We start from the raw sequence: 380,552 nt of genomic DNA on the forward strand, positions 1-380,552 counted from the left end.
GTTGCAGGCGCTGCCATGACGTCGTGGGCGTCGCGCGAGGCGCTTGCCCAGACCGCAGGTCAAACCCTAAAGCCCGGAAAACTGGCACCCCTGGCGGGTGGGAAATCAAATCTGGCGGGTGCGGTGACCATGGAAAAAGTCACCGACTACAAGGACGCCAGCTCGTACAACAATTTTTATGAGTTCGGCACCGACAAATCCGATCCTGCCAAAAACGCGCATGCGCTCAAGACCTCGCCCTGGACCGTAGAGATTGAAGGCTTGGTTAAAAAGCCCGGTAAATACGGACTGGAAGACCTGCTCAAACTCAGTGCCCAGGAGGAGCGCATCTACCGCATGCGCTGTGTGGAGGGCTGGTCGATGGTCATTCCCTGGGTGGGTTATTCCTTGTCTGAACTGATCAAGAAGGTGGAGCCGCTGGGAAGTGCCAAATATGTTGAGTTTGTCACTCAGCTGGACCCCAAAGCCATGCGTTTCGTGGACTCCCCTGTACTGGACTGGCCGTATGTGGAAGGTTTGCGCATGGATGAGGCCATGAACCCGCTGACCCTGCTGACCTTTGGCATGTATGGCGAGGTTTTGCCCAATCAAAGCGGGGCACCCGTGCGCTTGGTTGTGCCATGGAAGTACGGTTTCAAGAGCGGCAAGAGCATCGTCAAGATCCGTTTCACCGACAAGCAGCCTTTGACCGCGTGGAACAAGGCCGCGGGGAATGAATACGGCTTCTTTTCCAATGTCAACCCAAATGTGGACCATCCGCGCTGGAGTCAGGCGACGGAGCGGCGCATAGGCGAGGATGGCTTGTTCGCCAAGAAGCGCAAAACCCTGATGTTCAATGGTTACGAGGCACAGGTGGGGCAGCTTTACGCTGGTATGGATCTCAAGAAATTCTTTTGATGCGGGTGCTTGCCGCCAAGTCGGGCTCGTTCGTGGCCCGGTTTAGAACATTCTTTTTACATCGCTTTGCCAAGCCCGTCGTGTTTGGGCTGATGCTGCTGCCATTTTGTTGGCTGCTCTATGCAACCGTGAGCCAGCAATTGGGCGCCAATCCGGCCGAAGCGCTGGTGCGCGCGACGGGTGATTGGACCTTGCGCTTTCTGTGTGTGGTGCTGGCCGTGACGCCCTTGCGGGTCATCACAGGCACCCCGGCCTTGGCCCGCTTTCGACGCATGCTGGGGCTTTTTGTTTACTTCTATCTTGTCTTGCACCTGTTGAGCTACAGCTGGTTTGACATGAGCTTTGATGTGACCGACATCATCAAAGACATCGCAAAGCGTCCGTTCATTCTGGTTGGCTTCGCGTCGTTTGTGCTGCTGTCCTTGCTGGCTGCAACGTCTTTCAATCGCGCTATCAAAGCGTTGGGAGCCAAACGCTGGCAGCTTCTGCACAAGCTTGTGTATGTGGTCGCAGGGCTTGCGATTCTGCACTTTTTCTGGATGCGGGCTGGTAAAAATGACTTTGCTGAAGTGTCCGTTTATGCCTTTGTTCTGGGAGTGCTGCTGGGCTGGCGTCTCGTCCATTTTGTAAGAAAAAAGCGGTTCAAGTCCTCATGAAATCTACGCTTTAGGCTATTCAATGTATGGCAATTAAATTGTCTGGTGCTCCGCCGGGTGATGTGAGGGCAGAGCATGAGAGCCGGATCAACACCGGCGCATCAATCTTTCAGAAGATGGGTCAAGTGTTGACGAGGCTTTCTTTCTGTATTTGATCGGCAATGGTCTCGCGCTGGCGAATCAGGTGAGCATTTTTGCCCTCCACCAGGATTTCTGGTGCCCTGCCACGCGAGTTGTAATTGCTGGCCATGCTCATGCAATAGGCCCCTGCAGACAGCACCGCCAACAGGTCCCCCTGCTCTACGGCCAGCATGCGGTCATGGCCAATCCAGTCGCCACTTTCGCAGACGGGGCCAACAACGTCCCAAGTTGTCAACTCAGCCTCGCGCGAGTTCAGTGGCACGATCTGGTGGAACGCCTGGTACATAGCCGGGCGGGGCAGATCGTTCATGGCCGCGTCAATGATGCAGAAGTTTTTCTGGGGGCCAGGCTTGAGGTAAAGCACTTCGGTGAGGCAGACCCCCGCATTTCCCACCAGGGAGCGACCCGGCTCAATCATCAGCTTGCGCTTGCCAAAGCCGCGCGCATCCAGCTTGGTCAGCAGGTTTTTCCAGAGGTGCTCGGCACTGGGCGGTGTATCCCCGTTGTAGTCGATGCCCAGACCGCCCCCAAAATCTATGTGATGAATCGGGATACCCTCTCCTTCAATGGCCTGTACCAGGTCCAGCATGCGATCCACAGCATCCAGATAGGGGCCTTCCTGTGTGATCTGCGAGCCGATGTGGCAGTCAATGCCGACAATCCGCAGGCCGGCAAGCTTCGCCGCACGCTGGTAAGTGGGCACCACGCGTTCGTGAGCAATGCCAAACTTGCTGCCTTTGAGGCCGGTCGAGATGTAGGGATGCGTTTTAGGGTCGACGTTGGGGTTGACGCGAAGGCTGATGGGTGCCTGTGTGCCCAATGTCAGAGCCACTTCATTCAAGACTTCGAGTTCGGCTTCACTCTCGACGTTGAAGCAGCCAATTCCTGCTTCCAACGCACGGCGCATCTCTGCGCGGGTTTTTCCGACACCCGAAAAAATAATGCTTTTGGCCTGGCCCCCTGCAGCCAGAACACGGTCCATATCGCCTGCCGACACAATGTCAAAACCGCAACCAGCCTGCGCAAACACCTGAATTACACCCAGGGCCGGGTTGGCTTTCATGGCGTAGCAAATTTGTACATCGCGTCCCGAAAAGCCACGCTGATAGGCGGCCAGCGCAGCCAGCATGGAGCCCTTGGAGTACACAAAAAGTGGTGTGCCGTGCTCTTTGGCCAGATCACTCAAGCAGACTTCTTCCGCAAAAAGTTCCTTGCCCCGGTAGGCAAGATGGGGTTGGCCGGGAAGATTCTGAGCGCTCATTGGGATGTGGGTGTTTCTGAAGAGGGTTGGGGCTGCTTTGCGGTCGGTTCAGTGCCGGATGTGCCAGAACGCAACAGCGTTTCGGGCAGCGTGGCACGTTTGGCGGCGGCAGGTTCCGTCGGCAAATACAAGGCGCCCTGTTGGCCGCAGCCAACCAGAACCACCGTGCAGATGCCAAGGGCAATGGTACTGACTAGAATTTGAATGTTTCGAAACATGGTGAAATTGTAATGACCGACTCCGAATTCATGGACCGCGCCGAAATCCTGCTGAAAGCGGTCGAAGCCAACTGTGACCGCATCAATGACGAAACCTCGGCGGATATCGACAACCAGCGTGTGGGAGGGATGATCACGGTGGTCTTCTCCAATCGCAGTCAGATCATCATCAACCTTCAAAAGCCCTTGCATGAAATCTGGCTGGCGGCCAAGTCGGGTGGTTATCACTACAAATTTGAAAATGGGCGATGGTTGGATACCAAAGGCCAGGGAGAGTTCTTTTCCAATCTATCGCGATTTGCCAGTGAGCAGGCCAACTGCAGCCTGACATTTGTCGCCTGATGCCGCCGACGCCACACGCGTCCCTGTGGCCCGTGAGACTTCAGCCTAGTTTTTAAACAGATCGAGGATCTTTTTCTTTTCGTCCGCAGGAGGGAGTGGCTGAACAGCAGGGCCCGCAGTTCCTCCGGACCCCGCCGCCTTGTCTTCCAGCCCGACGCTGCTGACCCCTGAGCCTTTGATGTATTCGTCGTAAAACCATTCCCCGCCTGACTGGATGACACCCTCTGGCGCACTGAACTCCATCACCGGAACGTTTTTGAGTGCATGTTCCATGAAGCGAATCCAGACCGGCAAGCTCAAACCGCCACCGGTTTCACGATCACCCAGTTTTCTTGGCGTGTCATAGCCGATCCAGGTTACGGCGGCAAGCGTTGGCTGGAAGCCCGCAAACCAGGCGTCCATGGAGTCGTTGGTGGTACCGGTCTTGCCATACAAATCCGGTCTTTTCAGTGTTGCCTGAGCGGACGCGGCCGTTCCGGAGCGAGTAACTTCCTGCAGCAGGCTGTCCATGATGAAAGCGTTTCGTGCGTCAATAGCCCGCACGGATTCATCCAGCAAGGGTGGTTTGCTTTCCACCAGTACCTTGCCTTTTTGCTCCGTTACTTTTGTGATCAGCCATGGGTTGACGCGGTAGCCTCCGTTGGCAAACACCGAGTAGGCGGACGCCATTTGCATGGGTGTGACTGAGCCGGCACCCAATGCCATCGTCAGGTAGGCTGGGTGTTTGTCTTCATCAAAGCCAAAACGGGAAATCCACTCCTGTGCGTTTTGGGCACCTACGGCCTGCAAAATCCGGATTGAGATCATGTTTTTGGATTTGGCCAGGCCCCGACGCATCGTCATGGGGCCTTCAAATTTGCCATCGTAATTTTTAGGTTCCCAAGGCTGTCCACCTGTCACGCCAGCGTCGAAAAAGAGCGGTGCGTCATTGATGACTGTCGCTGGCGTGAAACCTTTTTCAAGTGCAGCGGAGTAAATAAAGGGTTTGAAGCTTGACCCGGGTTGGCGCCAGGCTTGTGTGACGTGGTTGAATTTGTTCTTCTCGAAATCAAATCCGCCGACGAGTGCCCGGATGGCGCCGTCGCGCGGGTCCAATGCCACAAAAGCGCCCTCGACCTCAGGCAGTTGCGTAATCTCCCATGTGTTCTTCAGCGTTCTTGCGACCCGAATCACGGCCCCCCGTCGAATCTTGATGTTGGGCGGGGCTTTGTCCGAAAGGCCGGACTGTGCAGGCCGGAGGCCCTCGCCGCTAATTTCGACAAGTTCACCGCTTTGGCGAATGGCCTTGATGTGTTTGGCATCCGCTTCCAGTACGACTGCCGCCATAACGTCACCGTTGTCCGGGTGCTCGTCCAGTGCCTCGTCAATGGCATCCTCAAGCTCCTGAGCGTTGGAAGGCAGGGTGACGAATTCCTCGGGGCCGCGGTATATCTGGCGGCGTTCAAAATCCATGATGCCGCGTCGCAAAGCCTTGTAGGCCACATCCTGGTCGGCGGCCCGCAATGTGGTGTAGACGTTCAGGCCACGCGTGTAGGTCTCCTCGCCATATTGAGAAAACATCAATTGCCGCACAGTTTCTGCCACATATTCGGCGTGCACTTTGGTGTTGTCCGAGCCGGATTTGACTTTGAGTTCCTGCTTTTTGGCTGCATTGGCCTGTTCTGCGGTGATGAATCCGTTTTCCAGCATGCGCTCGATGATGTGAAGTTGACGCGATCTCGCTCGTTTGGGGTTGCTGATCGGGTTGTAGGCGGAAGGTGCCTTGGGGAGTCCGGCCAGCATGGCCGCTTCTGCAATCGTGATGTCTTTGAGTTGCTTGTCAAAGTAAGCCTCGGACGCTGCCGCAAAGCCATAGGCGCGGTTGCCCAGGAAAATCTGATTCATATAGATTTCAAGAATCTGATTTTTTGTGAGAAGGTGCTCCAGTTTGAAGGTCAGCAGGATTTCGTAGATCTTGCGGGTGTAGGTCTTTTCGGAAGACAAGTACACGTTGCGAGCAACCTGCATGGTGATAGTTGATGCGCCTTGGCTTTTGACGCGTCCCAGATTGGCCAGACCGGCACGCAAGACACCCCTGTAGTCAACACCGCCGTGTTCAAAAAAGCGGGAGTCCTCAATAGCCAGCACCGCATCTGTCATGACTTTGGGGATTTCCTTGATTGGTGTCAGATGTCGGCGCTCTTCGCCAAACTCCCCGATCAGAGCTCCCTCTGAAGAAAACACCCGCAAGGGCAGTTTCGGACGGTAATCCTGCAAATCCGAAATATCCGGTAGATTGGGAAATGCCACCGCGAGCGCAATCGCCACGATGATCAGGATGGACAACAGCCCGGCCAAGGCCAGACCACCGCCCCAAAGCGCGATGCGCAGTAGCCAACTCAATGCCGTGGCGCTGGTTTTGGCGTTGTGGGCGTTGCCGGATTCATTGCTGGGTGGTTTAGAGGACATAAAATAAATTCCGGATACGCGCTGTCATTATAAAAATAGTCGTTTGGGAGCATCGGCGCGGTAGTATCCAATATTGTTGCCGCTTAGCCCTTTGCTGTGTGTTTGTCGCTTTCCCTGCGCATTACCTGATGTTAAAGCGTCTGCTTTTGGCAACGCTCGTATTCCCGAAAAATTGAAAAAACCTTTGCGGGACAAGGAGCTTACTGATAGCATTCAAGTGAAGTCTTAAGTTTCGCTGATCTTTGATTAGCCTGTTTCAGGAGATAGTCTTGATCTCTTTGGGGTCCTTGTTTAGCCGTCAACCAGCGCCCATGTTGGGTTTGGATATCAGCTCGTCCAGCGTCAAGCTGGTGGAGCTTGGTCGAGACAAGTCCGGGAATCTGGTCCTGGAGCGATGTGCGATTGAACCGCTTGAGCGCGGATGGATTACAGACGGCAATATTGAAAAATTTGATGAAGTGGCTGAGGCTGTTCGCCGTCTGGTCAAGAAGAGTGGGACCAAGACCAAGAATGTGGCCATGGCCTTGCCGCCTTCAGCTGTTATTACCAAGAAAATCATTCTTCCCGGAGGCATGTCCGAACAGGAGTTGGAGCTACAGGTTGAAACTGAAGCGAATCAATACATCCCGTTTCCTCTGGAGGAAGTGTGCCTTGACTTTTGCGTTGTGGGTCCCAGTGCGACATCAGCGGGGGATGTCGAGGTCCTGATTGCCGCATCGCGCAGGGAAAAAGTTCAGGATATTCAGGGTCTGGCAGAAGCTGCCGGTTTGAAGCCCGTCATCGTTGACGTTGAGTCGTATGCATCCCGTTTGGCAACAGGTCGCTTGATAGAAAGTCTTCCCAATAAGGGTGCCGGGGCCATTGTGGCCCTGTTTGAAGTGGGCGCCTTGACGACCAGTATGCAGGTCATTCGAGACGATGAGGTGCTGTACGACCGGGATCAGGCATTTGGTGGTGCGCAATTGACGCAGCTTATCGTGCGGCAGTATGGATTTTCACTGGAAGAGGCGGAAAGCAAGAAGCGCAGTGGGGAGTTGCCGGACGACTATGAGTCGAGTGCTTTGCGTCCTTTTATTGAGAGCATGGTGCAGGAAATAGGACGTGCATTGCAGTTTTTCTTCACCAGTACGCCTCACAACAAGGTTGACTATGTGATGTTGGCTGGCGGCTCGGCAGCATTGCCTGGTTTGACGGCTGCTGTGACGCAGCACACATCTTTTGCCTGCAGTCTGGTCAACCCGTTTGATGGTATGGAGATTGGCGAGGGCGTTCGTTTGAAGAAAATGACGCGCGAGGCGCCGTCGTACCTGACATCATGTGGGCTGGCTTTGCGGAGGTTCATGCAGTGATTCTTATCAACCTGCTCCCGCACCGTGAGGCTGCACGCAAGCTGCGTCGGGATGTATTTAATGTCAGCCTCGGAGTTTCAGCCTTGGTTGGCGGTTTGCTTGCGGGTCTCATTTTTCTTTGGTTTCAGGCGCAGATATCTGCGCAGCAAGGAAAAAATCGGCTTTTGCAGACCGAAATCCAACGCTTTGACAACCAAATCAAGGACATTGCGGGGCTTGAGGCTGAGATCGCTGCCTTGCGGGCACGCCAGCAGGCTGTGGAGGATCTGCAGGCAGACCGTAATTTGCCGGTCCATTTGCTGACCGAGTTGGTCCGGCAGTTGCCTGATGGTGTCTATATTGCCAGCATGCGCCAGGAAAATCAGAGTGTGACCCTGCAAGGTGTTGCGCAGTCCAATGAGCGCGTATCAGAACTGTTACGTAATTTGGGAAGCAATACGCCCTGGTTTTCCAAGCCGGAGTTGATTGAAATTGTGGCTGGCTCAGTGGCATTGACGCCGCGGGATCAGCGCCGTGTGGCTAACTTTACGATTCGAGTGCGATTGACTCGCGCCAGTGAGGCCGAGAAAATGCGTGCAGCCGCGAGTGCGGCAATCTCTGCGCAGGGAGTTGCTTCCACTGCAGTGGCGCCGACGATTGCCGCATCAACTCCTGTTAAGAAATAGGAGCAGACAGATATGGCAAGCAAGACATCAATGAATATCGACTTTCCTGCTTTGCAGGAGAAGTTACTTGGGCAGTTCAGTAACCTGGACCCCAAGGATCCGTCCAAGTGGCCAGCAATCCCTCGCTATGCGCTTTTTTTAAGCATTGCCATTGTGTTAGTCGTGGCTCTATGGTTCTTGTGGTTGAACACCTCTGAAGAGGAGTTGACCGTCGAGAAAGCCAAAGAGGTGAAGCTGCGCGAGGAATATAAAACAAAGCTGACCAAGGCGGTTAATCTGGAAGCGCTGAAGAAGCAGCGGGAGCAGGTTCAGCAGTATGTGACTCAGTTGGAGAAGCAGTTGCCCAGCAAAGCAGAAATGGACGCCTTGCTTTCTGATATCAATCAGGCTGGTTTGGGCCGTAGCTTGCAATTTGATTTGTTTCGACCAGGGCAAATTGCCGTCAAGGATTACTATGCCGAGTTGCCCATTGCGGTTCGCGTGACCGGGCGTTACCACGACATTGGTGCTTTTGCATCCGATATCGCCAACCTGTCCCGCATTGTGACGCTCAATAACTTGGTTATCGTGCCAGCGAAAGATGGAACGTTGGCCATGGACGCAACGGCCAAGACCTTCCGCTACCTGGATAAAGACGAAATCGCTGCACAAAGTAAGGCGACGGCACCCAAAGGGGGCAAAAAATGAAGCCAATGCCTAAGTTTTTCCTTGGTGTGCTGATTCTCGCTTTGGCGGGATGTGGTGCTTCTACAGACGATGAATTGACGCAATGGATGGCGGACCAGAAGAAGCAGACTTTGCCGAAAGTCACACCTATTTCAGAGCCCAAGCAATTCAAGCCGGAGAGTTATAGCCAAGTCACGGCCATTGAGCCCTTCAGCAATCAAAAGCTGACGCAGGCGCTCAAAAAAGAGGCGACCCAGTCTGCTTCCAATGGTGCATTGATTGCACCTGAATTGGCACGTCGCAAGGAGGCGTTGGAGTCATTTCCCCTGGATGCCATGGCGCTGGTAGGAAGCTTGGTGAAGGCCGGGCAACCTGTTGCCTTGGTGAGGGTTGACAAGCTGTTGTACCAGGTTCGTCCTGGCAACTACCTTGGGCAAAACTATGGACGCGTGATGAAGATCAGCGAGACAGAAGTCACGCTGCGTGAAATTGTGCAAGATGCTGTGGGTGAATGGATTGAGCGCCCAGCTACTTTGCAGCTGCAAGAGAGGTCAAAATGAACAAGCAGAACTTTGGAATCGCCAAGCGAACGTGGCAACAGGTTTTTCTGGGCATGTCCCTGGTGCTGGGCGCATTGTCTGCTCAGGCGCAGAGCGCTATCGAAGCCGTTTCCGGGTCTATTCAGGGTGGTGTTGAGGTCGTGAAAATCGATTTGACGCAACCCCTCACTGCAGTGCCGACAGGATTTTCAATACAGTCACCAGCCAGGATTGCGCTGGATTTTCCTGGAATTTCAAATGGTATGGGCCGTTCCACGGTGGACATCAACCAGGGTAACTTGAAATCGGTTAGCGTGGTGCAGGCCGGCGATAGGACGCGCGTTGTGCTCAATTTGAAGCAAGCAACGGCCTACAAGACCCAGTTGCAGGGGAAATCCTTGTTGGTGGTGTTGGATAGCGTGGCGGTCGCTGCCTCACCAGCCTCGACAGCACCGGTTTTTGCAGAGAGCCGGAGCAGGGACACTTTGCCATTGAAGGATCTGGATTTCCGACGTGGTGAAGAAAATTCAGGCCGTGTTGTGGTGGCCTTGCCCAACAATCAGGTCGGTGTTGATATTCGCCAACAAGGGCAGACCCTGGTGGTTGAGTTCATGAAATCTACTTTGCCAGAAGGACTTCGACGCCGTCTCGATGTGACCGATTTTGGTACACCAGTGCAGACTGTTACTACATTCCAGGTCGGCGACCGTGTACGGATGGTGATTGAGCCAAAGGGGCAATGGGTTCACAGTGCTTACCAGAGCGATGAGCAGTTTGTGGTGGAAGTCAAACCTTTGAAGGTTGACCCAACCAAATTGACCCAAGGACCGGGCTACAGTGGGCAGAAGTTGTCGCTGAATTTCCAGAATATTGAAGTTCGTTCCCTGTTGCAGGTCATTGCTGACTTCACAAATTTCAACATCATCACCTCTGACTCGGTCACAGGATCGGTGACTTTGCGCTTGCAGGATGTGCCGTGGGACCAAGCACTGGACATCATCCTGCAATCCAAAGGGCTGGGTATGCGCAAGACTGGTAATGTGCTCTGGATTGCTCCCAGGGATGAAATCAATGCCAAAGAGAAGCTGGAGCTTGAATCGGTGGCCGCACTTCAAGGTTTGGAGCCTTTGCGCACCCAGTCTTTCCAGATGAATTACACCAAGGCATCAGAAGTCGCGACGCAGTTGACGGGCGCTGGCAGTTCCCGCATTCTGAGTACACGTGGCAGTGCGATTGCGGAGGGCAGGACCAATCAATTGTTTGTGACCGATATTGCGAGCAAACTGGAGCAGGTCCAGCAATTGATCTCCAAGATTGATGTTTCCGTGCGGCAGGTGTTGATCGAAGCGCGAATTGTGGAGGCCTCAGATACCTTTGGTAAATCTTTGGGAGTAAGACTCGGTGGTAGTGACTTGCGTGGTACCAATGCAAGAGGAGGCACACCTGGATACGGGCTTGGCGGGCAATCGGTGGCATTTGGCGCAACCTACAACGCAGTGACTGGGATGACGCGGGAAAGCACAACGGTACTTGATACTTTGAACACCAGTTTTTTCAATTTGCCGGCTGTGGGTCAGGGCGGTTTCAACCCCGCATCCTTTGCAATTTCGTTATTTGGTTCTGCCGCCAATCGATTTTTGAATTTGGAAATATCAGCGCTTGAGGCGGATGGCAAAGGCAAGGTAGTGTCCAGCCCGCGCGTGGTAACCGCAGATCAGATCAAAGCGGTAATTGAACAGGGTACCGAATTGCCTTATCAGGTCGCGTCTGCGAGCGGCGCAACGTCCATCGCCTTTCGCAAGGCAAATTTAAAATTGGAAGTCACCCCCCAAATCACACCGGAAGGCAACATCATTCTCGTGCTGGACGTCAATAAGGACACGGTAGGGCAGTCGACTGCAGCCGGTTTTGCAATCAATACCAAACACATCCAGACGCAGGTTTTGGTGGAGAACGGCGGTACCGTTGTGATTGGCGGAATTTTCGAGTTGATCGAACTCGAAAATGAGACCAAAGTGCCATTCTTTGGTGATTTGCCGGGGGTTGGCAATCTGTTCAAGACTCGATCCAAGACAGCTAACAAGCAGGAAATGCTGGTTTTCATTACGCCTAAAGTGTTGACTGATAAAGCTTCGCGTTGAGATTTAAAATTTTTACGTTGTGGCGCTTGTCCTGTTGTTAAATTGATACTCAGTCTCATAGGCCTGCCGGGTTGTGGCAAGTCAACCGTGGGGCGGCAACTCGCGAGGCGACTTCAACTGCCGTTCCTTGATTCAGACCACGTGATTGAACAGCAATTGGGCTGTTCAATCCGCGAGTACTTTGAGCGTGAAGGGGAAGATCGCTTCCGCGACGTTGAAGAGTCGGTCATAGACCAGCTTACTCAAAACTCCAAAGGGGTACTGTCCACTGGCGGTGGTGTGGTTTTGCGACCGAATAACCGCAAAAATCTGCGTGAGCGCGGCCAGGTGATTTACCTGAACTCATCGCCAGATGAGTTGTTCCGGCGATTGCGTCACGACGTCAACCGCCCCTTGCTCCAGGTTGCCGACCCCTTGGCTCGCCTGCGGGATCTTCATGCTCACCGCGATCCGCTTTATCGGGAAACGGCCAATTTTGTGATCGAGACAGGGCGTCCGTCCGTTGCCACGCTCGTCAACATGATTGTGATGCAGCTTGAATTGGCAGGCGTCGTATCCGGGTCTTGATGGGGTGGTGCGGGAGGCTCGATGCAGTACTTCGTAAAGTGCCTCTAAACTCTCGGGTATGAACCTTTCAGCGCCTCCATCCAGTCTACCGAATTCAACCGTCTCTATCGACCTGGCAGATCGCAGCTACAGCATAGCCATTGGCAGCGGGCTGTTCGACAATCCACGCGTCTATTCCGAGTTGTCGGCCGCACAGAGTGCGCTGATTGTGACCAACGCGACGGTTGCGCCCCTGTATGCGCAGCGTTTGCAGCAGGCCCTGCAGGTCAAGTACGAGAAGGTTCATGTGGTCGTCTTGCCGGACGGTGAAGAGCACAAAACCTGGCAAACGTTGAACCTTATTTTCGATGCACTGCTGCAGAATAGTTGCGACCGAAAAACAGTCCTTTTCGCCCTGGGCGGTGGCGTTGTGGGTGACATGACTGGTTTTGCTGCGGCAAGCTACATGCGGGGTGTGCCTTTTGTACAGGTGCCCACGACATTGCTGGCGCAGGTCGATTCTTCGGTGGGCGGCAAAACGGGTATCAATCATCCGATGGGCAAAAACATGATTGGTGCTTTTTACCAGCCGCTCAAGGTGGTGTGCGACCTGGGCACGCTCAAGACCCTGCCTGCACGCGAACTCAGTGCCGGCTTGGCTGAAGTCATCAAGTACGGTCCGATCGCGGATTTGGATTTCCTGACCTGGATAGAGGCCAACATGGATGCTTTGCTGGCCCAGGAGCCGACAGCCCTGGCACATGCGGTGAAACGAAGCTGTGAAATCAAGGCCTGGGTTGTGGGGCAGGATGAACGCGAGTCGGGGCTGCGTGCCATTCTCAACTTCGGGCATACGTTTGGACACGCGATTGAGGCTGGTTTGGGATATGGCGAATGGTTGCATGGTGAGGCCGTAGGCTGTGGCATGGTCATGGCGGCACATCTGTCAGAGCGCCTTGGCTTGGTCGACGCTGCTTATGTGCAACGTCTGCGTACCCTGATCCAAAAGGCCGGTTTGCCAGTGGTTGGCCCCGTCCTGTCCAATACCGACAACGCCGGGCGCTATCTCGAACTGATGCGCGTGGACAAAAAAGCGGAAGCTGGGGAAATTCGGTTTGTCGTCATCGATGGGCCGGCCCGCGCCGTCATGCGGACTGCCCCAGATGCCATGGTTCGCGAAATCATCAATTTGTGCTGCACTGAGTCAGTATGAAATTGATAGCGTAAATCATAGATTCCACGCTGGCTATCGCCATATTTTGACCCAAAAAATGACGCTGGCTGTCTACGCATGCGATCCCGGCAGATCACGGGGACGCCGATTTCCGCAAGAGCCTGCGCCCACACGGACTGAGTACCAGCGCGACCGGGACCGCATCGTCCACTGCACGGCATTTCGGCGGCTGGTTTACAAGACCCAGGTTTTTCTGAATCATGAAGGCGACCTGTTTCGCACACGGCTGACCCATTCGCTGGAGGTGGCACAGCTGGGCCGTTCCATTGCCCGTTCCTTAAATCTGAATGAAGATCTGGTTGAGGCAATCGCCCTGGCGCATGACCTTGGGCACACGCCGTTTGGTCATGCCGGCCAAGATGCGCTCAATGAGTGCATGCGGCGATTTGGTGGCTTCGAGCACAACCTGCAAAGCCTGCGCGTGGTGGACCATCTGGAGCAACGCTATCCGCAGTTTGATGGTTTGAACCTCACATTTGAGACGCGCGAGGGTATTCTCAAGCATTGCTCCCGTGGCAATGCCGAGCAACTTGAGGAAAGAGAGCCGGGTGGCGTCGGGCAGCGTTTTTTGGATCGCTCCCAGCCCAGCCTGGAGGCACAGCTGTGCAATCTCGCGGATGAGATTGCCTACAACGCTCACGATATTGATGACGGCGTGCGCTCGGGTCTTATCACGATGGAGCAACTGGAGGAGGTCGCGCTGTTTGATGATTTTCGCAGGCAAACGCTGAGCGCCTATCCAGACTTGGGCGATCGTCAACAAGGACGCCGTCTGCTGTATGAAACCATTCGTCGCATGCTCAGTGCACAAGTTTACGATGTCATTGATGCAAGCGAGCGTGCGCTACTGGAGGCTTCGCCTCAGAGCGTCGAAGCGGCCCGCGAGTTGGCGCCACTGATGCAGTTTGGCGCGGAGATGCGGGACAAGTCGCAAGCGCTCAAGAAATTCCTCTTGCATCAGTTGTACAGGCATCCCAAGGTCATGCATACCACCGGTCAGGCGCAAACAGTGGTGCGTGAACTGTTTGGCCTTTACCTGGATTGCCCGCAGGAAATGCAAGGCGGATTTCTGGCCCGATCAGAGGCTGTACGCAGCGCCCCGGACGGTCAGGTTCTTGGGGCCCGTGTCGTTGCCGACTACATCGCCGGCATGACCGATCGCTTCGCTGGACGCGAGCACGAGCGACTTACCGGCCAGCGTTTGTTGGCATGACGCGGGAGCAGTCAGGGCGTATTGAGTCGGCCCTCGTGGTCATTCTGGCGGGGGTCAGCGCTGCACTGCATGTGGGCAAGTTGCCGCCAGCATTGCCGGTGTTGCAGGAGGCGCTGGGTATCACGCTGCTGCAGTCCGGATTTTTGCTCTCCATGGTGCAGTTGGCCGGGATGACTCTGGGGCTCGCCGTGGGTTTGACCGCCGATGGCATCGGCTTGAGGCGTAGTTTACTGACTGGATTGTTGGTGCTTTTTGGGGCCGGGGCCCTCGGTGGATTTGCTCGGGATGCTACGAGTCTGATAGCACTTCGGGCTTTGGAGGGGTTCGGATTCCTGCTGGTTTCCATGCCGGCGCCGAGTCTGGTGCGCCAACTGGTATCACCCCATCGTCTGAGTGCCATGCTGGGGATCTGGGGCGGCTATATGCCACTGGGCACAGCCCTTGCCTTGCTGTTGGGCCCGCTGGCGATTTTTGTTGCCGGCTGGCAAGTGTGGTGGTGGGGCACGGCAGGACTGTCCCTGTTGATGGCGCTCTGGGTCTGGCACGCAGTTCCAGGTGACCATCAGCGCCGCCCGCGTCTGGCGCCTGTCAGCCGCAGTAGCAGCAGGGACGGTTGGCCGCAGCGCCTGCATCAAACCTTGCGCTCACCGGGCCCCTGGCTGGTGGCCCTGAGTTTTGCCATGTATTCGGGCCAATGGCTTGCGGTGATCGGTTTCCTGCCCTCCATTTATGCCCAGGCCGGGGTCGCGGGCAGCGCCAGCGCAGTGCTCACGGCGCTCGCCGCAGCGGTGAATATCCTGGGCAACCTGGCGGCGGGGCGATTGCTGCACCGTGGTGTGCCAGCGCAACGCCTTCTGTACACAGGCTTTGGTGTCATGGCCATGGGGGCTTTGCTGGCCTTTGCCACGGTTCCGTTTGTCGATGGCATGGGTTTTCCGCCGATGATCCGGTTTGTTGCCATTCTGCTTTTCTCTGCGGTGGGCGGCATGATTCCGGGCACTTTGTTTTCACTGGCGGTCCGCTTGGCGCCGGGTGAACGCACGGTGTCTACCACCGTAGGCTGGATGCAGCAGTGGTCTGCCCTGGGTCAGTTTGCCGGGCCACCGCTGGTGGCCTGGGTGGCCAGTGGGGCAGGGGGCTGGCAGTGGACGTGGCTGGTCACCTGCGCCTGTTCGGTACTGGGTGTCTTGCTGGCTTGGCGGCTGGGGCGGCAGCTGGCATCCCGTACTGCGACCGAACACTGGCGCGCCTAAAATTCAGGGTGCGCACGCTTCGTCTTCCAAAACACTTCACTCAATGACACATTCCTCTTCCATGAATCCGGACAGTCTGGTTGAGCAGGACATGCGCGCCTGGCTGGAGAGGGCCGTCATTGGTCTGAATCTCTGCCCGTTTGCCAAAGGCGTGCATGTGAAGGGACAGATTCACTACGTCGTGAGCCAGGCCCATGAACCCCGGGAACTGCTGCAGGATCTTGTTGCTGAGTTAAAAGGGTTGCAGGCCTGCGATCCAGCTGCACGTGATACGACGCTTTTGATAGCGCCGAACTGCCTTGCCGATTTTCTTGACTTCAATGATTTTCTGGCCGAGGCTGACGAGGCCTTGCTGGATCTGGAACTGGACGGGATTCTTCAGATCGCCAGTTTTCATCCCGGGTTTCAGTTTGCCGGTACGCGCGCGGACGACATCACCAACTTCACCAACCGCGCACCTTATCCAACCCTGCACCTGCTGCGTGAAGACAGCATTGACCGTGCGGTGCAAGCGTTTCCGGAGGCAGAAAGCATTTTTGAGCAGAACATGCAAACCCTGCAGGCACTCGGCGAGCAGGGCTGGGCCGCATTGGGGCTAGGGCGCTCAGTCAATGCGCCTGATGGCCAGACACCCGGCACTGATGCGCCTGACAGGACCGAACGATGAAACCTCAAAAGAACAATCACCGCACTGCCGGGGCGGTTCAGAAAAAGACTGCGGAGTCCAGTGGTATGGCGCCCGAAATCAGGCCCGGTCAATCTGTTGAACTGCTCAAAGAGCTTCACATCCTGACCCGTGAAGGCAAACTCAATCAGGATTCGCGGCGCAAGCTCAAGCAGGTTTACCACCTGTTTCAGTTCATCGAAAAGTTGCTGCAGGAGCTGCCGGACAAAGAGGGTGGTATCACGCTGGCTGACCATGGAGCCGGCAAATCGTACCTGGGCTTCATCATTTACGACCTGTTTTTCAAGACTCAGAAAGCTGGGCATATTTACGGTATCGAGACCCGTCCCGAACTGGTGCAGAAGTCGCGGGAATTGGCCGCACGCCTTGGCTTTGATCGCATGTCCTTCTTGAACCTGAGCGTGGCCGAGTCGGCTCAGTCGGATGAGCTGCCTGATCGTATCGATGTGGTGACTGCGTTGCACGCTTGCGATACCGCCACCGACGACGCCATCGCATTCGGTCTGCAAAAAAAGGCCCGATTCATGGTGCTGGTGCCTTGTTGTCAGGCTGAGGTGGCGCGGCGTCTGAGTGAGCACAAAGCGCTTTCCCTGTCGCGCACGCCATTGGCTGAGTTGTGGCGTCATCCTTTGCATACTCGGGAGATGGGCAGCCAGATCACCAACGTGTTGCGCTGCTTGTATTTGGAGGCGTCGGGCTACCAGGTCACAGTGACCGAGTTGGTGGGGTGGGAACACAGCATGAAGAACGAGCTCATCATTGCCCGTTACCTCGGTCAACCCAAGCGCGCCGCAGCCCAGCGCCTGCGCGCCCTGCTGCAGGAGTTTGGGTTGATTGGGTTGCTGGACACGCGCTTTACATTGCCCGCCGATAATGGCGAACCAAGCTTGGCTTGATGAAACGCGTGACCTTGAATACCGTACTTTTTCTTTCTCCGTGGAGTCTGCGATGAAGCATTTCTTGAATCTTGGCCTGGCCTTGATCGTTGCTGCAACTTTGGGTGCCTGCGCCACCAGCAGTCCTGACGTCATTCAGCGCGGTGATGCGCAGCGCATGGCACAGGTCGAAGATGGCGTGGTGCTCAGTGTGCGTCCTGTGGTTGTCGATGGCAGCCAGTCAGGCATTGGGGCAACGGTGGGCGGTGTGGTTGGTGCCATTGGTGGTTACAGTGCCAGCGGCGTGCAGCGCGAAGGTCAAATTCTGGGTGTGCTGGCTGGCGTGGCCGGTGCCGCTGCGGGGAATTTGGTCGAGCGAATGAGTACCCGTGAAGAGGCCATAGAACTGCTGATTCAACTCAAAGGCGGCGAGCGCCGTGCCATTGTCCAGGCCAAAGGGGGCGAGGTACTGACAGCCGGTGATGCCGTTATTCTGGTGACGACGGGCGGTAAGGTGCGCGTCACCAAGGCACCCAAATAGCACTTGGATTGCCATGGCCCGTCTGCCGCGTCTGACGCTTCCCGGGTATCCCCACCACATTCTTCAGCGCGGCAACAACCGACAGCCCATTTTCTCGTCGGCGACCGATTACCAGTTCATGCTGGAACTGCTGTACGACAACGCCCGCAAGTTTGACGTGGCCATTCACGCCTATGTGTTGATGGACAATCACTTTCACCTATTGGTGACGCCTCGCATTCCCGAGGGTTTGTCGCAAATGATGCAATCGGTGGGCAGGCGATATGTGCGTCATTTCAATGATGCCCAGTCACGGACCGGCACCTTGTGGGAGGGGCGCTACAAATCCACGCTGATCCAGCCGGGGCCCTATTTGCTGGCCTGCATGGCCTACTTTGATCTCAATCCGGTGCGCTCAGGTTTGGTGGCCCATGCGCGGGACTATCCATGGTCCAGCTACGGGCACTACATCGGCCAACGTACGGACAAACTTATTACCCCGCATGAATTGATGTGGACGCTTGGCAATACACCTTTTGCCCGGGAGGCGGCCTATGCCGAATTGGTGCAGTCCGGCATCAGTCCGGTGCAACAAGCTGCATTGACAGACTCGGTTTCGCACGGCTGGGCCTTGGGCGAATCAGATTTCGTTGCTGATTTGCAGAAAAAAACAGACCGCCGTCTTGTCAAACGCACTCCAGGGCGTCCCTTGGCAGTTCCCCGGTTGCAGGTCAAATAAGCTTCTATCCTCCGTATTCAAAGGCATTATTGCTATTGTATTTAATATGTCCCTTATTTTTTCCAAGAGAAAATTTGGTGTTTTTAATTTTAATCTGACCCTAATTATTCTATTAGGCACTTTTGTTGCATTGCAGTATTCTCTCTACCCCACTGCATTTTTTAGGAGTGCGCCATGACTACGGCAGCAGAAATCCAGCACCTTCAGACCCACGGTTTGTATTCCACCCAGAACGAGCATGACGCTTGTGGCGTGGGTTTTGTGGCGCACATCAAGGGCACCAAATCCCATGACATCGTTAAAAACGCACTCAAGATTCTTGAAAATCTCGATCATCGGGGCGCGGTAGGTGCCGACAAGCTGATGGGTGACGGCGCAGGTATCCTGATCCAGCTCCCTGATGCACTGTACCGCGAAGAGATGGCCAAGCAAGGCGTGACCCTGCCACCGCTCGGTGAATATGGTGTGGGCATGATCTTCCTGCCCAAGGAGCATGCGTCCCGCCTGGCCTGCGAGCAGGAGATGGAACGTGCGATCAAGGCCGAGGGTCAGGTGCTGCTTGGGTGGCGCGATGTGCCGGTGAACCGTGACATGCCCATGTCGCCCACCGTGCGTGCCAAAGAGCCCATCCTGCGCCAGGTTTTTATTGGCCGAGGCAATGATGTGATCGTGCAGGACGCGCTGGAGCGTAAGCTGTACGTGATTCGCAAGACTGCCAGCGCCAATATCCAGGCGCTCAAGCTCACGCACTCCAAAGAGTACTATGTGCCCAGCATGTCCAGCCGCACCGTGGTGTACAAGGGCTTGCTGCTGGCGGACCAGGTGGGCGTGTACTTCAAGGATCTGGAAGACGTGCGTTGCGTGTCGGCCCTTGGACTGGTGCACCAGCGCTTTTCCACCAACACCTTCCCCGAGTGGCCGCTGGCGCACCCCTACCGCTATGTTGCGCACAACGGCGAGATCAATACCGTCAAGGGCAACTACAACTGGATGAAGGCGCGCGAAGGCGTGATGTCGTCTCCGGTATTGGGTGAGGATCTGCAGAAGCTCTACCCGATCAGCTTTGCCGACCAGTCCGATACCGCCACATTCGACAACTGTCTGGAACTGCTGACCATGGCGGGTTATCCGATCAGCCAGGCCGTGATGATGATGATCCCCGAGCCGTGGGAACAGCACACCACCATGGACGAGCGCCGCAAGGCCTTTTATGAATACCACGCCGCCATGCTGGAACCCTGGGATGGCCCCGCCTCCATCGTGTTCACCGATGGCCGCCAGATCGGTGCCACGCTGGACCGCAACGGTCTGCGCCCCTCGCGCTACTGCATCACTGACGATGACCTTGTGATCATGGGGTCCGAGTCGGGCGTTTTGCCGGTTCCCGAGCACAAGATCGTGCGCAAATGGCGTCTGCAGCCAGGCAAGATGTTCCTGATCGATCTGGAACAGGGCCGCATGGTGGATGACGAAGAATTGAAGGCCACCCTGGCCAACAGCAAACCCTACAAACAGTGGATTGAAAATCTGCGCATCAAGCTCGATGATGTCAAAGGCGGCGGTGAGCCGGCTAGCGCATCGGAGAGCCAGGTTTCGCTGCTGGACCGCCAGCAGGCCTTTGGCTTTACCCAGGAAGATATCAAGTTCCTGATTGCACCCATGGCCCAGGCCGGTGAAGAGGCCATCGGCTCGATGGGCAACGACAGCCCGTTGGCGGTGCTCTCGGACAAGAACAAGCCGCTGTACAACTACTTCAAGCAGTTGTTCGCGCAAGTGACCAACCCGCCCATCGACCCAATCCGCGAAGCCATTGTGATGTCGCTGGTGTCCTTCATTGGTCCCAAGCCCAATCTGCTGGACATCAACCAGGTCAATCCGCCGATGCGTCTGGAGGTGAGCCAGCCGGTGCTGGACTTCGCCGACATGGCCAAGCTGCGTGACATTGAGAAGCACACTCAGGGTAAATTCCGTAGCTACACGCTGGATATCACCTACCCCTTGTCGTGGGGGCATGAAGGTGTTGAGGCCAAGCTGGCATCCCTTTGCGCCGAAGCAGTGGATGCGATCAAAGGTGGCAAAAACATCCTGATCATCAGCGACCGCGGCATCAGCGCCACGCAGGTGGCCATTCCCGCATTGCTGGCACTCTCCGCCATTCACCAGCACTTGGTGCGTGAGGGCTTGCGCACCACGGCCGGCCTGGTGGTGGAAACCGGAACCGCGCGCGAAGTGCACCACTTCGGTGTGCTGGCCGGTTACGGCGCAGAGGCCGTTCACCCCTATCTGGCGATGGAAACGCTGGCCAGCATCCACAAGGATCTGGGCGGCGATCTGAATGCTGACAAGGCCATCTACAACTACGTCAAAGCTGTTGGCAAAGGCTTGTCCAAGATCATGTCCAAGATGGGTGTGTCCACCTACATGAGCTACTGCGGTGCGCAGTTGTTCGAGGCCATTGGCCTGAACACCGAGACCATTGCCAAGTACTTCACCGGCACCCCCAGCCGGGTGGAAGGTATCGGCGTCTTCGAGATTGCCGAAGAAGCCATCCGCATGCACAAGGCCGCCTTCAGTGACGATCCGGTGCTGGCCACCATGCTGGATGCTGGTGGCGAATACGCTTGGCGCGCCCGCGGCGAAGAACATATGTGGAGCCCGGATGCCATCGCCAAGCTGCAGCACAGCACCCGCTCCAACAACTGGAACACCTACAAAGAGTACGCCCAGCTGATCAATGACCAGAGCAAGCGCCACATGACCTTGCGCGGTCTGTTTGAGTTCAAGATCGACCCTGCCAAAGCCATTCCGGTGGAACAGGTCGAATCTGCCAAGGAAATCGTCAAGCGTTTTGCGACTGGTGCGATGTCCCTGGGTTCTATTTCCACAGAGGCTCACGCCACGTTGGCCGTGGCCATGAACCGCATTGGCGGCAAGAGCAACACCGGTGAGGGCGGCGAAGATCCTGCGCGTTACCGCAATGAACTCAAGGGCATCCCGATCAAGAAGGGCGATACCCTCAAGAGCGTGATTGGCGCCGATGTGGTTGAGGTGGACATGCCGCTGCAGGATGGTGATTCCTTGCGCTCGCGCATCAAGCAGGTCGCTTCAGGCCGCTTTGGCGTCACCGCAGAGTACTTGACCAGTTCGGATCAGATCCAGATCAAGATGGCGCAGGGCGCCAAGCCTGGAGAGGGCGGTCAGTTGCCGGGTGGCAAGGTGTCTGAGTACATCGGCCGCCTGCGCTATTCCGTGCCCGGTGTGGGGCTGATTTCGCCGCCACCGCACCACGATATTTATTCGATCGAAGACTTGGCTCAGCTCATTCACGACCTGAAAAATGTGGCACCGCATGCCGGCGTCAGCGTCAAGCTGGTGGCGGAAATCGGCGTCGGCACCATTGCAGCGGGCGTGGCCAAGTGCAAGGCTGATCACGTGGTGATTGCCGGGCACGACGGCGGCACGGGGGCATCGCCCTGGTCGTCCATCAAGCATTGCGGCAGTCCCTGGGAAATCGGTTTGGCCGAAACCCAGCAAACCCTGGTGCTCAACCGCCTGCGCAGTCGTATCCGCGTCCAGGCTGACGGTCAGATGAAGACCGGCCGTGACGTCGCCATCGGCGCCCTGCTGGGTGCCGACGAGTTTGGCTTTGCCACCGCACCGCTGGTGGTTGAAGGCTGCATCATGATGCGCAAATGCCACCTGAACACCTGCCCGGTGGGTGTGGCCACGCAAGATCCGGTCCTGCGTCAGAAGTTCTCGGGCAAGCCTGAGCACGTGGTGAACTACTTCTTCTTCATCGCCGAAGAAGTGCGTCAGATCATGGCCCAGCTGGGCATTGCCAAGTTTGATGATCTGATTGGACGCTCGGACCTGCTGGACATGCGCAAAGGTATCGAGCACTGGAAAGCCAGTGGCCTGAACTTTGCACGCTTGTTTGCTCAGCCGCAAGTTCCGGCCGACGTGCCCCGTTTCCAGACGCTGGAACAGGATCATGGTCTGGAGAAAGCACTGGACAATGTGCTGATCGCCAAGAGTCGCGCAGCCATCGACAAGGGCGAAAAAGTGCAGTTCATGGAAGTGGCCCGCAACGTCAACCGCTCCGTAGGTGCCATGCTCTCGGGCGCGGTGACCAAAGTGCACCCTGAAGGCTTGCCGGATGACACCATCCGTATCCAGCTCGAAGGCACGGGCGGTCAGTCTTTTGGTGCATTCCTGGCCAAGGGCATCACGCTGTACCTGATTGGCGATGCCAACGACTACACCGGCAAGGGTCTGAGTGGTGGGCGCATTGTGGTGCGCCCGAGCATCGACTTCCGTGGTGTTGCTGTCAACAACACCATCGTTGGCAACACCGTGATGTTTGGTGCCACCAGTGGTGAAGCCTTCTTCAGCGGCGTGGGTGGCGAGCGTTTTGCCGTGCGCCTCTCAGGAGCCACCACGGTGGTGGAAGGCACGGGTGACCATGGTTGCGAGTACATGACAGGCGGTACGGTTGCTGTACTGGGCATGACCGGTCGCAATTTCGCAGCCGGTATGAGCGGCGGTGTGGCCTACGTCTATGACGAAGATGGCCAGTTTGCCAAGCGCTGCAACACAGCCATGGTGTCCTTGGAGAAAGTGTTGACCGAGTCCGAGCAGGCAGCCAAGATGGATGCAAGCCTCTGGCATCGTGGTCAAAGCGATGAGGCGCAACTGAAGGCCCTGTTGCAAGACCACAACCGCTGGACCGGTAGCAAGCGTGCACGCGAGTTGCTCGATACCTGGGATGTATCCCGCCTGAAATTCGTCAAGGTGTTCCCCAACGAGTACAAGCGTGCCCTGGGTGAAATTCATGCGCGTAAAGAGGCTGTAGCCCTCACCAGTCGTGCAAAAGCAGCTACAAAAAAAGAAGCAGCTCCGGCCAAATAAGGCGAGCGGTCTCAACGTACAAGGACAAGCATCATGGGAAAAGTCACCGGCTTCATGGAATACGAGCGTCTTGAGGAAGGCTACAAGCCTGTCACCGAGCGCCTGAAGCACTACAAAGAGTTCGTCATCGGCTTGGACGACGCGCAGGCCAAGATCCAGGCGGCGCGCTGCATGGACTGCGGCACACCGTTTTGCAACAACGGCTGCCCGGTCAACAACATCATTCCTGATTTCAACGATCTGGTGTACCGGGGTGACTGGAAAAACGCGATTGATGTGCTGCACAGCACCAACAATTTCCCCGAGTTCACTGGTCGCATCTGCCCCGCGCCTTGCGAGGCCGCGTGTACGCTGAACGTCAATGACGATGCCGTGGGTATCAAATCGATTGAGCACGCGATCATCGATCGTGCCTGGGCCGAGGGTTGGGTGCTGGCCCAAGGCGCGAAGCAAAAGACCGGTAAAAAAGTGGCGATCGTGGGCGCTGGCCCGGCCGGTATGGCTGCGGCGCAGCAATTGTGCCGCGTAGGTCATACCGTGACGGTGTTTGAGAAGAATGACCGGGTTGGCGGTTTGTTGCGCTATGGCATTCCCGACTTCAAGATGGAAAAATCGCACATCGATCGCCGTGTCGAGCAGATGCAAAAAGAAGGCGTCATTTTCCGCACCGGTGTTCTGGTGGGCGAAATGCCGAAATCAGGATCGGGTGCCAAGGTCACCAACTGGGCCAAGGAAGCAATTTCCGCTGCCCAACTGCAAAAAGACTTTGACGCTGTGATTTTGACCGGTGGCTCCGAGGAGTCGCGCGATCTGCCGGTGCCAGGTCGCGATCTGGACGGCATTCATTTCGCCATGGAATTTTTGCCTCAGCAAAACAAGGTCAATGCGGGCGACAAGGTTAAAGCCCAGCTGCGTGCCGATGGCAAGCATGTCATCGTCATTGGCGGTGGCGACACTGGTTCTGATTGCGTCGGCACCAGCAACCGTCACGGCGCAGCGAGCGTCACGCAATTTGAAGTGATGCCCCAGCCCCCGGTGGAAGAAAACCGCCCCATGACGTGGCCTTACTGGCCAATCAAACTGCGTACCAGTTCCAGCCATGACGAGGGATGCGAGCGCGAGTTCGCCATTTCCACCAAGGAATTCATGGGTGAAAAGGGCAAGGTCACGGGGTTGAAGACCGTTCGCGTTGAATGGAAAGACGGGAAAATGGTCGAAGTGGCCGGTAGCGAACAGATCCTGAAGGCGGACCTGGTTCTCTTGGCCATGGGTTTCGTCAACCCTGTGGCGACGGTGCTCGACGCTTTTGGTGTGGCGAAAGATGCCCGGGGCAATGCAAAAGCCAGCACGGAAGTCGCGGACGGTTATGCCACCAATGTACCCAAGGTTTTTGCCGCGGGTGACATGCGTCGTGGTCAGAGTCTTGTGGTCTGGGCGATTCGTGAGGGTCGTCAGGCCGCGCGTTCGGTTGATGAATTCCTCATGGGTCAAAGCGAGTTGCCACGCTGAGTTATCGAATCCCTTATGATTCAGAGGCCGGGCAAACCCCGGCCTTGTTTCTTATATGTCCTCAAACACTCCTGAATCCCTGGTAGAACTTCACAGCCTGACCTTTGGCTATGGGGATCGGGTCATTCTGGATGATGTGTCCCTGTCCGTGCCACGTGGCAAGGTCACCGCCCTCATGGGGGCATCAGGTGGCGGCAAGACCACCATATTGAGACTGATCGGTGGTCAGAATCGTGCGCAAAAAGGTCAACTGCTGTTCGATGGCCAGGACGTGACGCCCATGGACCAGGCGCAACTTTATGCGGCGCGTCGCCGCATGGGGATGCTGTTTCAGTTTGGTGCCTTGTTTGCCGACTTGTCGGTGTTCGAAAATGTGGCCTTTCCGCTGCGCGAGCACACTGATCTCTCCGAGTCCCTGATTCGGGACATTGTGCTCATGAAGTTGAATGCGGTGGGATTGCGTGGTGCGCGCGACCTGATGCCCAGTGAGGTGTCCGGCGGTATGGCGCGCCGCATTGCACTGGCGCGAGCCATTGCGCTCGATCCTGAGCTGGTGATGTACGACGAGCCATTTTCAGGCTTGGACCCCATTTCTCTTGGTACGGCAGCGCGCCTCATCCGGCATCTCAATGACTCCATGGGCCTGACCAGTATTTTTGTCTCCCACGAGTTGGAGCAGACCTTTGCGATTGCGGACCATGTGATCATTCTGGCCAACGGCAAGATTGCCACACAGGGTACCCCCGACCAAGTGCGCCAAAGCACCGACCCGCTGGTGTACCAGTATGTGAATGCCTTGTCGGATGGCCCGGTCCGGTTTCATTATCCGGGCCCGAGCATCGAGGAAGATTTTGGCCTTGGTGCAGTAGCTGCGCAGCGGTCCCAACGCAGGAGATTGGTGTCATGAGTTGGTACAAGCCGGCCGATGTCGGGTTCTCTGCACGCCGTCAACTGGCTGACCTGGGCCATGGCGCCCGACTTTTCTTCCGCCTGTTGAGCACACTGGGTGGCAGTTTGAAACGGTTTGGCCTGATTCGCGACCAGATCCATTTTCTGGGGAATTACTCGCTGGCCATCATCGCGGTGTCTGGCCTGTTTGTCGGGTTTGTGTTCGGGCTGCAGGGGTACTACACCCTGCAGCGTTATGGTTCTTCCGAAGCCTTGGGGCTGTTGGTGACCTTGAGTCTGGTCAGGGAACTGGGGCCGGTGGTGACCGCTTTGTTGTTTGCCGGTCGGGCCGGCACATCGCTGACGGCAGAAATTGGCCTGATGAAGGCTGGCGAACAGATCAGTGTCATGGAGATGATGGCCGTTGACCCGGTGCAGCGCATTCTGGCTCCCCGGTTCTGGGCGGGCGTCATCACCATGCCCTTGCTTGCCGCTGTTTTCAGTGCCATGGGCATCATTGGTGGCTGGGTGGTGGGTGTGCTCATGATCGGGGTGGATGCGGGCTCGTTCTGGAGTCAGATTCAGGGCGGTGTGGATGTCTGGAAAGATGTGGGCAACGGCATCGTCAAAAGTATTGTGTTTGGTTTTACCGTGACGTTTGTCGCGTTGCTACAGGGGTTTGAAGCCCAGCCCACGCCCGAAGGTGTGGCCAGCGCTACCACCCGGACCGTGGTGGTGGCGTCTTTGTCGGTTCTTGGTCTGGATTTCATCCTGACCGCCATGATGTTTACGATTTGAGGGAGAGTGTTGTGCAGCGCTCAAAGAATGATGTGTGGGTTGGCCTGTTTGTGCTGATTGGTGCAGTAGCGATCCTGTTCCTGGCTTTGCAGTCGGCCAATTTGCTGAGTTTGAGTTTTCAGACCACGTACCGGGTAAGCGCCAAATTTGACAATGTTGGCGGCCTCAAGCCCAAGGCCGCAGTGCGCAGCGCTGGCGTGGTGGTGGGCCGTGTTGAAAATATTGTTTTTGACGACAAATCCTTCCAGGCGCGCGTCACACTGGCCTTGGAAAATCGCTACGCCTTCCCCAAGGACAGTTCCTTGAAGATCCTGACCAGCGGTCTGCTGGGTGAGCAGTATCTGGGGATCGAGGCCGGTGCCGATGAGAAGACGCTGGCCATGGGTGATACCATTTCCAGCACGCAATCGGCGGTGGTACTGGAAAGCCTCATCAGCCAGTTTCTGTACAGCAAGGCTGCAGACGGAAGCAGCCCAGAGGCAACCAAGGCAAAGAAATGACAGCGAATCCGCGGGCGTTTGGTGTCCCATCCCTGATGTCCAGGTTTTTCCTGGGGCTTGGCATTTTGCTGTCCATGCTTCTGGTCGGCTGTGCTAGCGGCCCCAACGCCAATCCACGTGATCCCTTCGAGCCTTTCAATCGCGGGGTTTACAAGTTCAATGATGCGGTCGATACCGCGGTCCTCATACCGGTAGCAACGGCCTACAGGGACGTTACGCCGGCACCTGTCCGGCATGGCGTTGGCAACTTTTTTGCCAATCTGGAAGATGCCTGGTCAGTGGTCAATAACGTGCTGCAGTTCAAGGGCCAAGCTGCGATTGAGAGCTTTTTCCGTTTCGGTGTGAACACTTTGATCGGCTTGGGCGGGGTCCTGGACGTTGCCACCGAGATGAATATCGAAAAACACACCAAGGACTTTGGGCATACCCTCGGTTTTTGGGGTGTTGCGCCCGGCCCCTATCTGGTATTGCCTTTGCTTGGACCCTCAAGCCTGCGGGATACGGTGGCACTGCCGGTTGATATGAAGGGCGATCTGGTGACCCACATCGAGCATGTGCCCACACGCAATGCGGCGAGCGTGGTGAGGGTGATAGATCGCAGGTCCGAATTGCTCAAAGCCACCAAGATGCTTGAGGAGGTGGCTCTGGACAAATACACATTCACCCGGGATGCTTATTTTCAGCGCCGTCGCAACGCCATTTACGATGGCAATCCGCCTGACGAAGACCCTGCAGAGCAATTGCCCGAACAAAACATAGCCCAGCCGCCGTCTGGCGCGTTAAACAATACCGGCCCTGCCGTCAATGAGAAAGCCAAGCCATGAATCGTCGTTTTTTCAGCCACCTGCTTGTTTTGGTGAGCGCAAGCCTGTTGACGTTTTCCGTCAGCGCAGCAGACGAAGCGGCGGATGCCCTGATCAAGCGTCTGTCAGTCGACGTGCTGAACAATATCAAGGCTGACAAGGCGATTCAGGCGGGCGACGTGTCCCGGATTGTGACGCTGGTGGACGCCAAGATCATGCCCAATGTGAATTTTCAGCGCATGACGGCCTCCGCCGTAGGCCCTGCATGGCGTCAGGCCACACCCGAGCAGCAAAAGCGTTTGCAGGAAGAGTTCAAGACGCTTCTGGTGCGGACCTACGCCGGCGCGTTGGCTCAGGTCAGTGATCAAACCATTGTCGTCAAACCCTTGCGGGCGTCCCCGGAGGACAAGGAGCTCATGGTTCGTACCGAAGTCAGAGGCCAGGGCGATCCCATTCAGCTGGATTACAAGCTGGAGAAAACTCCCGGCGAGGGTGCTGGCTGGAAGATTTACAACCTGAACGTATTGGGTGTGTGGCTGGTGGAAACCTACCGCAGCCAGTTTGCGCAGGAAATCAATGCCAAGGGCATTACGGGTTTGATTGCAACCCTGACTGACCGCAACAAGGCCAACGCCAAAAAAGGCTGATCGTGCTGGTATTGCCACAAGAGTTGATGCAGGGCCAGGCGACCGCATGTCTGCGCATGCTGGTGCAGGGCTTGCGTTCGCAGTCGGGTCCACAGGTGGTGGTCGATGCCTCGGCCCTGACGCGCTTTGATTCGTCGGCACTGGCGGTATTGCTTGAGTTTCGACGTGAGAGTCTCGCGGCGGGGAAAAATTTTGCCATCCGTGGCTTGCCCGCGCGACTTGGCGACCTGGCTACTCTGTACGGAATTATTGAGCTGCTGCCCAGTGAGCAGCAATGACCTCGTAAAATAGCGGACTCCATGCCCGCAATTTCCTTCCAGTCCGTCTCCAAAGCCTATCCATCCTCACGTGGACCCAAAGGCAGCACCTTTCTGGCGCTTGACCGTGTGAGTCTTGACATCGAAGAGGGTGAATTCTTTGGCCTTCTGGGTCCCAATGGCGCCGGCAAGACCACCATGATCAGCATTCTGGCAGGCCTTTCCCGGGCCAATGCCGGCAAAGTGTCCGTGCTGGGGCACGATGTTCAGCAGGACTACGCTCAGGCTCGGCGAAGTCTGGGTGTGGTGCCGCAAGAGCTGGTGTTTGACCCGTTCTTCAATGTGCGCGAGATGCTGCGTATCCAGTCCGGCTATTTTGGCGTGAAGAACAACGACGCCTGGATTGACGAACTCCTGGAGAGCCTGGGCTTGGCCGACAAGGCCGACGCCAACATGCGCCAGCTGTCGGGCGGCATGAAGCGGCGTGTCCTCGTGGCGCAGGCGCTGGTCCACAAGCCGCCAGTGATCGTGCTGGACGAACCCACCGCTGGCGTGGATGTCGAATTGCGCCAGACCTTGTGGCAGTTCATTGCCAAGCTCAACAAGCAGGGGCACACAGTTTTGCTGACCACCCACTACCTGGAAGAGGCCGAAGCCTTGTGTGGCCGCATCGCCATGCTCAAGACTGGTCGCATCGTGGCGCTGGACTACACCAGTGAGCTTCTCAAGGCGGCGTCCAGCAATGTGCTTCGCTTCAAAATTGATAGCGAACTACCGAAGATATTGGCAGATAAAGCGCGGATTACAGGTCGCATCGTGCAGTTTCCGGCGCACGACGCCCTGGAAATCGAGCACTACCTTGCACAAGTGCGTGAGGCAGGCTTGGTGGCGCATGACGTGGAGATCCGCAAGGCCGATCTTGAAGATGTCTTCCTGGACGTGATGAACAAGAACTCCGTGCAAACGGCCAGGGGTGCAGCATGAACGGCTGGCAAACCCTGTTGTACAAGGAAGTCTGGCGCTTCTGGAAAGTGGCGTTCCAGACCGTGGCGGGTCCGGTGCTGACGGCCATGTTGTATTTGCTGATCTTCGGCCATGCGCTGGAGGCGCACGTCAAGGTCTACGACACGATCAGCTACACCGCTTTTTTGGTGCCTGGCCTGGCGATGATGAGTCTGCTGCAAAACGCGTTTGCCAACAGTTCCTCGTCGCTGATCATGAGCAAGGTAATGGGCAACCTCGTGTTCCTGTTGCTGACACCTCTTTCCTATATGAACTGGTTCGTGGCCTATGTGGGCGCGTCGGTCATTCGGGGCTTGGTGGTTGGGCTGGGTGTGTTCGCGGTATCGGCGATCTTTACCGACATCAGTTTCGTGGCGCCGCTGTGGATCTTCGCCTTTGCTGTGTTGGGCGCCGCACTGATGGGAACCCTGGGCCTGATTGCGGGTCTGTGGGCCGAGAAGTTTGACCAGCTCGCCGCCTTTCAGAACTTCGTGGTCATGCCCATGACCTTTTTGAGTGGGGTTTTTTATTCTATTCATTCGTTGCCCGTTTTTTGGCAGAAGGTCAGCCACCTGAATCCTTTCTTCTACATGATTGATGGTTTTCGCTATGGTTTTTTTGGCGCCAGCGATGTCTCGCCCTGGTTGAGCCTGAGCGTTGTCGGTGGGGTGCTGGTCCTTGTGAGTGCGATTGCGGTTTACCTGCTGCACATCGGTTACAAGATTCGCGGTTGACCCGTTTTAAATATTGAATTGTTCCTATGACTGCAGACCAGATCAAAAACATGATTGCGGCGGGCCTTGTGTGCGAACACATCGAACTTGAAGGCGATGGCCGCCATTGGTATGCCACCATTGTGTCGTCCGAGTTTGAAGGTCGGCGCGCCATTCAACGCCACCAGCGGGTGTACGCCACGCTGGGCGACAAAATGAAGAACGACGAAGTTCATGCCCTGTCCATGAAAACCTTCACGCCTGCCGAGTGGGCGTCGGCATCTGAATGATCGCCAATTGTCGGTATTGAAAGCTTTTTGACTCATGGATAAATTATTGATTCGCGGTGGCCGCCAACTGCACGGCACTGTCGACATCTCGGGCGCCAAGAACGCCGCCTTGCCCGAACTGTGCGCGTGCCTGCTGACGGCCGAGCCCGTGGTACTGCGCAATGTGCCTCGTTTGCAGGATGTATCGACCATGCTCAAGTTGATCCGTAACATGGGTGTGGTGGCGGAGCGCAGCGAGGACGGTCGGGTGTCGGTGAACGCCGGCCCGCTCAGCTCGCCTGAGGCGCCTTATGAGCTGGTCAAGACCATGCGCGCATCGGTGCTGGCGCTGGGTCCTTTGTTGGCGCGTTTTGGCGAGGCCACGGTCTCCTTGCCGGGCGGTTGCGCTATCGGCTCACGTCCCGTGGACCAGCACATCAAGGGCCTGAGCGCGATGGGTGCAGAGATTGTGGTCGAGCATGGCTACATGATCGCCAAATTGCCCAAGGGCTGGAAGCGCCTGAAGGGTGCGCGGATCACCACCGACATGGTCACCGTCACCGGTACAGAAAACTTCCTGATGGCTGCCTGTCTGGCCGAAGGCGAGACGATTCTGGAAAACGCCGCGCAAGAGCCCGAGATCCCCGATTTGGCCGAAATGCTGATCAAGATGGGCGCCAAAATTGAAGGTCATGGCACCAGCCGCATTCGCATTCGGGGTGTGGAAAAGCTCCATGGCTGCGAACACCAGGTGGTGGCGGATCGCATCGAAACCGGCACCTTTCTGTGTGCAGTGGCGGCTACGGGCGGCGATGTCGTGCTGCGCCACGGTCGGGCCGATCACCTGGAAGCCGTGGTGGAAAAACTGCGGGATGCAGGCGCAACGGTGACCGAGGTGGAGGGCGGCATCCGTGTCCAGTCCCAGGGCCGACTCAAGGCGCAAAGTTTTCGCACCACCGAATACCCGGGTTTCCCGACCGACATGCAGGCGCAGTTCATGGCGCTCAACTGCATCTCAAATGGCACAGCCAAAGTGACTGAGACCATTTTCGAGAACCGTTTCATGCACGTCAATGAAATGGTCCGGCTCGGCGCCAACATCCAGATCGACGGCAAGGTGTCGGTGGTAGAAGGGGTCGACAAGCTGTCGGGCGCTACCGTGATGGCGACGGACCTGCGGGCTTCGGCCAGCCTGGTCATCGTCGGCTTGGTCGCCGAAGGCGAAACGGTGGTGGACCGCATCTACCATCTGGACCGAGGTTACGACCAGATGGAGTCCAAGCTGTGCGGCCTGGGTGCCGATATCGAGCGGACAAAGTAACGAGCCCCCACGCATGGAAGCCAAGCAAATGATCACACTCGCTCTCTCCAAGGGACGAATTTTTGAAGAAACCCTGCCGCTGCTACGCGCCGCCGGCATTGAGGTGCTGGAAGATCCTGAAAAATCCCGCAAACTGATTCTCACCACCAACCAGCCCGATGTGCGCGTGTTGGTGGTGCGGGCCACCGACGTGCCGACCTATGTGCAGTACGGCGGCGCCGATCTGGGCATCACGGGCAAGGACACCTTGATCGAGCATGCTGCCGATTGGGGCGGCAGTACCAGTGCGGCAGGCCTTTACCAGCCGCTGGACCTGAACATCGCCAAGTGCCGCATCAGCGTCGCGGTGCGCGCTGATTTTGACTACGCGTCGGCCGTCAAGCAGGGCTCGCGCCTGAAGGTGGCCACCAAGTACGTGGCGATTGCCCGCGAGTTCTTTGCGACCAAAGGCGTGCACGTGGACCTGATCAAGCTCTATGGCAGCATGGAGTTGGCGCCCCTGGTGGGCTTGTCGGATGCGATCGTCGATCTGGTCTCCACCGGCAACACGCTCAAGGCCAACCATCTGGTCGAGGTCGAGCACATCATGGACATCAGTTCGCAACTGGTGGTCAATCAGGCGGCGCTCAAGCTCAAGCAGGCATCGATTCGACGCATCATCGATGCCTTTGCGTCCGCCGTAGGCAAGTAAATTTATCCTTCAGCCGCAAGAAATTGCTATGACTTTTATAGCTAACCCCGCTTATTTATCGACGGTCAGCAGCACATTTGATGCTGAATTCAAGGCGCGTCTGCATTGGTCTGCCGAGGCGGATGCCGCGATTGAGCAGCGGGTAGCCGAGATTTTGCTGGATGTCCAACAGCGCGGTGATGTCGCCGTGCTCGAATACACCCGGCGTTTTGATGGTTTGACGGCCACGACGATGGCCGAGTTGGAGCTCACGCAAGCCGAACTCAAGGCTGCCTTCGAAGCGATTCCTGCCGCGCAGCGCGAGGCCCTGCAAGCTGCCGCCCAGCGTGTGCGCAGCTACCATGAAGCCCAGAAGAAAGCCTGCGGGGAGAGCTGGAGCTACCGTGACGAGAATGGCAGCCTGTTGGGCCAGAAAGTCACGCCGCTGGACCGCGTGGGTATTTATGTTCCCGGTGGCAAGGCCGCCTATCCTTCGTCGGTGTTGATGAACGCTATTCCGGCCCATGTGGCCGGGGTGGGGGAAATCATCATGGTGGTGCCGACCCCGAAAGGTGAAAAAAATCCCCTGGTGCTGGCGGCCGCTTATGTGGCGGGCGTCACCCGCGCCTTCACTGTCGGTGGTTCGCAGGCGGTGGCCGCCCTGGCTTATGGAACGCAAACCGTCCCCAAGGTCGACAAAATTACTGGCCCCGGCAATGCGTACGTGGCTGCGGCCAAACGGCGTGTTTTCGGCGCTGTGGGCATCGACATGATTGCCGGACCCAGCGAGATTCTGGTACTGGCCGATGGCAGCACGCCGCCCGACTGGGTCGCGATGGATCTGTTCAGCCAGGCCGAGCACGACGAGTTGGCGCAGAGCATTTTGTTGTGCCCCGACGCCGCCTATATTGCCCAGGTGCAGGAAGCCATCAAGCGCCTGTTGCCCGACATGCCGCGTGCCGAAATCATCGCCAAGTCGCTCAATGGCCGCGGCGCCTTGATTCTTACCCGCAGCATGGAAGAAGCCTGCGACATCAGCAACCGCATCGCACCCGAACACCTTGAGGTGAGCAGCCTTGACCCGCACCGCTGGGAGCCGCTGCTCAAGCACGCCGGTGCCATTTTCCTGGGCGCCTACACCAGCGAATCACTGGGCGACTACTGCGCCGGACCCAACCACGTGCTGCCCACCAGCGGTACGGCACGTTTCTCCAGCCCTTTGGGTGTGTACGATTTCCAGAAGCGCTCCAGCCTGATCGAGGTCAGCGAAGCCGGTGCGCAGGTGCTGGGCACCATTGCAGCGGAGTTGGCGTATGGCGAGGGCCTGCAAGCCCATGCGCGGGCCGCAGAACTGCGCCTGACCAAGCCTGTGTCGATGCGGACTGGCAAATGAGTGGGCTGGATGCCCGCCTGCGGCAACTGATTCGCCAGGACGTGCAATCGATGCACGCCTACGCCGTGCAGGACTCGGCGGGCATGGTCAAGCTCGACGCCATGGAAAATCCGCATCGCCTGCCCGCAGCGTTGCAGGATGCTTTGGGCAAGCGTTTGGGCGCACTGGCGCTGAACCGCTATCCGGATGGCCGCGTCAATGACTTGCGCCATGCTTTGGCGGCTTATGCCCAAATGCCTGCAGGCTTTGACATCATGCTGGGCAATGGCTCCGATGAGTTGATCAGCCTGCTGGCGCTGGCCTGTGCCGTACCGTCCTGTGCCGGGAATGAATGTCAACGCGCCAGCGTGCTGGCACCGGTGCCAGGCTTTGTGATGTACGCCATGAGTGCGCAGTTGCAGGGTCTGGACTTTCATGGTGTGCCACTCACCGCTGACTTTGAGCTGGACGAGGCCGCCATGCTGACCGCCATTGCGCAGCACAAACCCGTTATCACTTACCTCGCTTATCCCAACAACCCGACGGCGAATCTGTGGAATGACGCGGTGATCGAGAAGATCATTCTTGCAGTGGGCGAACAGGGGGGCTTGGTGGTGCTGGATGAGGCTTACCAGCCGTTTTCCAGCAAAAGCTACATTGACCGTCTGGCGCGACACAGCCATGTGCTGCTGATGCGCACCCTGAGCAAATTTGGCTTGGCCGGTGTGCGCCTAGGTTACATGATGGGCCCGCAGGCGCTGATCGCCGAGATCGACAAGGTGCGCCCGCCCTACAACATCAGCGTGCTGAACTGCGAGTGCGCCCTGTTTGCGCTCGAACATCATGAGATTTTTGCGACACAGGCCCTTGATTTACGTACGCAGCGTGCTATTATTTTGGAAGCATTGGGTATCTTGCCCGGTGTACGGGCTTATCCCAGCGATGCCAACATGATTCTGGTGCGGGTGCCTGATGCGCAAAAAACCTTTGATGGCCTGAAAGCCCACAAGATCCTCGTCAAGAACGTTTCTAAAATGCACGCTTTGCTGGCCAATTGCTTGCGCCTGACCGTCGGAACCGCCGAAGAAAACACCCAAATGCTGGCCGCGCTGAAGGAAAGCCTCTAGACCCCGGGGTCCGAACAGGGACAATACCACCATGAATCAACGAACAGCCGAAGTCAGCCGCAACACTGCGGAAACCCAAATCACCGTCAAGATCAATCTGGATGGCACCGGACAGTCCAGGCTGCACACCGGCATTGGTTTCTTTGATCACATGCTGGACCAGATCGCCCGCCACGGCATGATCGATCTGGACATCCATGCCGATGGCGATCTGCACATCGATGGCCACCACACGGTCGAAGATGTCGGCATTGCCTTTGGTCAGGCTGTGCACAAGGCCGTGGGCGACAAGAAAGGCATTCGCCGTTACGGACACGCTTACGTGCCGCTGGACGAAGCACTCTCGCGCGTGGTGATTGACCTGTCGGGTCGTCCCGGTCTGATCATGAATGTCCCGTTCAAGAGCGGCATGATCGGCACCTTTGACAGCCAGTTGGCGCATGAGTTTTTCCAGGGCTTTGTGAACCACGCCTTCGTCACCCTGCACATTGACAACCTGCGCGGTGAGAACGCACACCACCAGGCCGAGACCGTGTTCAAGGCCTTCGCCCGCGCATTGCGTTTCGCGCTGGAGCTGGACCCCCGTGCCTTGGGTGTTATTCCGTCAACCAAGGGCACCCTGTAAATCCATGGAAGTTTTTGGCTTCTTTCCCTCGTCGATGTTGCCTTGTTTGCTATGAAAAAAGTAGCAGTTGTTGATTACGGCATGGGAAACCTGCGCTCCGTCACGCAGGCGGTGATGCACGTCGCCGCCGATGCCGGGGTCGAAGTGGTTTGGGCACGTACCCCCGCCGAGGTGATGTCGGCCGAGCGCGTGGTGCTGCCCGGCCAGGGCGGCATGCGCGATTGCATGCGTGAACTGCACGAATCCGGCATGTTCGACGCCGTGATGCACGCTGCAGCCCACAAGCCCCTGATGGGCGTGTGCGTGGGCATGCAAATGCTGCTCAATCACAGCCAGGAATCGGATACGCCCTGTCTGGGCCTGATTGCGGGTGATGTGATCAAATTTGATCTGGCGGGCCAGACCCAGCCTGACGGAAGCCGCTACAAAGTGCCGCAAATGGGCTGGAACCAGGTGTGGCGTAACAATCATGGTGGCGCACCGCACCCGGTGTGGGGTGATGTGCCGGACGGCAGCTACTTCTACTTTGTGCACAGTTTTTACGCCCAACCGTCTGATGCGCGCCACAGCGTGGGCGAGACTGACTATGGTGGCCGCTTCTGTTCAGCGATTGCACGCGATAATATTTTCGCAACTCAATTCCATCCTGAAAAAAGTGCTGACCACGGTCTGTCTCTCTACCGAAATTTCCTTCACTGGAATCCCTGATCCCGGCTCACTTGCCTCGCTGCTCCCCTGTTTTCATTCCTCCTTCAAACTGAAGCATCATGCTTTTAATCCCTGCAATTGACTTAAAAGACGGCCACTGCGTTCGCCTCAAACAAGGCGACATGGACCAATCCACCACGTTTGGCGAAGATCCCGCTGTCATGGCCCGTAGCTGGGTCAGCAAAGGCGCACGTCGTCTGCATCTGGTGGACTTGAACGGTGCTTTTGCAGGACATCCCAAGAACGAACAGGCAATCCGCAAGATTCTCAAGGAAGTCGGCAGCGAGATTGATGTGCAGCTCGGCGGCGGCATCCGTGACCTGGACACCATTGAGCGCTACCTGGATGCCGGCTTGCGTTACGTGATCATTGGCACGGCAGCCGTCAAAAACCCCGGTTTCCTGCAAGATGCCTGTACGGCCTTTGGCGGGCACATCATCGTCGGACTCGACGCCAAGGATGGCAAGGTGGCCACCGATGGCTGGAGCAAGCTCACCCGCCACGATGTGATCGACCTGGGCAAAAAATTCGAAGACTACGGTGTGGAATCCATCATCTATACCGACATCGGCCGTGACGGCATGCTCAGCGGCATCAACGTCGAGGCCACGGTCAAGCTGGCACAGGCGCTGACCATCCCCGTGATTGCATCGGGTGGCCTGTCCAACATGGTGGACATCGAAGCCCTGTGTGCTGTTGAAGACGAAGGGGTGGAAGGCGTCATCTGTGGACGCGCCATCTACTCTGGCGATCTCGATTTTGCCGCCGCACAGGCACGCGCTGACGAGTTGAACGGCTGATCCGGTGCTCGCCAAACGCATCATTCCCTGCCTGGACGTAACCGGTGGCCGTGTGGTCAAGGGCGTCAACTTTGTCGAACTGCGCGATGCCGGTGACCCGGTGGAGATTGCCGCGCGTTACAACGAGCAGGGTGCTGATGAGCTGACTTTTCTCGACATTACCGCCACCAGCGACGGGCGTGACATGATCCTGCACATCATTGAGGCGGTGGCCTCGCAGGTCTTCATTCCCCTGACCGTGGGTGGCGGTGTGCGCACGGTGGACGATGTGCGCCGCCTGCTCAATGCCGGCGCGGACAAGACCAGTTTCAACTCCGCCGCATTGGCCAATCCGCAGGTCATCAAGGATGCCTCCGCCAAATACGGCGCGCAATGCATTGTGGTGGCGATCGACGCGAAGCGTCGTTTTGGCGACGATATGCTGGAACGTGGCGAAGGCTGGGACGTCTACAGCCACGGCGGGCGCAAAAACACTGGGCTGGACGCTGTGGCCTGGGCGCGCCAGATGGCCGAATTCGGTGCAGGCGAAATCCTGCTCACCAGCATGGACCGCGATGGCACCAAGGCTGGTTTTGATCTGGCGCTGACCCGTGCAGTGAGCGATGCCATCAGCGTTCCGGTGATTGCCTCGGGTGGCGTGGGCACCCTGGACCACCTCGCCGATGGCATTCAGCGCGGTGGCGCCGATGCGGTGCTGGCGGCGAGTATTTTTCACTACGGTGAATTCACCGTGGGGCAGGCCAAAGCCAGAATGGCCGAGCGCGGAATTCCCGTGCGAATTTAAGTCAAATCGATATCTGGTCTTCGCCAATATTGCATCCCCTGCTATTCTTTAAATAGCAAAAATAAATCACGGACAATTCCCGCATGAACTGGCTAAAACATATTCGATGGGATTCCAAGGGCCTCGTGCCGGTGATCGCGCAGGAGCAGGGCAGCAACGATGTGCTGATGTTTGCCTGGATGAACCGCGAAGCCCTGCAAAAAACGGCTGAACTGGGTCAGGCGGTGTATTTCAGCCGCTCGCGTAACAAAATTTGGTACAAGGGCGAAGAATCGGGTCACGTGCAGAAAGTGCATGAAATCCGTATGGATTGCGATAACGACGTGATCCTGCTCAAGGTGACGCAACTCGGGCATGAGCCCGGTATTGCCTGCCATACCGGCCGTCACAGCTGTTTTTTCACGGTCTATGAAAACGGCGAGTGGAAAGTCACCGAACCGGTCTTGAAAGACCCGCAAACCATCTACAAGTAAGCACTTATGTCTTCCAACACTTCCAGCCCAGATTCACTTGCCCGCCTGGCACAGGTGATCGAGAGTCGACTGCCGCAAAACGGCGGGGACCCGCAAGCCAGCTATGTGGCGCGCCTGTTGCATAAGGGGCCTGATGCCTTTCTGAAAAAAATCGGCGAAGAAGCGACCGAAGTGGTGATGGCGGCCAAAGACGCCGATTTTGGCGGAGACAAGACCAAAATCGTCTATGAAGTGGCTGATTTGTGGTTTCACTGCATGATCGCGCTGGCGCACTACGGCCTGAGGCCTGCCGATGTGGTAACCGAGCTGGACCGCCGTGCCGGCACCAGCGGTATTGAAGAAAAGGCTTTGCGAAAAGTCCAAATGCGTGAAGGGGAGATCAAATGACCCAGGACCCCATCGATCTGGAGAAGCTGCAATCGCTCAATACCGTGGGCACCATCAGCTACATCCTGCATCTGATTGTTGCCATCGGTGCCTTGATTCCGGGGGGGCAGTTTGGCCCGGTACTTCTCATCGCAGCTTTCATCATCGACATGGTCAAGCGCCCCGAGGCCGAGGGCACCTGGCACGCCTCGCATTTCCGCTGGCGGATCCGAACGGTTGTCATTGCGGCGGTGCTTTATGCCGTGACGGCGCCCTTGTGGATTCTGTTTCTTGTGCCCGGATGGATTGCCTGGTGCCTGATCTCCATCTGGTTTCTCTACCGTATCGTGTCCGGCATGGTGCGCATGAACCAAGGTCTTCCCATGGAGTTTTCGGCATGATCGAGCAAATTTTACAAAGCGACCCCGATTGCCTGTTTTGCAAAATCGTTGCGGGCAAGATTCCGTCCAAACTGGTTTATCAGGATGAGGAAGTGTTCGTGTTCCATGACATCAATCCCTGGGCACCCGTGCATTTCCTCATGATTCCCAAGGTGCACATCCCTTCCATGGCGCACGTTGGCCCCGAGCACGCGGGCTTGTTGGGACGGATGATGGCGATGGCTCCGAAGTTGGCCTTGCAGGAAGGCTGTAATCCCTATCCGGATGGGGGCTTTCGGATACTGAGCAATACCGGTGCAGAGGGCCGCCAGGAGATTCACCATTTGCACATCCATGTGATGGGCGGGCCAAGGCCGTGGCTCAGAGGTTAAATTCAGGGCAATTTGAAAGGGCTGCGCCCTGCAGCAACTTCGCCGACTAAAATCGGCCTAATTCCTTAGGAGAAACTCATGGGACTTTCGACAACACACCTGATCATCTTTCTGGTCATCATCATTGTCATCTTTGGCACCAAAAAACTGCGCAACATCGGCTCGGATCTGGGCGGCGCGGTCAAGGGCTTTAAGGATGGCATGAAAGACGGCTCTGACAAGGCTGCGGCTGATGCGACGGCCGCCACGGCTGCACCACAGCAAGTGACGACGGGTACTTCCGCCGCCAAAGAAACCATTGATGTCGAAGCCAAGACAAAAGCCTGATTGCGCGGCTTGAGGCTTGTTCGGGTCAGCAGGGTCTTTAAGTGATTGATATCGGGATCACCAAGCTCGCCATCATTGGCGGGATCGCGCTCGTGGTCATTGGACCTGAAAAGCTGCCCGGGCTGGCGAAAACCATCGGCACCTTGTTGGGTCGCGCGCGACGCTACGTGGCCGATGTCAAGGCTGAAGTCAATCGGTCCATGGACCTTGATGAACTCAAGAAAATGAAGGATACGGTTGAAGGCGCAGCGCGAGATGTCGAAAACTCCATCCAGACCAGCGCCAGCGATTTCGAGAAAAGCTGGGCCGAAACCACTGGAATGGTGTCCAATATCGAAACTGACAATTCACTGCTGGGTTTCCCCGAGTACAAACATCCCAGGAAAAAGTGGCGTGTGAAGCAGGGCGCTACACCCAGCTGGTACAAAGCCCGTACCGGTACGCGCACCCGAGCCTTGTCGGGGGCCGCACGTGTGGCGCGGTTCCGCCCTACCAAAGTGAACTGATGACTGATCCTGTTAACAAAGAAGACGAACTGGCCGGCACCGAACAACCCTTCGTTCAGCACCTGTTTGAATTGCGTGATCGGCTCCTGCGTGCGCTTTATGGCGTGGCTGCGGTACTGGGTGTCCTTCTTTTTTACCCCGGCCCCTCCAAACTCTATGACCTGCTGGCCATGCCGCTGGTCAAGGCCTTGCCAGAAGGTTCCCGGATGATTGCGGTGGGTGTGGTATCGCCATTTTTGGTGCCCATCAAGGTGTCGGTTTTGGCCGCCATCGGCCTGTCACTGCCATGGATCCTGTACCAGGTTTGGGCTTTTGTGGCGCCGGGTCTGTACCGGCATGAGAAAAAGCTGGTTCTGCCTCTGGTGGCTGCCAGCACCATCCTGTTCTATATGGGCGCTGCGTTTTGTTATTTCTTTGTCTTCGGGCAGGCATTTCCAGCGATTCAGAAAATGGCACCCGTGTCAGTGGCTGTGAGTCCGGACATTGAGGCCTACCTCGACTTCGTCATCACCATGTTCATCGCGTTTGGCGTGGCGTTTGAAGTGCCCATTGTGGTTATCGTCCTGGCGCGTATGCGCATTGTGACGATTGCCCAGCTGAAGGGGTTTCGAACCTACTTTGTGGTGGGCGCAGCGGCCGTTGCCGGTTTGGTTACGCCGCCTGATCCCGTGTCCATGATCGCCTTGCTGGTTCCGATGTGCCTGCTGTATGAAGTTGGCATTCTGGCGGCCAAGGTGTTTATCAAGCACACCCAGGCACCGGTCGACGAGGCTGAAGCAGCCCAGTCCTGACGCAGAACGCTGCGCAGGGTCAGGCGTCGCTGCTATTGCTCCAGTTTGCGCGGTCTGGGCCTGACACCGGGTGTCACATCCAGTTCGATTTTTTCGTCCCGACGCAAGACGCTGAACTTGGAAGCTGTCCCCGGTTTCAAGGCAGCCACACTGCTCAACAATTCGGAAACATTGCCTACGGGCTTGCCTGCTACTGTGGTGATGACATCCCCTGGGCGAATTCCCGAGCGGGCTGCAGGACCATTTTGCAGTACGCCGGTGATGATCACGCCATCCTTGGCCTTTACGCCAAAAGTCTCGGCGAGTTCCGGCGATAAATCGTTGGGCTCCACGCCAATCCAGCCGCGTGTGACCTGGCCGTCTGCGACGATGCCTTCCATGACGAGTTTGGCGGTGGAAACCGGAATGGCGAAGCCAATACCCATGCTGCCGCCCGAACGTGAATAGATGGCGGTGTTGATGCCCAGAAGATTGCCGTGAGTATCCACCAGTGCGCCGCCCGAATTGCCGGGATTGATGGCTGCATCGGTCTGGATGAAGTTCTCGAAAGTGTTGATCCCCAACTGATTGCGCCCCAAGGCGCTGACGATTCCGCCGGTGACGGTTTGTCCGACGCCGAAGGGGTTGCCGATCGCCAGCACCTGGTCGCCTACCTGCAGCGTGTCGGAGTTGCCCAGCACGATGGCAGGCAACCGGTCGAGGTCAATTTTCAGGACTGCAAGATCGGTATCCGGATCGGTGCCGATGACTTTGGCCAAGGCGCGGCGGCTGTCATTGAGGATGACTTCAATCTCATCGGCACTCTCCACCACATGGTTGTTGGTCAGGATGTAGCCGTTGGCGCTGACGATGACACCGCTGCCCAGTCCGACTTGGGGTTCATTGCCTTGCTCACCGAAAAAGAACTTGAACCAGGGATCATCGCTACGCGGATGCTTCTTGGCGGCCTTGCTGGTGTTGATACTCACCACGGCGGCAGATGACTTTTGTGCCGCAAGTCTGAAACTGCCTGGTGGCACAGCAGAGGAACTGGCGGCAGGGGCTTCCATCAGTGCAATGGCGCCGGAGCCTGCAGAGCGGTTGCCAAGCCAGGCAGGTTTGAGTGTGCCAACAACAAAATAGGCCGCCAGCAAAATGGTGGCGGTTTGGCAAAACAACAACCAGAGACGTTTCATGACAATGGGTAGGCGATACGCCGCCTCCGTAAATTAATGAGTCAGGGTGAGAAACCCAAATTGTAGGCGCCGTGCAGAAATGCGGTTGACCTATGCTATTTCAACCCATGCGACATGGGGCCTGTACAGTTCGTCAATTCCATGTCCGAAATCAAACGGGTTATTCTTATCCATCCCGATGCGCCGCTCAAGCCGCAGTCAGGGGCGCCTTGCAATGGCTGCGGGGTGTGTTGCCTGCTGGATCCGTGTCCGCTGGGCATTGTTTTGTCGCGGCGTCGCCAGGGTGCCTGTGTTGCAGTGCGCTGGCACAGTGAGTTGCTGCAATACCGCTGCGGTGCCCTGAGTGACCCGCTGGAGGTGCTGCATGGGGTTTTGCCTTCGAAATTATCGCCTCTGGCACCCTGGCTGGCGTCAGGCCTGACGCGCCTTGCTCGACGCTGGATCGCGCTCGGACGGGGCTGCGACAGCACTGTGCTGTCAGAGCGAGACGCACCGTGACGTACTATTTCGCCGACAATGCGGCACGCAGCTTGACCCAGGCGCCCTCGATTTTGGCGCATCTTTTCAAATCTGAACATGACTGACCGCATACAGCTCTTGCAAACGTTGGACACACTGCTCCAGCCCGAACGCTTTCGTGACTACGGTCCCAATGGCTTGCAGGTAGAAGGCGCACGCCAGGTCCGGAAAATTGTGTCGGGTGTGACCGCCAGCCGCGCCTTGATTGAAGCGGCGATCGCGGCGCAAGCCGATACGATCTTTGTGCACCATGGTCTGTTCTGGCGAGGCCAGGACGGACGTGTTACCGGTTGGATGAAGCAACGTCTGGCTTTGTTGCTGGCGCACGATATCAACTTGTTTGCCTACCATTTGCCTCTGGATGCGCATCCTGAACTGGGTAATAACGCACAGCTGGGCTTGAAGCTCGGTCTTGTGGCACAGACGCGATTCGGGGAACAGGATCTGGGCTTTATGGGCGAGCGCAGTGACGGTGCGGGTTTCGACTCGGCAGAAGTGCTCGCGCGCCATATTGAGGCGCAATTAAATCGGTCTGTAGTCCTTGTGGGTCATCCATCTAAAGCTATAAAAAAAATAGCGTGGTGCACTGGCGGCGCCCAGGGATATTTTGAGGCGGCTATTGCAGCCGGGGCAGATGCCTTTATCACCGGCGAAATTTCGGAGCCACAGGCACACTATGCGCGCGAATGTGGAGTGGCATATATAGCCTGCGGCCATCATGCCAGTGAGCGCTATGGCGCGCCGGCCGTTGCGGCACGGGTGGCTGAGCAGTTCGGGCTGGCACACCAATTCATCGACATTGACAACCCGGCTTGAACGCCATGCAAAAACCGATTGCCATCACCCTTGGGGACCCTGCGGGCATTGGCCCGGAGATCATTGCCAAGGCCTTCCGGGATACACCGGATGTGACGCGGGGCTGTTTTGTCGCGGGCGACGTGGCGACGGTGCGTCGGGCTGTTGATGTGATCAGCGCCGGGCAGGTGCCGTTGGCTGTGGCCCAGATTGAAACGCCCGCGGAGGCGCTAGGCATGCCTCCGCGGTGCATACCGGTATTGCAGTTGGGTGCGGCGATAACCCAACCAGCTGCTTTTGGCCAGTTGAGCGCGGACGCGGGTCGAATCGCGGCCGAATGCGTTGTCTGGGCGGCGCAGGCTGCTTTGCGCGGCGATGTGGCAGCCCTGGTGACTGCTCCCTTGCATAAAGAGGCACTGGCCCTGGCCGGTGTTCCTCACAGCGCCTATCCGGGGCACACCGAAATGTTGCAGGCCTTGGCGGCGGCACACCAGGGAAAGTCTCTGGCAGAAATGCCGGTGCGCATGATGCTGGCCAATGACGAACTGCGTGTTGTGTTGGTCAGCATCCATGTGGCCTTGCGTGATGCGATTGACGCAGTGACCTATGACAATGTGCTGGAGACGCTGAGAATTACCCATGAGTCGCTCCAGGCGGCCCTGGGCCATGTGCCGCGCATCGGGGTGGCGGGCCTGAATCCGCACGCGGGGGAGGGTGGACTGTTTGGCCGCGAGGAGATTGACATCATTGCGCCGGCTATTGCGCAAGCCCGCTTGCAGGGCATCCATGTCAGGGGTCCTTTTGCCCCGGATACCGTGTTCATGCGGGCGCGCAGCACGCCTGAAAAGCTTGGTGAGTTCGATGTCGTGGTGGCGATGTACCACGATCAGGGCCTGATTCCGGTGAAGTATCTGGGCGTGGACAAGGGTGTCAATGTGACATTGGGCCTGCCGCTGGTACGCACCAGCCCGGATCACGGGACGGCATTTGATATTGCCGGCATGAATCAAGCGGATGCGGCCAGCCTGATCGAGGCCATACGCATGGCGCGACAGCTTTGTCAGCTACCAAAATCACAGTAAAAATGCTGTTTCCCCCTTCCATTAAAGGGGGGGCTATTGAAAATATAGTAATTTACTTTCTGAGGCTATCGCGAATTTCGCGCAGAAGCAGTACCTCTTCCGCCGTCACTGCGGGTGCTGCAGGGGGTGGTGGCGCGGCCTTCTTCAAGCGGTTGATCTGTTTGACCATCATGAAAATAATGAACGCCAGAATCGCAAAATTAACGGCGACTGTGATGAAGTTGCCATAGGCAAAAACGGGTACACCCGCTTTCTTGAGCGCATCCAGTGTCATGACGGTGCCCTCGGGCGCCGGCCTCAAGACGATGAACAAATTTGAAAAATCCAGTTTCCCGACAATGGCGCCGATGGCTGGCATGATCAAGTCGCCAACGATGGAGTCGACAATTTTGCCAAACGCACCGCCAATGATCACGCCGACAGCCAAGTCCATCACATTGCCCTTGAGGGCAAATTCCTTGAATTCCTGCATCATTCCCATTTTGATAAACCCCTTTTGCGACTAAGAGGGGTGCAGTATCACCCAAGAGAGTGCCGGCGTGGGCTCAAAGTCGCTCCAAACGGTCAGCTACAATCGCCGGTTAACCCCAATAGTGTTTTTTCATCGAGGATTCCCATGAGTGAAACCCTTGTCGGCAACGGTCAGATCGACACCAGCAAACGGACGTGGTTGATTGCGTCCACCTGCGCTGGTGCCGTCGGCGGTATTGCCGCAGCCGTCCCCTTTGTCAGTAGTTTCAAGCCCTCTGAGAAGGCCAAAGCGGCTGGTGCAGCTGTGGAAGCCGATATTTCCGCGCTCAAGCCCGGAGAAAAGATGACCGTGGAGTGGCGCGGCAAGCCTGTGTGGATCGTCCGTCGCACACCTGAGCAACTGGCCGCATTGCCCAAGCTGAATTCGCAGTTGGCAGATCCCAAATCCGAGCGCAAGCCCGATGACCAGGCTCCTGCATACGCGCGCAACGAGCATCGTTCTATCAAGCCTGAATACCTGGTCACCGTGGGTATCTGTACGCACTTGGGTTGTTCGCCATCTGACAAGTTCCAGACAGGCGCCCAGCCTTCCCTGCCAGATGACTGGCAAGGCGGCTTCTTCTGTCCCTGCCATGGTTCGACCTTTGATCTGGCGGGTCGGGTTTATAAAAACAAGCCTGCGCCGGACAACCTCGAGGTCCCTCCCCACATGTATCTCTCCGAAACCAAGTTGCTCATTGGTGACGACAAGAAAGCCTAAGGACGAACAACATGGCTGAATTTCACGAAATCTCTCCGAACGCCCCTGCGGGCGAAAAGCTGCTCAACTGGGTGGATAACCGGTTTCCGGCGTCCAAGCTCTTCAAAGAGCACATGAGCGAGTACTACGCACCGAAAAACTTCAACTTTTGGTACGTCTTTGGGTCGTTGTCACTGTTGGTGCTGGTAATCCAGATCGTCACCGGCATTTTCCTGGTGATGCATTACAAGCCGGATGCCGCTTTGGCATTTGGTTCTGTCGAGTACATCATGCGCGATGTACCTTGGGGCTGGTTGATTCGCTACATGCACTCCACAGGCGCCTCTGCGTTTTTTGTTGTGGTGTACCTGCACATGTTCCGTGGACTGATTTACGGCAGCTATCGCAAGCCACGTGAATTGATCTGGATCTTTGGCTGCGGGATTTTCCTCGCACTGATGGCCGAAGCCTTCATGGGTTATTTGTTGCCTTGGGGTCAGATGAGCTACTGGGGTGCTCAGGTGATCGTGAATTTGTTCTCTGCCATTCCCTTCATTGGTCCGGATCTGGCGCTGCTGATTCGCGGCGACTTCGTGGTTGGCGATGCCACGTTGAACCGCTTTTTCAGTTTCCACGTGATCGCCGTGCCTCTGGTGCTGCTAGGTCTGGTCGTTGCACACATCATTGCCTTGCACGAAGTGGGCTCCAACAATCCCGATGGCATCGAGATCAAGGCCAAGAAAGATGCTCAGGGACGCCCGTTGGATGGCATCCCTTTTCATCCCTACTACTCGGTGCATGACATCTTTGCAGTGAGCGTGTTCCTGATGGCATTTACCGCCATTGTGTTCTTTGCCCCTGAGTTGGGTGGGTACTTCCTTGAGTACAACAACTTCATTCCGGCAGATCCATTCAAGACGCCTTTGCACATTGCACCCGTTTGGTATTTCACGCCTTTCTACTCGATGCTGCGCGCGGTGACGAGCGAGATGATGTATGCGCTGATTGCCTGCGTGCTGGGTGGTGCGGTGCTGAGCGTGGTCAAGATCAAGATGCCTTCGATTCTGAAGGGTCTGATTCTGGGCGTGGCGGTGGTGGTGGTTGCCATGATGCTGGCCATTGATGCCAAGTTCTGGGGTGTGGTCGCTATGGGCGGCGGCGTTGTGATTTTGTTTTTCCTGCCTTGGCTGGACAACAGCGCGGTCAAGTCGATCCGGTACCGTCCTGACTGGCACAAGTACATGTACGTGATTTTTGTCCTTGATTTCCTGGTGCTGGGTTACTTGGGCATGCTGCCTCCGTCGGATATCGGTGGTCGAGTTTCGCAGGCGGGTACGCTGTTTTACTTTGGCTTTTTTCTTCTGATGCCTTGGTGGAGCCGAATCGGGACACCGAAGCAGGTGCCAGACCGTGTCACCTTTGCGGCGCATTGAACTGGAGAAATAATTATGAAAACCATGGGTTTCACAAAAAAAATCATTCTCAGTTTGACGATGGCTTTGGGTCTGTCGTTCGGGGCACAAGCCAATGTGGGTGGCATGGCTTGGGACAAAGCGCCTAACCAGACCAACGACATGGCCGCCCTGCAAAATGGCGCCAAACTGTTTGTCAACTACTGTTTGAACTGCCACTCGGCAGCGTTTATGCGCTACAACCGTCTGACCGACATCGGTTTGACGGAGCAGCAAATCAAGGACAACCTGCTGGTGACCAACGCCAAGATTGGCGAGACCATGAAGGCGGCCATTGATCCGCAACAGGCCAAGGCCTGGTTTGGCGCCAACCCACCGGATCTGACCGTCATTGCCCGCTCGCGTGCAGGTGCTGGCGGAACCGGTGCCGATTATCTCTACACCTACATGCGTACCTTCTACAAGGATGCTGAAAAGCCGACAGGTTGGAACAATCTCGTGTTCCCCAATGTTGGCATGCCGCACGTCTTGTGGGAACTCCAGGGTGATCGTCGCCCCGTCTATGACGAAGTCAAAGATCATGGTCACGCGGTGCAGGTGTTCAAGGGCTGGGAGCAAGTCAAACCCGGCACGATGACACCTCTGCAATACGATCAGGCCGTCGGCGATTTGGTGAGTTACTTGCAGTGGATGGGCGAGCCGATTCAGAACACGCGTATCCGTGTGGGTGTATGGGTTTTGCTGTTCCTTGGCGTGTTTACAGTGTTTGCCTGGCGTCTCAATGCCGCTTACTGGAAAGACATCAAGTAACAAGGATATACAGTTTGAGTTCGCGCCATCAGGCGTGGCTTGAGCTTTTTGGAGTGGGATCGCATCACGCGTCCCACTCTTTTTGATTTTTAGGAGCCCCCACCATGATGGTGTTGTATTCAGGTACTACCTGCCCGTTTTCCCACCGCTGCCGCTTTGTCCTGTTTGAAAAAGGCATGGACTTTGAGATTCGCGACGTGGATCTGTACAACAAGCCTGAGGACATCAATGTGATGAATCCTTACGGTCAGGTACCTATCCTGGTCGAGCGCGATTTGATTCTGTATGAGTCCAACATCATCAATGAATACATTGACGAACGGTTTCCTCATCCCCAGCTGATGCCCGGCGATCCGGTTGACCGTGCCCGTGTGCGCCTTTTCCTGCTCAACTTTGAGAAGGAGCTCTTTGTGCATGTCTCCACACTGGAGTCACGTGCCGCCAAGAGCAACGAGAAGATGTTGGAGAAAGCGCGTGCCCACATCCGGGACCGCTTGACTCAGCTGGCTCCAGTCTTCCTGAAAAACAAGTACATGCTGGGTGATGGTTTCTCGATGCTTGATGTGGCGATTGCGCCGCTGTTGTGGCGTCTGGATTATTACGGCATCGAGCTCAGCAAGAATGCAGCTCCGCTGCTCAAATATGCAGAGCGAATCTTTTCTCGGCCGGCCTACATTGAAGCATTGACGCCCTCTGAGAAGGTGATGCGCAAATAAGCGCTTTGCCCCAAAGCCGATGATTGAAGCTCCAGACGCCACATCAACCCGCCCGTATCTGATCCGGGCGATGTACGAGTGGTGCACAGACAACGGGTTCACGCCGTATATCGCAGTTGCTGTGGATGAGAGTGTGCTAGTCCCCCGTGAATATGTGAAAGATGGGGAAATTGTTCTCAACATCAGCTTCGACGCTACAAGTGCACTGAAACTGGGCAACGAGTTCATTGAATTCAAAGGCCGGTTTGCCGGTGTTGCCCGGGAGATCATGGTGCCGGTGTCGCAGGTCATTGCGATTTACGCTCGGGAAAATGGCCAGGGTATGGCTTTCCCGATGGAGGCGCCCAGGGGAACCCGCGCACTTTCATCGCCTGCGACAAGTCTGACCTCGGTGCCGGACGCAGCGGATGCCTCAGCTGAGGTCAAGGTGGTTCAGCTGGCAAGCGTGGAGTCGGATCGGGGCAACGAAGACCCGGATCCACCGCGTCCATCACCCGTCGGTCCCAGACCCGCGCTGAAACGTGTTAAATAATTCGGTCCGGGCCGGATAAGGCTTCAAGAGTCCGTTAAAATACGAGACGTGCCGATTTAGCTCAGTTGGTAGAGCAACCGCCTTGTAAGCGGTAGGTCGTCAGTTCGAATCCGACAATCGGCACCACATCATTGTTGCAGACAATGAAAAAACTCTGAAAACCCGCATACCGGTTGGTATGCGGGTTTTTTATGGTCTCGAATGAACACAGGTAAATCAGCCCCCCGTGTTGATTTGGACCTTCAGCCGAATTGAGTTAACCTCCCAACCTTTGCTTCGCAGGTGGGCTTCCAGTGATGGCAAAATTTGGCGCATCTTCGCTGCTGCAGCGTTGTTGCTGAGAATCAGGCACCACACCGGACCGTCAATCGGACCAGCCTTTACGCTGGCGCGCAGTGCACCGGGAATAAGGGATTCGATCGCCTTGAGTCGCGCGACCGAATCGCGGGTGAGTTCGGTTAATCTCGCCAGAGTTGGTGAGTCCTGGCTGGCCTGTAGCAGCGTGACCGGGTGGTGGCGGCGGTTCATGTGCAAGTTGTTTGGAGGGTCCGAATGCAATTGATTATCACGGATGCGTGGCTTGCCAAAAGCCGTGCAATTCACCTGAGTGGGGGCAAGCTGCTGTTGGCTGGCGTTCTGGCCTCGTTCACGTTGATGTTGGTCGCGGCCGGTCTCTACCACTGGGTGTTCCTGAAGGGTGCCAGAGAAGGATGGCCCGTGGTGGGCACCCTGGTCAGGTTGGTTGTCAAAGACGAATTCGACCAACGCGACCGTTTCATGCGGGAGAACCTTGATGTGCTGGCACGAAAACTGGGTGAAATGCAGGCCAAGATGACCCAGTTGGAGTCACTGGGTGAGCGCGTATCCGGATTGGCAGGCGTAAGTCCCAATGACATCAAGATCAAGCCGGGGCAGGGCGGCGCACTGGTATCGGGCCGCTCTTTGTCCATGGCCGAACTTCAATCGACCCTGGCGGATTTGGATCGCCTGACGGATCAGCGCACCGATTTGATGACTGTGATGGAGTCCCGTCTGTTTGATCAGAAGATTCGCAGCATGATGGTACCGACCCAGCAACCCGTGGCGGCTGGTAACTTGGGGTCTTTGTTTGGCTGGCGGATCGATCCCATTACCGGACAGTCCGCGCTGCACACTGGTCTGGATTTTCAGGCGAATCAGGGAGTGCCCATCCTCGCTGCAGCAGGGGGCATCGTGGTGACACAGGAGTTTCATTCGGCATATGGCAACATGATCGAAATAGACCACGGCAATGACCTCATTACCCGGTATGCGCATGCTTCCAGAACGCTGGTCAAAAAGGGCGACCTGATCAAGCGTGGACAGAAAATTGCCGAGGTGGGAAACACTGGGCGCTCGACCGGCCCCCACTTGCATTTTGAAGTCCTGGTACAGGGGATTCCACAGGACCCAGGCAAGTTTTTGGCAGCTGGCCGTAACCTTGCGCCGCAACAAGCGAACAGGACTGCCGGGGCAGGTTCCGCCATGGCACTGGCCAAGTCGGCCCCATTGGAACGACGATAGTCCAGCCAAAGGTAAAATCCTGCGATTGGTTGTCTCAGCGCGGCATATTCCGTTCCAACGGTTGCGTTTTACTGTGGCGGCCCCATTTCACCTAGATTAGAAAAAGGATTGCGCAGCTCTGTCGGCCCCTGTGGGCTGGCGGGTCCGTCTTGCATTCATGGCCACCAATATCCTCACCAAAATTTTCGGCAGTCGCAATGACCGCTTGCTCAAAAAATACCGTACCAGCGTGGTTCGCATCAATGCGATGGAGGCTGAACTTGAGAAGCTTTCCGATGACGACTTGCGCGGCAAAACGCAGGCGTTCAAAGAGCGTATAGCGGCTGGAGAGCCTTTGGATGCCTTGTTGGTGGAGGCATTTGCGGTGGTCCGCGAGGGGTCCAAGCGCGTCATGAAAATGCGCCATTTCGATGTGCAATTACTCGGGGGCATGTCACTGCACAATGGCAAAATTTCTGAAATGGGAACCGGTGAGGGCAAGACCCTGACCGCCACCTTGCCGGTGTACCTGAACGCCTTGTCAGGCAAGGGCGTTCACGTTGTGACGGTGAATGACTATCTGGCCAATCGGGATGCCCAGTGGATGGGCAAGCTCTACAACTTTCTGGGCTTGACGGTCGGCATCAACTTGCCACACATGGCGCGCGAGGAGAAACAGGCTGCTTATCGCGCCGATATCACCTATGGCACCAACAACGAATACGGTTTTGACTACCTGCGTGACAACATGGTCTATGAAGCAGCAGACCGTGTTCAGCGCGGACTGAATTACGCCATTGTTGACGAGGTTGACTCCATCCTGATTGACGAGGCGCGTACGCCGCTGATCATCAGTGGTCAGGCCGAAGACCACACCGATCTTTACCTTGCGATCAATAAGGTAGTTCCGCTGTTGCACCGGCAGGAAGGTGAAGCGGACCCGCGTACGGGTGAGGGCATCACCAAGCCAGGTGATTTCACACTGGATGAAAAGAGTCACCAGGTCGTCTTGACGGAACAGGGTCATGAGAACGCGGAGCGCATTCTTTTCGAACTGGGCCTGATTCCCGAAGGCGCCACTCTTTACGACCCGGCGAATATCACGCTGATGCATCACCTGTATGCCGCCTTGCGGGCCAACCACCTCTATCACCGCGACCAGCATTACGTGGTGCAGGAAGGCGAGATCGTCATCGTCGACGAGTTCACCGGTCGTTTGATGTCCGGTCGACGCTGGAGCGAGGGTTTGCATCAGGCGGTCGAAGCCAAAGAGGGCGTCAATATCCAGCCTGAAAACCAGACGATGGCATCGATCACCTTCCAAAACTATTTCCGTCTCTACGGCAAGCTGGCGGGTATGACGGGTACGGCCGATACCGAGGCCTATGAATTTCAGGAAATCTACGGCTTGGAAACGGTGGTCATGCCACCCAATCGTCCCAGCAAGCGTGAGGATCAGCTGGACCGTGTGTACAAGACGACACGTGAAAAATACGAAGCGGCGATCAAGGACATTCGCGAGTGTTACGAGCGGGGTCAGCCAGTGCTGGTCGGCACCACGTCGATCGAGAACTCGGAAATCATTGCGCAATTGCTGGAGAAAGAGAAGTTGCCGCATCAGGTGCTGAATGCCAAACAGCATGCGCGCGAAGCCGATATCGTGGCCCAGGCCGGACGTCCCAAAATGATCACTATCGCCACCAACATGGCGGGACGTGGGACGGACATCGTTCTGGGTGGCAACATCAGCAAGGTTGTTGAAGCGGTTGAGGCTGACGAATCATTGGATGCACAACAGAAGCAAACGCAGATCGATGCGATACGTGCACAGTGGACGAAAGATCATGAGCAGGTGAAAGCATTGGGCGGTCTGCGCATCATTGCCACCGAGCGTCATGAATCGCGCCGGATCGACAACCAGTTGCGGGGTCGCTCAGGACGTCAGGGTGATCCGGGTTCGTCGCGTTTTTACTTGAGTCTTGACGACTCGTTGATGCGCATCTTTGCGGGCGACCGGGTCAAGGCCATCATGGACCGACTCAAGATGCCCGATGGTGAGGCCATTGAAGCAGGCATTGTGACGCGCAGTATCGAAAGCGCACAGCGCAAGGTCGAAGCACGAAACTTTGACATGCGCAAGCAATTGCTGGAGTACGACGATGTATCCAACGACCAGCGAAAGGTGATTTACCAGCAACGCAACGAAATTCTGGATGCCAAGGATTTGTCGGCTCAGATTACTTCTCTGCGGGAGGGAAGTTTTCATGATCTGGTGCGCCAATATCTGCCTGCGGAATCGGTCGAGGAACAATGGGATATTGCATCCCTCGAAAAAGTTTTGTCGGATGAGTGGCAACTGGTATTGCCATTGAAGGAACAGGTCAGCGCTGCCAGTGCGATTACCGATGAAGATGTTTTGGAGACTGTGCGCACTGAAGCCAACAAGGCATTTGCCGTCAAGGTCGAGCAGGTCGGTGGTGAGAACTTCACCCAGTTCGAACGCATGGTGCTGTTGCAGAGCATTGACACGCACTGGCGAGATCACCTCAGCGCGCTGGACTACCTGCGCCAGGGTATTCATTTGCGTGGCTATGCCCAGAAGCAGCCCAAACAGGAATACAAGCGCGAAGCCTTTGAGTTGTTCGGCCAGTTGCTGGATTCCGTTAAAAATGAAGTCACCAAGATTCTCATGACGGTCAAGGTTCAATCCGGCGAACAACTGGGGCAGGCGGCCGAGGAAATGGAATCCCGTGCAGAAAGCATTGCCAATGTGACCTATACGGCGCCGACTGAAACGGGCGAGGTGGAAACGACGCTCGATGAAGACACCGTCAGTCGCAAACCAACCTCGGCGGGCGCTACCCTGGCGCGCGTGGGGCGCAATGAGCCATGTCCTTGCGGTAGTGGCAAGAAATACAAGCAGTGCCACGGCAAGCTGGTCTGATCAGTGCTGTTGCTTAACAACCGGGCCTTGAGGCCCGTTTGTTTTTTCAAGATTGAATTTTTGGATAATCCAGTCATCGTCTAAAGGAAGAATATGCCTGTCAACTTGTCTGCCCCCGATCCGGCTCAGCTTTATCCCGTGCTTGGTGTGCGCATTGGCGTCACAGAAGCGGGCGTGCGCAAGGCCCATCGCAAAGACCTGACGGTTGTTTTGATCGACAAGGGCGCCTCGGTTGCCGGTGTATTCACCCAGAACCGGTTTTGTGCAGCACCTGTGCAGATTTGCCGGGAGCATCTCGCCAGCGGCGCGGGTATTCGGGCCATGCTCATCAATACCGGCAATGCCAACGCAGGCACCGGGTCCGACGGACGGGACCGTGCGTTACGCACTTGTGTGGCGCTGGCGGGGAAGCTCGGGATCTCACCGCAAGAGATATTGCCGTTTTCAACCGGCGTCATCATGGAGTCCCTCCCCGTTGAGCGTATTGAAGCCGGGCTGGACGGCGCACTGGCTGATGCCCGGGAAGACAACTGGATGCGTGCTTCGGAGGGCATCATGACCACCGACACGGTGCCCAAGGCGTTTGGCGCGCAGGTGTTGATTGACGGTGCCTTGGTGAGCATCACAGGTATCAGCAAGGGGGCGGGGATGATTCGGCCCAACATGGCAACCATGTTGGGCTTTATGGCCACGGATGCATGTGTCAGCCAGGCCGTCATGCAACAGTTAGCCACTGAACTGGCGGAGGGCTCCTTCAATCGCGTGACGGTGGATGGCGACACCTCCACCAACGACTCCTTCGTGGTGATTGCAAGCAACAAGGCGGCCCATATGCCCATCGATTCGCTGGACAGTGCTGCAGGTCGGATATTGAAGGCGGCCATGCTCGATATTGCGAGAAAACTGGCGCAGGCCATCGTACGTGATGGTGAGGGTGCTACAAAATTTATAACAGTCAGCGTGACGAATGGCAAGACGCGGGCGGAATGTCGCCAGGTGGCCTATGCCATTGCACACTCGCCTTTGGTGAAGACGGCGTTCTTTGCCAGTGATCCCAACCTGGGGCGCATTCTGGCGGCGGTGGGTTATGCGGGCATTGCCGACCTGGACCAGACGGGCATTGATCTCTACCTTGATGATGTTCTTGTCGCGGTTCAGGGGGGACGCAACCCACTGTACCGCGAGGAAGATGGTCAGCGCGTCATGAAGCAGAGCGAGATCACGGTGCGCGTGGTTCTGGGACGTGGTGATGCGGTGGACACGGTCTGGACGTGTGACCTGAGCCATGATTACGTCACGATCAACGCAGACTACCGCTCATGAACGAAAAATTCGAGCATTTGCTGCTTCGGGCAGAGCAACTCATTGGCCGCATCGAATCGGTGCTGCCGCAAGCCCTGTCATCACCGGACTGGACGGCGTCTGTGGCCTATCGCTACCGTAAGCGGAGTTCCGGTCACGGAGCACTGGAGCCGGTGCGCCATGTGGGCGCCATGCATTTGGTGGATCTGAAGGAAATTGATCCTCAAAAAGAAAAAATCCAGCTCAACACCCTGCAGTTTGTCAGCGGCAAACTGGCCAACAATGTATTGTTGACAGGGGCTCGCGGAACGGGCAAATCGTCGCTGATCCGGGCATGCCTGAACGAATACGCTGAACGTGGCCTGCGGCTGATTGAAGTCGACAAGGCTGATCTGACCGATTTGCCGGATATTGTGGACGTGGTGTCTGATCGACCCGAAAAATTCATTGTGTTTTGCGACGATCTGAGTTTTGAAGACGGCGAACCGGGCTACAAGGCGCTCAAGTCCATCCTTGATGGTTCCGTGGCCGCGACGACGCCCAATGTGCTGATTTATGCGACAAGCAACCGACGCCATTTGTTGCCGGAATACATGAAGGAGAACCTGAGCTACACACATACCGAAGATGGTGAAGTTCATCCTGGTGAAGGCGTCGAGGAAAAAATTTCCCTGTCGGAGCGTTTTGGCTTGTGGGTCAGTTTTTACCCCTTCACACAGAATGAATACCTCACCATTGTGGCGCAGTGGTTGTCCTCGTTCGGTGTGACGGCGTCGGCCATTGAGGCGGCCAAGCCGCAAGCCCTTGTATGGGCACTCGAGCGAGGCTCTCGCAGTGGCCGGGTGGCCTATCAGTTTGCACGTGACTACGCGGGCAAACATGCTGTAAACACATGAGAACTCCTGGATTGATTGCGGATGCGACGCTACCACGCGAGGGTGGGCCAGATCGCCCGGTGGTCGATGTAGCGGTGGGGGTTTTGATAAAACCGAACGGCGAGTTTCTTTTAACCTCCAGACCCGAGGGCAAGGTCTACGCGGGCTACTGGGAATTCCCGGGTGGCAAGCTGGAATCAGGTGAAACCGTGGTGCAGGCCTTGGCGCGTGAATTGCACGAAGAGCTGGGCATCACCATTGATTTGGCGACGCCATGGAAGGTTGAAATGGTGGACTATCCCCATGCCCTTGTGCGGTTGAACTTCTGCAAAGTTTTTAGCTGGGCAGGCGAGCTGCAAATGCGGGAAGCGCAGTCATTTTCCTGGGAAGGACTACCGGTACGGGTCATGCCGGTATTGCCGGGTACTGTGCCGGTTCTTCAATGGCTTGCCGATGAGCGGGGATACTCTGGTGCTACATATTTTGTAGCTGATGAGCCAATGAATTAAAAGGCCAAGGTCAATTTTCTTGCGTAAATTGACCTATTGCTCGTCATCAGTCAGTTGGTCTTCTGTCGGTGGATTGGCCGGCATCCGGAAACTTTCACTGGCCCAGGCACCCAGATCAATGTTTTTGCAGCGCTCGCAGCAAAACGGACGGAACGGGTTGGATGGTGCAAAGACACTGTCTCCGCCACACGTGGGGCAAGTGACCAGTTTCGACCTTTCCGGCGGGGTGCTGTCGCTGGGTTTCATGAACACAAGGTCAGTTCAAATGCGGCGTCTTCATTGCAGGCGTGGAGTCTGTCGTCGTCACCATGGCGCATGAGTCGGATCGACACCATCAGTCGATTGCCGCTGATTTCAGGAATCAAATCCAGAGATGAATTCAAAGACAAACGCAACAACTGGAAGGTTCTTCCTTGCGGCAGGTTTTGTTGAAACTGTCCGCCGTTGGCAATGACTTTTTGAGGGGCGCCGGAATCCCGCAGCAGCTTCAGCAGGACGTGTATTGATTCCGCGAGTGGTGCCAGTGTGGAGGCCCAGCGTTGCAGGTCGTTTCGACGCTGGTCCCCGGTTTTGTGCTGCCACGCATAGTAGGCCGGAAGGTCAAATTCGCAGGTGCCACCAGGAATTCCCACACGGCTGCGTATGCTCATGAGCCAGTCGTTCTCGGTGAGGGATTGCCCCGCTTTGCCGGGCAGGCTGTTCAATGCGGTAAAACAACTGTCAAGCCGGTTGATCACGTCGTCCAGAACACCCTCTGCGATGGCAGGGTTCCCCCGATAACTGTCAAGAATGTGTTTTTGTTTGTCCAGGTCTTTGAGAACGTCTGATTTGAGGTCGGCACGTGCGCCCACATCCATGACTTCGAAGATGGTGGTCAGTGCGTAATGGTGGTCCAGTGCCTGATCGCGCGCGACGAGTTCCTCCAGACGAAGAAAGAGGTGCTCCAATCGCAAATAAGTGCGAATGCGCTCATTGAAGGGGTATTCGTAAAGGATCACGCTGATTTATTCCGGTAGGCCAGATGCTGCTTGGATGATAGCCCGAAGCGATACGAAATTTGGCTTACTTCTGTGGCGAGTTGGTCAAGCGTCAGGTTCACATTGAAAATCACGGTGTCGGCGGCGCTGAGCCGGCGTGTGCGTGATGCCTGAGATGCGATGATTTTTTCCACATCCTCGCGCGACAGTTGATTGCGTGCCATGACCCGATGGATCTGAACTTCTGGCGTGCAATCCACCACCAGTACCTGATCCACCTTTTGACGCCACACGGGTGATTCCACCAGAAGGGGAATGTCAAAAACAATGCAGGGCCGATCTTCGTTCTTGGCAATTGAATCCAGTCGCTGAGTTTCCTGTCCCACCAAGGGGTGAAGGATAGCCTCCAGTCGTTTACGCGCCGACGCGTCAGTGAATGCCAGCGCCCGCATCTTGTCCCGGTCCAGCGCGCCTGCCGGGGTAATGAAGTTCGGACCAAAGGTGTCGGCAATTGACGCAATGGCCAGCCCCCCCGGCAGGGTCAACTCGCGGGCAATCGCATCCGCATCAACCACCGCCGCACCCAGGTCAGCCAGAAGGCCGGCGACAGTGCTCTTGCCACTGCCAATGCCCCCGGTCAGTCCAAGCCGGACAAGGTCACGCACAGGCTACAACCCAAAAAGTTGAAGAATTGAGCCTGGGCCGAAAACCATGGCTGTCAGCCCGGAGCCTGCCAGAAAGGGTCCAAACGGTACGTAGCCGCCTTCGCGCAGTCCACTGGAAAACTTCATGGCAATTCCCACCAGGGCGCCAATCACCGAGGCCATCAGGATCAGGGGCACCAGCGCCGGCCAGCCAAACCAGGCCCCCAGCGCCGCAAACAGCTTGAAGTCCCCAAAGCCCATGCCTTCCTTGCCGGTGATCAGCTTGAAGGCCCAGTAAATCAGCCATAACGACAGGTAGCCCGCCACCGCACCCCACATGGCGGAAGACAAGGCGACGGGTGTCCAATGCAGTGCGGCCGCGATCAGACCCGCCCACAAAAGAGGCAGAGTGATATCGTCGGGCAACAGGGTTGTGTCCCAGTCGATCAATGCCAATGCCAAAACTGCTGCGGAAAAACCGCTCCAGGCCAAGCCGGTCGGGCTCACCCCCCATCGCCAGCCGCAGTACAAAAATAGTGCGCCCGTTGTCAGTTCGACCAAGGGATAGCGCACGCTGATGGATGTGCCGCATGCCGAGCATTTGCCACGCAAAAACAGGTAGCTGATGACCGGGATGTTTTCAAACCAGCGGATCGGGTGACCACATTTCTGGCATTTCGAGCGCGGGACCATCAAGTTGAAAGGGGCAACCGCCGGCAACTCTTTATCGGACAGTTCCGCGTAATCGGCTTTCCATTGCGCCTCCATCATGACGGGAAGCCGGTAAATCACCACGTTGAGGAAGCTGCCAATCAGCAATCCCAGAATGCCCAGCAGGCTTGCATCAAGCCATTGCGGTACCGGCATCAGACGACCTGACCCAGCTTAAAGATAGGCAGGTACATGGCAACCACAATGCCACCGATCACCGTGCCCAGAATCACAATGATGATCGGTTCCATCAGGCTGGAAATACCCGCCACCATGTCGTCCACTTCGGCCTCATAGAAGTCCGCGGCCTTGCCCAGCATATGATCGACCGAGCCGGACTCTTCGCCAATCGCGCACATCTGCAAGACCATGGATGGAAACAGGTTGACATTGGTCATCGCGACCGTCAACGCGGTACCTGTGGAGACTTCCTGCTGAATCTTCTTGGTCGCCTGTTCGTACACGGAATTACCGGCAGCGCCTCCGACCGAGTCCAGCGCTTCTACCAGGGGAACACCTGCAGCGAACATGGTTGACAGTGTTCGTGTCCAGCGGGCAATACATGACTTATCCACGAGCGTGCCAAAAATAGGCATTTTGAGCATGATGCGATCCATCACGTTTTGCATTTTTTCATTGCGTTTCCATGCTTCCATGAAAAAGTAAAAACCACCACCAATCCCGCCAAAAATCAACCACCAGTACTTGACGAAGATTTCGCTGATGGCAATGACGACCAGTGTGGGGGCGGGAAGATCGGCGCCAAAATTGGAAAACACTTCCTTGAAGGCTGGCACGACAAAAATCATGATCACGGCCGTTACGACGAAAGCCACGATCAATACAGAGATGGGGTACATCAAGGCGGATTTGATTTTCGACTTGATCGCCTCGGTTTTTTCCATGTAGACCGCAAGACGATCCAGCAGTTGGTCCAAGATACCGGCGGATTCACCGGCCTCGATGAGATTGCAGTAAAGGTTGTCGAAATACAGCGGGAACTTGCGAAAGGCAACGCTCAGGGATGTGCCGGTTTCGACGTCAGTGCGAATGTCGTTGAGCAGTTTGGTAACGCTGGGATTGGGGTTGCCACGCCCTACGATGTCAAAAGCCTGCAACAGTGGCACACCCGCTTTCATCATGGTGGCGAGTTGACGCGTGAAGATCGCCAAATCTTTGGGCTTGATGGACTTTCCAGAGCGCATACGGCGCTTTTTGATCTTGGTCGGCATGACGCCTTGACGGCGCAATGCGGCCTGCACCTGGTTCTCTCCGGCCGCCCGGGTTTCTCCCCGCACCTGTTTGCCGTTGCGGTCTTTGCCTTCCCATTCAAAGACAAATTCGTTGGCGCTTTTTGCCTTTGCTGACTTCGCAGTTGCCATAGAGTCCCCTGGATAATTGATTTATTCGTTGGTTACGGCGAGCACTTCTTCCAGCGAAGTCAAACCCAATTTGACTTTATGCAGGCCGGCTTGCCTGAGTGAACGTACACCCTCGCGTTCAGATTGCTCAGCAATTTCCAATGCGCTGCCATCACGCAGAATGATGCGTTGAATTTCCTCGGTGATGGGCATGACCTGGTAGAGACCAACGCGCCCTTTATAACCATTGTTGCACATGGAGCATCCGACGGCTCGGTACGAGACCCACGATTCATTGAGTTCATCTTGGCTGTAGCCCGCGTCGATCAGCGCCTTCTGAGGAATGTCAATCGGTGCTTTGCAGTTGGGGCAAAGGCGACGCGCCAATCGCTGCGCTGTAATCAGGATCACACTGGATGCGATGTTGAATGGGGCAATGCCCATGTTGCGCATGCGGGTCAGCGTTGTCGGCGCATCGTTTGTGTGCAGCGTAGACAGCACCAGATGTCCGGTTTGGGCGGCCTTGATAGAGATATCAGCCGTTTCGAGGTCGCGAATCTCCCCCACCATGATGATGTCCGGATCTTGCCGCAGGAATGATTTGAGTGCAACAGCAAAGGTGAGTCCCGCCTTGTCGTTGACGTTGACTTGATTCACCCCGGGTAAGTTGATTTCGGAAGGATCTTCAGCCGTGGCAATATTGACACCCGGCTTGTTGAGCATGTTCAGGCAGGTGTAGAGCGAAACGGTCTTTCCAGACCCTGTTGGTCCGGTCACCAAAATCATTCCATAGGGTCTGCCAATGGCCTGGATCAGCCTCTGCTTTTCTTCGGGTTCGTAACCCAGGGCTTCAATACCCAGCTTTGCGCTGCTGGGATCCAGAATGCGGATCACAATTTTTTCACCGAACAGGGTGGGCAAGGTGCTGACCCGAAAGTCGATAACCCGGTCCGGTCCGATTTTCAGCTTCATCTTGCCGTCTTGCGGAACGCGCTTCTCCGAGATGTCCATTCTCGAAATAACCTTGATGCGAGAAGCCAGTTTGTCCTTGATGGCAATGGGCGGGGAAGCGATTTCTCTCAGTTCTCCGTCAATCCGGAAGCGAACCCGGTAATTGTGCTCATAGGGCTCGAAGTGCAAGTCGGAGGCCCGCATACTGAAAGCATCCAGCAGCATCTTGTGCAAAAACTTGACGACCGGTGCATCTTCCACCTCGGATGGCGAGGAGTCGGAACTCTCAATAATGGCCTCGGCGGACGCCTCGTCGAACTCGAAATCACTGCCGATGATGTTGTCCATCGTCTCCGCCGCGGTCGTCGCATTGGCCGTGACCAGCTTGAGCAGTTTGTCGTATTCGGCGATAACCCAGTCAACGCCCAGCTGGGTGGCGAACTTGATCTTCTCAGCTGCTTGTTGATCCGATGGGTCGGCAGTGGCAACAATCAATCGGTTGTTGCGCTTGCTGAGTACGACCACGCGGTAGTCAAAGCAGATCTTGCCATCCAGCAGGCCCTTTGGAAGCCGTTGGGGGTCAATCGCGTCCAGGTCCACCAGCGGTGCAGCGAATGCGGACGACATGGTGTGTGCCAGGTCCGACGCAGATACAGCGCCCGAACCCGTGAGTTCGGCGATAAAACTGGTGCGACCGCTCTCGGCTTTGCGGTAGATTTCTTCCGCTGATTTTTGTCCCAGTTTTCCCGCCAGGATAAGGGCGCGGCCCAAACCAGGAAGGGCGGTAGTGGGTGATTCGCGATGAGTGGTGTCGACTGCGGCCATGACCCAAGTATGTACTATGTCAAGAAGAAAACCTCTTGATCATCGCCGATTGCCCAGCCGATGTAAATCTAAAGACTGCGAGAATTGGTTACAGGGATGTTGTTTGACAACAAATGGTGTTTGGTCGGAATGAGAGGATTCGAACCTCCGACCCCTTCGTCCCGAACGAAGTGCGCTACCAGGCTGCGCCACATTCCGAATTCTATTTTTTGCTTTGGCAAAGCGTCAAGACTGGCGCTCCAGCAACTGAGCTGCCAATTGTATCAAACACTCTGCATGAGGCCCTGGCGGCAGTCGACTGGCGGCTGCTATAGCGCGCTGCGCCTCCAGCATGGCGGCCTGTCGGGCAACATCGAGGGCCCCCGTTGCTTTGACAATGTCGACGACTTGGTCCAGCATTGACAAGCCGCCGGATTCGATGGCTGTTTTAATGATCTCTTTTTGGCTGGCGGTCCCGCGCTGCATCGCCGCGATCAATGGCAGTGTGGTTTTGCCTTCGCGCAGATCGTCACCCAGGCTTTTCCCCATCACATCAGCCGTGCCGGTGTAGTCCAGTACATCGTCAATCACCTGGAAAGCAGTGCCCAGTGCCTGTCCATATTCGGCGCAAGCCTCCTCCATCTCGGGCGAGGCGGCGGCGAGGATGGCCCCAACCCTGGCGCTGGCTTCGAATAGCTTGGCGGTCTTGGAGCGGATCACCTGAAGATAACCCGTTTCATCCAGAGCTGCGTTGTGCATGTTCATCAACTGCATCACTTCGCCTTCTGCGATCACATTGGTGGCGTCGGCCAGTACCTGCATCACGCGCATGTTCTGGGCATCCACCATCATCTGGAATGCACGGGAGTAGAGAAAATCGCCAACCAGGACGCTGGCCGGGTTGCCAAAGGTTTCGTTGGCGGTCGCATTGCCACGCCGCATGGCGGAGGCGTCCACCACGTCATCGTGCAGCAAGGTCGCTGTATGTATGAATTCCACTACTGCCGCCAGATTGAATCGCTGTTCGCCACGGTAGCCCAGTGCGCCGCAAGTCAACAGGAGCAGGGCTGGTCTCAATCGCTTGCCGCCTGCCGCGATGATGTAGCGTGATACCTGGCCGATCAGGGGGACACCGGAAGCCAGCCGGTGGGCGATGACCTGGTCAACCTCGTGCATATCCTGGACGATGATCGACATTGACGGTGAGGGGCTGGATGGAGTAGCTTGCAAGTCAAATAACCCGTTGTGTGGAGGAATTATAGGAACTCAGGCGCGCCTCTATTGAGGCTGCAGTGTCTTGATTGTGCTAAGTGGGGCTCTGTGTTATAGTTATGGGCTCTGTGAAAATTCGTTCCCAGAGCTAAATTGAAGAGGTCAACATGTACGCGGTCATAAAAACCGGTGGCAAGCAATATCGGGTTGCTGCTGGCGAAAAAATTAAAGTAGAACAGATTGCTGCGGACGTAGGCCAAGAGATTGTGTTCAACGAGGTTCTGGCGGTCGGTAACGGCGCAGATCTGAAGGTGGGTACTCCCTTGGTGTCCGGCGCAACCGTCAGTGTCACAGTATTGGCACACGGCAAGCACGACAAGGTCAGCATTTTCAAAATGCGCCGTCGTAAGCATTACCAGAAACGTCAAGGGCATCGTCAACAGTTCACAGAACTGCTGATCGGCGCGATTGCTGCTTAAGGGGCAAGGGTCATGGCACAGAAAAAAGGCGGCGGCTCTACGCGAAACGGGCGCGATTCCAAGCCCAAAATGCTCGGTGTGAAGAAGTTCGGCGGCGAGGTGATCAGCGCAGGCGCGATCATCGTGCGTCAGCGTGGCACCAAGTTCCACCCTGGTACCAATGTGGGTATCGGCAAGGATCACACCCTGTTTGCGCTGGTTGACGGTCACGTCTCCTTCGCTGTCAAGGGTGCACTGAACAAGCACACAGTGAGCATCACTTCGGCGTAAGCTGCTGGGTACTCCCCATTGAGACCCTGCGCGTTGCGCGGGGTTTTTCGTTTATAAAGTCAAAATCATGAAATTCGTTGACGAAGCCTATATTGACATCTCCGCTGGAGATGGTGGGGCGGGCTGCGTCTCGTTTCGGCATGAGAAGTACAAAGAATTTGGCGGTCCGAATGGTGGCGATGGTGGTCGCGGTGGACATGTGTTTGCTGTGGCGGACCCCAACCTCAACACCCTGGTGGACTATCGCTTTTCACGACGACATGACGCCAAGCGTGGCGAACATGGCATGGGCTCCGACATGTTCGGGGCGGCCGGTGACGACATCACTCTGAAAATGCCGGTGGGCACCATTATCTCTGATGCGGAAACCGGTGAAGTGTTGTTTGAACTGCTGAAACCCGGTGAGGTGATCACGATTGCCAAAGGTGGTGACGGTGGTTTTGGCAATATGCGTTTCAAGAGCGCCATCAACCGTGCACCCCGGCAGAAGACACCGGGTTGGCCGGGTGAGAAGCGCAATCTCAAGCTCGAACTCAAGGTGCTGGCCGATGTGGGCCTGCTGGGTATGCCCAATGCTGGCAAATCCACCCTGATTTCTGCCATTTCCAATGCCCGTCCGCGTATTGCTGACTATCCGTTCACTACCTTGCACCCCAATTTGGGTGTTGTGCGCGTAGGACCGGAGCAGAGCTTTGTGGTGGCTGATCTGCCGGGTTTGATTGAAGGTGCCTCTGAAGGTGCTGGCTTGGGTCATCTGTTCTTGCGTCATTTGCAGCGCACGCGCCTGTTGCTGCACGTGGTTGACATGGCCCCGTTTGATGAGGGCGTGGATACCGTGGCGCAGGCCAAGGCGATTGTGAATGAGCTCAAAAAATACGATCCGGCGCTGTATGCCAAGCCGCGCTGGCTGGTACTGAACAAGCTGGATATGGTGCCTCTCGAAGAGCGGGCTGCGCTGGTCAAGGATTTTGTCAAGCGCCTCAAGTTCAAGGGCCCGGTGTTCGAGATTTCTGCGCTGACCCGTGAAGGTTGCGAATCCCTGATTAAGACCATTTACAAGCACGTTCAGGCACAGCAAAAGGCGGAGCAGACGCCCGAAGTGATCGATCCGCGCTTTGCAGTCGATCCTGAATAAAAATTAGCTACTCATTTAATAGCGCTCATCGTTTGAATGACGAGGGCCACAGCTCCAAATGACCCTAGAAAATGCTTCACTCGTGCTGCGTGATGCCAAACGCATCGTCGTCAAAGTGGGCTCCAGCCTGGTAACCAATGAGGGTCGAGGTCTGGATGAGGGCGCAATTGGCGAATGGTGTCGTCAAATGTCCTTGCTGGTGCGTGGCGGCCGTGAGGTGATCATGGTTTCCAGCGGAGCCATCGCCGAAGGCATGAAGCGTCTGGGCTGGACCAGCCGGCCACATGAAATCCACGAACTGCAGGCGGCAGCTGCAGTAGGGCAAATGGGGCTGGCACATATGTACGAGACCAAGCTGCGTGAGAATGGCTTGGGCAGTGCGCAGGTCTTGCTGACCCATGCGGATCTGGCTGACCGTGAGCGTTACCTCAACGCGCGCTCCACTCTGTTGACGCTGCTTAAATTGGGTGTCGTCCCCGTGATCAACGAGAACGACACGGTGGTCAACGACGAAATCAAGTTTGGTGACAACGACACCCTGGGGGCCTTGGTGGCCAACCTGGTGGAGGCTGATGCGCTGGTCATCCTGACCGACCAGAAAGGGCTGTACACGGCCGACCCGCGCAAGGACCCGGCGGCGCAGTTTGTTCATGAGGCCAAAGCGGGTGACCCGGCGCTGGAAGCGATGGCGGGTGGCGCTGGCTCAAGTTTGGGCCGCGGCGGCATGATTACCAAGATATTGGCCGCCAAGCGGGCCGCAGGCTCTGGCGCTTCCACCGTGATCGCCTGGGGTCGCGAACCCGAGGTGCTGGTGCGATTGGCCCGGGGCGAGGCCATTGGCACCTTGCTGGTGGCTCAAACCCAGAAGACACAGGCGCGCAAACAGTGGATTGCTGATCACCTTCAACTGCGTGGGTCGGTGATCGTGGATGCCGGTGCGGTTCACAAACTGCGCGAAGAGGGCAAAAGCCTGCTGCCCATCGGTATGACCGCGGTTGACGGCGATTTTTCTCGCGGCGATGTGATTGCAGTTCGCGATCTGCAGGGTACCGAGATTGCCCGCGGCCTTGCAAACTACGCCAGTGCAGAAGCGCGGCTGATATGCCGCAAGCCCTCCAGCGACTACGAGAAGCTGTTGGGATATGCCGCCGAACCTGAAATGGTGCATCGGGATAATATGGTCCTGACGCGTTAGCGCGATCCTGGCCTGCGTCTTACGGGCAGCTAAGTCCCGGTTTATGGACCTCGCTGCGGGTTCTTCAAGATGTTGAGGATGGCGGGCACTGAACTCGTCGGTGTTCGATCCGTGCAAACGCCCTGACTCGCAAGCGCCAGTGCGTGTTTGGATGGATGATTCGCGCCCAGACTACGCCATTCAGGCTGCTTGATCGACAACCATTTCCCGTCGGCTGTGTAGCGAGCGTAAGTTTTGACCTCCCCGGTAGCGCAACGAATTCCTTCGTACATGGCCGTGTTGATTGAGCCAGAGGTATTGACCACAACCACAACATAGCGTGTGATGCCATCGTGGGTGATGGCCAAGGTTGCCGGATCAACGCCGAAGCGCAGTGACACATACTTCGGCATCTCAATGGGCACGAGCTTGTCCTTATTGAAAACCGGAGGCGGGGGCACCTCGGTTTCTTTCCAGTCAGGGTCCTCCACCAACTGGGCCGATGCGCTCAGCGTCACCAGCGTCAAGCCAAGCCAGAGAAGTTTTTCAAGGTTCATGGAGATTCGTGTTCGCTGGCATGCCAGGGTATAGACCAGATTGTGGATTGGGCTCAAACGAGCCTCCGGGCGGCAATTCAAATGGGGCGACTGGCATGACATCATGCGCAGGGTCCTGCTCATGGGGTCGCATACCCTGACGCAGAAACCGGTTTCTGTGTTCGTTACGCGGCAAATACCGCGCAAGCTCCGTCAGCGCCATTTCATAGACGCCGCGTTTGAAATCGACGACGGCATCCAGCGGCACCCAGTAGTCGTTCCAGCGCCAGGCGTCAAACTCAGGGTGGTCGGTGGCGCGCAGGTTCAGATCCCAGTCGTGGCCTACCAGTTGGAGCAAGAACCAGATTTGTTTCTGGCCTTTGTAATGGCCGCGCGCATCGCGGCGGATGTATCTGTCTGGCACCTCGTAACGCAACCAGTCTCGGGTGCGGGCGACAATTCGAATATGCTCGCGATGGAGCCCCACTTCCTCATGCAGTTCACGAACCATGGCCTGCTCCGGGGTTTCGCCCCGATCAATGCCACCCTGCGGAAACTGCCAGGAATGTGTACGAATTCGCTTGCCCCAGAACACCTGATTTTTCTGGTTGAGCAGCACGATGCCGACGTTGGGCCTAAAGCCGTCCCGGTCAAGCATAATCAAACCCCAATTTTTAAACTTCGTCCATTATGCACAGCAAGCGCTGCGCATCAAGGGGCGTAGCCCTCAGTTTTTCCCAGAGTCCTGCCATGAAAGCCTCCCAATTCTTCATTTCCACCCTCAAAGAGGCACCCGCCGATGCCGAGGTGGTCAGTCATAAGCTGATGACGCGCGCCGGCATGATCAAAAAGCTCGGCGCCGGTATCTACAGCCTGATGCCCATGGGCTTGCGGGTGGTGCGCAAAGTCGAAGCCATCGTGCGCGAAGAAATGAACCGTGCCGGGGCCGTGGAATTGAGCATGCCGGTGGTGCAACCGGCTGAGCTTTGGGAGGAAACAGGCCGTTTTGCCAAGATGGGCCCCGAGATGATGCGTATCAAGGATCGCCATGGCCGGGATTTTGTGATCCAGCCAACCAGCGAAGAAGTGGTGACTGACATCGCGCGTCAGGAAATCAAAAGTTACAAGCAACTGCCCAAAAACTTTTACCAAATCCAGAGCAAGTTCCGTGACGAGCGCCGTCCGCGCTTTGGCCTGATGCGGGGGCGCGAATTCATCATGAAGGACGCTTACAGCTTTGACCGCGACCAAGCCTCCGCCAAAGCCAGTTATCAGGTGATGGCGCAGGCGTACCGTCGAATCTTTGACCGGTTTGGTTTGACCTACCGGGCCGTGGCGGCCGACAGCGGTGCCATTGGGGGTGATTTGAGTGAAGAGTTCCAGGTGATTGCTGCGACGGGTGAAGACGCCATCGTGTACTGCCCCGGCAGCGACTATGCGGCCAACATGGAGAAAGCCGAGGCGCTGGCACCCACCGGCCCACGTCTCGCCGCAACGCAAGCCATGACCAAAACCGCGACGCCCGGCAAGAGTACCTGCGGCGACGTGGCTGAGTTGTTAAACCGGGCTTTGAACACCACCGTCAAATCTCTCGTATTGGCAACGGACAGCCTCAACGCCCAAGGGGAAATCGTCAAGACCCAGGTTTGGCTGCTGCTGTTGCGCGGCGACCATGACATGAATGAAGTCAAGGTCAACAAAGTGCCGGGTCTGGATGTGGGTTTCCGCTTTGCCACCGTGCCTGAAATTGAAGATCACTTTGGCTGCAAACCCGGTTACCTGGGCCCGGTCGGCCTGAAAAAGCCAGTGCAAATGGTGGTTGACCGCGATGTGGCGCTGATGAACGACTGGATTTGCGGTGCCAACGAGCCCGATTTCCACCTCACTGGTGTCAACTGGGGCCGTGATCTGCCGGAACCCGCCCTGGTGGCCGACTTGCGTAACGTGGTGGCCGGTGACGCGTCGCCCGATGGCCAAGGTGTGCTGGCGATCGAGCGTGGCATTGAGGTGGGTCACGTGTTTTACCTGGGCGTCAAATACAGCCAGGCCATGAACGCCACCTTCCTGGACGTGAACGGCAAGCCTCAGTTCATGGAGATGGGGTGCTATGGCATTGGTATCACCCGTCTTCCCGCTGCGGCGATCGAGCAAAACCATGACGAGCGCGGCATCATTTGGCCGGATGCGCTGGCGCCCTTTACCGTGGTGCTGTGCCCGATCAGCCCGGACCGCTTTCCCGACGTCAAGGCCGCCGCCGACAAGCTGTACGGCGAGTTGCTGGCTGCTGGGGTAGATGTGATCCTGGATGATCGCAACGAGCGTCCGGGCGCCATGTTTGCCGACTGGGAGCTGATTGGGGTGCCGCACCGCGTCACCATTGGTGACCGGGCTCTGAAAGCCGGCGAAGTGGAATACCAGCATCGTCGCGATACGGCGGCAGCGGCTGTGAATGTGAACGAGATTGTGGCTCTGATTCAATCCAGGCTGAAGGTGTGACTTTGCCCATGGCGGGTGGCCTTGTTTCCCGGCGAACCAGTGTCGTCTCCCTGATTGCAGGGCTTGGGCTGCTGTCGGTTCATGAGCAGGCCGATGCGGGTCGCCAGATGGAGGAGCCGTTGGTGGACTCGGTGCGCACCGCGCTGAGTTCCGCCATTGCCAACACCGCGCCGCCGGTGCCTGAATTTTCCGATACTGAGTCGCGCCTGCACTACCTTCGCTGGCTGGGCAGCATGAGTGATCGCCTGAAGCGCAAAAAATCGGACTGGAACGTGCGCAAGGAATTTTTGCAAACTATCTGGTACGAAAGTCGTCGTGCCGGTCTGGACCCGTCCCTCGTGCTGGGACTGGTGCAGGTGGAAAGCAATTTCCGTAAATTTGCCGTCTCCAGCGTGGGGGCACGCGGCTACATGCAGGTCATGCCCTTCTGGACCCGCGTATTGGGTGATGGCGATGCAGGCAAGCTGTTTCACATGCAGACCAACCTGCGCTTTGGCTGCGTGATCCTGCGCCACTATCTGGACCGTGAAAAAGGCGACTTGTTTCTGGCGCTCGGTCGTTACAACGGCTCCCGTGGCAAGGCGCCTTATCCCAACGCTGTACTGGGTGCCAAGCGGCTCTGGGAATTCACTGCAAAAAGCCCATCTGCCCCTTCTTGAGGCCGGCCTTGGGCAGATCGACCACCTCGATGGTATCGCGTTGGCCTAACCGGGCGTTGCCAAAGCCGGTCATCAATGCGCGCCGCATTTCCCGTGGCGCCAATTCACACAGTTGATCGAGGACATCATCCTGCGGCTCGGGCGCAAAATGCTCGCCCCAGCCATGCTCGCTGCGAATGCTCTGGTACAAGCTGCGGGCAATCTGGCGCGCTGCCTCCAGGGAGGGGGGCTCAACCGAGAACACATTCATGCGGTTCAGGATCGGATCGGGAATGGCTCGCTCGTCATTGGCGGTGGTGATCCAGATCACCTGGCTGGCGTCAATGGCGACTTCGGCGAACTCGTCAGTGAAGCTTTGCGCCGTGTCGTGCTCCAGCAGGCTGTAGAGCGCGCCCAGTGGGTCGTATTGCGCGTCGGCACTGGCCTTGTCGATCTCGTCCACCACGATCACAGGGTTGGCGTATTCGCCGTCGATCAAGGCCTCAAACACCTTGCCGGGCTTGGCACCTTTCCATTGCGAGGACGAGCCCGACAGCAGCCAGCCTGCGGTCATGGAGCTCATGGGTACCAGATTCATGCCCGTGCCCAGCAATTCGGCGAGTTTTTTGGCGAAATGGGTTTTGCCAATACCGGGCGGGCCAAGCAGCAGGATCGGGGTGACCTCCAGCCCGTCGCGGCTGTCTTGCGCCAGCGCCACATGGCGTTTCACATCATCCAGCACTTCGGTGAAATTGGGCAAAGCCTGGTACAGGCTCGCCATGTCGGGAACGCCCGAGGGCTTGACCTGAAAGCGTTGTGGCCCGCGTTCCAGCATGCGCTGGTAGGTGGCCCGCAGGCTGTCGTGTTCGTGATCCTGCAGCTTGGCCAATTTGCGCTCAACTTCGTCAGGCATGAACACACGGCGCATTTGCGCGACCGGCAGGTGAAACGGTGTAGATAGCGGAACAAGACTGCGAGATTCCATCACGTCCTCCTGTTGAACAACCACAGTGCTATTCAAACACAGCCAGCGTCGTTGCGTAACGAAATAAAAGCGCGATTTAGTGAGATTGTTTGACAGGCTAAAAAAAAGCCACCTTTCGGTGGCTTGGAACGATGTGCGTCAAGATCACGCCTGCTTGGCCAAAGCCTGTTGCAGTTCGCCGTTCTCATACATCTCCATCATGATGTCAGAGCCGCCAATGAACTCACCCTTGACATAAAGTTGGGGGATGGTGGGCCAGTTGCTGTAGTCCTTGATGCCGGCGCGAATGGCGTCGTCTTCCAGCACGTTGACGGTTTTCACGACCTTGGGGTCCACGCCACAAGCCTTCAATACCTGGATGGCACGACCTGAAAAACCGCACTGGGGAAAACTGGCCGTGCCCTTCATGAACAGGACCACTTCATTGGTTTTTACCAGCTCGTCGATGCGCTTTTGTGTATCACTCATGTCAATAATCCTCGGAAATAGATGGCGCAATTATTTCACCTTCGCCCGGGTCACGCTGCAGGTAACCCTGCGCCCAGAAGGGCTTGTGCTGGATTGCTATATAAAAAATAGCTATCTTTGTATGTTCGACGAGGGTTAAAGGCCGATTTGTTGCAAAAATGACGAGAAATTGCTGATTGGCATGCAGTTTCCGCTCGGCGGGCCAATCGGCGAAAATGGCATGTTGATAATTAACACCCCCAACTCCCCCCAAGCTATGAACATCGTCAAAGACACCGCCGTCACCCTGCGCTACAAAGTGGCAGATGCCACAGGAAAAATTCTGGAAGAAAGCCGTGAACCCATGGTTTACCTGCACGGCGGCTACGGCAATACTTTTCCCAAAATTGAAGAAGCCCTGGAAGGCAAAGCCACGGGTTATCAGACCACGCTGCAGTTGGAGCCGCAAGACGCCTTTGGCGTGCGCGATGAAAGCCTGGTGCAAACCATTCCCAAAACCCAGTTCCCTCCAGGCGTCAAGGTCGGTGGCCAATTGCAGGGCCAGGGCGAAGACGGCCACACCCATGTGTTCACCGTCATGAAGATCAAGGGCGACACCGTCATGCTTGATGGCAATCACCCGATGGCTGGTAAAGCCTTGCGCTTCAGCCTGACCGTGACAGACGTGCGCGCTGCTTCAGAGGAAGAAATTGCGCATGGCCACGTGCATGGCGAGCACGGCCACCACCATTGATGGCAGGTGCTTAGACCTTCTTGAGGAAGCAGGCCTTCAGCATGAAGCTGCCTGCATCCATCTTGCAGTCCACCTCGTGGTCGCCGCCCACCAGGCGGATGCTCTTGACCTTGGTACCCATCTTGAGGGTGATGGATGATCCCTTCACCTTCAGGTCCTTGATTAGCACTACTGCATCGCCATCGGCCAGTACCTGGCCATTGGCATCCTTCACCACCGCATCGCCGTCGTCATCCGCAGTGGCCGCCGCCAGTTGGGGCCACTCGTGGCCGCAGTCGGCACACACATAGTTGTCGCCATCAGGGTAGGTGTTCTCTTGAGCGCATTGGGGACAGGCGGGTGTGGTCGTTGGCATGTTTTTTTGCAAATAGCGTTGGGGGAGTGCGTATTGTCGGGCACCCATGCAAGTGTGATCCTGATGCGGCTGGTGGTGGCCGGGTTTGGGACACTGGCACCCCCTCGTACTGTCAAATGCCTTCGATATCGCAGTTTGTAAAGAACTATTGTGTCGAAAATTTTTACACATAAGTTGATGGTTATCTGTAACTATTTGTATACAAACACATTTTTATTCTGGCGCGATTTTTGCTTTATGTTGTCATGCTTAAAAATGGAGTTATATGATGTTTGCTTTTAAAACGGCTGGCGCAGCACTGGTAGGTTCGTTTCTGGTGGGCGCCCTGCAAACTGCAACCGCCGCCGTGGTCATTACTTTGCCCACGGGGGCGGTAGATGGTCTACCTCCGCAAACATACGATCAGACAACAGTGTTTTCAGCCAGCCTGCTCGAACAGCAGCGTGCTGCCGGATTGATGCCGGGTAATCCAACGACGACCTTCACTCCCGCGATGGGTAGTGGTACAGCCGGTTTGCTGGTTTACTCTGGTAACAATGTGCAAACAACCAACACTAATTTTGGTTTCGTCAAGTCAATTGACGCCATTAAAACTGACGTGGATGAAACTTGGGGTGGGGGTACGGTAGGTGGTATCCGTAGCTATCTCAATTCACTGACAGCCAATGCCAACAGCCTCCAGCCACTTTTTGTTTTCGATCACAACGAAAATCAACAAGGCCCCGATTTGCGAATCAGTGCCAAGTTGACTGTTGGAAGCAGGTCGTTTTCATTTGACAGCGTTGGGGATGGCAGCTACGTGATCTCAGATTTCGTTCTGTCCTGCGGAAATGTGAAGCTTGGAACGGGCGCCAGTCAGCCTGGTGATCCCTTAGCATCGTCACCCTGCAATATTCCTGTGCCTACGGCATCCGGGACTACTTATCGGTGGGACGCCAACGGCCAAGGTAAGCCAGACTATTACGGCATTTTCCAAACTCTGGATATCTGGTCTTCTGCATACAGCGCCAGTGACGTTTTCAAAGTTGAAATCCACATGCGAGACAACAATGAAGGTGGTTTCGAAGAGTTGGCTATTGGCGGATACAACCTGTTCAGTCCAACCAATAACGTACCTGAACCCGGTAGCCTGGCTTTGCTGGGTTTGAGTTTGGGCGCCTTGGCATTGGTTAGCCGGCGACGGACAAAAACCCCCGACTAGGTCTTGCCAATTTCGATCTATATGAGGTCGAAAAGAGGTTCCTGAGTGCAATATTCAGGAACCTCTTTTTCTTTGGTCGCGTGCAATGCCCATGGCTGCATGTTTTTCATGAAGACTACGGCTCAAAATCCTCCATAGTCTGACCGATCAGGCTTTCGAAACCCGTCCTCCGCTGCACCGCTCAATCCCACTCAAATCACGCCGCGACTGCACGTCTGCGAAGCCAGCGGTCAGCAGTAGACCGCGAACGGCTTCGGCTTGGTCGTAGCCATGCTCCAGCAGCAGCCAGCCACCGGGCAACAGATGCGCCGGGGCCTGCGCGATGATGTGGCGGATATCGTCCAGGCCGTCGGGGCCGCTGGCCAAAGCTTGTAAGGGCTCGTGGGTGAGGGCGTCCAGATGCTGGTCTAGCGCGGCGATGTAGGGCGGGTTGGAGACGATGGCGAGGAAGCGACCCGGCGTGTTGTCGAGCCAGGAGCCCTGTGCCCACTGCACATCCAGGTGCAGACGCTGGGCATTGGCGCTTGCAACGGCCAGCGCATCGCAGCTGTAGTCCACGGCGTTCACTTGCAGATCAGGCCGGGTGTGCTTGAGCGCCAGGGCGATAGCACCGCTGCCGGTGCCCAGGTCGATGACCGATGCCTGGAGAATGTCGCCGAGAACTTCCAGCGCCCAGTCCACCAGGGTTTCGGTGTCCGGGCGGGGCACCAGCACGCGGGCGTCTACGGCCAGGTCCAGGCCGAAAAATTCTTTATGGCCGCTCAGATAAGCCAAGGGCTCGCCGGTGGCGCGGCGTCGCACAAGTGCCAGAAAATCGGTTTCGCATGTTGCTGGCAGCACGTCGGCGTCGTGCGCCAGCAGCCAGGCGCGCTGGGTCTCGGTCTTGCCCAGGGCGTGCAGCAGCAGCAACTGCGCGTCCAGCCGGTCCAGACCAAGGGCCAGGGCGGCGCTGAGGGCTTGGGCGACGGTCATCACCTTAAGCGCCTGCACCCACTTCCAGCGCCGCCAGTTGCTGTGCGGCTTCATAGGCCTGCAGCGCTTGCACCACGTCGTCCAGATCGCCTTCCATGATGCCCAGCAGCTTGTACAGCGTGAGGTTGATACGGTGGTCGGTCAGGCGACCCTGTGGGAAGTTGTAGGTGCGAATGCGGTCACTGCGATCGCCACTGCCAACCAGACTCTTACGCTCGGCGGCGTCCTTGGCGGCGCGCTCGCTGCGGTCTTTTTCGTGGATACGGGCGGTCAGCACTTTCAGGGCTTGGGCCTTGTTGCTGTGCTGGCTGCGGCCGTCCTGGCATTCCGCCACGATGCCGGTGGGGATGTGCGTGATACGCACCGCCGAGTCGGTCTTGTTGATGTGCTGGCCACCGGCGCCGCTGGCGCGGTAGGTGTCGATGCGCAGATCCGAGGGGTTGATCTTGATGGCTTCGGCCTCGTCCTGCTCGGCCAGCACCGCTACCGTACAAGCGCTGGTGTGGATGCGACCTTGTGTCTCGGTGGCGGGCACGCGCTGCACGCGGTGGCCGCCCGACTCGAACTTGAGCGCGCCGTACACATTGTCGCCTTCCATGCGGATGACGACCTCCTTGTAGCCACCCAGTTCGCTGGGCGATTCGCTGACGATCTCGGTCTTCCAGCCACAGCGGTCGCCGTAGCGGGTGTACATGCGCAGCAGGTCGCCGGCAAACAGGGCCGATTCGTCACCACCGGTGCCGGCGCGAATCTCCACAAAGGCGGGGCGGGCGTCGTCGGGGTCTTTGGGCAGCAGCATGCGCTGCAGTTCGCCTTCGAGCTGGGCGATCTCGGCGGTGGCGTTGTCGATTTCTTCCTGTGCCATCTCGGCCATGTCCGCATCGCCAGAGGCGCCGGAAAGCATCTCTTGGCCCGCGGCCAGGTCGGCTTCGCGCTGCTGGTAGCGCGTCCAGCGGCTGGCCACGGCGGCCACGTCGGTGTGCTCGCGCGACAGCACCAGGAACTGCTTCATGTCTTTCATGATGTCTTCGCGCGAGAGCAAAAATTCAAGCTCTCCCAGACGGTCGACGTAGCGGGCAAGTTGTTGGCGCAAAAAAGGTTTCATGAAGCTACGAGAGAGAAAGTATGGAAAGAAAGAGAGATTCCGTTGCCACAACGTACCAAGGCATTTGCACTTCTTTCCTTAAAAGACTTGGCCAAATATGGCAGTTGGCTCCCTCTTCCACCCGGTGGGGTGGGAGAGGGGGAGACCCAGAGAAAAGTAATTAACCCAGCTAACGCTCTTTGCGCAAAAAGAAATGCTGGATAGCAGTGCTGGCGCGTTCGCGGGCCGTGGCGTCTCCCGCATGCAATTCGGCCATGGCGCCATGCAGCATTTTCTGGGTCAGTCCTTTGGACAGGGCTTCCAGCACGGCGTCCACATCCTCGCCCTTGGCCAGCAGCTTGCGGGCCCGGACGATTTCGCCGGCACGCCATTCATCGGCCTGGGCGTTGAGTTGCTGAATCAGGGGTACCGAGCCGCGCTGGTCCACCCAATGCATGAAGCTTTGCACACCGGCGTCCACAATGGCCTCGGCCTGGGCCACAGCAGCCTGCCGACTGGCTTGCGCGGTTTGCACCACACCGGCAAGATCGTCCACCGTGTAGAGGTAGATGTCTTCCAGCGCCTTGACCTCGGGTTCAATGTCGCGCGGCACGGCCAGGTCCACCATGAACATGGGGCGGCGCTTGCGGCGTTTCAGGGCGCGTTCGACCGCACCCAGGCCAATGATGGGCAAGGTGCTGGCGGTGCAGCTGATAACGGCATCAAACTCGTGCAAACGGTCCGGCAGGTCGGCCAGGCGCATGACTTCACCGCCAAAGCGGGTGGCGAGTTTTTCGCCGCGCTCCAGTGTGCGGTTGGCAATGGCCAGTTGTTTGGGGTTCTTGGCTGCAAAGTGGGTGGCGCACAGCTCAATCATTTCGCCAGCCCCCACGAACAGGACTCTGACGTCGCTCAGGTCTTCAAACAATTGCCCGGCCAGTCGCACGGCGGCGGCGGCCATGCTGATGGAGTGGGCGCCAATCTCGGTCGAGGTGCGCACCTCTTTGGCCACAGCAAACGAGCGCTGGAACAACTGGCTGAGCGTGGTGCCCAAGGCACCCGCAGCTTCGGCGGCGCGCACTGCATCTTTCAGCTGACCCAGGATTTGCGGCTCGCCCAGCACCATGGAGTCCAGCCCGCTGGCCACCCGAAAGGCGTGACGTGCGGCATGGCCGTTTTCCAGCGTGTAGGAGTGGGAGCGCAGCAGGGCTGGGGAGACACCACCTGAATGCGCCAGCCAGTCCAGCGTGTGTTCCAGCTCGGGCTTGTCACCAGCGCAGTAGATTTCGGTACGGTTGCAGGTGGAGATGAGGGCCGCCTCGGGCTGGCGTGAAAGTGACTCGCGCAACCCCCGCAAGGTGGGCTCAATCTGGTCCATGGCGAACGCAAACCGGCCACGCAGATCGAGCGGCGCGGTCGTGTGATTGATGCCTAAAGCCCAGACTGCCATGCGCTGATTATAAAATCAGCGCGAGCCCATCAACCCCGGACATTGCGCCATTGCTACAGATATCACCCGCCATGGGCCCGATTGACCTGCTGATTCACCTGTTGAACTTCCTCGCCCCTGCATTGTTTGTAGCGGTGCTGGTGGCGCTGTGTGCCCCAATTCTTATGAAAAATAGGCCTGTAGCCCTTGCCGCATGGACGCAGATAGCTATTAATTTTATAGTGAGCGCGGTGACTCTTGTGCTTGGCCTGTGGTTTTTTGGCCGTGACGGCAAGATGACGACCTACGCAGGCATGACACTGCTGTGTGCCACCAGCCAGTGGCTCATGCTGCGCGGCTGGCGGGCCTGACCACCCGCCAGCCGCCCCGGATTTACTTGTCCGCCTTGAAATTCGTGAAGGTGCGAGTCTGCACCCGGCGAATATCCTGCGGCAGGGCGTCCGGTGCAATCATGGTCTTGGTGGCAGCCGCATCCAGGAAGATGGATTTGTTTGCGGCCACTTCCTTTTTCACAAACTTGAGGGATGCGGCGTTCGGGTTGGCATAAAACACCTTGTTGGTGAGCGCTGCATGCACTTCGGGCCGCAGGATGTAGTTGATGAACAAATGGGCGTTGGCCACGTTGGGCGCATCCTTGGGGATCGCCATGGTGTCAAAGAACAGCGTGGCGCCGGTTTTGGGTACCAAGGCTTCAATCACCACCGGCGGCTTGGCCTTGGCCTCCAAAGCACGATTGCGGGCGATGTTGATATCACCGGAAAAACCCATGACCAGGCAGGTGGCACCACTGGCCATCTCCTCGATGTACCCGGATGACGAAAAGCGCGTGACATAGGGGCGAATGCTTTTGAGCAGCCTGGCGGCTTCGGCATAGTCGGCCGCATCGCGGCTGTAGGCGGGTTTGCCAACGTACAACAGGGCTGCGGGCAGTACCTCGGAGGCGGAGTCCAGCACGCTCACGCCACAGCTTTTGAGTTTGCTGACGTATTGGGGGTCAAACAACAGACTCCATGCGTTCTCGGGCATGGGCAGGGTGCCCAGCGCCGCCTTGACCTTGTTGACGTTGATGCCCACCGTGACATAGCCCCACATCCAGTCCACCAGGTAGGCGTTGCCTGGGTCGACCTTGGCCAGTTGTTCCAGCAGGCCTTTGTCCAGATTGCCCCAGTTGGTGAGCTTGCTGCGGTCCAGCTTTTGCAGCAGCCCGCCTTCGATCTGGTTTTTGGCAAAGTGAGAGCCGGGCACCACGATGTCGTAGCCGGTTTTGCCCGCCACCAGCTTGGCGTGCAGGGTCTCGTTGTTGTCGTAGGTGTCGTAGCGAACCTTGATGCCGGTTTCTTTTTCGAAATTCTTGATTGTGTCTTCGGCGATGTAGTCGGACCAGTTGTAAATGTTCAGTACCTTGGGGTCTGCTGCATGTGCAGATCCTATGCACAGCAGGGCGCTGGCGGCCAGTGCCATGCCAACTCGTTTCAAGTTCGTTGCCATATGAGTCGGTTTTCTTGGAAGAGGGAGATTGGGACGAAAATCATAGCAAAGGCCAGACATCGTCAGGCCGGCGAAAAAAGGTCCACCCGGTCGGTGATGATGCCGTCCGTACCCAGCTGGATCAGGCGTTCGGCCGCCCACTCGTCGTTCACGGTGTAGCTGAGCATTCGAAAGCCCGCCCTTCTGGCCTGTGTGACGCTGGATGTGTCCCACAAGGCATGGTTGCAGACAATGGCCACGCATTCCAGCGACAGGGCAGTCTCCAGCCAGCCTTTCCACAAGGTGTCCAGCAACAGGCCGCGTGGCAGCCGGACTTGGGCATCGCGGGCTGCCTCCAATGCTTCCGGGTTGAAGGATGTCAGCAGTGGCGGCACGGCGGCACCTTGCCAGAACCGTGCGGCATGGTTTGCCACTACGTCGCCGGTCTGGCGTTCCTGACCCGGCGTGGGTTTGATTTCGATGTTCAGGAAAAAACCGTTTTGCAGGCAATAGCGCGCAATGTTCTCCAGGCTGGGCAGAGGCTCGCCCGCAAAGCTGCGGGAGTGCCAGCTGCCGGCATCGAGTTGCGACAGGGCGCTCCAGGGATGGTCGCCGCCCATAGGGCTGGCGGCGGCACCCAGCAGTCGGGGGCCGTTGGTGGTGCGCTGCAGTGTGGCGTCGTGCATCAGGAAAGGGATGCCGTCGGCACTGAGCTTGACGTCGCATTCGAACATGCGGTAGCCATGGCTGGCGCCCAGACGCAAGGCGGCCAGCGTGTTCTCAGGGGCCAGCTTGCCGGCGCCCCGGTGCGCTATCCAGCGCGGGTAAGGCCAGTTGTCGGCGTCGACCGGCAGCATCAGGGGGCTTCCCTGCGCTTGCCGGTGCCGGCGTCAAACCAGTGCATCTTGTCCCTACGCGGCGTGACGTGGATCGTGCTGCCCAAGGCAGGCACTGCATGTGACTCTTCGGTGCGGATGATCACCATCTCGTCGCCGCTGCCGTGCACCCATCGGCCGTAGATCAGACGCTCGGCACCCAGCATTTCCACGGCTTCCACCCGCAGTGCCCAGCCGGCGGCAGTGATGTCCAAATGCTCGGGGCGCACGCCGGCGATGGTGCCTGCCTTGGCGTCCGGTGCGTTCTTCAAAAGATTCATGGGCGGCGAGCCCATGAAGCTGGCGACAAAAGTGGTGGCAGGTTGGGTATAGACCTCTTCGGGCGTGCCGAACTGTTCCACCACACCGGCGTTCATGACCAGCATGCGCTGGGCCAATGTCATGGCTTCCACCTGGTCGTGCGTGACGAACAGCGCGGTAATACCCAGCTCGCGATGCAGCTTCTGAATCTCCAGTCGGGTCTGCGCGCGAAGCTTGGCGTCAAGGTTGCTCAGGGGCTCGTCAAACAGAAACACCTGCGGCTGGCGCACGATGGCGCGACCCATGGCCACCCGCTGGCGCTGCCCGCCGGAAAGCTCTCGTGGCTTGCGCTGCAAAAAAGGTCCGATTTCCAGAATCCGGGCGGCCTTGTTGACCCGGGCTTTGATTTCCTCCAGGGGCACCTTGGCAATCTTGAGCCCATAGGCCATGTTCTCGAACACGCTCATGTGCGGGTACAAGGCGTAGTTCTGGAACACCATGGCGATATCGCGCTCGGAGGGTTCCAGGTCATTGACAACCCGATTGCCAATGGAGATCTCACCGCCGCTGATTTCTTCCAGCCCCGCCACCATGCGCAACAAAGTGGATTTGCCGCAGCCTGAAGGGCCCACGATCACGATGAACTCGCCGTCCAGAATGTCGGCGTTCACGCCATGGATGACCTGGTTGGCGGACTTGCCCGAACCATAGCGCTTGAGGACGTTTTTAAGAGTGATTGAAGCCATTATTTTTCTGTGTCCACCAGGCCTTTAACGAACCATTTTTGCATCAGGATCACGACCGCGGCCGGGGGCAGCATGGCCAGCAGGGCGGTGGCCATGACCACGTTCCATTCGTTTTGAGAATCGCCGCCAGCCACCATCATCTTGATGCCGACAACCACCGGGTACATGTCTTCCGATGTGGTGGCCAGCAGCGGCCACAGGTACTGGTTCCAGCCGTAGATGAACTGGATTACAAACAGCGCAGCAATCGAGGTTTTGGACAGGGGCAGCAGGATGTCCTTGAAAAAGCGCATCGGCCCTGCGCCGTCCATGCGTGCAGCCTCAACCAGTTCGTCTGGCACGGTCATGAAAAACTGGCGAAACAGGAAGGTGGCGGTAGCCGAAGCGATCAGCGGAATGGTCAAGCCCGCATAGGAGTTGAGCATGCCCAAATCCGATACCACCTTGTAGGTGGGGCCAATGCGCACCTCCACCGGCAGCATCAGGGTGACAAAAATCGCCCAGAAAAAGAAGCCTTTGAAGGGGAAACGGAAATACACAATGGCGAAAGCCGACAGGAGCGAAATGGCGATCTTGCCAAATGTGATCACCAGCGCCGTGACCAGACTGACCCACATCATGTGCGCAACAGGGGCGGTGGAACCCGATCCACTGCCGCCGCCCAGCAATGCCTTGGTATACGTTTCCCATAGATGGCTGCCAGGCAGCAGCGGCATCGGGGCCTGCACAATTTCCTGTGCGGTGTGCGTGGAGGCAACAAAGGCCAGGTACAACGGAAAGGCGACGATGATGACGCCAATGATCATCACGGCATGGGCCAGAAAGGTCAAAAAGGGACTGCGTTCAACCATGGCTTGGGTGCATCAGTAGTTGACGCGTTTTTCGACAAAGCGGAATTGCAGCACCGTCAACGCGATCACGATCGTCATCAGGACCACTGACTGGGCCGCCGAGCCACCCAGGTCCATGGCCTTGAACCCATCGTAATAAACCTTGTAGACCAGAATCGAGGTCGCCTGCCCCGGGCCGCCGTGGGTGGTTGCATCCACAATGGCAAAGGTGTCGAAGAAGGCATACACCATGTTGATGACCAGCAGGAAAAAAGTGGTGGGTGAGAGCAGGGGAAACTGAATCGTCCAGAAGCGTCGCCAGGGTTTCGCGCCATCAATCGCCGCGGCTTCAATCAGGGACTTGGGAATGGACTGCAAGCCCGCGAGGAAAAACAGGAAGTTGTAGGAAATCTGCTTCCAGACGGCGGCCATCACGATCAGTGTCATGGCATGGCCTTCGTTGAGCAGGTGATTCCAGTTGATGCCCAGGTGCCCCAATGCGTAAGCCACCACGCCCAGGGAGGGCGAAAACATGAAGATCCACAGTACGCCCGCCACGGCAGGTGCCACGGCGTAGGGCACGATCAGCAGGGTCTTGTAGAACATGGCGGCTTTGATGATGCGGTCGGCAAAAATAGCCAGCATCAAGGACAGGCCAATACCCAGAACCGCGACCAGAATCGAGAACAGTGCGGTTGTCTTGAAAGAGGCCAGGTAGCTGTCATCCGCCCATAAGCGTTTGAAGTTTTCCAGCCCGACCCATTCCGTGGAGGTGCCAAAGGCATCCTGCACCTGAAATGACTGGAGCAGGGCTTGCGCCGCAGGCCAGAAAAAAAACACGCCAATCACCAGCACCTGGGGTGCCAGCAGCAGCCAGGGCAGGTACACAGACCGGAACTGAACGCGCTTTTCCATAAGTTTCGCTTAAGTGTCCGGTCCGGCGTGTTTTTAAAAGTCCGTCAGGTGTTTCAGGACTTGTTGGCCTTCTGGAACCGTTCCAGATGCTCGTTGCCACGTTTGACAATGGCGTCCAGTGCCTCCTTGGCGGATTTCTTGCCGTTCCAGACTTGTTCGAGTTCTTCGTCCTCCACCGCACGGATCTGCACATAGTTGCCCAGGCGGATGCCCCGGCTCTTGTCCGTGACCTTGCGGATCATCTGCGACACGGCGACGTCGGTTCCGGGTTTTTCCTTGTAAAAGCCGGATTTCTCAGTCAACTGGTAAGCCGCCGTGGTGATGGGCAGGTAGCCGGTGCGCTTGTGGCTGGCGGATTGCACTTCGGGACTGGACACGTAGTTGAAGAAGGCGGCCACACCCTTGTACTCAGCAGGCTTCTTGCCGGCCATCACCCACAGGCTGGCACCGCCAATGACCGTGTTTTGCGGCGCACCGGGCACATCAGGGTAGTAGGGCAGCGTGGCCAGGCCATAGCCAAACTTGGCGTTCTTGGCCACATTGCCGTAAAAACCGGCCGAGGTGGTGATCATGGCGCATTCGCCCGAAATGAAGCTGGCTTCAGGTACGTTGCCACGGCCTTTGTAGACAAACAGACCCTGTTTGGACATGTTGGCCAGGTTTTCGATATGCCGCTGATGCAGGGGGGAATCCACCTTCAGGCGTGCATCCAGTCCAGCCAGACCGTTGGACTTGCTGGCGAATTCCACGTTGTGCCAGGCGGAGAAGCTCTCCAGCTGGGTCCAGCCCTGCCAGGCGGTGGTGAAGGGGCATTTATGGCCACTGGCCTTGAGCTTGGCGGCCGCCAGTGCCACTTCGGGCCAGGTGCTGGGTGCTTTGCTGGTATCGAGTCCGGCGGCTTTGAAGGCGTCCTTGTTGATATAGAACACCGTGGTCGAACTGTTGAACGGGAAGCTCAGCATCTGGCCATTGGGTGCGGTGTAGTAGCCGGCCACGGCCGATACATAGGCCGTGGGGTCAAATTTGTAACCTGCGTCCTTCATGACCTGCCCTACGGGCACGATGGCGCCCTTGCTGGCCATCATGGTGGCGGTGCCAACCTCAAATACCTGCAGGATGTGGGGCGCGTTACCCGCCCTGAAGGCCGCCACGGCGGCGGTCATTGACTCGTCATAACTACCTTTGTAGGTAGGCACAATTTTGTAATCCTTCTGGCTGGCATTGAAGTCCTTGGCCAGATCATTGACCCATTCGCCGTTGACGGCGGTCATTGAGTGCCACCACTGGACTTCGGTTTGTGCCTGGACCGACAGCGAACATGCGGCTGCAAGGCCAATGGCAGCAAATTTCAATTTCATGCGAACTCCTTGGGTGTAAGAGGGACGAGCTTAATGGGGCACTGTGACGCTTATGCGACAAAAATAAGTCAAGACCCGAGCGAACCATTAAACACCTGTTTTTTACCGGCGGTTATCGGGGTTTCCATCAGGTGGAGTCCATCCGGTCAGTGGGTGAATGCTGCACTGCGGTAACATCTCAGCCCAGCCGGGCGCAGCTTCACGCCACCCCGTGTCACGTTCTGGCTGTAACTACACAACCCGATGAACGCCCCCATCCAGCTCAATCATTTAGTGTCCGCGTCCGCTCACGAGCAGCACGCGCACGCCCGCATTCGCGAAATTCCCTACAACTACACCTCGTTTTCAGACCGTGAAATCGTGATCCGCTTGCTGGGTGCACCAGCCTGGGAATGGCTGAACCGCCTGCGCGATGAACGCCGTACGGGCCGGTCCGCCCGCATGTTGTATGAGGTGTTGGGTGACATCTGGGTGGTGCAGCGCAACCCCTATTTGCAGGATGACCTGCTGGACAACCCCAAGCGGCGTGTGCTGCTGGTCGAGGCGTTGCAGCATCGCCTGGGCGAGGTGCAAAAGCGCCGCACGCCCGAAACCGACCCCGAGCGCGACGCTTTGGTGGGTGAACTTCTCAAGGGTGCCAATGCGGCTGTGCAGGCTTTTGATGCGGCCTTCATCGAAACAGCATCGTTGCGGCGCAAGACGCAGAAGCTGCTGGTCAAGCTGACGGCCAAAGACAACATCAAGTTCGATGGTCTCTCGCGCGTCAGTCACGTGACCGATGCCACCGACTGGCGTGTGGAGTACCCGTTCGTGGTGCTGACGCCCGACACCGAGCTGGAAATGGCGGGTTTGGTCAAAGGCTGTATTGACCTGGGACTGACCATCATCCCCCGGGGTGGCGGCACCGGCTACACGGGTGGTGCGGTTCCCCTGACCTGGAAGAGCGTGGTCATCAACACCGAAAAGCTCGAAGCCATGACCGAAGTCGAGATGCTGACGCTACCGGGCTTGTCCCAGCCTGTGGCCACGGTCTGGACCGAAGCGGGCGTGGTTACCCAACGTGTGGCTGATGCGGCCGAACGCGGCGGTTTTGTGTTTGCGGTGGACCCGACCTCGGCCGAGGCGTCGTGCATTGGCGGCAATATCGCCATGAACGCAGGCGGAAAGAAGGCCGTGCTGTGGGGCACAGCGCTGGACAACCTTGCCAGCTGGCGCATGGTGACGCCGCAAGCCGAGTGGCTGGAGGTGACGCGCCTGAACCACAACATGGGCAAGATTCACGATGCTGAAGTGGCCAGTTTCGAACTGAAATATTTCAAGGCTGACGGCAAAACCCCGATCCGCACCGAACGGCTGGATATTTCAGGCAAGTCATTTCGCAAGGAGGGGCTGGGCAAGGATGTCACTGACAAGTTCCTGAGTGGTCTGCCGGGTATCCAGAAAGAAGGCTGTGACGGCCTGATTACCAGTGCCCGTTGGGTGGTGCACCGCATGCCGGTGCACACGCGCACCGTGTGCCTGGAATTTTTTGGCAATGCCAGGGACGCAGTGCCCAGCATTGTGGAGATCAAGGACTTGATGTTTGCCGAGCAAAAGCGCTCGGGCGTGCTGCTGGCCGGCCTGGAGCATCTGGATGATCGCTACCTCAAGGCCGTGGGTTATGCCACCAAGTCCAAGCGCGGTGGCCTGCCCAAGATGGTGTTGTTTGGCGACATCGCGGGTGACGACGCCGATGCGGTGGCGCGTGCCACCTCCGAGGTGGTCCGCATTGCGAATTCACGCAGCGGCGAGGGCTTCATCGCCATCAGCCCCGAGGCGCGCAAGAAGTTCTGGCTGGACCGCAAGCGCACCGCGGCAATCTCCAGGCATACCAATGCCTTCAAGATCAACGAAGACGTGGTGATTCCTTTGCCGCGCATGGCGGAATACACCGACGGTATCGAGCGCATCAACATCGAGTTGAGTCTGAACAACAAGATTGCCTTGTGCGACGCGCTGGAAGACTTCTTTGCCAAAGGCGATTTGCCTCTGGGCAAGCACGACGACGCCAATGAGATTGCGTCGGCTGAATTGCTCGAAGACCGGGTGGTGCAGGCGCTGACCCTGATTCGTGATGTGCGTACGCAATGGCAGGGCTGGCAGCGGGATGTGGAGGCGCTGTTTCCCCAGTTGCAGGACCATACTTTGCGCGCCAGCTGGAAGACTCAACTTCGGGCACCGCTGCAGCACATCTTCACCGGTGGTGCCTTCGAGCCCATCCTGCTGGAGTGCAATACCATTCACCAACGCGTGCTGAAGGGCCGTGTCTGGGCGGCTCTGCACATGCACGCGGGCGACGGTAACGTGCATACCAACCTGCCTGTCAACAGTGACGACTACGAAATGTTGCAGGCGGCGCATGGCGCTGTGAAACGCATCATGGCGCTGGCGCGCTCACTCGACGGTGTGATTTCCGGCGAACACGGCATTGGCATCACCAAGCTGGAATTCCTGACCGATGAAGAGCTGCGGCCCTTTACCGAGTACAAGGCCAAGGTGGATCCGCAAGGGCGTTTCAACAAGGGCAAGTTGCTGCGAAATTTAGAGCATTCCGCGCAGATAGATCAAGGACTAAGCTCCGATTTAACCAATGCCTATACCCCCAGCTTCGGGCTGATGGGGCACGAGTCGCTCATCATGCAGCAAAGCGATATTGGCGCCATTGCCGACAGCGTGAAAGACTGCCTGCGCTGCGGCAAGTGCAAACCGGTGTGTGCCACTCACGTGCCGCGCGCCAACCTGCTTTACAGCCCGCGCAACAAGATTCTGGCCACGTCCTTGTTGGTGGAGGCGTTCCTTTACGAAGAGCAGACACGCCGCGGCATCTCTATCCGTCATTGGCAGGAGTTTGAAGATGTGGCCGACCACTGCACGGTTTGTCACAAGTGTCTGTCGCCGTGTCCGGTGAACATTGACTTTGGCGATGTCACCATGAACATGCGCAATCTTCTGCGCAAGATGGGCAAGAAGAGTTTCCGTCCGGCAGGGGCGGCCGCCATGTTCATGCTCAACGCCACCAATCCCGAGACCATCAAGTTTGCCCGTTCCATGATGGTCGATGTGGCGATCAAGGCGCAGCGTCTGGCAGCTGACGTGATGAAGGTCATCGCCCGCAAGCAGACCAAGGCCCCGCCCGCCACGCTGGGGACTGCGCCGATCAAGGAGCAGATCATCCACTTCGTGAACAAGAAGCTCCCTGGCGGCTTGCCCAAGAAGACCGCCCGCGCCTTGTTGGATATTGAAGACAAAGACTACGTGCCCATCATCCGCGACCCGAAGACCACGACTGCGGAGACCGAGGCCGTGTTCTATTTTCCCGGCTGTGGCTCCGAGCGCCTGTTCAGCCAGGTGGGCCTGGCCACGCAGGCCATGCTGTGGCACGCGGGTGTGCAAACGGTGCTGCCACCGGGTTATCTGTGCTGTGGTTATCCGCAGCGCGGTTCGGGTTTGTTCGACAAAGCCGAGAAGATGATCACCGACAACCGGGTGCTGTTCCATCGGGTTGCCAACACCTTGAACTACCTGGACATCAAGACCGTGGTGGTGAGTTGTGGCACCTGTTACGACCAGTTGCAGGGCTATGAATTCGACAAGATATTCCCTGGCAGTCGCATCATCGACATTCATGAATACCTGCTGGAGAAGGGCATCACCCTGCAAAATGCGGGCTCCTTCCTGTTCCACGATCCCTGCCACAGCCCGATGAAACTGCAGGAGCCGATCAAGACCGTGAAGGCCTTGCTGGGTGATAACGTGATCCAGTCAGACCGCTGCTGCGGTGAGTCTGGCACGCTGGCGCTGAATCGGCCCGACATTTCGACGCAAGTGCGTTTTCGCAAGGAAGAAGAGATTCGCAAAAACGAGACTCAACTGCGCGAAAAAGGCGGTTTGGCACCGAAGGAAAACATCAAGATGTTGACCTCCTGCCCGGCCTGTCTGCAGGGTTTGAGCCGCTATGGTGACGACTTGAGCAATGGGTTGCTGGAGGCAGATTACATTGTGGTGGAGATGGCGAACCAGATTCTGGGTACGCAATGGATGCCGGACTATGTCAAGCGTGCCAACGATGGCGGCATTGAGCGGGTGCTGGTGTAAGGGCTTCAATTTTTTCAGAGGTGGTCAAACATGGCAGGTTTGCATTCAGGCGCTCCGACGCCGCAGTCGATTACGGTGCACAGCCAGTCGAAAGTGCTGGAGGTGAGCTTTTCTGACGGGGCCGAGTTCCGTATCCCGTTCGAGCTGATGCGCGTGTATTCCCCCTCTGCCGAGGTGCAGGGTCACGGGCCTGGCCAGGAGGTGCTGCAAAGCGGCAAGCGCGAGGTTGGCCTGGTCGGGCTGGAGCCGGTAGGCAACTACGCGGTTCAGCCAGCCTTTTCGGATGGGCACGATTCAGGCATTTTCTCGTGGGATTACCTCTATTTCCTGGGCTCTCAGCAGGAAAAACTGTGGGCTGACTACAGTGTCCGCTTGACCGCCGCCGGGGTGGACCGCGATGCGCCCATGCCCGAAAAAGCCGGCCACGGATGCGCCAGTCACTGAGTTATCAGGCGCGGTGTCATCAAAAGATGCACAGCGTCGCATTTCGGATCTAGTATTGCAGCCATGACAACAACACATTTTGGTTTCCAATCGGTTGACGAGGCCGAGAAGGCAAAACACGTGCGAGGCGTGTTTGATTCGGTCGCGCCCAAGTACGACTTGATGAACGACTTGATGTCGATGGGCCTGCACCGTGCCTGGAAGGCATTCACCGTGATGGTGGCCAATATCCGCGAGGGTTATCAGGTGCTGGACATCGCGGGAGGCACCGGCGATCTGGCGCTGGCTTTTTCCAAAAAAGTGGGTAAAACCGGCCGTGTGGTGCACACCGACATCAATGAAGCCATGTTGCGAACCGGGCGCAATCGTTTGCTGGATGCAGGTGTTTCATTGCCCACGTTGGTGTGTGATGCCGAGAAGCTGCCGTTTCCCAACAACCATTTCGATGTCGTGAGTGTGGCATTTGGCTTGCGCAACATGACCCACAAGGATCTGGCCCTGACCGAGATGAACCGCGTGCTCAAGCCCGGGGGCAAGTTGCTGGTGCTGGAGTTTTCCAAGGTGGCCCCCCCCTTGGAGAAGGTTTACGACTGGTATTCGTTCAAGGTCTTACCCAAGTTGGGTCAGTTGGTCGCGGGTGATGATGCCAGCTACCGTTACCTGGCTGAGTCGATTCGTATGCATCCGGGGCAGGAAGAGTTGAAAGCCCTTATGCAAAATAATGGCTTTGGCCATGTGGATTACCACAACCTCACCGGCGGGCTGGTAGCCTTGCATGTTGGAATCAAGTGCTGAAGCTTGCGAATCTGGGAATAATCCCAATGTGCGAATGAGTTTTTTGGAGACATCATGAAATTCTGGTCTTTGATATTGGCGGTGTTTTTGGTCTTGGCCGGCTTCAATGCCGAGGCCGCAAAACGCATGGGTGGCGGCAAGTCCGTCGGACAGCAGTCCAGCAATGTGACACAGCGTCAGGCGACGCCGACGCAGGGTGCGACGAAGCCTGCGGCGCCCGCACCAACTGCACCTGCTGTTGCACCGAAGAAGCCATGGGGTGCCATGCTGGGTGGTCTGGCGGCCGGACTGGGCTTGGCTTGGTTGGCGAGCTCGCTGGGTCTGGGTGAGGGCATGGGGCAATTCATGATGTTTGCGCTGCTTGCCTTGGTGATCATGATGGCCGTGGGTTGGTTCATGCGTTCCCGCAAGGCTGCGCAAGCCCAGGGTGGTGCTAGCTCCCCGTTTGCATTCCAGGGTGCAACACCAGGAGGCGGTGCTGCGCAGGCGCCGGCGAGTTACCGTCCCGAAAATGTCGGCAACGACGCCTCGGCGCGCCCTTGGGAGCGCAACAGCATGGCATTTGACGCCACCAAGACAGGGACTGCTTCTGGCTCAATGATTGGCGCTGGCCTGGCGGGTTCGTCGGGTCTGTCGGGTTCGCAAAGCTGGGGTATCCCTGCCGGCTTTGACACTGATGGCTTCTTGAAGGCCGCAAAGACGAATTTCATCTCCCTGCAGGCAGCGTGGGACAAGTCGGACGTCAATGCACTGCGGGTCATGATGACGGACACCATGCTGGCGGAAATCCAGACCCAACTCAATGAACGCGAGGTTCACACCGGTGGTCCCGTCAATCTGACCGATGTAGTGATGATCGAAGCTCAGTTGCTGGGTATCGAAGATCTGGGCAATGAATACATGGCCAGTGTGGAGTTTTCCGGCATGATTCGTGAAGAACCTTCTGCCGGCCCGAGCCCGTTCCGGGAAGTCTGGAACATGACCAAGCCGAAAAGCGGTAGTGGTGGTTGGCTGGTCGCCGGGGTGCAGGCATTGCAGTAAGCGCCGGCGGCGGGTGAGGTTTCCCCGACGCTTGGGGGAAATTCAATGCATAAACAGGGAATAATGGGGACTATGGCAACACAGTCCCCATTTCTTTTGCTGGAAAGCTTTCTCCAGACCCTCTCTCCGGCCAATTTTCAGCCGCCCGTATGGCTGATGGATGAGGTGCAACGCCGCCTCGTTTTGTTGTTGAATCACATTCTTTCCCAAGAAAAAGAAGCTACCAACCGCCTTGCAAGGCAAAAAGGCCGCGTAGTCCATATGCAATGGCGCTTTCTTGCTATGGAGCTGGTAGCAACGCCGGCCGGCCTGTTGGATCGCGCACCCAGTGGCGCCAAACCGGATCTGGTTTTGGCGGTCACTGAAGAGTCCCCGTTGGCATTGGCTCAGGCCGCCTTGCGTGGCGACAAGCCTGCTGTTCGCATTGAGGGTGATGTGCAACTGGCGGCTGAAGTGAATTGGCTGGTTGATCATGTTCGCTGGGATATGGAAGAAGACCTCTCCAAAGTGATTGGCGATGCACCCGCGCACGCTTTGGGCCAAGCTGCCCGGGGCATGGCTGCCGCCTTGCGGCAGTTCCTCGGAGCGGCTGCCGCCAAGGGTGCCGACCAGGCGCAAACATGACGCGCCTGTTTCGCGGTGTGTTCATCGTCTGGGTGGTGCTGCGATACGGCCTTGACGAATTGTTTTTGACCAGTTTTCAGAAACCCTGGCTGCATGTGATTGCCCGTATCGTGTCGGTCGGGCGCAACCTGAATGCACCGCGTGGTCAGCGCATCCGCGAGGCGCTTGAGCGTCTGGGGCCCATTTTTGTCAAGTTCGGGCAGGTGCTATCCACCCGGCGCGATCTGATGCCACTGGACATCGCGGACGAGTTGGCCCGCCTGCAGGATCGGGTGCCACCTTTCAGCAGTGACGTGGCCATTGCCACTATCGAGCGCTCGTTCAACAAAAAGATCGGTGATATCTTCGTCTCGTTCGATCGTGAGCCCATCGCCAGCGCCTCGATTGCACAAGTGCATTTCGCGGTGCTCAAGGACCGGTCGGGTGGCACCCGGGAGGTGGCAGTCAAGGTCTTGCGTCCCGGCATGCTGGCGGCGATCGACAAGGACTTGAGCCTGATGCGCATGATGGCGGGCTGGGTCGAGGGATTATCCGCCGATGGCAAGCGCCTCAAACCGCGTGAAGTGGTGGCTGAATTCGATAAATACCTGCATGACGAGCTTGATCTGGTGCGGGAGGCGTCCAGCGCAGCGCAATTGCGACGCAACATGGCTGGACTTGATTTGGTGCTGATTCCGGAGATGTTCTGGGACTACTGTATGACCGATGTCATCGTGATGGAGCGCATGACGGGTATCCCCATCAGTCAGGTGGATCGCCTGCGGGAGGCGGGGGTCGATATTCCCAAGCTGGCTCGCGATGGTGTCACAATTTTTTTCACGCAGGTCTTTCGGGATGGATTTTTCCACGGCGACATGCATCCCGGTAATATTCAGGTCAGCTTGGACCCTGCCACCTTTGGTCGCTACATCTCGCTGGATTTTGGCATTGTGGGCACGCTGACCGAGTCAGATAAGGAGTATCTGGCGCAGAACTTCACCGCATTTTTCAGGCGCGATTACAAGCGGGTGGCCGAGTTGCATATTCAGTCAGGCTGGGTGCCGGCGGCAACGCGGGTGGATGAACTTGAGTCCGCCATCCGCTCGGTGTGTGAGCCTTACTTTGACCGGCCGCTGAAGGAAATTTCCCTGGGGATGGTTTTGATGCGCCTGTTCCAGACTTCGCGGCGCTTCTCGGTTGAAATTCAACCGCAACTGGTGCTGCTGCAAAAGACGCTGCTCAATATCGAAGGACTGGGACGCCAGCTTGATCCGGAACTGGACCTCTGGAACACAGCCAAGCCGTTTCTCGAGAAATGGATGATCGATCAGCTGGGACCGGCCAAGCTGGTCGAGCAGCTGCGCAACGAAGCGCCCCAATATGCCAAGCTCCTGCCGGAGTTGCCGCGCCTGCTGTTTGATTTCCTGCAACACAGCAAGTCCAACTCTGGCCGGGTCGTGGAAGAACTGCTGGCCGAACAAAAGCGTACCAACAAGTTGTTGCAGGCTTTGATGTACGGTGGCGTTGGGTTCTTGCTCGGCCTGGTGGTCATGCAGTTGATCGTTCGGGTACGGGTTTTCTAAGCTACTTTACCGAATAGCCGCGCTGAACGGGTCGACGCCTTATAATTAAAGGCTTTGCAACTTGTAATCAGAGCCCTATCTCCATGCCAATTTACGCCTACAAATGCGAGTCCTGCGGGTTTGCCAAGGACGTGTTGCAGAAAATGTCGGACGCCCCTCTGACCGACTGTCCGACATGTGGTGCTTCTGCCTTCAAGAAGCAGGTCACGGCCGCGGGCTTTCAGCTCAAGGGGTCAGGCTGGTACGCCACTGATTTCAAGGGAGGTGCCTCGGGTACCTCCGCGCCGGCCACAAGCCCTGCCAGTACCGATTCAGCAACGAGTTCGACAGACAGCGCCAAGCCTTCCGATAGTTCATCGTCCAAATCAGATTCAGCACCGGCCGCTGCTGCGGGCGGTTGTGGCAGTTCCTGCGCTTGCCATTGAGCGTGTTTGACCTAACCTCAGGATTGCCGTGCCTATAAAGAAGTACCTGCTCACCGGCTTGCTGGTCTGGCTGCCCCTCGCGATCACCCTGTGGGTGCTTTTGTGGCTGGTGGGGCTGCTTGACGCCATCTTTGGCGGCTTTCTGACCGGTCTGGGTGCCGTCACACCACAGTCGACCGCTGAGGTGATTGAGCAGATGCGCCACATCCCGGGCTTGGGTGTGCTCCTGGTCTTCTCGGCCCTGTTGATCACGGGTGCCCTGGTCTCCAATGTGGCGGGACGCTGGTGGCTCAAGCAGTGGGACCGGTTGTTCACGCATATTCCGGTGTTCAAATCGATTTACAACAGCGTGAAAAAGGTGTCGGACACACTTTTTTCCAGCAATGGCAATGCGTTTCGAAAAGCCATGTTGGTTCAGTATCCCCGCGCAGGTGTCTGGACCATTGCGTTTCAGACCGGCGCGCCTGGCGGTGAAGTGGCCGAGCATTTGGGACCGGATCATGTGAGCGTTTATGTGCCCACCACCCCCAACCCGACCAGCGGTTTCTTCCTGATCCTGCCGCGAGCCGAAGTCATTGAATTGAAAATGAGTGTTGATGAGGCGTTGACTTACGTCATCTCCATGGGGTCGGTTGCCCCTTCCGCTGTCACTGGCACGCCCGTCAAATAAGTTCCTGATTTTTATTGAAAACCTGTGCCGCCCCTCCAGGCGGGCTTTGAAAGTTGTCTATGGCCATGCGCTCTCACTATTGCGGTCTTGTGACCGAGGCCTTGCTGGGCCAAACCGTAACCCTGTGTGGTTGGGTCAACCGTCGTCGCGATCACGGCGGTGTGATCTTTGTTGATGTGCGCGACCGCGAGGGTTATGTTCAGGTGGTGTGCGATCCCGATCGCGCTGAGATGTTCAAGACAGCCGAAGGCTTGCGCAATGAGTTTTGTATCCAGGTCAAGGGACTGGTCCGCGCGCGTCCTGAAGGCACGACCAACGACAGCCTCAAGAGCGGCAAGATCGAGTTGTTGTGCCACGAGTTGACGGTGCTCAATCCTTCGGTGACGCCGCCGTTCCAGCTGGATGACGACAACCTGAGCGAAACCACGCGCTTGACGCACCGTGTGCTGGATCTTCGTCGCCCTTACATGCAGAACAACCTGATGCTGCGTTACCGCGTGTCCATGGAAGTGCGCAAGTTTCTGGACGCCAATGGTTTCATCGACATCGAAACGCCGATGCTGGGCAAGTCCACACCTGAAGGTGCCCGTGACTATCTGGTGCCCAGCCGAGTGCATGATGGGCACTTCTTTGCCTTGCCGCAAAGCCCCCAGTTGTTCAAGCAGCTGCTGATGGTGGCCGGTTATGACCGTTATTACCAGATTACCAAGTGCTTCCGCGACGAGGATCTGCGTGCTGACCGTCAGCCTGAATTCACGCAAATCGATATCGAAACTTCGTTCCTGAGTGAGCAGGAAATCCGTGACATGTTCCAGGGCATGATCACCACGGTGTTCAAGAACACCATGAATGTCGATTTGGGCGAGTTTCCCGTCATGGCTTATAGCGAAGCCATGCATCGCTACGGCTCCGACAAGCCCGATCTGCGCATTCCGCTGGAATTTGCCGAGTTGACCGATGTCATGGGTGATGTGGACTTCAAAGTGTTCGCTGGTGCTGCGACCATGAAGGGCGGCCGCGTGGTTGCGCTTCGCATCCCCGGCGGTGCGCGTGAAGTGGGCGGCCTGAGCCGCAGCGAGATTGACGCGTACACCGAGTTCGTCAAGATCTACGGTGCCAAGGGCCTGGCCTACATCAAGGTCAATGAACTGGCCAAGGGCCGCGATGGACTGCAGTCACCTATCGTCAAGAACATTCACGACAAGGCCCTGGCTGAGGTGCTGGCACGCACCCAGGCACAGGATGGCGATCTGATTTTCTTTGGCGCGGACAAGGCCAAAATCGTCAACGATGCCATCGGTGCGCTGCGTATCAAAATCGGCCACAGCGAGTTCGGGAAGAAGAACGGGCTGTTTGAGAATGCCTGGCGCCCCATGTGGGTGGTTGACTTCCCCATGTTTGAATTCGACGAGGAGGCGCAGCGTTACACGGCAGTCCATCATCCGTTCACGGCGCCCAAAGAGGGCCATGAGGACTGGATGGTTACTGCGCCCGAGAAGTGCATTTCCCAAGGTTACGACATGGTGCTCAACGGCTGGGAGATGGGTGGTGGCTCGGTGCGTATCCACCGCGCCGATGTGCAGCAAAAAGTGTTTGACGCTCTGAAAATCACGCCCGAGGAAGCGCAGGATAAATTCGGTTTTCTGCTGGATGCCCTGCAATATGGCGCGCCTCCCCATGGTGGTCTGGCCTTCGGCTTGGACCGTATCGTCACCCTGATGACGGGTGCCGAGTCCATCCGTGATGTGATTGCCTTCCCCAAAACCCAGCGGGCTCAGTGCTTGCTGACGCAGGCTCCTTCGCCTGTGGATGAAAAGCAATTGCGCGAATTGCACATTCGCCTGCGCACGGCCGAACCCGTCAAGGCGGTTTGAACAGGCCCCCGTGCGGGGCTTCAGGCAGAATGAAAGGGCGCTCGACAAGTGCCCTTTTTTTATGCCTCCAATTTTCAAAATTCCCCAATCCGTTCTGGTCGTTATTTACACCCCGGCACTGGATGTATTGCTTATAAAAAGAGCCGATGCACTGGATTTCTGGCAATCGGTGACCGGCAGCAAAGATGCGCTGCAGGAGACTTTCTTGCAAACGGCGGTGCGTGAAGTGGCTGAGGAAACCGGCATCGACTGCGGCCCCGGCAGGCCTTTGGCAGGTAGCCTGTTCGACTGGGAACTGGAAAACGTTTACGACATTTATCCCCGCTGGCGGCATCGTTATGCACCGGGCGTTACCCGAAATACGGAGCATTTGTTTGGTCTAATGGTTCCGGCAGGAACCCCGGTTCGTTTGAGCCCGCGTGAGCACACGCACTACCAGTGGTTACCTTACTTGCAGGCGGCCGAGGCCTGTTTTTCACCGTCTAATGCGGAGGCTTGTTTGATGTTGCCAAGGTTCGCTTCTTCGAGGGTTCAAACATGAATATTGTGCGTGTCGCCACCTATAACATTCACAAGGGTGTACAGGGTGTGGGGCCGCGGCGCAGGTTGGAAATTCACAATCTGGGGCACGCCGTTGAGCAGCTTGATGCAGACATCGTTTGTCTGCAGGAAGTGCGCAAGATGCATCGCAAGGAGGAGGAGTATTTCACGCGCTGGCCCGATATGCCTCAGGCCGATTTCCTGGCCCCCGAGGGCTACGAAGCGGTCTACCGCACCAACGCATTCACGCGCCATGGCGAGCATGGCAATGCCTTGTTGTCGCGCTGGCCTGTTGTCACTCACCAGCATGAAGATATTTCAGACCATCGGTTCGAGCAGCGTGGTTTGCTGCATGTGGAAGTGATGGTGCATGGATGTCCTGTGCATGTGCTGGTGGTGCATCTGGGCTTGATCCGGGCCAGCCGCGCGCGCCAGGTGGCACAGTTGCAGCGTTTTATCGAGCGTGAAGTGCCGTCCGGCGCACCCCTGCTTGTGGCAGGTGATTTCAATGACTGGGGAACCTTGGTGCACAAGGCATTTCGATCGTCGCATTTGAGCACTTTCGAGGGCGAGCGACAGCCCACTTTTCCTGCCCGGATGCCCATCGTGCAGTTGGATTATGTGTATGCAAGGGGATTGCTGCCCTTGGGGGTCCATGTACCGCGTGGTCGCATCTGGTGGCGCATGTCTGATCATTTGCCCTTGATCGCCGAATTCTCCCTGCCGACCTGAGCCGCCTTGTCCATGCCGCAACTCCCCTCTGGCCATCAAGTCCTGTTGTTGCAGGGTGGCGAGGATTTTTTCCCTGCCTTGGTGGAAGCTATTGACCGCAGCCTGCGCGAGGTCCGGATGGAGACCTATATTTTCAGTATCGAAGCGTCTGGCGAGCGTGTGGCCAGTGCGCTGGAGCGCGCTGCCTTGCGCGGTGTTTCGGTGTATTTGGTGGTAGATGGTGTCGGTACGCCAGATATCCCGCTGCAGTGGAAGGAACGCTTCAATGCGGCAAGTGTGAATTGGCGCATTTTTTCGCCGCTTGGCCGTTTGGGCATGTTGATCCCCAGCCGCTGGCGGCGTTTGCATCGAAAGCTGTGCGTGGTCGATGGCGCGGTGGCGTTTTGTGGCGGCATCAATGTGCTGGACGATTATTTTGACCCCAATCATGGCACCCTGGAGGCGCCGCGGTTTGACTTCGCGGTACGCGTGACGGGTCCGATGGTGCAGGAGATGCATGAAACGATGGCGCAGTTCTGGTGGCGTCTGCAAGCCAGCAGGAAAGCGCGTCAGATCGATATTCCGGCCGTCTGGCGGGCGCTGCAGGAGGCTGTGACGGCATCGCAAGTCGGCGTGACCCCAGAGGTCGCAACTCCTGGCCCGGACGGACTCGCCTGCAACACCCGTGCGGATCTGGTGCTGCGCGACAACGTGCGTAACCGCTCCCGGATCGAGCGCAGCTATCGAACGGCCATCGGTGAGGCGACCGAAGAAATCATCATCGCCAATGCCTATTTCCTTCCTGGGCGAAAATTGCGCCAAGGCTTGATTCATGCCGCGCGACGAGGAGTGAGGGTGCGCTTGTTGTTGCAGGGCCGGTATGAGTATTTTATGCAGTACCATGCGGCGCGCCCCGTGTACCGCGCCCTGCTGGCCGCAGGTGTTGAAATTCATGAGTATTCGGTCAGCTTTCTTCATGCCAAGGTCGCGGTGATTGACCGGCACTGGGCCACAGTGGGTTCATCCAACCTGGATCCTCTAAGTTTGTTGCTGGCACGCGAGGCCAACGTGGTGGTCGACGATGCGTTTTTTGCGCAGGATTTGCGCGCCCGGTTGGAGCACGCCATGGTTCATGGCGGGGCCCGGGTTGACCCTGCTGTTGATGCCAACCGGCCTTGGCGCCAGCGCTTTTTGGACCGTGTCGCCTTTGGATTGATGCGCAGCCTTTTGTTCCTGAGCGGCAATCGCTACTGATTTGATAGCTGCTGACGCTCATTTGACAAGGGCGGATGCTGAAAAACCCTACAATTAAAACGCTGGTACCATCATCCGATGTTAATGAAAAGTCAAAGCTCCATGAACCCAATTGATGCCGATGAGGGCACTCCCGTATCCATCAAAATCCGGGAGCGCCTGCTGGCAGCGCGCAAACGCTTCAATGCCAACGACAACATAGCCGAGTTCATCCAGCCGGGCGAGCTGGAAAAACTGCTCGATGAAGTTGAAGACAAGATGCAAGGCGTGCTCAACAGCCTGGTGATCGACACCGAACGCGATCACAACACCGGCAATACAGCGCGCCGTGTGGCCAAGATGTACCTCAACGAGGTGTTTCGCGGTCGTTATGTCAATGCCCCCACCATCACCGAATTCCCCAACGCCGAACACCTGAACGAGTTGATGATTGTCGGCCCGATCACCGTGCGCAGTGCCTGCAGCCACCATCTGTGCCCGGTCATCGGCCAGATCTGGATTGGCGTGCTGCCCAATGAGCATACCAACGTGATTGGCCTGTCCAAGTACGCCCGTCTGGCGGAGTGGGTCATGGGTCGACCGCAGATTCAGGAAGAGGCGGTTGTGCAACTGGCTGATTTGATTCAGCAGAAGACCCAGCCGGATGGGCTGGCGATCGTGATGGAGGCCACTCATTTCTGCATGGGCTGGCGTGGTGTGAAAGATGTGGAGAGCAAAATGATCAACTCGGTCATGCGGGGCAGTTTCCTGAAGGACTCCAACTTGCGTCGCGAATTCCTCTCGCTTTTGCCAAGGAAAAGCTGATCATGCTGGTACGTTTGCTTTACGCCAGCCGCGCAATCGACACCAGTGCCGATGCGATTGATGCCATTTTGAGCCAGTCGCGCCAGCACAATCCAGAGTGCGGCATCACGGGCATTCTTTGCTATGGCGGCGGTATTTTCCTTCAGGCGATTGAAGGCGGTCGCATGCCGGTGAGCGAGTTATATGGTCATATCCAGCGAGACCCCCGCCACAAGGATGTGGTGCTGCTGCACTACGAAGAAATTTCCGAACGCCGGTTCGGCGGTTGGACCATGGGGCAGGTCAACATGTCCAAGATCAACGCCTCCATTTTGCTCAAGTACGCAGAGAAGCCGGAGCTGGATCCCTACTCGGTATCGGGCAAAGTGTCCCTGGCCTTGCTGGAAGAGTTGATGGCCACTGCGTGCATTATTGGGCGTGCCTGACGCGGTGTCTGGTGTGGTAGTGGTAGGCTGTGATTTTTCCAGCAGTCCTTCCCGAAAAAAACCAATCGTTCTGGCGCTGGGGTCCTCGCAAAAAGGACGTGTGTTGCTATCAAATTTGGAGCAAATGGCGTCCCTGGATGCGTTTGCCCAATGGTTGGCGCGTCCGCAAAGTTGGGTGGGTGGCTTCGATCTCCCGTTTGGACTGCCCCGTGAACTGGTCGAGAGACTGGCGTGGCCCACGGTCTGGGAAGATTGCATCCGTCACTATGCAAGCTTGAGCCGGGCGGAGATTCGCGCCACGTTTGCCGCCTTTTGCGATGCACGGCCCGTCGGGGGTAAATTTGCCCACCGGGCGACAGATCTTCCGGCGGGTTCCAGCCCTTCCATGAAATGGGTCAATCCGCCGGTGGCCTACATGCTGCACGCGGGGGTGCCTCTGTTGCTGGCAGCAGGTGTGCGTTTGCAAGGACTGCATGCGGGGGATCCGAAGGACGTTGATGCGGACGGGCACGCGCGCCGCGTGGCTCTTGAAGCCTACCCTGGTTTGTTGGCGCGTGAAGTATTGGGCAACCGAAGCTACAAAAGCGACGACAAAGCCCGTCAGACGCCGGAGCGCCTGATTGCGCGCAAGGACCTGATTACTGCACTTGAGCATGGCCAGACCCGACTGGGCTTGCGCCTCAAGCTGACGCATGCGCAGCGCGATCTGCTGACGGACGACGCCAGCGGTGATTCTCTGGATGCTGTGTTGTGTCTGATGCAGGCCGCGTGGGCCGAGTCCCGCCATGCCAGTGGCGACGCACGCTACGGTTTGCCCGCAAACATGGACTCACTGGAAGGCTGGATTGTCACTGCCTGATGATTGCTGGGCCTTTCGAAACGCCACTGGACCATGTCTGCAGCACAGTCCTTCTATAGTCTGACAGTTTGATCATCAGGTCAGCCATGCAACTCTTTTCGGCTAGAGTCCGTTAAAGTGAAAAAGCTGTGGCTAAGCTGTACGTGAAACCGGGGCCGGTTCACTACGAAACACTTGGGGAGTTTTACGATGAATGTTTCCTTCTATGAAAAACAAACATCCAATCAGATGCTTGAGCCGTATCTTCGGATGTGTGTGCTTGTCGCAGCAATGTTTTTAACCTCAAGTTGCCACTCTCTGCCACCGAATGACAGGGCCGTCACACTACCCGACACGCATCTGATTGACCCTCAAGCAGAGGCGATGCTGTTGAAGCGGATTCAAGCAGAAATAAGTGATGCGAGATGCAGCGCCGATAGCCAATGTCGCACTTTGCCAATCGGTGAGAAGAGTTGTGGTGGTCCCGTGTCCTGGGTGCCATGGTCGGCCTCCGTTTCCAACGGCGAGCAACTGCGGGTTTGGACTGCCCAATTGGCTGCGATGCAACGTCGTCGCAACGAAGTCAGTGGTGTGATGTCAAACTGTCAATACATTGCGGATCCGGGTGCCAGTTGCGTCGCTCAGCATTGCGAACTGCGCAGTCTGAACCATTCCAATTGAAAACAAAAAAAGAGCCGCAGTTAGCGGCTCTTTGATATGCAAGAAATTGCTTTCAGTGGTTATCCACAAATACCATGGTTGATCCGATAACTGCACCGGTGCCATTACGGTATTGGACATTGCCCAGGTAACGACTGCCAGCGATTACCGACCAGCCCAGACCAACGGATGTGGCCGTATTGCCATAAACCGTAGTCGGCGCACTCGCCCTCAAGGTTTGTATACCCACAGCAGGTCCAACCACCCAGCTTGATAGCGTGAAGCTCGTATTACCAGCAGGCGTATCGTATCCGAGGACGCATGCAGAATAAGTACCACCGGCGGGGTTCAGCAATGTGACCATTTCATCCGATCCGGAATGACCGGCATACCCGACTACGGCTCCTGTGCCATTCGCACCCCTGTAGACGGTGAGATCAAGATCCGTTGAAGCGCCTCCCAGGGTATCGGCGTTGAATAGCTGAAAGCGGGCCAACTGAGCACCGGAGGGGACGGTGAAATTGAAGCACTGAACGGCATTGAAAGTCACAGCACCAGCAGACAAAGTCGCTGGCACAAGCCCAGTGGCAGCCACAGACAGGGTGCCTGTGTAGTTGGAGTTGATAGAGTAGACTTTGGTGCCCTTGCCTGAGGCCCTGGTGTCAGACACCTCGGCAGGTGCTGTAAACGGAGCACGACGCATGCTGAGTGGACTGCGCACGGTGCGCACACCATCGGTCCAGGTCAGGTTGCCGAAGCTCCAGGCCCCAGTCGTCGCCGAAACAGCGGTCACCGTCACACTGAAGTTGGCCGTGGCACCGGGTGCAATCGTCAGACTGGCAGGTGACACCACAACATTCCAACCTGGCACACTTGCATTTGACACAAAAGTAGAGCTGGCAAGTGTGGTGTTTGTCAATCTACGGTTAAAGGTGAGCGTGTAGGGCACAGCAGAGGCCGTCAGAGAAGCCAGGTTCAGATTCCAGGGTTCAATCGTGCCGACTGTTGAGCACGGACCAAGACCCGCTGGTGGTGCCAGACTCAAGCCGCACAAGAACCGACCGTAGTCCGCCGGGCTGATGTCATAGATCAGACCTGGGTTGGCCGCACCATTGGGATCCATGTGTCCGGCACCGTATCCCCACCGATTCGCGTCCAATGCGCCCGTTGCAAGCTTCACATCAGTGGCCGAGGTCATCAAGGCTGATTTGATGGCGGCCGGCGACCACGTCGGATAAAGCTGCTTGAGCAAGGCAGCAGCACCGGCCACGTGCGGGCTGGACATTGAAGTGCCTTGAAGCAAGTTTGCGCCGGGTCCGGGAATGAAGGTTCCTAGCGCCACACCATCGTGCTGTGCTTGCGTCAGTGACACATCAATATAAGCGGCCAGGACCTCCACGCCCGGACCCGTGATGTCCGGCTTCAGGATGTTGTTATTGGCCTGGTTGGGGCCACGTGATGAAAAATCGGCCATGACGGGAGCCACCACAGGCGTCGGATTGAGGGTTGGTCTGATTGAACCAACCGCACCCACGAGTGCAACGTAATCGCGCACTGCTGTCCGCACTGAGTACTGCAAGTGCACGGTGGGCACACTGTGAAAATCCGCCACAAGATCGCTGGTGACGGGATTGATCAGCACCATGCCGATCCCCCCTACGCGTTTGACTTCGGCACTTTTTTCAACACGGTCATTGGTGCCTCGGTCGCAGACGACGATTTTGCCTACGGCGGCACCTGTATCGAGACTGTTCAAAAGGCACAGATTGGCATTGTTGACCGAAACACCCGGGGCCGGGATGCTACTGGACAGCACCATCGGTGCGCTCGGCAAAATACTGGCAAATATCGACGCACCGGTGTATGCGGTGCCATTGCCCAGATTCACATCAGCAATGGACTGCCGATCGTGCGTAGATGCCGCGACCGTCATAATCCAGGGGCTGATATGCGCCACTGCATTGCCGGGACCGCTGTTGCCTGCGGAAGCCGCAACAAAAACACCGGCTGTCGTTGCATTCAAGTAGGCAATTTCGACCGGATCAACGAAATTGTTGAGCGTACCGCTAATTGAGTGATTGAGGACATCCACGTCATCGCTCACGGCATCGTCGATAGCCTTCACCATATCAGCCGAATAGCAGGCATCCCTCCCGGAGATAGCGGACCCCCAGCAAACCTTGTAGGCCGCCACTCGCGCCCGTGGGGCAATACCTGTGATGGCGCCAATGCTTGTGCCATTGATGGAGGCCTGCACGTTGGCATTGCCACCTGCCGTCGACGCAGTATGACTACCGTGGCCATCGCCGTCACGCGGCGACTCGTATTCCAACGTGGTCAGCGAATTGTTACTCTTGAAGGCATTCACGTAGTAACGTGCGCCAATCAGTTTGTTGTTGCACATGGCCGCCGTAAACCCGGCCCCCGTCTGGCAAACGCCTTTCCACTTGGCGGGTGGGGGCCCATACACTTGAGTGCCAACCTGGTTGTAGGCAACGGGTGTGCCAAAGGCATCGACTTTGTCGCTGAAAGAAGGATTTTCAGGCCAGATGCCACTGTCTATCACACCAATGATGACGTTTTCACCTTTGACAACGGACCCGCTGGCATCCAGCTGTGACCATAAACCACCCGGTGCATTGATGCCCAGGAAACCGGGGGTGCGGGTGGTGTCCAACCTGTGTATTTCGGACTCGGTAATCGACCTGACACCCGCGGAGCTTGCCAGCGCCTTGGCCTGAGCCTCCGTCAGTCTGGCAGAAAAACCATTGAACGCCACCGAGTAGCGATGCAGAGTAGGGATATTGCCAATTTTTGCCAGTGCCTGGTCTTGTCGGATGCTGAGGAAGCTCCGGTAAGCGCGCACGTTAGGTGAGTTAGCGTCCAGTTTCGCGCCACGCATGGGGCGCGTCGCCGCCAGACCGCGAATCTGACCAGAATAGGTGGCTGCAGGCGCATCGGCCAGCTCGACAATATAGGTTTTGGTCCCACCGGTCTGTGCGCCGACTGACATGGTCATGGCAATGAGCCCGACCCCCAATACGTATCGATGAAATTTCATTGAAAACTCCAGGTTCAGTTTGGGATCAAGATTTCAGGTGACGGCGACGCAAACCCAAGCCCATCAAGCCAAGCATCAGCAGGGCGACAGTGGAAGGTTCAGGCACGCTACCCCCGTCAAGATGGGTCGCCAAGAGAAGGTTGTCGAGGGCGAATTGCCCTAAATTGTCGGAAGGATATGTGCATGCATCATTTGCGTCGTAGATGCATGCAACAAAACTTAGTTTGCTCAGCCCGGTTGTTGTGTGGGCAGGGAGGTCGAAACCATGGAAAGAAAATTCACCGAGTGGGTCCGCGCTCCAGGCGACAGTGATCGGCGCTATAGAGTTACCGTTGCCGTCCCATCCTTGAATCCGCAGAGCGCCCGGCATGGCCAAAGGGGCGTAACTTTTACCCGCAATAAATCCATAATCCATGCCCAAGAGGGTGAATAGCTGACCATCGGCACGTGTGATTTCGAGGGCGTTGTCGTCAAATGCGCCGAAAAACTGTGTGGCATTGCCTTTGGGGGCTTTGACGCCAGAGTAGCTTGCAGCCGTGTCAACAGTCGCGAATGAACCACTCGTGGGGCCACCATTGACCAAAAAGGAAAAACCGGAAGCAGTGAAAGTATCACCACCAAAATATAAATTTGTCAGCTCCGGGTCTTCAAAATCGATGGTGCTGACAACTGGAGCTGCATGCACTTGGGGCAGCAGCATGGCACCTACAAGCATCGCGCCACCACACAACTGATGAATAGATTTGAGCATTTTTTGTTCCTGAATGAAGGTCGATGGGTAAGGAATACAACACGTTTAAATTGAATCTCAACGCGTTGTGACTCCTCCTGAGTGCTTGGCGTGTTCGACACTTCAAGCAGCAATTTTCATGCCCCAAGTCAAGAAATCAGTGCAAACACTTAGGTGTTCTCCTGAAATGCATCAGTAAATCGTGAAGTATTTGAATTTACTTCGTTCAGCAATCTTGCTCTGTTAAATTTTCCGACATTTCATCAAATCAAATCATGAATCTCTGGGCCGCAGATTCGTGACGGTATGGAAATTCTTCATGAATTCGCAAAATTGCCGAAAAATTTCAAGAAAAAAGACGGTTTTTTGAAATTTCAAAGAAAACGGTGTGTTCTTTGACTTGCAATTGGAAACAAAGTGTAAATTTTTTCGACAACTGGATTGGAAACTGCTATTGCGGTACTTCCATTGCCTTGCCAGACGGTCAAGCCCTTCGCCCAGCAGCGAAGCGGCAAATCAGGGCGAGATTTCCAAGCCTACTGGGGCTGATTGATAACGGTGTCTTCGAGTTTGCCGGCCAGCTGGGAAATCGCCAGCGCTGCCGGGCAACCGGGTGTGGATTGCATCAGCAATTGGCGACGCATCACCGCCTGCCGCACGGAGGGATCCGCCGGGATGTCGCCAACGTGGATGAGGCGAATCGGACGCCCTGGCTCGGTCACCACAAAACGGTCCAGCACCTGCTGCAATTGCGTGGTGATGGCGCGACCATCACCCAGACGTGCGGTCTGGTTGATGACCATGCGGATGTTTTGCCGCTTTTGCTGACCCACTAGCACCTTGATCGTGGCATAGGCGTCGGTCAGTGAAGTTGGCTCGGGCGTTGCCACCACCAATACTTCGGAGGCCAGTGAGACAGCAAAAAGCACCACATCCGAAATACCGGCTCCGGTGTCCAGTATCACGATGTCATAGTGCGGCATCAGCCCGCTCATGATGCGCAGGAAATCGTCACGAACTTCGGGTGTCAGGCGTGAATATTCCACCATGCCGGAGCCTGCCAGCAGAACCGAAAAACCGCCCGGAGCGCGCACAATGGCTTCTTCGAGCTTGGCTTTTCCGGTGAATACATCGTGCAGGGTGATCTTGGGATAGAGGTTCAGCACCACATCCAGGTTGGCCAGGCCCAGGTCCGCGTCCAGCACCAGGACACGGTGCCCGCGTTTGGCCAATGCTGCTGCCAGATTGGCTGCCACAAAGGTCTTGCCGACACCCCCTTTTCCGCTGGTGACAGCGAGCACCTTGCCAAGCGGCTTGAGGGGTACCGCGGTAGCAGCCGCGTTGCCTTGTGGTGGATTCAGGACATCGCTCATTATCAATTCACCCTATTCATTGCATTGCCCGTCGTACCACCCGATGCTTCGCTCGGAATACTTTCGATCCATGCGGGATCGCCGGTGGTGAGATGGCCAAACAACAGACTTTTTTCTTCGGCACTAACGGCGATAACTTGCTGCTGGTCGATAAAAACACGATTACGCCCCTCGGATTTGGCCCGGTAGAGCTGGATATCGGCACGATCAGTCCACAAGGACGTCGTCGAACGCACCCATTCCGGTGCGTAGGCTCCTCCGATACTGACAGTGACATGGATATTGACTTGTGGCGAAATGGAGATGAGGAGGGACTCAATGGTTTCACGGATGCGTTCTGCCACGGTCTGGCCAAACGTGACCTGGCAGTTCGGCAAGATCACCGCGAACTCTTCGCCGCCATAGCGTGCGACCGTGTCCATGGGGCGTACGCACGTCGCCAGGCATTTGGCTACAGCCTGAAGCACCTGGTCGCCAGCGTGATGGCCGTACGTATCGTTGACTTGTTTGAAATGGTCAATGTCCAGCATCAGCAGCAGTGCGTGGTCACCCGAGCGGGCCACGACATCGATTTCGCGGCTCAGCACATTGCGGAATTGACGTCGGTTGGCCAAGCCTGTGAGCGGGTCCTTGAGGGATAGTTCGCACAAGTTGTCAATGACGCTCTGGACATAAACGGTGGCGGACTCTTTCGCTTCGGGCAAGCTGTCCGGCATGTCATGCACCAGCAGGGCACGTGCATCGTCCAGACGTAAATCACGCAGATCAATCACGGAGGATGCAATCTTGGGGGCCACGGCGTATTAGGGTCTTGTTGATTTGACGATTTAAGTCTAACAGGTACCAGTTTCGAATGCGACGAAAAATCCAGGTGATTCGCCATCTATTCATCACGTTGGAAAGGTTCAGTGCATGCTGCCACAGACACTGCAGTTTGCCTGGCGCCCGATGCGCATTTCAGTGAATTCCATGGAGCGACCATCCAGCATCAACAGTCGGCCGGTCAGGGGGCGACCGGCGCCGCTGAGCAGCTTGAGCGCTTCGGCCGCCTGCATGGAGCCGATGATGCCCACCAGCGGCGCAAATACGCCCATGGTGGCACAGCGGGTTTCCTCAAATGTGGTGTCGGGGGGGAAGACGCAGGCATAGCAGGGCGAGCTTGCATCGCGCGGGTCGTAGACACAGACCTGTCCGTCAAAGCGGATGGCCGCGCCCGACACCAGGGGTTTGCGGTGTTTGACACAGGCGGCATTGATGGCGTGACGCGTGGTGAAGTTGTCACAGCAGTCCAGCACCACATCGGCCTGCGCTACCAGGGTATCGAGCAAAGCGGCATCCGCGCGCGCCATGACCGGGGTTACCTGCACTTCCGGGTTGATGGCCGCAATGGCGACCTGCGCTGATTCCACCTTGGGCCGTCCGACGCGCTGCATGGTGTGGGCGATTTGCCGCTGCAGATTGGTCATGTCCACGGCGTCATGGTCCACCACCGTGATCTGCCCCACGCCTGCAGAACCGAGATACAGGGCCACTGGCGAGCCCAAGCCACCGGCACCGATCACCAGCGCATGACTGCCTTGAATTCTCTCCTGGCCGTCAATCCCGATTTCGTTGAGCAGGATATGGCGCGAGTAGCGCAGGAGCTGTTCGTCAGTCATGAGAGCGCTTATTCTTCTTTCTTTTCTTCCTTGCGTTCAACCATGGTCTTGCTGACCATGACGGTACGGCCCTTGAGCTGGTTGACGGCTTGAGCCAACTGGAAGTCCTTGTCCGAGCCAAATTCGGGCAGCTTGCGATCAGCCACCGGCTTTTTCAGTTCTTCTTCCAGCTTCTTGCGCGCTTCTTCGCGTGCTTTCTCGCGGGCTTCGTCTTTTTTCTCCTCGCCCTGGCCACTGTTCAGGTGCTTCTCCAGGTCGGCCTCACGGGTGCGCAGCGCGGCAAACAGGTTGCCGTCTTCGGTTTCATCCACCATGACATCGGGCACGATGCCTTTGGCCTGGATCGACTTGCCGCTGGGCGTGTAGTAACGGCTGGTGGTGAGTTTCAGTCCGGCGGTTGGGCAGTTGTCCATGCGGAAGGCAGGATCCAGACATACTGCTGTTTGCACCGAGCCTTTGCCGAAGGTCTGGTTGCCCAGCACCGTGGCGCGTTTGTGGTCCTGCAGCGCGCCGGCCACGATCTCGCTGGCGGAAGCGGAGCCTTCGTTCACCAATACCACCAGAGGCACGGTTTTCAAGGCTCCTTTGGTCACCTCGTTGAGGCGCTTCAGGGGATCAGCACCGCCGCGGCGCTGGTAATACTCCGGTGCGGCCTTGTAGGTGTACTTGCTCTCGGCCAACTGGCCATTGGCGGACACCACGGTGACGTTTTCAGGCAAAAAGGCCGCCGACACCGCCACTGCAGCGTCCAGATAGCCGCCGGGATCGTTGCGCAGGTCCAGCACCAAGCCCTTGAGATGGGGCTCCTGCTTGTAGATTTCTTCGATCTTGCGGGAAAAGTCCTCGACCGTGCGTTCCTGGAACTGGCTCAGCCGAATCCATGCATAGCCGGGTTCCAGCACCTTGCTGCGAACGGACTGGGTGCGGATTTCCTCGCGTGTGATTGTTACCGGGAAGGTGCGGCTTTCAGCTTTGCGGAAAACGCTGAGGATGACTTTGGTATTGGGTTCGCCGCGCATGCGCTTGACGCCCTCGCTGAGGGTCAGGCCCTTGACCGGAGTCTCGTCGATCTTGACGATCAGATCGTTGGGTTTGAGGCCGGCCCGGAATGCCGGTGAACCTTCGATAGGGGAGACGACCTTGATCAGGCCGTCTTCCTGCGAGATCTCGATGCCGACGCCAACAAACTTGCCGGTGGTGCCTTCGTTGAATTCCTTGAGTGCCTTCTTGTCAAGGTACTGCGAGTGGGGGTCCAGGCTGGATACCATGCCCACGATGGCATCGGTGATCAGCTTCTTGTCGTTGACCGGTTCAACATAGTTGGTCTTGACCATGCCGAACACGGCGGCCAGCTGCTGCAACTCTTCAAGCGGCAGCGGCGCCAGGGTGCCGCGCGCCACGGTCTGCAGCGAAACTGTGGTCAAAGCACCAGCTACCACGCCCAGAGAGACCCAGCCTGCAATTTTCAATTTTCGACCCATAAATATTCCTGTTTGGGACCAATATACACGGTTGGATGCTTCTTCCCGGGAGTGGTTCCCTATTTGTTCAGGCTTTTCCCTGCGAGGCCACGGCAGCGGCTGCCTTGGCCGCCGCTTCGGCGTCTCCCAGGTAGTAGTGGCGGATGGGCTTGAGGTTTTCGTCCAGCTCGTAGACCAGCGGAATGCCATTGGGGATGTTCAGGCCCACGATGTCGTCGTCCGAGATGTTGTCCAGGTATTTCACCAGAGCCCGGATCGAGTTGCCGTGCGCCGCCACCACCACGCGCTTGCCAGCCTTGATGGCGGGCGCGAGGGCTTCGTTCCAGAACGGCATGACCCGTGCCACCGTGTCTTTCAGACATTCGGTCAGGGGAATCTGATCGGGTTGTAACTTGGCGTAACGCACGTCGTTGCGTTCGCTGCGCGGGTCGCTGGACTCCAGCGCCGGTGGTGGGGTGTCGTAGCTGCGGCGCCATACCAGCACCTGGGCGTCGCCATATTTCTTGGCGGTTTCACCCTTGTTGAGCCCTTGCAGGGCGCCATAGTGGCGCTCATTGAGGCGCCAGCTGTTGACCACGGGCAACCAGGTCCGGTCCATTTCGTCGAGCACATGCCACAGGGTGCGGGTGGCACGCTTGAGAACGCTGGTGTAAGCCACGTCAAATTCGTAGCCTTCGGCCTTGAGCAGGCGCCCGGCCTCTTTGGCCTGGTCAATGCCGGTAGGCGTCAGGTCGACGTCGGTCCAGCCGGTAAAGCGGTTGTCAAGGTTCCAGGTGGATTCGCCGTGGCGGATGAGAACGAGTTTGTACATGGTGTTTTCAGGTGATCAGGGGCCACAACGACGGCAAATGCAGAGGTCGGGGCAGGGGCAAAACAGGGGAGTCAATGCGCTGGGCACCCCGGCATTCTAAAATAGGTGGTTTGCCGCAAGCTACTTCTAAGGATTCAAGTGAAATTTGTTCTCGACAACTGGATGATCATCTCTGTGGCACTGCTCTCGGGCGCCATGCTGTTCTGGCCCGCGCTCAAGGGTGCAACCGGAGGCGCGCTGACGGCGGCGGGTGCAGTGCAGCTGATCAACCGCGAGAAAGCGGTTGTCATTGATGTGTGTGAAACCGAAGAATTTGCGGCAGGCCACGTGGGCGGCTCCAAAAATATTCCCCTGAACCAGCTCGAAGAAAAACTGCCTTCGGCGGTGAAGAACAAGGCCTTGCCGGTCATTCTGGTATGCCAGAGCGGAGCCCGTTCCAACCGCGCGCTGGCCATTGCAAAGAAGCTCGGCTACGAGCAGGCGCAGGCCCTGGGTGGTGGCATGACCGCCTGGAAAGCCGCCAATCTGCCTGTTGAAAAAGCCTGATTTAAAGAGGAAAAGCCATGCAAGCCGTCAAGATGTACACCACCGCAGTCTGTCCCTACTGTGTGCGAGCCAAGCAGATTCTCAAGTCCAAAGGCGTTGAGAGCATTGAAGAAGTCCGCATCGACGTCGACCCCGTTCAGCGCCAGGCGATGATGGAACTCACCGGGCGGCGAACAGTTCCGCAGATATTTATTGGACAGACCCACGTTGGCGGTTGCGATGATTTGGTGGCGCTGGATGGGCAGGGGGGCTTGCTGCCTCTGCTGAACGCCGCCACCTGAGATAATTCCCCTCGATTCCGATCCTGTGCCCGCTCAAGCCAAGTCAGAGCGGGCTTTGTTTTGACTAGAAAGAACCTATGGCCGACCAACAAGAACCCGTTTTCCAGATCCAACGCGTCTACCTCAAGGAAGCGTCCCTGGAGCAGCCCAACTCCCCCGCTATTCTGCTGGAGCAGGAGTCGCCCACGGTGGACATTCAGCTGGGCGTGAATGCCGCGCCGGTTGCAGAGGGGATTTTCGAAGTCACGGTGACGGCCACGGTACAGACCAAGATCAAGGAAAAAACCGTGTTTCTGGTGGAAGCCACTCAAGCCGGTATTTTTGAAATCCGCAATTTGCCCCAGGAGCAAATGAGCCAGATCATGGGCATTGCCTGCCCGCAGATCGTTTACCCCTACCTGCGTGGCAATGTGGCCGACCTGATTCAGCGTGGTGGCTTTCCGCCGGTGCATTTGTCGGAAATCAACTTCCAGGCCATGTACGAGCAGCAGCAGGCGGCGGCAGCGGCCAATGCCACTGGCGTTACTCAGTAAATACCGACCGTATTTTCAACCTCTGGCCCTCTAGATAGGGGTTTGGTTTGCTATGAAAATCGTAGTGCTTGGGGCTGGTGCCTGGGGTACCGCACTGGCAGTCAGTGCTGGCGGTAATCCCTTGGCCCGGCATGCGGTGACGCTCTGGGCGCGAGATGCCGCGCAGGCGTCCGTCCTGCAGACGCAGCGCGAAAACACACGCTACTTGCCAGGCATTGCACTGCCTTCCTCGCTGGCCATCAGTTCCGTTGCGCCAAAGCAGATAGACAGCCTCGTGGCTGGCGCTGATCTGGTCATCATCGCTACGCCGATGGCGGGTTTGCGCGGCATGCTGGAGCATTTGCAGCTTTGCAAAGTGCCGGTAGCTTGGCTGTGCAAGGGCTTTGAAGCTCCGAGTTCGGGGTCTTTTGGGCTTCTGGCCCACGAAATACAAGCGCAGGTAGCTCCTGATTTGATAGCGGGTGTGCTCAGTGGACCCAGCTTTGCGCTGGAAGTTGCGCGTGGACAACCGACCGCGCTGGTGGCCGCCAGTGTGCATGCACCGGTACGCCTGGCGCTGGTAGAGGCTTTTCACAGCCCGACCGTGCGTGTCTATGCCAATGATGACATCGTGGGCGTGGAAGTGGGTGGTGCGGTGAAGAACGTGCTGGCCATTGCCACCGGCTTGTGCGATGGCCTGAATCTGGGCCTCAACGCCCGCGCTGCGCTCATTACCCGGGGTCTTGCCGAGATGACCCGCCTGGGCGTGGCGCTCGGTGCCCGGGTGGATACTTTCATGGGCTTGAGCGGCCTGGGTGATCTGGTGCTGACAGCTACTGGCGATTTGTCGCGCAACCGGCAGGTGGGCCTGGCCTTGGCGCAGGGGCATACCCTGGCGCAGGCGGTGGCATCGCTGGGCCATGTGGCCGAAGGTGTCTATTCCGCCCGCACGGTGGTGCAGCGTGCTGCTCTTCTGGGGGTGGAGATGCCGATTGCGCAGGCGGTGGTGGCTTTGCTGGATGGCCAGATCAAGCCGCCTCAGGCCATAGCCTTGTTGATGGGACGCGAGCCGACGGTTGAATTGGCGTGAACCCGCCCCGATGTGAAACCCTATGGGGACCCCGATGACTTCTTATTTCGATTTTTCTCCCGCTGCGATCACTGCGCTGGCCCAAGCCGATGTGGCGCGCGCCTTGCAGGAAGACGTGGGCGCCGGCGATCTGACCGCCGGTTTGATTGACCCGACCCGCCGCGCCCGTGCGCGGGTGCTGGCACGCGAAGCGGCTGTCATGTGTGGTGCGCCGTGGGCTCAAGCCGCGTTGCAGCAGCTTGACCCGCAGGTCAAAATCACTTGGCATGTGCAGGAAGGGCAGCGCTGCGCGCCAGACCAAGTGGTGCTGGAGATGGAAGGCTCGGCCCGTGCCCTGCTGACTGCCGAACGCACCGCGCTCAATTTTCTGCAGCTGCTCAGCGCCGTGGCCAGCAAAACCGCCACTTATTGCGAAGCAGTGCAATCCGTGCCTGGCAACCGGGCGCAGATCGTGGACACGCGCAAGACGCTCCCCGGCTTGCGCCTGGCCCAGAAATATGCCGTGCGCACGGGTGGCGGCACCAACCACCGTATCGGCCTGTACGACGCCGTGCTGATCAAGGAAAACCATATCGCAGCAGCCGGTGGTGTCACCGCGGTGCTGCAACGTGCCGCAGCGATTGCGCCCACCGCTAAGTTCGTCGAGATTGAAGTGGAAACCATTGCGCAGCTGGCCGAGGCCCTGGGTGCTGGCGCGACCATGGTGTTGCTCGACAACATGGACCTGGCCCAATTGCGTGAGGCCGTCAAGCTCAATGCCGGGCGCGCCATTCTTGAAGTGTCGGGCGGCGTCAACATGCGCACCGTGCGCGATATTGCCGCTACGGGTGTTGACCGGATTTCGATTGGTGCCCTGACCAAAGACGTCCAGGCGACCGATTTCTCCATGCGTTTCAGTTCGGACCCAACATGAGCAGCATTCCCACCACTGTGATGGACGTCGAATACGAGCAGCCGCAAACCGATGCTGCGCCGGGCGCCAGCGCCTGCGCCACCAAACATGCCTGGGCCCGTGTGCCGGTCGAGCCCGGCCCTGCTGAGCGTGCCGCGCTCAAAGACAAAATTCGTCGACTGCTTAAAGAGCGCAACGCGGTGATGGTGTCGCACTACTACGTGCACCCGGACTTGCAGGACTTGGCCGAGGAGACCGGTGGCATCGTCAGCGATTCACTGGAGATGGCCCGCTTCGGACGGGACCATGCGGCCACCACGCTGGTGGTGTCGGGTGTGCGATTCATGGGCGAAACCTCCAAGATCCTCTCGCCCGAAAAACGCGTGCTGATGCCCGACCTGGACGCCACCTGTTCGCTGGATCTGGGCTGCCCGGTGGACGACTTCAGCGCTTTTTGCGATGCCCATCCCGACCGCACCGTGGTGGTCTATGCCAACACCAGCGCGGCGGTGAAGGCACGGTCCGACTGGCTGGTGACCTCCAGCTGTGCGCTGGACATCGTGCGTGCGCTCAAGGACAAGGGCCACAAGATTTTGTGGGCGCCGGACCGCCATCTGGGTGGCTACATCCAGCGCGAAACCGGGGCCGACATGGTGATGTGGGGCGGCTCCTGCATCGTGCACGACGAGTTCAAGGCCTTTGAGCTGCAAGCCCTGATGAAGGAACACCCCGGCGCCAAGGTGCTGGTGCACCCTGAGTCCCCGGCCGACGTGGTGGCCCTGGCCGACGCCGTGGGCTCCACCTCCGGCATCCTCAAGGCCGCGCACGAGATGGACGCCAAAGAGTTCATCGTGGCCACCGACAACGGCATGATGCACAAGCTGCGCACCCTGAACCCGACCAAGACATTCATCGAAGCCCCCACCGCCGGCAACAGCGCCACCTGCAAAAGCTGCGCCCATTGCCCCTGGATGGCCATGAACAGCCTGGCGGGTCTGGCACAAGTTCTGGAATTGGGTACCAATGAAATTCACGTCGACTCTGCCTTGGGCCTGCGTGCCCGGCTGCCGATTGACCGCATGCTGGCATTCACCTCTGCGCTCAAGGGGGGGCAGGATGCGGGTAGCCTGGTGCCCCTCATTGGTGCTGCCTAAGTCGCTATTGAATTTGTAGTAAGAAAGTTGCCGACCTGATCGGACGGTGGCAACTTTAAAGATCTGCAGCGTAGCGCGCTTGCATCTCTTCTTGCGTTTCCGCAGGAGACTCGATACCCGTCTGGCTGTTGATCATTTGCCCCATCGTGGGCAGCAGAGATCGGTCTACTTGGGCGTCCGCTTGCCACAGCCTGGAGCGCATGAAGGCCTTGGCGCAATGCAGGTAGGCTTCTTCGACCAGCACTTCAATGACCAGTGTGGGCATGCGCTTCGCCCCGGCGAAGACCTGCATGTGATCTTCACGCCGTGACAGCTGCGCACTGCCGTTGATGCGCAGCGTTTCATCAACGCCGGGAACCATGAAGAGCAGTCCTAGCTTGCCGGTTGCAATGATGTTTTCCAGCGTGTCCAGTCGGTTGTTGCCAGGCGCATCCGGGATGAGCAGCGTTGCGTCATCGAGCACTTTGACAAAGCCGGGAGCGCCACCCCGGGGCGATGCGTCCATCGCCTGATGCAATCCACTGCTGGCTAGGACCAAAAACGGCGAGAGCCCAATAAAGTGCCTGCAATGCGGGTCCAGCTTGGAGAGTGACTTTTTGATCGCTCGTTCTTTCGGCATGGCGTACAAGGCGCGCAGTTTTTCAACGGTATCGATGTTCATGGTGCTTTTGGTATTGCGATCAATTGAAGTCGTCAACAGCACGATAGCATCCAAGCGGGCTTGCGGCGTTTTGGTTTGACGACGTGGCGGCTTTGAGTCGTGACAACATGCAATGTTGACGAGTTGGGATTGAATGCCCGGTCAGGAAAAGGCTCATAGCGGTCCTACAAAATTCCAGACTGCGGTCATTAAAAACTATGATTTCGCGCTTTTACGTGAAAGTAACCGGTGACTTGCGCCAGAAGCGCGCGGGCGCCGCAAGGCGTCCGTGTTGGCTGACATGTTAAAGCGCGTTCTCAACATATTTGACGAGCCCTTCAGTGAGGCATTCCAGTTCAGACGGGTAGTACCGAATATCGGCCTCGTCAATCGGCGCGCCGCGTTTCTCCCACTTGCGCCCCTTTTCGCTCACTTGCTCGGGGGTTTGGCCGTCCTGTAGCTCGTAGCTGTATCGGGCCTTCTCGAAAACGAACTGGAACCAGTGAAGCAGTTTGCCGACGTCCGCCAGGTCCGCATGGCCCGGCATTCTTGCGCGGGCTATGCCCATGATTTCATCCTGCGATGCGGTCGGAAGCATTTTCCACAGTTGCTTGTAGTCGTGGCCGCCGGCCCGCGGCTGCCCGGACGCAAGAATGGCCGCTTTCAGCAGCACTTCGAAGGCAAGCACTCGCAGGAATGCTTGAGAGTCTGAGCGCGTGTCCAAGGACGCCCCAAGAATGTCGGCGTCATGGCGCCGGCCTTGAGCTTCATGCAGCATGCGTGCGACACGATGCTTCATAGCGCTTTAACGTTGAAGCCAAGCGGGGCCGAAGGCGTCCGGCTTGGGCGACCAGTTGGAAGTCGAGCGGATCATTTCGGGAGAAGAGTAGGAAGGACGATGTTCTCAATGTCACTGTCTTGACTCTCCAGCCATGTTGGCATGCGGCTGCATATACCTTGCATGTCGGATTGGTTCTTAAGTTGGAGAAGGATCTGCTCTTCCATTTCCCCAAGCTCGATTATGAAACGCGCTCGCTCCTGTAGCGGAGGAAATGCGAAACAGGCCTCTTTCACCTTCACAGCCTTTGCTTCATTTCGGCGCTTCCATGAAACAAAAGCATCGGTCATCCGAATTTTTAGTTCGGGCTGTGCTGCAATGCATTGGTTGCCCCACTTTTCGTGGAAACCACTGGGATCGCAACTGCTCACCATAGCAAACTCGATATTTGCAAGCGCTGCTGGCGAAAAAATGACGAAAATGGTAAGTATCCCAATTCGGTTCATGGCGAAATCCAACGTGATGTAGACCGTACGCCCTGAGGTGTATCCCAATACACCGCAGCGGAACTTGAGTGAGCACTTTCGTTGCAGCCCTTATGAGGCCTGCATGCGTTTGAAATTAGCATGTTCATGCTCCCTGAATGATCCGTGAAACCCGGCAATTTTTTGGCTCATTCTACGGACAAACAAGGCCTCGAATCGACATTGAAGACAAGCGTGAGTTTGCCGCGCTCAATTTGCAGTCGACATCTACTCCAAGCGGCTCGCAGGGTTTGGGGCACTGGCCCCGGCCGATTTCTGGGCATTTGACAGTATGAGGCCGGGGCCAGTGCCCCAAACCCTGCCACCGTCAGACTTCGAGGTTATCAATCAACCGCGTAGTGCCCAACTTGGCGGCGGCCAGCACCACCAGGGCATCACCCGGTGTGGGCGTCTGCAAATCAATGCGACGGCGCGCCACGACGTAGTCGGGTTTCCAGCCGCGTGCGCTCAAAGAGGCCATGGCATTGGCTTCCAGCGTGGCGATGTCACTGGCGCCGGCTTGCAGGGCTGCGACCAGGGTTTTGAGGGCTGTAGAGAGTTGCACCGCCTCGGCGCGCTCGGCTTCACTCAGGTAGCCGTTGCGTGACGACAGCGCCAGGCCGTCGGGTGCGCGCGCGGTGTCGCCCGCGACGATCTCGATCGGCAGGGCGAACTGCTGCACCATGCGCCGGATGATCATCAGTTGCTGGTAATCCTTCTTGCCGAACACGGCCACGCGCGGCTGCACGCAAGACAGCAGTTTCATGACCACGGTGCACACGCCGACAAAAAAGCCGGGGCGAAAGTGGCCTTCCAGAATGTCCGCCAGCTCGGCGGGCGGGTGCACCTTGAAGGTTTGCGGTTCGGGGTACAGCTCTTTTTCGCTGGGTGCAAACAGCACGTCGCAACCGGCTTCCTGCAGCTTGGCGCAGTCCGATTCCCAGGTGCGCGGGTAGGTATCAAAGTCTTCGTGCGGCAGGAACTGCAGGCGGTTAACGAAGATGCTGGCCACCGTGACATCACCCAGGGGTTTGGCCTGGCGAACCAGTGCCAGATGGCCTTCGTGCAGATTGCCCATGGTGGGCACAAAGGCGGGGCGCTTGAATGGCGCCAGATGGCTGCGCAATTCTGCGATGGTGTGAACGATATGCATGGAGATCCGCCTACCAGGCGTGTTGGGCGTTGTCGGGGAAAGTGCCGTTTTTCACGGCGGCTACGTAAGCCTGCATGGCTTCCTTCACGCCGGGGGCGCCGGTCATGAAGTTGCGCACGAATTTGGGCATCTTGCCCAGGTTCAGGCCCAGCATGTCATGCAGTACCAGCACTTGGCCAGCCGTGTCCTTGCCAGCGCCAATGCCGATGGTGGGGCAATGTTTCAATTCGAGTGTGAGTTCGGCGGCCAGGGCCGCAGGCACCATTTCCAGCACCAGCAGTGCGGCACCGGCGTCTTGCAGTTCATGGGCATGCTGCTTCAGGCTGGTGGCAGCCTCCAGCGATTTGCCTTGCACGCGGTAGCCACCCAGGGAATGCACGGTTTGCGGTGTCAGGCCCAGATGGGCGCACACGGGGATGCCGCGCCTGACCAGAAACTCGACAGTCTCTGCAGTCCAGCCGCCACCTTCGAGCTTGACCATATGAGCACCCGCCTGCATCAGCACGGCGGCGCTGCGCAGGGCCTGCTCTTTTGATTCATGGTAAGTGCCAAACGACAGATCGCCGATCAACCAGGCGGTGGCCTGGGCGCGCAGCAGGCCGCGCATGACGCTCTCCACGTGGTAACGCATGGTCTCCAGCGAAACCCCCACGGTGCTGCTCAGGCCCTGGCACACCATGCCCAGAGAATCGCCGACCAGGATGCATTCCACGCCCGCTGCGTCCGCCACTGCCGCAAAGGTGGCGTCGTAGGCGGTGAGCATGGTGATTTTTTCACCGCGTGAATGCATCTCCAGCAGGCGGGGCAGGCTCACGGGCTTGCGTACCGAGGGGGTGGCGTTGGCGGGCAAGGTGCCGTAAGGGGTGGCACTGTTGGTCTCGGGTGCGTTCATGCGAATCTCCCAGGAAATTTGGCGCGAGTCTATAACAAATGAAAAGTGCCGGCTGCAGCAAGCCCTGGCTTGCTGTCAGGGCTCCAGGATGGTGGGCAGTGCCACCGGTGCGAGTTCGGGGTAATCACGGCTGAAATGCAGGCCACGGCTTTCATGACGGGCCTGGGCGCTGCGCACGATCAGGTCTGCCACTTGCACCAGGTTGCGCAATTCCAGCAGGTCACGGGTGACATGGAAGTGGGCGTAGAACTCCTGGATTTCACCCTGCAGCAGGGCAATGCGGTGGGCAGCGCGCTCAAGCCGCTTGTTGGTGCGCACGATGCCCACGTAGTCCCACATGAAGCGGCGCAACTCGTCCCAGTTGTGCGAGATGACCACGGCTTCGTCGGCGTCGCTGACGCGGCTCTCATCCCAGGCCGGCAGAACGGGCGGCTGGGTGGGCGCTGTGCGCTCAATCGCCTGCGTGGTGGCTTGTGCAAACACCATGCATTCCACCAGGGAGTTGCTGGCCAGCCGGTTGGCGCCGTGCAGGCCGCTACAGGCGGTTTCGCCAATCGCGTACAAGCCGTTCACATCGGTGCGGCCAGCCAGGTCGGCCATGACGCCGCCGCAGGTGTAATGCGCGGCGGGCACCACGGGGATGGGTTGTTTGGAGATGTCGATACCCAACTCCAGGCAACGTGCATAGATGTTGGGAAAGTGCTCTTGCAGAAAGCTCAGGGGCTGGTGCGAAATGTCGAGGTAAACGCAGTCCAGACCGCCTTTTTTCATCTCGAAGTCGATGGCGCGGGCCACCACATCGCGCGGGGCGAGTTCGGCGCGTGCGTCGTGCTGCGGCATGAAGCGCGTGCCATCGGGCAGCAGCAGGCGACCCCCTTCGCCACGCACGGCTTCGCTGATCAGGAAGGACTTGGCGTGCGGGTGGTACAGGCAGGTGGGGTGGAACTGGATGAACTCCATGTTCTGCACCCGGCAGCCCGCGCGCCAGGCTGCGGCAATGCCGTCGCCGGTGGCGGTGTCGGGGTTGGTGGTGTACAGATACACCTTGCCAGCGCCGCCGGTGGCCAGAATGGTGTGCGGTGCGCTGAAGGTCAGGACTTCATCCGTTGCTTCGTCCAGCGCGTACAGGCCCAGGCAGCGCCTGGGGCTTGGCGTCTTGCCTTTGCGCGCGCTCAGCTTGGCGTCGGTGATCAGGTCCACCAGCGTGTGGTGTTCAAAGAGTGTGATGCTGGGCGTCTGGCGCACCTTCTCGATCAAGGTGCGCTGTACCGCCGCACCGGTGGCGTCGGTCACATGCACAATGCGCCGGGCGCTGTGCCCGCCTTCGCGGGTGAGATGCAGGTGGCCGTCTTCTTCCGAGAACGGTACGCCCATTTTTTGCAGCCATGCGATGGCCTGGGGTGCCTGCTCCACCACGAAGCGGGTAGCGGCCAGATCGCACAGGCCGGCACCGGCCACCAGCGTGTCGTCCACGTGGGCGTCAAAGCTGTCGTCCTTGCTCCAGACGGCGGCAATGCCGCCCTGTGCCCAGCCGCTGGAGCCTTCCTGCACGGCGCGCTTGGTGATCACCGCCACACGGTGATGAGGTGCCAGCAGCAGGGCGGCGCTCAAGCCTGCCAAGCCGCTGCCGACGATCAGAACGTCAAAATGATGGGAAGAAGGAGTCACGAGAGGGGCGCAGTGGATGCGTTCAAGCGGGAGAGTAGGCCAGGCGGACGTAAATGGGCGCAAATACCTCGGCCTGGGTGATTTCAATCAGGGTTTCCTTGGCGAGCTCAAGCAAGGCAATGAAGGTGACGACGAGTACCGGCGTGCCTTTGTGGGGGTCGAACAGTTCTTCAAATTCGACAAAGCGTCGTCCTTGCAGTTTCTTGAGCACCATGCTCATGTGTTCGCGTACCGACAGCTCTTCACGCGTGATCTTGTGGTGCTGTACCAGCTTGGCACGCTTCAAAATGTCGCGCCAGGCTTCCTGCAGGTCCACCAGATGGACATCCGGAAAACGCGGCTGCAGGGATTGCTCAATGTAGACCTGCGCCTTGAGGAAGTCTCGGCCAAACTGCGGCACCGCGTTGAGCCTGGCGGCTGCCAGCTTCATCTGCTCATATTCCAGCAGCCGGCGCACCAGTTCGGCACGGGGGTCTTCTGCCTCCTCGCCTTCGGCCACCTTCTTGGGCGGCAGCAGCATGCGTGATTTGATTTCAATCAGCATGGCAGCCATCAGCAGATATTCTGCTGCCAATTCCAGGTTGCGACCGCGAATTTCGTCAACGTACACCAAGTACTGGCGCGTCAGACCCGCCATTGGAATGTCCAGAATATTGAAATTCTGCTTGCGAATCAGGTACAGCAGCAGGTCCAGCGGGCCTTCGAAGGCTTCCAGAAAGACTTCCAGCGCATCGGGGGGAATGTACAAATCCCGCGGCATGGTGAACAGGGGCTCGCCATAGAGCCGGGCCACCGCAACGTTGTCCACCACGTTCGGCATACCGGCCAGCTCAGGCGCCGCTGCGTCAGCAAGCGCGTCGTGGTTCGATGGGTGGGTCATTGATTAGCTATCAAATAAATAGCTTCCAGTGCCCTGTATTCAAGGGCCAGAGGCTGATTTGACTGCTGTATTTGGGCTACTTGGCGTCAGTCTGGTAGACGTAGGGCTTTTGGGCAACCTGGGCTGCGCGGTACTCGCTCCAGGCGCTGCGGTCCACCGACTTGTCCCACAGCAGTTCGCGGCCCTTGCGTTGCTTGGCTTCCAGATCCGCATCCTTGGCTTTGAGCTGTTCGATGAACTGGGTGGCGTCAGACTGGTACTTGGGGCGGTAAAAAATATTCATGAACTTAACCTCTTTGTGGCATTTTACCGGGCCAGCGCCACGGCCATGCCGGTACCCAGGTCCGGGAAAATATGGGTGGCACCCACCAGTTCGACAAAACCGCAACGCCGGGCAATGTCCAGGGGTTGGTGGTTGAGCCCGCACACCAGCAAACGCACGCCGTTTTTGGTACAGCTTCGGGCCAGATCATTGAGCGTGTCAGCACCCGAGGAGTCGATGTAGATGACGTTTTTCAAATCCAGCACCAGTGTTTCTGCCGGCAAATGGTCCTGCAGGTCTTCCACCAGTTTCACCGCGCCAAAGAACAGGGCGCCGTAAAACCGGTAGCTGGCCACCTTGTCCGCGAGGGTTCCCAGGGCCGGAAAATAGGCGGTCCCCACTTCCTCGCGGCGTGACAGGCTGGAAATCCGGTAGATGAAGGTCATGCATGCCGCCACCAGGCCCACTTCAACAGCCACGGTCAAATCGAACACCACGGTAAGGAAAAAAACCGCCAGCAGCGTTGCCCGGTACGGCAGACGGTATTGGCGCAAATGCGCGAACGCACGCCACTCGCCCATGTTCCACGCTACAAACATCAGAATCGCAGCCATCGCGGCCAGCGGAATGTCGCGCGCCAGGGGTGCGGCGACCAGCATCACCAGCAGCAGGGTTAGCGCATGCACCATGCCGGCCACCGGGCTGGTTCCGCCACTTTTGATGTTGGTAACCGTGCGTGCAATGGTGCCTGTGGCGGGCATACCGCCAAAAAAGGGGGTGACGAAGTTGGCGATGCCCTGCGCCATCAGCTCCTGGTTGGGGTTGTGGCGATCGTCGATCATGCCATCGGCCACACGGGCGCAGAGCAGCGATTCGATCGCGCCCAGCAGTGCCAGCGTGGTGGCGGGGATAAACAGAAAGCGCGCCGATTCCCACGACAGGTCCGGCCACTGCATGGCGGGTAGCGAGGAAGGAATGCCACCGAAGCGGCTGCCTATGGTTTCCACCGGCAACTGCCACCACCCGACAATGACGGTGGCAAGTACCAAAGCCACGACCGAGCCGGGCACCAGTGCCAGGCGGGCTGCCCAACGGTGCTCCTTGCCCAGTCGGGGCATGAACAATTGCCACAGGATAATGAGCCCCAGGCAGGCCAGCGCCAGGCCTGTGGCGTACCAGTTCAGGGTGTGCAGGGCCTGACCCAGTGTGGACAGCATGCCGAAAAAATTGGAGGGCATGGCCGCCACGCGCAGGCCCAGAAAATCCTTGACCTGCGACAGTGCAATCAGCACCGCAATGCCATTGGTGAAGCCAATCACCACGGCAATCGGAATGAAGCGCACCAGGGTGCCCAGCTTGAAGACACCCATGGCAAACAGCATCACACCCGACATGGCGGTGGCGATGATCAGGTTGGCCAGGCCGTAGCGTTCCAGAATGCCGTAAACAATCACCACAAAAGCGCCGGCCGGCCCGCCAATCTGCACGCGGCTACCACCCAATGCCGAGATCAGGAAGCCCGCGATGATGGCGGTGAACAGGCCGGCTTCGGGCTTGAGTCCGCTGGCAATCGCAAAGGCCATCGCCAGGGGCAGGGCGACGATGCCCACGGTCAGGCCAGCGCCTATGTCCTTGATGAGCTGGGGTCGGTCATAGTTCCGCAGTACGCCCACCAGACGGGGCCGGAAAAAGGGCTGCGACTTGGGCGGGGCCGGTGGACGGGGGGCGGCAGTCATGGGCATGATTGTGGGCCATGTGCGGGCCTTGTGGCGCGAACTTTTTACCGGTCCTGGTCCGTTTGGTGCGGGTCGATCCAGTTCTTGGCGTCGTTCAGTACGGGGCGCCAGACCAGAAGCAGCAGGAACAGGGAAAGTGGCAGCGTGGAAATGAACCCGATGGTCTTGAATCCCCAGGCGCCCAGCAAACCGCCAATGAAGAAGCTGGCGATCAGCTTGAAGTGAATGATCAGCTTGGCGCGGTTGGCCGTGACCAGTTTTTCACGTGTCAGGCGGTTGATATAGAACAGCTTGCCCAGTTCAATACCCAGATCGGTGACCAGGCCCGTGACGTGGGTGGTGCGAATCTCGGCATGGGAGATTTTGGTGATCACGGCGTTCTGCAAGCCCATGATGAAGCACAGCACCAGCACCGTCAGGGGCACAAACAAGCCCGCTTGCCAGGTGATGCCAGCGCCGAACAGTCCAAATACCAGCAGCAGTAGTGCTTCCAGAAGCAGGGGGCGTCCATAGGCACTGTGCAGATTGCGCCGCAGCGCCCAATTCACCATCCAGGCGGTGGTCATGGCGCCACTGATGAAGGCGACCAGGGAGGCCACACCCGCCAGGGCCAGGGCGAGTTGGCCCATGACCAGGTTGTCGGCCACCGAGGACACCACCCCCGTCATGTGCGAGGTGTACTGCCCAACGGCCAGAAAGCCACCTGCATTGGTGGCGCCTGCGACAAAGCTCAGCGTGGCACCCAGCCGGATGTTGTTCTGGGAGGTTCGCTGAACCGAGGTCCATCCGCGCAGCTGGGGAATCATGGCTTGGCCGTGTCAGCGCACCCGCATGCCGGGCTGCGCCCCGGGGAATGGCTCCAGCACAAAGATGCCGGGGTGGGCTTTTTCGTCGGCATGGCTGGCCGCCAGCACCATGCCTTCAGAGATGCCGAATTTCATTTTGCGTGGCGCCAGGTTGGCCACCATCACGGTGAGCTTGCCAATCAGCTCCTGCGGCTGGTAGGCGCTGGCGATGCCGCTGAACACGTTGCGCGTCTTGTCTTCGCCGACATCCAGCGTCAGACGCAGCAGTTTGGTGGAGCCCTCCACCGCTTCGCAGTTCAGGATTTTGGCAATGCGCAGATCGACCTTGCTGAAGTCGTCGATGCCAATCACAGGCGCGATGTCCTCGCCGCCGGGCGCTATTGATTCAGTAGCGTTTTGTGCAGATTCCACGAGGGGTGGGGCCTCAAAAAGTGCCTCAAGTTGCTTGATGTCGACACGCTGCATCAGGTGCTTGTAGTCGCCGATGCGGTGGTCGGCACCCAAGGCCTTGCTGGCGCCGCCAAATGACAGGGGCTCCGTCATCAGGAAGGTTTCCACCTGCGCCGCCAGCGCGGGCAGCACGGGCTTGAGGTAGCTCGTGAGCACAGCGAAGGCTTCGATGCACACGGTGCAAACGTCGTGCAGGCGGGCGTCCATGCCTTCCTTCTTGGCCAGTTCCCAGGGTTTGTTGGCATCCACGTATTCGTTCACGCGGTCGGCCAGCAGCATGGTCTCGCGCAGCGCCTTGGCGAACTCGCGACTCTCGTACAGTTGCTCGATGCTGGCGCGCTCGATGCGTAGCTGCGTCAGCAGGGCCGCGCCGTCGGCTGAAATCTCGCCCAGCTTGCCGTCAAAGCGTTTGGCAATGAAGCCCGCCGCCCGGCTGGCAATGTTGATGTATTTGCCCACCAGGTCGCTGTTGACCCGCGCCATGAAGTCTTCGGGGCTGAACTCCACGTCTTCATTGCGCGCGTTGAGCTTGGCGGCGATGTAGTAGCGCAGCCACTCGGGGTTCATGCCCAGGCTGAGGTATTTGAGCGGGTCCAGACCGGTGCCGCGGCTTTTGCTCATCTTCTCGCTGTTCACGGTCAGGAAACCGTGCACAAACACCGCGTTGGGCGTCTTGCGACCGCTGAAGTGCAGGGTGGCAGGCCAGAACAGGGTGTGGAAGGTGACGATGTCCTTGCCGATGAAGTGGTACTGCTCCAGCGCCGGGTTGGCCATGTAGTCGTCATAGCTCTCGCCGCGTTTTTCCAGCAGGTTCTTCAACGAGGCCAGGTAGCCAATCGGTGCGTCCAGCCACACATAGAAGTACTTGCCCGGCGCATCGGGGATTTCGATGCCGAAGTAAGGTGCATCGCGGCTGATGTCCCAGTCGCCCAGTCCTTCGCTTTTTGACCCATCGGGGTTGGTGCGTACCGAGAACCACTCTTTGACCTTGTTGGCGACTTCGGGCTGCAGCTTGCCGTCCTGTGTCCACTGCTGCAGAAATTCGACGCAGCGCGGGTCGGAGAGCTTGAAGAAAAAGTGCTCCGAGCTTCGGAGCACCGGCGTCGCGCCCGACAGGGCCGAGTAGGGCTTGATCAGGTCGGTGGGCGCATACACGGCACCACACACTTCGCAGTTGTCGCCGTACTGGTCCTTGGCGTGGCATTTGGGGCACTCGCCCTTGATGAAGCGGTCGGGCAGGAACATGTTCTTTTCGACATCAAAGAACTGCTCGATGGTTTTGGTTTCGATCAGCGAACCGGCGGGGTTGTCGCGCAGGTCGCGGTAGATTTGTCGCGCCAGTTCGTGGTTTTCCGGCGCATCGGTGCTGTGCCAGTTGTCAAAGCTGATGTGAAAACCGTCCAGATAGGGCTTGCGACCAGCGGCGATGTCGGCCACGAATTGCTGGGGTGTCTTGCCGGCTTTTTCCGCCGCAATCATGATGGGGGCGCCATGGGTGTCGTCGGCACCACAGAAGTTCACGGCGTTGCCCATCATGCGCTGGTATCGCACCCAGATGTCGGCCTGGATGTATTCCATGATGTGGCCAATGTGGAAGTTGCCATTGGCATAGGGCAGGGCGGTGGTGACGAAAAGTTGGCGTGACATGGGGCAATGGGCTTTCTTGAGACTGCCCCGATTTTAGTCGCCGCCCTTGCATCCCCCGGTTTGGGGTGCCTGCGTCATGTTGCGGGTAGCAAGCTGGCACAGGCATTGCTAACCGGACAGTGTGCCAGGTGATGCTGGCGTGGCAAGTGCACCAGATGTGTGCGTATGTCGAATCACCTTTTCAACTTCAAATGAATGGAATGCGCATGAACCGCAACGACGTGACCGAAAAAATCATCTCGACCAAAGTTTCCAAGGGCATCAAATGGGAGGATGTGGCCCAAAAAGTGGGTCTGAGCAAGGAGTGGGTGACCGCCGGTTGCCTGGGTCAGATGAGCTTTGACGGAAAACAGGCCAGGATTCTCGGGAAGATTTTTGGTTTGAATGCCGAAGAGCAGAAATGGCTGCAGGTTGTTCCCTACAAGGGCTCCCTGCCGTCGCCTGTGCCTACCGATCCCCTGATCTACCGCTGGTACGAGATCGTCAGCGTATACGGCAGCACCATCAAGGAGCTGATCCATGAGGAATTCGGCGACGGCATCATGAGTGCCATTGATTTTTCGATGGACATCGTGCGCCAGCCTGACCCCAAGGGCGACCGTGTCAATGTGGTGTTGTCAGGCAAGTTTCTGCCCTACAAGCAGTACTGATGCGGGACGGCCCGCCGGGATGTTGACTCAGGGCTCTAGCGCAGTCGCAAGGGGTCGCGCCTTCGCTCTATCCGGGGTGCTTCAGCCCCTGACTTGTCAGCGGGCGCAGTGTATGGCCAGTCAAAAAACCTGCAGATTTCGCCCTGCTGGCGCTGCGCATCGGCATAGCCCAGAGCCATCAACTCCTGGGTGAACTTGCCCTCGAACAGCAAATAGCTGGCCAGTGCAGACCCCTTGGCGTCGGCTTTGCTGGAAGACACACCGACGCCACCGAGCATGGTTCTGACTGCGGGCGGCAAATCGCCCACATGGCGGGCGGCAATGGCATCCAGTCGTTGCGAGGGTGAAATGACCAGCAAATCCACGGGCCGCAAGGCACTGGCACTGCGCGACTCGGGAGGCACCAGCGACATGGTCTGGTTGATGCGGCGAACCCGCTCAATATCAACCGCCAGCGAATCCAGAAAAATACTGGACAAGGCATGGCCGGCGATTTGCGCCAGCGAAGGGTAGGTGTTGGTGGCGTTCGGGGTTTCCGACAGTTTGGGTTCGGTCATGCGACCGGCCCCCACCACCAGCACACGCGTGGCCCCCAGATGGATGGCGGCCGATACCGGCGCGGATTGACGCATGGAGCCATCGCCAAAGTACTCTGTTTGACCTTCAAGCTGCAGCGCTGTGGCGGGGAAGACGAAGGGAATGGCCGATGAAGCCAGCAGATGGGCGTGCGAGATGCGGTCACGCACAGCGCGACGTTGCGATCTCACCCAGGGCATGAGGCGCTTGTCGCCTTCGTAAAACGTAATGTGGTCGCCCGAACTGTAGCTCGATGCGGTAACCGCCAGCGCCTGCACATGTCCTTGCCGGATCAACTCGGGCAAGCGATCCAGCGGCACCAGTTGGTTGAGGAGCTCATGCAATGGGGAGTTGTCCAGCAGGGAGCGCGGCTTCAGGCGCCGCCACTTGGCAATCAGCCAGCCCACCGACAGCAAGGTCATCCAGCTGGCCCCCGAACGCAGCACGCTCAGGGAATCGGCCCGGTAAACCTGGGCTGCGTGGAAATTCTTCCAGACATCGACGATGCGACGCACGGCCCCATCAAAATCATCCGCGCCACAGGCCAGCGCCGAGGCATTGATGGCCCCTGCCGAAGTGCCGGTGATGATGGGAAACGGATTCGCCTCGGCCAGCGCACCAGCGGCCTTGCGCATGTCGGCAATGGCCTCCAGAACCCCGACCTGGTAGGCCGCACGTGCGCCACCGCCGGTCAATAGAAGCCCGGTTGCGGGTTTCGTGGGTGAATCGGTTTGCATGAAAACATTATGAATCTCAGACCTGCGCAGGATGAAGGAACGGGCTGGAAAATATCAATGCGCCCGCCCGCCTATGGGGCAAATGCAACACCCCGCCATGGGTAAACCCGGATTCGCCCTGGTCGGCAAGGTTAAAGCAGTCTTGGATAGACTATCTGCCTCAGGAGAACTCAATGGCAGTGACAGAACAGATGCTGATGGACGCACTCAAAAGTGTGGTCGATCCCAACACCGGGCGGGACTTTGTGTCGTCCAAATCCATCAAGAATTTAACCCTTACCGAGGGTGACGTGGCTTTTGACGTGGAACTGGGCTACCCGGCCAAAAGCCAGATTCCGGGTTTTCGCAAAGCCCTGGTTGCTGCTGCCAAAGGCGTGGCCGGCGTTGACAACGTGTCGGTCAATGTCAGCATGAAGATCGTGCCGCATTCGGTGCAGCGCGGTGTGCAACTGCTGCCCAAGGTCAAGAACATTGTGGCCGTGGCCTCGGGCAAGGGTGGTGTGGGCAAAAGCACCACCGCCGTCAACCTGGCGCTGGCGCTGGCCGCCGAGGGCGCCAGTGTCGGCTTGCTGGATGCCGATATTTACGGGCCGAGCGTGCCCATGATGATGGGAATTGATGGTCGTCCCGAGAGTGAGGACGGACAGACCATGGAGCCGCTGGAAAACTATGGCGTGCAGGTCATGTCCATCGGGTTTCTGGTGGCGCAGGACGAAGCCATGATTTGGCGCGGTCCCATGGCCACCCAAGCGCTGGAGCAGTTGCTGCGTCAGACCAACTGGCGCGAACTGGATTATCTGATTGTGGACATGCCACCGGGCACCGGAGATATCCAGCTGACCCTGTCACAGCGTGTGCCCATGACCGGTGCCGTGGTGGTGACCACGCCACAGGACATTGCCCTGCTGGATGCCAAGAAGGGCATCAAGATGTTTGAAAAAGTCGGCGTGCCGATTCTGGGCATTGTGGAAAACATGGCGGTGCACGTGTGCAGCAACTGCGGCCATGTGGAGCACATCTTTGGCGCCGACGGCGGCAAGAAGATGGCCGCCGAATACGGCATGGACTATCTGGGCGCCTTGCCACTGAATATGCAGATTCGCATGCAGGCCGATAGCGGCAAACCCACCGTGGTGTCTGATCCCGACAGCGAAGTGGCTGGCATTTACAAAGCGGTGGCGCGCAAGGTGGCGGTGTCCATCGCGGCCAAGAACAAGGATTTTTCGTCCAAGTTCCCGTCTATCAAGATTTCAAAAGACACCTGATCGCTTTTACTCAGACAGGGTGACTGGCATGAATCTGCTTTCTTCCCTGCGCTATCTGGTGGCATTGCACGAGCACCGGCATTTTGGTCGTGCCGCGCAAGCCTGCCATATCACCCAGCCTGCACTCTCCAATGCCCTGCGCGCGCTGGAGCGTGAATTCAAGGTTGTCATTGTCAAACGTGATCGCGTTTATGCTGGTTTGACCCCCGAAGGGGAGCGCGTGCTGGCCTCTGCCCAACTGATGCTGCATGAGCATGCGGTGCTGCAACAGGATTTGCGTAGCGAAACCCACATGCCACGCGGCGCCCTGCGCATTGGCGCCGTACCCACGGCCATGCCGATCGTGGCGCGTTTTGGGGCGATGCTGCAGGCGCGACACCCTGGCATTCTTCCGGTGGTGCTGTCGCTGAGTTCAGGGGCGCTGGAAAAAGGGCTTGAGGATCTCTCCATCGATCTTGCCTTGGGCTACACCGATCGCATGGGCCTGTGTGACACCCGGCTGTCGGCCTGGCCTCAATACACAGAACACTATTTCTTGCTGCGCCGTATCACCACGCCGCATGCGGACTCCCTGCAGTTCGGACCCCGGATGCGTTGGGAGGCTGCCGCCAGGCTGCCGCTGTGTCTGCTCACGGATGATATGCACAACCGCACGATTGTTGATGCTGCCTTCACCACGGCTGGCGCGTCGGTCAAACCGGCCATCGAGACCAACTCCATCCTCACCATGGCCCTGAGTGTGGTGGCAGGCAGCGTGTGCAGTGTCATGCCGGGTGCTTTGGTGGGGGCTGTGCGCAGCTATCGTGAGCTTGAGGCCTTGCCCCTGTGCAGTCCGGAGATACTCACACCCATCGGGTTCATGTCCCACGCTGTGGCGCGACCCTCGCGTGCGCTGGAGGCGGCAATTGCACTGGCACAGGACGCGGCCTGGCTGCGTCATGCCGCCGCCTACAGCGGACTGCTGTCGGTCTAAGGCGACCGTCAAATCCCTCAAACTTTGGGCATTTGTGATGCGCGTTTTTGCTGCGTTGCAACATTTATTTTTTGAATCCCCTCATGTTCCAATCCAATTGGACGCCGGGTGGCAGTCGCCCGGATACTCGCTGGCGCTGCAGCAATGCCGGTCATCGCTAAAAACATAATATTGGAGTCATCAATGACGCGTTCATCCCCAGGTATTTTGGACAAGGAGAGGACCATTGCCGGTCCGGGTTTCAACCGGTGGCTGGTTCCGCCCGCCGCTTTGGCGATTCATTTGTGCATCGGCATGGCTTACGGGTTTTCCGTGTTCTGGCTGCCCTTGTCCAAGGCGCTGGGCATCAAGGATGCCATCAAGTGTGGCCCTGACGTTGGCTTCATTGCACAGCTTTTCACCACCAGTTGCGATTGGCAAATTTCCACCCTGGGCTGGATGTACACCCTGTTTTTTGTCCTGCTGGGCTCCAGTGCGGCCATTTGGGGCGGCTGGCTGGAGCATGTGGGCCCGCGCAAGGCTGGCGTGGTGTCGGCCTTGTGCTGGTGCGGTGGCATGCTGATTTCGGCGCTGGGCGTTTACCTGCACCAGTTCTGGCTCATGATCCTGGGTTCTGGCGTGATCGGTGGTATTGGCTTGGGCCTGGGCTACATCTCCCCGGTGTCGACGCTGATCAAGTGGTTTCCAGACCGCCGTGGCATGGCCACTGGCATGGCCATCATGGGCTTTGGTGGCGGCGCCATGATTGGCTCGCCTCTGGCGGCGGACCTGATGAAGTACTTTGCCACGCCCACCAACGTCGGCGTGATGCAAACCTTTGTGGTGATGGCGTTGGTGTACTTCGTCTTCATGATGGCGGGGGCTTTTGGCTACCGCGTGCCAGAGACGGGTTGGAAGCCTGCTGGCTGGACACCACCTCCTGCCTCGGCCAATGCGATGATCACGCAGCGCCACGTGCACGTCAAAAAAGTGTGGGGCATTCCGCAGTTCTGGTTGATCTGGATGGTGCTGTGCATGAACGTCAGCGCCGGCATCGGGGTGATCGGCATGGCCTCTCCCATGCTGCAGGAAGTCTTTGGCGGTTCCCTGATCGGAGTGAGCAAGAAGTTCGGTGAACTTGACAAAGCGCAACTGGCTGCGATCGCAACGGTGGCTGCGGGCTTTACAGCCTTGTTGAGTTTGTTCAATATTGGCGGGCGGTTTTTCTGGGCCAGCCTGTCTGACAAATTGGGTCGCAAGATGACCTACGTGGTGTTTTTTGTGTTGGGTGGCGTGCTGTATTTCAGTGTGCCGGGTAGTGCGGCTGCGGGCAGCATTGTGTTGTTTGTAGCGGCTTTTTGCGTCATATTGAGCATGTACGGCGGTGGCTTTGCGACAGTACCTGCCTATCTGGCAGACATCTTTGGTACGCAGATGGTGGGCGCTATTCACGGTCGCTTGTTGACCGCCTGGGCTACGGCGGGCGTGCTGGGCCCCGTGGTGGTGAACTACATGCGCGAATACCAACTGGGATTGGGGCTGCCGCGTGAGCAGGTCTATAACCAGACCATGTACATCCTGACCGGGATGCTGGTGGTGGGCTTGATCTGCAACCTGCTGGTGCGCCCGCTGAACCCCAAGTGGTTCATGACGGATGCCGAACTGGCCGAGGAAAAACGCCTGGCGCATGAGAAGGCAGCGGCCTCCGTCATGCTGCGTGGCAGCAATGGCGGCACCGATGCAGTCAGTCCTGCCGTGGTGGTGCTGGCCTGGGCGGCGGTGGGCATTCCGCTGGCCTGGGGCGTGTACCGCACGCTTCAAAGCGTTGCCAAGTTTTTTGCCTGACTGCCTATTCTTCTGAGCCACTATGCACCCATCTGCCCTGTCCCCAGAAATCAAGCCCGTGCCGCTGGCAAGCGTGGACGATATGCGCGAGCGTATCCGCAAGAAGAGCAAGCTCAAGGGGCGCCAGGCGGATGAAGTTTCGGTGGCTGAGGTGCAGGCCTTGCTGGGCCGCCGGCCTGATGCAGGGCACCGTCGCGACCTGCTGATTGAGCATCTGCACCAACTCAACGATACCTACCGCTGCCTGCATGACCGGCATCTGGTGGCCCTGGCCAAAGAGATGAACATTCCCATGGCCGAGGTCTTTGAGGTGGCCACCTTCTACCACCACTTTGAAGTGCTCAAAGGGGATGAAAAAGCGCCCGACCTGACCGTGCGGGTGTGTGATGGCCTGAGTTGTGCCATGGCCGGGGCCCAGGATTTGCTGGCCCGGCTGCCTACTTTGCTGGGATCGGCCGATGTGCGGGTGATTCCAGCGCCCTGTCTGGGGCGTTGCGAGCAGGCGCCCGTGGCGGTGGTGCACCAAAACCCGGTGCTGCATGCCACGCCGGAGGCGGTATTTTCAGTGATAAATGCGGCTCAAGCCATTCATCCATATGCCCAAATTGCTACTAATTTCCTAGCAAGCGCGTTGGCCGAAGAAAGCGTGTCACCACCGCCTGCGCAAATGCAGGTGGCTCCGGCCTATGCGGATTACGACCTCTACCGCGCCAACGGAGGCTATGCGCTGGCTACAGCCTTGGCCAATGGCCAGCATGACGCCGAAAGCGTTGTCAATGCCATGGAAGATTCCGGCTTGCGGGGTCTGGGTGGCGCAGGCTTCCCGGCAGGGCGCAAGTGGCGCATTGTGCGCGAGCAGCCGGCGCCGAAATTGATGGCGGTGAACATCGACGAAGGCGAGCCCGGTACTTTCAAGGATCGCACGTATCTGGAGCGTGACCCGCACCGGTTTCTGGAAGGGCTGCTGATTGCGGCCCGGGTGGTGGGCATAGACGCCTGCTACATCTACTTGCGCGACGAATACCATGGCTGTCGTGCCATTCTGCAAACTGAACTGGCGAAGCTGCAAGCGCACCCGCCGTATCCCTTGCCAATCATCGAGTTGCGCCGTGGGGCCGGTGCCTACATCTGCGGCGAAGAATCCGCCATGATCGAGAGCATTGAGGGCAAGCGCGGCGAGCCCCGCATGCGTCCGCCCTATATTGCCCAGGTCGGCCTGTTCGGCCGGCCGACGCTGGAGCACAACTTCGAGACCCTGTACTGGGTACGCGATATCCTTGAAAAAGGCCCGGCCTGGTTCAGTGGTTTTGGCCGCAATGGTCGCAAGGGCTTGCGCTCTTTCAGTGTGAGCGGACGCGTGAAGTACCCTGGCGTGAAGCTGGCGCCGGCAGGTATCTCACTCCATGAGCTGATCGAAGAGTATTGCGGCGGCATGCTGGATGGGCACTCCCTGTACGCCTATCTGCCGGGTGGCGCTTCCGGCGGCATTTTTCCGGCCAGCCTGGCGCACTTGCCGCTCGACTTTGACACCCTGCAGCCGCACGGCGGTTTCATTGGGTCGGCGGCGGTCATTGTTTTGGGTCACCATGACCGGGCACGCGATGCCGCCTTGAACATGATGCGCTTCTTTGCCCATGAAAGTTGCGGCCAGTGCACCCCGTGCCGCGTCGGAACTGCCAAGGCTGCCAAGCTCATGGAGGCATCTGCGTGGGATAACGCCACGCTGGAGGATTTGAATGTGGTGATGACCGATGCCTCCATTTGCGGGCTGGGGCAGGCCGCGCCCAATCCGGTGCGTTGCGTGCAAAAATATTTTCCGCAGGAGATTGCATAAATGAACGCACCTGCAGTACCCGCGGAAGTTACCCGTGTCACCGTCGAGTTCAAGCTCGACAGCCAGCCCCTCCAGGCCTTCGAGGGCGAATCCATCCTCAAGGCGGCCAGGCGCCACGGCATCGACATTCCCCACCTTTGTTACAAGGACGGCTACCGTGCCGATGGCAACTGCCGTGCCTGCGTGGTCGAGATCAAGGGCGAACGCACCCTTGCACCCAGTTGTTGCCGCAGCGTCACCGCCGGCATGGAGGTGCAGGCCAGCAGCGAGCGTGCTGTCAAGAACCAGAAGATGGTGCTGGAGATGCTGCTGTCCGACATGCCGGACACCGGCTACAAGTGGAATGCCAAAGACGAGTCGCAGCAGCACGGCGAGTTGAGCGATTGGGCCGCACGCATGGGTGTCACGGTGCGCCCCGAACTCAAAGCCCTGCGGCGCGAACAGCCCAAGGCCGATGTGTCGCACCCGGCTATGGCCGTCAATCTGGACGCCTGCATCCAGTGCAACCGTTGTGTCAGAGCCTGTCGCGAAGAGCAGGTCAACGACGTGATTGGCTACGCCCTGCGCGGCGCTCACAGCGAGATTGTGTTTGACCTGAACGATCCGATGGGGGACAGCACCTGTGTCGCTTGCGGCGAATGTGTGCAGGCCTGCCCTACGGGTGCGCTGATGCCCAAAACACAAATGGGCTCGCAGGTGGTGGACAAAAAGGTGGACTCGGTCTGCCCCTTCTGCGGCGTGGGTTGCCTGCTGACCTACAACGTCAAAGACAACAAAATCGTCAGTGTGGACGGACGCGATGGCCCGGCCAACCACAATCGCCTGTGCGTCAAGGGCCGGTTTGGTTTTGACTACGCCCACAGCCCGCAGCGCCTGACCGTGCCGCTGATTCGCAAGGCTGGCGTGCCCAAGAATCCCGAAGCCCTGAATGAACTGAACCGCCGGATGTCGGAACAGGGGGCAGACTGGTCTGACGTGTTCCGCGAAGCAACCTGGGACGAGGCGTTGGCTCTGTCCGCCGGCACGCTCAGGAGCCTGCGCGATACCCATGGCAAAAAATCATTGGCCGGCTTCGGCTCTGCCAAAGGCAGCAACGAAGAAGCGTACCTGTTTCAGAAGCTGGTGCGTACCGGCTTTGGTTCCAACAACGTAGACCACTGCACCCGCCTGTGCCATGCCTCCAGCGTGGCGGCGCTGCTGGAGGGGGTGGGCTCGGCTGCGGTGAGCAACCAGGTGAACGATGTCGAACACTCGGACCTGATTTTTGTGATTGGCTCCAACCCCACGTCCAACCATCCGGTGGCTGCCACCTGGATGAAGAACGTGGTTAAAAAGGGCGCCAGAATCGTGGTGGCCGATCCGCGTGGCACCGACATCGGCAAGTACGCCTGGCGCACACTGCAGTTCAAGGCCGATACCGATGTGGCCATGCTCAACGCGCTGATCCACACCATCATTGAAGAGGGCCTGACTGACGAGGAATTCATTCGCAAGCGGGTGAACAACTTTGAAGCCTTGCGCGAAAACGTCAAGGGCTACAGCCCTGAGGCCATGGCGCCCATCTGCGGCATTGCGGCGCAAACGCTGCGCGAAGTGGCCCGTGCCTATGCCACGGCCAAAGGCGCGATGATCCTGTGGGGCATGGGCGTCAGCCAGCACGTGCACGGCACCGACAACGCCCGCTGCCTGATCGCCCTGGCTACCGTGGCGGGCCAGATCGGCAAGCCCGGCTCGGGCCTGCATCCCCTGCGTGGCCAGAACAATGTGCAAGGCGCCAGCGATGCGGGCCTCATCCCCATGATGTACCCGAACTACCAGCGCGTGACGAACAAGGCCGCGCACGACTGGTTTGAAGACTTTTGGGGCATGCCGCTGGACAACCAGCCCGGCTACACCGTGGTGGAAATCATGCATAAGGCCCTCGCGCCGGACAGCGATCCGCACAAGGTGCGCGGCATGTACATCATGGGCGAGAACCCGGCCATGAGCGACCCCGACCTGAACCACGCGCGCCACGCACTGGCCAGTCTGGAGCACTTGGTGGTTCAGGATATTTTCATGACCGAAACCGCCTGGCTGGCCGACGTGGTGCTGCCCGCCACTGCCTGGCCCGAAAAAACCGGCACCGTGACCAACACCGACCGCATGGTGCAAATGGGCCTGCAGGCCGTCGACCCGCCAGGGCAAGCCAAGCCCGACTTGTGGATCATCCAGCAAATCGCCCAGCGCATGGGCTTGGACTGGCACTACGAAGGGGAGGGCAGTGGTGTGGCTGCGGTGTATGAAGAAATGCGCCAAGCCATGCATGCAGCCATCTCGGGCATTTCATGGGAGCGCCTGCAGCGCGAATCGAGCGTGACCTACCCCTGCCTGAGTGCAGAGGACCCCGGTTCGCCCACCGTTTTTCTGGAGCATTTCGATACAGACGACGGTCGCGTGCACCTGGTGCCCGCCGACATCATCCCTGCCAACGAGCGCCCCGATGCCCAATTTCCGTTTGTGCTGATCACCGGGCGCCAGTTGGAGCATTGGCATACTGGCAGCATGACGCGTCGAGCCACTGTGTTGGACGCGCTGGAGCCGCTGGCAACCGCCTCACTCTGTGGCGACGACCTGCAGGCCCTGGGGCTGGCACCGGGCGATGTGATCACCGTGCAATCGCGCCGGGGCGAGGTGGCCATCCATGTGCGCCGGGATGACGGCACGCCGCGTGGTGCGGTGTTCATCCCGTTCGCCTATTACGAAGCGGCAGCCAATTTGATGACCAACGCGGCGCTTGATCCATTTGGCAAGATTCCCGAATTCAAGTACTGCGCAGTGGCCATTCGCCGTGGGGGCGTAGCACGTGCGGTGTCGGGATATGGTGTGGGTGACAACTGAGCTGGTTACTTTTTTGACGGGGCTTTCCGGGTGAACTTGTCCAGGGTCTGAAGCAGGTTGCCCGGTTTGGCCAGTTCCCTGGCCAAATCCTGAGCGGCCTTGATTTCCCTGACGGACATGGAGGCCGCCAGTTTGGTGCGACTCTCTGTTGCCTTGTTGCCGTTGGCTGGATCACCCGCCGCTGCAAGGCTGAACAGCGCGTAGGCAATGATCGCGTTGGGCGGCACGCCTTGACCGTCTTTGTACATGTCGCCCAGGTTGTTTTGCGCGTCGGGATCGCCCTGGTCCGCTGCCAGGTGATACCACTTGGCCGCCTCCCGGTAGTCCTGCGCGACGCCCCTCCCGTTGTCGTACATCACCCCCAGGTTGTGCTGCGCACTGGCATTGCCTTGCTCGGCCGCCAGGCGATACCACTTTACCGCCTCCCTGTAGTGCAGGGCAACGCCGCGGCCTTTGTCGTACATCACGCCCAGGTTGTTCTGCGCGCCCGCATAGCCCTGATTCGCCGCCAGGCGGTACCATTTCATCGCTTCCCGGTAGTCCTGTGTGACGCCCTGACCGAGTTCGTACATCACCCCCAGGTTGTTTTGTGCGTCAGCATCACCCTTGAGCGCAAGCGGCCTGAATTCACGCAGTGCGCTGGCAAAGTCTTCCCTGTCCAGCGCGGCCACGCCTTCATTGAAACCGGCGATAGAAATACCGGACACAAGAGTGGCGCACAGAACGAGGGTCCACAAGACAGCGCGCACGCTCAATTTATTGCTCATAACCCTGCCCAACGGATCTCCGGTCATTGATGGATAGAGGTGGCATGGTACAGAACTGAGGCAGGGGATGCCGCAAGCGCATGGATGGCTTCGTTTTCGCGGGGCAATTGGCAATGCGGTACATTGCGATAGCCATGACTTTTCAACGCCCATCCATCGAAGTTTCCGTTGTCATGCGCCGTGAGCGCATTGAAGGGCCTGCCAGCCGCTGGCAGACCTGGCGCTGGGTGCTGGATGAAGTCATCAGCGGCGCGCCGGACTTTGGTGCCGAGCCGCGCCTTCTCTATAAAAATGATAGCGGGGAGCGCTGGTTGCACACCGGCTTCAGCGTTGAATTGTTCAAGGACGACGCCGAGGGCTATTACCTCAACGCCACCACCCCCGCGCCGTGCTGGTTTGTGCTGTGGCGCATGGAAGAGGAGGCCGGCATCGCTGATGAACCCATGCCCAAACCTGTGGCCGTGAGTCTGAGCTACCACGATGCGGGTCGCTGGCTGGATGCACAGGAAACCGTGGAGCAGCTGCCTGCACCCGCACCGGTTGTGGCGTGGTTGCAGGCGTTTGTGGACGAACATCATGTGCTCGAAACCAAGCGCCGCAAGCGCCCCGAGAGCTTTCGTTCGCTGACGGACCGGTTTGGCAACCCCGTATCCATCAGTACCGAAAAAAAATCAGGTGGCGGTCATGGCTGACGGATTTCTCGGACGCTGGTCTCAGCGCAAGCAGGCGGTGCGTGAGGGCAGGCCGCTGGATGAACCTGTTGCCCCCAAGCCTGTGCCGCCCCATGCTGGTCAGGAAACGCCGGCCCCGGCTGCGGTCATGCAGCCCGCGGTTGAGGGGCAAGACGCAACACTGCCCCCGCCCCCGCCCCCGTCGATGGAAGACGTCAAGGGTCTCACTGCCCAGTCTGACTTCAAACCCTTTGTCGCGCGCGATGTGGCGCCAGAGGTTCGCAACGCAGCGATGAAGAAATTGTTTGCCGATCCGCACTACAACGTGATGGACCGCCTCGACATTTATATCGACGACTATTCCAAGCCAGACCCTTTACCGGAGTCCATGTTGCGACAAATGGCCAGTGCCAAGTTTCTGAACTTGTTTGATGATAAGGAAGAAGACGAGGCCAAAGCCAGGGCGGCGCTACGGGATGATGCCAATACCCCGCATGTGCAATCCGTGGCACAGTCCGGGCAATCGCCACACATCGGCTTAGAGCCTGCAACAGAACAAACGCCCCCAGCGCGGGATACAGACCATGACAACACTGATTTGCGACTGCAACCAAACCATGCCGCTGGACCCCAGGAGCCTGGGCGCAGCACTGAATGAAAACCTGACGCTTCATTCCACCCTGTGCCGCCGTGAGGCTGGTGCATTTGTCAAGGCAATCCAGTCCGGCGACGATGTGGTGGTGGCCTGCACCCAGGAAAAGCGCCTGTTTTCCGAGTTGGCGCAGCAGACCGAAGGTGCCGTCTCCGTGATCAGGTTCGTGAACATCCGCGAGACCGGTGGCTGGAGCAAGGACGCAAGCCAGGCCAGTCCCAAACTGGCTGCCTTGTTGGCAGCGGCGCACTTGCCGGAACCCGAACCGGTCAGCACCGTCACCTACAAGAGTGCCGGGCGCTTGCTGATCATTGGCACGTTGGGTGCCGCCGAGCGTGCGGCAGAGTTGCTGGGTGATGATCTCGACATTACCTTGTTCACCCAGGGTGCGGGCGATCTGGGCGCCATGCAGGAGCGGCGTTACCCGGTGCTGGGCGGACAAGTCCAGTCGCTGACGGGTTGGCTGGGTGCGTTTGAGTTGAAGTGGCTGCGCAACAACCCGATTGACCTGGATTTGTGCACGCGCTGCAATGCCTGCCTGGTGGCGTGTCCGGAAGATGCCATCGGGCTGGATTACCAAATTGACCTCGATTTGTGCCAATCGCACCGTGCCTGTGTCAAGGCCTGCAAGGTGGCGGGTGCGATTGATTTCAATCGTGAACCGGAGGCTCTGAATGAGACTTTTGATCTGGTACTGGATCTGCGGGCCACACCGGCTTTCACCCAGCACGCCTTGCCCCAGGGTTACCTGCGTTGGGACGGCAAGGACCTCAAACCCCTGAACAAACTGCGTGCGCTGGTGGGCGAGTTTGAAAAGCCCAGGTTTTTTGCTTACAAGCAGAAGCTCTGCGCTCACAGTCGCAACGAGAAGACCGGTTGCAATGCCTGTATCGACGTATGTTCTGCCTCGGCCATCACCAGCGAGCGTGATCGGCAGCAAATCAAGGTCAACCCCAATTTGTGCGTGGGCTGCGGGACCTGCACCACAGTGTGTCCAACAGGCGCACTGACTTATGCCTACCCGCGTGCCAGCGAGCAAGGCGTCAAGCTCAAGACACTGCTGGGCACCTATGTCCGCAATGGCGGAAAAAATGCCGCTCTGTTGTTGCACAGCCAGGAGGGCGGTGCGCGCTTGCTGGGTGACCTGGGCCGTGCCGCGCAGCTGGACAGTGCGAGCAAGGGGGGGCTGCACGGTGTCCCGGCACGCGTGTTGCCGGTGTCACTCTGGCACACCTCCTCGCTGGGGCTGGAGGTGTGGCTCACCGCCGTGGCCTATGGTGCCTCACAGGTGTGGGTGCTGATGACGGACGAAGAGGCACCGCAATACCATGAGGCAATCCGCAGCCAGATGGCTGTGGCGCAGGCGATTTTGACCGGGCTGGGCTACCAGGGCGAACATTTCCGGGTGTTGCATGCCCGCGATGCGCGCGACCTGGCTGCCCTCGATGGCGATTTGCAGGCAACTCCTGCACAGGTTGTCAGCCGCAGCGCCGGCTTTGCGGTTCAGGCTGACAAGCGGGCCACGCTGGAGCTGGCGCTGGATCACTTGATCGAGCATGCCCCCGTCAAGCCGCAGAGCATTGCCTTGCCCGCCATGGGTTCACCGTTGGGCGGGTTGATTCTCAACAAGGATGCCTGCACCCTGTGCCTGAGCTGCATCAACGCCTGCCCCGCCAGTGCCTTGCAGGACAACCGTGATTCACCCCAGCTCAAGTTCATTGAGAAGAACTGCGTGCAGTGTGGTTTGTGCGTGAAGACCTGTCCGGAAAAAGCCCTGACATTGGTGCCGCAGCTCAACCTCATGCCGCAGCGCAAGGAAGCCGTCGTGATCAACGAGATGCAGCCCTACGCGTGCGTGCGCTGCAGCAAGCCTTTTGGTACCGTCAAGGCGATTGAGGCCATGCTGGGCAAGCTCGGCGGCCACAGCATGTTCCAGGGTGCAGCGCTGGAACGCCTGAAAATGTGTGGTGACTGCCGCGTCATCGATATTTATTCGAACCAGAACGAAACCAAAATTACGGACCTCTGATCATGATGCCTGCGTCCCCTCCCATGTCATCCAGCGCCCTTGACGAGGAAACTGCCCGTTCTGAGGTTTATGGACTCCTGGCCCTCTTGTTTTATGCAGTTCCAGCTCCTGAATTGATAGCGAATTTGCGCGCTGCCGCGACCGATGCGCCCACCGCGGGTGCTTTTCTGGAAGAGCCCTGGCGTACTTTGGTGGGTGTGGCGCGTGAGATGAGCGATGCGGCCATTCAAAGCGAATACAACAGCTTGTTTGGCGGTATTGGCAAGCCAGAGGTTTACTTGTACGGCTCCCATTTCCTCAGCGGCTTCCTGAACGAAAAGCCGCTGGCCAAACTGCGTACCGATCTGGGTCAGCTGGGTCTGGCACGCGATGAGAACATGTCCGAAACCGAGGATCACTTTGCCTATTTGTGCGAAGTGATGCGCTACCTCATCGCCGGCGACGATGTGGCCGTGGCGAACCTGACCCGTCAACGTGAGTTCTTTGCCAGTCACCTCCAGCCCTGGGTGACGATGATGTGCGACGACTTGCAGAAGCACCCGCGGGCGCAGTTTTATGCGGCACTGGCTGGATTTACCCGCGCCTTTATGGGCGTCGAAGCCCAGGGCTTTGACATGCTGGCTTAGTCTTCCTGCTTTTGTGGTTCGCTCAGCAGCGAAATGCTGAACACCGCACCCGGCGCGTCTTCTCCGCGGTCGCGGCGGTTGGCCCCGCTGATGCTGCCACCGTAGCGCTCAACCAGCCCTAGGCTGATCCACAGGCCCAACCCATTGCCGTCGTTCTTGGTGGTGAAGAAGGGACGAAACAGTTTTTCACGTGCTGGCGGGCTCAGCCCCGCGCCGCTATCCCGGACCTCGATCACCACACCGGCGCTGGTCGGCGTCTCGCCCCGATCATGTGTGTCCAGCAGCAAGGTGCCGCCTTCGGGCATGGCCTGGATCGCATTGATCAGCAGATTGATCACCACCTGCTGCAGTTCCTGCTCGTTGATGCCAATGTTCCTGGTGGCCTGCAGCCTGCGCACGACTTCAATGCGGGTGTGTGCCAGCAGATGGCTCACCAGAACCAGTGAGTTTTCCAGTACGCGGTTCACATCCACCGTCTCCACATAGCCGGCGTATTCCGTGGGCCTTGCGTATTGCAGGAGTTGGGTGACGATCAAGCGCATGCGCTCCACTTGCTGGTCCATCAGCCGCAGCTCTGCGGCCACGGGCCTGGCATGATCGCCCAGCGTTTCACGCATCAGGTCGAGGTTGCCCTGCATCACGGCAATCGGGTTGTTGATCTCGTGCGCTACGCTGGCCGTCAGCTGGCCGATGGCTGCGAGCTTCTCTGATTTGACCAGCTTCTGCTGGGCCTGCTGCAGCGAAGCTGTGCTCTGGGCCAGTTCGTGGGTTCGCTCGGTTACTTTGGCGTCGAGTTCGCCAGCCCAGCGCTGTAGCGCACGGGTTTTTTCGTCGATCACATCCAGCAACTGGTCCAGGTGAATGGCCAGTGCGCCAATCTCGTCGCGGGCCTCGACCGCACCAACGCGTGCACTTGTGTCGCCTTCCTCTGCATGCTGCATGGTGCGGTTCATCTGCTCCACCGGGCGAAAGATGCTGCGGGCCCAGCGTACCGAGAACACGGCGGCGAGCACGATCACGAACAGGAAAATACCGATGATCAGGCTCAGAATGTTGTACTTGACCAGACGGAAAGGCTCTTCCAGATAACCCACGTAGAGCATGCCGACGCGCCGGCCAGCTGCATCCATCAGCGGCTCGTACGCTGATACATACCAGTCGTTCACCACGAAGGCCCGGTCCAGCCAAGTGTCCCCGCGAGCCAGGACAGCATCACGCACGGCCTGCGACACCCGGGTGCCGATGGCGCGCTGGTCCTGGAACAAGCGCACGTTGGTGGTAATGCGAACATCGTCCATGAACAGGGTGGCGGTTCCATTGCTGCCAAAGGGAAGCGAGCCGTCGGGATAGACGATCCGGTTGATGTGGTCAATGAGGTCCAGGTTCTGGTTGAGCAGGACGCCGCCTCGCAGCAGCGCCAGCGTTTCGCCCTTCAAGCCCAGCACGGGCGTATTCGACAGCATCACCAGTGCGCGGTCTTCAACCGTCCGCTCGATAGGTGCTGCGCCACGCGTGGCAATCAGCGGGATCCGGATGCGTGGCGCCAGATGAGGCGCCAGGGCCAGCAGCTCATTGGCGTTGAGCAAGGTCAGGCTGGCGTTGCGGGGTGCCGGTTGATGCGTGCTTGCCATACCGGACGCTGTTGCCCTCAGTGCTGCGCTGGTGGATTGTGCGGATTGATGAGAGGGTGTCCAGTCGGCAGTGAGCAGGACTCCTTGCGGGCTGTAAAGATTGATGAAGTCAAAGCCGAGTCGACGCCGTTCCTTTTCCAGCAGAACCTGCAGGCTCTGCAAGTCATGTTGCGCCAGGGCCAGATGCAGGGTGTGCGATTGGGCCACGGCCAGCGTGCCAGAACCGACCTCGCCCAGGACTTGTCCAAAGTAGCCGCGAGCCACGGCCAGATCGCTGCGCACTTTGGTGATCAGGAGCCGGTCATAGGCTGCATTGCCCCAGATCACAAGCGCGCCAAGCAGAAGGGGTAGGACCACCAGCAAGGGCAGCAGTGCCATGGCCAGCAGTTTGTTGCGGATGGAACGGGTGAGCCAGCGCGGTGCCAGCAGGTTATGCAGCTTCACATAAGGGCCCATTCGGCGCAGCGCCGCTCCAGCGTGCGCCGCGAAATGCCGAGCAATTGAGCGGCCCGGGTCTTGTCTCCCTGCACCGAGTCGAGAATCGTGCAGATATGCTGCTTTTCCAGGGTTTGCAGATCGGTCGCCGCAGCGCCCGGTGCTGTGGCCGTTGCAGGGGCTGATGCATCTTTCCCCAGCGAATACAGTGCCGAGACATTCAATGCCCCCAGGATCAGGGAGCGCTCAATCAGGTTGCGCAACTCTCTGACATTGCCGGGCCAGTCGTACTGCATCAGGTAGCTCATCTGCGCCGCAGAAATGTCCAGGGGTGCTGCGCCCAGGACAGGCGCCAGGTTGGCCATGAAGTGCTGCACCAACTCGGCGATGTCTTCCTTGTGCTCACGCAAGGGAGGCAGCGTGATTTCGACCACCTGCAGGCGGTAGTAGAGATCTTTGCGAAAGCGCCCGGCAGCCACTTCTTCGATCAGGGATCGGTTGGTGGCGGCAATGATGCGCACATTCAACGGCAGCAGCTTTTCGCTGCCAACTGGACGGATCTGGAGATCCTCCAGGGTGCGCAGCAGCGTGGCCTGCACCGGCAAAGGCAGGTCGGCCACTTCATCCAGAAACAGGGTACCGCCCTGGGCGTAATAAAACAGGCCATCGCGTGCCTTGGTGGCGCCTGCGAAGGCCCCCTTGGCGTGACCAAAGAGCTCGCTTTCGATCAGCTCGGGCGACATGGATGCGCAATTGACCGGCACGAACGGGCCCTGGGCGCGCGGGCTTAAGTGATGCAGTGCGCGGGCCACCAGTTCCTTGCCGGTGCCAGACTCTCCCTGCAGCAACACGGTGCTGTTCACGGCAGCCACTCGCCCCAACGATTGCGACACGCCGCGCATGACCGAGGACTGGCCCACCAGTCCACTGCCGATATCCTGGCGCACCGACAGGGTGTGGCGCAGCACGTAATTTTCCCGGGCCAGCCGGGAATTTTCGTGGCAATGCTTCACGGCGTTGAGAATCTGCGGCACCCGAAAGGGTTTGAGAATGAAATCCGAGGCCCCGGCGCGCAGCGCTTCAATGGCCGTTTCCAGGTCGGCAAAGGCGGTGATCAGAATGACTTGGCCCGAGAAACCCTGCTCGCGAAGCTCTTTGAGCCAACTGACCCCGTTGCGACCCGGCAGCGAGATATCCAGAATGATCAGATCGACGTGAGTCTGTCGCAGTATTTCGGCGCCTTCTTCCGCGCTACCCGCACTCATCACCGACTGGCAGCGAGGAACCAGTGTCTTCACCAGAAAGTTTCGCATGCCAGGTTCGTCGTCCACGATCAGGATCGACCAGAAGGGCCAGCCTTCAGCGCTTCGTTCATGCAGCGGGGGTGGGGTGGTGTGATCCAGGGTACTGGGTAGAGACATTTCAATGCATCTGCAACAGAAGGGGCTTAAGTGGAGGTGGCCTCAGGCAAAGCAGCCACAAATTGTGTTTGCGACAAATTGTCGCAACAGGTTTGCCAAATTGACGCTGGTGTGGCTGTGTCATTTGCCCAAATGAGCTGATGTCGTTGATTTGGATAGACGGTATGCCAGCATTGAAGATGGCATGGTTTCTGCGTAGGCTTCAACGACGACACGGTAGTGCTGACCTGTGAATTTGATAAATGACAAAGTGTATCGGCGTCGGGTTGGGGCAAGGGTTTATTTCTACTTGCTGAAATGTTTCGTGCTCGCTATATTCGCCAGAAGTTCCGATATGCAGTCCAGTTCCTAGGCGGAACTTTTCAGGAGACACAAGATGAGTCAATCCACGTCCCGGTTATCACGGCGCACCTTGTTTGCGGGCGCCGGTGCTGTTGGCGCCCTCACGACCGCAGCCAGTCTGATGCCCGTGATTCAGCAGCAGGCCGTTCCCGCCAACTTGCAGCCCAAAGCGATGCCGGACAGGGGTGGTGGTTACAGCCTGAGCGCGCATGTCAAACAGTATTACAAGACGACACTCGTCTGATTTCCCCGCATCAAACCGACTCACGCCGACTTTGGAGAGTTCCATGTTGTTGACCAAAAAATCGGGTTCGTCCGATACCGCTTCCCGTTCACCCTTTGTGCACAGCTTGCGCCGTGGTTTGTCCCAGGCCTTGCCGACCATGGACCGGCGTGCCTTTTTGCGCCGCTCCGGCATGGGTGTGGGTGTGGGCCTTGCCGCTTCGCAATTGACGCTGGTCAAAAAAGCCGGTGCAGCGCAAGGTGCTGTCGCGGTGGGCGAGGGGAAAATTGAAATCAAACGCACGATATGCACCCATTGTTCGGTAGGGTGTGCAGTCGACGCAGTGGTCGAAAACGGTGTGTGGGTACGTCAAGAGCCGGTGTTCGACTCCCCGATCAATCTAGGTGCTCATTGCGCCAAAGGCGCAGCTTTGCGCGAGCATGGCCACGGCGAGTTCCGTTTGCGTTACCCCATGAAACTGGTCAACGGCAAGTACGAGCGCATCAGCTGGGATACAGCGCTGACCGAAATCAGCGCCAAGTTGATGGAGCTGCGCAAAGCCAGCGGACCGGATTCGATCTATTGGGTGGGCTCATCCAAGCACAATAACGAGCAGGCCTACCTGTTGCGCAAATTTGTGAGTTTCTGGGGCTCCAACAACTGTGACCACCAGGCCCGTATCTGTCACTCCACCACAGTGGCCGGTGTGGCCAACACCTGGGGCTATGGGGCCATGACCAATTCGTACAACGACATGCAGAACAGCAAGGTCGCCCTGTACATTGGCTCCAACGCGGCAGAGGCGCATCCGGTGAGCATGTTGCACATGCTGCACGCCAAGGAGAATGGCTGCAAGATGATCGTGGTAGACCCACGCTTCACGCGAACCGCCGCCAAAGCGGACGAGTACGTGCGCATTCGCTCGGGCTCTGACATTCCCTTTTTGTTTGGTCTGCTCCACCATATTTTCAAGAACGGCTGGGAAGACAAGAAGTACATCAATGACCGTGTCTACGGCATGGACAAGGTCAAGGAAGATGTGCTCACCAAATGGACACCGGACAAGGTGGAGGAAGCCTGCGGCGTCAAAGAAGCGCAGATGATCAAGATCGCGACCATGCTCAACGAGAGCCGTCCCGGCACCATCGTGTGGTGCATGGGGCAGACCCAGCACAGTATCGGCAACGCCATGGTGCGTGCTTCGTGCATCTTGCAGTTGGCCTTGGGCAACGTGGGCAAGTCCGGTGGCGGCACCAACATTTTCCGCGGCCATGACAACGTGCAGGGAGCTACCGACGTTGGCCCCAACCCCGATTCCTTGCCCGGCTATTACGGTATTGTGGAAGGCTCATGGAAGCATTTCGCCAAAGCCTGGGGCGTTGATTTTGAATGGATCAAGGGCCGGTTTTCATCGCCTGCGATGATGAGCAAGCCCGGCATCACCGTGTCGCGCTGGATTGACGGCGTGCTGGAGAAAAACGAGCTGATTGACCAGGACTCCAATCTGCGTGGCGTGTTCTATTGGGGCCATGCACCCAACTCCCAGACCCGCGGGCTGGAGATGAAGCGTGCCATGGACAAGCTTGATTTGCTGGTGGTGGTGGACCCCTATCCATCGGCCACGGCAGCCATGGCCGCCATGCCTGGCAAGGCGGAAGATTTAAACCCCAACCGTTCGGTGTATTTGCTGCCCGCGGCCACGCAGTTCGAAACCAGTGGTTCGGTGACGGCTTCCAACCGTTCGATTCAATGGCGTGAAAAAGTGATTGAGCCCTTGTGGGAGAGCCGTAGCGACCACATGATCATGCAGCAGTTCGCCGACAAGCTCGGCTTTGGCAAGGAACTGTCCAAGAACTACAAGATGCAAAAGGTCAAAGGCATGGACGAACCCATGCCCGAAGACATCCTGCGCGAGATCAACAAGTCGGTGTGGACCATCGGCTACACCGGCCAAAGTCCGGAGCGTCTCAAAGCGCACATGCGCAACATGAACCTGTTTGACGTCAAAACGCTCAAGGCCAAAGGCGGCAAGGACAAGGAAACCGGATACGACTTCACGGGTGACTACTTTGGCCTTCCCTGGCCTTGCTATGGCACCCCGGCGCTCAAGCACCCGGGTTCCCCCAACCTGTATGACACCTCCAAGCATGTGATGGATGGCGGCGGCAACTTCCGCGCCAATTTTGGCGTGGAGCGTGAAGGCAAGAATTTGCTGGCCGAGGATGGGTCCCACTCCAAAGGCGCTGACATCACCACAGGCTATCCGGAACTGGACCATGTGCTGCTCAAGAAACTGGGCTGGTGGGATGAGTTGAATGAGGCCGAAAAAACAGCGGCTGAAGGCAAGAACTGGAAGACCGATGCCTCCGGCGGCATGATCCGCGTGTTCATGCAAAACCATGGTTGCCACCCGTTTGGCAATGCCAAGGCGCGTGCCGTGGTGTGGAACTTCCCCGATGCGATTCCGCAGCATCGTGAGCCCTTGTACGGTATCCGGCCCGATCTGGTTGCCAAGTACCCGACCCACGACGACAAGAAAGCGTTCTGGCGTCTGCCCACCTTGTTCAAGACGATCCAGCAGAAGAACATCGCCGACAAGGTGCATGAGAAGTTCCCGTTCATCATGACCTCGGGTCGATTGGTCGAGTACGAAGGCGGCGGAGAAGAGACCCGTTCCAATCCCTGGCTGGCCGAGTTGCAGCAGGAAATGTTCATCGAGATCAACCCCAAGGTTGCGGCGGACAAGGGCATTCGCAATGGCGAGCGTGCCTGGGTGTCGACACCAACAGGCGCACGTCTCAATGTGCAAGCACTGGTGACAGAGCGCGTGGGGCCGGACACTGTGTTTTTGCCCTTCCACTTCTCGGGTCGGTGGCAAGGTGCAGACATGCTGGCTCACTACCCCAGCGGCGCAGCACCGATTGTGCGGGGGGAGGCCATCAATACGTCAACCACGTACGGTTATGACAGCGTGACCATGATGCAGGAAACCAAAACGACGATCTGCAACGTCGAACGGGCATAAGGAACTACCATGGCAAGAATGAAATTTGTCTGTGACGCCGAGCGCTGCATTGAGTGCAACGGTTGTGTAACGGCCTGCAAGAACGAGCATGAGGTCCCTTGGGGTGTGAACCGCCGGCGCGTGGTGACCCTCAACGACGGTGTGCCGGGCGAGAAATCCATTTCGGTTGCTTGCATGCATTGCAGCGATGCACCCTGCATGGCGGTTTGCCCGGTCAACTGCTTCTATCGCACTGACGAAGGCGTGGTGTTGCACGACAAGGATGTCTGCATTGGCTGCGGCTATTGCTCCTACGCTTGTCCCTTTGGCGCACCCCAATTTCCATCCCAGGGTACTTTTGGTGTGCGCGGCAAGATGGACAAGTGCACTTTCTGTGCCGGTGGTCCCGAAGCCAATGGCAGCCAGGCCGAGTTTGAAAAATATGGCCGCAACCGCCTGGCCGAAGGCAAGCTGCCGGTTTGCGCTGAAATGTGCTCGACCAAAGCCTTGATTGCGGGTGACGGCGATGTGGTCGCTGACATCTTCCGCAACCGGGTGCTCAAGCGCGGCAAGGGCGCAGAGGTTTGGGGTTGGGGAACCGCCTATGGATCGAAACAGGCTGGCCAGCCCGGCGTTTCTGCGCCAGAAGGAGCCAAATCATGAAATACACTTTTTTGATGGCAACTCTCGCAGTGTTTCTGTCGGCTTGCGGCGATAAGCCGCAAACCTTGGGTACCGGTAGTCAGGATGTTGCTCCTCACAGTGGTACGGGCAAGCCCTTTGCGGCGGGTGGCTGGAAGCAGGGTGACAAGGCCAGCTGGGAGTCACAGCTGAAGGCGCGTACGCAACAGGGACAGAACGACTACAACCGGATGAACTGACAGGAGGCCCTCATGAAAAATGCCCTTTCTGCCGTTCTGCTGTTGGCGCTGCTTGGCGGTGGCGCCATGGCGCAAAGCCAGCCGTCAGCCCCTGCCGCACCGGCAGCGGCTCCGTCCGGTGCCGCTGCGATCACGAGCCAGAACATCATGGATGTGAAGCCTGATGCCAGCGCCGAGCCAGGTTACGCAACGCAGACCAATGGCGAACGCGCCAAGGTTCAGCCAGGCAACAATGCACCCATGTGGCGCCAGGTGGGCGCGGGCGTGACTGGCTATAGCAGCCTGCCCACCCCTGAGGCGGGCAATCTGATTCAGCCGTTCGTCCAGTATCCGGGGGCCAGGTTGACCAACGCAGGTGAGGGCTGGCGGCAGGTACGCAACAACTGGATCATTCCGTACGGTGGTGCTTTGCTCTTGATTGTGATGGGTGCCATTGCCCTGTTTTACTGGCGCAGGGGCAGTCTGCCATTGCACGGCGCGGAGACCGGGCGGCAGATTGAGCGCTTCACTGCATTTGAGCGTTCTGCGCATTGGAGCAACGCCATTGCTTTTTGCATTCTCGCCATCTCTGGCCTGGTGATGGCCTTTGGCAAGTTTTTCCTGAATCCCGTGATGGGCAATACCCTGTTTGGCTGGCTGGCTTACGTGCTCAAGAATGCGCACAATTTTGCCGGTCCCGTGTTTGCCGTGTCCCTGGTGGTGGTGATCGGCACCTTTATCAAGGACAACCTGCCTCGCAAGGAAGACATCACGTGGCTGGCCCGCGGGGGTGGCTTGATGTCGGATCACGAAGTGGCATCCCATCGCTTCAACGCCGGCGAAAAAGTTTTGTTCTGGGGTGGCGTGTTTTTGCTGGGCCTGATTGTGGTGGGCTCGGGTTTGGTGCTGGACAAACTGATCCCCGGTCTGGTGTACGAGCGTGGCACCATGCAGGTCACCCATATGGTTCACGCCGTGGCCACCATCCTGATGATGGCGATGTTCATGGGCCACATCTACATGGGTACCATTGGCATGGACGGTGCCTACAAGGCGATGAAGACGGGTTATGTGGACGAGGAGTGGGCCAAAGAACACCATGAACTCTGGTACGACGACATCAAGGCAGGCAAGATCCCTGCACAGCGTTCGCCACAGACACCGGTTTCCGGCAATCCCGTTCAAGTTTGAGAAAGTCTGTATGAAAAAACATCTGCAAAAATTGGTGCTGGCGGGTATTGCGCTTGTGATGTGCACATCGGTGATGGCCAAGTTGCCGGCCCTCTCGGACGAGGCCAAGGCGAAGGCCGCAGAAGCCGCAGCCAAAACAGCCTGGAGTGGCAAAGTGGATGGCTACCTGCTGTGCAAGGCGCAGGACAAGACAGTCGCCCATTACAAGTCGGCCAAAACTGACGCTAAGGAGACCAAGGCGGCCAAGGGCGCCAAAGTACCTGCTGCGGCCAGCACGTGTGTCGATCCAGGGCCCTTTGTGTACACGCCGGCAGCACCTGTGGCAGCTGCAGCTGCTGCACCGCCAGCAGCACCGGCGCCTGCCGCGGCTGCATCCGCCGCGACTGCAACGCCAGTTGCAGCAACGTCGGCCAAAAAATCCTGAGCGCGCTACCTTACCTGACCCAGGCTCGCGCACCCTTGACGCGCGAGGTCAGCGCGATCAATGAGTTCGGGCAGACGGACGCCATCTCGATACCCGCCGAGCGCGCGCTCACCGTCTATGTGGACAAGCGCGAGTTGGTGACTTTGATGACCCTGGGCGCTCAGCCAGAACTGCTGGTATTGGGTTTCCTGCGCAATCAGCGCCTGGTGCAGTCGGTGCAGGAAGTCGACTCCATCACCGTGGATTGGGAGGTCGGCGCTGCCGCTGTGAAAACCCGGGCAGGCATATCCGATATCGAAGCGCGTACCTCCAAACGGGTGGTGACCACCGGTTGCGGACAGGGCAGCGTGTTTGGCGATTTGATGGCGGACGTGGACAAGCTGGTGCTGCCGCAGGCGTCTCTCACACAGTCGCAACTTTATGGCATTGTCAATGCCATCCGTCTGAAGGAAAGCACCTATAAATCGGCTGGCTCCGTGCACGGCTGCGCCCTGTTTCGTGGCGAGGAGCTGCTGGTGTTTGTGGAAGATGTCGGGCGTCACAATGCGATTGACACCATCGCCGGCTGGATGTGGATGCAGGATGCGCACACCATGTCGGGTGAGGACAAAGTCTTTTACACCACGGGCCGCCTGACCAGCGAGATGGTGATCAAGTCCGCTCAAATGGGCGTGCCGATTGTGGTCTCGCGTAGCGGCATCACCCAGATGGGTCATGAGGTGGCGCAGCGCCTGGGGCTGTGCACCATCGGACGAGCGACCAACAAAAGATTCCTTTGCTACAGTGGCGCCCATCGCTTTTGCTTTCAGCCTGAACTCGCGGGCGAGCGTTTGCATGCCACTACGTGACATCGGCGAATTTCAGGATTTCATCCGTTACCGCAGGTTAATTCGGACTCCAGGCGGCGCACCATTCCCGAGTGCGCTAAGGTAGCGCCATGAATATCTCTTTTTGGCGCCTGGGCTGGCGCTCCTTGTGGCGCGATTTGCGTTCTGGCGAACTCCGCTTGTTGATCCTTGCTGTGACGCTGGCGGTAGCCGCCTTGACGGCGGTGGGTTTCTTTGCGGACCGGCTCAAAAGCGGTTTGCAGCGTGACGCGCGTCAATTGCTCGGTGGTGATGCCGTGATTTCCAGTGACAACCCAACCCCCGCCGCGTTTGCCGCGAAGGCGCGTGAATTGGGCCTGGATGTGGTGCAGACCTTGGGATTTCCCACTATGGGCCGTGCCAGTGATGCCCAAGGTGGTGGATCCAAGCTGGTGGCGCTGAAGGTGGTTGAGCCCGGCTACCCGCTGCGCGGTAACCTGAAGGTGGCACCTCAGCCTGGCGCACCGGACGCGGCGACCCGTGCGATTCCTGGTGCTGGCGAAGCGTGGGTAGAGGCGGCCCTGCTGGAGGGCATTGGCGTCCAGATGGGCGATGTCTTGCTGTTGGGAGACGCCAGCCTGCGGATCGCCAAAATTATTGTGGTCGAACCCGATCGCGGTGCCGGCTTCATGAATTTCGCACCGCGCGTGATGATCAACCGTGCCGATGTGGACGCCACCAGACTGATCCAGCCCGCCAGTCGGCTGACCTACCGCATGGCGATTGCGGGCCAGGAGCGCGCCGTCAAGGCTTTCACCGGATGGGCGCTGGAAGAGATCAAGAAGCCGCAAGTTCGCGGCGTGCGTGTGGAGTCGCTGCAGGGGGGGCGCCCCGAGTTGAGCCAAACCCTGGACCGGGCTGAGAAGTTCCTCAACCTTGTAGCCTTGTTGGCCGCACTCTTGAGTGCGGTGGCTGTGGCGCTGGCAGCGCGCGGCTTTGCCGCCAGCCATCTGGATGATTGCGCCATGCTGCGCGTGCTGGGTTTAAGCCAGCGCACCATTGCTTCAGCGTATGCATTTGAGTTCACCATCATCGGCTTGCTGGCCAGTGGACTGGGCGTGGCCGTGGGCTATGGGGTGCACCATGTGTTTGTGTTGCTGTTGGCGGGCTTGGTGGATGCCGCGCTTCCGGCGGCGGGCATCTGGCCTGTTATGTTTGGTGTCGGGATGGGATTGACGCTGCTGCTGGCCTTTGGTCTGCCACCCGTGCTGCAGCTTGCCCGCGTGCCACCGCTGCGCGTGATCCGTCGTGACGTGGGTAACCTCAAGCCCGCCTCGCTGGGGGTATTGGGACTTGGCGTGGCCGGCTTTGCCACCCTGCTGCTGGCTGCAAGCAGCGACGTCCAGTTGGGGTTGATCGCCGTGGGTGGTTTTGCCGGGGCTGTGCTGGTATTCGCCGCTTTGAGCTGGCTGGCGGTCAGACTGCTGAGATCAATGGTCAACGAGAGCACAGCACCACGCTGGCTGGTGCTGGCTACGCGACAGATCTCGGCGCGTCCGGCCTATGCTGTGGTGCAGGTCAGTGCCCTGGCTGTGGGTTTGCTGGCGCTGGTGTTGCTGGTGCTCTTGCGCACCGACCTCATCAGCAGTTGGCGCAAGGCCACTCCGGCGGACGCACCCAACCGCTTTGTGATCAATGTGATGCCCGAGCAGGGTGATGCCTTTGTGAAAACGCTGCGTGATGCGGGTGTGGCCAAGTTTGACTGGTACCCGATGATTCGCGGCCGATTGGTGGCGGTCAATGGAAAAGCCATCACCCCCGATGACTTTGCCGATGACCGTGCCAAACGCCTGGTGGACCGGGAGTTCAACCTGTCGCACAACGCAGCCAAGCCGGCGCAAAACGAGGTGGTGGCCGGACGCTGGACCGAGAATGAGCAAGGTGCCATCAGCGTCGAAGAGGGCATTGCCAAAACACTCCATCTCAGCCTGGGCGACACCCTGCGTTTTGACATCGGCGGTGTGCAGGCCGAGTCCAGAATCACCTCCCTGCGCAAAGTGGACTGGGGCTCGATGCGGGCCAACTTTTATGTGATGTACCCGGTGAGCAGCATGCCCAATGTGCCCACCACGTACATGAGTGCGTTCAAAGCTCCCGCGGTGCCCGGTTTTGACAACGCGCTGGTTCGCACCTTCCCCAACATCACCAATGTGGATACCAGCAGCACCATCCTGCAGATTCAGCGCGTCCTGGATCAGGTGACGCGTGCCGTGGAATTCCTGTTTGGTTTTACCCTGGCTGCCGGTCTGGTGGTGTTGTTTGCCGCAGTCACCGCCACGCGTGAGGAGCGGGCCAAGGAATTTGCCATCATGCGGGCCATCGGTGCCAAAAGCAGTTTGCTGCGCCAGGTTCAGCGTGCTGAATTGATGGGTGTGGGCTTGCTGGCCGGCCTTCTGGCTTCGATAGCGGCCACGGCGGTGGGTTGGGGTCTGGCGAAGTATGTTTTTGATTTCGCGTGGACCGTGTCGCTGTGGGTGCCCCTGCTCGGTGCGCTGTGCGGCGCCTTGCTCGCACTGGCTGCCGGCTGGTGGGGCTTGCGCGAGGTGCTGCGACGCCCCGTGGTAGAGACGCTGCGCCGGTCGGTGCAATAATTTGCTACATAATTAATAGCTGTCAACGCATGATCGGCGGGCAGGAAGCTCATATATTCATGAATCCTCAAGAAGACAAGGTTGTTGAAACACCATTCCAGCGTATGGGTGGTGAAGTCCAGGTACAGGCTTTGACGGATCGTTTTTACGACCTGATGGATCTGGAGTCTGGCTTTCAGGCGCTGCGTGCGGCGCACGGAACCGAGCTGGCCAATGCCCGGCAAAAGCTGTTCTGGTTTTTGTGTGGCTGGCTCGGCGGGCCGCAGCACTACACCGGGCGTTTTGGCCACCCCCGCCTGCGTGCCCGCCACTTGCCGTTCAAAATCGGGATCACCGAGCGCGACCAGTGGGTCTCCTGCATGGACCAGGCGATGCGAGAGACCCATGTGCCCGAAGATTTGCGCGTTCAGCTGAACGAGGCCTTTTTCAAGACGGCCGACTGGATGCGCAACCAGGAGGGTTGAGGGCGCGGGCGAGCGTGCGTGTCAGGGGCGTGACAGCGCGTCGATGCCCAGGACACTGCAGTCGTCATTTCCATGCCCGGCAGAGATGAGCTGATCCATTCGCGCGGCTATCGATGCAAGTGCCGCCATGGGACGCTGGCCCGCGGTTTCCAGCATCAGTCCGACATCCTTGCGCCCCATCGTCAATTCAAAGCTCGGTGCAAAGTTGCCTTGTGCCATCTTCATGCCTCGCCCGCTCACGCTGGTATTCAGATCGATCATGCCCAAAAGCCTGATCGCGTCTTCAGGCTTCACGTTGCTTGCCTGTGCCAGGGTCAGTATGTCGGCGACCAGGGCCGCGACACCGATGATCATGGCATTGCCGAACAGTTTGTTCACCGCAGCCAGGTCGGCGCGCTCGCCCATGTATTCCAGCCGCCCCGTCATTTTGGCCAGGTCAGCCTTCACACTGTCGAACAGTGCCCGGGGTCCGGCGGCCATCATCGTGCCCTGGGCCGTGCGGGCTGCGGGTGGACCCATGAAAACCGGACAGTGCAGGTATTTCACCCCCTGCGCGTTGAGCCGTTGCAGGCGCTCTGCCGTGCGCGCGGGTAGTGTGGTGGTGTGATCGATGACGATGGCATCCGGTGACAGTCCTGCGCGTGCGGCTGCCAACACTTCTTCAACCACAGCGTCGTCCTTGAGCACGAGGTGAATGCGCCGGGCCTTGCGCACGGCTTCGGTCGGACTGGCCGCAGCAATCACGCCGAATGAGGCAAGCGCACGGACCTTGTCCGGGGACCGGTTCCAGGCCGTGACGGTGTCGCCGCGTTGGGCCGCCGCTTCAGCGAAGGCACTACCGAGCAGGCCGGTACCGAGAAATGCAATGTTTGACATGGGGTATCTCCTTCAAGTTGGGGGGCGTTCAAATCAAGGAAGCCGGCGCCCAGGGTTCAGCCCCTGGATGCCATCAGCAAGACCACCAGGGCGCCCGCGCCACCATCGGCGGGCTTGGCTTGCACGAAAGCCAGTACCTCCTGCTTCTGTACAAGCCAGCTGTGCACCCGGCTCTTGAGTACTGGCGCCTTGCCCGGCGAACCCAGGCCCTTGCCGTGCACCACACGCACGCAGCGGATGCCCTGTTTGTGTGCCTCGCGGATGAAAAAGCTCAGTTGCTCACGGGCTTCGTCGCGGCGCATGCCGTGCAGGTCGATTTGTCGCTGAATGGACCAGTCACCACGGCGCAATTTCCGGGTGACATCAGGGCCAATGCCCGGGCGGCGAAAACTCAGGAGTTCGTCGGTATCAAGCAAGGTGCCAACGTCGAACTCGTCACTGATGGCCTCAATCAGCACCGCTTTTTCATCTCTTTGGTACTGCATGGTTTGGACTATCGGCCGCTCTTTTTTCAATAGCACCCGGTTTTTTTCCTGCAGAGGCTGAACGACGCCCGCAGCCCGAATGAACAGGCTTTTTTCACTGGCGGCTTGCCGCCGGGCCTGAGCCTGCTCGGCCGCTTGCCGGGCCTCGCGCTCCATCTGCGCTTCGATCTCGCGTTGAACCAGCTTCAGATCCGCCAGGCTGGTAACCTTCATGGGCTTGGCTGTCATAGCAGGCCCCGCTCGGCCATGGACAAAGCTTCACCGGGGGCCACGATCACATGGTCGAGCACGCGCACATCAACCAGCGCCAGTGTGGTCTTCAGGGTTTGCGTCAGGGCCTCGTCGGCCCGTGATGGTTGTACCGAGCCGCTGGGGTGGTTGTGGGCCAGCACCACGGCAGCGGCCTGATGGTGCAGGGCGCGCAGCACCACTTCGCGCGGGTAAACGCTGGTTTGCGTCAAGGTGCCGCGAAACAGCTCCTCCATGGCCAACAGGCGGTTTTGCACGTCCAGAAACAGCACGGCAAACACTTCATGCGGTTTGGCGGCCAGATGCAATTGCAGGTAGTGCTTGACCGCGTCAGGGGTGGCAAAGATGGTGCGTTCCTTGAGCTGCTGCGCCAGTGCCCGGCGCGACAACTCCAGCACGGCCACAAGCTCAGCGCGTTTGGCCGGACCCAGACCTTTGACGCGCTTCAGGTCGTCCGCCGTGGCGTGCAGCAGGCCGGCTATGCCATCAAAACCATCGTGGTCGTTGGCGTCGGTCTTGAGCTGCAACAGCTCCTGAGCCATTTGCAGTACCCCTTTGCCTTTGATACCGGTCCGCAATAGCAGGGCCAGCAGCTCGGCATCGCTCAAGGCGCCGGGGCCGCGCGCCAGCAGCTTTTCACGGGGACGGGCGTCAAGGGGAAGGTCTTTGAGGGGCATGGGGGCGGGCTTTTACAATGAGGGCAGTTTATTCGCCAAAGCGCCACCTTGCGCGTCTGCCCAGGACTTTTATGACATCCACCCTTGCCTGTGTTCAACCCGGTTCATTTCTCACGCTGCACTACCGCATGGCCGGGCCTGCCGGTGATGTGATCAACACCTTTGAAGGCAAACCCGCCACCCTGACCCTGGGTGCCGGCGAACTGTCGCCAGCGGTGGAGGCGCATTTGCTCGGTCTGGCTGAAGGCAGTCGCGTCACCTTTGAACTGGCGGCGGGGACGGCCTTTGGCGCGCGCAATCCCGACATGCTGCAATGGCTGGCACGCAAGGTGCTGGTCGACATGGGGGATGCCACTGAGCAGTACCAGGTGGGCGATGTGGTTCAGTTCCCAACGCCGGATGGTAAGGGCCAGTTTGCCGGCTCGGTGCAGCAGTTGCGAAGTGATGAGCGGGGCGATGCCATTTTGTTTGATTTCAATCACCCGCTGGCAGGCCAGCCCGTGACGTTTGAAGTCCACGTGATCGGTATTCTGTGAGCACCGTGTTGCCCCAGGAGATTCTTCTGGCCGAGCCACGCGGCTTCTGCGCGGGCGTGGACCGGGCCATCGAGATCGTTGAACGCGCGCTGCACAAGTTCGGCGCACCGATTTACGTGCGCCATGAAATCGTGCACAACACCTACGTGGTGAATGACCTCAAGACCAAAGGCGCTATTTTTATCGAAGCACTGGATGATGTACCGGCCGGGGCTACGCTCATTTTTTCTGCCCATGGCGTAAGCCGGGCGGTGCAGGCGGAGGCCGCTGCCAGGGGCTTTCAGATTTTTGACGCCACCTGCCCCTTGGTGACCAAGGTGCATGTTGAGGTTGCCAAGCTGCACAGGGAAGGTTATGAATTCATCATGATCGGCCACAAGGGGCACCCCGAGGTGGAAGGCACCATGGGTCAGCTCGACAGCGGCATTCATCTGGTGGAAGACGTGGCCGACGTGGCTCGCGTGCAACCCGCTCAGATCGAAAAATTGGCTGTGGTGACGCAAACCACCCTGAGCGTGGACGACGCCGCCGAGATCGCTGCTGCTGTCAGGGCGCGTTTCCCCAATGCTCGTCAGCCCAAGCAGCAAGACATCTGCTATGCCACGCAGAACCGGCAGGACGCGGTCAAGGTCATGAGCCCCCAGGTGGATGTGCTCATCGTGGTGGGCAGTCCCACCAGCTCCAACAGCAATCGTCTGGCCGAATTGGCGCGCAAGCTGGGTACTGAAAGCTACATGGTGGACGGCGCCGATGAGTTGCAAGAGCAATGGTTTGAGGGGCGCCAGCGTGTCGGCTTGACCGCCGGCGCATCGGCCCCCGAGATACTGGTGCGCCAGGTGATCGACCGCATCAAGGCTCTGGGTGCCGTCTCGGTGCGCAAGATGGACGGTATCGAAGAGACCGTGAAATTCCCGTTGCCCAAAGGCCTGAAACTCTGAATATTGAAATATTGCCATGCTAGACATCACACTTCTCCGAAAAGATCTTGACTCCGCCGTGGCGCGTCTTGAGACCCGCAAAAAGCCGCAGGCCTTCCTGGATGTGGACGCTTTCAAAACCCTCGAGGCCGAGCGCAAGACGATTCAAATGCGTACCGAAGAACTGCAGGGCAAACGCAATGCCTTGAGCAAGCAAATTGGCCAGCTCAAGGCCAAGGGGCCGGCCGGCAAAGACGAGAGTGACGCCGTGATGGCCGAGGTGGCGGGATTGAAGTCGGAGCTGGAAACCTCGGCCACGCGCCTTGATCAGATCCAGGCGGAATTGCAGGTCTTGCTGCTGGCCGTGCCCAACCTGCCGCATGAGAGCGTGCCCGTGGGTGCCGACGAAGCTGGCAACGTGGTGCTTCGCACCTGGGGTCAGCCCAAGGCTTATGACTTCGCGGTGAAAGACCATGTGGATCTGGGGACACCGTTGGGGCTGGATTTCGAGATGGGTGTCAAACTGACCGGGGCGCGCTTCACGGTGATGAAGGGTCCTATTGCCCGCCTGCACCGCGCGTTGTCGCAGTTCATGCTGGACGTGCAGACCCAGGAGCACGGCTATACCGAGTGCTACACCCCGTACATCGTGAATGGCGAGAGTCTGCGCGGCACCGGCCAGTTGCCCAAGTTCGAAGGCGATCTGTTTGCCGCTAAAAAAGGCGGGCAGGAAGGCGAAGCCGCACCGGACAATGCGGCCCTCTACCTGATACCGACCAGCGAAGTGCCTCTGACCAATTTCGTGCGCGATGAAGTGGTGGCGGAGTCAGCTTTGCCCATCAAACTCACGGCGCACACGCCATGTTTCCGTTCCGAGGCCGGCAGTGCCGGACGCGACACGCGCGGCCTGATCCGCCAGCACCAGTTCGACAAGGTCGAGATGGTGCAGATCGTCCACCCTGACAAGAGCTATGAAACCCTGGAAGAAATGACCGGGCATGCAGAAGCGATTCTGCAGAAGCTGGGTCTGCCCTACCGTGTGATGTCCTTGTGCACGGGCGATATGGGCTTTGGTGCCAGCAAGACTTATGACCTGGAAGTCTGGTTGCCGGCGCAGAACACCTTTCGTGAAATCAGCTCGGTGTCGAATTGCGAGGCGTTCCAGGCCCGTCGCCTGCAGGCTCGCTTCAAGAATGCGCAAGGCAAGAACGAGCTGGTACACACCCTCAATGGCTCGGGTCTGGCGGTGGGCCGCACACTGGTCGCGGTGCTGGAAAATTATCAGAACGCCGATGGCTCGGTCACCGTGCCACAAGTTTTACGGCCTTACCTGGGTGGGCAAACGGTTTTGGGTACGGCCAGTCCTGACTGACAGGGATCTGTAAAGTAACCGATGTACCATGGCTGGTGAGAATTTTCCAAATTGCAGTCGCGAGCTGACTCAGGAGCCTGGTACTTGAACTTCGAATCTGTCCAGCGTCGACCGGCAACGCACATGCGCGCTGACCTGGCCGCATGGCGCCTTCTGGCAGCATTCGCCTTCGGGTTGTTGTTTTGCCTGTCGGGGCGGGCCGAAGAAACCCTGCGCGTCCTGACGTGGCCGGGCTATGCCGACAGCGATCTGGTCAAGGCATTCGAAAAAGAGCACGGTGTGCGCGTCGAAGTCACCTTCGTCAGCTCGGACGACGTGTTGCGCCAGAAGGTCAGCGCCAATCAAGGCGCGGATTTTGACGTGTTTGCGGCCAATACCGCCGAGTTGCAGCATTACCTTGCCAAGAAGTTGATTGTTCCCCTGCGGCTCAAGAACATACCCAATACAGCAAACCAATTGCCCCGGTTTCGGGATGCCCGCAGCATTCCGGGCATCACGCATCTGGGTGAGGTCTATGCGGTTCCCTATACTTATTCGGAAATGGGGCTGATCTATGACCGCAAGCAATTCAAGGAGCCCCCGACATCGCTGGCGGCCATGTGGGATCCGAAATACAAGGGGCGCGTGCTCGCCTTCAATGCGAGCAGCCACAACTTCTCGCTGGCAGCCCTGGTGCTGGATGGCAAGCCATTTCAGATCGAGGAAAAGAAATTCAAAGGCGTTGTGCACCACTTGATCGCGTTGCGCCGCAATGTGCTGACCTTTTATAACTTGCCGGAAGAATCGGTTGAGCTGTTTCGCAGCCATAACGCTGCCTTGATGTTTGCCAACTACGGCAGTCAGCAGCTCAAGCTCTTGCGCGATGCCGGTGCGGACGTTGGCTATGTCATTCCCGCGCAGGGCGCGTTGGCCTGGCTGGACTGCTGGGCGATGACACGGGGGGTTAAAAACATAAGTCTGGCTGAGAACTGGATCAACTACATGCTGGACAAAAAGGTGAGCGCCGAGTTGACCCGCCGTCAGGGTCTTCCCAATACCATTGAGGCAAATACCAACGCCAAGGATACGGACAAAATCATTTGGCTGGAACCGGTGGAAGATGACAAGCGCCGGGCGGCGCTTTGGGCTCGCATCATGTCCGGCGATCTGCCGGGGCGGTTCTAGCGGATGAAATACGGCATCGGCTTAAAGCTGGGACTCCTGCTGGCCACCTTTGGTCTGGTCGCAATGGGCACGGTGGGCTATTACTCTTACGCGAGCAGCCGCACCGCGTTGCTGGCCGCTTCGCAGCGGGATTTGCTGACGGCCACGCAGGTGCTGGGGCGCAGTTTTCAGGGCAGTATTGATGAAATTGCCACCGATACTTCCCTGCTGGCGCGTCTGCCTGCAAGTTCGGTGCTTGCCAATGCCCCTGCCGGGGCACGCTCCGAGCGTGACAAGCAACTGGTGGCGGATGTATTTGCGTCCATGCTGGCCGTGCACCCGGAGTACTATCAAATTCGTTTGATCGATGCCGATCACCATGGCCTGGAGTTGATTCGTGTGGATCGGGATGGCGACAAGCTCTCGCGGGTGCCTGAAGTCGATCTGCAGGAAAAAGCCCATTACCCCTATGTTTTCAATACCCTGCTGTTGAGCGCGGGACAGGTGTACCTGTCAGACATCGGTATCAATCATGAAGAAGGTGCACATTCCGGCTTGGGCAAGCCGACCGTGCGAGTGGCCACCCCGGTTGTATCTGGTGACGGAAAAGTCGTGGGCCTGGTGGTGATCAGCCTGGACCTGAACAGCCTTTTTGCGCGTTTGAAAACTGATCTTCCCAAGCCGTATCAGTTGTATCTCAGCAACCATTGGGGTGACTACCTGATTCATCCCGACCCTGCCGAAGCATTCGGGTTTGACCAGGGCCGTCGGGTCTTTATTCAGGATTCATTTGAGTCCGTTGCCTCGCTGGTGAAAGGCACGAGTGACAGCGTCGTGACAAATATGGAGAGCCCTCAACATGCCCCCAAAGGGTTGGTGGCTGCATTTGTTCGCTTGCCATTTGGTGGCTCCAGTGAGAGCAAGTTTGTGATCCTGGGCTTGTCTCAGCCGCTGGAGGCGGTGGTGCGGGAAACCAAACGCCTGGGTTGGAACACCCTGCAGATGATTCTGGTGTTGGGTGCGCTGGCCGTGGGGCTAGCCGCGCTGGTGTCAAGGGCTGTGACTGGACCTCTGCGCGCCATGGCCGATGCGATGAAGCTCTTTTCAAAGGATCAAACAGTCAGTGAGCTGCCATCAGCGCGTCGGGATGAAATCGGGCTCCTCGCGCGCAGTTTGAACGAAATGCAGACGGCCATGGTCAGGAATATGCGGGAACTCAATGAGAGTCGGCAAAGCCTCAAGCACCTGGCGCAGCACGATACCCTGACCGGCTTGCCCAACCGTGCCTTGTTCGATGATCGATTGGGGCAAGCGGTCTCGCAGGCGCGCCGCGATCAGACGCGCATCGCACTGCTGTTTGTGGATCTTGACGGGTTCAAGGATATCAACGACACCTATGGTCACCATGCGGGGGACTTGTTGCTCACGGCCGCAGCCAAGCGTATGGAAGCCTGTGTGCGCGATGCGGATACCGTGGGGCGTCTGGGCGGTGACGAATTTGTGGTGCTGTTGACTTACGTCGAAGCGGACCAGGACGCGCTGCTGGTGGCGCAAAAGATATGCAATACCCTGGGGCGTCCCTTTGAGGTCGATAGTCTGCTGCTGGATATTTCCGCCAGCATCGGGATTGCCATTTACCCCGATCATGGTGATGACGAACTGTCGCTTTCCAGAAGCGCTGATGCCGCCATGTACATCGCCAAGAAAAAGGGTGGCGATTGCGCCTGGATTTTTGGCCACTGATTGAGCACTGAAGTCTCATAAATTGGGTTGCCCACAGTTTTTTATGCAACCAGTTGCAATTTTGTTATTTTCAAATTACATTTATGCAACTGATTGCATTAAAAAGGAGTTTTCATGACAAATCCCTATCCTCACCTTCTGCAGCCGCTTGAATTGGGTTTCACGTCTCTTGCAAACCGTGTGCTGATGGGCTCCATGCATGTGGGCCTGGAAGAAGTCAAAAATGGTTTTGAGCGCATGGCGGCCTTTTATGCCGAACGCGCACGCGGCGGCGTTGGCCTGATCGTCACAGGCGGCATTGCACCCAATGAGCGTGGCCGCCCCATGACGGGTGGCGCAACTCTCATGACGGAAGAGCAGGCCGGGCATCACAAGGTGGTGACGCAGGCGGTTCATGCGGCGGGCGGCAAGATCGCCATGCAGATCCTGCATTTTGGCCGTTATTCCTATCAACCCACGTCGGTGGCGCCCAGTGCGCTCAAGGCACCGATCAACCCCTTCGTCCCGCATGCCCTGTCCACTGAAGAAGTGGAAGAAACCATCGCCGATTTCGTACGTTGTGCGGCACTGGCCCAGCATGCAGGTTATGACGGTGTGGAGATCATGGGCTCCGAGGGCTATCTGATCAACGAATTCATCGCCGCCCGCACCAATCACCGCGATGACGCCTGGGGCGGTGCGTATGCCAACCGCATTCGCTTTCCGGTGGAGATCGTCCGTCGCACGCGGGAGCGGGTGGGTGCCAACTTCATCATCATTTACCGCCTGTCGGCGCTGGATCTGGTTGAAGGCGGGTCCACTTTGCAGGAGGTAATTGAACTGGCCCAGGCCATCGAGGCTGCAGGTGCCACCATCATCAACACTGGCATTGGCTGGCACGAGGCGCGCATTCCGACCATTGCGACCAAAGTACCACGCGGCGCTTATGCCTGGGTCACGCAACGCCTGAAGGGCCATGTGTCGGTGCCGCTGGTGGCCACCAACCGCATCAACACCCCCGAGCTTGGCGAGCAGTTGCTGGCCGACGGCTTTTGCGACCTGGTGTCGATGGCGCGGCCCCTGTTGGCTGATCCGCAGTTTGTGCGCAAGGCAGCCCAGGGGCGTGCGGATGAGATCAATACCTGTATCGGCTGCAACCAGGCCTGCCTGGATCACACCTTTGGCGGCAAGATCACCTCGTGCCTGGTGAACCCACGCGCCTGTCATGAAACCGAGCTGGTCATTGCGCCCACCACCCAGCCCAAACGCATCGCCGTGGTCGGCGCCGGACCCGCGGGCATGAGCTTCTCGGTAACTGCCGCCGAGCGCGGTCATGAGGTGACGCTGTTTGACGCGGATGCGGAAATCGGTGGCCAGTTCAACATTGCGAAGAAGGTGCCGGGCAAGGAAGAGTTTTATGAAACCTTGCGTTACTTCCGCAAGCAGATTGACTTGCGCGGTGTCAAGCTGCGTCTGAATACCCGCATCAGCGCCTCGGAACTGGCAAAGGGCGGTTTCGACGAGATCGTGCTGGCCACCGGTGTCACGCCGCGTACGCCCGACATCGAAGGTGTGCACCACGCCAAAGTGCTGGGCTATCTGGATGTGCTGCGCGACGCCCAGCCGGTCGGAAAAACGGTGGCGGTGATCGGCGCGGGCGGCATCGGGTTTGACGTGGCCGAGTACTTGACCCACAGTGGCGAGAGCGCCAGCGTGAACCCCGAGAAGTTTTATGCCGAGTGGGGCATTGATCCCGCCTACCACGAGCGCGGCGGCTTGCGTGAGCCCCAGCTTGAAGCATCACCGCGCAAGATTCACCTGTTGCAACGCAAGAAGAGCAAGGTGGGTGACGGCCTGGGCAAAACGACTGGCTGGATCCACCGCACCTCGCTGAAAACGCGCGGTGTCGATATGGTGTCGTCCGTCGCGTATCGCAAGGTGGACGACGCCGGTTTGCATGTGAGTGTGGACGGCGTCGACAGTGTGATCCCCGTTGACAACGTTGTGCTCTGCGCCGGCCAGGAACCGCGGCGCGAGTTGTACGCTGATTTGCAGGCCGCAGGCTGCACCGTGCATCTGATTGGCGGCGCCGATGTGGCGGCCGAGCTGGATGCCAAACGGGCTATCGACCAGGGCGTTCGTCTGGCGGCGACCATCTGAAAATCAAATAGACTCGAAAGGAAAACACTATGACGACTGCACTCACGCACCTGCACCCCGCCGTGGCCAAATCACTGGCAACCTGGCACCACATGATTGCTTCGGCGGACCTGTCGGCTTTGCCGTCGCTGCTGCACCCCGATGCGATGTTCCGTTCACCCATGGCTTTTTCGCCTTACCACTCGGCGCAGGCGGTGTCCCTGATTTTGAACACCGTCTTTGGTGTGTTCGAAAATTTCGCCTATCACCGCGAACTGGCTACCGACGACGGCCTGAGCGTGGTACTGGAATTCAGCGCCAGTGTGGGGGACAAGCAACTCAAGGGCATTGACCTGATTCGCTTTGATGAGCAGGGAAAAATTGTCGAATTTGAAGTCATGATCCGTCCCCTGAGCGGGCTGCAGGCCCTGGGTGGCGAAATGGGCAAGCGCCTGGCGCAGCACTTGCCTGCGTTCAAGGGCAGCAAATAAAGCTGGAACGGAGCGAACCCCCGGATGTCATTGCCGCATGCACTCTTGACTGCTTTGCTGGAGCAACCAAGCGCCGGGCTGGAGCTTGCCCGCCGCTTTGACCGCTCCATCGGTTTCTTCTGGCATGCAACCCACCAGCAGATCTACCGAGAGCTCGGACGTCTGGAAAGTGCAGGCTGGGTGGAGGCCCTCCCCGCAGAGACCGGAAGAGGGCGCAAGAAAGCTTATCGGGTGCTGCCTGCCGGGCAAGAGGAACTCAAACGCTGGACGGCCGAAAGCCATGACCCGAAACCCTTGCGCGAGGAGTTCATGCTCAGATTGCGGGCCGAGGCGGTTATCGGCCCGACCACGCTCAAGGCAGACATCGAACGCCGACTCGCCTTGCATCGCGAGAAGCTGGCGCTTTACCGCAAGCTGGAAGAAGCCGATTTTCCGGGCGAGGACGCCAGCCGTGAGGTTCAACTGCAGCACCTGGTGCTCACGGCAGGCATCATGTTCGAGGCCTCCTGGGTGGCGTGGTCAGAAAAGGCCTTGCAAGTGCTGTCGCAGCCCAAGCCCTAGTTTGCACTGTGTGGGGTCAGAGGATGCGGCTCTTGTGCCCGCTCCAGTATGGATCGCGCAAAGTCCGCTTGTAGAGTTTGCCTGTGGGCAGACGTGGCAACTGATTGGTAAAGTCCACCGAGCGGGGGCATTTCTGGCGAGCCAGATGGGCTGCACAAAATGCAATCAATTCCTGCTCCAGCTCCGGGCCTGGCTTGATGCCAGGCAGCAGCTGCACCACCGCCTTGACCTCTTCGCCCAGGTCTTCGTTCGGCACACCAAACACAGCAGCGTCAGCCACCTTGGGATGGGTGATCAGCAGGTTCTCACTTTCCTGCGGGTAAATGTTCACACCTCCGGAGATGATCATGAACGAGGTGCGGTCGGTCAGGTAGAGAAAGCCGTCCTCGTCGGTGTAGCCCATGTCGCCAACCGTGCTCATGCTGCCGTCGGCAGACCGGGTCAGGGCGGTGCGTGCCGGGTCATTGAAATACACAAATGGCGATGCGGTCTTGAACCATATCTCGCCCGGTGTGCCTTTGGGCACGGGTTGCATCTGCTCGTCCAGCACATGAAGGTCTCCCAGCAGCACACGCCCCACGCTGCCCCGGTGAGCCAGCCACTCGGAGGTGTCGCAGGCCGTGAAGCCTAGGCCTTCTGTTGCGCCGTAATACTCATGAATGATGGGCCCCCACCAGCTGATCATTTCCTCCTTCACCTGCACAGGGCAAGGCGCTGCCGCATGGATTGCGATCTTCAGGGACGAGAGGTCATGGCGGGTGCGTTCTTCAACCGGCAATTTGAGCATGCGGCTGAACATGGTGGGCACCAGTTGCGTGTGCGTGATGCGGTAGCGCTCGACCAATTCCAGATACTGCTGCGGATCGAAGTGCTCCATGATGATGACGGTGCCGCCATTGCGCAGCGCCAGGCTCACATTGGCCAAGGGTGCCGAGTGGTACAGCGGTGCGGGCGACAGGTAAATCATGCCCTCCTCGCACTGCCAAAGCTTGTTCAGAAAGTTAAACAGCGGCAGTGGTTGGCTGGGCGGGTCCGGTGGCAGCGGTCGCAAAATGCCTTTGGGCTGACCGGTGGTGCCCGACGAGTACAGCATGGAGGTACCCAGCCATTCATCGGCAATGGGCGTGACAGGGTAGGGCGCAATGGCCGCAGCATAGTCACACAGAACTGCAGAGCCGGCCATGCCTTGGGTCGCCGGGCCGCCATCCACCACCAGGCACATCTTCACCTTAGGACAGGCGGGCAGGGCCTTTTGTGCCACCGCAAGCCGCTCTCTGGAGGTAATCAGCAGACCGGCCTCGCTGTTGTTGAGGATGTAGGTCAGTTCCTCGGCGGTCAGAAAGGCGTTGACGCAGGTGTAGTACAGGCCGGAGCGTTCGCCAGCTACACAGGCTTCCATGTAGCGGCTGTTGTTTTCCATGAAGACGGCATAGTGGTCCAACCGCTGCAGACCGCGTGCGCGCAGCAGATGCGCCAGTTGGTTGCTGCGCTGCTCCAGCTGTTCATAGCTGACCGACTCGCCACTCGTTGCCATGATGAAGGCTGGCTGGCTGGCGCGTTGCTGGGCGTAGTGACCTGGGTACATGCAGTGAACTCCTGGAAATGCCGAGGCGGGACACGATATCCAGCCGGTCGCGTGGAGCATCTTACCCGGGACTGCTTGTCAGGGCTCAGTCGCATTCATTGAAGTTGCGCTGTTGACAAGCCCGCGCCATCTTTTGCGCTTCATCGATTTGTTGTGGGTTCATCAGCCTGGCAATGCTGTTGCGGTTTTTCGCCGCTCCCGCATAGCCGGCCACAGCCGCGAGATTGAACCAGAGATGGGCGCGCACAAAGTCCTGAGGGAGACCTTGCCCCTGCGCGTACATTCCGCCCAGGTTGAATTGCGCTGCCGCGTGTCCCTGCATGGCGGCCAGTCGATACCAATGCACTGCTTGAGCGTAATCCTGTGCTACGCCACGCCCCACGTCGTACATGACACCGAGGTTGAATTGGGCGATCGCGTTACCCTCGTCCGCCAGGGGGCGCAACTGTTGAAGCTCTTTCGCATGATCAGCTTGCTCCTGGCCAGCAACGGCATTTTCCGCAGGACTTGCCCGTGAAAAACTGACACCAAGAGTCAGTACTGCCATTCCCAGAATGAGCATTCGTTTCATCGAATACCTGCCAAGCGCATGCGTTCCAAGGGTGGCTCCACGAGGTGCGGGGTCTGAAAGCAAAACGGCCTGAGCTATGGAAAAAATAGCATCAGACCGTTTATTTTTGGCGGAGAGGGTGGGATTCGAACCCACGGTACCTTGCGGTACGCCTGATTTCGAGTCAGGTACATTCGGCCACTCTGCCACCTCTCCGTGATCAACTGGCCGCAATTGTACCAGCGGCGCTTGTGGCTTCAAGGGGACTCAATCGGCGTCGGCAAACAGTTGCAAGGCTGCCCCGATGTCATCTGCCTGGATGCCCTCGGCGGCCTGCAGCCGGTCAGCCAGGCCCGCCAATGCCGCGCCGCCCTGCGTTTGCAGCAAACGGATGGTCTGCCCCGCGTCCTTGGGGGAGTCGAAGCCGGTGCTTTGCAACAGCAACTGGCCGTCTGCATCGACCAGCTTGAAGTAAAACTTGCCATCGCTTTCACGGTACTGCTTGAAAACGGGCTTTGCTGCCTTGGCTGTCTTCGCTTTGGCGTCCGTCACTTGGGCGCGCAGGTCTCTCAAACCCACGGCCTGGCGCAGCCGGCCCATGAACGGCGTTGCCAGCTGGCGTGCCTTGACGGCGCCAGCCAGCAGGATGGCTTCAATTTTGGCGGGGTCCTTCATCAGGGCCTCGTAGGCTTCGCGCATGGGTCCGATCTCGCGATCGATCCGTTCAAACACCAACTGCTTGGCATCGCCCCAGGCAATGCCGTCGGCATAAGCCTTGCGCAGCGCCTCGGTCTCTTCGCTTGAGGCAAAGGCCTGGTAGATCTGGAACAGGGCCGAGCCCTCAACCGTTTTCGGCTCGCCCGGTGCGCTGGAATCCGTCACGATACCGGCGATGAGTTTTTTCAACTGCTCACGCGTCGCAAAAAGCGGAATGGTGTTGTCGTAGCTTTTGCTCATCTTGCGGCCATCGAGGCCGGGCAGGGTGGCCACACTCTCTTCAATCTCGGCTTCAGGCGGTACAAAGTGTTCGCCATAGCGGTAATTGAAGCTGTGCGCCATGTCGCGCGCCATTTCAATGTGCTGAATCTGGTCACGTCCCACAGGTACTTTGTGGGCGTTGAACATCAGGATGTCAGCGCCCATCAGCACCGGGTACATGAACAGGCCTGCGCTCACGTCAGAGTCGGGGTCCAGGCCTGCCGCCGTGTTCTTGTCGACCGCGGCCTTGTAAGCGTGCGCCCGGTTGAGCACACCCTTGCCGATCACGCAGGTCAGGAACCAGGTGAGCTCGGGAATCTCCGGCACGTCAGACTGGCGGTAAAAGATCACGCGCTCGGGGTCCAGACCCGCAGCCAGCCAGCTGGCGGCGATTTCCAGTGTGGAGCGCTGAATGCGTGCCGGGTCATCAATTTTGATCAGGGCGTGGTAGTCCGCCAGAAAGTAAAAACTCTCGACGCCTGGATTCAGACTGTGCCGCACGGACGGGCGGATGGAGCCCACGTAATTGCCCAGATGGGGCGTGCCGGAGGTGGTTATGCCGGTCAGAAAGCGCGTGGAGCTCATGGGGAGGATCGTGAAAGGTGTAGGGCGACAGGACGGATCAATGAAGCAGGAAGGCCAAGGGCAGCAGCACGAGCTTCAGAAGCCAGAAGGTCAAGGCCATGACCGGCTGCATCCACAGCGCACTGATGACTCCGGCAATCACCAGTCCCATGACGATGAAAAATCCCCAGGGCTCAATGCGCGAGACCAGTTCTGCCTGGCGGTAAGGCAGCAAGCCAACCAGAATACGGCCACCATCCAGCGGGGGCAGCGGGAACAGGTTGAAGGCGAACATCACCACGTTGACCAGCACACCGCCTTCGCACATTTTGACGAAGAAATACTCGTTGACACCTGCGCCCTGCAACAGCAGCAGTGCAGCGCCCCAAAGCAAAGCCTGCAACAGGTTGGCGCCCGGCCCGGCCAAAGCCACCCAGACCATGTCCCGCTTGGGATTGCGCAGATGGCCAAAGCGCACCGGCACGGGTTTGGCATAGCCAAAAAGGAAGGCTCCCGAGGTCGCAAAATAGAGCAGCAAGGGCATCAGGATGGTGCCAACCGGGTCAATGTGCTTGAGCGGATTGAGGGTAATGCGCCCCAGCATGTGGGCTGTGTTGTCGCCAAAATGCCGTGCTGCATAGCCATGGGCCGCTTCGTGCACCGTAATGGCGAACAGCACCGGCAAGGCGTAAATGGCAACGGTTTGAATCAGATGTGCAATATCCATGGGGCCATTGTCTCAGAGGCGATGTGAGGGTTTGTCCCTTAGAGCCCGATCGCCGCCAGATCGCCGCGGCCCTGGCGGATGACTTCGGGCTCGCCGCCGCTCAGGTCAACCACCGTGGTGGGTTCCAGGGCGCAGGCACCGGCGTCAATGACGGCTGCGATCTGGTTTTTGTACCGTTCAAGAATTTCCTGCGCATCGTTGAGTGGCTGCGTCTCACCGGGGGCTATCAAGGTGGTGGCAAGCAAAGGTCCTTCATGCAGGGCCAGCAGTGCTTGCAGGGCCTTGTGTTCGGGTACCCGAAGACCAATCGTTTTCCGTGAGGGGTGGCTCAGGCGGCGCGGCACTTCCTTGCTGGCTTCCAGAATGAAGGTATAGGGGCCGGGTGTGGCTGATTTGAGCAGTCGAAATTGCTGGTTGTCGACCCGCGCGTAGTTGGCCAACTCCGACAGGTCCCGACACAGCAGGGTCAAGTGGTGCTTGTCGTCGACGCCGCGGATGCGACGCAGCTTGTCGGCAGCGGCCTTGTCGTCGATGTGGCAGACCAGGGCGTAGCTGGAGTCAGTGGGTACTGCCAGGATTTCTCCTTTCTCCAGCAAGGAGACGGCCTGCTTCAGCAGCCGGGGTTGCGGATTGTCGGGGTGAACTTCAAATAACTGGGCCATGGATGTATTGTCGGTGAATGTCAGTGCTGCCGCCGCGCATGTTCATGGGCCGACAGGACTGCGTTGCCTATGCCGCTGGCCGCAATCACGGCAATGCCGAGCCAGGCCAGTGCGTCGGGAACATGCCGGAAGAAAAGCCATCCGGCACAGGTGGCGAAGGCGAGTTGGGTATAGAGATAGGGCATCAGCACCGGAGCCGATGCCCGGTTGAAGGCCCAGATCAGCATCAAATGCCCGAAGGTGCCAAAAAAACCAACCAGCACAAACCAGGGCCAGTGCGCCAGCAGCGCTGCCGTATCCCAGCTGAAAACGACAATCGGGCTCATCACAAGAGTGCCCACCAGACCGGTGTAGAAGTGGGTGGTGTACGGGTTTTCTTCACCGCTCAAGCGGCTGGTGAGCACCTGAAAACTGGCGTAAGTGGTGACCAGCAGCACGGGAAACAGCAAGGCCCAACCAAAGACCTGCCCGCCTGGCCGAACGATCAGTAAAACGCCAGCCAGTCCGCCTGCCAGCAACAGCCATCGACGCTTGGGCACGGGATCCTTCAACAACCACGCGGCCAGTGCGGTGGAGGCCAGGGGCGAGAGCATGACGATAGACGTGAATTCACCGACAGGCATGTACTGCAGGCCAAAAAATGAGCAGGCGCTAGTGACCAGCAGCAGCACGCCGCGAAGGGTCTGAAAGCGTGGATTGGGGGTGTTCAGCAATGCCCGCCTTTGCACTGGAAATCGCAAGGCAAAGGTCACCACAGCCTGAAACGCATAGCGAAACCACAGCAGCATCAAAACCGGGGCCAGTGTGGCGCCATGTTTGGTGACCGTATCCAGTGCCGTGAACGACAGGGCGGCCAGCACAATCAGCGCGATGCCGGCACCTTGTCTGGTGCGCCAGAATGACATACGGCGGCTCAGAAGCCCGAAGAGGCTTGTGCCTCGGGGCTCGGGTCGGTGCTGTGCTGGATGCGCTCGCTCAGCAGTTCCCAGACCGGTGTCAGGTTGCCGGGCAGATAGGGAAGGGTTCCCAGTTCGGTGTGGCTCTCGTCGGGGCTGTGAAAGTCGCTGCCCCGGCTTGCGGCCAGGCCAAACTCGCGAGCGGTGTCGGCATAGGTCAGGTATTCGGCGGCCGTGTGGCTGCCGGTGACAACCTCCACACCCCGCCCGCCGTGGCTTTTGAATTCGCTGAACAGTGCAAATTCTTCATTGGCAGTGAACTTGTAGCGGGCCGGATGCGCGATCACGGCCACACCGCCGGCTTCGCTGATCCAGGTCACGGCGTCTCTCAGGGTGGCCCAGCGATGTTCCACAAAACCCGGTTTACCTTCGGTTAGGTACTTGCGGAACACTTCATTGGTTTCCTTGCACACGCCGCTTTCAACCAGGAAACGGGCGAAGTGGGTGCGCGAAATCAGTTCCGGGTTGCCGGCGAACTTCAGGGCCCCCTGGTAGGCGCCATGAATGCCGGCCTTGGCCAGTCCCTCGGACATGTCCATCGCGCGCTGTCCGCGTCCCCCCCGGGTCTGGCTCAGACCTCGCTGGAGTGCGGGGTTTTCGGCATCGAAGCCCAGGCCCACAATGTGCACCGTGTGACCAATGAAGGTGACCGAAATCTCGACACCGGTGAGGTAATGCATGCCCTGAGCCCTGGCCGCTGCAGCAGCCCTGGCCTGGCCACCGATTTCATCATGGTCAGTCAGTGCCCACAAGGCCACCCCGTTGGCCTTGGCACGTGCGGCAAGGGCTTCGGGTGTCAGAGTGCCGTCGGATACGACGGAGTGGCAATGGAGGTCGGCGTTGAGTATGGAGGTCACGCTGGCATTTTAGGCCTTGGGGAAAACCATGAGAGGAGACTGCCAAACGCCCTTTCCAGTCCGATATCAAAGGGCTAAGATAAAAATCCGGCAACCGGCACCCTTATGTAAAGGAAGCAGACATGAAATTCAATGACTTGCGCGTGGCACACAAACTGTGGGCCGTCATTCTGGGACTGTTGCTTCTGATGTTCACGGTCGCCGTATGGTCTCAATTCCGAACCCGCCAGGCCACCGATGAGGCTGAGCGAATGGTGCAGAAATACGAGCAGGCGATCACCACCGCCGTGAGTTGGCGGGGTCTGGCCGAGGTGGCTGTGACCATGGCCATGGCAAGTCTGGTATCGACGGATGCAGCGCAGGTGAAGGATTTTGATGACAGGGTAGCCGCCCTGACAGCCAGAATCACGCCGGTACAGGAGCGAGTCAACAAGACGGCGATATCGCCCGCAGACAAGGAGGCCCTGGCGCATGTTGCTGCAACCCGGGCCGACCTTCGCGGTCAGGGCGATAAAGTGAAGCAGCTTCGCGAAGGCGGCGATGCGGCTGCCAAACAGGCTTTTCATGACAAGGAGTACCGCCCCCGGGTGATGGTTTACCTGGATGCCATTGACAAATATGTGGCGGTACAGGAGAAGCAGCGCGATGCGGCAAAGCAGGCCTCCGTTGACACGCGCAGTGAAGTCCTGATCGTGGCCATCATCAGCGTGGTCCTGGTGTTTGCCTTGAGCATTGTTCTTTCGTTGATTCTGGTGCGTTCGATTACCACCCCGCTGCAGCGGGCGGTGTCGGTGGCACAGGCCATCACGGCGGGTGACCTGACGCAGGACATCCATGACGATCGCAAGGATGAGTTTGGCAACTTGATCACTGCGCTGTCCGAGATGGTGACCAAGCTGCGCGGGCTGGTCTCGGAGGTGCGCACCGGTGTTGAATCGGTGTCGACCGCCTCCAGCGAGATCGCTACCGGTAACAATGATCTGTCGGTCCGAACTGAGCAGACCGCTTCCAATTTGCAGGAGACAGCTTCCAGAATGGGAGAGCTGACCGGTACAGTCAATCAATCGGCCGATACGGCGCGTCAGGCCAACCAGCTCGCCGCGACAGCGGCGCAGGTTGCAACCCGTGGTGGTGAAGTGGTGGGCCAGGTGGTTGACAGCATGCGTCACATCACGGAGTCGTCGCGCAAGATTGCCGACATCATCGGCACCATCGATGGCATTGCGTTTCAGACCAATATTCTGGCGCTCAACGCGGCAGTTGAGGCAGCGCGAGCAGGCGAGCAGGGCCGGGGGTTTGCGGTGGTGGCCTCCGAGGTTCGCAGCCTGGCGCAGCGTTCAGCCGAAGCTGCCAAGGAGATCAAGACCCTGATCAGTATGTCGGTGGAGTCTGTGGAGTCAGGCTCGGCACAGGTCGAGCAGGCTGGGCAGACCATGGGCGAAATCGTCAGCAGCGTTCAGCGCGTCACGGACCTGATTGGCGAAATTACCGCTTCGTCCAACGAGCAGCGCGATGGCATCGGTCAGGTCAATCAGGCGGTGGCCAACCTGGACCAGATGACCCAGCAGAATGCAGCGCTGGTGGAAGAGTCGGCTGCGGCGGCGTCGGCTTTACGCGACCAGGCTCAGCGCCTGGCGGGTGTGGTGTCGGTGTTCAATGTGGGCAACTATGGGTCCACGCAAACCGCAGCCTTGGGTCAGCGGCAAGCGCCGCGTCTGGCTGCCTGACTGTTCACCACGCGACAGCTGTTCAGACCTCGGCGGCTTCAACCAGAAACCGGACCCGCCGCACACCGTTCCAGGCATCTGCGTCGAGCCGGAAAGCAAGTTTGACGCGTGCTGGCAGCGGCTCGGTGTGGCCGAACCAGATGCCGTCCACCGGTTGGCCCTGGTGCTTGAGCTTGAGCGACAAATGCTTCTCACCCACCAGGCGCTGTGACACCACTTCAACCTCTTCGCTGAAGGTAGGCGCGGCAAAGCCCTGGCCCCAGACCTCGTGGTGCAGCACATCCACCAGTTCAACCCGGCGGTATTCGGGCTTGAGCGGGCCATCGGTATCGATGCGGCGGGTGAGCGTGGCAGCGTCCAGCCACTCCTGGGCGACTTCGTTCAGCCCTTGCTCGAAGGCGTCAAAGTTTTCCTCGGCAATGGTGCAGCCCGCCGCCATGGCGTGCCCGCCAAAACGCAGCAACACGCCGGGGTAGCGTTTGGCCACCAGGTCCAGCGCGTCGCGCAAGTGAAAGCCGGCAATGGAGCGGCCCGAGCCTTTGAGTTCGTGTTCCTTGCCGGGTGCGGCACTGGCGGCAAAAACAAAAGTGGGGCGGTGCAGCTTGTCCTTGATGCGGGACGCCACGATGCCCACCACGCCCTCGTGAAAATCGGGGTCGAACACACAGATGGCGGGCGGGGGCTCGTCGCCTTCATCAAACAAACCTTCGGCGATGTTCATGGCCTGCTCACGCATGTCGCCCTCAATGACACGGCGTTCGCGGTTGATGCCGTCCAGCGCCTTGGCCAGTTCCGTGGCGCGCGCAGCATCGTCGGTGAGCAGGCATTCAATGCCCAGCGTCATGTCCGACAAGCGACCCGCGGCATTGATGCGTGGCCCCAGTGCAAAGCCAAAATCAAAGGTGGTGGCTACCGGTGCGCTGCGGCCTGCGGCCTCGAACAGGGCGGCCAGCCCGGCTGGCATGGCACCAGCGCGGACCCGTTTGAGGCCTTGGGCAACGAGGCGGCGGTTGTTGGGGTCGAGCTTGACCACATCGGCCACCGTGCCCAGCGCGACCAGCGGCAGCAAGGTATCCAGCTTTGGTTGTGTGGCAGCATCGAAGTAGCCGCGCTGGCGCAACTCGGCGCGCAGTGCCAGCAGCACATAAAACATCACGCCCACGCCCGCGATGGACTTGCTGGGGAAGCTGCAGCCGGGCTGGTTGGGGTTGACGATCACATCGGCCTGCGGCAGCACGATCTGGCCGTCCACACTGGCGGGCAGGTGGTGATCCGTCACCAGCACCTGCAAACCCAGGGCGCGGGCCGTGGCCACGCCCGCCATGCTGGCGATGCCGTTGTCCACCGTAATCAGAACGTCCGCCCCGCTGTCCTTGACGCGCTGCGAAATCGGTGCGGTGAGGCCATAGCCGTCCACCACGCGGTCCGGGACGATATAGCTGACATGCCGGGCGCCGAGCATGCGCAGACCGCGCACACCGACCGCGCAGGCGGTGGCACCGTCGCAGTCATAGTCGGCCACGATGCACAGCTTTTTGTGTGTGGCGATGGCATCGGCCAACAAAGTGGCCGCTTCGGCAACGCCCCGCATCTCGCCAGGAGGAATCAGGTGGGTCAGGGCCTGGTCAAGCTCCTGCGTGCCCTGAACGCCACGCGCCGCATACAACTGCGCCAGCAGGGGGTGGATGCCCGCCTGTTCCAGCGCCCAGGCGGTACGGGGTGGAAATGTTCTTGCTACTATTTTCATAGCTTTTCAAGCAATCGGGATGTGGGCGTAGTGCCAAATAGGTTCATAAATCGCTGCATGAGGGTTCGGCTCTGGAGAGTGAATGTTTGCGCGCTGCGCTCGCCGCACAGGGTGAGCTGGTGGGGGCTATTTTGATGCAGTCCGGCCAGCAGGGCGGCGCATTCCTTGGTGTCCAGTGCTTGCCAGGCCTGGATCCAGCCGGCCCAGTCTTCATTGAGGGCTGCATCGCGCAGGGTGTTGACGACCAGAGGCGCGTTCGATGCCGCCAAAGCGGGTGCCGGTTCAGGCGTGGCGCCGGTGCCGCTGAGCCAGAAGGAATTGACCGGGGGCACGCCCCGCGCCGCACGCGCGTCGTTGACCGGATGGGTGTAGAGCAGCATCTGCATTTCGTTTTGCAGTCGCCGCAGGCTGGCGGCGCTGGCGCTGCGCGGTATCCAGCTTTCCACATTGCGCCCGGCCACGCGGTCCAGTGAGGCCGTGGCCAAGCCTCTGAAAGCTTCGCCACGGGCCAGCCAGCGGGTGGCCTGGTCATATTGCAAGGCAATGCCGTCTTCCTGGAAATAGGGTTGCATCGCGGCCAGCAGGGCTTCGGACTCCTGCTGCGGGAAATCGGGCAAGGCCAGGCCGCTCATGCTGATATGGTTGGTACCCACTTGCCAATGGCAGGGTGTGATGAAGCCCCAGGCGCCACCCGCGGCTTGCCGTGAAGAGGCCTGCAACGCCGCCCACGGGATCAGCCCGTCCTCCATCGGCAGATTCAGCGCACGGGCCAGGGCACGTTCGTGCGGTGTGGACAGGCTGCGCTCATCGCCGGTGTCCATGGGCCCGGGTGTCAGGCGGGACAGGAGTCGCTCCAGGTTCGGCAGTTTCAGGGTGCGAAGGGCTTCGCTGCAGCCGTCGGAGCTGCAAAACGCAAAAGGAATCAGGAGGTGCATGCTTTGATTGTGCGGGAAACGGGCCGCGCCGGTCTGCGCCAGGCCCGTATCTGGCCGGCAATGCCACAATGACGGCTGTTTCAAACCCGGTTGGTCAATGCAAATTCCCTACGAACTCATTCTTGGCTGGCGTTACACGCGGGCTGGTCGTGCCACGCGGCGCAACGGCTTCATCTCTTTCATATCGGGCGTATCCATGCTGGGCATCGCCCTCGGTGTGGCGGCCCTCATCATTGTGCTGAGTGTGATGAATGGTTTTCAGAAAGAGGTGCGCGACCGCATGCTGGGGGTGGTGTCGCACATTGAAATTTTTGCGCCTAATGGGGAGGCATTGCCGGATGTGGCGCGCACCCTGAGCGAGGTTCGGGCCAATGCGCAGGTGCTGGGTGCTGCACCTTTTATAGCAACCCAGGCTTTGTTGGCAAGGGGTGAGGACATGAAAGGTACTGTGGTCCGGGGCATTGACCCGGCCCGGGAGCCGGAAGTGACCGACCTGGCGGTCGAGCTGAAAAATACCGGCCTGAACCGCCTGATTCCGGGCGAGTTTGGCGTGGTGCTGGGGGGCGAACTGGCTCGCTCCCTGGGCGTGCGTCAGGGCGACAAGGTCACGCTGGTAGCGCCCAGCGGGCAGGTGACGCCCGCCGGTGTGGTGCCGCGCCTCAAGCAAATGACGGTGGTGGGTACCTTTGATTCGGGTCACTACGAATACGACTCGGCCCTGGTGCTGATGCACATGGACGATGCGGCCAAGATTTTTCGCCTGGAGGGTCCCACCGGCGTGCGACTCAAGCTCAAGGACCTGCACCAGGCCCGCGAGGTGGCTGCCGAACTGGCAAGCAGCCTGAGTGGTCAGCTGCTGGTGCGCGACTGGACGCGCCAGAACCGCACCTGGTTTGCCGCCGTGCAACTGGAAAAACGCATGATGTTCATCATCCTGACCCTGATCGTGGCGGTGGCGGCCTTCAACCTGGTCTCCACGCTGGTGATGACGGTGACCGACAAGCGCGCCGACATTGCCATTTTGCGCACCCTGGGGGCCAGTCCGAGAAGCATCATGGGCATCTTCGTGGTTCAGGGTGCCATGGTTGGCGTCATTGGCACGCTGGCCGGGCTCACCCTGGGCCTGGGTGTGGCCTTCAACATCGACGTGCTCGTGCCGGCGCTGGAGCGCCTGCTCAACGCCAGCTTTTTGCCGAAAGACATTTACCTCATCAGCCGCATGCCCAGCGATCCACAGCAGTCCGATATCCTGCCGATTGCTGTCATCTCATTGGTGCTGGCGTTTTTGGCCACTTTGTATCCCAGCTGGCGCGCGAGTCAGGTGAACCCGGCGGAGGCGCTGCGCTATGAGTGATCTTGTTTTGAGCGCCCGTGGCCTGACCAAGCGCTTCACCGAAGGCCGCCTGGATGTGACGGTGTTGCAAGGTGTGGATCTGGATGTGTACGCTGGCGAAACCCTGGCCATTGTGGGCGCCTCCGGCTCGGGTAAAAGCACGCTGCTGCACATGCTGGGCGGGCTGGATGCGCCCACCACCGGTTCGGTTCATTTGCGGGGCCAGGATCTTGCGCACCAGAGTGCGGCGGTGCAGGGACAACTGCGCAATCAGTACCTCGGCTTTGTGTACCAGTTTCACCACCTGTTGCCTGAGTTCAGCGCGCTGGACAATGTCGCCATGCCCTTGTGGATTCGGCGCATGGCCCCCGACAAATCTGCCCAGATAGCGACAGACATGCTGGCAAGCGTCGGCTTGAAAGACCGCCTGCACCATCGCCCGGCCGAGCTTTCGGGTGGCGAGCGCCAGCGCGTGGCGATTGCCCGCGCCCTGGTCACCAAGCCGGCCTGCGTGCTGGCCGACGAGCCTACCGGCAACCTGGACCGCAGCACCGCCAATGGTGTGTTTGAGCTGATGCTTGAACTGGCGCGCACCCAGGGCACAGCGTTCATCATGGTCACCCATGACGAAACGCTGTCGGCCCGCTGCGCCCGACAATTGCGGCTGGTCCAGGGAAAATTATCCGAGACGGTTTAAAGATTTTTTGACATTCACGACGAACTGCATATGAAAGCAACAGGATTCACCACCGACATCGTTCACTCTGACCAACATTTTGGCGTGGAGCACGGTGGCATTCACAAACCCATCCACACCTCGGTCCAGTACGGCTTTGAGCGAGTGGAAGACCTTGTCGGCGTGTTTCAGGGCACCACCAAAGGCGGCTTCAATTACGCGCGCCAGGGCACACCCACCACGGCGGCGCTGGAATCCAAGATCACCCGCATGGAGCAGGGCGTGGGCACGATTTGCTTTGCCACCGGTATGGCCGCCATCACGGCTGTGTTTTTAACCTTGTTGCGCACCGGCGACCATGTGGTGGCCAGTCGCTTTGTGTTTGGCAACACCAACAGCTTTTTTGGCACGCTGGCCGACCTGGGCATCACGATCACGCTGGTTGATGCCACGGCATCCGACAAGGTGGCCGCAGCGCTGCGCCCCAACACCCGGCTGGTCTTCGTGGAAACCATCGCCAACCCGGGAACGCAGATAGCGGATCTGTCAGGCATTGGTGCGCTGTGCAAGGAACGCGGCGTGCTCTTCGTGGTGGACAACACGATCACCTCCCCCCTGCTGTTCCGCCCCAAAACAGTGGATGCCGGTCTGGTGATCAATTCACTGACCAAGACCATTGCCGGCCATGGCAATGCACTGGGGGGGGCGGTCACCGACACCGGCTGCCATGACTGGCAGGCGTATCCGAATATTTTTGAGAGTTATCGCAAGGGCGACACGCGTCAATGGGGCCTGACCCAGATTCGCAAAAAAGGCTTGCGTGACATGGGTGCGGCCCTGTCATCCGAGCATGCGCACCAGATCAGCGTGGGATCCGAGACCCTGGCTTTGCGCGTGGCGCAGAGCAGTGCGACCGCGCTGGAACTGGCGCGCTTTCTGGAGGCGCATCCTGCGATCACCCGGGTCTACTACCCCATGCTGGCGTCGCACCCCCAGCACGCCGTGGCGCGTCAGCATTTCAGTGCGGGTTCGTGGCTGCTGTCGTTCGAGTTGCGTGACGCATCGGAGTGCTTTGCGTTCATCAACCGCCTGCAACTACCAGTCAAGGCCACGGGCCTGGGCGATACGCGCAGCCTGATCATTCCGGTGGCACACACCATTTTCTGGGAGGCTGGTGCGCAGGCCCGTGCCGCCATGGGCATAGCGGATGGCTTGATCCGTTTCTCGGTCGGGCTGGAAGACAGTGCCGACCTGCTGGCGGATTTCGCGCAGGCATTGGGCTAGGGCTGCCCCTGAGAAGCTGATGTTTCCGTATGAGCTTCTGGATAGATACCCACTGCCACCTGGATGCAGCTGAGTTTGAGCCAGATGCCCCCGCCGTTCGTGCTCGGGCAGCTCTCAATCATGTAGCGCATTGTGTTCTGCCGGCGGTGGAGGTGGCCAACTTCGATGCAGTGCGCCGCTTGGCGCATCAAGGTGGCGACAGTTACGCGCTCGGCATCCACCCGCTGTATGTGGCCAAGGCGCAGGAAGCCGATCTGGCGACGCTGGACGCCCGGTTGCTGCAATACCGGGATGATCCGCGTCTGGTGGCGGTGGGCGAAATCGGGTTGGATTTTTTGGTGCCCGAATTGACGACCAGCCCCTTGCGCGAGCGCCAGGAGTTCTTTTATCTGGCGCAACTCAAGCTGGCCCGCAAACATGGCTTGCCCGTGATCCTGCATGTACGCCGCTCCGCCGATCGGCTGCTCAAAGGTTTGCGTGACCTCGGTGGCAGTGGCATCGCCCATGCCTTCAACGGCAGCGATCAGCAAGCCCGGGCTTTTGTGGCGCTGGGCTTCAAGCTCGGCTTTGGCGGTGCGCTCACCTATGAGCGGGCCCTGCAACTGCGCCGGCTTGCAGCCAGCCTGCCCCTGGAGGCGATTGTGCTGGAGACCGATGCGCCCGACATGCCGCCGCACTGGCTCTACACCACGGCCGGGCAGCGCGAGGCGGGCGCACCCCAAGGCCGCAACGAGCCCGGTGAGCTGCCGCGCATTGGGGCTGAACTGGCGGCCCTGCGCGGCATGTCGGCGTCAGACCTGGCCGACGCCAGCACGCGCAACGCCCTTGCAGCTCTGCCGCGTCTGCGTGCATTGTTGGCGGTTTGACGCGATGACGTCGCAGCACGATTCAACCATCGGCGGTGTTCAGCCTCGGGGGCCCGGCTTGCGCCTGCTCGGACTGCCGCCCATCGTGTCCCCCGACACACGGCTGCTCATCCTGGGAAGCTTCCCCGGTGCGGCGTCCTTGGCGCGGCACCAGTACTACGCCCATCCGCAAAATCATTTCTGGAAAATTCTTCAAGCCATTTGGCCAGATAGCCCTCGTGCAATAAGCGTAGAAAGCTATGAAAAACGTAGCGAATGGTTGCTGGGCAAAGGCCTGGGCGTGTGGGATGTGTACGCGTCGTGTGAGCGTGAGGGCAGCCTGGATGCCGCCATTCGCAACGCGCAAGTCAACGACTTTGCCCGCCTTCAGCGCATGTGTCCCCAACTCAGCGTGATTGCACACAACGGCGGTGAAAGCTTTCGCCATGCTCGGCATGTGTTGGCAAGTTTGAGTGCTGCTGGCGCGCAAGCACCGTTACCTGTTTACAAACTGCCGTCGACCAGCCCGGCCAATGCCAGCTGGAGTTTCGAGCGCAAACTGGCGGCTTGGCGCGAGGCGATGGCCGCAGCAGGTCTGCTTTGAGCCCGGCGAGATGGCGTTTGAGGATAATGCCCCCATCTTGAAAAAACGCACCAACAAACTCCCCGAAGTTAATTTCTCCGACGAAGGTCCGATTCGTCATTTGCATCTGGGCACCGAATGGATTCAGGGCTCCATGCTGATGGACGCGCCCACGGTGCTGTTCCACGAATACATTCAGCGCATGATGGCCTGGCTGCTGTTTGTGGATGCAGACACCGTGGCCAAACGCCATGCCATGCAACTGGGCCTGGGGGCGGGCTCGCTCACCAAATTCTGCGCCAAGGAATTGCGCATGAAAACCACGGCAATCGAACTCAACCCCCAGGTGCTGCTGGCCTGCCGTGGCTGGTTCAAGCTGCCCGCTGACAACGCCCGCATGCAGGTGGTGCTGGCCGATGCCTCGGAAGAAATCCAGAACCCCAAATGGTGGGGTACGGTGGACGCCCTGCAGGTGGACCTGTACGACCATGAAGCCGCTGCCCCTGTGCTGGACAGCCTGCCCTTCTACAACCACTGCCGGCGTCTGCTCACGCCGGAGGGCTGCATGACGGTCAACCTGTTTGGCCGGGCCTCCAGCTTCACGCGCAGCGTCGAGAAGATTTCAGCCGCATTCGGTGCGGATGCCGTGTGGGCTTTCAAACCCACCCGCGAAGGCAATACGGTGGTGCTGGCCCAGCACACCCCCAACCGGCCCAAACGGGAGGTGATGGAGGCACGCGCCGAAGTCATCGAAGCCCGTTGGGGCCTGCCTGCCGCCAAGTGGGTGCGGGTTTTCAAGCCGACGCTGAAATGAAAAACACCACCAGCTCCAAGGCGACTGCGCAAGCACCCTACAACGGTCCGTTGGACTGGCGTCGTTTGGTGGAATGGCTGCACAGCGATGCCGTGATCACGGCGGCGGAAGCGCAGCGCATCACGGCACGTTGCGCTCAAGCCGAAAGTGCGCAGCATCCGTTGGTGCGTCTGGCCAGCGTGTCGGTGCGGCGTGCGATGGATGACAGACCGCTGGACATGGAATTGCTCACCCAGTGGCTGGCCACGCGTGCCGGGCTGGAGTATTTGCGCATTGACCCACTGCGCGTGGATGTGGGCAAGGTCGCCGACACCATGAGTGCGGCCTATGCCGAGCGGCACAAGATCTTGCCGGTCCAGGTGACGCCCACTGAGGTGATCGTGGCCACTGCCGAGCCCTTCATCAATGACTGGGTGGCTGAGGTGGAGCGGCAGTCGCGCCGAAGTGTGCGCCGGGTGGTCGCCAGTCCGCAGGAAATTCACCGTTACACCGCCGAATTTTTTGCGCTGGCCAAGTCGGTGCGTTCGGCCAACAAGGCCGGAGGCAACGCTGGCGGATCGAGCTTTGAACAACTGGTGGAGCTGGGCAAGGGCAACAAGCAGCTCGATGCCAACGACCAGGGCGTGGTGCAGGTGGTGGACTGGCTGTGGCAATACGCGTTCGACCAGCGTGCCAGCGATATTCACCTGGAACCCAGGCGTGAGCAGGGCGTGATCCGTTTCCGGATTGACGGCGTGCTGCATCCGGTCTACCAGATGCCCATGGGCGTGTTGAATGCCATGACGGCACGCATCAAGCTGCTAGGCCGCATGGACGTGATGGAAAAGCGCCGTCCGCTGGATGGCCGCATCAAGACGCGCAATCCAAAGGGCGACGAGATCGAGATGCGCATCTCCACCTTGCCCACCGCTTTTGGCGAGAAGATGGTGATGCGAATTTTTGACCCGGACAATGCGGTCAAAGATCTGGATGCACTGGGTTTTGCGCCGCACGATGCCCAACGCTGGGAGGCACTGGTCAAGCGGCCGCATGGCATCATTCTGGTGACCGGCCCTACCGGCTCGGGCAAGACCACCACCTTGTACTCCACGCTCAAACGTGTCGCGACCGAAGAGGTCAACGTCAGCACGGTGGAAGACCCGATCGAAATGATCGAGCCCTCGTTCAACCAGACACAGGTGCAGCCGCAGCTTGACTTTGGTTTTACAGAAGGCTTGCGTGCGCTGATGCGGCAAGACCCGGACATCATCATGGTGGGCGAGATACGGGACCAACAAACGGCAGAGATGGCTGTGCAGGCCGCTTTGACCGGGCACTTGGTGTTCTCCACCCTGCACACCAACGATGCGCCCTCGGCGGTGACACGCCTGATGGAGCTGGGCATTCCGTCTTACCTGATCAATGCCACCTTGCTGGGTGTGCTGGCGCAGCGTCTGGTTCGCACCTTGTGCAAGCAATGCAAGGTGCCCGACTCCGCAGCCACGCGCGAGGCCCTGGCGGAAGTGGTCAAGCCCTGGCAGATCAGCGGCGGCTACAAGCCCTACAAGCCGGTGGGCTGTGTGGATTGCCGCATGACCGGCTTCATGGGCCGCATGGGCCTGTATGAGTTGCTGGTGGTGACCGAGGCCTTTAAGGAAAAGATCAACCGCGAGCCCCAGACCGATGCGCTCAAACGTCAGGCGATTGCCGACGGCATGCGGCCCCTGCGCCTGGCAGGTGCGCTGCGCGTGGCCGAGGGGCTGACCGTGGTTGAAGAAATTCTGACCTGCACGCCGCCTTTAAGTTGACCCGGGTCGCCGGTGTGACATAGGTGAAATCCACATGACGTCTGTGGCTGTTTCCCGTGCAAAATGCCCTGTACGAATTTATCGTGGAGTTTCTGTATGAATATCAAAAGTCAAAAAGACTTTTTCTCGGGCCTCATGTTCATGGCTGTGGGCGTGGCCTTTGCCTGGGGTGCCACAACCTACACCGTCGGCACTGGCGCGCGCATGGGTCCGGGCTACTTTCCACTGGTGCTGGGCGTTCTGCTCGCAGTTCTGGGCGGGGTCCTTGCCTTCAAATCCCTGGTCGTTGAAACGGAAGACGGTGAAAAAATCGGAACCTGGGCCTGGAAGCCTCTGTTTTTCATCATCGCCGCCAATCTGGTGTTCGGCCTGATGCTGGGAGGACTGCCCAATCTCAAGATTCCGGCCATGGGATTGATCGCAGGTATTTATGCCCTGACCTTCATCGCCAGTCTGGCAGGGGAGGAATTCAGTTTCAAAGCTGTTTTTGTCCTCGCCACCGTGCTGTCGATCATGAGCTATCTCGCTTTCATCGTTCTGCTCAAGCTGCAGTTCCCGGTGTGGCCCGCTTTCATCACCGGTTAAGGAACTGACAAATGGATCTGATTGCAAACCTTTCCCTGGGTTTTGGTGTCGCGTTCACGCCCATCAACCTCATGTACGCCTTTGTCGGGTGCCTGTTGGGTACCTTGATTGGTGTGCTGCCTGGCATCGGCCCCCTGGCCACCATCGCCATGCTGCTGCCGGCTACCTACGCGCTGCCGCCCGTGTCGGCACTCATCATGCTGGCGGGTATCTATTACGGCGCGCAGTATGGCGGCTCCACCACCGCCATCCTGGTCAACCTGCCGGGTGAATCCTCGTCCGTGGTGACGGTGATCGACGGTTATCAGATGGCCCGACAGGGCAGAGCGGGGCCGGCATTGGCGGCTGCGGGTTTGGGCTCATTTTTTGCGGGCTGTGTGGGCACTTTGGTGCTGGCCGCGTTTGCCGTGCCTCTTACCGAAGTGGCCTTCAAATTCGGGCCTGCTGAATATTTTTCCCTGATGATTTTGGGCTTGATTGGTGCGGTCGTGCTGGCCTCGGGCTCCCTGCTCAAGGCTGTGGGCATGATTTTTCTGGGCTTGCTGCTGGGCCTGGTCGGGACCGACGTGAACTCGGGCGTGGCCCGTTTCAGCTTTGACATTCCAGAGCTGACCGATGGTATTGGCTTTATCGTGATCGCCATGGGTGTGTTCGGCTACGGCGAGATCATCAGCAACCTGGGCAAACACGAAAGCGAGCGCGAAGTGTTTACGGCCGATGTCAAAGGTCTGATGCCGAGTGCGCAGGACTTCAAGCGCATGGTGCCTGCCGTGCTGCGCGGTACATCGCTGGGCTCCCTGCTGGGGATTTTGCCCGGTGGCGGTGCTGTGATGGCTGCCTTTGCCGCCTACACAATTGAAAAGAAAACCAAATTGCAGCCAGGTGAAGTGCCTTTTGGCAAAGGCAATATCCGCGGTGTGGCAGCACCTGAGGCGGCCAACAACGCCGCATCGCAAACCTCCTTCATTCCTTTGCTGACACTGGGTATTCCACCCAATGCGGTGATGGCCTTGATGGTGGGGGCCATGACCATCCACAACATCCAGCCCGGCCCCCAGGTCATGACCAGCAACCCCGAGTTGTTTTGGGGCCTGATCGCATCCATGTGGATTGGCAATGCGATGCTGATCGTGTTGAATCTTCCTTTGATCGGCATCTGGATCAAGTTGCTGAGCGTGCCCTACCGCTGGCTGTTCCCGGCGATCGTGCTGTTCTGTGCGATTGGCGTGTACTCCACCAACAACAACACCTGGGACATCTGGATGGTGGGCCTTTTTGGTGTCATCGGTTATCTCTTCATCAAGCTGGGCGCTGAACCCGCGCCCTTGCTGTTGGGTTTCATTCTGGGGCCGATGATGGAGGAAAACCTGCGCCGTGCCTTGCTGCTTTCCCGCGGGGACTGGAGCGTGTTTGTGACGCGCGGCCTGTCGGCGAGCCTGTTGGCTGTGGCCGCGCTGCTGCTTGTGATTGTGTTGTTGCCCTCGATCAAGAGGAAGCGCGAAGAGGCTTTCGTCGAAGACTGATTTTTGGTTGGATCCAAGAAGCGGCACCTGAGGGTGCCGTTTTTTTTGGGGGGAGGCGTGCGGCACAATGGCGGGAAGGAAAATCTATGCAACTCAAGCACCAACTGGCTCAGCACCCGCAGCGCGTCTCGCTGCACAACGAAGTACATGCCCGTCCGCCTCAGGCTTTGACTGCGCCGCTGGCGATCTCTCATGTTGTCATGTTGTGTGATGCGGCCGAGCGCGAGGCCAGTCGCTCTCATGTGGCGGCATTGTTGCGGGATCACCATTTGCCGCTGCCAGATCCGCAGTCCAGTCATTTCCGCATGGACCTGGGTGCGTTTCACATCCGCTGGGAACTGCACACGGAATTTGTCTCCTGGACCTTCATGTCGGCCCTGCCGGTCGATCGTCTAGGCGAAATTGAGCCCGATCGGGCACTGAATGCCGTGCCGCAGAGCTGGTTTGCCGGCTTGCCCGGCCAGTGTTTGTCCAGTCTGCATCTCTGGGTCGTGCCCATGCTGGCCAGCGGCGCATCGGGGCTCATCAAGCAAATGCTGCTGGAAGATACCGTGCTGGCTTCCACGGTGGCCGGTGATGTGGGGGAGGTTTACACCGACTTTGCCATCCATGCCGATGGCTTTTCGCGCATGGTGCTGCTGGCAGGGGATATGTCACCGCGCCGCCTGGGTCGATTGGTGCAGCGCTTGCTGGAGATCGAAACCTACCGCATGGCCGCTTTATTGGGTCTGCCGGCAGCGCGTCAGGCTTTCGGCATTCTGGCCACTGCGGAGCGGGAGTTGGCCGAGCTGGCCAGCGCCATTCAAAGTGCCACGGCGCAGGATGAACCGCTTTTGCTGGACCGTCTGACCAAGCTGGCGGGCCAGGTCGAGAGCCAGCATGCGGCGACCCACTCGCGGTTTTCGGCCAGTGCAGCGTACTTCGAGTTGGTGGACAAGCGGATTGTCGAGATTAATGAGTCTGCATTGCCTGGCATGCAGACGCTGGGGCAGTTCATGGATCGCCGTCTCAGCCCGGCGCGAAGTACCTGCGAGTGGGCCACCCGGCGCCAGGACGCCCTGTCGCAACGTGTCTCGCGTATCAGCAGCCTGCTGCGAACCCGTGTGGAGATCGAGCAGCAGCAAAGCAGCCAGGCCCTTCTGGCCACCATGAATGCCCGCCAGGATCTGCAACTCAAACTGCAGTCGACGGTGGAAGGCCTGTCGGTGGCGGCCATTACTTATTACATCGTTGGCCTGGTCAGTTACCTGGCCAAAGGAGCGCATTCCCTGGGCTGGCCCTGGAGCGCGGAAAGCACCGCTGCGGCGGCAATTCCCGTGGTTGCGCTGGGCATCTGGTGGTCCTTGCGGCGCTTGCACCACAGGGTTTTCAAGAATTGAGCTTCAAGGGTCCAGCGGCATTCTGTCGCTGCTTGACTTGGGCGGTGCAAAGGGCAATGTCAGCACGAAGGTCGCACCCTGGCCCGGGGTGCTGAATACCTCGATTTCGCCGCCAAGCATGCCGGTCACGATGTTGTGCACGATGTGCAGCCCCAGGCCTGAGCCACCCTGACCCAGGCGGGTTGTGAAAAAGGGGTCAAAAATCCGGCTCAGATTTTCTGCCGAAATACCGCGTCCATCATCTCGAATACGCAGTTCAAGTTGATCGGCGTTCAGTGCGGTGGCGGAAATGTCGATCTGGCCGGGTTGCCCGGGCTCAAAGCCGTGAATCATGGCGTTGTTGACCAGATTGGTCAGGACCTGGCCCAAGGGCCCGGGGTAGCTGTCAAGCCAGAGGTCTTCTGCCACGCTGGAGCTGACCTTGCACGGACTTTTGCGGATGACAGGATTGATGGTGATCAGGATTTCCGAAACCACCGAATCCAGCGAAAATCGCCTGCGGTGCGAACTGGTCTGATCCACCGCCACCTGCTTGAAGCTAAGTACCAACTCCGATGCCCGTGTCAGGTTGCGCAAGAGGATATCGGTGCCGGCGCGTGAGTCGGCTACAAATTGCTCCAGCGCCGAGCGTTTCAATCCGCTGGCCATGAGCTTGGTGAACTCCTGCAGCTTGTGGTCCAGCGTGCTGGCCACAGTCAAGCCATTTCCAAGCGGGGTATTGAGTTCATGGGCAACACCGGCCACCAGGGAGCCGAGTGCGGCCAGCTTTTCTGACTTGATCAGTTCACTCTGCGTTGTTTTCAACGAGTTGAGGGTCTCGAACAGTTCCGAGTTGGCGTTTTGAAGCGCTTGCGTGCGCTCGCTGACACGTTGCTCCAGCTGCGTGTTGAGCGCAATGATTTCTTCCTGAATTTTTTGCTGGTCTGTAATATCCTGGTAGGAGGTCAGCCAGACGGCCAGCGGACCCTCGCCCACCAGCCGCACGGACAGCAGGCACTGTCGATGAACGCCATCGGCCCGTCGCATGAGTACGGCGAAGTCCCGCACGCCCTGGTCGCGTTCGAGTTGGTTTAAAAAGAAGGTTCTCTGCTCGGGATCCACCCACAGCCCGATTTCGAGCGAGGAGTGTTGCAGGGCCTGTTCGGGTGCGTAGAGGAAGGTGCGAAACCAGGCTTCATTGAAATTGAGACCCAGGTATTTGCCACCGACTTGGTGGACTGCCAGCGCCACCGGGGACGACTGAAACAGCTCGGCAAAACGTGCCTCGCTGGCGATGCGCTCGGCTTCTGCCTTCTTCAGGTCACTGATGTCGGTGATGGTGGCTACCGTGCCGGGGGTTCCAAACTCGCTGCTGGAAACCCGTCTGATCGTGACCAGCCCCCAGGTGTATCCGCCATCTGCACGCAAGAAACGCCGCTCCGCAGAAGCCAGTTGCCCCGCAGGTGCGCCGAACAGGTTTCTGATGCCATGCTTGGCTGCGGCCAGGGACTCCGGGTGTATCAATTCGGGGTAGGTGCGGCCTAACAATTCCCCCGGCTGGTAACCCAGCATGTCGGTCAATCGCTGGTTGCACAGGGTGATGTTGCCTCTCTCGTTCATCATGATGATGCCGGTCGGGGAAACCTCAAACAGGGTCCGCAACCGGGCTTCGCTCTCACGCAATTCCCGGTCGGCGCGCTTGATATTGGTCAGGTCGTGCAAGAGTGACACCAGGAAGCGTTCGCCATTGGCTTCGAAGACCGCGCAGTTCAGTTGTGTTTCGCGGGTGTTGCCGTGACGGTCACCCTGGAGGTAGGGGATGTTGTGCACAATGCCGTCGCGTCTGAGCTTCTCCAGAAGTTCGGCACGATTGAAGTCATTGCGCCATACACCCAGTTCCATCACGGTCTTGCCCAGGGCTTCTTCACGCGTGTAACCAGTGGCCCGTTCGAAAGCCTGGTTGATCTCCACCAGGCTGCCGTCGCTCATGCGGGTGATGCTCATGGCGTCGGGGGACACCTGAAACGCCGCGGAGAGCTGCTCTTGCGCGATGCGCAGGGCTTCTGTGGCCTTCTTTCTCTCTGTGACATTGCGAACAAATGCCGCTACCCGACGGGGCCCTACCTGGGCGGCAAACGCCTCGAATGAGCCCATGATCCTGCCATCGACATAGTCAGTGCTTTCACGACTGAAGGGCTCTCCGGTCAATGCGACCTGGGCATAGGCCTTGGGTATGACCGTGCCGGCCAGACCGGGAAAAACATCTTCGATGCGCTTTCCAATCAGGTCGATCAATTCAAGTCCGGTGGTTTGCAAGGCGCCACGGTTGGCGCTTTGCATGATCAACTGGTTGCTGGCGTCCAGCTCGTACTCCATGATGGCAATCGGGGCGCCGTCAAACAGGGCCCGAAAGCGGGCCTCGGATTCGCTCAAGCGCCGCTGTACAGCAAGGTCTTCGGTGACATCACGAACGACAGAAACCGAATGCGATACGCCGTCGATATAGACAATGGAACAACTTGCCACGCAGTCATGGATCACGCCGCTGCGGTTGCGCAAATGCCCGCGAAAACCCCTCACGCGACCGTCGCGGATCAAGAGGTTGATGTAGTCAGTCCGCTCCGACGGAATGGCCCAAATGTTGAGATCCAGCATGGTGTGCCCGATGGCTTCGGCGGCGCTGTACCCGGTCAGCATTTCAAAGCCCTCGTTGACGTCAACAACCATGCCATCGGACGTTCGCGCAATCAGGATGTAGTCCGGGCTGGCCTGAAAGACTTCACGGTATTTTTCATCCGACGTGACGCCTCGCGCAAAAGCCTGTGGGTTGACCCGGCTGGCGCCCGGACCGGCGAGTTGACGCAGCAGTGTGATGGTGAGTGCAGCCCACAGCACGGCGCCGGTCAGCGTTACCCAGAGAAGGGAGCGCAGCGTCTCCACTGGTACCCAAAAAAGACAGGCCATACCCGCCAGGGGTGGCGCGACGACCATGAGCAAGGTGCGCAGTGGCAGATTTTTTAGCAATTTCAACTTCTTGAATGCGGGTGACGTCAGTGAAGCCGGGTTGGATAGATCATTATGATGCAGCTTGTATGAAGTTCAATTACGACAATCCCTACCCCTCTACCCGCCTGCCCGTATTTGCACGCAATGTGGTGTCCACCTCACACCCGCTGGCCGCCCAGGCCGGTCTGCGCATGCTGTACAAGGGTGGCAACGCGGTGGATGCTGCAGTCGCTGCGGCTGCGGCCATGACCATCGTCGAGCCCGTGAGCAATGGTCTTGGCAGCGATGCGTTCTGCATTTTGTGGGATGGCAAGGCGTTGCATGGTCTGAACGCGTCGGGGCGTGCCCCGCAAGCCTGGATGCCCAGCTATTTTCGAAGTCGGTACGGTGCCGGTGCGGCCACACCGCCCAAGCGCGGCATCGATTCGGTCACGGTGCCGGGCGCGGTAAGCAGCTGGGTCGCCCTGAGCGAGCGATTCGGAAAATTGCCTTTTGCCGATTTGATGGAACCCGCGATTGATATCGCCGAGCGTGGTTATTTGTTACCTCCGGTGGTGCGGCAAAAGTGGGCTGCCCCGGTGGATGAGCTGAAATCCTTGCCCGGCTTTGCCCAGGCGTTTCTGCCGCGCGGGCGTGCGCCAAGTGTTGGAGAGTTGTTTCAATTTCCCGCCGCAGCCCGCGCCCTGCGTGCCATTGCTGCGAGCAAAGGTGAAGCGTTTTACCAAGGTGAAATTGCCCAGGCGCTGGAGCGATTTTCGAAGCAGTATGGCGGGGGTCTCACCCAGGCTGATCTGGCTGCGCACCGCCCTGAGTGGGTGAAACCCATTGCCAAAAATTACCGTGGTTACACCCTGCATGAGATTCCACCGAATGGTCAGGGCATTGCAGCATTGATGGCGTTGGGAATTCTGGATAAGTTTGACCTTGCCAGCTTGCCGGTGGACGGCGTGGCGTCCCAGCATCTGCAGATCGAGGCCATGAAGCTGGCGTTTGCCGATGTTTACCGCTTTGTCGCGGAGCCCCACAGCATGGAGGTCACGGCCGAACAGATGCTCGATGATGCCTATCTGGCCTCACGTGCCCGGCTGATCGATCCGGGTCGAGCGCAAAACTTCGCAGCCGGCAACCCGGTCAAGGGCGGCACCATTTACCTGACCGCGGCGGATGAGTCCGGCATGATGGTCAGCTTCATCCAGAGCAATTACATGGGATTTGGTTCAGGCTGCGTGGAGCCGAGCTTTGGCATCAGCCTGCAGAACCGCGGACATGGCTTCAGCCTGAACCCGGACAGCCCCAATGTGGTGGCGCCGGGCAAGCGGCCGTTTCACACCATCATTCCAGCCTTCCTGACCCAGAACGGACAGCCTGTGATGAGCTTCGGCGTGATGGGTGGCAATATGCAGCCCCAGGGTCATCTGCAGACGCTGGTGCGCATGCTGGATTACCGCCAGAGTCCGCAGGCGGCCTGTGATGCGCCTCGCTGGCGCTTTAACGCGGGGCTGGAACTCAACGTTGAAGCCTCCATGAAATCCACAACTGTGCAGGGCTTGAATGATCTGGGCCACCGTATGGAAGTTATCGAGGATTCCTACCAGGATTTTGGTGCGGGCCAGTTCATCTGGCGCGCGGGTGACCCGGGTGCTGAGGGCTACGTGGCCGCCAGTGACCCCCGCCGCGATGGTCAGGCGGTTGGGTTTTGAATCCTTCCCCTCCCGAATCCATTGCGCCACCAGCTACTAAAAAAATAGCAACCGGTCTTGTCCTTGCCACCGTGGGTGCGATTGCATTCAGCGGCAAGGCGATCATCGTCAAGCTGGCTTACCGTTACGGCGTCGACGCGGTGACGCTCATCATGTACCGCATGCTGTTTGCGTTGCCCATTTTTGCGCTGATGGCCTGGTGGTCCAGCCGTGGCATGCCCGCCCTCACACGCAAAGACTGGCTGGGCATTTTGGGCCTGGGCGTCACGGGCTACTACCTGGCCAGTTACCTTGACTTTGCCGGTCTGTCCTATATCAGCGCTTCGCTGGAACGACTCATCCTGTACCTCAATCCGACGCTGGTGCTTTTGTTGGGCCTGGTGCTCTACCAGCGCAAGATCACACGCCAGCAGGCCTTGGGCATGCTGATCAGTTACGCCGGTGTGCTGCTGGTGTTTGGTCATGAGATCCAGCTTGAAGGTGGCGACGCGGCTCTGGGCGCCTTGCTGGTTTTCCTCAGCGCGGTCAGTTACGCGATCTACCTCAGTTTCAGTGGCGAACTGGTGCAGCGTCTGGGCTCCCTGCGTCTGGTGGGTCTGGCCACCACCGTGGCTTGTCTGTTGTGCATCGTCCAATTCGTCTTGTTGCGTCCCTGGAGTGCCATGATCGTCGCTCCCGAGGTGATCTGGCTCTCCCTTCTCAATGCGACCCTGTGTACGGCGGTGCCGGTGCTGTTGGTGATGATGGCGATCGAGCGGGTTGGCGCTGGCGTGACCGCTCAAACCGGCATGGTCGGCCCGATGTCGACCATTCTGATGGGGGTTGTGATCCTGGGCGAGCCTTTCACGGCCTGGGTGGCGGCGGGCACCGTGCTGGTGATTGCGGGAATCTTTGTCTTCACCCGCACCGGCCGGAGTGCTGCGGGTTGACAATTCGTCTTCTGCGCCAAAAACTACGATCATTTCACTCGCAAGCTGCAAGGTAAATCCAATGAAACTCATGGCTGTTCTGTTCGCCGACATTGCAGGTAGCACCAAACTCTACGACACCTTGGGAGACAAGCAGGCCAAGAAGATGGTGGATGAGTGCATTGCCGCGATGCGCAGCATCGTTGAGCAATATGGCGGCCGCGTCATCAAGACCATTGGTGACGAAGTCATGTGCGTGCTGCCGGACGCCGACAGCGCTTGCCTGGCCGCGACCGACATGCAGCTCAAGATCATGGCGTTGCCTGCCGTGTCCAACGTCAAGCGCGCCATTCGCGCAGGTTTTCATGCCGGGCCGGTGATCGAAGACAACAACGATGTTTTTGGCGACACCGTCAACCTCGCTGCGCGCATGGCGGGGCTGGCCAAGGCGACCCAGATCATCACCACCCGTGCCACCGTGGAGCAACTTTCGCCCTTGTTGCGCAGTTCAACCCGCCGGATCGCCGCCCTGTCAGTCAAAGGCAAGGGCGACGATGTCGAGGTATGCGAAGTCATCTGGCAGGCAGGCGAAGAGTTGACCATGGCCACGCCATCCATCCTGACTCCCCCCAGGCTGGTCAGGCTTCATTTGCAATACGGCGCGTCCGAGCTTGTCCTGGAACAGGCCAATGCCGGTATGGTGCTCGGGCGCGATGCCAGTTGCCAAATCGTCGTGGCCGACCGAATGGCCTCGCGCCAGCACGCGCGCATCGAACGGCGACGCGATAAATTCTTTCTGATCGATCAAAGCACCAATGGCACTTTCGTGGCCTTTGCGGACGAGGCCGAAATCACGCTGCGGCGCGAAGAGGTGATGTTGCGCGGGCAAGGACGCATTGCCTTCGGTCGCAGCGTGAGCGAGTCCAGCGAAGAAACGGTCGCATTTTTGATAAGCGGCTGAACCCATCAACCGGCCCCGGACCCTCAGGTCATGGGCTTCATGGGGCTGCCTTTGAGCAGCGACTTGCCGCGAGAAATCGAACCGCCCATGAGCCCGGCCGGTGGCGCGGTTTCCAGTTTGCCGCGCACGGCCACGTCGGCGCAGGTGCTGGCAAAGCTCATGTTGATCTGGGTGTCGCTTGAGCCGGCAAGGGCAAAGCAGTTTTGGCCAAGCTTGCTGTTGAGGGGGCGTATGACGGCGTCCTGAATCACATCGCTGGCACTGCCTTCAGCCAGTTGCAACTGGAACTTGCCGGTCTCGCTGAGCAACTGAACGTCCAGCACCTGCCTGATGCCACGCAACTCGCGCAGCAGCAGTTGTGCTGTTTGCGCATCGGGCAGGCCCGTGACATGGAGCTGGGTTTGCCGTACGCCGAAGTTAAAATGCTGCAGAAAAAAGTTCTTTGAAAACTCATCGCCCATTTGTTTGCCAATGTCACCGAGCGCCTGGTCTTCGGTGGCCCAGCTTTGGCCCTTGGGCATCACGGTGTTGAGGTAGATCTCTTCGCCGCTGGCCTTGTCAATGGCCTTGACGGTCCACGAGGTCAGCACCGTCTTGGTGATGGTCAATCCGGAGGTGGGCAGCTTGGCTGACAGTTGCTTGAGCCTTGCCTCGCCCTGTATCACGAAGTCGGCCACTTTGGCATCCGGCCCGGTTCTGGCCTCGCCTTCATTGGACCAGACCCGAAAGCCAAAGGATTTGATCCGCTCCTTGAGCACGTTTTCCGCCAGCTGCGAGCGAGCGGGGGGCAAGGCCTGTGCGGATTCGGCATTGGCCACATTCATCTGGATGGAAACCCTGGGGTCGCCATTGTTGCGTATGAAGTCGATGCGCTCGTCCTTGGACAACTGGTTGAGTGACTTCTGCACATCACGCACCTTGACCACCGCGCGGGTTTCGGTTTCCAGCAGGCCGTCCTTGCCGGTACTGGGCGCTCCCTCATGAAGCACGGACTTGATGAAACTGCCCGACCGGGACAGCAGCTTCTGTTCGATCAGCGCGTAGTTTTTGTTCAGTGAGTTGCTGTCGATGTACAGGCCCAGTACTTTTTCGATCAACTGGCGTTTGGCATCCGCACGCGCCTCGGCCTGGGCTGCGCCCGGGTCGCCCTTGAAGCGGGCATCTTTGGGATCCACCAAACCCAGTGCGCTGATGATGACGTTGCCGGAATCCTGCGCGGGATCACTGACCACCACCGGCGTGATCACCGGTGGTGGCGCTGCTGCCGGTGTGGCTGCCACAGCGGGTGCTACGGCCTGATTCTGGGCCAGCGGCGCAGGCTTGTCAGTGCTCTTGCCGATCAGCATGTAGGCGGCACCGATGCCCCCGACCAGTGCAAGGCCTGCGAGGGCCCCCACCATGGCTTTGGGGCTGCGCGTCCGGGTGCTTGCCGGCGTGGCAGGGGCAGCATGGGTGCGGGGCATTGTGCCACCGGGATCGATCAAGGTGCTGTTGCCCGCATTGATCAGGGTTTGTTCCGCACCCGGGTTGGCCACCGCGGCCTGAATTGATGCCGCAAATTCGGCTGCCGTCTGAAAGCGTTGATCCGGGTTTTTGGCCATGGCTTTTTTCACCACGGCATCCCAGGCGCTGGGCAGCGCCACGTTCAACATGGAGGGTGCCAGGGGCTCTTCCCGCAGCACCTTGTACATGATGGTGGTGGTGTTGCCGGTGAATGGCTTTTCACCGGTCAGAAATTGGTACAGGATCACACCGCACGAAAACAGATCGCTGCGCCCATCGACCGTCTGCCCCATGAACTGTTCGGGTGACATGTACGACGGTGTTCCCATCACCGTACCCGCCTGGGTCAGTTCCGACTTCTCAACGCGAGCGATACCGAAGTCGGCGATCTTGACCTTGCCGCTGTCCAGCACGATCAGGTTGGCCGGCTTCATATCGCGGTGCACCACGCCCTTGGCGTGCGCATGGCTCAAGGCGTCCAGTATCTCCCCCATCAGGCGAGCCACCTCGGGCAGGGCGAAGCGTTCGTTGGCCTCGAAATAATCGCGCAGCTCACGGCCCTTGACGAACTCCATGGCGATGAAGGCCACGCGTTCGCGAGCGTCGGAGACCGTGCCGGGGCCGGCCACCATGGTGAGATCATCCTCGGCCACCACTTCGCCGTAGTCATAGACCGCCACAATCCCGGGGTGGTTCAGACGCCCGGCCGCTTGCGCCTCGCGTTTGAAGCGCGCCAGCACATCGCCCGCCTCGGCTGAGTTCAATTGCTGTGGCAAGATGGTTTTGATGGCCACCGTGCGCTCGATCACCGGGTCAAAGCCTTCGTAAACAACGCCCATGGCCCCCTTGCCGAGTTCGCGTCGGATCAGGTACTTGCCGAGTTTGGTGATGCCGGACATGCTGGTCTATTTGTTTTTGGCGTCGATGTCCCAGACCGCGGTTTGCACCAGGCGCTGCACCATGGTGTCCAGCCCAACACCGCCCTTGGCACCGTCGGAAACTCCCAATACGCTGGTCTGGGTGGAGCCGACCTCCATCTTGAGCTCCTTGTAGCCTTGGGCAAGCTGCTCGGTGGTGTTGGCATTCATGATCTTGTAACGCATGCCGATGAGCCAGACACCGCTTGCATCCTGAGTCTGCACTGAGCCTGCTACGGCGCCAGCCCCGGAGCCGCCCAGGCCACCCAGCATGGACAGCAGCCCACCAATGGCACGGCCGTCAATGCCTTTTTTGTTTTCCGAAATCTGTTCGGCCTTCAGGATGTCGAACTTCACCACCCATTTGGTGGTTTTCAGCTTGCCCACTTGCATCGTCTTGCGTGCGGCGGCGACGTCGCCAAGGTTGTAAGCGAGCGAGATCTCCTGCAACAGGTTGCCCAGGTTGCTGCGCTCCAGGACTACAAAGTTGGCATTGGACAACTCAAGCTCGGCGAAATCGGCAATGTTGTTGGGGCCAAACTTCTGCGTGAATGTGGCGTTGTTGCTTTTCACCTCCCCCGGTATCACCACCAGCGCAGGCCCCTTCTTGGCCTTGTTCACGTAGTCGACTTCCTTGTACGCAGCGGCGTCGGCGGCGGCATTGGCCTTGTCGGAGGTCGAGGTGCCCGCCGTAGGGGATGGATTGCCAAAACTGGGTTGCGCCCAGGCCTGCGCGCCGCAGGTCAACACAACGAACAGCGCGGTCATGGCGCTTGCCTTGCCGGAATGGAAAAGATGCGTTTTCATAGGTTCCCTTTGCAAAAATTCTCGATATCGATGGGACGGGCAGGATTCAGCGCACGCCCGATTTCTGGCAGTAGTCGCTGTAGAGCGTGGCAACCAGTTCATCAGCCCGTTCATTGATCAGGGTGAGCGCCATGCCGGCAGTGTCACTGCCCGCATAGCTGGCGTTTTCGGCGCTGGCCTGGGAAATCATCCGGCCGTTGGCTCCCGTCAGGGTGAAGTTCATGCTGACGTTGACCTGGTTCACGTTCACGGCCAGGTTGCGGCTGGTCTGGCTGGTGATCAGTCCGCGCAGGATGTACTGCGCCGCCAAACGCCGCGATGCACTGATGGCTGCGTCGGGGTCGTTCTTGAAATACGCGTCGATTTCGGCCTGGGCCACCTGCTGTCGGATCTGCGCCTGGGTGAAGGTTTTTAAACCCAGTGCCTGCAAGCGGGCATTGATGGCCTCGACATGGGGATTGAATGCCGACTGGCTGGCCTGGGTTGCACCATTGCGGTTCTCGCCAATCAGAACCATGATCTTTTGGTTTTTGATCTTGTTGCGGCAAGGTGTCTGCAGCATCGCGTTGACTCTGGCCTGCCGCTCGTCCTCCTGAACCCTGTCAGTGGAGTCTTCCGTGGAAAACCTAAAATCCGCAGCCTGTGCGCTACTCGCCAAAGCAGCGCAGGCCATCAAGACTGGCCAGAGGCATCGCAGCATCATGACGTGTGAACCAAGTAGCGCATAAGCATATCTCTCGTTGTCAGATGGTTCCTGTTGGGGCGGGACCTGTCAAATTATAGGGACGGTGCGTCTCGCCGGGTGGGATTTCGCAACTATGATGGCAGCAACTTTTGTTACTCACAGGGTGATCGATATGGACTTGGGCATCGCAGGAAAATGGGCTTTGGTGTGTGGGGCCAGCAAGGGCCTGGGTTTTGGCTGTGCCCAGGCACTGGCGCGTGAAGGCGTCAACGTGCTGATCGTGGCCCGTGGTGCCGAGGTTTTGCAGGCTTCTGCTGCAAAATTGATAGCTGGAAGTGAAGGAAAAACGGGGGCTGAGGTTCAGTTTGTTGCCGCAGATATCACCACGCCGGCGGGGCGCGAGGCGGTCTTCAAGGTGCGCCGCGACTTTGACATTGTGGTGACCAATGCGGGCGGCCCGCCACCGGGCGACTTCCACGACTGGGATCGGGACACCTGGATCAAGGCGGTGGACGCCAACATGCTGACACCGATCGAACTCATCAAGGCCACGGTGGATGGCATGGCGGAACGAGGTTTTGGCCGCATCATCAACATCACCTCCAGCGCGGTCAAGGCGCCGATTGATGTGCTGGGCCTCTCCAATGGCGCGCGCAGCGGACTCACAGGTTTTGTGGCCGGAGCGTCCCGCGGCAAGCTGGCGTCTCGGGGCGTCACCATCAACAATCTTTTGCCCGGTGCCTTTGACACCGATCGCCTCAAGGGTGTCATGCAGGGTGCGGCGCAGAAGACCGGACAGGCCGTGGAGGTGGTCATGGATGCACGTCGCAAGAGCATTCCGGCGCAGCGCTTTGGCAAGCTGGAAGAGTTCGGTGCCATCTGCGCCTTCCTGTGCAGCCAGCACGCGGGCTACATCAATGGCCAGAATGTACTGGCAGACGGTGGCGCCTACCCCGGCACTTTTTAAGCAATTCAAATCCCCGATTCAGATAAACCAGATGGAGAAAAAAATGGCCAGATCATCTTTGCAGCAAGTAGCCGGCATGTTGGGTGCGGTTCGCAACACATTGCTGGTTGGTGCATTGCTTTTGGGCGGCGTAGCGCAGGCGCAAACCGGCGCCGTCAAGTTGATGGTCGGGTTTCCGGCCGGAGGCGGCACCGATGCCATCGCCCGCATCCTGGCCGACAAGTTGAAAGACCAGCTGGGCACCCCGGTCATCGTGGAAAACCGCGCCGGTGCCGGGGGCCAGATTGCGGCCCAGGCACTCAAGGCCGCGCCCGCTGACGGCATGACCTTCTTCCTGTCGCATGACCATACCGTGTCGATCCTGCCGCTGGTGGTGAAGAATCCGGGCTTTGACCCGGCCCATGACTTTGTGGCGGTGGCCGGCTTTGCGACTTTTGTCAATGCGCTGGCCGTGTCAGGCGGTACACCTGCCAAAAGCATGAATGAGTACCTGACCTGGGTACGAAGCCAGGGTGCCGGCAAGGGCACGGTGGGGGTACCTGCACCGGCTTCGGTGCCGGAGTTTCTGGTGAAGGTCATTGGCCAGAAATACGCACTTGATTTGCAGGCCGCGCCTTATCGGGGCAGCGCACCCATGATGGGTGACATGCTGGGCAACCAGATCGGTGCGGGCGTGGGTTCCGTGCCCGATTTCATCGAGAACCACAAGGCGGGCAAGATTCGCGTGGTGGCAGTGCTGGGTGGCGCACGTCAGGCCATCCTGCCCGATGTACCGACTTTTGCCGAGTTGGGGCTGGCAGGTTTCGAAGATCTTCCGTACTACGGCATCTTTGCACCTGCTGGTACACCCAAGGCAGTTATCGACCGCTTTTCCGATGCTGTGGCTAAAGTGATCGCCATGCCGGATGTGCGCGAGCGCCTGACCACCATGGGCCTGACGGTGGGCTACTCCTCAGGGCCGCAGCTTGCTGCTCGTGAGCGCGCCTATGCCCAAACCTGGGCGCGCATCATCAAGGCCAGCGGCTTCCAGGCGCAATAAAGGCGCAGCGGTCTGGCGCCTGGACGCCGCGCCGCTGGCTTGAAAATTTTCCAAGGGCTGAGGCACTCCGGGGTTTCTCTGGCGGTCGGTGTGCGCCTGTAGCAAAAGGCTGTAAGAATATTCATTGCAGGTCGACCCATACGGCTATCACCGCAGTTTCCAGAAAGAACCCATGCACGCTACGTTCCCATTGCTCGCCAAAACCGATTTTCCGCGGCTTCGTCGAAAGCAACTGGAAACCTTGCAAGTGAACCTGGGCTACAAGTGCAATCAAACCTGCCTGCATTGCCATGTCAACGCGGGTCCCAATCGCACTGAAATGATGGATGGCGAAACGATGGATATGGTGCTTGCCGTATTGGCGCGCCGAAAGGTCAAGACGCTGGACCTCACGGGCGGCGCGCCGGAACTCAACGCGCACTTTCGTCGCTTGGTGGTGGCTGCGCGCAAACTCGGTGTGCGAGTCATCGACCGCTGCAATCTCACCATTTTGTCCGAGCCAGGCCAGGAGGATACGGCGGAGTTTCTGGCAAGCAATAGTGTGGAAGTGGTGGCCTCCATGCCCTGCTATTCGGTTGAGCGGGTCGATCGCCAGCGCGGGGAGGGTACTTTTGACAAGAGTATTGCCGGTCTGCAAAAACTCAACGCTCTGGGCTATGCCCGACCGGGGGCCGGGCTTGTTTTGAATCTGGTCTACAACCCGCAAGGCCCGCAATTGCCGCCTGAGCAAACCGCGCTGGAGGCGGACTACAAGCGCGAACTCGACAAGCACTTTGGCGTTGCATTTGACCAGTTGTTTGCCTTGGCCAACATGCCCATTCAACGCTTTGGCAGCACGCTGATTTCCAAGGGCCAGTTTCAGCCCTACCTGCAGTTGCTGAAGGACTCGTTTCGCCAAGACAACCTGGAGTCCGTGATGTGCACGTCCCTGGTCAGCGTGGACTGGCAGGGCTATCTTTTCGATTGTGATTTCAACCAGATGCTGGTCATGCCCTTGCAACTGGCTGAAGCAGCACGACCCCATTTGCGCGACTTGCTTTTGCATGATCCGGCCAATGGCCGCATTCGCGTTGCGGACCATTGTTACGGTTGCACCGCCGGGCAGGGCAGCAGTTGTGGTGGCGCCCTGAAGGCTGCGTGATGCACCGGCTTTCGGTGGTCGTGCCGGTGTTGAACGAGGCGCACGGCATCGTGGTCAGCCTGCAGGCGCTGGCACCCTTGCGCAGCCAGGATGTGGAAATCATCGTGGTGGACGGCGGCAGCGTGGACGCTACGGTGGCCCTGTGCGCAGGCTGGTGTGACCTCGTGGTGCAGGCCGAGCGTGGACGGGCGTGCCAGATGAATGCCGGTGCGCTCAGGGCCAGTGGGCGCATCCTGCTTTTTCTGCACGCTGATACCCGTTTGCCGTCGCAAGCACTTGTCTCAGTTGAGGAGGCTCTCGCCAGCAAGGCCCGGCGTTGGGGTCGGTTTGATGTGGCCATTTCTGGTCGTCACCGCATGCTGCGTGTGGTGGCCTGGATGATGAACGCGCGTTCGCGCCTGAGTGGCATTGCAACCGGTGACCAGGCGCTGTTTGTGTTGCGTGACGAGTTCCATCGTGTGGGTGGATTCCCGGATCAAGCCCTGATGGAGGACATTGAACTTTCTCGCCGCCTGCGCACGGCAAGTCGACCGGTGGCATTGAAACCGCAGGTCATCACGTCCGGACGCCGCTGGGAGAAGCATGGGGTCTGGCGCACCATCTTCCTGATGTGGCGCCTGCGTTTTCTTTACTGGCTTGGCGCGTCGCCCGAGCGGCTTGCGCATCGTTATCCATGAGTCCGTCCTGCGCCGTCATTGTGTTCGCCAAAGCGCCTGTAGCCGGCTTTGCCAAGACCCGTCTGGTGCCGGCGCTGGGCACCGAAGGTGCCGCGCGCATGGCTGAGCGGCTGCTGGCGCATGCCCTTGAGCAGGCTTGCGCGGCTGCCATCGGACCGGTGGAGTTGTGCTGTTGGCCTGATGCCTCGCACCCGGCTTTCCTGGCCTTGTCGCAGCTGCATGGTGTGGCACTGTGCTGCCAGGGTGAGGGGGATCTGGGTGAAAAAATGGCACGTGCACTGGACCGTGCCTTGCAGACCCACCGCAGTGCTATTTTGATTGGGACGGACGCGCCCGGTGTGGATGCCGGCTATTTGCAGGACGCCGCCCGGGCGCTGCAACACAAGGATGCCGTGTTCGGACCGGCCTTGGATGGCGGCTACACACTGGTCGGTCTGCGTTCACCTCAGCCCACGCTTTTTGATGCGATGGCCTGGAGCACGGCGACCGTGATGAGCGAGACCCGCGTGCGTCTGGCGCGCTTGGGCATGACACACGCAGAGCTTTGCGCGCTGCCTGACATTGACGAGCCCGTAGACTTGGTTCACCTCAACCCTGAGTGGCTTGCCTGAACTTCTTGATTCTCCAGTACGACGAAACAACGAAAGAAATACCTGATGGCATCGCTTGCTAAATTCCTGATGACGGCCTTGATTGCGTTCGCGTTGAACCCGCTTCATGCACAGTCTGCCGCCAGCCCCCTGAAGCTGGGTGTTGGCTTGTTTCAGCCGGACAAGGACAAGAACGACGCCACCTACAAACCGCTGGCCACCTACCTGGCGGCCAGGCTCGGGCGTGCCGTGGAATTGCGTACGGTCGACACCTGGGAAGGCCTGGCGAAGTCGCTGGCCAATGGTGAGACCGATCTGGCACTGATGGGGCCCTGGGGCTATGTGCTGGCCAATCACGAGGCCGGTGCGCAGGTGGTGTCCACCATTCTGTACGACGGCAAGCCGGAGTATTTCGCCATCATGGTGACTCACCCCGATTCCGGCATTCGTTCGCCAGCTGATTTGAAAGGCCGAACTTTCGCGTTTGGTGACAAGGGCTCGACCTCGGGCTATCTGATTCCCTGGCACTACTTCATGACGCAAGGCATCAACCCGGATACTTATTTCAGCAAGGTCCTGTACACCAGGCACCAGGCGATTGAGACCCAGGTTGCGGCGGGTCAGCTTGATGCCGGCGCGGACTACAACCGCAATCGCACGGCCATGATCGAACAAGGCTTGCTGAAGGCTGAACGCTCCAAAATCATCTGGCAATCCGCACCCTTGCCCAATGACGCCTTTGCGGTTAGCAAAACCTTGTTCCAGAACAAGGCCCTGGTGGCTCAGTTGCAGGTGGCGCTCGACTCGGTGGGCGCTGCCCTGGCCACGCAACCCAATCTGCTGCCCGTCCATTACACCGGCTTCCTGAGCAAGGACAACGGCTTTTACAAGCCCATTCGTGACGCCGGACTGGCCACTGGAAAATTGCAGCTCAAGCCATAGTCTTTTTGATTCTGGGCACCGTGAATTCCATGCGCATTACTGGCCGTTTTCGCTTCCTGGCACTGGTACTTGCCTACTGCGCGCTGGTGGCGGCGTGTCTGAGCACGCTGTCGGCGCAGGGCGACTTGTCCCTGGGGCGCAACCCGTGGCCGAATCTCGTGAAGTCCATGGGAGAGTTTTCCCGGCCCAGTTTTGTGGATGTCTGGCTGGGCAGTCCACGCTTGGAGTACCGCAGTGACGATGGCACCCTGCTGCGGGTCGAGGATCGGCGTGCGGTCGAAAAAGATTTCGTCAGCGCCCTGGCGCAGGCCACCTGGACGACAGTCCGTATTGCCACGCTGGGCTCCTTGCTGGGCGCCATTCTGGCCTTGCCCTTGAGTCTGCTGGTTGCTCGCAATTTGGGAGCGCCACGCGCCCTTGCTATAGGGGCAGGAGCTGTATTGAATGTCACGCGGGCCATCCATTCCCTGGTCTTTGGCCTGGTTCTGGTGGGCATCGTGGGGCTGGGTCCCACGGCGGGCATCCTGGCCATTGCCCTGCATTCCATGGGGACCTACGGCAAGCTCTTTGCCGAATCGATCGAGACGCTGGACATGCAGGCGGTGGAGGCGGTTCGCGCGGTAGGCGCCAGTCCGGTGCAGGTTTTTTTCAACGCGGTCTGGCCTGCAGTCTTGCCACAATTTGTCTCCAGCCACCTCTACATCTGGGAGTTCAATATCCGCGACTCCACCATCCTGGGCCTCATCGGTGCGGGTGGTCTGGGCCTGTTGATCTCCGAAGCCACCTCGCTGTTCCAGTGGGGGCGTTTGGCCACCATTTTGCTGGTTGTGATCGGGCTGGTGGTGGTGTTTGATGCCCTGAGCCGGCGTATCCGGCAGGCCCTGCTATGACCTCGCCATGAACAAGTCAGCCTTGATTCAAATACACAATTTGATTTGCCAAGCCGGTGGCAAAACCATGCTCGACATGGCGCACTGGTCTGTGACGGCGGGTGAACGGATCGCCATCGTCGGGCACAACGGCGCTGGCAAGTCCACCTTGCTGCGTTGTCTGGGCGGCTTTGTTCACCCCAGCCGTGGTGATGCCGTGGTGCTGGGCCGCCAGTTGGGTCCGCACACCCCGCCCAAGGCGTTGCGGCAATTGCGTGTTGAAGTAGGGCAGGTGATGCAGGGTCTGCACCTGGTACAGCGTGTCTCCGCGCTGGACAACGTGTTGATGGGTGTGCTGGGTCGGCGCTCCGGCTGGCGCACCTGGGTGCGCATGCATGCGGCCGCGGATGTGGCTGCGGCCGAGGCTGCACTCAGTGATGTGGGCCTGTTGTCCAAGGCGGATGAACGCGTTGACCGTCTGTCCGGTGGCGAGAAGCAGAAGGTTGCGATTGCCCGCATGCTGATGCAGCGCCCAAAGCTCATCCTGGCCGATGAGCCCACCGCCAGCTTGGACCCCCTGGCAGCATCCGAGGTGTGCAGCCTGCTGGCGCGGGCAGCCGCGGGCGCTACCTTGATCACCGTGGTGCATAACCCGAGCTTGTTGCCCATCCTGGCGGACCGGGTCCTGGGTTTGAAACAGGGTCGTATTGCCTTTGACTTGCCCCTGGCGCAAGTGGATGACCGGCAACTGGCCAGCCTGTACCGACCCGACACGTCTGCTACCGAAGTGCCCTGGTTGGGTCCCCTTTTTGTTGAATCGCCGGAGGCTCAGTCATGAACAGTGACACCAGCCACGCTGCCGGTCGCAGTTGCCCGCTGCATTACCGCTACCCAGCCAGTGCCTTGGCGGTGCCGGCCGAGCACGCGTGTGAGGTTTTGTACGTGGTGGGCGGCCTGTACGGCAATGAGCCGGCCCTGGCCAAGGTGCTGGATCTGTTTAACCGCGAGACCGGTTCGAAACGCCTGGTTTTCAACGGTGACTTCAACTGGTTTGATGTGAATGAGGCCTCGTTTCAGCGCATCAACCAGACCGTGCTCTCATTCCCTGCCACGCGCGGCAATGTGGAAACCGAGATGGGCGAGGATGCCTCCGAAGGCGGCTGCGGTTGCGCCTATCCGGACTGGGTTGGGGATGAGGTGGTGCACCACTCCAACGCCATCATGCAGCGCTTGCGCCAGACTGCGCAGCGCTTTCCTGGTTTGGTGACCGCGCTCACCAAACTGCCGATGCATATGCGCGTCAACGTTGGGGGGCGCAGGGTGGGCATCGTGCATGGCGACGCCGAGTCCCTGTCCGGCTGGGGCTTTGCCCAGGAACGCCTGCGTGATCCGGGGCAGGTGGCCCAGCTTCAAAGTTGGTTTGAACGGGCGCAGGTGGATGTGTTCGCATCCAGCCACACCTGTTTGCCGATCTTCTGCACCTTGCAGTACGGCGAGTCTGAATTCGCGCCAGCGATTCTGAACAACGGGGCGGCGGGCATGCCCAATTTTTCGGCCACAGACTATGGCTTGATCACCCGCATCGCCACGCGGCCGTTTGAAGGGCGCGAGCGGGTCTTTGGCATCGTACGCAAAGGCTTGTTCATGGATGGCATCGCCGTGCAGTTTGATACGGCGCAGTGGCATCGCGATTTCCTCGCGCAATGGCCGCAAGGGAGTGCTGCCCATGCGTCCTACTGGCAGCGCATCATGCAGGGCCCGGCCTACCTGCCAGGCCAGGTGCTCGTCAGCTCCAACGTCTAGCCGCATTTAAACCACTTCAATTCACAGGAACAAAATCACATGCTCGCCATCATCGGAGGCACCGGAATCTACGATCTTCCCGGCATGGTGCTGGAGGAAAGCCTGTCGGGGTCAACCCCCTTTGGTGACCCCTCGGGCGCTGTCATACGGGGCCGGCTGGGCGACCAGCCCATACTGTTTCTGGCACGGCATGGTGCGGGGCACCGGCTGTTGCCGCATGAGGTGAACTACCGCGCCAACATCTTTGCACTCAAGTCAGCTGGCGCCACGCAACTGCTGGGCATCTCTGCCGTTGGCAGCCTGGCCCTGCGCATTGCCCCGGGTGACCTGGCCATGCCGAGCCAGTATTTCGACTGGACCAAAGGCGGGCGTGAGCGCACCTTCTTTGGCAATGGTGTAGCCGCGCACGTGTCCACCGCCACCCCGGTCAGCAAGAACATGGTGGACTGGGTCGCGGCGCAGGCCGCCTTGTTGGGCATTCCCCTGCATCGGGATGTGACCTATGCCTGTGTTGAAGGCCCGCGACTGGGAACACGGGCCGAGAGTCTGTTCTTGCAGCAGGTGGGCTGCGATGTGGTGGGCATGACCAACGTGCCCGAGGTTTTCCTGGCCCGGGAGGCGCAGATCTGCTATGCCACCATCGGCATTGCCACCGACTACGACTGCTGGCTGGAAGACCCCAGCCAGCACGTGCAGGTCAGCGCCATCTTCGAGTTGTACAACAAGAGTCTCGTCAAGGTCCGGGCTCTGCTGGATGCACTGGTGCGTGACCCACTGCCGCAGGAAGAGCCAGAGATTCGCACCAACCTGCTGCACAGCCTGCTGACGCCTGACACCGCCCTGACCGCGGCCCAGCGCGAGTGGCTTTCGGTGTTGCGGCGCTAAGCCTTGCTGATTCATGGCAATATGGCGTTGCATTCAAATTACAGGAGACCCGACATGACGCAAATTTCTTCCCGCGCGATTCGCATCGACCAGAACGGCGGCCCGGAGCAACTCAAACTGGTGAATGTCACCGTGGGCGACCCAGGCCCCGGCGAAATCCGCATTCGCCACCATGCGGTCGGCCTGAACTTTATCGATGTGTACCAGCGCAGTGGCCTGTACACCCTGCCCATGCCCCTGCAACTGGGCATGGAAGCCGCGGGTGTGGTGGAGGCCGTGGGTGAGGGCGTGACGCACCTCAAGGTAGGCGACCGTGCCGCCTATGCCAGCCAGCCACCGGGCAGCTACTGCGAGCTGCGGGTCATGCCGGCCAAGTGCGTGTGCAAGCTGCCCGATGCCATCTCGTTTGAGACCGGTGCGGCCATGATGCTCAAGGGCCTGACTGCGCAATACCTGCTCAAGCGCACCTTGCCCCAAGGCGGCTTGCAGGCGGGTGACTTTGTGTTGTTCCACGCAGCGGCCGGTGGCGTGGGTCTGATTGCCTGCCAGTGGGCGCGAGCGATGGGTCTGCAACTGATCGGCACCGCCGGGTCGGATGCCAAATGCGCGCTCGCCAAAGAGCATGGTGCGGCATTTGTCATCAATTATTCCAGTGAAGACTTTTTGGCCCGTGTGAAAGAAATCACCGGTGGTAAAGGCGTGAAGGTGGTTTATGACTCGGTGGGCAAAGACACCTGGGACAAGTCACTGGACTGCCTGGCCCCCTTTGGCCTGATGGCCAGTTTCGGCAACGCCTCCGGTCCGGTCGCGCCGTTTGCGCCCGGCATTCTGGGCCCCAAAGGCTCGATCTACGTCACGCGTCAGACCCTGTTCACCCACATCTCAACGCGTGAAAGTACCCAGGTGATGGCCGACGATCTCTTCGAGGCGGTCACCAGCGGCAAGGTGAAGATCCGCATTGACCAGCGCTACAAGCTGGAAGACGTGCAGCAGGCGCACCGTGACCTGGAAGCGCGCAAGACGACTGGGTGCACAATTTTGACGCTGTAGACAGCTTGAGGTCTGTTGATGTAAATAGTTGTTTCAATATTTACATTAATCCCTTAGTATTCTGCAAAGGGCAAACCCGACCGAAAGGCGGGGGCGCAAAGTTACCGGTCTAAAGGCGCATGCCCATGACAGCGGGATCGCCAGGCGGCAAGTCTGCTCCAAAAGCTTATTTCAAGCACAGAACTTGCCACTGCATCCATCGACCCCCGGTTCCTTTTCGCGTTGTCCGTTCAATGCAACGAAATTAGGAGTTCGACATGGTCGATGACGAAATCAACTTCACTGACTTCATCGCCTCGTCGATTCACGACATGAAGAATTCCTTGAATATTCAAGTGAGTTCTCTGGAAAAAATAGCCGCCCAATGTGAAGAAGAGGGTCGCACTTCAAGCTTTGAGAGCTTGGGAATGGTCATTTACGAGGCCAACCGCATGAATGCGAACCTCATTCAAATGCTTAGCCTCTACAAGCTTGGGAAATCCATTTATCCGATGGACATCACGGAACAGTCCATAGCCGATGTCATTGAAGAAGCATTGTTGCAGAACAAGTTCATCATGGATTTCAAGGGAATCAGCCTCGCTGTGGACTGCCATGAAAACTGCTATTGGTATGTTGACCGGGACCTGGTTACGGGCATATTGATCAATGCCTTGAACAATGCGTACAACTACACATCCGACAAGATACGTGTTGCAGCCAAAGTCGAAGATGGTTTTTTGGAGCTGCGTGTTGAAGACAACGGTCGGGGCTATCCGCCGAGCATGATGGAAAACGACGGCGTCCTGGCAAATAAGGGTATCAATTTCTCAACCGGAAGTACGGGACTTGGGTTCTATTTTTCATCTCAGGCCGCTGCCAAACACAAAAACGGCACCCGTCGTGGTTCGCTCACCATCGAAAACGGCGGCGCGTATGGCGGTGGCTGTTTTGTGGTGAGACTTCCCTAGTTTTGTGTAATGAAAGACCCAGGTCATGACTGTTCCTCTCAAGCAAGCTCAAATATTGATCATTGATGACTTTCAGGGCATGCGCACGATGCTAAGGGACATCGTCAAAGCGATGGGCGTGACAAAGATTGACACTGCGAATAGTGGCAAGGAGGCGATCAGCCAGTTGCGTACGAACAAGTATGACATTGTGATTTGCGATTACAACTTGGGCCCCGGCCAGAATGGCCAGCAGGTTTTGGAAGAGTCCAAGCTCCTCAAGTACATCGGTGTGTCCACCATATGGGTGATGGTTACCGCAGAGAAAACGGTCGACATGGTTATGGGGGCGGCGGAGGTCAAACCGGACGACTATCTGCTGAAACCAATCAATCAAAGTTTGCTGGAGAGCCGATTGGAGAAGCAGATTGTGCGCAAGCAGTCCCTGCGCGGCATCGAAACCGCCATCAACGCCCAGGATTACCTTGCTGCACTCGCTGAGTGCGACCAGCAGTTGAAGGCGCAGGCTTTGAATCCACAGGAAATTTTGCGCATCAAGAGTGATTTGTTGATGACCCTCGGGGAGCATGACGCAGCCAAGACTCTTTTTGAATCGGTTTTGGCGAGCCGTAGCGTACCTTGGGCCAAAACAGGGCTTGGCAAGATTCATTTTCAAACCGGAGACTATGACAGCGCCAAGGAAATATTCCGCCAGGTTTTGGAGGAGAACAGAATGTACATGGAGGCTTCTGATTGGTTGGCCAAAACCCTCAATTCGCTGGGTGAGGGGGACAAAGCACAGCAAGTACTCATGGACGCTGTGAAGCTCTCTCCCAACTCCTCGGTTCGACAAAGAAGTCTTGGCGAGATAGCCTACAAGAATGGCTCACTGGACGTTGCAAAAGCGGCCTTTGAAAAAACCATCAAAATCAGCGAGTTTTCGCCACATAAAAATCCGGCGGCATATGCCGGACTGGCCAAGGTGTTTTCAGCCCAGGATTCGCCCGATGAAGCATTGAAAGTTTTGCAGCGAAGCAAAAAGGAATTCAAGGGCAATCCTGAGGCGTCCATACAGACCGCCGCCGCCGAAAGCGCGGTTTATAAAAAAATGGGGCAGATGGAAAAGGCCGAAACGGCAATGGCGGATGCCGAGGCACTGATGAGTACCATGTCCAGCCAAATCAGCAATGAAGCATCGATGGCAATGGCAGCGTCCCTGTTTGAGCTGGGACACAAGGAGAAGGCTTTTGGTTTGCTTCGTGACATTGTGAAAAACAACCATGAAAGCGCGGAGATTCTTCGTCAGGTTGAGGCCGTTTTTGAAGGTGCGCAATTGGGCGGGGAAGGACAAGCGGTTCTCAATGAATCCCGACAGGAAGTTATCAATATCAACAACCAGGGCGTCATGCTGGCCAAGAAAGGCGAATTCCAGGAAGGCGTCGCATTACTCCGGGGCGCCGTGAAAGATCTGCCAAACAGTGAAGTGATCATCATGAATCTGTGCGGCTTGCTCATTGGTTTGATGAGCAAGGAGGGTCCGAATGATCTTTTGTTGCGAGAGGCAACAGAACTGCTTGAGTGTGTGCGCCGATTGAATCCGGCCAATAAAAAAAGCCAAATGTACGCGAGTGCTCTGGCCCGATTGGAGAGGGCTAAGTAAGGCTTGATGGTGGATGGACCTGTCGCAGCCGTGCCGTGTCGCCTGCAGCAGGATGAAGCGAGTCCAGCACGGAATCACGCAGGCGGTTCGGCGTTAGCGCGCCAGCCGAGTCCAGGATCGGATAGGCGATGGAGCAGATGTGGGAGTTGATGCGCTTGAGGTCGCTGATCAAGTCCAGATGCAGTGAGCTGGTCTCAATGCTTTGGAGCGTGTTGACGGCCAGCCGCTCCAGGTGGGTGGCAGCATATTCGTGCTCCAGGTCGCGAAAGCGCGATTTCTCTTCCAGCAATTTGCGGGCATCGCGCACATTGCCGTTGAGGAATACGCTCATGCCCAGGCGCAGGTTGTTGACCAGGCGGCTGTGCAGTTCGGTGATCTCCGTCATGCCGGCCTCGGAGAACTCACGCCCTGGATTGATCTTTTTGTCTTCAATGTCCATCAGGATGCGCTCGATGATGTCCCCGATTTGCTCCATGTTGATGGTGAAACTGATGATGTCGGTCCAGCGGCGCCCCTCGTCTTCGCTCAGGGCTTCGCGTGAAATTTTGGTCAGGTAGTACTTGATGGCCGAGTACAGCGCGTCCACGGTGTCGTCCATCTTCTGCAGCTCCTGGGCCAGCTTGCGGTCATTGTTTTTGATGACGCCCAGTACACCCAGCAGCATGGTTTCGACTACATCGGCCTGGTGCATGGCCTCGCGCACGGCGCAGGTGATGGCCAGTGATGGTGTGGCCAGTGCGGTGGGGTCCAGATGCCGCTGGCGGCCCGCCATGGTGCTTGGGTCCAGCCGGGGCAGCCATTTTTCGACCCAATGGCCGATGAACTCGGTGAACCCGATAAACAGGCAAGTCACCATCAGGTTGAAGCTCAGGTGCATCAACACCACCAGGGTTGCTGGCTCGTTCATCCAGGGTTTGATGGCCTGAAGCCAGAGGCCCACCACCGGTGCTGCAATGGCGATGCCGATGATCTTGAAAACCAGATTGCCCAGGGGGACCTGGCGGGTCTCCACATTGGCATTGAGCGTGGTCAGCACCGCCAGCAGGCCGCTGCCCAGGTTGGCACCCAACACCAGGCCCAGGGCCACGTCAATGGGCACGACGCCTGAGCTTGCCAGGGTGGCTGTCAGCAGCACGATGGCAAGGCTTGAATAGCAGAGAACAGCCAGCACGCAACCGACCGTGATCTCCAGCAGCAGGTCGCTGCTCAGCGATGCGAGGAGGGCCTTGACGGCCGGGGCCTGGGTCAATACGTTGGCTGATGTGGTCACCAGTCGCAGGGCCAGCAACATCAGCCCCAAGCCGATCAAAATGCGGCCCACGCGCCCCATCGTGGTGGACTGACGCGCCAGAAAAAGCACCACGCCGATCAAAATGAAAAGAGGCGAGAGCCAGGAGAGATCGCGTGAAAACAGAACCGCCATCAGGCTGGTGCCCACATCGGCGCCCAGCATGACCGCCAGGGCCGAGGGCAGGGACATGAGCCCCTGGCCGACAAACGAGGACACGATGAGGGCGGTAGCCGTGCTGGATTGCACCAGCGCCGTGACGCCAATGCCCGAAACCACAGCGTTGAAGCGGTTGCTGACACTTTTGGCCAGCAGGTTGCGCAAATTGGCACCAAAGACCCGAAGAATGCCGGTGCGCACCAAGTGCGTACCCCAGACCAAAAGGGCAATGGCGGCGAGCAGGTTAAGCAAGTGTGTCAACAGTTCCCCTGCGTTGAAGGCGGGCCTAGCGCGTGCGCCGCACGCGCAGCAACTCGTCCAGTATCAGACAGATGGCCCCAATCGTAATCGCACTGTCCGCAATATTGAAGGCTGGAAAGTGCCAGTTACGCCAGTGAAAGTCCAGAAAATCCACCACGTAACCGTACAGTACGCGGTCAATCACATTGCCAATGGCACCACTCAAAATACACGCCAGCGCAAATGAAAACAGTTTTTGCCCCGCGTGCGATTTCAGCATCCACAGGATCAGGACGGCCGCAACCACGCCAATGACGGTGAAGAACCAGCGTTGCCAACCCGAAGCACCGGCCAGAAACGAGAATGCTGCGCCGCTGTTGTGCACCCGAACCACGTTGAAGAAGCTGGTGACATAGGTGCTGTCGCCCAAGTGGTAGTAACCAACGATCAAGACCTTGGTGAACTGGTCGGCGATCAAAAGGATGAAAGCCAGGCCCAGCCATTGCAGCATGCCCCCAGCCCCGGACGATGAGCCGCGCGCCATCAGGCAAACTTCCGTGTTTCGCCAGCACCGAACAGGTTGCTGGTGCAGCGGCCGCAGATGCCGGGATGGCTTGCGTCATGGCCGACATCGTCGCGGTAGTGCCAGCAGCGCTCGCATTTGGTGGATTCTGAGGTGCTGGCCCTTATAGTGATTTCATCACCAGCTATTAAATCAATAGCGGATGTGATGAATACAAATTTCAGGTCATCCCCCAGACTGGCCAGCAGGCTGTGGTCTTGTGCCGTTACGGTGAGTGCAATGTTGGCTTGCAGGGACGAGCCCACCTTGCCGTCGGCACGCAGAGCCTCGATTTCCTTGTTCACCACATCGCGAATCTCACGGATGCGTGTCCACTTGGCTAGCAGCGCATCGTCCGCTGCGTCCATGGAGGTATAGGTGTCCAGGAAAATGGATTCCTTGGTTGCGGTCGGCGTTTTACCCGCAGCGCCCAGCACCGCCCATGCCTCCTCAGCCGTGAAGCTCAGGAACGGCGCCATCAGACGCAGCATGGCTTGCGTGATCTGCCAAAGAGCAGTCTGGGCACTGCGCCGCGCCAGCGATTTCGGCGCCGTGGTGTAGAGCCGGTCCTTCAGGATGTCGAGGTAGAACGAGCCCAGGTCTTCCGAGCAGTAGATCTGCAGCTTGGCCACCACCGGGTGGAACTCATAGACCTCGTAGTGCGCCAGGATGTCAGCTTGCAGTTGCGCCGCGCGGCTCAGGGCATAGCGGTCGATTTCCAGCATCTGGTCCAGCGGCACAGCGTCCACTGCGGGGTCAAAGTCATTGACGTTGGCCAGCAGGAATTTCAGCGTGTTACGGATGCGGCGGTAGGTGTCGACCACGCGCGCCAGGATTTTGTCGTCTCCGGCAATGTCGCCGGAGTAGTCGCTGGCGGCGACCCACAGGCGGATGATTTCGGCGCCGAGCTTCTTGGATGTCTCCTGCGGGTCCACGCCGTTGCCGGCGCTCTTGCTCATCTTGTGCCCTTTGCTGTCGACCGTGAAGCCGTGGGTCAGGATGCCTTTGTAGGGCGCGCGGCCGTAAATGGCGCAGGCCGTCAGCAGCGACGAGTGGAACCAGCCGCGGTGCTGGTCGTGGCCTTCCAGGTACAGGTCGGCCTCCGGGCCGCTGGCGTGGCCGCTGCCGGCGTGCGAGCCCTTGAGCACAGTGGTGTGCGTGGTGCCGGAGTCAAACCAGACTTCCAGAATGTCGCTGCTCTTGGTGTAGTGCTCTGCATCTTGCTCACCCAGGATGGACTCGGTCGTGGCCTTGCTCCAGGCCTCGATACCGCCTTGCTGGACCATGTCGGCGGCGATGTCCAGAATCTCCATCGTGCGGGGATGCAATTCACCGCTGTTCTTGTGCAGGAAGAAGGGCAGGGGAACCCCCCAGCTGCGCTGGCGGCTGATGCACCAGTCGGGTCGTCCGGCGATCATGTCGCGCAGACGGGCTTTGCCGTTCTCGGGGTAGAAAGAAGTTTCCTCGATCGCATCCAGCGCCAGTTGGCGCAGGGATTTGGGTGCCTTGTCTTTGGTGAAGACACCCACGCCGTCGTCCATGCGGATGAACCACTGGGCGGCCGCGCGGTAGATCACCGGCGTCTTGTGGCGCCAGCAGTGCGGGTAGCTGTGAACGATGTCCGTGGTGCAATACAGGCGACCGGCGTCGCGCAGCGTGTCGATGATGACCGGGCAGGCTTTCCAGATGTGTTGCCCGCCGAACAGCGGCAATTCGGGTTCGTAGGCGCCATTGCCCTGCACCGGGTTGAGGATGTCGTCGTACTTCATGCCGTGCGCAACGCACGAGTTAAAGTCTTCTACGCCGTAAGCGGGCGCGGAGTGCACGATACCGGTGCCGTCGTCAGCGGTGGCGTAGTCGGCCAGATAGATCGGGCTCAGGCGGTCATAGCCCGCATCCACATGGGCCAAGGGGTGCCTGAAGTTGAGGCCGCCCAGGTTCTTGCCCTGGGTGGTGGCGACCACGGTGCCAGTAAGCTTGTAGCGCCCCAGGCATTTCTCAACCAGGCTCTCGGCCAACACCAGCAGACCGCGCTCGGTATCGACCAGTGCGTAGACGAGTTCCGGGTTCAGGTTGAGTGCCTGGTTGGCGGGGATGGTCCAGGCGGTGGTGGTCCAGATGACTGCGAAGGCATCTTTGGCCAGTGCATTCAAGCCGAAGGCCGTGGCCAGCTTGGCGGGTTCGGCACACAGAAAGGCCACATCCAGCGTTTGCGACTTTTTGTCTGCGTATTCGATCTCGAACTCGGCCAGCGAGGAGCCGCAGTCAAAGCACCAGTAAACGGGCTTGAGGCCGCGGTAGACAAAGCCGCGCTCCACCACGCGCTTGAAGGCACGGATTTCGTCGGCTTCGTTGCTGTAATCCATGGTGCGATAGGGGTGGTCCCAGTCACCCAGCACGCCCAGGCGTTTGAAATCGGTGCGCTGCAGGTCAATCTGCTCGGTGGCATAGGCGCGGCTTTTGGCCTGCATTTCATCGCGTGGCAGTTTTCGGCCAAACTTCTTCTCGATGGCGTTTTCGATCGGCAGGCCATGGCAGTCCCAGCCGGGGATGTAAGCCGCGTCCATGCCTTTGAGCTGGCGCGATTTGACGATCATGTCCTTCAGGATCTTGTTGACCGCGTGGCCCATGTGGATCTGGCCGTTGGCATACGGGGGGCCATCGTGCAGCACGAATTTGGGTGCACCTTGGCGCGCATCCCGCAGTCTTTGGTAAAGGCCTTTGTCTTCCCATTCCTTGACCCAGGCCGGTTCGCGCTTGGGCAGGTCGCCGCGCATGGGAAACGGCGTGTCCGGCAGGTTGAGCGTGCTGCGGTAGTCGGTCTTGGCGCTGTCGGGAGGTGTAGTGGATTCGTTCATGATGCTGGTGAAACTGGTTCGCCGCAATGCGGCGTAGGGTGTACTAGGGAAAAGCCAGAAGGTGCAGCGCGTCGCCCCAGGCTGCCTTGGTGGTGGGGGCCGGCGAAAAGTATCCGAGGGCCCAAACCCAAAGGGTGGGCGGGCGAAACTTTTCGCCGTCTAAATTCGGTCGCGCGTCATTTGGCGATGCGTCTGGGCGTGCAGGGAAGCCAAATAGGCACGTGCGTCATCGCAGTCTTTGGCAATACCCGCTTTGAGGGCATCCAGACCGTCGTATTTGAGCTCGCCGTGCAGTTTGTGTAGCAGTTCCACGCGGATGATTTTACCGTATGCCCCCTCTGTGCCCAGACTGGATGGCCAATCCAGGCAATGGGTTTCCAGCAGCACACGCCCGCCGTTCACATCGTTGGGGTCCAGAGAGGGGCGAACGCCCAGGTTGGCCACGCCTGCCAATGGTGTATCGCTCAGGCCATGCACCAGCACCACGAAGATACCGCCCGCTGCGGGTTTCCAGTGGGCAAAGCGCAGGTTCAGGGTTCTGAAACCAAGTTCGCGCCCCAGCTTGCGGCCATGCACCACGTGCCCGGAGATGCGGTACGGCCGCCCCAGCAGGCGGGCCGTGTCGTCCATGTGACCCTGGCCCAGGGCATCGCGCACGGCCGAACTGGACACCCGCAGGCCGTGCACTTCGTAGCTGTTCATGCGCGCCACATCAAAGCCTTGTGCAACACCCGCGGCGTCGAGCATGGCGTAATCGCCCGCACGCTTGGCGCCAAAGCGGAAATCATCGCCCACCAGCACATATTGGGCCCCCAGTCCCTTGACCAGAACTTCGTCGATGAAGTCTTCTGGTGACAGCGACGCCAGCCGGGCGTCAAAAGGCAAAACCACGGTCTGGTCAACGCCGCATTGCGCCAGATCAGTCAGTTTGTCACGCAGGGTGCCGATGCGTGCCGGCGCCAGTTCGGGCTTGTGGGTGACGGCGGCAAAATAGTCACGCGGATGTGGCTCAAACGTCATGACGCAGCTGTGGATGCCACGCTGCTGGGCCTCACCGCGCAAAAGCGCCAGCATGGCCTGGTGGCCCCGGTGCACGCCATCAAAATTGCCAATGGTCAAGGCACAAGCCTGTGCCACACCAGGGTGGTTGAAACCGCGAAAAACTCTCATTGAATTGTTATCTTTTTGATAGCAGGCCGCGCTGATGATGAAAGCGCATGACGCCAGATTGTCACAAAAACAGGGTATATTGTGGCTTAGCAGCGCTGCAATGGGATTTTGCTCCGCTGCCAGAGACAATTGCATTTCGTGTCAGTGGTTCATTTATCTGTACCAGGAGGCGTGTTTTGAAGGTCTTGAAGCTGTCAGCCCAGGGTTTGCCGCAGTCGTGGATTTCGCTTGAACAGGCGGTGATTCATTACGCCGCCGAAGAGGTGCGCTGGGAGATGGGCGCCAAGGTCGCTGTGTTCCATGGCGGCCACAATGCAATCACCGGTGAGCAATCCATCATCACCGTCAACAGCATCATCGGTACCCGGGGTGTCCCCAACATCAATCCCTTCAACCTCAAGCCCGGCCTGACCAACAGCAAACTGTTTGCCCGTGACCGCAATATTTGTGCTTACTGTGGCGATCATTTCCACGAGGAAGATCTGACGCGCGAACACATCATTCCGTTCGCGCAAAACGGTGTTGATGTCTGGATGAATGTGGTTACCGCCTGCCGGCCCTGCAACCATCGCAAAAGCCACCGCACACCTGAGCAGGCCCACATGCCTTTGCTGTACGCGCCGTATGTGCCCAGCCTGTGGGAAGACTTTATTCTGCGCAACCGCCGCATCCTGGCCGACCAGATGGAATTTTTGATGGCCCATGTGCCCAAGTCTTCTCGATTGATCGTTTGATTTTTTGATCTGCGCCAACGCGTTTGCGTCGGAACTACATTTGTTACAAGTTGTTACGGTCGATTCCTGATAAGGTAGACCTTGTCGGGGCGTGGCCATTCGCAACGTTGCCTGACTCGAGTGTCGCTGGCACTACACTTTCAGATTATCCAAAGACGGCAGGCAATACAGGGATGTCCATTCGTTCTCCAATGTCCTCTGAATCCGCTGATCGTGATTTGCGGGTTCAGGCGCGTCGCCACGTTCGCAGCCTGATTGGCAAGACCCTGGCCTATTTTGCGGAACGCGAAGACGCCAATCTGAAACTGGTACGCGAACATCTGCTGGATCTGATTGATGCCCGGCCACCTCAAGCCAGGGCGCAGAACATGCGCAATGCATGCATCCTGCTGGACAAGCAGGCCGGGGTCTTTAATCGCGCGTTTCAGGCCGCGCTGCAAACTTCACTGGACGAGGAAATTCGTGTGGCATTGCCCGAGGCGGCAGGGCCTGAGTTTCGCAAGTACACACCCGCGGACCCGCTTGATGGCATGTCCCTGTCCTTGATTGATGTGGGTGAGGTTGAACGAATCCTGTTGCTTGATAGAGTCGCGCAGCGTTTTACAGCCCACTACGAAACGAGCACCAGCCCGCTGACCCAGCGCCTGGGTGTTTTGCTGGGGCAGGATGCGCCGGTTCTGTCCAGCAATCCGTTTCGGCCCGAAGTATTTGTCCGTGCGTTTTTGCTGGCTTGGGAAAAGAGCGAGCTGGATGAGCAGGCCACTGAGGATTTGATGCTGGCGTTTGAGCCGGCGCACAGTATTGACCTGGCACCTTTGTACGCAGACCTGAATGCGACGCTGGTGCATGCGGGGATTGAGGCCAAGTCGGCCCATCGCATCAAAAAATCCGAAGGTTCGGGATCCTCCTCCTTCTCGCCTTTGGGGCCGAGTTCGGCTGCCGCGCCTCTGTCCGGTGGTGATACGGGGGCTGGCAATGCCTCGAATTTCGGCAGTCTGGAGTCCTCTGGTCCCCGCTCGGCGTGGAGCGGCTTGGCTCCTGCCGGACGCAGCATTGCGGCACATGCGCGCCAGTTCCTGCAGAAGCTGGGCTTTAGCTCGCAGCCCGCCCAGAATGACGCCGATGACGGCACCCGTCCCACCTATGCGGCCGCCGATCCCGAGTTCATGGGCTACCTGGGCGACTTGCAGGCGGGTGCAGGGGCTTCGTCTTCGTACCAGATTCTGGAAGGTCAGAACCCGGAGGATCACAACATCCTGCGGCAGATGCGCGACAGCGAAGAGGTTCGTCGCGCGCCCGAGCTTGACCGGGGCACGGTGGATGCGTTGGCTGAAGTCTTTGATTTTGTTTTTGCCGACCAGACCATTCCGGTGCAAATGAAGTTTGTGATTGGGCGCTTGCAGATCCCGGTTCTGAAAGCGGCCATGATCGACCGTGATTTTTTTCTTTCTGACACCCATCCGGCGCGCCGGCTGGTGGATACGCTGGCCTCGGCCTCCGTGGCCTGGGCACCCGAAAAGGGTGAGAACGATCCCCTGTATGTTCGTATTGAAAACACGGTGAAGCGCGTGTTGACCGAATTCGAGGATGACCTTGAGCTGTTCAGTGAATTGCTGCTGGAGTTCACGGAGTTCCTGTTTGAGACTGAGCAGCAGGCGCAGGGGCGTATTGAACCGGCGGCAGACCAGGAGCGTGTGGGTGAGGCCTTTGAACAAGCAAAGGCCCATGCCGATGAGGTGGTGCATGCCCGCATCAAGGCCTTGCCTTCCGAGTTGCCACTGGTGCCATTTCTGGTGCCTTTCCTGACGACCCAATGGCGTGAGGTCATGGCCCGTGCATGGGAGAATGCAGACGAAGGTCCCGCGCGCTGGGAAAGTGCATTGACCACCATGGACCAGCTGATCTGGTCAACCCAACCCAAAACCAACGCGGACGACCGGCGCAAGCTGGTGGCGCTGCTGCCCGATCTGGTGCGCAGTTTGAATGCCGGTCTGGATGCGATTGAGTGGACGGGCGAAGACCGTGCCACCTTCACCCGTCGACTGATTGCCACCCACATGATGGCCATCCGCATGACACAGCCGGCCCCGGTGGACACGGCGGCGGCAGTGCTGGAAGAAAGTGCGGGCAAGAATGCACTTAAAGAACTGGATCAGCGCCTGGCGGGTCAGCTGTCGGGCGCGGCAGGCGATGAGTTCGATGAGATGGCCCAGGGTTTCACGCGTGGGCTGTGGTTTGATTTCAAAGTCAATGACACCACGCATCACCGCTGCCGTTTGAGCTGGGTGAGCCCCATGCGGACGCGCTTGTTGTTCACCAATCGAGACGGGTTTGACGCCTTTGTGCGTTCCGAAAGGGAAGTCGCTGCCTTGCTGCGGCGCGGTCGGCTGAGCGTGATAGATCAGCAGCCTATTGTGTCGCGGGCACTGGACCGGATCATGTCCGACGCGGAGTACAAACAGGCGGCCTAGGCGGTTGGTGTTCCATGCGTGTTGTCACGTCCGCCCGAGTTGTGCTGGTGGGTCAGTAGGTCAGTTCGAGAACCACAACACGGTTTTCCGATGCGGGCCAGGTTCTTCCCGCCAAGTGCTCGCCGTTGAACTCTGCCTTGATGACGCGAAGTCCCGACTCGTTCACTTTGATTTTGGAACTGGATACGCCGGCGCCCGCTGGGGGCACGCCGGGTGGTGGTGTCTGGCCATCGAAACTGAGCTTGTCACGCTGTGCATCGAAATAGCCTCGTGGCCGCGTGAAGGTGACGACGGACGCGGCGCCCCTGTCGGCGTCCGCAAGGCGTGCCGCCGTCATGTTCACGATGTCACTGGAGCGAGGGAATGCACTGCGGTAAATATGGGTCGTGGCATAGCCGGGTGCCGCGATCACAAATTCGTACGGCACCCCTTCCTGGGCTGTGAAAGGCCCCCACTGCCCGTCTGCGCCCACTTTTTTGCTGTGTGCGGCGGTGCCGAGTCTTGCAGCAGTGCCTGGAGCAACGGCATAGACCGTCAGCTCAGCGCCTTGCAACAGCAGGTTGTTGACATAGTTGCCGGACTTTGGATCGTTCGGTTGCAGACCCAGTCCGCTGAGCTTGCCGTTGAGCACGATCGACGCCTCGTTCTGGATGCGGCTGATAGCCGGTGCATGGCCGGTGATGAAGCGGTAAGTGGCCTCAAAGGCGGCTGGCGAGAAAGAGGTCTCGCGGTGGTCGATGCCGGGGATGATCACGTTGTTGGCACCCTTGAGTTCCGGGCCCGCGAACGTGACGTTGGTGGCGGTGCCTTTGGCGCCGATCCAGACGCCATCGGCTTGGGCAAACTTGTCGTTGTGGTCGGAGCGAATCGTCATCCACTTCACACCTGGGGTCACTTCGTCACCCGCTGCGTTACGGGCGGCGTTCAAACCGGTGAGGAAGGGGCCGGTGCCGGAAAACTCATTCTTCTCGTTGTAGCCCTTGATCGCCCACACGCCGTGGTTGGGTGTGCCGCCCAGAATGGCATGACTGACCTTGACCGCTTCACTGCCGCCTCGCTTGTATTCTGTCTCGATGTAATTGCGAATGGCATTGCCACCGCGCGAATTGCCTACCAGCACGACTTTGCGTGCGCCGGTGGCCTTGAGCACTTTCTCGACCTCGCTCTTGAGGTAGTTCATGTGTTCGGTGGTCGAGGTGCGGCCCGCCTGCTCTTTGGTATCGTCATCGCGGGCCGCCGGGTAGGGCAGGTCAATGGCATGCAGTCGGGCACGCGGCCAGCCATTGGACTCGAAGCGCCAGAACGTGGTTTGCCAGAGAGCAGCCGTATCCCCATTGCCGTGCACGAACACAATCGGTGGCGCTTCATCGAGGGCCGGCTGTGTCGCGCAAGCGCTTAGCAGCAGGGCGCTGGCCGTCAGGCCCAGAAACAAGCGACGGGTGGTGCACAGGGGGATATTCACTTCAGGCTCCTTGAAAAAAAAGACCCGCCAGTCGTGAAACTGCGGGCCTGATGAAAATGGGGTGTTACCCATTCTCAGGATTTATGCAAACACACCTGCTGTGTCCTGCATGCGGCTCGATACTTCACCCAGGTGGTGCAGGGTATCGCCAAAGGTCATTTCCATCTGGGTGAGCCTCTTGAAGTAATGGCTCACGATGTATTCGTCGGTCACGCCGATGCCACCGTGCAGTTGCACCGCTTGCTGGCCCACGAAACGCATGGAATTGCCCAACTGGTACTTGGCGCGGGCCATGGCCGCACGACGCTCCGGTGCCGGTGCATTGAGTTTGAGCGACGCGTAGTAGCTCATCGAGCGGGCCAGTTCCAGCTGCATCTTCATGTCGGATGCACGATGACGCAGGGACTGGAAGCTGCTGATGACCACGCCGAACTGCTTGCGCGTGTTCAGGTATTCAGCGGTGATGGCCATGGTTTTGTCCATCACACCCACAGCTTCAGCGCAGGTGGCGGCAATGCCGATATCCACCGCATGCTCCAGTGCCGTGAGGCCGTCCAGAGTGATCAGGGTTGCCGTTGCGCCCTTGAGTGCGAGTTCCGCTGCGCGGCTGCCATCCTGTGTGCCATAGCCACGGGTGGTGACGCCGACGGCACTGCGCTCCACCAGGAACAGGGCAATCTTGCCGTCAACCGTAGCCGGGACAAGGAAAGCATCTGCCTGATCGCCTGCGGGGACTACGCTTTTTGTAGCATCAAGTGTCCATCCCGCGCCAGCCTTGGTAGCCTTGGCATTGCATACGTCGAGTTGGTAACGCGCGGCTCTTTCCTGGTACGCCAGTACCACCAGCGCTTCGCCGCTGGCGACCTTGGGCAGCCAGGCAGATTTGACCGCGTCAGGTGCATAGCCACTCAGCACACCACCGGCAATCAGGCTTTGCGCAAATGGCTCCAGCACGATGCCGCGGCCCAGTTCTTCCATCACAACCATGCCTTCGACCGGGCCCATGCCCATGCCGTCATTGGCTTCGGGCACGTACAGGCCGCACAGGCCCAATTCAGCGAGTTCATTGAAAGTGTCGCGTGAAAACCCGCCAGCCTTGACTGTGGCGCGGCGACGCTCAAAGGTGTAGCCCTTGTCTACCCATTTGCGAACCGCATCGCGCAGTTGTTCTTGATCGTCAGAAAAATCAAAATCCATGATGTTTATCCTTTTACATTCAGTTGAGGACAGGGCTTGTTGCCAAGCGTCTGCTGCCTGTCCCGCAATTAGCCCAGGACGACCTGGGAAACGATGTTGCGTTGCACTTCATTGCTGCCACCGTAAATCGTGGTTTTGCGCATGTTGAAGTAGGTGGATGCCAGAGGTGCGCAATGGACAGCACCGACGGCATCGCCTTGCCAGCCGGCTTCCATGGCTTCATGGATCAGCGGCAGGGCAAACGGGCCAGCGGCCAGCATCATCAGCTCGCTGTAGCGTTGCTGGATTTCGCTGCCGCGAATCTTCAGCAGGCCGGCGACGTCCAGCGATTGCTTGCCGGATTTCTCGGCGGCCAGCACGCGCAGGACCATCATTTCCAGCGCGACCACGTCCACTTCCAGCTTGGCGATTTCGTCGCGGAAACGGGCGTCGTTGTATACGCCTTCGGCCTTGGCGATGCGCTTGAGGCGATCGAGTTCGCGCTTGGAGCGGTTGACATCGGCAATATTGGTGCGCTCATGGCTCAGCAGGTGCTTGGCATACGTCCAGCCCTTGTTTTCTTCGCCGATCAGGTTTTCAACGGGGACTTCGACATTGTCAAAGAACACTTCGTTGACTTCGGCCTCGCCGTCCAGCAGCATGATCGGGCGCACGGTCACGCCGGGTGATTTCATGTCGATCAGCAGGAAGCTGATGCCGGTCTGGGGTTTGCCTTCGTTGCTGGTACGCACCAGGCAGAAAATCCACTCGCCGTACTGGCCCAGGGTGGTCCAGGTTTTCTGGCCGTTGACCACGTATTTGTTGCCCTGGCGCTCAGCGCGGGTTTTGACCGAGGCCAGGTCCGAGCCGGAACCTGGTTCGCTGTAGCCCTGGCTCCACCAGACTTCACCACTGCCGATGCCGGGCAGAAAGCGCTTGTGTTGCTCGGGCGTGCCAAAGGCCATGATCACGGGCGCTACCATCACGGGCCCGAAGGGGACCACGCGGGGAGCGCCGGCGAGGGCACATTCTTCTTCAAACAAATGCTTTTGCACCGAATTCCAGCCGGGGCCGCCAAATTCCTTGGGCCAGGCATGGCCGAGCCAACCTTTTTTACCCAGAATCTTGGCCCAGCGCTGCATATCGTCACGCGTGAGGCGCAGGGCGTTGTGTACTTTGTGAGAAATATCGGTGGGCAGGTTCTCGCGCACCCAGGCGCGAATGTCTTCGCGGAATTTCTGCTCTTCGGGGGTAAATGCCAAATCCATAAAAAAGCTCTCCAAATAAACCGGTTTGCAAAGAGAAATTGTGATCGTAACGGGCGTGTTTTTAGCACGATCGTTCGATTATGTCTGTCCAGGTGGCGACATGCCCAATTCAGCGCACAATTTTTGCACTGTTTCACGCAACTGTGTGACTTCCGTTTCAAGTCGTTCAATCCGTTCCAGGGTGTTGCCGCCGCCAGGGTTGCCGGTGGTGCCACTGGCGCCCGTTTGCATGGGGTCCACCGGGCCACACAGCAGATGTGCCCAGCGCTGTTCCCGGGTGCCGGGTGCTCGGGACAGTTTCACGACCAGCGGGCCGCCTTTTTCCAGTGCGCGGTCCTGGAGTTCTTCCAGAAAGCCTTCCACAGACGAGATGTCGGAAAACTTGTACCAGCGCTCGGAATTGAGCCGCAATTCGCCGGCGGTTTGCGGACCGCGCAGCATCAACAGCCCCAGCAGCACAGCGGACTGTTCGAACACCCCAATGCCGCGCTGAAAGTTGTGTTCGTAGCGGGTGCTGCGCCCGCCGCTGCTTTCCCGCACCAGATTGGCCGATTTCAAGGCATCGATGGCGGCGGCAACCTGGGCTTCGTCCAGCTCCATGAGCGGATCGCGACTGGTTTTCTGGTTGCACCCCAGCATCAGCGAATTGAGTGTCAGCGGGTAACTGTCCGGCACTGTGCGGGCCTTTTCCATCAGTGTGGCCAGCACGCGGGCCTCTACCGGGTCCAGGTGAATCGGGGATGGTGCGGCCGCGGATGCGGTGGAGGTACTCGATGGTGTGAAGGTCATAATTCAGGCCGGTATGAAAAACATCGTTATTTTGATCTCTGGCAGCGGGTCCAACATGGCAGCCATCGTAAATACTGCGCAGCGCGACCATTGGGCTGAACAATATGGCGCACGCGTGGCGGCTGTCGTCAGCAACAAGGCTGATGCCGGGGGGCTGGTTTTTGCGCGCGCGCACGGCCTCGCCGCCGAGGTGCTGGATCACAAGACCTTTGCCTCGCGTGAGGCTTTTGACGCGGCACTGATGGCATTGATCGACCGTTACGACACGCCCGGGCACCCGGTGCTGGTGGTGCTGGCGGGTTTCATGCGCATTCTCACGCCCGGTTTTGTTGAACACTATGCCGGGCGGATGACCAATATCCATCCCTCTCTCTTGCCCGCGTTCGGTGGTTTGCACACGCATCAGCGGGCACTGGATGCAGGCTGCAGGTTTGCCGGTGCCACGGTGCACCTGGTGACCGCTGATCTGGACCACGGCCCCATTTTGGATCAGGCTGCTGTGCCGGTGTTGCCAGGGGACCGCGCTGACACCCTGGCTGCCCGTGTGCTCACGCAGGAACACATCATTTATCCCAGGGCGATTGCTGATCTGCTACGAAAAAAATAGCTGACTACGTATATTTTGTAAGGGCCAGGGCCCATTTTCCATTGAATCTGTAGCGCTATTCGTGGCGCAGCGCTTCGATCGGGTCCAGTCGTGCAGCCCGGCGAGCCGGAAAGTAGCCGAACAGTACGCCAATACCGGCTGAGAACAGGAATGACAGCAGATTGACGCCCGGGTTGAACAGGTAAGGCACCTCCATCACACTGGCCAGGCCCAATGAGGCGCCGGTGGCCAGCACAATGCCGATCAGCCCGCCCAGGGACGAGAGCACCACCGCTTCGATCAGGAATTGCAGCAGTACCTCGCGTTCCAGCGCACCAATGGCCAGGCGCAACCCGATCTCGCGGGTGCGCTCGGTGACGCTGACCAGCATGATGTTCATGATGCCGATGCCGCCCACCAGCAGGCTCACGGCGGCCACCGCGCCCAGCAGCATGGTCATGACCTTGGTGGTGCCCGACAGGGCTTCGGCGAGTTGCTTGGTGTCCAGCACATTGAAATTGTCTTCATCACTCGGGGCCAGCTTGCGGCGCTCGCGCAGCAGTTGGGTGATGCCAGCCTTGACACGACTGGCGTCGCTGCCGTCCATCATCGACACCAGCAGGGTATTGACGCGTGTGCTGCCGGTGATCCGGCGCTGCAGGGTCTTGATGGGCACCAGCACCACATCGTCCTGGTCATTGCCAAAGCTGCCCTGGCCTTTGGAGGCCAGCACGGCCACGACTTCGCAGGATATTTGTTTCACCCGCAGTTGTTCGCCAACGGCCGGACGCTTGCCAAACAGTTCTCGCCGCACGGTCTCGCCAATCATGCATACCGCCGCGCCAGCGCGCAGTTCGTCGTCGGAAAAAACGCGGCCATCGCCAATCTTCCAGTTGCCGGTGAGCAGCCAGCCATTGGTACTGCCGATGATGCTGCTGGTCCAGTTTCGGCCATTGGCCACCACCGTACTGGCAGTGCGCGCTTCGGGGGCCACGGCAGCGATGCCGCCAATCTGGCTGGCAATGGCGTCGGCGTCCACTTCCTTGAACGACGGGGCACCACCTCCGCCCCCCCCTGGGCCCATCATGCGCTGGCCGGGGCGTACTTGCAGCAGATTGGTGCCCAGACCCGAGATCTGGTTTTGCACCGCCATGGTGGCGCCGTTGCCCAGGGTGACCATGGTGATGACGGCGCTGACGCCAATCACGATGCCCAGAATTGTCAGGAAGGAGCGCAGCAGGTTGCGCCGGATCGAGCGCAAGGCCAGCATCAGGGTGTTGAGCAACATCAGCGAGCCTCTGCGGTGTGCACGGCTTTGAGGCCCGCGGGATGCGGGTTGAGCGTGTCGCTCTCCACGACGCCGTCCACAAAACGCACGATGCGCTTGGCGTAGCTGGCCATGTCGGCTTCGTGCGTGACCATCAGCACGGTGATGCCGTGCTCCACATTCAGTGACCACAGCAGGTCCATGATCTCGCGGCTTCGATGGGTGTCCAGGTTGCCGGTGGGCTCATCCGCCAGAAGCACGGCGGGTTCGGTCACGATGGCGCGTGCAATGGCTACGCGCTGCTGTTGTCCGCCCGACAGTTCGGCAGGCGTGTGGTGCTCCCAGCCGGTCAACCCCACCTGTGCCAGTGCCCTTGCCGCTGCCGCATGGCGCACGCTGGCCGATTCGCCGCGGTAGAGCAAAGGCAATTCGACATTTTCCTGGGCCGAGGTGCGCGCCAGCAAGTTGAAACCCTGGAACACAAAACCCAGAAAACGCCGGCGCAGGCGGGCTCGCTGGTCGCGTGACAGGGTTTCGGCATGCACGCCATGAAACAGGTATTCGCCCGTGGTGGGTGTGTCCAGACATCCCAGCATGTTCATGACCGTGGACTTGCCCGAGCCGCTGGGTCCCATGATGGCGACAAAGTCGCCTGCCTCGATGATCAGGTCCACGCCTTTGAGTGCCTGCAAGGCCGTAGCACCTTGCCCATAGACCTTGGTCACCCGCTTGAGTTCGATCAGGGGGGCGTCGCTCATGGCGTGGCGCCTGCACTGCGTTGATCGGTAATCACCAGCATGCCTGGCTGTAATTCGCCACCGGTGATCTCGGTCATGCGTCCGTCGCTGATCCCGGCACTGACCGCCACTGGTGCTGCAGTGCCCTCACGCAGTATCCACACTTGCTTGGCGGGACCCGCGCCGGTGGCAGACTTGGCTGCCCCGCTACGTGGCATGCGGGGCAGCAGGCTGGAGACAATGCCGCCGCCGGACTTGGCCGCCGCGTTGCCGCCCTGGGTGGGTGAAAAGCGCAGCGCCGTGTTGGGCACCAGCAGTACATCCTGCCGCTCGGTGGAGGTGATGGTGCTGGCTGCGGTCATGCCGGGGCGCAGGCTCAGATCGGTGTTGTCCACATCGAGGTAAGTCACGTAAGTCACCACGTTGTCCGTGGTGGTAGAGCCAAAGGCCACGCGGGTGATGGTGGCCGGGTACTTGCGGGAAGGGTAGGCACTGACGGTGAAGCTGGCTTTTTGACCGACCTTGACGGACCCTACATCGGCCTCGTCCACATTGACTTGCAGCCGGAGCTTGGACAGGTCTTCAGCAATGGTAAACAGGGTGACTGCCTGCAAGGACGCAGCCACTGCGTTGCCGGGGTCCACCGAGCGGGTCAGTACCACGCCGTCAATCGGCGAACGAATCGATGCCTTGGACAGATTGGTTTCGTCGGTGGCGGCGGCCGCGCGTGCGGCTACCACGTCGGCTTGGGCGCTTGTCTCATCCGCCTGGGCTCGCTCCAGCGTGGCGCGACCGGTGTCCAGCTCCGCTTTGGACGGCACCTTGCCGCCTGACAAGCGGGCCACTTCTTCCAGGCGATCCAGGTTGCCCCGGGCTTCCTTGACGGTGACTGCGGCCTGTGCCACGCGGGCCACGGCCGAGCTGAGGGCTGCGCGCGAGCGGGCGACCTGGTCGCTGAGTTTCGAGGTGTCCAGCTCCACCAGCACCTGGCCTTTTTTTACCCGGTCATTCACATCCACGAGCACACGCAGCACGGTGCCGGACAGCTCGCTGCCAATGCTGACCGAGCGGGTGGGCTGCAGGGTGCCATTGGCGGTCACGCTCAAGGTGAGGTTCCCTTTGCTCACCGCCTCAGTCACGTACACCGGCGCTGCATTGTTGTTGCTGCGCGCTTGCCAGAACCAGACGCCCGCAATGAACAACACCAGCAGGGCGGCGATGCCCCAGACGAGCGGGCGGCGCCACCAGGCGCGGGAAGGGGCTTCGTCCAGCATGGCTTGAAGCTCCGTGGTTGAATGGGATACGCTGTGGGTGCTGGGGGTGGTCATGATGGATCGTCGTAATGTCGGGTTGTTCAGTTCCAGCCGCCGCCCAGTGCCTTGTACAGGCGCACGTGGTCGGCGCTGATGTCGGCTTGGGTACTGGCCACACTGTCCTGTGTGCTCAACAGGGAGCGCTGTGTTTGCAGGACGGTCTGAAAGTCAATCAAGCCACTGTTGAAGCGCTGTTGGGCCATCAGGGCCGCATTGCCTGCCGCGGTGGCCGCATTTTGCAGCCGCGTCAGCCGCTCGCGGTCGCCGTTCAATGCCACCAGCGCGTCCTCCACATCTTTCAGCGCGGTCAGCACCGCAGACTGGTAGCTGGCGCGGGCCTGCTCCAGTGCCGCTTCCTGCGCTTGCACCTGCGCCTTGGCTGCGCCCGCGTCCAGCAGTGGCACGGAAATGCCGCCCAGCAATGCGTTGACTACGGTGGCCCCACTGGTGAGTCCACTCAGGGTCAGGGCGCTCACGCTCAGGGAGCCGCCCAGGGAGAAGCTGGGGTAGCGCGCGGCATCGGCGGCCGACACCCGAGCCAGGGCAGCGCTGATGCGATGCTCCGCCGCACGCACATCCGGGCGCTGTCGCAGGGTCTGCGCCGGGATGTTCAGGGTCAAGTCGCCAGCGGCCTGGGGTATGGGCAAAGTTGATGACAACAGCGCCTGCAGGGCATCCGGGTTTTGGCCGGTCAGCACGGCCAGGCTGTGGCGGGTCTTGGCCGTGCTGGCCTGCAAAGCGGGAATTTGCGCACCGGTTTGCTCGCTGGCAGTACGGGCCTGCTCCACTTCCAGAGATGTGGTGAGCCCGGCCTGGGCGCGCCAGTCGGTGATTTGCAGCGTCTCGTTCTGGCTCGCCAGGTTGGTGTGGGCAACGGCCAACTGGGCCTGCTGGCCGCGCAACTGGATATAGGCCAGGGCGACTTCCGCCGCGACGGACACCTGCACATCGGCCAGCGATGCCTGCGCTGCCTGCGCATCTGCTTCGATGGCGTTGACGGCCTTGCGTTTGCCGCCAAACACATCGGGCTCCCAACTGGCATCAAATCCAGCCTTGAAGGTGCTGCTGGGGTCGTTGCTGCCGGACTGTGTGCGCTGTGCCGAGCCTGAGGCAGACACGCCAGGCCACATGCCAGCGGTCTTCACGTCACGCAGGGCCCGCGATTGTTGCAAGGCCGCCTGTGCGGCGCGCACGCTGGTGTTGGCTTGCAAGGCTTGTGTGACCAGGGTGGTCAGCAACGGATCATTGAAGCGCTGCCACCATTGCGCAAGCCGTGTAGGGTCTGCAGAAGATAGGGACGATGCGCCGGGCAAGGCAGAGGTGGACCATGCCGCAGGCACGGTCAGGGCGGTGCTGGCTTCGCGCTGGGGTAACCAGGACGCACAGCCGCTGAGGCCCAATACGATTCCGATGCTGGTAGTGAGGGGTAGGAGTGTGCTGCGCAGCAACGACCGGTTGGGGCAAGGAAAGTCTGGAGTAGGGGAGTGCATGTATCTTTGACTGTAGGAGTACAGCTTAACGCCACATTGTCCTGAGTCAAAAAGTAGCGGGTGTGTCCTGTCTGTGAAGACATGTAAAGCCGCCCGGCGCTGTCAATCAACTTTTTCCGGCGCCTGATCGCTATTGAATCAATAGCTTACTGCCCAATGAATACAGGGGGTAGAGTTAATTTTCGTTGTCAACTTTGGTGAATCGAGCTTGCATCACGCCGTTCACCGTCACCTCTTCTTTAAACATCGCCGATGGGCGAACCCACAGGCCGCGCTCCCCGTACAGAGCCCGGTACAGGGTCATCGGCTCAAGGGTCTCGCTGTGGCGCACCGTGTCCACCACTTCGTACAGGTTTCCCTTGTAATGGCGGTATAGGCCGGTGGGCGTGGCGGTCAAGGCAGGGAGATTTTCGTCACTCATGGGACAATCCTAGGTTATGCATCCAAAAGCTCTCTTAGAAGCCTGTTCCGAGTTGGTCCGGCTCACTCTCAAATTTGACCATCCCGCAGACGCCATTGTCTCGCGGTTTTTCCGTGACCATCGCGGTCTGGGGCCGCGTGAGCGCGCCACCATGGCCGAAACGGTTTACACCGTTCTGCGCAAGAAACTGCTGTTTGACCACTACGCGCCTTCCGGCAGTGGCCCCAAGGAGCGTCGGCTGGCGATTCTGGGCTTTTACGGTCCCGGCGATTTCCTGCGCAGCGCTTTGACTGAGCAGGAAGTCAACTGGCTCGATCAGTGCGAAAAGGTCAACGAGGCCGATTTGATGGAGCGCCATCGCCACAACCTGCCCGAATGGCTGGTGCAACCCTTGAAGGATCAGTTGGGGAATGAATTCTGGCCATTGGTGGAGAGCCTGAACCGTGGCGCCGGTCTGGATCTGCGGGTCAATGATTTCAAAGCCAAGCGCGCCGACGTCCAGAAAGAGTTGGCCAAAGCCGGTATCAAGGCGGTCCCCACGCCATTCTCACCGTGGGGCCTGCGCATTGCGGGCAAGCCCGCCTTGAACAAGATGGAAGCCTTTACCCGGGGCGATTTCGAGGTGCAGGACGAAGGCTCGCAACTGCTGGCCATGTTGCTGGACGCCAAGCGTGGTGAGATGGTTGTCGATTTCTGCGCGGGTGCGGGTGGCAAGACACTGGCCATCGGGGCTGCCATGCGCAGCACGGGGCGTCTGTACGCCTTTGATACCTCAGCGGGTCGGCTGGACTCGTTCAAGCCACGTATGGCCCGCAGCGGCCTGTCCAATGTGCACCCGGCGGCCATCGCGCACGAGCGGGATGACCGCGTCAAGCGCCTGTCCGGCAAGATCGACCGGGTGCTGGTGGATGCGCCCTGCACGGGTTTGGGCACGCTGCGACGCAACCCCGATCTCAAATGGCGACAAAACCTGCAGTCGGTGCAGGAGATGACAGTCAAGCAGGCCGCCATTCTGCAAAGTGCAGCGCGCTTGCTGAAATCCGGCGGACGGCTGGTGTATGCCACTTGCAGCGTGTTGCCGCAGGAGAACGAGGCTATCGCCGAGGCCTTTTCCGCAGCCAACCCGGACTTCACCTCTTTGGATACGGGCGAAATTTTGGCCAGCTTGAAAGTGGAAGGCGCCGCAAGTTTGTGCAGCGGCGGGGAAAACGGCCAGAAATACCTGCGTTTATGGCCGCATCGGCATCAAACAGACGGATTCTTTGCGGCAGTCTGGCAGAAAGCTTGAACTTCAGCGGCTTCATCCCGATCTGTATGGGTATGCGCTGATGGATACCCGAAAGCCTTAGACTACATGGCTTGAGGCGCGCAGTTGTCCGCTGCGCTTAACTTACCATTATTACTACTCGTCGTTGAGAGACATTATTGAATATGTTGTTACCTGATTGGGCTGTGTTGAACGCGGCAATTACCTGGTTGGCAAACGGTTTCTGGAATCTGGCATGGTGGCAAATTGTGCTGTTCACGCTGACCGTGACCCATGTGACGATGATCAGTGTGACGGTGTATCTGCACCGTCATCAAGCCCACCGCTCGCTGGACCTACATCCTGTTGCCTCGCATTTCTTTCGTTTCTGGCTTTGGTTGACTACCGGTCAGGTCACGAAAGAGTGGACGGCCATTCACCGCAAGCACCACGCCAAATGTGAGCAGGCCGAAGATCCGCACAGTCCGCATGTGTACGGTATCAAAACCGTGTTGCTGCAAGGGGCTGAGTTGTACCGGGCCGAGTCCAAAAACATGGAAACCATGGCCCGCTTTGGTCATGGAACGCCGGACGACTGGATCGAGCGCAACGTGTACACCCGATTTTCGTGGCAGGGCGTGGGCTTGATGCTGGTCATTGATATGGCACTGTTTGGCGCTGCCGGTCTGGCCGTGTGGGCTGTGCAAATGGCCTGGACGCCGATCATGGCGGCCGGCATCATCAATGGAGCGGCTCACTTTTGGGGCTATCGCAATTTTGAGGCGCCCGATGCCAGCACCAATATTTCGCCTTGGGGCATCATCATTGCCGGCGAAGAGTTGCACAACAACCATCACACCTATCCCACTTCGGCCAAGCTCTCTGTCAAGCCGTACGAGTTTGACATCGGATGGATGTATATCAGCTTGATGCAAAAAGTGGGATTGGCAACGGTCAAGAAGACCCCGCCCAAGTTGGCTTTGGGGGATATCCGGCCAGTAGCCGATGAAAAAACGCTGGAAGCCTTGATCTCCAACCGCTATGAAATCATGGCTGGCTACGCCAAAGACATGCGACGTGCGTTCAAGGACGAGCTGGAAGCGATGAAGACGCGCAGCGCCGACGCCGCCGTTATCAAGGCCGCCCGGCGCTGGATGCACCGCGATGCCGAAAGAATACCTGCTGCAGCGGTTCCCCACCTTGTCATGGCCCGTGCTGCTTCGCCTGTGCTGGACAAGATGGTGATCATGCGCGAAGAGTTGCGCCAGTTGTGGCTGAGCCGCTCGCATACCCGCGAGCAGCTTGCCGCAGACCTGCAGGCCTGGTGCCACAAGGCAGAGGCCAGTGGCATTGCGGCCCTGCAGGAGTTCTCTATGAGGTTGCGCGCGGCCCAAGCCTGAAGCATGGGCATTTGATGCCCGCCTCCGAGTGATTCAAGCCGGGAGTTTCCCGGCTTTTTCATGGGCGCGGCTAAATAGATGCATTAACAACGGCAGCACAAATGCGAAAGACTATTTAAAGGGAGTTGGCTGGTAGGCATGCTGCAATCTGAAGATTGCGCCTACTTCTTTTACAACCATAGCTGAAAAGCTATGGTGCCCGGGGCCGGAATCGAACCGGCACGCCTTGCGGCGGGGGATTTTGAGTCCCCTGCGTCTACCAATTTCACCACCCGGGCAAGCAAGAAGCGAAGAACGAAATTATGGCACAGTGTGGGCTATGAAATACCTAACAATTGAAGATTCCATCGGAAAAACTCCGTTGGTGATGTTGCAACGCATTGGCGGTGCAGAAAACCGCGAGCGCGGCAATGTCATTTTGGGCAAGCTGGAAGGAAATAACCCTGCCGGTTCCGTCAAAGACCGTCCGGCACTGGCCATGATCCAGGGCGCGCAAGACCGTGGCGAAGTGAAGCCGGGCGATACGCTGATTGAGGCGACCTCGGGTAACACCGGTATCGCTTTGGCCATGGCGGCCGCCATCAAAGGCTATCGCATGATTTTGATCATGCCCGAAGATCTGTCGATCGAACGTGCTCAAACAATGAAAGCCTTTGGCGCTGAGCTGATCCTGACGCCCAAAAGCGGGGGGATGGAGTACGCCCGGGATCTGGCCGACCAAATGCAGCGGGAAGGCAAGGGGCGCGTGCTGGACCAATTTGGCAATGCCGACAACCCGCGCGCGCACTATGAGACAACCGGGCCGGAGATCTGGGCCGATACGCACGGCAAAATCACGCATTTTGTGAGTGCCATGGGAACCACCGGCACCATCACGGGTGTATCGAAGTTTCTGAAAGAAAAAAATCCGGCTATTCAAATCGTTGGCGTGCAGCCCAACGAAGGCTCTCGCATTCCCGGCATCCGGAAGTGGCCGCAAGAGTACCTGCCAAAAATATACAGTCCGACCAACGTGGACGAGTTGATGTACGTGAGCCAGGAGTCCGCAGAGGACATGTGCCGCAGATTGGCGCGTGAAGAAGGCATTTTTGCCGGTATCTCGGCCGCCGGTGCTTGCTGGGTGGCGCAGGAAATCGCCAGGCGCGAAACCCAGGCAACCATCGTGTTCATCGTCTGCGACCGAGGCGATCGCTATTTGTCCACCGGCGTCTTTCCCGCTTAAATCTTTTCAATAAATTGACCATCAAATGAGCCACAAATTCAAATTTTGCCCCCAGTGTGCAACCGAGCTGGAATACATTGCCCAACTTGAAGATGGGGGTGAGAAGGAGCGACTGCGTTGCGTGGCCTGTGGTTACACACACTGGAACAATCCAACGCCGGTCCTGGCGGCGGTCATTGAATACCAGGGGAAAATTCTGCTGGCACAGAATGCTGCGTGGTCAGGCAAGATGTTTGCGCTGATCACCGGATTCATGGAGGCTGGTGAAACGCCCAAGGGGGGCATCGCCCGCGAAATCATGGAGGAAACCAGTCTGGAAGCGACCGAGCTGAATCTGATTGGTGTCTATGATTTTCAGCGCATGAACCAGATCATCATTGCCTACCATGCAGTCTGCCATGGTGAGGTCAAGCTCTCTCCCGAACTGGTTGATTACAAGCTATTCGAATTCGATCAGGTCAAATGCTGGCCCGCTGGCACGGGTTACGCCTTGGCCGACTGGTTGCGCTCGCGCGGACATGAGCCCCAGTTTGTGGAGTTCCCGAAACGGGCCTGATTGCAAAGTCACTAAAATCACTGCAATTTCAAGGAAATTTGATGCAAATCGACAAAGAACTCGACACCCGTGGCCTGAATTGCCCCCTGCCCATTCTGAAGGCCAAGAAGGCACTGACTGACATGCAAAGTGGTCAAACCCTGCGTGTGGTTGCAACAGATGCCGGTTCGGTACGTGACTTTCAGGCGTTTGCCAAACAGACCGGCAACGAACTGGTGGAGCAGCAGACGGCGGGCAACGATTTCATTCACGTGCTGCGCCGCCGCTGAGCGCGGCCTAGCCCAAGCGGGCCAGCTGATCCTTCACCTTGGATAGCGTGGCAGCAAAGTCTGTCATGCGCTTGCGCTCCTGGTCGATAACGGCGGCAGGCGCCCTGGCGACAAAGGCTTCATTGCCCAGCTTGCCTTCGGTTTTGGCAATCTCATTTTCTAGACGCGCAACCTCTTTGCCCAGACGGAGTTTTTCGGCGTTCACATCGATTTCCATGTGCAGGCAGATGCGCGCTTCGCCCACCACGGCAACCGGCGCGGCCTGAGCCGCCGCCGCCCACGCTGCTTCGTCGTCAAATACGCGCACTTCATTGAGTTTGGCAAGGGCTTGCAGCACTGGCGCGGCACTTTTCAGGAAGTCGGCTTCACTGGCCTGGGCAGCGATCACGAACAGGGGTAGGCGGGTGGAGGGGGACACGTTCATCTCGCCGCGCAGGTTGCGGCAGGCGTCCACCAACAGCTTGAGTTTGGCCACATGTGCAATGGCTGCCTCATCAATCCGCTCGGGCTGGCTGACCGGGTAGGCGGCGATCGATACAGACTCGCCACCACGACCGGCAACCGGCGCCACTTTTTGCCACAGTTCTTCGGTCACGAACGGAATAACGGGGTGGGCGAGCCGCAGGATGGTTTCCAGGGTGCGGATCAGGGTGCGGCGGGTGGCGCGTTTCTGGGCGTCGTCCCCGCTTTGAATCTGGACCTTGGCGATTTCGAGATACCAGTCGCAGAACTCGTTCCAGACGAAGTCGTAGATTGTGCTGGCCACGTTGTCCAGACGGTAGTCCTCAAAGCCTTTGGCGACTTCGGCTTCCACGCGCTGCAGCAGCGAGACGATCCAGCGGTCGGCAGCGCTGAAACTCAGGTAACCCTGCGCAGAACCTCCAACGGCACATTCTTCCTTGGTGTGTTCCTTCAGGCCGCAATCCTGGCCTTCGCAGTTCATCAGCACAAAGCGGCTGGCGTTCCAGAGTTTGTTGCAGAAGTTGCGGTAGCCCTCGCAGCGTTTGGCGTCGAAATTGATGCTGCGGCCTAATGAGGCGAGCGAAGCAAAGGTGAAGCGCAGGGCGTCGGCGCCAAAAGCCGGAATACCGGTGGGGAATTCTTTTTCGGTGTTCTTGCGCACAGCAGGCGCTGTCTCGGGTTTGCGCAGACCTTCCGAGCGCTTGACCAGCAACTCGGGCAGTGCAATACCGTCAATCAGGTCCACCGGGTCCAGCACGTTGCCCTCGCTCTTGCTCATCTTCTTGCCCTGAGCATCGCGCACCAGGCCATGGATGTAGACATGTTTGAACGGCACTTTGCCGGTGAAGTGCGTGGTCATCATGATCATCCGGGCGACCCAGAAGAAGATGATGTCGTAGCCCGTGACCAGCACGCTGCTTGGCAGATAGAGGTCGAAATCCTGCGTCTTTTCGGGCCAGCCCATGGTGCTGAAGGGGACCAGCGCGGAGGAGTACCAGGTATCGAGCACGTCCTCGTCACGGCGCAGCGTTTTACCGGGTGCCTGGGCTTGTGCCTCGGCTTCGTTGCGCGCCACATAGACCTTGCCGTCTTCGTCGTACCAGGCCGGAATCTGGTGGCCCCACCAGAGCTGGCGGCTGATGCACCAGTCGGTGATGTTGTTCATCCACTGGTTGTAGGTGTTGATCCAGTTCTCGGGCACAAAGCGCACTTCGCCGGACTGGACGGCGTCGATCGCCTTTTGCGCGATGGATTTTCCGGTGGCGTCTTGCGGGCTGACCTTGTTCATGGCGACAAACCACTGGTCGGTCAGCATGGGTTCGATCACCTGACCGGTGCGCGCGCAACGCGGCACCATGAGCTTGTGCTTCTTGATCTCCACCACCAGGCCCAAGGCTTGCAGGTCGGCAACGACCTTCTTGCGGGCTACAAACCGGTCCAGGCCCTGGTAGGGCACCGGGGCCAGATCGTTGACTTTGGCGTCGAGCGTCAGGATACCGATGATGGGCAGCTTGTGGCGCTGGCCCACGGCATAGTCGTTCTGGTCATGCGCGGGGGTGACTTTCACCACGCCAGTGCCGAAGGTCTTGTCGACGTAATCGTCGGCAATGACGGGGATGGAGCGATCGCACAAGGGCAGGGTGACGTGCTTGCCGATCAGGTGCTGGTAGCGCTCGTCTTCGGGGTGGACCATCACGGCCACGTCGCCCAGCATGGTTTCCGGGCGGGTGGTGGCAACGGTCAGGCCTGTTGCCATTTCGCCGTTGACCAGCTGCGCGCCATCGGCAAACGGATAGCTGATGTGCCACAGGAAACCGTCTTCCTCTTCGCTTTCCACTTCCAGATCGCTCACGGCGCTCTGCAAAATCGGGTCCCAGTTCACCAGGCGCTTGCCGCGGTAGATCAGGCCCTGCTCATACAGCTGCACAAAGGTTTCTGTCACCGTCTTGGAGAGCTTGTCGTCCATGGTGAAGTATTCGCGGCTCCAGTCCACGCTGTCGCCCATGCGGCGCATCTGGGTGGTGATGGTGTTGCCGGATTTCTCTTTCCATTCCCAGACCTTGGCGACAAAATTTTTGCGGCCCAGGTCGTGACGGCTGACCTTTTGCTCCTGCAACTGGCGCTCCACCACGATTTGCGTCGCGATGCCGGCGTGGTCGGTGCCGGGAATCCAGACCGTGTTGTCGCCACGCATGCGGTGGTATCGCGTCAGCGAGTCCATGATGGTCTGGTTGAAGGCATGCCCCATGTGCAAGGTACCGGTCACGTTGGGGGGCGGCAGCTGGATGGCAAAGGACTCGGCACCGGCTTTGGGGGTCTTGGTGCCACGGTAGCCGGCGTGGGCATATTCCCGGCGTTCCCATTCAGGGCCCCAATGCGCCTCCAGGGCGGCAGGCTCGAAAGATTTGGACAGGCTGTTAAGGCCGGGTTGTTGCAGTTCGTCGTTCATGGTGTCTTTTGCTTGTTCGCATCAGGGCCGTCGGTGGCTGGCTGAGAGCGAATGTGGCGCACCTCAAGGGTGAGGTGCCACCAGGGGATTAAGGCTGTGAGCTGCTGATTTTATTCGACGCCGGTGTTTCCCCGCCGCACGTAGTTCACCAGGTCTGCCGCCGCCATGGGGCGGCCCAGCAAATAGCCTTGCAGGATGTGGCAGCCACAGGCGCGCAGGAACTCGGCCTGTTCGTCGGTTTCCACACCCTCCGCCACCACCTTGATGTCCAGGGCGCGGGACATCTGAATGACGGCCGTCACAATTGCGGCATTCCCGACATCCCCAGGCAGGCCATGGATGAAGCTCCGGTCGATTTTCAGCGAGCCCACTTCAAAACGCTTGAGATAGCCCAGCGACGAATAGCCCGTGCCGAAATCGTCGATGGAGAGTGAAAAACCTGCGCCATGGAATGCGTCCAGAACCACGGTGGCGCCTTCTCCCATCAGGGCGCTTTCGGTGATTTCAAATTCGAAACGTTCAACCGCTTCGCCTGCACGCATGAGTGTCTTGCGAAAATTCTCGACCACCCCGGTGCCCGCTTGCAGTTGCCGCGGTGAGACATTGACCGACACCTTGGGCAAATCGAGGCCGCTGGCCCGCATGAACACGAGGTCCCGGCAGACCTGGTTCAATACCCAATCTCCCAGCTCTGTGATCAGGCCTGTTTTTTCTGCGATGGGAATGAACTCCACCGGCGAGACAAGCTGCCCGTCTTCTTGCCGCCATCGGAGCAGGGCTTCGACCCCGAGCAACTGCCGTGTTTGGGCACAAAGCTGCGGCTGGTAGGCGATCCACAAGCCATGCCCGTCGTTGTTCAGGGCTTGGCGCAGGCCGGCTTCGAGGTTCAGATCGAAGCGCACGCGTGCGTCAATTTCTTCCGAAAAGAACTGGAAACCGTTTTTCCCTTTTGTCTTGGCCACATACATGGCCATGTCCGCGCAGCGCAGCAACACCGCCGGGTCGGTGCCGTCGGCAGGTAGCAGGGCCACGCCGATGCTCAGGCCCACGTGGCTGGGCGTGGGCTCGGTCGGGAATGGCTCACTGATGGCCTCAATCATGGCACGCGCCACCATGGCTACGTCTTCCGAGTCCTTGATGTCGTGCAGGATGGCGCCAAACTCGTCTCCACCCAGGCGGGCCACCACATCGGTTGAACGCACAACGCTGACCATCCGTTCCCCGATCATCTTCAGGACCTTGTCACCCACTTCGTGGCCGAAGGAGTCGTTCACTTTCTTGAAATCATCGACATCGATGAAAAACAGCGCCGCGCCTGCACGATCGCGCGTGAGCCGCAATGCAGTCTGTTGCAACTCGTGTTCAAAAAAACGTCGATTGGCCAGCCCGGTCACCTGGTCATAAAACGCCAGTTGTTCCAGGCGTTCTTCGGCGTGTGTCATGCGCCGGCGCAGCCCGCCAGTCAGGCGATAGGCCAGTGCCAGAGCCACGGTCGCGATGCCCAGCACACCCAGCGCGTATTCGAGCAGCCGCCAGTAAAGAGATGAAAAGCTCACATGGAGCAGCAGGGTACCTACCTTGGAGCCGTCAACGCGGACATCCTCCCGCAAATGGCCGTCCAGCAATCCGAACGCCATCGAGTTCGGCACAGACGCCAGAGGGTCTGCATGTGCATCACCATTTTGTGGCAGTTGTTCCGGGAATCCCTGTCCACCTATTGCAGCGAGTTGCACGCCATTGGAGCGGTACAGAGCCCCACCCATGACGCGCGGGCTCAGGCGTGCAGTGCCAATGGTTTCCTGCGCCGCCTTGGGGTCATTGAACAGCAGGGCGGCTGCGCTGTTCGCGCCAATGATGGCGGCCTCTGTGCGCAACTCTTCCAGCATCAGCTGGCGTGCCACCACGTATTGATGCACCACCAACAGAATGAACGCGATCAACATGGCCAGGCCCGTCGACAACAGGCTCAGTCGATTGGAACGCCGGATTCGGTCATTCGGGGTACTCATTGGGTCACTCTAGCACTTGCCGCGCCAGCCGAAGGACTTTGGAGCTGACGACAAGCCCGCCCTTGCGCACTGAGCGAAGATCAATATCGAAGACGACGCGTCCGCTTTCGATCTCCAGATTGATCATGGCCCCGCGCTGCAGAAAGCCCGGCGAATCACCGACGACCAAGACGCCAGCGGGCGAAAAGCCGGGGGCAATGCGGGCAAGGTTCGAGGTGTCAACCGGTGACAGGTAAAGGGCATGGCAACCCCCGATACCTGTGATGTCCACTCGCACCACCTGGAGGGGCTTGTTTTTGATCAGTTTTCCTTCGAAACGGCCCAATGAAGTGCTTACGGGTCCGCCGTCCAGGTAGCACAGCGTCAGCTTGTCGGCGGCTTGCAGTCCATGGGTCGGCCAGTCCACAAAAAGGAGCATGTTGGCCACAATGGCCGCTTTCAACTCGGACTCCGGCGCCTGGCGCTGTGCCATCGCCCACGGCGTGACCGCCAGAAGGGTCAGGGCAAGCAGCTTTCGCCAGAACGCTGGAGAGTGCAGCATGGATGTTCTGTCAAAGAGGCAGTGTCCAGCGCAGCCTGAACTGCCGCCCGTCCTGACCCAGTGCATCGGGGACGAAGGCCGATGAGGCCGGGTCAAGGTAACGGCGATCGCCGACGTTGTAGATGCCCAGCGAAAGCTCTCCCAAGCCGCCCAGGCGTTTCGATGTGACGGTCAGGTTAAGAACGCCGTTGCCGGAAACACGGCTGCCCAGGGAGCGCCGGTCGGACATGCCCAGCCATTCGCCGCCCAGCGCCCATCCCGCAGGCAGCGGTGCGCCAAATACCAATTTGCCCAGCAAACGGGGCGAATTGCCAAGTTCGCTGCCATCGGCCATACTGGATTGTTGCCACGCGATGCTGCCGCGCAGCAGATAGTTGCCAAGCCATCGCCTTTCTGCATTGAACTCGATGCCATGCGCACGGACTTCGGCCTGATTGGCAAAGACAGCCAGGCCATCGGCTGGGTCCGTGACCTGTTCAATCATGTTGCGCATCTCATTGCGGTAGATGCTCAAGCCGAATCGGCCGGTTTGACCAACGCGAAAATCTGCTGCCAATTCAGCGCTTTGGATGCGTTCCGGCAACAGGTTGGGATTCGCCTTCTGGACCACCCCTCCATCCTCATAAAAACGTTCGTAGGCATTCGGCGCGCGGTAGGCGTTGCCAAGCATGGCTTTCAACACCGCCTTGTCATTGGGCTGGTAGATCAGCGCCACGCGTGGCGATGAGATTCCCGCGTAGTCGCTGTGTTTGTCGTAGCGCAAGCCGAAGTTCAGCAGCCATTGCTTTTGCAAGCGCCATTCGTCCTGGATGAACATGCCGTAGGTCTGTGCGGGGCGGTTGCTGTCCAGGTGAGCAGTTGCGGGGTTGACGTCAAAGTTGCGTTGTTCCAGCTGGGTGTTGCGCTGCACTTCAGCGCCGAACAACAACTTGTGATCTTGCAGCGTCGTGACGGTCAGACGGTAGTCGGCACCCACCCAGTTGGCCCGGCCTTGGTCAATATTGTCCAGCGGGCCGGCGTAGCGGTAGTTGCCGTCGTATTGGTAATTGCCCGCGAAGGTTCTGAACTGTTGCTGCCATCCGTTGGACAGCTGGCCGTCGTAGGCCAGCTCGATCAGCGCATGCTGGTCAAGCGAGCTGGTTCCCGCCTGGCCAAACACTGTCTCGTAAGACGCATTGGGTATGTTTTTTTCGCGTGTGCTGAAGCTGCTGGTCAGGCGCCAGTCGCCAAGGCGCAGCTTGCCGTAGACCTTGGTGTACTTCTCGCCATCCAGGCCGCGGGCCCATCCGTCGGTGGTTCCGTTGTCAAATTCCCTGAAATAAAGATCGGTACCGCGTGAATCGTAGGCCGAAAATCCGAACAGCCAGTCACTCGTACTGTTGATGCGCTGTCCAGCCAGCAAGCCCAGACGCCCGCTTTGCCCGCTACCGCCCTCCACCGTCAAGCGCGCACCATTGATGTCCCCACCCTCCAGCATCACAGCATTCACAATGCCGAACACGGCGTTGGCGCCGTAAACGGCCGAGGCCGGGCCAGAGACAAACTCCAGGCGCTTGACCCAGTCCATCTCTATAGGTGCTTCATTGCCGACCTGGGCCTGGTCATAAAGCGCGTCATTGCGCCGGGTGCCGTCGGTCAGCAGGAGGATGCGGGAGTTGTAGTCCCCTGGACGGTTGAAGCCGCGTACGCCAAGGTAGGTGTAATTCCGGTCATTGCTGACATAGACGCCAGGCACAGTCGACAGCGCTGCGGCCAGGTTGCGGTAGCCGTGCCGGCGCAATTCATCCGCGTGAATCACGGTTGCCGAAGCGGGTGAGTCGGCTAGCGGTTGGGCATACCGCGATGCGCTTTGAACTTCGACACGCAGCAGGTCGTCAAGTGACATTTGCCTCAGTTCGCCGGCGTCAGCCAGCAAAGCGCCCGCTTCGACGGATGCGCTACAGAAAACCAGCAGCAGTGCGCGCCAGCGTGCCAGCCGTGCATGGCCTGCCAAGGACCGAGTACAGGCTACCTGTGCGCCTGAGGACGCGAATATGACCGTGTTCACAACCGGTTTCCTGATATTTTTTCTTGCTCAACGACGGGGACTCCCGCGCCCAGTCGACGAATCGTCAAATGACGCGGCAAGCCAAGTCTAAGGCCGAAGACGGGGCGCGCGGGCTTATTGGGATCTTTAGGTGACATCCCCTGAGTTGGCTGGGTTGATTTTTATCAAAAAGCATTTTCAATAGGCATAAGCAATTGACGGTATTGAGGCATCCAATTAGACGCAGCTACCTATTCGGTCTAAGCTGATCCAGTCTTTGGCAAATTTTTGTTCAAGGCGAATGGGTTAAATTATTTTTTACCACTAGGAGATTTCCATGGCAGCACTCAAAGGCTCGAAGACGGAAGACAACCTGAAAGCCGCTTTCGCAGGCGAATCCCAGGCCAACCGCCGCTATTTGTACTTCGCGAACAAGGCCGACATCGAAGGCCAGAACGACGTGGCAGCGCTGTTCCGCTCCACGGCCGAAGGTGAGACCGGCCATGCCCACGGTCACCTGGAATGGCTGGAACAGTGCGGTGACCCGGCTACCGGATTGCCCATTGGCCCAACGCGGGACAACCTGAAGGCCGCTGTGGCCGGTGAAACCCACGAGTACACCGACATGTACCCGGGCATGGCCAAGACCGCGCGCACGGAAGGCCATGACGAGATTGCCGACTGGTTTGAAACATTGGCCAAGGCCGAGCGCTCGCACGCCAACCGCTATGCCAAGGCACTGGCTGAGCTGGTTGATTGATTGATTCGCAAGTGATGTGTGTTGGGCGTTGTTCGCAGCGCCTAATGCACAGCATTTGAGTTCCTGCCTACAGAAAGACACACCATGGCCGCACGCGAAGGTAATCTGGAAGCCCCGACCCGTCATCCGCTGGATTGGAAAAATCCGGACTTCTACAACGAGGAGTCGGCCTTCAAGGAGATGGAGCGCATCTTCGACATCTGCCATGGCTGCCGGCGCTGCGTGAGTCTGTGCGGGTCATTCCCCACGCTGTTTGACCTGGTGGACGAGAGCAAGACCATGGAGGTCGATGGCGTGGCCAAGCAAGACTACTGGAAAGTGGTAGACCAGTGCTACATGTGCGACCTGTGCTACATGACCAAGTGCCCTTACACGCCACCGCATGAATGGAACCTGGATTTTCCGCACACCATGTTGCGCGCCAAGGCCATCAAGTTTCAAAAAGGCGAGGTCGGCATGGCCGAGAAGCTGCTGGCTTCCACGGACGTACATGGCCAGTTTGCCGGGATACCCATCGTGGTACAGGCCGTCAATGCGGTGAACAAGACGAAGGTGGCGCGCAGCCTCATGGAAAAAGTCGCCGGCGTGGACAAGGACGCCTGGTTGCCTTCGCTGGCGACCCGAAAATTTCGTTCCGGTACGCCCAAGGCCAAAGCAAGCGTGGTGAAAAATGGCGAGAAGACGCCGGGGCAGGTTGCCATTTTTTCCACCTGCTACATCAACTACAACGAGCCCGGCATCGGGCTGGACCTGCTCAGGATTCTGGATCACAACGACGTGCCCTATGTGATCGTGGAGAAGGAAAAATGCTGCGGCATGCCCAAGCTGGAGCTCGGTGACCTGATGTCGGTGAATGCCAGCAAGGAAGCCAACATCCCGGTGCTGGCCCGCTATGCCAGGGAGGGCTACGCCATCCTGGCCGCTGTGCCGAGCTGTGCGCTGATGTTCAAGCAGGAAATCCCCCTGATGTACCCCGATGAGGTCGATGTACAACTGGTCAAGGAGGCCGTATGGGACCCGTTTGAGTACCTGATGCAGCGCAAGCGCGATGGCCTGCTCAAGACCGAGTTTCCTGTGGCTCTGGGCAACGTGAGTTACCAGATTCCCTGCCATGGACGGGTGCAGAACATAGGCAAGAAGACCGAGGAGATGCTCAAGATGATCCCCAACACCACGATCAATACGATTGAGCGCTGCTCGGGTCATGCCGGTACTTTTGGTGTGAAAAAAGCCACGCACCAGCAAGCCATGAAGATTGGCAAACCGGTGTTCAAGGCGATGGCAAGCATGAAGGATGGCAGCAAGCCCGACTTCATCAGCTCGGACTGTCCGCTGGGCGGGCATCACATTGCGCAGGGCTTTGAAGTCAATGGCCTGGGCGCGCCCGAGTTGCAGCATCCGCTGTCGCTGGTGGCCAAAGCTTATGGACTGAAATAGATCGTATATATGCAACTCACTAGCAAAATCACCCCTGACAGCCTCATGACGCTGGAGGCCTACACCAAGTACCGCAAGGCCAACAAGGCCGTCATCATGGCGCACCGTCAATTGCGCAGCGTGCAGCTGGGCGAGCACATCAACCTGCAGTTTGAGAGTGAAACCACCATCCGCTACCAGATACAGGAGATGTTACGCATCGAGAAGGTATTTGAGGAGGAGGGCATCCAGCAGGAAATCGATGCCTATGCACCCCTGGTGCCGGACGGCAGCAACTGGAAGGCCACGATGATGCTCGAATACCCCGACATCAACGAACGCAAGCGCGAGCTGGCCCGCCTGATTGGTGTGGAAGACCGCTTGTTTGTCGAGGTTGAGGGCCAGGCCCGGGTCTACGCCATCGCCGATGAAGATCTGGACCGTGAGAACGAAGAGAAGACCTCGGCCGTGCATTTTGTGCGTTTTGAGCTGACACCGCCCATGTGCGCGGCCGTGAAGGCTGGTGCCAGCGTCAAGCTGGGCTGTGACCACACTAACTACCCGGCACATGTCACGATCGCGGCTGAGACACTTGCATCCCTGGCAGGAGACCTTAGATAAGACCGTGCTGGCGGGCTGTCGCGATAATCAAGCTTATTTCATCCAACCTTTGGGGTCCCGTTTTCAATGCTGTTTTTGTTGTCCCCTGCCAAAGCCCTGGATTTTGAGACGCCTGCGGGTGATGTTCCCCATACCCAGCCGCTGTTTGTGCGGCAATCGACCGAACTGATTGATCTGCTCAGGCCGAAGTCGCCCCAGCAGATTGCCGAGCTGATGAGCTTGAGCGACGCGCTGGCCAGTTTGAATGTGGCGCGCTATGAAGCGTGGCGACCCAAATTCACCGCCAAAAACGCCAAGCAGGCGGTGCTGGCGTTCAATGGTGACGTGTATGAGGGACTGGATGCCAAAAGCCTGGCGCCCGATCAACTGGCCTGGCTGCAAGGCCATGTCTGCATATTGAGCGGGCTGTACGGCGTGCTGCGTCCGCTGGACTGGATGCAGCCCTATCGGCTGGAGATGGGCACCAGGCTGGCCAACGCGCAGGGCAGCAACCTCTACAAGTTTTGGGGCTCACAGATTTCCGCCTACCTGAATGAACGTCTGCAATCAGATGTGTCGCCGGTGGTGGTCAATCTGGCCTCGCAGGAGTACTTCAAGGCGGTGGATGCAAAGACCCTCAAGGCGCGCGTGATCGAATGCGTGTTTGAGGAGTACAAAAATGGCCAGTACAAAATCATCAGCTTCATGGCCAAGCGGGCACGCGGCCTGATGGCGCGCTTTGCGGCGACACACAGGGTGGTAACGCCCCGCCAGCTGGAAGCGTTTTGTGAGGAAGGCTATGCTTTTGACTCGACCGCATCCCGGCCGGACCGGCTGGTGTTCCGTCGCGGTCAAGGTCAATAGATTTTGAATAAAAATGGGTTCTGGCCCCCGTTGAAAAAGCACCTATAGCTATGAAAATCAGAGCAAACAACATTGACATTGAAGTGGAAGACAGCGGCCCCGGCACACCGGGGCCAGCGCGCCCCGTGGTGTTACTGATCATGGGCCTGGGCATGCAACTGGTGGCCTGGCCGCCGCAGCTGGTGCAGGCACTGGTGGATGCCGGTTACCGGGTCATCCGGCACGACAACCGTGACATCGGCCTGAGCCAGCACTTTGATGCGCTGGGCAAACCCAACATTCTTTTGGCGGTACTCAAACAGAAGCTCGGCTTCACGCCGCGTGCGCCGTACACGCTGAGCGACATGGCGGCCGATTCACTGGGCGTGCTGGATGCCCTGGGCATCGACAAAGCGCATGTGGTGGGTGTCAGCATGGGTGGCATGATCGCGCAGCGCGTGGCGTTGGCCGCTCCCAAGCGGATTTTGAGCCTGACCAGTGTGATGAGCACCAGCGGCGCCCGGGACTTGCCCAAAGCCAGCCCCCACGTGATGCGTGCCATGCTGCGCCGCCCGGTCAACAACAGCCCGCAGGCCGTGGTCGACCATTACGTCAAGCTGTTCAAGGTCATTGGCAGTCCTGCGTTTCCGGTGCCCGAACCCGAAGTGCGCGAGCGCATTCTGGTCGGCATCAAGCGCAGCTTTCATCCGGTGGGCACTTTGCGCCAGATGCTGGCGATCGCATCGGACATTTCCCGTGCGGCCCAGCTGACGCGACTGAGTTTGCCCACCCTGGTATTGCACGGCAAGGCCGACCCGCTGGTGCCTTATGCCTGCGGCGAAGACACTGCCCGACGCATTCCCGGCGCCAAACTGGTGGGCATTGAGGGCATGGGCCACGACTTGCCGCCGGGCGTGGTGGAGCGTCTGCTGGAGCCTTTGATTCCTCACCTGAAAGCGGCATGAATACGCCTGAACATTCCCAGCTGGGCAAAGCCTCGGCCTATATCGACCAGTACGATGCGTCCTTGCTGTTTCCGATTCCGCGGGTAGCCAAGCGCCGCGACATCGGGCTTGACGCGGTGACGCCATTTTTTGGCGCTGACATGTGGAGTGCCTTTGAACTGAGCTGGCTCAACCTGCGTGGCAAGCCCCAGGTGGCGCTGGCGCATTTCACCGTGCCCTGCGAGTCAAGCAACATCATTGAGAGCAAATCGCTCAAGCTCTACCTCAATAGCTTCAACAACACCCGCTTTGCCGATGTGGATGCAGTCAAGGCCCGCTTGCGGGCAGACCTGAGCGAGGCCGCATGGCGGCCCATCCCCCCAGTGGATCAGACAGCTGGCGGCTTCTCGGCACCTTCGATTGGCGTCACGATTGTGTTGCCCGAGATGTTTGACCGCGAGCCTGTGTACGAGCTCGATGGCCTGAGTCTGGACCGGCTGGATGTGGAATGCACCCGCTACACCCCCGCGCCGGATTTGTTGCGGGTAGTGCCGGACGAACCGGCCGTGTCGGAAGTGCTGACCAGCAACCTGCTCAAAAGCAATTGCCTGGTCACGGGCCAGCCCGACTGGGCCAGTGTGCAGATCCGCTACAGCGGTTTGCCAATTGAGCAGGAAGGCCTGCTGCAATACCTGGTGAGTTACCGCAACCACAATGAGTTTCATGAGCAATGCGTGGAGCGCATCTTCATGGACATCTGGACGCGCTGCAAGCCCGCAAAGCTGTCGGTCTACGCCCGCTACACCCGCCGGGGCGGGCTGGACATCAATCCGTTTCGCACCAGCTATCCGCAAGCGATGCCGGGCAACACCCGCACCGCGCGGCAGTAGTCGTCAGCCGGTTTAGCCCAGGTCGCGGAAATCGCGCAGGGGGCTCAATGCGGGGAAGTCCGCCGCGCGCTTGCCTTTCATGGCCCCGACCGCTTCCATCACATGGCGGTTGCTCCAGATAGCGCCCTGGATCCAGCCCATTTGCTTGAGCGAGTCGTCCACGGAATGGTCCCGTGTGTAGTGGATGACCTGTTTGGTGCCCCAGATGGCCACGGGTGGCTTGGCGGCGATCTCGGTGGCGCATTGCATGGCCGCGGCCAGCGTGGCCTCGGGCGTATCGAACACCTCGTTGACCAGGCCGTAGCCTTGTGCCTTTTGCGCGGACATGCGTCGTCCGGTGTAGGCCAGCTCTTTCACCACCGCCAGCGGAATGAGCTTGGGCAAGCGCTGCAGCGTGCCCACGTCAGCCACCATGCCGATGTTGATCTCCTGAATGCAGAAAAACGCGTCAGCCGTGGCATAGCGGATGCAGCACGCGGTCACCAGGTCCACCGCGCCGCCCACGCAGCCGCCCTGGATGGCCACCACCACGGGAATGCGCAGCGTCTCCAGCTTGGTGAAGGTGGCCTGCATGTCGGTAAGCGAGTCAAACATGGCGGCGCGGCCTTCAGGGCTTTCGTCGGCCATGGTGATGGCACCCGAGAAAGTGTCCAGCGCCATGCCGGCACTGAAATGCTTGCCGGTGCTGCTGATGACCAGGACGCGGGCAGCGTTGTCCTTGTGCAGTTGGGTCAGCACCTCGTCCAGCTCGCGCCAGAACGTGGGGTGCATGGTGTTCATGGCCTCGGGCTTGTTCAGCACCAGATGGGCAATGTGGTTTTCGGTAGAGAGGGCGAAGCAGGTGAGGGGTTTTGAGGTGTTCATCCCCAGACTGTAGTGCAAACCAGGCCGCTTTTTGAGTCGCCAGCTTGACGTCTCTATTTTCATGCTGCATGATTGCATGAAGGCACAACAGGAGATTGCCATGCTCAAGGAAGTCGGCGCCAGCGGCCAGATATCGCTGGGCAAAAAATACGCAGGCCAGCTGTTTGACATGCAGATCGCGGCCGACGGTGCGGTCACGCTGACGCCGGTGAAAGTCGTGCCGCTGACGCATGCCGTGCAGGAAGAGCTGGCTGTTTACAAGGTCGATACGGTCGCCCACGCCGCCGTTCCCGCCATGCAAGGTGACGGTTGGCTTACCCCCGAACGGTTGGCGCGGCGCGCGGCCGCTGCTGCACGAACTCCTGCTGAAAAAGAAGCTGCACGCAGCCAGTGGGAAGAAGAAAACAAGGAAGCCATTGAGGCCATGAACGAGCGCATGGCCAAAATTGGCTCCATGGGGCGGCGTATCCACGAATGGCGCAAAGAGAAAGCATTGAGGGAGCAAAACCCTGCCCTCACACCCGCGGACAAAGTTGTCTGATGGCCCAGTTCGACGTCTATCCCAATCCCGTTGAAGAGTTACGCGATACCCATCCCTACGTACTCGCCATTCAAAGCAACTTTCTAAATCGCCCCATCGCTGTGATTACCGTTGCGCTGGCGCGGGCGCAGGCGCAGCGGGGGCCCACCAACACGCTCAATCCCTGGGTGGAGGTCGCCGGTGAAACACTGGTGCTGGAAACACTTGCCATCACATCCTTTGAACCCGGCGACCTGCGCCGCCCGGTTGCCAACCTCGGGCACAACGCTGCGGCCATCTGGGACGCCCTGGACTTCGCCCTGCACGGCTACTGACACCCGGACCACTCATGACCCCTCAGCAATTCATCGCCAAATGGGGCCCCGGCGGCCCCGCTTATGACCTCAATGAACGCCAGGGCGCGCAGCCCCACTTCATGGACCTGTGTCAGTTACTGGGCGTGCCCACGCCGGGCAGTTCCGGCGACTACCTCTTTGAGCAGGACACCCTGGTGCTGGGCGAGGCGCGCGGCTATGCCGATGTGTTCATGCGCAACCACTTCGCCTGGGAAAACAAGGCCCCGGGCCGCAATCTGGACACCGCGCTCAAGCAACTCCTGACCTACAGCCTGGCGCTCTCCAACCCGCCGCTGCTGGTGGTGTGTGACCGGCTCACCACCCGCATCCACACCCAGTTCAACGGCCACCCGTCGGAAGTGCATACCGTGCTCTTGCACGAGCTGGACCAGCCCGACAAGCAGGCTCTTCTGCGCCGCCTGTGGACCGACCCCGAGAGTTTCCGCCCCAAAAAGACCAGCCGCGACATCACGGAAGCCGCTGCCAAAAGTTTTTCCACCCTGGCCGATGGTCTGCGCAACCGCGGCCCCGCCAAAGACCTTGACCCGCAAGGCTGGCAAGCGCATGCCGACGAGGTGGCCCACTTCCTCACGCAATGCCTGTTCTGCTTTTTTGCCGAAGACGTGAGCCTGCTGCCCGGGCGCATGTTTGAAGGGCTGGTGAACAACAAAAACCTCACCAGCGACAAGCTTACGCTGGGCCTGACCAATCTGTTCACGGTCATGCGCAAGGGCGGCCTGTATGGCAACGACGACATTCCCTGGTTCAATGGCGGCCTGTTCAAGAAGGTGAAAGTACCCGCGCTCACCATCATGGAAGTGACCGAGCTTCGCAACGCCGCCGCGTTGAACTGGTCCGCCATCGACGTGTCCATTTTCGGCACGCTGTTCGAGCGGGGGCTGGACCCCAGCAAGCGCAGCCAGCTGGGCGCGCACTACACCGACCCGGCCACCATCCTGCGCATTGTGGAGCCGGTGCTAAGTCGGCCATTGCTACAAAAATGGGAGCTTATAGCCCAAGAGATACGGGGGCTGATGGCCAAAAGTATCAAAAGAAACGACAAACACCACAAGGCCGCACAAGCCAGGTTCGTGCTGTGGCTGGAGCAGCTTAAGGACTACCGCGTGCTCGACCCGGCCTGTGGCAGCGGCAACTTTTTGTTTCTGGGTCTCAAGGCCTTGAAGGACATTGAGCACAAGAGCCATCTGGACGCCGCCGCCCTGGGGTTGGACCGGCAGGCCGATCTGGTGACCGGGCCGCACAACGTGCTGGGCATTGAGTTGAACGAGTACGCGGCTGAGCTGGCGCGGGTGACGGTGTGGATTGGCGAGTTGCAGTGGCGCATTGAGCATGGCTACGATTTCAAGACCAACCCTGTGCTGGAGCCGCTGGACCATATTGAGTGCCGGGATGCTTTGCTGACGTTTGTGGCTGCGGGGGGTACAGGCTCTGCGGAGCGGGCGGGGCAGACGCCGGGGGCTCATGAACCTTCGGTTCCGAAATCGCCCCCAACATCTGCCCCGCCCACTCCGCAGAGCCTGATGGGGCGGGGGGACGCTGGCGCTGCCCCCGCTGGGGCTCTGGCTGCGCCACTTGCCTTGGAAGCAGACTGGCCTCGGGCCAGCGTGGTGATTGGGAATCCCCCGTTTTTGGGTGACAAGAAGATGCGGTCTGAGTTGGGGGATAACTACACCACCACCTTGCGCAAGGTGTACGAGGGTCGTGTGCCCGGTGGTGCGGACCTGGTGTGCTACTGGTTTGAGAAGGCACGCAAGGCGATTGAAACCAGCGGGCTGGGCGCGGCAGGGCTGGTTGCGACGAACTCGATTCGCGGTGGCAAGAATCGCAAGGTGCTCGAAGCGATTTGCGACACCACGCGGATTTATGAAGCGTGGAGTGATGAAGGCTGGGTAAACGAAGGGGCGGCGGTTCGAGTGTCGCTGATTGCTTTTGGACATGCCTCGCAAGACGCGATGCTGGATGGGCACGATGTCACGGCGATACATGCGGACCTGACGGCTGGTGCTGAAACCGGGACGTCGCTGGATTTGACAGCAGCAAGCCCCTTGCGAACCAACAAAGCAGCGTGCTTTATCGGTGGCATGAAGAAGGGCAGTTTTGACGTGACCGGAGAAGTAGCCCGTCAGTGGCTACGTTTGCCAAACCCGAATGGCAAGAGCAACGCGGAGGTAGTCAAGCCGTGGTTCAACGGCCTTGATGTGACGCGGCGACCGCTCGATCAGTGGATTGTTGATTACGGGCTTGATCTCCCTCAAAACGAAGCCGCGCTCTACGAAGCGCCGTTTTCCCACCTAGACCGCGCGGTTCGTCCGCAACGCGAAGTCGTGCGAAACGAATTGGAAAAGCGCCGTTGGTGGCTTCATGCAAGACCGGCGCCAGATCTGCGCGGTGCCATAGCAAAGCTGCCGCGTTCGCTCGCCACGGCTCGCGTTGCCAAATACCGTCTGTTCGTTTGGCTTCAACCCGGCATCATCCTCGACGGGCAATTGGTTGTCACCGCCCGTTCCGACGACACCACCTTTGGCATCCTGCACAGCCGCTTCCACGAACTCTGGTCGCTGCGCATGTGCACTTGGCTTGGCGTAGGTAACGACCCGCGTTACACCCCCACCACCTGCTTCGAAACCTTCCCCTTCCCCGCCGGCCTCACCCCTGCCGACACGGCCCACCAGCGTACCGAAACGCTGGAAGGCGGCGCCGTCATTCCCGCCGGACTTTCAGAGTCAAATAAGCCTCTAGACCTCGTATCTATTGCCAAAGTAGCTACTAAAAACATAGCGACGACAACCGCGCCCAGCCAAGCACTCCAGGCCGGGTTGGCACAGGGGGTGGGGGCGATTTCAAAAAGCGAAGCGTATGAGCCCCCGCCCCCTGTGCCAGCCCGGCCGGGCGAGCCCAACGCACAGTCAGGCGAGCCCACCCCCCAGCCAAACCAGTGCACCACAACGCCAGGCGTGAGAGAAAACGCCAGCCATATCGCCCAAGCCGCCAAGCGCCTGAACGACCTGCGCGAAGCCTGGCTCAACCCGCCCGAGTGGACCGACCGTGTGCCCGAGGTCACCCCACTGGGCATGGACAAAAGCCCGTACCCCGACCGCATCCTGCCCAAACCCGGCCACGAAAAAGACCTGGCCGAGCGCACGCTGACCAAGCTCTACAACTTGTCGCCCGCCTGGCTGGACGCGGCCCACAAGGCGCTGGACGCCGCAGTGGCCCAGGCCTACGGCTGGAGCGACTATCGCGCGGACATGCCCGATGAAGAAATCCTCAAGCGCCTGCTGGCGTTGAATTTGGAACGGGCGGGTTGATGTGCACCGTGCTGTTTCGCATTGCGCTAGTATTTGCAGCAACTGAGGTCAATACACCATGAAACCATCCCAATCCCTGGAACTCAAACGCATTGCCGTTCGCGAGGCGGCTGCGCGTTATCAAACGGTAAATCCCCGGGTGTTCGGATCGGTCATTTATGGACGAGACACAGAGGGTAGCGATATTGATTTGCTGGTCGACCCACTGCCAGGGACCACACTGTTTGACTTGGGTGGCTTGCAGGTTGAGTTGGAAGAACTGCTGGGTGTCCCCGTCGACTTGTTGACGCCTGGTGATCTGCCCGCCAAATTTCGGGCTCAAGTTCTGGCGGAGGCGAGGCCGATATGAGCGCGAGCAATCGTATTCCTGATTACCTGGACCACATGCTGGAAGCCGCAAAGCAAGCGTGCGATTATGTCGAGGGGCTGACCAAAGAGGATTTTCTGGGCGACAAGAAAACTCAGCAGGCCGTTGTCCTTAACCTCATTTTGATTGGTGAGGAGGCCGCCAAATTGTTGAAAGAATACGAAACGTTTGCGAATGAACATCCGCGGTTGCCATTGCGCAATATGAAGGGTATGCGCAATCGGATTGCCCATGGGTATTTTGAAATTAACCTCGATACCGTTTGGGAAACCGTTAAGACGGCGTTACCTCAATTGATTCAGCAACTGCCTGATATACGCAATAGCTTGCGCTAGGCAGAGGCAGAGGCAGAGGCAGAGGCAGAGGCAGTGTCGTCTTCATCGCTGTAGATTTTTCCCTTAGGCCTACGGCTGGAGCGACTGTCGCGCGGACATGCCCGATGAAGAAGTCCTCAAGCGGCTCAATTCAAGCTGTCCCGCCAGTCGCACCGCACGCGCTGCGTCGCATCCGCCTTCAGGCGCCAGCCCACATACAGGTGCGGTGCCAGCATGCCCGCGAGACACAGGGGATAGGCCCACGGCGCGTCCAGCGCGAAGGCGGGCAGCCAGCCCACGCGCCCGAGCACCCAGAGAATGAGCATGGTGTCCCACAACTGATATTCCAGCGGATGTTCCGGTCGGTGTTCCACATGCCACTTCTTGATGCGCTGAAGTTTGGCCAGCGGGAGATGATGGGGCATGTGGTGAATCATGGCAACCTCCGGTACGAAAGAGCCAATGTAAGTTACGCGTAAGTCTCTGTCAACACCCTTTGTCGTCAAAACAGCTGATCGATTTTTGCTATTGAATTGGTAGCTGACAAGGCATGTTCTACGGGGGGTAGAGTCCTATTTTGCTCATAATTTTCGGCGTCGGTCGCTTTTAACAACGTGCCCACTCGCACGCCCAGCAAGCGCAAGCGTTTGTCCAGCGGCACACGTTTGAGGCACTGCCCGGCCGTTTGGCGGATGGTTTGCGCGTCTGCCGTGAAGGTGTCCAGGGTCTGGTCGCGGGTGACGCTTTTGAAGTCGTCATAGCGCAGCTTGATACCGATGGTCTTGCCGACATAACCTTTGCGCTGCAGGTCATTGGCCACACTGGTGCACAGGCGCGTGAAGATGGCACCCAGCTCGGCCTTGTCGCGCACGGCGTGCAGGTCGCGCTCAAAGGTGGTTTCGCGGCTCATGGACACGGGTTCGCTCTCGGTGACCACCGGGCGCGTATCGTGGCCGCGGGCGGCATCATGCATCCAGGCGCCGGTTTTCCTGCCGAACTGCGCCACCAGCCAGGGCAGGTCTTTCTGGGCCAGTTCACCGATGGTGCTGATGCCCAAGCCCTTGAGCTTTTCATCGGCCTTGGGGCCGATGCCGTTGATCTTGCGGCAGGCCAGTGGCCAGATCTTGTCCTGCACATCTTCTTCCAGAACGATGGAGATGCCATTGGGCTTGTTGAACTCGCTGGCCATTTTGGCCAGCAGCTTGTTGGGCGCGACGCCGACCGAGCAGGTCAGGCCGGTCTTCTCGAAAATGGTTTTCTGGATCAGTCGCGCCAGCACGCGCCCGCCTTCGCGCTGGCCGCCGGGGACCTCCGTGAAGTCGATGTAGACCTCGTCCACGCCACGGTCTTCCATGAGCGGTGCAATCTCAAGAATGATGGCCTTGAACGCATGGGAGTACTTGCGGTATTCCTGAAAATCCACCGGCAACAAGATGGCCTGCGGACACAGCTTGGCGGCCTTCATCAGGCCCAGGGCCGAGCCCACGCCGAACTGGCGTGCCGCGTAGGTGGCGGTGGTGATGACACCGCGGCCGGTGTAGCCCTTGAGTCGGGGAAATTCATCCAGCGGGATATCGGCCAGGGTATGGCCCGCATAGGTCTGGCGCAGTGTTTCATCTTCGGCACGTCGTCCACCGCCAATCACCACCGGCAAGCCCTTGAGCTGCGGGTAGCGCAGCAGTTCGACGGACGCATAGAAGGCATCCATGTCGAGGTGGGCAATGCGGCGGATCACACCGCTTGGTGTCGTGCTCACGACATCAACATCCCGGTGGCCATCAGCACCGGTGTCAGGATGGCGAGCAGCACGTTGCGCCCCATGGCGGGTAACAGCTGTTGTATGTCCAGCGCATGGGTGCGCACATCCCGCATGGTGGGCAGTGCCAGGGCCAGTGTCAGCAGGCCCAGCAAGGCACCAGCCGGGAGCAAGCCCGCCAACACGGCGACCGTGAGGCTGACAAAAGCCAGCGCCGCGAATGCCGTGTAGTACCGTGCTGCAACGGCTGGTCCCGAGGTCACCAGAATATGGCGGCGGCCCACACGGGCGTCGGCCTGTGCATCGGGGAACTGGTTGAGCAGCAACAAGTTGTTGACCAGAAAAAAGGGCACGAGGGAGGCGACCAAGGCGGTGCCCGAGTAGCTCCCGGTCAAGGCAACATGGGTGCCCACCACCATCAGGGGGCCAAAACCCAGGCCCGGCGCAATCAGGCACAGCAGCGTATGGCGGGTGATCCACGGCGTGTAGGCCAGCACCAGCGCGATGCCCACCAAACCCAGCGGCAACAAGGCAAGGCCTTGCCACACCACAAAATACAGGCCCACGCCGATGCTGATCGCCAGGCTGCCCACCGCCATGGCGAGCGTGGGCCCCGCCAGATCCGGGTGCGCCGGCAGCACACCGCTGCCGCCGCTGAAGGGGGTCGGCTTTGTCATGGCGTCCAGGCCACTGCGAAAATCCAGGTATTCATTGAACGCATTGACACTGACGTGGGCGGCCAATGCGCCCAGCATCACCAGCGCAGCCATGAGCAGGTCCAGATGGTCGTGGGTCCAATGCACGCTGGCGAGGCCCAGCGACACGCAGGCAGGGGTGAGCACCAGAAAAGGGAGTCGGGCCGGGCTCAGCCAAAGAACAAAATTGCGCATGCCATGAGGATAACGCGAACGCTTGCTGCCTCAAGTCAAGGCGATGGCCGTGCGCAGGCGTTAAGCTGTGCACCAGTGAACTATTTTCCGACGGGAGTCTGCATGGACAAGCATTTTTTGACGCCACTTTTTTCACCCGACTCCATTGCTGTTTTTGCGGGCACGGCGGACGACTCCAGTTCGCAGACTGCGCAAGCACAGGTCCTGCACCGCATGCTGCGGGCACAGCGCTATGCCGGAACCCTGGTGTTTCTGGATATCCATGCCAGTGGCACGCTGGCTGATCTGGCCAACACCCATGCCGATCTGGCGGTGATTGCCATGCCACCGGCCGAGGTGGCATCCGCCCTGGAGATTGCCGGTCGCATCAAGTGCCGCGCCGCCCTGGTGATTTCCAGCGGCATCGATGCCGCGCAGGCGGCTGAGCTGCACAAAATTGCCCGGCGCGATGGCATCCATCTGCTGGGGCCGAATTGCCTGGGTTTTCAGCGCCCGCACCTCAACCTCAATGCCAGTGTGGCCGGTGACCTGTGCGCGCAGGGGCCGCTGGCGCTGGTGTCGCAATCGGGTGCGCTGACCGCCTCCATTCTGGACTGGGCCCAAAAGAATGCGGTAGGGTTTTCGACCGTGGTGTCCCTGGGCCCCAACACGGCGGTGGACATGGCCCAGGTGCTGGATTTTCTGGCGGCCGATGCGCATACCCACAGCATCGTGGTCTACCTGGAAGGCATCAACAACGCACGCCGCTTCATGAGCGCGTTGCGGGCGGCGGCCAATGTCAAACCCGTGGTCGTGCTCAAGGCCGGTCGCCGGTCGGCTGGCAACCAGGCGGCGCTCACGCATTCGGGCACCATTGTGGGCAGCGACGATGTGTTTGATGCGGCCTTGCGCCGCGCAGGCGCGGTGCGGGTGCGCTCATTCGTGGAGCTTTTTTCGGCCTCCAAATGCCTGGCCTCGCGTTACCGGCCGGTGGGGCGGCGTCTGGCGATTGTGACCAATGGCGGGGGCCCCGGTGTGCTGGCAGCCGATTGGGTGAGCGAGATCAATCTGCAGTTGGGTTGCCTGACGCCTGAGCAGGCACGCCTGCTCAAACTTGACTTGCCACCCCTGGCATCCTTGTCCGACTTGATTGATGTTTCGCAAGATGCCGGGCCGGCGCATTTCATGGCCGCCATTGCGGCTGCTGGCAAAGCTCCCCAGATCGACGGGGTGCTGGCCATCTATTCACCCAGGATTGGCATTGACGGTGCCGGCATTGCCACTGCACTGGCCGACATCAACAAACGCCTGGGCAAGCCCTTGCTGACCTGCTGGATGGGCGACGCCAGCGTGGGTGAATCAAGGCGCATCCTCAATGATGCGCTTATCCCCACCTTTCGCACGCCTGAAGCAGCCGTCGGTGCGTTCAGCAACATCGCCTCGTTCTACCAGAACCAGCAGTTGCTGCAACAGACGCCCCCGCCCTTGTCCGACCTGGCCAAGCCCGATGTGGAGGGTGCGCGGATGTTGATTGAAAGCGTGCTGGCTGAGCGCCGCAAGGTGCTCACCGAAATGGAGTCCAAGGCCCTGCTGGCTGCGTTTCATATTCCAGTGACCAAGACCATCCTGGCGCGCAGCGTCACCGAAGCCATCATGATTTCCACGCAGCTGGGGTTCCCGGTGGCGCTCAAGATCGACTCACCCGACATCAGCCACAAATCCGATGTGCAGGGTGTGGCGCTCAATGTGCTCAACGCCGTGGGCGTGCGCGACACGTACAACGACATGATGCAGGCCGTGGCCAGGCTGCAGCCCGGTGCGCGCATCAATGGCGTCACGGTGCAGAACATGTCGGCGCAGAAACGTGGCCGCGAGATCTACATCGGTTTGGTGACCGATGACCCGTTTGGTCCGGTGATTGCCTTTGGCGCCGGCGGCACCATGATCGAGCTGATCAACGACCGTGCCATGGAGCTGCCGCCGCTGAACCAGTTTCTGGCGCGCCGCCTGATCGAGCGTTCCCGTGTGGCCGAAACACTGGGCGAATGGCGCGGCGCTGCCGCCGTCAATATGGAGGCATTGGAGCAGGTGCTGCTGCGCGTGTCGGAAATGGTGTGCGAGCTGCCGCAACTGCGCGAGATGGACATCAACCCGATCATTGTGGACGAGTCGGGCGCGCTGGCGGTGGATGCTCGCATCGTGATCGACAACGCCCCGCCGTCGGCACGCAACTACAACCACCTGGCGATCCTGCCTTACCCGTCTCAGCATGAACAGCTGTGGCCTTTGCATGGCGGTGGTGAATGCACCGTGCGCCCGATTCACCCGGACGATGCCACCATGCTGCAGGAGTTCGTGCGCCAGCTGTCGCCGGAGAGCCGCTACTTCCGTTTCGTCTCCAGCATGCAGGAGTTGCCTCCCACCATGTTGTCGCGCTTCACGCTGATCGACTACGACCGTGAAATGGCGCTGGTAGCCGTCACCCGCGAGAAGCAGGTGGACGCCAACGGCGAAACGACGGAAGTGGCCTGCATCGTGGGTGTGTCGCGTTACATCACCAACCCGGATCGCACCACCTGCGAGTTTTCGCTGGTGGTGGCCGATGATTTCAAGGGCAAGGGTCTGGGATCGCGGCTGATGCTCTCCATCATGGACTTCGCCCGCGAGAAAGGCCTGACTGAAATCGAAGGCTTGGTGCTGGCCAACAATCCCACCATGCTGAAACTGATGAAAGGCCTGGGCTTCACCGCCAAGCCCTTTGCCGAAGATGCTGACTTCAAACTGGTCACGCACCAGCTCTAGGGCTCGGCGGCAGCGGTGCCTCAGGTCGGATAAGTGCCTGGCAGCAGGATGCCCTTGTCCACCGTATTGATGTGGGTGTGGCCACAGAAGGCCATGGTCAGGTCCAGTTCCTTGTGGATGATCTCCAGCGCCTTGGTCACACCGGCTTCGCCCATGGCGCCCAGCCCGTAGAGAAAGGCGCGGCCAATGTAAGTGCCCTGTGCGCCCAGTGCGCGGGCCTTGAGCACATCCTGCCCCGAGCGGATGCCACCGTCCATGTGCACCTCGATGTCTTGGCCTACGGCAGCCACGATTTGCGGCAGTGCGCGGATGCTGCTTTCAGCACCGTCGAGCTGACGTCCGCCGTGGTTGGAGACGATCAGCGCGTCAGCGCCGGAGTTCACGGCCAGGCGAGCATCCTCGACGTCCTGAATACCTTTGATGATGAGCTTGCCGCCCCAGCGCTTCTTGATCCATTCCACGTCGCCCCAGTTAAGCGCCGGGTCAAACTGCTTGGCGGTCCATTCGCTCAGGCTGCCCATGTTTTCCACGCCCTTGACGTGACCGACGATGTTGCCAAAGCCGTGCCGTTTGGTGCCCAGCATCCCCAGGCCCCAGCGCGGTTTGGTCATCATGTTCAGGATGTTGGCGATGGTGAGCTTGGGCGGTGCGGAGAGGCCGTTTTTCAGGTCCTTGTGGCGCTGCCCGATGATCTGCAAATCCAGTGTCAGCACCAGAGCCGAGCATTGGGCTGCCTTGGCGCGGTCGATCAGGCGTTCGATATAGTCCCGGTCTTTCATCACGTAGAGCTGAAACCAGAAGGGGTGACCGCCGGTTTGGGCCGCCACGTCTTCAATCGAGCAGATGCTCATGGTGGAAAGGGTGAACGGCACACCGAATTTCTTGGCTGCCCGTGCCGCCAGGATTTCGCCATCGGCATGCTGCATGCCGGTCAGGCCGGTGGGTGCAATGGCCACCGGCATGGCAACGTCCTGCCCGATCATGGTGCTGCGCGTGCTGCGGTTCTCCATGTTCACCGCCACGCGCTGGCGCAGCTTGATGCTCTGGAAATCGGCCGAATTGGCGCGGTAGGTGCTCTCGGTCCATGAGCCGGAGTCGGCGTAGTCGTAGAACATGCGGGGCACGCGTTTTTGCGCCAGAACGCGCAGATCTTCGATATTGGTGATCACAGACATTTGTCTCTCCAATGGATTTGTTTGGCTGCATGGTAAAGGCTGATGAGCCTGCCTGGTTTGATATCCGCGAAAGTCGATTGAAAAAATTTGCACCGTGCACCCCTAGAATCAGGGCATGACTCCACTTGCCCGATGGCTCAAAGCGCTTTTCCTGGTTCTCTGCATGCTGGGCGCACCTGGCGCGATGGCCCAGGCTGCGGTGGGTGCGGAGGCCACGCTGCCAAAGCCCGGCTCTGACGCTGCGCCCATTTCCCACGATGCCCAGCGTGCTTACCAGAGCTCGCGCGACAAGCTGGTGCAAATCCGCACCCTGCTGCGCAACACCAACACCCAGTCGAGTGTCGGGTCGGGCTTTTTCGTGTCTGCAGATGGCCTCATCATGACCAATTTCCACGTGGCCAGCCAGCTGGCGCTGGAGCCCGAGCGCTACCGGGGCGTGTACGTGCCGGTCGATGGCAAACAGGCGGAGGTCGAGTTGCTGGCGTTTGACGTGGCCCATGATCTGGCCCTGCTGCGCGTGAAGGACGCCGGCCCGCAGCGACCCGCTCTGAGTTTTCGCAGCAAGGACCAGGCCCTGGAGCGGGGCGAGCGTCTCTATTCGCTGGGCAATCCGCTGGATATCGGTTTTGCCGTGACCGAGGGCACTTACAACGGGCTGGTGCAGCGCAGTTTTTATCCGCGCATCTTTTTCGGTGGCGCCATCAATCCCGGCATGAGCGGTGGCCCGGTGATTGATGAGGCTGGGCTGGTGATTGGCATCAACGTGTCCAAGCGGCTTGATGGCGAGTTGCTGAGTTTTCTGGTGCCCGCCGAGTTTGCCCAGGCCTTGCTGGCACGCGCGGCAACCCTGAACCCTATCACCCGCAAGGCGCAGGCCGAGGTGACGCGCCAACTGCTGGAGCACCAGGACCAGGTGACCAAGCGCTTCACCGCCACGGCGTTCAAGGCGCAGAAGCATGGTGGCTACAGCGTGCCAGTGCCGGATGACGCCCTGGCGCGCTGCTGGGGCAGGGCGCGCGATGCAGATTTCAAGGCCTTTGACCTGGTGCGCACGAATTGCCAACTGGACAGCCAGGTTTTTGCCGGTGAAACCACGACCGGCTTCATCCGCCTGTTTTTTGAGGCCTACGACGCACCCAGGTTCAGCGCCCTGCGTTTTGCCCGGATGTACTCCGACAGCATGGCCAACGAGCGATTTGCAATGCGTGGCACGAGCCGCATGACCGCCGCCGAGTGTTCTGAGCGCTTCATTGATCGCGACGGCATGGCCATGCGGGCCGTGGTTTGCATGAGTGCCTACCGCAAGCTGCGCGGGCTCTACAACGTCTCGGTGCTGGTGACCTCGGTCAACCGGCCCACCCAGGGTGTGCAGGGGCGGATGGACGCCCACGGCATGAGCTTTGACAATGGCTTGGCCCTGGTGGCCTACTATTTGAACGGGTTCAAGTGGGAGGGCGCACGATGAGCTTTGGCGATACCGTGATGATGGAGGATGATGAGCCCGTATCACAGCCAGCACGCCCTGCCGGTTTACAGGGTCTGCTGGAGGTGTTTGATCGCAACGGCGCCACGGTGGCGCGATTGCCGGTGACCCACTGGCCCATGACGGTCGGCCGCGCGCTTGATGCCGACCTGGTGCTGGACGATGTTCACGTGGCCGCGCAACATCTGCGCATTGAGGCTGGCGCGTCCGGGCAGGTGGTGGTGCAAGTGCTCGACACCCTCAATGGCGTGCGTTGCGGCAAAACCCTGCATCAGCGCGCAACGCGGTTTGACTGGCCTGCGGGCGAGGATCTTGTCCTGGGCCGCTTGCGCCTGCGGCTGCGTCTGCCGGGAATGCCGGTGGCGCCAGAGCAAAGGTTGCCGCAGTTGCCCTGGCGAACCGGTGCGTCGACGGTGGTGCTGGTGCTTGCCACAGTGGCGCTGGTGCTGGTGCAGACCTGGTTCAAGGCCAGCGAATCTGCCAGGTTCGCCCAGGCGGCGGTTTCGGTGGTGGGCGCGATGCTGGGGGCCTTGCTGCTGTGGGCCGGTTTGTGGGCTCTGGTGACCAAGCTGTTTGCGGGCCATCCCCACTTTTGGCGGCACGTGCGCATTGTGTGCGCGGCGCTGCTGGCTGACACCTTGCTGTCGGGCACCGGGTACCTGATGGCGTTTGCCTTCTCGTGGGAGAGTCTGGCGCGCTTCAATTTTCTCCTGAGCGCACCGGTCACGGCGGCCGCCCTCAGTCTGCACTTGCTGGTGATGGCGCCGCAGCGTCGCAAGACCGTGGTCTCCATCGTGGTCGGTATCACTTTGCTGGGCACCTTCGCCATCATGGGCAGCAGCTGGTTGCAGAACAAGCGTCTGAGCAATCAGCTGTTCATGGCCGCCATTTTTCCACCCAACTGGCGGCTTGCGGCCACGGTGCCGGTGGATACCCTGATTCGGGACGCGGCCACCATCAGGCAGCGGCTGGATGAGCGCCTGAAGGATGGCGCGGAAGACGAAAACAGCGAAGAGGAAGAGGACTAGTCCCCGAAGCACACGCCCAGGTCGCGCCCGGTTTGCAGCGTATCGCTGTCAGGCGGCACGGCTTTCATGCGGCCGGCCACTTCTTCAAGGCTGACATAGTTCACGTTCGGGAAAGCCAGCGCCACCATGATGCCGGACAAGCCTTCCTCCAGTGCGCGCACGGCGGCCGTGCCAAAGCGCAAAGCCGCGAGCCGGTCGAATGATGTGGGGCTGCCGCCGCGCAGCAAATGGCCCAGCACCACCACACGCGCATCCTTGCCGGTGCGCTCTCCCAATTCTTTGGCGATATGTTCGCCAATGCCGCCCAGACGCTCTGCATGCCCTATCTCCGCGGGCGCCAGCACCTCGCGGTGACCGTGTCTGGGTTGTGCCCCTTCGGCCACCACCACCAGCGTGTACATGCGCCCCTCGGCATCGCGCTCGTGAATCTTGGTGATGACCTTGTCCAGATCGTAGGCAATCTCGGGGATGAGAATGGCATGTGCGCCGCCCGCGATGCCTGCGTGCAGCGCAATCCAGCCGGCATAACGCCCCATCACCTCCACCACCATCACGCGCTGATGACTCTCGGCAGTGCTGTGCAGGCGGTCCAGGCACTCGGTGGCAAACGACACGGCGGTGTCAAAACCAAAGGTGGTGAAGGTTTTGTCCAGGTCGTTGTCGATGGTTTTGGGCACGCCCACCACGCGCAGGCCCTTGCGGTGCAGTTCGTTGGCGATGGTCAGTGAGCCATCGCCCCCCACTGACACGAGTGCGTCGATGCCCTCGCGTTCAAAGTAGGCCAGGATTTCATGGGAGCGGTCAGTTTCCACGACTGTGCCATCCGCCATCTTCACGGGAAAGTGAAGCGGGTCGCCCTTGTTGGTGGTTCCCAGAATGGTGCCGCCAAGGTGCGCGATACCGCGTACCTGGTCACGCGTGAGATGCACCACGCCGCCCTTGGGATAGCGCTCGGGTTGCAGGATGCCGTTGAAGCCGTCCCGTATGCCAACGCATTCCCAGCCACGGTTGGCAGCGGCTGAGACGGTTGCCCGGATCACGGCGTTGAGTCCCGGCGCGTCGCCGCCGCCAGTGCAGATGGCAATACGTCGAATGGGGCGTCGAGTCGGGTTGCTCATGCGGATCTCCTGGGCGCGGCGAAACGCCTAGGATAAGGGCAAAAGCCGCTGACCGATCAGGCTTGGGTCAAGCGGTGAGGGTGATCTTGCCCGCGCGTCCCGGTATTGCACTCGCCGCCGCTGCCTGGGCTGCTTGCGCCAGATCAAAGGAGGCTTCCACGGGCAGACGCAGCGCGCCGGATGCAGCCAGCTTGACCAGTTCGCCGATCATGCGACCCAGTTCTGCCGGGGGAGTGGTTTCCGTGCGTTTGCTACCCCAGAAGCCTCTGATGGTGGCCTGCTTGAAGATCAGGTTGTCCGCGCCAATGACCAGCGGTTTGCCCGACATGGCCCCGAAGGACACCAGTGTGGCACCGACGGCCACCACGTTCATGATCTGGTTGGCGGCCTCGCCACCAATGGAGTCCACGGCACGAACAATCGGTGCGCCGCCGGTGATGTCTTTCACGCGCGCTTCCCAGCCGGCTTGCTCGGTCGAGACACCGTGTGCGATGCCCAGTGCTTCAAGCTCCTTCACACCCGCATCGCGTCGCACCAGATTCACGACATTGACACCACGGGCTTGCGCCAGCATGGCCAGCGTCTTGCCCACTGCGCCATTGGCGGTGTTTTGCACCATCCAGTCACCAGCTTTCAGATTCAGGTCTTCAAGCAGCATGGTGGCGGACAGCGGCATCGCGATCAGCTGACAGGCCAGCGTATCGGGCACGGCATCGGGCATCGGAATCAGTTTCGCGGCGGGTGCCAGAAAATACTCCGCCCAGGTGGCCGATGCCCCCGCCATCATGACGCGCTGGCCCTTGCTCAAGTGCGACACACCTTCTCCGAGCGCATCCACCACGCCGACAGCTTCGGTGCCGGGCACGGCGGGCAGAGGCGGCTTGTAGCCATAGACGCCCCGGATGATGGCCAGGTCATGGTTGTGTATGGGCGACATGGTCATGCGCACGCGCACCTGCCCGGCAGCCGGTTCGGGCATCGGCCGCTCGGCCAGAGTCAGAACGGCGCTTGGGTCGCCAAAAGATTCAAAAACAACGCTGCGCATGGAGAATTCCTTGAAAAAAAGGGGGGGGGACGTGTGGCGAAGCTTCTCTATCCCCACATTGCTGCTGGCACGCTAGGAGTGATGAGGATGGAGTCGCCCTTATTTGACTTGTGTGGCCTGCCTGAAGTCGCTGTCGCCGAACAGCTTGCCCAGCAGCTTTTTGTAAAGACTCGTGTATTCATTGATGGCGGTTGGGATGGCGTCCGCCCCGATGAACGCCGAGGGCCACTCGGCTTTTTCTTCGAGTTCCTTGTTGTACACGGGCTTGCCATCACGGGTCACTGAAAAACTGGCAGCCAGGGTGCCTCTACCAGTGCCGACAGACGCATCCAGAGCGCTTTTTGTGAGTAAGCCGTTGACGACGATCGTGGAATTCGCATCGTATTTGTTGCTTGCCTGCAGCTCCTGAATGAGTGCATCTTTCAAAAACAAGGCGAAGGAATTGTTGTGTGGCGATACAACCGTGGTCGCCCTGGCAGTCACCGATTGGTCCATGCTGACGGGCTTGTCCGGTGCAATGGAGAACTTGCCGACATTGACCGGTGCCATGCTGGAGGTTCTCAATGCCTCCAGGTTTTTCATTGTGGGCTGATAACTCAGAGCCATCTGGCCACAAGCTGTCAGCGCCAGGCTGCCTACCAGCATGGCCAGCAATAGAACGGTGCGAATCATGGGAATCTTTCTGTTCAATTAAAGGAGGGGTCGGATGCGAGGTTGTTCAAACCATTGCTGATGATTTGACGAAGCATTGTTTCCACGGCTTCTTGAATCGAGGCCGACTTTGGTGCGTTGACAGGCGCACCAGCGGAGCCTAGCGAAGTATGTATTGCATGACGAACCGTTTTGGAAATTTTTGGCGCAGCGCCGCCGGGAAGATAGTCGATCGTGCAGATGTAGCCGTCTGTGACGGTGCTGCCGGCCAGCCCAAAGGTGAGGCCGGTCACAAAGCCTTTCGCTGCGGCGTCGTCGGTGAGCAACACGTTATTCACGACGATATTAAGGACGGAACCGCTGGCGACAGGTGCGGATCCGACCTGTGAGAACAGTGCGCTGCGCTGGACAAGCTCTGTTGCCTTGATTTTTAGTTGCTCCGTTGCGCGTGCATTGGTTGCGCCTTTGGTCTGGAACTCAAACAAAAACTGGACCGGCTTGGGCGACTGAACCTTGATGACCTTTTCCGGTGGCACGTCCTTGAGTGCTGTGTCTACATAGTGCGTGGCACAGCCGGTGATGAGCAATGTCGTCAGTGCGGCCAGGGCGACACGCAGCAAGGTGCTGTGATGGAAAAAATGTGATTTTGTCGACTTCAGCATGCCAAGGCTCCATTGGGTTAAATGGCCGGTATGGTAAGCCATCGTTGATGCTGGCGAGTCGGTGAGGCAGGCGTACCGTCGAGCCAATCCGCCCGCGAGCCTCCAGGAGGCTGTCACATTGTTGCTAGACGCTGACGGGCTTGCCCAGTTCTTCCCAGCGTTCCAGCGCGGCCATCAGTTCGTCATCAATCTGCGTGCTGCGATTGGCCAGCTGCATGGCGCGTGCACTGTCGCTGCCGTAAAGGCTGCCATCCGCAAGTGCTTCGTTGATGCCTTGCTGCTCGGCTTCGAGTGCGGCGATGGTGGCGGGCAGGCCATCGAGTTCGCGCTGCTCCTTGAAGCTGAGTTTGCGGGTTTTGACCGCAGGGGCCGTTGCTGCGGCAGCCGGTGCGGGCGCAGGTGGTGTGGCTTGCTCTGCTTTTGCTAGCTGATCACGCCCGAAATTAAAGGGCTTGGACCCTTTTTGGCCCTTGCCTTCAGCAATGTCGTTGGCGCGCTTGCTCTGCGTCAGCCAGTCGCTCACGCCGCCTTCGTACTCGCGCCATTTGGCATCACCTTCATAAGCGATGGTGCTGGTGACGACGTTGTCCAGGAAGGTGCGGTCGTGGCTCACCAGGAACACCGTGCCGTCATAGCTTTGCAGCAGGTCTTCCAGCAGCTCCAGGGTGTCAATGTCCAGATCGTTGGTGGGTTCGTCCAGCACCAGCACATTGGCAGGGCGGGCAAACAAACGTGCCAGCAGCAGGCGGTTACGTTCGCCACCGCTCAAAGACCGCACGGGCGAATTGGCCCGGGCCGGCGAGAACAAAAAGTCGCCCAGATAGCTCTTGACGTGCTTTTTCTGGTTGCCAATTTCGATCCACTCGCTGCCGGGGCTGATGAAGTCTTCCAGCGTGGCGTCCAGGTCCAGCGCGTTGCGCATCTGGTCAAAGTAGGCCACCGTCACGTTGGCGCCCAGCCGCACCGTGCCCCAGGGGCTGTGGCCGGGTTCGGGTGCGGGCGAGTTGGCGGGTGCGGGGTCGGCCTTGTGCTCACCCAGGATGAGCTTGAGCAAGGTGGTCTTGCCAGCACCGTTGGGACCCAACAGGCCAATCTTGTCGCCGCGCAGAATCGTGGCGGAGAAGTCGCGCACGATGGTCCGATCGCCAAAGGTCTTGGTGACATGGGTCATCTCCGACACCAGCTTGCCGCTCTTGTCGCCACTGCTGACATCCATGTTGACGCTGCCCACCACGTCGCGCCGTGCCTGGTGTTTGGCACGCAACTCACCCAAGCGCACGATGCGGGCCTGGGCACGGGTGCGCCGGGCTTCAACGCCCTTGCGAATCCAGATCTCTTCTTGTGCCAGCAGTTTGTCGGCCCGCGCATTGATGACGGCTTCCTGCGCCAGTTGCTCTTCTTTTTGCAGCAGGTAGGCGGCAAAGTTGCCGGGATACGAGAGCAATTGCCCCCGGTCCAGCTCCACGATGCGGGTGGCCACGTTGTCCAGAAAGGAGCGGTCGTGGGTGATGGTGATGATGCTGCCCTTGAATTCGACCAGCAGGCCTTCGAGCCATTCGATGGAGTCCAGGTCCAGGTGGTTGGTGGGCTCGTCCAGCAGCAGTACATCGGGTTGTGCGACCAGTGCCTGGGCCAGGGCGACACGCTTTTTGGTGCCGCCGGACAAGGTGCTGACGATCGCATCAGGGTCCAGATGCAGGCGGTGCAGGGTCTCGTTCACCCGCTGTTCCCAGTTCCAGCCGTCCAGTGCTTCAATCTCGCTCTGCATGGCATCCAGATCGCCATGGCCTTGGCAGTATTCTTCAATCAGGCCAATAACCCTTGCCAAACCTGCACTGACAGCTACAAAAATTGTAGCTTCTGCGTCGAGCGCGGGTTCTTGCGCGACGTAGGCGATACGGATGTTGTTCTGGACCTGCACGGAGCCGTCATCGGGCTTCTCCATACCGCCCAAAATTTTGAGCATGGAGGATTTGCCAGTGCCGTTGCGTCCGATCAAGCCGACGCGTTCGGCAGTTTCAAGGGAAAAACCAGCGTGGTCGAGCAGGGCAACGTGCCCATAAGCCAGCTGGGCGTCAAGTAAGGTGATAAGTGCCATGTGGGCAGGATTATCCCTTGTCCAGCCGATGGCTGCTGCCCTTGACCGAGTCAAGCCAGCCTCGGGGTGACAGCCCCACTTTTTGCGAAAACACCCGCGACAGGGCCGACGCGTTGGCATAACCCAATTCATCGGCCACATATTTGACCGAGCGGCCGTTGCGCAACTGTGCCTGGGCGATCGTTATGCGCCAGTTTGAAAGGTAGTCAGCGGGCGTTTCGCCCACCACGGCCTTGAATCTGGTCGCAAATGCGCTGCGCGACATGCCCGCCTGCGCCGCCATGCCTTCCAGCGTCCAGCGTTCTCCTGGTCCCTCGTGCATGGCTGTGAGCGCGCGGGCCAGTGCCGGATCGGCCAGCCCCGTCAGCAGGCCGGTCGCGATGCCGCTCTCAGCAGGGTGATCCAGCAGCCAGCGCAACAACTGCAGCAGCACCACCTCGAACAAACGGTCTGCCAGCAAACGATGCCCGCAGCGAGCCCGGTCGGTTTCAGCGAACAGCAAGGCCAGAGATTGCTCCAGACCCTCCACCTGGCGCAGTGGCAAGAGCACCAGCGCGGGCAGTGCGCGCGCCAGCGGATGGCTGCTGCCGCCATCAAAGTCCAGTGCGGCACAGGTGAAGTCGGAGCCTTCCGAGGGTGCGTTGTGAAATTCGTGTGCCATGGGGCGCGGATAAAACAGCAGCGTTGGCTCGCGTACTTCTATCCGGCGCAACAGCCCGGCACCCTTGCGGTGTGTGAGGACCATCTCGCCGCGGCGAAGCACATGCAAAAAACCGCGTCCCGGCGCGGCCGCGTAGGTCGTCACGCCGCACAAAGGCCCCGAGTGAAACAAGTGGGCTCGAACCCGAAACCGTGCCAGCAGGGCGGAGATCCGATCAATCGGTGCAGACGACGCATTGATCATGTGATTTTGTACGAATAGATACGAAAAATATACGAAATGATACTAATGGTACATGCCTTCCTCGCAAACTTGCCGTGTGCACTTTTGCACGGCTTCTCGTAACGCCATTGAAAGAAACCAACATGTCACGTGTTCAACTCATCAACCCCGCCCAAACCACGCGCGAACGCCAGGTGCTGCTGGACCAGATCCAGGCCGCCTTTGGCGCCACACCGAATATGTTCAAGGCGGCTGCCAACTCGCCCGCTGCCCTGCAGAGCATGGCCGGGTCTTTCCGGGCCTTGGGTGCCGGCATTCTGGACGCCAAGCTGAGCGAGCAAATTGCGGTGGCGATCGCGCAACGCAACCGCTGCGAATACTGTTTGGCGGCCCATACCGCATTGGGCAAGGGCGCAGGTGTTTCCGCAGAGGAACTGGCTGACGCTCAGTCCGGGCAGTCCAAAGACCCCCGGACTGCGGCGGCCTTGACCTTCGCGCTCAAGGTGGTGAGTCAAAGAGCGCAACTGAGCGATGCCGATGTGCAGGCACTGCGCGCTGTGGGTTTTGATGATGAGCATGTCGTTGAAATCCTGGCCCATGTGGCCTTGAACTTGTTCACCAACTACATCAATGTGGCGTTTGATGTGCCGGTGGACTTTCCCCCGGTGAAACTCAAGCCGGTGGACTGACCTGCATCAGCTTGGGTATTCGTGCCAGAATGTTGAAACGAATTCAACGACAACCGAGCGGGAGGCTGCAATGCAAAGCGTCAAGGTCCATGGCAATGAACCTAATGCCGAGGTGCTTAGTGCCATCATCAAAGCGGGTGAGCGTTTTTCCATCATTGCCTCCCAGGACATTGTTGACATTCGGGATATCAAACTCTGGGCCAAGGGCCAGCCAGTAACGTCTTCCTTGCAGCACCGCCTGCTGAACCGCAAACTCAAGCACCCCCTTGAAGCCTGCCTTGCCGTGGAAGATGGCGTCACACTCTTTAGCTTGCAGGAAGATCTGCAAGGCTTCCTGGACGGCGATTCACCTTTGGGCATGGCCTTGCGCCCCTGGGCTCCCATGCTCATGAAAAACCTCAAGCAGCTGCCATTGCATTCGGTGGCGCAGTTGCTGCTGACAACCGCATTGGCCACGCGCCCCGACAGCCTGCCGCATGCGGTAGCCGCAATGGCCTTGGCTGGCGCCGCCGCCGACGGGCCTACCTATGCGGTGGACGTGCGCCTGGCCATGCTGGGCGGGCTGTTGCACGATATTGGTGAGGTTTACATTCACCCCCAGTATGTGGATCTGGAAGGGCCGATGGACCTGGTGACCCACAAGCACCTGATCGTGCACCCCCGGATGGCGCAGATGTTGCTGAGCACCACCACGGATTACCCGGAGGAGTTGTGCCTTGCCATCGGAGAACACCACGAGCGTGTCAACGGGTCGGGTTACCCTGCGCGCCTGTATCAGCACAACAGTTCGGCACTGGGCCGCCTGCTCTCCGTGGTGGAAACTACTCTGGGCATTGTGCGTTCACCGTACGCGCCGATCACGCGTGCGAGTTTTGCATTGCGTGTGGTCCCCGGCGAGTTTGATCCCAACTGGACCAGTTTCGTCTGCAATCTCACACGCAACGTTGATGAGACCTTGCTGCCCGACCGTAGCTCTGATCTCCCTCTGGAAGGTTCGCTGCTGGATCACATTGACCAGCGTATCGAGCAGACGGATGTGTTGAAGGCAACGTTGAAGGCACAGGGGCGGGATGGCCCCATTCTGGACATTGTCGACACCGCATGGTTTCGACTGACGCGACTGCGTGTGGCCTGGAATGCCTTGGGCTTCTGGGGTGCGGACGCTGCCGAGCTCAATCCGCTGGAGGAGTTCGAGCTGGAACTGGCCCACAGAGAACTGCAGCAGCGCCTGACCCAGCTTCAGCGAGAATGCCTGCTCTTGGCGGAGCGCTTGGGCGAGCTTGAAAAAACCTGGATCGAGCCGCTGTGGCGGGGGGTGCTGCTGGAGCCTGCGCGCTAGGATGGCCATACGACCAGGGCAGCCCAGGCCCCATTTTCATGGGGGCGTCTGTGCCCCCCGGTGTGATCAGACTTCCGTGATGAACTGCTCGCGTGGGCGGCGCACCTTGGTCAGGTTCACCAGCCAGTCCTTGTCGGACTCGCGGTAACCCAGTGGCAGGATGGCGACGCTGCGCAGGCCGCGCGCACGCAGGTCCAGGATTTCGTCCAGCGCTTTGGCGTCGAAACCTTCCATGGGCGTGCAATCCACCTCTTCAAAGGCGGCGGCCACCATTGCAGCGGTCATGCCGATATAGGCCTGACGCGCGGCGTGCTGGTGATTCACCTCGGCGCCGCGCTGCGGGTACATGCCCAGCAGCATGTTGCGGTAGTTTTCCCAGCCTTCGTTCTTCATGCCGCGCACAGTGTTGGTCAGATCGAACATCATGTTGATGCGTTCGACCGTGTAGTCGTCCCAGGCCGCGAACACCAGCAGGTGCGAACCGTCGGTGATCTGTCCCTGGTTCCAGGCAATCGGCTTGATGCGTGCGCGCACTTCGGTGTTGGTGACCACAAAGATCTCGTAGGGCTGCAAGCCGCTGGAGGTGGGTGCCAGTCGTGCGGCTTCAAGAATCCGCTCAACTTTGGCTTGGGGTACGGCCTTGGTTGGGTCCATCTTCTTGGCGGCGTAACGCCACTGCAGGCGCTCGATCAGCGCGTCCGATTGCATTTCCTGGGCGGTGGCCGGTGCCGTTTTCGACGTCGGGGCGAGAGTTGCGGAGTTGGTCATACAGAGTTCCTTGAATTGAGGGTTGGATCGCGTTTCACGCGCTTGTACCGAATGTAGAGACAATAACGTTGCTTGAGAAGACCCAATAAAGCACAATTGAGTTGCTTATTCAACAACAATAAGGTGCTGCGCATGCTGAATCCTCAACTTTTGACCGCTTTTTCAGCCATCGTCAGTGCCGGTAGCATCAGTGCGGCGGCCACCCGGCTGGGGTGTGGCAAGTCGGTTATCTCGCGTCAGTTGGCCCGGCTGGAGGCCGATCTTGGTGCGCGACTGATTCAGCGCACCACGCGCAAATTGACGTTGACGGAGGTGGGCAAAGTGGTGCTGCTGGAGGCCCAGCAGATCGATCGCGCACTGAGTAACGTGGCCCAGATTTCCGGCCAGTTTCAGCAGGAGGTTCGCGGTCCGCTGCGGATAGCGTGCCCGCGCCCGCTGGGGCAGCGCCATCTGGTGCCCTTGATCACCGAGTTCACCCGCCGCTACCCGCATGTCGAGGTGACACTGCTGGTGGAAGACCGGCTGAGCGACCTGATCGCCGAGCAGATCGACGTGGCCATCCGCGTGGCGCAAATGGAGGATTCGACGCTGGTCGCGCGCAAACTGGCGGACAACCCCCGCGTGCTGGTGGCAGCGCCGTCGTACCTGGAGCGTGCGGGTGCGCCCCTGACGCCAGAGGATTTGGCCCACCATGAATGCCTGCTGTGGACCCGCGAGAACCGCGTGTACGACGAATGGCCCTTGTCGCTGGGCGGCACGACTACCCTGGTGCGCGTGCAGGGCCGTATCCGTATCAACGATGGCATGGCGCTGGTCGCTACCGCCAGCAGTGGTGCCGGTATCACGCTGCTGGACCGGCTGTTGGTGGAGCAGGAGTTGGCCAGTGGCGCCCTGGTCGAGTTGCTGCCGACCTACAGCCTCCCGCCAGGCCCGCCCATCTACGCGGTGTACCCGGCGCGTCAATGGCTGGCGCTGAACACGGCCACGTTTGTGGAGTTTTTGCAGTCGAAGCGGTTTGGTGAACGGTCTTAAGGCTTGGCGGAAGACTTCACCCCCGCTCCCCGCACCTCCACCCGAACTTCATCCAACACCCGTCCTTGGGTGTCGGTGATTTGCACCACATGGCGACCCGGCCAGGGCAGCCATTGCGCAGATGCGCCCTTGGCAAACACCTTGCCATCCATCAGCCAGCGCAATCCGCTGCCTTCTGCCTGGAAGCTCACGCGTTGTCGATGCGGTGGAATGTCGGGGTCCAGGGCGATGATGGTGCCGCTGGTCGGGGACCTTATTTGACCTCTGGCCCTTGCGTTCAATGCTTCATCAGCTCCTGAATTGATAGCGAATGTGGCTTGCTGCGTGCCCTGCAGAAACCACTCCAGGCGGGCGGCCTCCAGTGGCGCCTGTCGGCCCGTTTTTGCATCTGCCGCCGCAAACTGCACGGGTGCCTGCACCACGCCCCCCGGGGGCTGTGGCGCGCGGCTGGTCTGGGTCCGGTGCAGATAGTTCATCAGCGCTGCCCAGATGGGTGCGGCACCGGTGGTGCCGCTCACGTCCCACATTGGCGCGCCGCTGGCGTTGCCTACCCATACGCCCACCGTGTAGCGTTGCGAGTAGCCCATGGCCCAGTTGTCGCGCATGTCTTTGCTGGTGCCGGTTTTCACCGCAGTCCAAAAGCGCGTGGCCAGCACGCTGTCAGTACCGAAGGTGCGGGCGCGGGCGTTGGCATCACTGAGCACATCGCCCACGATGAAGGCGGCGCGGGGGTCCAGGGCTGGGTGCTGGGTTGCTGGGTTGGCAGGCTTGTTGTGGGGCGTGGGTGATGCCAGTGACGTAGGGCCGGTGTGCCCGTGGTTGGCCAGTGCGCGGTAGGCGTTGGTCAGCGCCAGCAGCGACACCTCGGCGCTGCCCAGTGCCAGGCTGTAGCCGTAGTAATCGCCGCTTTCCTTCAGGGGAATGCCCAACGCGACCAATTGCTTTTGAAATGCATCGGGTGACACCATCACCAGTGTGCGTACGGCAGGCACATTAAGTGAGGCCCCCAGCGCTGTGCGTGCCGACACCCAGCCTTTGAACTGGCGGTCATAGTTCTGCGGGATGTAGAGGCCGCCCGCGGTCTGGATTTGCGTGCCCGAGTCTTCCAGCAGCGAGGCTGCGGTGATGCGCCGCTCGGCAATGGCTTGCGCATACAGAAATGGTTTGAGCGTGGAGCCGGGCTGGCGCAGGGTGGTGACATTGTCCACCTCGGGGGCGCTGCTGAGGTCGCCGGACGAGCCGACCCAGGCCAGCACTTCGCCGCTGGCGTTATCCAGCACCACCAGTGCGCCGTCTTCCACATGGCGGCCGGAGAGCTCGCGCAGGTGTTGCTGCAAGGTCTGCACCGCAAAGCGCTGCAAGGGGGCGCGCAGCGTGGTCTTGAGGGTGCTGCGTGGCGCGGTTTGTCGCACCAGTTGCCGCGCCACATGCGGGGCGATGCCCACACTGGCCGCATAGTCGCGTCGTTGCAGCGCGGCACTGGTGAACAGGTCCAATCCGTCGCAGTCCACCGCCTTGGTTTGCGGCTCCAGTGCTTTCAGCACACTGCAGGCCCGCTGCGTCACCTGCGGCCCCCGGGCGTTGGGTGCGCGCACCAGGGCGGCGGTCACGGCGGCCTCGCGGCTGTCCAGGCCGTGGGCGGCTTTGCCAAACAGGGTTTGACTGAGTGCATCAATGCCCACCAGCTCGCCCCTGTAGGGCAGCAGGTTCAGGTAAGCCTCCAGCACCTGGTCTTTGCGCCAGGTGCGTTCCAGCCACTGCGCAGAGACTGTTTGGCCGACTTTTTGCACCACGCTGCGCCCGCCGCTGCCACGCTTCAAGTCCTCATCCAGCAGCCCGGCCAGTTGCATGGTGATGGTGGAGGCGCCACGCGTCCTGGTGTTCCACAGATTGCCCCAGGCGGCGCTGGAGACGGCGCGCCAGTCGACCCCGCTGTGTTCGTAAAAGCGTTTGTCCTCCGACAGCACCAGGGCTGTGCGCAGGGCAGGGGAGATGTCAGCCAGAGCCACCCATTGGCCGCGGCGCACTGTTGCATCGGTGCGCAAGCGGTGCAGCACTTCGCCATGGCGGTCCAGGATCAGCGTGTCAGAGGGCTGGTAGCCCGCCTTTACAGCGTCAAATGTGGTTGATGCCCCCGCGGAAATTACCCATCCAGCTATCAATAGCGTAGCAACCAGTTTGCTGGCTGTTGCACGTTGGTCAAGTGGCTTCATCGGCCAGGATGAATCGGTGCACGCACGATGCGAAGGAGTTGCGGACATAAGGGTGGGATCGTACGCCTGCATCGCGCAGAAATCACCTCCGCGACACTCCGCTGGGTGGCTTCCCGTACTTTCGCCATAGACTGAACGGCTCTGTTGCCATCTTCTTTGTCTGGAAAAGTCCATGTCCACTGCTGCCCCGCTGTTTCAGCCGTTCACCCACAAGACCCTCAAGCTGCCCAATCGCATCGTCATGGCGCCCATGACGCGTTCCTTTTCGCCGGGCGGTGTGCCCACAGAAGCCGTGGCAGAGTACTACCGCAAGCGCGCCGCCGCCGCGGTGGGACTGATTATTTCCGAGGGTACCGTGGTGCAGCGGCCGGCCGCGTCCAATGATTTCAACGTGCCCCGCTTCTGGGGTGACGACGCGCTGGCCGGTTGGCAAAACGTGATCAACACGGTGCATGGCGCAGGCGGTGTGATGGCGCCCCAGCTGTGGCACGTCGGCGCAGTGCGCAACCGGCGCAGCGAATGGCAGCCGCCAGCGCCGTGGGATTCTCCCTCGGGCTATTCCTCGCCCGGCAAGAAGTTCACCGAGCCCATGACCGATGAGACCATCGCCGACACCATTGCGGCTTTTGCCCGCGCCGCGGGTGCCGCCAAGCGCCTGGGCTTTGATTCCATCGAATTGCACGGTGCCCACGGCTATTTGATCGACCAGTTTTTCTGGGACAGCATCAATCTGCGCGACGACCGCTACGGCGGCAGCGATCTGGTGCAACGCGGGCATTTTGCTGCCGACATTTTGAAAGCAGTGCGCGCTGAAGTGGGGCCGGACTATCCGATCATCATTCGTCTCTCGCAATGGAAGCAGCAGGACTACGCCGTGCAAATGGCCAAGACACCGGACGAGATGGCCGCCTGGCTGCAACCCCTGGCCGACGCCGGTGCCGACATCTTCCATTGCTCGCAGCGCCGTTTTTGGGAGCCCGAGTTTGAAGGTTCTGATTTGAACTTTGCCGGCTGGGCCAAAAAACTGACCGGTCGCCCCACCATCACCGTGGGTTCGGTCGGCTTGAATGGCGAGTTCATTGCCTCCATGATGGGCGGCGAAACCTCCAAACCGGCTTCACTGGACGAACTGCTGCGCCGCTTTGACCGGGGCGATTTCGACCTGGTGGCCGTGGGCCGTGCCCTGATCAGCGACCCCGATTGGGCCGTGAAAGTGCGCGATGGCCGCACGTCGGAGTTGTCCGACTACTCACCCGCTGCCCTTGCAGAGTTGGTGTGAACCAGCGCGTTGTTGTTGACTCGGTACCCTCAATCTGAAATCACGTTGAATGCTCTGCCATCGGCTTGCGAAGTGGAGGTCTGTCCTTTCACAACCAGCGGCGTGAACACTCGAATGGTGCTGGTGTTGGGTACCTTGAATTCAGCTTCCAGCGTGGACTGCCCGCTGCCCCTGGAAAGCACCTTGAAATCCTGGGCAATGCCCGAATTGTCTGCAGCCAGCACGACCAGCGTGAGCGTTGCGGAGGTGGCGGTCAGAACATAGCTGACGTCGAGCTTCAGCTTCACTGGCTGACCCGCGCGAAGCACCTGGGTTGTGTCGGGCGAGATGGCCGTGATCTGTGCCATCGATCCAAAAGGCGCTTGCTGATCGGCCCGCTGCGCACTGGTTTGACATCCGAGCAGGAAGCTGGCGGCGGCTATCGATGCCAGCAGTGAGGGTAGAGATTGGACGGCCATCTTGGGTTCTCGCTTCAGAAGAGTCAAACCGAATCCTGAACCATTTGGAGTTGGCGCGCTTGCGAAAGCGCAAAAGGGCAAAGTGAGTGCCATCGTTGCAACAAAGTAGAGACTTTTGTCGTCTTTGCGAGTCCAATAGCGTGCATGGCTGCAAGCGAAAATACAGGTGCGAAGAAGGCTGAACCGTCGGGTGATTCTCCAAAGAACAGATGGGGCATCCACCCGGATGTGTTGAAGCTGGGTCTGGTGAGCTTTTTGACGGACCTCAGCTCCGAAATGATTTTTTCGGTTTTTGCGGTTTTTTTCACAACCATCGCAGGCGCCTCAACGGCCTTGCTGGGTTTGGTCGAAGGGCTTGCTGACTTGTCCGCATCCACCTTGAACTACCTGGCCGGGTGGTTGTCTGACCGGACGGGAAAACGCAAGGCCTTCGCACTGGCGGGCTATGGTTTTTCCACGCTGGCCAAGATCATTTTGCTGATTTCCAGTTCGATCACAGGCCTGGGCATCTTTCGTGTGATCGAGCGGCTGGGCAAGAGCTTTCGCGGGCCACCGCGTGACGCATGGCTGTCTGCGGTGGCCGATCGGGACACCCGGGGCTACGCCTTCGGCGTACACAAGGCACTGGACAAATCCGGCGCGGTGCTCGGCCCCCTGGCAGCGTACGGATTGCTTGTCTGGCTTGGCGAGGGCGCATCCACCTACCGCCTTCTTTTTGCAATCGCACTCGTGCCCGCGATTCTCGGTGTGATTGCCTTGAGTCTTGTCAAAGACGCGCCCGGCGTGCCGCATCAGCGCGAGAGCATGTTTGAAACCTGGGCGACGCTCAGTCCGCAGTTCAAGCGCTACCTCGTCACTGCCGCGATCTTTTCACTGGCCTACTTCAGCTTCAGCTTCTTGCTGCTGCGTGCGCACAGCGTGGGTTTTTCGGTCAAGGAAATTGTGCTGCTGTATGCATTGTTCAACATCGCATGCGTCGTTGCCGCGCCCTTGATTGGCAAGCTTGGTGATCGTTTGGGGCGGGCACGCATGATTGTGCTGGGCTACCTGACCTACCTGTTGATGAGTCTTGGCTTTGCCTTCGCTACCACGCAGTGGCAGATCGTTGTGCTGTTCATCGTCTTTGGTCTTTTTTACGCCATCGACGAAGCGCAGAGCAAGGCGTTCATTGCCGATCTTGAACTCGAACGACGCGGCTCTGCGATGGGTCTCTACAATTTTGTGACCGGCCTTATCTATCTGCCGGCGTCATTGATCGCGGGTGCCTTGTGGTTGCTGCATCCCGCCAGTGCCTTTCTTTTTTCGGCTGCACTTTCATGTGCCGCGATGGCAGTCTTTTTGTACCTGCGGCCCGATCGAAAGCGCCTTCCTGCGCAGGCGCCAGACCACTGACGCCCGCTTCAGGCAGGTGGATTATTTCGGCTCAAACAGGGTGATGGCAAAGCAGCTTTTGCGCACGAATCGAGCCGCAATATGGCGCATGGTTTTCCCTTTTTAAAGTACGCAGTGATCAAATCAACCATGCAACCATGCTATGGGCAGCAAGTTGCCTCAGCCACCCAGATTGCTATCGTCCTTGCGGCTTCACTTCCAGCACAATCTTCCCAATGTGTTTGCTTGACTCCATCAGCCGGTGTGCTTCAGCAGCTTCAGCAAGCGGGAACTTGGCAAACAGGTGTGTGCGGATTTTTCCACTCTCAATGGCTGGCCAGATTTCTTTCTGCAATGCATCACGCAGGGCCTGCTTTTCGGCAAGCGTTCGCGGGCGCATCGTGGATCCGGTAATCGTCAGGCGCTTGGTCATCACTGGCATCAAATCCACCTCGCCAACGCTGCCCTCCAAAAATGCCACGATCACCAGGCGGCCATCTCGCTTCAGTACCGAGAGGTTGCTTTTGACATAGGGCGCGCCGACCATGTCGAGCACAACGTCGACACCTTCGCCGTTTGTAAGCCGTTTGACCTCGTCAGCAAAGTCAGAATTGCGGTAGTTGATCGTATGGTCTGCACCGAAGCTCTTGCAGAATTCAGCCTTCTCGTCGCTGCCAACCGTGGCAATGCACTGCGCACCGATATGACGGGCCAATTGGATGGCCGTCAGCCCGATTCCGCTAGAGCCACCATGGATAAGGATGCGCTCGCCAGCCGCCAGGCGGCCATGGATTGTCAGGTTGGCCCACACGGTGAACCAGTTTTCCGGCAGGCACGCTGCAGTGGCGAGATCCATCCCGGCTGGAATCGCAAGAGCATGTGCGGCAGGTGCAACGCAGTATTCGGCGTAGCCACCACCGGGAGTCAGGGCCGTCACGTGGTCGCCAACTTTCCATTCGGTGACGCCGGCACCCAGTGCAGCGACCCGTCCTGCAACTTCAAGGCCAAGAACCGGCGATGCATCCGTGGGTGGAGGATACCGGCCGGAGCGCTGCAGTACATCGGGTCGGTTGACGCCAGCGTATGCCACCTCGATCAGGATTTGCCCGGCGCCAGGCGCAGGCGATGGTCCCTCGGCGATATGCATGCACTCAGGAGTACCACCGTTTCCGTGATCAATGTATTTCATGTTGTCCTCTGTAATGTGGGGTTGTCGTATCGCACGCCCGCTGGATGAAGGCTGCTTCCGGATTTCACTTATTCGCCAAATTATAGGCACATCACGTTTGACAAATGAAGCGCTTCAAATTATAGTGAACGCTAGTGTTAAAGGTATTTCTAACTATAAATCGCCAATAACATGAAGCGCTTCATATCTGCATGAAACTTAATTTGAGGAGACATCGGTGATTAAGAACCTGAAACGTATTGCATCCGTGCTTGGCTGTTTGACGGCTATTTCAATGGCCCCCCTGCACGCACAAGAAATCAAGATTGGGGCTTTGTTTCCCTTGAGTGGCGGACTCGCCCTCCTGGGTGATGAAAGCTATCGCGGTGTTCAAATCGCTGTCGATGAGCGCAACGCCGCAGGTGGAATCAATGGACGAAAAATTGCCCTGGTCAAAGCGGATGCGGTGGACGCCAATCAGGGTGTTGGTGAAGCGCGTCGTTTGACCTCCGGCGAAGGGGTCACGGCGATATTTGGAAGTTATGCCTCGGGTATCTCGGTTGCGGCAACTCAAGTGACTGAGCTGGCAGGCGTGCCTTACTTCGAGTTGGGTGCCGTGGCTGACACGGTGACGGGGCGTGGTTTGAAATACGTTTTTCGCAGCAATCCGACTGCCAAGAATTTTGCAGACCGGACTATTGAATCGGTCATCAATGTCGTGGCCCCCACCTTGAAGGCGGATCCAAAGGCTCTCAAAATTGCCATCATCTATGAAGACGGTCCTTACGGAACGCTGGTGGGTGGTTTCCAAAAGGAAGAAGCCAAGCGTCTGGGCTTGAATGTCGTTGAAAGCCAATCCTATTCAGCCAAAACCGTAGATTTGTCATCCCTGATCTTGCGCGTCAAGACGGCCGGTGCTGATATTGTTTTGCATACGGCATACCAAAATGACGCCGTGCTGTTCTTCCGTCAGTCGGCCACTGCTGGGTACAAGCCACGCGCCGTAGTGGGTGCAGGGGGAGGGTATTCTCTGAACGATACGACCGTTGCTGTGGGTGCTCCCATGGAGGGGGTCTACGATGTAGATTTTCCCCAGGTCACGATGAATGAGGCTGGGGCACCTGGCCTGAAAAACTTTGTGGCGGCCTACCAAAAGCGATTCAGCGCACAGCCGCGTTCAGGTCATAGTCTTGCAAACTATGTGGGCGCAAAAGCCTTTCTTGACATTCTTGCCAAGGCCAAATCCACCGATAAGGACAAAATCCGCGAAGCCATATTGGCCTACCGCCAACCAGTCGGTTCGAGCGCTGCAGGCTGGGGCTTCCAGTTTGCCGAGAACGGTCAAAACCAATTGGCATCCACCAACCTGATGCAATGGCAGCAAGGCAAGCTTGTGACGGTGTACCCCGCTGCGGTTGCAACGGCAAAGCCGATCGCAGGTAACTAAGGCTTCAAATCCAAATCAATCTTGGCGCTGCGTTGGACGAAGTCCTTCGCAGCGCAGGGGAGCCCTATGTCTCTATTTTTGCAATTGATGGTCAATGGACTGCTGCTGGGAGGCGCTTACGCGATCATCAGCATCGGATTGACGCTTATCTTCGGGGTCGTAAGGATCGTCAATTTCGCCCACGGCGAGTTTCTGATGATCGGTATGTATGCCGTGTGGCTGTTTGCCCAGCACATGGGATTGCATCCCTACGCATCGGCTCCGCTGGTTGCGCTGGTGTTGTTTTCCGTCGGCGCGCTGATGCAAAGGTTCATCATCCAGCCGCTGCTTTCGGCAGACGGACACATCCAGATATTTGCAACAGTGGGCGTATCCACAGCCATGCTGAATTTGGCGTTGATGGTATTCGGTGCGGACATCCGCAAGGTTGATGCAAGCTTCGGCGCGGAGGCGCTGAGTATCGCTTCGATGACCTTTGTAAGCGGGCAATTGATCACATTCGTGATCGCGATTGTCGTGGCAGCAGGCATGCATTTTTTCCTCAAGCACACATTCACGGGCAGGGCCTTCAGGGCACTTGCGCAGAACCGAATGTCAGCGGCCCTGATGGGGGTCAACGTCAATGCAATGTACGTCCTGGCGTTCGGGATTGGCACCGGCCTGGTGGGCTTGGCCTCGGGCCTGCTGGCGGTGCAGTACCCGGCCTTTCCAACGGTAGGGACCTACTTTGTATTGACGGCATTCGTCATTGTGGTGCTGGGTGGCATGGGCAGCCTCCCGGGCGCAGTGATTGGGTCGATGTTTATTGGCGTGATCGACAGTCTTGCTGGCTTCTATGTGGGGCCGGATTTGAAAGAAGTTATCTACTTCGTGATCTTTCTTGGAATTCTCACCATTCGCCCAACCGGTCTATTCGGTCTTGGTCGCGGATCTGAGTGAAGGAATTATTGATGATGCCCAATTTTCGAAATCCACGCAGTTACGTTGCGCTGCTGGCCCTGCTCGGGATACTGGTTGTTCCGTTCGTGCTGCAATCCCCCTTTGCCTACCACCTGGCTATCCAGGTCTGCGTGTTCGCAGGCTTGGCCGCTGCATGGAATATCGTGGGCGGCTTTGCCGGTCAGCTCTCGCTGGGTCATGCCGTGTTTTATGGCATCGGTAGCTATGCTGCCGGGTTGTTGGTTGCCAAGTTTGGCATCTCTCCCTGGATTGGCATGTTCGCGGGCGCTGCGGTATCGATGGTGGCGGCCATGATCATCGCCTATCCAACCTTGAGATTGCGCGGCCCCTTCTTTTCCCTGGCAACCATTGCCTTCCTGGAAGTTGCGCGACTGCTGATCATCCATCAGGAAAACTGGACAGGCGGATCTGCTGGTCTCAACGTACCGCTGCAGATTGGTCTTCCATGGATGATTTTCCGTGAAAAATGGGCGTACCTTCTCGTCGCCTTTGGCTTTCTCCTGGTGACCTTGTGGGTGAGCTGGTTGATTCGCCGCTCCAGGTTCGGCTTCTATCTGATTGCCGTGCGCGAACGGGAAGATGCCGCACGGGCGGTTGGCGTCAATGCCGTCCAGGTCAAGATGGGGGCGGCGGTGATATCGGCGGCGCTGACCAGTCTCATCGGCAGCTTTCACGGGATGTACTTGACCTTCATTGAACCCTCGTCTGCTTTTTCGCTGGAAATGTCGATTCAGATCGCCATGTTTGCCCTCATTGGCGGCCTGGGGACGGTTGCCGGGCCGGTGATTGGAACTGCCCTGGTGTTACCTGTTGCGGAGCTTGCCCGTGGCTGGTTGACTGCGTTCGGGAACGGAACACATGGTTTCGTCTACGGCGTGTTGCTTGTGGTCGTTGTGCTGTTTTTTCCGCGTGGGCTGGTAGGGCATTTGAGCGGGCGTGTTCTTCGTTGGATAGATCGTTTGCCCAACAAAAGCAAACCAGAGGAGACGGAAGTACTACAGACGGTTCAACACAGAAACACTGTGCCGAAAGGCACCCCCATACTCAAGGCGGAACATCTTGAAAAGCGGTTTGGAGGCCTGAAGGCCACCGATGATGTTTCCATGACGCTGCATGCGGGCGAAATTCTGGGCGTGATAGGTCCCAACGGTGCCGGCAAGACGACTGTGTTCAATCAACTCTCCGGCTTCATTCGTCCCGATCAGGGGTCGGTTACGGTTCTGGATGAAACAGGCGCGTGGGTGTCTCCAACTTCACCTGAAACATTCGCTCGCGCCGGTGTAGGTCGTACCTTTCAAATCGTCCAGCCCTTTTCTGGTTTGTCTGTGCTGGAGAACATCATGCTCGGCGCGTTCATGCACACAACGCATCGTGCGCAGGCGGAGGCCATCGCGCGTGATGTGGCGCACGTCACCGACTTGACTTCGTTGCTGGACACCGAGGCACGAAGCTTGACCGTGGGTGGCATGAAACGTCTTGAGGTGGCTCGCGCGCTTGCTACAAGACCGCGAATCCTGCTGCTGGATGAAGTACTGGCCGGCCTGAATCCGTCTGATGTGGCGCGGGCCATAGAAATGATTCGCCGCATTCGGGATACGGGTGTGTCGGTCTTGATGATCGAGCACTTGATGCAGGCAACCATGGCGTTGTCAGACCGGATCGTGGTCATCAACCTGGGGCGGGTATTGCGCGAAGGCGCACCTGCAGACGTTGTGAATGACATCGAAGTCATCCAGGCTTACCTGGGAAAGGGGTACACCAATGCTCAAGATTCGTGATTTAACGGCTGGCTATGAAAAAAGTGAAGTCCTGCGCGGTGTCTCATTTGACGTACACGCGGGGGAGATCGTCACGATTGTTGGCGCCAACGGCGCCGGCAAAACGACGACCCTGAAAACCTTGTGCGGGATAGTCCGGGCAAGCAGTGGCAGTATCGAGTTTGACGGCCTGCAGCTGCTGGCCCATCAGCCGCACGAAATTGTGGCGCTGGGTGTGACGATGGTCCCGGAGGGGCGCCAGTTGTTCCCCTTCCTCACGATTGAAGAGAACCTGCTGATGGGGGCCTACAAACCATCTGCGAGAAAATTTCGCAAGGAGCGGATGGAGGAAGTACTGGACATATTTCCCCGCGTCAAAGAGAGGTTGTCTCAGTTGGCGGGATCACTGTCTGGAGGCGAGCAGCAAATGGTCGCGATCGCACGCGGAATGATGGCAGACCCCCGTCTCCTGATTTTTGACGAGCCATCCCTGGGACTTTCGCCGATCCTCGTAGAGCAGATGTTTGACATTATTCGAATGGTGGCGGACCGCGGGACAACGGTGCTGCTGGTCGAGCAAAATGTATTTCACACGCTGCAAGTGGCAAATCGTGGGTATGTACTGGAAAACGGGACCATCACGCTCACTGGAACCGGCAAGGAGTTACTCAGCAACCCGCATGTTCGTCGTGCGTATCTCGGTCATTGAAATCCAGGAAAGACAGCATCATGAGCCATGAAAATCGAGTTGTTTTGATCACTGGCGGCGGTGGTGGCATCGGCACAGCGATTGCAGAAAAATATGTGCGTGATGGTGCCGCCGTAGGCATTGTGGACAGTTCTCCGCAAGCCGGCGCATTGCTTGCCGAGCGACTCAACAAGTTGGGATATCGCGCACACTTTGTCGTCGCTGATGTGAGCGTTTACGAGCAGTGTGAGGATGCCTGTCGACGCATAGAGAGTGCACTGGGCCCGGTTGACACACTCGTCAATAACGCCGGAATTTCGCCCAAGCATCAAGGGCTGCCATCGCCCATCTGGCGCATGGATCCTGCTGAATGGCGCAAGGTTGTAGAGGTCAATCTCAACAGCATGTTTTATTTCACCCGTCTGCTGGTTCCGGGCATGATCGAGCGGCGCTTTGGGCGCATCGTTTCAATGTCATCGGTTGCGGGCAAAGCGCATCTGGATATTGTTGCCGCGCACTACAGCACGACCAAAGCTGGCGTCATCGGATTGACGCGTCATCTCGCCGGAGAGCTGGGCCCTCACGGGATCACGGTCAATGCCCTGGCTCCCGGTCGAATTGACACGCCACTGGTCGCGGGCGCCCCGAAGGAAGCCAACGATGCCGTGATCGCGGTTACGCCTTTGAGGCGATTGGGCTTGCCGGGCGAGGTTGCCGATGCCTGTTTGTTCCTGACCTCCGGGCATTCGAACTTCATTACCGGTCAGGTGATTGATGTGGCCGGCGGTTGGCTGATGACCTGAAGCTATGGACGAGATCACTGGCAACACTCGAATTTTCGGAATCCTGGCGGATCCGATCCATCATGTCAAAACCCCGCAGGGCATCAACCGCCTGTTTCGGGAGCTTCAATTTGACGGCGTGATGGTACCGATTCATGTCGGTTCTGAAGGCTTGGCAAAGATGGTTCAAGGCTTGCGCGAGTTTCGCAATTTGGACGGGTTCGTTGTGACGGTTCCTCATAAGTCTGCGTTCCTTGCGTTGTGTGACGAAGTAACACCTGAGTCCCGACAAATTGGCGCAGTCAACGTGGTCCATCGGACTGCGGATGGACGTCTTCTGGGTGGCATGCTGGATGGAGAAGGATTTGTTGCAGGCCTGAGAGCAAAGGGACACGAACCCCGTGGTCGCAGTGTGTATCTGGCCGGTGCCGGAGGCGCTGCCAGTGCAATTGCCTTCGCGCTGGCACGGGCTGGCGTTTCCAGGCTGACGATCGCCAATCGAACCACAGCAAAGGCGCAGCAGTTGATAGACCGTGTGGCGCAAATCTATCCCGACTTGTCAATGACCGCTGGCAGTGACGATCCTTCCGATCATGACCTTGTGGTCAACGCGACATCGCTTGGCTTAAGGCTGGAGGATGCCTTGCCACTGGACGTGAGCAAACTCGATGCACGGCAACTGGTGGCGGAAATCATCATGCAACCCGCAGAAACGCCGCTTCTTGAAGCCGCGCTCAAAAAGGGGTGTCAAATCCATTTGGGCGCTCCCATGCTTCATTGCCAGATTGAGCTGATGGCTTCATTCATGAGAGGCAACTTCGCACGAAACGGGGAATCGGCATGATCCACGGCGGGCTGGTTGAAAAATTCCGTGATGTGGTTGGCGATCGCGGTTTGATCACCCATGCGGCGGATCTTGCGCCCTACTGTCACGATTGGCGTGGCATTTTCAAAGGCAGTGCTTTGTGCGCAGTATTGCCGGGAAGCACACTTGAAGTCGCCGCCATTGTTCGCTTATGCGGAGAGGCGGGAGCAGAAATTGTGCCTCATGGCGGCAACACGGGTTTGTCAGGAGGTGCAACCCCTGATGCCACGGGGCACCAGGTCATCCTGTCACTCTCACGGATGAATGCAATTCGCCAGATAGATACCGTGGGTGAGACCATCGAAGTGGAGGCCGGGTGTATCTTGCAAGTCGCCAGGGAAGCTGTTGCAGAACAGGGATTGTTGCTTCCAGTGAGTCTCGCCGCCGAGGGATCCGCTCATATTGGTGGGATTGTTTCCACCAATGCAGGGGGAACCAATGTCGTTCGCTACGGCATGGCCCGCGGTCGCATCCTGGGCCTGGAAGTGGTGACTGCCGACGGACAAATCGTCACTGGATTGCGCCGGCTGCGCAAGGACAACGCCGGATACGACTGGAAGCAATGGTTTATTGGAACCGAAGGAACCCTGGGCATCGTGACGGCGGCTGTATTGCAGCTGGCTCCCATGCCAAGGCACCGGGTGACGGCACTGCTGGCTGTTCCGACATCAGAAGATGCGCTGCATGTCTTGCGTGCCGCCAGGCAGGAGATAGGGGAGACGCTGACAGGATTCGAACTGATGTCCGGGGCTGCGCTCGCGCTCGTGACGCGCCATCAAAAGCTCAAAGTGCCGCTGCGTGAGTCAGCATGGTATGTGCTGCTGGAAGCCAGTTCGTCATTGTCCGGCTTGCGAGAGGCGACTGAAGCGCTGCTGGCCGGCCTGCTTGAACGCGAGCAGGTTGCTGATGGTGTCATTGCGGAGTCTGAACGGCAGGCGACGGAGCTCTGGTTGTTGCGGGAATCCATTTCCGAAGCGGAAGGGAAAGAGGGGCGATCGGTTAAACACGACGTGTCCGTACCGATCTCTGCCATTCCAGAATTCCTGCGCCTGGCTGACGAGTCTGTCGCGCACGAATTTCCGGGTACACGAATCAATGCATTCGGACATGCCGGGGACGGGAACATTCACTACAACCTGATCGTCCCGCCGGGTACGCAAGCCAGTGCGGTGAATACGCTGGTCCACGATCTGGTCGTCGGCTTGGGTGGAAGCATCTCGGCAGAGCATGGTATCGGCCAATACCGCGTGGGCGAATTGCTTCGTTGCAGGTCCGCGCCCGAACTGGAGTTGGCACGACGCATTAAGCGAGCGCTTGATCCCACCAACATGCTGAATCCGGGCAAGGTCCTGGATCGCACCTGACGACTGGTTTTGACATTTACTGGGCTCTCTTGATTGAACATCATGAATACATTTGATTACGTCATTGTTGGCGGAGGTACAGCGGGTTGCATTCTTGCCAACCGATTGACTGAATCGGGCCAAAGCCGCGTTCTCTTGCTGGAAGCCGGGGGAGAGCCGGAGAGCATGTGGATTCCGATTCCGGCGGGCTTCAGCAAACTGCTGACCAACAAAAAATACAACTGGCTGTTCCAGACCGAGCCCGAGAGCAACACCAGGAATCGGATCATTTCTGTACCGCGGGGCAAAGGTCTGGGCGGGTCCACGCTGATCAACGGCATGATCTATGTGCGTGGCCAACCCAGTGACTATGATTCATGGGAGGCCTCCGGTGCTCCAGGGTGGGGTTATAAGGATATCGAGCCCTATTTCCGCAAACTTGAGAATTATGAAATCGGCGGAACTACCCGTGGAAAGGGTGGCCCCTTGCATATCGAGCAGGTCCGTGAGCGATTTCCGATCGCCAGCGCATTCATGCAAGCCGCCGTTGAAGATGGCCAATCAATGAACGAGGATTACAACTCCCCGGAGCAAGAGGGATTTGGGTATTACCAGGTCAATCAGCGTCGCGGTCGTCGGTGGAGTGCCTACGACGCGTATCTGAAGCCCGTGCGCCATCGGCAAAACTTGACCGTTGAGACAAATGCGCATGTTCTGAAGCTCGATCTGGAAGGACAGAGATGTGTTGGTGTGACGTACCGGCAAAATGAACGTGAGATATCCGTAAGAGCCGGTACTGAGGTCATTGTCGCAAGCGGTGCAATTCAAACACCGCAAATTCTTGAGCTGTCTGGCATAGGGCAAGCCAAACTGCTTCAGTCCTTGGGTATTCCGATAAGGCATGTTCTTGAGGGCGTTGGCGAGAACTACATTGACCACTTTGCAACCCGGATGAACTGGCGCGTGAAGAACACGCTCACCCTGAATGAAATGTCACGGGGTTGGCGTCTGGCACTCGCGGTTTCCGAATATTTCACCCGCAAAACGGGTATTTTGTCGCTGGGTACCGGATTGGTTCACGGCTTCGTCAAGACCCGTCCCGAGATGCGCGCACCTGACTCGCAGTATTTCTTTGTGCACGCCAGTTATGCGAATGCAGCGGAACGTATTCTGGATAAAGCGCCCGGCATGACGATCGGAATCACTCAGCTGCGTCCGGAGTCCATGGGCAGTATTCATGCGAAATCTGCTGATCCCTTCAGCGGGCCGTCAATTCGTCCCAATTTTCTTGCCAGCGAAGTCGATCAAAAGTGCATCATTGGTAGCATGCAGCTTGCAAGGCGCATCGTGAGTCAGCCTGCAATTGCAAAGTTCATTGATTTCGAGATGAGCCCTGGTCCCCAGGTGACGAAGGATTCCGAGTGGCTGGAGTTTGCGCGAAGCAATGGCCAGACCATCTACCACCCGATTGGGACCTGTCGCATGGGAGAGGACAGCAAAGCCGTTGTGGATGTCCGTCTCAAGGTAAAAGGTCTGGATGGACTTCGGATTGTGGATGCTTCGGTTATCCCCAAAATGGTATCCGGAAACATTCAAGGCGCTGTCATGATGGTCGCGGAGAAGGCCGCCGACCTGATCATTGAAGATCGCAAGCAGTCACGCTAGTGCGATCGCCTTAAATCGATATACTTTCTGATGGTTTCAATTCACGTGAGCACAAATATTTCAGATGCCTGAGAATCGCCCGACACTGGAAGATGTTGCACGCCTTGCGGGTGTCGCCCTGGGCAGTGCCTCACGGGCTTTGTCAGTGCCAGATCAGGTTAAGCCGGCAACACTTGAACGTGTTCAACGTGCGGTTGAGCAACTGGGATATGTCAGAAATGGTGCCGCACAAGCATTGGCATCCCGGCGAACTCGAACCATTGCAGCGATTTATCCAACACTGGACAACCCCATTTTTGCGGTGTCCATTCAATCGCTTCAGCAGACTTTGTGGGGGCTTGGCTACCAGTTGCTGGTTGCCAGTCACGACTATCGGCCGGAGCATGAAAGCGACGTTCTTCGTGCAATTCTCGAACGTGGTGTGGATGCATTGGTGCTGGTGGGCACAGATCACGCCGATGCGGTGTATGAGCTTGCCCGTCAATATCGCTTGCCCTATGTTCTGACATGGTCTTTCGAAGAGACAAAGCGGCAGCAATGTATCGGATTTTCATACTATGACGCCGCTTACAGGATGGCGAGCCTGGTTGTTGAATACGGGCATACGAAAATTGCACTTTGCAGTGGCGTAGCCAGTGGCAATGAGCGGGTGCGGGCTCGCATCAAGGGCACCCAGGCGGCATTGGCCACTGTGGGCTTGGATTTGCGTCCTGAGTGGGTCATTGAACAACCATTTACTTTTGAAGGTGGGCGTCAGGCGGTGCGACAGATCATCGGTCATCACGAGATGCCAACGGTCCTGATCTGTGGCACTGACATACATGCTGTTGGCGCGATTGGTGAATGTCGTGACCGGGGCTTGAAGGTTCCGGACGACTTGTCAATTACCGGGTCGGACGATATCGAATTGGCCAGTGTGGTGGAGCCAAAGCTCACTACGGTGCATGTTCCCACTGTGGAAATCGGCGTACGCGCAGCGCGCAGGATTGTCGACCTCATCAATAACAAGCCAGCCACTGAAGAAGTGGCGCTGGAGACGATTGTGATTGTGAGAGACAGCCTGAAACGACTGGTTCACTGATTCCATTTGACGGCTACCTGGCGGTGGTCTCGCTAGCCAGCCTGGCACCACCGACCGGAATCCGGGCACACGCTGCCCCTTGCGCCGTTCAGCCAGACTTGCTCCTCATCCAGTAGCAGCGAGGTCGCAGGGTCGATGTCGAAGGTGATCCGAAGTGCGTGTGCAACATTGACATTTTCGACGGGAAGTTCCCACGTCAGAAAGAGTTGGGTGCAATCCTTTTCGGGTGGGAAGTCAGCCACATCAAAGCCACCGCTGCAGCGCTCAATGACGGCGTGAGGCTGGCCGGTATCGAACATCACCACAGTACCTCTGACCAGGGGGATTCGATGACCTGTCGAGGGGAAATGCAAGTCCAGCCCTCTGTCCTCGCTCAGGAAGAGATTGCAGAAGGCTGCGCCGCCATAGTGTGCGCCGTCATGGTGGTACTGCGCGCCGCGACAGGCCATCAGGGCAACCTCACAGGAGGTCAGCACCTCATGCAGACCGAGTGCACCTGTCCAATCGGACACCGCCTGCACGCAGTGCCTGTAGTCCGGCCAGCGCGTTCGTGCTCGCGCCAAAGGCAGTGCTTCGACGTCTCCGGGCTCCAGATCCAAGCGCACCGTTGTCTCTCGATTCCAATCGGCTATCAGCCTTGCAGGAGGCTCCGGTATGTCGAGCGTGCCTGTCAGCACGATATCGCTCACGCTTCGACTGCGGATGGCATCGCCACTCCAGAAATAGGAAGCAAGGAGGTCTCGCGCACGATGCAGTGGAGGGGGGCGGTGCCTCTGGGGCCGTGTATTCAAACTCAATCCAGTGGCATCGATTTCGCCATGGCGATGTAGTCAGCCTTCTTTTGAAGATCCGAGTGTTCATCGGCATAGGCAATGGCGATGGTGTTGAAGCCGTCATTGATTTCCAGGAATGCGTCAACAACATCGGGATCAAAGTGGCGTCCTTTGGTTTGCCGAATAATCTCTACCGCCTGCTCATGGCTCATCGGGTTTTTGTAGACACGCTTGCTGATGAGCGCGTCGTACACATCGGCCAAAGCCATCAAGCGTGCCGAGAGGGGTATTTGATCTCCGGCCAGTCCCTCCGGATAGCCTGAGCCGTCCCATTTTTCATGATGCGAGTACACAATTTCTTTGGCATACGCAAAGAGCGGGACGGTCAGCTGAAGCGCTTGCTCCGCTTTGTCAATCACATTACGCCCCAGGGTCGTATGCGTTTTCATGATCTCGAATTCCTCAGGCGTCAGCTTGCCGGGTTTGAGAAGAATGCGATCCGGGATCCCAACCTTGCCAATATCGTGCAACGGTGCTGACTTGAACAAATGCGTGATGTTCTGCTGCGTCAGCTCGCGTGCAAAGCGGGGATTTCTGGAGAGCTTCCTGGCCAGAATCCTGACATAGTGTTGAATACGCAGGGTGTGGTTGCCAGTATCCGAATCCCGGGTCTCTGCCAGTGCCGCCATGGCCATGATGGTCACATCCTGGACATTCAGGATTTCACGGGTCCGATTTGCCACCTCCAAATCCAGAAACTCGCTTTTGTCCTTCAGAAAGGCTGCGGCAGACCTGCTTGCGATGTGGGCTTTGACCCGTGCCAGCAGAATGCTCGGACTGATGGGTTTGCCAATGTAGTCCACGGCGCCCAGTTCCAAGCCATATTTTTCGTGATCCACCCCGATTGCGTCGGTTGTGAAAATAACGGGAATGTCTTTGGTCTCTGGCTCATTCTTGAGTTCTGCGATCACCTGATACCCGTTCACGCCGGGCATTTCTGTGTCCAGCAGAATGAGATCCGGCCGGGGTGCAGTGCTGGTCATCTTCAGTGCCTGCTGCCCGTTGGATGCCAACTCCACCGTGTAGGCATCCTTGAGGATCCCTTGCATCAGAGACAAATCATGCGATGAATCATCAACAATCAAAACGGTGTATTTTGTTTTCATGCAGTAGGTATTGAAGATGTGGTGAGATGTTTCTGAAGTCCATGTTACTGCCTGACGGGCTTCTCTCTGCTCCAGCCTCATTGAAAACAATCAGGGCAATGATGCGAGGCGCCAGTTGAGAAGTCAATAGACTCGTCATAGAATGGTTCTCCAAAATCTGACACCCGGTACTTATGGCTCACATTACCTGGATAGAAAATTCCACTTTGTGTACGGCACTTCTTGATGATGTGCCGGTTTGTGCCTTGAAAACCAAAGATATTGGTGGCGTCACCGCGAGCTGGCTCGACGGTCGCCTTTGGGCACCGCCGAGTCACATGCCCAAAGCAATGCCGCAGGTATCACGTTTTTTTGCGGAAATTGCAGATGCGAAGCTCGCGGTGGAGCAATATCTGCATAGCTGAGGGCATTTTTTGTAGTGATCGGGCCGATGCCGGCAAAGGCTGCGGAGAGACGCGAAATTGCAGCCTTCATACGCCGGCCAATTCCTCGTTCGGCACAGGCCGACCCAGTAGATATCCCTGGAACAGATGGCAGCCGAAATTGCGCAGGGTTTCGAACTGAGACTCGGTCTCCACTCCTTCTGCCACGACATGCAGTCCCATATGAGATGCCAGCGACAGGATGGTTTTCGCAATGGCGGCATCGTCATCGTTGGTATCGACGTGGCTGACAAATGAACGGTCAATCTTGAGAACATCGATTGGCAACTCCTTCAGGTAGAACAGCGATGAATAGCCGGTTCCAAAGTCATCGATGGCAAAGCGCACCCCTCGGGATCTGAGGCCATGCATCTTTTCTACCGTTTCCGTCAACTTGGTCTGTAGCGAGCTCTCGGTGACTTCCAGCGCCAGCTGCCCATGATCCACTGCGAAATGATCCATGACAGAAATCACCTGTTGTACAAAATCGGGTTGCTGAAACTGACGGGCACTGACGTTCACGGCGATATGCCATGCACTGCGCTGTGGGTCTGAGCGCCATTGCGCCAACTGTGCGCAGGCCTGTTCAAGCACCCAACAGCCGATCGGAACGATCAGTCCTGTTTTTTCTGCCAGCGGGATGAAATCCATGGGCGGGATCAGACCTCGCAGGGGTTGCCGCCAGCGCAGCAATGCCTCGACGTAGACGGTTTTACGGTCGTGGTTGGTGATGGGTTGGTAAACAACCTGGAATTCGTTGCGCGCCAGTGCATGACGTAAATCCGTCTCCAGAGCCATCCTCTTTTCATAGCTTATTTGTACCAGGGGATCGAAAAGGCACATCCTTTGACGGCCCTCTCCCTTGGCCTGGTAAAGCGCAATGTCCGCCTGTTTCAACAATTCATCGGAACTCAATTCCTGGCCGCAGTACATCACCATCCCTATGCTCGGCGTGCAGTTCACGTCGGTGCCATTGAGCTGGTAGCTCTCACTCAAGGAGAGCAGAACGTTCTCGCCGTGATGGCTGGCCAGCGCTGTGGCTTCGATCCGGTTGGCTCCGAGGTCCGTCAGCAGGACTACGAATTCATCGCCGCCTAAACGGGCTACCGTATCCGTCTGACTGAAGCACTGCCTGAGGCGGGCAGCCACCATCGTCAGCAGCTTGTCGCCCTGGTTATGTCCCCGTGTGTCATTGATATCCTTGAAATGGTCCAGATCGAGAAAAAACAGCGCACCATGCTGACCGCTGCGGGCGGACTGGGCAAGTGTTTGCTGCAATCGGTCCAGTAGCAGTCGCCGGTTGGGCAGGCCGGTAAGCTCATCGCGATAGGCCATCTCCTGCATCTGCAGCTCGATGCGTTTGCGCTCGGTGATATCGGCGCGAATCGCGATAAAGCGAACGGGCAGCCCCGCCTCATCCATGTACGGGACGATGGTGGTATCGACCCAATAAAGGCCTCCATTTTTGGCCCGGTTGCAGATCTCGCCAGTCCAGACGCGCCCACTTTCGAGGGTTTGCCAGAGCGCATGGAAAAACGAGGCGGGGTGATACCCTGAGTTGATGATTCGGTGCGTCTGGCCAAGCAACTCAGTGCGGCTGTAGCCAGAAATATCACTGAATTTTTTATTGACGCTGGTAATGATTCCGCGCGCATCCGTTACTGCCACGATCGCATGCGCATCCAGCGCTGCCTTGAGCGTGCTCACCTCGCGCAGTGAATCCAACAGCTTCTGCTGGAGCAGGTATTGTTCGGTGGTTTCGATGGATACAGCGATGACGCCGATCACACGTCCGTCTGCAGCCCTCTCCGGTGCCATCGATACCGAGTTATAACTTTGCCGCCCGTGTTCATCCATCACCGGCCACTCATAGGATGAAGTTTGCCCGGACAAGGCGAGCGCCCAGCGATAGCTCACCTCCGCCCGCCGCACTGGCTCCACCACCTCTTCAAAGGTTCGCCCCATGATCTGGTCTACCGGCTGGCCCAGGCGATGCGCCAGCCGTTCGTTCACGTAGCGGTAGCGGCCTTCGCGATCCAGCCGGGCAATCGTGGCCGGCACTTGGCTGAGTACCGCATCCAGCTCTGCCTGCTTGCTGCGCAGAGCCTGCTCCGAACGGTGCAAATGTTCATAGGGCTCACGCATGTCCAGCATGAATGTGCCAGCATAGATCAACGCGTAGGAAGCCACCTTGAACAGGTGACCGAAGATCACCAGGAAATCACTGGTATCGTAGTAGCTGGTGAAGGTCAACTCGCCCAGCCCCATGATGAAGCAGGCTGCCGCAAAATAATATTGACGTGCTCCCTCGTTGGGTCGGTTCGCTGCCAACCAGAAATAGAGGGCGGCCAACAAATTGCCCATGCACAGAATCCATTCGATGCCTGTCTTGAAGGGCGTAACGCCCCGGGATGGAATGAAGGTTTGCGGAAACCACTCCAGATGCCAGGTGCCTATGGCGAACAATGCCACGACAGTCAGCAAGCCCCCGAGCTGCCACTGCCAGCGCGCGCCAGGCAGGAGCACCTGACGGGCCACAAGCCAGATTGCCAGCAGTTCGACACCACGCCCCATAAGCCAGAAAAAAATCGCTTTGGAAGTACTGCTTGGGCTACCGAATGCCGGCATACCTTCGTAACTTACAGCGTGAATGATGTCCATGCCGGCGACCACGGTGAAGCCAAATATCAGGGTACTGGAAATGCGCTGGCTGTCCTGCGCGAAGGTATGCCAGGCAATGACGACCACCAGTACCGAAACCACCACCGAAAACATTTCCAGCAGCAGGTGCACTATGAGCATGGTCGGACTGTCATGCGCAAACATGCTGAAGGTCGGCAAGGTCAACGCTGTCCCCAGTGCGCATAGCGCCAGCGCGCAGGCCCAGCCTGCCATGCGGCGGCTTTTATCGAGCAGGTGGTCTGTATTCATGGGCGAAGAAAATCTTGCGAGCGCGGTGCGGTGCAATCCGTTCTATGGACCGGTCGTTTCAAACTATCTGAGTGCCAAAGTTGCTCGAACTGGAGCGTTGATCGCATGGGGTTGTGTCCTGCCTGCACGGCCGTCAGCATTAAGCGTGAACACACTGACCACCTGCACCAGTTCATCCGCTTGCCCCCGAAGACTGCCCGCGGCTGCCGCCATTTCTTCCACCAGCGCCGCATTTTGCTGTGTGGCCTGGTCCATCTGTATCACGGCCTCCCCGACCTGCGCCACTCCGGCTGCCTGTTCGTTGCTGGCCGCGCTGATCTCGCCCATGATGTCGGTCACCCGCTTGATAGAACTCACCACTTCGGTCATGGTGGTGCCAGCCTGGCCTACCAGTGTCGTGCCTTGTTCAACACGCTCCACGCTGGCATTGATGAGCGTTTTGATTTCCTTGGCCGCATCCGCGCTGCGTCCTGCCAGAGACCGCACTTCGGATGCCACCACGGCAAAGCCGCGGCCTTGCTCACCGGCTCGAGCTGCTTCTACCGCGGCATTGAGCGCCAGAATGTTGGTCTGGAAGGCAATGCCGTCGATCACGCTGATGATGTCGCCGATCTTCCTGGAAGAATCGTTTATGCCTTTCATGGTGTCGACCACTTGGGCTACAACCTCACCACCTCGTATGGCTACGGTAGACGCGCTCTGGGCCAGCTGGTTGGCCTGCTTGGCGTTGTCGGCGTTCTGCCTGACGGTGGAGCTGAGTTCTTCCATCGAGGCTGCCGTCTCTTCCAGCGCACTGGCCTGGCTTTCGGTACGGGCGCTCAGGTCCTGGTTGCCTTGAGCAATTTGTGCGCTCGCCGTGGCGACGGATTCAGAACCGGAGCGCACTGATGAGACGACGTTGACCAAACTGTTCTGCATGGCAGACAGGGTATTGATGAGTTGAGCGACCTCATCCTTGCCGTGGCTGCGAATGTTGCGCGAGAGATCCCCTTGCGCTACAGCATTGGCGGTGTCCATGGCCAGGGCCAGCGAGCGGGTGAGGCCTCGGATCAGACTCCAGCCAACAAATGCCGCAAACGCCACTCCGGCCACCAGGATACCGATAGCCAATGCACGCACGCTGTTGAAGCTGGACTGGGCGGACACATACTCTTCCTTGGCTACATCAAGCTGCAAATCCGTCAATGCCACAATTTCTTTGCGGACCTTGCTGTACAAAACTGCCTCAGTTTCAACCAACAATTTACGCACCGCGTCCATATCGTTGGCGCGTATTGCCGCTTGGGCCGGGCGTACAAATTCGCTTACATAAACCTTTCGGGCTTCCGCCATGGTCTTGGCAATTTCAGCCTCTTTCGGCGTGAGTGTGGTCGCCATATAGATATCCCAGGTTTTGGCAATTTCAGTCAGATTCTGGTCGACTTCGTTCATGTTGGTTTTGGCGACATCGGGATTGGCCAGCGCCACCGAATTGTTGATAGCTACCCGGTTGCGCAAGATCAGGCGCTGCACGTTCATCAACTGTCCCATGGGTACGGTGCGGTCTTCGTAAACAGTCTTGAGTCTGGCGTTGGAGTCAGCCATGCCACGCACACCCAGGGTGCCAATGACGAGCATAAGTACGGACAAGAGGCTGATCAATAAGGTCAGGCGTGTGGAAATTTTGAGGTTGTTCATGCTGGTCTCTCTAATTTGTGGATACGCTTTGGAATACTTCGGGTTAGTGCGATGGGTTCGTGCTCAGCCCCATCTCGGCGCCGGTCATGAGCTTTTCGATATCCATCAGGATCAGCATGCGCTGCTCAGTGCCTTGTTCCAGAGAGGCAATTCCGATCACATGCTGCGCAGACACCGCGCTGTTGAATTCAGGGGCTGGCTTGATGTCTTCATTTCTGAGTTCCACCACGTCAGACACTGCGTCGACCACCATGCCCACCACGCGGTTTGAAATGTTCAGCACAATAGTCACGGTCTGGCTGTCGTACGCCACGTCAGCGATGTCAAACCTGATGCGCATGTCCAGAATGGGCACGATCACACCACGCAGGTTCAACACGCCCAGCACATACGCCGGGGCGTTGACCATCCGTGTGCAGTTCTCAAAGCCGCGAATTTCCTGCACCTTGAGGATATCGATGCCATATTCCTCGGCGCCGAGTCGAAAGCTCAGATATTCACCCGCACCCCTTGCTGTAACCCGAGAGCCCGTTGGCGGCATTTCCATCACTGCTGTATTCATTTGCGCATGCTCTTTCTGCGTTGTTGCCGACCAAGCCGGTAACATGAGAATAGGGGCAGGCAAAGGTCTTGTGTCTGAGCAAATCTGAGCAAGACCGACCAGGCTCGCAGCAGCAGGTGTCAATCAAAGCTTCACGTCAATCGGCGCCTGAAAAGAGAAACCAACTGCGCGCAATGTGTTGACGGGCAGTTCCAGTCCGCAGGCCTCTTGCACCTTGCGGCGCAGTCGGCGCATCTGGGTGTCAAGCCGTCGTTGGTCGTAATCGAAGTAATCAGCACCCAGCGCGTGGACGATCGCCTCACGTGTGACACTTTCGCCACCTTGGGCCAGGGTCTTGAGAACAACGAAGTCCTGAGCCGACAACGCAACTGGTGGAAAGCCCGGCGGCGTCAGCTGACGTGGCGAGGCCTGCAGCAGCCAGCGCGGCTGCTCCTGCACGTCCATGCGACGCGCCAGGGCGGCTATGGTGGCGGCCAGTTCGCTCAAATCAGCGGTCTTGGGGATGTAGTAATCAGCACCGCCGGTCAGGCCGGTTACTTTGTCCTGCGTACTGCCGCGCGCAGTCAAAATAACGATGCCCAGGCGCATGCCACTGCGGCGCATGCGCAGAATCAAATCCAGTCCGTCACCATCAGGCAGTCCGAGATCGAGTACAGCCACCTGATGCTCGCGTGGCTGGAGCACCTGCATGAACTCTGCGACCGTGGCCGCCACAGTGACACGATGACCCTGCCCCTGGAGAAACTCGGCGAGTTCTTCGCGCAGCACGGGCTCGTCTTCCAGTAGGATCACTTGCGACATGGTGCGAGTTTAAAAGAGAAGCCGGCTGTTGTATCTGAGCAAACCTGAGCAAGATTTTTCGGATATCTGCTGTACCGCTACGTGTTATGTTCACGCCATGCTTAAACGACTGATGGTTGGACTGGTCAGCATGCTGCTGGCTGTGCTTGCGATGGCGCAAACTTCAACACCAATCCTGCTGGCTCCACAAGGTGGCGAGGTGTCGCTGTCTGGTCGTATGCAGTGGCTGGAAGATGTCAGTACGCGCATGACGCTGGCGCAGGCCCACACGGCGGCAGGTTGGCGTCCCTTGGCGGTTTTGCCAGATTTTGGCTATACCCGTTCGGCCATCTGGTTGCGGCTGACTGTGGAGCAGCCACCGCAGGCGGTATCCGACTGGCGATTGGAAATCGACAATGCTCAGCTCGACGATGCCCGGCTTTACCGCTTTGGCCCGAACGGCAGCTGGCAGGAGCAACGCATCGGTCGTTTTGTGCCCCGGGAGGACTGGCCGCTGAATTCCCGCACGCCCACATTTGGCCTGCAACTCCCACCGGGTTCGCATACGCTTTACCTGCGTCTGCAGGGAGAGCACACGCTTTCCAGTGGCATTCACTTGTGGACTGCCGAGGCGTATCGGGTGCACAGTGCTTATGAGGCGCTGATCTTTGGCGGCTACTTTGGCATGTATGCGATTGTTATCGTGCTACAGATTTTTTTCTGGACCATGACCCGTGAAAGCCGAGGCGGCTGGTATCTGTTTTACACGCTGGTGCTGCTCGCTGGAACCCTTTTGAACTCCGGCTATCCGCAGAACATGCTGGACCTGACCAGCGGTACATCGACGTTATTTGGTGTTTACCTGTGTCTTGCGCCGACTGCAATCGCCCGGCTGACAGCGGTCTGGTTGGAACTGGATCAGCACCTGCCAAGGTTGAATCGTATTTACCAGTACGGCAGCTATGGCGTTGCGGTTTTCGCCAGCGCATTGGTACTGACAGATAGCTATCTGGTGGGGGTACAACTCAGCCAGGTAAGTACCCTGGTGCTGGTGCTGGTTTCCTTCGGTTTGGGCTTATGTCTATGGCGCAGGAAAGTGCCGCATGCGGGTTTTTACCTGCTGGTCTTCGGCTTCATAGATTTGGGCATTCTGGCGAGGTTCTTGCGCAATTTGGGTCTGCTGCCGGTGAGTTTTATCACTGACTACGCGTTGTTCATCGGTATCACGCTGCATTTGCTGGCCATGAGCCTTTACTTTATCTACCGCTACAACCATTTGCATTCTTCCCTGAAAGTGGAGCAGCGTGCACGTGAGGAACAGCAGGATTTTGTCAACATGGTCTCACACGAGTTCCGTACGCCGCTGGCCATCATCAATACTTCTATTCAGCAGCTGGTGGCCAACCTGGGCGCCCCTATCGAAAAAACCCTGCAACGCGGCCAGAACATACGCAATGCCACGCAAAGGCTCGCCCATCTGCTCGACGATTATCTGTCTATGGACCGGCTTGACAGTGCGCATCAGCCTGTGAAGTTGATTTCTTGTGATTTTTTTGAAGTGATTGAGGATGCCACGTCGGATTGGCCCTTGGGCCGCATAAAGATCCATGTGAAGGACTTGCCATCGCCGTTCCTCTGCGATCCGGATTTGATGCGCATCGTGTTGCGCAATTTGCTCGCGAATGCCGACCGTCATTCACCCGCCGATTTGGCCATTGAACTGAATGTTTCGGGATACCCCCATGGCGGTCTCCATATACGGTTGCAGGACCATGGCGAAGGAATTGCCCCAGACGAACTGTCTCATCTGTTCCAGAAGTACTTCCGCGGTCGTGGCTCCAAAGGCAAACCCGGTGCCGGGCTCGGGCTTTACCTGGTACAAAGAATTGTGCATGCGCATGGCGGCACGATTGAGGTTCAAAGCACGCTTGGACAAGGCACCACGTTCTCCATCCTTCTGCGCCCAGGCCCTCTGCGTCGCGCCTGACCCGATCGTATTGACGCCGTTCGGTATCCCCGGGTCTTGCCCCTCATTTCGCCACCTCCACTCTGACCCGTGCATTCGGCGCCTCACCAAACATCTCCGGCGCATACATGGCTTCGACGCGTGAGGGCGGTAGCGCGAACTCCCCCACGTTGTTCAGACGAATGGTGTATTCCATTTTCACGATGCCCTTGGGCAGGTACTGGTAGTAGCTGCGAAAGGACTCGAAGCTGCGTTCCTCGAACGCGGGCCAACCGGCACCTTCACGCTTCTCGTCTTGGGTCGCAATCTGCGAATCACGTCCCAGGCCACTGCCCAGAATGGTGGCGCCGGCGGGCACCGGGTCGGTGATCACGGCCCAGGTCATGTCGGCGCTGGCATTCACCTCCAGCGTGATGCGCAGCACGTCGCCACGGGTGTAGCTGCCTGCGGGCAGGCTCTTGTTGGCCTGCTCCACGGCTTGGATGGTCTTCCTGATCTGGTAGCCCGCATTGAAAGGCTCCTTGAGCTGAATCGCTGCGACTGATTGCAGTGTGAGCCAGGGTTTGCCGGGGCCCTGGTGGGTCACGTTCAACGTGTCTTTGTCAGTGGTTTTACTCCAGGGCAGGAACATGCTGTTGTTGCGCAGGTTGCCCGGTGCGGCGGGTGCACCGAACCAGCTGGTCTGGTGCGCAGCACCGGAGGCGTCGGTGGTCTTGATGCGTTCCACTTTGCTCCAGTCCACGCTGGCGGAACCGGAGCGCATGGATGCCTTGGTGGTGCCCGCCACCGCCACGGCCTCAAACTTGGCCGAGAATTTCTCCAGCGCCAGCCCGCCCCACAGGTTGGCGGTGGTGGTGTGCCACGCGCCGCGCTGCTGGCGACCGATGAAGCCGTTGGCCAGGCGGCCCATATCGTCTTTCCAGGCCGGGTCGTCCATCACGGTCAGCATCAGGCGGGCGGTGTTGACATCGCCGTTTTGCATCAGCCACCACCAGTAGTCGTCGCGTTCGGTGGAGAAGATCATCTTGGTGCCCTGGTAGCTGATCCGGCTCTTCAGGATTTGGGTCGCCTCCGCCATGCGCTTGTCGCGTTCGGGCGCGTCGGCTACGCGCTTGAGGATGTTGAGCCAGTCAATCACCGCGTGGGTGGGCCACTGGTTGGGGGCGATGGTGATGCTCGCCAGCATGCGGCCCTGCACCTTGCCGTAGCGCGACAGGGCCTCCAGTGCGGCGAGCTTGCGGATGTCCAGGTCCTTGCGCGGGCTCCAGAACGAACGCTGGATGCGTCCTTCCACAAACGCCATTAAACCGCGCTCCATCGGGGCACGCACTTCGTCACTCAGCGCAAAGGCAGGGTTGATGCTGGCGGCCTCATGCGTGGCGGCCAACATGTAGGCCGTGAGCGTATCGCTGCCCCGGTTGGATTCACCATCGCGCGGTGGGAAGTAGCTGGCCAGGCCGTCGGCATCCAGGTAGCTGGGGATCTGGCCGACCACGGTTTGCCACAGCTTGCCGTCGCGCAGGCCTACGGCCTTGCTGGTTTTTTGCTCCAGGCAGATGAAGGGGTAGTTGGCAAACCAGTCGCGCACCCCAGGCATACCTTCAGCGAGCTTGGGTTGCAGCGCCATCTTCAATCCACCGCGGCCGGGCAGGGCGTCTGCAGGCGGGTTCACGTCCAGTGTGAAAGGTCCATCCACTTGCACCAGCGTGGCCTGCTGTACTGTGAGCGGTACGGCAGGAATGATGCGCTGGCGTGCCTTCAGGGCATCGCGGGCACCGCTGAGGGTGTCCCGGGCTTCGATCTCCCACAGAATGGCTTCAAAGCGCGACAGGGCGAGTTGGGCCGGGGCGGTCACCGTCCAGGCCACTTCTCGCGCATCGCCAGCGGGAATGTCCACGGTTTGCGGCTTCAGGTCGAGCAGGGTGGCGCGGGGCGTCACCTCCACCTTCATCGCCTGTTTGGTCGTGTTGCGCAGTGTGAGCTGGGCACGGTACTGGTCATCCTCGCGCACCAGGGGCGGCAGGCCGCTGATGATCTGCAAGTCTTGGGTAGAGCGGATGCTGGTGCTACCCGTGCCAAACAGGCCGGTGGACGCATCGGCTACCGCGACGATCCTGAAGGTGGTCAGCGCATCATTCAACGGCACACTGACGGTGGCGCTGCCATTGGCATCGAGTTGCACCCTGGGGTTCCACAGCAACAAGGTTTCCAGCAGCTCACGCGCACCGCTGTGACCACCACCGCCGCCTGCTGCCACGGCCTTGCGGCCATAGTGCCTGCGGCCAATGATTTCCATTTGGGCGGTGGATGTTTCCACGCCCCAGGCGCGGCGTTGCAGCATGGCGTCGAGCAGGTTCCAGCTGGTGTTGGGCATCAGCTCCAACAGGGCCTGGTCGACAGCGGCCAGCGCCACTTCGGCATTGGCAGCGGGTTGGCCGTTGGGCAGCTTCACCTGGATGGTGACCTTGGCGTTGCCGCGCACCGGGTAGCTTTCTTTGTCCGCTTTCACGCTCACATCCAGCTGGTGCGCTTTGGTGCCGACCCGAATCTCGGCCAGGCCCAATCTGAATGCGGGTTTGCTCAAGTCCACCATGGCCGTCGGCGCTACATATTCACGCCCTTCGTACCAGAACGAGGTCCACCACTCGCGCGGTGCCTTGTAGCCCCAGGTGAAGAAGCTGTACCACGGCACTTCGCGCAATCGGCCGCGCAGGGCCAGCACGCTCACGTACACATTGGGCCCCCAGCCCTCCTTGATCTTCACATGGAGGGTCGGGTCCTGGCCGTTGAGCTGCACCACTTGCGTTTCAACGATGCCTTCGCGCTCCACCGCCACCAGCGCGGTGGCAAAGCGGAAAGGCATGCGCACCTGGAACTTGGCAGTCTCGCCGGGCTGGTAGCTCTTTTTCTCGGGCAGCACATCCATGCGGTCGTGGTTTTCGCCGCCAAACCACAGCTCGCCCTGCTTGGTGACGTACACGCTGGCGGCGGCCTGGATGCTGTTGCCGCTGCTGTCTTTGGCGGTCACCACCAGTTCCACCTCGCCCGGTTCGCCCAATTTGGTTTCACACAAAAGCAGACCACGTGAATCGCTCTTGCCCGAGCACACGGTGCCCAGGTCCTTGATGCTGGTTTTGTTGTCGTAGGTGTAGAAGCCACCCACCATGCGTTTGCGGCTGGTGGTCACGATGCGGGCCGTGGCCCTGACCTCCAGCGAGACACCTTCCTGGGTCTTGCCGTTCAGGTTCAGCGCCAGTGCCTGGAACTTGATTTTCTGGCTGCTTGAAACCCAGCCTTCGGTCTTGATCCCGGCCACCACAGCAGCGGGCCACAAGGTGTTGACGCTGCGGATGGTCTGCACTTCGCCATTGGGGTCGGAGTAGGTGGCTTCGAGCAGCAACTCCTGGGGTTGGCGGGCAGTGGGTACTTTGTCGACAAGCACTTTGCCGGCACCGCTTTTGTCCAGCGTCAGCGGCAGCTTGTCGGCAATCACCCGCGCGTCTTGCGTAGCGCTGGCTTCTTCTTCACCCTCGCTGCTGGTTTCGCGTTGGCCACGCGGAGGCTGGAAGCTGAATTCTTCAAAGTCGCCATAGCTCACATACTTGCCACGCACCAGGGCCGACACGCGCACCGGCAGGTTGACGGCGCCGCCACCGGCCACGTAGTTGATCTGCACGTCAACCGGCACTGCCTTGACGTTGACCAGTGCCTTTTTGTCAGCAGGGGCGATGCGGCCTTCCAGCACCGGCAGGCGGAACTCTTCCACGCGGAACTGGCCGCTGGAAAAGCTGCGCTGATTGCCAGTGCCGCGCAAGCTCACGTCATAAAAACCGAGCTTGGCGCCGGGCGGGATGGCAAAGCTGCTTTCCGCACTCTGGCCGCCGGTGGCGGTCTTGCGCCAAACCAGCGGCTGGGTGTATTGCTGGCCGCTGCCCACGTGGGTCACCACCAGGGTGCCGGGCTGCACGGGGGTCAAGCCAAAGCCGCTGGACGTTTCGGTGCGCAGGATGTGTTTCATGGACACGGTTTCGCCAGCGCGCAACAGGGGCCGGTCAAAAATGGTGTGAGCCCGCTCGTCGGGCCGGGTGCTGCGGCTGGTGGGTACATTGAAACGCCAGGGCTCAATGCCGCGGTGCCAGTCGCTCCAGGTGAAGGCCAGGTCCTCCACGCCGGCCTGTATGGCGCGCGCGCTCACAAAGTAGGCTTGGGTGTACTGGTTCTCGGTGCGGCAGGTGGGGGCCGTAGGGGCGATGCCGCTCAGGCTGGCAATGCCTTGCGCGTTGGTGGTGGCACTGGCCACTTCGCGGCCACGGCAGTCGGACACCCGAACTTTGGCGTTGGCCACCGGAGTACCCTTGTCCAGCGTGGTGACCCAGGCCAGCGCATTCTCGCGTCCGAGCTTGAAGTGCACGCCCAGGTTGGTGACCAGTGCCGAGCTGCGCACGTACATGGTGCGATGGCCACCGTGGCGCTCGTCCAGCAGGGTGGTGCCCAGTTTTTGGGAGGCAATTTCCACCACATGGAAGCCGGGTGACAGCGGTATGCCCACGACCTCAAACGGGCGGGGGTCGCTGCTGACAGGTTTGGGCAGGTCCAGCGTTTTGACGCCGTTTTGACCTTGCAGCAAGGACACCATGCGGCTTTGAACTTCGTTGCGGTCTCGGGCATCCAGCGGCTTGGGCAGCGGCCCCTTCACATCCGCAGCGGCCATGCTGCGCGACACGGTGTACTCGTCGTAGCGTTGCACCTTGGTGTACCAGGCGATGATCTCGGCATCGGTGCCGGGGCGCAGATCGCTGACTTTGCTACCTTGGACTTGCAGCACGGCTTCGACGTTGCGCAGTGTCACTGGCAGCAGGGCCGGGGTATTGGCTTTGGCGTTGGGCTCGGCAAAGCGCTCGACGATACCAAAGGGCGAGGCCGCAAACTTGGCCAATGGCGGCATGCCTGCGGTGGTCACCTTGAGTGGAAAGCTGTCGGCATTGCGCAGCCTGCGCTGGGATGCGTCCTTGAAGTCTTTGGGCAGCTCTACTGTGAATTTGGTCTGCTCGGGCAAGACGGTTTGAAACGACACACTGTTGACGAGGTTGTCGCCATCGCCGTCTGGCTGGTCGAACACCGGCTTGAAGCTGTCCTTGTCAGATTTCAGGCGAATGCCCTCGGCCAGCTTGCGCGGCACCGGGGCGTTGAAGTTCAAGCTCAGCGGCCGGATCGGCAGGCAGGCCGACTGCGCGTTTTCGCGCTCGCAATTGAAACTGGCGGCAAAGGGCTCGCGCACCTGAAAGCTGAAACGCTTCTCGACCAAGTTGGCCACGCCATGGGGCATGCTGCCACTGCCTGGTGTGGCCACCCCTTTGCCGTATACCAGTTGCACCTTGGCCGAGGGCGTCAGGCGGCGGTTGCAGGCCAGCGTCACGATGCTCAAGGGCGCTTGGGCGGCTGCGGTGTCCAGGCCCTGGGCCTTGAGCAGCGCGGCCCGCTCGGTGCCGTCAATCAGCCTTATCGCGACCCGCTCACCGATGCCGTCCACCACGCACCACAGGTTGGCCTGCAGGCTGGCCAGCGTGGCCGCTCCATTGAGCCGCAAGGTGAAGAACTGTTCCTCGTCGATGCGGGCACCGTCGTAAGGCCGGATGTTTTGCACAAACGGCCCGCCGCTATTGAATTTATAGCTGGTGGCTCCCGTCATATCCTGGCCTTTGGCTGATTTCATGCCTGGGCGAACTTGCAATGTGCAAGCCATGCCGGGTGGCAGGTCGCGCTCGAATTCAAAGGCCCATTCCTTGTCGCTGATCCAGCGCCCCGAGCCTTTGGTAGCCTGCGCGTCGCTGCAATTCAGGATCAAAGGGGCGGGTGCCTTGGGGTCACCAAAGTTGACGGCGCTTTCGTCGAACTTGGCCACCACCTGGCGTACCCGTGCCACCTCGCCCTGTGGAGACAGGCTGATGATCTGGAACGCTTGCGCGGTGATGGCGGCCATCCCCAGAATAGCGGCCGAAAGAATTTTTTTAGTGCGCACGTATGCCTCCTCTGAGGTCACGAGCGTAGCCGAATTGGGGCCTATTTCACAGCATCTTTTGTATCAGGGCACCCTTGAACAACACCGGTCCGGTGGGGCCACCCGCGCTGGGGACGCCGCCCTTGGGCTCCAGACTGATGGCCAGCGTGGGCACCTCGCGCACATCGCCCTCAGCGGCGCTCAGGCGCAGCAGCTTGTCATTGCCCAATACACCCAGCGATTTGGGTCCGCCTGCTGGTGGCAGTGCCCAAAGCTGCAATGAGCGGTCGCCCGGCTCCTGAAAGCCGCCCACGCGTTGCAAGGTGAGTTTTTTGTTTTTGACATCAAAGGTAACCAGCATGGACGCGGTGGATTGGTCATCGGCCAGCACCGCCACGTATTCAATTTGGGGTGTGGTCAACAGCCTGGCCTGCAACTGTGCAATCTCGCCGCCCATTTGCGTGCGCAGGTTCAGGCCCGTGACCACCGCCAGCAGGGTGGCCAGTGCACCGGCGGCCGTGGCACCGCGCCACAGTGCGAGACTGCGCAGTCGGCCACCCAGCCCGGAACCTGCGGCGCTGGCCTGTTGCGCGGTGGCTTGTCGGGTCCCCTCCATCCTTTTGGCGGCCAGTTCGCCTTGCAACAGGTTGTCAATGCGGGTCCATACCGCCGGTGCCGGGACTGATGGCTGTTGCAGCTCGGTCATGCTGGCGATGCGGGTTTGCCATAGTAGGGCTGCCACCCGCACCGGGGCTTGTTCACGCGCGAGCGCCTCGAAGCGACGGCGCGCGCCGCCGCGCAGGGTGCCCAGTGCGTAGGCGCTGGCCAGGCGGTCCAGCAGTTCAGGATTTTTGATGAGATTCATGCTTCGTTCTCAGGCAAACCGAGCCATGCACATTCTCAGCTGGTCCAGCCCACGCCGGATCCAGGTCTTGACGGTACCCAGGGGTAATTTGAGCTGCTGAGCGAGTTCACTGTGGCTCAGGTCGCGCACATAGGCCAGGCTCACTACTTCGCGCTGGCGGTTCTCCAGCTTCCCCAGGCACTGGTGCAGGGCCCACGCTTGTTCGCTGGCTTGGGCGGTGTCCATGGGGCTGGGCGAATCACCTTCAAGGGTGTCAGACATGAGCTCGTCAATCTGCTGTGTCAGGTGGCTGCGATCGGCGGCGCGCCGACGCAAAAAGTCCAGTCCGCGACTGCGCACGATCAGACCCATCCAGGCCATGGGCGGACTCAAGGAAGCGCGGTAGTCGCCCGCAGCGCGCCAGATGGTCAGGAAAGACTCCTGCAGCACGTCCTCGGCCCACTCCCGATTGCCGGCTACCCGAAGCGCCAGGCCAAACAGTTTCGAAGAGCAGCGGTCGTACAGGGCCTTCAATGCGGCGGGGTCCTGCAGGGCGACGCGGTCCAGGAGCTGGATCAGCTCGCTATCCTGAGTTTCAGAGTTCATGGCGAGATTGTCCGAGATTCGCAGCGTGCCGCCATGGGGCCACCGACCTTCCCTTGTCAAATTGGGGTTGCTATTGAATAAGTAGCTATGTGCGTAATGAATACGCTGGCCAAGGCGGGAAAACATGCATCTCTCCGTGAAAAAAGGCCAGGCGGACCGATGCTGTAAGTACGGTCTGTGTGGCGTAGCAGATTCAGCCGCCGAAATAACCCGCAAATCTTGAGGGTCAAGTTGAATCCAGTGGCGCCGCACCTGCGTATTCAGTGCGTCGGACGATTTTTCCGATGGCGGCGTCAAGCCCTCAACCCACTCAATAAGGAAACCACCATGAAATCTGTTGTTCAAACCCTCCATGCGCCAACCCTCGCTTCATCACGCCGCATGTTCATGGGCCGTACGGGCACTTTGTCGGCCGTGGCGGTCGCCCTGCTGGCGGGCAAGGATGTGTTGGCACAAGGCATGAGCGGTGATATGTCCAAGGACGTCAGCATCCTCAACGTTGCCTTGGGTCTGGAGCACGAGGCCATCAATGCGTACCAGCTGGGTGCCGGCAGCGGACTGCTGCAAAAGCCGGTGCTGGACATTGCTGTCCAGTTTCAAGGCCACCACAAGGTGCACCGGGATGTCCTGATGGCCACCATCCAGAAAATGGGCGGCACACCGGTGATGGAAAGGAAGCTGGACGAGTACGCCAAGGCATTGAAGGCTGACACGCTGCGCAATCAGGCCGATGTGCTGGACCTGGCAGCTCGGCTGGAGCTGGGCGCCATCAATGCCTACCTCGGCGTGATACCCGCGTTCGGCAGCAAAGACCTGGCCAAGGTGGCAGGCCGTCTTGCCGCCGATGAAACCATGCATTTCACGATTCTGACCAACGCGCTGGGTCGCCCTTTGCCTGCTGGTGCGTTGTCCTTTGGCGCTTGAGACCGCTTCGCATCCTGGTTTCGGTACTTGATATTTTCATTAAGCAAGGATTCATGATCATGAACATTCGCAACGCATTGACACTCATTTCCGTTGCAGCCCTGTCTGCCTGCGCTACCCAGGGCTCTTCCATGGCGACATTTTCCCAGGCCGGTTTGCCCGAGGCTGTCAAGGTTCCAGCAGGCCATGCGGTTGCCATGGAAACCATGGCCGCCGGCGACATCACCTACCAGTGCCGCGCCAGGAAAGACATGCCCGGCCAGTTTGAGTGGGTGTTTGTCGGACCCGATGCCGGGCTCAAAGACCGAAGCGGCAAGGGCGTCGGCAAGTACTACGGCCCGCCCGCAACCTGGGAGAGCATGGATGGCTCCAAGGTCACTGGCAGCCAGGTGGCCATTGCCGCGGCAGACATGGGCAGTATTCCACTTCAACTGGTCAAGGCCAACCCGGCCATCGGCATGGGTGCAATGCAGGGCGTGAGCTACATCCAGCGCGTCAACACCCGCGGTGGCGTGGCGCCTGCCTTGATGTGCGGCGCGTCCACCCTGGATCAGAAGCAGATCGTGAAGTACACAGCGGATTACATCTTCTGGCGCGCTGTTTGAGAATGCCCGGGTGATCGTCTACACTGCGCCTTGCCCGGGGTGCGCTAGGTATGCGCTGAGATGGTCGACCAAACCCGCGAACTTGATCCGGTTCATACCGGCGTAAGAAGAGCCAGACTTGCAGTCCCATTGCCCCCTGACGGGGTAAATCGGGTTTCGTGCCGTCCTCCCTGTTCGCGTGATTAATGGACTGTTCTCCGGAGCTGTTTTTCACCACTTCAGGAGACCATGCCATGAACGCACCCGACAAATTCAGTCAGTTGATGAGCCTTACGCGCGAGCCCTTGCCGGCCTCTCGCAAAATCTACGTGCCAGGCAGTCAGGCCGACGTCAAAGTGCCGATGCGTGAAATCATGCAAAGCAATGGCGAGGCCGTCACGGTGTACGACACCTCCGGCCCCTACACCGACCCGGTGGCCATCATCGATGTGCGCCAGGGGCTGGCACCCGTGCGCAGCAGCTGGATCGAGTCGCGTGGCGACACCGAGCTGTACGCTGGCCGCGCGCCCTATGCCCTGGACGATGGTCTGAAAAATGGCGAGACTGATGCACTGGCTGCCCTGCGCGCGCAGGCCGCTGGCTTACAGCGCGCGCCGCGTCGTGCCAGGACCGGGGCCAATGTGTCGCAAATGCACTATGCCCGCCGCGGCATCATCACGCCGGAGATGGAGTACGTGGCCATCCGCGAGAACCAGAAGCAGGCCTGGATGGAGCAGTACCTGACTAATCCCGAGCGCGAAGCGCGATTGGCCGGCAACAGCTTTGGCGCCAGCATCCCGAAAGTCATGACGCCGGAGTTTGTGCGTGATGAAGTGGCCCGTGGCCGCGCCATCATCCCCGCCAACATCAATCACCCCGAAGTCGAGCCGATGGCGATTGGCCGCAACTTCCTGGTCAAGATCAATGCCAACATCGGCAACTCGGCCGTCACCTCCAGCATCGAGGAAGAAGTGGAGAAGCTGGTGTGGTCGATTCGCTGGGGCGCAGACACGGTGATGGACCTGTCCACCGGTAAAAACATCCACACCACGCGCGACTGGATTCTGCGCAACTCGCCGGTGCCGATTGGCACGGTGCCGATCTACCAGGCACTGGAAAAAGTGGGCGGCGTGGCCGAAGACCTGACCTGGGAAATCTTCCGCGATACCTTGATCGAACAGGCCGAGCAGGGTGTCGACTACTTCACGGTCCATGCTGGCGTGCGCCTGGCCTTCATCCACCTCACGGCCCAGCGCATGACGGGCATCGTCTCGCGCGGCGGCTCCATCATGGCCAAATGGTGCATTGCGCACCACAAAGAGAATTTCATCTACACCCATTTTGATGAAATGACCGAAATTTTGAAGGCTTATGACGTGAGCTATTCGCTGGGCGATGGCCTGCGGCCCGGCTCCGGTGCCGATGCCAACGACGAAGCCCAGTTCGCCGAATTGCGCACCCTGGGTGAGCTCACGCAACAAGCCTGGCAGCAGGATGTACAGGTGATGATTGAAGGCCCAGGTCACGTGCCCATGCACATGGTGCAGGCCAACATGACCGAGCAGCTCAAGCATTGCCACGAGGCGCCGTTCTACACGCTTGGACCATTGACCACCGACATTGCGCCCGGCTACGACCACATCACCAGCGGCATCGGCGCTGCCATGATCGGCTGGTTCGGCACCGCCATGCTGTGCTACGTGACCCCGAAAGAACACCTCGGCTTGCCGGACCGTGACGACGTGAAGGTGGGCATCATCACCTACAAGATTGCCGCGCATGTGGCCGATGTGGCCAAGGGACACCCCGGCGTGCGGGCACGCGACGACGCCTTGTCCAAGGCGCGTTTTGAGTTCCGCTGGATGGACCAGTTCAACCTCTCGCTGGATCCCGACACTGCACGCGATTTTCACGATGAAACCTTACCGAAGGACTCGTCCAAGGTGGCTCATTTCTGCTCCATGTGCGGACCGAAGTTCTGCTCCATGAAAATCTCGCAGGAGGTGCGCGACTACGCCAAAGACAAGGGCGTGAGCGCCGAGCAGGCGCTGCAGTCAGGCATGGCCACCATGTCGGAAGAGTTTAAAAAGGCAGGTGGGGAGATTTACATTCCGATCAGCAAGGCTTGAAAGAAAGGCCTGTTGTCTGACAGACGCATGTCCGCTACGATCTTAAAATCAAAAAATGGCGGGCATTCGCTCTTCCTGGAGGTCCCTATGAAATCAAGCATCGTTCGAATTGGCCGTGTCGTGGCCTTGTCCCTGGCCTGCACCGTGGGCTGCAGTGTCGCCTTCGCCGAAAAGCCCGAGTGGGCGGGCAATGGCAACAAGCAGGAGCAAAAAGAAAAGAAGTCCAAATTCAGGGACGACCGGCAAGGCACTGAGGTCAAGGTCGGCGCCTACTTCGGCGACCCACAACGTGCTGCCGCGAGGGAATACTATGGCAAGAAGTACTCCGCCAAGCGCTGCCCTCCAGGTCTTGCCAAGAAGAACAATGGTTGCATGCCACCGGGACAAGCCAAGAAATGGAACGTGGGTCAGCGCCTGCCCAAGGACGTCATTTACTATCCCGTTCCACAAGGGGTGGTGGTCCAACTCGGCATACCACCTGCCGGGCACCGTTATGTGCGCGTGGCCAATGATATTTTGCTGATCGCGATTGGCAGCAGCATGGTGATTGACGCGATTGAAGACCTGATGCGCTAGGCGTCTGATCCTGGTCAATTTTTCTGCGGATCATCAGGTCAACGGACGAAAGACGAAAGGTCGTTCCACTTGTGGCGTGGCACCACTGGTGCCGGGTCCGCCTGCGCCAGGAGCCTCGACGCCACGACGCTCGGTGAAACGTTCTTGCAGCTTGATGGTCTGGTCATAGCGCTCCCGTTTCTCGGGGTCTGAAAGGATGGCGTAGGCATAGTTGATCTGTGCCAGCCTCTCGCTTGCGGCATTGCTGCCTGCTTTTTTGTCGGGATGGTTGAATTGGGCCAGGCAGCGGTATGCCGCCCTGATGACCTGCGGACAGGCCTTGGGGCTGACTTCCAATGCGTCATACAGCGTGAACTCACCTTGCATGGGTTCATCATGCACAGGGGCTGGTGGAGGGCTTTGCGCCTTGTCAAAACTCCCGCAGCCTCTTCAGGCCACAGCCTTTTCCCTCGAACACATTGAAACAATTGTTGCGATACAGAGTCTGGACGAAGTCGTGCGGGGCTGCTGAAATTCGGACGTGTCGACGGGCACCACGCAACGCGTGCGGGGTACAAGGTTTGATCTCCCGCCTGCGGTGTTGCCCGGAATTTTCATTTGTCCAATTTGGAGGAGCCCCCATGCCCAGCTACACCCTGAATGTCAACGGTCAATATCTCACTGCCAACGTCAGCAGTGCCGATATGCCCTTGTTGTGGGTTCTTCGAGATGTGCTCAACCTGACCGGAACCAAATACGGTTGCGGCATCGAGGTCTGTGGCGCTTGTACCGTGATGGTCGGCGGCCAGCCGGAAAAGTCATGCAACATGAACGTTTCTTCGGCAGTCGGGAAAGACATTGTCACGGTTGAGGGGCTCTCCAAAGATCGCAGCCACCCGGCGCAGCAAGCATGGATCAAGCACCAGGTGCCGCAGTGTGGCTATTGCCAGTCGGGCATGTTGATGTCCGTAGCTTGTGCCATGAAGGCGGGACACCATGGCAACGAGATTGCATCTGAGGTGAAGAATCTTTGCGTCTGCGGAACCTATCCTCGAATCAAGGCGGCTGTCGCCGGTCTGTAACCCAACGCAACGCATAGAGAGCCCCATGAATACTCAACTCAACATGAAGCGTCGCACATTTCTCGGTGCAACCACGGCCAGTGGCCTGACGATTGGCTTTGCCATGGTTGGTCTGACCCCGTCTGGAAGCGCAAACGCAGCCACAGGCAATACGGTCAATAGCTGGCTGAACGTCGGTACAGACAACAGCATCACATTGACCGTGGGACCCTGCGAAATGGGGCAGGGCTCAAGTTCAAGTTTGGCGCAGATTCTCTCGGAAGATCTGATGGTGGATTTCAGCCGGATTGCCATTGTGCAAGGTGAGCCCAATCTCGCGTCGTCGGCGATCGGCACGGCGATCGTAGCTGGTGGCTCCAGCGTCATTCGCAACAACTACTGGAAGTTCCGTAATGCCGCAGCCATTGCCCGGGAGACCTTGGTCATGGCCGCCATGGCCCGACTCCAGGACAGCAATCGAAGCAACTTCACCGTGAGCAATGGTGTGATCATGCACAACTCCGGTCAAACTCTGGCCTACGGCGCGGTTGCTGCGGATGCGGCATTGCTGAAGCCACCCATGTCGGCACCTTTGGTGCCCGATTCCCAATTGAAGGCAATTGGCAAATCTCTGCCGCGTCTGGATATTCCTCTCAAGGTGGACGGAAGTGCGAAGTACGGCATCGACATCCGCCTGCCCGGCATGTTGTTTGCTGTCATCAAGCACAGCCCAAGCTTCGGTGGAACCCTGGCAGTCACGCCAGGCGTGCCTGCCGGTGCCTTGGCTGTTGTTCCGATCAATGTTGGCGCAGGGCTTGGCCGAGGGGCGGACGCTGCGGGCAATGTGAACGCTGTAGCCGTTGTGGCTGCGACAACGTGGGATGCCATGCGTGCCGCGCGTGGTTTGAGCGTGAAATGGAACGTGCCTGCCGCGGCTGCCAACTGGAATAGCGCGCAGTTTGTCGCGGATGCGCAAGCGTTGGCCATCAATGCAACGCCCTTTGTGGCTGGGGCAGTGAACCCTGCGGGCACGCTTTACACAATTGAGAACATGGGCGACGCCAAGGCTGCGCTGGCCACGGTTGTGTCCGGTCGCAAAGTGATAGATGCCACCTATGTTTTTCCCTACGTATCGCATGCCTGCATGGAGGTTCTCAATTGCACGGTGGACTATGTGCCGGATGTGCGCTGCACCATTTATGCGCCGACGCAAGTGGCCAATGCCGCATTGACGCGGGTGTTGCAATTAACGGGTCTCACGGCAGACAAAGTGGCTTTCCACACGACGATGCTCGGCGGGGGGCTGGGGCGCAAGCTGGAGATTGATTTCATCAGCCAGGCTGTCCAGCTTGCGATGGCCCTGAAGAGGCCCGTTCAACTGGTCTGGCCTCGGGAGGAAGACTTTACCCACGACCAGTATCGACCCATGGCCGTGGTTCGTTCCCGGGCCGCAGTGGATGCCATTGGCAATGTGGCGGCCTGGACTTACCGCAATGTGTCGCCATCGATCCGGGCCCAGCGCGGTACCGTGCTGACGGCTGCGGGCGACAGTCAAGGTTATGAAGCTTCGCAGGGTTTGCCCTACACGTTCGGCAGCCGTTTGACGGAGTGGGTCAATTGTCCGTCGCCAATTCCTGTGGGTTACTGGCGCTCGGTGGGCGCATCCATCAACACCTTTGCGGTAGAGTCAATGATGGATGAGTTGGCTGCGGCGTGCGGCATGGATCCTGTGCAGTTTCGCCGTTCCAAGCTCAGTGGCGACGCACGCTGGCTGGCTGTGCTGGAGCGGGCGGCCACCTTGAGCAACTGGGGCAGCACCGGAACCACCGGCACCGCGAAAGGCATTGCCATTGGTGCGGCATTCAACAGCATTTGTGCTGCGGTGGTGGAGGTTTCCGGGACCAGTGCAACGTCGTTCACCGTCAAGCGTGTCTCCGTGGTGCTGGATGCCTACATGACTGTGAATCCCGGCAATGTGGAAGCCCAATTGGCGGGGGGCGTGGTACACGGATTGAATGCTGCACTGTATGGTCAGCAAACGTTTGTCGGTGGTGTTGCCCAGCGACGCAACTTCAATTCCAACCGGATGATGCGCCTGAAGGAAATGCCGCAAGTCAGTGTTGCGCTCATCCCGAACCCAGCAACGAGCGACAGTACGAAACTCATCGGGGGTGTGGGCGAGTTGGGGGTTCCTACAGTGGCTCCCGCACTGGCCAACGCGGTGTTCAGGCTGTGTGGTCAACGAGTGCGCAATCTCCCCTTCTTTCCGAATGCCACGATGGGCGGCTGAGAACCCGGTCCTGTAGCTCGCCGCAGTGGCTCCAGGCTGCGGAGGCGTCTTATGGCGACTGCCGTGCCCAGCTGCCCAGCCCGATGGAGCCGGCAATCATCAGGGCATACACGGCAAAGCCTGTGGCGATGACGAAGAACAGTCCGCCTACAGGCAGATGCAGCACGTGCACGACAATCCAGCCGCCGAGTGCAACCACCACGATCCGGGAGACACTTGCCGCAATGGGCCAGAACATCCGGCCCGCGCCCTGCGAGGCAAAAAACAGCGCCAGGCCAAGACCGAATAGCCCATAGCAGGTCCCCACCACATGCAGGTAGTCAGCACCCAGGGCCCGCACGGCGAGGTCGCTACTGAAGTGGTTCATCCACAAGGCGGGCTCAATCGCCGCTGTCAGGCCGATGCCGCCAGTGATGGCTGCAACCACGAGGCTACCGGTCCAGGTTGCCTGCAATGCGCGCTTGTGCTGTCCCGCCCCCATGTTGGTGGCAACCAGTGTTGTCAACGCGGTACCGAAGCCAAATGCGATGGGGATCATGATGAATTCAAGCCGTGCCGCTATGCCAAAGCCGGCCAGGGCTGAAGTGCCGTAGCTGCCGATCAATGCCGTGGCGACGGCAATGGAGCCGTTGCTCAGCAAAGGACTCAGCGAGGCCGGCGCACCCACACGCATGATGGTGCGCAGCAGCCTGGCCTGTGGTCGCCACCCTGCGCTTTGCAGCTGCACCGGACCCCTGGCCCGAATCAAGTGGACGGCCAGGGCTATGGCGGCAAGCATATTGGTGCACACGCTGCTCAGGGCCGCACCGGCCACGCCCAGGCCAGCCCAAGGTCCCCAGCCAAACACCAGCAGCGGACTCAACAACACGTGGGCGCCTGCGGCCGCCATCAGCATCATGGACGGCAGGAGCATGTTGCCTGAGCCGCGCACAATGCCTGCCAGTACATTGGTCAGCCATATTGCCAGCACGCCGCCAAAGAACACGTTGGAATAGGCCATGGCGGCACTGAGCGTCGCCGCCTTGCCGCCCATGAGCGTATAGATGTTGCGCCCGAACCCGAGCATCAGCACCGTGAACAACGCAGCCAGGGCACAGGCGATCAGAATCGCCTGCTGAGCCAGGCGATTGGCTTCGTTGCCATTGCCACTTCCCAGCGCGCGCGCCACAGCCGCTGATACCGCGCCACCGATGCCACCGGCCGACATCTGAAGCATCAGCATCGAGAGCGGAAATACCAGGGCCACTCCGGCCAGCGCATCGGCTCCCAGGCGCCCCAGGATGAATCCGTCGTAGCCGATGACGATGGTCATGGCGAACAAGCCCATGATGTTGGGCGTGGCCAGACGCCACAACATGCCAAGCAGCGGTGCATGCAGCAGGTCGCGGGTCCGCGCGGCCATGGCCGTGGAGGTCGGAGCCGCTGCTGCGTTGGTCTTCATATTGGCCATGTGACGTGCAGCCCCTGATGCGTTCCTTGCAGGCTTTGGACGGGGTTCATGCAGCTGTTCCTTTTCGGTGTGTTTGTATTTATATTGTATATGCAACAATTGCAGTTGCAATAATTAAGACAGTCTGCGAACCACTTCATCAGCCCGAAATTTGGACTTTGTCCAAGGCAGTGTTAATCTGATTCAAATTTTTTTACCTGATCGAATTGGAGAAACTATGGCTGCCTATCTGGTGGTTGATTCCGAGCTCACCGATCCCGAGCTGTACGAGGGCTATAAGGCGCGGGCCAAGCCGCTGGTCGAAAAATATGGCGGTGAGTACCTGGCGCGTGGCGGCAAGGTCTCCCTCAAGGAAAGCGACTTGTGGGCGCCGACCCGTATGGTGCTGGTCCGATTTCCGACCAGGGAGGACGCTGAACGTTTCTATCAGTCTGATGAATACCAGGAGGTTCTCACCATCAGCAAGCAATCGGCCAGACGCACTGTGTTCATCCTTGACGGTATGTGACCCAACATAGTATTTTCTGAACCTTAGCAAGAAAGGAGATCCAATGTCCCAAGATGAAGCGCTGATGGTGCGCAAGTTGTTGATTGTTGATGACAGCAAAGTGTCGCGAATGCGGATTCGTGCTTTCTTTACGTCTCACTGCCCGCAATGGACTATTCAGGAGGCAGCCGCTGGCGATGAAGCTCTGGTGATGGCCGCCAAAGATCAGCCCGATTTTGTGACCATGGATGTCAACATGCCGGGCATGAGTGGTTTTGAAACCGCCCAACTCATGCTGATGCGCAGCCCCAAAATTCGCGTGGTCATACTGACTGCCAACATTCAGGAGGGTAGCCGCCAGGCCGCGGCTTCGCTGCGGCTCCATTTTGTGGCCAAGCCCGCCACCGAAGCCTCCTTGCAGCAGGCGCTGGACTACTTGCTTGCTCCCCTATGACTGAACTGGGTGAGTTGGAGCTGGATGCGCTCACCGAAATTTTCAATGTCGGTGTTGGCATGGCAGCCGATGCCTTGTACCAGATGGGGGGAGAACATGTGCCCTTGTCGGTCCCCGTGGTCGAATTGACCAGCCAGCAAGCTGCCATCAGACATTACCAGGCTCAAGAGCAACGACCGTTGTGCGCCATTCGGCAAACCTACAGCGGTGAATTCAGTACCGATGCAATTTTGATGTTTCCTGAAGACAACAGTCTTGAACTGGTGCGTCTGATAGTGGGTGGTGATTTGCCGGCAGAGCAGCTCGCCGGGATGGCGCAAGACGCCATGGCAGAGATTGGGAACATCGTCCTGAATGCTGTCATTTCCAATCTTTCGTCGACCTTGAATTTGCCACTGGAGGGCTCCTTGCCCACGGTGAGTGTGCTCAGACCCGATGGCATTTTTAGCCAGGACGCAAATAGCAACTCCGGATCTGTTGAGTCCGCACCTTTGCTGGCCCTGATGATTGATTTTCAGTTGAGTACCCGCGGAGTGAACGGGTATCTGGCCTTTTTGCTGGACGTCCCGGCCTGCGAGAAGCTGGGCAAACGCCTGACGCAATTTGTCAATGGTTCCTTGGCGTAACTCCCATGGTCACCGAACGTCGCAAAACCCCACCCCTGATGTCAGGGCAGAAGGTTGTGCCCATTGAACTGATGCCCGGTGATGTGGCCTTGGGACTGGCCGGTGATCAGCTTAAAACCTTGTTGGGATCATGCGTCAGTGTCATCCTGACGGACCCCCGGCGTACGGTTGGAGCCATGTGTCACATCGTGCATGTGGGGCGGCCCAATGCGGCCAATGCGGGCAATACCGCCTTTGGCGAAGTCGCGATGCAGGACATGTTTGACCGCTTGATCGGGGTGGGCATTCCCCCGGGACGCTGCCATGCCTATGTGTATGGCGGGGGCAATATGTTTCCGCAGATGTTCTCTACAACGCACGTGGGTGCCAAAAATGCAGAGTGGGTGCTGGACTATCTGAACGACTGCGGCATTGTCGTGGTCGACGAGCACCTGGGCGGCAGCGGTTACCGCAAGGTGTCGTGGACTGTGGGGCGGGAGGCGCCTGTCGTCGAGAACGTGCGGTCAGGCTTGTGACAGGCGTGCGTCTACCGCCTCAGGCCAGCCGTGCCCGATGCCGCGCAATTTGTGTCAGCACTTGCCGGGGCGCCGTGCCACCCAGAATGTCACGTGCATTCAATGAACCCCGCAGGCTCAGCACGTCGTAGACATCCTTTTCGATGCTGGGGTTGAATCCCTGCAAAACCGCCAGCGGCAACTCGGACAAGTCAACCTGATGCGAGATGGCGGCTTTCACCGCGTGGGCGACGGTCTCATGCGCATCGCGGAAGGGCAGACCCTTCTTGACCAGGTAGTCGGCCAGATCGGTCGCCGTGGCATAGCCTTTGAGGGCGGCGCGCTCCATGGCTTCGGGTTTGACGCTGATGCCGCCTTCCTTCACGCCGGTGGCAGGGTTGAGTTGGCCGCCGACCATCTCGCTGAAGATGCGCAGCGTGTCCTTCAGGGTGTCCACGGTGTCAAACAGCGGTTCCTTGTCTTCCTGGTTATCTTTGTTGTAGGCCAGGGGCTGGCCTTTCATCAGGGTGATCAGGCCCATCAGGTGGCCGACCACGCGGCCGGTCTTGCCACGCGCCAGCTCGGGCACATCGGGGTTTTTCTTCTGCGGCATGATGGAACTGCCCGTGGTGAAGCGGTCCGCAATCTGGATGAAACCGAAGTTCTGGCTCATCCACAAGATCAGCTCTTCGCTGAAGCGGCTGATGTGCACCATGCACAGGGATGCGGCGGCGGTGAATTCGATGGCGAAGTCGCGGTCGCTCACGGCGTCCAGGCTGTTCTGGCACACCTGCGGATGGCCCTTGTCATCCACCATGCCCAGGGTTTTGGCGACGCGTTCGCGGTCCAGCGGATAGCTGGTGCCGGCCAGTGCCGCCGCGCCCAGCGGCAGACGGTTGGTGCGTCGGCGCACGTCGGCCATGCGCTCAGCATCGCGGCTGAACATTTCTACGTAGGCCAGCATATGGTGGCCAAAGCTGATGGGCTGCGCCACCTGCAGGTGGGTGAAGCCCGGCAGGATCACCTCGACGTTCTTCTCGGCCACCTCAATCAATGACTTTTGCAGGTCGATCAACAGACCGCCAATCAGGTCGATTTCGTCGCGCAGCCACAGCCGCACGTCGGTAGCGACCTGATCGTTGCGCGAGCGGCCGGTGTGCAGGCGTTTGCCGGCAATACCCACCAACTGCGTCAGTCGCGCTTCGATGTTCAGGTGCACGTCTTCGAGGTCTAGCTTCCACTCAAAGGTGCCGGCTTCGATTTCCGCTGCAATGGTGCTCATGCCCTGTTGAATCGCCGCATGGTCTTCGGCCGTAATGATCTTTTGAGCCGCCAGCATGTCGGCGTGGGCCAGCGAGCCCGTGATGTCGGCCTGCCACAGCCGCTTGTCAAAAAACACACTGGAGGTGTAGCGCTTGACCAAATCGCTCATGGGCTCGGAGAATAAGGCGGACCAGGCTTCTGATTTTTTGTCGAATTGGTTGTGTGACATGAAATTGGCCGACGGCCTGCGATGGCCGTGCAAAGGGTTGAGGTTATGGCCAGGGCTTCTGGCAGCAGATCATCAATAATGGAACGCTAATCCCGATTATTAATGCAAGACTCCCAAATTTTATCGATCTTCCAGGATCCGGCCTCAGAGCCGCCGACGCCCGCGCCTGCAAGGGTGCTGGTGTTCGACGCCTGCCATGTGGGGGTGGTGTTACGCACGGTACTGTTTGTTGAGCTGGTGGTGGGCGTGGGGGCTATGTATGGGGCCGCCACGGTTTTGGACTGGTTGACGCGTCTGGCCTTGCTCACGGGTGGCGCCCTGCCGGCAGCCCTGGTGTGGCTGATCCTGGCCTGCATGCTCAAGACGGTGCTGGCGCGCCTGGGCGCCGTCACCCAGCAGGTGGCTGGAGTAGCCCTGGGCGCTGTGGCGGGCTTGTATGGCTGCGGCGTGCTGTGGATGGCGGGTCTGGTGGACCCGGCGCCCTGGCTGGCCTGCGCTTTCAGTGGGGCTTTGCTGGCGGCTGCGCTGGTGGCGGCACTGGTGTTGCGCGCCAAGGGGCGAACGCCGGCCGCCACGGCGGCACGCCTGACTGAATTGCAGTCCCGGATCCGCCCCCATTTTTTGTTCAACACGCTCAACAGTGCGATTGCACTGGTTCGCGCTGAGCCCGCCAAGGCCGAGGCCTTACTGGAAGACTTGAGCGATTTGTTTCGCCATGCTCTCATGGATCGGGGCGAGTTTGTGACGCTGGCCGATGAAATCAGTCTGGCGCACCGCTATCTGGATATTGAGCAGGTGCGCTTTGGCGATCGGCTCCAGATCAAATGGGACCTCGACCCCGCAGCATCTGCAGCCCGCTTGCCCCCCTTGCTTTTGCAGCCGCTGGTGGAAAACGCGGTCAGGCACGGTGTCGAGCCCAGTGCCAGCGGTGCCCAGGTGCGTATTTCCACGCAGCGCCGCGGCTCGCGGGTTGTCATCAAGGTGATCAACACGGTGCCGGCGGGCCAGGGGCCGCGTGGCAGCGGTTTGGCGCTGGACAATGTGCGCGATCGATTGAGCCTCCTGCACGATGTGCAGGGCCAGTTTCAGACCAGTTTCAAGGGCGGGGTGTTTCAGGTTCGGATCGAGGTGCCGACATGAGGATTGGGGCAGTTTTCAGCGGAGGTGAGCCGTGCTGAGGGTGTTGATTGTGGATGACGAGGCGCTGGCACGTTCGCGTTTGCGGACCCTACTGGGGGATTGCACTACGCCCAGCGCTTGCGTGGAGGCAGAAGCCGCCAATGCCGCCCAGGCGGTCGAGTGGCTGCAGCGGCATCAGGCCGATGTGGCCTTGATTGATATTCACATGCCCGGCGCCGACGGCCTGACTTTGGCGCGAACCCTGCGTGCGCTGCCCAGTCCGCCTGCCATCGTGTTTGTGACGGCGCATGCCGAGCACGCCGTGCAGGCCTTCGAGCTGGAGGCGCTGGACTACCTGACCAAGCCGGTGCGTCTGGAGCGTTTGCAGACAACGCTACAAAAAGTGGAGCGATCAAGGCAATCGGAACGAGGGCCAGAGGCGAATTCCATGGAGGAAGTCCTGATCATCCAGGACCGGGGCCGGACCGAGCGGGTCCCTTTGCTGCAGGTCTTGTACCTGAAGGCCGAACTCAAGTACATCACGGTGCGTACCAGGGACAAAAGCTACATCCTCGATGGTTCCCTGAGTGAACTGGAAGAAAAATACAAGAGTCAGTTCATGCGCATTCACCGCAATGCCTTGATAGCACGCCGTGCGGTGCGCTCCTTGGAGAAACACTTTGATGCCGAAGAGGGCGAAGGCTGGGCGGTGCGACTCAATGGCATTGATGAGTTGCTGTTTGTGTCGCGGCGGCAGCTGGCGGCCGTGCGCGAGCTTATTGCCGGGTAGCCCATTTCCGAGCTTTCGCCGATCCTGCGAAAATCAGCGGTTAGGGAATTTTCAAGGCAAGTCATGACTTACTCGGTCAAAGAGATTTTTTATACGCTCCAAGGTGAAGGTGCCCAGTCCGGCAAGGCGGCGGTGTTTTGCCGTTTTGCCGGCTGCAACCTCTGGAGTGGCCGGGAGGAAGACCGCGCCGGTGCAGTGTGCCAGTTTTGCGATACCGATTTTGTCGGGACGGATGGCACGGGTGGCGGCAAGTTCACCTCTGCTGAGGCATTGGCCGAGGCCGTGGTCAAAGCCTGGGAGCCTGTCGGCGAATTGCATCGCATGGTGGTGCTGACCGGGGGGGAGCCTTTGTTGCAGGTCGATGAGCCACTGATTCAGGCTTTGCATGCGCGCGGCTTTTTCATTGCCGTCGAGACGAATGGCACGGTGGCCCCGCCGCCGGGGCTGGACTGGCTATGCGTCAGCCCCAAGAGCGATGCCGAGCTGGTCATTCAAGGCGGCAATGAAATCAAGCTGGTGTACCCCCAGGCAGGGGTGGACCCGGCCCGGTTTGAGAAGCTGGCGTTTGATCATTTTTTCCTGCAGCCCATGGACAGCGTACTGCGTGCTGACAACACGGCCCGGACGATTGACTATTGCCAGAAACACCCTCAATGGCGCCTTGGTGTGCAGTCGCACAAAATCATCGGGATCCGGTGATGTTCGAGATCAGCCAGCGCTTTTTCTTTGATGCCGCGCATACGCTCAAACGCGAGATTGAGACCGAGGGCAGCCGCCGGGTGCATGGGCACACCTACCATGCCGAGGTGTTTGTCAAAGGTGAGCGGGTCGGTAATTCCGGCATGGTGATGGACCTGGGCTTTGTCCGGCGCGAAGTCGAAACCTTGCGCGCCAAGCTGGACCATCATTTCCTGGACGAAGTGCCCGGCCTGGGTCCGGCCACACTGGAAAACCTGTGCGCATACATCTGGCGCGACCTGGCGCCACGGATCCCGGGCTTGTCGGCTGTCACCGTGGAGCGAGGCTCCATCGGCGACAAGTGCACCTACCGTCCGGCGGTTTGATCCTTCCGGGTCAGCCGGTGTTTCTCAAGCCGGCTGCAATCCCGTTGATGGAAATGTGAATGCCGCGCTTGACGCGCTCGTCGCTTTGTCCGGCGCGGTAGCGGCGAACCAGTTCGACTTGCAGGTGATGCAAGGGGTCGATGTAGGGGAAGCGATGGCGCATGGAGCGTTGCAGCGCGGCGTTGTTGGCCAGGCGCTGTTTGTCACCGGTGATCATGCCCAGCGCACCAGCGGTGCGGTGCCATTCAGCCTCAATTGCCATGAAGATTTTCTTGCGCAGGCGGGCATCGGTCACCAGTTCTGCATAGCGGGCGGCCAGCGCCAGGTCGCTCTTGGCCATCACCATGTCCATGTTGGAGAGCAGTGTCTTGAAGAATGGCCATTGTCGGTACATCTGTTGCAACAGCGCCAGTCTTTCCTTGTGCGTATCTTTGCGCGCCGGACTGGCGTCCTGGTTCAGGAACAGCTCGATGGCCGAGCCAAAACCATACCAGCCTGGCAGCGTCAGGCGGCACTGGCCCCAGCTGAAACCCCAGGGAATGGCGCGCAGGTCCTCGATTTTTTGAGAAGCTTTGCGTGAGGCCGGGCGTGAGCCGATGTTGAGTTCGGCGATTTCACGGATTGGTGTCGAGTCAAAGAAGTACTCGGTGAATCCGGGTGTTTCGTACACCAGTTTTCGATAAGCCGCCATGCTGGTGCTGGACAGCTCGGCTGCGGCTTGCAGGAACGGCCTGGTGGCCGGCTTGGTGGGTTGCAACAGGGTGGCTTCCAGCGTCGCGGCCACCAGTGTTTCCAGGTTGCGCCGGCCAATCTCGGGGTTGGCGTATTTGGAGCCGATGACTTCTCCCTGCTCGGTCAGGCGGATCTGGCCGCGCACCGTGCCGGGGGGCTGCGCCAGAATGGCCTGGTAGCTGGGGCCACCGCCACGGCCCACCGTGCCACCGCGGCCGTGGAACATGCGCAGCTGGATGGCGCGCGCTCCCTTGGTTTCAAGGGCGAGCTGGTCAAACAGCTCCACCAGGGCAATCTCGGCCCGGTACAGCTCCCAGTTGCTGGTGAAAATACCGCCGTCCTTGTTGCTGTCGGAATAGCCCAGCATGATGTCCTGTTCTGCGCCGCTGCGTCGCACCAGTTGGGCGATGCCTGGCAGGGCATAGAACTCGCGCATGATGGGTGCGGCATTGCGCAGGTCTTCGATGGTTTCGAACAAGGGCACCACGATCAGGTCGCAGGTGGCCTGGGCATCCAGTGTGCTGCGCATCAGCCCCACTTCTTTTTGCAGCAGCAACACTTCCAGCAAATCGCTGACCGTCTCGGTGTGGCTGATGATGTAGTGGCGTATCGCCTGCGCACCAAAGCGTTCACGCATCTCCTTGGCGGTCTCGAAAATGGCCAGCTCACTGCGGGCATGGGCCGAGTAGTCGGCACCCATCACGCGCAAGGGTCGCGCATCGCTCAGCAGGCGCAACAGCAGATCGCGCTTGGCCTGCTCATCGAGCTTGGCGTAGTCCGTCTCAATGCGCGCCATCGCCAGCAGCTCGGCCACCACTTCTTCATGCTTGTCCGAGCTCTGGCGCAAATCCACGGTTGCCAGATGAAAGCCAAATACCTCTACCGCCCGAATCAGCGGGTGCAGGCGTTGCGCGGCCAGCACCGCACCATGCTGGGCCAGCAAGGATGTTTCGATGGTGCGCAGGTCGGCCAGAAACTCTTCCGCCGATTTGTACGCATTTTGCGGGGCCACCGCATGGCGTGCAGCCTCTCCGCCGGTCAGGTCCTTGAGTGCCGAGGCCAGTCGTGCATAGATGCCAATCAGGGCACGCCGATAGGGCTCGTCCTTGCGGTGCTCGTTGGTGTCGGGCGATCGTTCCGCAAGCGCCTGCATGTCGGCAGGAAAGTCCACCAGCATGGCCGAGAGCGAGAGTTCGCCGCCCAGGTAGTGCACTTCCGTCAGGTAGTGGCGCAGTGCCACATCGGCCTGGCGGCTCAGGGCGTGCATCAGGGTTTGCGCGTTCACATTGGGGTTGCCGTCACGGTCGCCGCCAATCCATTGCCCCATGCGCAAAAAGCTGTGCACCGGGTGCTGGCCCAATTCACGTTCCAGATCGGCATACAGCTTCGGGATTTCACGCAGGAATGTCGCCTCGTAGTAGCTCAAGGCGTTTTCCACCTCGTCGGCCACGGTGAGTTTGGTGAAGCGCAGCAGTCGGGTCTGCCACAGTTGCATCACGCGGGCAAGCATCTGCTCTTCGTTGGCGGCCAGTTCGCGGGGTGTCAGAGCGTCCTTGTTGGCGTTGAGCGACGCCGCCTTGACCTTGATGTCGTCTCGCGCGCTGAGCAACTGGGCGATATCGCGCTCTGCATCCAGAATGCTTTTGCGTTGGACTTCGGTCGGGTGCGCGGTGAGCACTGGCGACACAAAGCTGTTGGCGAGCGTGTTGGCTATTGTCTTGGGCGCTATTCCCGCCCAGCGCAGGCGGGCCAGGGCCACTTCAATACTGCCTTCCTGGGTGTCGCCCGCACGCTCGTGGATGGCCCGGCGGCGGATGTGGTGTCGATCTTCCGCCAGGTTGGCCAAATGACTGAAAAAGGTGAAAGCCCGAATCACGCTCACCGTCTGGTCGCCGCTCAGACCCTTGAGCAGCTTCTTCAGCGCTTTGTCCGCCTCATGATCGGCATCGCGCCGAAAGGCCACCGACAGTTTGCGAATCTGTTCGATCAGCTCGAACGCGGCCAGCCCTTCCTGCTCGCGAATCACATCGCCCAAAATCCGGCCCAACAGGCGAATGTCTTCCACCAGCGGGCGTTCATTGTCTTTGGTGCGCCCTGTCGACGCGGCAGTTTTTTGAGGATTGTTCATGGTGTTCTTCGAAGGGTGTTGCCCGCATGGTGGCAACCGTGGTCATGCTAGCATTCCCGGCTACCCCAAGATTACAAACAGGTTACGGCCTTGAGCCCCAGCGTATGAGCAATTTGACAATCACGATCGCAACACGAGAAAGCCGCTTGGCCATGTGGCAGGCCGAGCACGTTCAGGCCCTGCTGCAGCGTTTGGGGCATCAGGTGAGCCTGCTGGGTATGACCACCAAGGGCGACCAGATTCTGGACCGTTCCCTGAGCAAGGTCGGTGGCAAGGGCCTGTTTGTCAAGGAACTCGAAGTAGCGCTCGAAGAGGGACGGGCCGATCTGGCCGTGCACTCGCTCAAAGACGTACCCATGGAGTTGCCGGAAGGCTTCAGCCTGGCCTGCGTGATGGAGCGGGAAGACCCGCGCGATGCCTTGGTGTCCAACCGCTTTGACACACTGGAAAGCCTGCCCCAGGGTTCCGTGGTGGGTACCTCCAGCCTGCGGCGCATGGCGCTGCTGCGCGCCCGCCGCCCGGACCTGAAGATCGAGCCCTTGCGCGGCAACCTGGACACGCGCCTTCGCAAGCTGGATGACGGTCTGTACGACGCCATTGTTCTGGCCGCAGCCGGCTTGAAGCGACTGGGGCTGGGTGAGCGCATTCGCGAGATTTTTGAGCCTGCCGTGATGTTGCCTGCAGCCGGTCAGGGCGCGCTGGGCATTGAAGTGTGCACCCACAGGCAGGACGTCATGGATGCCTTGGCGCCTCTTGCGCATCAAACCACCTGGCTGGCTGTTGCGGCCGAGAGGGCGGTGAGCCGGGCGATGGGCGGAAGTTGTTCCATGCCGCTGGCCGCGTTTGCCCGACTGGACGGCGACATATTGCACATCGACGCAGCCTGGGGTGACCCCGAAGGGGTGCTGGAGCTGGTGTGTGTTCAAGCCAGGGCGCGCGTGACCGATCTGGCAGGTGCCACCGCACTGGGCGAGCGTGCTGCGGCCAGCCTGCGTGCCGGGGTTGTGGCCAAGGGCGGATCGGTTTTGCTGTCGGGTGAGTCCCAGGGCACACCCTGATCATGCGAGTCATCGTGACCCGTCCGGCGCGGGAAGCGCATCGATGGGTGCTGGATCTGGCGGCGCAGGGCTTGGAGGCGGTGGCTTTGCCCTTGATCAGCGTGGGGCCGGTGGATGATCCCTGGCCTCTCGTTCAGGCATGGCAGCATCTGGATGACTATGTGGGTGTGATGTTCGTCAGTGGCAATGCCGTTGAGCATTTTTTTGCGTCAAAACCACCGCTGTCCCTCGTTGCCAAAGCGCATAACGCTATAAAAACAAGAGCGTGGGCTACGGGGCCCGGCACCGCCAGGGCTTTGTCGCGGGCAGGCGTCACGCCTGATTGCATGGATGTCCCGCCGCTGGATGTGGGGCAGTTTGATTCCGAAGCCTTGTGGCAGGTTGTGCAAACGCAGGTGCGACCCGGGGACCGGGTGCTGATCGTGCGCGGCGGCGACGCGGTGGGCAGTTCGGGCCAGGGCAGCGGGCGGGAGTGGTTTGCCAACCGGTTGTCGCAAGCGGGTGCCCAGGCTGATTTTGTGGTGGCCTACCAGCGCAGTGCCCCCGCGTTCACTGAATTGGAGAGGCAGCTGGCTGTGGACGCGGCCACCGATGGTTCGGTATGGCTCTTCAGCAGCACCGAAGCGTTGGGCCATCTCACCGCCTGGCTACCCGATCAAAGCTGGGGCCGGGCACGTGCGCTGGCAACCCACCCGCGCATTGCGGCTGCAGCCAGGGCGGCCGGTTTCGGCGTGGTCGTGGAGTCCCGCCCGACGCTCAATGAGCTGGTGAACGCGCTCCGTCTTTCAGGCTCGCCATCGGTCTGAAGCGCTGACAGGTTCGATGCCCAACACTTTAGAATCGTGCCATGAACTCTGATCCCGACGCTCACACATCCGACCGAACGGGCGTGGATTTGCCCCCGGTGGCGCCTGCGGCGCCTGAGACAATGGGCAGCGAGGCCGCCACACCCGGTTCTGTGACCATCGATCGTCGGGTCATCACGGGTTTGTTGGCTGTCTCCGTTGTCGCCCTGTTGTCCAGCGGGTTTTTGTGGCAAAAGCTATCTTCGATTCAGGAGCAACTGGCTCGTCAGAGTGCCGAGGCGGGTATGCAGTCGGTAGAGGCCCGGACCGTGGCCAAGCAAGCCCAGGAGCTGGCACGAGAGACTGCAGCCCGGCTTGCCGTGTCAGAGGCGCGTTTGAGCGAGGTTGCGCTGCAGCGAACCCAGCTTGAAGAGTTGATGCAGAGCCTGTCGCGCTCACGGGACGAAAATCTGGTGGTCGATATCGAGTCGGCCATTCGGCTGGCGCAACAGCAGGCCCAGCTCACCGGTAGCGTCGAACCCTTGCTGGCCGCACTCAAAAGCGCCGATCAGCGGGTGGCCAGAGCGGCGCAACCCCGGTTGACACCCTTGCAGCGGGCCATCGGACGTGACATTGATCGCATCAAGTCGACGGCGGTCAGTGACACGCCGGGCTTGTTGGTGAAACTCGATGAGCTTGTGAACTTGGCGGATGAACTGCCGATTGCCAATGCGGTGCCGTCGGCGACCGCCATGGCCTCCGTCAAACGCGCCGGACCAGAAGTCGTACCCGTCTGGTGGCAGCGGGGTTTGCAGGTTTTGCGTGAGGAAATGCGCGGTTTGTTGCGGGTCAGCCGTATTGAGCAACCTGAGGCGGCCCTGTTGTCACCCGAGCAGTCTTTCTTCATGCGGGAAAACCTGAAGCTCAAGCTGCTCAATGCCCGTTTGGGGCTGCTGTCCCGGCAACTGGAATCGTCCCGGGCAGATCTGGCCGCCGCTTCCATGCTGCTTGGCAAATATTTCGATACATCGTCGCGCAAGACCCAGACCGCGGCGAACCTGCTGTTGTTGGTGCAGGGTCAAATGAAGACGCTGCAATTGCCCCGGGTTGATGAAACCCTTGCGGCGCTTGCCACCGCGGCCGCAGGGAGATAGGCATGCGGGCTGCACTGTGGTTTTTGGGCTTGTTCGGCATTGCGGTTGCCATCGCTCTTTTTGCCGGAAATAACCAGGGCACGATCACCGTCTTCTGGCCGCCCCACCGGGTGGACATCTCGCTGAATCTGGTGCTCCTGCTGCTGGCCGTGTTGTTTCTGACCCTGCATGTGGCCTTGCGCGCCCTGGCGGCCTTGTTTGCCATGCCGGGTCACGCACGGCGCTGGCGTATTCAGCACCAGGAGCGAGCCATGCACGTTGCCTTGCTGGACGCACTCTCCCATTTGGTGGCAGGGCGATTTATTCGCGCCAGGAAGGCTGCCGAGGTGGTGCTGGCCCGCGAGACCGCCATGACTCGCAGCGGGGAAACCCTGGCCTATTCGGGACGTTTGCGGGCCTTGTCACATCTGGTGGCGGCTGAAAGTGCCCAGGCATTGCAGGACAAGACGGCGCGTGAGACGCATTTTCGTCAGGCACTGGAACAAGCCTCGCGACGTGACGCCCAGGAAACCCGCGAAGGCGTGCAATTGCGGGCAGCCCGCTGGGCCCTGGAGGACCGCGATGCCCAAGCCTCGCTTCAATGGCTTGATGACCTTCCCCAAGGGGCGGCAAGGCGCACCATTGCCTTGCGCTTGCGCCTGAAGGCCGCACGCATGGCGCGCCAAACAGGGCCGGCACTGGAAACGGCGCGCCTCCTGGCCAAGCATCGTGCGTTTTCCGAGGTGGCCGCACAGGGTATTGTGCGCGGCCTGGCATTGGAGCTGGTGTTGACCGCGCATGATCCTGACCAGTTGCAGTCGGTATGGCATCAACTGGATATGGCCGAGCGGGTGATGCCCGAGGTGGCCGTTCAAGCGGCTCAGAGAATGCTCAAGCTCGGCGGCGATGTGGACTTGGCGCGTGCCTGGCTGTTGCCCGTCTGGGAGCACATGGTGACACAGCGGGGTGCCTTGACGGATGCACAGCGCGTCAATCTCATTCGGACGCTGGAAAGCTGCTTCCCCCTGGTGTCCAGCCCGTCCGATGCGGCATGGCTGACCCGTATCGAGCAGGCACAGCTCAGTAACCCCGGAGACTCGGCCTTGCAGTACCTCGCCGGTATTACCTGTATGCGCCTGCAACTTTGGGGCAAAGCACAGCAATTGTTGAAGCAGTCACTGCCAAGATTGCCGGACGCCGTGCTGGAGCGAAATGCCTGGGTGGCGCTGGCCGAACTGGCCGAGCAACGTGGAGATGTTGCCGCCTCGATGCTGGCCTGGCAAAGCGCGGCGAAGGCTGCAAAAGCGTGACTCGTTCGAAATTCAGGGCTATTATGCGCAACATATGAGTACTCTGATCGAACACATTCTCAAGCTCACCGACCACCGTGACCGGGATTTGCTGGAACTCACGCTGTCCAAGGCCTTGATCGACCTGCTGCCCATCCAGCGCATCGTTATTGCACGGGTCATGAGTGAGGAGGGCGAGCAGCGATGGCTGGAAGTCGCCCGACTCGACGCCAAGGGCGGTGGCAAAGTGGTTGACCCCATGCGCGTGGATTTTCACACCCTGCCCAAAATGGACGATGCGCCTGATCGCTTGAAGTGTCTTCAGCGCCGTGAGATGGTAGAAATTGCCTGGGCTGGAGAAGACGGGCCACGCATCAATATGCTGCCCCTGTTTTCTGATTCCCGCAAGGATGATGAAGGCGTGATTGAGGTCCACTCGGACGCACAACTGACCGACGATGAACTTTTGACGATAGAGCAGTTGCGTCGTATTTACCGCAATATGTACTCTTTGCTGGAATACAGCGATCGTGATGCGCTGACCGGTTTGCTCAACCGCAAATCGCTGGACGACGCCTTCTACAGCGCGGTTCTCGAAGAGCTTGACGGCATCACGGGTGAGCCGAAGATTGCGGGCAAACCCAGAGGCTCCGATGCCGAACGTCGCCACCGTGTCCCGGCCAATTACTGGCTTGGTTCTGCGACCATCGATAACTTTGGTGTGCTCAACGACAAGTACGGTCACCTGATTGCGGAAGAAGTACTTTTGCTGGTGGCCCGTGTGATGAACAACACCTTTCGCACCTACGACCGCATTTATCGCTTTGGTGGCGAGCACTTTGGTGTGCTGATGCACTGCCCCGACGAAGCGCTGGTCTTGGCTGCATTCGAGCGGTTTCGCGTCAATGTTGAAAAATTCAATTTTCCGCAAGTAGGCCGCGTGACAGTCAGTTGCGGGTTTACCAGCGTGATGGCGGATGATTCCCCTAGCAGTGCACTTGAGAAAACCGAGCGTGCAGTCGACTTTGCACAGCGCAGTGGTCGCAACAAGGTTTGCAGCCACCTGGGTCTGGTTCGTCGCGGGTTCTTCGGAGAGCTGCCCAAGGTCGGCGGTGTCGACATCTTCTGATCGTCGATTGCAACTGAAAAAAAAGGGCACTTCACGTGCCCTTTTTTGTGCATGCCATTCAAGGCATGTCGGTCCCTGCTTACTGCGGTGCCTCGAACGGCAGCGTCATATTGCGCAGATCACGTTTGGTCTCAACCAGAATCAAGGGACCCTCGTCCATCCTGACCGGCTCGGGCCGTTCGCGTGGCACGTGAATGGCCTGGGGCTCAGCTGCAATGGCGGCCTGGACCGCAGCAACTTTCGCAGCGTCCGAATTCACCCAGCTCAGGCCCGACTGCTCAGCCACTTTGAACAACTCGTCCATAGGCAGAACAAATGACTGCAGCTTGGGCATGCCCGTAGCGACCGCAACCGGCGCAGGTGCGGACGCCTGAACTGGCTTGGGCGCGGCGACAGGTGCGGCTGGTTCCGCGATGACAGCAACTGCCGGCGCTGCCGGTGCCGGCTGCACCCCGGACGCAACCACGACTGGGGCAGCCACGGCAGGCGCTTCAGTGCCGGTCGTGAAGTAAGACCGGCGAGGTTCTACACCGGCTTCATCTTGCGTAACTTCACGTTCCTGCACCGGGCGTTCCTGACGCTCTGGCCGATCACCTTGCTCGCTGCGATCACCGCGATCGCCGCGGGGTCCACGATCGCGGCGTGGGCGTCGTTCGCGGGTCTCCGCGTTCTCCGTACGTGGTGCCGATCCGTCCGCATCGCTCACCGTGCCGACGGCATGGGCCTGGTTTGCATCCGCGACGGCTGCATCCCGGTTCGTGACATCGGTGCGGGTACCTTCGTCTGGACGACGATTGCGCTCTGGCCGACGCTCACCGCGTCCTTCAGCCTGGGGCTCACCGCGCTCAGCGGGTGCCGTGCGCTCGCCTTGTTCGGTACGCTCACCACGACCGCGGCCGCCTCGGCCATTGCGTTCGCTGCGCTCGGCATTGCGAGGCGGGCGGTCTTGCTGTCCCTGTTCGGTCCTGGGCATCTCCTGACCCGAACCGGTCGCGCCAACGCTTGCGTCCATGGCAACTGGTTTGCCCTCGGCGTCAAAACGCTCGCGCTGACCCTGTGCCGGGCGTTCACCGCGGCCACGGCCTTCGCCACCACGACCACCACGGCCACGGCCTTCGCCACGTCCACCACGGCCGCCGCGACCGTCTTCGCGACCCTCGCCCCGGCCTTCACCACGCGGCTCGTTACGGCGGACACCGTCCCGTGACGGGCGGCCATCGCGTTTCTCGTCCTTGCCAGCATCTACCGCTGGTTTGGGCTGTGCGGCGGGTACAGGTGCCGGTGTGGGCGCAAAAAGTTGCTTGATCCAGCCGAAGAAGCCTTTTTCGGCAGCAGCAGGCGCTGCTACGGGAGCGGCTACCGGACGCGGTGCCGCGACGGATTTGACCGGCTCTGGTTTCGGAGGCGCCACAGGTGCCGGTGCATCGGGCAGCACACCCTTGATGATCGGGGTCTGCTTGTTGGTCGGTTCTTGCGAGCGACGTGTCACCGATGTCGGGTCTTCCATTTCCTCGGCCATCTTGTAGCTGGCTTCAATGTTGTCCAGGCGAGGATCGTCGTGCTTGAGGCGTTCGAGCTTGTAGTTCGGTGTTTCCAGTGTTTTGTTGGGCACCAGAAGCACGTTGATACGCTGTTTGAGCTCAATCTTGGAGATTTCCGAACGCTTTTCATTGAGCAGGAACGATGCCACTTCAACCGGCACCTGGCACAGGACGGAGGCCGTGCTGTCCTTGAGGGACTCTTCCTGAATGATGCGCAGAATTTGCAGCGCACTGGATTCGGTATCGCGGATGTGGCCAGAGCCGCCGCAACGTGGGCAGGGGATGGATGCACCCTCGCTCAAAGCCGGGCGCAGGCGCTGGCGGCTCATCTCCATCAGGCCAAATTTGCTGATGGTGCCGAACTGAACGCGGGCGCGGTCCTGACGCAGCGCATCACGCAGGCGGTTTTCCACATCACGGCGGTTGCGTGACTCTTCCATGTCGATAAAGTCGATCACGATCAGGCCACCCAAGTCGCGCAGACGCATCTGGCGCGCCACTTCGTCGGCAGCTTCCAGGTTGGTGCGGGTGGCGGTTTCCTCGATGTCGCTGCCCTTGATGGCGCGGGCCGAGTTCACGTCCACCGAGACCAAAGCTTCGGTGTGATCGATCACGATGGCGCCGCCGGAGGGCAACTGCACGGTGCGGGCATAGGCCGATTCGATCTGGTGCTCGATCTGGAAACGGCTGAACAAGGGCGCATCGTCGCGGTAGCGCTTCACGCGGGCGGCGTGCTCGGGCATGACGTGTGCCATGAACTGCTGGGCCTGCTCGTACACGTCGTCGGTGTCGATCAGGATGTCGCCGATGTCGTGGTTGAAGTAATCGCGAATAGCGCGGATCACCAGACTGGATTCCTGGTAAATCAGGTAAGCGCCTTTGCCACCCTTGGCCGCGCCGTCAATGGCGTTCCACAGCTTGAGCAGGTAGTTCAGGTCCCATTGCAGCTCGGGTGCGCTGCGGCCGATGCCCGCAGTACGCGCAATGATGCTCATACCATTGGGGTATTCCAGCTGGTCCAGGGCTTCCTTGAGTTCGGCCCGGTCATCGCCTTCAATACGGCGCGATACGCCACCACCACGCGGGTTGTTAGGCATCAGCACCACATAACGGCCGGCCAGCGAGATGAAGGTGGTCAGTGCTGCGCCCTTGTTGCCACGCTCTTCCTTCTCAACCTGAACCATCAGTTCCTGGCCTTCGCGGATGGCATCCTGGATGCGGGCCTGGCTGACAGCCACACCCTGCTGGAAGTACTGGCGGGAGATTTCCTTGAACGGCAGGAAGCCGTGGCGGTCCTCACCGTAGTCAACAAAACAGGCTTCCAGTGATGGCTCTACCCGGGTCACAACCGCTTTGTAGATGTTGCCTTTGCGCTGTTCGCGCCCTTCAATTTCAATCTCATAGTCGAGGAGTTTCTGTCCGTCGACAATGGCCAGGCGGCGTTCTTCAGCCTGCGTGGCGTTAATCAGCATCCGTTTCATGGGTAGCGTTCCTTCAATTCAAATAAACAAACAGCTCTTGACGAGCGTTCGATGCCAGAACTGACGCTTTGAATTGAGGAGGAATTGCCGGAGAACCGAGACTCAAACAGTAAGTCTTGGCGTAGGCGCGTGGAGGGGAGCGAGGGGGTCTGGTTGTGGGGGTGCTATTGAAATAATAGCTGGTTGCGCCCGTCGTGCGGGCGCGGATGATTGATTCGTGCCAAAAAACGGCGCGAATACGCACCGCAGGCAAGTTTGAATCAGATTCATCAACACAAACATCTCGCTTCATTCCGTTCACAGACCTTGGGTCTGCAAACTTTGGGTATTCCGTATCAGTGTTTCAATGCGTCGTCTTGACCGTCTATTTTGCAGGCCACCGCAAGCATTTGGCTTGAGGTTTGCATGCGTGGACAAACGGCGACATCGACCTTCTAGCAGGGGCGGGAATGGTAGGTGGACTAAACTCCAGCTAAATCAACCACTTACCGCGCGTCGCTAGTGAAACACATTATAGGGGGCAATCCTGCCCAGCCGTTGCCTCAGGTCAAAACCGTACTTGTCGATGAAGATTCTGCAGGGCAGCGCCTGGACAATTTCCTGATGCGCCATCTCAAGGGCGTGCCCAAGACCCACGTTTACCGGATCATTCGCAGCGGCGAGGTCAGGGTCAACAAAGGCCGGGCATCCGCCGATACCCGGTTGGAGTCGGGGGATCTGGTTCGCCTGCCGCCGGTACGGATCTCAGAGCGGGTGGCCGAAAAGGCCGAGGCGATGGCACAGGCCAGTGAGCGAGGCGTACCTGCCCGGGATTTCCCCATTCTGTTTGAAGATGAGCACGTGCTGGCCATCGACAAGCCGGCCGGCGTGGCGGTCCACGGCGGATCGGGCGTGAGTTTCGGTGTGATCGAGCAATTGCGCATGGCCCGGCCCCAGGCTAAATTTCTGGAACTGGTGCACCGGCTGGACCGGGAAACCAGTGGCATTTTGCTGATTGCCAAGAAGAGAAGCGCCTTGAAACACCTGCAAGACCAGTTTCGCGAGCGGGAAACCGGCAAAACCTATCTGGCGCTGGTCGTCGGACGCTGGCCTGCCAACAAGAAGGTGTTGGACAAACCCTTGCACAAATACCTGTTGCCCGATGGCGAGCGACGGGTCAAGGTCGTGTCCCGGGATGACCCGGACGGCATGCCGTCTGTCACATTGGTGAAAGTCCGGGACACTCTGGCGAGTGGTTTCACTTTGCTGGAAGTTACGATCAAAACAGGGCGTACCCATCAGATTCGTGTGCATCTTGCCAGCGAAGGCTTCCCCATTGCTGGCGACGACAAATACGGTGATTTTGAATTGAACAAGAAGCTGCTTCGGCCGGGGGCCGCGCCTTCCCTCAAGCGCATGTTTCTTCATGCCTGGCGCTTGCAGTTCAATCACCCGGCCAGCGGCGAACGACTGGAACTGCTGGCCCCTTTACCCTCTGACCTTGAAGCGTTCACGATCCATGCCACACCCTCTGCACCCTGATTCTCCAAGACCACGCCAGTTCGATCTGATTGCTTTTGACTGGGATGGCACGCTGTTTGACTCGACCGTCATCATCACGCGCTGTATCCAGAACGCCGTGCGGGACGTAGGCGGGGCCGTGCCGAGCGACCGCAACGCAGCCTATGTGATTGGCATGGGGCTGATGGAGGCGCTGGCCCATGCTGCGCCCGATGTCCCGGTAGATCGTTACCCCGAGCTCGGTGCGCGTTACCGGCACCATTACATTGCGCACCAGAACGACATCAGCCTGTTTGAAGGAGTCCTGGGGATGCTGGCGGATTTGAAATCGAGCCAGCATTTCCTGACGGTGGCCACAGGCAAGAGTCGCCATGGCCTGGATGAAGCGCTACAGGCCGTGGAATTGCATGGCATGTTTGATGGTTCCCGTACGGCTGATGAAACGGCGGGCAAACCGCATCCCCGTATGCTGCAGGAGTTGATGCGCGAATTTGGTGTGGACCCCGCGCGCACCCTGATGATTGGCGACACCACACATGATCTGCAGATGGCCCTGAACGCTGGCTGCCCCAGCGTGGGGGTGAGTTACGGTGCTCATGAGCCGGAGGCGTTCCATGTCCTGAATCCCCGCTTCGTCGCGCATTCAGTGCGTGAACTCCATGACTGGCTCCGCCTGAACGCCTGAACACTGAGCTGGCGGTATGACACAAGTAATTCCCCTTTGCAACTCGGCCGATCTGGCCAACAGTGGTGAAGCCGTTCCGTTTGACGTGATCTATTGCGGGCAAACCTGTCGCGCCTTTGCCATTCGCTACCAGGACCAGGCGCATGCTTACCTGAATCGTTGTACCCATGTGCCGATGGAGATGGATTACCAGCCCAATCGCTTTTTTGACAGTACGGGCCACTATCTGATGTGCGCCACGCATGGGGCCATGTATCAGCCGCACACGGGCGCATGTCGCATGGGGCCTTGCCGAGGCGGGCTGGTCAAGATTGAGCTTTCCGAATTTGATGGCGTCGTGCACTGGCATACTGCCCATAACCTGAAACCCCTGGATTTTTGAAATGACAGACCCCTTGACTCCCGATCAGCCGAGCGCGACTTCAACGCAAAATGATGCATTAAATCAAGCCTCCTCCGGCATCAATAGTGCGGCGAGTGCTCTGAAAAATGGAGCAGTAGAGGGGGCGTCCGAATCGCCAGGCTGGGAGCGTGCGACGCTGGAAAGGCTGGCCTTCGCATCCTTGACCGAGCAACGGCTTGCGCGTCGCTGGCGTAATTTTGTTCGACTGGCCTGGTTGGCATTTTTGGTGTTCGTCGCCTGGTATGCGCTCAGCCAAAGCGGTCAGCCGCAAGACAGCTCGACGCCTCACACGGCCGTGGTCGAAATCAAGGGTGAAATTGCATCGGGCGCCGAAGCCAGTGCTGACCTGATTGTGGCGGCCATGCGCGGTGCCTTTGAAGACAATGGTGCGCAAGCGGTGGTTTTATTGATCAATTCGCCTGGTGGCAGCCCGGTGCAGGCCGGCATCATCAACGACGAGATCAGGCGCTTAAAGGTCAAGTACAAAAAGCCCGTGTATGCCGTGGTGGAGGAGTCCTGTGCTTCAGCTGCTTACTACATTGCCGTGGCAGCAGACAAAATTTATGTCGACAAGGCCAGTATCGTCGGCAGCATTGGTGTGTTGATGGATGGTTTTGGTTTTACCGGTTTGATGGACAAGCTGGGTGTGGAGCGCCGCCTGATGACGGCGGGCGAGAACAAGGGTTTTCTGGATCCTTTCAGTCCTCAAACGGAAAAGCAGCGGGCTTTTGCCCAAGCCATGCTGGATCAGATTCACAAGCAGTTCATTGACGTGGTCAAGGCGGGGCGTGGAGCCCGTTTGAAGGAAACCCCGGAGACCTTCAGCGGCCTGTTCTGGAGTGGCCAGCAAGCCATTGAGCTCGGTTTGGCAGACCAGCTGGGCAGTCTTGATTTCGTGGCACGTGAGGTGGTCAAGGCCGAGGACATCGTCGACTACACCCGGCGCGACAACGTGGCGGAACGCCTGGTCAAACGTTTTGGTGCCGCCATTGGTGAAGGCTCGGTGCGGGCCGTCAAATCGATGCCAGGCCTGCGGTAAACCGGCTCACCGACCCAGGGCAAATACGGCCGGGGTTGAGTTATTCAACGCCGAGGCTTTCTGCCGCCAGGCTTTGATGGCTTCGCTGCGGCAGATGCCGCTGGCCAATGTGATTGCGCTGCACACCGCGAGCCGGGTGTTTGGCTGCAAGGTTTGCAGCAGTGTCTGCATCATGGCTGCATTGCGATAAGGCGTTTCAATGAACAGCTGGGTTTGGCCCGTTTTCAGTGCCAGTGATTCAAGTTCGCGCAGGCGTTGCGCTCGTTCTGCCGCGTCTTGTGGCAGGTAGCCGACAAACGCGAAGTTCTGGCCGTTCAGGCCACTGGCAGCCAGTGCCAGCAGCAGCGACACTGGACCCGTCAAGGGGATGACTTCGATCCCCAAATCATGGGCGGCACGTACCACCGAAGAGCCGGGGTCCGCCACGGCCGGCATGCCCGCTTCACTGACCAGCCCAACATCATGCCCTTCAAGGGCGGGTGTCAGCAGGTGGCGCGCGTCAAAGTTGCCGTTGTGATCACCTTTTTTGTGCACTTCGCGCGGCAACTCCTGAATGTTCAGGGTTTGAAGCGGGCCAGCCAGAGGTGTAATTTCATTCACCCGCTTCAAGTAAGCGCGTGCCGACTTGGCGTTTTCGCAAACCCAATATTGCAGTTTTGCCGCTACGGTGAGTGTGCCCATTGGCATGGAGTTTTGAAGGCTTGACTGTTCATCGCAGCCAAAATCCAGAGGTGCCGGAACCAGATAGAGCTTGCCATGAGGCGTGTTCATAGCAGCTTGACTCCTGCAGCCTGAAGCATCCGGCAAGTCCGAATCAATGGCAAACCCACTAACGCGGTGGGGTCATCGTTGTCGATGCTTTCCAGCAAGGCGATGCCCAGACCTTCGCTTTTGGCGCTGCCCGCGCAGTCGTAAGGGGTTTCTGCCAGCAGGTAGCTTTCAATTTCAGGGTCGGAGAGCGCGCGAAATTTCACTTTGACCTGGGCCAGGTCCATTTGTGCAAATCCGGTCTCGAAGCACACCACCGCCACGGCGGTCTGGAAAATCACGGTTTTCCCGCGCATTTGCTGCAGTTGCGCCACGGCGCGGGCGTGATTGCCTGGTTTGCCCAACGGCAGACACTCCAGATCCGCCACTTGGTCGGAGCCAATGACCACGCGGTCCGGAAATTGCGCAGCTACCGCGCGGGCCTTGGCCATGGCCAGTCTGCAGGCCAGTTGTTTGGGTGTTTCGGAGGGCTGCGGGGTTTCATCAACGTCGGGTGCGGCGACTTCAAACGGAATACGCAGGCGCTCCAGCAGCTCGCGCCGGTAGGGCGAGGTGGAGCCCAGGACAAGTTTTCGGGGGGTAAGTTCAGACATCCCTTGATTCTCTTACACTGTGAGGATGAAACAAGAGCCTCTTTCTCCGCGTATCGATGTCAAGGCCTTTGCGCAGGCTGCCAGTTCGTTGAGTGGCGCTGATTCGCTATCAAAATATGAGCGTCTGATGGAGGAAGTTAAAAGGCTGGGCTCGGATCGGACTCTGACCTGGTCCGCGCAGGGTGAATTCCGTACTGACGAGTTGGGGGCGGATCAGGTCTGGCTGCACTTGACTGCGGAAGTCAGTTTGCCGCTGACCTGCCAGCGCTGTCTGGGTCCTGTGGATATTGCAGTGTCCGTTAACCGGTCGTTCCGATTTGTCGGTAGTGAAGAGGCCGCCGAGGCGCAGGATGAAGACGCTGAAGAAGATGTGCTGGCCTTGAGTCCGGATTTCAACTTGTCTGAGTTGATTGAGGACGAGGTGCTGATGGAGTTGCCCGTGGTGCCACGACACGAAACGTGCCCAGTCGAGCTTAAATTGGCTGCAGTCGATCCGGATTTTGACCGGGCACTGGCTGAAAAAACCAATCCTTTTGCGGCCTTGGCCAAGCTACGGGATCCCAAGTTGGGCTAAATTGGCGAGTTGCGCTATAATCTAAGGCTTCGCGCGGATTGAACAAAGTCGCGTATTCCACAAACCCAATGTGTTGCATCCTTTGCGGCACACCCGTTAAGGAGCGGATCATGGCCGTCCAACAGAACAAAAAATCACCTTCGAAGCGCGGTATGCACCGTTCGCACAATGCTCTGGTCGTGCCGGGCATCGCCGTTGAAACAACAACCGGTGAAACCCACCTGCGTCACCACATCAGCCCCAATGGCTTTTACCGTGGTCGTCAAGTGCTCAAGACCAAGTCTGAAGCCTGATCATTCTCGATAAGCCAAGGCCCGAAGCTACCGTATTTGTAGCGTCGGGCCTTTGTTTTTATGCTCCCGGTATTCAGTTGCCACTTGCCTGGCTTCATTAGTTTCTCATGATCACAATTGCTGTTGACTGCATGGGAGGCGATCATGGCCCTCGTGTCACCCTGCCTGCCTGCCGCAAATTTCTGGATGGCCATCCCGACGCACAGTTGCTGTTGGTGGGCCTCGCAGATAGCCTGAGCGCCTTCACTCATCCGCGTGCCAAAGCCATTTTCGCCAGCGAGGTCGTTGGGATGGATGATCCGCTGGAAGTGGCCCTCCGGCGAAAAAAAGACTCCTCCATGCGCGTCGCCATCCAGCAGGTCAAGGCTGGCGGGGCGCAAGCGGCTGTATCTGCTGGCAATACGGCTGCATTGATGGCGATATCCAAGTATTTGTTGAAAACCCTGGATGGCATTGACCGTCCAGCCATTGCTGGTCAAATGCCCAATGCCAAGGGGCAGGGCACCACGGTGCTGGATATGGGGGCGAATGTGGATTGTTCGGCGGAGCATTTGCTGCAGTTTGCCGTAATGGGCTCTGCCCTCGTGTCCGCTTTGACTGGCAATGAAAACCCGACAGTAGGCTTGCTCAACAATGGCGAAGAAGCCATTAAGGGGAATGAAGTCATCAAAAAGGCAGCTGAATTGCTTCGAACAGCATCTAAAGCCGGTGATTTGAATTTTTATGGCAATGTCGAAGGCAATGATATTTTCAAAGGAACCGTTGACATTGTGGTCTGTGATGGTTTTGTCGGGAATGTGGCTCTGAAGGCCAGCGAAGGTCTGGCCACGATGATTGTTGATTTTTTGAAGAAAGAGTTTTCTCGCAATATCTTCACTAAATTAGCTGCGATCTTTGCTTATCCGGTGATATTGGCGCTTAAAAATCGCATGGATCATCGTCGCTACAACGGTGGAGCCCTGTTGGGGCTTCGCGGTCTGGTGTTTAAAAGCCATGGCTCGGCGGACGAGCTGGGTTTTGAGTACGCGTTGAAGCGGGCGTATGATGCTGCCAGTCATAACTTGCTTGACCGTGTTCAAGTCCGGATTGCTCATGCTGCGCCACTTCTGGCCGGCGGTGGGTTGTCCGTGCCGCCTGAACCGGTTGCACTTGCTTAATAAATGAGACGATATTCACGCATCACCGGCACTGGCAGCTACCTTCCACCCCGTCGATTGACCAACGCCGATCTGGCTGAAGAGTTGGCCGCCAGTGGCGTCGAGACTTCAGACGACTGGATAGTTGAACGCACCGGAATCCGGGCGCGCCATTTTGCGGCGGCCGATGTCTGTAGCAGTGATCTGGGCGTTGAGGCTGCGCGCAGGGCATTGGATGCGGCAGGTGTGCTTGCCCAGGACATTGACCTGATCATTGTTGCCACCTCCACGCCCGATATGGTGTTTCCGTCCACAGCCTGCATATTGCAGAACAAGCTGGGTGCCAACGGCTGCCCGGCATTTGACGTGCAGGCGGTTTGCAGTGGTTTCATCTATGCACTGACGGTGGCTGACGCCATGATCCAGACCGGCTCCGCCAGCAAGGCGCTGGTGATTGGTGCCGAAGTCTTTTCCCGCATCCTGGATTTCAAGGACCGGACGACCTGCGTGCTGTTTGGTGATGGTGCCGGTGCCGTGGTGCTCGAAGCGTCCGACACCCCTGGCATTCTCGCCAGTGATTTGCACGCGGATGGCAAACATGTTGGCATCTTGTGCGTGCCGGGCCATGTGTCCGGTGGCAGCGTATTGGGTGATCCCTTGTTGAAAATGGATGGACAGGCCGTGTTCAAGCTGGCCGTCGGTGTGCTGGACGAAGCCGCCCGTGCCACGCTCGCGAAGGCGGGCAAGACTGCGGCTGACATCGACTGGCTGATTCCGCATCAGGCCAACATTCGCATCATGCAGAGCACCGCCCGCAAGCTGAAGCTCCCCATGGACAAGGTGATTGTCACGGTGGACCAGCACGGCAACACCTCCGCCGCCTCCATTCCGCTGGCGCTGGACACCGCAGTGCGGTCAGGTCGTGTCGTGCCGGGCCAGTTGTTGCTGCTGGAAGGCGTGGGCGGTGGCTTCACCTGGGGTGCGGTGCTACTGAATATGTAGCTCCAGGCGGCCTCCTGCCAATGACGGGGGCCTGATTTTTCCAATTTTTCACAATGGCAACATGAAACCATTTGCTTTCGTTTTTCCTGGACAGGGATCCCAGTCCGTCGGCATGCTCGATGCGTGGGGCGATCACCCCGTTGTACTGGAAGCCTTGCAAGAGGCCTCCGATGCTTTGGGGGAAGATGTGGCCAAACTCATCAGGGAAGGTCCCAAGGAGGCCTTGGCCCTCACGACCAACACCCAGCCGGTGATGCTGGTGGCCGCAGTGGCTGCCTACCGCGTCTGGATGGTGGATACTGGTGTGGCACCTTCTGCGGTAGCGGGTCACTCATTGGGCGAATATTCGGCCATGGTGGCTGCGGGCATGTTGACTCTGAGTCAGGCCGCCCCGCTGGTACGTTTCAGGGCGCAGGCCATGCAAGAGGCCGTGCCCGTGGGCGTGGGCGCCATGGCCGCTATTCTGGGTATGGATGCTCCCAAAGTCATCGCAATTTGTGCAGAGGTGACGCAGGGTTTTGGTGGAGACTCTTCGGAAGTGGTGGAGGCGGTCAACTTCAATGATCCAGCCCAGACGGTCATTGCCGGCAGCAAGGCTGCGGTTGACAAGGCTTGCGAAGTTCTGAAGGCCAGCGGCGCCAAGCGCGCTTTGCCCTTGCCCGTGTCAGCCCCATTTCATTCCAGTCTGATGAAGCCAGCGGCCGACAGGCTGCGGGAAAAGCTGGAGGCGATCGATTTTTCTTCGCCGCAAATGGCATTGATCAACAATGTGGATGTTGCTGTGGAGACAGATGCGGATCGCATTCGCGATGCCCTGTATCGTCAGGCCTTCGGTCCCGTGCGATGGGTTGAATGCGTGCAAGCCCTCAAGGCGCGTGGTTTGACCACGTTGGTGGAGTGCGGTCCAGGCAAGGTTCTGGCTGGCATGGTCAAGCGCATTGACCCGGAGATGAGCGGCATGGCCTTGCTGGATCCGGCCAGTCTGGCGGAAGTGAAGGGATTGCTGGCCTGATCGGCAGTTGAAATGGGCAAATGCAGGAGCAATGATGAACGACATGAAATTTGAAGGACAGGTCGCGTTGGTTACGGGCGCCTCGCGCGGCATCGGCGCTGCGATTGCACTGGAGTTGGCTCATCGCGGGCTGAAGGTGATTGGCACCGCCACGACCGACGAGGGGGCTGCAAAAATTGGACAGACCCTGTCCGCCTTCCCCGGTTGTGCCGGCCGCACGCTGGATGTGAACGATGTGCAGTCAGCCCAGGCCCTGATTGACACGATCATCAAGGAGCATGGCGGCTTGCAGGTGCTGGTGAACAACGCAGGTATCACCCGTGACAACCTCGCCATGCGCATGAAAGACGAGGAATGGGATGCCGTTCTGGATACCAATCTCAAAGCAGTGTTCCGGATGAGCCGCGCGGTGATGCGACCCATGATGAAGCAGCGCTACGGTCGCATCATCAGCATCACATCGGTGGTCGGTGCATCGGGAAATCCGGGGCAGGCCAACTATGCGGCTGCCAAGGCGGGCGTGGCAGGCATGACCCGCGCGTTAGCGCGTGAACTGGGTTCGCGCAATATCACGGTCAATTGCGTCGCGCCGGGATTTATTGAAACCGACATGACGGCCAGCCTTCAGGAAGACCAGCAGAAAGCCTTGCTGGGACAAATTCCTCTGGGGCATCTGGGCAAACCTTCCGACATTGCCCATGCGGTGTCTTATCTGGCCTCGCCACAGGCCGCTTACGTAACGGGGCAGGAATTGCACGTCAACGGCGGCATGTACATGTAAGCCTGAAACAAAAAAGACAAGCCGATTTATCCGCTCGGCAGCCAGATCGGGGAATATGCCCGATCCCCGGCTAAAATCGCGGATTCATTCACAACCCTCTGAGGGAACCCATGAGCGATATCGAAGCACGCGTTAAAAAAATCATTGCCGAACAACTTGGCGTAGAAGAGTCACAAGTTACAAGCGAAAAAGCCTTTGTTGCCGATCTGGGCGCCGATTCACTGGACACGGTCGAACTGGTCATGGCACTGGAAGACGAGTTTGGTATTGAAATTCCAGACGAAGATGCCGAGAAGATCACAACGGTGCAAAACGCAATCGATTACGCCAATACGCACAAGAAGGCCTAAGTCGGGTCGTGTGGGATGCGTCAAGCACCCATGCAGCCTATGGCCAAATGTGAGGGACTGCGTCGCCATGCGATGTATGTCCACCAGCCTGGTTTCATGCCGCTCCAGGCGGCTTTCTTTAGATCAACTACTGACTGCAAATTTCTATGACCCGTCGTCGCGTTGTTGTAACAGGTTTGGGTTGTATCAGTCCCGTGGGCAACACGGTGACAGATGCCTGGACCAATCTGTTGGCCGGCAAGTCCGGCATTGATCTAATCACCAAATTTGACGCCTCCAGCTTCGCCTGCAAGATTGCCGGCGAAGTGAAAGGTTTTGATTTGGAGTCCTACATCGGTGCCAAAGAGGCGCGCACGATGGACAGCTTCATTCATTTTGGTGTTGCCGCAGCCAGTCAGGCCGTTGCCGATGCAGGCTTGCCAACGGGCGAAGCGCTGGACGATGATCTCGCCACGCGTATTGGCGTTGTATTGGGCTCCGGCATCGGCGGTCTGCCCATGATTGAGAATGTGCATACTGAGTACGTTCAACGCGGTGCTCGTCGTATCTCTCCATTTTTTGTGCCATCCACCATTGTCAATATGGTGGCTGGCCATGTGTCGATTCGTTTTGGTTTCAAAGGTCCTAACCTCTCCATCGTGACGGCCTGCACAACCGGTCTGCATTGCATTGGCGAAGCCGGGCGCATGATCGAGTATGGCGATGCTGACGTGATGGTGGCTGGCGGTGCTGAAGCAACCGTGTCTGCCTTGGGTATTGGTGGTTTTGCCGCCATGCGCGCCTTGAGCACCCGTAACGATGACCCCCAGACGGCCTCGCGTCCTTGGGACAAGGACCGTGATGGTTTTGTTCTCGGTGAAGGGGCCGGGGTCATGGTGCTTGAAGAATATGAGCACGCCAAGGCGCGTGGCGCCAAAATTTACGCAGAACTGGGCGGTTTCGGCATGAGTGCGGATGCGGGTCACATGACTGCGCCCAACATGGACGGTCCTCGCCGTGCCATGCTGAGTGCCTTGCGCAATGCGGGTCTCAACACGGATCAAGTGGACTACCTGAATGCCCATGGCACGTCGACCCCGTTGGGCGATTTGAACGAATCGAACGCCATCAAGGCGGCTTTGGGTGATCACGCCAAAAAGATTGTGGTCAATTCCACCAAGTCCATGACCGGGCACTTGTTGGGCGGCGCAGGCGGTATCGAGTCGGTGTTCACCGTGCTGGCGCTGCATCACCAGAAGAGCCCGCCGACCATCAATATTTACAACCAGGATCCCGACTGTGATCTGGACTACTGCGCAAACACTGCGCGGGACATGAAAATCGATGTTGCATTGAAAAACAATTTTGGATTTGGTGGCACCAACGGTTCCCTGGTATTCAAGCGTGCCTCCTGAAATATTTTCGTCGGTGCTTTCCAGCTCCATCGTTTGATTGAGTCCAGCATGCGCAACGCCCCAGCGGTCAGTTATCCGGTGGGGCGTTCGTCTTTTCAGGCTTGGCTTATTCTTGGGATGGTCTTGTGTGCGGCTGCTGTGGGGCTGCTTTGGCAGCAGCAGACCGGCCCGGTCGCATGGCGCTGGCACCTGTTTGTCGTGACGTCGCTGCTTACTTTTGCGTTTGCTGCCGTTCTGTGGTGGCGTACGCCCAAGGGTTGCCTGATGTGGGATGGTCAAAACTGGTGCTGGACTTGTCCAGGCATGTCGATGGCCGGTACCCTGGCGGTTCATCTGGATTTTCAAGGTCTGATGGTATTGAGTCTGCGCACCGGGGGCCGGGCTCCCCTGTGGCTGTGGCCGCAGCGTAGTGCGCAACCCGAGTTGTGGCAGGCCTTGCGTTGTGCTGCTTTTGCTCGTGCAGAGCAGCGGCGGGCTATTCAAACAGGTCCTGATGCGGATCTTTTGTCCAGGTGAACCGGTGAATTCAGAGTCCAACTCCCCGGCGTCGCCCCCTGTGCCTGACGCCACAAACAGCGATGCGATGCTGGTCGAGCGGGCCGTGGCGGGAGAACAAGGTGCTTTTGAGTTGCTCGTCATCAAGTATCAACGGCGTATTCAAAGGCTGATTGGCCGCATGGTGCGAGATGTCGATCTGGTCGACGACATTGCCCAGGAGACTTTTATCCGTGCCTATCGGGCCTTGCATCAGTTTCGCGGTGACGCCCAGTTTTACACCTGGCTGTACCGTATTGCTGTCAATACGGCGAAGAAATTCCTTCTGGAACTCAAGCGCGATCCAACCGTGTCGGAGAACGCTTTCAAATCGGATGACGACGGCGATGAAACTTCTTGGGCTGGAAGTGAACCAATAGCGAGTGAGACGCCCGAATCACTGTTGGCGGCCAAAGAAATTGCCGCGGCAGTGAATCAGGCCTTGGAGGCCTTGCCCGAGGACTTGCGACAAGCCCTGACCTTGCGCGAAATTGAAGGTTTGAGTTATGACGAGATCGCGGAAATGATGAATTGCCCTATCGGTACGGTGCGTTCCCGGATCTTTCGCGCACGCGAGGCCGTGTCGGCCAAAGTGAAACCGATGCTGGAAAAACAGACCGGCAAGCGCTGGTAGAACGGGACATAAAGATGCAGGACCCTGTGAAAAATAGTGAGCTTGTTTCGGCGCTGGTCGATGGTCAGTTGCGACCGGAGGAGTTTGCTGAGGTCATTGAGTGGGTGGGTAGCACTGAAGATGCCCGTGCGACTTGGCACGCTTACCACCTGGTGGGTGATGTCATGCGCTCCAGTGATGCGCTGGCAGGTGGTGTGGACGCGGTTTTCATGGCGCGACTGAGGCAGGGCCTGCAGCGCGAGACGGCATCACCTGCAGTGCAAAATGCTATTAATTTAATAGCTAATGATGCAATGCCGGAAAGGGCTCGTGCTCTAAATCTATCGGATATTGAGGCTGCCAATGACAGTCGGTATCGCTGGCGACTGGTGGCCGGGATAGTGTCCCTGGCTCTGGTATCACTCATTGGCTGGCAGGGGTTGGGGCCTTGGGCGGATCAGTCAGGCACTGTCCGGTTGGCTCAGGGATCGACGCCAGTGACTGGGGCTGGCATCGCACCCCAGCAGGACACGGCCCTTGCGGAACCTCAGGTGATGATTCGCGATCCGCAGCTCGACGCCTTGCTGGCGGCGCATAAGCAGTTTGGGGGAACGTCTGCGCTACAAATGCCCGCTGGATTTTTGCGAAATGCCACTTTTGAAGGAGCTGCCCGTTGAGACAGCCTGAATTTATGGCCGTCGGAGCACTTGCTGTGCTGCTCAGTACAGTGGCCTGCGCTGAAAGCAAGCTCCCCCTGGCGGCGCCGCTTGTCATGGAGGACAAGGTGGCGGACCGCAGTGTGAGTGAATGGCTCATGCGCATGCATGAGGGCTCGCGTCGGCGTGCCTATGTGGGCACGTTTGTTGTTTCTGCGGGGGGCAATATGGCCAGTGCCCGCATTTGGCATGTTTGTGACGGCGAGCAGCAGATGGAGCGGGTTGAATCCCTGACGGGTGTACCTCGGTCCACCTTTCGGCGCAATGACCAGGTGATCACCTTTCTGCCGGATAGCCGGATAGCCGTGGCGGAGCGGCGCGAGTCCCTGGGCCTGTTTCCGAACTTGCTGCAATCGGCGGATTCTTCCATTGGGCAGTTTTATCAGGTCCGTGCCACCGGGCGTGAGCGTGTTGCTGGCTTTGAAGCCGATGTGGTGCAACTGCGGCCTGAGGACAACTTGCGCTTCGGATACCGTGTCTGGACTGAAAAAAAGACGGGTCTCGTGATCAAGCTGCAGACCCTGGACGGCGAAGGGCGTGTACTGGAACAGGCTGCCTTCTCCGAATTGCAGCTGAACGTGCCTGTGAGCATGAGCAAGTTGACCCGGATGATGGGCAATACCGAGGGTTACCAAATTCAGAAGCCGGAAATGGTGAAGACCACGGCCGCTGCCGAGGGCTGGGAGTTGAAAACTGCAGTGCCTGGCTTCAAACCCATGAGTTGCTACAAGCGAACCGTGGGGGCGGCTGGTGAGACCCGTTCTGAGAACACGGTGCAATGGATCTTTTCGGACGGTCTGGCTTCGGTGTCGCTTTTCGTTGAGGCCTTTGACCCCCGGCGCCACGGACAGCCGGGGAGCTTGGCCATGGGGGCGACCCACACGTTGACGCGCCGCATGGGCGACTGGTGGCTCACTGCGGTGGGTGAGGTGCCTTTGCAGACGCTCACGGTCTTTGCGCAAGGACTTGAGCGCAAAAAATGAATCCTTATTTCATTGGGTTAACGGTAAAGAATTGTTTTTCAAAGAAAGGTCGATGATGATTCGAATCGATTGGAAGAGGTTGAATGCCTGTGTCTTGACCGGTGTGCTGGCGACGGTCACATCGCTGGCTGTTTTGCCCGTGTCGACTGCGGCAGCCCAGACGCGAACCTTGCCGGATTTCACGGATCTCGTGGAGCAGGTGGGGCCTTCGGTGGTGAACATCCGCACACTGGAAAAGGCGGTCGCTCGCAATGGCGCTGGTGCTCCGGGCGAAGAGGAGATGCTTGAGTTTTTCCGGCGCTTTGGCCTGCCCATTCCGAATATTCCCCGCCAGGCGCCGCGGCAAAATCGACCCCAGCCACAGGAAGAAGACCAGCCACGTGGCGTGGGCTCGGGCTTTATTCTGTCGTCCGACGGGCTCATCATGACCAATGCCCACGTCGTCGAAGGTGCTGACGAAGTGATTGTGACCCTTACCGACAAGCGCGAGTTCAAAGCCAAAATCATCGGTGCCGACAAACGCAGCGATGTGGCCGTGGTCAAGATCGAGGCTGCGGGCCTGCCGGCCATTAAAGTGGGTGACGTGAGTCGCCTCAAGGTGGGCGAATGGGTGATGGCCATTGGCTCCCCGTTTGGTTTGGACAACACGGTGACCGCCGGTATCGTGAGTGCCAAGCAGCGCGACACAGGTGATTACCTGCCCTTCATCCAGACTGATGTCGCCATCAACCCCGGCAATTCTGGTGGCCCCTTGATCAATATGCGCGGGGAAGTGGTTGGCATCAACAGCCAGATCTATTCCCGCTCGGGTGGTTCCATGGGTATCTCGTTTGCCATTCCGATGGATGAGGCGGTGCGCGTGAGCGAGCAACTGCGGATGTCGGGGCGGGTTTCGCGCGGACGCATCGGTGTGCAGATTGATCAGGTGACCAAGGATGTGGCGGAATCGATCGGGTTGGGCAAGGCGCAAGGCGCCTTGGTGCGTGGCGTTGAGGTCGGCTCTCCGGCAGAGAAGGCTGGTGTGGAAGCGGGCGACATCATCACCAAGTTTGAAGGAAAACTGGTTGAGAAGTCCAGTGATTTGCCGCGTATGGTGGGTGGGACCAAGCCCGGCACACGCAGCGTACTGACAGTGTTCCGCCGGGGCAGCTACAAAGACCTGACGGTCACCATTGCTGAAATTGAAGCTGACAAGCCTGTCAGGAAGGCTGCGGACAAGGAAGAAAAACCCAAGGCTTCTTCTGCAGGACAGTCGCTTGGATTGGCGGTCAGTGAATTGAGTGAAGCCCAGAAGAAAGAGCTGAAGATCAAAGGTGGCGTCAAGGTGGATACTGTCGCCGATGCAGCGGCCCGTGCAGGCCTCCGTGAGGGTGACGTCATTGTGGCTATTGCCAACACTGAGGTCGCCACGATGAAGGAGTTTGAAACGGCCGTGTCTAAGCTGGACAAAAACAAGGCTGTTAACGTTCTGTTTCGACGCGGTGAGTGGGCGCAATATGCGGTGATCCGACCGGCACGTTGAGCCTTTTCGACCCGCTATGCCCCTTGCCCGGACTCGGGTTTGGGGTTATTTCTGGTGGAGTTGATCGTGAAAACTACGGCGAAAAAATATATTTCTGTGCACGGTTTTGAATGAAAAATGTGTGTCTTCACTAACTTCTAATTCTGATAATTGCAGTTTTGGTTAGAATAGAGGCCAATCATCACGGATTACAGGCATATGGAAAATGCTGCAGTCCACGATACGGGATGAATCGACGGGACCCACAGGCGGTCCACAGTTCACCCACAAGTTGTCCAGAGGATGATTCACCAAAAATGTTAATAAGCTGTGTATAAAATTCCTGTTGCTGCACTGCAACGACTCATGATGACTATTTTTTCGGCTGTACGTCCGGGACTTTTTGCCTACAATGAAGCTCCAACCTTCGCAGTTGCCAATAGATTGTTGGTTCAGGGCGCGTCACCACTCGACGCGCCCTTTTTTCTTGGCCTCTCGTTTTAATTCAATCACTTAAGTGTTCTCGTTGATGAATCACATCAGAAATTTTTCGATCATTGCGCACATTGATCATGGCAAATCCACATTGGCTGACCGCTTGATTCAGCGTTGTGGTGGCCTGCAAGAGAGGGAGATGGAAGCACAGGTGCTGGACTCGATGGACATCGAGAAAGAGCGTGGGATAACCATCAAGGCGCAGACCGCCGCACTCAAATACAAAGCGCTCGATGGGCAGGTTTACAACCTCAATTTGATTGATACACCCGGGCACGTGGACTTCTCGTATGAAGTGAGTCGTTCACTCTCCGCGTGCGAAGGTGCATTGCTGGTGGTCGATGCAAGTCAGGGCGTGGAAGCGCAAACGGTAGCCAACTGCTACACCGCACTTGAGTTGGGTGTGGAGGTGGTGCCGGTGCTCAACAAAATGGATTTGCCCAATGCCGATCCAGACAATGCCAAGGCAGAAATTGAAGATGTGATCGGCATTGATGCCACCGATGCGATTCCATGTTCGGCCAAGACCGGTATGGGCATTGACGAAATTCTGGAAGCGGTAGTGGCACGGATTCCTGCGCCCAAAGGCAACCCGTCCGGGCCGCTGCGCGCCATGATCATTGACAGCTGGTTCGATACCTATGTGGGTGTGGTGATGCTGGTGCGCGTGGTTGATGGTCGCCTGGGCAAAGGCGAGCGGATCAAGATGATGGCAACCGGCACCACTTACAACGCTGACAGCCTGGGCGTGTTCACGCCCGGCAACGAGCCGCGCGAATCACTGGAGGCGGGTGAAGTGGGTTACATCATTGCCGGCATTCGGGAATTGCAGGCAGCCAAGGTGGGGGACACCATCACCCTGATCAAGCCCGGTACGGGCGGTGCTGCCTTCACGGCAACCGAGGCCTTGCCCGGTTTCAAGGAAATCCAGCCGCAGGTGTTTGCGGGCTTGTACCCCACCGAGGCGAATCAGTACGAAGGTCTGCGCGACAGCCTGGAAAAGCTCAAGCTCAATGATTCCTCATTGCACTATGAGCCCGAGGTGTCGCAGGCGCTCGGCTTTGGTTTTCGCTGCGGCTTCCTTGGTCTTTTGCACATGGAGATCGTGCAGGAGCGTCTGGAGCGCGAGTTTGACCAGGATCTGATCACCACGGCACCCAGCGTGGTGTACCAGGTGGTGCAGGCCGACGGTGAAGTGAAGATGGTGGAGAACCCGTCCAAGATGCCTGACCAGGGACGGCTCGATGAGGTGCGCGAACCCATCGTGACCGTGCACCTGTACATGCCGCAGGATTACGTGGGCGCCGTGATGACGCTGGCCAACCAGAAGCGTGGTGTGCAGATGAACATGGCCTACCACGGGCGACAGGTCATGCTCACTTATGAGATGCCGCTGGCCGAAATCGTGCTCGACTTCTTTGACAAGCTCAAGTCGGTGTCGCGGGGCTATGCCTCCATGGACTATGAGTTCAAGGAATACCGTGCCGCCGATGTGGTGAAGGTCGATATTTTGCTCAACGGTGACAAGGTCGATGCCCTGTCGATCATCGTGCACCGCTCGCAATCGCAATACCGCGGCCGGGCCGTGGTGGCCAAGATGCGGGAAGTCATTTCCCGCCAGATGTACGACGTCGCGATCCAGGCCGCCATCGGGGCCAACATCATTGCGCGTGAGACAATCAAAGCCCTGCGCAAGAACGTGATCGCCAAGTGTTATGGCGGCGATATTTCGCGTAAACGCAAGCTCCTGGATAAACAAAAAGAAGGTAAAAAACGCATGAAGCAGATTGGCTCCGTGGAAGTGCCGCAGGAAGCGTTCCTGGCGATTTTGCAGGTGGACGGCTGATGCAGGCCCTGACCTCTCTCATCCTGGCCGCATTTGTTGCCTACGCGGGTGCTTGGTACTTTGGCTTCGTTGAAGGCAATTTTGCATTGCTGCTGTTTCTTGCAACAGTGGTTACCGGCCTTTACTGGCTGGCCGAGCGCTTCTATTTTTTGCCGAAGCGTCAGGCTGCGGCAGCACTGCTTGAAGCTGAATCCGTCCAACGTCGTGAAGAATTGATGCGCCAGGGCATCACGCATGTCGATGTGAACGTTTCCGAGGCCAGAAGCCGCATCCTTGCGCAGCCCTGGTGGCTGGACTGGACTGCCGGTTTGTTTCCGGTGATCATTGCGGTGTTTTTCCTGCGCTCATTTTTGTTCGAGCCGTTCAAGATACCGTCGGGTTCGATGATTCCAACCTTGCTGGTGGGGGATCTGATTCTGGTGAACAAGTTTCACTATGGCGTGCGTTTGCCCGTGATCAATACCAAGATCACCGAGGGCAACAAGCCGCAGCGCGGCGATGTCATGGTGTTTCGCTATCCACCCAAACCCAGTCTGGATTACATCAAGCGGGTCGTGGGCACACCGGGTGACGAGGTCGCCTACCTGAACAAGCGCCTCACCATCAATGGCAAAGCGATCGAGACGACGGAGTTGCCCGAGTTCTTTGATGAAGACCTGATGCGTTATTTCAAGCAGTACCAGGAGACTTTGGGTGAGCATAAGCATGGCATTCTGAACGACGCTGATCGACCCGCATTCGTACCGGGGGTCGAGGACTTTGTTTTCAAACAAAATTGCCGTTACACCGTTGAGGGTGTGGTGTGCAAGGTGCCTGAAGGCCACTATTTCATGATGGGTGACAACCGCGATAATTCGCTGGATTCACGCTACTGGGGTTTTGTGCCTGACAAGAACATTGTCGGCAAAGCATTCTTTGTCTGGATGAACTTCGGCAGCTTGAAGCGCATCGGCTCGTTCAATTGAAATTGCTTTTACCAGTAAGGGGAAACATATGACGGTTCAGTTCAGGTCCAGGCAGCGTGGCGTGTCTTTCTTGGGGCTCTTGATTGTGGGCGGCTTTCTGGCCGTCGCAGGGGTCATCACGGCGCAAATTGTTCCGACAGCGATTGAGTACCAGGCAGTTGTCAAGGCCGCTAACAAGGCGAGTCAGGGCAGTACGGTGGCTGAAGTTCGAAACCTTTTCGACAAGGCTGCCGCCATTGACAACATCAGCTCGATCATGGGGAAAGATCTGGAAGTCACCAAGGAAGGCGACAAAATTGTTGTGATTTTTGCTTACCAGCGTGAGATTCACCTGGCAGGTCCGGGTTACCTGACCCTCAAATACGCCGGGCGTTCCAAATAGTGCGCTGGCATCGAGGTATCGGGCGTGAATGATGGTTTGATGGCGTTGCAACGCCGTTTGCAGCATGAGTTCAAGAATGACGGTTTGTTGAGCCGCGCCGTTACGCACCGAAGTTTTTCCGCCGATCACAATGAACGCCTGGAGTTTTTGGGCGATTCAGTGTTGAATCTGGCAGTGGCAGATCTGCTTTATGAGCGTTTGAGCGCGTTGCCTGAGGGGGATCTGTCCCGGGTGCGCGCCAATCTGGTGAAGCAGGAAACCCTGCATCAACTGGCGGTTGAACTGGGTCTGCCGGACGTGATCCTTCTGGGCGAAGGCGAGTCGCGATCCGGGGGGCAAAAACGGCCTTCCATACTGGCCGATGCTTTGGAAGCCATCATCGGTGCCGTCTATCTGGACGCCGGTTTTGCAGTGGCGCAGGCTTTGGTTCACCGCCTGTTCAAGGCCGTGGAAATCAACCCGGAGATGGATGCGATTGGCAAAGACCCCAAGACCGAGTTGCAGGAATGGCTGCAGGGGCGCAAGATGAAGCTGCCAATGTACCGGGTGGTCGCCACGCTGGGCATGGCACACAAGCAAACGTTTGACGTCGAGTGCGAGATTATTGAACTGAATTTCTCGGAGCGCGGCATTGGTGGATCGCGCCGCGCTGGAGAGCAGGCCGCAGCTGCCGCGATGCTGCAAACACTCAAGGAAAAGGCAAAAAAATGAACCCCACGCTATTCACTTCGAGTCATGCGCTGATCGGTGGAACAATATGACTACTAGCAAATCAATAGCTGCGAATGCAGATGCAACAGGGGCGGAAGGCCAGGATGACCTTGAAAGCATGCTCAAAGGCATGCGCAAGGCGGCGCCGGCGGACGGAACACCGGTTGAAGGCCAGCGCTGTGGCCTGATCGCCATCGTGGGCAAGCCCAATGTGGGCAAGTCGACCTTGCTCAACGCTTTGGTGGGCCAGAAGATCAGCATTACTTCGCGCAAGGCCCAAACCACGCGCCACCGCATCACCGGCATGCACACCCAGGGCGCGACCCAGTTTGTGTTTGTGGATACGCCCGGTTTCCAGACCCGGCACAACAACGCCCTGAACCGTTCACTCAACAAGACCGTCATGGGCGCGGTGGGCGATGTGGACCTGATTCTGTTCGTGGTGGAAGCGGGCATGTTCAACCAGGCCGATGCCAAGGTGCTGGCCCTGCTGAACAAAGACATTCCGACCTTGCTGGTGGCCAACAAGCTCGATCAGGTCACGCGCCGTGCCGACATTGCGCCCTGGCTGCAGGAGATGCAGCAGCGCCACGCCTTTGCCGAGTTCGTGCCGATGTCGGCCAAGAACGCCAAAGACATTGAACGCATGCTGACCATTTGCGAAAAATACCTGCCTGAGCAGGCCTGGTGGTACGCCGAAGACGAACTGACCGACCGCAGCGAGAAATTTCTGGCCAGTGAAACTGTGCGTGAAAAGCTGTTCCGTCTGACGGGCGACGAGCTGCCCTACACCTCCACCGTGGTGATCGACAAGTTCGAGGAAGAGCCTGGTCGAGGCAAGCAAAAGCGTTTGCTCAAAATTGCCGCCACCATTGTGGTGGAACGTGACACCCACAAAGCCATGGTGATTGGCGACAAGGGCGAGCGCATCAAGCGTATCGGAACAGAGACACGCGTGGAGCTGGAGAAAGCGCTGGACGCCAAGGTATTCATCGAACTCTGGGTGAAAGTTCGATCGGGCTGGGCCGATGACGAAGCCCGCGTGCGATCCTTCGGCTACCAGTGATCTGTTGATTCCGCGTGGCCACCCAGCGTATTTCCGGCGAACCGGCCTACGTTCTGCATCGCTATGACTGGAGCGAATCAAGCCTGATACTGGAAGTGTTCACGCGCCACCATGGCCGTATCGCCCTGGTGGCCAAGGGGGCCAAGAAGCCCAGTTCCAGTTTTCGCCCCATTCTGCTGCCCTTGCAGCCCTTGCATGTGGCTTTTGGTGGTGACGCTGAAATCCGCACACTCAAAGCGGCGGAGTGGCAGGGCGGCCATGTCATGCCGACGGGTGACGCGCTGATGTCGGGCTACTACCTCAATGAACTGCTGCTCACGCTGCTGGCGCGGGACGACCCGCATCCCGCCCTGTTCGACGTTTACGCCAAAGTGGTGCAGATCATTGCGTCGGACCATGGTGAGGTTCTGCAGTCAGCCCTGCGCGCATTTGAGTTGCTGCTGTTGCGCGAAATCGGCGTGTTGCCGTTGCTGGACACCCAGACCATGACGCTGGCGGCGCTGGACCCCGATGCGCGCTACAGCCTGGTGCCCGAGGGCGGTTTGCGCCAAACCAACGCCACCGAGCGAGCCAGCCTCAGCGGTGCGCAATGGATAGCCTTGCAGCAGTCGCTGGGAGATCGGGCCCCGTTTACTGCGACCCTGCGGGCCTGTTCGGAAGTGATGGCAGAACTCAAGCCCCAGTTAAGGACGCTGCTGAATTACCATTGCGGGGTGAGCACTTTGCGCACGCGGCAAATGATGATCGACCTCCAATCTTTATGAATACAACTGCCCTGTCGGTTAATTTGAACAAAGTGGCGCTGGTGCGCAATACGCGCCATCTGGGCATCCCCAGCGTGACGCGCGCGGCCACACTGTGTCTGCAGGCGGGTGCCAACGGCATCACGGTGCATCCGCGACCGGACGAGCGGCATATCCGGGCCGGTGATGTGCGCGAACTGGCTGCGCTGATGAAAGCCTGGCCTGACCGCGAGTTCAATATCGAAGGCAACCCGTTTCAAAACCTGATGGATTTTGTGCGCGAATGCCGGCCGCACCAATGCACCTTCGTGCCCGACTCCGAAGGCCAGTTCACCAGTGACCATGGCTGGAACCTGGCCCACGATGCTGACCGCCTGCGTCCCCTGATTGCCGAAGCGCAAGCACTGGGCGTGCGCGTCAGCCTGTTCATGGATGCCGATGCCCCGGTCATGGCGGCTGCCAAAGCGGTGGGCGCAGACCGCGTCGAGCTGTACACCGAGCCTTACGCTGCCGCCTGGGGCACGCCCCAGCAGGGCGTCCAGTTGGCACGTTTTGCTGCGGCTGCACAAGCCGCACTCGATGCGGATCTGGGCGTGAATGCCGGCCATGATTTGAACCGTGACAATCTCACGGCCTTCATCCAGACAGTGCCAAGTGTGCGCGAGGTATCGATCGGCCACGCCTTGATTGCCGATGCGCTGGAGCTGGGCTACAGCGCCACCATTCAGGATTACCTGCGCTGCATCGCGGCAGCCTACCGCTGAGGCGCCTGTGATCTACGGCATTGGAACCGACATCTGCGACGTGCGCCGCATCCGCGCCAGCCTGGAGCGCCACGGTGATCGCTTTGCCGGCAAGATTCTGAGCGAGGCCGAGTTCAAGACCTGGAAAGAGCGCAGCGCGCGCTGGCCCGAGCGGGGCGTGCGCTACCTCGCCACCCGCTTCAGTGCCAAGGAAGCTTTCAGCAAGGCCATCGGCATGGGCATGGTGATGCCCATGACCTGGCGCCTGTGCGAGATTGGCAAACTCGCCAGCGGCAAGCCCACCGTCGTGCTGCATGGCGTGCTCAAGGAATGGTTTGAAGCCCGGGGCCTGAGCGCCCACGTGAGTGTGACCGATGAAACCGATTACGCCGCCAGCTTCTGCGTTGTAGAGAAAATAGCTCCCTAGTCCTCGGAATATATGCGCAGTCAGCTATTAAATATATAGCATTTCATTTCATTTCAGTAAGAGTCCCATGACACAACACGCCCCCCTCATCATCGACGTCGCCGGCCTGCGCCTGACCCCGGTTGACCGCCAGCGCCTGAGCCACCCCCTGGTCGGCGGCATCATCCTGTTTGCCCGCAACTGGCAGGACCGCCAGCAGCTCACCAGCCTGTGCCGCGAGATCAAGAGCGTGCGACAGGATTTGCTGATCTGTGTTGACCACGAAGGCGGCCGCGTGCAGCGTTTCAAGACTGATGGCTTCACGCACCTGCCGCCCATGCGTGCCCTGGGCGAGATGTGGATGCAGGACGGCAAGGCGGGTGAGGGCGCGGGAGCCATGCAGGCAAGCAACGCCGCCACCGCCTGCGGCTTTGTGCTGGGGGCCGAGCTGCGCGCCTGCGGTGTGGACTTCAGCTTTACTCCGGTGCTTGATCTTGATTTTGGCGAAAGCAGTGTCATCGGCGATCGGGCCTTCCACCGTGACCCGCGCGTGGTCAGCCTGCTGGCCAAAAGCCTGATGCAGGGCCTGTTGCAAAGCGGCATGGCCAATTGCGGCAAGCATTTTCCTGGCCACGGCTTTGTCAAGGCGGATTCACACACCGATATCCCTGTGGACAAGCGCAGCCTCAAAGCCATCTTGGCTGACGATGCCGCGCCCTATGGCTGGCTCAATACCGTGCTCAACAGCGTCATGCCGGCGCATGTGATCTACCCCAAGGTGGACGCTCGGCCGGCGGGCTTTTCGTCCAGATGGCTCAACGACATCCTGCGTGCACAACTGGGCTTTGGTGGTGCCATTTTCAGCGACGACCTGTCCATGGCGGGTGCCCGCCTGATTGATGGCCGCGAGGTCAGCTATGCACAGGCGGCGGTGGTGGCGCTGAATGCCGGCTGTGACATGGTTCTGCTGTGCAACCAGTCGCTGGACGAGGGGCGGGCGGTGGATGAACTGATCGACGGTCTGACCGAGGCTCAGGTGAAGGGTTGGTGGCAGCCGCTGGAAGCGAGCGAGGAGCGTCGCCTGGCCCTGTTGCCACGCACGCCTGCGCCGGATTGGGATGACCTGATGGTGCAACCGGCCTACATGCACGCCCTGGGCCTGATTCCCTGAGCGCAGCCCCTGCAAAAAGTTCAGGGCGAGCGGTGCAGCCGGGGTGACGACAGCGCCACGATCTGGTCGGCCGTGGCCGCATCGACGTTGGGGTGTTTGGAGAGCAGGTTGGCGCCAGACAAGAGGGTGCGCAGGTCGCGCAGGTCTTTGACTGTTGGCGCCACTTTGATTTGCGCCAGCGCAGCCGAGCTATTGCCACCCTGGATCAAGGCGGCGACTTTGGTCGCCCAGGCACTTTGACGGGACATGGCGTGATTCCTGATGACGGGTTGAGGTAGCGGCCATTCTGACACAGGGTCAATAGGTCCTGGCCTGCGGTCCAAGCAGCCGCGCCGATGCCACGGTGGCCAGTGCCGACAAGCCGATGCAGATCCAGATCACCAGCCCATAGCTGCCTGTGCGGTCAAACACGGCGCCAGCCAGCACCGGCCCCAGCAAATTGCCCAGCGCCGCGCCGGTGTAGAGCGTGCCGATGATGCTGGAGACAGCCCGTCCGCCGAACAGGTCCATGCAGATGGTGGGCATCAGTGACACGATACCGCCATAGCTCACGCCAAACCACAGCGCAAAAAGCGCCAGGGCCGTGTAGCCATCCGCCCAGTTCCAGAGCAAAAGGGATGCGCCCATGGAGCCCTGCATCAGCACCAGGGTCAGGCTGCGGCCGATGCGGTCGGCCAGGGTGCCAATCGCAAAGCGGCCGACCAGACTGCCGATGCCGATCAGGCCCACCAGTCCCACCGCCCGTGCGTCGTCAATGCCCAGATCCCGGGCGGCGGCCGACGCGTGTGCGAAGGGGATGAACATCGTGGGGGCCGCCAGCACCGCCGCGACATACATCCACCAGAAGCTGCGGTTGCGCAGCGCCTCACGCAGGCTGGCCCCGGGTGGCGGTGTCGACCCCGAGCCGCTGGCGCTGGGTGCCCGTTTCAACAGCCCTGCCGAGAGCAAGCCGATGACCAGCACCCCCAGCGCTACGGCCCGCATGGCATCGCGCCATTGCAGCCAGTGGATGGCACTGGTTGCCAGCAGGGGAATGATCAGCGTGCCGGCGCCAACACCCGCGCTGGCAATGCCTGCGGCCAGACCGCGCCGGGTGGTGAACCAGGGCTGCACGCAAGCGATGGCCGGGGTGTAGACCAAAGCGATGCCCACACCGATGCCCGCGCCATAGGTCAGGTACACCGTGCCCATGGAGTGGGCGAAGCTGGTGGCAAGCAGGCCACCCGCAATGCACAACATGCCGGCACAACACACCAGCCGCGGGCCAAAGCGGTCTGCCAGCATGCCACCGAAGGCGCCCAGCGTGAAGTAGACCAGCCCGCAAATGCCGAACACCAGTGCGACATCGGCACGCTGCGCCGAAAATTCCGCCGCAAAAGATTCAAAAAACGACGCAAACGAGTAAGAAACGCCGAAGATGATCGACAGGCTGAAAAATGCTCCCCAGACGATGACCCAGGCGTAGCGCGGTTCGTTCATGACCCATCCTTTTTATGTCGTTGAGCAGCCTGTCCCCGATGGCTGCTGTCGCGTTGTCTCTGATGCAAATGTAGTCAACGCTTGACCCTACAGGAGTCGCTCAAGCGACCGGCACTGCATGTGCTCGCCGCTTGCCCAGCGCACTCGGCGATATGTCGATATGCTACAGACCACTTTCAACCATAGGAGATAAAAAATGAGCACATCTACACCTCGCACCGGACTCCAATTGCGTTCGCTGGTCAAACCCAGTGGCGAGCTGGAACTCTCACTGGCTAGCGTTGCCAGGCCCACGCCCGCTGCGGACGAAGTGCTGGTGCGCATCGAAGCCACGCCCATCAATCCTTCCGACATCGGCCTCCTGTTTGGCGCTGCCGACATGAGCACGGCCAAGGCCTCGGGTACGCCGCAGAGCCCGGTCATCACCGCCACCATTCCTGAACGCCTGATGAAGAGCATGGCCGGACGACTGGGCCAGTCCATGCCGGTGGGCAACGAGGGCGCGGGCGTGGTGGTTGAGGCGGGCTCCTCTGCAGCGGCGCAAGCCCTGCTGGGCAAAACAGTGGCCGTGCTGGGTGGCGAAATGTACGCACAGTACCGTTGCATCAAGGCCGAACAATGCCTGGTGCTGCCTGCCGGCACTACGCCCGCTGAGGGCGCCTCCTGCTTCGTCAACCCGCTCACCGCGCTGGGCATGGTCGAGACCATGCGCCGCGAAGGTCACACTGCGCTGGTGCATACCGCCGCCGCCTCCAACCTGGGTCAGATGCTGAACAAGATTTGTATCAAGGACGGCATTGCGCTGGTGAACATCGTGCGCAAGCCCGAGCAGGAAGCAGTGCTCAAAGCCATTGGCGCCACCTATGTGTGCAACATGACCTCGCCCACTTTCCTGGAAGACCTCACGCAAGCCCTGGTAGCCACCGGCGCCACCATTGCCTTTGACGCCACCGGTGGCGGCAAGCTCGCCGGGCAGATTCTGGGCTGCATGGAAGCCGCAGCGAACCGCACCGCCAAAGAGTACAGCCGCTACGGCTCCACCACCTTCAAACAGGTCTACATCTATGGCGGCCTGGACACCGGCCCAACGGAATTCGTCCGCAACTTCGGCATGACCTGGGGCATGGGCGGCTGGCTGCTGTTTCCGTTCCTGCAAAAGATCGGCCCGGTTGCGGCGCAGCAACTCAAGGACCGCGTGGCCGCTGAATTGAAAACCACATTTGCCAGCAGCTACTCGAAAGAAATTTCGCTGCTGGAGGCGCTGCAACTGGACGCCATCGCGGTGTACGGCCAGCGCGCCACCGGCACCAAGTACCTCATCAACCCCAGCAAGGGCTAACGCTGCACCCAGCCGCCGCAAACCGGAAACACCTGCCCGACAAAACAGTTTGCCGACTCGCTGCAGAGGTAGGCGGCGAACTCTGCGTCTTCCCTTGCGCCGACCAGGCGGCCCAGCGGAACTTCGCGCTGCAGCCGTTCCTGGAAACGCGGGTTGGCCTGCACCTCGGGCGGAAAGTAGGTCGGGTTCTCCACAAAGTTCTGTGCGATGGCATTCACCTGGATGTTGTGCGGCGCGACCTCCACTCCGACGGACTGGACATAGGCCAGTTGCGCCCCGCGCGCGGCGCTGTAGGTGGACGAACGCTTCATGCCACGCAAGGCCGAGGCGCTGCCCATGAGCAGAATCTTGCCCGAGCGGCGCGCAATCATGGCGGGTAGTGCGGCCTTGAACAGCCGCGGCAGCGGATCGACCAGCGCCGCGAACGTGTCCTTCCATTCATCCTCGGAGACATCGACCGCGTAGGTCGTGGGCGCCGGTATTGCCAGGTTCGCAATCAGAACATCGATATGCCCAGCCGCTGCGACCACGCTTGCTGCCGCATCGGGGCTCATCAAGGTGTCGATGCTGGGGATGACGATGGCACCCTGCGAGGTCAACACCTCGCACAGCATCGGTCCCATGAATTGGTCTGCGTGGGTAACGAGCACACGCTTGTTGCGAAGGTTTTCTGTGGACATGGAATCTCCCGGTGGTGAAGGTGGCTGGTGGTGGCAGGGTGTGCTTCAAACATAGGCGCCTGCAGCTCATTGCCAAACTCGCGCAGGTGGTCATTCGTGGAATATAACGGGCGTCCCTTAAGGCTACCTCGACTGCAAAGACTGGCACATCTGGTTGCGGCGGAAGCCACCCCCAGCTATCCCCGACAATAAAGCCTGCATTTTTCAAAATATTCACTCCCATGAAATCCCGATCCGCATCCGGTGGGCTGGTCTACTCCACCGACAGTGGGCGCATGTGCCCTGTCTGCCGCAAGCCGGTAAGCAGTTGTGTTTGCAGCAGTACGCCGGCGCGGCCTGCGTCCGATGGCGTGGTGCGCGTATCACGCGAAACCAAGGGCCGTGGCGGCAAGGGGGTGACGCTGGTGCGCGGGCTGGCGCTGGACCCCTTGGCCCTGGCGGCCTTGGGCAAGCAGCTCAAGACCGCCTGCGGCTCCGGCGGCACGGTGAAGGACGGCACGATTGAAGTGCAGGGTGACCACTGCGACCGCGTGATCGAGGCACTCAAGGCGCAGGGCTTTGTGGTCAAGCGCGCAGGTGGCTGAGGGCTGAGCTTGCATCCGGAAGACCTGCAACTGCTGGTGACGCGTGCGATGCCCTTTGGCAAGTACAAAGGGCGCCTGATCGCGGATTTGCCGGGTGACTACCTGCGCTGGTTTGCGCGCGAGGGCGTGCCCAAGGGCGAGATCGGCCGGCTGCTGGCGCTGATGCACGAGATTGACCACAACGGGCTCTCCGACCTGCTCAAGCCGCTGCGCCAGGGCTGAGTTTTTGTTCGCTCCCTGTGGGCGAAAACTAGCGTTTCAGTTTCAGCAGGCCAGCGGACAGGGCAGTGCCGCACACGATGATGGCACCGCAGAACAGCATCCATGGCGTGACTGCTTCACTCAGGAAGATCGTGCCATAAATCACCGCAAACACCGGCACCACAAAGGTCACCGAGAGTGAACGCGAGGGGCCCACGGTTTCGATCAGGCGAAAGTACAGCACGTAGGCCACGCCCGTGCACAGCACACCCACCCAGAGCAAGGCCAGCCAGGCGGTTGGGCCAGGATTGTGTGCTGGCCACAACCAGATGGTGGGCAAGGCCAGGCCCAGGGTGGCGCCGAGCTGGCTGCCGGTGGCGGTGACCAGGGTCGGCATGCCACTGAGGTAACGCTTGGTGAAGCTGGCCGAAAGGCCGTAGCACAGGCAGGCCACCAGGCAGGCCAGCACGGCCCAGCCCGTGGCCATGCCAGAGGCGTCGGGCTTGAAGCTGGCCTTGTCCCAAGCCAGCAGGGCAACACCGACAAAGCCGATCAACAGGCCGAGAATGCGCAGGCCGTGGGGCCGATCCTTGAGCCAGACCCAGGCCACCACCGCGCCGAAGAGGGGGGCCGTGGCGTTCAGAATCGAAGACAGGCCGGTGCTGATCGACAGCAGGGCAAAGGCGAGGCAGGCAAACGGAATGCCGGAGTTGAGCAGACCCACGAAGAAAACCATTTTCCAGTGCCGTGCCAGTTCCGGCCCCAGGCCGCGCCACAGCAGCATGGGCAGCAGAACCAGCGAGGCAATCGCGGTGCGCACCCCCGCGGTGGGCAGCGCGCCAAATTCATGCGCGCCCAGGCGGATGGCGAGGAAGGAGGAACCCCAGATCGCGGAGAGTAGAAAAAAGTCGGTTCGCCACGGTTTTGAGGGGGGAGGTGAATTCAAGGGATGCGCTTCAGGTTGGGGACGGCAGGATGGTCAGGCGGGCGGATGCTGAAAGGTTGCGCCTTCAAGTTGCAGCAGGGCAATTTTGCGTTCAATGCCCCCAGCGTAACCGGTCAGTGCGCCTGTGGCGCCGATCACGCGGTGACACGGGACGATGATACTCAATGGGTTGCGGCCCACGGCGGCGCCCACGGCGCGTACCGCCGTCGGTTTACCGATGGCGGCGCTCAGCGCGCCATAACTCCGGGTGGCACCGCTGGGTATTTTGAGCAGTGCGCGCCACACGTCCTGTTGAAAACGGGTGCCACCGTCAAGGCCCAAGGGCAGGTCAAAGGTAGTGCGCCGGCCGGCAAAATAGTCGGCCAGTTGTGCTTGGGCTTGTTGCAGTACCGGGTGATCGTTGGCCACGGGCCAGCCGGCGCTGTCGGGCTGATGGCGCTGGCCGTCAAACCACAGGCCCACCAGTTCCTTGCTGGCGGCGGCGAGGATGATGGGCCCCAAGGGGCTGTCGTAGCGGGTCTGCACGGTTGAGTCGGGGAATTTCATGGTAAATTGCCTCGTAGTTCTTATGGAATATACGTAGTTAGCTATTTATTTTGTAGCGGTCAGGGTGGCCCAGGCCCGGATCACCGCGTAGCTGCGCCAAGGCTGCCAGGCTTGCGAGGCGGCCTGTGCCTCCTTGGCCGGGGTCTTGCAGCCCTGCACGCCCAGCGCTTTGTGCAGGGCCACGTCGCCCGCCGGAAATGCGTCGGGCCAGCGCAGCGCGCGCATGGCCACATACTGTGCAGTCCAGTCGCCCACCCCCGGTAGCGCCTTGAGTGCCTCCACGGTGGCGTTCACATCGGCCCCGGCGTGCAGGGCGAGTTGCTGGTGGTGCACGGCGTTGGCAATGGCCTGGATGGCGGCCTGGCGTTGCTTGACGATGCCCAGTTGGCCCAGCGCATCGGCACTGGCCGTGGCCAGCGTTTCGGGGCTGGGAAACAGCCGGTTGAGTCCGGGAAAAGGCGTCTCCATCGGTTCGCCAAAGCGGGTGACCAGCCGGATGGCCAGCGTGCGGGCTGCGGCCACCGTGATTTGCTGGCCCAGCACGGCGCGCACGGCCAGCTCAAAGCCGTCCATGGTGCCGGGCACACGCAGGCCGTCGCCTTGTGGAAAACGTTCGTGCAGCAGGCTGTTGATGGCCAGGGGATCGGCATCCAGGTCGAGCAGGCCCCGCACCCGGGCCATGACCCAGGGCAACACGTCGCGCAGCGAATCGCTGATGCGCAGGTCCACCCGGCAGCGTGTTTCATCGAAGCGGACTTCCAGCCAGCCTGTAGCAAGGGTTTTGCCCGACTGAACCGCCACCGTACGGCGCAGGTGCCTGCCGTTCCCGCTAGTATTCACGTGTTCAAGGCCGGGAATTTGCCGTGTGCCGAAAAACTGCAGCATCGCGTCCACGTCATAAGGCGGACGGTAGGCCAGCCGGACGTGGATGCCGGGGTTGGCGGCGCTCCGCTGGGGGCTGCTGCCTTCGCGGCGCAGCCGGGTGGGTTGCAGGGCGTAGTGTTTGACAAACGCCGCATTGAAACGCCGCACGCTGGCAAAGCCGCTTAAATGTGCGACCTGGGCCACGGGCAGGGCGGTGTCGGTGAGCAGTTGCTTGGCGCTCAGCAGGCGCTGGGTTTGCAGGTACTGCAGGGGCGACACGCCAAACTGCGAATCAAAAATGCGGCGCAGGTGGCGGTCGCTCACGCCCAGGCGCCTGGCCAGGTGCTGCATGCTGGGTGTGTCGTCACCCCAGCCCTCGGGCGTGTCAAGCAGGCGGGCGGCCTGCACGGCCAGAATGCTGGAGGCGTCCTGGATCGACCAGGCCCTGGCCAGCGGCGTGCTGCCGAGCGCCGGTGTGCGCGGCGCGAGTTCCGGGCGGCAGCGCAGGCAGGGACGAAATCCGGCTTGTTCGGCCAGCGCCGCATGGCCAAAGAAGCGGCAGTTCTCGCGCTTGGGCGTGCGCACGCTGCACACGGGGCGGCAGTAAATGCCGGTGGAGGTGACGCCGGTGAAGAAGCAGCCGTCAAAGCGCGCGTCCCGTGCCTTGAGAGCCAGGTAGCAGGCGTCATCCAGGGGCTGTGCTTCGCGGGAGGTCATGCAGGGAATGATACGCGGGCAGGGCTTTTGAATTGGCCATTTTCGGACATGCTCTGCGACTTGTTGCCCGCCTACAATTCAGCCAGCCAGTCAGCAATGAAACATTTTTCAGGGAACCCCGCCATGCAGCTCTCCGCTTCCATTTTCAAAGCCTACGACATCCGCGGCATCGTGCCGAGCACGATCGATGAAGCGGTGGCAGAGGCTCTGGGCCGGGCCTTTGGCACGGTGGCGCGCAGCGAGGGGGAAACGACGGTTGCGGTGGGGCGTGATGGACGGCTCAGCGGCCCCGGTTTGAGTGCGGCGCTGGTGCGCGGGCTGGTGGCTTCGGGCATCGAGGTGATTGACGTGGGCATGGTCACCACCCCGATGCTGTATTTTGCCGCCAGCACCCTGTGCACCAGCGGCATTCAGGTGACCGGCAGCCACAACCCCAAGGATTACAACGGCTTCAAGATGGTGATGGGCGGGCGTGCCATTTATGGCGAAGAGATTCAGGCCCTGCGCCGCATGATGGAAGGCGAGAGCTGGTCACTGCTGCCCGGCGGCAAGATTCGCGAAGTGAACCTTCTGGAAGCCTACGCCGCCCGCATTGTGGGCGACATCCGGCTGGCCCGCCCGATCAAGGTGGTGGTGGATTGTGGCAACGGCATTGCAGGTGCTTCGGCCCCGGCCATTTTGCGCGCCATTGGCTGCGAGGTGACCGAGTTATACAGCGAGGTCGACGGCAATTTCCCCAACCACCACCCCGACCCGAGCAAGCCCGAGAACCTGCGCGACCTGATTGCCGCCCTGAAAGCCGGTGGCGCTGAATTGGGCCTGGCGTTTGACGGTGACGGCGACCGCCTGGGCATCGTCACCAAACAGGGCAACAACATTTACCCCGATCGGCAGATGATGCTGTTCGCACAGGACGTGCTGAGCCGCGCGCCCGGCGGCACCATCCTGTTTGACGTGAAGTGTTCGCAGCGTCTGGCGCCCGCCATTGAAGCGGCAGGCGGCAAGCCCCTGATGTTCAAGACCGGGCACTCGCTGATCAAGGCCAAGATGAAAGAGGTCAACTCGCCGCTGGGGGGTGAGATGAGTGGCCACATCTTCTTCAAGGAGCGCTGGTTTGGTTTTGACGATGGCACCTACGCCGGTTGCCGGCTGCTTGAGATTTTGAGCAAATCGCCTGATGCCAACGCCGTGCTCGATGCCTTGCCCACCAGCTTCTCCACGCCCGAGCTGAACGTGAAATGCGCCGAGGGCGAGCCGCACATCCTGGTCGACAAGCTGGTGGCTGGGGCGAACTTTCCCGCACCAGCGGTGCTGTGCACCATCGACGGTTTGCGGGTGGACTGGCCCGATGGCTTTGGCTTGATTCGCGCGTCCAACACCACGCCAGTGCTGGTGATGCGCTTTGAAGGGCACACCCCCGAAGCGCTGCACCGCATCGAGACGCAGATGCTGGCACTGCTGCGCACGGTCAAACCTGGTGCGGTGCTGGACGAGGCCTCGCATTGATCGCAGCATGAAGATTTTGATCGTCAAGCTGTCGTCGCTTGGCGATGTGGTGCACGCCATGCCGGCGGTGCAGGACATTCGCCGCGCGTTTCCCGAGGCCCGGATTGACTGGGTGGTCGAGCGCGGCTTTGCGCCCTTGGTGCGGCGCTGTGAGGGGGTGCACCGTGTCATCGAATGCGAGCTGCGGCGCTGGCGCAGATCGCCTTTTTCTGCGCAAACGCGTCAGGCCTGGCGCGGCTTCAAAACCGAGTTGCAGCGGGAGCATTACGACGCTGTGCTCGATTTGCAGGGCCTGAGCAAATCGGCGCTCATCTCCTGGCTGGCCCGGCTGGCGCCGCAAGGCAAGCGGGTTGGTTTGGGCAATCAGACTGAGGGTTCGAGTTTCGAGGCACCGGCGCGCTGGGTGGCCGACGTGTCCATTACCCTGCCGCCGCGGATTCATGCCGTGGCGCGTTCGCGCGAGTTGTGTGCCCGCGCCCTGGGTTATGCGATTCCGGATCAACAGTCTTTTGGGCTGAAGGCCCTCGTGGATCATGCACAGGTTGCTACTCAAAATATAGCAATCGAGATGCCCACTGCCAAGCGCGTGGTGGCGCTGGTGCATGGCACCTCGCGCGCCGACAAGCAGTGGCCTCTGGCCCACTGGCATGCGCTGGGCCAGCGCCTCAATGACAGCGGCTATGCCGTGGCCTTGCCGCACGGCAGCGATGCGGAGCAGCAGCATGCCCAGGCGATTGCCAGCGGCCTTTCCCAGGCTGTCGTTTGGCCTCGCCTGGGGCTGGATGCCTTGACCGATGCGCTGGCCCCCTGTGCCGGCGTGATCGGTGTGGACAGCGGCCTGAGCCACATCGCCGTGGCGCTGGATTTGCCGCATGTGCAGATCTACAACTTTGACACGGCCTGGCGTACAGGGCCTGCACCCTGCGCGCGTCAGCGCAGCGTGTTTGCGCAACCTGCGCCGTCGGTGGATGCGGTCTGGCAGGCATGGCTGGCCGTGACCGCTCCCGCCGTTACTGCATGATGCGCCTGCTGTATTCCCTGTTCATGTGGCTGGCCCAGCCCTTGGTGCGCCGCAAGCTGGCGCGCCGTGGCGTGCAGGAGCCCGGCTACCTGCACGCCGTGGAAGAGCGTTTCGGGCGCTACCAAGGCCAGCCGCTGGCAGATGGGGGCAACACGATCTGGATTCATGCCGTGTCGCTTGGCGAGACGCGTGCTGCGGCGGTGCTGGTGGCGCGCCTGCGTGAGCGCTTGCCGGGCATGCGCCTGTTGCTCACGCACGGCACGGCAACCGGCCGCGCCGAGGGCGCCACGCTGCTGCGCGAGGGCGATCTTCAGACCTGGCAGCCCTGGGACACACCGGGTGCCGTGCAGCGCTTTCTGCATCACTTCAAGCCCCGCATTGGCATCCTGATAGAAACCGAGCTCTGGCCCAATCTGGCCGCGGGCTGCCAGCAGGCCGGAGTGCCGCTGGTGCTGGCCAATGCACGGCTCAGTGACAAGTCACTGCGGCAGGCGCGCCGGCTGGCCTGGCTGGCGCGTCCGGCCTACCGTCGCCTGAGCGCGGTCTGGGCCCAGACGCAGGATGACGCCGCACGCCTGGCTGAATTGGGCGGCCCCGTGTGCGGGGTGTTTGGCAATCTCAAGTTTGACGCCACACCCAACCCGGCGCAGCTTGCCGCCGGCCGCGCCTGGCGCAGCAGCCTGGGCCGACCGGTGGTGATGTTTGCCAGTTCGCGGGAAGGGGAGGAAGACGCCCTGCTTCAAATTTTGAAGTCACATCAGGCCTCAGCCCTTGCCAAAAAAAATGGAGTCGCTATTGAATCAGTAGCAAACAGCATTCAATGGCTGATGGTGCCGCGGCATCCGCAGCGCTTTGGCGAGGTGGCTGCGTTGATCGAGTCCCATGGCTTTGCCGTGATGCGCCGCAGCGCTTGGGGTGAAGGGCTGCCGGTGCCGGATGAGTTTGGCGCCCCGGTGATCTGGCTTGGCGACTCTGTGGGTGAAATGGCCTTGTACTACGGTCTGTCTGACCTGGCCTTGCTGGGGGGCAGCTTTGCGCCGCTGGGTGGGCAAAACCTGATTGAGGCTGCCGCCTGCAGTTGTCCGGTGGTGATGGGGCCGCACACCTTCAATTTTGCGGAAGCGGCTGAGTTGGCTTTGGCCGCCGGTGCAGCGATCCGGGTACCGGGACTGCAAGGGGCTGTCGAGGTGGCTCAGACCTTGGTGAACGACCGCAGCAGACACGTTGCCATGGTGGACGCAGCCACCCGGTTCTCTGGTGCCAACCGCGGCGCGGTCGATAAGACCGTGGCCGCGGTGCTGGCCTTACTTGGCCAGCAGGGTGTTGATGCCCTGTAAATCGTCTGCTTTGAGCGTGCCATTGGCTTGGCGCAGCTTCAGGCTGCCCACCAGCACGTCGTAGCGCGCCTTGGCCAGATCACGTTTGGTCTGGAACAACTGGCTTTGCGAGTTGAGCACGTCGATATTGATCCGCACGCCCACTTGGTAACCCAGTTTGTTGGCATCCAGCGCGCTCTGGCTGGAGGCTTCGGCGGCTTCCAGTGCCTTGACCTGGCCTTGACCCGACAGCACGCCAAAGAAGGCTGTGCGGGTGCTTTGCGCCACGGCCCGGCGGGCACCTTCAAGGTCATTGCGCGCCTTGTCTTCCAGCGCCAGGGTTTCCTTGATGCGGTTTTGGGTGGAGAAGCCGGCAAACAGGGGCAGGTTGAACGACAGGCCAATGGAGCCCACGTTGACGCGGGAGCCGCCGACGGTGGTGCTGCTGCCATCGAGGTTCTTGACGGCGTTGTACCCGGCGGTCAGGTCCAGTGTGGGCTTGTGGCCAGCCTCCGCCTTTTTCGTCTCGAGCACCGCCACGTCCAGTGCAATTTGGGTTTGCTGGATGCTGGGGTGGCCGGCTTCGGATTGCTGAATCCACGCATTGACGTCATTGGGCAGCAGGGCAGGCAGGGCCAGTGGCTGCGCCAGCACCTTGGGCTTGATGTCGGTTTTGCCAACCAGTTGGTCCAATGCAATGCGTTTGACGCGCAAGTCGTTCTCGGCGGCGATTTCCTGGGCAATCACCAGGTCAAAGCGGGCCTGCGCCTCACGCGTGTCGGTGATGGTGGAGGTGCCGACTTCAAAGTTGCGCTTGGCTGACGCCAGCTGCTCGGCCACGGCTGCTTTTTGCGCCCGGACGAAGGTCAGGCTGTCCTGTGCGGCGAGTACGTCAAAGTAGCCCTGGCTGACGCGAACAATCAAATCCTGATCGGCCGCCGCCAATTGGGCCTGTGCCAAGTCCACCTGCTTGAGTCCCTGCTTGTAGCTGGCCCAGTTGCCCGGACGGTACAGCGGTTGCGAGGCACTGATGCCGGCGCTTCTGCTGCCAAAGGCACGCTCGCTGCTGGCGCCGACGTCAGGAATCACCTCCTGGTTGGACCGCGACTCGCCCAGCGACAGGCCTACCGTGGGCAGAATGGCGGCCTGGGCCTGGCTGGCTTTGGCCATCGTGGCGTCGTACTGCGATTTGGCCGACAGGTAGGACGCGTCAAAAACCCGTGCCGACTCGTAGAGGTCCACCAGGCTCTGCGCCCGCACAGGCAGGGCCAGTGTGGCACCGATGGCAACAAGCAGGGGTAGCAAACGAAACGTTTTCATAGTGGGCCTTGGGAAGTGATGGGCAGTGGCAAATAGGGAGGGTGCAATGGGGGTGGGCTGGAACGCGCGAATCAGTAGCGTGGGATGCCGGGGTCAAGCTCTGCCGACCACGCATTGATGCCACCGGCGATGTTGGCCACATGGGCAAACCCGCGTGCCTGCAAAAACGCGGCCACCTGCATGCTGCGTCCACCGTGATGGCACAGACAGGCGATCGGCCGTTCGGGGTCCAGCTCGTTCAGGCGCGGTGGGATCACCCCCATGGGTATGGTGATCAATTCAAATCCATCGGCCTTGACGCTGGCCATGGCCAGCTCGAAGGGTTCGCGTACATCCAGTACCACGGGCTCGCCATGCGTGCGCATGGTGTTCAGCCATGCGGACAGTTGGGAGGGGCGAACTTGGGCAATCATGGGCAAGGAGGTGCAGCGAGGTGGTGGCCCGCTTAAAAGTGAAAATGGGATGGTTCAGGAAAGTTCAGCAGGCGCGGCACCACGGTGTCCCAGGGATGGGTGGTGGTGAAGCCGGTTTCACTGGTACGTGTCACGATCGTGGCGCGCATGACGGGCTCTTCTCCCACAACGGTCACCAGGCGACCGCCCACCTTGAGCTGGGCCAGCAGGTGTTTGGGCACCTCGGCGACGGAGCCGCTGAGCATGATGACATCGAAGGGGCTTTCCCCGGGGGAGCCTTTGGCGCCATCGAAGTTGCGCACTTCAGCGTTGTGGATGCCGGCTTTTTGCAGATTGGCGCGGGCCATGGCCACCAGTTCGGGTTTGATTTCCAGTGAAATTACGCGTTGGGCGCGGTGTGCCAGCAGCGCTGCCATGAAGCCGGAACCAGCGCCGATTTCCAGCACTTTTTCGTGCTTCTGTACCGCGGCGTCCTGCAGCATGCGGGCTTCCACGCGGGGTGCGAGCATGAACTGGCCCTGGCCCAAGGGAATTTCCATGTCCACAAAGGCCAAGGCGCGGTAGGCGGCAGGTACAAAATCTTCGCGTTTGATCACCGACAGCAAGTGCAGCACCTCTGGATCCGCCACGTCCCAGGGACGGATTTGCTGTTCGATCATGTTAAAACGGGCTTGTTCCAAATTCATTCAGGTACTCCAGGGGGTCTATTAGCGCAATCTGCGAAATTTTACCCGGCAGTGTGCGCACTGCCGCTCCAGCGGCGGCGCGCCCATTGCGCCAGATCATCCATGTAGCAGTACACCACCGGCACCACCACCAAAGTCAGCAGGGACGAGGTGATGACGCCGCCAATCACGGCCTGGCCCATGGGTGCCCGCTGCTCGGAGCCTTCGGTCAGGGCAAAGGCGAGCGGCACCATGCCGAAAATCATGGCCAGTGTGGTCATCAAGATCGGACGCAGCCGCACCTTGGCGGCCATCAGCAGGGCTTCGTTGCGCGCCATGCCCGCAACCGGATTGCCATCTGCGTCGACACCGGGTTCACGGGCCCGAATCGCGAAGTCCACCAGCAAAATGGCGTTCTTGGTCACAAGGCCCATCAACATCACCACCCCGATGACCGAGAACATCGACAGCGTCGAGCGGAACATCAGCAGTGCCAGCACCACGCCAATCAGGGTCAGGGGCAGCGCCGTCATCAGTGCCAGGGGCTGCAGGAAGCTCTTGAACTGGCTGGCCAGAATCATGTAAATGAACACGATCGCCAGCACCAGGGCCGAGATCGCATAGCCAAACGATTCCGCCATGTTTTTGGTGGAGCCGCCAAACTGGTAGCGGTAGCCCGGCGGAAAGCTGATGCTCTCCATGGCCGTCTTAATGTCGGCCGAGACTTCACCGGCCGATCGGGCATAGACGTTGGCATTGATAGCCACTTCGCGGGTCAGGTCGCGCCGGTTGATCTGGTTGGGACCGGTGGAGTCTGTCACCGTGGCCACCTGGTTCAGCCGCACGATGCGCGAGCTGCCATCGGCGTTGCTGCCCATGGCGAAGGGTAGGCGCTGCAGGTCCTCGGGGCTGTTGCGCGCGTCAGGCGCCAGGCGCACATTCACATCGTAGGTCTGGTCGTCCGGTGCACGCCAGTTGCCCACCGTCTGGCCTGCAATCAAGGTTCGCAGCGCGCTGCCGATGGAGCCGGTGCTCAGGCCCAGGTCGGATGCGGCGTCGCGTTTGATCACGACATCCAGCGTGGGCTTGTCCGGCTTCACGCTGGAGTCCAGGTCCACCAGGCCCGGGATCGTGCGGATTTTCTCCATGACCAGCCGGGTGATGCGGTCCAGCTCACCCAAATCCGGTCCCTGCAGCGAGAACTCGACCTGTTTTTGACCCCCCACGGCGTCCAGCAGGCCCACGTGGGTCACGGTGATGCCGGGCACCTGGCGCAGGCGCTCGCGCAGCACGGCCGAGATCTCGTCCACATTGCGCTTGCGGTCCTTGCGGTCCACCAGGCGCACATAAATGCTGGCGTAGCTCTTGCCCGCAGCGTTGCCGGTGTTGATGGTCGCCAGCGTGTAGCGCACCTCGGGAAACTCGCGCAGAATGCGCTCGACTTGGCGCGATTTTTCTTCGGTCACTTCCAGGGAGGAGCCCATGGGGGTGTAAAAGTTGAGCGAGGTTTCCGAGAAGTCCGCCTTGGGCACAAATTCGGTGCCCAGCAGCGGCACCATGAAGATGCTGACGATGAAGATCACCACGGCCATGATCAGGGTTTTGATCTTGTGCACCAGCGCCCAACGCAGGATGGACTGGTAGGCCTCGATCAGCGAATCGGTGGCGCGGTCAAACAAACCGGTCACGCGGCCAATGGTCTTGTCGTAAAAAGTCACGGGCGGCCCTTTGCGGCCATGTTCCTCGATGCTAGGGTCGTGCCAGATGGAGGACATCATCGGGTCCAGCGTGAAGCTGACAAACATCGAGATCAGCACGGCGGCCACGATGGTGATGCCGAACTCGTGGAAGAACTTGCCGATGATGCCGCCCATGAAGCCGATCGGCATGAACACCGCCACGATCGACAGGGTGGTGGCCAGCACCGCCAGACCGATTTCCTCTGTGCCATCCAGCGATGCCTTGAAGGGCGTCTTGCCCATCTGCACGTGGCGCACGATGTTTTCCCGTACCACGATGGCGTCGTCAATCAGCAGGCCCACACACAGGCTCAGGGCCATCAGCGTGATCATGTTGATGGTGAAACCGAACATGTTCATGAACAGAAAGGTGCCAATCAATGCAATCGGCAAGGTCAATCCGGTAATCACGGTCGAACGCCACGAGTTCAGGAACAGGAACACGATCAGGATGGTGAGCAGGGCGCCTTCGATCAGGGTGCGGCGCACGTTCTCCACCGCCACGCGGATTTGCCGGGAGCCATCGGTGACCGGCTCCAGGCGAACGCCCGCGGGCAGCTGTGTCTTCATCTCGGCCACGGTTTTCAGCAGGCCGTCAATCACCGCAATCGTGTTTTCGTCCTGCGATTTCTGCACGCTCAGCAGAAGTGTGCGCTGGCCGTTGTAGAGCGCCAGTGTGTCAATTTCCTGGGCGCCGTCGGCCACTCGCGCTACTTGCTCCACGCGCACCGGCGCACCGCTCTTGCGTGCGACGATGATCTTGCCAAAGTCTTCGGGGCGTTGCATGCGGGCTTCGATCTGCACCACGCGCTCCTGTTCGCGGGAGCGAATGGCGCCTGCCGGCAGGTCCTGGTTTTCGTTGCGCACGGCATTCACGACCTGGTCGGGCGTGATGCCAAAGGCTTCCATCGCCTGGGGGTTCAGGTAGATGTTGATCTCGCGCTTGGTGCCGCCCACCACGGTGACCGATCCGACGCCGCGTACGTTTTCCAGGCGCTTTTTGAGGGTCTGGTCAGCCCAGTTGGTCAGCTCGACGTCCGACAGCGGTGGCGTGGTGGATTTGACGCCTTCTTTGGGGGTTTCAGGCAACACGGCCAGGGACCACACGGCGCGGCTGGCGGGGTCGAATCGAAGAACCCGTGGCTCCTTTACCTCGGTGCGCAGGTTGGGGCGGATGGTGCCCACTTTTTCGCGCACATCGTCGGCGGCCTTGCGACCATTGATGTGGAGCTGGAACTCGATGATGACGACCGACTGGCCTTCGTAGCTGCGCGAGGTCAGGGCATTGATGCCGGCGATGGAGTTGACGCCTTCCTCCACCTTTTTGGTGACTTCGCTTTCGACAATTTCAGGCGAGGCACCGGGGTATTCGGTGGTGATGACCACCACGGGCAGATCGATGTTGGGGAACTGGTCCACTTGCAGGCGCTGGTAGGAGAACAGGCCCAGCACCACGATGGCCAGCATGACCATGGTGGCGAAGACGGGGTTGTGAAGGCTGACGCGGGTGAACCACATGGTTTATTTGCCGCTTTGGGTTGGTGCCGCAGCGGGTGTGAATTTCACAGCCGTGCCATCGCGCAGGGGCCCCACGGTACCGGCGATCACCATGGCATTCTCTGCCACACCTTTCACGGCAACCATGGTCTGGCCCTCCACCTCGCCGCGTCCGCCCATCTCAACCAGCTGGTGCACCACTTTCTGGTCACTCACCAGCTGCACATAGGGCTGCGGCTTGTCGGTGCGCACGGCATTCAGTGGCACCGCCAGGGCCTGGACCTTTTCGGTGTCCAGCGTACCCTGTGCAAACAGGCCCTGGCGCAAGCCAGGGGCCGCATCCACAGCCAGGTAGATCAGAACGGCGCGGCTACCGGCCACGGTACTGGGGTTGATGCGAACCACCCTGGCATTCACCGGCTTGGCGGTGCCTTCAATCTGCAGACTTGCGCTTTGTCCCACGCGCACCGAGACCGACTCGCTGGCGCTCAGGCTGGCTTCGAGTTCCAGGCGGGAGAGGTCGACAATTTCCACGATGCGCCCGTCAATGGCCACGCGCTCGCCGGGTTGCGCCAGACGCTGCGAAATCACCCCGCCGATGGGGGCGCGCAGCACCGTGTCCTCCAGGGATTTGGTGGCGACTTCGGCACCTGCCTGGGCGGCGCGGTAATTTGCCTCTGCCGAGGCCAGGCTGGCTATCGAGGTGTCCAGCGCAGTTTTGGAGATAAAGCCCTGGTCCACCAGGGAGCGGTTGTTGTCAAAGCTGCGCTTGGCAATATCCACCTGGGCCTTGGCGGATTCGGCTTGCTGCTGCGCCTGCTTCACCCGGGCCAGGAATTCGGTGGAATCGATCCGGGCGACGATCTGTCCGGCCTTCACCAGGTCGCCTTCACGCAGGGTCAGGCCTTGCAGTTCGCCGGCCACGCGGGCCTTGACGATGGCACTGTTGACGGCCTTGAGAGCGCCCGACAGCGCTAGGCCTTGCGACAGCTCGCGGGTTTTGGCCGTGACCACATCCGAAGCGCCCAGTTCCACAACCGTTTGCGCACGCTGGGTGGCCAGCGCCGCCACGGTGGCCTGCTGGGCCTTGCGCGCAGACAAAGCGCGCAACACGCCCAGGACAAGCAACACGACGACCAGGGCGGCAACCGCCCATTTCAACCAGCGTTTCATAAAGAGGGATGTCCTTGGGTTGGAGTAGGAGAGGGGGGCCGCACACGCAGCCCGTCGAGAATGGTTTGGACCTGCACTGCGAGAAATTCCTCGGGTACCACCTGGGAGGCTTCGGAATCGTCGAAGCAGGCAGCCTTGGAGCGCATCAAAATCTGCAGGAACAGCATCGGTGCCAGCACTGTGTATACGCCGTACTTCATATCAATGGGCACGAATTCGCCACGGTCCACTCCGCGCTGCAAAATTCGGCGGATCAGATTGTGGGCAGGCTGGATCACCTCATGCTGGTAGAAAGCAGCCAGTTCGGGAAAATTTTCGGCTTCGCTGAGCATCAGCTTGGTGATACCCGAGGCTTTGGAGTTGCCAAGGCGTTCCCACCACATCTTCATGCAATAGCGCAGCATATCCGGCGTACTGCCTTCAAAAGAATCGAATTCGGCATTCCATTCGGAGAAGCGGCCCGAGATGTTTTCCCGTACCACGGCCTTGAAAAGCTCTTCCTTGCTCGCAAAATACAGAAACAGCGTCCCTTTGGAAACACCGGCGCGCCGCGCTACTTCTTCGGCGGTGCTGGCGGCGAAGCCTTTTTCCACAAACAGGTCCAGGGCCGCAGCCAGCAACTCGCCCGGACGCGCTTTTTTACGGCGTTCGTGTTTGGCGGGGGTGGCCGGCTTGGCGCTGCAGAGGAGCTTGGAGAGGGACATTAAATTAATGACTAATTGGTTATTAATGTAGCTTCCAGGGGAGGGGCTGTCAATTGGCGAACGGGCGACCTTGTGTAAATTTGCGCAAAGCCGGGGCTGTGGCGAACCCTGCCTGCGGCGACGCGTAAGATGCCCTCGGTCGACTCGACCCATAGTTTTGAATGGAGAAACCCCCATGTCTGATTCCCTGCAAACCATTACCCTGGGTGGCGGCTGCTTTTGGTGCACCGAGGCCGTCTTCGTCGGCGTGAAGGGAATTGAAGATGTGGAAAGCGGCTACAGCAATGGCCGCACGGTCAAGCCCAGCTACGAGCAGGTGTGCACCGGTGCCACGGGCCACAACGAAGTTGTCAAGCTGGCGTTCGATCCGGCGCAGATCAGCCTGCGCGAGATTCTGGAAATCTTCTTCGTCATCCACGATCCCACGACCTTGGATCGACAGGGCAATGATCGCGGCACGCAGTATCGCAGCGGCATCTATTTCTCGACACCCGAGCAGGAGGCGATTGCCAGAGAGCTGATTCAGGAGATCGCGCAAAGCGGTGTCCTGGGCAGCCCGATCGTGACCGAAGTCCTGCCCGTGAACAACTACTGGCCTGCCGAGGACTATCACCAGGACTTTTTTGAAAACAATCCTGGCCAGGGCTACTGCGTGGCCGTGGCCGCACCCAAAGTTGCCAAATTCCGCAAGACCTTTGCCCGGCTGGTGAAGCCTTGATTTCTTCGCGCGCTCTTCAATATCGGTACGCGAACGGCCCCACGCTGGATTTCCCGGATCTGGAGGTGCCGCAGGGCGGTGTGCTGCTGCTGCGCGGGCGTTCGGGCTCGGGCAAGTCCACCTGGCTGGCGCTGGCTGCCGGTTTGTTGACGGCCACGGGCGGTGCCCTGGCCGTGGCGGGACAGCCTCTGGACACACTCAAGCCTATGGCGCGCGATGCCTGGCGGGCGAGGGCGATTGGTTTTTTGCCGCAAAAGCTGCATTTGAGCGAGGCCTTGACGGTTGAAGGCAATCTGGCACTGGCCTACTTTGCCGCGGATCTGACCGAAGATGCTGCAGCAATTCAGCGCGCGCTGCAAGCCTTGGGCGTGGCCGACCTGGCCCGACGCAAGCCCGCGCAGCTCTCGGGTGGCCAGGCGCAGCGTGTGGCCCTGGCCCGTGCCGTGCTGCTGAGCCCCAAGGTCATCCTGGTGGATGAGCCCACCGCCAGTCTGGATGACGAGGCGGCCCTTGACGCGTTGAATCTGCTCAAGGCCAGCGCCCAAAGGTGCGCAGCCACCCTGGTCATCGCCACCCACGATGCACGGGTTGTGCAGGCCTTGCCGCAGGCGCAGATGGTGAAATTTGAAGGTAAAAGTGTCGCAAACCCCTCGTCAGATATGCGTAGTAAGCTATGAAAATAATAGCATTATCCTTTCGCTACCTGTGGTCGCGCCCGCTGGCGGCGGGACTTAACCTGTTGCTGCTGTCGCTCGGTCTGGCGTCCATCACCCTGGTGCTTCTGGTTTCCGAGCAGATAGACCGCGCTTTTGAGCGTGATCTGGCCGGCATTGACCTTGTAGTGGGTGCCAAGGGCAGCCCCATGCAATTGATTCTGGCCGGTGTGTTCCATATGGATGTGCCACCCGGCAATATCCCGCTGGCCGAGGTGCAGGCCTTGCAAAAGGACCCGCGTGTGGCCAAGTTGATCCCACTGAGCCTGGGCGACAGCTTTCGGGGCTTTCGTCTTGTGGGCACCTCTGCGGACTACATCAGCCACTACGGTGCCACGCTGGCACAGGGCGTGCTGTGGCGTGGGGCGATGCAGGCCGTGCTGGGGGCCGAGGTGGCGCTGAAAACCGGCATGACGGCCGGCGACACTTTCATTGGCTCGCACGGGCTGGGCGGCGGGGGGCATGCGCATGGCAACAATCCTTACCAGGTGAGTGGCGTGCTCAAGCCCTGCCAGTGCGTGCTGGACCGGCTGATTCTGACGGCCACCGAATCCGTCTGGCAGGTGCATGAAAAAGCCCATGCAGATGACGAGGAAGACCGCAAGGCCATGGCGGAAGAGCGTGAAATCACATTGGCGCTGATTCAGTACCGCAGCCCGCTGGCAGCGGTCACCCTGCCGCGCTATGTCAACACCAGCACCGGCATGCAGGCCGCCGCGCCGGTGAACTGACCCCCAGAAGTTGGACAAACTTCAGAGGGTTTCATGGCAAAGTACAA

General features: G+C 59.2%; 356 protein-coding genes, 4 tRNA genes, 1 pseudogene and 2 riboswitches (1 of these 363 running past the window's edge). Of the genes and pseudogenes, 233 read left to right on the forward strand and 128 right to left on the reverse strand.

Annotation, left to right across the window (positions count from 1 at the left end):
* Both msrP and IV109_RS05260 read left to right on the forward strand, forming a co-directional pair.
* A protein-coding gene (msrP, locus tag IV109_RS05255) for a protein-methionine-sulfoxide reductase catalytic subunit MsrP (RefSeq protein WP_296693289.1) crosses the window boundary here: on the forward strand, positions 1-897 show its 3' portion. 111 nt of this gene lie to the left of the window's left edge; only the last 897 of its 1,008 coding nucleotides appear in the window; its start codon lies beyond the left edge, outside the window; its stop codon occupies positions 895-897.
* A complete protein-coding gene (locus IV109_RS05260) occupies positions 897-1,553 on the forward strand; it encodes a protein-methionine-sulfoxide reductase heme-binding subunit MsrQ (protein WP_296693291.1) in 657 nt (218 codons plus the stop codon). The genes msrP and IV109_RS05260 overlap by 1 nt, the downstream gene beginning before the upstream one ends.
* 121 nt (positions 1,554-1,674) lie before the next feature.
* On the opposite strand, the gene lysA is transcribed toward IV109_RS05260, so the two are convergent.
* Entirely contained in the window at positions 1,675-2,955 is a 1,281-nt protein-coding gene (gene lysA / locus IV109_RS05265; protein WP_296693293.1) for a diaminopimelate decarboxylase, read from the reverse strand.
* The gene (locus tag IV109_RS05270) at positions 2,952-3,173 is read right to left on the reverse strand and encodes a lipoprotein (RefSeq protein WP_296693295.1); all 222 of its coding nucleotides are present in this window, start codon (positions 3,171-3,173) and stop codon (positions 2,952-2,954) included. The genes lysA and IV109_RS05270 overlap by 4 nt, the downstream gene beginning before the upstream one ends.
* 12 nt (positions 3,174-3,185) lie before the next feature.
* Here IV109_RS05270 and cyaY point away from each other — a divergent pair, with 12 nt between their 5' ends.
* Complete coding sequence (gene cyaY, locus IV109_RS05275; RefSeq protein ID WP_296693299.1) at positions 3,186-3,515, forward strand: iron donor protein CyaY; 330 nt, start codon at positions 3,186-3,188, stop codon at positions 3,513-3,515.
* 45 nt (positions 3,516-3,560) lie between these two features.
* On the opposite strand, the gene IV109_RS05280 is transcribed toward cyaY, so the two are convergent.
* Positions 3,561-5,963: a penicillin-binding protein 1A gene (locus IV109_RS05280; protein ID WP_296693301.1), complete on the reverse strand. Its 2,403-nt coding sequence runs from the start codon at positions 5,961-5,963 to the stop codon at positions 3,561-3,563.
* Between the two features lie 269 nt (positions 5,964-6,232).
* Here IV109_RS05280 and IV109_RS05285 point away from each other — a divergent pair, with 269 nt between their 5' ends.
* From IV109_RS05285 to tatC, 39 genes are all read left to right on the forward strand, one after another.
* Positions 6,233-7,312 carry a pilus assembly protein PilM gene (locus IV109_RS05285; protein WP_296693303.1) on the forward strand — a complete coding sequence of 360 codons (1,080 nt, stop codon included), beginning with the start codon at positions 6,233-6,235 and terminating at the stop codon, positions 7,310-7,312.
* Positions 7,309-7,977 (forward strand): PilN domain-containing protein, encoded by a 669-nt coding sequence (locus tag IV109_RS05290; RefSeq protein WP_296693306.1) that lies wholly within the window; start codon positions 7,309-7,311, stop codon positions 7,975-7,977. Before IV109_RS05285 ends, IV109_RS05290 begins: the two co-directional genes overlap by 4 nt.
* 12 nt (positions 7,978-7,989) lie before the next feature.
* Complete coding sequence (locus tag IV109_RS05295; protein ID WP_296693311.1) at positions 7,990-8,664, forward strand: type 4a pilus biogenesis protein PilO; 675 nt, start codon at positions 7,990-7,992, stop codon at positions 8,662-8,664.
* Positions 8,661-9,203, forward strand: coding sequence for a pilus assembly protein PilP (locus IV109_RS05300; protein WP_296693316.1), 543 nt, complete (start codon positions 8,661-8,663; stop codon positions 9,201-9,203). Before IV109_RS05295 ends, IV109_RS05300 begins: the two co-directional genes overlap by 4 nt.
* Entirely contained in the window at positions 9,200-11,323 is a 2,124-nt protein-coding gene (locus IV109_RS05305; RefSeq protein ID WP_296693320.1) for a type IV pilus secretin PilQ, read from the forward strand. The genes IV109_RS05300 and IV109_RS05305 overlap by 4 nt, the downstream gene beginning before the upstream one ends.
* A gap of 42 nt (positions 11,324-11,365) precedes the next feature.
* Positions 11,366-11,890, forward strand: coding sequence for a shikimate kinase (locus tag IV109_RS05310; RefSeq protein WP_296693325.1), 525 nt, complete (start codon positions 11,366-11,368; stop codon positions 11,888-11,890).
* A 58-nt stretch (positions 11,891-11,948) separates the two neighbouring features.
* The gene (gene aroB, locus IV109_RS05315; RefSeq protein WP_296693328.1) at positions 11,949-13,082 is read left to right on the forward strand and encodes a 3-dehydroquinate synthase; all 1,134 of its coding nucleotides are present in this window, start codon (positions 11,949-11,951) and stop codon (positions 13,080-13,082) included.
* A gap of 58 nt (positions 13,083-13,140) precedes the next feature.
* On the forward strand, positions 13,141-14,316 hold the full coding sequence (locus IV109_RS05320) for a deoxyguanosinetriphosphate triphosphohydrolase (protein WP_296693332.1): 1,176 nt from the start codon (positions 13,141-13,143) through the stop codon (positions 14,314-14,316).
* Positions 14,313-15,569, forward strand: a complete 1,257-nt coding sequence (locus tag IV109_RS05325) for an MFS transporter (protein ID WP_296693335.1) — start codon at positions 14,313-14,315, stop codon at positions 15,567-15,569. The genes IV109_RS05320 and IV109_RS05325 overlap by 4 nt, the downstream gene beginning before the upstream one ends.
* Positions 15,570-15,612: 43 nt before the next feature.
* Positions 15,613-16,236, forward strand: coding sequence for a DUF1415 domain-containing protein (locus IV109_RS05330; protein ID WP_296693337.1), 624 nt, complete (start codon positions 15,613-15,615; stop codon positions 16,234-16,236).
* A 65-nt stretch (positions 16,237-16,301) separates the two neighbouring features.
* Positions 16,302-17,150 (forward strand): SAM-dependent methyltransferase, encoded by an 849-nt coding sequence (locus IV109_RS05335; protein ID WP_296694280.1) that lies wholly within the window; start codon positions 16,302-16,304, stop codon positions 17,148-17,150.
* A 52-nt stretch (positions 17,151-17,202) separates the two neighbouring features.
* Positions 17,203-17,670, forward strand: a complete 468-nt coding sequence (locus IV109_RS05340; protein ID WP_296693339.1) for a hypothetical protein — start codon at positions 17,203-17,205, stop codon at positions 17,668-17,670.
* Between the two features lie 13 nt (positions 17,671-17,683).
* On the forward strand, positions 17,684-18,388 hold the full coding sequence (locus IV109_RS05345) for a transposase (protein WP_296693342.1): 705 nt from the start codon (positions 17,684-17,686) through the stop codon (positions 18,386-18,388).
* Between the two features lie 174 nt (positions 18,389-18,562).
* The gene (gene gltB, locus IV109_RS05350; RefSeq protein WP_296693345.1) at positions 18,563-23,296 is read left to right on the forward strand and encodes a glutamate synthase large subunit; all 4,734 of its coding nucleotides are present in this window, start codon (positions 18,563-18,565) and stop codon (positions 23,294-23,296) included.
* A gap of 33 nt (positions 23,297-23,329) precedes the next feature.
* Complete coding sequence (locus IV109_RS05355; protein WP_296693348.1) at positions 23,330-24,805, forward strand: glutamate synthase subunit beta; 1,476 nt, start codon at positions 23,330-23,332, stop codon at positions 24,803-24,805.
* 55 nt (positions 24,806-24,860) lie between these two features.
* Positions 24,861-25,712, forward strand: a complete 852-nt coding sequence (locus IV109_RS05360) for an ABC transporter ATP-binding protein (protein ID WP_296693351.1) — start codon at positions 24,861-24,863, stop codon at positions 25,710-25,712.
* Entirely contained in the window at positions 25,709-26,491 is a 783-nt protein-coding gene (mlaE, locus tag IV109_RS05365; protein ID WP_296693355.1) for a lipid asymmetry maintenance ABC transporter permease subunit MlaE, read from the forward strand. The genes IV109_RS05360 and mlaE overlap by 4 nt, the downstream gene beginning before the upstream one ends.
* A gap of 11 nt (positions 26,492-26,502) precedes the next feature.
* On the forward strand, positions 26,503-26,991 hold the full coding sequence (gene mlaD, locus IV109_RS05370; protein ID WP_296693359.1) for an outer membrane lipid asymmetry maintenance protein MlaD: 489 nt from the start codon (positions 26,503-26,505) through the stop codon (positions 26,989-26,991).
* Positions 26,988-27,815, forward strand: coding sequence for a VacJ family lipoprotein (locus IV109_RS05375; protein WP_296693364.1), 828 nt, complete (start codon positions 26,988-26,990; stop codon positions 27,813-27,815). Before mlaD ends, IV109_RS05375 begins: the two co-directional genes overlap by 4 nt.
* On the forward strand, positions 27,812-28,441 hold the full coding sequence (locus IV109_RS05380; RefSeq protein ID WP_296693369.1) for a phospholipid-binding protein MlaC: 630 nt from the start codon (positions 27,812-27,814) through the stop codon (positions 28,439-28,441). The genes IV109_RS05375 and IV109_RS05380 overlap by 4 nt, the downstream gene beginning before the upstream one ends.
* Before the next feature lie 2 nt (positions 28,442-28,443).
* Positions 28,444-28,719, forward strand: a complete 276-nt coding sequence (locus tag IV109_RS05385) for an STAS domain-containing protein (RefSeq protein ID WP_296693374.1) — start codon at positions 28,444-28,446, stop codon at positions 28,717-28,719.
* A 21-nt stretch (positions 28,720-28,740) separates the two neighbouring features.
* Positions 28,741-29,682: an ABC transporter ATP-binding protein gene (locus IV109_RS05390; RefSeq protein WP_296693378.1), complete on the forward strand. Its 942-nt coding sequence runs from the start codon at positions 28,741-28,743 to the stop codon at positions 29,680-29,682.
* Positions 29,679-30,434: an ABC transporter permease gene (locus tag IV109_RS05395; RefSeq protein ID WP_296693382.1), complete on the forward strand. Its 756-nt coding sequence runs from the start codon at positions 29,679-29,681 to the stop codon at positions 30,432-30,434. The genes IV109_RS05390 and IV109_RS05395 overlap by 4 nt, the downstream gene beginning before the upstream one ends.
* A 26-nt stretch (positions 30,435-30,460) precedes the next feature.
* Positions 30,461-30,703, forward strand: a complete 243-nt coding sequence (locus IV109_RS05400; RefSeq protein ID WP_296693387.1) for a BolA family protein — start codon at positions 30,461-30,463, stop codon at positions 30,701-30,703.
* A 34-nt stretch (positions 30,704-30,737) separates the two neighbouring features.
* Complete coding sequence (gene murA / locus IV109_RS05405) at positions 30,738-32,003, forward strand: UDP-N-acetylglucosamine 1-carboxyvinyltransferase (RefSeq protein ID WP_296693391.1); 1,266 nt, start codon at positions 30,738-30,740, stop codon at positions 32,001-32,003.
* A 28-nt stretch (positions 32,004-32,031) separates the two neighbouring features.
* Complete coding sequence (hisG, locus tag IV109_RS05410; RefSeq protein ID WP_296694283.1) at positions 32,032-32,694, forward strand: ATP phosphoribosyltransferase; 663 nt, start codon at positions 32,032-32,034, stop codon at positions 32,692-32,694.
* Between the two features lie 28 nt (positions 32,695-32,722).
* Positions 32,723-34,066 carry a histidinol dehydrogenase gene (gene hisD, locus IV109_RS05415; protein ID WP_296693395.1) on the forward strand — a complete coding sequence of 448 codons (1,344 nt, stop codon included), beginning with the start codon at positions 32,723-32,725 and terminating at the stop codon, positions 34,064-34,066.
* Positions 34,063-35,172 carry a histidinol-phosphate transaminase gene (gene hisC / locus IV109_RS05420; protein WP_296693399.1) on the forward strand — a complete coding sequence of 370 codons (1,110 nt, stop codon included), beginning with the start codon at positions 34,063-34,065 and terminating at the stop codon, positions 35,170-35,172. The genes hisD and hisC overlap by 4 nt, the downstream gene beginning before the upstream one ends.
* Before the next feature lie 31 nt (positions 35,173-35,203).
* Positions 35,204-35,797 (forward strand): imidazoleglycerol-phosphate dehydratase HisB, encoded by a 594-nt coding sequence (hisB, locus tag IV109_RS05425; protein WP_296693402.1) that lies wholly within the window; start codon positions 35,204-35,206, stop codon positions 35,795-35,797.
* A gap of 51 nt (positions 35,798-35,848) precedes the next feature.
* Positions 35,849-36,505 carry an imidazole glycerol phosphate synthase subunit HisH gene (gene hisH / locus IV109_RS05430; protein WP_296693404.1) on the forward strand — a complete coding sequence of 219 codons (657 nt, stop codon included), beginning with the start codon at positions 35,849-35,851 and terminating at the stop codon, positions 36,503-36,505.
* A gap of 59 nt (positions 36,506-36,564) precedes the next feature.
* Positions 36,565-37,305 (forward strand): 1-(5-phosphoribosyl)-5-[(5-phosphoribosylamino)methylideneamino]imidazole-4-carboxamide isomerase, encoded by a 741-nt coding sequence (gene hisA / locus IV109_RS05435; RefSeq protein WP_296693408.1) that lies wholly within the window; start codon positions 36,565-36,567, stop codon positions 37,303-37,305.
* 4 nt (positions 37,306-37,309) lie between these two features.
* Positions 37,310-38,089, forward strand: a complete 780-nt coding sequence (gene hisF, locus IV109_RS05440; RefSeq protein WP_296693411.1) for an imidazole glycerol phosphate synthase subunit HisF — start codon at positions 37,310-37,312, stop codon at positions 38,087-38,089.
* Positions 38,090-38,172: 83 nt separating this feature from the next.
* The gene (gene hisI / locus IV109_RS05445) at positions 38,173-38,562 is read left to right on the forward strand and encodes a phosphoribosyl-AMP cyclohydrolase (protein WP_296693413.1); all 390 of its coding nucleotides are present in this window, start codon (positions 38,173-38,175) and stop codon (positions 38,560-38,562) included.
* Between the two features lie 6 nt (positions 38,563-38,568).
* Positions 38,569-38,949: a phosphoribosyl-ATP diphosphatase gene (locus tag IV109_RS05450; RefSeq protein WP_296693416.1), complete on the forward strand. Its 381-nt coding sequence runs from the start codon at positions 38,569-38,571 to the stop codon at positions 38,947-38,949.
* Positions 38,946-39,329, forward strand: a complete 384-nt coding sequence (locus IV109_RS05455; protein WP_296693419.1) for a hypothetical protein — start codon at positions 38,946-38,948, stop codon at positions 39,327-39,329. Before IV109_RS05450 ends, IV109_RS05455 begins: the two co-directional genes overlap by 4 nt.
* Positions 39,326-39,700: a histidine triad nucleotide-binding protein gene (locus IV109_RS05460; protein WP_296693421.1), complete on the forward strand. Its 375-nt coding sequence runs from the start codon at positions 39,326-39,328 to the stop codon at positions 39,698-39,700. Before IV109_RS05455 ends, IV109_RS05460 begins: the two co-directional genes overlap by 4 nt.
* A 78-nt stretch (positions 39,701-39,778) precedes the next feature.
* Entirely contained in the window at positions 39,779-40,027 is a 249-nt protein-coding gene (gene tatA / locus IV109_RS05465; RefSeq protein ID WP_296693426.1) for a Sec-independent protein translocase subunit TatA, read from the forward strand.
* 41 nt (positions 40,028-40,068) lie between these two features.
* On the forward strand, positions 40,069-40,533 hold the full coding sequence (locus tag IV109_RS05470; RefSeq protein WP_296693429.1) for a twin-arginine translocase TatA/TatE family subunit: 465 nt from the start codon (positions 40,069-40,071) through the stop codon (positions 40,531-40,533).
* Positions 40,533-41,324: a twin-arginine translocase subunit TatC gene (gene tatC / locus IV109_RS05475; RefSeq protein ID WP_296693432.1), complete on the forward strand. Its 792-nt coding sequence runs from the start codon at positions 40,533-40,535 to the stop codon at positions 41,322-41,324. The genes IV109_RS05470 and tatC overlap by 1 nt, the downstream gene beginning before the upstream one ends.
* A gap of 32 nt (positions 41,325-41,356) precedes the next feature.
* Here tatC and IV109_RS05480 read toward each other — a convergent pair whose 3' ends face one another.
* On the reverse strand, positions 41,357-42,499 hold the full coding sequence (locus IV109_RS05480) for a trypsin-like peptidase domain-containing protein (protein WP_296693435.1): 1,143 nt from the start codon (positions 42,497-42,499) through the stop codon (positions 41,357-41,359).
* 141 nt (positions 42,500-42,640) lie between these two features.
* Between IV109_RS05480 and IV109_RS05485 the strand changes: the two genes are divergently transcribed.
* The 3 genes from IV109_RS05485 to pdxA all read left to right on the forward strand — a co-directional run bounded on the left by IV109_RS05485 (position 42,641) and on the right by pdxA (position 44,895).
* Complete coding sequence (locus IV109_RS05485) at positions 42,641-42,997, forward strand: hypothetical protein (RefSeq protein ID WP_296693437.1); 357 nt, start codon at positions 42,641-42,643, stop codon at positions 42,995-42,997.
* Positions 42,998-43,075: 78 nt separating this feature from the next.
* On the forward strand, positions 43,076-43,834 hold the full coding sequence (locus tag IV109_RS05490; RefSeq protein ID WP_296693441.1) for a Nif3-like dinuclear metal center hexameric protein: 759 nt from the start codon (positions 43,076-43,078) through the stop codon (positions 43,832-43,834).
* A 5-nt stretch (positions 43,835-43,839) separates the two neighbouring features.
* Positions 43,840-44,895: a 4-hydroxythreonine-4-phosphate dehydrogenase PdxA gene (gene pdxA / locus IV109_RS05495; protein ID WP_296693445.1), complete on the forward strand. Its 1,056-nt coding sequence runs from the start codon at positions 43,840-43,842 to the stop codon at positions 44,893-44,895.
* A gap of 52 nt (positions 44,896-44,947) precedes the next feature.
* On the opposite strand, the gene mscL is transcribed toward pdxA, so the two are convergent.
* The gene (gene mscL / locus IV109_RS05500; RefSeq protein ID WP_296693448.1) at positions 44,948-45,376 is read right to left on the reverse strand and encodes a large conductance mechanosensitive channel protein MscL; all 429 of its coding nucleotides are present in this window, start codon (positions 45,374-45,376) and stop codon (positions 44,948-44,950) included.
* 135 nt (positions 45,377-45,511) lie between these two features.
* Here mscL and petA point away from each other — a divergent pair, with 135 nt between their 5' ends.
* The 6 genes from petA (at position 45,512) to IV109_RS05530 (ending at position 49,701) form a co-directional block, all read left to right on the forward strand.
* Entirely contained in the window at positions 45,512-46,126 is a 615-nt protein-coding gene (gene petA, locus IV109_RS05505) for a ubiquinol-cytochrome c reductase iron-sulfur subunit (RefSeq protein WP_296693451.1), read from the forward strand.
* An 11-nt stretch (positions 46,127-46,137) separates the two neighbouring features.
* Entirely contained in the window at positions 46,138-47,538 is a 1,401-nt protein-coding gene (locus IV109_RS05510; RefSeq protein ID WP_296693454.1) for a cytochrome bc complex cytochrome b subunit, read from the forward strand.
* Between the two features lie 15 nt (positions 47,539-47,553).
* Positions 47,554-48,327: a cytochrome c1 gene (locus IV109_RS05515; protein WP_296693458.1), complete on the forward strand. Its 774-nt coding sequence runs from the start codon at positions 47,554-47,556 to the stop codon at positions 48,325-48,327.
* A gap of 104 nt (positions 48,328-48,431) precedes the next feature.
* Entirely contained in the window at positions 48,432-49,043 is a 612-nt protein-coding gene (locus IV109_RS05520) for a glutathione S-transferase N-terminal domain-containing protein (protein WP_296693461.1), read from the forward strand.
* A gap of 19 nt (positions 49,044-49,062) precedes the next feature.
* Positions 49,063-49,575: a ClpXP protease specificity-enhancing factor gene (locus tag IV109_RS05525; RefSeq protein ID WP_296693464.1), complete on the forward strand. Its 513-nt coding sequence runs from the start codon at positions 49,063-49,065 to the stop codon at positions 49,573-49,575.
* 50 nt (positions 49,576-49,625) lie between these two features.
* Positions 49,626-49,701: transfer RNA gene (locus tag IV109_RS05530), tRNA-Thr, on the forward strand.
* Between the two features lie 90 nt (positions 49,702-49,791).
* Here IV109_RS05530 and IV109_RS05535 read toward each other — a convergent pair.
* Positions 49,792-50,103: a hypothetical protein gene (locus IV109_RS05535; protein WP_296693469.1), complete on the reverse strand. Its 312-nt coding sequence runs from the start codon at positions 50,101-50,103 to the stop codon at positions 49,792-49,794.
* 24 nt (positions 50,104-50,127) lie between these two features.
* On the opposite strand from IV109_RS05535, the gene IV109_RS05540 reads away from it, so the two are divergent.
* The 5 genes from IV109_RS05540 to IV109_RS05560 all read left to right on the forward strand — a co-directional run bounded on the left by IV109_RS05540 (position 50,128) and on the right by IV109_RS05560 (position 56,726).
* Positions 50,128-51,117, forward strand: a complete 990-nt coding sequence (locus IV109_RS05540; RefSeq protein WP_296693473.1) for a M23 family metallopeptidase — start codon at positions 50,128-50,130, stop codon at positions 51,115-51,117.
* A gap of 157 nt (positions 51,118-51,274) precedes the next feature.
* Positions 51,275-54,040 carry a preprotein translocase subunit SecA gene (secA, locus tag IV109_RS05545; protein ID WP_296693478.1) on the forward strand — a complete coding sequence of 922 codons (2,766 nt, stop codon included), beginning with the start codon at positions 51,275-51,277 and terminating at the stop codon, positions 54,038-54,040.
* Positions 54,041-54,133: 93 nt separating this feature from the next.
* Entirely contained in the window at positions 54,134-55,363 is a 1,230-nt protein-coding gene (gene argJ, locus IV109_RS05550; RefSeq protein WP_296693479.1) for a bifunctional glutamate N-acetyltransferase/amino-acid acetyltransferase ArgJ, read from the forward strand.
* Complete coding sequence (locus tag IV109_RS05555; RefSeq protein WP_296693482.1) at positions 55,360-56,238, forward strand: ATP-binding protein; 879 nt, start codon at positions 55,360-55,362, stop codon at positions 56,236-56,238. The genes argJ and IV109_RS05555 overlap by 4 nt, the downstream gene beginning before the upstream one ends.
* A complete protein-coding gene (locus IV109_RS05560; RefSeq protein ID WP_296693485.1) occupies positions 56,235-56,726 on the forward strand; it encodes an NUDIX domain-containing protein in 492 nt (163 codons plus the stop codon). The genes IV109_RS05555 and IV109_RS05560 overlap by 4 nt, the downstream gene beginning before the upstream one ends.
* Before the next feature lie 33 nt (positions 56,727-56,759).
* Here the strand turns inward: IV109_RS05560 and IV109_RS05565 are convergent, their stop codons facing one another.
* The 8 genes from IV109_RS05565 to IV109_RS05600 all read right to left on the reverse strand — a co-directional run bounded on the left by IV109_RS05565 (position 56,760) and on the right by IV109_RS05600 (position 63,371).
* Entirely contained in the window at positions 56,760-56,972 is a 213-nt protein-coding gene (locus IV109_RS05565; protein ID WP_296693488.1) for a DNA gyrase inhibitor YacG, read from the reverse strand.
* Positions 56,969-57,724 (reverse strand): cell division protein ZapD, encoded by a 756-nt coding sequence (gene zapD / locus IV109_RS05570; RefSeq protein ID WP_296693489.1) that lies wholly within the window; start codon positions 57,722-57,724, stop codon positions 56,969-56,971. The genes IV109_RS05565 and zapD overlap by 4 nt, the downstream gene beginning before the upstream one ends.
* Positions 57,721-58,368, reverse strand: a complete 648-nt coding sequence (coaE, locus tag IV109_RS05575) for a dephospho-CoA kinase (protein WP_296693493.1) — start codon at positions 58,366-58,368, stop codon at positions 57,721-57,723. Before coaE ends, zapD begins: the two co-directional genes overlap by 4 nt.
* Before the next feature lie 3 nt (positions 58,369-58,371).
* Complete coding sequence (locus tag IV109_RS05580; protein ID WP_296693495.1) at positions 58,372-59,214, reverse strand: A24 family peptidase; 843 nt, start codon at positions 59,212-59,214, stop codon at positions 58,372-58,374.
* The gene (locus IV109_RS05585; protein WP_296693497.1) at positions 59,214-60,440 is read right to left on the reverse strand and encodes a type II secretion system F family protein; all 1,227 of its coding nucleotides are present in this window, start codon (positions 60,438-60,440) and stop codon (positions 59,214-59,216) included. The genes IV109_RS05580 and IV109_RS05585 overlap by 1 nt, the downstream gene beginning before the upstream one ends.
* Positions 60,441-60,461: 21 nt before the next feature.
* Complete coding sequence (pilB, locus tag IV109_RS05590) at positions 60,462-62,195, reverse strand: type IV-A pilus assembly ATPase PilB (protein WP_296693500.1); 1,734 nt, start codon at positions 62,193-62,195, stop codon at positions 60,462-60,464.
* A gap of 121 nt (positions 62,196-62,316) precedes the next feature.
* Positions 62,317-62,393 (reverse strand) — tRNA-Pro (locus IV109_RS05595).
* Positions 62,394-62,420: 27 nt separating this feature from the next.
* Complete coding sequence (locus tag IV109_RS05600) at positions 62,421-63,371, reverse strand: polyprenyl synthetase family protein (RefSeq protein ID WP_296693502.1); 951 nt, start codon at positions 63,369-63,371, stop codon at positions 62,421-62,423.
* A 182-nt stretch (positions 63,372-63,553) separates the two neighbouring features.
* Here IV109_RS05600 and rplU point away from each other — a divergent pair, with 182 nt between their 5' ends.
* The 4 genes from rplU to proB all read left to right on the forward strand — a co-directional run bounded on the left by rplU (position 63,554) and on the right by proB (position 66,465).
* On the forward strand, positions 63,554-63,865 hold the full coding sequence (gene rplU / locus IV109_RS05605) for a 50S ribosomal protein L21 (RefSeq protein ID WP_296693504.1): 312 nt from the start codon (positions 63,554-63,556) through the stop codon (positions 63,863-63,865).
* A gap of 12 nt (positions 63,866-63,877) precedes the next feature.
* A complete protein-coding gene (rpmA, locus tag IV109_RS05610; protein ID WP_296693507.1) occupies positions 63,878-64,135 on the forward strand; it encodes a 50S ribosomal protein L27 in 258 nt (85 codons plus the stop codon).
* 67 nt (positions 64,136-64,202) lie between these two features.
* Positions 64,203-65,270 (forward strand): Obg family GTPase CgtA, encoded by a 1,068-nt coding sequence (gene cgtA, locus IV109_RS05615; protein ID WP_296693510.1) that lies wholly within the window; start codon positions 64,203-64,205, stop codon positions 65,268-65,270.
* Positions 65,271-65,328: 58 nt separating this feature from the next.
* A complete protein-coding gene (gene proB / locus IV109_RS05620) occupies positions 65,329-66,465 on the forward strand; it encodes a glutamate 5-kinase (RefSeq protein WP_296693514.1) in 1,137 nt (378 codons plus the stop codon).
* A 41-nt stretch (positions 66,466-66,506) separates the two neighbouring features.
* Here proB and IV109_RS05625 read toward each other — a convergent pair whose 3' ends face one another.
* Together IV109_RS05625 and IV109_RS05630 are read right to left on the reverse strand one after the other, a co-directional pair.
* Positions 66,507-67,001, reverse strand: coding sequence for a CNP1-like family protein (locus IV109_RS05625; protein WP_296693518.1), 495 nt, complete (start codon positions 66,999-67,001; stop codon positions 66,507-66,509).
* Complete coding sequence (locus IV109_RS05630; protein ID WP_296694286.1) at positions 66,991-67,638, reverse strand: RNA pyrophosphohydrolase; 648 nt, start codon at positions 67,636-67,638, stop codon at positions 66,991-66,993. Before IV109_RS05630 ends, IV109_RS05625 begins: the two co-directional genes overlap by 11 nt.
* Before the next feature lie 92 nt (positions 67,639-67,730).
* On the opposite strand from IV109_RS05630, the gene IV109_RS05635 reads away from it, so the two are divergent.
* Both IV109_RS05635 and IV109_RS05640 read left to right on the forward strand, forming a co-directional pair.
* Positions 67,731-69,476 carry a proline--tRNA ligase gene (locus tag IV109_RS05635; RefSeq protein ID WP_296693521.1) on the forward strand — a complete coding sequence of 582 codons (1,746 nt, stop codon included), beginning with the start codon at positions 67,731-67,733 and terminating at the stop codon, positions 69,474-69,476.
* A gap of 8 nt (positions 69,477-69,484) precedes the next feature.
* Positions 69,485-70,135, forward strand: a complete 651-nt coding sequence (locus IV109_RS05640; RefSeq protein WP_296694288.1) for a lytic transglycosylase domain-containing protein — start codon at positions 69,485-69,487, stop codon at positions 70,133-70,135.
* Here the strand turns inward: IV109_RS05640 and IV109_RS05645 are convergent.
* Positions 70,104-71,099 (reverse strand): AAA family ATPase, encoded by a 996-nt coding sequence (locus IV109_RS05645; protein ID WP_296693524.1) that lies wholly within the window; start codon positions 71,097-71,099, stop codon positions 70,104-70,106. The genes IV109_RS05640 and IV109_RS05645 overlap by 32 nt on opposite strands.
* A 144-nt stretch (positions 71,100-71,243) precedes the next feature.
* Entirely contained in the window at positions 71,244-71,567 is a 324-nt protein-coding gene (gene grxD / locus IV109_RS05650) for a Grx4 family monothiol glutaredoxin (protein WP_296693527.1), read from the reverse strand.
* 256 nt (positions 71,568-71,823) lie between these two features.
* On the opposite strand from grxD, the gene IV109_RS05655 reads away from it, so the two are divergent.
* The gene (locus IV109_RS05655; RefSeq protein ID WP_296693530.1) at positions 71,824-72,300 is read left to right on the forward strand and encodes a peptidylprolyl isomerase; all 477 of its coding nucleotides are present in this window, start codon (positions 71,824-71,826) and stop codon (positions 72,298-72,300) included.
* 10 nt (positions 72,301-72,310) lie between these two features.
* Here the strand turns inward: IV109_RS05655 and IV109_RS05660 are convergent, their stop codons facing one another.
* Entirely contained in the window at positions 72,311-72,655 is a 345-nt protein-coding gene (locus tag IV109_RS05660) for a zinc ribbon domain-containing protein YjdM (protein WP_296693534.1), read from the reverse strand.
* 268 nt (positions 72,656-72,923) lie between these two features.
* On the opposite strand from IV109_RS05660, the gene IV109_RS05665 reads away from it, so the two are divergent.
* The gene (locus tag IV109_RS05665; RefSeq protein WP_296693536.1) at positions 72,924-73,856 is read left to right on the forward strand and encodes a PEP-CTERM sorting domain-containing protein; all 933 of its coding nucleotides are present in this window, start codon (positions 72,924-72,926) and stop codon (positions 73,854-73,856) included.
* Between the two features lie 147 nt (positions 73,857-74,003).
* Here IV109_RS05665 and prmC read toward each other — a convergent pair whose 3' ends face one another.
* The 3 genes from prmC to hemA form a co-directional block, all read right to left on the reverse strand.
* Positions 74,004-74,882 carry a peptide chain release factor N(5)-glutamine methyltransferase gene (prmC, locus tag IV109_RS05670; protein WP_296693538.1) on the reverse strand — a complete coding sequence of 293 codons (879 nt, stop codon included), beginning with the start codon at positions 74,880-74,882 and terminating at the stop codon, positions 74,004-74,006.
* Positions 74,833-75,933, reverse strand: coding sequence for a peptide chain release factor 1 (prfA, locus tag IV109_RS05675; protein ID WP_296693541.1), 1,101 nt, complete (start codon positions 75,931-75,933; stop codon positions 74,833-74,835). Before prfA ends, prmC begins: the two co-directional genes overlap by 50 nt.
* Positions 75,934-76,102: 169 nt before the next feature.
* Positions 76,103-77,362, reverse strand: coding sequence for a glutamyl-tRNA reductase (gene hemA / locus IV109_RS05680; RefSeq protein WP_296693546.1), 1,260 nt, complete (start codon positions 77,360-77,362; stop codon positions 76,103-76,105).
* Between the two features lie 71 nt (positions 77,363-77,433).
* Between hemA and IV109_RS05685 the strand changes: the two genes are divergently transcribed.
* The gene (locus tag IV109_RS05685) at positions 77,434-77,712 is read left to right on the forward strand and encodes a hypothetical protein (protein ID WP_296693550.1); all 279 of its coding nucleotides are present in this window, start codon (positions 77,434-77,436) and stop codon (positions 77,710-77,712) included.
* A 22-nt stretch (positions 77,713-77,734) separates the two neighbouring features.
* On the opposite strand, the gene IV109_RS05690 is transcribed toward IV109_RS05685, so the two are convergent.
* The 6 genes from IV109_RS05690 to ugpB all read right to left on the reverse strand — a co-directional run bounded on the left by IV109_RS05690 (position 77,735) and on the right by ugpB (position 83,814).
* Positions 77,735-78,823, reverse strand: a complete 1,089-nt coding sequence (locus IV109_RS05690) for a polyamine ABC transporter substrate-binding protein (protein WP_296694289.1) — start codon at positions 78,821-78,823, stop codon at positions 77,735-77,737.
* Positions 78,824-78,912: 89 nt separating this feature from the next.
* Positions 78,913-79,686, reverse strand: coding sequence for a glycerophosphodiester phosphodiesterase (gene ugpQ, locus IV109_RS05695; RefSeq protein ID WP_296693553.1), 774 nt, complete (start codon positions 79,684-79,686; stop codon positions 78,913-78,915).
* Positions 79,686-80,711: a sn-glycerol-3-phosphate ABC transporter ATP-binding protein UgpC gene (ugpC, locus tag IV109_RS05700; RefSeq protein WP_296693556.1), complete on the reverse strand. Its 1,026-nt coding sequence runs from the start codon at positions 80,709-80,711 to the stop codon at positions 79,686-79,688. The genes ugpQ and ugpC overlap by 1 nt, the downstream gene beginning before the upstream one ends.
* Complete coding sequence (gene ugpE, locus IV109_RS05705) at positions 80,711-81,562, reverse strand: sn-glycerol-3-phosphate ABC transporter permease UgpE (protein WP_296693558.1); 852 nt, start codon at positions 81,560-81,562, stop codon at positions 80,711-80,713. Before ugpE ends, ugpC begins: the two co-directional genes overlap by 1 nt.
* A 12-nt stretch (positions 81,563-81,574) precedes the next feature.
* Positions 81,575-82,456 (reverse strand): sn-glycerol-3-phosphate ABC transporter permease UgpA, encoded by an 882-nt coding sequence (gene ugpA, locus IV109_RS05710; RefSeq protein ID WP_296693560.1) that lies wholly within the window; start codon positions 82,454-82,456, stop codon positions 81,575-81,577.
* A 53-nt stretch (positions 82,457-82,509) separates the two neighbouring features.
* Complete coding sequence (gene ugpB / locus IV109_RS05715; RefSeq protein ID WP_296693562.1) at positions 82,510-83,814, reverse strand: sn-glycerol-3-phosphate ABC transporter substrate-binding protein UgpB; 1,305 nt, start codon at positions 83,812-83,814, stop codon at positions 82,510-82,512.
* A gap of 243 nt (positions 83,815-84,057) precedes the next feature.
* On the opposite strand from ugpB, the gene IV109_RS05720 reads away from it, so the two are divergent.
* From IV109_RS05720 to IV109_RS05795, 16 genes are all read left to right on the forward strand, one after another.
* Positions 84,058-87,948 (forward strand): FAD/FMN-binding oxidoreductase, encoded by a 3,891-nt coding sequence (locus tag IV109_RS05720; RefSeq protein WP_296693564.1) that lies wholly within the window; start codon positions 84,058-84,060, stop codon positions 87,946-87,948.
* A gap of 30 nt (positions 87,949-87,978) precedes the next feature.
* A complete protein-coding gene (locus IV109_RS05725) occupies positions 87,979-88,392 on the forward strand; it encodes a DUF971 domain-containing protein (protein ID WP_296693566.1) in 414 nt (137 codons plus the stop codon).
* 63 nt (positions 88,393-88,455) lie between these two features.
* On the forward strand, positions 88,456-89,187 hold the full coding sequence (gene ubiE / locus IV109_RS05730) for a bifunctional demethylmenaquinone methyltransferase/2-methoxy-6-polyprenyl-1,4-benzoquinol methylase UbiE (RefSeq protein WP_296693568.1): 732 nt from the start codon (positions 88,456-88,458) through the stop codon (positions 89,185-89,187).
* 54 nt (positions 89,188-89,241) lie between these two features.
* A complete protein-coding gene (locus tag IV109_RS05735; protein WP_296693571.1) occupies positions 89,242-90,228 on the forward strand; it encodes a TIM44-like domain-containing protein in 987 nt (328 codons plus the stop codon).
* A gap of 72 nt (positions 90,229-90,300) precedes the next feature.
* On the forward strand, positions 90,301-90,852 hold the full coding sequence (locus IV109_RS05740) for a hypothetical protein (protein WP_296693575.1): 552 nt from the start codon (positions 90,301-90,303) through the stop codon (positions 90,850-90,852).
* Positions 90,849-92,414, forward strand: coding sequence for a ubiquinone biosynthesis regulatory protein kinase UbiB (gene ubiB, locus IV109_RS05745; RefSeq protein WP_296693578.1), 1,566 nt, complete (start codon positions 90,849-90,851; stop codon positions 92,412-92,414). Before IV109_RS05740 ends, ubiB begins: the two co-directional genes overlap by 4 nt.
* An 83-nt stretch (positions 92,415-92,497) precedes the next feature.
* Positions 92,498-92,839: an FmdB family zinc ribbon protein gene (locus IV109_RS05750; RefSeq protein ID WP_296693582.1), complete on the forward strand. Its 342-nt coding sequence runs from the start codon at positions 92,498-92,500 to the stop codon at positions 92,837-92,839.
* A 34-nt stretch (positions 92,840-92,873) separates the two neighbouring features.
* Positions 92,874-93,509, forward strand: a complete 636-nt coding sequence (locus IV109_RS05755) for a DUF502 domain-containing protein (RefSeq protein WP_296694290.1) — start codon at positions 92,874-92,876, stop codon at positions 93,507-93,509.
* 59 nt (positions 93,510-93,568) lie between these two features.
* Complete coding sequence (gene aspS / locus IV109_RS05760; RefSeq protein ID WP_296693584.1) at positions 93,569-95,383, forward strand: aspartate--tRNA ligase; 1,815 nt, start codon at positions 93,569-93,571, stop codon at positions 95,381-95,383.
* 61 nt (positions 95,384-95,444) lie between these two features.
* Positions 95,445-95,924 carry a dihydroneopterin triphosphate diphosphatase gene (gene nudB, locus IV109_RS05765; RefSeq protein ID WP_296694292.1) on the forward strand — a complete coding sequence of 160 codons (480 nt, stop codon included), beginning with the start codon at positions 95,445-95,447 and terminating at the stop codon, positions 95,922-95,924.
* Positions 95,921-96,655, forward strand: coding sequence for an endonuclease/exonuclease/phosphatase family protein (locus IV109_RS05770; protein ID WP_296693586.1), 735 nt, complete (start codon positions 95,921-95,923; stop codon positions 96,653-96,655). Before nudB ends, IV109_RS05770 begins: the two co-directional genes overlap by 4 nt.
* Positions 96,656-96,667: 12 nt before the next feature.
* A complete protein-coding gene (gene clsB, locus IV109_RS05775) occupies positions 96,668-97,888 on the forward strand; it encodes a cardiolipin synthase ClsB (protein WP_296693589.1) in 1,221 nt (406 codons plus the stop codon).
* A gap of 102 nt (positions 97,889-97,990) precedes the next feature.
* The gene (gene folE / locus IV109_RS05780) at positions 97,991-98,692 is read left to right on the forward strand and encodes a GTP cyclohydrolase I (protein ID WP_296693592.1); all 702 of its coding nucleotides are present in this window, start codon (positions 97,991-97,993) and stop codon (positions 98,690-98,692) included.
* A 2-nt stretch (positions 98,693-98,694) separates the two neighbouring features.
* Positions 98,695-99,117: a BLUF domain-containing protein gene (locus IV109_RS05785; RefSeq protein WP_296693594.1), complete on the forward strand. Its 423-nt coding sequence runs from the start codon at positions 98,695-98,697 to the stop codon at positions 99,115-99,117.
* A gap of 4 nt (positions 99,118-99,121) precedes the next feature.
* Positions 99,122-99,976 carry a DUF429 domain-containing protein gene (locus IV109_RS05790; protein WP_366834228.1) on the forward strand — a complete coding sequence of 285 codons (855 nt, stop codon included), beginning with the start codon at positions 99,122-99,124 and terminating at the stop codon, positions 99,974-99,976.
* Positions 99,977-100,165: 189 nt separating this feature from the next.
* Positions 100,166-100,636 carry a hypothetical protein gene (locus IV109_RS05795; RefSeq protein WP_296693600.1) on the forward strand — a complete coding sequence of 157 codons (471 nt, stop codon included), beginning with the start codon at positions 100,166-100,168 and terminating at the stop codon, positions 100,634-100,636.
* A gap of 52 nt (positions 100,637-100,688) precedes the next feature.
* Here the strand turns inward: IV109_RS05795 and IV109_RS05800 are convergent, their stop codons facing one another.
* The 7 genes from IV109_RS05800 to gpmA all read right to left on the reverse strand — a co-directional run bounded on the left by IV109_RS05800 (position 100,689) and on the right by gpmA (position 109,729).
* Positions 100,689-103,676, reverse strand: a complete 2,988-nt coding sequence (locus IV109_RS05800; protein ID WP_296693603.1) for a S8 family serine peptidase — start codon at positions 103,674-103,676, stop codon at positions 100,689-100,691.
* 25 nt (positions 103,677-103,701) lie between these two features.
* Positions 103,702-104,427 (reverse strand): NF038120 family PEP-CTERM protein, encoded by a 726-nt coding sequence (locus tag IV109_RS05805; protein ID WP_296693606.1) that lies wholly within the window; start codon positions 104,425-104,427, stop codon positions 103,702-103,704.
* A gap of 515 nt (positions 104,428-104,942) precedes the next feature.
* Positions 104,943-105,779, reverse strand: a complete 837-nt coding sequence (locus IV109_RS05810; RefSeq protein WP_296693609.1) for a MinD/ParA family protein — start codon at positions 105,777-105,779, stop codon at positions 104,943-104,945.
* A gap of 2 nt (positions 105,780-105,781) precedes the next feature.
* Positions 105,782-106,576 (reverse strand): GGDEF domain-containing protein, encoded by a 795-nt coding sequence (locus IV109_RS05815; protein ID WP_296693612.1) that lies wholly within the window; start codon positions 106,574-106,576, stop codon positions 105,782-105,784.
* Positions 106,577-106,684: 108 nt separating this feature from the next.
* Positions 106,685-107,437 (reverse strand): molybdopterin-synthase adenylyltransferase MoeB, encoded by a 753-nt coding sequence (gene moeB / locus IV109_RS05820; RefSeq protein WP_296693614.1) that lies wholly within the window; start codon positions 107,435-107,437, stop codon positions 106,685-106,687.
* Between the two features lie 8 nt (positions 107,438-107,445).
* On the reverse strand, positions 107,446-108,918 hold the full coding sequence (locus IV109_RS05825) for a S41 family peptidase (protein ID WP_296693617.1): 1,473 nt from the start codon (positions 108,916-108,918) through the stop codon (positions 107,446-107,448).
* A gap of 67 nt (positions 108,919-108,985) precedes the next feature.
* Positions 108,986-109,729, reverse strand: a complete 744-nt coding sequence (gpmA, locus tag IV109_RS05830) for a 2,3-diphosphoglycerate-dependent phosphoglycerate mutase (protein WP_296693620.1) — start codon at positions 109,727-109,729, stop codon at positions 108,986-108,988.
* Positions 109,730-109,867: 138 nt separating this feature from the next.
* Between gpmA and IV109_RS05835 the strand changes: the two genes are divergently transcribed.
* The 6 genes from IV109_RS05835 to nadA all read left to right on the forward strand — a co-directional run bounded on the left by IV109_RS05835 (position 109,868) and on the right by nadA (position 114,204).
* Complete coding sequence (locus IV109_RS05835; RefSeq protein WP_296693621.1) at positions 109,868-110,275, forward strand: rhodanese-like domain-containing protein; 408 nt, start codon at positions 109,868-109,870, stop codon at positions 110,273-110,275.
* A gap of 17 nt (positions 110,276-110,292) precedes the next feature.
* Complete coding sequence (gene grxC, locus IV109_RS05840; RefSeq protein WP_296693624.1) at positions 110,293-110,556, forward strand: glutaredoxin 3; 264 nt, start codon at positions 110,293-110,295, stop codon at positions 110,554-110,556.
* A gap of 77 nt (positions 110,557-110,633) precedes the next feature.
* On the forward strand, positions 110,634-111,089 hold the full coding sequence (secB, locus tag IV109_RS05845; protein WP_296693626.1) for a protein-export chaperone SecB: 456 nt from the start codon (positions 110,634-110,636) through the stop codon (positions 111,087-111,089).
* 52 nt (positions 111,090-111,141) lie between these two features.
* Positions 111,142-112,158 carry an NAD(P)H-dependent glycerol-3-phosphate dehydrogenase gene (locus IV109_RS05850; protein WP_296693628.1) on the forward strand — a complete coding sequence of 339 codons (1,017 nt, stop codon included), beginning with the start codon at positions 111,142-111,144 and terminating at the stop codon, positions 112,156-112,158.
* Between the two features lie 34 nt (positions 112,159-112,192).
* Positions 112,193-113,071, forward strand: a complete 879-nt coding sequence (gene nadC / locus IV109_RS05855; protein WP_296693630.1) for a carboxylating nicotinate-nucleotide diphosphorylase — start codon at positions 112,193-112,195, stop codon at positions 113,069-113,071.
* A complete protein-coding gene (nadA, locus tag IV109_RS05860; protein ID WP_296693632.1) occupies positions 113,068-114,204 on the forward strand; it encodes a quinolinate synthase NadA in 1,137 nt (378 codons plus the stop codon). Before nadC ends, nadA begins: the two co-directional genes overlap by 4 nt.
* A gap of 55 nt (positions 114,205-114,259) precedes the next feature.
* On the opposite strand, the gene IV109_RS05865 is transcribed toward nadA, so the two are convergent.
* From IV109_RS05865 to metG, 11 genes are all read right to left on the reverse strand, one after another.
* Positions 114,260-114,865: a pyridoxamine 5'-phosphate oxidase family protein gene (locus tag IV109_RS05865; RefSeq protein ID WP_296693634.1), complete on the reverse strand. Its 606-nt coding sequence runs from the start codon at positions 114,863-114,865 to the stop codon at positions 114,260-114,262.
* Between the two features lie 283 nt (positions 114,866-115,148).
* Complete coding sequence (locus IV109_RS05870) at positions 115,149-115,643, reverse strand: hypothetical protein (protein ID WP_296693638.1); 495 nt, start codon at positions 115,641-115,643, stop codon at positions 115,149-115,151.
* A gap of 71 nt (positions 115,644-115,714) precedes the next feature.
* The gene (locus IV109_RS05875) at positions 115,715-116,128 is read right to left on the reverse strand and encodes a hypothetical protein (RefSeq protein ID WP_296693640.1); all 414 of its coding nucleotides are present in this window, start codon (positions 116,126-116,128) and stop codon (positions 115,715-115,717) included.
* 346 nt (positions 116,129-116,474) lie between these two features.
* Positions 116,475-117,299 (reverse strand): pantoate--beta-alanine ligase, encoded by an 825-nt coding sequence (panC, locus tag IV109_RS05880; protein ID WP_296693643.1) that lies wholly within the window; start codon positions 117,297-117,299, stop codon positions 116,475-116,477.
* A 10-nt stretch (positions 117,300-117,309) separates the two neighbouring features.
* Entirely contained in the window at positions 117,310-118,191 is an 882-nt protein-coding gene (panB, locus tag IV109_RS05885) for a 3-methyl-2-oxobutanoate hydroxymethyltransferase (protein ID WP_296693645.1), read from the reverse strand.
* Positions 118,192-118,266: 75 nt separating this feature from the next.
* Positions 118,267-119,859, reverse strand: coding sequence for an L-aspartate oxidase (gene nadB, locus IV109_RS05890; RefSeq protein WP_296693648.1), 1,593 nt, complete (start codon positions 119,857-119,859; stop codon positions 118,267-118,269).
* Between the two features lie 22 nt (positions 119,860-119,881).
* Positions 119,882-120,739, reverse strand: a complete 858-nt coding sequence (locus IV109_RS05895; RefSeq protein ID WP_296693651.1) for a ScpA family protein — start codon at positions 120,737-120,739, stop codon at positions 119,882-119,884.
* Positions 120,740-120,815: 76 nt separating this feature from the next.
* A complete protein-coding gene (locus IV109_RS05900) occupies positions 120,816-121,022 on the reverse strand; it encodes a DUF3460 family protein (RefSeq protein WP_296693653.1) in 207 nt (68 codons plus the stop codon).
* Between the two features lie 23 nt (positions 121,023-121,045).
* Complete coding sequence (locus IV109_RS05905) at positions 121,046-122,737, reverse strand: SulP family inorganic anion transporter (RefSeq protein ID WP_296693657.1); 1,692 nt, start codon at positions 122,735-122,737, stop codon at positions 121,046-121,048.
* 44 nt (positions 122,738-122,781) lie between these two features.
* Positions 122,782-123,543: a YoaK family protein gene (locus IV109_RS05910; RefSeq protein WP_296693659.1), complete on the reverse strand. Its 762-nt coding sequence runs from the start codon at positions 123,541-123,543 to the stop codon at positions 122,782-122,784.
* A 12-nt stretch (positions 123,544-123,555) separates the two neighbouring features.
* Complete coding sequence (metG, locus tag IV109_RS05915; protein WP_296693661.1) at positions 123,556-125,640, reverse strand: methionine--tRNA ligase; 2,085 nt, start codon at positions 125,638-125,640, stop codon at positions 123,556-123,558.
* A gap of 206 nt (positions 125,641-125,846) precedes the next feature.
* On the opposite strand from metG, the gene cynS reads away from it, so the two are divergent.
* Entirely contained in the window at positions 125,847-126,290 is a 444-nt protein-coding gene (gene cynS / locus IV109_RS05920; RefSeq protein WP_296693664.1) for a cyanase, read from the forward strand.
* A gap of 35 nt (positions 126,291-126,325) precedes the next feature.
* On the opposite strand, the gene IV109_RS05925 is transcribed toward cynS, so the two are convergent.
* On the reverse strand, positions 126,326-127,603 hold the full coding sequence (locus tag IV109_RS05925) for a patatin-like phospholipase family protein (protein WP_296693670.1): 1,278 nt from the start codon (positions 127,601-127,603) through the stop codon (positions 126,326-126,328).
* Positions 127,604-127,776: 173 nt separating this feature from the next.
* On the opposite strand from IV109_RS05925, the gene apbC reads away from it, so the two are divergent.
* The 5 genes from apbC (at position 127,777) to fdhF (ending at position 136,379) form a co-directional block, all read left to right on the forward strand.
* A complete protein-coding gene (gene apbC / locus IV109_RS05930; protein ID WP_296693674.1) occupies positions 127,777-128,868 on the forward strand; it encodes an iron-sulfur cluster carrier protein ApbC in 1,092 nt (363 codons plus the stop codon).
* A gap of 28 nt (positions 128,869-128,896) precedes the next feature.
* Positions 128,897-129,841 (forward strand): LysR family transcriptional regulator, encoded by a 945-nt coding sequence (locus tag IV109_RS05935; RefSeq protein WP_296693679.1) that lies wholly within the window; start codon positions 128,897-128,899, stop codon positions 129,839-129,841.
* 183 nt (positions 129,842-130,024) lie between these two features.
* Entirely contained in the window at positions 130,025-131,665 is a 1,641-nt protein-coding gene (locus IV109_RS05940; protein WP_296693681.1) for an OFA family MFS transporter, read from the forward strand.
* A 22-nt stretch (positions 131,666-131,687) separates the two neighbouring features.
* Positions 131,688-133,499 (forward strand): NADH-ubiquinone oxidoreductase-F iron-sulfur binding region domain-containing protein, encoded by a 1,812-nt coding sequence (locus tag IV109_RS05945; RefSeq protein WP_296693684.1) that lies wholly within the window; start codon positions 131,688-131,690, stop codon positions 133,497-133,499.
* Positions 133,500-136,379 (forward strand): formate dehydrogenase subunit alpha, encoded by a 2,880-nt coding sequence (gene fdhF / locus IV109_RS05950; RefSeq protein WP_296693687.1) that lies wholly within the window; start codon positions 133,500-133,502, stop codon positions 136,377-136,379.
* A gap of 5 nt (positions 136,380-136,384) precedes the next feature.
* Here fdhF and IV109_RS05955 read toward each other — a convergent pair whose 3' ends face one another.
* Positions 136,385-137,146, reverse strand: a complete 762-nt coding sequence (locus IV109_RS05955; protein WP_296693689.1) for a tetratricopeptide repeat protein — start codon at positions 137,144-137,146, stop codon at positions 136,385-136,387.
* A 134-nt stretch (positions 137,147-137,280) separates the two neighbouring features.
* Here IV109_RS05955 and IV109_RS05960 point away from each other — a divergent pair, with 134 nt between their 5' ends.
* The 4 genes from IV109_RS05960 to IV109_RS05975 are packed head-to-tail and all read left to right on the forward strand — an operon-like array spanning position 137,281 to position 141,124.
* The gene (locus IV109_RS05960) at positions 137,281-137,838 is read left to right on the forward strand and encodes a DUF3305 domain-containing protein (RefSeq protein WP_296693692.1); all 558 of its coding nucleotides are present in this window, start codon (positions 137,281-137,283) and stop codon (positions 137,836-137,838) included.
* Complete coding sequence (locus IV109_RS05965) at positions 137,831-138,475, forward strand: DUF3306 domain-containing protein (RefSeq protein WP_296693695.1); 645 nt, start codon at positions 137,831-137,833, stop codon at positions 138,473-138,475. The genes IV109_RS05960 and IV109_RS05965 overlap by 8 nt, the downstream gene beginning before the upstream one ends.
* Positions 138,402-140,498: a 4Fe-4S binding protein gene (locus IV109_RS05970; protein ID WP_296693700.1), complete on the forward strand. Its 2,097-nt coding sequence runs from the start codon at positions 138,402-138,404 to the stop codon at positions 140,496-140,498. The genes IV109_RS05965 and IV109_RS05970 overlap by 74 nt, the downstream gene beginning before the upstream one ends.
* 2 nt (positions 140,499-140,500) lie before the next feature.
* Positions 140,501-141,124, forward strand: a complete 624-nt coding sequence (locus IV109_RS05975; RefSeq protein ID WP_296693704.1) for a molecular chaperone TorD family protein — start codon at positions 140,501-140,503, stop codon at positions 141,122-141,124.
* Here IV109_RS05975 and IV109_RS05980 read toward each other — a convergent pair.
* The gene (locus IV109_RS05980; RefSeq protein WP_296693709.1) at positions 141,121-143,199 is read right to left on the reverse strand and encodes a cache domain-containing protein; all 2,079 of its coding nucleotides are present in this window, start codon (positions 143,197-143,199) and stop codon (positions 141,121-141,123) included. The genes IV109_RS05975 and IV109_RS05980 overlap by 4 nt on opposite strands.
* Entirely contained in the window at positions 143,196-144,611 is a 1,416-nt protein-coding gene (locus IV109_RS05985; protein ID WP_296693712.1) for a sigma-54 dependent transcriptional regulator, read from the reverse strand. The genes IV109_RS05980 and IV109_RS05985 overlap by 4 nt, the downstream gene beginning before the upstream one ends.
* Positions 144,612-144,987: 376 nt before the next feature.
* Between IV109_RS05985 and IV109_RS05990 the strand changes: the two genes are divergently transcribed.
* From IV109_RS05990 to IV109_RS06030, 9 genes are all read left to right on the forward strand, one after another.
* Complete coding sequence (locus IV109_RS05990) at positions 144,988-145,197, forward strand: formate dehydrogenase (RefSeq protein WP_296693716.1); 210 nt, start codon at positions 144,988-144,990, stop codon at positions 145,195-145,197.
* A gap of 43 nt (positions 145,198-145,240) precedes the next feature.
* Positions 145,241-148,201, forward strand: a complete 2,961-nt coding sequence (locus IV109_RS05995) for a formate dehydrogenase subunit alpha (RefSeq protein ID WP_296693719.1) — start codon at positions 145,241-145,243, stop codon at positions 148,199-148,201.
* A 9-nt stretch (positions 148,202-148,210) separates the two neighbouring features.
* Positions 148,211-148,843 (forward strand): formate dehydrogenase FDH3 subunit beta, encoded by a 633-nt coding sequence (gene fdh3B / locus IV109_RS06000; protein ID WP_296693723.1) that lies wholly within the window; start codon positions 148,211-148,213, stop codon positions 148,841-148,843.
* Positions 148,840-149,061 carry a hypothetical protein gene (locus IV109_RS06005; protein ID WP_296693726.1) on the forward strand — a complete coding sequence of 74 codons (222 nt, stop codon included), beginning with the start codon at positions 148,840-148,842 and terminating at the stop codon, positions 149,059-149,061. Before fdh3B ends, IV109_RS06005 begins: the two co-directional genes overlap by 4 nt.
* A 12-nt stretch (positions 149,062-149,073) precedes the next feature.
* Positions 149,074-150,231 (forward strand): formate dehydrogenase subunit gamma, encoded by a 1,158-nt coding sequence (locus IV109_RS06010; RefSeq protein ID WP_296693728.1) that lies wholly within the window; start codon positions 149,074-149,076, stop codon positions 150,229-150,231.
* Between the two features lie 10 nt (positions 150,232-150,241).
* Positions 150,242-150,655, forward strand: coding sequence for a hypothetical protein (locus IV109_RS06015; protein WP_296693730.1), 414 nt, complete (start codon positions 150,242-150,244; stop codon positions 150,653-150,655).
* The gene (locus IV109_RS06020) at positions 150,652-151,503 is read left to right on the forward strand and encodes a formate dehydrogenase accessory sulfurtransferase FdhD (RefSeq protein WP_296694294.1); all 852 of its coding nucleotides are present in this window, start codon (positions 150,652-150,654) and stop codon (positions 151,501-151,503) included. Before IV109_RS06015 ends, IV109_RS06020 begins: the two co-directional genes overlap by 4 nt.
* Positions 151,504-151,592: 89 nt before the next feature.
* A complete protein-coding gene (locus IV109_RS06025; RefSeq protein ID WP_296693733.1) occupies positions 151,593-154,112 on the forward strand; it encodes an FtsX-like permease family protein in 2,520 nt (839 codons plus the stop codon).
* Positions 154,113-154,171: 59 nt separating this feature from the next.
* Positions 154,172-154,576, forward strand: a complete 405-nt coding sequence (locus IV109_RS06030) for a group II truncated hemoglobin (RefSeq protein WP_296693736.1) — start codon at positions 154,172-154,174, stop codon at positions 154,574-154,576.
* A 21-nt stretch (positions 154,577-154,597) separates the two neighbouring features.
* On the opposite strand, the gene IV109_RS06035 is transcribed toward IV109_RS06030, so the two are convergent.
* Genes IV109_RS06035 through radC form a run of 3 tightly spaced genes read right to left on the reverse strand, consistent with a single transcriptional unit; the run spans position 154,598 to position 156,863 of the window.
* Positions 154,598-155,452: an NAD(P)-dependent oxidoreductase gene (locus IV109_RS06035; RefSeq protein ID WP_296693738.1), complete on the reverse strand. Its 855-nt coding sequence runs from the start codon at positions 155,450-155,452 to the stop codon at positions 154,598-154,600.
* Between the two features lie 56 nt (positions 155,453-155,508).
* Positions 155,509-156,165 carry a Smr/MutS family protein gene (locus IV109_RS06040; protein ID WP_296693740.1) on the reverse strand — a complete coding sequence of 219 codons (657 nt, stop codon included), beginning with the start codon at positions 156,163-156,165 and terminating at the stop codon, positions 155,509-155,511.
* The gene (gene radC / locus IV109_RS06045; RefSeq protein WP_296693744.1) at positions 156,162-156,863 is read right to left on the reverse strand and encodes a DNA repair protein RadC; all 702 of its coding nucleotides are present in this window, start codon (positions 156,861-156,863) and stop codon (positions 156,162-156,164) included. Before radC ends, IV109_RS06040 begins: the two co-directional genes overlap by 4 nt.
* 71 nt (positions 156,864-156,934) lie before the next feature.
* Here radC and IV109_RS06050 point away from each other — a divergent pair, with 71 nt between their 5' ends.
* The 8 genes from IV109_RS06050 (at position 156,935) to IV109_RS06085 (ending at position 165,744) form a co-directional block, all read left to right on the forward strand.
* On the forward strand, positions 156,935-157,399 hold the full coding sequence (locus IV109_RS06050; protein WP_296693747.1) for an FKBP-type peptidyl-prolyl cis-trans isomerase: 465 nt from the start codon (positions 156,935-156,937) through the stop codon (positions 157,397-157,399).
* Positions 157,396-158,337: a 4-hydroxy-3-methylbut-2-enyl diphosphate reductase gene (gene ispH / locus IV109_RS06055; protein ID WP_296693750.1), complete on the forward strand. Its 942-nt coding sequence runs from the start codon at positions 157,396-157,398 to the stop codon at positions 158,335-158,337. Before IV109_RS06050 ends, ispH begins: the two co-directional genes overlap by 4 nt.
* Positions 158,338-158,353: 16 nt before the next feature.
* Complete coding sequence (serS, locus tag IV109_RS06060) at positions 158,354-159,688, forward strand: serine--tRNA ligase (protein ID WP_296693752.1); 1,335 nt, start codon at positions 158,354-158,356, stop codon at positions 159,686-159,688.
* An 84-nt stretch (positions 159,689-159,772) separates the two neighbouring features.
* Complete coding sequence (locus tag IV109_RS06065; protein WP_296693756.1) at positions 159,773-160,852, forward strand: extracellular solute-binding protein; 1,080 nt, start codon at positions 159,773-159,775, stop codon at positions 160,850-160,852.
* Between the two features lie 3 nt (positions 160,853-160,855).
* Complete coding sequence (locus IV109_RS06070; RefSeq protein ID WP_296693761.1) at positions 160,856-162,574, forward strand: GGDEF domain-containing protein; 1,719 nt, start codon at positions 160,856-160,858, stop codon at positions 162,572-162,574.
* A gap of 114 nt (positions 162,575-162,688) precedes the next feature.
* The gene (locus tag IV109_RS06075; protein ID WP_296693764.1) at positions 162,689-164,713 is read left to right on the forward strand and encodes an NADPH-dependent 2,4-dienoyl-CoA reductase; all 2,025 of its coding nucleotides are present in this window, start codon (positions 162,689-162,691) and stop codon (positions 164,711-164,713) included.
* Positions 164,714-164,742: 29 nt separating this feature from the next.
* Positions 164,743-165,183 carry a nuclear transport factor 2 family protein gene (locus IV109_RS06080; protein WP_296693766.1) on the forward strand — a complete coding sequence of 147 codons (441 nt, stop codon included), beginning with the start codon at positions 164,743-164,745 and terminating at the stop codon, positions 165,181-165,183.
* Between the two features lie 24 nt (positions 165,184-165,207).
* The gene (locus tag IV109_RS06085; RefSeq protein ID WP_296693768.1) at positions 165,208-165,744 is read left to right on the forward strand and encodes a PadR family transcriptional regulator; all 537 of its coding nucleotides are present in this window, start codon (positions 165,208-165,210) and stop codon (positions 165,742-165,744) included.
* A gap of 16 nt (positions 165,745-165,760) precedes the next feature.
* Here the strand turns inward: IV109_RS06085 and IV109_RS06090 are convergent, their stop codons facing one another.
* The 8 genes from IV109_RS06090 to IV109_RS06125 all read right to left on the reverse strand — a co-directional run bounded on the left by IV109_RS06090 (position 165,761) and on the right by IV109_RS06125 (position 172,623).
* Positions 165,761-167,329 carry an AMP-binding protein gene (locus IV109_RS06090; protein ID WP_296693770.1) on the reverse strand — a complete coding sequence of 523 codons (1,569 nt, stop codon included), beginning with the start codon at positions 167,327-167,329 and terminating at the stop codon, positions 165,761-165,763.
* 85 nt (positions 167,330-167,414) lie between these two features.
* The gene (locus IV109_RS06095; protein ID WP_296693773.1) at positions 167,415-167,876 is read right to left on the reverse strand and encodes a tetratricopeptide repeat protein; all 462 of its coding nucleotides are present in this window, start codon (positions 167,874-167,876) and stop codon (positions 167,415-167,417) included.
* A 131-nt stretch (positions 167,877-168,007) separates the two neighbouring features.
* Positions 168,008-168,095, reverse strand: a tRNA-Ser gene (locus IV109_RS06100).
* A 51-nt stretch (positions 168,096-168,146) separates the two neighbouring features.
* Positions 168,147-169,442 (reverse strand): tryptophan--tRNA ligase, encoded by a 1,296-nt coding sequence (locus IV109_RS06105; protein WP_296693777.1) that lies wholly within the window; start codon positions 169,440-169,442, stop codon positions 168,147-168,149.
* A 37-nt stretch (positions 169,443-169,479) separates the two neighbouring features.
* On the reverse strand, positions 169,480-170,148 hold the full coding sequence (locus IV109_RS06110; RefSeq protein ID WP_296693779.1) for a site-2 protease family protein: 669 nt from the start codon (positions 170,146-170,148) through the stop codon (positions 169,480-169,482).
* A 38-nt stretch (positions 170,149-170,186) separates the two neighbouring features.
* Entirely contained in the window at positions 170,187-170,810 is a 624-nt protein-coding gene (locus IV109_RS06115) for an L-threonylcarbamoyladenylate synthase (RefSeq protein ID WP_296693781.1), read from the reverse strand.
* 20 nt (positions 170,811-170,830) lie between these two features.
* Positions 170,831-171,715, reverse strand: a complete 885-nt coding sequence (locus IV109_RS06120; RefSeq protein WP_296693782.1) for a DMT family transporter — start codon at positions 171,713-171,715, stop codon at positions 170,831-170,833.
* Between the two features lie 8 nt (positions 171,716-171,723).
* The gene (locus IV109_RS06125) at positions 171,724-172,623 is read right to left on the reverse strand and encodes a 3',5'-nucleoside bisphosphate phosphatase (RefSeq protein ID WP_296693784.1); all 900 of its coding nucleotides are present in this window, start codon (positions 172,621-172,623) and stop codon (positions 171,724-171,726) included.
* Positions 172,624-172,745: 122 nt separating this feature from the next.
* On the opposite strand from IV109_RS06125, the gene IV109_RS06130 reads away from it, so the two are divergent.
* Positions 172,746-174,350, forward strand: coding sequence for a methyl-accepting chemotaxis protein (locus tag IV109_RS06130; protein WP_296693785.1), 1,605 nt, complete (start codon positions 172,746-172,748; stop codon positions 174,348-174,350).
* A gap of 22 nt (positions 174,351-174,372) precedes the next feature.
* On the opposite strand, the gene recJ is transcribed toward IV109_RS06130, so the two are convergent.
* Together recJ and IV109_RS06140 are read right to left on the reverse strand one after the other, a co-directional pair.
* A complete protein-coding gene (gene recJ / locus IV109_RS06135; protein ID WP_296693786.1) occupies positions 174,373-176,097 on the reverse strand; it encodes a single-stranded-DNA-specific exonuclease RecJ in 1,725 nt (574 codons plus the stop codon).
* A complete protein-coding gene (locus tag IV109_RS06140; RefSeq protein ID WP_296693787.1) occupies positions 176,094-177,032 on the reverse strand; it encodes a phosphoglycerate mutase in 939 nt (312 codons plus the stop codon). Before IV109_RS06140 ends, recJ begins: the two co-directional genes overlap by 4 nt.
* 97 nt (positions 177,033-177,129) lie before the next feature.
* Here IV109_RS06140 and IV109_RS06145 point away from each other — a divergent pair, with 97 nt between their 5' ends.
* The 10 genes from IV109_RS06145 (at position 177,130) to IV109_RS06190 (ending at position 187,841) form a co-directional block, all read left to right on the forward strand.
* Entirely contained in the window at positions 177,130-178,386 is a 1,257-nt protein-coding gene (locus IV109_RS06145; protein WP_296693788.1) for a lipoprotein-releasing ABC transporter permease subunit, read from the forward strand.
* Complete coding sequence (lolD, locus tag IV109_RS06150) at positions 178,379-179,062, forward strand: lipoprotein-releasing ABC transporter ATP-binding protein LolD (protein ID WP_296693789.1); 684 nt, start codon at positions 178,379-178,381, stop codon at positions 179,060-179,062. Before IV109_RS06145 ends, lolD begins: the two co-directional genes overlap by 8 nt.
* A gap of 30 nt (positions 179,063-179,092) precedes the next feature.
* Positions 179,093-180,325 (forward strand): cystathionine gamma-synthase family protein, encoded by a 1,233-nt coding sequence (locus tag IV109_RS06155; protein ID WP_296693791.1) that lies wholly within the window; start codon positions 179,093-179,095, stop codon positions 180,323-180,325.
* 29 nt (positions 180,326-180,354) lie between these two features.
* Positions 180,355-181,191, forward strand: coding sequence for a TatD family hydrolase (locus IV109_RS06160; protein ID WP_296693793.1), 837 nt, complete (start codon positions 180,355-180,357; stop codon positions 181,189-181,191).
* Positions 181,192-181,195: 4 nt separating this feature from the next.
* A complete protein-coding gene (locus IV109_RS06165; protein WP_296693795.1) occupies positions 181,196-181,774 on the forward strand; it encodes a DNA-deoxyinosine glycosylase in 579 nt (192 codons plus the stop codon).
* Between the two features lie 10 nt (positions 181,775-181,784).
* Entirely contained in the window at positions 181,785-182,567 is a 783-nt protein-coding gene (locus tag IV109_RS06170; RefSeq protein ID WP_296693797.1) for a spermidine synthase, read from the forward strand.
* Complete coding sequence (locus IV109_RS06175; RefSeq protein WP_296693798.1) at positions 182,564-184,354, forward strand: GspE/PulE family protein; 1,791 nt, start codon at positions 182,564-182,566, stop codon at positions 184,352-184,354. The genes IV109_RS06170 and IV109_RS06175 overlap by 4 nt, the downstream gene beginning before the upstream one ends.
* A gap of 96 nt (positions 184,355-184,450) precedes the next feature.
* Positions 184,451-184,939: a tripartite tricarboxylate transporter TctB family protein gene (locus IV109_RS06180; protein WP_296693799.1), complete on the forward strand. Its 489-nt coding sequence runs from the start codon at positions 184,451-184,453 to the stop codon at positions 184,937-184,939.
* 11 nt (positions 184,940-184,950) lie between these two features.
* Positions 184,951-186,462: a tripartite tricarboxylate transporter permease gene (locus tag IV109_RS06185; RefSeq protein ID WP_296693800.1), complete on the forward strand. Its 1,512-nt coding sequence runs from the start codon at positions 184,951-184,953 to the stop codon at positions 186,460-186,462.
* A gap of 86 nt (positions 186,463-186,548) precedes the next feature.
* A complete protein-coding gene (locus IV109_RS06190; protein WP_296693802.1) occupies positions 186,549-187,841 on the forward strand; it encodes a DUF3422 family protein in 1,293 nt (430 codons plus the stop codon).
* A 3-nt stretch (positions 187,842-187,844) separates the two neighbouring features.
* Here the strand turns inward: IV109_RS06190 and IV109_RS06195 are convergent, their stop codons facing one another.
* Positions 187,845-190,844 (reverse strand): PAS domain S-box protein, encoded by a 3,000-nt coding sequence (locus IV109_RS06195; RefSeq protein ID WP_296693803.1) that lies wholly within the window; start codon positions 190,842-190,844, stop codon positions 187,845-187,847.
* A gap of 68 nt (positions 190,845-190,912) precedes the next feature.
* Here IV109_RS06195 and IV109_RS06200 point away from each other — a divergent pair, with 68 nt between their 5' ends.
* The 3 genes from IV109_RS06200 (at position 190,913) to IV109_RS06210 (ending at position 194,395) form a co-directional block, all read left to right on the forward strand.
* On the forward strand, positions 190,913-192,526 hold the full coding sequence (locus tag IV109_RS06200) for a gamma-glutamyltransferase family protein (protein WP_296693805.1): 1,614 nt from the start codon (positions 190,913-190,915) through the stop codon (positions 192,524-192,526).
* Complete coding sequence (locus IV109_RS06205) at positions 192,523-193,455, forward strand: DMT family transporter (protein ID WP_296693807.1); 933 nt, start codon at positions 192,523-192,525, stop codon at positions 193,453-193,455. The genes IV109_RS06200 and IV109_RS06205 overlap by 4 nt, the downstream gene beginning before the upstream one ends.
* A gap of 61 nt (positions 193,456-193,516) precedes the next feature.
* Positions 193,517-194,395 (forward strand): adenylate/guanylate cyclase domain-containing protein, encoded by an 879-nt coding sequence (locus tag IV109_RS06210; RefSeq protein ID WP_296693810.1) that lies wholly within the window; start codon positions 193,517-193,519, stop codon positions 194,393-194,395.
* Positions 194,396-194,418: 23 nt separating this feature from the next.
* On the opposite strand, the gene IV109_RS06215 is transcribed toward IV109_RS06210, so the two are convergent.
* From IV109_RS06215 to IV109_RS06225, 3 genes are read right to left on the reverse strand one after another with little or no spacing between them, the layout of a single operon-like run.
* The gene (locus IV109_RS06215; protein ID WP_296693813.1) at positions 194,419-196,797 is read right to left on the reverse strand and encodes a serine/threonine-protein kinase; all 2,379 of its coding nucleotides are present in this window, start codon (positions 196,795-196,797) and stop codon (positions 194,419-194,421) included.
* Positions 196,798-196,803: 6 nt separating this feature from the next.
* Positions 196,804-197,622 (reverse strand): hypothetical protein, encoded by an 819-nt coding sequence (locus tag IV109_RS06220; RefSeq protein WP_296693815.1) that lies wholly within the window; start codon positions 197,620-197,622, stop codon positions 196,804-196,806.
* Between the two features lie 46 nt (positions 197,623-197,668).
* The gene (locus IV109_RS06225) at positions 197,669-198,325 is read right to left on the reverse strand and encodes a hypothetical protein (RefSeq protein WP_296693818.1); all 657 of its coding nucleotides are present in this window, start codon (positions 198,323-198,325) and stop codon (positions 197,669-197,671) included.
* 154 nt (positions 198,326-198,479) lie between these two features.
* Between IV109_RS06225 and IV109_RS06230 the strand changes: the two genes are divergently transcribed.
* The 13 genes from IV109_RS06230 to IV109_RS06290 all read left to right on the forward strand — a co-directional run bounded on the left by IV109_RS06230 (position 198,480) and on the right by IV109_RS06290 (position 210,859).
* On the forward strand, positions 198,480-199,274 hold the full coding sequence (locus IV109_RS06230) for an SDR family oxidoreductase (RefSeq protein WP_296693821.1): 795 nt from the start codon (positions 198,480-198,482) through the stop codon (positions 199,272-199,274).
* A gap of 76 nt (positions 199,275-199,350) precedes the next feature.
* On the forward strand, positions 199,351-200,313 hold the full coding sequence (locus tag IV109_RS06235) for a Bug family tripartite tricarboxylate transporter substrate binding protein (RefSeq protein WP_296694296.1): 963 nt from the start codon (positions 199,351-199,353) through the stop codon (positions 200,311-200,313).
* 172 nt (positions 200,314-200,485) lie between these two features.
* Positions 200,486-201,454, forward strand: a complete 969-nt coding sequence (gene arsS / locus IV109_RS06240) for an arsenosugar biosynthesis radical SAM (seleno)protein ArsS (RefSeq protein ID WP_296693824.1) — start codon at positions 200,486-200,488, stop codon at positions 201,452-201,454.
* Positions 201,454-202,131, forward strand: coding sequence for a TIGR04283 family arsenosugar biosynthesis glycosyltransferase (locus tag IV109_RS06245; RefSeq protein WP_296693826.1), 678 nt, complete (start codon positions 201,454-201,456; stop codon positions 202,129-202,131). Before arsS ends, IV109_RS06245 begins: the two co-directional genes overlap by 1 nt.
* Positions 202,128-202,742: a TIGR04282 family arsenosugar biosynthesis glycosyltransferase gene (locus IV109_RS06250; protein ID WP_296693828.1), complete on the forward strand. Its 615-nt coding sequence runs from the start codon at positions 202,128-202,130 to the stop codon at positions 202,740-202,742. Before IV109_RS06245 ends, IV109_RS06250 begins: the two co-directional genes overlap by 4 nt.
* A 45-nt stretch (positions 202,743-202,787) precedes the next feature.
* Positions 202,788-203,663: a phosphate/phosphite/phosphonate ABC transporter substrate-binding protein gene (locus IV109_RS06255; protein ID WP_296693831.1), complete on the forward strand. Its 876-nt coding sequence runs from the start codon at positions 202,788-202,790 to the stop codon at positions 203,661-203,663.
* Positions 203,664-203,692: 29 nt separating this feature from the next.
* Positions 203,693-204,553: a phosphonate ABC transporter, permease protein PhnE gene (gene phnE / locus IV109_RS06260; RefSeq protein WP_296694297.1), complete on the forward strand. Its 861-nt coding sequence runs from the start codon at positions 203,693-203,695 to the stop codon at positions 204,551-204,553.
* Between the two features lie 7 nt (positions 204,554-204,560).
* Positions 204,561-205,370, forward strand: coding sequence for an ATP-binding cassette domain-containing protein (locus tag IV109_RS06265; protein WP_296693833.1), 810 nt, complete (start codon positions 204,561-204,563; stop codon positions 205,368-205,370).
* Positions 205,367-206,335 carry a hypothetical protein gene (locus IV109_RS06270; RefSeq protein ID WP_296693837.1) on the forward strand — a complete coding sequence of 323 codons (969 nt, stop codon included), beginning with the start codon at positions 205,367-205,369 and terminating at the stop codon, positions 206,333-206,335. Before IV109_RS06265 ends, IV109_RS06270 begins: the two co-directional genes overlap by 4 nt.
* Positions 206,336-206,374: 39 nt before the next feature.
* A complete protein-coding gene (locus tag IV109_RS06275; protein WP_296693841.1) occupies positions 206,375-207,220 on the forward strand; it encodes an MTAP family purine nucleoside phosphorylase in 846 nt (281 codons plus the stop codon).
* Between the two features lie 54 nt (positions 207,221-207,274).
* Complete coding sequence (locus IV109_RS06280) at positions 207,275-208,270, forward strand: quinone oxidoreductase (RefSeq protein ID WP_296693844.1); 996 nt, start codon at positions 207,275-207,277, stop codon at positions 208,268-208,270.
* Between the two features lie 59 nt (positions 208,271-208,329).
* Positions 208,330-208,415, forward strand: a riboswitch (cyclic di-GMP riboswitch).
* A 112-nt stretch (positions 208,416-208,527) separates the two neighbouring features.
* Positions 208,528-209,220 (forward strand): HAMP domain-containing sensor histidine kinase, encoded by a 693-nt coding sequence (locus IV109_RS06285; protein ID WP_296693850.1) that lies wholly within the window; start codon positions 208,528-208,530, stop codon positions 209,218-209,220.
* A 25-nt stretch (positions 209,221-209,245) separates the two neighbouring features.
* The gene (locus IV109_RS06290) at positions 209,246-210,859 is read left to right on the forward strand and encodes a tetratricopeptide repeat protein (protein ID WP_296693853.1); all 1,614 of its coding nucleotides are present in this window, start codon (positions 209,246-209,248) and stop codon (positions 210,857-210,859) included.
* Here IV109_RS06290 and IV109_RS06295 read toward each other — a convergent pair.
* The 4 genes from IV109_RS06295 to IV109_RS06310 all read right to left on the reverse strand — a co-directional run bounded on the left by IV109_RS06295 (position 210,852) and on the right by IV109_RS06310 (position 217,136).
* Entirely contained in the window at positions 210,852-212,567 is a 1,716-nt protein-coding gene (locus tag IV109_RS06295; RefSeq protein WP_296693855.1) for a Na/Pi cotransporter family protein, read from the reverse strand. The genes IV109_RS06290 and IV109_RS06295 overlap by 8 nt on opposite strands.
* 25 nt (positions 212,568-212,592) lie before the next feature.
* Positions 212,593-213,090, reverse strand: a complete 498-nt coding sequence (gene lspA / locus IV109_RS06300) for a signal peptidase II (RefSeq protein WP_296693858.1) — start codon at positions 213,088-213,090, stop codon at positions 212,593-212,595.
* A complete protein-coding gene (ileS, locus tag IV109_RS06305; protein WP_296693861.1) occupies positions 213,090-215,966 on the reverse strand; it encodes an isoleucine--tRNA ligase in 2,877 nt (958 codons plus the stop codon). The genes lspA and ileS overlap by 1 nt, the downstream gene beginning before the upstream one ends.
* A 159-nt stretch (positions 215,967-216,125) precedes the next feature.
* Positions 216,126-217,136: a bifunctional riboflavin kinase/FAD synthetase gene (locus IV109_RS06310; protein WP_296693863.1), complete on the reverse strand. Its 1,011-nt coding sequence runs from the start codon at positions 217,134-217,136 to the stop codon at positions 216,126-216,128.
* Positions 217,137-217,312: 176 nt separating this feature from the next.
* On the opposite strand from IV109_RS06310, the gene IV109_RS06315 reads away from it, so the two are divergent.
* Positions 217,313-217,870, forward strand: a complete 558-nt coding sequence (locus IV109_RS06315) for an HNH endonuclease (protein WP_296693865.1) — start codon at positions 217,313-217,315, stop codon at positions 217,868-217,870.
* A 173-nt stretch (positions 217,871-218,043) separates the two neighbouring features.
* Positions 218,044-220,341 carry a DUF1631 domain-containing protein gene (locus IV109_RS06320; RefSeq protein WP_296693867.1) on the forward strand — a complete coding sequence of 766 codons (2,298 nt, stop codon included), beginning with the start codon at positions 218,044-218,046 and terminating at the stop codon, positions 220,339-220,341.
* A gap of 52 nt (positions 220,342-220,393) precedes the next feature.
* Here the strand turns inward: IV109_RS06320 and IV109_RS06325 are convergent, their stop codons facing one another.
* The 4 genes from IV109_RS06325 to IV109_RS06340 all read right to left on the reverse strand — a co-directional run bounded on the left by IV109_RS06325 (position 220,394) and on the right by IV109_RS06340 (position 225,036).
* Positions 220,394-221,803 (reverse strand): alpha/beta fold hydrolase, encoded by a 1,410-nt coding sequence (locus tag IV109_RS06325; RefSeq protein WP_296693870.1) that lies wholly within the window; start codon positions 221,801-221,803, stop codon positions 220,394-220,396.
* Between the two features lie 81 nt (positions 221,804-221,884).
* Positions 221,885-223,000: an acyl-CoA dehydrogenase family protein gene (locus IV109_RS06330; RefSeq protein WP_296693871.1), complete on the reverse strand. Its 1,116-nt coding sequence runs from the start codon at positions 222,998-223,000 to the stop codon at positions 221,885-221,887.
* Positions 223,001-223,068: 68 nt separating this feature from the next.
* Entirely contained in the window at positions 223,069-224,247 is a 1,179-nt protein-coding gene (locus IV109_RS06335) for an acyl-CoA dehydrogenase family protein (RefSeq protein WP_296693874.1), read from the reverse strand.
* 78 nt (positions 224,248-224,325) lie between these two features.
* On the reverse strand, positions 224,326-225,036 hold the full coding sequence (locus tag IV109_RS06340; RefSeq protein ID WP_296693877.1) for a YceH family protein: 711 nt from the start codon (positions 225,034-225,036) through the stop codon (positions 224,326-224,328).
* A gap of 13 nt (positions 225,037-225,049) precedes the next feature.
* Here IV109_RS06340 and purN point away from each other — a divergent pair, with 13 nt between their 5' ends.
* On the forward strand, positions 225,050-225,643 hold the full coding sequence (purN, locus tag IV109_RS06345; RefSeq protein WP_296693879.1) for a phosphoribosylglycinamide formyltransferase: 594 nt from the start codon (positions 225,050-225,052) through the stop codon (positions 225,641-225,643).
* Between the two features lie 55 nt (positions 225,644-225,698).
* Here the strand turns inward: purN and IV109_RS06350 are convergent, their stop codons facing one another.
* The 5 genes from IV109_RS06350 to IV109_RS06370 form a co-directional block, all read right to left on the reverse strand.
* Complete coding sequence (locus IV109_RS06350) at positions 225,699-226,910, reverse strand: ABC transporter permease (protein ID WP_296693881.1); 1,212 nt, start codon at positions 226,908-226,910, stop codon at positions 225,699-225,701.
* Entirely contained in the window at positions 226,910-227,647 is a 738-nt protein-coding gene (locus IV109_RS06355) for an ABC transporter ATP-binding protein (RefSeq protein WP_296693884.1), read from the reverse strand. The genes IV109_RS06350 and IV109_RS06355 overlap by 1 nt, the downstream gene beginning before the upstream one ends.
* Positions 227,644-228,954 (reverse strand): efflux RND transporter periplasmic adaptor subunit, encoded by a 1,311-nt coding sequence (locus IV109_RS06360; RefSeq protein ID WP_296693887.1) that lies wholly within the window; start codon positions 228,952-228,954, stop codon positions 227,644-227,646. The genes IV109_RS06355 and IV109_RS06360 overlap by 4 nt, the downstream gene beginning before the upstream one ends.
* A gap of 26 nt (positions 228,955-228,980) precedes the next feature.
* Positions 228,981-230,429 (reverse strand): efflux transporter outer membrane subunit, encoded by a 1,449-nt coding sequence (locus IV109_RS06365; RefSeq protein ID WP_296693888.1) that lies wholly within the window; start codon positions 230,427-230,429, stop codon positions 228,981-228,983.
* Between the two features lie 175 nt (positions 230,430-230,604).
* On the reverse strand, positions 230,605-230,850 hold the full coding sequence (locus IV109_RS06370) for a DUF1653 domain-containing protein (RefSeq protein WP_296693891.1): 246 nt from the start codon (positions 230,848-230,850) through the stop codon (positions 230,605-230,607).
* Between the two features lie 16 nt (positions 230,851-230,866).
* Between IV109_RS06370 and IV109_RS06375 the strand changes: the two genes are divergently transcribed.
* Together IV109_RS06375 and IV109_RS06380 are read left to right on the forward strand one after the other, a co-directional pair.
* Entirely contained in the window at positions 230,867-232,138 is a 1,272-nt protein-coding gene (locus IV109_RS06375; RefSeq protein ID WP_296693894.1) for an RsmB/NOP family class I SAM-dependent RNA methyltransferase, read from the forward strand.
* Positions 232,139-232,281: 143 nt separating this feature from the next.
* On the forward strand, positions 232,282-233,496 hold the full coding sequence (locus IV109_RS06380) for a fatty acid desaturase (protein WP_296693897.1): 1,215 nt from the start codon (positions 232,282-232,284) through the stop codon (positions 233,494-233,496).
* Positions 233,497-233,689: 193 nt separating this feature from the next.
* Here the strand turns inward: IV109_RS06380 and IV109_RS06385 are convergent.
* Positions 233,690-233,774 (reverse strand) — tRNA-Leu (locus IV109_RS06385).
* A gap of 41 nt (positions 233,775-233,815) precedes the next feature.
* Between IV109_RS06385 and cysM the strand changes: the two genes are divergently transcribed.
* From cysM to IV109_RS06400, 3 genes are read left to right on the forward strand one after another with little or no spacing between them, the layout of a single operon-like run.
* On the forward strand, positions 233,816-234,718 hold the full coding sequence (gene cysM, locus IV109_RS06390) for a cysteine synthase CysM (protein ID WP_296693899.1): 903 nt from the start codon (positions 233,816-233,818) through the stop codon (positions 234,716-234,718).
* Positions 234,719-234,743: 25 nt separating this feature from the next.
* Positions 234,744-235,274, forward strand: a complete 531-nt coding sequence (locus tag IV109_RS06395) for an NUDIX domain-containing protein (RefSeq protein ID WP_296693902.1) — start codon at positions 234,744-234,746, stop codon at positions 235,272-235,274.
* Positions 235,275-235,315: 41 nt separating this feature from the next.
* Entirely contained in the window at positions 235,316-235,543 is a 228-nt protein-coding gene (locus IV109_RS06400) for a sulfurtransferase TusA family protein (protein WP_296693905.1), read from the forward strand.
* Between the two features lie 7 nt (positions 235,544-235,550).
* Here the strand turns inward: IV109_RS06400 and IV109_RS06405 are convergent, their stop codons facing one another.
* From IV109_RS06405 to IV109_RS06420, 4 genes are all read right to left on the reverse strand, one after another.
* Positions 235,551-238,454, reverse strand: a complete 2,904-nt coding sequence (locus tag IV109_RS06405; RefSeq protein WP_296693907.1) for a valine--tRNA ligase — start codon at positions 238,452-238,454, stop codon at positions 235,551-235,553.
* A 110-nt stretch (positions 238,455-238,564) separates the two neighbouring features.
* A complete protein-coding gene (locus tag IV109_RS06410; RefSeq protein ID WP_296693909.1) occupies positions 238,565-240,463 on the reverse strand; it encodes a bifunctional diguanylate cyclase/phosphodiesterase in 1,899 nt (632 codons plus the stop codon).
* Between the two features lie 4 nt (positions 240,464-240,467).
* Positions 240,468-241,004 (reverse strand): YfiR family protein, encoded by a 537-nt coding sequence (locus tag IV109_RS06415; RefSeq protein ID WP_296693912.1) that lies wholly within the window; start codon positions 241,002-241,004, stop codon positions 240,468-240,470.
* A gap of 10 nt (positions 241,005-241,014) precedes the next feature.
* A complete protein-coding gene (locus IV109_RS06420; protein ID WP_296693915.1) occupies positions 241,015-243,051 on the reverse strand; it encodes a TonB-dependent receptor in 2,037 nt (678 codons plus the stop codon).
* A 316-nt stretch (positions 243,052-243,367) separates the two neighbouring features.
* Between IV109_RS06420 and IV109_RS06425 the strand changes: the two genes are divergently transcribed.
* The 6 genes from IV109_RS06425 to queF all read left to right on the forward strand — a co-directional run bounded on the left by IV109_RS06425 (position 243,368) and on the right by queF (position 248,483).
* Positions 243,368-243,790: a rubrerythrin family protein gene (locus IV109_RS06425; protein WP_296693919.1), complete on the forward strand. Its 423-nt coding sequence runs from the start codon at positions 243,368-243,370 to the stop codon at positions 243,788-243,790.
* An 84-nt stretch (positions 243,791-243,874) separates the two neighbouring features.
* On the forward strand, positions 243,875-245,227 hold the full coding sequence (locus tag IV109_RS06430) for a heterodisulfide reductase-related iron-sulfur binding cluster (protein ID WP_296693922.1): 1,353 nt from the start codon (positions 243,875-243,877) through the stop codon (positions 245,225-245,227).
* A gap of 9 nt (positions 245,228-245,236) precedes the next feature.
* Positions 245,237-245,827 (forward strand): DUF3501 family protein, encoded by a 591-nt coding sequence (locus IV109_RS06435; protein WP_296693925.1) that lies wholly within the window; start codon positions 245,237-245,239, stop codon positions 245,825-245,827.
* 66 nt (positions 245,828-245,893) lie between these two features.
* A complete protein-coding gene (yaaA, locus tag IV109_RS06440) occupies positions 245,894-246,670 on the forward strand; it encodes a peroxide stress protein YaaA (RefSeq protein WP_296693928.1) in 777 nt (258 codons plus the stop codon).
* A 50-nt stretch (positions 246,671-246,720) separates the two neighbouring features.
* Complete coding sequence (locus IV109_RS06445; RefSeq protein WP_296693931.1) at positions 246,721-247,614, forward strand: alpha/beta fold hydrolase; 894 nt, start codon at positions 246,721-246,723, stop codon at positions 247,612-247,614.
* A complete protein-coding gene (gene queF / locus IV109_RS06450; RefSeq protein WP_296693932.1) occupies positions 247,611-248,483 on the forward strand; it encodes an NADPH-dependent 7-cyano-7-deazaguanine reductase QueF in 873 nt (290 codons plus the stop codon). The genes IV109_RS06445 and queF overlap by 4 nt, the downstream gene beginning before the upstream one ends.
* A 12-nt stretch (positions 248,484-248,495) precedes the next feature.
* On the opposite strand, the gene IV109_RS06455 is transcribed toward queF, so the two are convergent.
* The gene (locus IV109_RS06455) at positions 248,496-249,347 is read right to left on the reverse strand and encodes an enoyl-CoA hydratase-related protein (RefSeq protein WP_296694299.1); all 852 of its coding nucleotides are present in this window, start codon (positions 249,345-249,347) and stop codon (positions 248,496-248,498) included.
* A gap of 76 nt (positions 249,348-249,423) precedes the next feature.
* Here IV109_RS06455 and IV109_RS06460 point away from each other — a divergent pair, with 76 nt between their 5' ends.
* From IV109_RS06460 to IV109_RS06480, 5 genes are read left to right on the forward strand one after another with little or no spacing between them, the layout of a single operon-like run.
* A complete protein-coding gene (locus IV109_RS06460; RefSeq protein WP_296693935.1) occupies positions 249,424-249,888 on the forward strand; it encodes a hypothetical protein in 465 nt (154 codons plus the stop codon).
* On the forward strand, positions 249,888-250,202 hold the full coding sequence (locus IV109_RS06465; protein ID WP_296693937.1) for a CcdB family protein: 315 nt from the start codon (positions 249,888-249,890) through the stop codon (positions 250,200-250,202). The genes IV109_RS06460 and IV109_RS06465 overlap by 1 nt, the downstream gene beginning before the upstream one ends.
* Before the next feature lie 14 nt (positions 250,203-250,216).
* Positions 250,217-253,552, forward strand: coding sequence for a DNA methyltransferase (locus tag IV109_RS06470; RefSeq protein ID WP_296693939.1), 3,336 nt, complete (start codon positions 250,217-250,219; stop codon positions 253,550-253,552).
* A 58-nt stretch (positions 253,553-253,610) separates the two neighbouring features.
* Positions 253,611-253,901: a nucleotidyltransferase family protein gene (locus IV109_RS06475; RefSeq protein ID WP_296693942.1), complete on the forward strand. Its 291-nt coding sequence runs from the start codon at positions 253,611-253,613 to the stop codon at positions 253,899-253,901.
* Entirely contained in the window at positions 253,898-254,254 is a 357-nt protein-coding gene (locus IV109_RS06480) for a DUF86 domain-containing protein (protein ID WP_296693944.1), read from the forward strand. The genes IV109_RS06475 and IV109_RS06480 overlap by 4 nt, the downstream gene beginning before the upstream one ends.
* A gap of 125 nt (positions 254,255-254,379) precedes the next feature.
* Here IV109_RS06480 and IV109_RS06485 read toward each other — a convergent pair whose 3' ends face one another.
* The 3 genes from IV109_RS06485 to IV109_RS06495 form a co-directional block, all read right to left on the reverse strand.
* Positions 254,380-254,658 carry a hypothetical protein gene (locus IV109_RS06485; protein WP_296693946.1) on the reverse strand — a complete coding sequence of 93 codons (279 nt, stop codon included), beginning with the start codon at positions 254,656-254,658 and terminating at the stop codon, positions 254,380-254,382.
* Positions 254,659-254,735: 77 nt separating this feature from the next.
* Positions 254,736-255,941 carry a DNA polymerase IV gene (gene dinB, locus IV109_RS06490; RefSeq protein ID WP_296694301.1) on the reverse strand — a complete coding sequence of 402 codons (1,206 nt, stop codon included), beginning with the start codon at positions 255,939-255,941 and terminating at the stop codon, positions 254,736-254,738.
* Positions 255,942-255,985: 44 nt separating this feature from the next.
* A complete protein-coding gene (locus IV109_RS06495; RefSeq protein ID WP_296693949.1) occupies positions 255,986-256,879 on the reverse strand; it encodes a prenyltransferase in 894 nt (297 codons plus the stop codon).
* A 102-nt stretch (positions 256,880-256,981) separates the two neighbouring features.
* On the opposite strand from IV109_RS06495, the gene IV109_RS06500 reads away from it, so the two are divergent.
* The gene (locus IV109_RS06500; protein ID WP_296693952.1) at positions 256,982-259,660 is read left to right on the forward strand and encodes a bifunctional acetate--CoA ligase family protein/GNAT family N-acetyltransferase; all 2,679 of its coding nucleotides are present in this window, start codon (positions 256,982-256,984) and stop codon (positions 259,658-259,660) included.
* Between the two features lie 20 nt (positions 259,661-259,680).
* Here IV109_RS06500 and IV109_RS06505 read toward each other — a convergent pair whose 3' ends face one another.
* Positions 259,681-260,835, reverse strand: a complete 1,155-nt coding sequence (locus IV109_RS06505; protein ID WP_296693955.1) for an alpha-hydroxy acid oxidase — start codon at positions 260,833-260,835, stop codon at positions 259,681-259,683.
* A 115-nt stretch (positions 260,836-260,950) separates the two neighbouring features.
* On the opposite strand from IV109_RS06505, the gene IV109_RS06510 reads away from it, so the two are divergent.
* Complete coding sequence (locus IV109_RS06510; protein ID WP_296693957.1) at positions 260,951-262,300, forward strand: serine protease; 1,350 nt, start codon at positions 260,951-260,953, stop codon at positions 262,298-262,300.
* The gene (locus IV109_RS06515; RefSeq protein WP_296693961.1) at positions 262,297-263,346 is read left to right on the forward strand and encodes an FHA domain-containing protein; all 1,050 of its coding nucleotides are present in this window, start codon (positions 262,297-262,299) and stop codon (positions 263,344-263,346) included. The genes IV109_RS06510 and IV109_RS06515 overlap by 4 nt, the downstream gene beginning before the upstream one ends.
* Here IV109_RS06515 and IV109_RS06520 read toward each other — a convergent pair.
* From IV109_RS06520 to IV109_RS06545, 6 genes are all read right to left on the reverse strand, one after another.
* Positions 263,343-264,464: an ATP-dependent 6-phosphofructokinase gene (locus IV109_RS06520; protein WP_296693963.1), complete on the reverse strand. Its 1,122-nt coding sequence runs from the start codon at positions 264,462-264,464 to the stop codon at positions 263,343-263,345. The two genes, IV109_RS06515 and IV109_RS06520, sit on opposite strands and share 4 nt — an antisense overlap.
* Before the next feature lie 67 nt (positions 264,465-264,531).
* Positions 264,532-265,509, reverse strand: coding sequence for a zinc-binding dehydrogenase (locus tag IV109_RS06525; RefSeq protein WP_296693967.1), 978 nt, complete (start codon positions 265,507-265,509; stop codon positions 264,532-264,534).
* Positions 265,510-265,608: 99 nt separating this feature from the next.
* Positions 265,609-266,181 carry a hypothetical protein gene (locus IV109_RS06530; protein ID WP_296693969.1) on the reverse strand — a complete coding sequence of 191 codons (573 nt, stop codon included), beginning with the start codon at positions 266,179-266,181 and terminating at the stop codon, positions 265,609-265,611.
* 14 nt (positions 266,182-266,195) lie between these two features.
* On the reverse strand, positions 266,196-266,864 hold the full coding sequence (locus IV109_RS06535; RefSeq protein WP_296693971.1) for a hypothetical protein: 669 nt from the start codon (positions 266,862-266,864) through the stop codon (positions 266,196-266,198).
* Between the two features lie 82 nt (positions 266,865-266,946).
* Positions 266,947-268,920 carry an ATP-binding cassette domain-containing protein gene (locus IV109_RS06540; protein WP_296693974.1) on the reverse strand — a complete coding sequence of 658 codons (1,974 nt, stop codon included), beginning with the start codon at positions 268,918-268,920 and terminating at the stop codon, positions 266,947-266,949.
* Positions 268,921-268,930: 10 nt separating this feature from the next.
* On the reverse strand, positions 268,931-269,824 hold the full coding sequence (locus tag IV109_RS06545; RefSeq protein ID WP_296693977.1) for an AraC family transcriptional regulator: 894 nt from the start codon (positions 269,822-269,824) through the stop codon (positions 268,931-268,933).
* A gap of 122 nt (positions 269,825-269,946) precedes the next feature.
* Here IV109_RS06545 and IV109_RS06550 point away from each other — a divergent pair, with 122 nt between their 5' ends.
* Complete coding sequence (locus IV109_RS06550; RefSeq protein ID WP_296693981.1) at positions 269,947-270,492, forward strand: carboxymuconolactone decarboxylase family protein; 546 nt, start codon at positions 269,947-269,949, stop codon at positions 270,490-270,492.
* Positions 270,493-270,562: 70 nt separating this feature from the next.
* Positions 270,563-271,831 (forward strand): HD domain-containing phosphohydrolase, encoded by a 1,269-nt coding sequence (locus tag IV109_RS06555; RefSeq protein WP_296693985.1) that lies wholly within the window; start codon positions 270,563-270,565, stop codon positions 271,829-271,831.
* Between the two features lie 66 nt (positions 271,832-271,897).
* Here the strand turns inward: IV109_RS06555 and IV109_RS06560 are convergent, their stop codons facing one another.
* Positions 271,898-272,539 carry an NAD(P)H-dependent oxidoreductase gene (locus IV109_RS06560; protein ID WP_296694304.1) on the reverse strand — a complete coding sequence of 214 codons (642 nt, stop codon included), beginning with the start codon at positions 272,537-272,539 and terminating at the stop codon, positions 271,898-271,900.
* A 192-nt stretch (positions 272,540-272,731) separates the two neighbouring features.
* Between IV109_RS06560 and IV109_RS06565 the strand changes: the two genes are divergently transcribed.
* On the forward strand, positions 272,732-273,631 hold the full coding sequence (locus IV109_RS06565; RefSeq protein ID WP_296693988.1) for a LysR family transcriptional regulator: 900 nt from the start codon (positions 272,732-272,734) through the stop codon (positions 273,629-273,631).
* On the opposite strand, the gene pbpC is transcribed toward IV109_RS06565, so the two are convergent.
* The gene (gene pbpC, locus IV109_RS06570; RefSeq protein WP_296693990.1) at positions 273,628-275,844 is read right to left on the reverse strand and encodes a penicillin-binding protein 1C; all 2,217 of its coding nucleotides are present in this window, start codon (positions 275,842-275,844) and stop codon (positions 273,628-273,630) included. The genes IV109_RS06565 and pbpC overlap by 4 nt on opposite strands.
* A 172-nt stretch (positions 275,845-276,016) precedes the next feature.
* Between pbpC and IV109_RS06575 the strand changes: the two genes are divergently transcribed.
* On the forward strand, positions 276,017-277,123 hold the full coding sequence (locus IV109_RS06575; protein WP_296693991.1) for an NADH:flavin oxidoreductase: 1,107 nt from the start codon (positions 276,017-276,019) through the stop codon (positions 277,121-277,123).
* 29 nt (positions 277,124-277,152) lie between these two features.
* Here IV109_RS06575 and IV109_RS06580 read toward each other — a convergent pair whose 3' ends face one another.
* Positions 277,153-277,581, reverse strand: coding sequence for a hypothetical protein (locus IV109_RS06580; protein WP_296693995.1), 429 nt, complete (start codon positions 277,579-277,581; stop codon positions 277,153-277,155).
* A 144-nt stretch (positions 277,582-277,725) separates the two neighbouring features.
* On the opposite strand from IV109_RS06580, the gene IV109_RS06585 reads away from it, so the two are divergent.
* Positions 277,726-278,973, forward strand: coding sequence for an MFS transporter (locus IV109_RS06585; protein WP_296693999.1), 1,248 nt, complete (start codon positions 277,726-277,728; stop codon positions 278,971-278,973).
* Between the two features lie 175 nt (positions 278,974-279,148).
* On the opposite strand, the gene IV109_RS06590 is transcribed toward IV109_RS06585, so the two are convergent.
* A complete protein-coding gene (locus IV109_RS06590; RefSeq protein WP_296694001.1) occupies positions 279,149-280,141 on the reverse strand; it encodes an NAD(P)H-quinone oxidoreductase in 993 nt (330 codons plus the stop codon).
* A 217-nt stretch (positions 280,142-280,358) separates the two neighbouring features.
* Here IV109_RS06590 and IV109_RS06595 point away from each other — a divergent pair, with 217 nt between their 5' ends.
* The 9 genes from IV109_RS06595 (at position 280,359) to IV109_RS06635 (ending at position 290,708) form a co-directional block, all read left to right on the forward strand.
* Positions 280,359-281,567, forward strand: coding sequence for an ABC transporter substrate-binding protein (locus tag IV109_RS06595; protein WP_296694005.1), 1,209 nt, complete (start codon positions 280,359-280,361; stop codon positions 281,565-281,567).
* Positions 281,568-281,633: 66 nt separating this feature from the next.
* Positions 281,634-282,506, forward strand: a complete 873-nt coding sequence (locus tag IV109_RS06600) for a branched-chain amino acid ABC transporter permease (RefSeq protein ID WP_296694306.1) — start codon at positions 281,634-281,636, stop codon at positions 282,504-282,506.
* Between the two features lie 11 nt (positions 282,507-282,517).
* Positions 282,518-284,305 (forward strand): branched-chain amino acid ABC transporter ATP-binding protein/permease, encoded by a 1,788-nt coding sequence (locus tag IV109_RS06605; RefSeq protein WP_296694008.1) that lies wholly within the window; start codon positions 282,518-282,520, stop codon positions 284,303-284,305.
* A complete protein-coding gene (locus tag IV109_RS06610) occupies positions 284,289-284,993 on the forward strand; it encodes an ABC transporter ATP-binding protein (protein ID WP_296694013.1) in 705 nt (234 codons plus the stop codon). Before IV109_RS06605 ends, IV109_RS06610 begins: the two co-directional genes overlap by 17 nt.
* Positions 284,994-285,013: 20 nt before the next feature.
* Positions 285,014-285,775 carry an SDR family NAD(P)-dependent oxidoreductase gene (locus IV109_RS06615; protein WP_296694017.1) on the forward strand — a complete coding sequence of 254 codons (762 nt, stop codon included), beginning with the start codon at positions 285,014-285,016 and terminating at the stop codon, positions 285,773-285,775.
* A gap of 4 nt (positions 285,776-285,779) precedes the next feature.
* Complete coding sequence (locus IV109_RS06620) at positions 285,780-286,598, forward strand: shikimate dehydrogenase (RefSeq protein WP_296694021.1); 819 nt, start codon at positions 285,780-285,782, stop codon at positions 286,596-286,598.
* Positions 286,595-287,983 (forward strand): FAD-binding oxidoreductase, encoded by a 1,389-nt coding sequence (locus IV109_RS06625; protein ID WP_296694025.1) that lies wholly within the window; start codon positions 286,595-286,597, stop codon positions 287,981-287,983. The genes IV109_RS06620 and IV109_RS06625 overlap by 4 nt, the downstream gene beginning before the upstream one ends.
* A gap of 42 nt (positions 287,984-288,025) precedes the next feature.
* Positions 288,026-289,627 carry a GMC family oxidoreductase N-terminal domain-containing protein gene (locus IV109_RS06630; RefSeq protein WP_296694029.1) on the forward strand — a complete coding sequence of 534 codons (1,602 nt, stop codon included), beginning with the start codon at positions 288,026-288,028 and terminating at the stop codon, positions 289,625-289,627.
* Between the two features lie 64 nt (positions 289,628-289,691).
* On the forward strand, positions 289,692-290,708 hold the full coding sequence (locus IV109_RS06635; RefSeq protein ID WP_296694032.1) for a LacI family DNA-binding transcriptional regulator: 1,017 nt from the start codon (positions 289,692-289,694) through the stop codon (positions 290,706-290,708).
* 32 nt (positions 290,709-290,740) lie between these two features.
* Here IV109_RS06635 and IV109_RS06640 read toward each other — a convergent pair whose 3' ends face one another.
* Both IV109_RS06640 and IV109_RS06645 read right to left on the reverse strand, forming a co-directional pair.
* The gene (locus IV109_RS06640) at positions 290,741-291,463 is read right to left on the reverse strand and encodes a hypothetical protein (protein ID WP_296694308.1); all 723 of its coding nucleotides are present in this window, start codon (positions 291,461-291,463) and stop codon (positions 290,741-290,743) included.
* Positions 291,464-291,501: 38 nt separating this feature from the next.
* Complete coding sequence (locus IV109_RS06645) at positions 291,502-292,647, reverse strand: two-component system response regulator (RefSeq protein ID WP_296694036.1); 1,146 nt, start codon at positions 292,645-292,647, stop codon at positions 291,502-291,504.
* Positions 292,648-292,820: 173 nt separating this feature from the next.
* On the opposite strand from IV109_RS06645, the gene IV109_RS06650 reads away from it, so the two are divergent.
* Complete coding sequence (locus IV109_RS06650) at positions 292,821-293,051, forward strand: hypothetical protein (protein WP_296694040.1); 231 nt, start codon at positions 292,821-292,823, stop codon at positions 293,049-293,051.
* Between the two features lie 66 nt (positions 293,052-293,117).
* On the opposite strand, the gene IV109_RS06655 is transcribed toward IV109_RS06650, so the two are convergent.
* From IV109_RS06655 to IV109_RS06670, 4 genes are all read right to left on the reverse strand, one after another.
* Positions 293,118-296,000 carry an EAL domain-containing protein gene (locus IV109_RS06655; RefSeq protein WP_296694042.1) on the reverse strand — a complete coding sequence of 961 codons (2,883 nt, stop codon included), beginning with the start codon at positions 295,998-296,000 and terminating at the stop codon, positions 293,118-293,120.
* Positions 296,001-296,063: 63 nt separating this feature from the next.
* A complete protein-coding gene (locus IV109_RS06660; protein WP_296694045.1) occupies positions 296,064-297,677 on the reverse strand; it encodes a methyl-accepting chemotaxis protein in 1,614 nt (537 codons plus the stop codon).
* 43 nt (positions 297,678-297,720) lie between these two features.
* Complete coding sequence (locus tag IV109_RS06665; protein WP_296694310.1) at positions 297,721-298,224, reverse strand: chemotaxis protein CheW; 504 nt, start codon at positions 298,222-298,224, stop codon at positions 297,721-297,723.
* A 138-nt stretch (positions 298,225-298,362) separates the two neighbouring features.
* On the reverse strand, positions 298,363-299,040 hold the full coding sequence (locus IV109_RS06670) for a response regulator transcription factor (protein ID WP_296694048.1): 678 nt from the start codon (positions 299,038-299,040) through the stop codon (positions 298,363-298,365).
* A 97-nt stretch (positions 299,041-299,137) separates the two neighbouring features.
* On the opposite strand from IV109_RS06670, the gene IV109_RS06675 reads away from it, so the two are divergent.
* Positions 299,138-301,006 (forward strand): sensor histidine kinase, encoded by a 1,869-nt coding sequence (locus tag IV109_RS06675; protein ID WP_296694050.1) that lies wholly within the window; start codon positions 299,138-299,140, stop codon positions 301,004-301,006.
* A gap of 43 nt (positions 301,007-301,049) precedes the next feature.
* Here the strand turns inward: IV109_RS06675 and IV109_RS06680 are convergent, their stop codons facing one another.
* The 3 genes from IV109_RS06680 to IV109_RS06690 form a co-directional block, all read right to left on the reverse strand.
* Positions 301,050-306,965, reverse strand: a complete 5,916-nt coding sequence (locus IV109_RS06680; RefSeq protein WP_296694311.1) for an MG2 domain-containing protein — start codon at positions 306,963-306,965, stop codon at positions 301,050-301,052.
* Positions 306,966-307,050: 85 nt separating this feature from the next.
* Positions 307,051-307,848 carry an anti-sigma factor gene (locus IV109_RS06685; protein WP_296694051.1) on the reverse strand — a complete coding sequence of 266 codons (798 nt, stop codon included), beginning with the start codon at positions 307,846-307,848 and terminating at the stop codon, positions 307,051-307,053.
* A 9-nt stretch (positions 307,849-307,857) separates the two neighbouring features.
* A complete protein-coding gene (locus IV109_RS06690) occupies positions 307,858-308,433 on the reverse strand; it encodes a sigma-70 family RNA polymerase sigma factor (RefSeq protein ID WP_296694054.1) in 576 nt (191 codons plus the stop codon).
* A 327-nt stretch (positions 308,434-308,760) separates the two neighbouring features.
* Here IV109_RS06690 and IV109_RS06695 point away from each other — a divergent pair, with 327 nt between their 5' ends.
* The 4 genes from IV109_RS06695 (at position 308,761) to IV109_RS06710 (ending at position 312,646) form a co-directional block, all read left to right on the forward strand.
* On the forward strand, positions 308,761-309,357 hold the full coding sequence (locus tag IV109_RS06695; protein WP_296694056.1) for a ferritin-like domain-containing protein: 597 nt from the start codon (positions 308,761-308,763) through the stop codon (positions 309,355-309,357).
* Between the two features lie 59 nt (positions 309,358-309,416).
* Positions 309,417-309,962 carry a DUF3455 domain-containing protein gene (locus IV109_RS06700; RefSeq protein ID WP_296694057.1) on the forward strand — a complete coding sequence of 182 codons (546 nt, stop codon included), beginning with the start codon at positions 309,417-309,419 and terminating at the stop codon, positions 309,960-309,962.
* Positions 309,963-309,987: 25 nt separating this feature from the next.
* Positions 309,988-310,089, forward strand: a riboswitch (TPP riboswitch).
* Between the two features lie 106 nt (positions 310,090-310,195).
* On the forward strand, positions 310,196-312,070 hold the full coding sequence (gene thiC, locus IV109_RS06705; RefSeq protein WP_296694059.1) for a phosphomethylpyrimidine synthase ThiC: 1,875 nt from the start codon (positions 310,196-310,198) through the stop codon (positions 312,068-312,070).
* Positions 312,071-312,157: 87 nt separating this feature from the next.
* Positions 312,158-312,646, forward strand: a complete 489-nt coding sequence (locus IV109_RS06710; protein WP_296694061.1) for a hypothetical protein — start codon at positions 312,158-312,160, stop codon at positions 312,644-312,646.
* Positions 312,647-312,679: 33 nt separating this feature from the next.
* Here IV109_RS06710 and IV109_RS06715 read toward each other — a convergent pair whose 3' ends face one another.
* Positions 312,680-313,012: a J domain-containing protein gene (locus IV109_RS06715; protein WP_296694064.1), complete on the reverse strand. Its 333-nt coding sequence runs from the start codon at positions 313,010-313,012 to the stop codon at positions 312,680-312,682.
* A gap of 254 nt (positions 313,013-313,266) precedes the next feature.
* Between IV109_RS06715 and IV109_RS06720 the strand changes: the two genes are divergently transcribed.
* Together IV109_RS06720 and IV109_RS06725 are read left to right on the forward strand one after the other, a co-directional pair.
* Complete coding sequence (locus tag IV109_RS06720; protein ID WP_296694066.1) at positions 313,267-313,707, forward strand: 2Fe-2S iron-sulfur cluster-binding protein; 441 nt, start codon at positions 313,267-313,269, stop codon at positions 313,705-313,707.
* Between the two features lie 25 nt (positions 313,708-313,732).
* Entirely contained in the window at positions 313,733-315,976 is a 2,244-nt protein-coding gene (locus IV109_RS06725) for a molybdopterin cofactor-binding domain-containing protein (protein ID WP_296694072.1), read from the forward strand.
* Positions 315,977-316,025: 49 nt separating this feature from the next.
* On the opposite strand, the gene IV109_RS06730 is transcribed toward IV109_RS06725, so the two are convergent.
* On the reverse strand, positions 316,026-317,426 hold the full coding sequence (locus tag IV109_RS06730; protein WP_296694076.1) for an MATE family efflux transporter: 1,401 nt from the start codon (positions 317,424-317,426) through the stop codon (positions 316,026-316,028).
* A gap of 217 nt (positions 317,427-317,643) precedes the next feature.
* Between IV109_RS06730 and IV109_RS06735 the strand changes: the two genes are divergently transcribed.
* The 4 genes from IV109_RS06735 to IV109_RS06750 are packed head-to-tail and all read left to right on the forward strand — an operon-like array spanning position 317,644 to position 319,508.
* Complete coding sequence (locus tag IV109_RS06735; RefSeq protein WP_296694078.1) at positions 317,644-317,934, forward strand: DUF1330 domain-containing protein; 291 nt, start codon at positions 317,644-317,646, stop codon at positions 317,932-317,934.
* Positions 317,935-317,977: 43 nt separating this feature from the next.
* Positions 317,978-318,367, forward strand: coding sequence for a response regulator (locus IV109_RS06740; protein WP_296694081.1), 390 nt, complete (start codon positions 317,978-317,980; stop codon positions 318,365-318,367).
* Positions 318,364-318,993: a chemotaxis protein CheC gene (locus tag IV109_RS06745; RefSeq protein WP_296694083.1), complete on the forward strand. Its 630-nt coding sequence runs from the start codon at positions 318,364-318,366 to the stop codon at positions 318,991-318,993. Before IV109_RS06740 ends, IV109_RS06745 begins: the two co-directional genes overlap by 4 nt.
* Before the next feature lie 5 nt (positions 318,994-318,998).
* Positions 318,999-319,508 carry a chemotaxis protein CheD gene (locus IV109_RS06750; protein ID WP_296694085.1) on the forward strand — a complete coding sequence of 170 codons (510 nt, stop codon included), beginning with the start codon at positions 318,999-319,001 and terminating at the stop codon, positions 319,506-319,508.
* Positions 319,509-319,527: 19 nt separating this feature from the next.
* On the opposite strand, the gene argH is transcribed toward IV109_RS06750, so the two are convergent.
* On the reverse strand, positions 319,528-320,979 hold the full coding sequence (gene argH / locus IV109_RS06755) for an argininosuccinate lyase (protein WP_296694088.1): 1,452 nt from the start codon (positions 320,977-320,979) through the stop codon (positions 319,528-319,530).
* Between the two features lie 102 nt (positions 320,980-321,081).
* Between argH and IV109_RS06760 the strand changes: the two genes are divergently transcribed.
* The 4 genes from IV109_RS06760 to IV109_RS06775 all read left to right on the forward strand — a co-directional run bounded on the left by IV109_RS06760 (position 321,082) and on the right by IV109_RS06775 (position 323,952).
* Complete coding sequence (locus IV109_RS06760; RefSeq protein WP_296694089.1) at positions 321,082-322,119, forward strand: histidine kinase; 1,038 nt, start codon at positions 321,082-321,084, stop codon at positions 322,117-322,119.
* Between the two features lie 34 nt (positions 322,120-322,153).
* Positions 322,154-322,888, forward strand: a complete 735-nt coding sequence (locus IV109_RS06765; protein ID WP_296694314.1) for a LytTR family DNA-binding domain-containing protein — start codon at positions 322,154-322,156, stop codon at positions 322,886-322,888.
* Positions 322,889-322,951: 63 nt separating this feature from the next.
* Entirely contained in the window at positions 322,952-323,587 is a 636-nt protein-coding gene (gene queE, locus IV109_RS06770) for a 7-carboxy-7-deazaguanine synthase (RefSeq protein WP_296694093.1), read from the forward strand.
* Positions 323,584-323,952 carry a 6-carboxytetrahydropterin synthase gene (locus tag IV109_RS06775; protein WP_296694096.1) on the forward strand — a complete coding sequence of 123 codons (369 nt, stop codon included), beginning with the start codon at positions 323,584-323,586 and terminating at the stop codon, positions 323,950-323,952. The genes queE and IV109_RS06775 overlap by 4 nt, the downstream gene beginning before the upstream one ends.
* Before the next feature lie 10 nt (positions 323,953-323,962).
* Here the strand turns inward: IV109_RS06775 and ppc are convergent, their stop codons facing one another.
* A complete protein-coding gene (gene ppc / locus IV109_RS06780) occupies positions 323,963-326,812 on the reverse strand; it encodes a phosphoenolpyruvate carboxylase (RefSeq protein ID WP_296694097.1) in 2,850 nt (949 codons plus the stop codon).
* Positions 326,813-326,916: 104 nt separating this feature from the next.
* On the opposite strand from ppc, the gene hemC reads away from it, so the two are divergent.
* The 5 genes from hemC to IV109_RS06805 all read left to right on the forward strand — a co-directional run bounded on the left by hemC (position 326,917) and on the right by IV109_RS06805 (position 332,206).
* Positions 326,917-327,870 (forward strand): hydroxymethylbilane synthase, encoded by a 954-nt coding sequence (gene hemC, locus IV109_RS06785; protein WP_296694099.1) that lies wholly within the window; start codon positions 326,917-326,919, stop codon positions 327,868-327,870.
* 2 nt (positions 327,871-327,872) lie between these two features.
* Complete coding sequence (locus tag IV109_RS06790; RefSeq protein WP_296694102.1) at positions 327,873-328,676, forward strand: uroporphyrinogen-III synthase; 804 nt, start codon at positions 327,873-327,875, stop codon at positions 328,674-328,676.
* 122 nt (positions 328,677-328,798) lie between these two features.
* Positions 328,799-329,809, forward strand: coding sequence for a uroporphyrinogen-III C-methyltransferase (locus IV109_RS06795; protein ID WP_296694317.1), 1,011 nt, complete (start codon positions 328,799-328,801; stop codon positions 329,807-329,809).
* A gap of 2 nt (positions 329,810-329,811) precedes the next feature.
* Positions 329,812-331,098: a heme biosynthesis HemY N-terminal domain-containing protein gene (locus IV109_RS06800; RefSeq protein WP_296694104.1), complete on the forward strand. Its 1,287-nt coding sequence runs from the start codon at positions 329,812-329,814 to the stop codon at positions 331,096-331,098.
* Positions 331,099-331,132: 34 nt separating this feature from the next.
* Positions 331,133-332,206, forward strand: coding sequence for a GGDEF domain-containing protein (locus tag IV109_RS06805; protein WP_296694107.1), 1,074 nt, complete (start codon positions 331,133-331,135; stop codon positions 332,204-332,206).
* Between the two features lie 79 nt (positions 332,207-332,285).
* Here the strand turns inward: IV109_RS06805 and IV109_RS06810 are convergent, their stop codons facing one another.
* Positions 332,286-335,228 carry an Rne/Rng family ribonuclease gene (locus IV109_RS06810; protein ID WP_296694109.1) on the reverse strand — a complete coding sequence of 981 codons (2,943 nt, stop codon included), beginning with the start codon at positions 335,226-335,228 and terminating at the stop codon, positions 332,286-332,288.
* 501 nt (positions 335,229-335,729) lie between these two features.
* On the opposite strand from IV109_RS06810, the gene IV109_RS06815 reads away from it, so the two are divergent.
* From IV109_RS06815 to IV109_RS06830, 4 genes are read left to right on the forward strand one after another with little or no spacing between them, the layout of a single operon-like run.
* Positions 335,730-336,749, forward strand: a complete 1,020-nt coding sequence (locus IV109_RS06815; protein ID WP_296694111.1) for an RluA family pseudouridine synthase — start codon at positions 335,730-335,732, stop codon at positions 336,747-336,749.
* Complete coding sequence (locus IV109_RS06820) at positions 336,727-337,413, forward strand: HAD-IA family hydrolase (protein WP_296694114.1); 687 nt, start codon at positions 336,727-336,729, stop codon at positions 337,411-337,413. Before IV109_RS06815 ends, IV109_RS06820 begins: the two co-directional genes overlap by 23 nt.
* Positions 337,414-337,429: 16 nt before the next feature.
* Entirely contained in the window at positions 337,430-337,795 is a 366-nt protein-coding gene (locus IV109_RS06825; RefSeq protein WP_296694120.1) for a Rieske 2Fe-2S domain-containing protein, read from the forward strand.
* 1 nt (position 337,796) lies between these two features.
* Positions 337,797-338,855 (forward strand): S49 family peptidase, encoded by a 1,059-nt coding sequence (locus IV109_RS06830; RefSeq protein ID WP_296694122.1) that lies wholly within the window; start codon positions 337,797-337,799, stop codon positions 338,853-338,855.
* Between the two features lie 6 nt (positions 338,856-338,861).
* Here the strand turns inward: IV109_RS06830 and IV109_RS06835 are convergent, their stop codons facing one another.
* Together IV109_RS06835 and IV109_RS06840 are read right to left on the reverse strand one after the other, a co-directional pair.
* Positions 338,862-339,626 (reverse strand): SAM-dependent methyltransferase, encoded by a 765-nt coding sequence (locus IV109_RS06835; RefSeq protein ID WP_296694126.1) that lies wholly within the window; start codon positions 339,624-339,626, stop codon positions 338,862-338,864.
* Positions 339,623-340,216 (reverse strand): Maf family nucleotide pyrophosphatase, encoded by a 594-nt coding sequence (locus tag IV109_RS06840; protein ID WP_296694130.1) that lies wholly within the window; start codon positions 340,214-340,216, stop codon positions 339,623-339,625. The genes IV109_RS06835 and IV109_RS06840 overlap by 4 nt, the downstream gene beginning before the upstream one ends.
* A 25-nt stretch (positions 340,217-340,241) precedes the next feature.
* Here IV109_RS06840 and IV109_RS06845 point away from each other — a divergent pair, with 25 nt between their 5' ends.
* From IV109_RS06845 to nagZ, 22 genes are all read left to right on the forward strand, one after another.
* A complete protein-coding gene (locus IV109_RS06845) occupies positions 340,242-340,790 on the forward strand; it encodes a YceD family protein (RefSeq protein ID WP_296694133.1) in 549 nt (182 codons plus the stop codon).
* A gap of 110 nt (positions 340,791-340,900) precedes the next feature.
* Positions 340,901-341,083, forward strand: coding sequence for a 50S ribosomal protein L32 (gene rpmF / locus IV109_RS06850; protein ID WP_296694136.1), 183 nt, complete (start codon positions 340,901-340,903; stop codon positions 341,081-341,083).
* Positions 341,084-341,190: 107 nt separating this feature from the next.
* Complete coding sequence (plsX, locus tag IV109_RS06855) at positions 341,191-342,240, forward strand: phosphate acyltransferase PlsX (protein WP_296694146.1); 1,050 nt, start codon at positions 341,191-341,193, stop codon at positions 342,238-342,240.
* Positions 342,241-342,243: 3 nt separating this feature from the next.
* Positions 342,244-343,221 carry a beta-ketoacyl-ACP synthase III gene (locus tag IV109_RS06860; protein WP_296694148.1) on the forward strand — a complete coding sequence of 326 codons (978 nt, stop codon included), beginning with the start codon at positions 342,244-342,246 and terminating at the stop codon, positions 343,219-343,221.
* A 61-nt stretch (positions 343,222-343,282) separates the two neighbouring features.
* A complete protein-coding gene (gene fabD / locus IV109_RS06865) occupies positions 343,283-344,233 on the forward strand; it encodes an ACP S-malonyltransferase (protein ID WP_296694152.1) in 951 nt (316 codons plus the stop codon).
* Between the two features lie 34 nt (positions 344,234-344,267).
* On the forward strand, positions 344,268-345,014 hold the full coding sequence (gene fabG, locus IV109_RS06870; protein WP_296694154.1) for a 3-oxoacyl-ACP reductase FabG: 747 nt from the start codon (positions 344,268-344,270) through the stop codon (positions 345,012-345,014).
* A 110-nt stretch (positions 345,015-345,124) separates the two neighbouring features.
* Complete coding sequence (gene acpP, locus IV109_RS06875) at positions 345,125-345,364, forward strand: acyl carrier protein (protein WP_114973157.1); 240 nt, start codon at positions 345,125-345,127, stop codon at positions 345,362-345,364.
* Positions 345,365-345,510: 146 nt separating this feature from the next.
* Complete coding sequence (fabF, locus tag IV109_RS06880; RefSeq protein ID WP_296694156.1) at positions 345,511-346,758, forward strand: beta-ketoacyl-ACP synthase II; 1,248 nt, start codon at positions 345,511-345,513, stop codon at positions 346,756-346,758.
* Positions 346,759-346,806: 48 nt separating this feature from the next.
* On the forward strand, positions 346,807-347,274 hold the full coding sequence (locus tag IV109_RS06885; RefSeq protein WP_296694157.1) for a hypothetical protein: 468 nt from the start codon (positions 346,807-346,809) through the stop codon (positions 347,272-347,274).
* A complete protein-coding gene (gene rpoE / locus IV109_RS06890) occupies positions 347,252-347,926 on the forward strand; it encodes an RNA polymerase sigma factor RpoE (RefSeq protein WP_296694162.1) in 675 nt (224 codons plus the stop codon). Before IV109_RS06885 ends, rpoE begins: the two co-directional genes overlap by 23 nt.
* Before the next feature lie 14 nt (positions 347,927-347,940).
* Positions 347,941-348,582, forward strand: coding sequence for a sigma-E factor negative regulatory protein (locus IV109_RS06895; protein WP_296694165.1), 642 nt, complete (start codon positions 347,941-347,943; stop codon positions 348,580-348,582).
* Positions 348,579-349,604, forward strand: a complete 1,026-nt coding sequence (locus IV109_RS06900; protein WP_296694168.1) for a MucB/RseB C-terminal domain-containing protein — start codon at positions 348,579-348,581, stop codon at positions 349,602-349,604. The genes IV109_RS06895 and IV109_RS06900 overlap by 4 nt, the downstream gene beginning before the upstream one ends.
* 55 nt (positions 349,605-349,659) lie before the next feature.
* On the forward strand, positions 349,660-351,126 hold the full coding sequence (locus tag IV109_RS06905) for a DegQ family serine endoprotease (protein WP_296694169.1): 1,467 nt from the start codon (positions 349,660-349,662) through the stop codon (positions 351,124-351,126).
* Between the two features lie 508 nt (positions 351,127-351,634).
* A complete protein-coding gene (gene lepA, locus IV109_RS06910; protein ID WP_296694173.1) occupies positions 351,635-353,446 on the forward strand; it encodes a translation elongation factor 4 in 1,812 nt (603 codons plus the stop codon).
* Positions 353,446-354,411: a signal peptidase I gene (gene lepB / locus IV109_RS06915; RefSeq protein WP_296694177.1), complete on the forward strand. Its 966-nt coding sequence runs from the start codon at positions 353,446-353,448 to the stop codon at positions 354,409-354,411. The genes lepA and lepB overlap by 1 nt, the downstream gene beginning before the upstream one ends.
* Before the next feature lie 28 nt (positions 354,412-354,439).
* Complete coding sequence (locus tag IV109_RS06920; RefSeq protein WP_296694181.1) at positions 354,440-354,793, forward strand: DUF4845 domain-containing protein; 354 nt, start codon at positions 354,440-354,442, stop codon at positions 354,791-354,793.
* Between the two features lie 24 nt (positions 354,794-354,817).
* Positions 354,818-355,504, forward strand: a complete 687-nt coding sequence (gene rnc, locus IV109_RS06925) for a ribonuclease III (protein ID WP_296694185.1) — start codon at positions 354,818-354,820, stop codon at positions 355,502-355,504.
* A 118-nt stretch (positions 355,505-355,622) separates the two neighbouring features.
* Complete coding sequence (gene era / locus IV109_RS06930) at positions 355,623-356,570, forward strand: GTPase Era (RefSeq protein ID WP_296694319.1); 948 nt, start codon at positions 355,623-355,625, stop codon at positions 356,568-356,570.
* A 14-nt stretch (positions 356,571-356,584) separates the two neighbouring features.
* Complete coding sequence (gene recO, locus IV109_RS06935; RefSeq protein ID WP_296694190.1) at positions 356,585-357,334, forward strand: DNA repair protein RecO; 750 nt, start codon at positions 356,585-356,587, stop codon at positions 357,332-357,334.
* Positions 357,331-358,077 carry a pyridoxine 5'-phosphate synthase gene (locus IV109_RS06940; protein WP_296694192.1) on the forward strand — a complete coding sequence of 249 codons (747 nt, stop codon included), beginning with the start codon at positions 357,331-357,333 and terminating at the stop codon, positions 358,075-358,077. Before recO ends, IV109_RS06940 begins: the two co-directional genes overlap by 4 nt.
* A gap of 7 nt (positions 358,078-358,084) precedes the next feature.
* A complete protein-coding gene (gene acpS / locus IV109_RS06945) occupies positions 358,085-358,483 on the forward strand; it encodes a holo-ACP synthase (RefSeq protein WP_296694197.1) in 399 nt (132 codons plus the stop codon).
* A 67-nt stretch (positions 358,484-358,550) separates the two neighbouring features.
* Complete coding sequence (gene nagZ / locus IV109_RS06950; RefSeq protein WP_296694202.1) at positions 358,551-359,633, forward strand: beta-N-acetylhexosaminidase; 1,083 nt, start codon at positions 358,551-358,553, stop codon at positions 359,631-359,633.
* Positions 359,634-359,653: 20 nt separating this feature from the next.
* On the opposite strand, the gene IV109_RS06955 is transcribed toward nagZ, so the two are convergent.
* A complete protein-coding gene (locus tag IV109_RS06955) occupies positions 359,654-359,881 on the reverse strand; it encodes a hypothetical protein (protein WP_296694203.1) in 228 nt (75 codons plus the stop codon).
* A gap of 49 nt (positions 359,882-359,930) precedes the next feature.
* A complete protein-coding gene (locus IV109_RS06960; RefSeq protein WP_296694208.1) occupies positions 359,931-361,112 on the reverse strand; it encodes an MFS transporter in 1,182 nt (393 codons plus the stop codon).
* A 196-nt stretch (positions 361,113-361,308) separates the two neighbouring features.
* On the opposite strand from IV109_RS06960, the gene IV109_RS06965 reads away from it, so the two are divergent.
* On the forward strand, positions 361,309-362,451 hold the full coding sequence (locus IV109_RS06965) for a zinc-binding dehydrogenase (protein ID WP_296694212.1): 1,143 nt from the start codon (positions 361,309-361,311) through the stop codon (positions 362,449-362,451).
* Here the strand turns inward: IV109_RS06965 and IV109_RS06970 are convergent.
* Positions 362,448-363,131 (reverse strand): SDR family oxidoreductase, encoded by a 684-nt coding sequence (locus IV109_RS06970; protein WP_296694214.1) that lies wholly within the window; start codon positions 363,129-363,131, stop codon positions 362,448-362,450. The two genes, IV109_RS06965 and IV109_RS06970, sit on opposite strands and share 4 nt — an antisense overlap.
* 221 nt (positions 363,132-363,352) lie before the next feature.
* On the opposite strand from IV109_RS06970, the gene IV109_RS06975 reads away from it, so the two are divergent.
* Together IV109_RS06975 and IV109_RS06980 are read left to right on the forward strand one after the other, a co-directional pair.
* Entirely contained in the window at positions 363,353-363,715 is a 363-nt protein-coding gene (locus tag IV109_RS06975; RefSeq protein ID WP_296694217.1) for a translation initiation factor Sui1, read from the forward strand.
* Positions 363,716-363,724: 9 nt separating this feature from the next.
* Positions 363,725-363,937: a DUF3820 family protein gene (locus IV109_RS06980; protein WP_296694219.1), complete on the forward strand. Its 213-nt coding sequence runs from the start codon at positions 363,725-363,727 to the stop codon at positions 363,935-363,937.
* Between the two features lie 28 nt (positions 363,938-363,965).
* Here the strand turns inward: IV109_RS06980 and IV109_RS06985 are convergent, their stop codons facing one another.
* The 3 genes from IV109_RS06985 to IV109_RS06995 are packed head-to-tail and all read right to left on the reverse strand — an operon-like array spanning position 363,966 to position 366,989.
* Complete coding sequence (locus tag IV109_RS06985) at positions 363,966-364,862, reverse strand: EamA family transporter (RefSeq protein ID WP_296694222.1); 897 nt, start codon at positions 364,860-364,862, stop codon at positions 363,966-363,968.
* A 33-nt stretch (positions 364,863-364,895) separates the two neighbouring features.
* Positions 364,896-365,408: a methylated-DNA--[protein]-cysteine S-methyltransferase gene (locus IV109_RS06990; protein ID WP_296694225.1), complete on the reverse strand. Its 513-nt coding sequence runs from the start codon at positions 365,406-365,408 to the stop codon at positions 364,896-364,898.
* Positions 365,409-365,453: 45 nt separating this feature from the next.
* Entirely contained in the window at positions 365,454-366,989 is a 1,536-nt protein-coding gene (locus IV109_RS06995) for an AlkA N-terminal domain-containing protein (RefSeq protein ID WP_296694227.1), read from the reverse strand.
* Between the two features lie 123 nt (positions 366,990-367,112).
* Between IV109_RS06995 and IV109_RS07000 the strand changes: the two genes are divergently transcribed.
* Genes IV109_RS07000 through IV109_RS07010 form a run of 3 tightly spaced genes read left to right on the forward strand, consistent with a single transcriptional unit; the run spans position 367,113 to position 370,853 of the window.
* The gene (locus IV109_RS07000) at positions 367,113-368,495 is read left to right on the forward strand and encodes a phosphomannomutase/phosphoglucomutase (protein ID WP_296694233.1); all 1,383 of its coding nucleotides are present in this window, start codon (positions 367,113-367,115) and stop codon (positions 368,493-368,495) included.
* A gap of 7 nt (positions 368,496-368,502) precedes the next feature.
* Positions 368,503-369,516 carry a lipopolysaccharide heptosyltransferase I gene (gene waaC, locus IV109_RS07005; RefSeq protein ID WP_296694235.1) on the forward strand — a complete coding sequence of 338 codons (1,014 nt, stop codon included), beginning with the start codon at positions 368,503-368,505 and terminating at the stop codon, positions 369,514-369,516.
* Positions 369,513-370,853, forward strand: a complete 1,341-nt coding sequence (locus IV109_RS07010) for a 3-deoxy-D-manno-octulosonic acid transferase (RefSeq protein WP_296694323.1) — start codon at positions 369,513-369,515, stop codon at positions 370,851-370,853. The genes waaC and IV109_RS07010 overlap by 4 nt, the downstream gene beginning before the upstream one ends.
* Here IV109_RS07010 and IV109_RS07015 read toward each other — a convergent pair.
* The 6 genes from IV109_RS07015 to IV109_RS07040 all read right to left on the reverse strand — a co-directional run bounded on the left by IV109_RS07015 (position 370,821) and on the right by IV109_RS07040 (position 378,343).
* A complete protein-coding gene (locus tag IV109_RS07015; protein ID WP_296694238.1) occupies positions 370,821-372,152 on the reverse strand; it encodes a TolC family outer membrane protein in 1,332 nt (443 codons plus the stop codon). The two genes, IV109_RS07010 and IV109_RS07015, sit on opposite strands and share 33 nt — an antisense overlap.
* A 71-nt stretch (positions 372,153-372,223) precedes the next feature.
* Positions 372,224-372,565: a rhodanese-like domain-containing protein gene (locus tag IV109_RS07020; RefSeq protein WP_296694241.1), complete on the reverse strand. Its 342-nt coding sequence runs from the start codon at positions 372,563-372,565 to the stop codon at positions 372,224-372,226.
* A gap of 32 nt (positions 372,566-372,597) precedes the next feature.
* Positions 372,598-373,251, reverse strand: coding sequence for a protein-L-isoaspartate O-methyltransferase (locus IV109_RS07025; RefSeq protein ID WP_296694243.1), 654 nt, complete (start codon positions 373,249-373,251; stop codon positions 372,598-372,600).
* Positions 373,252-373,292: 41 nt separating this feature from the next.
* Positions 373,293-376,487 (reverse strand): efflux RND transporter permease subunit, encoded by a 3,195-nt coding sequence (locus IV109_RS07030; protein ID WP_296694246.1) that lies wholly within the window; start codon positions 376,485-376,487, stop codon positions 373,293-373,295.
* A 3-nt stretch (positions 376,488-376,490) separates the two neighbouring features.
* Positions 376,491-377,639, reverse strand: coding sequence for an efflux RND transporter periplasmic adaptor subunit (locus IV109_RS07035; protein WP_296694249.1), 1,149 nt, complete (start codon positions 377,637-377,639; stop codon positions 376,491-376,493).
* A complete protein-coding gene (locus IV109_RS07040; protein WP_296694325.1) occupies positions 377,636-378,343 on the reverse strand; it encodes a TetR/AcrR family transcriptional regulator in 708 nt (235 codons plus the stop codon). The genes IV109_RS07035 and IV109_RS07040 overlap by 4 nt, the downstream gene beginning before the upstream one ends.
* A gap of 175 nt (positions 378,344-378,518) precedes the next feature.
* Here IV109_RS07040 and msrA point away from each other — a divergent pair, with 175 nt between their 5' ends.
* The 3 genes and pseudogenes from msrA to IV109_RS07055 form a co-directional block, all read left to right on the forward strand.
* Positions 378,519-379,061, forward strand: coding sequence for a peptide-methionine (S)-S-oxide reductase MsrA (gene msrA, locus IV109_RS07045; RefSeq protein WP_296694252.1), 543 nt, complete (start codon positions 378,519-378,521; stop codon positions 379,059-379,061).
* The gene (locus tag IV109_RS07050; protein WP_296694255.1) at positions 379,058-379,738 is read left to right on the forward strand and encodes an ATP-binding cassette domain-containing protein; all 681 of its coding nucleotides are present in this window, start codon (positions 379,058-379,060) and stop codon (positions 379,736-379,738) included. Before msrA ends, IV109_RS07050 begins: the two co-directional genes overlap by 4 nt.
* Positions 379,735-380,496, forward strand: a pseudogene (locus IV109_RS07055) (ABC transporter permease); the annotation flags it as partial. The gene IV109_RS07050 and the pseudogene IV109_RS07055, both read left to right, overlap by 4 nt.
* Positions 380,497-380,552: the final 56 nt, after the last annotated feature.

The sequence above is a fragment of the Rhodoferax sp. genome, assembly GCF_018780565.1.
Lineage (GTDB): Bacteria > Pseudomonadota > Gammaproteobacteria > Burkholderiales > Burkholderiaceae_C > Rhodoferax.

Coding starts and splice junctions, on each gene's coding strand:
- lepB (WP_296694177.1), top strand. CDS start 353,446: ATGCAGGCCCTGACCTCTCTCATCCTGGCCGCATTTGTTGCCTACGCG.
- IV109_RS06965 (WP_296694212.1), top strand. CDS start 361,309: ATGAGCACATCTACACCTCGCACCGGACTCCAATTGCGTTCGCTGGTC.
- IV109_RS06530 (WP_296693969.1), bottom strand. CDS start 266,181: ATGATTCGCACCGTTCTATTGCTGGCCATGCTGGTAGGCAGCCTGGCG.
- IV109_RS06745 (WP_296694083.1), top strand. CDS start 318,364: ATGACTGAACTGGGTGAGTTGGAGCTGGATGCGCTCACCGAAATTTTC.
- tatC (WP_296693432.1), top strand. CDS start 40,533: ATGACTGATCCTGTTAACAAAGAAGACGAACTGGCCGGCACCGAACAA.
- IV109_RS06105 (WP_296693777.1), bottom strand. CDS start 169,442: ATGAGCTCCACGCGCTTTCTGACCGGCATAACCACCTCCGGCACGCCC.
- ubiE (WP_296693568.1), top strand. CDS start 88,456: ATGACAACAACACATTTTGGTTTCCAATCGGTTGACGAGGCCGAGAAG.
- IV109_RS06695 (WP_296694056.1), top strand. CDS start 308,761: ATGAAATCTGTTGTTCAAACCCTCCATGCGCCAACCCTCGCTTCATCA.
- phnE (WP_296694297.1), top strand. CDS start 203,693: ATGCGCATTACTGGCCGTTTTCGCTTCCTGGCACTGGTACTTGCCTAC.
- IV109_RS05960 (WP_296693692.1), top strand. CDS start 137,281: ATGACTTTTCAACGCCCATCCATCGAAGTTTCCGTTGTCATGCGCCGT.
- radC (WP_296693744.1), bottom strand. CDS start 156,863: ATGCCCCTCAAAGACCTTCCCCTTGACGCCCGTCCCCGTGAAAAGCTG.
- IV109_RS06340 (WP_296693877.1), bottom strand. CDS start 225,036: ATGACCTTCACACCATCGAGTACCTCCACCGCATCCGCGGCCGCACCA.
- IV109_RS06720 (WP_296694066.1), top strand. CDS start 313,267: ATGCCCAGCTACACCCTGAATGTCAACGGTCAATATCTCACTGCCAAC.
- gltB (WP_296693345.1), top strand. CDS start 18,563: ATGACTACGGCAGCAGAAATCCAGCACCTTCAGACCCACGGTTTGTAT.
- fdhF (WP_296693687.1), top strand. CDS start 133,500: ATGAACGCACCTGCAGTACCCGCGGAAGTTACCCGTGTCACCGTCGAG.
- IV109_RS06415 (WP_296693912.1), bottom strand. CDS start 241,004: ATGCTGCACTCTCCAGCGTTCTGGCGAAAGCTGCTTGCCCTGACCCTT.
- IV109_RS05785 (WP_296693594.1), top strand. CDS start 98,695: ATGCTGGTACGTTTGCTTTACGCCAGCCGCGCAATCGACACCAGTGCC.
- IV109_RS07040 (WP_296694325.1), bottom strand. CDS start 378,343: ATGTCCCTCTCCAAGCTCCTCTGCAGCGCCAAGCCGGCCACCCCCGCC.
- IV109_RS05985 (WP_296693712.1), bottom strand. CDS start 144,611: ATGTCTCTACCCAGTACCCTGGATCACACCACCCCACCCCCGCTGCAT.
- lolD (WP_296693789.1), top strand. CDS start 178,379: ATGAGTGATCTTGTTTTGAGCGCCCGTGGCCTGACCAAGCGCTTCACC.
- IV109_RS06920 (WP_296694181.1), top strand. CDS start 354,440: ATGACGGTTCAGTTCAGGTCCAGGCAGCGTGGCGTGTCTTTCTTGGGG.
- IV109_RS06510 (WP_296693957.1), top strand. CDS start 260,951: ATGACTCCACTTGCCCGATGGCTCAAAGCGCTTTTCCTGGTTCTCTGC.
- IV109_RS06685 (WP_296694051.1), bottom strand. CDS start 307,848: ATGAATCTCATCAAAAATCCTGAACTGCTGGACCGCCTGGCCAGCGCC.
- IV109_RS06335 (WP_296693874.1), bottom strand. CDS start 224,247: ATGGATTTGGCATTTACCCCCGAAGAGCAGAAATTCCGCGAAGACATT.
- recJ (WP_296693786.1), bottom strand. CDS start 176,097: ATGAAAATAGTAGCAAGAACATTTCCACCCCGTACCGCCTGGGCGCTG.
- IV109_RS06275 (WP_296693841.1), top strand. CDS start 206,375: ATGCTCGCCATCATCGGAGGCACCGGAATCTACGATCTTCCCGGCATG.
- IV109_RS07000 (WP_296694233.1), top strand. CDS start 367,113: ATGCAGCTCTCCGCTTCCATTTTCAAAGCCTACGACATCCGCGGCATC.
- nadA (WP_296693632.1), top strand. CDS start 113,068: ATGAGCAGCATTCCCACCACTGTGATGGACGTCGAATACGAGCAGCCG.
- cysM (WP_296693899.1), top strand. CDS start 233,816: ATGAAATACCTAACAATTGAAGATTCCATCGGAAAAACTCCGTTGGTG.
- cgtA (WP_296693510.1), top strand. CDS start 64,203: ATGAAATTCGTTGACGAAGCCTATATTGACATCTCCGCTGGAGATGGT.
- IV109_RS06550 (WP_296693981.1), top strand. CDS start 269,947: ATGTCACGTGTTCAACTCATCAACCCCGCCCAAACCACGCGCGAACGC.
- pdxA (WP_296693445.1), top strand. CDS start 43,840: ATGCAAAAACCGATTGCCATCACCCTTGGGGACCCTGCGGGCATTGGC.
- IV109_RS06605 (WP_296694008.1), top strand. CDS start 282,518: ATGATGCCCAATTTTCGAAATCCACGCAGTTACGTTGCGCTGCTGGCC.
- IV109_RS05485 (WP_296693437.1), top strand. CDS start 42,641: ATGTCCGAAATCAAACGGGTTATTCTTATCCATCCCGATGCGCCGCTC.
- IV109_RS05580 (WP_296693495.1), bottom strand. CDS start 59,214: ATGCCGGTACCGCAATGGCTTGATGCAAGCCTGCTGGGCATTCTGGGA.
- IV109_RS06380 (WP_296693897.1), top strand. CDS start 232,282: ATGTTGTTACCTGATTGGGCTGTGTTGAACGCGGCAATTACCTGGTTG.
- IV109_RS06565 (WP_296693988.1), top strand. CDS start 272,732: ATGCTGAATCCTCAACTTTTGACCGCTTTTTCAGCCATCGTCAGTGCC.
- IV109_RS06235 (WP_296694296.1), top strand. CDS start 199,351: ATGTTGGGTGCGGTTCGCAACACATTGCTGGTTGGTGCATTGCTTTTG.
- secA (WP_296693478.1), top strand. CDS start 51,275: ATGGCCACCAATATCCTCACCAAAATTTTCGGCAGTCGCAATGACCGC.
- IV109_RS06170 (WP_296693797.1), top strand. CDS start 181,785: ATGGCGTTTGAGGATAATGCCCCCATCTTGAAAAAACGCACCAACAAA.
- queF (WP_296693932.1), top strand. CDS start 247,611: ATGAATACGCCTGAACATTCCCAGCTGGGCAAAGCCTCGGCCTATATC.
- ugpB (WP_296693562.1), bottom strand. CDS start 83,814: ATGAAATTGAAATTTGCTGCCATTGGCCTTGCAGCCGCATGTTCGCTG.
- IV109_RS06280 (WP_296693844.1), top strand. CDS start 207,275: ATGACGCAAATTTCTTCCCGCGCGATTCGCATCGACCAGAACGGCGGC.
- IV109_RS06215 (WP_296693813.1), bottom strand. CDS start 196,797: ATGTCCGGCATCACCAAACTCGGCAAGTACCTGATCCGACGCGAACTC.
- IV109_RS06130 (WP_296693785.1), top strand. CDS start 172,746: ATGAAATTCAATGACTTGCGCGTGGCACACAAACTGTGGGCCGTCATT.
- IV109_RS05555 (WP_296693482.1), top strand. CDS start 55,360: ATGAACGAAAAATTCGAGCATTTGCTGCTTCGGGCAGAGCAACTCATT.
- IV109_RS05340 (WP_296693339.1), top strand. CDS start 17,203: ATGAAGCATTTCTTGAATCTTGGCCTGGCCTTGATCGTTGCTGCAACT.
- hisB (WP_296693402.1), top strand. CDS start 35,204: ATGAATCAACGAACAGCCGAAGTCAGCCGCAACACTGCGGAAACCCAA.
- IV109_RS06180 (WP_296693799.1), top strand. CDS start 184,451: ATGAATATCAAAAGTCAAAAAGACTTTTTCTCGGGCCTCATGTTCATG.
- IV109_RS06370 (WP_296693891.1), bottom strand. CDS start 230,850: ATGAGTGACGAAAATCTCCCTGCCTTGACCGCCACGCCCACCGGCCTA.
- IV109_RS06230 (WP_296693821.1), top strand. CDS start 198,480: ATGGACTTGGGCATCGCAGGAAAATGGGCTTTGGTGTGTGGGGCCAGC.
- cynS (WP_296693664.1), top strand. CDS start 125,847: ATGAACCGCAACGACGTGACCGAAAAAATCATCTCGACCAAAGTTTCC.
- IV109_RS06090 (WP_296693770.1), bottom strand. CDS start 167,329: ATGTACCCAGGTCACTACGCCCAGCAACGCGCCAGCCAGCCAGCCTTC.
- IV109_RS06575 (WP_296693991.1), top strand. CDS start 276,017: ATGTCCACTGCTGCCCCGCTGTTTCAGCCGTTCACCCACAAGACCCTC.
- IV109_RS06610 (WP_296694013.1), top strand. CDS start 284,289: ATGCTCAAGATTCGTGATTTAACGGCTGGCTATGAAAAAAGTGAAGTC.
- mlaE (WP_296693355.1), top strand. CDS start 25,709: ATGAGTTGGTACAAGCCGGCCGATGTCGGGTTCTCTGCACGCCGTCAA.
- ugpE (WP_296693558.1), bottom strand. CDS start 81,562: ATGGTTGAACGCAGTCCCTTTTTGACCTTTCTGGCCCATGCCGTGATG.
- IV109_RS05525 (WP_296693464.1), top strand. CDS start 49,063: ATGATTGAAGCTCCAGACGCCACATCAACCCGCCCGTATCTGATCCGG.
- IV109_RS06015 (WP_296693730.1), top strand. CDS start 150,242: ATGAAAAAACATCTGCAAAAATTGGTGCTGGCGGGTATTGCGCTTGTG.
- folE (WP_296693592.1), top strand. CDS start 97,991: ATGAACCCAATTGATGCCGATGAGGGCACTCCCGTATCCATCAAAATC.
- panC (WP_296693643.1), bottom strand. CDS start 117,299: ATGCATATCGTTCACACCATCGCAGAATTGCGCAGCCATCTGGCGCCA.
- IV109_RS05270 (WP_296693295.1), bottom strand. CDS start 3,173: ATGTTTCGAAACATTCAAATTCTAGTCAGTACCATTGCCCTTGGCATC.
- IV109_RS05635 (WP_296693521.1), top strand. CDS start 67,731: ATGAAAGCCTCCCAATTCTTCATTTCCACCCTCAAAGAGGCACCCGCC.
- IV109_RS05280 (WP_296693301.1), bottom strand. CDS start 5,963: ATGTCCTCTAAACCACCCAGCAATGAATCCGGCAACGCCCACAACGCC.
- IV109_RS06520 (WP_296693963.1), bottom strand. CDS start 264,464: ATGAGCAACCCGACTCGACGCCCCATTCGACGTATTGCCATCTGCACT.
- IV109_RS06955 (WP_296694203.1), bottom strand. CDS start 359,881: ATGTCCCGTCAAAGTGCCTGGGCGACCAAAGTCGCCGCCTTGATCCAG.
- IV109_RS06320 (WP_296693867.1), top strand. CDS start 218,044: ATGTCCATTCGTTCTCCAATGTCCTCTGAATCCGCTGATCGTGATTTG.
- IV109_RS05520 (WP_296693461.1), top strand. CDS start 48,432: ATGATGGTGTTGTATTCAGGTACTACCTGCCCGTTTTCCCACCGCTGC.
- IV109_RS06500 (WP_296693952.1), top strand. CDS start 256,982: ATGGACAAGCATTTTTTGACGCCACTTTTTTCACCCGACTCCATTGCT.
- IV109_RS05645 (WP_296693524.1), bottom strand. CDS start 71,099: ATGGAATCTCGCAGTCTTGTTCCGCTATCTACACCGTTTCACCTGCCG.
- IV109_RS06190 (WP_296693802.1), top strand. CDS start 186,549: ATGCAACTCAAGCACCAACTGGCTCAGCACCCGCAGCGCGTCTCGCTG.
- IV109_RS06460 (WP_296693935.1), top strand. CDS start 249,424: ATGAAGGCACAACAGGAGATTGCCATGCTCAAGGAAGTCGGCGCCAGC.
- IV109_RS06725 (WP_296694072.1), top strand. CDS start 313,733: ATGAATACTCAACTCAACATGAAGCGTCGCACATTTCTCGGTGCAACC.
- IV109_RS06860 (WP_296694148.1), top strand. CDS start 342,244: ATGAGACGATATTCACGCATCACCGGCACTGGCAGCTACCTTCCACCC.
- IV109_RS06410 (WP_296693909.1), bottom strand. CDS start 240,463: ATGAGTACCCCGAATGACCGAATCCGGCGTTCCAATCGACTGAGCCTG.
- petA (WP_296693451.1), top strand. CDS start 45,512: ATGAGTGAAACCCTTGTCGGCAACGGTCAGATCGACACCAGCAAACGG.
- rpmA (WP_296693507.1), top strand. CDS start 63,878: ATGGCACAGAAAAAAGGCGGCGGCTCTACGCGAAACGGGCGCGATTCC.
- acpP (WP_114973157.1), top strand. CDS start 345,125: ATGAGCGATATCGAAGCACGCGTTAAAAAAATCATTGCCGAACAACTT.
- IV109_RS05805 (WP_296693606.1), bottom strand. CDS start 104,427: ATGCTCAAATCTATTCATCAGTTGTGTGGTGGCGCGATGCTTGTAGGT.
- IV109_RS06515 (WP_296693961.1), top strand. CDS start 262,297: ATGAGCTTTGGCGATACCGTGATGATGGAGGATGATGAGCCCGTATCA.
- tatA (WP_296693426.1), top strand. CDS start 39,779: ATGGGACTTTCGACAACACACCTGATCATCTTTCTGGTCATCATCATT.
- IV109_RS06540 (WP_296693974.1), bottom strand. CDS start 268,920: ATGGCACTTATCACCTTACTTGACGCCCAGCTGGCTTATGGGCACGTT.
- IV109_RS05685 (WP_296693550.1), top strand. CDS start 77,434: ATGGGCCCGATTGACCTGCTGATTCACCTGTTGAACTTCCTCGCCCCT.
- IV109_RS05325 (WP_296693335.1), top strand. CDS start 14,313: ATGACGCGGGAGCAGTCAGGGCGTATTGAGTCGGCCCTCGTGGTCATT.
- IV109_RS06270 (WP_296693837.1), top strand. CDS start 205,367: ATGAACAGTGACACCAGCCACGCTGCCGGTCGCAGTTGCCCGCTGCAT.
- IV109_RS06960 (WP_296694208.1), bottom strand. CDS start 361,112: ATGAACGAACCGCGCTACGCCTGGGTCATCGTCTGGGGAGCATTTTTC.
- IV109_RS06760 (WP_296694089.1), top strand. CDS start 321,082: ATGCAAGACTCCCAAATTTTATCGATCTTCCAGGATCCGGCCTCAGAG.
- clsB (WP_296693589.1), top strand. CDS start 96,668: ATGCCGCAACTCCCCTCTGGCCATCAAGTCCTGTTGTTGCAGGGTGGC.
- IV109_RS05490 (WP_296693441.1), top strand. CDS start 43,076: ATGACTGACCGCATACAGCTCTTGCAAACGTTGGACACACTGCTCCAG.
- IV109_RS06630 (WP_296694029.1), top strand. CDS start 288,026: ATGAATACATTTGATTACGTCATTGTTGGCGGAGGTACAGCGGGTTGC.
- IV109_RS05665 (WP_296693536.1), top strand. CDS start 72,924: ATGTTTGCTTTTAAAACGGCTGGCGCAGCACTGGTAGGTTCGTTTCTG.
- proB (WP_296693514.1), top strand. CDS start 65,329: ATGACCCTAGAAAATGCTTCACTCGTGCTGCGTGATGCCAAACGCATC.
- IV109_RS06050 (WP_296693747.1), top strand. CDS start 156,935: ATGACATCCACCCTTGCCTGTGTTCAACCCGGTTCATTTCTCACGCTG.
- IV109_RS06485 (WP_296693946.1), bottom strand. CDS start 254,658: ATGCCCCATCATCTCCCGCTGGCCAAACTTCAGCGCATCAAGAAGTGG.
- IV109_RS06615 (WP_296694017.1), top strand. CDS start 285,014: ATGAGCCATGAAAATCGAGTTGTTTTGATCACTGGCGGCGGTGGTGGC.
- IV109_RS05690 (WP_296694289.1), bottom strand. CDS start 78,823: ATGGCACTGGCCGCCAGCGCCCTGCTGTGCATAGGATCTGCACATGCA.
- nagZ (WP_296694202.1), top strand. CDS start 358,551: ATGACACAACACGCCCCCCTCATCATCGACGTCGCCGGCCTGCGCCTG.
- IV109_RS06750 (WP_296694085.1), top strand. CDS start 318,999: ATGGTCACCGAACGTCGCAAAACCCCACCCCTGATGTCAGGGCAGAAG.
- rpmF (WP_296694136.1), top strand. CDS start 340,901: ATGGCCGTCCAACAGAACAAAAAATCACCTTCGAAGCGCGGTATGCAC.
- IV109_RS06005 (WP_296693726.1), top strand. CDS start 148,840: ATGAAATACACTTTTTTGATGGCAACTCTCGCAGTGTTTCTGTCGGCT.
- IV109_RS06175 (WP_296693798.1), top strand. CDS start 182,564: ATGAAAAACACCACCAGCTCCAAGGCGACTGCGCAAGCACCCTACAAC.
- IV109_RS06715 (WP_296694064.1), bottom strand. CDS start 313,012: ATGCAAGGTGAGTTCACGCTGTATGACGCATTGGAAGTCAGCCCCAAG.
- IV109_RS06350 (WP_296693881.1), bottom strand. CDS start 226,910: ATGTTGCTCAACACCCTGATGCTGGCCTTGCGCTCGATCCGGCGCAAC.
- IV109_RS05810 (WP_296693609.1), bottom strand. CDS start 105,779: ATGAGCGATGTCCTGAATCCACCACAAGGCAACGCGGCTGCTACCGCG.
- yaaA (WP_296693928.1), top strand. CDS start 245,894: ATGCTGTTTTTGTTGTCCCCTGCCAAAGCCCTGGATTTTGAGACGCCT.
- IV109_RS06430 (WP_296693922.1), top strand. CDS start 243,875: ATGGCCGCACGCGAAGGTAATCTGGAAGCCCCGACCCGTCATCCGCTG.
- hisG (WP_296694283.1), top strand. CDS start 32,032: ATGATCACACTCGCTCTCTCCAAGGGACGAATTTTTGAAGAAACCCTG.
- IV109_RS05510 (WP_296693454.1), top strand. CDS start 46,138: ATGGCTGAATTTCACGAAATCTCTCCGAACGCCCCTGCGGGCGAAAAG.
- IV109_RS06680 (WP_296694311.1), bottom strand. CDS start 306,965: ATGGCCGCCATCACCGCGCAAGCGTTCCAGATCATCAGCCTGTCTCCA.
- waaC (WP_296694235.1), top strand. CDS start 368,503: ATGAAGATTTTGATCGTCAAGCTGTCGTCGCTTGGCGATGTGGTGCAC.
- prmC (WP_296693538.1), bottom strand. CDS start 74,882: ATGAAGCCGCACAGCAACTGGCGGCGCTGGAAGTGGGTGCAGGCGCTT.
- hemC (WP_296694099.1), top strand. CDS start 326,917: ATGAGCAATTTGACAATCACGATCGCAACACGAGAAAGCCGCTTGGCC.
- IV109_RS06545 (WP_296693977.1), bottom strand. CDS start 269,824: ATGATCAATGCGTCGTCTGCACCGATTGATCGGATCTCCGCCCTGCTG.
- IV109_RS06140 (WP_296693787.1), bottom strand. CDS start 177,032: ATGCACCTCCTGATTCCTTTTGCGTTTTGCAGCTCCGACGGCTGCAGC.
- IV109_RS05725 (WP_296693566.1), top strand. CDS start 87,979: ATGGCAGGTTTGCATTCAGGCGCTCCGACGCCGCAGTCGATTACGGTG.
- IV109_RS06075 (WP_296693764.1), top strand. CDS start 162,689: ATGACAAATCCCTATCCTCACCTTCTGCAGCCGCTTGAATTGGGTTTC.
- IV109_RS06990 (WP_296694225.1), bottom strand. CDS start 365,408: ATGAAATTCCCCGACTCAACCGTGCAGACCCGCTACGACAGCCCCTTG.
- hisC (WP_296693399.1), top strand. CDS start 34,063: ATGAGTGGGCTGGATGCCCGCCTGCGGCAACTGATTCGCCAGGACGTG.
- IV109_RS06525 (WP_296693967.1), bottom strand. CDS start 265,509: ATGCGCAGCGTTGTTTTTGAATCTTTTGGCGACCCAAGCGCCGTTCTG.
- IV109_RS06670 (WP_296694048.1), bottom strand. CDS start 299,040: ATGTCGCAAGTGATCCTACTGGAAGACGAGCCCGTGCTGCGCGAAGAA.
- IV109_RS06120 (WP_296693782.1), bottom strand. CDS start 171,715: ATGTCATTCTGGCGCACCAGACAAGGTGCCGGCATCGCGCTGATTGTG.
- cyaY (WP_296693299.1), top strand. CDS start 3,186: ATGACCGACTCCGAATTCATGGACCGCGCCGAAATCCTGCTGAAAGCG.
- IV109_RS06845 (WP_296694133.1), top strand. CDS start 340,242: ATGAAACAAGAGCCTCTTTCTCCGCGTATCGATGTCAAGGCCTTTGCG.
- IV109_RS06250 (WP_296693828.1), top strand. CDS start 202,128: ATGAGTCCGTCCTGCGCCGTCATTGTGTTCGCCAAAGCGCCTGTAGCC.
- metG (WP_296693661.1), bottom strand. CDS start 125,640: ATGTCACGCCAACTTTTCGTCACCACCGCCCTGCCCTATGCCAATGGC.
- IV109_RS06360 (WP_296693887.1), bottom strand. CDS start 228,954: ATGACCACCCCCAGCACCCACAGCGTATCCCATTCAACCACGGAGCTT.
- IV109_RS05965 (WP_296693695.1), top strand. CDS start 137,831: ATGGCTGACGGATTTCTCGGACGCTGGTCTCAGCGCAAGCAGGCGGTG.
- IV109_RS06970 (WP_296694214.1), bottom strand. CDS start 363,131: ATGTCCACAGAAAACCTTCGCAACAAGCGTGTGCTCGTTACCCACGCA.
- lspA (WP_296693858.1), bottom strand. CDS start 213,090: ATGGCGCGCGGCTCATCGTCCGGGGCTGGGGGCATGCTGCAATGGCTG.
- IV109_RS06830 (WP_296694122.1), top strand. CDS start 337,797: ATGACAGACCCCTTGACTCCCGATCAGCCGAGCGCGACTTCAACGCAA.
- ugpA (WP_296693560.1), bottom strand. CDS start 82,456: ATGGAAAAGCGCGTTCAGTTCCGGTCTGTGTACCTGCCCTGGCTGCTG.
- IV109_RS05770 (WP_296693586.1), top strand. CDS start 95,921: ATGAATATTGTGCGTGTCGCCACCTATAACATTCACAAGGGTGTACAG.
- IV109_RS06465 (WP_296693937.1), top strand. CDS start 249,888: ATGGCCCAGTTCGACGTCTATCCCAATCCCGTTGAAGAGTTACGCGAT.
- IV109_RS06145 (WP_296693788.1), top strand. CDS start 177,130: ATGCAAATTCCCTACGAACTCATTCTTGGCTGGCGTTACACGCGGGCT.
- IV109_RS05400 (WP_296693387.1), top strand. CDS start 30,461: ATGACTGCAGACCAGATCAAAAACATGATTGCGGCGGGCCTTGTGTGC.
- fabF (WP_296694156.1), top strand. CDS start 345,511: ATGACCCGTCGTCGCGTTGTTGTAACAGGTTTGGGTTGTATCAGTCCC.
- IV109_RS05460 (WP_296693421.1), top strand. CDS start 39,326: ATGATCGAGCAAATTTTACAAAGCGACCCCGATTGCCTGTTTTGCAAA.
- IV109_RS05975 (WP_296693704.1), top strand. CDS start 140,501: ATGATGCCTGCGTCCCCTCCCATGTCATCCAGCGCCCTTGACGAGGAA.
- IV109_RS06585 (WP_296693999.1), top strand. CDS start 277,726: ATGGCTGCAAGCGAAAATACAGGTGCGAAGAAGGCTGAACCGTCGGGT.
- IV109_RS05630 (WP_296694286.1), bottom strand. CDS start 67,638: ATGCTTGACCGGGACGGCTTTAGGCCCAACGTCGGCATCGTGCTGCTC.
- IV109_RS05925 (WP_296693670.1), bottom strand. CDS start 127,603: ATGCAAACCGATTCACCCACGAAACCCGCAACCGGGCTTCTATTGACC.
- IV109_RS05480 (WP_296693435.1), bottom strand. CDS start 42,499: ATGAAACGTCTCTGGTTGTTGTTTTGCCAAACCGCCACCATTTTGCTG.
- IV109_RS06070 (WP_296693761.1), top strand. CDS start 160,856: ATGAAATACGGCATCGGCTTAAAGCTGGGACTCCTGCTGGCCACCTTT.
- IV109_RS05355 (WP_296693348.1), top strand. CDS start 23,330: ATGGGAAAAGTCACCGGCTTCATGGAATACGAGCGTCTTGAGGAAGGC.
- IV109_RS07020 (WP_296694241.1), bottom strand. CDS start 372,565: ATGATTGCCCAAGTTCGCCCCTCCCAACTGTCCGCATGGCTGAACACC.
- IV109_RS06690 (WP_296694054.1), bottom strand. CDS start 308,433: ATGAACTCTGAAACTCAGGATAGCGAGCTGATCCAGCTCCTGGACCGC.
- IV109_RS05750 (WP_296693582.1), top strand. CDS start 92,498: ATGCCAATTTACGCCTACAAATGCGAGTCCTGCGGGTTTGCCAAGGAC.
- gpmA (WP_296693620.1), bottom strand. CDS start 109,729: ATGTACAAACTCGTTCTCATCCGCCACGGCGAATCCACCTGGAACCTT.
- nadC (WP_296693630.1), top strand. CDS start 112,193: ATGACTTCTTATTTCGATTTTTCTCCCGCTGCGATCACTGCGCTGGCC.
- ileS (WP_296693861.1), bottom strand. CDS start 215,966: ATGAACGAATCCACTACACCTCCCGACAGCGCCAAGACCGACTACCGC.
- argH (WP_296694088.1), bottom strand. CDS start 320,979: ATGTCACACAACCAATTCGACAAAAAATCAGAAGCCTGGTCCGCCTTA.
- prfA (WP_296693541.1), bottom strand. CDS start 75,933: ATGAAACCTTTTTTGCGCCAACAACTTGCCCGCTACGTCGACCGTCTG.
- IV109_RS05345 (WP_296693342.1), top strand. CDS start 17,684: ATGGCCCGTCTGCCGCGTCTGACGCTTCCCGGGTATCCCCACCACATT.
- fdh3B (WP_296693723.1), top strand. CDS start 148,211: ATGGCAAGAATGAAATTTGTCTGTGACGCCGAGCGCTGCATTGAGTGC.
- IV109_RS05955 (WP_296693689.1), bottom strand. CDS start 137,146: ATGAGCAATAAATTGAGCGTGCGCGCTGTCTTGTGGACCCTCGTTCTG.
- aspS (WP_296693584.1), top strand. CDS start 93,569: ATGGCCATGCGCTCTCACTATTGCGGTCTTGTGACCGAGGCCTTGCTG.
- pbpC (WP_296693990.1), bottom strand. CDS start 275,844: ATGAAGCCACTTGACCAACGTGCAACAGCCAGCAAACTGGTTGCTACG.
- dinB (WP_296694301.1), bottom strand. CDS start 255,941: ATGGATGCCTTCTATGCGTCCGTCGAACTGCTGCGCTACCCGCAGCTC.
- IV109_RS05735 (WP_296693571.1), top strand. CDS start 89,242: ATGAAATTCTGGTCTTTGATATTGGCGGTGTTTTTGGTCTTGGCCGGC.
- IV109_RS06080 (WP_296693766.1), top strand. CDS start 164,743: ATGACGACTGCACTCACGCACCTGCACCCCGCCGTGGCCAAATCACTG.
- IV109_RS05895 (WP_296693651.1), bottom strand. CDS start 120,739: ATGACCCACCCATCGAACCACGACGCGCTTGCTGACGCAGCGGCGCCT.
- IV109_RS05740 (WP_296693575.1), top strand. CDS start 90,301: ATGGCAACACAGTCCCCATTTCTTTTGCTGGAAAGCTTTCTCCAGACC.
- IV109_RS06185 (WP_296693800.1), top strand. CDS start 184,951: ATGGATCTGATTGCAAACCTTTCCCTGGGTTTTGGTGTCGCGTTCACG.
- IV109_RS06795 (WP_296694317.1), top strand. CDS start 328,799: ATGGGCAGCGAGGCCGCCACACCCGGTTCTGTGACCATCGATCGTCGG.
- IV109_RS06800 (WP_296694104.1), top strand. CDS start 329,812: ATGCGGGCTGCACTGTGGTTTTTGGGCTTGTTCGGCATTGCGGTTGCC.
- IV109_RS06600 (WP_296694306.1), top strand. CDS start 281,634: ATGTCTCTATTTTTGCAATTGATGGTCAATGGACTGCTGCTGGGAGGC.
- IV109_RS06110 (WP_296693779.1), bottom strand. CDS start 170,148: ATGGATATTGCACATCTGATTCAAACCGTTGCCATTTACGCCTTGCCG.
- IV109_RS05795 (WP_296693600.1), top strand. CDS start 100,166: ATGAATGTTTCCTTCTATGAAAAACAAACATCCAATCAGATGCTTGAG.
- ubiB (WP_296693578.1), top strand. CDS start 90,849: ATGACGCGCCTGTTTCGCGGTGTGTTCATCGTCTGGGTGGTGCTGCGA.
- IV109_RS05970 (WP_296693700.1), top strand. CDS start 138,402: ATGACAACACTGATTTGCGACTGCAACCAAACCATGCCGCTGGACCCC.
- lysA (WP_296693293.1), bottom strand. CDS start 2,955: ATGAGCGCTCAGAATCTTCCCGGCCAACCCCATCTTGCCTACCGGGGC.
- IV109_RS06740 (WP_296694081.1), top strand. CDS start 317,978: ATGTCCCAAGATGAAGCGCTGATGGTGCGCAAGTTGTTGATTGTTGAT.
- IV109_RS07030 (WP_296694246.1), bottom strand. CDS start 376,487: ATGTGGTTCACCCGCGTCAGCCTTCACAACCCCGTCTTCGCCACCATG.
- IV109_RS06590 (WP_296694001.1), bottom strand. CDS start 280,141: ATGAAATACATTGATCACGGAAACGGTGGTACTCCTGAGTGCATGCAT.
- IV109_RS05600 (WP_296693502.1), bottom strand. CDS start 63,371: ATGTCGATCATCGTCCAGGATATGCACGAGGTTGACCAGGTCATCGCC.
- IV109_RS06220 (WP_296693815.1), bottom strand. CDS start 197,622: ATGAAAACGCATCTTTTCCATTCCGGCAAGGCAAGCGCCATGACCGCG.
- IV109_RS06995 (WP_296694227.1), bottom strand. CDS start 366,989: ATGACCTCCCGCGAAGCACAGCCCCTGGATGACGCCTGCTACCTGGCT.
- IV109_RS06735 (WP_296694078.1), top strand. CDS start 317,644: ATGGCTGCCTATCTGGTGGTTGATTCCGAGCTCACCGATCCCGAGCTG.
- plsX (WP_296694146.1), top strand. CDS start 341,191: ATGATCACAATTGCTGTTGACTGCATGGGAGGCGATCATGGCCCTCGT.
- IV109_RS05450 (WP_296693416.1), top strand. CDS start 38,569: ATGTCTTCCAACACTTCCAGCCCAGATTCACTTGCCCGCCTGGCACAG.
- IV109_RS06445 (WP_296693931.1), top strand. CDS start 246,721: ATGAAAATCAGAGCAAACAACATTGACATTGAAGTGGAAGACAGCGGC.
- secB (WP_296693626.1), top strand. CDS start 110,634: ATGGCCGACCAACAAGAACCCGTTTTCCAGATCCAACGCGTCTACCTC.
- IV109_RS05825 (WP_296693617.1), bottom strand. CDS start 108,918: ATGGGTCGAAAATTGAAAATTGCAGGCTGGGTCTCTCTGGGCGTGGTA.
- IV109_RS06425 (WP_296693919.1), top strand. CDS start 243,368: ATGGCAGCACTCAAAGGCTCGAAGACGGAAGACAACCTGAAAGCCGCT.
- IV109_RS06225 (WP_296693818.1), bottom strand. CDS start 198,325: ATGATGCTGCGATGCCTCTGGCCAGTCTTGATGGCCTGCGCTGCTTTG.
- IV109_RS06095 (WP_296693773.1), bottom strand. CDS start 167,876: ATGGCAGTACTGACTCTTGGTGTCAGTTTTTCACGGGCAAGTCCTGCG.
- IV109_RS05655 (WP_296693530.1), top strand. CDS start 71,824: ATGAACATCGTCAAAGACACCGCCGTCACCCTGCGCTACAAAGTGGCA.
- IV109_RS06905 (WP_296694169.1), top strand. CDS start 349,660: ATGATTCGAATCGATTGGAAGAGGTTGAATGCCTGTGTCTTGACCGGT.
- IV109_RS05990 (WP_296693716.1), top strand. CDS start 144,988: ATGAGTCAATCCACGTCCCGGTTATCACGGCGCACCTTGTTTGCGGGC.
- IV109_RS06895 (WP_296694165.1), top strand. CDS start 347,941: ATGCAGGACCCTGTGAAAAATAGTGAGCTTGTTTCGGCGCTGGTCGAT.
- apbC (WP_296693674.1), top strand. CDS start 127,777: ATGGCAGTGACAGAACAGATGCTGATGGACGCACTCAAAAGTGTGGTC.
- IV109_RS06655 (WP_296694042.1), bottom strand. CDS start 296,000: ATGAATACAGACCACCTGCTCGATAAAAGCCGCCGCATGGCAGGCTGG.
- IV109_RS06495 (WP_296693949.1), bottom strand. CDS start 256,879: ATGCGCAATTTTGTTCTTTGGCTGAGCCCGGCCCGACTCCCTTTTCTG.
- IV109_RS06355 (WP_296693884.1), bottom strand. CDS start 227,647: ATGAGCGACGCCCCCCTGATCGAACTCAAGCGGGTGACCAAGGTCTAT.
- IV109_RS06035 (WP_296693738.1), bottom strand. CDS start 155,452: ATGTCAAACATTGCATTTCTCGGTACCGGCCTGCTCGGTAGTGCCTTC.
- IV109_RS06885 (WP_296694157.1), top strand. CDS start 346,807: ATGCGCAACGCCCCAGCGGTCAGTTATCCGGTGGGGCGTTCGTCTTTT.
- IV109_RS05935 (WP_296693679.1), top strand. CDS start 128,897: ATGAATCTGCTTTCTTCCCTGCGCTATCTGGTGGCATTGCACGAGCAC.
- IV109_RS05260 (WP_296693291.1), top strand. CDS start 897: ATGCGGGTGCTTGCCGCCAAGTCGGGCTCGTTCGTGGCCCGGTTTAGA.
- IV109_RS05515 (WP_296693458.1), top strand. CDS start 47,554: ATGAAAACCATGGGTTTCACAAAAAAAATCATTCTCAGTTTGACGATG.
- IV109_RS06085 (WP_296693768.1), top strand. CDS start 165,208: ATGTCATTGCCGCATGCACTCTTGACTGCTTTGCTGGAGCAACCAAGC.
- IV109_RS06155 (WP_296693791.1), top strand. CDS start 179,093: ATGAAAGCAACAGGATTCACCACCGACATCGTTCACTCTGACCAACAT.
- IV109_RS05940 (WP_296693681.1), top strand. CDS start 130,025: ATGACGCGTTCATCCCCAGGTATTTTGGACAAGGAGAGGACCATTGCC.
- hemA (WP_296693546.1), bottom strand. CDS start 77,362: ATGGCAGTCTGGGCTTTAGGCATCAATCACACGACCGCGCCGCTCGAT.
- IV109_RS05535 (WP_296693469.1), bottom strand. CDS start 50,103: ATGAACCGCCGCCACCACCCGGTCACGCTGCTACAGGCCAGCCAGGAC.
- IV109_RS06790 (WP_296694102.1), top strand. CDS start 327,873: ATGCGAGTCATCGTGACCCGTCCGGCGCGGGAAGCGCATCGATGGGTG.
- IV109_RS06030 (WP_296693736.1), top strand. CDS start 154,172: ATGAATCCTCAAGAAGACAAGGTTGTTGAAACACCATTCCAGCGTATG.
- IV109_RS05335 (WP_296694280.1), top strand. CDS start 16,302: ATGGCGCCCGAAATCAGGCCCGGTCAATCTGTTGAACTGCTCAAAGAG.
- IV109_RS06455 (WP_296694299.1), bottom strand. CDS start 249,347: ATGAACACCTCAAAACCCCTCACCTGCTTCGCCCTCTCTACCGAAAAC.
- IV109_RS06730 (WP_296694076.1), bottom strand. CDS start 317,426: ATGGCCAATATGAAGACCAACGCAGCAGCGGCTCCGACCTCCACGGCC.
- IV109_RS06435 (WP_296693925.1), top strand. CDS start 245,237: ATGCAACTCACTAGCAAAATCACCCCTGACAGCCTCATGACGCTGGAG.
- IV109_RS05455 (WP_296693419.1), top strand. CDS start 38,946: ATGACCCAGGACCCCATCGATCTGGAGAAGCTGCAATCGCTCAATACC.
- IV109_RS06480 (WP_296693944.1), top strand. CDS start 253,898: ATGAGCGCGAGCAATCGTATTCCTGATTACCTGGACCACATGCTGGAA.
- IV109_RS07010 (WP_296694323.1), top strand. CDS start 369,513: ATGATGCGCCTGCTGTATTCCCTGTTCATGTGGCTGGCCCAGCCCTTG.
- IV109_RS05380 (WP_296693369.1), top strand. CDS start 27,812: ATGAATCGTCGTTTTTTCAGCCACCTGCTTGTTTTGGTGAGCGCAAGC.
- IV109_RS06290 (WP_296693853.1), top strand. CDS start 209,246: ATGACTGTTCCTCTCAAGCAAGCTCAAATATTGATCATTGATGACTTT.
- hisA (WP_296693408.1), top strand. CDS start 36,565: ATGCTTTTAATCCCTGCAATTGACTTAAAAGACGGCCACTGCGTTCGC.
- IV109_RS05320 (WP_296693332.1), top strand. CDS start 13,141: ATGACGCTGGCTGTCTACGCATGCGATCCCGGCAGATCACGGGGACGC.
- ugpC (WP_296693556.1), bottom strand. CDS start 80,711: ATGGCTTCAATCACTCTTAAAAACGTCCTCAAGCGCTATGGTTCGGGC.
- era (WP_296694319.1), top strand. CDS start 355,623: ATGCTCAAAGGCATGCGCAAGGCGGCGCCGGCGGACGGAACACCGGTT.
- IV109_RS06210 (WP_296693810.1), top strand. CDS start 193,517: ATGAAACTCATGGCTGTTCTGTTCGCCGACATTGCAGGTAGCACCAAA.
- IV109_RS05875 (WP_296693640.1), bottom strand. CDS start 116,128: ATGAACCGAATTGGGATACTTACCATTTTCGTCATTTTTTCGCCAGCA.
- queE (WP_296694093.1), top strand. CDS start 322,952: ATGACTTACTCGGTCAAAGAGATTTTTTATACGCTCCAAGGTGAAGGT.
- IV109_RS05295 (WP_296693311.1), top strand. CDS start 7,990: ATGGCAAGCAAGACATCAATGAATATCGACTTTCCTGCTTTGCAGGAG.
- IV109_RS05870 (WP_296693638.1), bottom strand. CDS start 115,643: ATGAAGCATCGTGTCGCACGCATGCTGCATGAAGCTCAAGGCCGGCGC.
- IV109_RS05390 (WP_296693378.1), top strand. CDS start 28,741: ATGCCCGCAATTTCCTTCCAGTCCGTCTCCAAAGCCTATCCATCCTCA.
- moeB (WP_296693614.1), bottom strand. CDS start 107,437: ATGACTGACGAACAGCTCCTGCGCTACTCGCGCCATATCCTGCTCAAC.
- IV109_RS06560 (WP_296694304.1), bottom strand. CDS start 272,539: ATGCAATCGGACGCGCTGATCGAGCGCCTGCAGTGGCGTTACGCCGCC.
- IV109_RS06645 (WP_296694036.1), bottom strand. CDS start 292,647: ATGAAAACAAAATACACCGTTTTGATTGTTGATGATTCATCGCATGAT.
- fabG (WP_296694154.1), top strand. CDS start 344,268: ATGAACGACATGAAATTTGAAGGACAGGTCGCGTTGGTTACGGGCGCC.
- IV109_RS05660 (WP_296693534.1), bottom strand. CDS start 72,655: ATGCCAACGACCACACCCGCCTGTCCCCAATGCGCTCAAGAGAACACC.
- pilB (WP_296693500.1), bottom strand. CDS start 62,195: ATGGCCGCAGTCGACACCACTCATCGCGAATCACCCACTACCGCCCTT.
- IV109_RS05395 (WP_296693382.1), top strand. CDS start 29,679: ATGAACGGCTGGCAAACCCTGTTGTACAAGGAAGTCTGGCGCTTCTGG.
- IV109_RS05640 (WP_296694288.1), top strand. CDS start 69,485: ATGGCGGGTGGCCTTGTTTCCCGGCGAACCAGTGTCGTCTCCCTGATT.
- IV109_RS07035 (WP_296694249.1), bottom strand. CDS start 377,639: ATGAAACGCTGGTTGAAATGGGCGGTTGCCGCCCTGGTCGTCGTGTTG.
- IV109_RS06475 (WP_296693942.1), top strand. CDS start 253,611: ATGAAACCATCCCAATCCCTGGAACTCAAACGCATTGCCGTTCGCGAG.
- IV109_RS06285 (WP_296693850.1), top strand. CDS start 208,528: ATGGTCGATGACGAAATCAACTTCACTGACTTCATCGCCTCGTCGATT.
- IV109_RS05905 (WP_296693657.1), bottom strand. CDS start 122,737: ATGACTGCCGCCCCCCGTCCACCGGCCCCGCCCAAGTCGCAGCCCTTT.
- IV109_RS05945 (WP_296693684.1), top strand. CDS start 131,688: ATGCACCCATCTGCCCTGTCCCCAGAAATCAAGCCCGTGCCGCTGGCA.
- IV109_RS06635 (WP_296694032.1), top strand. CDS start 289,692: ATGCCTGAGAATCGCCCGACACTGGAAGATGTTGCACGCCTTGCGGGT.
- IV109_RS06025 (WP_296693733.1), top strand. CDS start 151,593: ATGAATATCTCTTTTTGGCGCCTGGGCTGGCGCTCCTTGTGGCGCGAT.
- IV109_RS06395 (WP_296693902.1), top strand. CDS start 234,744: ATGAGCCACAAATTCAAATTTTGCCCCCAGTGTGCAACCGAGCTGGAA.
- IV109_RS06400 (WP_296693905.1), top strand. CDS start 235,316: ATGCAAATCGACAAAGAACTCGACACCCGTGGCCTGAATTGCCCCCTG.
- IV109_RS06620 (WP_296694021.1), top strand. CDS start 285,780: ATGGACGAGATCACTGGCAACACTCGAATTTTCGGAATCCTGGCGGAT.
- IV109_RS06805 (WP_296694107.1), top strand. CDS start 331,133: ATGAGTACTCTGATCGAACACATTCTCAAGCTCACCGACCACCGTGAC.
- IV109_RS05330 (WP_296693337.1), top strand. CDS start 15,613: ATGACACATTCCTCTTCCATGAATCCGGACAGTCTGGTTGAGCAGGAC.
- IV109_RS06330 (WP_296693871.1), bottom strand. CDS start 223,000: ATGGATTTTGATTTTTCTGACGATCAAGAACAACTGCGCGATGCGGTT.
- IV109_RS05585 (WP_296693497.1), bottom strand. CDS start 60,440: ATGGCAACTGCGAAGTCAGCAAAGGCAAAAAGCGCCAACGAATTTGTC.
- IV109_RS06160 (WP_296693793.1), top strand. CDS start 180,355: ATGAGCTTCTGGATAGATACCCACTGCCACCTGGATGCAGCTGAGTTT.
- IV109_RS05720 (WP_296693564.1), top strand. CDS start 84,058: ATGAACGCCCCCATCCAGCTCAATCATTTAGTGTCCGCGTCCGCTCAC.
- IV109_RS05625 (WP_296693518.1), bottom strand. CDS start 67,001: ATGAACCTTGAAAAACTTCTCTGGCTTGGCTTGACGCTGGTGACGCTG.
- purN (WP_296693879.1), top strand. CDS start 225,050: ATGAAAAACATCGTTATTTTGATCTCTGGCAGCGGGTCCAACATGGCA.
- rpoE (WP_296694162.1), top strand. CDS start 347,252: ATGCGGATCTTTTGTCCAGGTGAACCGGTGAATTCAGAGTCCAACTCC.
- IV109_RS07015 (WP_296694238.1), bottom strand. CDS start 372,152: ATGAAAACGTTTCGTTTGCTACCCCTGCTTGTTGCCATCGGTGCCACA.
- IV109_RS06710 (WP_296694061.1), top strand. CDS start 312,158: ATGAAATCAAGCATCGTTCGAATTGGCCGTGTCGTGGCCTTGTCCCTG.
- IV109_RS05995 (WP_296693719.1), top strand. CDS start 145,241: ATGTTGTTGACCAAAAAATCGGGTTCGTCCGATACCGCTTCCCGTTCA.
- IV109_RS06115 (WP_296693781.1), bottom strand. CDS start 170,810: ATGGCCCAGTTATTTGAAGTTCACCCCGACAATCCGCAACCCCGGCTG.
- IV109_RS06535 (WP_296693971.1), bottom strand. CDS start 266,864: ATGGCTTACCATACCGGCCATTTAACCCAATGGAGCCTTGGCATGCTG.
- IV109_RS07025 (WP_296694243.1), bottom strand. CDS start 373,251: ATGAATTTGGAACAAGCCCGTTTTAACATGATCGAACAGCAAATCCGT.
- IV109_RS05360 (WP_296693351.1), top strand. CDS start 24,861: ATGTCCTCAAACACTCCTGAATCCCTGGTAGAACTTCACAGCCTGACC.
- ugpQ (WP_296693553.1), bottom strand. CDS start 79,686: ATGCTGCCGGTCGACGCCGACAACTGGCCTTACCCGCGCTGGATAGCG.
- IV109_RS06825 (WP_296694120.1), top strand. CDS start 337,430: ATGACACAAGTAATTCCCCTTTGCAACTCGGCCGATCTGGCCAACAGT.
- IV109_RS06835 (WP_296694126.1), bottom strand. CDS start 339,626: ATGAACACGCCTCATGGCAAGCTCTATCTGGTTCCGGCACCTCTGGAT.
- IV109_RS06255 (WP_296693831.1), top strand. CDS start 202,788: ATGGCATCGCTTGCTAAATTCCTGATGACGGCCTTGATTGCGTTCGCG.
- rplU (WP_296693504.1), top strand. CDS start 63,554: ATGTACGCGGTCATAAAAACCGGTGGCAAGCAATATCGGGTTGCTGCT.
- IV109_RS06505 (WP_296693955.1), bottom strand. CDS start 260,835: ATGTCTGTGATCACCAATATCGAAGATCTGCGCGTTCTGGCGCAAAAA.
- IV109_RS06675 (WP_296694050.1), top strand. CDS start 299,138: ATGCTTAAACGACTGATGGTTGGACTGGTCAGCATGCTGCTGGCTGTG.
- IV109_RS06840 (WP_296694130.1), bottom strand. CDS start 340,216: ATGTCTGAACTTACCCCCCGAAAACTTGTCCTGGGCTCCACCTCGCCC.
- IV109_RS06470 (WP_296693939.1), top strand. CDS start 250,217: ATGACCCCTCAGCAATTCATCGCCAAATGGGGCCCCGGCGGCCCCGCT.
- IV109_RS06555 (WP_296693985.1), top strand. CDS start 270,563: ATGCAAAGCGTCAAGGTCCATGGCAATGAACCTAATGCCGAGGTGCTT.
- IV109_RS06405 (WP_296693907.1), bottom strand. CDS start 238,454: ATGAACGACGAACTGCAACAACCCGGCCTTAACAGCCTGTCCAAATCT.
- IV109_RS06245 (WP_296693826.1), top strand. CDS start 201,454: ATGCACCGGCTTTCGGTGGTCGTGCCGGTGTTGAACGAGGCGCACGGC.
- IV109_RS05565 (WP_296693488.1), bottom strand. CDS start 56,972: ATGAAACCCAGCGACAGCACCCCGCCGGAAAGGTCGAAACTGGTCACT.
- IV109_RS06660 (WP_296694045.1), bottom strand. CDS start 297,677: ATGAACAACCTCAAAATTTCCACACGCCTGACCTTATTGATCAGCCTC.
- IV109_RS05560 (WP_296693485.1), top strand. CDS start 56,235: ATGAGAACTCCTGGATTGATTGCGGATGCGACGCTACCACGCGAGGGT.
- IV109_RS06820 (WP_296694114.1), top strand. CDS start 336,727: ATGCCACACCCTCTGCACCCTGATTCTCCAAGACCACGCCAGTTCGAT.
- argJ (WP_296693479.1), top strand. CDS start 54,134: ATGCCTGTCAACTTGTCTGCCCCCGATCCGGCTCAGCTTTATCCCGTG.
- fabD (WP_296694152.1), top strand. CDS start 343,283: ATGAAACCATTTGCTTTCGTTTTTCCTGGACAGGGATCCCAGTCCGTC.
- IV109_RS05300 (WP_296693316.1), top strand. CDS start 8,661: ATGAAGCCAATGCCTAAGTTTTTCCTTGGTGTGCTGATTCTCGCTTTG.
- serS (WP_296693752.1), top strand. CDS start 158,354: ATGCTAGACATCACACTTCTCCGAAAAGATCTTGACTCCGCCGTGGCG.
- IV109_RS06975 (WP_296694217.1), top strand. CDS start 363,353: ATGAAATCCCGATCCGCATCCGGTGGGCTGGTCTACTCCACCGACAGT.
- IV109_RS06375 (WP_296693894.1), top strand. CDS start 230,867: ATGCATCCAAAAGCTCTCTTAGAAGCCTGTTCCGAGTTGGTCCGGCTC.
- IV109_RS05800 (WP_296693603.1), bottom strand. CDS start 103,676: ATGAAATTTCATCGATACGTATTGGGGGTCGGGCTCATTGCCATGACC.
- aroB (WP_296693328.1), top strand. CDS start 11,949: ATGAACCTTTCAGCGCCTCCATCCAGTCTACCGAATTCAACCGTCTCT.
- IV109_RS06200 (WP_296693805.1), top strand. CDS start 190,913: ATGAAGTTCAATTACGACAATCCCTACCCCTCTACCCGCCTGCCCGTA.
- thiC (WP_296694059.1), top strand. CDS start 310,196: ATGAACGCACCCGACAAATTCAGTCAGTTGATGAGCCTTACGCGCGAG.
- IV109_RS05910 (WP_296693659.1), bottom strand. CDS start 123,543: ATGATTCCCCAGCTGCGCGGATGGACCTCGGTTCAGCGAACCTCCCAG.
- IV109_RS05850 (WP_296693628.1), top strand. CDS start 111,142: ATGAAAATCGTAGTGCTTGGGGCTGGTGCCTGGGGTACCGCACTGGCA.
- IV109_RS06700 (WP_296694057.1), top strand. CDS start 309,417: ATGAACATTCGCAACGCATTGACACTCATTTCCGTTGCAGCCCTGTCT.
- IV109_RS06810 (WP_296694109.1), bottom strand. CDS start 335,228: ATGAAACGGATGCTGATTAACGCCACGCAGGCTGAAGAACGCCGCCTG.
- ppc (WP_296694097.1), bottom strand. CDS start 326,812: ATGAACAATCCTCAAAAAACTGCCGCGTCGACAGGGCGCACCAAAGAC.
- nudB (WP_296694292.1), top strand. CDS start 95,445: ATGCCTCCAATTTTCAAAATTCCCCAATCCGTTCTGGTCGTTATTTAC.
- grxD (WP_296693527.1), bottom strand. CDS start 71,567: ATGAGTGATACACAAAAGCGCATCGACGAGCTGGTAAAAACCAATGAA.
- IV109_RS06010 (WP_296693728.1), top strand. CDS start 149,074: ATGAAAAATGCCCTTTCTGCCGTTCTGCTGTTGGCGCTGCTTGGCGGT.
- IV109_RS05305 (WP_296693320.1), top strand. CDS start 9,200: ATGAACAAGCAGAACTTTGGAATCGCCAAGCGAACGTGGCAACAGGTT.
- IV109_RS05865 (WP_296693634.1), bottom strand. CDS start 114,865: ATGAACATCGATACCGTTGAAAAACTGCGCGCCTTGTACGCCATGCCG.
- IV109_RS06310 (WP_296693863.1), bottom strand. CDS start 217,136: ATGAGAGTTTTTCGCGGTTTCAACCACCCTGGTGTGGCACAGGCTTGT.
- murA (WP_296693391.1), top strand. CDS start 30,738: ATGGATAAATTATTGATTCGCGGTGGCCGCCAACTGCACGGCACTGTC.
- arsS (WP_296693824.1), top strand. CDS start 200,486: ATGCACGCTACGTTCCCATTGCTCGCCAAAACCGATTTTCCGCGGCTT.
- mscL (WP_296693448.1), bottom strand. CDS start 45,376: ATGGGAATGATGCAGGAATTCAAGGAATTTGCCCTCAAGGGCAATGTG.
- IV109_RS06625 (WP_296694025.1), top strand. CDS start 286,595: ATGATCCACGGCGGGCTGGTTGAAAAATTCCGTGATGTGGTTGGCGAT.
- lepA (WP_296694173.1), top strand. CDS start 351,635: ATGAATCACATCAGAAATTTTTCGATCATTGCGCACATTGATCATGGC.
- IV109_RS06650 (WP_296694040.1), top strand. CDS start 292,821: ATGGCTCACATTACCTGGATAGAAAATTCCACTTTGTGTACGGCACTT.
- IV109_RS06365 (WP_296693888.1), bottom strand. CDS start 230,429: ATGCACTCCCCTACTCCAGACTTTCCTTGCCCCAACCGGTCGTTGCTG.
- IV109_RS05900 (WP_296693653.1), bottom strand. CDS start 121,022: ATGAATATTTTTTACCGCCCCAAGTACCAGTCTGACGCCACCCAGTTC.
- hisH (WP_296693404.1), top strand. CDS start 35,849: ATGAAAAAAGTAGCAGTTGTTGATTACGGCATGGGAAACCTGCGCTCC.
- hisD (WP_296693395.1), top strand. CDS start 32,723: ATGACTTTTATAGCTAACCCCGCTTATTTATCGACGGTCAGCAGCACA.
- IV109_RS06665 (WP_296694310.1), bottom strand. CDS start 298,224: ATGGAAATGCCGCCAACGGGCTCTCGGGTTACAGCAAGGGGTGCGGGT.
- IV109_RS06040 (WP_296693740.1), bottom strand. CDS start 156,165: ATGACAGCCAAGCCCATGAAGGTTACCAGCCTGGCGGATCTGAAGCTG.
- hisI (WP_296693413.1), top strand. CDS start 38,173: ATGAACTGGCTAAAACATATTCGATGGGATTCCAAGGGCCTCGTGCCG.
- IV109_RS06265 (WP_296693833.1), top strand. CDS start 204,561: ATGAACAAGTCAGCCTTGATTCAAATACACAATTTGATTTGCCAAGCC.
- IV109_RS06580 (WP_296693995.1), bottom strand. CDS start 277,581: ATGGCCGTCCAATCTCTACCCTCACTGCTGGCATCGATAGCCGCCGCC.
- IV109_RS06940 (WP_296694192.1), top strand. CDS start 357,331: ATGAATACAACTGCCCTGTCGGTTAATTTGAACAAAGTGGCGCTGGTG.
- IV109_RS05540 (WP_296693473.1), top strand. CDS start 50,128: ATGCAATTGATTATCACGGATGCGTGGCTTGCCAAAAGCCGTGCAATT.
- IV109_RS06165 (WP_296693795.1), top strand. CDS start 181,196: ATGACGTCGCAGCACGATTCAACCATCGGCGGTGTTCAGCCTCGGGGG.
- IV109_RS05375 (WP_296693364.1), top strand. CDS start 26,988: ATGACAGCGAATCCGCGGGCGTTTGGTGTCCCATCCCTGATGTCCAGG.
- msrA (WP_296694252.1), top strand. CDS start 378,519: ATGTCTGATTCCCTGCAAACCATTACCCTGGGTGGCGGCTGCTTTTGG.
- panB (WP_296693645.1), bottom strand. CDS start 118,191: ATGAACGCACCCGAGACCAACAGTGCCACCCCTTACGGCACCTTGCCC.
- grxC (WP_296693624.1), top strand. CDS start 110,293: ATGCAAGCCGTCAAGATGTACACCACCGCAGTCTGTCCCTACTGTGTG.